This window comes from Streptomyces sp. NBC_00820 (assembly GCF_036347055.1).
In the GTDB taxonomy this organism is placed as follows: domain Bacteria; phylum Actinomycetota; class Actinomycetes; order Streptomycetales; family Streptomycetaceae; genus Streptomyces.
In genome coordinates, this window is sequence record NZ_CP108882.1 from 566475 (window position 1) to 1027847 (window position 461373).

Here is a 461373-nt window from a genome sequence, read left to right on the forward strand (position 1 = left end):
TAGAAGAACAGCACCACCGGTCCGTCGGCGAGCAGTTCCGTGAGGCTGCGCGTGGTGCCGGTCTCGTCCGGCAGCGCGAAGTCCTCGGCCTTCTGTCCGACCTCGATGCGTTCGCTCATGACTGTCCCTCTCCGCTTCGGGCCACACTGCGGGCCCACAGCACCATGGGCACCTGGAGAGGCAGCCGGGCCAGCGCCGCGTTGCGCTGCGACGCGGGCCGGTGACGCCAGTCCAGGGCCATCTTCACATTGGCCGGGAAGACCCCGACGAAGAAGGCGGCGGCCGCCTTCGCGGCCACCGGGCGCGTCCGGCGCGCGGCGATACCGGCCGCCAGCGCCAGTTCCACGGCCCCGCTGCCGTACGTCCACGCCCGGGGCGAGCCCGGAAGCCGCGCGGGGATCGTGGCGTCGAACTGCCTCGGGGCGGCGAAGTGGGCGACCCCGGCCGCGGCCAGCAGGCCGGCCAGCAGCAGGGCTGAGCGTTCGGTGGACCGGGGCACGTCGTCTCCTCTGGTGACCTGCCGCCGGATATTACTCCAGGGTAGAAGCCGCGAGTGATCGCGGGGTCCGGCGGTCGGGCAGTGCGGCGGCACGGCGACCCGGTGGCCGGGGGCCCACCTGTCCAGCGGTCCAGCGGTCCAGCAGTCCAGCAGTCCAGCAGTCCAGCAGTCCAGCAGTCCAGCAGTCCAGCAGTCCAGCAGTCCAGCAGTCCGAGGGTCGGTCAGTGCGACAGTCGGTCAGTCCGACGGTCGGGTGATCGGGCCACCCCGGCAACTGCCGTACGAGCGGCCCCGGTCGCCAGGCGTGCCCGGTGACCGGTCCTCCGGTACGGGGACGGCGGAACGCCCCGTCCCCGGAGACCGCGCGGACCGGCGCGCGGGCGAGTCGGCCGTCCCCGGGGACGTCCCGGGCGTCCCACGGGACGCGGGGACGGCATTGCGGGGAACCCGCGCGGCAAGGCTGGCGTCGTGATCACGGCTCGTGGTCACGAGATCGACAGCCGGAGGTTTCCATGATCCGACGGACCCTCAAGAGCGGCCTGCTGACCACGGTCGCGGTGCTCGCCTTCCTGCCCACGGCGGCCGGCGCGGCCCCGGCAACCGCCGCGGTCCCGCACCCGGTGCCCGCCATGACGGCCCAGCACTCCGCGTACCCCGCCCCGTACCCGGCCCTCCTCGTCCAGCACCGGACGGGCCACGCCGCGTACCGCACCCGCCGCACGGCATGCCGTACGTACGGCATCCGCCACTCCGCCTGCCGTACGTACCGCACGTACCGCCGGCTCCACCCGAGTCGCGCCCGCCACATCGTCACGCGGAGCCTCTCGTACCACCGCACCCTGCCCGCCGCCCACCGCACCGTGCCCGTCGTCGGCCGGGTGGCCACGCGTCGCACCCGGCTGAACGTCCGTTCCGGCCCGGGCACCGGCTACCGCGTGATCGGCCACCGGCACGCGCGCCGGCTGCTCACGCTCTCCTGCCGGACCCACGGCTCCGGGGTGTACGGCAACCACACCTGGTACCGGCTCCCGCACCGCCGGGGGTACGTCGCCGCCCACTACGTGCGCACCGGGCGCGCCGTCCCCTGGTGCTGACGGCAGCCGTTCGTCGTACGACCTGATCGCCGAGGCCTGTTCGGGAGTCCCGTGTCCCGAACAGGCCTTCGGCGTGTCACGCGGCTCACCGTCCTCATACCCCATGGGGTGTTGCGACGCCCCATCTCCGGGAATCCATGCGACATCAGGGGCCAAAGCGCCCATAGCGGAACGGGAGTCGAGGGACGCGCGATGCGGCATCCCCGGGAGACGGCCACGCCGGACGAGGCACTGGCGGCGAGCCTGCGCGAACTGAAGGACCGTACGGGCCTGAGCCTGGCGGCGCTGGCCGCGCGTACCCCGTACAGCAAGTCCGCCTGGCACCGCTATCTGACGGGCTGTCAGCGTCCGCCCCGCCCGGCCGTGGAGGCGCTGAGCCGGCTCGCGGGCGCCGATCCCGCGGCCGTACTGGCACGGTGGGAGGCGGCCGACGGACCGCCGCCCGCGAGCCCGCCCGGTGAGGCGCCCGGCAGGCGCCGCGCCTGGGCGAGGTGGGTTCCGCTGCCCGCGCTGGCACTGCTCGGCGTGGCCGCCGCCGTCGCCCTGCCCGACCGGGGCGGGGCGCCCGTCACGCGCGTCCTGACCACGGTCCGGCACTGCCACGGACGTTCCTGCCGCGGGGAGTTGCCCGACGCGTCCGTCTGCGCCCGCGGCGCCCGCACCGAGAGCTCGGTGACCGGGGCCGCCTACGACGTCCGGCTGCGCTACTCCCCCTCCTGCGGCACCGCCTGGTCGGAGGCGCGCACGCGCGCTCCGCGGCCGCTGGAGGTGTCGGTTCGAGCGGGCCAGGACGCGCTGTCGGCCAGCTATCCGGCGGACGGCTCCGGCGGTGGCGCGAGTCCGATGCTCGCCGTCGGGTCGCCCCGGGGAGTGGAGGCGTGTGCCGAGGTCGCGGGGGAACTGGCCTGCACGGGACTGGACGTGGAGCCGAACGGCCCGGAGTGAGACGGCCGCGGCCGGCCCACGGATCCGGTCCCGACCGTCCGACCGTCCGTCCGTCCGTCCACCCATCCGGCCGTCCATCCGGTCGTCCATCCGGCCGTCATCGTGTCCGGTACAGCTCGGTGAACGCCTCGCGCGCGGCCCTGTGGGCGAGGTGCGGGCCGCCGCTCCGCCGGGCGAGGCGTACGGCGAGGCTTACGGCGACGAGTTCGGCCTCGCGCACCGGTCGGCAGCCGATGCGGGGCGTGGGTACTGGCGCGTCCGCCGTGGACCCGGCGGTCACGCCGATGCCACGTCCGACGGGGTGCCGGGTGCGCCGACCGCCACTGCCGACCGCCAAGGTCGACGACGGCCCCGGACGCCCTGCTCCGTGCGGCCCCGTTCAGGGGAAACGGCGCCGAAAGGGGCGTACCGGGGGGACCGGCGGTCGATGCCTTCTGCCGTGACCGTCATGACTCTGCCGCTCGTCCCGCCGATGCTCGCCACCGCGGGCAGTCTGCCGCCGGCCGCCCAGGACGCGCGGTGGGCGTACGAGACGAAACAGGACGGTCAGCGGGTGATGGTCTACCTGCCCGGTGACGGCAGAGTGCTGCTGCGCGCCCGCTCCGGCGAGGACATCACCGGCGCCTACCCCGAACTCGCGGCACTCGGCGGCGCCCTGGGCGGCACGCCCGCCGTGCTGGACGGCGAGGTGCTGGCGCTGGACGGACAGGGGCGGGCCGACTTCCAGTTGCTGCAGAGCCGGATGGGGCTCGCCCACTCCCCCGCGCTGGCGGCACGCCGGGCCGCCCAGGTGCCGGTGCATCTGGTGCTGTTCGACGTGCCCTACCTGACGGAGCCACTGCTGCGGGTCCCGTACGCGCGACGCCGGACACGGCTGGAGGAGCTGGGCCTGGCCGGGGCGTACTGGTCCACGCCCGCCGCGGTGGTGGGGCACGGCGCCGAGGCCCTGCGTGCCACCCGGGAGCACGGCCTGGAGGGGCTCGTGTGCAAGCGGCTGGACTCGGTGTACGAGCCGGGGGTGCGGTCCCGGTCCTGGATCAAGATCCGGAACATGCGCAGCGAGGACGTGATCGTGGGCGGCTGGCTGCCCGGCAAGGGGCGGCTGGCCGGGCTGCCCGGCGCGGTACTGGTCGGCCAGCGGGGCGGCGGCCTGCTGCGGTACGCCGGCCGGGTGGGCACCGGCTGGAGCGAGGCGGAACGCGCCGAACTGGCGGCGCTGTTGCGGGCCGCCGCGAGCGACCGATGCCCCTTCGACCCGGTGCCGCGGATCCCGGACGCGCACTGGGTGCTGCCCCGGCTGGTCGGCGAGGTCGGCTACAGCACGCGGACCCGGGCCGGGCTGCTGCGCCAGCCGTCCTGGCTGCGGCTGCGCCCGGACCTCACGCCGCGGGAGTCCGCGGCCGACCTTCCCGAGGGTTTCCGCTGAGGCGGAACGGCACCTGTTGGTCAGGGTTTCACTCCTGGGACTCCCGGGATGTCTTGGCACCGGGACACATCACCGGGATGCTGAACTCCCGTACCCCCCACCACTGTTGGAGGTCTCCGTGACTTCTCCCACCGCCCGGGTCCGGCGCGGCAGATGGCTCGCCGCGCTGACCGGTGCCGCCGTGCTCGTCGTCGCCTTCCCCGCGGTCGCCTTCGCGGCCCCGCCGCTCGCGCTGCCCGTCAACGCCGATGCCGGCGACCTGGCGTACCAGCCCGCCTTCGACTACGACACGGACGGCTGTTACCCGACGCCCGCCATCGGCCCCGACGGCACGATCAACCCCGGCCTGAACCCGACCGGCGCCCTGAACGGCAACTGCCGGGACGCCTCGGACCTGGACAACACCAACAGCTACTCGCGCTCCAAGTGCAACAACGACTGGTGCGCCTACCTCTACGGCCTCTACTTCGAGAAGGACCAGGCACTGCCCGGCGTCAGCCTCGGCGGTCACCGCAACGACTGGGAGCACGTGGTCGTCTGGGTGCGGGACGGGCAGGTCCAGTACGTGTCGACGTCCAACCACGGCTCGTTCACCGTGCACCCCGCCTCCGAGGTGCGCTTCGAGGGGGCGCACGCGAAGGTCGTCTACCACAAGGACGGTATCGGCACCCACTGCTTCCGGCTGGCCAACACCAACGACGAGCCGCCGGAGAACCACAAGCACACCTGGCAGTACCCGCCCCTGGTCGGCTGGAACGGCTACCCGTCCGGCCTGCGCGACAAGTTGAGCACCTACGACTTCGGCAGCGCCAACTTCGGCCTCAAGGACGCGAGCTTCGTCTCCCATCTGTCCTCGGCGAAGCCGTCCGGCATCCCCTTCGACCCCAACGCCTGACCCCCCGGCCTCGGCGCGGGGACCACGCGGGACCCTCGCGTGGTCCCCGCCGGACCACCGCCGCGGCCACGCACGGCCCGGCGGTGGCCCGACGGCGGCCCGCGGCTGTCCGACGGCGGTCCGGCTCCGGCCTTCCTCCGGCCTCCCCCGGCGGGGTGGCGGACGCCGGGAGCGAGGATGGCGCTGTGCGGTTCCACGGCCCTCAGGGTCTATGGTGTCCCCCATGTCCGCGCCCGAGCTGATCCGCATCGTGTCCCGTGACTCACCGATGGCACTCGCCCAAGTCGAGCGCGTACGCGCCGAGTTGGGGACGCTGCACCCAGGGGTGCGCACCGAGGTCGTGCCTGTGAAGACCACCGGCGACAAGTGGCTCGGCGACCTGTCGAAGGTCGAGGGCAAGGGGGCGTTCACCAAGGAGGTCGACGCGGCCCTGCTCGCCGGGGAGGCGGACCTCGCGGTGCACTGCGTCAAGGACGTGCCCGCCGACCGGCCGCTGCCGGCCGGCACGGTGTTCGCCGCGTTCCTGAAGCGCGACGACATCCGCGACGCGCTGGTACACCCGGGCGGACTCACCCTCGACGAACTGCCGGCCGGCACCCGCGTCGGCACCTCCTCGGTACGCCGGGTGGCCCAACTGGCCGCCACCCACCCGCACCTGGAGTGCGTGCCGTTCCGCGGCAACGCCAACCGGCGGCTGGCGAAGCTGGCCGCCGGCGAGGCGGACGCACTGCTGCTCGCGCTGGCCGGTCTGGAGCGGATCGGCCGCCAGGACGTGATCAGCGAGGTGCTGTCCACGGAGACGATGATGCCGCCGATCGGCGCGGGCATCCTCGCCCTGCAGTGCCGGGAGGGCGACACCGAGCTGATCGACGCGGTCAGCGGGCTCGGCGACCCGGCCACACACCGGGAGGCGACGGCCGAGCGGATGTTCCTGCATGTGCTCCAGGGGCACTGCAACAGCCCCATCGCCGGCTTCGCACGCGTGGACCGCAGCGGTGAACTCTCCCTGCGGGCCTGCGTGTTCACTCCGGACGGCAAGACCAGGCTGAACGCCCACGAGTGGGCGGGCCGACTGGACGCCGCCACGCTCGGCACCTCGGTCGCGGTAGCGCTGCTGAGGCAGGGCGCACGGGAGATCATCGACGGCATCCCGCACTGATCCTCCCCGTGACGGGGCACGCGGGACGCGCGGCTCCTGGCCGCGGTCGCCCAGTCCGGTCGAGGTCAGGCGGTACCCGGCTCGCTCTGGTCCTTCAGATAGGCGGTCAGCTGGTGGGCGAGACTGCCCGGGCCTGCGCTCACGGCCGTGGCCGTCGCCATGGCCTCCGGGACGCCGATGCCGCCGGTCCACAGCCGGCGGTCGGCCCACTCCTCGTCCACCCGCAGCTGGACCTGGATGTCGATGTGGGTGAGCGCGTCCTGCGGGGCGGCCGCGTAGAGCACGGCGGTGGCCCGGCGCAGGGGGTGGACGTCGAAGCCCTCGATGAACTGCGAGTTGCGCCAGTCGATGAACGCGCCCTCTCCGTCGGGGCCGACGCGGACGTCGAGCTGGCCGTCCTCCAGATGGATGCCGTAGTGCCGTGCGCCCCGGTTCTCGACGGTCACCCGGAGACTGAAGTACGACAGCCCGGCCGCGGCCTCGTCACGTCCGCGCGGCGGCTCGGCCGGCTCCAGACGGTGGACGCGGACCCGCAGGCCGGCGTGCTCGTCGTACTCCTGCCAGTCACCGACCACGTTCGGCTCGTACACGGCGCCCCTCTCGAACTCTCAAGAGCTGCTGTCTATCCGTGTGCTCAGCGCACTGTCAAATGAGCGGAATACGCCGTGGCCAGGTGATTCACCCGCTTTGATCAGTGATCAAGCGCTGCCCAGGAAAAATCCCCCCGGCGGGCCTCGGGGCCGGGTTCGGGGGCGTGCCGTACATCACGTCGGCGGCAAGATCAGCGGGCCAGGCGGCCGAGCAGCGAGGAGGCCGCGGCGATGCCGAGGGCCGCGGCCACCGCCAGGACACCGAAATCGGCGCCGAGATGGGCGGGCGTGCCGAGCAGGAGCCCGCGCAGGGCGTCCACCTGGTAGCTGAGCGGGTTCACCTTGCTGACGGCCTGGAGCCAGCCCGGCATCACCGAGACGGGATACAGGGCGTTGGAGCCGAAGAAGAGCGGCATCGTGATCGCCTGCCCGAAGCCCATCAGCCGGTCGCGGCTGAGGACGATGCCGGCGATGGTCATCGACAGGCACGAGAAGAAGGCGGAGGCGAGGATCACGGCCGCGGCGACGCCGAGCAGCCGCAGCGGGTTCCAGGTGAGGGCGACGCCGAGCGCGGCGGCGATGACGATCACGACGACGGCCTGGATCAGCGCCTTCACTCCGGCCGCGAACGCCTTGCCGGTGATCAGCGCCGAGCGGGGGGTCGGAGTGACCAGCAGCTTGTTCAGGATGCCGGCGTCGCGCTCCCAGATGATCTGGATGCCGTAGAAGATCGCGATGAACATCGCGGACTGGGCGATGATGCCGGGCGCCAGGTAGTCGATGTACGGGATGCCGCCGGTGGGAATCGCGTGGATCCGGGTGAAGGTCTGGCCGAAGATCAGCAGCCACAGGGCCGGCTGGACGGCCCGTGTGTACAGCTCGGTGCGGTCGTGGCGCAGCTTCTGCAGTTCGACGGCGCACATGGCGACGACCCGGGCGGGCAGCAGCCGCCAGCCCGCACGGGGGCGGGGCGGGGTGAGCAGCAGGGAAGTGGCGGCGGCCGAGACGACAGGACCGGCCGGAGTGGGAGGACCGGTGGTACCGGCACGGGCTGTGGTGCCGTCAGCCGACGCGGCGGGCGGTGCGGCGGGTGCTTCGGACATCGCGGAAGTCTCCTCCTGAACGGTCCCGGTCGCCGAGGCCACTGCCGGCGACCTCCCGGAACACGTCCTCGAGCGTGGGCAGGGTGTCCGTCTCCCGGCGCTCGGCCAGGCCCCGGCGCAGTTCGTCCGGGGTACCCAGGGCGCGGACGCGGCCCCGGTGCATCAGGCCGACCCGGTCGCAGTACTGGTCGGCCTCGTCCATGTAGTGGGTGGTGACCAGGACGGTCATGCCGGTGGCGGCACGGACGGCGTCGATGTGCGCCCAGACGCTGGTGCGGGCGATGGGGTCCAGGCCGATGGTGGGCTCGTCGAGGATCAGCAGCCGGGGCGCGCTGACCAGGGCCTGGGCGAGTTCGAGGCGGCGGACCATGCCGCCGGAGTAGGTGCCGGCCAGGCGGTCGGCCGCGTCGGCGAGGTCGACGGCCGCGAGTGCCTGGGCGACGCGTTCGGCGCGCTCGCGGCGCGGCACGTCGAAGACGCGGGCGAAGAGGGCCACGTTCTCGCGTCCGGTGAGTCCGCTGTCGGCGGACAGCTGCTGCGGGACGTAGCCGAGGAGGCGGCGCACCGCCATGCGCTCCTTGGCGGCGTCGTGGCCGAAGACGCGGACCGTGCCCGCCGGTACCGGCAGCAGCGTGGTGATGCAGCGGATGGCGGTGGTCTTGCCGGCGCCGTTGGGTCCGAGCAGCCCGAACACCTCGCCCTCGCGGACGGTGAGATCGAGCCCGTCGACGGCGTTGGTGTCGCCGAAGGCGTAGGCGAGCCGCGTACAGGCGACGGCCTCGGCGGGGGCGGAGGCGTCGGAACGGGCGGCCGAACCGGCTGCATCGACGGGGACGACGGCGGGGTCCGCGCCGGGGGCGACAGCGGGGTCCGCGTCAACGGGGGCGTCGGAGGGGGCGGGGGTGTCGTCGGGGGCGGTCGTCATGCTTCCTCGGCCTCCTCGTGCAGGGCGGCGGCCAGCTTCCGCAACGCCGGGAGCGCCGCGTACAGGGCCTCGCGGTCGGCCTCGTCGAGCCGGGACACCTGCCGGGCGACCAGTTCGGCGCGTCGGTGGCGCCAGTCCTCCAGGCGGGTCCGGGCGGCGTCGGTGAGGAGCAGACGGGCGGCCCGCCGGTCGGCCGGGTCGGTCTCGCGGACCAGGTAGCCGTCGCGGACGAGGTGGTTGACGAGGGTCGACACGGAGTTGCCCGCCAGACGCAGCTCCCGGGCGGCCTCCGAGACACCGACGCCCGGACGGCCCTCGACCAGGCGCAGCAGTTCGACCTCGGCGCCACGCAGCCTCGGCCCGGTGAGGCCGGCGCGCAGCCGGCGCCGGATCAGTCGCTGGATCCGGACCAGAGAGTCGGCGAGCTCCTCCGCGAGGGATTCCGCGTTCACATCACAAGATTACCTCTGTCGCAGAGGTAATCGCGCGGACTGCAGAGGCAACCGCCTCAAGGCCAGGTCAAGAGGCGGGCGCGAGCGTGGACGCGAGAGGCGGACCCAAATGCACCTTATGGGGGCATTTGTTTCGATTCACCCGTCCGGGGGAATCAACCCCCCGTGCTTCGGCCAGGAGGCACGTCCGTGGGACCCGGCTCAGACCGGCCCCCGATGTCGATGTGCCCGGTCCGAGCGTGCCCTCCCACGGTGACTGTCACCCACCTGCCGAGGAAGTACGAGCAATGCCTGTCACTGGCTGCACGAAGCCCCATCCCCACGACGACGCCCCCGACACGGCCGAGTCCTTCGAACGGCTCGCCGCGCTGCCGGACGGCCCCGAGCGCCGCGCGCTGCGGGACGAGCTGGTCCGGCTCTGGCTGCCCATGGCCGAGCGGATAGCGGTGCGCTTCCGCGGCCGCGGGGAGTCACTGGAGGACCTGTACCAGGTGGCCGCGCTGGGCCTGGTCAAGGCCGTGGACCATTTCGATCCGGAGCGCGGCCGCGCCTTCGAGGCCTACGCGGTCCCCACCATCACCGGCGAGATCAAGCGCCACTTCCGCGACCACATGTGGACCCTGCACGTGCCACGCCGGGTCCAGGACCTGCGGAACAGGGTGCGCGGCGCCATGAAGGAACTGGCCCAGACCACCTCGGGCCACGCTCCCACCGTCGCCGAGATCGCCGCGCACACCCGGCTCACCGAGGCCGAGGTGCGCACCGGGCTGGAGGCCCTGGAGTGCTTCTCGGCGCTGTCCCTCGACGCGGAGGTGGCCGGTACGGACGGGTACGCGCTCGGCGACTCCCTGGGGGAGGCGGACCCCGGCTTCGACCTCGTGGTCGACCGCGCGGCGGTCAAGCCGTGTCTGGCGGCGCTGCCCGAACGTGAGCGCGTCATCCTCTACCTGCGCTTCTTCCGGGGCATGACACAGAGCCGGATCGCCGAGCAGCTCGGCATCTCGCAGATGCACGTCTCCCGGCTGCTCAGCGGCTGCTGCGACCGGCTCCGCACGGAGCTGCTCTCGGAGGAACGCGGCTGAGCCTCACGGAGCCGACGGACGGCCGAGCCTCACTCCTCCGGACACCCGGAGATCTCCTCCGTCACGGCTGGCACGACCTCCGCCGGCGCCTGCGGCGTCTCCGGCGCCTGCACCCTCTCCGTCCCCTCCGGCCTCTCCGTCCCCTCCGGTCTCTCCCGCCCCTCCGGCCCCGTCACCACGGGTACGGTGCCCTGCTCGGCGCCGGGGACCTGTGTAGGTCCGTACCGGTCGAGCGCGCTCTCCAGTTCCGCGCGGATCTCGGGCTCGATGTCACCCCGGCGGCCCCAGACGAGGATCAGCTCCGCGATGGTGCGCAGCTTGATGTTGGTGTGCTGGGAGACCTCCTTGAGCACCTCCCACCCCTGGTCCGGCGAGATCCGGCCGAGGGCCACCATCATCCCGATCGCCTGGTCGACGACCGCGTGGGAGGTCACGGCCTCCTTCAGCTGATCGACTTCCGTCCGCAGCTCGGTGATCCGGTCCGGCTCGCTCTCCGCCATACCCTCCATGCTGCTCACTCGCCTGGCCCCCTGCCACCGGGGTACTCGACAGGCATCCCACCCCCATCCGGTTGGACACTGTTCGCAGAGCGGTGGCCGCCGGGCCCCGAGAGCAGGACGCGACCGCAATGACCCAAGAGACCCCTCTCAGCGGTGAACCGAGGAAGAACAGGGAGATCGTCTCCACCCACTCCGTCTTCGGTGCGCCGTGCTGGGTGAGCCTGACCAGCCGCGACCGGCAGACCACCCAGGACTTCTACACGGCCGTCCTGGGCTGGCGATGGCGTGGCGCCAAGCTCGGCGACCACTTCCGGATCGCGCTGGCGGGCGGCGTGCCGGTGGCCGGGATCGCGGCGGTCGCCGACATGTGGCAGATGACGGTGGCCTGGACGCCGTACTTCGCGGTGCCGGACGCCGACGTGGCCGTGGCCCGCGCCCGCGAGCGCGGCGGTACGGCCGCGGTCGGACCGCTGTCCTTCCCGCCGGGCCGTGCCGCGCTCCTCGCCGACCGCGACGGAGCCACCTTCGGCATCTGGCAGGGCGAACTGGTCTCCAACTGGGAGACGTGGCGCCGCGCGGCCCCGACCTTCATCCGGCTGCACACCCGCAACGCCTTCGACTCCGCGATCTTCTACGGCGAGATCCTCGACTGGGCCTCCGGGAAACCGGGGTGCTGCGAGGTCGAGTACGAGGGCGGCGAGGTGGTCCTGCGCAGCCGGGGCGACGCGGTCGCGCGTATCGACTCGGGCGCGGTGGAAGCGACTCCCGACCCCTCCGTTCGGCCGCACTGGCAGATTCATTTCACGGTCACGGACGTCGCGGCCTGTGCCCGCGCGGCCGAGAAGCACGGCGGCAGCGTCCTGCGCGAGGACGACCAGGAGGCGATTCTGCGGGACCCGGACGGCGCCCAGTTCACGGTGACGTCCCGCCACGCCCACTGACCGCCCACACACACGTCACCGCCACCGCGAGACATCCGCGGTGGCGGTGGTGACCGGTGAGGTGGGGCCGTCGCGAGACGGCGGCGGGGCCGCTCGGGGTCATCTCCTGGTCGAGGGGCGGGACAGCACGACCATGCTGCGGGGCTCCACGCGCAGGCGGGTGCCCGCCTTGTGCTCGCGCTCGTCGGGCGTGCCGTCGGGGTCCGCGGTGTCGATCAGGGTGGCCCAGCGTTCGCCGTAGGAGGCGTCGGGGAGCCGGAAGTCGACCGGTTCCCAGTAGCCGTTGAGGAGCAGCAGGAAGGAGTCGTCGACGACGCGCCGGCCGTAGGAGTCGCGTTCGGCGATGGCGTCGCCGTTGAGGAACACGCCGACGGAGTGCGCGTCGCTGCGCTGCCAGTCCCGGTCGGTCATCTCGCGGGCGTCGGGCCGCAGCCAGGTCAGGTCGGGCAGGGGCTGGTCGGGGTGGGTGGCGGTCTCCCCGCGGAAGAAGCGGCGGCGGCGCAGCACGGGGTGCTCGGCGCGCAGGTTGATGACGTACCGGGCGAAGTCGGTGAGGGTGCGCTGCTCGTCGGTCAGCTCCCAGTCCACCCAGGAGACTTCGTTGTCCTGGCAGTAGGCGTTGTTGTTGCCCCGCTGGGTGCGCCCGAGTTCGTCGCCGTGGCCGAGCATCGGGATGCCCTGGCTCAGCAGCAGCGTGGCCAGGAAGTTGCGCTGCTGGCGGGCGCGCAGTTCGAGGACGGTCCGGTCGTCGGTGTCGCCCTCCGCCCCGCAGTTCCAGGACCGGTTGACGCTCTCGCCGTCCCGGTTGCCCTCCCCGTTGGCCTCGTTGTGCTTGTCGTTGTACGACACCAGGTCGCGCAGGGTGAAACCGTCGTGCGCGGTGACGAAGTTGACGCTCGCGCGCGGCCGGCGCCGGCTGTGCTGGTAGAGGTCGGAGGAGCCGGTCAGCCGGGAGGCGAACTCGCCGAGCGAGCCGGGCTCGGCCCGCCAGAAGTCCCGTACTGCGTCCCGGTAGCGGCCGTTCCACTCCGACCACAGCGGCGGGAAGTTGCCCACCTGGTAGCCGCCCTCGCCGAGGTCCCAGGGCTCGGCGATGAGCTTGACGCGGCTGATCACCGGGTCCTGCTGGATCAGGTCGAAGAACGCCGACAGCCGGTCCACCTCGTGGAACTGCCGGGCGAGCGTGGCCGCGAGGTCGAAGCGGAAGCCGTCGACGTGCATCTCGGTGACCCAGTACCGCAGCGAGTCCATGATCAGCTGGAGCACGTGAGGATGCCGCATGAGCAGGCTGTTGCCGGTGCCGGTGGTGTCGTAGTAGTGCGCCCAGTCACCGTCGACCAGACGGTAGTAGGAGGCGTTGTCGATGCCCCGGAACGACAGCGTGGGGCCCATCTCGTTGCCCTCGGCGGTGTGGTTGTAGACCACGTCGAGGATCACTTCCAGGCCCGCCGCGTGCAGCGCCTTCACCATCGCCTTGAACTCGTCGACCTGCTGTCCGAGCGAGCCGAGGGCGGCGTAGGCGTTGTGCGGGGCGAAGAAGCCGATGGTGTTGTAGCCCCAGTAGTTGGACAGACCCCGGTCCTGCAGGACGCCGTCCTGGACGAACTGGTGGACCGGCATCAGCTCGACCGCGGTGACGCCGAGCGAGGTGAGGTGTTCGGTGACCGCGGGGTGGGCGAGACCCGCGTAGGTGCCCCTGAGCCGCTCGGGCACCTCCGGATGGGTGCGGGTCATCCCGCGCACGTGGGCCTCGTAGATGACGGACTCGGCGTAGGGCCGGGCCGGCGGACGGTCGTCGCCCCAGTCGAAGTACGGGTCGGTGACCACGCCGAGCATCGAGTGCCCGGAGCTGTCGCCCGGCGTGGGGCCGTCGGCGGCGCGCTCGTAGAGTGAGGCGTGGTTGTCGATCTGGCCGTCCACCGCCCGCGCGTACGGGTCGAGCAGGAGCTTCGCGGGGTTGCAGCGGTTGCCGAGTGACGGCTGCCAGGGCCCGTACACGCGGTAGCCGTAGCGCTGGCCGGGCCCGACTCCGGGCAGGTAGGCGTGCCACACGAATCCGTCGACCTCGTGCAGCGGCACGCGGGTCCGGGCACCCTTGTCGTCGACCAGGATCAGCTCCACGCCCTCGGCGACCTCGCTGAACAGCGCGAAATTGGTGCCCTGCCCGTCGTAGGAGGCACCCAACGGGTAGGGGTGCCCGCTCCACACGGGCACCCCTTTCCGGGACTTCCGCGACGTCACCGGGCACCCTCCAAGGCGCCCTCGAAGGCGTCGTGGAGGGCGTCGTCCATGGCCGCGGCCGGTGCGGCCACCGAGGCCACCCGCAGCGCGCGCGGCACTTGCAGCACCTGGCGCAGGCTCGGCGCAGGGGCGAGCGGGACCAGCGGGACGCGCTGCCCGGCACGGGCCCGCTGGGAGAACCAGATGATCTTGCTGCCGGTCTCCGTGGCGCAGCATCCCCAGCCGTCGCTCATGGCGGCGATGTCGGCCAGGCAGGCCCGCAGGTCCTGGTCGGGGCGCAGGTCCCGGTCGTCCCCGCCGACGGCGGTGATGAGGTGCTGGCCGTTCCACCACATCTCGATCGACGTGGCCTTGTCGGTGGCATGCTGGTCGATCGCCCGCAGCAGCAGTTCGGTGCCGCGGCGGACGGGGACCACGAGGTTCTCCAGGTCCCAATAGCGGAGGTGGGCGGCCAGGATGCGGCTGACCTGTCCCACCCGTTCCGGGCTGACTTCCACGTCGAGGTGGTAGTAGCAGGGCACTGCGGTCTTCATCGTCGCTTGCTCCTCACCGGCGAAGCTCCCGATCCCCCGCCCGCCCGGGAGGGATCCCGGACACGTAACGTGAGCTTCGATCGCTTCTGAGTCACCTCCACAGTGGGGTCGCTACGCCATTCGTGCAACACGAGCATCACGAACGGCCGGGTCGTTGAACGTCCAACAGGACGTTGTGTGTCCATACGTGCACCATGAGTGAAAGCCTCGATCGCCGTAACGGTTCCGTGCCTCTCCCTGCGCGGACGCCACCCGACCGCCGGGAGCGCGCCCAGTCGAGAGCGTGGAAGGTGAATGAGGGCCATGCTGCTACCCGCCAAGGCCGAAGTGGCCCGGCAGTTGCGGCGTTACCGGGCATGGGAGCGCGAGATGCTCGCCTCGCCCCACGACCGCGCGGTCCGGGCCACCTTCGAGGATTCCGGCTACACCCTGTGTGTGCTGATGGGAAAACGCTGCGCCCGCGAGGCGGCGGACGCGGCCGAGCGGTATCTGCGTTCCACCCTGGCCGGCTATCTGCGCGAGCAGGACAGCCGGCCCCAGCCGGGCCGGGCGGCCCGTCGCGCGCCGCCGTCGGAGCGGCGTTCCACGGCGCCAAGCTCCTGACCTGGCACCGTTCATGGCGTTCCCCTCGGGACGGCGACGGCCGCCCCGTTTCTCGGATCGCGAAGCCGGGCCCGGTGCCCGGCTTCGCGCACGGCGGAGGTGAGAAACATGCGCAGGACCCCGGCGATCGGCCGCGTACCGGTACGTGACGTCCGGCCGGCCGTGGAGTGCGGCAGGCGCCCGGCGAAGGCGGTGACCGGAGAAACGTTCCAGGTCACCGCCACCGTGTTCCGTGAGGGACATGACGCGGTGGGTGCCAATGTGGTCCTGCGCGATCCGAAGGGCCGTCGCGGCCCGTGGACCCCGATGCGTGAGCTGAGCCCCGGCAGCGACCTCTGGGGCGCGGAGATCACCCCTGACGCCACCGGCCGCTGGACGTACCGGGTGGAGGCCTGGAGCGATCCGCTGACGACCTGGCGGCACATCGCGGGGGTGAAGGTGCCGGCCGGTATCGACGTCGGCCTGGTCCTGGAGGAGGGCGCCGAACTCCACGAGCGCGCGGCCGCCGGGGTGCCCAAGGGGCCGGAGCGGAACCTGGTGCTGGCGGCCGCCACGGCCCTCGGCGACGACACCCTGTCGGTGCGGGACCGCCTCACGGGCGCCCTGTCGGCGGAGGTGGCCGAGCTGCTCACCCGGTATCCGCTGCGGGAGCTGGTCTCGGCGTCGGATCCGATGCCGCTGCTGGTGGAGCGGGAGCGGGCGCTGTACGGCTCCTGGTACGAGTTCTTCCCGCGTTCGGAGGGTGCGGCGGAGGGTGCGCACGGTACCTTCCGCACCGCCGCCCGGCGGCTTGAGGCGATCGCGGAGATGGGCTTCGACGTGGTCTATCTGCCGCCGGTGCATCCGATCGGGACGACGTTTCGCAAGGGCCGCAACAACACGCTGACCGCGGGTCCCGACGACGTCGGTGTGCCGTGGGCGATCGGTTCGCCCGAGGGCGGTCACGACGCCGTCCATCCCGATCTGGGCACGCTCGACGACTTCGACCACTTCGTGGGCCGGGCGCGGGAGTTGGGTCTGGAGGTGGCGTTGGACTTCGCCCTCCAGTGCTCCCCCGACCACCCCTGGGTGCACAAGTACCCGGAGTGGTTCCACCACCGGCCGGACGGCACGATCGCCTACGCGGAGAATCCGCCGAAGAAGTACCAGGACATCTACCCCGTCGCCTTCGACGCCGACATGGACGGCCTGGTCGCGGAGACCGTGCGGGTGCTGCGGCACTGGATGGAGCACGGGGTGCGGATCTTCCGCGTCGACAACCCGCACACCAAGCCGGTGGTCTTCTGGGAGCGGGTGATCGGTGAGGTCAACTCGGCCGACCCGGACGTGATCTTCCTGGCGGAGGCGTTCACCCGTCCGGCGATGATGCACACCCTGGCGCAGGTCGGTTTCCAGCAGTCGTACACGTACTTCACCTGGCGCAACAGCAAGCAGGCGCTGACGGACTACCTGACCGAGCTGTCGGGTGAGGCGGCGGCCTGGATGCGGCCGAACTTCTTCGCCAACACCCCCGACATCCTGCACGCCTACCTCCAGCACGGCGGCCGGCCCGCCTTCGAGATCCGCGCCGTCCTCGCCGCGACCCTGTCCCCCTCCTGGGGCATCTACAGCGGCTACGAACTCTGCGAGAACACCCCCCAGCGCGAGGGCGGCGAGGACTACCTCGACTCGGAGAAGTACCAGCTCGTCCACCGCGACTGGGAGGCCGCCGCACGCGAGGGCCGCACCATCGCACCCCTGATCACCCGGCTCAACACCATCCGCCGGCAGCACCCCGCGCTACAGCGCCTGCGCAATCTCCGCTTCCATCCGACCGACAACGACTCGGTGCTCGCCTACAGCAAGAGCACGGGGACGGACACGGTCATCGTGGTCGTCAACCTCGACCCGCATCACACCCAGGAGGCCACGGTCTCGTTGGACATGCCGCAACTCGGCCTGGACCGGAACGCTGCCCTGTCCGTACACGACGAACTGACAGGGGAGACCTACCACTGGGGCAGGACCAACTACGTGCGACTCTCCCCCGGCCGGGTGCCGGCGCACGTGCTCCACGTCGGGCGATCGACGCCCCAGATCGGAGGGCCCGCAGCCTCATGACTGTCAACGAACCCGTGCTGGACACTTTTGAGGACACTCCCGCCAAGGACCGGGACCCGGAGTGGTTCAAACGCGCCGTCTTCTACGAGGTGCTGGTCCGCTCCTTCCAGGACAGCGACGGCGACGGCGTCGGCGACCTCAAGGGCCTGACCGCCCGGCTCGACTACCTGCAATGGCTCGGGGTCGACTGCCTGTGGCTGCCGCCGTTCTTCAAGTCCCCGCTGCGTGACGGCGGTTACGACGTCTCGGACTACACGGCCGTACTCCCAGAGTTCGGTGACCTCGCCGACTTCGTGGAGTTCGTCGACGCCGCCCACCAGCGCGGCATGCGCGTCATCATCGACTTCGTCATGAACCACACCAGCGACCAGCACCCGTGGTTCCAGGAGTCCCGCAAGAACCCCGAGGGCCCGTACGGCGACTACTACATGTGGGCCGACGACGACAAGCAGTACGAGGACGCCCGGATCATCTTCGTCGACACCGAGGCCTCCAACTGGACCTTCGACCCCGTGCGCGGCCAGTACTTCTTCCACCGCTTCTTCTCCCACCAGCCGGACCTCAACTACGAGAACCCGGCCGTGCAGGAGGAGATCCTGGCCGCCCTGCGGTTCTGGCTGGATCTCGGCATCGACGGCTTCCGGCTCGACGCGGTCCCCTATCTCTACGCGGCCGAGGGCACCAACTGCGAGAACCTGCCCGCCTCCCACGCCTTCCTCAAGCGGGTACGCCGCGAGATCGACGCGATGTATCCGGACACCGTGCTGCTGGCCGAGGCCAACCAGTGGCCCGAGGACGTGGTCGACTACTTCGGCGACTACTCCTCCGGCGGCGACGAGTGCCACATGGCGTTCCACTTCCCCGTCATGCCCCGCATCTTCATGGCCGTACGACGCGAGTCCCGTCACCCCGTGTCCGAGATCCTCGCCAAGACCCCGGCCATTCCCTCGAACTGCCAGTGGGGCATCTTCCTGCGCAACCACGACGAGCTGACCCTCGAAATGGTCACCGACGAGGAACGCGACTACATGTGGGCCGAGTACGCCAAGGACCCGCGGATGCGCGCCAACATCGGCATCCGCCGCCGCCTCGCACCCCTGCTCGACAACGACCGCAACCAGATCGAGCTGTTCACCGCCCTGCTGCTCTCCCTGCCCGGATCACCGATCCTCTACTACGGCGACGAGATCGGCATGGGCGACAACATCTGGCTCGGCGACCGCGACGCGGTCCGCACCCCGATGCAGTGGACCCCCGACCGCAACGCCGGCTTCTCGTCCTGCGACCCCGGGCGCCTGTTCCTGCCCACGATCATGGACCCCGTCCACGGCTACCAGGTCACCAACGTCGAGGCCGCCATGTCCTCGCCGTCCAGCCTGCTGCACTGGACCCGCCGCATGATCGAGATCCGCAAGCAGAATCCCGCCTTCGGACTGGGCTCGTTCACCGAACTCCCCTCGTCCAACCCGGCGGTGATCGCCTTCCTGCGGGAGTACGAGGACGACCTCGTGCTGTGCGTGCACAACTTCTCCCGGTTCGCGCAGCCCACCGAACTCGACCTGCGGACCTACGACGGGCGGCACCCCGTCGAACTGATCGGCGGGGTGCGATTCCCCGCGATCGGCGAACTGCCGTACCTGCTCACCCTCGCGGGCCACGGCTTCTACTGGTTCCGGCTCACCCGAGTCGCATCCCGCATCGGCCGCCGCCGCTGAGGCTCCGGCGCCGAGGAAAGGACGCGTCACCATGCCGAAGACCATCACTCTCCGGCCCAGAACCGCCGACGGAGCCGAACGGCCGCTCGCCTCGCTGGGCGGGCTGCTGCACGACTGGCTGCCCGAACAGCGCTGGTTCGCGGGCAAGGACCGGCCGGTCACCGATCTGTCGGTGCTGTCCATGACCGAGCTGTTCCCGGGCTGTCTGCATCTGCTGGTGCACGCCTCGCACGCGCCGGTGCCCACCCCGGGCGGCACCACCCCGCCCGGCGACTGCTACCAGCTGCTGCTCGGCCTGCGCGAGCAGCGCTCCCCGCGCCTGGAGCGGGCGTTCATCGGCCGCGCCGAGCGGGGCCCGCTGGCGGGCCTCGCCGTCTACGACGCCCTGCACGACCCGCACGCCGCGAACCTGCTGCTGGAACGGCTGCGGCAGCCCGGCACCGCGGGCCCGCTGAGCTTCGAGGCGGCCCCGGGCGCCGGACTGCCCGGCGGCCTTCCGCCCCGGCTGCTGGACGCCGAGCAGTCCAACTCCTCGATCGTGTACGGCGACGCGTACATCCTGAAGGTGTTCCGCCGCATCCAGCCGGGCGTCAACCCCGACCTGGAGGTGCCGGGCGCACTGGCCGCGCAGGGCTGCCGGCGGGTGCCCGCTCCGGTGGCGTGGTTCAGCACGACCGCTCCGCGCCCGGCCACGCTGGGTGTGCTGCAGCCGTTCCTGCCGGACGCCACCGACGGCTGGACGCTGGCGTTGCGCGCCCTCGCCGCGGGCGAGGACTTCACCACCGAGGCGAGCGAGCTGGGCCGGGCGATGGCCGAGGTGCACGTGGCGCTGGCCGATGCGTTCCCCCCGGCCGGGCAGGGCGAGAACGGCCGTACCGCGGAGGCGATGTGCGCGCGGCTGGAGGCGGCCGCGCGCGCCGTGCCCGGACTGCGGCCGTTCGTGCCCGGTCTGCGGGCGGCGTTCGGCGCGCTGGCGACCTGCGACGCCGGGCCACCCGCCCAGCGCATCCACGGCGATCTGCACCTCGGACAGGTGCTGCGGGCCGGACACGACTGGTTCGTCATCGACTTCGAGGGCGAGCCCTCCCGTCCGCTCTCCGAGCGGCGGGCCGCGCACTCCCCGGTGCGGGACGTCGCCGGGATGCTGCGCTCCTTCGACTACGCGGCCCGGCAGCGCCGCCCCTGGCGACCCGAATGGGCGCGCCGCTGCCGGGAGGCGTTCTGCGCGGGCTATGCCGCGCGGGCAGGCTGGGATCCACGCAAGAAGCACGCGCTGCTGCGCGCGCACGAAACAGACAGGGCGGTGTACGAGGTGCTGTACGAAGCGAGACACCGGCCGGACTGGCTGCCGGTCCCGATGGCCGCGATCAAGCGGCTCGCCGTGTGGGGGGGCTGACGTCATGGCACTGCGCGACACCTCCCTCCCCGAGGCCGCGGGTCCCGTCCGCCACGCGGCGCTCCCCCTCGACCGGGCCGACCGCGACCGCCTGCTCGGCGGCGCGCACCACGACCCGCACGCGCTGCTGGGCGCGCACCCGGTGCCGGGCGGCACCCTGTTCCGGGCCCTGCGTCCGAACGCCCGCACCGTGAGCGTGCTGGTGGACGGGATGCGCAACAGCCTGGTCCCGCAGGGCGACGGGCTCTTCGCCGCCGTGCTGCCCTACGCGCAGATCCCCTCGTACCGGCTGCTCGTGGCGTACGACGACGGCGAACAGGAGGTGGAGGACCCCTACCGCTTCGTGCCCGCCCTCGGCGAGCTGGACCTGCATCTCGTCCGTGAGGGCCGGCACGAGCAGCTGTGGAAGGCGCTGGGCGCCGAGCCGATGACCCACCAGGGGGTGGCCGGTACCCGGTTCACCGTGTGGGCGCCGAACGCACAAGGGGTCAGGGTCGCCGGGGACTTCACGTACTGGGACGGCACGCAGTACCCGATGCGTTCACTGGGCGCGTCCGGGGTGTGGGAGCTGTTCGTGCCGGGCGTCGGCGAGGGCGCCCGGTACAAGTTCGAGATCACGTCGCGCCACGGCGGTCGCTTCCTGAAGGCGGACCCCATGGCCCGGCGCACGGAGATGCCGCCCGCGACCGCGTCCGTCGTCGCGGTGTCGCGGTACGAGTGGGACGACGCCGACTGGATGGCCCATCGGGGCGACGCCCCGGTGCACGAGGCGCCGTTCTCGGTGTACGAGGTGCATCTGGCCTCCTGGCGACCCGGCTTGACGTATCGTCAGCTGGCTGACGAACTGCCCGCGTACGTGCGGGAGATGGGCTTCACGCATGTGGAGCTGATGCCGGTCGCCGGACACCCCTTCTCCGGCTCCTGGGGCTACCAGGTCACCTCGTACTACGCGCCGACGCCCCGCCTCGGCTCGCCCGACGACTTCAAGTACCTCGTCGACGCGCTGCACCGGGCCGGGATCGGCGTGATCATGGACTGGGTACCGGCCCACTTCCCCAAGGACGACTGGGCGCTGGCCCGGTTCGACGGGGACCCGCTGTACGAGCCCGGGGACTCGCGGCGGGCCGAGCACCCGGACTGGGGGACGTACGAGTTCGACTTCGCCCGTACCGAGGTGCGCAACTTCCTCGTGGCGAACGCCGTGTACTGGTGCGAGGAGTTCCACATCGACGGCCTGCGCGTCGACGCCGTCGCCTCGATGCTCTACCTCGACTACTCGCGCGACTCCGGTCAGTGGGAGCCGAACGTCTTCGGCGGGCGGGAGGACCTGGGCGCGGTCGCCTTCCTGCAGGAGATGAACGCGACCGTCTACCGGCGCTGCCCCGGGGTGGTGACCATCGCCGAGGAGTCCACCGCCTGGGACGGGGTGACCCGGCCGACGGACAGCGGGGGCCTCGGGTTCGGGCTGAAGTGGAACATGGGCTGGATGCACGACTCGCTCCAGTACATCCAGCACGAGCCGGTGCACCGCAAGTACCACCACCACGAGATGACCTTCTCGATGGTGTACGCCTACAGCGAGAACTACGTCCTGCCCATCTCCCACGACGAGGTCGTGCACGGCAAGCAGGCGCTGGTGTCGAAGATGCCGGGCGACTGGTGGCAGCGGCGCGCGAACCACCGCGCCTACCTGGGCTTCATGTGGGCCCACCCCGGCAAGCAACTCCTCTTCATGGGGCAGGAGTTCGCGCAGGGTGCGGAGTGGTCGGCGGAACACGGCCCCGAGTGGTGGCTGCTGGACGAGGACTACCACTCCGCGGGCGACCACCGGGGTGTGCGGGAGCTGGTACGGGACCTGAACGCGCGGTACCGGGCCACGCCGGCGCTGTGGGAGCGGGACACCGACCCGGCGGCCTTCCGCTGGGTGCTGTGCGACGCGGCCGAGGACAACGTCTTCGCGTTCGTCCGCCACGACCGCACGGGCTCGCCCCTGCTGGCGGTGTCGAACTTCTCCCCGGTCGTCCGCCACGACTACCTGCTGGGGGCCCCGGAGGGGGTCCCCGCCTGGCGGGAGGCGCTCAACACGGACGACCCGCGCTACGGCGGCGGGGGCGTGGACACCGGTGCCGCCGCGGCGCTCGCGCCGGAGGACGGGTTCCTGCGGGTGACGCTGCCGCCGCTGGCCACGGTCTGGCTGACGCCCGTGCGCTGACCTGCGGACAGCAGCGCCCGTTCCAGGGGCAGTCGGGGTCGTACGGACCCGTGACTGCCCCTGGTGGCGTCCCCGGCGGTGTGCCGGGATCGGGCCGGGACGGCACCTCTCGGCCACCGCCGGACACGCGCAGATCATCAGCCGATCACGACTTGCCTGTTCCGGGCCACGAAAGCGCTTCCCTGGGCTACATTCGAGCACCGCCGACGACGGATCCGATCGGCAAAGTCACCCTCCGTACACCCGGGAGCAGTGCAATGCGCGACGACGACCTCGCTCCACCGGCCGTCCCGCCGCTCACCGGCGGGCTCGCCGACACCGTCTTCGAGACCGCGGACCGCGACCCCACCCTGCCGCTGCTCGCGCGGCGCCGGGACCCGTCCTCCGAGGAGTGGGAGGAGGTGACGGCGGTCGAGCTGCGCGACGAAGTGGTCGACGTGGCCAAGGGGTTGGTCGCCGCGGGGATCTCGCCGGGCCACCGCGTGGCGATGATGGCCCGTACCCGCCACGAGTGGACGGTACTGGCGCACGCGCTGTGGACGCTCGGCGCGGAGGTCGTCCCCGTCCATCCGACGTCGTCGCGCGAGCAGGTGGAGTGGATCCTTCGGGACGCCGGCTGTGTGGCCGTGGCGGTCGAGGACGAGCAGGGCGCCATGACCGTCGGCACGGTGTGCGCGGCGCTCCCCCGGCTCCAGCACGTGTGGCAACTGGACGCGGGCGCACTCGCCCAGCTCACCGAGCGGGGCGCGATCATCCCGCTGACCACGGTGGAGTCGTTGCGCCGGATCGTGCTGCCGGACTCGACGGCGGCCGTCGCCTACACCTCCGGCACCTCGGGACGGCCGCTGGGCTGTGCGCTGAGCCACCGGAACCTGGCCTATCCCTGCGACACCCTGCTGGCCGGCTGGGGCCACACCGCGGCGCCGGCCGGTGAACGGCCGTCGATACTGGCGTTCCTGCCGTTCTCACACGTGTACGGGATCATGGTCCAGCAGATGTGCCTGCGGGGCGGGATCCTGATGGCACACGAGCCGGAGATGAACGAGGCCTCACTGGCCTCGGCACTGCGCTCCTTCCGGCCGACGTACGTGTACGGGGTGCCGTCGGTGTTCGAGAAGCTGTACAAGACCTTCCTGCGTACGGCCCAACAGGCGGGCCGGGGTGCGGTGTTCGAGCGGGCGGCGCAGACGGCGCGGGACTTCGCGGAGGCGGAGGAGCGCCGCCGGCTGGGCAGCGGACCTGGCCCCAACCTGGAACTCCGCCTCCAGCACGCCCTGTACGAGCGGACGGTGTACCGCAAGCTGCGCTCGGCGTTCGGCGGGCGCGCGCTGCGGGGCTCGTCGGGCGGCTCCTCGCTCAGCCGGGAGATGTCCCTGTTCTACGAGGGCATCGGCATGGCCATCGGCGACGGGTACGGGCTGACCGAGACCGCCGGCGGGATCACGGTGCAGCCGCTCGGGCGGGGGAAGTCGGGGACGGTGGGCGTGCCGGTGCCGGGGACCGAGATCCAGGTGGCCGACGACGGGGAGATCCTGGTGCGCGGGCCGTCGGTGTTCCAGGGCTACATCGGTGACGAGGCGCGCACCCGGGCCGTGCTGCACAGCGGCTGGCTGGCCACCGGGGACATCGGCCAGCTGGACTCCGAGGGCTATCTGACGATCACCGGACGCAAGAAGGACGTCCTCGTCACCAGCAGCGGCAAGAGCGTGGCGCCGGCGCCGCTGGAGCAGCGGCTGCGCATGCATCCACTGGTCCACCAGGCGGTGGTCGTCGGCGACGACCGGCCGTGCGTGGGGGCGCTGATCACCCTGGATCCGGAGTTCCTCACGCACTGGCGGGGCGCGCTGGCCCTCCAGGGGGACTCCGCGGGCCGGGAGAGCCGCGAGGAGAGCGCGCTGCGGGAGGAGCTCGGCCGGGCCATCGCCTCGGCCAACAGTTCGGTGTCCCGGGCGGAGTCCATCCGGGTCTACCGGGTTGTCCAGGAACCCTTCGGCCCGGACAACGGCCTGCTGACCCCGTCCCTGAAGCTGCGCCGTGACGCCATCGCGCGGTACTACGCCGCCGAGATCGACGCGATGTACGAGGCGCGCTCCCGCGCGATACGGCGGCCGACCCCGCAGGAACCGGCCGACTGGGACGAGCCGGACGACGTCTTCCGGTAGACCGGGCGGCCTCTTCCGGCGGAAGGGATCACCGGTCCGGAGGATCACCGGCGCGGTGGGCGCTTACCCGGCCCTGGTGTGGGAACCCGCAGCGTGGGGAGTGATCCGCGACGCCGACCGCCCCGTCCGTATCAGGTCGAGCCGCTCCCTCACGGCCGGGGCCGGAGAAACACGAGATGCCGACGGAGCCGCGCAGGGACGACACATCTTCCTCGGAGGAGCGGTACGAGTGTGCGTACGCCTTTCCGGGCGAGCTGCGCAACGTCACGGGCGCGCGGCTCGCCGCGGAGGCGTTCCTGCGCTCCCTCGCGCGGCGGGCGCCGCCCGGCGCGCCCGAGTACTGGGACGACATCCTGCTGGTCGTCACGGAACTGGCCGCCAACGCGATCCAGTACGCGCCCGGACCGTTCGGGCTGCGGATGCGCCGCACCTTCGACGGGGTGCACGTGACGATGCACGACACCAGCCGGGTCCGGCCGGAGCCGCGGCCGTTCCGCCCGAGCGCGGGCGGCGGCGGTATCGGCTGGCACCTGGTGCGCACCCTGAGCGATCAGGTGAGCGTGGTCGTGGAGGACCACGGCAAGGACATCCACGTCTTCCTCCCCTGGTGACCGGCGCGCGGTCCGCCCGCGGCCCCGGACGCCGGTCGGGCGTACGCACGCGCGAAAGCTCGTCCGGGCGATTCCCGGATGGCGTGTCCGGTGCGGGGGCATGCTGGTGCCCGCGCGTTCGTCTGCCTGCCGCGGCCGGCTGGCGGAACGGCCCGGGCCACGGTGGGATCGGTGTGGCGGCGACGGTCCAGGGCATGCGAACGGCGTCGAGTCGGACCGCCTGGAGCCAGAGAGAGGGATGAACACCGTGACACGACCCAGGATCCTGGTGGTGGGTGCGGGCTTCGCCGGAGTCGAGTGCGTCCGCCGTCTGGAGCGTGAACTAGCGCCGGGCGAAGCGGACGTCACGCTGGTGACGCCGTACTCCTACCAGCTGTACCTTCCGCTGCTGCCCCAGGTCGCCTCCGGCGTCCTCACCCCGCAGTCCATCGCCCTCTCGCTGCGCCGCAGCGAGAAGTACCGCACCCGGATCATCCCGGGCGGCGCGATCGGCGTGGACCCGGAGGCCAAGGTCTGCGTCATCCGCACCATCACCGACGAGATCGTCAACGAACCCTACGACTACCTGGTGCTGACACCGGGCAGCGTGACCCGCACCTTCGACATCCCGGGCCTGGCCGAACACGCCATCGGCATGAAGACCCTCGCCGAGGCCGCCTACGTCCGCGACCACGTCATCTCCCAGCTGGACCTCGCCGACGCCAGCGGCGACCCGGCCGAACGCGAGGCACGGCTGCAGTTCGTGGTGGTCGGCGGAGGGTACGCGGGCACCGAGACCGCGGCCTGCCTGCAGCGCCTGACCCACGCCGCCGTCAAGCGCTACCCCCGCCTGGACCCGGGTCTGATCAAGTGGCACCTGATCGACATCGCGCCGAAGCTCATGCCCGAACTGGGCGACCGGCTCGGCCGCAGCGCGATGGAGATCCTGCGCCGGCGCGGCATCGACGTCTCGCTGGGCGTGTCGGTCGAGAAGGTGAGCGAGGACTCGGTCACCTTCACCGACGGCCGGGTCGTCCCGACGCACACACTGATCTGGACGGCCGGCGTGGTCGGCAGCCCCCTGATCGACACGTTCGACGCGAAGAAGGTCCGCGGGCGGCTCGCGGTCACCCCGGAGATGACCGTGCCCGGCCACGACGGGGTGTTCGCGCTCGGCGACGCCGCGGCGGTGCCCGACCTGGCCAAGCACGAGGAGGGGGCGGTCTGCCCGCCCACCGCCCAGCACGCGATGCGGCAGGGCAGGAGGGCCGCGCAGAACGTCATCGCCGCGCTGCGCGGCGAGCCGCTCCAGCCGTACGTCCACACGGACCTGGGACTCGTCGTCGACCTCGGCGGCAAGGACGCCGTCTCCAAGCCGCTCGGCATCGAACTGCGCGGGCTGCTCGCGCAGATCGTGGCCCGCGGCTACCACTGGTCCGCGCTGCGCACCAACGTCGCCAAGATCCGGGTCCTGGTCAACTGGCTGCTGAACGCGGTCGCCGGCGACGACTTCGTCCGCACCGGCTTCCAGCGGGGCAGGCCCGCCCGCCTGAAGGACTTCGAGTACACCGACTCCTACCTGACGCCCGAGCAGGTCCGCGCCGAGGTACGGGAGAGCCAGGGCACCGAACGTTCCTGACACGCCCGGAACCACCTGGGTGGTGTGACCCGGATCACCGGCGAACGTCGATCATTCGCGGGAGGGCCGGCGGTCTTCATCGGTGACCAGAACACGTCACACGAAGGAGACGCCGGCATGGCCGAGATGGAGCTGGTCGCCTGGCCGAAGTCCGAGCACGGTCTCGGGCACGGGCACGCCAACGCGCTCGTGGCGCACACGCTGGCCCAAAGCAGGTAACCGGCACCCGCCGTGCCATGCTGGACCGGAGATCACTTTCGGAACGGGAGAGAGAGCGCGGCGGCGTGAGGGCACTGAGCCGAGCGGTGCGGGTGGGCCTGTGGGACCGGATCGCGGCGTCCGATCCCGGTCTGCTCAGGCTCACCGCGGGCATGCGCAACATGTTCTCCGTCGCGCTCACCCTCGGCGTGCTGGCCGCGCTGCAGGTACCGGTGCCCCAGCTGGTCGCGGGCGCCATGACGGCGATGGCCGCGACCTTCGCCATCCGGGAGAAGCACCCGGCCGCGCAGGCCGTCACCCTCGCGCTCAGCGTGCCCGTGGCGTTCGCCTCGATCTCGCTGGGGGCGCTGCTGAACCGGTGGCCGGTGGCGAGCGACATGTGCTTCGTCCTGATCATCTTCGGCGCCGTCTACAGCCGCCGCTTCGGCGAGCGCGGCACGGCGCTCGGGGTGATCGTCTTCCAGATCTACTTCGTGGCGCTGTTCGTCGGGGCGACCATCCCCTCGCTGCCCGCCCTCAGCCTCGTCATCGCCGTCGCGTTCGGCTGCAGCGCCCTCGCCCGGTTCGTGCTGCTGCCGCAGACCCCGGCGGGCACGCTGGACCGGCTGCGGCGGGCCTTCCGGGCGCGGCTCGGCCAGTTGATCGCCATTCAGGCCGAGCTTCTGGACGCCGAGCCCGAGGACGTGGACAAGGTCCTCAAGGACCTGCGCACCAGCACCGCCCGCCTGCACGAGACGGCACTGGAGATCCAGGGCCGTCTGGACTACAGCGTCCCCGACCCCGCGGTGGCACGGCTGCTGGAGCGCCGGATCGCCGACGCCGAGATCGCCGGGGAGCGGCTCGGGCTGATGCTGCTCACCGCGCGCAGTGCCGAGCGCACCAACACCCTCACCCTGCACCTGCCGGGCGCCCACCTGAAGATCGGCGAGATGCCGGTGCGGGAGGAGGCGCGGACCAAGCTGCGCCGGGACCTGGAGGCGCTGCGCCTGCTGGTGCTGCGGCCGGCCGGCGAGGCCTCGGGGACGGCGCTGGCGCAGGTCCGCAACCGGCTGCTCGGATACCGCGAGGAAGGGAACCTGCCGAAGGCCTCCCCGCCCGTGCAGGACGTGTTCCGGGGCCTCGGCGAGGCCACGCGGGCCGTGCTCGGGCTGCGGACCGCGCTGGAGGGGGCGCAGGACGAGTCCGACGACAGCCCGGAGACGGCCCGCTCCCGCGAGGAGCTCGACGCCGAGAACGCCGCCATCGAGGGCAGCGAGGAGACCGAGCCGGAACCGGCCGGACTGCAGCGGCTCACCACCCGGTCCGCCGTCCAGGTGGCGGTGGGTTCCGCGCTGGCGATCGGCGCGGGTGAGCTGCTGTCCAGCAGGCGCTGGTACTGGGCGGTGCTGACCTGCTGGATCGTGTTCGTCAACACCGTGTCCACCGGCGAGATCCTGGTGAAGGGGTACCGCCGGGTGCTCGGCACGGTCCTCGGCGTGGTGGCCGGTGTCGGGCTGGCCGGGCTGGTCGGGCACCACACGTGGACGGCGTTCGCGCTGGTGCTGGTGTGCATCTTCGCGATGTTCTACACCGCACCCCTGTCCTACACACTGCTGTCGTTCTTCGTGACGGCCGCCCTGGGACTGCTGTACACGCTTCTCAACACCTACAGCATGGCGGTGCTGCTGCTGCGCGTGGAGGAGACGGTGCTGGGCGCGGTCTGCGGAGTGCTGGCCGCGGTGCTGGTGCTGCCGGTCGACACCGACCGGCACACCAACGAGCTGCTCGCCGACGTCCTCGACAAGCTCGCGGACGTCACGCGGGCCGCCGTGGACCAGCTCAGCGGTACGCCGCACACCGATCTGGTGGACAAGGCGCGCGACCTGGACCAGGCACTGGCCGATCTGCGGGCGGCCACACAGCCGCTGACGCACCCGATCACCCCGATGCGCACGCGCCGGGACACCGTGCGCTACCTGGTGGCACTGCTGGAGACCTGCGCGTACCACGCGCGTGCGCTCGCGGCCACCGCCGAGCTGCTGCCGAGCAACCCGTCGATCGCGGCGGACCCACGGCTGCGCGGGGTGTGCCGGCGAATCCTGCACAACATCGAGGCGATCGCCGCGCACGTCCGGGACCCGCACTCCACGGCCGAGCTGGAGACCGGTCCGAGCATCGCGTCGATGCTGGAGCCGGGCACCCTGGGCTCGCCGCGCTACGGCCGGGTGACCGACCGGGTACTGCGGCACCTCCAGCGGCTGGACGAGGCGGTCTCGGGCCTGGCCCGCCCGCTCGGCATCAGCGTGGCGCGGCCGGAGAAGGCGAAGGAGCGAGCCGAAGTGAAACAGGTCACGTGACCCGTTACTGCTTGCGCGGGTGCCGGGCAGGTGGTTTATCGTTCACCCATAAGTGGTGGCGGAGTGAACCGGTTCCGTCCGCGCGTCCTTCGCCCATCACCGCATACGGCCCTGGCTGGTTTCCCCCGTCCAGCCAGGGCTTTTTCATGCCTCCGGCACAGACGGCCACCCGGAACCCGGACCTTCGAGGTGCCCGGTCCGGCGGCAGCGGCTGAAATGGGCTTAGGGAAAGCACCCGAACCGCTGCCGGCGAGGAGCCCCGCGCCATGACCAAAGCGATAAAACTGCTGACCGCCCTGCCGCAGGCCCAGCGTGAGCGCCTGATGGAGCTGGCCAAGGAGGTCTCCTTCCCCGAGGACGCCCGCATCTTCCAGGCGGGCGGCACCGCCGACCGCTTCTGGGTCATCCGCTCGGGCGCGGTCTCCCTGGACCAGCAGGTCACCTCCCGGCAGTGGGTCACCGTGGCCACGCTCGGTGCCGGCGACATGCTCGGCTGGTCCTGGCTCTTCCCGCCGTACGAGTGGGACTTCGGGGCCGTGGCCTTCAGCAACGTACGGGCCTACGAGTTCGACGGACCCTCGGTGCTCGGGCTGTGCGTGGAGGACCCGCTGCTCGGCCTCTCACTGGTGCGCACGGTCGCCGAGATCCTCGCCCACCGCCTGGAGACGACCCGCGGCAAGCTCATGGACCAGTACGCGGTCCGCCGGCAGCGCCCGCTGTAGGCCGCCGGACCGACAGACGAAGGACCGACGCACCGAAGAGGTGAGCCGGCGGACCGGCGCGCGGGGTGCGCCGGCCGTCAGATCCGGTAGCGGCGCAGTGCCGGAACCGCGGCGGCCAGCGCCAGGATCACCACGACGACGAGCACGCCGCCGCCCGCCACGGCGGCCTGGGCGCCGAACACCGAGCCGGCGGTGCCGTGGAGCACGTCGGCGAGGCGGGGCCCGCCCACCACGACCACGGTGAACACGCCCTGCATCCGGCCGCGCATCTCGTCGGTCGCGGCCGACAGCAGGATCGCCTGGCGGAAGACCATGGAGACCATGTCCCCCACGCCCGCGCCGACGAGGAAGGCCAGGGCCACCCAGAGGTTGTCGCTCAGTCCGAACCCGGTGATGGCCAGGCCCCAGCCGGCCACCGAGCCGATGACCATCCAGCCGTGCCGCCGGGCCCGGGAGAAGACCCCGGAGAACAGGCCGCCGAGCACCGCGCCCACCGCGATGCCGGCGAACAGCACGCCGAGCGCGAGCCCTTCGCCGTAGGAGGCATACGTCTGCGCGGCCAGCTGCGGGTACAGGGCGCGGGGCATGCCGAAGACCATGGCGATGATGTCGGCGAGGAAGGACAGCAGCAGCACCTTGTGCCCGGCGATGTAGCGGAACCCGGCCGCGATCTCGCGCAGCCCGGCCCGCCGCGTCCGCGCGTCGCCCAGCGGTGCCAGCGCGGGGAGGCGGAAGACCGCCCAGACGGTCACACACAGCGCGAGCGTGTCGATCAGGTACAGCACCGGCAGCCCGATCACCGGGATCAGCGCACCCGCCAGCAGCGGGCCCACCACCAGGCCCGTCTGCATCACCGTCGCGCCGAGCGCGTTGGCCGCGGGCAGTTCCTCGGCCGGGACCAGACGGGCGATCGAGGCGCTGCGGGTCGGGGAGTTGAGCCCGAAGAACGCCTGCTGCGCGCCGAGCAGCACCATCAGCACGACCACGGAGTCCAGTCCGACGGCGGCCTGCGCCCAGAAGAGCAGCGAGGTCACGGCTATTCCGCCGTTGGTGATGAGCAGCAGCTTGCGCCGGTCGACCATGTCGGCGACAGCCCCGCCCCAGAGCGCGAACACGACCATGGGCACCAGACCGACGAGGCTGGCGTAACCGACCCAGGCCGAGGAGTGCGTGATGTCGTAGATCTGCTTGGGCACGGCGACGGCCGTGAGCTGGCTGCCGACGGCGGTGACGATGGTCGACGACCACAGGCGCCGGAAAGCCGGGATGCGCAGGGGCCGGGTGTCCATCGCCCAGCGGCGCCAGCCGTGCTGGGGCGCCCCCGGCGCGGCCTCGGCGACGGGGGCGGGTTCGGTACTGCTGCTCTCGCTCGTGTCCACGGAATTCCTGGTTGCTCGATACATCTTTCGATTCGAGCTTCACTATGGCAGCAACTCCTGTGACCGCCGAACCGGTTGTGCGCGAGCCGGACGGGTCAGACTCCGGAGACCAGCATCATCGTCCCGAGGCCCAGCATCGTGACGGCGACCAGGCCGTCCAGGACGCGCCAGGCGGTGGGCCGGGCGAGGAAGCGGCCGAGCAGCCGGGCACCGAAGCCGAGGGCGGCGAACCAGCACAGGCTGGCGGCGGCGGCGCCCAGGCCGAACGTCCAGCGCAGCGGTCCGCGGTCGGCGGCGAGGGAGCCCAGCAGGAAGACGGTGTCCAGGTAGACGTGCGGGTTGAGCCAGGTCATCGCCAGGCAGGTGAGCACCGCGCGCCGACGGGAGCCGGCGGCCTCGCCCTCCGTGCGCAGACCGGTGCCGGGTCCGAGGACGCGCCGGGCGGCGAGAGCGCCGTAGCAGAGCAGGAACACGCCGCCGACGAGCCCCACCACCCGCACCGCGTCCGGCCACGCCACCACCACCGCGCCGACGCCGCCGACACCCAGCGCGATGAGCAGCGCGTCGGAGAGCGCGCAGATGCCGACCACCGCGAGGACGGCGTCACGGCGCACCCCTTGGCGCAGGACGAAGGCGTTCTGGGCGCCGATGGCGACGATCAGGGAGAGACCGGCGCCGAATCCGGCGGCCGCGGTGGTCAGGGCGTGGTTCATGTCCTCGACGGTAGACAAGCGATCTCCGCAGGTACAGCTAAAGATTCTTACGTACCCTTAGCGCTCGTGATGACTGAACTTCCCCTGGAGCAGGTGCGGACCCTGCTGGCCGTGGTGGACGAGGGCACGTTCGACGCCGCGGCCGCGGCCCTGCACCTGACGCCGTCGGCGGTCAGCCAGCGGATCAAGGCGCTGGAACAGCGGACCGGGCGGGTGCTGCTCCAGCGCACCAAGCCGGTGCGGCCGACGGAGTCCGGCGCGGTCCTGGTGCGGTTCGCCCGTCAGCTGGCCCGGCTGGAGCGGGACGCGCGCGGTGAGCTGGGGCTGAGCGGCGCCGGGGAGCCGACCCGGGTGTCGGTCGCGGTGAACGCCGACTCGCTGGCGACCTGGTTCCTCGGGGCACTCACCGGGGTACCGGGGCTCTGCTTCGAGCTGCACCGGGAGGACGAGGACCACACGGCGGCGCTGCTGCGCGAGGGGCTGGTGATGGCGGCCGTGACCTCCTCGCCCGACCCGGTCCCCGGCTGCTCGGTCAGCCCGCTCGGCCGGATGCGCTACCTGCCGGTGGCCGCGCCGGAGTTCGCCGCCCGTCACCTGACCGGCCCCCTGCGGGACACGCTGCCCGACGCGCCCGTCGTGGTCTTCGACACCAAGGACGACTTCCAGGACGGCTTCGTACGCCGTTCGGGCGGCACCGGCGCCGGCTCGCTGCGGCATCACGTCCCGACCTCGGAGGGCTTCGTCGGCGCGGTCGCCGCGGGGCTCGGCTGGGGCATGGTGCCGGAGACGCAGGCCGAACCGCTGCTGCGCGACGGACGCCTCGTCCTGCTCACCTCCGTGGACCCGCTCGCCCCTGTGGAGTGGATGGAGGTCGCCCTGTACTGGCAGCAGTGGAAGCTCGACTCCCCCGCCCTGGCGGCCGTCGCCGAGGCGGTCACCGCGACGGCGGCGGAGGCGCTGCGCGGCTGAGCCGCGCCCTCGGCCCGCACGCCGCTCACCGCCCCGCTCACCGCCCCGTTGACTCCCCTGCTCGATCTCCCGCTCGCTCGCCTGCTGGCTCTCCCGCTCGCGCCCCCGCCGCGAGCCGGCCCTCGGCGCTGTCCAGGAGCATCTCCAGCGCCGTCGGGTACGCGCTGTTGACCATGCGCCGGGCCAGCTGGGGAGCCGCCTCGGCGATACGGGGGTGGGTGGCCCGGGGCAGGCGGGCGTAGGTGGAGTGCCACTTGTCCTCGTCGGCCCGCTGGGAGGCGCTCGGCAGGGCGAGGGAGGCGGCGTCGAGGGCGGCGAAGGCCAGGGTCTGGTCGATGAAGGCGTGGTAGACGCGAACGGTGTCCGCCAGGCCGAAGCCGGCGGTGCGCAGGACGTCCAGGACCGCCTCGTCGGCGGCCAGTTCGTGGACGCGGCCGGTGACGCGGCTCGCGGTCAGCAGCGCGGCCTGCGGATGGGCGACGTACGCGGCGTGGATGCGCAGTCCCATCGCGCGCAGGTCCGCCCGCCACCGCCCTGTGCGCTCCCAGCCGTCGAGGGCCTGCCCGATGAGCGCGTCACCGATGGCGAGCGTGAGGTCGTCCATGCCGCGGAAGTACCGGTACAGGGCGCTGGGGTCGCAGTCGAGCGCCAGGCCGAGGCGGCGCGCGGTGAGCCCGGCGCTGCCGTGCTCGCGCAGCAGGCGCAGCGCGGCGGCGACGATCAGCGTCTCGGACAGCACGGTGCCGCTGCGGGTGGGCCGGCGCCTGCGCCGTTTCTCCTCGGGTACGACGGCCTTGGGCACGGCGGATCCTCCCGTCGGTCTCTTGGTCCTTCGGCACTTCGACCATGTGACGCTTTGGCGCTTTAGCTCTTTGGCACTTTGACGCTTCGGCGCTCTGAGGCCTTGGCCGTTCGGTGACGCGTCGGCAGTTCGGCCGTCGAACCTTCGGCGCCGTTCGGCCCCGTATGTCCATTCCTTATGCCAACGCCATTGACCTTACGGCATGGTCCGGCGTTGGATTCCGGCCAAGGCGCGCCTGCCAAGACTTCGTTCTCGTCCCGATCAGGCAGGGAGTTTCCGACATGCGTGTACTGCTCGTGGGTGCCGGTGGTGTGGGTACGGCCGTCACCCGGATCGCGGCCCGGCGGCCGTTCTTCGACCTCATGGTGGTCGCCGACTACGACGCCGACCGGGCCGGGGCGGCGGTCGCGGCCCTCGACGACGCCGGCGGCCGGTTCCTCGCCGCCCGCGTCGACGCGGGCGACGAGGCGGCGGTGGCGCGGCTGCTCGCCCGTCACGACTGCGACGTGCTGCTCAACGCGACCGACCCGCGGTTCGTGATGCCGCTGTTCCGCGCGGCGCGCTCGGCCGGCGCGACCTATGTGGACATGGCGATGTCGCTGTCCCGGCCGCACCCGGAGCGGCCGTACGAGGAGTGCGGGGTGAAGCTGGGCGACGAGCAGTTCGCGCTGGCCGACGAGTGGGAGAAGGCGGGCGCGCTGGCACTGGTCGGCATGGGCGTGGAGCCCGGCCTGTCGGACGTGTTCGCCCGGTACGCGGCGGACGAACTCTTCGACTCCATCGAGGAGATCGGCGTCCGCGACGGCGCGAACCTGACCGTCGACGGCTACGACTTCGCCCCGTCGTTCAGCATCTGGACCACCATCGAGGAGTGCCTGAACCCGCCGGTCGTCTACGAGGCCGGGCGCGGCTGGTTCACCACCGAGCCGTTCAGCGAGCCCGAGGTGTTCGACTTCCCCGAGGGCATCGGCCCGGTGGAGTGCGTGAACGTCGAACACGAGGAGGTGCTGCTGATGCCGCGCTGGGTCGGCGCGGAGCGGGTCACCTTCAAGTACGGCCTGGGCGGTGAGTTCATCGAGACGCTGAAGACACTGCACCGGCTGGGCCTGGACACCACCGAGCCGGTGGCCGCGCCCGGCCCTCAAGGGCCCGTGCCGGTCTCCCCGCGGGACGTGGTCGCCGCGTGCCTGCCCGATCCGGCGGGGCTGGGCGAGCTGATGCACGGCAAGACCTGCGCGGGCACCTGGGTGCGCGGCGCCAAGGACGGGGCGCCGCGCGAGGTGTACCTGTACCACGTGGTCGACAACCAGTGGTCGATGGCGGAGTACGGCTGCCAGGCTGTGGTGTGGCAGACGGCGGTGAACCCGGTCGTCGCCCTCGAACTCCTCGCCACCGGCGCCTGGTCGGGCACCGGCGTCCTCGGCCCGGAGGCCTTCCCCGCCCGCCCCTACCTGGACCTGCTGACCGAGTACGGCTCCCCGTGGGGGCTGCGCGAGCAGTGAGCCGCGCCGGTCAGGCCCGGCCCGGCTTGCCCTTGGTGTACAGCCAGGTGTGGAACAGCCCGTCGAGGTCCTTGCCCGACACGCGCTCGGCGAGCCGCACGAACCGGTCCGTCGTGCCGTGTCCGGCCCGGTGCTCGGCCGCCCAGGCGCGCAGCACGCGGAAGAAGTCCTTGTCGCCCACGGCCCTGCGCAGCTCGTGCAGGGTCATGGCGCCACGGGCGTAGACGGGCGTGTCGAAGATGTTCGCACCGCTGCCCGGGTCGCCGGGCGGGAAGGCCCACAGGCCGTTCGAGGCGGGGCGGGCGTAGAGCGCGTCGAAGGTCTTCTGGGCGCTGTCGCCACCGTGCTGCTCGCTGTACAGCCATTCGGCGTAGGTGGCGAAGCCCTCGTTGAGCCAGATGTCCTTCCACGCGGTGAGCGAGACGGAGTCGCCGAACCACTGGTGGGCATTCTCGTGGACGAGGGTGCTCAGGTCGGGCGCGGAGTCGTAGAGCGGCCGGCTCTGGGTCTCCAGGGCGTAGCCGACGTCCGGGGCGTGGTCGACGACCGACCCGGCGGCACGGAAGGGGTAGGGCCCGAACAGCCCGCTCTCCCACTCCAGTACGGAGGGCAGCTTCTTGAGCACCGGCGCGGCCGCGCGCGCCTCCCGCGGGTCGACGGCGTTGTACACCTGGACGCCGTCACGCGTGGTGTACCTCTCGATGTCGAACTTGCCGACCGTGGCGGTGGCCAGGTAGGCGGCCATGGGCTCGGACTGGCGCCAGCGGAAGGTGGTGCGGCCGTGGGTGGTGCGCCGGCCGAGCAGGACGCCGTTGGCGACGGCGGTGCGCCCCTCGGGGACCGTGAGGGTGAAGTCGTACGACGCCTTGTCCGTGGGGTGGTTGTTCGCCGGGAACCAGGTCATCGCGCCCTGCGGCTCACCGGCGACGAACGCTCCGTCGTCCGTGGGGATCCAGCCGTCCGCGGAGCCGTCCGGGTCGGTGACGGGTGCGGGGGTGCCCCGGTAGGTGACGGTGACGTGGAACTCCTGGCCCTCGCGCAGCGCGTGGCGCGGGGTGACGACGAGTTCCTGGCCGCTGCGGGTGAAGCGGGCGGTGGCGCGGTCGACGGTGACGCCGGTGACCTTCAGTCCCTTGAGGTCGAGGTCGAAGCGGGTGAGCCGCTGGGTGGCGCGGGCGGTGAGGTCCGCCTTGCCGTCGAGGTGCCGGGAGGAGGTGTCGTAGCCGAGTGCGAGGCCGTAATGGCGGACGTGGTAGCCGCCGTTGCCGCTGAGCGGGAAGTAGGGGTCGCCTGCGCCGGACGCGCCGGTGGTGCCGGCCGCCGCGGGTCCGGCGGCCCCGAGCAGCGCCGCCACGGCGACGGGCACGGTGGCGAGGACCGCCTCGCGGCGGAGGACTGCGGTACGTCGTCGGACGGCCGGTCTGCGGGGTGACGTCACGTGCGCTCCTCGGAATGGGGTGGCGGTGATCGAACCGCCCACAGATTAGAGGCGCGCGCGGGGCGGGTTCCCCCTCATTCAGGTCAAGTCACGCCGCGTCGCCGCGCGGGGCGCGCCGCCGGCCGACGTAGTCTCGCGGGACCGTCCGTGTCCCGAGAGGAGCCCGATCGTGAGTGTGCGCGTGCGTCGCATCTACGACCCGCCCGAGTCCGACGACGGGCTGCGCGTGCTGGTGGACCGGCTGTGGCCTCGCGGGCTGACCAAGGAGGAGGCGCACATCGACGAGTGGCCCAAGGCCCTGACGCCGTCGACGGAGTTGCGCCAGTGGTACCACGGAGGCGGCACGTACGAGGAGTTCCGGCGCCGCTACGAGTCGGAGCTGGAGGCCCCCGGAAGCGCGGAACTGCTCGACGGTCTCAGGAAGTCCAGCCACGACGGACCGGTCACTCTCCTCACGGCGTCCAAGCGGCCCGGGGAGAGTCACGCGGATGTCCTGGCGGAGCTGTTGAAGGGCTGACTGTGGCGGAGCGGAGGCGCTGAAGCGCCGGCCGGGGCCGGGCGGGGCGGTGGGGCGCGGGCGTGCCGCGTCCCACCACCGGCGGAAGGCTCCGGTCAGTCCGCCTGCCGGGCCGCCGCCCGGCCCGCGGCCCGGCCCGAGAAGAGGCAGCCGCCGAGGAAGGTGCCTTCGAGGGCGTTGTACCCGTGAACGCCGCCGCCGCCGAAGCCGGCGACCTCGCCCGCCGCGTAGAGGCCGGCGAGGGGATTGCCGTCGAGGCCGAGGGCGCGGGAGTCGAGGTCGGTCTGGATGCCGCCGAGGGTCTTGCGGGTCAGGACGCGCAGCCGCACGCCTATCAGGGGGCCGGCGGCGGGGTCGAGGATGCGGTGCGGGGTGGCGACCCGGCCGAGGCGGTCGCCGATGAAGCGGCGGGCGTTGCGGATGCCCTGGACCTGGGCGTCCTTGCTGTAGGGGTTGGCCATCTGCAGGTCGCGGGCCTCGATCTGGCGGCGGACCTCGGCCGCGTCCAGCAGCGGCTCGTCCGTGAGTCCGTTCATCCTCTCGACCAGTTGCTCCAGGTTGCCCGCGGTGACGAAGTCGGCGCCCTTGTCGAGGAAGGCCTGGACAGGGACGGGGGCTCCCTTGCCCAGCAGTCGGTCCCGGAGCACGGCCCCCCGGTCCTTCGCCGTGATGTCGGGGTTCTGCTCGGAGCCGGAGAGCGCGAACTCCTTCTCGACGATCTTCCGGGTGAGGACGAACCAGGAGTGGTCGTAGCCCGCGATGTCCTCGGTGGTGCGCAGGTACTTGAGGGTGCCGAGGGTGTCGTAGCCCGGCAGGCAGGGGTCGGGCAGGCGGCGGCCGAGGGCGTCGAGCCAGATGGAGGACGGGCCGGGCAGGATGCGGATGCCGTGGCCGGGCCAGACGGGGTCCCAGTTCTGCAGGCCCTCGGTGTAGTGCCACATGCGGTCCCGGTTGACCAGGCGTGCCCCCGCCTCCGCGCTGATGCCGAGCATGCGTCCGTCGACGTAGGCGGGGACGCCGGTGACCATCTCGGCGGGCGCGGTGCCGAGCCGCTCGGGCCAGTGGCGGCGGACGATGTCGTGGTCGGCGCCGATACCGCCGCTGGTGACGATCACGGCCTGGGCCCTGAGTTCGAAGTCGCCGGCGCGGTCGCGGTTGGAGGCGACGCCGCGCGGTGAGTCGTCGTCGGCGAGGAGGGTGCCGCGCACTCCGCGTGCCGCGCCGTCCTCGATGACCAGCTCGTCGACCCGGTGGCGGTGGTGGAAGGTGAGCAGTCCGTCCCGGGCGGCCTGGCGGGCGTACTCGACGAAGGGTCCGACCACGCCGGTGCCGGTGCCCCAGGCGATGTGGAAGCGGGGTACGGAGTTGCCGTGGCCGGTGGCCCGCAGGTCGCCGCGCTCGGCCCAGCCGACGGTCGGCAGCAGCTCGATGCCGTGTCCCTGGAGCCAGGACCGCTTCTCGCCGGCCGCGAACTCGACGTAGGCGCGCGCCCAGCGCACGGCCCAGGAGTCCTCGTCCGCGATCCGGTCGAACTGGGCGCTGCCCCGCCAGTCGTTCCAGGCGAGGTCGAAGGAGTCCTTGATGCCGAGGCGGCGCTGCTCGGGCGAGCCCACGAGGAAGAGCCCGCCGAAGGACCAGAACGCCTGGCCGCCGAGGTTGGCGGCGTTCTCCTGCTCGACCAGGGCGACCCGCTTGCCCCGGCTGGTGATCTCATGCGCCGCGACCAGGCCGGCGAGGCCCGCTCCGACGACGATGACGTCCGCGTCCATGGCGTCCATGACGTCTGTGTCCTTCCGTCTTCGACTACGACTCGTTGCGTCTTCGCCTACGACTCGTTCCGTCTGCGACTACGACTCGTCCGGGGTGCTGCGGTCTCACGCGGGGGCGGCGCGACCGTGCCCGGGAGCGCCTTGGCCGTCCCCGGGAGTGGCGTGGCCGTGCCCGGGGGTGCCGGCACCGTCGGTCAGCAGGGCGGTGAGCAGCTGCTTGAGCCAGCTGCGGGCGGCGTCGACGTCCTTGTCCAGCAGGAGCTGGGTGGTGACGCCGTCGTACGCGGCGACCACCGCGCGGGCCGCGCCGTCCGCGCCACCGAGCACGGCGGGCAGCGTGGCGTGTCCCCCGGCCCGGAAGAGGCGGTCGGCGACGGCCTCGCGCAGGCGGGCGCGGTGGTCGAGGAGGACCCGGGCGACGGCCGGGTCCCGGGCCGCGTGCACCAGGAAGTCGGTCTTCACCAGCAGCCAGTCCACGTCGAGCAGCAGCACCTCCGTGACCCGGTCCACGGAGGCGGGCACGTCGAGGCCGGGTCCGTCCTGGGCGAGCGCCTCGGCCACCTGGGCGGCGATGAGGTCGGCACGCTCCTGGTAGAGGGCGAAGAACAGCTCGTCGAGCGTGGCGAAGTTGGAGTAGAAGGCGCCCCGGCTGTAGCCGGCGGCCTCGCAGACCTCCTCGATGGAGACGCGGCCGAAGCCCTTGGCGGCGAAGACCGCGAAGGCGGCGTCGAGCAGGTTCGCCCGCGTCCTGGCCCGCCGTCTGGTGACCCGCGGGGCCGTGTCCCGCAGGGCCGTGTCCCGCGCAGTCGTGTCCGCCGTCATGCCCGCCGCCGTTTCCGCCGCCGTGTCGGCCGTCATGTCCGCCCTCCGTTTCGATACGGGAATGTATCCGATACACGGGTGTATCGAAAGGGGTGTCCAGCTCTCGGGAGTCCCTCGTGAAGGGAACACATTTTCGATTACCGAGGTACGCTGAGTCCATGTCCACGCACCTTCAGGGCTCCCTGTTCGACCAGACCGACGAGCTGCGGCTCGGTTCCCTCCACGGGCTGCGCCGGACCGGACTGAGCGCCGGCGCCTGGATCGACGTGCTGCCGGGCTGGCTGAGCGGCGCCGACGCGCTGTTCGAACAGCTCGCCGCCGAGGTTCCGTGGCGGGCCGAGCGCCGCAAGATGTACGACGCCGTCGTGGCCGTACCACGTCTGCTCGCCTTCTACGACGCCCGCGACCCGCTGCCCCACCCGGTGCTCGACGAGGCCCGCGCCGCCCTGACCGCGCGCTACGCGCGGGAGACGGGCGGTCCGTTCACCACCGCCGGACTGTGCTTCTACCGAGACGGCCGGGACAGTGTCGCCTGGCACGGCGACCGGATCGGACGGGGCGCCCGCGAGGACACGATGGTCGCGATCCTGTCCGTCGGCGCGCCCCGCGACCTGCTGCTGCGGCCGCTGGGCGGAGGCGAGACGGTCCGGCGGCCGCTGGGGCACGGCGACCTGATCGTGATGGGCGGCTCCTGCCAGCGCACCTGGGAGCACTGCGTCCCCAAGACAGCCCGGGCCACCGGGCCCCGGATCAGCATCCAGTTCCGGCCGCACGGCGTACGGTGACGCGGGCGCAACGCGGGCGGATCACTTTCGCACGCCGGTGACGCGTCTGGTTGGCTGTCCCCGACGATCACTCGACCGGGACAGGGGACAGCATGTCCGCAGACGTACGCCAAGTAGCCGACGACACCTACCTGGTGCACGGCCACCACACCAACTGGGTGATCCTCAGGGACGGTGACGCCGTCACACTCGTCGACACCGGATATCCCGGGGACCGCGAGGGCGTCCTCGAGTCCCTCGCGGCGGTGGGCAGTTCACCGGAGGCCGTCGCCGCCGTGCTGATCACCCACGCGCACAACGACCACATCGGGTCGGCCGAGTACCTGCGCACGACGTACGGCACCCCGGTCCACCTGCACCCGGCGGAAGTCCCGCACGCGCGCCGGGACTTCCTCCAGCAGGCCACCATCGGGGACGTCGTCCGCAACGCCTGGCGCCCCGGTGTGCTGCCCTGGGCCGCACACGTCATCCGGGTCGGCGGGACCGCCCACAACCCCGTCACCGCCCCCGAACCGTTCCCCGGCGAGGGCCCGCTCGACCTTCCCGGGCGCCCCGTCCCGGTGCACACGCCCGGCCACACGGACGGCCACTGCGTCTACCACCTGCCGGAGGCGGGCATCGTGATCTCCGGCGACGCGCTGGTCAGCGGCCACGCGACCTCCCGGATCAAGGGCCCCCAGCTGCTCCACACCTTCTTCCACCACGAGCGCGCGCAGGCCCTGGCCTCCCTGGACCTGATCGGCGCCCTCGACGGCGACACCCTGCTGCCGGGCCACGGACCGCTCCACAAGGGTCCGGTGCGAGCCGCCGCCGACCAGGCACGGGAACGGGCCGCCTAGAAACCGGGGCCTGCCGGCGCGACGGGTCCTGCTAGAACAGTCACCGATGGGCACTCAGGAGCGCGAACGCAAGGTGTACCGGCCGCTGTGGCGGGCCGGCCTCGAAGTGATTCCGAACGCCGTTCCGGCCGGCACGATACCGTTCGTCGGCGGGTACCGGATCGAGGACGTGGTCGGCGGCTTCTCCCACCCGTACGAGACTCCGCGGCTCGTCCGACGGCTCAACGCGGACTGGTACGAACTCGCCGTCTCCTCGGGCCTTCTCGACCACCGGCGCGAGTTCCTCGTCAGGCTTCCGCAGGGCACCCGAACACACCGGGCCGCTCTGCGGCACACGGAGAGCGGCAACGACGCGCCGGCGGTCTGGACCCGGGTCCGGCTCCTGGAGCGCTGGGACATCATGGGCCGGGGTGCGGGATCGGCGTTCCTCGGCGTGCACGCGGGCCACCCGGGCTTCGGCATGATGGCTCTCGACAGCAGTGTCTACATCCATGCCTCGACGGGCGAGATCGGTGTCGACGTGCTCACGGTGGTCCACCCGGACCGCTCGGAGAACGTTCTGCGGACCATGGAGCGGATCGTGCTCCATGACAGTCCCTACGACGACCACCCGTTCAAGCGGCAGGTCGCCGCCTGGCTCGCCGGACGTGCACGGAGCGGCCTCAGCCCGTCGGGCCGCTGACGACACGGCCCGGGCGTTCGGCCGGAGCGCCTCGGACCTGGAACCTCGGGCCTCGGACCTTGGGCCGAATTGCGGTGCGGATCGCGGGAGTTCCTGTCAGTCTGAGCGCGTGTCCAAGATCGATACGACGGACGAGTGCCCGGCCGGTGAGCTTGCCGGGCCCGGGAACCTCCACACCTACCGGATACGCGGCCTCAACCGCAGCGCGCTGGTCCTGTGGAGCACAGGACCAGAGGTCACGGATGACCGCGTACCGACCGTGACGGTGGACGGACACCGGCGGGTTCCGGTGTTCGCGACCACCCGGCAGGCGCGGGCGTTCGCGAACCGCCAGGGGCGGGATTTGATCACGGAGAGCGACAGCACACTGGAGCTCGTACGGGTCCAGCGCTGGCTGGCGGACCCCGCCCGCCGGGCCGTACCGTCCGGCCCGGTACTGGACGCGTGGAACTTCTTCGAGGACCTCGCCCGTGGACTCCGCACGGAGCACTCGCTACCCCGGCAGACAGCCGTGCACAACGACGCCTACGAGAAGCTGTTCGGCGGTGAGTGCTCCGCGTGGACCCCCGAGGAGCGCGCCACCGTACTCGAACTGCTCACAGCGGGAGTGGAGTTGTGGGAGACCTGCCCGGTCGTGGTGAACCCTCGCACGCCCGGCGACCACTCGTCGCGGCACGCCGCGCGCGGCTCGGGCGAAGGTCCGGACCCCCGGGATCCCGCCGGCTGACGTCCGCCAGACTGCGGGCTCCCCGAGCAGGCCGGCAGGCGCGCCGCTCGCCCGCCCTGCCGCTCTCCCGCTCTCCCGCCGGGTCAGTCGTGCGGGACCACCGCCACCGGGCACTCCGCGTGGTGCAGCACCCCGTGCGCGACCGAGCCGATACGGGCGCCGACGGCCGTGCGGTGGGCGCGGCGGCCCACGACCAGCAGCTGAGCCCGCCCGGCCAGTGACAGCAGCACCTGGCCGGCGCTGCCCAGCTCCACGTGCTCGGCCACCGGGACCTCGGGGTAGCGCTCCCGCCAGGGTCCGAGCGCGTCGGCCAGGGCCTGCTTCTCGTACGGTTCGAGGCCGCCGGCGTCGTCCAGGAGCTTGAGCGAGGCCGGGCTGTAGGCGAAGACGGGCGGCAGGGTCCAGGCGCGGACGGCCCGTACGGTGGCGCCCCGGGCGGCCGCCGTCTCGAACGCGAAGGACAGCGCGGCCGCGCTGTCCTCCGGGCCGCCGTGCTGGCCGACGACGACGTCCCGTCCGCCGGCCTCGGCCACCGGCTCGTCCCCGGCGCGTACCAGGACCACGGGCCGGTGCGCCTCGGCGATCACCTGCCGGCCGACCGAGCCGAGCAGGAACCCGACCACCGGGCCGTGCCCGCGCGAGCCCAGCACCAGCATCTCGGCGTCGGCGGCAGCCTCGGCCAGCGCCTCCGCGGCCCCGCCTTCCAGCACGTCGACACCGACCTCCGGCACCTGGTGCCGCCCGCAGACGGCGCGCACGGCCTCGGCGACCCCGTCCGTCACCCACCCCTGCTGGGTGTCGCGGTCGGCCCCGGGGAGCGCGTCGGCGTAGCGCCACGCGTGCACCACGCGCAGGGGCAGTCCCCGGCGTACGGCCTCGCGGGCGGCCCAGTCCAGCGCGGCCAGGCTCTCCTCCGTACCGTCCACCCCTGCCGTGATCGGACGTGTCATGCGTGGGCCTCCCTGGTTGTTCGGTGTCCGTGGGAGCCAGTCTTCCCCGAGCGGCGCACTCTCCCCCGGCGTTCCCGGAAGGCCACGTGGCCGCGGTGACCGAGGCGGCCCCGGTGGCCGAGGTGACCACCGCGTGCCGGGGCGAACCCGGGCGATCGAACATACGATGGGCGGGAACCGGTGCGGTGGCTCCGCGTCACCGTCTCGTGGATCCGGCCGCTCGGGTGGGAGACGTATGGCACAGGCCGCCGACGCAGCGCGGACCGTCATCCTGACCGTGGACGACGACCCGGGGGTCTCCCGCGCCGTCGCCCGTGACCTCAGACGCCGCTACGGGGCGTCGTACCGGATCGTGCGCGCGGAGTCCGGGGAGTCCGCGCTGGACGCGCTGCGCGAGCTGAAGCTGCGCGGCGACCTGGTGGCGGTGATCCTCGCGGACTACCGGATGCCGCAGATGAACGGTATCGAGTTCCTGGAGCAGGCCCTCGACGTGTATCCGGGGGCGCGGCGGGTGCTGCTGACCGCGTACGCGGACACGGGCGCGGCGATCGACGCGATCAACGTCGTGGACCTGGACCACTACCTGCTCAAGCCGTGGGACCCGCCGGAGGAGAAGCTCTACCCGGTGCTGGACGACCTGCTCCAGGCCTGGCGGTGCAGCGACTACCGGCCGGTGCCCGCCACGAAGGTGGTCGGGCACCGCTGGTCGGCGCGCTCCTCGGACGTGCGCGAGTTCCTGGCCCGCAACCAGGTGCCGTACCGCTGGTACTCGGTGGAGGAGCCGGAGGGCCGGCGGCTGCTGGCGGCGGCCGGGCAGGACGGCCGGCGGCTGCCCCTGGTGATCACCCCGGACGGCACGGTCCTGGTCGAGCCCGAGGCGCCCGAGCTGGCCGCGCGGGTGGGCCTGGCGACGACACCCACGGCCGACTTCTACGACCTGGTGGTGATCGGCGGCGGTCCGGCCGGACTGGGCGCGGCCGTGTACGGGGCCTCTGAGGGGCTGCGGACCGTCCTCGTGGAGCGGTCGGCGACGGGCGGGCAGGCCGGGCAGAGCTCCCGGATCGAGAACTACCTCGGCTTCCCCGACGGCGTCTCCGGTGCCCAGCTCACCGACCGGGCGCGGCGGCAGGCGACCAGGTTCGGCGCCGAGATCCTCACCGCGCGCGAGGTGACGCGGCTGGAGATCAACGGGGCGGCGCGGATCGTGCACTTCGCGGACGGCACGGCGATCGCGGCGCACAGCGTGATCCTGGCGACGGGCGTGCAGTACCGGCAGCTTGAGGCCGAGGGCTGCCTCGACCTGACCGGCTGCGGGGTGTTCTACGGCTCCGCGCTGACCGAGGCGGCCTCCTGCCAGGACCACGACGTGTACATCGTCGGCGGCGCCAACTCGGCCGGGCAGGCGGCGATGTACCTGGCCCGGTACGCCAAGTCGGTGACGCTGCTGGTGCGCGGGGCCGACCTGTCGGCGTCGATGTCGCACTACCTGGTCCAGCAGATCGACGACGCCCCGAACATCTCGGTGCGCCCGCACACGGTGGTCGACGCCGCGCACGGCTCGGACCGCCTGGAGCGGCTGACGCTGCGCCATGTGGCCAGCGGGGAGAGCGAACAGGTCGACGCGCAGTGGATGTTCGTGTTCATCGGCGCGGCCCCGCTCACCGACTGGCTGGGTGACTCGGTGCTGCGGGACGCGCGGGGGTTCATCCTGGCCGGGCCCGACCTGACCGCCGACGGGCGGCCGCCGGCCGGCTGGGAGCTGGACCGGCCGCCGTACCACCTGGAGACCAGTGTGCCGGGCGTGTTCGTGGCGGGCGACGCGCGCGCGGAGTCCGCCAAGCGCGTCGCGTCCGCCGTCGGAGAGGGAGCCATGGCCGTCATGCTCGTCCACCGGTATCTGGAGCAGTCGTGAGCGGGCAGCTCATGCCGTGCAGCCCGCAGGAGATCGGCTCCCTGTTCCTGTTCGAGAAGCTGGCGCCCGAGCAGTTGGGGCGGCTGTGCGGCGCGGGCCGGATCGAGCTGTTCCCGCCCGGCCCGGTGTACACCGAGGGCGAACCCGCCACCTGCTTCTACGTGATGCTGGAGGGCACGGTGGTGCTCTCCCGCCGGGTCGGCGCCGATGACGTGGAGGTGACGCGGACCTCGCAGCGCGGGGTGTACGCGGGCGCCATGCAGGCGTATCTGGGGGACCGGGTGCGGCAGGTGTACAACAACTCGATGCGGGTGACGGAGCCGACGCGGTTCTTCGTGCTGCCGGCGGAGACCTTCGCGGAGATCATGAGCGAGTGGTTCCCGATGGCCGTGCACCTGCTGGAGGGGTTGTTCTACGGCTCGAAGAACGCCCAGGCGACGGTCGGGCAGCGCGAACGGCTGCTGGCCCTCGGCTCGTTGTCCGCGGGGCTGACGCATGAGCTGAACAACCCCGCCGCGGCCGCCGTCCGGGCGACGGCCTCGCTGCGGGAGCGGGTCGCGAAGATGCGGCACAAGCTCGCCATGATCGCCGAATCACCCTTCTCCCACGAGGCCTTGGCGAACCTGATCGAGATCCAGGAGCGCACCGCCGAGCGGGTCTCCAAGGCGCCGTCGCTCAGCCCGCTGGAGGTGTCCGACCGGGAGGACGCGCTCGCGGACTGGCTGGACGACCACGGTGTCGAGGGCGGCTGGCGGATCGCGCCGGTCTTCGTGCAGGCGGGACTCGACACCGACTGGCTGGAGCAGGTCGCGGCGGCCGTCGGCGAGGAGATCCTGCCCGGGGCGGTGGGCTGGCTCAACTACACCGTCGAGACCGAGCTGTTGATGAACGAGATCGAGGACTCCACCACCCGGATCACGCATCTGGTCGACGCGGCCAAGCAGTACTCGCAGCTGGACCGGGCGCCCTACCGGGTGGTGGACGTGCACGAACTCCTCGACAGCACCCTGCTGATGCTGTCCGCCAAGATCGGCCCGCGCATCGACGTCGTGAAGGAGTACGACCGCACGCTCCCACCGGTGCCCGCCTATCCGGCGGAGCTGAACCAGGTGTGGACGAACCTCGTCGACAACGCGGTGTCGGCCATCGACAGCGCGGGCGGGGACGGCACGCTGACCGTGCGGACGACGTCCGACCACGAGTGGCTGGTGGTGGAGTTCCGGGACACGGGACCCGGTGTCCCGCCGGACATCAAGGACCGGATCTTCGACCCGTTCTTCACCACCAAGCCGGTCGGCGAGGGCACCGGTCTCGGTCTGGACATCTCCTGGCGGATCGTCGTCAACAAGCACCACGGCGCCCTGCGGGTGGAGTCGGTGCCGGGCGACACCCGCTTCCAGGTCTTCCTTCCGCTGACCGCCGAGACACCGGACGAGGAGTCCGGTCCGACTCCCGAGGAGGCAGTATGAGCGGCGACGAGGCGATCGACCCGGGCGTTCCCCCCAGCGGCACCGGGTGCGTCGAGTGCGACGACGCGGGCGGCTGGTGGTTCCATCTGCGCCGGTGCGCGCAGTGTGGGCACATCGGCTGCTGTGACGACTCCCCCTCCAAGCACGCCACGGCCCACTACCGGGCCACCGGCCATCCGGTGATCCGCAGCTTCGAGCCGGGCGAGGAGTGGTTCTGGAACTTCGCCGAGAACGAGCTGTACAACTCGGGCCCCGAACTCGCTCCCCCGGCCTGCCATCCCGAGGACCAGCCGGTGCCGGGCCCGGCCGGACGGGTGCCGGCGAACTGGGCGGACACGCTGCGCTGACCCGGGCGGCCCCCGCGGGACGCGTTCAGCGCCCGCAGTCGAGGCTGCCGGGGTCCACGGCGTCGGCCAGGGCCCGCATGCCCCGGTCGCCGGGGTGGAGGTGGTCGCCGCTGTCGAGGGCGGGCCTCATCCGCGCGGGGTCGTCGGGGCTGCCGAGGACCCGGTCGAAGTCGGCGACCGCGTCGAAGGCGCCGCCGGTGCGGATGAACCGGTTCACTTCCTGGCGTACCGCCTCGGCGGCCGGGCTCCACTCGGGCCAGCCCTTGAAGGGGCCGACCGTCGCCCCCACCACGCATGTCCCGGCCGCGTGCGCGCGCCTGACGATCTGGCGGTAGCCGGCGACGAGCTCGGCCGCGGAGGCTCCGCCGACCGCCTTGATGTCGTTGACCCCTTCGAAGAGGACCACGGTGCGCACACCGGGCTGGGAGAGGACGTCCCGGTCCAGCCGGCGCAGGGCGCTCTGTCCTCCGGCGTCCTGGAGGACCTCGTTGCCCGACATCCCCGCGTCGGCCACGCCCTTGACGTGTGTGCCGGCCTTGCGCAGACGCCGGGCGAGGTAGTCGGTCCAGCGCCGGTCGCGGTCGGCGGTGGACCGCAGACCGTCGGTCAGGGAGTCGCCGAGCGCGACGACGGCTCCGGTGGCGGGGTGGGCCGGGCGCACGGAGACGGCGTCCAGGTACCACCAGGAGCCGGTGGTCCGCGTCCAGTGCGCGGCCCTGTCCTCGGCGGTGTGGTCGCCCTCGGTGACGTACGACGTCTGCAGGGCCGTCACATGGCCGGTGGCCGGCCCCCGCGCGCCGGGGGTGCGGAGGCTGACGGCCAGCGCGGCGGCGGCCGGCAGCCTGCCCGGCAGCGGATCGCTCCACGCGACGGCGCCGGCCGGCACGGTGACCGTGCGGGCTCCGCCGAAGGTCAGCGGCCGGTTGCTGCCCCCGCGCAGGGCGGCACCCTCGCTCCGCAGGCCCGCGTAGACCTTGTCCACGGTGAGCGGGCGGTCGCCGAAGGCGTTCGAGAGGCGGATCCGCAGGCCGCTCCCGCCGACGCTGGTGCGCACGACGAGCCGGTAGCCGCGGCCGGCGACGCCCTCGCCGGCGAGGCCGGCGCTCGCCGCCCAGGTGACGACTCCGGAGGGCCTGCCGACGGTCACGGGAAGGGTGCCCGCGGCCCCGGCGGGCTGGGCCTGCCCGGCGAGGGCGAGGAGCAGAAGGGCCGCGGCACGCGGGACGGCCCCGGAACGGGCGTTCACCGTGCCACGTGCCGCCGCGTCCCGCCGTGCCACGGACCCGCCGGGCCCGGGCCGCGGGCGGGCCGTACGGGACGTGCCTGCGCGTCTCACGCACGCCATCGTCCCGCCATTCGGGTGAATTCGCACCTCGATGGGTTTCACGCCCAGGACGCCGACCCGGCTCCGGCTCCGGATGTGCGGATGTGCGGATGTGCGGATGTGCGGATGTGCGGATGCCCCGCGCGGGGCGGGGCATCCGGTGGTGCTGGTGTTCGCCTGCGACGATCAGTGACCGGCGGCCGGCGCGTTGGCGGCGGTGACGTTGACCGCGGCCCACGCCTTGTCCACCGTCTTGTACTCGGTGCTGGTCGACCCGTACAGGTCCTTGGCCGCCTTCAGCGTCGCGGCGCGCGCGTCGTGGAAGTCGGTCGAGGAGACCATGTAGCGGGTCAGAGCCCGGTAGAAGATGGCGGTCGCCTTGGTACGGCCGATGCCCTTGACCGTGGACCCGTTGTAGGTCGGCGAGTTGTAGGCGACGGTGCCGATCGTCTTCTTGCCGCTGCCCTCCGCGAGGAGGTAGTAGGCGTGCGAGGAGACGCCGGACCCGGCGTGCACCTCCGTGTAGTACGTGTCCGGCGACCAGTAGTCGATCGTGCCCTCGAGCTTGTCGAGCGACGGGTGGTCCAGACGGCGCAGGAACTTCTGGGCCAGGCCCAGCTTCTCGCCGATCAGGTAGTCCGGCGTGTCCTTCGCGTTCTTCGCGTAGAACTCCACGTTGGAGCCGAAGATGTCCGCGAGCGACTCGTTCAGCGCGCCGGGCTCGCCGTACTGGTTGCCGTCCGAGTCGACGTAGGTCGGCTCGAGCTTGGCGGTCGAGTCCACGACGCCGTGGGTCAGCTCGTGACCGGTGACGTCGAGGACGACGAGCGGCTTCTTGAACATGTCGCCGTCGCCGTCGCCGTACAGCATGCAGGTGCAGGCCGGGTCCCAGAAGGCGTTGGCGACGCCACGGCCCCAGTGGACCATGCCGCGCGCGGCCTTGCTGTTGTTGGCTATGCCCTTGCGGCCGAAGGTCTTCTTGTAGAAGTCCAGCGTCTTCGTGATGCCGTACTGGGCGTCGGCGGCGGCGCTGGCGCGGTTGCTGGTCGCGCCGTTGCCCCACACGTCGGTGGTGTTGGTGAACTTCGTTCCCGCGCTGAAGCTCTCCGTGTACTTGCCCTTGGCGTCACGCGTCTCGCTGCCGTACCGGCTCGGGTCCTTCAGCTGGTAGTGGCCGCGCGAGGTCGCCGTGGTGGTGAGGCCGACACTGCCCATGAAGAGGGTCTTGCCGGTGCCGTGCGCGGTCGCGGGGTAGTGCGTCACGCCCGAGAGCCGCGCGCCGAGCAGCCCGGCCATCGAGGGCGCGCTGCCGGTGGCCGGCTCGGCCGTCTCGCCACGCTTGCGCAGGGTCTTGAGCAGCTTCGGCGACAGGAACTCGTCGGCGTCCGGCGTGTTGCTGCGCACCTTGCCGGTGAGGGCGTCGACGACGACCGTGCTGGAACCGCCGTCGGCGGAGTCGGTGCCGGTCACCGTCACCTGGTAGGCGAGGGTGGCGGCGCCTCCGCGGGCGTCCACCACCAGCGCCACGCTGTCCGCGTCGCCCTGGGCCGCCTCGGCGGCCTTCGCGGCGGCCTGGCCGGCCGTCAGCTTGGGCGTGGTGGCGGCGGGCTTCACGGCGTGGTCGGCGGCACGGGTGACACCCGTGTACGCCAGCTGCCGGTTCAGGTGGACGACGAGGTCGCCGCCGAGCACCGGCATGCCGTCGTGGCTGCGGACGAAACGGACGTGCCGCGCGCCCTCGGGGTCGACCATCACGTCCTGGGCGACGAGTTCGTCACCCTGGGAGACGCCGGTCTCGGAGGTGTGGGCGAAGGCCGCGGCGCGCGCCGCCTCCACCACCGCCGTGGCCGTCGTGGCGGTGGAGGCGGCAGAAGGCGCCACCCCCGTGGCGGGCCCCGCGACGGCCGTACCGGCCAGGCCCGTGGCAGCCGTCGTCACCGCGACGGCGACGGCGAGGCTGCGTATGTGCGGTCTACGCACTATGGAGTGTTCCTTCGTTCGAGGACGGCCGGGGTCACCAACCGTCTTGAGGCATGGCGCCGTTGGCACCACGGGGGCTGATCGGGCCCCGTGGTCACCCTTTCGGATCAGTCATGCGCACGTAAAGCCGGAATGATCGATTTCGCGACTTTCTATGGCAATCCTTTGCAAATGAGCGCCACAGAGTGATCAAGACCTGACCACGCGTGTGTCGGGAGTGGAGACGCCACCCCAATCCCCTAGGTTCCAGGCCGGAATGTGACCGATGTCGCATCACGAACCGCAGGGAACCTCATGGATGGAAGCAGGTGCCGAATGGTTTCAGCAAAGGTGGGCAAGGGTGCGGTCCTCGGCGCGGTCGCGCTGTCGCTGCTGGCGGTCCCGGCGCGGGCCGCGACCGGGGAGACCGGTACCGCGAGAGCGGCCGCGCTCCCGGCGCCCGACACCGCGGGCCTGGACGCGGTGCTGCGCACGGTGCGGACCCAGGGCGCGCCGGGCGCCCTGGCCCGGATCGACGACCACGGCACGACGTACCGGCTGAGCCGGGGAGTCGACGACCGGGGCACGGGCCGCGCCATGAGCACCCTCGACCGCTTCCGCATCGGCAGCGTCACCAAGACGTTCTCCGCCGTCGTCCTGCTCCAGCTCGCCGACGAGCACCGCCTGGACCTCGACGCCCCGGTCAACCGCTACCTGCCGAAGCTGCTGCCGGACGACCGCATCACGGTCCGGCACGTACTGAGCCACCGCAGCGGTCTGTACGACTACACCAACGACCTGTTCGCCCAGAGCGTCTCCGGCTTCGAGGCCGTGCGCAACAAGGTGTTCACCTACCGACAGCTGATCGGCCTCTCCCTCAAGAAGGCCCGAACCAACGCGCCCGGCGCCGCCTACTCCTACTCCAACACCAACTTCGTCGTCGCCGGACTCCTCATCGAGAAGCTCACCGGGGCGTCCGTGAAGACGGCGTACGAGAACCGCGTCATCGAGCCGCTGAAGCTGAGCGACACATTCTATGTCCATCCGGACACCACGATCCCGGGCAGGTACGCCCGCGGCTACATGACCCCCGACCTGGCCGGCGCCGCGCCGGTCGACACGACCTCCCAGACCGTGTCCTGGGCGCAGAGCGCCGGCGCCATCATCTCCAGCGCCAAGGACCTGAACACCTTCTACTCCGCGCTGCTCGGCGGCAAGCTGCTCTCCTCCGCGCGGCTGGCGGAGATGGAACGCTTCACGAAGGTCAACAGCACCACGGCGTACGGCCTCGGGCTGCGGCGCCGCGATCTGTCCTGCGGCATCTCGGTGTACGGCCACACCGGCGCCGTCCAGGGGTACTACACCTACGCGTTCACCACCAAGGACGGCGGCCGCAGCCTGACCGCCGTCGTCAACACCTCCAACAACGGCAAGGTGCTGGACACCCTGGCCGGCACGCTGGAGTCCGCGTTCTGCGGGAAGCCGGCGAAGTCGCCGAGCGCCTCGGCGGCGAACCGGCGCAACGCGGACCTGGAGGAGTAGCGGAGCCCCGTACTCCGGGAACGGGAGCCCGCGATCTTGGCGGAACGGTCTCGTCCGGGACACTATGCACCGCATGAAGGGTGACCTCTTTTCCAGTGAGCACGTGGTGCAGCCGGCCGTCGAGCCGGGAATGAGCATCGAGAACGCCAAGTGCGTCAAGTACACGGTGAACGGCGAGATGTTCGCCCGGCAGGGCGCGATGATCGCCCACCGCGGGAACCTGCAGTTCGAACGCAAGGGCCAGGGCGTGGGCGGCATGCTCAAGCGCGCGGTCACCGGCGAGGGCCTGCCGCTGATGGCGGTGCGCGGACAGGGCGAGGTCTGGTTCGCGCACGAGGCGCAGAACTGCTTCATCGTCGAGGTGGAGCCCGGTGACCAGTTCACGGTCAACGGCCGCAACGTCCTGTGCTTCGACCCCACGCTGTCGTACGAGATCAGGACCGTGAAGGGTTCGGGCATCGCCGGTGGCGGCCTGTTCAACAGCGTGTTCTCCGGACACGGCCGGCTGGGCCTGGCCTGCGAGGGCAACCCGCTGGTGATACCGGTCTCGGCGCAGCAGCCCGTGTACGTCGACACGGACGCGGTGGTCGGCTGGACCGCGCATCTGCAGACCTCGCTGCACCGCTCCCAGTCGCTCGGCTCGATGCTGCGCGGCGGCTCCGGGGAAGCGGTGCAACTGATGCTCCAGGGGGAGGGGTTCGTCGTGGTGCGGCCGAGCGAGGCCACGCCGCAGAAGGCGCAGCAGCACTGACCCCACGGGGTGATCTGCGCCTCACAGGCAACCCCCGTCGCCGTACCGGCGTCTTTTCCGGCAACAGACCACGCCCTGCCCCTCGGGGGCAGGGCATCTTTCCGAGACGCTATACACACCATGTATACACTCCGTGTATAGAAGGGTACGCATGTACGGCAAGGCTTCCGCCCCGGAGTACCAGGGCTCCCTGACCACCCTGTCCGTGAACGCGTCGCTGGACGACGTGCTGGCCGAGGGCACCGCGCGGCTGCGCGAGGCCGAGCGGTCCGGACACCCCGCCGAAGTGGCCCGTTGCGGGCTCGCCGTGGCGGAGGCGCACCGGCGGCTCGGCCGGATACACGACGCCGACCAGGCTTGGAAGGCCAGTTACCGGGCCGCGAGAGAGGCCGGGGACACCGCCGCGATGGCCTGGGCGCTGTGGAGCGGCGGCACCCTCGCCCGGCAGCGCGGCTCCTTCCCGCTCGCCCGGCGCCTGCTGGGTCTCGCGGCCGAACTCGGCGAGCGGGGCGGCGACATCGTCGTCCGCGGCTACTCCCTGGCCGGGCTCGCCGAGACCGGACGCATCCAGGGCGACTACGCGGCCGTCGGCCGGCTGCACGAGCAGTTGCTGGCCGAGGCCCGGAGGCGCGGGGAGGCCCGGCACACGGTGTGGGCGCTGGAAGGCATCGCACAGATGCACCGCAACACCGGGGAGTACGACCGCGCCCACGCGCTGTTCGAGGAGGCGGCGGAGATAGCCGAGCGCGCCGACGACCGGCGCGGCCATGCCTGGGCGCTGCGCGGACTCGCCGACATCCGGTCGGTGCGCGACGGAGACACCGAGGGGGCACTGGAGCTGCTGGCACGGGCCGAGGCGACCTGCCGGACGATGAACCTCTCCAGCGCGCTCGCCTACAACCACAAGATGCGGGGCAACGTCCTCTACCGCGCCGGGCGTTACCCCGAGGCCCGGGACCTGTACCAGCTGGCCCTGACGGAGTTCCGCGCGATGAACGAGCCGCGCGGCACGGCACTGGCACGGCTCGGCCTGGTCAAGTCACTGGCCCGGCTGGGCCGCGCCCACTCGGAGACCGCGGCCGAACTCGCGGACCTCGCGGCCACGTCGGAACGCATCGGCCTGCGGCACGCGCGGGAGATGGTCGCCCTCGCCCAGGCGGAGTTCGCTCCGGGAGCGAGGACGGTGCGGGCACGGGGCGAGTCCGGCACGGCCGCACAAACCACGCGCCCACGAACGGAGTCCGGGGCAGCGGGAGAACCCGCCCACACACGGGCCGAGTCCCGCACCACCACGAGCACCGCCCGTACGCGGGCAGAATCCCCCACCACCACGAGCACCGCCCGTACTCGGGCAGAATCCCGCACCACCACGAGCACCGCCCGTACGCGGGCCGAGTCCCGCACCGTCACGAGCACCGCCCACGCGCGGGCCGAGTCCCGCACGCCCTCCGACGGCCCCGCACCGCGGACGCGGTCCCGTACGGACGCGGCACCCGCCCCGGCGCAGGCCGAGTCCCGCGTGACCGAGGGGGGTCCGCGGTGACGCTGTCCTCCGCGGCGGCGCCCGCGCCGCCGACCGCGCCCGATGTCCTGCTGCGGTGCCAGGAGCTGGTGCGTCCCGCGCTGCGGGACGCGGTGAAGCGCCTGCATCCGTGGACGGCCGAGATGGCCGCGTACTCCTTCGGCTGGTGCGAAGTCGGGGGCGCGCCCGCGTCCTTGGGCGGTGGCAAGGGCGTGCGGCAGGCGCTCGCGCTGCTCGGCGCCGAGGCGGTGGGCGCGGACGCGCACACCGGTGTGCCCGCGGCGGTCGCGGTGGAGCTGGTGCACGCCTTCTCGCTGCTGCACGACGACATCATGGACGGCGACACGGTCCGGCGCGGACGCCCCGCCGTGTGGCGGGCGTACGGCACGGGCCCGGCGGTCCTCGCCGGTGACGCCCTGTTCGCGCTGGCCGTCGAGAGCCTCGCCGCCGCGCCGGGCGGACCCGGCGCCCTGCGGCTGCTCTCCGCCGCGCTATCCGACCTGGTGCGCGGGCAGGCCGACGACCTGCTGTTCGCCGCACGGCCCTGGGCGGGGCCGCAGCGCGTGACACCCGAGGAGTACCGGGCGATGGCCGAGCGCAAGACGGGCGCTCTGCTGGGGTGCGCCCTCGCCCTCGGGGCCGCGCTGGGCGGCGCCCCCTCCCCCGTGACCGGCGCGCTGGACCGGGCCGGACGGCATCTCGGCATCGCCTTCCAGATGGTCGACGACGTGCTCGGCATCTGGGGCCGTCCCGACGTCACCGGCAAGCCGGTGGGCGGCGACCTGCGGGAGCGCAAGAAGACCTTCCCGGTGCTGGCCGCCCTCCGCTCACCCGCGGCCCGTCACCTGCCCACGCTCCTCGCCTCTCCCGCGCACGCCAGGGAGGCGGCAGCCCTGGTCGAGCGGGCCGGAGGGCGCACGGCCGCGCTGGCCGAGGCCCGCGCGCAGACGGCCGCCGCACGGGCCCTGCTCGCGGGACTGCCCCTGGCCGCGGGAACCGCCGGGGAACTGCTCCTGCTGCTGGACTTCCTGGTGGGCCGCGATCTTTGACCCCGTCCGTTCCGGGGTGCCGCCAAAGGCCCCGGCGCGGCATCGCACCCGGCCGCTTACCGTCGGTTACCCGCAGGTCGCTGCCGGGTCGTGTGCCGCCTTCGCAGACCGTGAGCGCTCCCGGAGGTTGAATAAAAGGCGGAGAGGGGACCGGAGTTGCGCATTCATTGAACATACCCCCGCACGCCCCGCGTACCTCTGGGCAAGACGAGGCAGCGGTTGCAGCGAGGGATGACGATGGTCAAGGCGCACGTCTCCGCACATGAGTTGGTGGCCGGGCGGTACCGGCTGCTGGAGGTCTTCTCCCGTGAGACGAACCGTCTGTGGTGGTACGCGGAGGACGTGACGGCGGGCCGGCCCCGCCTGGTGGCGCAGACCGGCCTGCCGGAGACCGCCGACGCGCAGACCCCGCACCGCGCCGCGGAACGGGTCGTCCGGACCTCCGAGACCATGTGCGTGCTGCGACCGGGCCGGGTCGCCGTCGTCGTGGACGCGGTCGTCGAGGCGGGTTCCCTGTGGACGGCGACGGAGTGGATCGAGGGCACCACCTTGGGGGAACTCCTCGACCAGGAGGGTCCGTTGAGTCCGGAGCGGGCGGCACGGATCGGTCTCGACGTCCTCGACGTGCTTCAGGCCGCGCATGACGAGGGCATCACCCACGGCGAGCTGAGCCCCGGCCAGATCCTCGTCCACGAGTCCGGCCCCGCCGTCGTCGCCGGGTTCGGACTCGCGGGCACAACCCTGGCCCCGAGGATCGCGGCACCGTCGTACGCGTCCCCGGAACAGGCGCGGGACGAGCGCGTCGGGCCGGCCGCCGACCTGTGGGCGCTCGGCGCGATCCTCTACACGATGGTCGAGGGCCGGCCCCCGTTCCGTGACCGCGGACGGCCCGAGGCCACCCTCAGGGCCGTGGACCGGCTGCCGGTGCGCACCCCGCTGCGCGCGGGCCCGCTCACCCAGGCCGTCCGGGGGCTGCTGCGGAAGAACTCCCGGGAGCGGCTGACCCGGCCGGTGGTCCGTGAGGCGCTGACCCGCGCCCTCGACACGGACGCGACGGCTCGGCGGTGTCCCGCGCAGGCCCCCCGGTCGCGCGGCGTGTGGCCGGCCGGACGGTTCGGCGGCCTGGCGCGGAGCAGGCGGGTACGGGCAGGACGGTACGGCGGCCTGGCGCGGAGCAGGCGGGTGCCGGTCGCCGTGGCGGTGCTGGCCGTCGTCACCGTGGCCGTCACCGCCCTGGTCGCCACGCATCTCGGCACCGGCACCACGGCGACGGCCCCGCCGTCCCGCCGGACCGCCACGGCCGCCCCGTCGGCCGGCCGTACGCAGGACGGCGCCACCCCGACCTCCGACGCCCTACCCGGCACCGGCGCGTCCCCCTCCCTGCCGGCCGGATACCGCGTCTACAGCGCTCCCGAAGGCTTCTCGGTGGCGCTGCCCGAGGGCTGGCGGCGGCTGGCCACCGCACGCGCCGCCGACCACGCCTACCGCGTCACCTTCGGCACCGGCGGCGACTCCCCCACCCTCGCCGTCACCTACAGCGAGCGCGTCGGCTCCGATCCCGTCGCCGTGTGGCGGGACGACGTCGAGCCCGGACTGCGGCGGCTCGACGGCTTCCAGCGCATCGGCACCGTACGGGCCACCACCTACCAGGGGCGCGCGGCCGCCGACCTGGAATGGCTGTCGGGCACCGGCGACGGACGGGCGCGCACCTTCGGGCGGGGTTTCCTGCTGGGAGCGGGCCGCGGCTTCTCCCTGCGCTTCACCACCCGGGCGGCGGCCTGGGACGCCGCCGCTGCCCGGCTCGCCCTGAAGACCTTCCTGGGCACCTTCCGCGCGACACGCGGGTGACCTGAGTGCCGGTCTGCCGCGACGCCGACCGGGACACCGGCCCGACCGCGCCGTCAAAGCATCGCCAATGGGGCGATATAGGCTTTCCTGTCTGCACCTGGGCACCCGGGTGCGGGTTCCACCCAGCCATCCCCGCAGGAGAGCCATTCGTGACCCTGGCCATCGACCCGTCCGAGACGTCCGTCCCCGCCGCCGCGCCCCTTTCCGACCTCGTCGCACGCGACGCGCGCGAGTTCGGCGTGTACGCCCGCACCGGTGGCTGGGCCTTCGCGCTGATGGTGGCGCGCAGTGTGCGGCCCGGCGGCCAGCCCGCCGGGGAGACGCCGAAGGTGTCGGCGAAGGAGTTCGCCGAGCTGGCCGGCTGCTCCCCGGAGCGGGTCATGCGCTACTACAAGGCGTGGGACCGGGCCGCCGACGACGCTCTCGTGCCGCACTTCGAGGTCCTCGCCCCCGGCCAGGCCGTGGAGCTGCCGGACGCCGACGTCTGGCTGAGCTACTACGTCTCCCGCAACAGCGCCACCTCCGAGCGCGGCACCGCGATCGCCCAGGCTGCCGAGGCCGAGGGCATCCGCCCCACCAAGGCCCTCGAGGTCGCCGAGAACCCCACCGCGCTGCGCGCCGCGATCCTCGCCGACCCCTCCACCGCGCGGACGGCCCGCGCCGCCCTGCTGGACCGGCTGCGCGAGGACCCCGGCCTCCAGGCCGAGCTGGCGCGGGACGTCGTGCGCACCGACGACCTCAAGAAGGCCGTCGCGACCGAGAGCCGCGCCGCTGACCGGATCGGGTACGTCCGGCAGATCGCCGAGTCCGGGCAGTTCAGGACGCCCGCGGGGCAGACGGTGCAGGCGCCCGTCGAACTGCGCGAGGAGGCCGAACGGCATCTGTCGCTGATCGACGAGCTGGAGGACGGCGAGGAAGCCGGCGAGTGGGCCACCGAGGCCTACGACACCTTGAAGAACCTGGTCGCCGAGACGGTCGAGGCCGACCCCGAACTGCGCGTGCAGGAACGCCGGACGAAGTTCTACAGCAGCCTGCAGAAGGCGACGAAGGCGTTCGAGGAGCTGACCTTCGACGACGCCCAGGACTTCTACGAGGACGACATGGTCCAGCGCCTGGAGGAGCTCCAGCAGGCCATCGGCAGCTGCCTGTCCGCGCTGCGGGGGACCGGCGGCGGCCAGTCACAGGAGTGAGGACGCGGTCCCGGGCGGCGGGGACACCCGGCGCGGACTGAGTAGTGGTACTCATGCCCGGGCCCGTCGGCCGGGACCACGATGGGGTAGCCGGAACACCTACGTGCCCGGCTACCCCTCCGACTCCCGCGGCAAGGAGCCCCGCCATGACAGCAGCGCACCCCGGCCCGCACCCCAGGCCCCGTCCCGCCTCGCGCACCGGGCCACGCCCTGCCTCGGACCCCGGCCCGCGCCGCGCGCCGCGCCGCGTGCCGCCCGTCCTGTTCGCGGGCGTGGCGGCCGTGGGCCTCGCCGTGTCGGCGTGGGACGTACGGGACCGGACGACCTGGTTCCTGGAGACGTTCTGGGCACTGATCGGGCTGCCCCTGGTGGTGCTGCTCTGGCGGCGCTTCCCGCTGACCGGGCTGCTGTGCGGGCTGCTGGCCGCGCACACGCTGGTGCTCGCGGCCGGCGGACACTACACGTACGCGCAGGTACCGGCCGGCGACTGGGTGCGTGACACGTTCGGGCTGTCCCGCAACCCGTACGACCGGTTCGGACACCTGATGCAGGGCTTCGTACCGGCCGTCCTCGTCCGGGAACTGCTCAGCCGCACCTCCCCGTTGCGCGGCAGCCGCTGGCTGGCGCCGCTCACCGTGTGCGCGTGCCTCGCCTTCAGCGCCTTCTTCGAGCTGCTGGAGTGGGCGGCGGCCCTGATCGGCGGCCACGGCGCGGACGCGTTCCTCGCCACCCAGGGCGATGTGTGGGACACCCAGTGGGACATGTTCTGTGCCCTCACCGGGGCGGTACTGTCGCTGCTGCTGCTCAGCAGGGCGCACGACCGCCAACTGGCGGACCTCGCGGCACGGGACGGTGTCCGGCCTTTGCGCGTCTTTCACCCGCACGGGTGATAGGGATCGACGGGCGGCCCGGAATCGTCAAGCAGCGGCCCTAGCGTGACTCCGTGAGCGATCATTCCATAGGCAACTTTCCTTCTTACGACGGCAGTTCGCCGCCCGTCGACCGGCGCGCGTTCCTGCGTGCCGCCGCCGCGCTGGCCGCCGTACCGGTGGCGCTCGCCGCCGATCCGGCACGGGCCGCGGCCGAACTCCCCGGATTCCCGGGAGAGGTGGCGCTGTACCGGTCCGCGTACCGCAACTGGGTGGGCGAGATCACCGCCGACGAGATGTGGGCCTGTGCCCCGGACGGCCCGCAGCAGGTGGCCGGTGTCGTCAACTGGGCGTGGCGCAACGGCTGGCGGGTCCGCGCGCGGGGAAGCTCGCACGGCTGGTCACCGCTGACCGTCACCGCGGGGACGACGGCGGACACGCGGGTCCTGCTGGTCGACACCGCGCCCCATCTGACGGGTCTGGCACTGGAGTCCGCCTCCGAGGTGCGGGCCGGCACCGGTGTCACCCTGGAGGCACTGCTCGGGTTCCTGGAGGAGCACGGGCTGGGCCTCACCGCGACACCCGCCCCCGGTGACCTCACGCTGGGGGGCGCCCTGGCGATCGACGCCCACGGCACGGCCGTTCCGGCCGCCGGGGAACACCCGCCGCCCGGTACGACGTACGGTTCGCTGAGCAACCGGGTGCTGGAGCTGACGGCCGTGGTGTGGGACGACGCCGCGGGCGCCTACGTCCTGCGGACGTTCCGCCGCGAGGAGGCGGACTGTGCGGCGCTCCTCGTCCACCTGGGCCGGTCCTTCGTCACGGAGGTGGTGCTGCGGGTCGGCCCGGACACGGACCTGCGCTGTGTCAGCCGCACCGACATCCCGGCCACCGAACTGTTCGCGGCCCCCGGCTCCGGCGGGCGCAAGTTCGACGGCTTCCTGCGGCGCTCGGGCCGGGTGGAGGCGATCTGGTTCGCGTTCACCGACTTCCCGTGGCTGAAGGAGTGGAGCGTCACCCCGGTCAGGCCGCCCGGCTCGCGGCGCGTCACCGCGCCGTACAACTACCCCTTCTCCGACAGCGTGCCGACCCTGGTGGCCGACCTGGCCGGGCGGCTGGTCGCCGACGCGGCCTGGTATCTGGCGCCGGTCCTCGGCAACGCGCAGCTCGACGCGGCCGAACTGGGGCTGGTGGCCACCCGGTCCGCCGATCTGTGGGGGCCGTCGAAGAACACGCTGCTGTACCTGCGCCCGACGACGCTGCGGGTGACCGCGAACGGGTACGCCGTGCTCACCTCGCGGGCCGGTGTGCAGCGGGTGGTGCACGAGTTCGCCGGACACTACCGCGACCGGCTCGCGGCGTACGCGCGGCAGGGACGCTTCCCCGTCAACGGCTCGGTGGAGATCAGGGTGACCGGCCTCGACGACCCCGCCGACACCGGTGTCGCGGGCGCCCGGGCCCCGCTGCTGTCCGCGCTGCGGCCGAGCGGGACCCGTCCCGAGTGGGACACCGCGGTCTGGCTGGACGTGCTCACGCTGCCGGGAACGCCGTACGCGGAGGTGTTCCTGCGGGAGCTGGAACGGTTCCTGCTCGACACCTACGACGGCGGGTACGCGCTCGCCCGCGTGGAGTGGTCCAAGGGCTGGGCGTACACCGAGGAGGCGGCCTGGGCCGACGCGGAGGTGATGGGCACGACGGTGCCCGACTCCTTCGGTGCCGGGGTGTGGCAGCAGGCGGTCGGGATCCTCGACCGCCTGGACCCGCACCGCGTGTTCGGCAACGCCTTCCTGGACGGCCTCCTGCGCTGACCGCCCCGTCGGCCGGCACCCCTCCCCCGAACGGCGGGCGGCCCGGACACCGGCCGACGCGCCGCGACGGGACCGTGGCGGCGGCGCTCAGTCCCGGGGCGTCAACTGCGCCTGTACGACGGGGCCGTAGAGGTCGGCGATGGTGTCGATGTCCGTCGCGCGCAGGTGCGGCCCGCGGGCGATGCCGTACATCACGCCGAGGCCGATCAGGGCCGCGACGGCGAGTTCGGCACGCGGGCCGGCGTCGGGGCCCGTGAGCCGGGCGGCCAGGCGTTCGGTCACCTGGGCGCGGAAGTTGGCGCGCAGGATGTCGCCCTGGTCGCCGTGCAGGGGCGCGAAGGCGATGCGCAGCAGCGGGTCGGTGCCGCGCTCCCGCTGTGCGGCCAGAACGTGCCGGACCATGTGCCGGCCGAGGCCGGCCAGGGGGGCGTCCAGCAGGTCGTCCGCGTCGGTGTCGAAGGACATGACGCGGGCGAAGAGGGCGTCCTTGTTGCCGAAGTACTTCAGGACCAACGGCGGGCTGACACCGGCACGTTCGGCGACCGCCTTGAGCGTGACGTCGGCCTGCGCCCGCCGGACCAGGAAGTAGCGGGCGGCCTTGAGGATGGCCGCCTTGGTGGCCTCGGCGTCACGGCGGGCGGGGGCGGTGCCACCGGGATCGGCCGCTGTGCGGGCGGAGTCGGCGTCGGCCGGGGTGGTGCCGGGCTGCGGGAAGTCCGTGGCCCGGGGTGCGGGGGCGGCCGGGCGGGGGTCGTGCGGGGTGCTCACGGCGCTCACGCTCCCTCCATCGCGCCGTCGCGGGCGGCCGGAGTGGTGCCCCGGGCGCGCCGAGCGCGCCGGGTGCCGTCGGACGGGGCGTCGCCGGGGATCGACAGGGAGGCCGCGCAGGCCGCGAGGGCGACGGCGCCCGCCATCGCGAAGGCCAGCAGATAGCCGTGCAGGGTGGGCACCGCGATGCCGCCGACGAGGTTGCTGTGGTGCACGAGGACGGCGGCGACGGCGGCGCTGGAGACGGCCTGGCCGACGGTCCTCATCAGGACGTTGACGCCGTTGGCGGAGGCCGTCTGGCCGGCCGGTACGGCGCGCAGGATCAGGGTCGGCAGCGCGGAGTAGGCGAGCGTGGTGCCGCTCGCCACGACCGTCGCACCGAGGATGATCATCCACAGGTCGCGGCTGTCGGCGATGCGCACCGCGTAGCCGCAGGCGATGACCGCGGCGCCCAGGGCGAGGGTGACGCGCGGGCCGCGTGCGGCGGAGATGCGGGCCGACACGGGGGACAGCAGCAGCATGGTCACGCCGCCGGGCAGCAGGCACAGGCCGGTGGCGACGATCGAGAGTCCGAGGCCGTATCCGGTGGCCTTCGGAGCCTGCACCAGCTGGGCGGTGACGAGCGAGTTGGCGTAGAAGGCGAACCCGGTGAGCAGGGCCGCCACATGGGACAGTCCGACCCGCGGCCGGGTCACCAGACGCAGGTCGACCAGCGGCCGCTCGGCCCGCAGCTGCTGCCACCACCACAGGGCGAGGACGACGGCGGCCGCGACGAACAGCCCGAGGACCCGGGGACTCCCCCAGCCCCACTGGCCGCCCTGGGAGACGCCCAGCAGCAGACACACCAGCGCGACGGCCAGACCGAGCGCGCCCAGGACGTCGAAGCGGCCCGGCTCCCGTACGGGCGACTCCCTGACCGCCCACCAGGTGGCCGTCACACCCAGCGCGCCCAGGGCACCGGTCAGCCAGAACATCGTGTGCCAGTCGGCGTACTGCACCACGACGGCGGCGAGCGGCAGGCCGAGGGCGGCGCCGATGCCGACGGTGGAACTCATCAGCGCCACCGCCGACCCCCGGCGCTCCGGCGGGAGTTCGTCGCGCAGGATGCTGATCGACAGCGGGACGACGGAGGCGGCGGCACCCTGCAGCGCGCGGGCCGCGATGAGCACCCCGATGTCGGAGGACAGGGCGCACAGCACGGAGCCGGCGGTCATCAGCGCGAGCGCGGCGATGAGCACCCGGCGCTTGCCGTACATGTCACCGGCCCGGCCGAGCACGGGTGTCAGCACCGCTCCGGAGAGCAGGGTCGCGGTGACCATCCAGGAGACGGCGGCCGCCGACGCCCCGGTCAGCCGGGGCAGGTCCGGCAGGAGCGGGACGACCACGGTCTGCATGACGGCCATGAGGATGCCGCCCGACGCCAGCACGGGGATCGTGAGGCGGTCCCGCAGCCGGGGGGTCGCGCCGGGGGCGCGGGACGGCTCGGGTATCGGGGCGGAGGGGTCCATCGGCGCTCCTGGAACTGCTCGGCGTTGAGGGTGAATCACTATTCACCCTATCGAGTGAATAGTGATTCACCAACATTTCGCGGGCCGGCGCCCCCTAATCCCGGCGGGCCGACGAGCGGGCGTGCAGGGCGCGGGCGGCCCGGGGGCCGAGCCAGCGCTTGAGCCTGCGCAGGGGCTCCAGTTGCCCGGCCGCCTTGTCGAGGCCGTAGTACACCTGCGGCGGGATGTACGGGAGCAGCGGGGAGTGGCGCTGGCCGAGCAGCGCGAACATGCGGTGCGGCGGCAGGTCGATGTAGCGGGGCAGGTTCTCGTACCACTGGGCGCTGTAGCGGGCCGCGCTCTGCACGGAGAGCAGTTCGCTCCTGCGTCGGCTCTCGTAGGCGGTCAGGGCCTCGGGCACGGTGTCGTGCGCGCGCAGGGCGGTGGCCAGGCACATGGCGTCCTCCAGGGCGAGGGTGGTGCCCGCGCCGATGGAGTAGTGGGTGGTGTGGGCGGCGTCGCCGAGCAGAACGACGTTGCCGTGGTGCCAGCTGCTGTTGGTGAGGGTGCGGAAGTTCAGCCACGGGGTGGTGCCGGTGGCCGAGGGGCGGGCGATGAGGGGGTGGCCGTCGAGGACGCCGGCGAAGAGTTTCTCCAGCGTCGCGAGTCCCTCACCCTCGTCCGCACGGTCCAGGCCGAGTCCGGCGAAGGTCGACGGGGCGCACTCGACGACGCAGGTGCTGTGCCCGCCGCTGTAGCCGTAGCCGTAGGCCCAGATCCAGCCGTGCTCGGTCTCGGTGAACGCGAAGGTGAAGGCGTCGAACACCTTGGTGGTGCCGAGCCAGACGTAGTGGTTGCGGCCCGTGGTGATCCGCGTGCCGAAGTGTGCGGAGCGGCGCTCCCGCAGCGCGCTGCGCACCCCGTCGGCGGCGACCACGAGGTCGGCGCCGGCCGGGGGTTCGGTGATCTCGCTCTCGAACTCCAGCCGTACGCCCAGGGTCCGTGCGCGGTCGGCGAGCAGTTCGAGGAGACGGTGGCGGCCGATGCCGTGGCCCTGGTCGCCGTGGTGGCGCGTGGTCAGGTCCCGTACGTGGGCGACGCCGTCGCTCCAGCGGACCGAGTGCTCCTCGATCGCGCTCGCCGACGCGGGGTCGTGGGTCCGGAGCCTGTCGAGCAGCCCCTGCCAGTAGGTGACGCCCCAGCCGTAGGTCGAGCCCTCGGGGTCGCGTTCGTGGACGGTGACGTCATGGGCGGGGTTCTGCCGCTTGAGCAGGATGGCGAGGTACAGACCGGCGGGCCCGCCTCCGACACAGACGACCTTCACTCGCACACCCCTGACGGTTACCTGACGTAGCTGTTCGGCCTCGCAGGGTAGCAGGGGGTGGGTGACACAAAGGCGGGGCCGGCGCACCCGCCCAGGTCCTGTCGTCGAACTCCCGTCGTTCGCCCGGAGGGCGGGCCTCGCGGCGTCAGGTGCGTTCTCTCGGCGTGCCGGGCCCTGGCCCGCGTACTGGATGTACGTGGGTCGGGGCCCGGTGCGGCGAGAGGACGTGCATGGCGTCGCGAGGCAGGCAGGAGTTTGACGACAGGGCCTGGCCCCGCCTTCGTCCGCGCCGCGGGCTTGCGGTCAGCCCTCGGCGGTACGGCACTCCGGGTGGCCCCAGCCCTGCGCGTTCTTGGCGATGGACTCGCCGGCCGCGTAGGAGCGGCCGCAGACGCAGCGGCCGGGGAACTTCGCCTTGAGGGTGCGGGAGGACGGTCCGCCGCCGGTGCCGGCGGACGCCGCGCCGCCGGTACGGCGGGACGGCTTGCGGCGCGCGGCGGAGGACGCCGGGGTGTCGGGCGACGCCGGCGGCTCCGGGGAGCCGAGGGCGCTGCCGGCCGCTTCCTGGACCGAGGCGGCCTGGCTGGCGGCACGGTCGGCGAAGTCGTTCAGCGGGTCGCCGTCGACCTGGTGGGCGGGGACGTAACGGAACTCGACGGACCGGCCGCCGAGAAGTTCGTCGATGCGGACCACCAGCTCCTGGTTGGCGACCGGCTTGCCGGCGGACGTCTTCCAGCCGTTGCGCTTCCAGCCGGGCAGCCAGGTGGTGACGGCCTTCATCGCGTACTGGGAGTCCATCCGGATCTCCAGCGGCACGCCGGGGTCGGTCGCCGCCAGCAGTTGTTCCAGCGCCGTCAGTTCGGCGACGTTGTTGGTGGCCCTGCCGAGCGGGCCGGCCTCCCAGCGGACCGGGGTCCGCTCGTCCTCGGACACCACCCACGCCCAGGCGGCGGGTCCGGGGTTTCCCTTCGAAGCCCCGTCGCACGCGGCCACTACACGTTCAAGCATGGACACGATCATGCCACGGGCGGCGGGCCCGTCCGTCCGGCCGGGTGCCGGTCAGACGTCCCTGGTCTTCGGCATCTCGCCCTCGGTGGTCGTGATGTCGATCACCGAGAAGTTCGCGCCCTGCGGGTCGGTGAGCGCCGCGAACCGTCCGAAGGGGCTGGTCATCGGGCCGAAGCGCAGGACGGCGCCGTGCTCGGTGGCCTGGGCCACGGCCGCGTCGCAGTCGTCGACCGTGTAGTAGACGTTGATGTACGACGGCACCTCGGGCGGGAAGTCGTCGGTCATCCGCATCCGGCCGAGCACGGTTTTCTCACCGATGTCGAACATCCGGAAGTCGACCGCGTCGTCCTCGACGTCCTTCATCCGGTAGGGGAAGACGGCGGAGAAGAAGGCGTCCGTCGCCTCCGGGTCACGGGTGAAGACCTCCGCCCAGCAGTACGCGCCGGGGGTCGCCGTCGCCTCGAAGCCCTCGTGGGCGCCCGGCTGCCAGACACCGAACACGGCGCCGCTGGGCTCGCGGGCCAGGCACATCGTGCCGAAGTCGCCGACCTGCATCGGCTCCATCAGCACGTCGCCGCCGTTCTCCCGGATGCGCTCCGCGGTCGCGGCCGCGTCCGGAGAGGAGAAGTACAGGCACCACTGCGACTGGCCCTCCTGGCCGGGCATCGGCGGGACGACGGCGGCCACCGCCTTGTCGTCCACGAAGACCTGGGTGTAATTGCCGTACTCCGACGACGACTCGCCGAAGGTCCAGCCGAGGACCTCCCCGTAGAACCTCTTGGCACCCTCCAGGTCGGTGAACATCGCGTCGGCCCAGCAGGGCGTTCCTTCGGGTTGCACGGCCATGGTCGGGCCCTCTCGGTCGGGTGGGTTCGCCTTTTCCGCCCCGGGACATCACGCTAGCCATCCCTCGTTCCGCCCGCGCGCCGAAAGGCCGCGGCGTCCGTACACCAGGGCGCGGGAGCGGGGGACCGGCGCGCGATCACGGCGCGGGCGCCGAGTGCCCCCGGCAGCGGGTTTGCGCAACACGGAGATCAAAACCGCCCCTTTCGCGCTGTACCCGCAGCTCACGCGTGCTGTTTGGCTTGGCGCAGCGCACCGGCACCCGGCGCACCACCGACCGATCCGTTCACCGTTGTTCACCTCTGCTGTCCGCCTCTGTGATGGAGGGAAAGTGTCCACACCGGACATCGCCACCGCATCCACCGTCGACGAACCCGAACCAGTCCCCTCGGCCGGCGGGCAGCTCACGAGCCTGAGCACCCGGGCGGCCCGCCGGCTCGCCACCACGACCAAGTCCGAACCGCAGATGCAGGGCATCAGCTCGCGATGGCTGCTGAAGTCGCTGCCCTGGGTGGACGTGCGCGGCGGTACCTACCGGGTCAACCGGCGCCTGCAGCTGCGCACCGGTCGCGGGCGGGTGCATTTCGAGCACAACGGCGCCGACGACATCCGGGTCGTTCCGCAGACGCTGACCGAGCTGCCGATACTGCGCGGTTATCCGGACCTCGAGGTGCTGCGGGAGATCGCCTCCCGCTTCCAGCCCCGGGAGGTGCGGGCCGGACAGGTCCTGTTCGAGGCCGGGCAGCCGGTCACCGAGGCCTACCTGGTGGCGCATGGCCGCTTCACCCGCTACACGTCCGGCAAGTACGGGGAGGAGGAGGTCCTCGGGCTCGTCACGGGCGGCGACCAGATGGGTGACGAGGCGGTCGGGCACTCCGACCCGCTGTGGCTTGCCTCGGTCCGGGCGGAGACCGCGGGCGTGGTGCTGGTGCTGCCCTGGGCGGCCGTGCGGGACCTGACCGACCGCGTGCCCTCCCTCGACGCGCACCTGCGGGCGTACGTCGACCGGCAGGCCAGGCCCATGAACCGCAAGGGCGAGGCGGAGGTCCCCGTCCACGCCGGCCACGTGGGTGAACCGACCCTGCGGGGCGGCTTCGTCGACTACGAACTCGCCCCGCGCGAATACGAGTTGTCGCTCACCCAGACCGTGCTGCGGGTCCACAGCCGGGTCGCCGACCTCTACAACGATCCGATGGACCAGACACAGCAGCAGTTGCGGCTCACGGTCGAGGAGATCCGCGAGCGGCAGGAGTGGGAGCTGGTCAACAACCGGGAGTTCGGGCTGCTCCACAACATCGACCACGGGCAGCGGATCAGCACCCACACCGGACCGCCGACGCCGGACGACATGGACGAGCTGCTGACGATGCGGCGCAGCACCAAGGTGTTCCTCGCGCATCCCAAGGCGATCGCGGCCTTGTTCCGGCAGTGCAACCGGCGCGGCCTGGTGCCGGGTACCGCGAACGTCGACGGGCGCGAGGTGCCGGCCTGGCGCGGTGTGCCGCTCCTGCCGTGCGGCAAGATCCCCGTCGGCGAGGACCACACCAGCAGCATCATCGCGCTGCGCACCGGCGAGGCCGACCAGGGGGTCGTCGGCCTGTACCAGACCGGCATCCCCGAGGAGTACCAACCCGGCCTGAACGTCCGCTTCATGGGCATCGACAGCGCCGCGATCATCAACTACCTCGTCACGGCCTACTACTCGCTGGCCATCCTGGTCCCCGACGCGGCGGGAGTCCTGGAGAACGTCCAGATCGGCCGGACGGCCGAGTGACGGCCTGGAGCACACCATGAGCACACCCACCGACTCCTACACGCTGCCCGGTCCGCCGGACATCGCCCGGAGCCTGCGCCCGCAGCGGCGCACCGGCACGATCCCCGGACTGCACCACCGGCCGGCCGTTCCCGCCGACCCGGTCAAGGCGGCCGAGGTCGACCGCCGGCTGGAGACCTGGGCGCGCGGCCTGGACCTGTTCCCGGAAGCCTGGAAGGGGGACTTCTCGGGCTTCCAGTTCGGGCGGGCCGTCGCACTCCAGCATCCGGGCGCCCTGGACCTGGAACGGCTGACGGTCGCCGGGCAGCTGCTGCTCGCCGAGAACGTCGTCGACTCCTGCTACTGCGAGGAGGACGAGGGCCGGGGCGGGGCGCGGCGCGGGCTCGGCGCCCGGCTGATCATGGCCCAGTCGGCGATCGACCCCTACCACGGCGTGCCGGAACTGGAGGAGGAGTGGCGGGAGGGCATGCGGGCCGACGGCCCCCTGCGCTCGTACCACTTCGCCCTCGCCGACTACGCGGCCTTCGCGACACCGAGCCAGACCGACCGGTTCGTGCACGACATCGCCCGGCTGCACCTGGGCTATCTCGCGGAGGCCGCCTGGGCCGAGACCCGGCATGTGCCGCGGGTGTGGGAGTACCTGGTCATGCGGCAGTTCAACAACTTCCGTCCCTGTCTGTCGATCGTCGACGCGGTGGACGGCTACGAGCTGCCCGAACAGGTCTACGCCCGCCCCGAGATCCAGCGGATCACCGCCCTGGCCTGCAACGCCACCACCATCGTCAACGACCTGTACTCCTTCACCAAGGAGCTGGCCAGCGACCCCGACCACCTCAACCTGCCCCAGGTCGTCGCGGCCAACGAGCGCCGCGGACTGAAGGCCGCCTATCTGAAGTCCGTCGAGATCCACAACCGGATCATGGAGGCCTTCGAGGAGGAGTCGGCCCTTCTGTCCGCCGGCTCGCCGCTCGTCGAGCGCTACGCCCAGGGGCTCGCCGCCTGGGTGTCGGGCAACCACGAGTGGCACGCCACCAACACCCACCGCTACCACCTGCCCGACTACTGGTGACCGCCCCTACGGGCAACCGTCACCCGCTCTTCCGGAAACACCGTCATCTGCGCAACGAGGAGTCACCCTTGACGACCGCCCCCGTCGCCCGGACCGTACCGGCCGCCGTGCCGGCCCAGTCCACCTACCAGAACCGCGTCGCGGAGTACTGGAACGCCGAGGAGAACCCGGTCAACCTCGAACTCGGGAAGCTCGACGACCTCTACCACCACCACTACGGCATCGGAGCGGCCGACCGGACGGTCCTCGACGACCCCGACCCGGACCGCCGCAGGGACCGCGTCACGGCCGAACTGCACCGACTGGAGCACGCCCAGGCCGAGTTGCTCGCGGCCCACCTCGGGCCCCTCTCCCCCGCCGACCGGGTCTTCGACGCCGGCTGCGGGCGCGGCGGCGGCAGCGTCACCGCGCACCTGCGCTACGGCTGCCACGCCGACGGTGTCACCATCTCCGCCAAACAGGCCGACTTCGCCAACGAGCAGGCGCGCGCCCGCGGCATCGACGGCAAGGTCCGCTACCACCACCGCAACATGCTCGACACCGGCTTCACGACGGGCGCGTACGCGGCGTCGTGGAACAACGAGTCGACCATGTACGTCGAGCTGGACCTGCTCTTCGCCGAGCACGCCCGGCTGCTGCGCCGCGGCGGGCGGTACGTGACGATCACCGGCTGCTACAACAACACCTACGGGCAGGCCTCGCGCGAGGTGTCGCTGATCAACGCGCACTACATCTGCGACATCCATCCGCGCTCGGAGTACTTCAAGGCGATGGCCCGCAACCGCCTGGTGCCGGTCCACGTGGAGGATCTGACGGAGGCGACGATCCCCTACTGGGAACTGCGCAAGGAGGCGGACCACCTGGTCACGGGCATCGAGGACGCGTTCCTCGACGCGTACCGCAACGGCAGCTTCCAGTATCTGCTCATCGTGGCCGACCGGGTCTGACCCCGGCCGCCGGTAGCGGGGCGGTGTCGCCGGACACCGCCCCGCTGTCCGTTGTCCGCTCGACAGGACCGGCGCCGGGGCCTTGGATGGGGGCTCATGTGTGCGGTGAGGATGCGCGAGGACGAGATCACGATCGAGGTCCCGCTGGTCGAGCGGCTGATCGCCGGGCAGTTCCCGGCATGGGCGTCGCTCCCGGTACGGCGTCTGGCGTCGTCGGGCACCGAGAACGCGATGTTCCGGCTCGGACCCGACCTGGTGGTGCGGCTGCCGAGGTACCCGGGGGCGGTGGCCGACGTGACGCACGAACAGCGCTGGCTGCCCCGGCTCGGCCCCCGGCTGCCCCTCGCCACGCCCGAACCGGTGGGTCTCGGCGAGCCGGGCGAGGGCTTCCCCTGGCCCTGGTCGGTGTACCGCTGGCTGGACGGCGGCAACCCGGTGGCGGGCAGCGTCGGGCGACCGGAGCGGCTGGCCCGGGAGCTGGGCGCGTTCGTCGCCGCCCTGCGCCGGATCGACGCGGGGGACGGGCCGCCGGCGCACCGGGGTGTGCCGCTCGCGACCCGGGACGCCCCGACCCGCGCGGCCCTCGCCGAACTGGGCGGCCGGATCGACACGGCCTCGGTGACGCGCTTGTGGGAACGTGCGCTGCATGCCCCCGCGCACGCCGGTGCGGCCGCCTGGGCGCACGGTGACCTGTCCCCCGGGAACGTGCTCGTCGCCGGGGAACGGCTCACCGCGGTGATCGACTTCGGGTGCGCCGGGGTGGGCGATCCCGCCGTGGACCTGATCGTGGCCTGGAATCTGCTGCCCGCGGGGGTCCGTGGCGTCTTCCGCGAGGCGGTGGGCGCCGACGACGCCGAGTGGGCGCGCGGGCGGGGCTGGGCACTGTCGATCGCGCTGATCGCGCTCCCGTACTACTGGCACACCAACCCCGCGCTGGCGGAGAACTCCCGGCACGTGATCACCGAGATCCTGGCCGAGGCGGCGTAGCGGCCCGGTTGCCTGGCGTCGTGGCGGCCCACCGGTATGGCTGCGGGCGCGGACACGAGCGGGACCGGGGACCGGTTCCGGCTACGCGCCCGCGTGGGCCTTCTCCAGCTCGGCGATGTCGAGCTTGCCCATGCCCAGCATGGCGCGGGTGGTGCGGGACGCCTTCTCCGGGTCCGGGTCCTGCATCAAGTCGGCCAGCCGGTCGGGGACGACCTGCCAGGAGACGCCGTACTTGTCCTTGAGCCAGCCGCAGGGGCCGCCCTCGCCGCCGTCCTCGGTGAGCCTGTTCCAGTAGTAGTCGATCTCCTCCTGGTCGGCGCAGAGGATCTGCAAGGAGATCGCCTCGTTGAACGTGAACTGGGGGCCGCCGTTGAGGGCGATGAACTTCTGGCCGTTCGCCGTGAACTCCACGACCAGCACGGAGCCCGCCGGCCCCGGACCGGCGTCGGTGTAGCGGCTGACGCGGCCGATGCCGGAGTTCTTGAAGACGGAGACGTAGTGGTGGGCGGCCTCCTCGGCCTGGCCGTCGAACCAGAGACACGTGGTGAATCCCTCGGTGGGCATGAGCACCTCCTGGAGCGTGAACGCGGTCAACAGTGTCGACCGGTCCGCCCCGCGGAACTCATCGCCGCCCGGCCGATCCATCCCCATGGCGCAACGACGATGACGCAACGCCGATCCGTGCCGGCGCCTCCCCCCACACCGAACCCCGTCACCCCCGGCACGGTCCGTAGGGGGAGGAGAGTCCCTGGCATGGGGTCTCAGACAGTGCCCTCGTCCGGCTTGTCGAGGAGAGCCAGTTCCTCTTCGGTCAGGCGCAGGCTTCCGGCGGCGATGTTCTCCGCGAGGTGTGCCGGGTTCGTGGTGCCGGGTATGGCCAGCACGTGCGGACCGCGGTGGAGGGTCCAGGCGAGCCGTACCTGGGCCGGCGTCGCATGGTGGGCGTCGGCGACGGCGAGGACCCGCGCATCGTCCTCCTGGCCCGCGGCCGCCTCGCGCCGCAGGCCGGAGACCGCGAAGAACGGGACGAAGGCGATGCCCCGCTCCCCGCACAGGTCCACCAGCCCGCTCTTGTCGGCACGGCGCCAACCCAGGCTGTAGGAGTTCTGCACGCAGACCACGGGCGCGATCTTCTGGGCCTCGGCCACGTGCTCAGGCAGGACAGCGGAGAGCCCGAGGTGCCGGATCAGGCCCGCCTCGCGCAGCTCGGCGAGGGCGCCGAAGTGCTCGGCGACCGAGGCCGTGCGGGGGCCTCCGGCGCGCAGGTTCACCACGTCCAGGCAGTCCCGGCCGAGCTGTCGCAGGTTCTCCTCGACCTGGCCACGCAACTGGTCGGGGCGGATCGTGTCGAGCCACTCGCCGGAGGGATCACGCCCCGGGCCGACCTTGGTCACCACGACCACATCGCCGGACCAGGACGAGAGGGCGCGGTTGACGAGTTCGTTCGCGGGCCGCAGCGGTGAGAAGTAGAAGGCGGCCGTGTCGATGTGGTTGACCCCTTGCTCGAACGCGCTGTGCAGCAGGCCGACGGCGGCATCGCGGTCGATCGGCGCGCCGTCGGAGTTGCCCATCATGCCGTTGCCCGTCAGCCGCATCGCGCCGTAGCCGATGCGATTCACCTCCAGGTCCCCGAGCTTCCAGGTCCCTGCCGCCGCCGCTGCGCTCACCGTGCTCCTCCACCCGTCGGGTCGTCAGGTCCCGGAGTATGGGACCGTCACGGTGTGCTGCGACAGATCAACGGGCTGGGCAGAACGTCACACCCCCATCGGGAACCAACCATCGCCGCAAAGCCGTTGGACTTACTGAGAGAGCGTCCGTCGGGACGAGCGCGTTGGAGGAGGCCCGATCCGGTCTCGAAGCCGCGAAGGAGGCCGACCGGGACCTGGCCAGAGCTTTGAACCAATGCGACCGAGTCAGCGACTCACGCCCGGGTCGGAGAGCGGCCGGTCCCCGACCCGAACGGTTTCGTTACTACTGTTCGCGCGCGGCGAGCCGTTCGGCGGTCTCGGTCTTGACCGTCTCGTGCAGCTCGTCCGACGTGAAGCCGAGGTTGCGCAGGATCTGCGCGGCCGGGCTCTCCTCGGCACGGATCAGGCCCAGCAGCGTGTGCTCCGTGCCGACCCAGTCGTGGCCGAGGTCGTCCGCAGCGCGGCGTGCCTGTTCGATGGCCTCCTTGCTCTCCGGCCGGAACGCGATGTGCCCCCGCAGTGCCTTCGCCCCGGCCGGCGGCAGCACTTCCTCGATCGCTTCGCGGACGCGTTGCGCCGACTCGGCCTTCGCCACCAGCACCTCGTACGCCAGGCCCCGCGGTTCGCCCAGCAGGCCGAGCAGCATGTGTTCGGTGCCGATGAAGTCGTGCTTGTGCGTTCGGGCGGCCTCCTGCGCCAGCACGATGCTGTGCCGGTTCAGGTTGGTGAACCGCTCGAACGGGGCGGGCGCGTGGCGTTGCTGCGCGGCCTGCTTGGACACTCCGATGGCATCGCCGATCTCGGTCCATGACGCACCGGTCTGCTTCGCCTTGCTGACGTAGTGGTCGATGAGCTGGTCACCGAGGTCGGACAGCGTCTGGGCGCGAAGTCGCGCCTCGCTGATGCGGGACAGTTGGTCGGCGTTGGGGAGTTCCTCGTCGAGCCGAGCGATCAGGTCGGCGAGGCTGATGTCGAGTGGGCTCATGCGTCAATCTTAAGTTGACGACCCCCAATCGTCAACTTGTAATTGACGCTTACCTCGCAGGGATGGACGTCAGCGCCACCGGTGTCGCACGCGGCCGACGAGTCGTCAGGCGGCCAGGCACATCCCCTGGTACGGCCTGCCCGTCCCGTACGGCCTGCCGGCGGCGCGCGACGTCGTGCGTGCGGCCGCGCCGGCCTGTCGGGTCAACTCACCCTGGGCCAGTGTCAGCAGGTCGCTCAGGCCCAGGCCGAGGGCGTGGGCGGCGGCGGCCAGGACCTCCGAGGAGGCCTCCTTGCGGCCGCGCTCCACCTCGGACAGGTAGGGCAGTGAGATACGGGCCGCGTCGGCCACCTCCTTGAGCGTGCGCTCCTGTGCCCGTCGCTCACGGCGCAGCGCCTGGCCGACGAGGTCACGCCACAGGGGCTCCCGGGGAGCGTCCTGGCGCACCTCCGGCGCGAACTGGCGGGCGGGTGCCGGGCGCAGGGGAATCACGCGGGCTTCGCTGACGGCCTCGTTGCTCACCTCGTTGCTCACCGTCTCAGCCTAGGGGCCCCGAACTCCCCCGGAAGAGGGCCGGGTTCCGCCCTCAGGGAAATCGGTTGGGATCGAACAGGCATGGGGAGCGGAGTTCCGGGTAGCCGGGGAACACCCGGCCCGTAAGGACCGGGCGTCGTACGGGGGCCGCACCGGCTGACGTCGAGCCGTGACTGACAGGGGAGAGGGAATGACTACCGCCGCCGGGATCCGGCTGGAAGCAAAGACAGTCGACAGCACCGCACGGGACGCCGGCGGCGGAGGAGATCTGCCGGGCATCGCGGATCCGGCATCCGTCGCCCCGCGTGACGCGCGGGCGCTGTCCCGCCAGTTCTTCCGCCGGCTGACCGAGGTGGAGGAGGGCACTCCCGAGTACCAGTACGCGCGCAACACCCTCATCGAGATGAACATGTCCCTCGTGCGATTCGCGGCCGGACGGTTCCGGGGCCGCGGCGACGACATGGAGGACATCGTCCAGACCGGCATGATCGGCCTGATCAAGGCCATCGACCGGTTCGAGCTGTCGCGCGAGGTCGAGTTCACCTCCTTCGCGCTGCCGTACATCATGGGCGAGATCAAGCGGTTCTTCCGGGACACCACCTGGGCCGTCCACGTGCCGCGCCGGCTGCAGGAACTGCGCGTGGAACTGGCCAAGGCCCGCGAGGAGCTGTCCAGCAGGCTGGACCGCAACCCGACGGTCGCCGAACTCGCCACGCTCATGGACATCACCGAGAACCAGGTCGTCGAGGCCCAGCTCGCCTCCAACGGCTACACCTCCGCCTCCCTGGACGCCGCGCTCACCGGGGACGGCCCCGAGGACGGCGAGGCGGTCCTCGCGGACTTCATCGGCGTCGAGGAGGAGGGGCTGCGGCTCGTGGAGGACATTCACGCGCTCGCCCCGCTGATGGCCGAACTCAGCCCCCGGGACCGGAAGATCATCCATCTGCGGTTCGTGGAGGAGGCCACCCAGGCGGAGATCGGGGAACGGCTCGGCTGCTCCCAGATGCACGTCTCCCGGCTGATCAAGCGGATCATCACGCGTCTGCGCAAGGGAATGCTGGGCGAACTGGGCTGCGCCTGAGCCCTGAAGAACTGAAGGCCCGAAGGGACGGAGAAGACCCGAAGGGGCGGGAAGGGGCGGGCCGGCACGACCGGTCCGCCCCGGCGGTCCCCCTACGGCGACCCCCGCCCTCTACGGCGGTCCCCGCCTCCCGATGGCTCGCGCCCCGCCCTCGGGTGCGCGCTCACTGCTCCAGGACGACCCGGGCGCACACCCGCTTGCCCACGGGCACGCGCTCCACGGTGAGTTCGGAGGCGAGCGCGTGCACGATCTCCAGTCCGTGCCGCCCTATCCGTGCGGGATCCCTCGGGTAGCGGTGCGGCAGCGCGACGCTGCTGTCGTACACGGACACGCTGACCGAGCTGTCCGTGCCCTCCAGTTCCAGGATGTACGGGCCGTTGCTGTGCCGGTCGGCGTTGGTGACCAGCTCGCTGACGACGAGCAGCAGCTCACCGTCCGCCCGGCCGTCGATCATGGCGCACCACTCGGTCCGCAACTGCTCCAGGAAGCGGGCCGCGAAGGCCCGCGCCTCGGCGATGCATCCGGATTCCCCGGAGTAGTGCGCAGCGCGGCGCAGTGGCTCCACGGGTACGTCGAAACCAGTCGGCATCACTGCCCCGCCCAGCTGTTCGGTCATGCCTGTCTCTCTCGGCACCTAGGCCCGTCCGGTTGTCTGTCGCACCCATCCTCGTACCCCGACCCGGGCCGACCAGTCCCCCCTGACGTTCGCCCACCGCGCAAGGTGGCGATCGTCACGGTGACCGACCTGATGGCGGGCCCGGGCCGGCCCGCCGTTGCACGTGTCACGTGTCAGGCGACGGGTACGACGAGTGCCGGGAGGGTGCGCTGCATGCGCAGGGCGTCGATGGACTCGGCGAGCAGTTCGTACTCGGTGGTGTCGTCATTGGCCGCGATCCGTACCAGTCGTCCGCCGGCCAGTTCCTCGGCGACCAGTTCCTGCCGGGCGTCGTCGGCACACCAGGCCCGGAGCAGGGCGGGGACGTCGGCCACCGTGTCCGCGACCGGCACCAGCGCACCGGCGGGGAAGGCGGCGTGCTCCGGCGTGGGATCGAGCCGCTCGGCGATCCACGACGCACGATCGCGCAGCCACCACAGGGCGAGCGCCAGAGTGGGCGCGCGGTAGGTGCCGAGCGGTACGCCTATACGTTGCCCCGCGCATGTCCCGTAAGCGGTGACATGGCACAGGAATTCGTCGTGCACAATCACTCCCCCGTCGCTTCGCTGGTGTGCCGGTACGGCCTTTCTTTCGGTGCGGCTCATGTGCGGTGAAGTGCCCCTGAAGTTCGAGTATCGCCACTCCCGAAACACTGTCACCATGACTTTCCGGCCAGACTGCCGGCATATTCACCGCCAGGCCTGACCGAAAACGCGCGCCTGTGCGCCCGACGGCCGAGGACCCGGGCTAAAGCAGCCGCCCTGGGCCCGTCCAAAGCAGTCGGACCGAGTCCGGCCGTGAAAAGGATCACGGCGAGCGGAGACCGTCGCCAGCGCGACTGACGAGAACACGCGTACGAAACAGAATGCGGGCGGCACCGGGATAGCGGGGCGGTCGGGAAAACGGGGCGACGGGACGACGGGGAAAGCGAGCGCGGAATTCAGCGCCGCTCCGCGGAAAAGGTCCGGCGGAAGCGGGCCGGGCGTACGTGATCCGGCGGCGGTCCCCCGCATTCCCCGGCGCTCACGGACCGGCCGGGGGCCGTGGAACGGCCCGCGACCGGCCGTTCCGGGGGGCCTTCATGGACCTGGGCAACGCGAGGCGCGGGCGGCCCATGCCGCCCGCGCCCGCGCCGCCCGTGTGTTCAGCCCTTGACGATGGCGTCGATCCGCTCCAGCTCGTCCGCGTCGAAGTCCGGACCGCTCAGGGCGCCGACGCTGTCCTCCAGCTGCCCGGGGCTGCTCGCGCCGACCAGGGCGGAGGTCACCCTGCCACCCCGGAGCACCCAGGCCAGGGCCATCTGGGCCAGGGTCTGGCCGCGGGACGCGGCGACCTCGTGCAGGGCGCGCAGACGGGCGACCAGGTCGTCGGTGACCGCGTCCGACTTCAGGAAGGGGCTGTCGCCCGCGGCACGGGAGTCCTCGGGGATGCCGTCGAGGTAGCGGCCGGTGAGCAGGCCCTGCTCCAGCGGGGAGTAGGCGATGGAGCCGGCCTCGAGGTCGTCCAGCGTGTCCAGCAGGCCCCCGTCCTCGGGGCGTCGGTCGAGCATCGAATAGCGCGGCTGGTGGATGAGGAGCGGGGTGCCGAGGCCGGCGAGGATGCGGGCCGCCTCGCGGGTCTGCTCCGCCGAGTAGTTGGAGACGCCGACGTAGAGCGCCTTGCCCTGCCGCACCGCCGAGTGCAGGGCGCCCATCGTCTCCTCCAGGGGAGTCCCGGGGTCGTAGCGGTGCGAGTAGAAGATGTCGACGTACTCCAGGCCCGTCCGCCTCAGGCTCTGGTCGAGCGAGGACAGCAGGTGCTTGCGTGAGCCCCATTCGCCGTACGGGCCGGGCCACATCAGGTAGCCGGCCTTGGTGGAGATGACGAGTTCGTCGCGGTACGGCGCGAAGTCGGCCCGCAGCGCGTCGCCGAGCGCGGATTCGGCGGCGCCGGGCGGCGGGCCGTAGTTGTTGGCCAGGTCGAAGTGGGTCACGCCGAGGTCGAAGGCGCGGCGAAGGATCGCGCGCTGGGTCTCGGCGGGCCGGCCGGGGCCGAAGTTGTGCCACAGTCCGAGGGACAGCGCGGGGAGCGTCAGACCGCTGCGTCCGGCGCGCCGGTAGGGCATGTCCGCGTAACGGTCGGGGTGTGCGGTGTACAACGCGACTCCAGGGGGTTGGCGCACGACAGGGGTTGGCGCACGACAAGCGGGGGCGCACCGCCCGTCGTCCCGGCACCCGGGAGTCGAGGCCCCCGGGAACCCGCGCCCCACTCTTCCCCGGCGGGCGGCCAGCGGTCCAACAGAAGAATCCGATGGAATTCAGCGGATAAGCTTCTCAATCATGGAACTGCGCCATCTCCAGCACTTCGTCGCGGTCGCCGAGGACCAGCACTTCACCCGGGCCGCCGAACGCCTGCTGGTGTCCCAGTCGGGTCTGTCGGCGTCCATCCGCGCGCTGGAGCGGGAGCTGCGGGCGCCTCTGTTCGTACGGACCACCCGCCGGGTCACGCTCACCGAGGCCGGGCGCGCGCTGCTGGTGGAGGCCGAGCGGATCCTGGCACAGGTGCGCTCGGCGCACGAGGCGGTGGCGGCGGTGCAGGGCGTGCTGCGCGGCACGCTGACGCTGGGCACCGAGCAGTGCATCGCCGGCGTGCATGTGGCGCGTCTGCTGGCGGCCTTCCGGGGCCGGCACCCGGACGTGGAGATCCGGCTGCGGCAGGCCGGTTCGGGCGCGCTGGCCGAGGAGGTCACGGCCGGACGTCTCGACCTGGCCTTCGCCTACCGCACCCAGGCGGACAGCGACCAGCCGCGCTCGTTGTCGCTGACCAGCGAGCCCATGACGGTGCTGTGCCACCCGAGCCACCGGCTCGCCGCGTCCGGCGCGGTCCTCACGCCGCAGGATCTGGCCGGCGAGGTCTTCGTGGACTTCCACCCCGACTGGGGCCCGCGCCGCACCACCGACGCCGCCCTGACCGCGGCCGGGATCCGGCGCACGGTCGCCCTGGAGGTCAACGACGTGCACACCCTGCTGGACCTGGTCGACGAGAGCCTCGGGATCGCCGTCGTACCGCGGCACTTCCGGCACAAACGGCCCTCGCTCACAGCGCTTTCGCTGAAGGGCACGGGCGAGGCGGCGTACGAGACCGTCGCCCTGCTGCCACCGGAACGGGCCACGAGCCCGGCGGCCCGCGCGCTGGTCGCCCTGCTCGGGACGGAGGGCCTGGCGGCGCCCCCGGAGTGGTCCGAGGCCTCCTGACTCCCGGTCCCGGTCACCTGCGACACGGCGGCTTCCCGGCGCACCGGCGGCCGCCGTGCGCGATGGTGGACTCATGCATGCCAAGGACATCCTCATCGACGGCTACGGCCGCATCCGGGAAGAAGTCCATGTCGCCGTCGACGGCCTCGGACCGGAAGAGCTGCGCCGTCGGCCCGCGCCCGACGCCAATTCCGTCGCATGGCTCGTCTGGCACCTGACCCGGGTGCAGGACGACCACGTCGCCGACGCCTTCGGCCTCGACCAGGTATGGCTGTCACAGGGCTGGGAGAAGCGCTTCGGTCTCGACCTGCCGCGCCACGACACCGGCTACGGGCACAGCCCGGCGAAGGTCGCGAAGGTGCGGGTGGGCTCGGCGGACCTGCTCACCGGGTACTACGACGCCGTGCACGAGCAGACCCTGGGCGCCCTGCGCGGGCTCACCGCGAAGGATCTGGAACGGGTCGTGGACGAACGCTGGGACCCTCCGGTCACGCTGGGGGTGCGCCTGGTGAGCGTCCTGTCCGACGACCTTCAGCACGTCGGACAGGCCGCCTACCTGCGGGGGCTGATTCAGAGCGCGGCGGCGTAACCCGGCAGGATCAGGTCCTCGATGAGGGCCTTGCGCTCGTCGAACGGGATGAAGGCGCTCTTGACCGCGTTCACCGTGACGGTCCGCAGGTCGTCGAGCGTCCAGCCGGCCTCCTCGACCAGCAGGGACATCTCGCGGGTCATCGTCGTACCGGAGACCAGCCGGTTGTCCGTGTTGAGGGTGACGCGGAAGCCCAGGTCCTTCAGGGCGGTGATGGGGTGCTCGGCGATCGAGGTGGCGCAGCCGGTCTGGAGGTTGGAGGTCGGGCACATCTCCAGGGCGACGCGCCGGTCGCGGACCCAGCCGGCCAGACGGCCGAGCTTGCCGTCGACGATGTCCTCGGTGAGGCGGACGCCGTGGCCGACGCGCTGGGCGCCGCACACCTGGAGGGCCTGGTGGATGCTGGGCAGGCCGTGCGCCTCGCCGGCGTGGATGGTGAACGGCACGCTCTCGCGGCGCAGGTGCTCGAAGGCGGCCAGGTGGTCGGCGGGCGGGAAGCCGTCCTCGGCGCCGGCGATGTCGAAGCCGACGACTCCGGCGTCGCGGTAGGTGACCGCCAGCTCGGCGGCCTCGGCGACGCGGTCGAACATCCGCATGCCGCACAGCAGGGTGCCCACGCGGACGGGCGTGCCCGCGGCGGCCGCCTTGGCCATACCGGCGGCAAGGCCCTCCTGGACGGCCTCCACGACCTCGTTCAGGGACAGGCCGCCGTTCACGTTCAGCTCGGGGGCGTAGCGCACCTCGGCGTAGACGACGCCGTCGGCGGCGAGGTCCAGGACGTACTCCTCGGCGACGCGCAGCAGGCCCTCGCGGGACTGCATGACGGCGAGGGTGTGCTCGAAGGTCGCTATGTAGCGCACCAGGTCACCGGAGTTGGCGGCCTCGACGTACCACGCGGCCAGCTCGTCCGGGTCGGTGGTGGGCAGCGTGTGGCCGACCGCGGCCGCGAGCTCGATGACGGTGGCGGGACGCAGACCGCCGTCCAGGTGGTCGTGCAGCACGGCCTTGGGGAGCCGGCGGAGGGTCTCGGTGTCGATGCGGGGCGCGGTCATGGGCGTGCTTCCTCGGCAGGTGGTGCGGGTGGGGAGCGGACGGGGTCAGTCGGTGGCGGGCTGGAGCAGGTCCCAGCGGTTTCCGTACAGGTCCTGGAAGACGGCGACCGTGCCGTAGGCCTCGTGGCGCGGCTCTTCCAGGAAGGTGACGCCGGCGGCCGCCATCCTGGCGTGGTCGCGGGCGAAGTCGTCGGTGTGCAGGAAGAACCCCACCCGGCCGCCGGTCTGGTCCCCGATCCGGGCACGCTGGCCGTCGTCCTTGGCACGGGCGAGCAGCAGCCCGGTGCCGTACCCGGCCCCGTCGTCCGGCAGGCCCGGCTCCACGACGACCCAGCGGGAGCCGTCCGGCCGGGACTCGTCCTCGGCCAGGTGGAAACCGAGGGCGTCGGTGTAGAAGCGGATGGCCTCGTCGTAGTCGTCCACGACAAGGGTGACCAGGGCAACGCGTCGCATCGGAGCCTTCCGGTGGGGGTGGTTAGCGGGAGAGGTTATACGTAAAACTAGACGTACGCCAGTCACTCCCAGCGGGGTCTGGGAGGGCGGGGGCACGGGCACCGGCGGGCGGGCGGGGCGGGGGTGCTCGGGTCGGGCGGGGGCACTGACGGCGTGCGGGGACGGCACCGGGCGGGCGGGGCAGCGACGGCCGAACGCGGGGGCGACACCCGGACACGCAAGGAGGCGGGGTTACCGAAGGGGCCACCACCCGCCGGACAGGGGAAGCGGACCGCGCCGGCCGGACAGAGTCGCCACCCGGACCGACGAGGAGGCGACTGTCGCACGGACGGGAGACGGCATCAGCCCGGAGGAGAGCCGGCACCTGCCCGGCAGGGAGGCGACACCCGCCCGGAGGAGGGTCGGCACCCTCCCGGCGCGGCTACGGTGTCGCCCTGTCGGGCGGGTTCGGTCAGGGCCGCTCTTCGCCCTGGGCGACCTCCACGCGGTGGTGGAAGTCGGCCATCCCGGTCACCGAGGCCACGCAGGAGACGGCGGTACAGGCCAGCAGCAGGGCCGCGACGCGGCGGCCGGCCCGACGGGGAGTGCGGGGGGTGTCGAGGAGGGCCTGGACCCGCCGCGGGACGGGTCCCGTCGTCGCGGCGGCGACGAAGCCGGGGCGTTCGGTGCGGGCGGCCTGTCCCGCGAGGGCCGCGCGGGCGATGGCCCGGGCGGTCAGGCGCCGGTCGCCGACGGAGGCAGCGGCGGCCTCGTCCGCGGCGCGCTCCGCGGCGAGCCGGATGGTCTCGCGGACCGGGCGCAGGGCGGGGTGGCAGTGCGCCGCGAGTTCGGCGCCGGCCAGGAAGTAGTGGTGGCCGCCCTCGTTGTGCGCCCGCTCGTGCGCGAAGAGCGCCTCGCGCTCCGCGCCGTCCAGGCTGCGCAGCATGGCGGTGGTGACGACGATGCGGTGCGGGCGCCCCGGCAGCGCGTACGCGTCCGGGCGGGGCGAGTCCACGACGCACAGGTCCCCCACGGGGGGACGCGTCCCGGCCTCCGTACGCGCGGCGCGGAAGGCGCGGCTCTGGTGCAGGACCGCACGGACGAGGGTCCAGCCGCACACGGCGAGGGCGCCGACGGAGGTGGCGGCGGCCGGCAGCACGAAGAGGTCGGAGGCGGTGCGCAGGGGGCGTACCAGTTCACCGAACGCGGCGAAGAGCGGCAGCTTGAACAGGCCGATCAGGACGAAGGAGCCGAGGGCGGCGAGCGAGCAGCCCGCGAACACGACCGCGCAGCCGGTGACCGCCCACAGCGCGGTGACGGGGGCGAGCCGGTCCAGGGCCCGGCGGGCCAGTGCCGGGAGGGCGAACGGCAGCAGGAGCGGCAGCAGGAGGAGTGCGGTCATTGTCCGTCGGATTCGAGGAGGTCCCGCAGGATGCGCTCGTCGTCGGCGCTGAGCTGGGCGACGAAGCGGGCGAGCACGGTCTCGCGGTCGGCGTCCCGGTCGAGTTCGGTGTGCATCCGGCGGGCGGTGAGGCCGTGGGCGTCCTGGACGGGGTAGTAGGCGTAGCCGCGGCCCTGCCGCTGCCGCTCGACGACGCCCTTGTCGTGCAGTCGGGACAGGATGGTCGTCACCGTCGTGCGGGCCAGGTCGGCGTGCAGGCTCAACTGGACCTGGCCGGGTGTCTGGGGGGCTCCGGCGGCCCAGAGGGCGGCCATGACGCTCGCTTCGAGTTCTCCGGCCGGCCGGCGTTCGTCCTTGGCGTCGGTCATGGGAACGATCCTCACCCCGTCTTCGTCTAGAGTTCCAAGACCGTCTACAGGATTGTAGTCAGCTCTGCGTCGTCTACGGCCGTGTGCCCGCACACCCATTATGAAAGGGGCGCCGACGATGACCGAACGGTCACGTGGAACCCGCCCTCCGTTCCGCCCGGCCGCCCCCTCGCCCTGCCCGGCGTACACCTTCGCGATATGTGCCCTCCGTCTCCCACCGGCCCCGACGACGGAAGAGCACTCCCCGCATGCGCCCTCACTTCCCGTCCACGGCCGTGGCCCGGTTCCACGGCTTGCTCCGGCACCGGCTCGGCCGTGCCGTGACCGCGATGTACGCCACTGCCGCGCTGCCGCCCGCACCGGGGCTGTGGCTGCGCCGCCCGCACACGATCGGCCTCGCCGGACTCACTGAACTGCGGCTCGGCGTGCCGCAGCTGCTGCTGGCCCTGGTGCTGTTCGGCGCGGGCCTCCAGGTCCCGTTGCGGGAGCTGGGCCTGCTGCTGCGCCGCCCGGCCGCGCTGCTCGCCGGGCCGGCGCTGCACGTGCTGACGCCGCTGCTGATCGTGCCCTGCGTGGCGTTCGTGCTGCACCGTTCCCCCGACCAGGACGGCGGCAGCGGCATGGTCACCGCGATGATCCTGGTCGTCGCCATACCGGTGGCGGCCGGGGCGACGGTGTGGACCGCGAAGGGGGAGGGCGACCAGTCCACGTCCGTCGGTCTCGTCCTCGCCTCCACCCTGGCGAGCCCGCTCACCGTGCCACTGACCGTGGCCGTGCTGGGCCCGCTGCTGCGCGGCTCCGCCGCGGGCCGCCTGGCGTCCGCCGCCGCCGTGGCCGGGGAGTCCTTCGCGCTGACCTCGGTGGTGCTTCCTTGCGTCCTCGGCCTGCTGGTCCGGCCGGCGCTGCCCGGACGCTCGCGCGACGGACTGCTCGCCGCGGTCGTGCCGGCGGCGCTGCTGGGCTCGCTCCTGCTGACATACGTCAATGCCAGCGGCGTCCTCGGGCCGTTCCTGCGGCATCCGCGCCCGCTCCTGCCGGCGGCCGCGCTGGCCGTCGCCGCCACCGTGTGCGGCCTGTCCTTCGCCCTGGGCGGCCTCGCGGCGCGAGCCCTGCGGCTGGACGCCCGGACCGGCACCTCGGTGACACTGGCCTGCGGGATGAACAACAGCAGCGCGAGCGCCGTGCTGATCACCACGGCTCTCCCCGACCGTCCGCAGATCCTGCTGCCGGTGCTCGCCTACGGGCTGCTGCAGAAGGTCGCGGCGGGGCGCGTGGTGCGCGGTGCTGGGCCGGGGCGGCGGGCCTCGGGGGCGTCGGGAGCCCCGGGCTGTGGCGCGCCCGGGAAGACCTGGACCGTAGCCGCGACGCAGGAGCGCGCCGCCGGGCTCAGGTCCCCCGCGCGCCACCCTCTTCGCTCGCCCTGGCCCTACGACTCTCCGCTCACCCCGGCCCGACAGCTCTTCGCTCACCCCGGCACGCGCCGCGTTCACGGACGGGGTCCGGGCCCCGGGCCCCGGGCGCCGCGCCCGCCCGCCCGCCGTACGCCGCCGCGTTCACCGCCGGTCCGTCAGCTCACCTCTGCGTGGGTCGCGTTCAGCCGTGCCAGCTCGTCGTCCGAGAGCCACAGGGCGCCGGCGGCGACGTTCTCCTCGATGTGGTCGGGGTTGCCGGTGCCGGGGATGGCGAGGACGTGCGGGCCCTGGTGGAGGGTCCAGGCGACGCGGATCTGCGCGGGGCTCACTCCGTGCGCGCGGGCGACGGCGAGCACCTCGGCGTCGTTGCGCGCCTCGGCCGCGCCGCGCTCGGCGCCCTCGCCGGCGACCGAGTAGTACGGCACGAAGGCGATGCCCCGGTCCCCGCACATCCGCAGGACCTCCTGGGCCTCCGCGCGGGGGACGTCCAACCCGTACCGGTTCTGCACGGACACCACGGGGGCGATCTCCAGCGCCTCGGTCAGGTGCCGGGGCTCGATCGTGGAGATACCCAGGTGCCGGATCAGGCCCTCCTCGCGCAACTCGGCGAGGGCTCCGAAGTGTTCGGCGATGGAGTCCTGGCGCATGCGCCGCAGGTAGACGAGGTCGAGGTGGTCGCGGCCGAGCTGGCGCAGGTTCTCCTCGACGTGGCCGCGCAGCTGGTCGGGGCGGGCGGAGGTGGCCCACTCGCCGGCCTGGTCGCGGAAGGGGCCCACCTTGGTGGCGATGACCAGGTCGTCCATGTAGGGGGACAGGGCGGCGTTGATGATCTCGTTGGCGGAGCGCAGGGAGGAGAAGTAGAAGGCGGCCGTGTCGATGTGGTTCACCCCCAGTTGGACCGCCCTGCGCAGGACGGCGATCGAGCGTGCCCGGTCGCTGGGGGTGCCGAGATGGAAGGCGGCGCTGCCCGTCAGCCGCATCGCGCCGAAGCCGATGCGGTGGACGGACAGATCGCCGAGTTTGAACGTGCCGGACGCGTCAGCGGTGATCGTTTCAGCGGTCATCGGCGGAGCTTCGCACACCCGCGCCGATGACGGGAGGTCAGCTGAGCGGCTTGGCGAGAACAGCCTTGCGGTGGCTGAACGTCTCGATCGAGTAGCGGCCGTGGTAGCTGCCCATGCCGCTCTCGCCGACACCGCCGAACGGCAGGTCGGAGACGGTGAGGTGAGCGAGCGGCAGGCCGTGGCCGAGGCCGCCGGAGGAGGTCTCGGCGGCGATGCGGTCGCGCGTGCCGGCGGACTCGGCGAAGACGTACAGCGCGAGGGGCTTGTCGCGGTCGTTGATGAAGGTGATCGCGGCGTCGAGGTCCGGCACGGTGACGATCGGCAGGATCGGGCCGAAGATCTCCTCCCGCATCACCGGCGCGTCGGGCTCGACATCGACGAGCACGGTCGGCGCGATGTACTTGTCCGCACGGTCGCTGCCGCCGCCGACCGCCACCCGGCCGGAGTCGAGCAGGGCGGAAAGCCGGTCGAAATGACGCTCGTTGACGATCCGGCCGTACTCGGGCGAGGTCGCGGGGTCGGCGCCGTAGAGGCCCTCGACGACACGGACGAGGGCGGCCTCCAGGGCCACGGCTGTCTCCGGGTCGGTGAGGACGTAGTCCGGGGCGACGCAGGTCTGGCCCGCGTTGAGGAACTTGCCGCGCGCCAGCCGGTCGGCGACCACGTCGAGGTCGGTGCCGCGGTCGACGAACACCGGGGACTTGCCGCCGAGTTCGAGGGTGACCGGGGTGAGGTACTCGGCGGCGGCGCGCAGCACGATGCGGCCGACGGTGCCGTTGCCGGTGTAGAAGATGTGGTCGAAGCGCTCGGCCAGCAGGGCCGTGGTCTCCGGGATGCCGCCCTCGACGACGGCGACCGCGTCGGTGTCGAGGTAGGCCGGGATCAGCCGGGCCAGCGCGGTGGAGGTGGCCGGGGCCAGTTCGCTGGGCTTCGCCACCACCGCGTTGCCGGCAGCGAGGGCGCCGACCAGCGGGGCGAGCAGGAGCTGGGCCGGGTAGTTCCAGGGCGCGATGACGAGCACGACACCGAGCGGGTCGTACTGCGTCCAGGCCGTCGCGTCGTCGCCGAGGTGGGCCGGGACGGGCGCGGGTTCGGGACGCAGCCACTCGTCCAGGTGCTCAAGGGTGTGGTCGATCTCGCGGACCGTGAAGTCGATCTCGGTGCGGTAGGCCTCGGTGGCGCTCTTCCCCAGGTCCGCGCGGAGGGCAGCGGCGAGGTCCGCGCCGTTCTCGGTGAGCATCGCGCGCAGGCGGCGGAGCTGGTCGGTACGCCACTCGACGGGCTTGGTACGGCCGGTGCGGTAAGTGGCGCGCAGACGGGCCACGACGTCGCTGGGCCGCTCGGGGGTGGACTGCTTCACGGGTGCCTCGCTGATGGTGCACGGGCCGGTGGGCCCGAGCCCGGGTCTCGGAGAATCAGATGCAAATACCAACCTTTCAGGTACCCAAGTAATTCCGGCGGCGGCTCGCGGTCTCGGTGACGCCGGTCACGTCGACGCTCGCGTCAGGTCACGATTCCGGTCGCCGGTGCGGACGTGCCCGCGCACCTCTTCCGACCCGCCCCGGGCTTCCCCGACACTGTCCCGTGAGTGCGCGACGGGGGTGGTGCGGGGTGCGACGTACGGCCGGCGCGGTGTGCACGGTGGTGGGGCTCGGCCTGGTGAGCGGATGCAGTCCGGCGGATCTGCCACTCGCCGCGGTATGGCTGAACGGGGCCGGGAAACCCGTCGCGGAGGTACGGCTGTGCGACGGAGACCGTGCCTCGAACGTGTCTCTCAGGAGTTGGGGTGAGCGCGAGTTCGACGACGTCGACCTCGGCCTCGGCGACGACACCGACGACGCCGGCGGCTCCACCGCGACGCCTTCACGCACGGCGGGAGGCGACGTCGAGGACAGCGACTGGACGGCATACGCCCGGGTGCGCGACGGCACGACGTTCCCCCTCTTCTCCCCGCCCCCCTCCTGGCGCGCGGAGGCCACCGGGCCGCAGGTGCTGACGCCCGGCCGCGTGTACGCCCTGTCGTTCACGGGCTCCCGCCAGGGCTGGACCCCCTACGACGGACACGTCTACTTCACCGCGGACGATCTCGCGTCGCTGCGCCCCGGCCAGGTCTGGGCCGACGACCACGCCATGGACCGGGACGCCTTCGACAAGCTGGTCGACGAACACTGCTGAACAGCAGTTGCCGTACGGGGCCGGGAGACGGGAGACCGGGGTAACCGGGATAACCGGGGAGACAGGGGTGACCGGGAGAATGTCCGCATGACCACTCCCCCGCATCCGCTCGTCGCCCGCGCCCGCCGGCTCGCCACGGAACTGCTGCTCCCCGCGGCCGAGCGGGTGGACCAGGAAGGGGTCCCCGCGAGCCACCTCGAGGCGGTGAAACGGTCCGGGCTGCTCGGGGTGGGCGCGCCGGTGGAGTACGGCGGGGCCGCGGCGCCGGCGGCCGTGCTGCGGGAGACCGCCGAGATCCTGGCCGGGGCCTGCTGCTCGACGTGGTTCGTGCAGACGCAGCACCACACACCGGTGCAGACCCTGATGCGCGGCGAACTCCCGGCGCGAGAACGTCTGTTGGGTCCACTGTCGCGCGGGGAACTGCTGTCCGGAGTGGCGTACGCGCATCTGCGGGCGTACCCACGGGTGCCGGTGCGCGTGCGGCGGGAGGGCGACGGCTGGCGGTTCGACGGGACCGTCCCCTGGTACACCGGCTGGGGCCTGAACGACGTGATGCTGCTCGCCGGTACGACCGACGCGGACGAGGTGCTGTTCGCCTTCGTCGACGCACGCGACCAGCCGGGGCTGCGGGCCTCGGCGCCGATGCGGCTCGCCGCCCTCACCGCAGCCCGTACGGTGTCCCTGGAGCTGGACGGGCTGCGGGTGCCCGACGAAGCCGTGGCCCTGCGGACACCGTACGAGCGGTGGGTGCCGGGCGACCGTGCCAAGACGCTGAACACCAGTCCGGCGGTCTTCGGCATCGCGGAGGCGGCGCTGTCCCTCCTGGACGAGGAAACGGCCGCTCCCCTGCGCACCCGCCTCGGCGACGCCCGCCGCCTCGCCTATGCCCTGGCCGACCATCCTGCGGCACACGAACGGGCCGAGGAGCGCCTGGCGGTGCGGGCACAGGCGTACGAACTGCTGCGCGCGGCCACCACGGCGGCGATCGTGGCCGGCGGCGGCCGCACGATGGCCCTGACCAGCCGCGCCCAACGGCTGGCCCGCGAAGGGTTGTTCCTGCTGGTGCAGGGCCAGACGGCGGAGACCCGCAGAGCGCATCTACGGGCACTCGCCGGGATGCCGACCGGTGCCGGCGGCGCGAGCGAGGAGTGAGCCTCCCCGCTGCCCATACGCCTCATCCGCTCATACGCCCCATCTGCCCGCCCGACCGCCAGCCTGCCCCGTGAACGGCGTCCCGCCCAGCTCGCCCAGCTCGCTCAGCTCGCGAACGGCACCCGGGCCGAGGGGGCGTCGGCCGTGTCGCCGGGACGGGTCCACAGCCCCTGGGCCGCGAGCCGGGGCAGCACACCCTCCCCGAACCAGTACGCCTCCTCCAGGTGCGGGTACCCGGAGAGCACGAACTCGTCGATACCCAGGGCGTGATACTCCTTGATCCGGTCGGCGACCTCGTCGTGGCTGCCGACCAGCGCCGTACCGGCGCCGCCGCGCACCAGGCCGATGCCGGCCCACAGGTTGGGGTGGATCTCCAGGCCGTCCCTGCCGCCTCCGTGCAGGGCCAGCATGCGCCGCTGCCCCTCCGACTCGCTGCGCGCCAGGCCCGCCTGGACGGACCGTACGGTCTCCGTGTCGAAGCCGTCGAGCAGCCGGTCGGCCTCGGCCCAGGCCTGCGCCGAGGTGTCCCGGGTGATGACGTGCAGCCGGATGCCGAAGCGCAGGGTCCGGCCGTGCCGCGCGGCCAGTTCCCGGATCCACGCGATCTTCTCCGCGACCTGCGCGGGCGGCTCGCCCCAGGTCAGGTAGACGTCGGCGTACCGCGCGGCGACCTCTCCGGCGACCGGCGAGGAGCCGCCGAAGTAGACCTCGGGCACCGGATCGGGCAGCCGGCTGAGCCTCGCGTCCTCGACCCGGAGGTGTTCCCCGTGCAGATCGACACTCTTGCCCTCCCACAACTCCCTTACGATCCGCAGGAATTCACCGGTACGACGGTACCGGTCGTCCTTGTCGAGGAAGTCCCCGTACGCCCGCTGCTCATGGCTCTCGCCGCCGGTGACCACGTTCAGCAGGAGCCGGCCGCCGGTCTGCCGCTGGAAGGTGGACGCCATCTGCGCGGCGAGCGTCGGCGAGACGAAGCCGGGCCGGAAGGCGACCAGGAACTTCAGCCGTTCGGAGTTCTGGCTGACCATCGCCGTGGTCAGCCACGCGTCCTCGCACCAGGCCCCCGTCGGGGTGAGCGCGCCCACGAACCCCAGGCTCTCGGCGGCACGGGCGATCTGGCTCAGGTAGGCGACCGTCGGCGGCCGGTCCCGGCCGGAGACCGTGGCCGGACTGCCGTGGCCACCGCCGACGACGTCCCGGCTGTCGCCGTTGGTGGGCAGGAACCAGTGGAAGGCGAGGGACATGCGAGTCTCCGTTCTGTACGTGCGGCTGCGCCTGCGGCTGTACGTGCGGGGCGCACATACGGGCTGTGGCGTACGGCTCTGCGTGCGCGGGCTGTGTGCGTGGGGACAGGGACTGCGACGGCGTCCGTGCTCAGCTCGCCACCGCGAGCACCGGGGTACGGCCCAGCGCGGCCGAGAACCGGTCCACCACGTGTCCCAGGGCCTCGGCGGCGGCCGGGGCGACGGTGAGGGAGCCGTCCTCCCGGACGGCCATGTCCGTGTCGAGGGTGAACCAGCCCTGGACTATGTGGTCGGCGCCCATGGAGTTCAGCACCGGGCGCAGCGCGTAGTCGATGGCGAGGACATGTGCGGTGGAGCCACCGGTGGCGAGCGGCAGGACCGTCTTGCCGGTGAGCGCGTACTGCGGCAGCAGGTCGAGCAGCGCCTTGAGGACTCCGGAGTACGACGCCTTGTAGACGGGAGTGCCGACCACCACGCCGTCGGCCCGGGCGAACAGCTCGGCCGCCGCCACGATGGCCGGGTGCCGGAAGTCCGCGCCGAGGAGGGCCTCCGCGGGGATCGTACGGACGTCGAGCGGGATCACCTCGTGCCCTTGGGCGATCAGCCGCTTGTCCAGATGGCGCAGCAGGCGATGGGTGCGGGAGGAAGCGGAAGGACTGCCGGAGACGGAGAGGACGGTGGCCATGGATGCCTCTTTCTGGAGCGGTGCGTCAGCGCGGGAAGGGCCGCCGTCCGCCGGGCCGCGTCGCGGTCGCCCCTCGCGACACGCGGAACACACGGATGCCGCGGGCATTCGGGCATCCGGGCACCCCTGGCGCGGAATGCGCGGTCATGCTCCGAGCACGTCGATTTCCGTCCGTGTGACGGACGGGGCGGAATCACGGAGTGCCGGGAAGAAAGCCGGGCGGAGGCCCGGCGGCGGCGGATCGGAGGTGAGTCGGACGATCAGGCCGCGGCGCGACAACAGGCGCTGGAGACGCGAGCGAGGTCGACATGGCGTCGCCGCGTGAGGTCCAGTCGCATGGTCATGTCGGCGATCGTGGCAGCCCGCGGCGAGGACCGTCAAGGAAATCCTGAGAGGTCTCGTATCGCGGACCACGGCATTTCACGCGAGCGTGGAAAGGGGGCGGCACAGAGAAACACGCGCGGCACGGCAGATCGGGCGTGACCCAGCAGGACCCCCGCGGCACAGCGGGAACACGCGCGGCACAGCCGGACACGCGTTCCACCGGAAGGAGGACACGCATCCGCGACACGTGCCGTACGGGAAGTGATCACAGGGGGATCACCGACGCGGAGGTACCGGGAGCGATGAACGACCAGGACTCGACGCCACTGCGCTGTCTGGTGACGGGCGCCACGGGCTACATCGGCGGACGGCTCGTGCCCGAGCTGCTGGCCGCCGGGCACCAGGTGCGCTGTCTGGCCCGCACTCCGCGCAAACTGCGCGACCATCCCTGGGCGGGCGAGGCGGAGGTGGTGGAGGGCGACGTCACCGACGCCGACTCGGTCGCCGACGCGCTGCGGGACATCGACGTGGCGTACTACCTGGTGCACGCACTCGGCACCGGGAGCGACTTCGAGGAGACCGACCGGCGCGCGGCCCGCATCTTCGGCGAGCAGGCGAAGGCGGCCGGTGTCCGCCGCATCGTGTACCTCGGCGGGCTGACCCCGGAAGGCGTACCCGAGGAGGATCTGTCCCCGCACCTGAGGTCACGGGCGGAGGTGGGCCGCATCCTGCTGGAGAGCGGCGTACCGACCTCCGCGCTGCGGGCCGCCGTGATCATCGGCTCCGGCTCGGCCTCCTTCGAGATGCTGCGCTACCTCACCGAGCGGCTGCCCGTGATGCTGACCCCGACCTGGGTGCGCACCCGTCTTCAGCCCATCGGCGTCAAGGACGTCCTGCGGATTCTGGTCGGCTGCGCGCGGCTGCCCGAGGACGTGAACCGCACCTTCGACATCGGCGGCCCGGACATCCTGACGTACCGGGAGATGATGATCCGGTACGCGCGCGTGGCCCACCTGCCTCCGCGCGTCATCCTGCCCGTGCCGGTCCTCACACCGTGGCTCTCCAGCCACTGGGTGGGGCTGGTCACCCCGGTCCCCGCCGCCATCGCCCGGCCGCTCACCGAGTCGCTGCGCTACGAGGTCGTCTGCCGCGAGCACGACATCAGGCGGTACGTGCCGGAACCCCCGGGGTATCCGCTCACCTTCGACCAGGCGCTGAAGCTGGCGCTGCGCCGGATCCGGGAAGCGAAGGTGATCACCCGCTGGACGTCCGCCGCGAGCCCGGGCGCGCCCAGCGACCCGCTGCCGACCGACCCCGACTGGGCCGGCGGCAGTCTGTACACGGACAGCCGTCAGTCGCTGGTGTCGGCTCCGGTGAGCACCTTGTGGCGGGTGATCGAGGGGGTGGGCGGCGACAACGGCTGGTACTCCTTCCCGCTCGCCTGGAGTGTCAGGGGCTGGCTGGACCGGCTGGTGGGCGGGGTGGGGCTGCGCCGGGGGCGGCGGGACGCGCACCGGCTCCGGGTGGGCGACTCCCTGGACTTCTGGCGGGTGGAGGAGATCGAACCGGGGCATCTGCTGCGGCTGCGCGCCGAGATGCGGCTGCCCGGCCTCGCCTGGCTGGAGATGTACGCGGAGCCGGACGGCGACGGCCGCAGCCGGTACCGCCAGCGCGCCCTGTTCCATCCGCACGGGCTGCTGGGGCAGATCTACTGGTGGGCCGTCTCCCCCTTCCACGCCGTCGTGTTCGGCGGGATGGCCCGCAACATCGCCCTCGCGGCGGCGCGGCAGGCCGACGAGGACGGCGGCGGCACCCCCGTCGGCTGACCAGCGCATCCGTCCGGCGCGCCGGGACAGAACGCTCTGCGTAGCCACCGTCTCGCCTGGAGCCGCACGATGAACACCTCGGTCGTCCTGTTCACCGCCGATCTGCGCCTGCACGACCATCCACCGCTGCGGGCCGCGCTGGACGAGGCACGCGAGGTCGTGCCCCTCTTCGTGCGCGACCGCGGGGTGACGGACGCGGGGTTCGCCGCGCCCAACCGGCTGGCGTTCCTCGCCGACTGCCTGCGCGACCTGGACGCCGGGCTGCGCGAGCGCGGCGGCCGGCTGGTCCTGCGCTCCGGCGACGTGGTCGACGAGGTGTGCAAGGTGGTCGCCGAGGCCGACGCCGACGAGGTGCACATGGCCGCCGACGTCAGCGCGTACGCCCATCTGCGCGAGCGGCGGCTGCGCCGCGCCCTGGAGGCGGACGGGCGGCGGCTGCACGTCCACGAGACGGTGACCGGCGTGATCCCGCCCGGCACGGTGACCCCGGCGTCCTCGGACCACTTCGCCGTGTTCACGCCGTACTTCCGGCAGTGGTCGCTGCGGCAGCCGCGGGATCCGCTCGGCGCGCCCCGCTCGATCCGGGTCCCGGAGGGCGTCGGGTCCGAGGAACTGCCGTCCCGGTCCGCGCTGTCCGGCGTCTCGCCGGGGCTGGCCGCGGGCGGCGAGGCGGAGGGCCGTAAGCGGCTCACCGCGTGGCTGCGCTCCGGGATCGCCGCGTACGAGGAGAGGCACGACGACATGGCGGGCGACGCGACCTCGCGGCTGTCGCCGCACCTGCACTTCGGCACGCTCTCCCCCGTGGAGCTCGTCCACCGCGCGCGCAGGGCGGGCGGTCCGGGCGCCGAGGCGTTCGTGCGGCAGGTCGCCTGGCGCGAGTTCCACCGCCAGGTGCTGGCGGCACGCCCGGCCACGGCCGGCGACGACTACCGCACCAAGCACGACCGCTGGCGGTCCGGGCGTGCGGCCCAGGAGGACGTCGAGGCGTGGCGGGAGGGCCGTACCGGCTATCCGATCGTCGACGCGGCGATGCGCCAACTCCTGCACGAGGGCTGGATGCACAACCGCGGACGCCTGCTGGCGGCGAGCTTCCTGACCAAGACGCTGTACGTCGACTGGCGGGTGGGGGCCCGCCACTTCCTGGAGCTGCTGGTGGACGGGGACGTCGCCAACAACCAGCTGAACTGGCAGTGGATGGCCGGAACGGGCACGGACAGCCGCCCCAACCGGGTCCTCAACCCCGTCGCCCAGGCCAAACGGTACGACCCGGACGGCGCGTATGTCCGGCGCTGGGTACCCGAGTTGACGGACATCCCGGATTCCGCGATTCACGAGCCGTGGAGACTCCAGGGGTTCGACCGGGCGCGGGTCGGCGACTACCCCGACCCGATCGTCGAACTCGCCGACGGCCTGGCCCGCTTCAGGCAGGCCCGGGAACGAGACTGACACCGGCCCCCGAGGGACGCGGCCGAGGCGGACTCCGGCGGCCCGCCTTCCCGGCACCCGCCTGGCCGCCTGCCCGGCACCCGGCGAGAACGAGTCACCGCGCGGCGCAGGCGGCGGTGGGCGCGGGCTGCCGGGCGATGGTCAGTGCGGTTCGGCCCGGGGGGCCGTTCCGTACACCGCGACGAGTGTGTCGAGCGCGTCGGCCAGGGCGGTGGGGCGCACCATGCCGCGCGAGAACCGGCCGGCCCAGCCTGGGCCGCCGAGCACCACCAGTGGCTGCGCGCGGGCTCCTCGCACTCCCCACTCGGTGGCCGCGACGTACTGGGCCAGCGGAATGCTCGCGGTGGAGCGTGCCTGCGCCCACAGCACGACGGCGGCCGGGCCCAGTCGCCGTACCGCCACGAGGAGCGCCTCCGCCGGAACGGCCGCCCCGAACATCCTTGTGGGGATGCCGTGTTCACTCAGCGCGGCGTTGAGCGCCTCCAGCGGCAGGGTGTGCTGTTCACCGGGGACACAGGCGAGGATGACGGGCCCCGCGGCGGCCGGCGGCCCGTGCCACGCGGGGTGGCGGGTGTACCGGCGCAGCGTCGTGGAGACGTGCCAGGACAGCAGGTGCTCGACCTCGACGTAACGGTCGCCCGACGAGGCCCACTTGCGGCCCACGGCGTGCAGGGTCGGAACCATGATGTCCTGCCACGCGACCTGGACGCCGTACTCGGTCACGGCGGTGTCCAGTTGGTCCTGCACGGCGGCGGCGTCCAGCCGGACGGCCGCGCGGGCCAGGCCGCGGCACTCCTGACGGACGTCACCCAGGGGCAGTCCGCCGGCGGCACGGGAGGGCGCGGCCGCCTGCTCGGGCCGAGGTGCCGGTGCGGCGGCGGGCACGGACGGCGCCGACGGGACGGTGGCGTCCTCGGGCGGCGTCCCCGGCGCGCCGGCGTCGTCCGGGACACCGGGGCGCGCGTGGTCCTTCGCGGCGCGGGCCGCTTCGGCGGGTGGCACACCGGACGAGGTGAGCCGGCACATCGTCTCCAGCATCGCCACGTCCCTGGGTGTCCAGCGCCGGTGCCGCCCGTCGGCGCGCTCGGCGGGACCGATGCCGTAGCGGCGGTCCCAGGACCGCAGGGTGGTGGGTGAGACGCCGAGCCTGCGGGCGAGGGCGCCGGTGGTCAGCCCGGCGTCCGCGGACGGGGAGTCCTGCGCGGGGCGCTCCGGGTCCGGTCCGGTCGAGACCGGGTCGTCGTCCATACGTCGAGCATACGACGCAGAATCGATGCGAGTTGTGGGCGCCGTGCGTCGGTTCGCACGATGGCTGGACCGTCACACACGAGGAGCCGAAGTCATGGCCCCGAATCGGACCGCCTCCGCCACGAGCGCCACCACCGGAACCCCCGTCCCGGCGCCCGCGTCCGCGCCCGCGCCCGCACCCGGCGCGGCGGCCGCGGCGCCTCCGTGCACCCCGGCCGAGGCGGCGTGCGGGGACGAGGAGATCGCGCGTGGCCTGGTGGCGGGTGACGAGGCCTGCCTGGCCGCCGCCTACCGCCGCTGGTCCGCGCTGGTGTACGCGCTGGCCCGCCGCTCGCTGGGCGACGCCGGAGAGGCGGAGGACGTCACTCAGCAGGTGTTCCTGGGCGTGTGGCGCGGCCGGCGGGGCTACCGGCCGGAGCGCGGTCCGCTGGGCGGCTGGATCGTCGGCATCGCCCGCCGCAAGATCTTCGACGCCCTGTCGGCGCGTACTCGGCGCGGTGAGCTGGTGGCGGCGGCCGGCTCGGCCCTCGCGCACGCGGCCGCCACCGACGCCGCGGAGACGGGCCCCGAGGCGGTGCTCGACCGGATCCTCGTCCAGCGCGCGCTGGAACGCCTTCCCGAAACCCAGCGGCAGGTGCTCTACCTGGCCTTCTACGAGGACCTCACCCAGACGCAGATCGCCGCCCGCACGGGCTGGCCGCTGGGCACGGTGAAGAGCCACGCGCGGCGGGGGCTCCACCAGCTCCGGCGCAGCCTCGAATAGGCGGCGCTCGCCGGCTCCCCCGCCTGAAGCAGTGGCACCCGCCTCCGAGGCGATGGCCGGACTCACGTTCGACGCACAAACGATGCATCGCTCGCGAAGGGGCGTTCGGGCACATCCTGACACCACCTCGACCCCGTCCCCGCGATGCCCCGACCGCGTCGGTACGGCCACCACGTGGGCGCAAATCGGATTATGCTACCTATAAAGAATTAATAAGTGCAAAATGGTGAGTGCGCGGCGCTCGCCGCGTACCGCGCAGGACGCGGTCAGCCTTGCGAGTCACGAAGGAGACGAAGATGGCCAACGTCTCGCACAGAGGTGACATGGCGACTCACCCCGACATCTCCGAAATGCGGGACCGCTACGCCCGCATGCTCGGCGGCCGTGAGTGGCGCTCATGGACGGGCCGGTGTTCCTGCTCGGCCTGTACTGCGCCGCCTCTCCGTGGATCGTGCACTACACGGCGAGCCAGCCCGCACTCATGGTCCACAACCTGATCATGGGCATCGCGATAGGACTGCTGGCCCTCGGATTCACCACGGCCCCCGCGCGGATGTACGGCCTCAGCTGGGCCATGTGCGCCATGGGCGTCTGGATGATCATCGCTCCGTGGATCGTGGGCCGCGGCCCCGACGCCGGCGTGATCGCCAACAACGCCGTCATCGGTGGACTGGCCGTCATCCTCGGGTTGCTGTGCACCTGGACGGCGGCCAAGAGCGTCCCCAGGCGTTAGCGCGCACGGGCCGAAGGCCCACCGGACCACGAAGTCGAGACACGAGGGAAGGAGGACCGCCTGAAGACAGTGAAGTCCACGAAAAGAACGCGAGGCCGGTCCACCCGGGTGGACCGGCCTCCCCCGCGCCCGCGGCCGAGTTCAGCGTGCGGGCATCTCCCACGGCGCCTGCGGCAGGGTGCTGCCGGTCTCCAGGAGCGACTTCAGGTTGGACAGCACCGCCGGCCAGCCGGACGCGATACCGGCACGCTCGCCCTCGTCGTTGAGGTCCTCGTGGGTGACGGTGAGCCGGACGATGCCCTCGTGCGGCTGGAGGTCGAAGGTGACCCGGGAGTGCCGCTCCTCCCGCTCCTCCTCGTCCGGCGCGGCCCACGTGACGACCAGCCGGGTCGGCCGGTCGCTCTCGACCACCCGGCCGACCACGTCGGCGACGCCGGAACCGTCGGCGCGGACGTGCTCCCAGCGGGAGCCCGCCTTCCAGTCGGAGACGTTGTGATGCCCCCAGTAGGCGGCGGTCAGGTCGGCTTCGGTGAGCGCCTCCCAGACCTTCTCGGGCGTACTCGCGATGTAGGTGACGTAGACGAAATCCGGCTTGTCGTTCATGGCTTCCTCGGCTTGTCGCTTCACGGCGGCCAGCGCGCTCAGGCGCGGGCGCTCGAACTTGTCGATCCACCGCTCCTGGATCTCATGGAGCGGCACGGGATTGAGGTAGTGCAGCTTCTCCCGTCCCCGCCGCACGGTGGTGACCAGGCCGGCGTCCTCCAGGACGCCCAGGTGCTGGGTGACCGACTGACGCTTCATGTCGATCCGCGCGCACAGTTCGCCGAGCGTCTGGCCGTTGTCCTCGCGCAGCCGGTCGAGAAGCCGCCTGCGCGTCTCGTCCGCCAGCGCCTTGAAGACCTTGTCCATCCTGGCCTCGCCCTCCGATCGCACACCTCAAGTTATGCAGGCAATCACCTGCATGTCAATCGGACCGGCCTCCACCGGCTCCCCCGGCGCGCCACCCGCTCACCGCGGCACCACGAACGAGATCCACACGTCCGGGGGCAGCTCCGGGCGGCCGGGCACCGGCCGGACCGCCTGCTCCCAGGCGTCACCGGCGACCTCGCGGGCGACGCGGTGCCAGAAGCTCACCGCCGGCGCGTTGTCGTGCTGGAAGGCGATCTCCCACCGGCCCGGGTGCCGGGCGAGGATCTCGCGCACGGCGCGCAGCCCCACGCCCGCGCGGCGCGCTCCGCGCACCACGAAGAAGCTGTTGAGCACCCGGGTGGGGGCGGTCGGGCCGCGGACGAAGGCGAAGCCGACCGGGTGCTCGCCGCACGTCATCAGATACGGCACCCAACCGGCCTCCGCGAAGGCCGAGTCGAGCCTTTCGCTGCGGAACTCGGCGCCGGGGCCGGGCAGTACACCCCGGAATCCGGAGAGGTCGTGGCGGAACAACAGCCACAACCGCTCGACGGTGGGGCGGTCCTCGGCGGTCGCGGGGCGGACGGACAGGTCGGAGAGCAGGGTTTCAGGCATGAAAAAAGCCTCCCCGGTGGGCGTGCGAGCCGACCGGGAAGGCTTGAGGAATGCGTCAACCTTAGCGCATCGCGGGATGATTGGGGTTGATGTTCAGCTCGCCGCGGGCTCCGCGGCCGGGTCGGTGTCCGGGTCGGCGTCCATGCCGGTCGCGAACTCCTCGCTGATCTCCTTCTCCCCGAACGGCCACACCCGCTCCCGCCGCGCCCAGACCAGGAAGGCCACGCAGCCGAGGGCGAGCCAGGCCAGCGACCACTCGATGGGATGGCGGCCCGGGGAGTTGCGGTCGGCGTATCCGTAGATCACGCACCAGCCGGTGAAGGCGATGACGCTGGGCACCGGGTACAGCCACATGCGGTACGGGCGGCGCAGCAACGGCCTCCGCTTGCGAAGGACCGTCAGCGCGACGATCTGGGCGAGCGCCTGCACGATCACCATCACGGTCGTGAGCAGCTGGATGAGGGTCGCGAGGTCGGTGTGCCGGCCGATCAGGAAGCCGATCGCGGTGATCACGCCCATCGTCGCGAGGCCCAGCACGGGGAAGCGGTGCCGGGGGTGCAGCTTCTCGTACGGGCGGAAGAAGACCCGGTCGCGGGCGGCGTCGTAGGGCACCCGGGAGCCACCCAGCAGGCCCGTGAAGACGGACGCGAACGCGGTGATCAGGATCAGCACGGTCACGGTGTCCGCGGCGCCCTTGCCCCAGGTCCTCTCCAGCACGGCGGAGGCCACGGAGGTGGAGGCGATGTCGTGCGGGTCGGTCATCCGGTGCCAGTCGACGACGCCGAGGGTACCGATCTGGAGCAGCAGGTAGATGGCCATGATGCCGAGGATCGAGAAGAAGATGGAACGCGGCAGGGTGCGGCCGGGGTCCTTGATCTCGGCGCCCATGTAGGCGGTGGTGTTGTAGCCGAGGTAGTCGTAGATGCCGATGGTCAGGCCCGCGGCGAAGCCCAGCCAGAAGTGGTCGCTCGTCAGGTCGAAGGCGTGGGCGGGGTAGGTGAAGGCCAGATGCGGGCTGAAGTCGCTCGCGGCGGCGGCGATGACGAGCAGGACCGAGGCGATCATCACGGTCCACATCACGGCGGTGATGCGGGCGATGTGTTCGATGCCGCGCCAGAGCAGGATCACCACGAGGGCGATGACGCCGAGGCCGACGAGATCGCCGGAGGTCTGTCCCAGGCCCGGTGCCAGGTAGCCCAGGTACTGGACGAAGCCGACCACGCCGGTGGACATGATCAGCGGGATGAAGAGCATCGCCGTCCACACGAACAGGAACGGCATCAGGCGGCCGGTGCGGTACTGGAAGGCCTGGCGGAGATAGACGTAACTGCCGCCCGAGCCGGGCAGTGCGGCGCCCAGTTCGGCCCAGACCAGGCCGTCGCACAGGGCCAGTACGGCGCCCGCGACGAAGCCGATGACCGCCTGGGGGCCGCCGAACGCGGCGACCATCAGCGGGATCGTCACGAACGGGCCGATGCCGCACATCTGGCTCATGTTGATGGCCGTGGCCTGGAACAGGCCGACACGGCGGACGAAACCACCGGTGGGTGGCGGGCTACCGGACATGGGGACTCCTGACGCGACGGGCGCACGGACCGCGTGCGTGACGGTGACTCGCCCGGCCGGGCTGACTGGCCGATAAAGTTAAGGAGCCTTACTAGAGGCGTCAAGTATCCGTCAGAAATACGTGAGAATGGTGCGATGCCCGCCGGTGAGGTCATAGAGCCGCAGGAACAGCCCTGGAGCCGCCGGCGCCTGCGCAGCACCAACGAGCGGCTGCTCCTGGACCGGCTGCGCGCCCTCGGTGCCGCCTCCCGCGCCCAACTGGCCCGCGAGACGGGCCTGTCGAAGCCGACGGTGTCCAGTGCGCTGGCGTCGCTGGCGGCGGCCGGCCTGGTCCACGAGGTCGGCACCCATGCCCCCGAGCGGGGCCGGACCGCCGTGCTGTACGCCCCGGACCCGGCCGCCGGGTACGTGCTCGGCGTGGACGTCGGCCGCGGCTGGCTGCGGGTGGCGGTGGCCGGCCTGGACGGAACGGTGGCCGCCCGCGCCGACGTACGCAACCGCGCCCGCACCTCCGCCGCCCTGGCCGACCTGGTCGTGGGCACCGCCCGCCGGGTCGTCGGTGATTCGGGGGTGGACCCGGCGGAGGTGGTGCACGGCGTCGTCGGCACGCCCGGCGTCTACGACGAGGAGCGGCGCCGGGTGCGCTACGCGATGCATCTGCCGGGCTGGGGCCGCGCGGGCCTCTTCGACCGGATGCGCGAGGAGCTGGGCGTGCCGCTGGAGGTGCACAACGACGCCAACCTGGCGGCGCTGGGCGAGTACACGTACGGCGTCGGCGCGGGCAGCCGGCTCTTCGCCTACATCATGATCGGCACCGGTCTGGGCATGGGCGTGGTCAGCGAGGGGCGGCTGTTCACGGGGGCGCACGGGCTCGCCGGGGAGATCGGGTTCCTGCCCTGGCCGGACCGGCGGGCGGGGCAGGAGGAGCCCGGGCGCCACCGGCCGGAGCGGCTGGAGGACGCGGTGTCGGGGGTGGCCGTCGTGGAGGCCGCACGGCACTTCGGGATGAGCGGGCAGCTGACCGCGAAGGCGGTCTTCGACGCGGCCCGGCGGGGCGACGCGGCCGCGGTGCGGGCGGTGGAACTGGAGGGCGAGCGGATCGCGCACACGGTGGCGGCGGCCGCCGCCGTGCTGGACCCGGACCTCGTGGTGCTCGGCGGCGGCGTCGGCCACAGCGTCGACCTGCTGCTCGGTCCGGTCCGCGCGCACCTGCGCGCGCTCACCCCGCTGCGGCCCGCGATCGCCCCGAGCCGGCTCGGTGAGGACGCCGTACTCCTCGGCGCGGTGGCCACGGCGCTCGGCACGGCCCGGGATCTCGTCTTCGCGCGCCGGACGGGCGACGGCTGACCTGTTCGCAGCCACCGCCAAGGCCCCGGGCGGCCGGGGTCGTTGACACACCTCCTGCGCCGCCCTACGTTGGCGCGGGTTAGTAAAGTTTCCTAACTTTACGAGCCTGGAGCTCAACGTGTCCCCTCGCCCCGCACCCGGCCACCGGCTCGCCGCGGCCACCGCACTCGTCGGCCTGATCGGCACGCTCACGACCACCGCCTGGGCCGACCCCCGGGACCGGGGAACACACCGGGACCCCGCGCCGCATGGGCACGCCATGGCGACCGCGACCCGTACGCCGGCCCACGCGCCTTCTCCCGCCGGCCCGGCCCGGGCCCGGTCGCACAGCGGCGTGACCCGCGTCCCCTCGTCCGCCGGATCCGCCACGCCGCTGTCCGGGTACACGATCCAGTCCACGGCGAAGGTGAGCGACTCGGCGGCGGCCGTCTCCTCCCCCGGCTACCCGGCGAAGGGCTGGTACCCGGCGGGCCCGCGCTCCACGGTCCTCGCGGCGCTGCTGGCCGACGGTGTGTATCCCGATCCCTTCCACTCGACCGACCAGCAGCGCATCCCGCGGGCCGACTTCCAGGTCCCCTGGTGGTACCGCTCCGACTTCACCGTCGAGGACACCGGCCGGCGCACCCATCTCGACTTCAGCGGGGTGATCTCGGCGGCCGACGTGTACGTCAACGGCCACCAGGTCGCGAAGTCCGCGGAGGTGACGGGCGTCTACCCCCGCCACGAGATCGACATCACCTCGCTGATGAAGGCAGGCACGAACACGGTCGCCTTCCGGGTCCAGCCCAACGAGCCGACCAGGAACCTCAGCATGAGCTGGCTCGACTGGCTCCAGCCGCCGCCGGACCGGAACATGGGCCTGGTCCGCGACGTCCTGGTCCGGCGCGACGGGCCGGTGGCGCTGCGCGACACGCACGTGGTGACCAGGCTCGCCGTGCCGTCGCTGGCCACGGCCGAGCTGACCGTCAGGGCCCAGGTCCGCAACGACAGCGCCGCGGCGGTCACGGCCGAGGTGTCCGGCGGCGTCGCCGGCACCCGCTTCACCAGGTCCGTGCCGCTCGCCGCGCACGAGTCGAAAACCGTCACCTTCTCCCCCGCCGACACCCCCGGCCTGCGGCTGGCCTCGCCGAAGGTGTGGTGGCCGGCCGGCATGGGCAGCCAGCCCCTGTACGCCCTGGACCTCTCCGTCTCCGTCGCCGGCGCCCTGTCGGACACCGCCCGCGAGACGTTCGGCATCCGCGACGTCCAGGCGCCGCTGAACTCCGACGGCGCCCGCACCTACCTGATCAACGGACGCAGGCTGCTGATCAAGGGCGGCGGCTGGTCCCCGGACGAGTTCCTGCGCTGGGACCCGGTCTACGCGGAGGACCGGCTCGAGTACGCCGTGGACCTCGGGCTGAACACCATCCGTCTGGAGGGCCACCTCGAACCGGACGAGTTCTTCGACCTCGCGGACCGCCACGGCGTGCTCACACTGCCGGGCTGGGAGTGCTGCGACAAGTGGGAGGGGCAGGTCAACGGCAGTGAGGCCGGGGAGAAGTGGACCGCCGCCGACTATCCGGTGGCGAAGGCCTCCATGGCCGCCGAGGCCGCCCGGCTGCGCGACCACCCGAGCGTGATCTCCTTCCTGATCGGCAGCGACTTCGCGCCCGACGCGACGATCGAGAAGAACTACCTGGACGCGCTGCGGGCCGCCGACTGGACGCTCCCCGTCATCCCGGCGGCCTCCGACAAGTCCGCACCCCAGCTGGGAAGTTCGGGGATGAAGATGACAGGGCCCTACGACTGGGTACCGCCGGGCTACTGGTACGCCAAGCGCGAGGGCGGCGCCACCGGCTTCAACTCCGAGACCAGCGCGGGCCCCGACATCCCCACGCTCGACACCCTGCGCCGGATGCTGACGCCCGCCGAACTCGAGACCCTCTGGAAGAACCCCGACGCCCAGCAGTACCACCGCTCACCGTCGCCCACGTTCAACACCCTGAAGCTCTACGACGCCGCCCTCACGGGCCGTTACGGTGCCCCGACGAGCCTGGCCGACTACGTCCGCAAGGCGCAGCTCGCCCAGTACGAGAACGTCCGCGCCCAGTACGAGGCCTACGCGCGCAACGCGACGGACGCCGTCAAGCCGTCCACCGGGGTCGTCTACTGGATGTTCAACAGCGGCTGGACGTCCCTGCACTGGCAACTGCTGGACCGCTATCTCGACCAGGGCGGCGCCTACTTCGGCGCCAAGAAGGCGAACGAGCCGCTGCACGTGCAGTACTCCTACGACGACCGCTCGGTCGCCGTCGTGAACAACCAGAACGGCTCGGCCGCCGGACTCGCCGCGCGGGCCACGCTGTTCAACCCCGACGGCACGCAGAAGTACGACAGGACCGTCACCGGTGTCGGCGTCGACGGCGGCGGCGCCCACGCCACGGCGCTGACGCTGCCGTCCTCGGTGAGCGGGCTGTCGTCCACGTACCTGCTGCGGCTGGTCCTCACCGACGCGGGCGGCAAGGAGGTGAGCCGTAACGTGTACTGGCTCTCCTCCAAGGCCGACACGCTCGACTGGGCGCACACCGACTGGTACTACACCCCGACGACGAGTTACGCCGACCTTAAGGGGCTCACCTCGATGGCGAAGGCGCCGGTGACGGCGACGGCGTCGACTACGGACTCCGGCGCCATGTCGACCACGACCGTGACCGTGCGCAACACCGGCAGCGGCACGACGCCGTCGCTGTTCACGGACGTCCACCTGGTCGACGCGCAGAACAGACCGGTGCTGCCGGTGCGGTGGTCGGACAACGAGGTCGGCCTGTGGCCGGGTGAGTCGACGACGCTGACCGCGACCTACCGCACGTCGGATCTGCGCGGCTCGGCACCGCGCGTGCGGGTCTCCGGCTGGAACACGCCGGAGCAGACCGTCCCCGCGGGATGACCGTGTGGGGCCCGGCGCCCGTGGGCCGGGCCCCATGCGGTCAGCTGACGTTGAGCGCCGTGTCGTCGACGACGAACGACGTCTGGAGAGTGGAGCCCTCGGTGCCGGTGAACTTGATCGTGACGGTCTGCCCGGCGTAGCCGCCGAGATTGAAGCTGCGCTGGGTGTAACCGCTCGCCGCGTTCAGGTTCGAGTACGTGGCGAGCGTCGACAGCACCGTTCCGCCGCTGTTGAGGACCTGCGCCTTCACGGTGTCGTAGGCCGTGGACGTGGTGGTCTCGGCGGTGTCGATGTGGAGGTAGAAGCTCAGGGTGGCGTTGGCGCAGCCGGCCGGGATGGTGACCGTCTGGGCGAGCGTGTCGGTGTGGGCCGATCCGTAGCCGCTCAGCCAGGCCTTGTAGGAGCCCGTGCGGGCGGCCTCCGCGGTGTCGTTGGTGATGACACCGCTGGACGCGGTCCAGGAGGTGGCCCCCGACTCGAAGCCGGGGTTGGCCAGCAGCTGGGCGGCGGTGCAGGTGCCCCCGCCGCCTCCGCCCGTGGTGCCCGAACCGGCCAGCCAGGCGGTCGCGTTGAGGGCGAGGGCCGCATTGGTGGCGCCGGTGTCGTTCCAGCCGTCGTACAGGGTGTTGCCGGACTGGCCCGTGCCGTCGTCGACCGGCGAGCTGTCGCCCCAGAAGGCGACGCGGCCACTGCCGAAGGCGGAGGTGAGGAAGAAGGCGCCGGTGTTCCCCGAGGAACCGGTGCGGTAGACCAGGCCCTTGACGGCGGGGTTGTCCGCGGGCTTGAGGGTGGCCGTCGTCCCGCTGGCGATCAGGCTCTTGGTGACGGTGCCGAAGGAGCCGTGCAGCACCGGGTCGGTGCCGTCGCTGATCGCCGAGGGGTAGTCGGACTGGATGTTCTGCGTGTCGATGGCGAAGCCGAACGGGTCGGTGGAGTCGACGCTGTTGTTCGTCATCAGGTCGTTGAGGATCTCGACCGCGTCCGCACCGTCGTTGTTGCGGTCGGAGCCGGTGTGGTCGGAGATCATGAACAGGCCGCCGCCGTTCTTCACGAAGTTCATGATCGCCGTCTTCTCGGCGGCCGTGAACAGCGTGTTGGGCTCGGGCAGGACCAGCGTGTCGAACTGCGACAGGTCGGTGGCGGAGGCGCCGCCGTAGCTGAGGGCCCCGCCCGAGGGCAGCGTCTTCAGGCTGTAGCCGCCCGCCTTCTGCAGCGCCACGCCCCAGGAGGACAGGGCGCCGGTCCAGTCGGTCTCGGCGGACGGGGTCGAGTCCTGGCCGAGCGGGTCGGGCTGGCTGGTGGAGATGATCCAGTCGGCGTTGCCCGCCGTCTCGGCGTGGGCGTTGTCGAACAGGATCCGGTGCGTGGTGGCCGCCTGGGCGGGCGCCGCGCCGGCACCGACCTGCAGGGCGGCGGACGTGGCGAGCAGGCCGAGTCCGGCCAGGGCGGTGGTGAAGCGGTGGCGGGATCTCCTGGATCCGAGCATCCGGCGAACCTCCATGGAGGGTGGGGAGAGGCAGTGGGGGCGCCAAGTCTGCGCGCGTAGAGCCTGGTTGAGCGTTCTACACGCGTCAATTGATTGAAAGGTACATGGCGTGACGCGGCGGTGAACAGAAAGCCGGGTCAACAACCGGTATGGACTGACTCCGCTTACAGCGGGCACATGCCAGTAAAGCGGGGGACGGGACCTGGAGGGGTGGAGATGGAGATCTCAGGCATCATCAGTGCCGTTGTCATCGGTCTGGTCGTCGGTGTGCTGGGCCGCCTCGTCGTACCCGGACGGCAGCACATCGGCATGCTGCTGACCATCGTCGTCGGTATCGTGGCGGCGCTGGTGGGTTCGGCGGTCGCCGCCGCGTTCGGGGTCGCCGACACCAACGGGCCCGACTGGATCGAGTGGTTCATCCAGATCGCGCTCGCGGCGCTCGGCATAGCCGCCCTGGACCGGTCCAGGGGCCGCCGCTGACGCCGTCAGACTCCGTACAGATACGGCGTCGTGGTGCTCAGCGCGTGGAATCCCAGGCGCTCCAGGATGGGCCGGCTCATGGCCGAGGCGTCCACCTGGAGACAGCGGTAGCCGTGGGCAGCGGCGACGCGGGCGCGATGGGCGACCAGGGCACGGTAGACGCCCCGGCCGCGCCAGGCCGCGACCGTGCCGCCGCCCCACAGGCCGGCGAACGGGGTTCCGGACACCAGTTCCATCCGAGCCGAGCCGACCGGTTCGGCGCCGGCCAGCGCGAGCACGGCGACGACCGTGCCGGGGTCGGCGGCCAGCCGGCCGAGCATCTGGTGACGCAGCCGGGTGCCGTCCGCGCCGAAAGCCCTCTCGTGCACGTCGACGACGAGATCGACGCCGGCCCGGTCGGTGACCTCGACGAGGCGGACGCCCGCGGGCGGCTCCGCGTCCGACGCCAGGGCCGCGACCTCGGCCGCCATCAGCGTCTCCTCGAGCTCGGCCCGGAAGCCGGCGGCCAGGAGCCGGGGGCCGAGGTCCGCCGGCCGGTCGTGAGCGTAGAGCTTCCACTCGAAGTCGCGGCCCAGGCCGGTGAAGTACGTGATCTGCTCGTCGATCGCCAGGTCCGCGCCCGCCGCGTCGAGGCCGCTCCACAACACGCCGTTCCAGCTCCGCGCGTCCGCCACCTGGCGCACCACGGCTCCGGCCCGCTCGATCCGGGCCCCGGGGCCGTCGGGCCGTGCGCCCTCGCGCATGTCCCTGTCGTAACGGGCGAGCACTGCCTCGCGATCCATGGCCCCACCCCATCATCCGCGCCTGGAGGGGTCAACGGGATTGTCCTGCGCCCGGGTTCCTCTCCCGGTCCGGTCCGCCCGGCGGGCCGGGGAGGCGGCGAGCCTCCGGCCGCGGGCCGGGACGGTCGCTATGGGCCCGGGTCCGGTCGGTACGGGCCTGGCTCCGGTCGATGCGCCTACGCGGTGGGGCAGCGGTGATCAAAGCCCTGTCGGGCACCGGCTCCACGAAGGCCTCGTGGAGCCGGTGCCGCGCGTCACCTTCCGTAAGTTCCGTTTCGTGTCAGCCCAGTTCGAGTGTCGTCACGCCGAACACCCGCTCGCGGGCGTGTGCGCGGACCGGGCCGGTGTACATGCGGGCGGTCTCGAACGAGGGGGTGAATCCGGCCTCCTCGGCCAGCGCGACTCCGGCCGTGTTCGGTTCGGGCACGTCGATGGCGACCTCACGGCCGGCGACGTCGGCCGTGAGCGCGGCGAACAGGGCGCGGGCGTCGTCCGGGGTGTCCGCGAAGAGGGGGCCGACGCGCAGGGTGTCGCGCCCGGGGCGGATCACGCCGTAGCCGGTGAGGCGGTCGCCGTCGTGGCGGACGACGGCACGGTGGCCGGGGCCGGTCAGCCATTCGGCGAGGAAGCGCGGGCGGTCGGCCGGGAAGCAGAGGCCGTCGTAGGCGGTGACGGCGGCGAGGTCGTCGGGACCGGCGGCGCGGACGCCGGCGGGCATGGCGGCCTCGGGGGCGGTGCCGGTGAAGCGGATGGTGCGGTAGGCGAGCGCGAAGCCGGACTGACGGTAGTTGTCCTGCTGGGCGACGACGCCGTCGAGGCCGACGGTCCGGTTGCCGGCGTGGGCCAGGGCGGTCTTCCAGGTCATGAGCCCGTGTCCGTGACCGCGCAGGTCGGGGCGGACGAGGTAGCAGCCGAGGAAGGCGTAGTCGGAGCCGTGGCGGACCACCGAGATGGCCGACACCGGTTCGCCGTCGATCCGGCCGAGGAAGAAGCCCTCGGGGTCCTGGGCGAAGAAGGCGGGGCCGTCGGACAGCCCGGGGTTCCACCCCTCCGCCGCCGCCCACTCGCTGATCACCGGCCAGTCGGCGAGGGTGGCCTGCGTGACGACGAGATCCTGAGGGGCCGCTGACGTCATCGGTTCGCTCCATGTTCCGTGTGGTCCGGGCTGCGTGGGGCACGGCTCCGGGCGCCGCGCCCTGTGCATCCTTCCCGATCCACCGGGGACCTCGCCACGTCGGGTTCAGCCGTTACGGCGCGTCAACCGGTCGTCGGGCCACCACTGTTGGCCGGCGGTGCGGCCGCCCCTGACACGGCGGAGCCCCACCGGGCCGGCGTCCGGTGGGGCCATGCGGTGCCATGGGTCAGCGGTCGCTGCCCGGGCGGAACCGGCGGTACAGCACCAGGCCCGTGACAATGAGCGCGGCACTGCCGGCCACCGTGGGTGCCATCAGATCCGTACCGGTGTGGGCGAGGGAGCCCACGGGCACCGGCGCCGCAGGCTGCGGCGGGCGCGGGGTGGGGTGGGACTTGACCGGGGTGGTGGGGGGCGTCGGCGTCTCGGGCTGTACCGGGGTGGGCGTGGGCTCGTCCGGACCGTTGACGGAGCTGTTGCCGAAGACCGGGTTGCCCACACCGACCACGTTGACGCTGTTGCCGCTCAGGTTCACCGGCAGGTGAACCGGGAGCTGGATCCCGTTGCCGGAGAGCACTCCGGGCGAGTCCGTCGTACCACCCTGCGCCGTCGCGCCGCCGGACGTGGAGGACGCGCCCGTGCCGCCGCCACCGCCGCTGTTGGCACACTTGTTGCCCATGGCCGGATTGAGCAGCCCCACCACGTCGACGGTGTTGCCGCACACGTTCACCGGCACGTCGACCGGGACCTGCAGGGTATTGCCGGAAATCACCCCGGGCGAGCCCGCCGCGGTGCCGTCGGCGGAGGCCCCGTCGGCCGCGAGAGCGGCGGACACCGGCAGCGCCATGGCCATCGCCCCGGATGCGGCGACGGCCATCACGCCGTTTCGGGTAGCCCGTCTCATAGCTTCCTGCCTTCCATGATCCTCGCGGGCACTCACCCGCACCTCATGACGCGGGCAGTCACCCGCATCACATAAAACGCAGGCGAACCATCCAAGTTATGGCCAAACGGTCTTTCACTCCCACGAGTGACATGCATATTCGAATCGCACGTAAAGCCATCGATCCCCATCGATACATAATTGATCGAACGAATCAGCATTGACCGGCCTTGGGCGGGCGAAGAGTACGGTCCTGGGCGCCGTCCCGCCCGCCGGGAGGCGGCCCTCAGGGGGCCCGCTTATGGTGAGGAGGGCGCCGACCCCGTCCTCAGCGGGTGCGCCCCAGGAGGCGATCGATGCTGGCCAAGCTGTCGACACGGCCCGCCGTGCGGCACGGTGCGGGCGCCGGAGTGCTCGCCCTGACCCTCCTCGGAGCCGGGCTGCCCGCGGTCGCCGCCGGCCGGGCGGAGCCCGACCTGTCCCGGTTCTACGGGCAGAAGGTGACGTGGGCGGCCTGCACGGACCCGAACGCGCCCGACGATCTCCAGTGCGGCAAGGTCACCGTCCCGCTCGACTACGCGCGGCCCGGCGCGGGCACCCTCGACCTGGCGCTGGCCCGCTACCGGGCGACCGGTCCCTCGCGCGGCTCGGTGCTGCTGAACTTCGGCGGCCCGGGCGCGCCCGGCGTCAGCCAGCTCGCCGGCCAGGGCAAGGACTTCATGGACCTGACCAACGGCTACGACGTGGTCACGTTCGACCCGCGCGGCGTCGGCCGCTCCTCCCCCGTCAGCTGCGGCGAGAGCGCGGACGGGGCGGACGGGGCGGCCGAGGCGCCCGGGAACGTCGACGCGGCCCGCCCGCAGGCGCTGCTGACCCGGCTGCAGAAGTCCGTCACCCTGTGCACCAAGCACTCCGGGCCGGTCCTGAAGCACATAGGCACGGTCGACACGGCCCGGGACCTCGACGTCATACGCCAGGCCCTCGGGGACAGGAAACTGAACTACCTGGGCTTCTCCTACGGATCGCGGCTCGGCGCGGTGTACGCCGCGCGGTTCCCGCAGAACGTCGGCCGGATAGCCCTCGACGGGGTCGACACCCTGACCGAGTCGCTGGCCGACCAGGGCCTGGCGGGCGTCGAGGGACAGCAGACGGCGCTGGAGGACTTCCTGACCTGGTGCACGAAGGACATCGCCTGCCCGTTCGGCCAGGACCGCCGGGCCGCCGGGGACCAGGTCGTGGAGATCATGCGCTCGCTCGACGCGCACCCCGTGCCCAACGCCTTCGGCGGCTCCTTCTCCGGTCAGGATCTCGTGGGCGCCATCGGGCAGGCGCTCTACAGCCGGCAGCTGTGGCCCTCGCTGGAGCGCGCGCTGGCCTCACTGGTCCAGGACGGCGACACCCGGGGCGTGCTCAACTTCGCCATCGGCGGCTTCTCCCCGTCGCTCCGGGCCGCCCCGCACGGCACGAAGGACGACCCGCGAGGCGCGAAGGGCGATCCGCAAGGCAACGGTACGAAGGACGACCGGCACGGCACGAAGAGCGACCGGCACGGCGCGAAGAACGGTGGACTCGTGGACGCCCAGGACGTCCCGACCGACAACCTCCCGGCCGCCCTGATGGCGATCAACTGCGCCGACGACCCCGACCGCCCCACCGCCGCGCGGATCGGCAAGGACCTCAAGGGGCTGCGCGACGCCTACGAGGACGCCTCCCCGGTCTTCGGCCCTTACCGGCTCAGCCAGTTGCTGATGTGCTACGGCCGCCCCAAGGGCACGGACTACATCCGCGACCAGGTCAGGAACGTCCACTCGGCCAAGATGCTGCTGGTCGGCACGCGCGGCGACCCGGCGACGCCGTACCGGTGGACCGTGGAGACGGCCAAGCGGCTCGGCCCGTCCGCCGTCGTCCTCGACAACAAGGGCGACGGGCACACCGGCTACACCTCGTCCAAGTGCGTGCACCGCAAGGTGAACGACTTCCTGCTGTACGGCTTCCTGCCGCCGAGCGGCAGTTCCTGTCTGACGCAGGAGACCGGCTGGAGCTCCGGCACGGAAGCCGTCGATTGACGACAGCCGGTGCGCAAACGGGTAACAGTGCCGATTCCGGTACAACCGCACGGCCCTCCCCGGCGTCACACTGATCGGGCGTGCTTCGGCCCGCCCGACCCGTACGTGACCGTGACAGGGGGAACCCGCCATGCGCCTGCGCGCCGCCCACGCCGTACCCGCCGTCCTCTCCGCCGCCACTGCTCTGCTGCTTTCCGCGCCGCAGAGTCAGGCCGCCGCCCCGCACCTCCCCCGCGCCGCCCCGTGCGCGCAGGGCGCTCTGACCCTGCGGGCGAAGGCCGCGTCCGCCGATCCGTCCGTGGTCCGCTTCAGCGTGACCAACCGGGGCGCCGCCTGTGTCGTCGACCGCGTGCCCACGGTCACCTTCGGCGACCTGGACGGGGCGGCGCTGCCGGTGCCGGAGGGAGGCGCCGGGACGTACCGGATCGCGACCGGGGCGACGGCGTACGCGGCCGTCCGCACCATCGCCGACCCGGCGGACCCCGAGGCCCGCCGGGTGGACGCGATCACGGTGGCCGCGTCGGCCTCGCAGTGGGGCCGGACGTTCACCGCCGCGCGGCTCGGGACCGGGGCGGACGTCCGGGTCTGGGAACCGGTGACCACGTGGTGGCGGCCGACGGCGGCCGCCGCGGACCGGGCCATCGGCCTCAGCTGAGGACCAGCTCCGGGGAGTACAGGTCCAGCCAGTGCGCCAGGTCCAGGGTGCGTTCCAGGCCGCGCCGTGCCGACGGGGTGCTGACCGGTGTCCCGCGTTCGGCCGTCACCCGCGCCTTCTCCCGGTCCACCAGGTCGAAGACGGCGTGGGAGGGCCGGGCGAGGAGGTCCCTGACCTGGTCCTGGAGGGCCTGGGCGTAGCGCGGGTCCTGCGTGGAGGGATACGGGCTCTTGACCCGCTCGTAGACCGACCGCGGCAGCAGGTCGGCGGTGGCCTCCCGCAGCAGGCTCTTCTCCCGGCCGTCGAAGGACTTGAACGACCACGGCGTGTTGTACACGTACTCCACCAGCCGGTGGTCGCAGAACGGCACCCGGACCTCCAGGCCGACGGCCATGCTCATCCGGTCCTTGCGGTCGAGCAGGACGCGGACGAAGCGGGTCAGGTGCAGGTGGCACATCCGCCGCATGCGGTACTCGAAGTCGCTCTCGCCGTCCAGGCGCTCGATGCCGGCGACGGCGGTGCGGTGGCCGTCGGCGATGTAGCCGTCCAGGTCCAGGGACTTGGCGAGGCCGGGCCGCAGGACGTCGGCGTCCTCGCCGAAGTGGCGGCGGGCGCGCACCAGCCAGGGGAAGGTGTCGGCGTTGCGGGCGTCCTCGTCGAAGAACTGCAGGTAGCCACCGAAGACCTCGTCGGCCGACTCGCCCGACAGGGCGACCGTGGACTGGTCGCGGATGGCACGGAAGAGCAGCAGGAGCGAGGCGTCCATGTCGCCGAACCCGGCCGGCAGGTCGCGGGCGCGGATCACCCGTCGGCGGGTGTCGGGGTCGGCGAGGGTCTGGGCGTCGAGGACGATGTCCTGGTGGTCGGTGTCGGCGAGCCGGGCCACATCGTGGACGAACGGGGTGTCGGGGGTGCCACGCAGTTCGTCGGCGACGAAGTGGTCGCTCTGGCCGACGAAGTCGACGGCGAAGCTGCGCACCTTCTCGCCCCGCTCGGCGAGTTGCCGGGCGGCGAGCGCGGTCATGGCGGAGGAGTCGAGGCCACCGGAGAGCAGGGTGCAGCGCGGGACGTCCGCGACCAGTTGACGGCGCACGATGTCGTCGAGGAGCGAGCGCACGGTGGCGATGGTGGTGTCGCGGTCGTCGGTGTGCTCGCGGGTCTCGAGACGCCAGTAGACACGGGTGCGAAGGCCCGAGCGGTCGACGGTGACGACGGTGCCGGGTTCGACCTCGCGCAGGCCGTCCCACACGGCGTGGCCCGGCGTCTTGATCATGGTGAACAGCTCGCGCAGGCCGTCCTGGGTGACGCGGGGGCGGGCGAGGGGGTTGGCGAGGATCGCCTTGGGCTCGGAGCCGAACAGGACACCGTCCGGGGTCGGGTGGTAGTAGAACGGCTTGATGCCCATGCGGTCGCGGATCATCACGAGCTTGTCGTGGCGGCCGTCCCACACGGCGAAGGCGTACATGCCGTTCAGCCGCTCGGCCACGGAGTCGCCCCATTCGAGGTAGCCGCGCAGGACGACCTCGGTGTCGGAGTCGGTGGTGAAGCGGTGGCCGCGGTCGGCGAGTTCGCGGCGGAGTTCGGTGAAGTTGTAGGCCTCCCCGGAGTAGACGAGGGCGACCGACCCCTCGGGGGTGTGGACGGACATCGGCTGCCGGCCGCCCGGGAGGTCGATGACGGCGAGCCGGCGGTGCCCGAGGGCGGCCGGGCCCTCGGTCCAGGTGCCGCGGTCGTCCGGGCCCCGGCAGGCCATCGTCTCGGTCATCGCATGCAACACCGTGGCCTCGGCGCCGAGGTCGCGGTCATAGGAGACCCATCCGGTGATGCCGCACATGCGCTGCCTCCTGCCTCCGGCCGGCGGCCGAGCCCCCACTCACCTGTGCTTTCGGGGGTGGGCAGAAGACGACCGCCGAACCGGTTGTATCGAGCACCTATACGACGAGCGTCCGCCAGTCGCACGCGCCGGTCAACGTGGCCGTAACACGGACGGCTCCGCTCCCCTACGGTTTCGGCCGCGCTTTGCCCGCACGACAGCCTCAGGACTCCGCGACACCGGGCTCGAACGGGCGGTTACCCGCCATGGGCAAAAACTGCACCAAGGGGCTGACACGCCGGGCGACGCCGGGCTGCGAACCGGGCCCCGGTCACTCTCGTCACTCCGGTCGCTTCGGTGTGTTCGGCGGCCCGCGTCACCTCGCCGCGCGCGGGTGGCCCGGGCGTCACGCCTTCGTGGTCAGGAACCGGTCCAGCGCCTCGGTCAGCTCGGCCGGCTTCTCGACCGGCAGCTCGTGGCCCGCGTCGACGATCCGGACGACGGCGTCCGGGTAGGCCTTGGCCATCCGGAGCATCTGCCGCACCGGCAGCTGGACGTCGTGGTAGCCGTGCACCATCAGGGTGGGCGTACGGATCTCACCGACGCGGTCGAGGACGTCGAAGGTCCGCATGGCGCCGTACGACGTCATGACGACCTCGCGCGGGGTGCCGGCGGAGGCGCGGATGTGCGCGCGGATCTCCTCGCGCGGGTAGCCCGGCGCGAAGGCCCGCTGGATGTTGGCGGCGACGAAGAGCCTGAACGGCACCAGGGTGGAGGCCGCCATGAGCAGGCCGCGGCCCCGGCTGTAGGCCATCCGGCCGATGGAGTTGACGAGCACCATGCGCTCCACCCGCTCCGGGTGGGAGAGCGCGATGGTCTGCGCGATCATCCCGCCCATCGAATGGCCGACCAGCGCGAACCGTTCGACCTTCAGATGAGCGAGGAGGGCGAGGACGTCGTCGGCCAGCTCCGCGATCGTACGCACCCCGGCCCCGCCGCTCTCCCCGTGCCCGCGCAGGTCCAGCCGGATCACCCGCCGCCCCGCGGCGAAGTGCGCCGTCTGGTGGTCCCAGCGGTGCCGGTTCGCGGTCCAGCCGTGCACGAACACCAGGGGCACGTCGGCCGCGTCGCGGGGGCCCTCGTCGTCGTACGTCAGTACGGCACCGGCGACTTCGAGCTGCGGCATGTGGCCCTCCTGGGGTGACGCGGACGGGCCGGTCCAGTTACTGACCGGTAATGCCCCGTACGGTAACGGGCCGTACGACCGCCCGTCACGCCTCCTCCACCCGCCCCCTTCACACGGAGTGTGCGATCTGCGACACACTGCCGTCAGCGGAAGGGAGCACGCATGGGTGATCTGCTGGGCGTGGCGGTACTGGGTGCCGGGCACATGGGCGCTGACCACATCAGGCGGCTGGACGAGGTGGTGAGCGGCGCGAGGGTGGCGGCCGTCGCCGATCCCGATGTCGAGCGGGCGAAGGCGGCCGTGGCCGGGCGGGACGGCGTCGCCGTGCACACGGACGCGGTGGCCGCGCTCGACGCGCCCGACGTGGCGGCCGTGCTGATCGCCTCCCCGGGTCCGGCGCACGAGGAGGCGCTGCTCGCGGCCTTCGAACGCGGCCTTCCGGTGCTGTGTGAGAAGCCCATGGTGCCGGACTCCACCGGTGCGCTGCGGATCGTGGAGGCCGAGGCGCGGCTCGGCCGCCGGCTGGCGCAGATCGGTTTCATGCGCCGCTTCGACGCGGGGTACCTGCGCCTGAAGTCCCTGCTGGACGGGGGCGGCCTGGGCCGTCCGCTGATGCTGCACTGCGTCCACCGCAACGTCTCCTCCCCCGCCGGTTTCACCAGTGCCATGCTGATCAACAGCTCCGTCTCGCACGAGATCGACGCGGCGCGCTGGCTGCTGGGGCAGGAGCTGGCGGCGGTCACCGTGCTGCGCCCGGCGTCCTCGGCGAGCGCCCCGCGGGACCTGGTCGACCCGCAGTTCGTGCTCTTCGAGACCGAGCGGGGCGCTCTCGTCGACGTGGAGGTCTTCGTCAACTGCGGCTTCGGCTACCAGGTGCGCTGCGAGGCGGTGTGCGAGGCGGGAAGTGCCCGGATCGGCGACGAGCACGCCATGGTCGTCACCGCCGCGGGCGCCGCCACCGAAGAGGTGGCCCAGGACTATCTCGTCCGGTTCGCCGACGCCTACGACCGGGAGGTGCAGACGTGGGTCGACGCCACCCGGCACGGCGAGGTGACCGGTCCGACCGCGTGGGACGGCTACGCGGCCTCCGCGGTCGCCGAGGCGGGGGTCCGGTCGCTGGAGACCGGCGGCCGGACGGCCGTCGACCTGGCCGCACGCCCCGGCCTGTACGCCGCCCGGCCGGGCGGCTGACGCCCGGAGTCCGCCGAAGAGGTCGCTCAGGCCCCGTCGAAGAGGGCGCGCTCAGACCCCGTCGAAGAGGGCGCTGAGCCCTTGTTCCACGGCGACCGTCACATCCTCCCGTCCGGCGTCGACCACGGCGTACGTGCACAGCAGGAAGCAGCGCAGCGCCGAGGTGGGGAACCGGAGCATCGCGAGACCGTGCGGCGCGTGGAACTCCACGACCGTACGGGTTCGGCCGTACGGCCAGATCCGTACGTCCCCGTAGCCGGCCGGGGTGCTCAGCCCCTGGTCCAGGAGTGAGCGCGCGAAGGTCCAGGTGACCTCGCCGCCCTCCAGGGTGGCCTCGGGCGGGAAGTCCACGAAGACGGCCAGCGGATCACCGGCGCTGTAGCGCAGGGTGGCCGTCACCGGGACCTCCCGGTCCTCGGCGGTGAGAAGGTGGGCCCGCGCCGGCTGCTCAATGAGGATGTCCATGCCTATTAGGAGTCCGCGGGGGCGCTTTCGAGGACGCCGGATCCGGACAGAGTTGACGCGCGTCGGCCGGTCGGCGTCACCATGGAACAAACATGCGTCGAACGCGCGGCCGGGCCTTACACCGAAGGGCTCGGAAATGGGTCAAGTCCCGTATTCGGTCTACGACTTGGATCGCTCGGCGCGTACGCGGCAGCTCCTCACGGGCCACGCCGGAAAGACTCTGGCATATGCCTTAAGCACCACCGTATCGTGTGTTGCCAAATCCCTTACGGGGCATCGCGGGCTGTGCCACAGTCGTAACGGTCCCTGCGTCCCTCCCCGTTGGCCGAACCGTCCCCTCATCGGAGTGCGTCATGCCGTCCCCTGTCTCCGCGGACCGCCCAGCCGCCCAGCCGCCCTGGCGCGGCGCGGTCGAGGCGTTGATAACGCAGACTCGGCGACTCAAGGGTGACGTGGACGCCGTACGACGGGACGCGAAGAACGGCGGTCCGGACCCGGAGGAACGCTGGCAGCGGGCTCTGTACGACCTCGCGCTGCATCAGCTCGACGACCTGGACGCCCACCTGGCGCAGCTGCGGGACGGCCCGGCGCCCGCGGAGGCCAAGCCGTGTGGCGCGCCGGACGGCCCGCGACCCGAGTCGCTGCTCAGCCGGGTCGGGAGCGCGGAGTGGAACCTGCTCACGGACGAGGCGAGCTGGTCCGGGGAGCTGTACCAGATCCTGGGCCTCGACCCCGCCGTGCCCGCGCTCACCCTCGACGAACTTCCCGCACTGGTACTGGAGGAGGACCGGCCCAAGCTCACCACGATGGTCACCGACTGTCTGGTGGACGCCAAGTCGATCGACGGCGAGTTCCGGGTCGTCCGGCCCGACACCTCCGTACTGACCGTGCACATGATGGGCGAACCCGTACTGGGCGACGACGGCAGCACCGCCTCGATGTGGGCGGTACTGCGGGACGTCAGCGAACTGCGCCTGCACCGGAGCACGGTCAGCGAGAGCCGTGACTCGCTGCGGCGCCGGCGCCGCACGGAGCGGACCGAGCACCAGCTCGCGGCCGAGTTGCAGGAAGCCGTACTGCCGCCCTGGCCCGGGTCGCTGCGCCTGCCGCACCGGGGCCGGCAGAGCCTGGATCTCGCCGCCCACTATCTGCCGGCCGCGACGACCGCGCTGATCGGCGGGGACTGGTACGACGCGCTGGAGCTGGCTGACGGCACGACTCTGCTCAGCGTCGGCGACCTCACCGGGCACGGTGTGGCCGCCGCTTCGGGCATGGCCATGGTGCTGGGCGCCGTACGCGGCTTGGCGATGGCCGGTACCTCACCCGGCCATCTGCTGGCCATGCTCAGCCAGTTGCTCGACGCGACCGTGCAACCCGCCCTCGGCAGCGCCCTCTGCTGCCAGTACAGCCCCGAGACCCGCACCCTGGTCTGGGCGCGGGCGGGACACCCCGCCCCGCTGCTGTACCGCGACGGGACGGGGCGCGCGCTGCACGCACCGGACGGCGCCCTGCTCGGCTCCACCTCGGGAGCCGCCTACGGGCAGGCCGAAGTGACCCTGGAGCCGGGCGACCTGCTCCTGTTGCACACCGACGGCCTCCTGTGCGGCCGCCCCGGGACGTCAGCCGTGGACCGCCTGCTCGGCCTCGCCCCACGCTTCGCGGAGGCGCGCACGGCGCAGGACGCCGTACGGACGGTCGTCGAGGAGTTCGGCGGAGCCGAACGCGCGGACGACGCCTGTCTGCTCGTCGCCAAGGTCACCGGCTGAGCGGACAGCACCGAGGTCACCGGTTCGATGGACGGCGCCGAGGTCAGCCTGAGGTCGACCGGCGAGCGGACACCCCAGCGTGTGAACCGGCCTTCCGGCCGACAGAGGCGAGCCGGGTGGACGGAAACGGCGTCGGCGGATCGCCGCCCTACGCCGGTGCGCTGCCGTCCCCCTTGCTCCTGGGCTTGGGCAACGCGAGCCTGATCTCCTCCCGCAGCTCATGGATCTTCGGGTAGCCGGCGTACTCCGCGGTGAGCCGGTACATCTGCCGCAACCGGTCCCAGGTACGGCGGGACGAGTTGGACCCCATCGACATCAGGGCCAGCCGGGCGTAGCGGTCGGCCTGTTCGGGATCGTCGGCGATGAAACAGGCCGAGGCCATGGACAGATGGTCGAAGATCTTCGACCGCTCGCGCCCGTCGACACGCAGGGCCAGTGCCTTCTCCGCGTAGTGCTGGGCGTGCACGGCCGCCGCCGGGTCGAACTCCGCGAGCGTGCGGTAGGCAAGGGCGTGCATGCCGTACAGATCCTCGTCCTTGAAGGTCTGCATCCAGTCCGGCGCCTGCGTGCTCGCACGATCGGAGACGAAGAGGTCCTCCGCCTGCCCGAGCGTGCGGCGCATCGCCTGCCCCTTGCCCATGGATGCCTGTGCCCAGGCCTCGATGGTGTGGAACATCGCCTTCGTACGCGGCTGCAGACGCTCCCCCGAACCGGACTGGGCGAGCTTCATGAGGTCCAGCGCGTCGTCGGGCCGGCCGATGTGCACCATCTGCCGGGCCGCCCGGGACAGGGCCTCGCCGGCGCGCGGCCGGTCTCCGCCCTCGCGGGCGGCATGGGCGGCGATGATGAAGTACTTCTGAGCCGTGGGCTCCAGGCCGACGTCGTGCGACATCCAGCCCGCGAGGACGGCGAGGTTGGCCGCGACGCCCCACAGGCGCCGCTGGAGGTGGGATGGGTGGTGGTAGGCGAGCATGCCGCCCACCTCGTTGAGCTGGCCCACGACCGCCTTGCGCTGGAGACCGCCGCCACGAGCGGCGTCCCAGGCGCGGAACACCTCGACCGAGCGCTCCAGTTCCTCGATCTCCTGCGACCCGATGGGTGCGGCCTCATAGCGGTCGAACCCGGCGGAGTCGGCGTGCAGGGGGTCGTCGAGAACGGGGGCGTCGGCCCTCAGGGTGGGGTCGGTGTGCAGCCAGTCGTGCATGGCGCTGCTGAGTGTGGATCCCGCGGCGAGCGCGGCGCCCGCGCCCACCAAGCCGCGTCGGTTGAGCATGAGGTCCATTCCCGTGAATTCGGTGAGGACCGCGGCGGTTCGTTCGGGCGCCCACGGCACGCCGTCGGGATGTTCCGTATTCCCGTCGCCCTGCCGTTTCCCCGCACGCCCGTGCCGTACCAGACCGAGGTCCTCAATGGTCACGACACGGCCGAGACGCTCGGTGAACAGAGCCGCCAGCACCCGCGGTACCGGATCGCGCGGGATCTCTCCCGTGTCGATCCACCGCCGCACCCGCGAGGTGTCGGTCGACAGCTGGGGGTGGCCCATGGCCGCCGCCTGCTTGTTGACGAGCCTCGCGAGTTCACCCTTCGACCAGCCGGCCATGCCGAACAGGTCCGCAAGGCGGGTGTTGGGTTGTCCGCTCACGTCAAGCCCCCAGGTTCTCGGCTGAGTTGACAGTAGCCCCGTGCGGGTTGCCGGGCGACTATTCGCCATGGTTCGCCAGGGTGCGCCAGATGGTGTGCCAGTGGACGTCGGGTGTCAGGTAGGAAAGCGCCACCCCGACCCGGTCGCCCTCGGTAGACCGGATGCATTCCCCAGGGTGCACCCGGGCGACCGGGGCGGGTGGGCGCACGTACCAAGAGCACTCCGAAGAGCACCGCACCACGCGGCGCGACGCAGCACGCGGAGCGACTCAGAGCGATGCGGAGCGACTCAGTACGCAAGACAACGCAACGCAGCACGCAGCACGCAGCACGCAGCACGCAGCACGCAGCACGCAGCACGACAGAACATGGACTTACAGGCAGGCACCGCAGGCACACGAAGGGATCTGTATCTCCCATGTACGCAGCATCATCCTCCGTGTCCGCTCCGCCCCGACCGCTGCGTCCCCGCCCCGCGGGCGGCGCGCCGTACCTCGATCCGGCGGCGCGGCCGGGAGTCCCCGTGCTGGGCGCGGGCCGTCCGCGGCGCGTTCCGGCCCAGGGCGGCACCCAACCGCTCAGCGGGAGAATCGACTTGTCCGGTCCGCAGGGGGCGCAGCTGCGCGCCGCGCTCGCCTCGGTGCACCGGATCTGCCCGGAGTTCGCTCCGGTCCAGGTGCTGCGCCGCAGCGGGCGGTCCGTCCTCCTGGTCGGGACGACGGGACGCACCACGGCCGTGGCGAAGTGTCTCCTGGACCAGTCCCCCGCGTGGGCGGACCGGACCCGCCACGAAATAGCCGCATACCGCTCGTTCGTCCGGCACCGCCCGCCGGTGCGGGTGCCGAGGCTGATCGCGGCGGACCCGGACAACTGCACCCTGGTGATCGAGCGCATGCCCGGCCGGGTGGCGGCGCTCCAGCGGCACCCGATGGAGGCGCCGCCTCGCCCGGACATCCGGGCCGCGCTCGGCGCGATCTGCCGGCTGAACGCCTGGCGCCCCCCGGCGGGCACGTTCGACGCCCCGCTGGACTACGCCGCCCGCATCTCCCGTTATCACGAGCTGGGACTGCTGACCGACCGTGATCTGGGCGACCTGCAGAAGCTGCTGCACGGCATCGCGCACGCGGCCGGCCGACAGGGCATGGGCCAGTTCTGCCACGGCGACGCGCTGCTGTCGAACATCCTGCTCTCACCGGCCGGTCCGGTACTCGTCGACTGGGAACACGCGGGCTGGTACCTGCCGGGATACGACCTGGCGACCCTGTGGCTGGTCCTCGGCGACGCGCCGATGGCCCGGCGTCAGATCAGCCAGATCGCCCAGACGGCCGGCCCCGCCTCGCGGGACGCCTTCCTGGTCAACCTGATGCTGGTCCTGACCCGGGAGATCCGTACCTACGAGACGGCCGTCCAGCGTTCGATGCACGACACGGCCCCGGCGGCACCGGGCACGGCCCACCCGGGTGCTGCGCCGTCCGGCGAGGAACAGCGGCTGCTGCTTCGGCGGCTGCACGACGACTGCCAGCTGGCCCGGCGGGCCGTGCGCGCGGCGGTCGGCACTCGCTGACGGGGACGACGGCTCCGCGGTGCGCCGAGAGCGGCGGCGCACCGCGGACCTTCGTGTTTCCCGCTCCCCCGCGTGCGACTCCCGCACATGTGGCTCCCGCACGTGTGGCTTGCGCACGTGTGGCTCCCGCGCGGGTTTCGCCGCCGTCACGACGAGCGGCCACTGGTGTACTCCACTGACGCCGTGCAGGCCCGGGCGCTGCTGCGACGAAACTCGCCGACCCCCTTCGTGACATGGGAAATCGCCTGCCCGAAGGCATCATTGACGGATCGTCGGCAAGCCGGTACCACTGAGCCAGTTCGGCCCCGCCCGCCCCGCCACGCCCGTCCGTCACTGGAGGCCGCATTGCGAGGATCCGCCACCGACCCCACGTCCACTCCCGGCCACAGACATCGGAGGCGGACCGCCGGCACGCTCGCCTCCGCCGCTCTGCTGCTGCCCCTGCTCGGGGCCGCCCCGGCGCACAGCACGACCGACGCCCAGACCGGTTCTCCGGCCGGCGCTCCGGCCGGCGACCTGCAGCACGCCTTCGCCTCCGCCGCCGCCGAGTACCACGTGCCGCAGAGCGTCCTGCTGGCCGTCTCCTATCTTCAGTCCCGCTGGGACTGGCACGCCGGGGCGCCCAGCGTGACCGGTGGCTACGGCCCGATGCACCTCACCGACGCCCGTACCGCGCTCGCCACCACCGAGCACTTCGCCGAGGGGACCGAGGACGCCCGCGGCGACAGCGCCCGCGCGGCCCTGCACCCCGACATCAAGGTGCCGGCGGAGTCCGCGCTCCCGGCCCGCCTGAAGACGCTGCCCGAGGCGGCCGGGCTGACCGGTCTGCCGGCGGAGCGGCTGCGCACGGACCCGGCGGCCAACATCGCCGGCGGCGCCGCCCTGCTCGCCGCCTCCCAGAAGGAGCTCGGCGGGCCGATGACCGCCGACCCGGCCGACTGGTACGGCGCGGTGGCCCGCTTCTCCGGCGCCGACGACACGGCGACGGCGGGGGCGTACGCGAACGACGTGTACGACGTGCTGCGCACCGGCGAGAAGCGGACCACGGACGCCGGCCAGTCGGTGACGCTCGCCGCGCAGCCGGGCCTGAGCGCCGACACCGCGCAGCTGCGGCGGACCGGCCTGCGGACGGCCAAGGCGGACGACGGGCTCGAGTGCCCGCGCTCGGTGTCCTGCGTGTCGGTTCCGGCGCCGTACGCGGAGTTCGGGGGCAACGACTACGGCAACCACGATCTCGGTGACCGTCCGGCCTCACAGCCGATCAAGTACATCGTCATCCACGACACGGAGGGCGCCTGGGACGGGGTGCTGAACCTGATCCAGGACCCGACCTATGTGTCCTGGAACTACACCATCCGCTCCACCGACGGGCTGATCGCCCAGCACGTCAAGGCCAAGGACGTGGCCTGGCACGCGGGTAACTGGGACATCAACGCGCGGTCCGTGGGCATCGAGCACGAGGGCTTCCTCGCCGCGCCGGACGCCTGGTACACGGAGGCGATGTACCGGTCCTCGGCACGGCTGGTGAAGTACCTGTCCCACAGGTACGGCATCCGGCTGGACCGGCAGCACATCCTCGGCCACGACAACGTGCCGGGGCCGACCACCTCCACCGTCCCGGGGATGCACACGGACCCGGGTCCGTACTGGGACTGGCGGCACTACTTCAAGCTGCTCGGCCACCCCTTCAAGCGGTCGGGCGGCAAGCACTCCTCACTGGTGACGATCCTGCCCGGCTACGCCGCGAACCAGCCGGTGTACACGGGCTGCGCCACGGCGGGCCGGCCGTGCACGGCGCACGGCTCCAGCGAGGTGCGGCTCTACTCCGACCACGACGTGAACGCGCCACTGATCAAGGACATCGGCCTCAAGACCGATCCGACCACCGGGGTGAACGACCTGTCCTCGCGGGTCTCCACGGGTCAGCAGTACGCGGTCGCCGACCGCTGGGGCGACTGGACGGCCATCTGGTACCTCGGGCAGAAGGCCTGGTTCCCCAACCCGCACAGGCATCCGACCGCGGTACGGGCCGGCGGCCTGGTCATCACCCCGAAGGACGGCGCGGCGAGCGTCCCGGTGTACGGCCGCGCGTACCCGGAGAAGGAGGCCTACCCGGCGGGCGTCCCCGTCCAGTCGGTGGTGCCGCTGCCGTACACGATTCCGGCCGGGCAGAAGTACGTGGTCGGTGACGAGGTGCCGGGCGCGTACTACTACGCGGTCACCTTCACCACCGACTCGCACCGGGTCGTGGTGGGCAAGGACCTGTACTACGAGATCCAGTACGGCCACCGGGTGGCGTTCGTCCGCGCGGCGGACGTCCGTCTGGAGGGTTCCGCCCGCTAGGTCGTGTCCGGCGTTCAGCCCTGCTGGAAAAGCTCCGCCGGGAGCGGCTTCAGCAGGGCGTACAGGTCGTCGGTGATGGGCCGGTCCCAGGCCGCGATCGTGACCAGGACGCCGTCGCTGCGGTCGAACTGCACGCAGGAGATGCGGCCTTCGGAGAGCTTCAGGCGGCGCACGATCAGGAGGTTGTCGCCCTGCAGGACCGGGGTGTCCTCGGTGCCGACGACGGTGACCTCCTCGTCGTTCTCCAGCGCCAGGAGCAGCTGGCCCACCTCGAAGGGGATCTCGCCCTCGGTGACGTCGCGGGCCGGGGAGCCCTCGGGGAGATTGCCGATGATCATGGCGGGGCCGCGGCCGCCGAACAGGTCGTAGCGCAGAAAGACGCCCTGGCAGGAGCCGTCGGGGGCGGGCAGCAGGCCCGCGCCGAGGTTGCCCGGCCAGTCGCCCGGGTCCATGGCCAGCACGTCGAAGTCAGGTCCGGCGGGGGTGGCGCTGCGGCGGCGGAGGAACGACATGCCGCCATGGTACGTGCCCGCGTGTGATCGACGACGTGCGGGCGCCCGTCCGGGGTGACCCGCTCGCGTGTACGCGTCACGGAGCGTGCGACCGGCGGGGCAGGCGACGTCACCCCTGCGGCGGAGGGCCCGCGGAAGGCTCTTGCCCGAGGTTCCGGGTCCAAGGAGTACAGACGTCCGAGGTGGCGGCACACAGGTGTCCGCGGCGGCGGCGCACGGGCGTCCGAGGACGGCGCGCCGGCGTCCGGGGACGGCGGCGGCGCGCGATCTCGTGCGCCTGCCTGCCGGGGCGGGATCCGCTCGGACGCCGGCCCCGGCGGGCGGTTCGGTGCAGTGGGGTGGTGCGGTGCGATGGGGTGCGGTGCGATGCACTCGGCTCGGACCGTCAGGTCAGGTCGAACTCACCCTCGCGGGCGCCGGAGACGAACGCGCCCCATTCCGCGGGGGTGAAGATCAGAGAGGGGCTTTCCGCCCGGCCGCTGTTGCGCATCGCGATGAAGCCCTCGACAAAGGCGATCTGGACATCTCCCAGACCTCGGCTGCTGGACTGCCACTCGGCCCCGCTGAGGTCCAATTCCGGCTTGCCCCAGCCCACGAGCGGCTGCTGGATGGTGCTCTCGGCCACGTCCCTGCTCCTCCCGGTTCGTCGTCCGCGGGTCAGCCTAGCGACCGGTCCCCACGTCGCACAGGCCACGCGAGGGGGACCTTTCGGGAGTGGCGCGGACGCATACCCCGGGCCGGTCACCATGAGCGGGAGCTCCGCGCGGAAGAACTGCCGGGACTACCGGCATTACGGGGACTACCGGGAGGCCGGACATCACGCCTCCTGCGGTGCTTCCATGCCTACCCGTGGAGGAAGGGCTCCACCACGGCGAGGAATTCCTCCGGCCGGGCCTCGTGCACCAGATGCCCGGCGTCGAGGGTCACCAGCCGGGAGTCCGGGACGAGTTCGGCCACTTGGGCGACCTCGTGCTGCGGGATGAAGCTGCTGGGCCCTCCCCCGATCACCAGCGTGGGCATGGTGATCCGGCCCATGTGGTCCCGCCACACAGGATCGGGCGCGTTGCGCTGCTCGTCGGTGGCCAGCAGCATCGCCCAGTCGAACGGCAGCTCCCCCGTCGGACGTTCGGCGAGTGGCCGGGGCGGATCGAGCGGCACCGGAAGGGGCACGTCCTCCAGGACGAGACGCCGTACGGCCCCGGGATGGCGCTGCGCCAGCAGGCATGCCACGGTGCCGCCCAGGGAGTGGCCCACGACATCGGCGGCGCCGGCGATGCCGAGCGCGACGAGCAGGGCGTACACGTCCTCGCTCATGGACTCCAGCGCGTAGTCCCCTGGCCGGTCACTGAGGCCGTGGCCGCGCAGGTCGGGGGCGTACACGCGCCGCGGGTGCGGTGATGCGGCGAGCTTCTCGGCGATCGGTGTCCAGTCTGCGCCGTCGGCGCCGCGGCAGTGCAGGAGCAGGACGGGAGGGGCGTCCTCGGGGCCCCAGGCGCGGCATGCCAGGGTGATGCCGTTCGCTTTGACCGTGTATATGAAGGCGGTGTCCATGCCGGGAGGCTAATGGTGCGGCGCCGCCCCGACCGCCGGCTTCGCCGAGGGCAGAGGACCGTCGGCGCGGTCGGCGCGGTCGGGCTCTTCGGCGCCTTCGCCGTCTTCGAGCTCTTCGATGCCTTCGGCCTTCTCGGCGTCCTCGGCTGAGTCGGCGTCCTCGGTGACGTCTCTGCCGAGAAAGCCGAGGATGTTCCCGACGAAGCGGCCCGGGTCGTCGAGCCACGGATAGTGGGCGGCACCGGCCTGGACGGTGAACTCCGCGTTCGGGAAGGCCTCGGCGGCTCGGCGGGCGAGTTCGGGACGTGGGCCGCCGTCGAGGCCGCCGGCGTACACGAGGACCGGGGCGGTCAGGGCGGCGAGCGCGGCCCTGGTGGCGTCCGGAGTGAAGGCGCCGTCGGCGGAGTACCGGTCGGCAGCCTCGTCGTTGGTCTGCGCCTCCTCGGGCTCGGTGTGCGCCCGTGCGGTGTCGTCCCAGCGGCCGTAGAAGAACGGCAGGAACACCTCGTCGAAGTCCGCGCCACCCGTGAGCCACGCCTCGAACGCGGAATACGCCCGCGCGAACCACGGCTCGTCCGCCCGCAGCCGTGCCGCGGCCAGCCGGTCCTCGGGCGTGGTCCGCAGGCCGAGGGCCGACACGTTCGGCGTGACCAGCACGAGCCGCCGTACTCGGTGCGGATGACGGGCCGCGTAGAGCATCGCGAGGCCGGCGCCCGCCGAGTGGGCCAGCAGGTCAATCTGGTCCAGCCCCATGTGGGCCCGCCACACCTCCACGTCCTCGACCATGCGGTCGCAGCGGTAGGTCGCCGGGTCCGCCGGCACCTCGGAGTCGCCCGTGCCCCGCAGATCGAGCAGTGCCAGCCGGCGGTGACCGGCCAGGCCGCCCAGGTCGCCGAGGTAGGCGGAGGCGCGCATGGGGCCGCCGGGCAGCACGAGGAGCGGTTCCCCGTCGCCCCGGAGGTGACAGGCGAGCCGGGTGCCGTCGGAGGCGGTGAAGGTCGACATGTGGACGATCATGCGTTTCGGCACCGCGGGAACGCAACGTCTTTGGCGCCCGTGCCCAGGATCGGCACCCCCCTCTCCCCGCAGAGGACGTCGTAGGTCCAGGTCAGAGTCTTCTCGATGTCCCGCGGGAAAAATCCGGGCCCACCTCTTGTCTGGAGCCCGATGGCCTGAATTACTGGCCCCGAGCAGAGCGACCGAATGATCGGTCGTCCGGAATGTAGGGCTGACGAGGGAGAAGTCCCGATGGCGGACGAGAGGGACCTGCTGGACGCGGGTGAGCGACTCGGACCGGAGGAGCTGCGGGAGCTCCAGCTGGAACGGCTGCGCACCTCGCTGCGGCACGCGTACGACCATGTGCCCTTCTACCGGGAGTCGTTCGACAAGGCCGGCGTGCGTCCGGAGGACTGCCGTTCGCTCGCCGACCTCGCGCACTTCCCCTTCACCACCAAGGCCGACCTCCGGCAGAACTACCCGTACGGCATGTTCGCCGTCCCCCGGGAACGCATTCGCCGCCTCCACGCGTCGAGCGGGACCACGGGACTGCCCACGGTGGTCGGCTACACGGAGAACGACCTTTCCATGTGGGCCGACATGGTGGCGCGCTCCCTCCGCGCGGCGGGCGGACGCCCTGGCGACATCGTGCATGTGGCCTACGGCTATGGCCTGTTCACGGGCGGCCTGGGCGCCCACTACGGCGCCGAGCGCCTTGGCTGTACGGTCGTCCCCGCGTCCGGTGGCATGACGGCCCGGCAGGTCCGGCTGATCCAGGATCTCGAACCCGGCGTCATCATGGTCACGCCGTCCTACATGCTCACGCTGCTGGACGAGTTCGAACGCCAGGGGGTGGACCCGCGCAGCACCTCGCTGCGGGTGGGCGTGTTCGGCGCCGAGCCCTGGACCGAGCAGATGCGGCGCGAGATCGAGGAACGGTTCGCGATCGACGCCGTGGACATCTACGGGCTGTCCGAGGTGATCGGTCCGGGTGTCGCCCAGGAGTGCGTCGAGACCAAGGACGGTCTCCACGTGTGGGAGGACCACTTCTACCCGGAGATCGTCGATCCGGTCACCGGTGAGGTACTGGCCGAAGGCGAGCAGGGGGAACTCGTGTTCACCTCGCTCACCAAGGAGGCCATGCCGATCATCCGTTACCGCACCCGTGACCTGACCCGGCTGCTGCCCGGCACGGCCCGCGCGTTCCGGCGCATGGAGAAGATCACCGGGCGCAGTGACGACATGGTGATCCTGCGCGGGGTCAATCTTTTCCCGACCCAGATCGAGGAGATCGTGCTGCGCACCCCCGGCGTGGCGCCGCACTTCCAGTTGCGTCTGACCCGCGAGGGCCGTCTCGACGCGCTCACCGTCCGGGCCGAGGCCCGCCCGGGAGCCACCCCCGAGGCGCGGGACGCGGCGGCCCGGTCCATCACCGCGGCCGTGAAGGACGGCGTCGGCGTGTCGGTGGCCGTGGAGATCGTGGAGCCGGAGTCACTGGAACGGTCGGTGGGCAAGATCCGCCGCATCGTCGACCTGCGTCCCCGTTAAGTGCTGTCACGTAATCGATCTACGAAACGTGCGCTGACGTGTTCGTCGTGAGGGCGCGGACGGGATTGTGCGGACCGGTGATGCCGAGGACTCAGTTCTGGTTCACTGGCCAGACCGCCGCCGGATCACAGTGGGCCGGACACGCCAGCAGGTAGACCTCGTTGCCGAGAAACAGCCCGTAGGTGTCGGCCCCGACGCTGTAGGGCTGCTCCGGTAGGCCAGGATGGACCGCAAATTCCATGCCTTCCGGAACCTGGCAGAGGTACTCCAGATCGGCGCCGCACGCGCACTTGTAGTACTCGGGATCCTGCGCCCAGGAGGGTGTGCCGCCCACCTTGAACGTCTGGGTTCCGAGCCCACGCGGGTTGGGGGTGTCCACGAAGGGCTGAAGCGTCAGCGGCAGTGCGCAAACCGACGGTTCGGGCTCCGCAGTTGGAAGCACCGCGTGTTGCTGGAGCAGGACACGCCAGAACGGACGCGGGTAAGGCCGCTGTGGAGCGTCCCAGTACTCGGGCACGAGCCGGTCATCAGCGAACTCGGGTTCGGACGCGTCGTTGTGCGCGCGGCAGTGGAAGACCAGTAGATGGTCTCCACCAAAAGGCCCCAGGTCCAGAGGCACGTCGAGCTGGAAGAACAGGGCCATCTGCTCCCCGCAGAAACACGAGGGCCATTCCTGTGCGTTGTCGAGGAAGGGCCAGCCGCCAACGGAGTTCCGCGTCGGTCGATCCAGCGATTCGGACCCGACCTCAATCGCGTGAGCAGGCAGCGCCACCCGACTCTCCCCTACATCTCGTCCGATCATCCGCTCACCCTAAGGGCTGCCCTGTGACCGCTGATCGCGGGTGAGAAGGTCTGGCTACGGCTGGTGTGATCACAGCCTCCGAACCGTCCTGGATATACCCATTCACCGAGTTGAGCCGGCGCCAGTCCGGGAGGCTGCTGACCGTGCTCCGACGTCAGGACGCTGCGGTGGTGCGACGGGGCCGGCCGTGGGGACTCTCCTTGGAGGGCCGCTCCCTGCCCGTTCCGGCCTACTGGCGCACGAACTTGACGCTGGGCCAACCCGCCCCGCTGTTCGGTATCTCGAAGGCGGCAGCCGACCGCATCATCGGTCAGATCGGTCCGCTCTCGCGCTGAAGCCCAGGCGAGGCGATGCTTCGCGAAAGACACCGTGCTCATCGTGGACGGCACCCTTGCCCCGACCCGAGAGGGACCAGCTCCTACGATGAAGCTCATGACGAACGTTGGGGATCTTCAGCACTCGTTCTGGGACATCGAGAGCGACCGCGGAGTGCAGCCGTCCCTGACCGACGAGGCGGTCCTGGAGGCCGAGCGGCTGTTGAACGTCGCACTCCCCGGCTCCCTGCTCGACCTCCTCCGCGAACAGAACGGTGGTCTGGTCGCATCCAGTCGGGACGCCTTCCCCACAAGTCGGCCGACCTCATGGGCTCCTGACCATGTCCCCTTCGACTTCGTGATGGGCATCGGCCACCGCGAGCAGGCACTGTCCATGCTCGACAGCCCGTACCTGGTCGAAGAATGGGGCCTGCCCACGGACGTCGTACTGATCTCAGGTGGTGGCCATTACTGGATCGGGCTGGATTACCGGACCTGCGGCCGGCACGGAGAGCCATCCGTTGCCTGGTTCGACGCGGACGACAACTCGGAACTGGCCCTCGCCCCGGACTTCCGCTCCTTCGCCGAAGGCCTCACCTCCGCTGTCGAGTTCGACAGCGAGCGGAGCGAAGGCTCACCGGCCTGAGCTCGCCTACGAAGCGATGCCGTGGGGGGCGGACTCTCTGCCGTGCGCCCCATCGCCGGGCGAACGTTGCGTGATGCGGCACAAGGTCCTGTCCGATGAGTCGTGTGGCGGCGTCCACGGATGCGCAGGTTCGTTCCCGGCGTCCTCAGGGCGGTTGAATGCGCAGGTGGTGAACTGGGCACAGATGTACGACTGCCATGGCGACGTCGATCGCGTCCCCGAGCTCCTGGAGCGGGTCGAGCGCGAGGACGACGCGCGGGCCTGGGACGAGCTGGGTTACCGGCTGATCCTCGAGCATGACTTGGTGTTCTCCGCCAGTTTCGCCGCACTGCCGCGTCTGGTGCGTCTCGCGTACCGGAGCGAGCGGGCGCGTGGACTGGCCGGGGCGATCTTGCGGTGCGCGGCAGGGAACCACAGCTGTGACGATCTACTGGCCGATTGTGCCGAAGCGATCGGGGAGTTCCGTGAGTTGCTGATTCGGCATCTGCGGTCGCGGCCGGCCGACTACCTAGCGGCCTTCATCGTCTTGCTCGCGGTCGAGGAGCAGTACCACTGGAGTGCGGTCATGGGGGACTTCTCGGACGACTTCTACCAGGTCACCTGGCCTCATTGCACTGTGGAGGTGACGATCGCCATTGGCGGCTACGGACGCTATTCAGCGATCCGGGACTGGAACCTGGGCGACGTGGACCGACGCGACCTGAGGCCGGCGTCCCCCGGTGGCCTCTCCGGCATCGGTCGATGGATGCACGAGACCGCCGTCCGTGACGGGGAAGTCGTGCTTGCCGACGGGATCGCCCACCTCTTCGGCAGGGCCGAGTGCCCACGCTGTGCCAGCGTCTTCAATATCGCGGACGAGTACACGTCTTCCAACCGCCCCGTCATGTGAGCGACGGTGCATCGGACGCGACCGGCCCCACCTCGGGAACAGAGCCACAGCCGGATCGAGTCGGCAGCGCCCGTACCGTGGAAGACATGGGCCCGTTTGCCGTAACGGGTCCCGACCTCACGGCAGTTCTTGAGCCGGTTGATCGTGCGTTCTGCTTCGTCACGACGCCCGTAGACGTCCCTGCTGAAGCGGTCGGACGGCCACCCTTACTGCCGCGGCGCCGGCGATAGGGGCCTGCCGCGTCTGCCAGGAACTCTCGGCGGGTCCGAACGAGCTCCGGCCGAGTGCTGAATAGCCCGACAGAAGGTGGAGTCCAAGCCGACCGAAACAATCCATCACAACGCAAGTCACGCGACTCATCGGACAGGACCCTAGCGCCTGTTGTGAACGTGCAGGTCACAGCCACTCGTTGAGAAACGACTGCAAGGGCCACTCCATCCGCCGCCTGTACCGCGAGAGGGCGTGCCGATGGGCAGCCGAGCACTCTGGACGACTTACCCCGATGTACGTGGGTGGGTGATGGGCGATCTGCGCAGGCATCATGAAGCGCAGCCTTGAAGGAGCGATGCCCGTGAGACTTGTGTCCGACCCCGTTTACGGCGAAGTGGATCTCACCGCGACGGCGGCAGAACTGATCTACTTGGCAAGCGCGGTAGCCGAGGGTGATGGATTCATCGAATCCGCGTCCGCGTCTGCGCTTGACGGCAACACCCTGGCGGGAATCGAAGTCAGGAAGGCACCCGGCTCCGGTGTCCGCATCGGCCTCGACGCCCAGCGGCAGACCCTTGTGATCAGCGGCGATCCAGTCGCCAGGGCTGTCCTGGCCGAGAATCTGCATGCCATGGCCACCGCCGAGGATGGCGGCCACCTCCACATCGACTACTTCCCCGAGCACCCCTACCTGGTGGAAGGATCGCTGCCCTTGGTGATCAACAGCCCGCACGGAGGCATGCCGATTCGGTGAACCAGACCCGCAGTCGGTGTGATCATGGTCGTAGGCGATCAGCGAGCGGGTGATGGGTACGCCGGGTCACAGCCACTCATTGCGACATTCACGTCTCGGGTGATCAGACCCTTCGCGTCCGCCGTCATCACTCGGCACATCACGCCAAGGAGCACCGCTTCGCGTCCGCCACCGTATGCCGTCCATCAGCAGCCGTCGCGTTCACACCGGCGGACGGCCCGGCGTGGTGCCCTGAGGCAACAACGTCTCCAGCCGGACCCACTGCTCGTCCGTCAGATCACCACGCCCCACGGACGTGATCACCTACGATCAAGATCTGCTTTCGCGGCAGACCCTAGCTTGATCTTTAACGTGCCGCGTCGAATGGCGCGTCGAACTTGATCACTCGGTCCGGTAATCGCCGTACGTCAAAGCGGCCTTCGTCTGAACATGTGCTCCGACCAAGGAACACACACGTCCAGCACGAAGGCCGTGAAGATGAGTCTGCTGCATCGTGGTGCCCGACAAGAACCGCTGACGCAACTGTCATGCTTCCGGGGCGAGTTCTACTCCTGCCTGACCGCTCGTTCGGATGCGCTGTTCGAGCTGGCCGACGCTGTTCTGTGCGGTGACGGACCGGTGAGGTCGCTGGCCGAGCTGTCACTGGTGGGCGAACACCGCCGCGGACACGGAGGGCTCTATGCAGCAGTTTCCCGGGGAGGCATCGATGCCGACCGGCTGCGGCAGGCGCTGGCCGCGGTGCCGCTGCCGCGTGCTGCCGACGGCCGGCTCGTCCTGGCTGTCGATGTCACCTGCTGGCTGCGGCCCGATGCCCACACCTCACCGCAGCGGATCCTGTGTCACACCTATGGCCGGGGCAAGGACCAGCACATCCCGATCCCCGGCTGGCCGTACTCGATCATCTGCGCGCTCGAGCCCGGCCGCAGCTCATGGACTGCACCCCTGGACGCGTTGCGACTGGCACCCGGCGACGACACCGCCACCGTCACCGCCCGACAACTGCGTGACCTGGTCCAGCGACTGATCACAGCCGGGCAGTGGCACGCGGGCTCGCCGGACATCCTCATCGTCGCGGACGCCGGATACGACGCGCCCCGCCTGGCCTTCCTGCTGAGAGACCTGCCGGTCCAGGTGCTGGCCCGGATGCGCTCGGACCGGGTTCTGCGCCGGGCCGTCCCGCAGCGCCAGCCTCACATCCTGGGCCGCCCGCCCCGACACGGCAGCGAGTTCGTCTTCGGCCAGCCCGACACCTGGGGCACCCCGGACACCAAAACCGTCACCGACACACGCCTCTACGGCCAGGCCACCGCCCGCTCCTGGGACCGACTGCACCCCAAGCTGACTCACCGTTCCTCCTGGGCCGCAGCCGACGGCACGCTCCCCATCGTCGAGGGCAGCGTGATCCGCCTGGACATCGACCAACTGCCCAGCGGCGCAACTCCCAAGCCGGTCTGGCTCTGGTGGTCAGGCACCGACGCCACCCCGGCGGACACCGACCGTCTCTGGCAGACCTACCTGCGGCGATTCGATATCGAGCACACGTTCCGCCTGTTCAAGCAGACTCTCGGCTGGACCTGTCCGAAGATCCGCACCCCCGAGGCGGCGGACCGATGGACCTGGTTGATCCTCGCCGCCTACGCGCAACTCCGTCTCGCTCGCCCGCTCGCAGCCGACCTGCGTCGTCCCTGGGAGAAACCCAGTTCTCCAGACCGACTCACACCCGCCCGCGTCCGCCGCGACTTCCGGCACATCCGCCCACAAGCCGCCTGCCCAGCCCAAGCACCGAAATCCTCCCGACCCGGTCCCGGACGACCACCGGGCCGAAAGAACACCCGGCCCACACCCCGCCACGACGTGCACACACCCCGCAAAACACAGCCAGCGAAACGGCAAACGAAGAAGTTAACCACCCCACGACCACGCCGCACAGGTTAAAGATCAAGCTAGGGGGTGTCGTTTGGATCAGGTGGGGATCAGGCCGCGGCGTCCGGTGCGGTGCCTCGCAAGGCGGAGGATCCGCCGCGTACTGGACGTACTCGGCTGATCCGACAACGCGGCGAGGTGCCGTGCCGGGCGTCGCGGACCCGAGCTGACCCAAACGACACCCCCTAACCCTCCCGCGCCCACGGGCGCAGCTTCTCCGGGTTGCGGATCGCCCAGATCCGGGCGACCTGCCCGTCGGAGACGTCGAACGCGGCCACGGTCATGACGACGTCGGCTCGCTGGGCCACCAGGCCCGGCGCGCCGTTGACCGACCGTTCCAGGAGTTCGAGTCCCGGAGCCTTGTCGGCGATGGCGACCATGTACTGGGCGATGCGCGCGCCGCCCTCGACCGGGCGCAGGACGGCGCCGACCAGGCCGCCGCCGTCGGCGGTCATCACCGCGGCCGGGTCCAGGAGGCCGACGAGGGTGGCGATGTCCTTGGTCTCCCATGCCTCTTTGACGTGCCGCACCACGTCGGCCCGGCCGGCCGCCGTCACCGGAGCGCGCGCGGCGCTCACCCGCCGCCGGGCGGAGGACGCCAACTGCTTGCAGGCCGCAGGGGTCCGGCCCAGGACGTCGGCGATCTCGGCGAACGGGTACCGGAAGACGTCGTGCAGGACGAACGCCACCCGCTCGGCGGGCGTCATCGACTCCAGGACGACGAGGAAGGCCATGGTCACCGACTCGTCCAGGACGATCTGGTCGGCGGGGTCCGCGGGGCCGGTGGGGCCGGTGCGTTCGGCGCCGCCCGCGTGGGGCCACTCGGTGCGGTCGGGCACCGGCTCGGGAAGCCAGGCGCCGACATAGCGTTCACGGCGGGCGCGCGCCGAGCCGAGCACGTCCAGGCAGATGCGGCTGGTCACCGTCGTCAACCAGGCGCCGGGGGAAAGGATCTCGTCCCGCCGGCTCCGTGGCAGCGCGTACCAGCGTGCGTAGGCGTCCTGTACGGCGTCCTCGGCCTCGGTCACCGAACCGAGCAACCGGTAGGCGACATTGATCAGTTGACCCTGCTCGCCGGCTATCTCGTCCGTGCCGGCCCCGACAGTCCCCATACTTCCGGCCGCCCCCTCGCCTTACCTTTCACGGGCCCGCGTCGTCGGGCTGGTGAGACCTTATCGATCTACTGCCCGACGGCAGCTAGGGGGACTGTGACATGGCCACTCAGGTGACGGCGACGACAGCGAAGGCGAACGCACAACGCGGCTCCTCGTTCCTGCGGATCGCGATCGCTCTGCAGACCCTGACCATCTTCCTTCAGGCGATCTCCGCCGGACTGCTGCTCACCGCGCACTACGGAGAGACGCTGCACAGTGTGGGAGCGCGGGTGATGTACGGGGCGTCGATGCTGTACGTGCTCGCGGCGGTGCTGGCGTGGAAGCCGGGCGGCGGCTCGCTCCGGCCCGTCTGGCAGGCGTCGGGTTTCCTCGTACTCGCCTCGATCCAGGTCGTGCTCGGTATCGCGCACGTCCCGTCCGTCCATCTCCCCCTGGGTGTGCTGATGTTCGGCCTGAGCTTGCTGGCGCTGGCCCGGCGCTGAAGGCCGCTACAGGGGCGCCGGAGGCAACCGGGATGCCTCAAAAGCGACTTCGCCCGTCGGCTTGCCGACTTCCGCTCGTCGGCATGACGAGTTCCGGAGAGCCGCGACCAGAGTTGACCGTCGTCTCCACGCGACGCACCCCGGACTCCACGAGGGTCCGGGGTGTGCGGCGGGCCGGGGCTTCGGGGGCTGCGGACCTCGCAGCGTCAGGCGGCCAGGGCGGCCGCGGTCAGGGCGAGGCCGGCGGTGCCGAAGACGATGACGTGGCGGGCGTTCTGCAGGACCCAGACCCAGCGGGGGAAGCCGGACTCGGCGGCCTTGAGGAGCGCCGCGACGTCGACGCGGGCCAGCTCGGCGTCTCCCTTGCGGGCGAAGGCGGCCTGGACGGACGTCGTGGCCGTCAGGTTGCTCCACAGGATCACGCAGTTGATGGCCAGGACCACGCCGAGGACGATCCAGTTGAGCACGCCGGCCCAGGAGATGCCCGCGAGGTTGAGCGCGGCGGTGCCGGCCAGAACCGCGGCGATGGAGACCGGTGCCCAGGTCTCGTGCCCGCCGGCGTCGAACCGCATCCCGTTCTCCTCCAGCACGGTGGTCCGCACGCCCTGGCGGCGCAGCTCGGCGTGCGCGGCGGCCGTGGCGGTGGCGCCGAACCGGGACCGGACCACCGGGATGCTGACGAAGGCGCCGGCGACGGACAGCTGCATGGCGGCGATGAACGCGTTCATGGTCATTCCCCTTCACGGTGTTGCGCCCGGCCGACGCCCGGAGTGCTTGAACTAAGTGCAAGAACAGGTTAGGCAGAGCCTTGCACTTAGTGCAAGACAATTCCTGAACTAAGTGCAAGTGGAGAAGGCGGCAGCATCGGAGGACGCCTGACGGAACAGCAGCCGGCTTTCCCTCGCCGCGCCAGCGCCCTGCCCGTACCCGGTCCGCGAACCGGCCTCAGCCGCCGAACCGCTCCCGCAGTTCCCGCTTGAGGATCTTCCCGCTGGCGTTGCGCGGCAGCTCGGTGACGAACAGGACCCGCTTGGGCGCCTTGAACGAGGTGAGCTTCTCCCTTACGTGGAGGATGAGCTGGTCCTCCGTCACCTCGCCTCGCGGCACGACGACGGCCGTGACGGCCTCGATCCAGCGCTCGTCGGGGAGGCCGATCACGGCGGCCTCGACGACGGAGTCGTGGCTGTACAGGGCGTCCTCGACCTGGCGCGAAGCGACCAGCACGCCACCGGAGTTGATGACGTCCTTCACGCGGTCGACGATCGTGAGGTAGCCGTCGGCGTCACGCACCGCGAGGTCGCCGGAGTGGAACCAGCCGTCGCGGAAGGCCTCGGCGGACTCCTCGGGCTTGTCCCAGTAGCCCTCGCACAGTTGGGGCGAGCGGTAGACGATCTCGCCGGGTGTGCCGGGCGGCACGTCCTCCCCCTTGTCGTCCACCACGCGGGCGTCCACGAACAGCACGGTGCGACCGCAGGATTCCAGCCGTCCCTTGTGCTCGTCGGGGGCCAGCACGGTGGCGAGGGGCCCGATCTCGCTCTGCCCGAAGCAGTTGTAGAAGGCGAGCCGGGGCAGCCGTTCACGCAGCCGCTCCAGCACGGGCACCGGCATGATCGAGGCGCCGTAGTAGGCCTTGCGCAGGCCGCTCAGGTCGCGGTCGGCGAAGTCGGGCCGGCCTGCCAGACCGATCCAGACGGTGGGCGGTGCGAACAGGCTGTCCACGCGCCCCGCCTCGATCAGGTCGAAGAGGCGGTCCCCGTCGGGCGCGTCGAGAATGACGTTGGTCGCGCCGACGGCGAGGTACGGCAGCAGGAACACGTGCATCTGCGCCGAGTGGTACAGCGGCAGCGCGTGCACCGGCCGGTCGCCGGCGCTCAGGTCGAGGGCGGTGATGGCGCTCAAGTACTCGTGCACCAGCGCCCGGTGGGTCATCATCGCGCCCTTGGGCAGCGCGGTGGTCCCGGAGGTGTACAGCAGCTGCACCAGGTCCTCGGTGCGCGGTTCGGGCCCGTCGTACGGCGGTGTGTCCGGCAGGCGGCCGAGAAGAGAGTCCCCGGCGTCCCGCAGGGGCAGCGTCCGTACGCCGTCCGGCAGCCGGTCGGCGAGGCCGGGGTCGGCGAGCACCAGCGCGCTTCCGGACTGGCCGACGATGTACGCCAGGTCCTCGCCGGTCAGGTTCTGGTTGACCGGCACATGGACCAGGCCCGCGCGAGCGCAGGCGAGGAAGGCGATCAAGTAGGCGTCGGAGTTGTGGCCGTAGGCGCCGACGCGGTCGCCCGGTGCGAGCCCTTCCGCGAGCAGCAGGGCCGCCGCGCGGGAGACGGCGTCGTCCAGTTCCTCGTAGGTCCAGGTGCGTTCGCCGTAGTGCAGCGCGATGCGCGCCGGAGTGCGTCGGGCACTGCGCCGCAGCACCCCGTCTACCGTGCTGCCATGTCCCTGCGTCATGACAGCCGATCCTCGGGGTGACGGAGCCGCAGGTCAAGAACCCGGCGGCCGGAACGGATGCCGGCATCCGGGGACGTGCGGTGCGCCGAACGGCGGAAGTCCCGCACCGACGCTCCGTCAGATTTATTGGCCGGGTAGCACTGTTGACAGGATTCACAGCCGAAACGATGGTTTCACAGGCGCCACGACAGGAGGTTCCTGATGGGTGAACACGCAGTGGACGACGAGACCGGACCGGGCCGCCAGGGCCCCACCCGCCGTCAATGGGGGCGCGGCACCATGGCCTTGGCCGGAGCCCTTGTCCTGGCGCCGCTGCCCGCCGGCCCGGCCGAAGCCGCCGGTCAGGCGTCCCCGGCTCCCGGACCGGCGTCCGGGCCGGCTTCCGGATCGGCTTCGGGACCCGCCTCCGGATCGGGTTCCGGATCGGCCGGGGCCGGTCACCCCACGCTGCGTCACGGCACCCCCGAGCAGGCCGGGCTGCTCGCTCCGCACCTGCGCCAACTCGTGGCCGACGCCGAGACCTTCCTCGGCCCCTCCCCCCGGCATCCCTGGTACGCGGGCGCCGTACTGCTCGCCGGGCGCGGCGGGACGGTGGCCCTGCACCGGCCGATCGGCATGGCGGTGCGCTACGCGGCGTACGACGAGAAGACCGACACCGGCGTGGAGTTCCCGCCGGAGCAGCAGATCCCGATGGCCGAGGACACGGTCTTCGACCTGGCCTCGGTCTCCAAGCTGTTCACCTCGCTGCTCGCGGTGCAGCAGATGGAGCGGGGCGCCCTGGAGCTGGAGGCGACGGTCGCCTCGTACCTGCCCGACTTCGGCCGGGCGGGCAAGCAGGGGATCACGATCCGCCAACTCCTCACCCACACCTCGGGGTTCCGTGCCTGGATCCCGCTGTACGGCGCGCCGACGCGCGAGGGCAAGCTCGACCTCATCTGGAACGAGGCGCCGCTCAACCCGCCCGGAACGGTCTACCTCTACTCGGATCTCAACCTCATCTCCCTGCAGCTCGTCCTGGAGAAGATCACCGGCCGTTCCCTCGACACGCTGCTGCGGGAGGAGGTCACCGGTCCGCTCGGCCTCCACCGCACCCGCTACAACCCGCCCGCGTCCTGGAAGCCGAAGATCGCCGCCACCGAGGACGCCCGCAAGCCCTGGTCCGGCCTCGACCGGGGTCTGGTCTGGGGCGACGTGCACGACGAGAACGCCTACAGTCTGGGCGGAGTCGCGGGCCACGCGGGGGTGTTCTCCTGCGCCTGGGACCTCGCGGTGCTCGGCCGCACGCTGCTCAACCGCGGCGCCTACGGCCGTGCGCGCATCCTGAAGCCGGAGTCGGTGGACCTGATGTTCACCAACTTCAACACCGCCTTCCCCGGCCACGACCACGGTCTCGGCTTCGAGCTCTACCAGCACTGGTACATGGGTGCGATGGCCACTCCGCACACCGCGGGCCACACCGGTTTCACAGGCACCTGTCTGGTGCTCGATCCGACGACCGACTCCTTCCTGGTCGTGCTCGGCAACTCGGTTCACCCGGTGCGCAATTGGCGGTCCGGGTCGGCGCCCCGGGTGGCCGCGGGCACGAACCTGGCCCGTGCGGTCGCGGTCCGCCCGGCGCGGGGCCGTACCGCCTGGTTCTCCGGCACGGCCGGCGCCACGACGGCGACCCTCACGCTGCCCGCCGTGGACACCTCGGCCGGTGACGCGCGGCTGTCGTGCGCCCTGTGGTGGGACACCGAACCCGCCGCCGACGTCCTTGCCCTGGAGGCCAGCACGGACGGTGGCGCGGGCTGGCAGCCGCTGCCGTTCACCACCACCCGGCACGGCACCGAGCCGCAGGAGCACCCGGCGGGCACGGTGAGCGGCTGGTCCGGCCGCGTCTGGCACCGGCTGTCCGCCGGGCTGCCGGCCACCCGGCAGCTCATCGTGCGCTGGCGCTGCACGACCGACCAGTTGTACGTCGGCCGCGGGACGTACGTCGACACCCAGCGGATCGAGGCGGGTGGCCGGGTCGTCTTCGACGAGGTACGGCCGGCGGACGGGGCGCGGATCCAGCCCGTGGGGTGGACGGCTTCCGCCGACTGACGCCCACCGGCGGACCGGCCGGCGGGGCGCCCTCGCCCACCAGTCGGCGGGGCGCTGCCGTCCGGCGTCCGTCGCCGGGTGGGGGGCAACGCCGTCCGGTGTCCGTCGCGGGGGCGCCGCCGCCGTTCTCCAGAGCCGCGGCGCCGGTGCGCGCACCACCGCGCACCACCCTGCGCCCCCGCGCACCACCGGGATCGCGGGGGCGGCGATGCGCGCGGCCGCGCGCTACCGCTCCAGCACCGCCATCGCCGCGTTGTGCCCCGGCACCCCGCTCACGCCGCCGCCGCGCACCGCGCCCGCGCCGCACAGGAGCACGTTGGCGTGCCGGGTCTCCACGCCCCAACGGCCGGTGTCCTCCTGTGTGTAGGGCCAGGACAGGCCGCGGTGGAAGATGTTGCCGCCGGGCAGGCCCAGGTCGCGTTCGAGGTCCAGCGGGGTCTTGGCCTCGATGCAGGGGCGGCCGTCGGCGTCGGTGGCCAGGCAGTCGGCGAGGGGTTCGGCGAGGTGGGCGTCGAGCTGCGCGAGGGTGGCCTTCAGCAGTTCCTCGCGGACCGCGTCGTTGTCCTGGGCGAAGAGGCGGGCGGGGGTGTGCAGGCCGAAGAGGGTGAGGGTCTGGTAGCCGCTCCCGGCCAGTTCGGGGCCGAGGATGGTGGGGTCCGTCAGCGAGTGGCAGTAGATCTCCGAGGGCGGCGCGGCGGGGAGTTCACCGGCAGCGGCCTGGGCGTGGGCGGCGGCCAGCTGCCCGTATCCCTCGGCGATGTGGAAGGTGCCGGCGAAGGCCTCGCGGGGGTCGACCGAGCTGTCGCGGAGCCTGGGCAGGCGTGTGAGCAGCATGTTGACCTTGAGCTGGGCGCCCTCGGCGGGCTCGGGTGCCGGGTCCCCGGTCAGGGCGGCCAGTTCGCGTGGCGAGGCGTTCACCAGGACGTGCCGGGCGGCGGCGACGCCCTCGCCGTCGGCCGTACGGTAGGTGACCTCGGCGGTGTGTCCGTCGGTGTCGATGCGGACCGCCTCGCGCCCGGTCTCGATCACCGCTCCGGCCTCGCGCGCGGCCGCGGCCAGGGCGTCGGTGAGCGCGCCCATGCCGCCCACGGGAACGTCCCAGGCGCCGGTGCCGCCGCCGATGACGTGGTAGAGGAAGCAGCGGTTCTGGGCGAGGGAGGCGTCGTGGGCGTCCGCGAAAGTACCGATCAGCGCGTCGGTGAGAACCACGCCCCGGACCAGGTCGTCGCTGAAGTTCTCCTCGATGGTGACGCCGATAGGCTCCTCGAACAGCGCCCGCCAGGCGGTCTCGTCGCCGACGCGGCGGCGCAGTTCCTCGCGGGTGGGCAGCGGCTCGGTGAGGGTCGGGAAGACGCGCTGGGCGACCTGCCCGGTCATGCCGTAGAAGCGCTCCCAGGACGCGTACTCGCGCTCGCCGCCGGTCAGCCGGGCGAAGGCCTCCCGGGTGCGTGCCTCCCCGCCGCCGACGAGCAGTCCCGTGGCCTGTCCGGCGCGCTCCACCGGGGTGTACGACGAGATGGTGCGCCCGCGGACCTGGAAGTCCAGCCCGAGGTCGCGCACGATCTTCTGGGGCAGCAGGCTGACCAGGTAGGAGTAGCGCGACAGCCGGGCGTCGACGCCGGCGAACGGGCGGGTGGAGACGGCGGCGCCGCCGGTGTGGTCCAGGCGTTCCAGCAGCAGTGCGGAGCGGCCGGCGCGGGCCAGATAGGCGGCGGCGACGAGGCCGTTGTGGCCGCCGCCGACGATGACGGCGTCGTACGTCCGGGTTCCCTCATGTGCAGGCATGGCTCTTCGTAACACGTGATGATCTTCAACCGCCAGAGGTGGTCACGGTCCAACACGAAACGGTCGATCCCAGACTGATCCGATCACGTGGAACCAGCGGTACCCGCAAGACCGTTGTACTCATGGAAGCCCTTCACCGGTCATGCGTCAGGAGGTACGCATGCAGGATCCGTCGGCGGCTTGGCGTGTCCCGTTCTCACCGCGACTGTTCCCCGACAGCACCGCCGTCGCGCGGTGGCTGGCGGAAAGCCCCCAGGACGCGGGGCGCGCGATAGCGGCGACGCAGCAGCAGTCCGGACCCGGCGTCGAACAGCGCCACGCCTGCGGGGTGGCCCTGCTGTGCGCGGACTTGCCCTTCGCCGCCTGGACCCTGCTGGCCCAGCTGGTGGACGAGGCGCGGCCGCGAGGCGGCGGGCCGCTGGACGAGCACCTCCGTTTCGACGACGACCCCGTGCTGCGCGCCCTGCACGTCGATCTGGCCACCGCCGCGGTGCGCTGCGGGTTCTGGGACCACGCGCTGCGGACGCTGGTGGAGGTCACCTCGGGCATCACCGAGGCCGAGGAGCTGGCCGAGCTGGTCCACCGCGGTGAGGGACTGACCGAGGCGGTGAACAGCCAACGCCGCAACCACTCGTTCCACCGTCGGCGAGTCGCCTGGTTCGAGGAGCTGGCCGACCACGGCGAGGCGACCTCCACGCACCGGCTGCAGCAGGCCAAGTCCCTGCTGGCGCTCGGAGAGATCGACCATTCCCTGTCCCGTTTCGACGCCGCCGCCGAACTCCTGATCGCACTGGACGAGGACGAGGAAATCCGGGACGTCGCCGTGGAGATGCTCGTGAATCTCCATCTGCGGGTGGGCGCCCGGACCCCGGAGGAGCGGGAACGGGCACGGCGCAGGCTGCACCGCCTGCGCCCCAACTCGGCGGTGCTGCGGGTGGGCGCGTCCTACGACGAGGTCGACCGGATGATGCGCGGCATGGAGGCGCAGCAGGCCTCGCGTGTGCTGTTCGCCCTGTCGGAGAAGCACGGCGACGCCGAGGGGGGCGCAGAGGTCCGCGAGCGCATGCTGCTGGTGGCGCGCGCTCACGGGGACCAGCCGCGCTGCGCGGTGACGGCGGCGCTGGCCTTCCTCGCAAGGGGACAGCGGACTCGCGCCGAGGCGGCGCTGCGCCTCACCCGCGCTCCCCTGTCCGACGACGACCTGACCGAACTGGCCGCCCACGGGCTGACCGTGGTCCCCGCCGCTCGGTCCCGGAAGGCGGCAGGATGAACACGCCGGAGAACCTGAAGTCCTGGGTCGACTTCCTGCTGACGGGGCCGCCCGACTTCGAGACACTCCAGATCCACCTGAAGTCGGTTCGCGAGGACGACCGGGCCGCCGCCCTGGCGCTGCTGGAGCGGCGGACCGCGGCGGCGGCCGAGGCGGGTCGTCCCGCCGAGGCGGAATGGCTGGCCTTCCTGGCCGACTGCGCCCGGCGCGTCTGGCGGACGGCCCCGCACGACCAGGGCCTGCCCGGCTTCGCCGCCGTGCTGGACCGGGCCGTCAAACTGGGCGGCCTGCTGGACGCGTTCCTCCTCTTCCGCCGCGAGCGGGCCGTCCTGCCCGAAGACCCGGTGCCCGCGGCCCAGAAACTGCTGGGCGCCTACGAGGGCGTCGGGACCGACCAGCGGGCGGCCGTGCTCGCCGCCCTGGCCATGGCGACCCCGGACGCGCCGATGGCAGCCGTCCAGGCGCGGACGTGGTGGGCGTTCGGACTGATGGCGCGGGCGTCCTGGCACGAGACCCGCGGGCAGGCCGGGACGCGCACGACACTCGACCGACGGCACGCCCTGTTCCACGCCACCCGTGCCGTCGAGGCACTCCGCCTCCCCGGCGGGCCCACGCCGGTTCCCCTGACCGCCCAGCAGGCGGAGGTCGCCTACTGGGCGTACGGAATGCTGGCCCAGGCCCACCGCAGTCTGGGGGACCTCCGCTCGGGGATCGACGTGCTGCTGGAGTGCGAACGGCGGCTGCGCCACCTGGACGACGACCCGCAACGGTGGATCGAGCTCGACCGGGTCCTGGCCAACGAGCTGCAGGCACTGGGCCATCACCGGGCCGCGCGGCCGCGCTTCGACCGGGTCCTGGAATCCGCTGACCAGGTCACGGGCGGCAGGGCGAACGGGTTCCGGGTCAACGTGCTGATCGCGCGCGGCAAGAACCACCTGTTCGGCGGGGCACTGACGGCCGCCTCGGCGGACTTCCGGCAGGCCGCTGACGACGCCGAGGCGCTGGGGCTGGTTCCGGAAGCCGTGCAGGCCCGCTCTCTGCTGGCCAATTCACTGCAGGTGCGGGGACGGAGCCGGGAGGCGCTGCGGGTCTTCGAGGAGAACCTCGCGGCGACGCTGCGCGACCGGCTGCTCAGGCCGCACGCGCTCCGCTGCGCCCTCGCGCAGCAGCTGCGCCAGATGGGGTATCTGAAGGAGGCGGAGGAGCAGTACCGACTGGCCCTGGCCGAGATGCACGAGGGCACGGCCACACGGAGCGCGAACGAGGTCGGGTGCCTGTCGGGGCTGGGGGACGTCGCCGAGGCGCGCGGCGACCGCCACGAGGCCATGGCCTTCTACGAGCGCAGCTATCGCACGGCGTCCGCCTTCCACCGCGAGAGCCAGGGCATCGCGACCCTCGCGATGGCCCTCAAGCGCCAGGCCGAGGAGGACGGAACACCCGGCATGGCAGAGGAGGCCCTGCGCCGCCTCACCCGGCTCCGGCAGGACGCCGAGGCGCTCGGGAACTCCGACTCCGACGACGCGACGGGCTTGGCGGTCATCTCGTGTCTCACCCGCCTCGACCGCTGGGCCGAGGCGGCGGCCCTCGGCCGGGAGCTGATCGCGCGGGCCGACGAGCGCGGCGGCCACGACGACGGCACGGACCGGCTCGGCATCGCCGACGGCGAAGCCCGGCGGATGAACTTCGTGGACACGTTCCGCGGCCGGCCCGAACTGCGCGCCGAATGCCTGGCGTACGCGCTCTCGTGCCGGGACGAGAGCCGGCGCCAGGTCGCCGGCACACCGTGGCCCGCCCAGCGGGCCGAGGTCTGCGGCCGCGCCCTGCCCACGTACGAAGCTCTGATGGGTCTGCTCGCCGACCACGGCGACGAACTGTCCCTGCCCGACGCCCGCTCCGTCCCCGAGTGGTGCTTCGACCTGCACGAGGAGGTGAAGGCGCGGGATCTGCTGACCGATCTGTCCCATGCCGCCTCGGCGGTACCCCCACCGCCCCGGTCGGCGCCCGGAAGCCTGCTCGCCGAGGAGGACCGGCTGCTCAGGACACTGCGGCACGACGCCACGAGGTCGGCTCTGGGTGAACTGGGCCTCACGGCCGACGCGTCCGCGGACCGGATCACCACTCGGCTGGCGGCCGTCCACTCGGCGCTGGAGAGCCACGCTCCGGAGTACGTACGTCTGCGGCGGGGTGCGCCCATGCGGCTGGCCGAGGCCCGCGAGCTGATCCGACGGCACGCGCCGGCCGAAGGCATGGTCCTGGTCTCGTACTTCTGCGGCAAGGACGACACGTACTGCTTCGTCCTGACGTCCGACGACGCGTCGCCCAGGATGCACCGGATCCCGCTGGGCCGGTCCCGGATCGAGGCCTTGTCCCGGCGGCTGCGCATCGTCTTCAACGGTGGCCCGGACGCCTCGGGTGTGCTGCTGCGCCCGCTGCCCGCGCGCCGTCCCGGCAAGCGCGACACGTCCTTCCTCGCCGAACTGACGCCGCTGCTGGAGCCCTTCGCCGATCTCGTCGGCGACCGGCGGCTGGTGGCCGTCGCGGCACACGGACCGCTCTCCGGCGTCCCGTTCGCCGCGCTGCCGCTGCCGTCGGGCGGACGGCTCGGGGAGTCGAACGCGGTGGTGAACGTGCCGGGCGTGAGCAGTCTGCGCCACCTTCTCGCGCACCCGGCCGCCGCGGCCCGCCGCGCGGTCTCGGTGGGCTGTGCCGGACGTGAGGACGACACCGCGCTGTTCGAACACGACGGCGTTCTGCTGGCCGAGGGACCGTGGCAGTCGGTGCCACCGCTGGCCGGGCTCGCCGCCACCCCGGACGCCGTGCGTGACGCGCTCGCCCGCGCCGATCTCGCCCATGTCACGGCACACGGATTCGCCGACACGGACGATCCGCTGGACGCGGCCCTGCTGTTCTCCGACGGCGCGACCCGCCCCAGCAAGAGCTGGGAACCCCACAACCTGCCCGCCCGCGCCCGTCATCTGCTGCGCGTCCGGGACGTCGCGTCCGCGGACGCTGCGCCGCACCGCCTCGTGCTGCGCGCCTGCTCGGCGGGCTGGGGCGAGGCGGACCACCCCGGCGCCGATCTCGCGGGTCTGACCTGGGCGTTCCTGCGGTCGGGGAGCCGCTGTGTCATCGCGCCCCGCTGGGACGTGCATCAGGAGAGCTCGCGCGAGCTGCTCGCCGCGTTCTACCGGCGTCTGGGCAGGGGGGAAGCCACGTGGCGGGCTCTGTGGGGAGCCCAGCGGGACATGGCGGAGGACACCGCGCGGCCCTGGCTCGGCCACATCTTCCACTGGAGCGCCTTCACCGTGACCGGGGACTGGCGCTGACCGGATCAACACCGCCCGCACACCGTCGAAGGAGTCCTGTGACCACACCGGCATCCCTGACCGAGCGCTCCGTCGTCCTGGCGCTTCAGGAGATCACCGAGGACCTGTCCCTGCCCCACGGGCTGGTGTCGGAGAACGACGAGGAGGCGCTGGAGATCGTACGGATGCTGCTCGCGCACGGCGGCGTTCCCGCGCAGCCCGCGCGGCTGCTGGACGACGACGACCTCGCGCTCGGCGCGGGCCGGCGGCTGCTGGAGGTGCTGGCCGAGGATCCGGGGACGCGTCCCGTGACGGAGCCCCTGCTCGCCGACCCGCCCGTCGACGAACAGCTGGCCGTCGTCGAGGTGTCCGCCGGTGTGGTGGTCCTGCTGGCGCTGGTGGCGTTCCTGCAGACGAAGGTGAGCCTGAAGGTCGAGCGGAAGTCGCGCCGCGGCAAGGTCGTCTTCGAGGTGACGAAGGAGGCCACGCAGCCGTCCGTTCTGCTTCATCTCGCCGGCCTGTTCCAGCGCGTCCTCGGCCCCGGCGTGGCTCCCCCGATCGACCCGGCGTCCGTCGACCCCGGCCAGGGGCCCGCTGATCCGCCGGGCGCGATGTAGCCGGGGTGCGGGTGCGGCGGGGGGGCAGGGGGCGGCGGGTGACGTGGCTGCCCTGGTTGTGAGGGTTGACGTGCCGGGCGTCGTGGTCGGTGTGCCGGGCGTCGTACGGTTCCGAACCGGGCGCCGTGGTAGACGTACGGGGCGCCCTGGTTCGCGTGCCGGGGGCCCTGGTTCGCGTACGGGGCGGCGGCCGGGCCGGTGCCGCTCAGCAGCCGCCGGAATCCGGACGCCGCCGCAGCACCGCGACCCTTCGGTACAGCTCGGCCGCCTCGGCGCCGTGGCCGAGCTGTTCCAGGCAGTGTGCCTCGTCGTGGCGGCTGGCGAGGGTGTCGGGGTGGCCGGGGCCGAGAATCCTCTCGCGGGCGGCGGCGACCCGTCGGTGCTCGGTGAGCGCATCGGCCCAGCGGCCGAGCCAGCTCAGGGCGACGGCGATCTCTCGGCGGCTGACCAGGGTGTCGGGGTGGCCGGTGCCGAGAGCGCGTTCGCGTAGCGCGCGGACATCGCGGGCCTCGGCCAGGGCCTCCTCCCACCGGCCGAGTCGGCCGAGGTTGACGCCCGTTCCGTGCCGGGCGCGCAGGGTCTCGGGGTGCTGCGGACCCTGTACACGGGTGCGGTCGACGACCAGGTCGCGGTAGACGCGCAGGGCGTCCTCGCCGCGGCCGAGGCGGCCCAGGCAGATGCCGGTCTCGTGGCGGGCGGCGAGGGTGTCGGGGTGGTCGGCGCCCAGGGTCCGGGCGCGTGCCTCGGCGACCTCGCGGTAGGTGTGCAGCGCCTCCTCCCAGCGGCCCGACTGGCCGAGTGCGTAGGCGACTTCGTAGCGGGTGACGAGGGTGTCGGCATGCTCCGGGCCGAGCACCCTGGCCCGGGCGGCTGCCACTTCGAGGGCGATGCGGCGGGATTCCCCGGGGCGGCCGAGCCTGCTGAGGCTGACGGCGAGGTTGTGGCGGCAGCGCAGGGTGTCGGGATGGTCGGGGCCCATGACGCGCAGCCGGGCGGCGAGCACCGAGGTGTACACCTGGTGGGCCTCGGCGTGCCGGCCCAGCCGGCCGAGGACGTAGGCCGTCTCCTGGCGGGCCGCGAGCGTGTCGGGATCGTCGGGTCCCAGGACGCGCGCCCCGGCCGCGGCGATCTCCGTGTAGGCGCGCAGCGCGTCCGCGGACCGGCCGGTACGACTGAGGCTGAGGGCGGCCTCCCGACGGCTGGCCAGGGTGTCGGGGTGATCGGGGCCGAGGAGTGCCGCCCGTGCGGCGGCGACGGCCTGGTGGACCTCGCCCGCCTCGGCCCAGCGGCCGTGCCGCGCCAGGGCCAGGCCCTCGCGGTGCCGTGCGGTGAGGACGGCGGCCTCCGCCGACGACGGCTGGGACCGCACCGCCACCGCCGCCAGCTCCGCCACCCCCGCCCCGGCGGCTCCGGCGGCTCCGGGCCGCGTGGGCGACGCGGGCGAAGCGGATGGCACGAGCGACGCGGATGGCACGGGCGAGCCGGGCGACGCGGGCGACACCGTTGGCGCGGTCCAGGAACCGGTCAGGGCGGCCCCGGCGTCGGGCGGCGTGGCGCACAGCCCGGTGCCCACCGCCTTGTGCCCGGTGGTCATGCTCCGGCTCCATGAGGGCAGTCGGGCCTCGCGCGTCCCCGGGGCGCCGACCGGGACCGGTGCCGTCACGACCGTCGGCACATACCCCGGCCCCGGCCCCGATCCATGCCCCGACTCCGACGCCGTACGGCCGCCGGCCAGGCGGCGCACCAACTCGTCCGCGTCGTGAGGTCGTTCCTCGGGTCGCTTCGCCAGCAGGTCGAGGATGATCCGTTCGATCCGGGCGGGCAGTCCGGGGCGCCGGTCGCGGGGCGGCCTGGGCGGGGTGTCGCGGTGGGCGAGGAGGACGGCCCAGGCGTCCTCCAGGTCGAACGGGGGTGCTCCGGTGGCGATTTCGTACAGCACGCAGCCCAGCGAGTACAGGTCGCTGCGCCGGTCGACCTCGGCAGCGCCGATCTGTTCCGGAGACATGTAGTGCGGGGTGCCCATGGCGATGCCGGTGCCGGTCAGCCGGGCGGTACGGCCGAGATCGTGGCCGAGGCGGGCGATGCCGAAGTCGCAGATCTTCACCGTGCCGTCCGTGAGCCGCACGATGTTCCCGGGCTTCAGGTCGCGGTGGATCACGCCCTGCCGGTGGGTGTAGGCGAGGGCGGCGGCGACCTGGGCGGCGATGTCGACCACGTCGTCCACGGGCAGGGGATGCCCGTTGTTGTCCTCCATGAGGCGGCTCAGGTCGCGCCCCTCCAGCAACTCCATCACGAGGTACGGCACTTCACCGGACTCGCCGAAGTCGTGGACGACGGTGACCCCGCGGTGGGTGAGCCCGGCCGCCACTCTGGCCTCGCGGCGGAACCGCTCCCGCAGGACACGGGTGCCGGACGGATCGTGTTGCGGGCCGGGCGGCTTGAGGCACTTCACCGCGACCTGCCGGGCCAGTGACTCGTCACGGGCCCGCCACACCTCGCCCATCCCGCCCCGCCCGATCAGATCGAGCAGCCGGTACCGGCCCTGGAGCAGCCTGTTCTCCCCCATCGCGCGCCGTCGCCCCCGTCGCATTCGGCTCCGCTCCCTGGGGGGCGCCGCCACGCCGTACCGGCCGTACGGAACCCGGCCCGGCGCGTCACACCGGCCCGGCCCCGCCCGAGCCCCACCCCCCGCCCGCTCAGTATGGCGGGCTATGGCCCCACTTTGTACGGTGCCGGTCGGGCTCCGGGGCCGAGCCTCGCCACGGCACGCAGGACGTGTTTGGGCGGCAACTGCCAGCGCAGACGTGCGGGAACGCGGCGCAGCAGGGTGCCGGTGGCCCGCAGCCGGCGGGTGACGACAGCGGGGGCGGGGGCCGGTCTGCCGTACAACTCGTGGGCGTACGGGGGCAGGGAGGCGTATGCCAGGTGCGCCACGCGCCGCCACAGCACCTCCCGCGCCGGGACGAGGAGCGGCTGCGTCGGCGGGCGGAGCAGGAAGTCGTCCACCTCGCGCGCCTCGGGTCCCGCGGCGAGTTCCGGCCGCACCTTCTCGAAGTACGCGGCCATGCCGGCCCGGTCCACCGGTACGGCGTCCGGGTCCAGCCCCACCAGGCGGGCGCTGACCCGGTGTTCGGCGAGGTACCGGTCGGCCTGGGCGCCGGTGAGGGGGAACCCGGAGCGGCGCAGCACCTCCAGATAGGAGTCGATCTCCGCGCAGTGCACCCAGAGCAGCAGCTCGGGCTCGTCGACGCCGTACCGCTCGCCGGTCTCCGGGTCCGTCGCGGTGAGCATGCGATGGATCTTCCGCACCCGGGCGCCCGCCCGCTCGGCCGCCTCCGTCGTGCCGTAGGTCGTCGTCCCGACGAAGTCGGCGGTGCGCATCAGCCGGCCCCAGGCGTCGCGGCGGAAGTCGGAGTTCTGCATGACGCCGCGGACCGCGCGCGGGTGGAGTGCCTGGAGGTAGAGCGCACGGATACCGGCGATCCACATCATGGGGTCGCCGTGCATCTGCCAGGTCACGGAGTGCGGGGTGAACAGCCCGGGATCGCCCATGCCGGCAGGCTAACGCCGGAGCCGGCCCGCCCGGGGGCACTGTGTCGCATTGCCGTGGGCGCTTCCGGGACTCCGCCAGCGGGGGCGACGGCCGGTCCGGTCCGCGAGTCGGTACCGGGTCTGGGTCCGGACCCGGACCCGGGCCCGGGCCACGATCGGCCGAGGGACCGTCGAGGGTCGCGGGTGCCGGCCGAAGCCCTGCCGCGGTCAGGCCGAAGCCCAGTCGAGGGCCCGGCCGAAGCCTCGTCGAGGGTCAGTCCAGGCTCGTCATGAAGTCCGCGCAGGCCACGGCGCAGGCCCGGCAGGCCGCCGCGGCGGGCTCGGCGCCGGGGGCTCCGTCGAAGGCGAGGGCGCAGTCGAGGCAGATCGAGCGGCACCACTCCAGCCGGACCTTGATCCCGTGCACGTTCTGGGGGCTCTGTTCGGACAGCATGCCGCAGGTGGCGTCGCACACCTCGGCGCAGATGACGCCCATCCGCCGTATGCGGTCCAGGCGCTCGGTGCCGTCGGGATCCAGAAGACTCACGCGCACCGCGCACGCCCGGGCGCACTCGGAGCAGGCCTGGGCGCAGGTGAAGCGGTCCTCGAGGAAGCGATAGAGCTGCTGCTCCGAAGTCGGCGGGGTCACACGGGGCGGGTAGCCGGGAAGCGGCGGCACAAACACGCCGACCGCCCGCGAGTGCCACAGACAGGCGATGTGACGCGGAGTGGACCCCTCTCCACACAAAGTGTCTGATTCATACACTTTTGTGCGGGGTATTTCACTCCTATGAGTACCGCAACGATGCAGCTGGCCGCGGCGAGCGGCCTCATGAGCCTCGCGCTCTTCCTGGTGGCCGTGGCCCTGCTGGCGCTGCTCGCCGGCGGCTTCTGGTTCAACTCGCGCATCAAGTACCTCGAGTCCACCCGGCCGCGTCCCGACGAACAGCCGCACCTGCCGCCGGAGGGCGCGGTGCACGAGATCCGGGAGAACAGGGAACCGGACGAGATTCCGCACATCCCCAAGGGCGAACGCCCACTGACCCCGTACGAGCTGACCAACAAGGGCACCAAGACGAGCACCGACACGGACCGCCCGCGCTGGAGCAAGGGCACGAGCGGCTCGTTCGGCGGCGGCGGACTCGGCGCCCACTGAACCCGCCCCGGGCAGCCCCGGCACCCCGTCGAACGGCGGACACCCCGACGACGTAAACCGTCACCGTCGGAGGCGTCCGCCGTCGGCCCGCGTCGGACCGTCTCGACGCCGCCCTCAGCAGACCTTCCTGGCGGCGTCCAGACGGCCGACACGGGCCACGTTCTGCCGGTCCTCCGCGTCCGGGCTCGCCTCGGCCGTGAACCAGGCGTCGAGGATCTCCTTCAGTACCGGCGCCGAGGTGAGCCGCAGGCCGAGCGCGAGGACGTTGGCGTCGTTCCAGCGGCGTGCGCCGTCCGCCGTGTACGCGTCCGTACAGAGGGCGGCGCGGACACCCGGCACCTTGTTCGCGGCGATGGAGGCACCCGTACCGGTCCAGCAGCACACGACCGCCTGATCGGCCGCACCGTCGGCCACGTCCCGGGCGGCCGCCTCCGAGCACACGGCCCACTGCGGGTCCGCGCCGTCCCGCAACGCGCCGTGCTCACGCACCTCGTGCCCGCGCCGGCGCAGCTCCTCCACGAGGAGGCGGGCCACGGGTTCGTCCATGTCGGAGGAGACGGAGATCTTCATACGGGGCACTGTCCTCTCCAGGCCGGCGAGCCCGGACGGCTCGATGCCATCAATTATCGACACCGGCCTCACCGACCCCCGGCAGCGGCCGCCCTTGCCCTGCCGGACGCGACGCCCCACGCCTGGACGTCTGGATCCGCCGACCGGGTGGACGGGGGCGCCCGGCCCCGTGGTGGCCTTCAGCACGCACAGGTGGGGGACCCGATCGGTGCCGTCAACGGGTCGGCCGCGCGCCGCTCCGTACCGGTCGCGCCTTCCACCGGGAACCCCTCGCGGATCCAGTACTCGATGCCTCCGATCATCTCCTTGACCTGGTAGCCGAGTCGGGCGAGGGCGAGTGCCGCACGGGTGGCGCCGTCGCAGCCGGGCCCCCAGCAGTAGGTGATGACCGGAACCCGCGGGGCCAGCAGGCTTGCGGCGCGATCCGGGATGTCGGCGACGGGCAGGTGCACAGCACCGGGCACGTGACCCTGCTGCCAGCCGGCGGTCCCGCGCGAGTCGACCAGGACGAAGCCGGGGGCGCCGGAGTCGAGTGAGGCGCGGACGTCGGAGACGTCCGCCTGGAAGGTCAGGCGTGCGGTGAAGAAGGCGGCGGCTTCCGCGGGGGCCGCGGGCGGCACCCGCATCGCCGGGCTCGTGTCGATGTCACTCATGACCAAGACGCTACGGAAGGTACCAGCGCGCCGGAACCGACGATCACCGGCCTTCTCCGCCTCCGCCCGGGGATCTCATGGCGATAATGGATCATGGCCGCTGATTCCCTCGACGAGACCGACATGCGCATCCTGGAAGCCCTGCAGCGCGACGGACGGGCGAGCTATGCCGAACTGGCGCGGACCGTGTCCATGTCCGCCAGTGCCGTCACCGAGCGGGTCCGACGGCTCGAGGAGAGCGGCGTGATCCGCGGCTATTCCGCCGTCGTGGATCCGGAGCGACTCGGGCTCGGCATCCTGGCCTTTGTGCGGCTGCGCTATCCGACCGGCAACTACAAGCCGTTCCACGACCTCGTCGCGACCACCCCCGAGATCATGGAAGCGCACCATGTGACCGGAGAGGACTGCTTCGTACTGAAGGTCCTCGCTCGTTCCATGCGGCACCTGGAACGGACAACCGGCCGTATCGCCGCACTGGGCTCCGTCACCACCAGCGTCGTCTACTCCAGCCCGCTCCCGAACCGCGCGATCACCACGATGCCCTCATAGAGGGAAAGGGACACCGCGGCCGCGCATCTCTCACACTTGCCCCCCCCCACGCCCGCACCCTCCGCTCGCCCCGACTCCAGCACCAGCACGGAGCCCGGCGCGTCATGCGTGGTTGCGCAGGTCGGGCCCGTATGTCGCCTCAGGCGCGGCGGGGGCCGGGGCGGACGTAGACGTGGCCGTCCCGTTCGCGACCCGAGACGCAGAGGGCGCGCCGTCCGGGCGCCGGAAGGGCGTCAGGGCTGGGGGGTCCAGGACGCCACCAGGTCGAGGAGGCCGGGGAAGCGGGCGTCGAGGTCGGCGACGCGCACCTGGCTGCGGCGTTCGAGTCCGTACTGACGCTGGCGCGTGACCCCCGCCTCGCGCAGCGCCTTGAAGTGGTGCGTGAGGGAGGACTTGGGCCGGTCGAGACCGAACCAGCCGCAGGTGTGGTCGAAGCCCTCGGAGTCCAGGAGGAGTTTGCGGGCAGCGCGACATCGGCTTCTCCAAGGGCACCCTGACCCTGGTGTTCGCCTTCTACATCGTCGGCCTCATCGGATCGCTGCTGATCTGCGGCGTGGCCTTCGACCGGCTCGGCCGCAAGCCCGTACTGCTGCCCGCCCTGGCGCTCGCGCTGGCCGCCTGCCTGATCTTCGCGACCGCCACCGGCGTGGCCGCGCTGATCGTGGCGCGGCTGTTCACCGGCGTCGCGGTCGGTGCGGTGATCTCGGCCGGCATGGCCGCGGTGACCGATGTCGCGGGACCCGAGCGCAAGCGAGTCGCCGCCCTCCTCGCGTCCTGCGCGATGGTGTTCGGCGCCGGGCTCGGCCCCCTCCTCGCCGGGGTGCTCTCCGAGGTGGCGCCCGCGCCCACCGTCACCGTCTTCGCCGTCGAGGCCGTACTCCTGGGCACCGCGGTGCTCGCCGTACTGCGCATGCCGGTGGGCCGCCCCCAGACGCGCGCGAAGGGCGCGTTGATACGCGTGCCCGGCGTCCCCCGCGGAAACGGCCGTCAACTCGCGCTGGGCGTCGCCGTGTTCGCACCCGGCATCACCGCCACGTCCTTCGTGCTCTCTCTCGGTCCCTCACTGTTGTCCGGACTCCTCGGTACCACCAGCCGGATCGTCGCCGGAGCCATGGCGTTCGCGATGTTCCTCGCCGCCACCGGCGTGCAGTTCGCGGTGCGGCGTCTCGGCCGCCGCACCATCCTCACGGCCGGTGCGACGAGCACCGTACTGAGCATGATCACGCTGATCGTCGCCGTGCACACCTCGTCGGCGCCGGCCCTGATCGCCTCCGCGCTGCTCGCCGGAGCGGGCCAGGGAACGGGTCAGCTCGGCGGCCTGTCGCTGCTCAACTCCAGCATTCCGCCGCAGCGCCTCGCGGAGGCCAACGCGGCGCTCAACGTGGGCGGTTACCTCCCGGCCGGGCTTCTCCCGGTCTGCGCCGGATACCTCAGCGACGCGGTCGGCCTGACCAACGGAGCCACGATCTTCGGCGCCGTCCTCATGGGCCTGGCTCTCGCCGGCGGCCTCGCGGTCCGCTCCACCCGGCGCCAGGTGACGGACCCTGCCTGACGGGGCACGGGAGGCGGCACGCGCCCGGGGAGCGGTGGTGTCACCGCCCCCGGAAACGTGCATCGCCTCGAAGAGCGCCCTACAGGCTGCCCGCGGACACGCGCTCCAGGGGGAGGCAGCAGGTCGGGAACGGGTTCGTACCCGACGTCACGCCAAGTCGGCGGCGGCCCGCCAACTGCGCGCCCCCTTACGAAGCATGAGCGCATCCCTATCGGTGACGCCGGTGACGCCGACGGCGCCGGCACCACGGCGGCCGCCTCGTTCACCACGGCGCACCTCCGGCAGTCATCGATCGTTTCCCGCATACCCTTGCCGGGTGCAGCTCACCCTCTTGGACCGCGTCGACGAGACCGAGGCCGTCGACCTGGCCGGTCCCGACGCGGACGTGTTCCCCGCATCCGGCGCCACCGTGGTCCTCGGGACCTCGTCGACGGTCGTCATCGTGGAGGCCGGCGACGACCCCGCGGTCAGCGGGGTGTGGAACGCGGAGGAGTTCCGCCTGATCGGACCCGCTGCCTCTCCGGTCGCATCGCGACTCATGGGGTCCACGCCCTCCACCACGGTGGGGACCCCGGTGGATCCGCCCGTCCACCTCTTCGTACGACTCGACGGCGCCTGTCTGTACCTCGGCGTCGCGCAGGTCTCGATGTGCGAGTCCGACGCGGACGTACTCACGCGCTGCGACCTGTACTTCAGCCGGCCGCTGAGCCGCGAGGTCCTCGACCTGGTACGGCCTCCGGTCACGCCGCCCCCGCTCCCGGACCCGGACTGGCTCGGTGACGTGGGAACGGACCCCGGCAAGGCCCTGGAGCGCTTCGCCACGAGCTGGTACCCGTCGACCGGCGCGCGGGCGCCGTCCGTCGAGGTGCCCGACTTCGTCCCGGGGGAACTGGCCGGCTTCTATCGGCTGGCCGCGCGCAGGCCGGCCGTCCTGGGAGGCCACAACCGCATCATGCCGGTCCACGCTCTGAGTTCGCAGAGCAGCACGGGGCCGCTTGTCTTCGGTGTCGAATGCCAGGGCGGCTGGACCTGGTCGACCCCTCGGGCAGGGGGCGACTCCGGCATCGAACCCTCCGTATGGCTTGAGGACGGCCGCTTCGAGGACCGTCACCCCGTGGCCGAGCAGGAACCTCTGAGCGGGTTCCTGTTGCAGTTCGCCTTGAAGGAAGCCGCGATCAACGCCCCCTACGGGGCCCGTGCCTTCGCCCTTCCCCGGGACTTCCTGCCGCAGCTCGAGAGCTGTCTGCGCCGTGTTCCCCTGCGGCCCTTCCTGGCGCCGGTGGCGCCGACGGACTTCCTCGTCGGCCCAGGAGTCGTCGCCACTGTCGCGGCCGCCTGGGACAAGGACAAGATCGAGGTCCGCGTCGGTGCTCAGCACCGCGTCGCGCTGCGCCCGCTCGGCCAACTCGGCATCCCCTGGCGGAGCTTCGACGGCTGACCTTCCGCAAGGTGGAGGCGGCCGCTCGTCAGCGGCGCCGAATTCCCGGCCTCCGGACGGATGACCGCACCGCGCCGGCGCGGCAGAGTGATCTCCGACTCCGTCCGCAGAGGAAGTGTGTGCCGATGTCCGTGCTGTTGCTGGATGACCACGATGTACGTACCCACCTCGACGCCCTGACGGCCGTCCGCGCCGTTCGGGAGGCTCTCGTGGCCGCGCATGAGGGTGCGCTCCACGCGCCACCCCGCGTCCACGCCGATCTCGGGGACGGCCGGCTGGTGTTCACGGCGGGACACCTGCGCGCGCGGGAGCTGTTCGGCTTCCGCTGCTACGACACCGTCGTCGGGGCGGAGCAACTGGTGGCCGTGTGGGGCTCCGACGACGGCCGGCTCCGTGCCGTGGTGCACGGCGACGAACTGGGCCCCCGTCGGACCGGCGCCATCGGCGGCGTGGCGGTGGACGTGGCGGCGAGGCCCGGGGCGATCCGGCTCGGCCTGGTGGGAGCGGGGCAGCAGGCGTGGACCCAGCTGTGGGCCGTGTCTGCCGTGCGTCAGGTGGTGGACGCCGTCGTCACGGCCCGCAGGCCGGAGCGCGCGGAGGCGTTCGCCCGGCGCGCCGCCGACGAGTTGGGGGTGCGGATACGGACGGTGGGCACGGTGGAGGAGGCGGTACGTGACCGTGATGTCGTGATCCTCGCGACGAACAGCACGGAACCCGTCCTGGAGGCCGACTGGATCGCGCCAGGGACCCACGTGACGACGATCGGGCCGAAGACGGTCTCGCGCCATGAAGTGCCCGCGGCCCTCGCCGACCACGCCCACGTACTCCTCACCGACTCCCTTGCCCAGGTGCGCGGTTACGGCGAGGCACCCGTTCTCCCCGCCGACCGGATGGTCGACCTCGGCGCGGTGGTGGCGGGAGCCGCACCGGGGCGGACCGGCCCCGACGAGATCACCGTCTTCTGCTCCGTCGGTCTCGCCGGCACCGAGGTCGCCGTCGCCGCCGCGCTGTGGGAGGCGATGGCGCGCGGGCGGTAGCCGCGCACGGCCGTCGATGCGTCATCGATCGCATCGACGCGTCCGGCAGCCTGGATCGGTCCCGTTCGGCCGGCCTCCGGGCCGTACCGAGCGGGCCCCGGACAGTGGTTGCGCGACCCCTTGACGGAGTGAAGAACTTCAATATGCTGAAGCCCACTTCGAGTCGAACGGAGGCCAGGGTGAGCGCAAGCACGCCGGAACCGGCTGAGAATCTCGCCGCCTCCACGGTCATCCGCGCGGTCGGAGAGATCGTTCGCTCGCTGCGCAAGGAGAAGGGCTACACGCTCAGTCAGCTGAGCGAACTCTCCGGGCTCAGCACCGGGATCGTCAGCCAGATCGAACGCGGCACCGCCAACCCGTCGTTCAGCACGCTCGTCCAGCTGGCGCACGCCCTCGGGATTCCGGTGGGCCGGCTGTTCAACGTGCCGCACCAGTTCCGCTCCCCGGTCGTACGCCGGAACGAGCGGCGCAGGCTCGACAACCACGGACTGCGTCCGGACGACGGTTCCACGTTCGAGCTGCTGACCCCTGACCTGAACGGTTCGCTGGAGGCGACCTGGGTGGTGACCCCACCCGGCTACGACACCAGTGCCACCCCGTTCCGGCACAGCGGAGAGGAGTTCGGGCTCGTCCTCTCCGGTCGTAAGGACGTCTATCTCGACGGCGTCAAACACGAACTCGGTCCCGGCGACTCGATCCGCTATCCGTCCACCATTCCCCACTGGTACGCCAACAGCGGCGACGAGACCTGCACGGCCGTGTGGGTCATCACGCCACCCACCTGGTAGCCGCCGCCACTCCACGCCGAGCGCGTACACCCGCCGTTCGGCACACCCGCCGAACCCGCACACCCACCGAACCCGCACACCGCCGTTCGGTAGATCCGCCGAACGCGCGTACACCCTCGAACCGGCACACCCGATGTTCGGCACACCCGTCGTCCGTCACACCTGTCGCACGGCGACCCGCCGACCACCCTGCACTCCGATCCGGCGCACCCGCCATCCCGTGCACCCGCCATCCCCCGCACCCCCCCCCATCGGCGCACCCCGTCCCGGTGCTGCCGAATCGTTTCTGCGCACCCGCCCTTGTGTCACGCCTGCCCTCACCGGCCCTCCGAAAGGCGGTCACCATGGCTTGGGCACTCCGTCCCGCCATCGACGATTCCACCGACCCCGGCAGACGCGGTACCGCGTCACAGCGCAAGGCCCTGCTCGGCCTCGGCCTCGGCAACCTGCTGGAGTGGTACGACTGGATGCTCTTCGGCCTGCTCTCCTCCTACATCGGGCCGCTGTTCTTCCCCTCCGGCAGCTCCGTCGCCTCGACCATGAGCGCACTGGCGGTCTTCGGCGTCGGATTCGCCGTCCGGCCCCTCGGCGGCGTCCTGCTCGGCACCGTCGCCGACCGCTTCGGCCGACGCCGCGTCATGCTGCTCTCCGTCGCGCTCATGTCGTTGACCACGCTGGTCATGGCCATCGCTCCGACCCACGCGGTCGCCGGTCCGGCGGCAGGGCTGATCCTGCTGGTCTGCCGGCTGCTCCAGGGCGTCTCCACCGGCATCGAGGCACCGCTCTCCACCGCGTACGCCGTCGAACTCGTCCCGCCCGGCCGCGAGGCCAGGGCCGCCGGGACCATCTCCCTCCACGTCAACCTCGGCATCGGTCTGGCCTCGGTGTTCTCCTTCGTGACCAGTCTGACCCTCGGCTCGCAGGCGATGCACGCCTGGGGCTGGCGGCTGCCCTTCGCCGCCGGCGCCGTACTGGGCCTCGTCGTCCTCCACCTGCGGCGTTCACTGCCCGAGGTGCTGCCGGCGCCCGCCGCGGACGGCGCCGCGCTCTCGACGGGCGCGGTGTGGCGGGACATCGCGCGGCACTGGCCCGGTCTGCTCGCCATGCTCTTCGTGGTCGGTGCGGCGCAGGCGTACAACTACGCCTGGAGCGTCGGCCTGCCCAACGCCGCCGCCACGCACGGCGAATCGTCCACCGCCGTCTTCGCCGCCACCTCCGCGCTCAGCGCCGTCCTCATCGCCGGTTCCCCGCTCACCGGGCGACTCGCCGACCGGGTCGGCCTCGGCCGTACCTTCATCGTCACCCGGCTGCTCGCCGTACCCGGCGTCTTCTTGATGCTGCTCTACCAGGCGCGCGGCATGGGCGGGTTCACGGCGGTGCTGCTGGGCGGCTCGGTGGTGCTCGTACTCAACATGACGCTCTACAACGTCGTCGCCACCTCCCTCATGCCGCAGCACTGCCGCGCCACCGGTGTCGCCCTCGGCTACGGCGTCGCGGTCGCCCTCTTCGGCGGCACCGCCCCCTACCTGATGCTCTGGCTCCAGGAGCACGGCGCGCGGTGGCTGTTCCCGGTCTTCGCGTCCGTCCTGTCCCTGCTCAGCGTCGTGCTCTACGTGGTGGCCCGCCGCACCAGCGGAACCCACGCGGGCGAGTAGTCCTCCCCTACGAAAGGACACCACCGATGCGTCACCCCGTTCGAGCGTCCCGCCTGCGGACCTCCGTGGACGACCTGAACGCTCTGGACGTCCCGGTCGTGCGCCGCAGCGGCGTCGTCGTGGTCGGCGGCGGACCGGCCGGCGTCAGCGCCGCGGTGGCCGCGGCCCGAACCGGTGCCGACGTGACCCTCGTCGAGCGCTACGCGGCCCTCGGCGGCCTCGCCTCCGGCGGCATGGTCCTCGTCCTCGACGACATGTGCAACGGCACCGAGATCAGCGTCTCCGGCATCGTCTCCGAGTACGTCGACCGGCTGGAGTCGATGGGGCTCGCCGTGTACCCGCCGGAGGCGGACCGGGTCTCCTCCCCCGAGATGTGGAACCGCTGGAGCCGTTGGGGCACCTTCGACTTCCACTCCCACGCCGATCCCAAGCCCATCTGCTACGCCGTCTCCTTCGACCCCGACGGCTGGAAGCGGGTCTCCAACGACCTGGTCCGGGAGGCCGGCGTGCACCTGCGCCTGCACTCGTGGTTCTCCCGGCCGGTGATGGACGGGAACCGGCTGTGCGGCGTGGTCGTCGAGACCAAGGCCGGCCCGCAGGCGATTCTCGGTGACGTCGTCATCGACACCACCGGGGACATCGACGTCGCCTCCCGCGCCGGGGCCGGCTACGTCCACGACAGCTACCTCACCACTCTGGTCTTCCGGCTCGGGGGCGTCGACACCGCCGCCGCCGAACGGTTCGAGCAGGAGAACCCCCGCGAGGCCCGCGCCCTCAACCGCAAGATCAAGCGCCTGCTCGGCGGCGCGTGGGGGCTGTGGTGGCTCAAGACGCCCATCCCGGGTGTCGTCTGGTGCAACACCCCGCACATGACCGGGTTCGACGGCGCCGACCCCGAGTCGCTCACCGAGGCCGAGTTCGAGGCCCGGCGCCGTATCGCCGACGCGCTCCCCGAGATCCAGCGGCAGCTGCCGGGCTTCGAGAACAGCTATCTGCTCGACGTCGCCGAGCAGATGGGGGTGCGTCAGACCCGGCTCCTCGCCGGGGAGTACGTGGTGACGAAGGACGACATCTCCAGCCGCCGCCACTTCTCCGACTCCGTGGCACGCGGCCGCGACTACTACACCCCCTACCGCGCGCTGCTGCCCCGTGAGGTGGACCAGCTCCTCGTGGCCGGCCGGCACTACTCCGCGACGCCCGACGCGCAGCGCGTCTCCCGGGAGATCCCGCCGTGCATGGCGATGGGCCAGGCCGCGGGGGTGGCCGCCGCGCTCGCCGTCGACAGCGGCCAGGCCCCGCGCAAGGTCGACCCGGCCGCCGTACAGCGGCTGCTGCGTGCCCAGGGCGCCGATCCCGGAGACGTCCCGTCCGCCAACGCCACCCTCGACGACCCCTCGGAGGCCCTCGCATGACCGGCCCGACCACCTCCCAGCCGCTGCCGCTGGACGGCCTGACCGTCCTCGACTTCACCCAGGTCTTCATGGGCCCGAGCTGTACCCAGCTGCTCGGCGACTACGGGGCCGACGTCATCAAGGTCGAGCGCCCCGGCCTCGGCGACATCTCCCGCAACTCCTTCCCCGACCCCGACGGCCAGGACAACCCGATCTTCCTCGCCATCAACCGGAACAAGCGGAGCGTCTCCCTGGACACCCGCCGCCCCGAGGGCAAGGAGGTGATCCACCGCCTGGTGCGGGACGCCGACATCGTGGTCAGCAACTTCCGCGCCGGCGTCATGGAGCGCCTCGGCTTCGGCTACGAGCAGCTCAAGGAGATCAACCCGCGCCTGATCTGGGCCTCCGGGACCGGCTTCGGCACCGAGGGTCCCTACCGCGCCAAGGGCGGCCAGGACGTCATCAACCAGGCGTACTCCGGCGTGATGTGGCGCCGTGAGTCGCCCGACATCCCGCTGTCGGTGTACCCGACCACGCTGTGCGACTACACGACCGGCATGCATCTGCTCCAGGGCATCCTGCTCGCCCTGATCACCCGCGACCGCACCGGCGAGGGTCAGAAGGTGGAGGTCGCCATGTACAACTCGATGCTCCACATGCAGATGCAGGAAGCGTGCATGCAGCTCAACCGCGGGTACGAGGTCAACTGGGCCGAGATGCCGACCAGCGGTGTCTTCGCCACCACCGACGGTGCCGTGTGCATGGTGGGCGGCTTCACCGAGAAGCCGCTCTCGGCCGTCAGCGCCGCCCTGGAGCTGGGCGAGGATCTCTCCGAGCGTGCCGAGTTCGCCACCCCCGAGGCCCAGTTCGCCCAGCGCCCCGCGCTGCAGCGGATCTTCCGGGAGCGGTTCGCCACCCGGGACACCGCGTACTGGCTCGAGCGTCTGGAGGCGCACGATCTGCTCTGCGCCCCGGTCCGCACCCTGGAGGAGGCGCTCGCCGACGAGCAGACCCTCGTCAACCGGATGATCGTCGAGATGGAGCACTCCTCGGTGGGCACGGTGAAGGCGCTCGCGCCGCCCATCCGGATCTCGGGGGCGGGGAGTTCGGTGCGTCACGCACCGCCCCGGCTCGGCGAGCACAACGCCGAGGTGCTCGCCGAGCACGGCTACGACGAGGCGGCCATCACGGCCCTCACCGAGGCGGGGGTGCTGCGGTGAGCAAGCCGACGCAGGGCGCGGCCGTGGGTGAGCCGACGCAGAGTACGGCGGCGGGTGAGCCGACGCAGAGTACGGCGGCGGGTGAGCCGACGCAGAGTGCGGCGGCGGGTGAGCCGATGCCCGTGGACGAGGTCCGCTACGAGGTCGCCGGCCATGTCGCCCGCGTCACCATCGACCGGCCCAAGGTGCTCAACGCGGTCGACGCGAAGACGCACCAGCGGCTGAACGAGATCTGGGAGTCGATCGAGCGCGACCCCGGTGTCCGCGCGGTGGTCGTCACCGGCGGCGGCAGCCGGGCGTTCTGCACCGGCGCCGACATGTCCGCCGCCGCGGTCGGCAGAACCGGCCTGGAGTACTGGGCCGACCTCGACCCGGCCGGCTTCGGCGGGCTGTCCCTGCGCACCACCCTCGACGTCCCGGTCATCGCCCGGGTGAACGGATTCGCGCTCGGCGGCGGCATGGAGATGGTGCTCGGCTGCGACATCGTCGTCGCCGCGGAGTCCGCGCAGTTCGGACTCACCGAGCCTCGGGTGGGGCGCATCCCGCTCGACGGCGGCGTGCCCCAGCTCGTGCGCCGGCTGCCGCACACCCAGGCCATGGGCCTGCTGCTCACCGGGCGGCGCGCCCGCGCCGCGGAGCTGGCGCGGATGGGGCTGGTCAACGAGGTCGTACCGGACGGGGAGTTGGACGCCGCCGTCGACCGCTGGCTCGCCGACATCCTCGCCTGCGCCCCCACCTCGCTGCGCGCCATCAAGCAGATGGTGCAGCGCACCGGCCACCTCACCAGCCAGGAAGCCCGCGCCGCCCGGCTGCCCGCCCTCATGGCGGCCCTGGACAGCGAGGACAGCCGCGAGGGCGTACGCGCCTTCCAGGAGAAGCGGCCACCGAGCTGGCCGGGGCACTGATCAGACCGCGCAGCCACCGGTCACTTCGCGGGAGTCACGGCCCGCGCCGCGGCCCCGGTCCTTCCCTTCACCCCCAGGAGCCCTCATGCCCTCTTCCTCCGCACACCTCGCGCCCGGTGTCTGGGGGGTGGTCGCCACCCCGTTCACCGGGTCCACGCTGGACGTCGACGAAGCCTCGCTCGTCCGGCTCGTCGAACATCTCGAACGCGCCGGGGCCACGGGGCTGACCGTGCTCGGTGTCTTCGGCGAGGCCGCGCAGTTGTCCACCGCCGAGCGGCGCACCGTACTGGAGACCGTCGCCGACAGTGTCTCCCTGCCCCTGGTGGCGGGCGCCACCGCGCTGGGCACCGCACCGGTCGTCGAGGAGGCGCTGCTGGCCAAGGAGGCCGCGGGCGACCGGCTCGCCGCCGTCATGGTGCAGGTCAACTCGCCCCGGCCGGAGGTGCTCGCGCTGCATCTGCGAGCCGTCCACGAGGCCACCGGTCTGCCCGTCGTCGTACAGGACTATCCGCTCGTGAGCGGGGTGCGCATCACCTCCGAGGCGCTCGTCGCCGCCCTGCGCGACCTGCCGTTCGTCGCCGCCGTCAAGGCCGAGGCGCCGCCGACCCCGGTGGCCGTGGCCGCTCTGACCGACGCCCTCGACGCACCGGTCTTCGGCGGCCTCGGCGGTCTCGGACTGCTGGACGAACTGGCCTGCGGCGCCGCCGGCGCCATGACCGGATTCTCCTTCCCGGAGGGGCTGGTGGCCTGTGTGGACGCCTGGCGGGACGGCGGCTACTCCGCCGCGCGCGCCGCCTGGTCGCCCTACCTGCCGCTCGTCACCTTCGAGCAGCAGCCCGGCATCGCGCTCGCCATCCGCAAGGAGTGCCTGCGCCGGCGTGGGCTGCTGGCGGAGTCGGAGGTACGACCCCCGGCCGCGTCCCTGCCGCCGGCCCTGCACGAGCAACTGCGCCGCCACGTCCAGGAGGTGAAGTGAAGTGGACCTCGGACTGACCGGCCGCCGGGCCCTGGTCTGCGCCTCCACCAGCGGCCTCGGCGAGGCCACCGCCCGCGCCCTCGCCGCGGAGGGAGCCCTGGTGGCCGTCACCGGACGGCGTGGCGACCGGGCCCGCGCGCTCGCCGCCGAACTGCCCGGCGCCGTAGCCGTCCCGGGCGATCTTCTGGCACCCGAGGGCGCCGACGCGCTGTACGCCGGTGCCGTCGCGGCGTTGGGCGGGGAACCGGACGTCCTCGTCCTCAACGGCCCCGGCCCGCGGCCCGGTACGGCCGCCGACGTCACCTCGGACGACCTCACCACGGCCGTCGACCTGCTGCTGCGCCCCCAGTTGAGGCTGATCGGGCTCGCCCTGCCCGGCATGCGCGCCCGTGGCTTCGGGCGGCTGCTCGCCATCGGGTCGAGCGGCGTCGCCGCCCCGCTGGCCGGCCTCGCCCCCTCGAACCTCGGCCGCGCCGCGCTGGCGGGCCACCTCAAGACGCTGGCAGCGGAGGTCGCGGCGGACGGCGTCACCGTGAATCTGCTCCTGCCGGGCCGCATCGCCACCGACCGGGTCGCCGCGCTGGACGCCGCTGCGGCGGAGCGCACCGGCCGCGGCGTCGAACAGGTCGCGGCCGAGTCCCGGGCGGCCATCCCGGCCGGACGCTACGGCCGCCCCGAGGAGTTCGGCGCCGCGGCCGCGTTCCTCTGCGGCGTGCCCGCCTCCTACATCACGGGCACCGCGCTGCGCTGCGACGGCGGCCTCGTCCGCGCGCTGTGAGCATCCGGTTCCCCAGCCCGCCTCGAACGGAGAACCCGCACCATGACCACGACGTACACCCCAACCCCGACGACCGTGACCAGCCCGACCACCCCGGCCACTGCTGCCACCCCGGCCACCGTGACCGTCCGCCATCTCATCGGCGGCGAGTGGACCGGCGAGCCGACCGTCGAGCGCCGCAATCCGGCGCGCCCCGAGGAGGTCGTCGCCGTCGCGCCCTCGGCGACCACCGCCGACGCCCATGCCGCCGTGACGGCCGCTCAGCAAGCCCAGGCCGACTGGGCCGCGACTCCCGCGCCCGCGCGCGGCGCGATCCTCCTCGACGCCGCCGAGCTGCTGCGCGCCCGCCACGAGGACGTGGCCCGCGACCTGGTGCGGGAGGAGGGCAAGACGCTGCCCGAGGCCAGGGGCGAGGTGCGGCGCGCCATCGACGTGCTGCGCTTCTTCGGCGCCCTCGGCTGGCGGGCCACCGGTGAGGTGCTGCCCAGCGGCCTGCCCGACACCCAGGTCCTGACCCGTCGCGAGCCGCTCGGCACCGCGGCGCTCATCACCCCGTGGAACTTCCCCATCGCCATCCCGGCCTGGAAGGCCGCGCCGGCGCTCGTCACCGGCAACACCGTCGTACTGAAGCCCGCCGAGCTGACCCCGCTCTCCGCCCACCACCTCGCCTCCGTCCTGGTCGAGGCCGGTCTGCCCGGGGGCGTACTCAACGTGGTGCACGGCCGTGGCGCCGTCGTCGGTGACGCGCTGGCCCGGGACAGGCGGGTGGCCGCACTGTCCTTCACCGGTTCCACGACGGTCGGGCAGGGCCTGCACCGTGTCCTGTCCGCGCGCCGGGCCCGGGTCCAGCTGGAGATGGGCGGCAAGAACGCCTACCTGGTGCTCGACGACGCCGACCCGGCCGCCGCGGCCAGGGTGGTCGCGGCGGGCGCGTTCGGCGCGACCGGGCAGGTGTGCACGGCCACGTCGCGGGTCTACGTCACCCCGGGGATCCGCGAGGCGTTCACCGCCGCGCTGGTCGAGGAGGCGGAGGCGCACGTGCCGGGCGACGGCCTGCTGCCGGGTACGACCCTCGGCCCGGTGGTGAGCGAGGCCCAGCTCGCCGTGGACACCGCCGCGATCGAACGGGCCCGTGAGCAGGGCGCGCACGTGGCCACGGGCGGCCCGGCCACGCAGGGCCTGCTGCTCCGCCCGACCGTCCTCACCGAGGTCCACCACTCCTCGGACGCGGCACGTGAGGAGATCTTCGGCCCGGTCGTCGCGGTCCTCGCCGTGGACGACTACGAGCAGGGACTGGCCCGGGTCAACGACTCCGCGTACGGTCTCGCGGCCGGCATCTGCACCACCTCGCTCGCCCGCGCGCACGACTTCGCGGCGCGGGTCCAGGCCGGCGTCGTCAAGGTCAACCGCCCCACCACGGGCCTGGACCTGAACGTGCCCTTCGGCGGCGTCAAGGACTCCTCCACCAACACCTTCCGCGAACAGGGCACCGCCTCGGTCGACTTCTACACCTGGACCAAGACCGTCTACCTGGGGCACCAGTGACCCGCCACGGCCTCGCCGCGCTCCCCAAGGCCGAACTGCACCTCCACCTCGAGGCGTCCATGCGCCCCGGCACCGCCGCCGAGCTGGCGGACCGTGCCGGCAGGCCGCTGCCCCCGGCCGGCCCCTTCGCCGGGCTCGGCGCGTTCGTGCACGCCTACGAACGCGCCCGTGACCTCGTCGGCACCCTCGACGACCTGCACCGCGTCGCGCGAGAACTCGTCGAGGAGGCGGCCGCGCAGGGGGTGGTGTGGACCGAGGTGCACGTCTTCCCGCCGACGTACGCCGGCCGTCTCGGCCCGGACGAGGGTGTCCTGGATGCGGTGTTGGACGGGCTGCGCGCCGGTTCGGCCGCGGTCGGGGGCGCCAGTGCCGCCGGTGTCGTCCTGGGGGTGAACCGGGGCCTGCCGATGTCGGCGGCCGAACGGTCCCTCGCGCTCGCGATCCGCTACCGCGACGCGGGGGTGGTCGCCCTCGGCCTCGCCGGCGACGAGGCGAACCATCCCGCGGAACGCTTCGCGGACATCTTCGCGCGCGCCCGCGACGCGGGCCTGCCCGCGGTTCCGCACGGCGGTGAGGGCGCGGGCGCGGACAGCGTACGCGCCTGTGTGGAGGCCCTGGGCGCCCGCCGCGTCAGCCACGGCGTCCGCGCCGTCGAGGACCCCCACCTCCTCGCGGAACTGGCGGAACGTCAGATATGCCTGGACGTCTGCCCCACCTCCAACGTCCAGCTGGCGGTGTTCCCCTCACTGTCCCGCCACCCGTTGCCGCGCTTGCTGGCCGCGGGCGTCCCGGTCACCCTCAACAGCGACGGCCCTCTCTTCACCGGCAGTTCGCTCCTCCAGGAGTACGAACTCGTCCGCACGCACTTCGCCCTGGACGCCGAGGCCGTCGGCGCCCTGGCCGAGACCTCCCTCCGCGTCAGCCACTGCCCGGCCGACCGGCGGAGCGGGGCACTGGCCGCGCTGTCCGCCTGGCGGTCCGGGGGTGGCTGATCCACGGAACCGGGTTTCCGGTGGGGGTTGATCCGCGGCACCTGGTTTCCGGTGGGGGGTGATCGGTGGGGCGATCGGTGGCGGGAGCCGGGTGACCGGTGCCTGCGGTTCGCGCTGGGTCAGTCCTTGAAGACGTCCTTGACCTTCTCCTTGGCCTGGCGGGCGTCACCCTTGGCCTTCTCGGCACGGCCTTCGACGGTCATCTGCTCGTTGCCCACCGCGCGGCCGGTCGTCTCCTTGATCTTGCCCTTGGCCTGTTCGGCCTTGGCCCGGCTCTTCTCACTGTGCGCCATGATCGACCTCCTGAGAACGGGAACAATCCGTACATATCTCCGGGTGGCCGGGATTCCCGCCGCCAAACCTTCCGATCGCCGGGCAGTCGCCCGGACGAACGGCGGGCGTCCCGCCCCTCGCGGGCCCAGCCCCTGGTTCCGGGCCCTGATCGCGAGCCCCTGACCGGGCGAGGAGGGCGGGCGGAGTGAGACCCTGCAAGGCGAGAGCCCCGAGCCGCGGCGCCCCCCTCGGCCGAGCCGCCCCGCCGACACCCAGGAGTACGGACATCGCCATCGCGACCTGGGACACCCTGGTGTCCAATCCCGAGCTTCTGACGCGCTACTACACGTCGATACCACCGCTGGAACAGGTGCCCCTGCGATCCGTACACCTCAGCCCTTACGGCCCCACCCTCAAGCTGCGGCTCGACCTGCCCCGTTTCGCGGACACCGCGCCGCAGGAGTGGGTGGACGCCGGATGCGACCGCGTCGAATGCCAGGTGTCCTTCGTGGCGACCGGCGAACTGCGCATGCGGGGCCTTCCCGCCGGCCGGCGGACCGACATGACACATGCACCGCTGGACCACCGCAGACTGCGCGTCTCCCTTCGGGGCGAGGGGTTCGAACTGGACTTCACCTGCGCCGACAGCCTGCTGGTGAGTCACGTGAACGCGTATCGCTCGGGGGACGGCGACCCGTACCGCGCCCGCCGCCGGTTCGGGAGCCGTGTGGACCAGCTCCGCTACACCGCTCTGCCCGACACGACCGTGAAGCCGTTCTATGACTACCCCTGAGACCTCCCCCGAGATCCCCCCTAAAACCACCCCCGAGACCACCCCCGAGACCGCCCCTGAGACCACCGCCGAGGCCACCCCTGACTGGACAGCCGCACTGACGGATCCCGCACCGATCCGCGGCGCCCTCGGAAGTCCCGTCCCGGCGCTGACGGAGTTCGCTCTCCACTGCGTCCACTTCGACGAGCGCGGCGCCTCCGTCACGCTGACGTTCCAGGCCAGGCGCTTGCCGGCCGTCGCCATGGACGACGGGTCCGGTCAGGACCACAACGCGATCCAGGACCACAACGCGATGGAGTTCTCGGTCCTCCTCACGAGGGTCGGCGACCTCGAGATCGACGGCTGGACGCACGAGCCGATGAGCGAGGTGAGGCTGACCGGGGACTCCGCGGTGCTCTCGGGGCCGGGCGTGCGCGCCTCCTTCACCCACGAGGCCGTCACGGCCACGGCGGTGCGCACCTTCAGGGCGGGCTCCCCGTGACGCGATTCCAGGTCGCCGTGCGGGCACCGGGGCGGACGAGCGCCACCGTGACGACCTGCGAGGAATTACTTGCAGACGCCGATATACCGCTGATGTAAAATAATGGCGTACGCATTTACGTGGAGGTCGGACCAGGCCACACCAGCTGATCACTGGCGCGTCCCCGCAGGCCGGCCCCGAGGCTCACCAGGAGTTGGACTTGAGCACCCTCTTCACCCCCTACACCCTCAGGTCGCTGACCATCCCCAACCGCATCTGGATGCCGGCGATGTGCCAGTACAGCGCGGCACCGGCGGGTGAGACGGCCGGCGCCCCGACGGACTGGCACTTCGCGCACCTCGCCGCCCGGGCCTCCGGCGGCACCGGTCTGATCATCACCGAGGCCACGGCCGTCAGCCCCGAGGGACGGATCAGCCCCTACGACCTCGGCATCTGGAACGACACGCAGGTCGCCGCCTTCCAGCGCGTCACCGCGTTCCTGAAGACTCAGGGCACCGTTCCCGGCATCCAGCTGGCACACGCGGGACGCAAGGCCTCCACCGAGCGCACCTGGGTCGAGCGGGGGCGCCAGATCTCCCCGGCCGAGCCCCACGGCTGGCAGCCGGTCGGCCCGAGCGCCCTCCCCTTCAGCGAGTCGTCGACGACGCCGGACGAGCTGAGCCGGGAACAGATCGCGGAGATCGTCCGGCAGTTCGCCGACGGCGCCGAGCGCGCGCTGGCGGCGGGATTCCAGGTCGCCGAGATCCACGGTGCGCACGGCTACCTGATCCACCAGTTCCTCTCCCCGCACAGCAACCGGCGGACCGACGAGTACGGCGGCTCGTTCGAGGGCCGTATCCGGTTCGCCCTGGAGGTCGTCGACGCCGTCCGCGCCGTGTGGCCCGAGGACCTGCCGGTCTTCTTCCGCGTCTCCGCGACGGACTGGATCACCGAGAACCCCGACGACGACCGGAACGGCTGGACCACCGACGAAACCGTCCGGCTCGCCAAGGAACTGCAGGCCCACGGCGTGGACCTGATGGACGTCTCCACCGGCGGCAACGTCCCCGACGCGAAGATCGTGACGGGCCCCCACTACCAGGTGCCCTTCGCCCAGCGGATCCGCAGCGAGACCGGCATGCCCGTGGCGGCCGTCGGCATGATCAGCGAGCCGTCCCAGGCCCAGGCCGTCATCGCGGCCGGCGAGGCGGACGCCGTTCTCCTGGGGCGTGAACTCCTGCGCAACCCCTACTGGGCCCGCCACGCCGCGGCCGAGCTCGACGGCGAGGTTTCCGCTCCCCTCCAGTATCACCGCGCCTGACGGCACCGTCGGCGGAGCAGAGGACGACCGCTCCGCCGACACGGGGCCGGACGGCCCCACGGCCGCCTTGCGGACGGGCGCCGTTCAATAAGCCGCCGCCGGCCCCGACTCGGCGGCGCGCGCGATGGCCGTCGCCCACCGCCTTGCGGAACACCTCGCGTCGCGGCCCCACTTGACGCCGCTCACCTCCACCGTCGCCTTCGGACACGACGAGTGCGCAGTGGCCGAGTGCCACCGGCCACCCCGTCCACCCCAGCCACCCCGGCCATCCGGAACCGAGCCGACCGTTCACATCGACTCAGGCCACGCACGTCGAGCAACATCTCCGGTCGCCGCCGAGACGCCCCAGACATAGGCTGGTTCTACCGAAGGCGGCCATGCGGACGCCGAGCAGACCACTTCGTCGCCGATGGCTTCAGACCATCGCATGAGCCGGCCGTGCGGCCCGCTGACGACAGCCGTGATGCACGCCGGTACCTCCACAGCAAGGCTGCGCCCTTGCTGCTGTTTTCTGTGCGACCAGGGAGTCGCAAATGACGCATCCCACTCGAGTACATCAGCGGGCCACGGCCATCGTCGCAGCGGCGCTGATGACCGGAGGCATGGCGCTCGCGACCGGCGCCACCGCCACCGTCGCCAGTTCGGCGGGCCTGCCCGCCGACGTCAGCTCGTCCGATCAACAGAGCATCGTCTCCGAGACCAACAGCGTGCGCCAGGGGGCCGGTCAGTCGGCTCTGTCCTGGGACGACTCGCTCGCCAAGGCCTCCCAGGCCTGGGCCGACGACCCGGCATCCACCGCGGGCGGCCTGCAGCACGACGAGAGCGTGAACAACGCCGCCGAGAACATCTCGTCCTCCGGGCCAACCCAGGCAACAGGGCAGTGGGCCAGCGAGAAGAGCGCCTACGACGCCGACCCCGACCACGACAGCAACAGCGTGGGTTACAAGACGAAGTGGGGGCACTACTACAACATGATCCAGCCGGGATACACGAAGATCGGCTGCGGCGCGAGTGCCGGCATCACGGTGTGCAGGTACAGCTGACCGCTCTTCAGGGGACCGCTCTCTGAACCGTCGTCCACTCGCAGGGTTCTCAACGAGCCTGGCTCCCCTGCGAGTTGGATCACGAAGGCAAGGAAGCCTTCTTGGCCGAGCAGGCTGAGCAGGCCGGGCAGCACCGGAATACGTTCCTGCCTGGCCTGCTCAGCCCGCTCCGCCCGCCGGCCCTGAACCGGTCCGGTCGGACCGTTCGGCGGTCGCGGCCCAGGAGGCGAGGATGCGCAGGCCGTCGTGGGAGGGGGTGCCGGGTTCCGCGGTGTAGGTGACGAGCTGCTGGTCGGGGTCGGTGACGCAGGTGAGGGTGTTCCAGTCCAACGTGAGGTCGCCGGCGACCGGATGGCGCAGCACCTTGGTGCCCATGCCGCGCACAGCGACACGGTGGGCGCTCCACCAGCGGCGGAAGTCGTCGTCCCGCACCGAGAGCTCGCCGACCAGGGCGGTCAGGCGCGGGTCCTGCGGGTCGCGGGCGGCCTCCATCCGCAGCTGCGCCACACCGGTCCGGGCGACCTCCTCCCAGTCCCGGTACAGCGCCCGCACCGCCGGGTCCAGGAAGACCATGCGTACGTAATTGCGCTGCTTCTCAGGGATGTCCGCGAAGCCGCCGAGCAGGGTGGAGGCCATCGGATTCCAGGCGAGAACGTCCATCCGCCGGCCCAGGACCATGGCCGGGGTGGTGGTCAGGTCGTCCAGCAGCCGACGTAGCTGCGGCTGTACCTTCTGCGGGGCCTGACGGCGCGGCCGGGCCGCGTCCTTGCCGACCAGCCCGAACATGTACGCGCGCTCGTCCTCGTCGAGCCGCAGCACCCGGGCGATGGAGTCCAGCACCTCCGCGGAGGCCTGGCGGCGCCCCTGCTCCAGGCGGGTGTAGTAGTCGGTGCTGATCGAGGCGAGCAGCGCCACCTCCTCCCGGCGCAGGCCCTTGACCCGGCGCCTGCCGCCGGGATCCGCGAGGCCCACCATGGCCGGGCTGAGGTCCATTCGCCGGGCTTTGAGGAATTCACCCAGCTCACTGCGGTGCGTGCTGCTGCTCATGGCGCCAATTCTCGCAGGGCGAGCGTCCTGTGTGAGGGGGCCGATTCTGTCCCTGGGACACGGGTGTCCGGGGACGGAACCGGCCCATTTCGCATGCGCGCGATGCGTGTGAGAGTCGATGACGTGGCCGGTCGGAGACGGGATCCGGATCCGGCGGCCACCGCAATCACGCACCTGACGAAGGAATTCTACGGCCGCCACCTGGCCGCCTGACTTCTTCGTTCCCGAGCCGCTGCGGCCACCCGGCGGCGGCTCGGGAAGACGAGGAGGCACACGATGTCTCCAGCTGAACACGCTGATGGCACCACGGCCCCACGGCCCCACGGCCCCACGGCCCCACGGCCCCGGCGACTCTCCGCCTCGCGGCTGACACAGAAGGTGATCCGTGCGGGAACGGCCGAGGGTGCCCACACCGCGATGAGTTCCGGCCGGGTCACGAGTCTCTTCTGATGACCGTGCTGGGGCGCTGCCCGACACAAGACACACGGAGGACACCATGACGACCACGCCGGACGACCCGACCACCGCGCTGCCAGGACGGCCACCCGTCGTCGACCTGGCCACCTGGCAGACCGCCCGTGACGAACTTCTGGTGCGCGAGAAGGCCCACACCCGCGAGAGCGACGCGCTCGCCGCGGCCCGCCGCCGGCTGCCGATGGTGGAACTCGACGGGACGGTCGAGGTCGTCGGACCCGACGGACCGGTCCCGTTCCTGGACCTGTTCCAGGGCCGCGACGAGCTCGTGGTCTACAAGCACATGTGGTACGACGACGCGCCGCACCAGGGACAGTGCGAGGGCTGCACCACCACGGCCTGGCACCTGGAGGACGCCGTCTACCTCAACGCCCGCGGTGTCTCGCTCGCCGTCCTGACCACGGGCCGCTGGGACGAGGTGGCGTCGTACGTCGAGTTCATGGGCTACACCCAGCCCTGGTACTCGGTGCGCGACGTGGACGCGCCGGTCGGCGGCGACATGGGTCACCTCACCTGCTTCCTGCGCGACGGCGACCGTGTGTTCCTCACCTACTCCACGACGGGCCGTGGCAACGAGCCGGTCAACGGGTCCCTCGCCCTGCTCGACATGACGCCCTACGGCCGCGGCGAGGCCTGGGAGGACAACCCCGAGGGTCGGCCCAAGGGGAACAACCCGTGCTGGTACTGGCGCTCGGACGCGGACGGGCACGCCACCTGGGGTCCGACCAGCCGCCCCGTCCCGCAGTGGACCCGCCCCGGCGCGACCCCCGTGGAGACCCTCGGCCGGCAAGGCCCCCATCGCTGACGGCGCCCCGCCCACCCGAGGACGAAGCGGCCGACACCCACGAGTTGCGCGAGTCGTCAGTGACGGCTGCGCCCTCGTCCGGCTCGACACATGACCGACAAGGCGTCACGTCCCCTGGACATCCCGGTATTGATCCCGGACCTCGGAGCGTGGCCGGAAGCCGGCCGACCTGTAGGTGGCGACGGCGCCGGGGTTGGAGCTCGGGGTGCAGACGATCGCGCTCGACGAGCCCAGCTCCTGGAGTGCGGCCGCCGCGGCGACGGTGATCGCCTCGCCGTAGCCGCGACGGCGATGTTCCCGGTGCACGCCCATCGGCTCGAGCAACCCGGGCCTCCCCGGGCCGGCCGACCACACGGTCACCGCCGCCACCGCGTCGCCCTGGTCGTCGTACGCGACCAGACACCGGGCGTCGGCGTACGGCGATCCGGCTGCCATCGCGTGCCAGCGCTCGTCCGTGAACCTCGACCCGTCGAACGCCGCCCGCTGTACGGCGGCCCGCACGTGCGCCTGTTCCGGCCCGACCACCTCGATCCGCACGTCCGGGTCCCTCACCGGCTCTGTGAGGTCGCGGCACAGCGGCGTCCACGGCTCGTCGAGCTTCCAGCCTCCCTCGGACAGCAGATCTTGGATCAGTGCGCCCATCGGCGTCTCGATGTTCACCCTCCCCCCGGGCAGCACGCCGCGCTCCGGCTCGCTCACGTCCTCGACCAACTGCTGCGCCAGCTCCTCGTCCCGCTGGGCGTCCGGCGCGAACGTCAGCCGCAACAGCCCTGGACCGTCCAGCAGCCCGACGGCGAGCATCCGTCCGCCCCGGCTCCACGTCCTGACCGCCGCGGCGGTCGCTTCCGCACCGAACCGCCAGAACCATCCGACGTCCCCCGGATGCAGTTGCATCGGCGCCCCGTCGTACTGCCACTCCCGCAGCACACCCACGGCCTCGCTCAGTCCGTCGACTCCCGGCTTGCCCATCACGATCGCCATACCCCGATCACACACCGCCGGGCAGGCAGTCCGCACCCGGTTTCCGACTGGGCGCCGCGGTAAGGCCTTCAGGGAACGCGGGAAGACAACCGGTGACCAACGAGGACACGGTCCAGTGCCGCACCAAGCAGCGTTCCCCCTGCGCGGTGACCGCCCCTAGGCTCCCCACCCCCGCCCCCGCCCCCGCAGCGAGGAACAGGACCAGCTCTCCAAGGCGGTGCCTCTCTTTGGCGGGCAGCGGGAACCGGCACTGGAGGAGACGGCGTCCGTTGATACGCCCAATCGACAGTATTCCCAGAGGAGTTGGCCATGACCGGCACGGCAACCCGTTACCTCTATCTCACCCGGCACGGCGAGGCTTCACCGGACGAGAGCGGGCTGACAGAGAACGGGCGCCGGCAAGCCGTCCTGCTCGGCGAACGCCTCCGGGACATCCCCTTCGCGGCTGTTCACCACGGTCCGCTGGCACGGGCGGAGCAGTCCGCACGTCTGATCGGAGAGCAGCTGAAGAGCGTTCCCACGCAGGTCTCGGAAGTCGCCGGCGACTACGTTCCCTATATGCCCGAAAGGAACGAACTCCCAGCTGAATCAGCGGACTTCTTCCTCCGCTTTCTCGATGGGGCCACCGACGAAGAGCGGGAACACGGGCCGGAGTCGGCTCGCCGGGCGCTGGATTTGTTCACCGGACCGGTGGATGGCGAAGAGGACCGGCACGAACTGGTCGTCACCCACAACTTCCTGGTCGCATGGCTCGTCCGGGACGCCATGTACGCCCCGAAGTGGCGTTGGCTCGGCGTCAACCACTGCAACGCCGCACTGACCGTCATCCGCTACGCGCCCGGCAGACCGGCCTCCGTCCTCTTCTTCAACGACATGCGGCATCTGCCCAGCGAACTGCGCTGGACCGGCTTCCCGCCCGAACTGCATATCTGAGCGCGCCGGACAGACCCATGCGCCGGGAGGTCGGCTCCGGGCCACAGGTACGGCGCCGACCACCCGGTTCAGCGGCGCGAGTGAAGTTCGCCTCTTGGGCAACAGCGAGGAAGTACTTCAACTGCCCGAGCTCCATAACTCACGCTTATAGAACCGATCATGACGATTGATTGGACTTAGGTCGAGTCACCGCTTGAAAATGGGCACGCCGTAATTCGACCCGCAAGAAGGGATCGTCGTGTCCGAGAACGAGAAGGCCCTGAAGCCGGAGGACCTCACCCGCCTCTTCGTGGAACGCGCGAACGCCTGTGACGCCGCCGGCCTCGCCGCGCTGTACGAGGAGGACGCGGTGATGGCCTACCCGCCGGGCAGCGTGACGACCGGCCGGGAAGCCATCCGTCAACTGTGGGAGAAGGTGCTCGCGGGCGCGCCCCGATTCGAATCGGAGAAGCCGCTTCCGACGCTGATCTGCGGGGACATCGCCCTCACCTCGACCCCACCCAAGGACGGCGCCGGCGCCCGGGCACAGGTGGTCCGCCGGCAACCCGACGGCACCTGGCTACGCATCATCGACCAGCCCGAGTTCCGCCCACCCACCCGCTGACCTCCGCACGGCCCCGGCCCTCGGCCCCACCCAGGTGTACTCCGCCGACGCCTGGACACACACTGCCCGGCCCGAAGCCGAACGCCGGCGCGGGCGGAGCCATCGGCGCTCAGCCGGGGGCCACCCGGCGAATCGCGAGGGCGTCGAGGCAGTGCGACCGGGCGTCGGACGGCACGCACACCAGGCGCTCCGTCCGCGTCAGCCGCGCCGGACGTTCGTGCGGAGCACTCTCCACGAAGCGTCGCAGGCGCGCGATGCACTCCCGGTAGAAACGCAACTGGGTCCGCCGGCCGAAGAGCTGCCACCCGAACCGGGTGACTCGGCCCAGGGTAGGGGCGCCCTGCGAATAGCAGGAGACGACGAATCGCACCTCACCCGTGTCGCAGTGCTTCACCACCTCGTAGGTCACCCTTCCCCGTTCGAGGTGTCCTTCGAGAGTCTCGTACGCCCATCCCCAGACTCGGACATCGCCGCGGATCCGGTCGACGACCTCGGTGACGCGCACCCCGCAATAGAAGCGCAGACCGTGGAAACGGGCTTCGAGCAGCATGTCCCTGCCGAGCAGGGGCGCCTCCGGGTCGTATACCGCCCGCACGATCCGCGGAGGCGAGAACTCGTAGTCGCGGACGAGCCGGCAGGCCCGCTCCCACGTTCCGCCCGGGGCCGGGGGCCCCGGCCCTTCCGCCGGCAGGGACGAACTGTAGGTGTCGATGTTCCAGGCCGGGCGACGCACCTCCTCGACCGCGTAGTTGACGCGAGCGTCCGCCAGCCCTCGCCAGACGCGAACTGTGTCGACGCGTCCGAAGGCGCGATCGCGTGAGGCGACCGCTGTCACCGCGGTTCCCTCAGCGCCTCGCCGATCAGCCACAGCATGGGTGGCCACAGCCCGACGAACAGCGCGCGTCGCTCGGCGTTGCCCCGCTGCTCCTGGTCGGAGGTCTTGGCGCGGATCCAGAGAGCGATGCACAGGCCGATCGCGGCGAACGAGGCGAGGTGGAGATGATCGCGGCGCAGGCCGGCACCGTGCAGGAGCCGTATCAGCATGTGCACCTCCAGTTTTCGACCGTACGTGTCACCATCCCAGTACCGGGTATTCGGTCAAATATGCGTATTGATGCGCATCATCCACTGAAGGTCCTTTAAGGAAGTCCCGATGCCACACCGGCCCTACCCTCCCGCGCTCACTGTCGTCGCACAGTGGGTGCTGGGAACGGTCCTGGTCACCTGGCGCTACCTGTGGGCGACGACTCCCCTCCACCGCGGAGGCGAGCGCAGCGGCGACGACCGGGACCGCCCGCCGCCAATACCCGGCGAGATGTTCGACGACCGGGTGCAACTCTCGGAGGACGGCTACGGCCCTTTGTTCCACCGACGCTTCATGGTGCGCATCGCCTCGGCGCAGCTCGATGCCGACCGGCTCATGCTCCTACTCTGCCGGGACTTCCGGCACTTCGTGCCCAAGGAGGTCGTGGGCATACGCTCCGGGCAGTCACCGGCCCGCGCCGGCGGGCTGGGCCTCGCGGACGAACTCGTGGTGGTCATGCCGGGCCCCTGGAACGGCCCCGTGAGGGTCATCCGCCGCGACCGTGACCATCTCGGTCTGGTGACCCTGCGCGGTCACATGGAGGCCGGGCAGGTCCACTTCCGCGCGCGCGGCGGAGACGGCGCACCGCTGGAGTTCGAGGTCGAGCTGTGGGCACGTGCCGGAAGCCGTCTGGTCGACCTCCTGTACTCGCGTCTGCGCGTGGCCAAGGAGGCACAGCTCAACATGTGGGTCCGGTTCTGCCTGGGCGCGGTCGAAGCGTCGGGGGGCCGGTTGATGGACGGCGTGCACATCGCCACCCGTCGGCTCGATTCCCCGGACGGGACACCGGTGCGCACGGCTCCACGGGCCGTCGGCCTCGGCACGGAGCGGCCGGACCGAACCGCATGAGCCCTGAAAGGAGGCTCGTCCTGGACCGGACGTCTGGCCTCGGGCCGCGTGTGCTGCGCGCACGCGGCGGACTGGCGGCATCCGGCGGCTCCCGCAGAGAGTACGACCGAGGAACTGGTGGTCATCCGTGTGCAACTCATCTGATCGTCGCCCCCGCGTCCTGACTCGGCGGCCCCACCCCGAGCTCGCCCTCACTCCCGCTCCGAGCCGCGAATCGAGCCGGGGAAGGCTCGGACCCGCCCTCGTGGGCGACCTGGCGCCCACTTCACCGGCTGCAGATGCCACGGAGACGGCCATGAAACCGCTGGTCGTCACCGACCCGACCGCCCGGTCGGCCAGGAAACGCCTACCGGGCACGGTGTCTCGCCCGATCCGCGTAACGGCAACCGCTCCGCGCGGCGTCACGTCCGGTAGGGAGCGGCTGTCATGACGCCGTCACTCCCGGCAGCGGTACGGCCGGTGCTGATCGGTGCCGCGACAGGGCTGCGCAGCCAGTGGGGAATGGCCGCGCTCTCCCTGAGCTCTCCGCCGTCGGCCGACTCGTCGCCGGTCCGACGCATCGTGAGTGGTCCGTGGGTGCGACGCATGGTCATGACGGCGGCCGCGGGGGAATTCATCGCCGACAAGTCGCCTGGCGTGCCGGGGCGCCTCTCGTGGCCCGGGCTCGTCCCGCGGCTCGTGCTGGGCGCTGTCGCGGGTGCGCTTGTCGCCCGCCGCTATCCGGGCGAGCCGACCGCAGTGGCGGCTTCCAGGGGTAGCGCCGCCGCTTTCGTCGGCGCGGGCGCCGGCGTCCTGTGGCGCCGCCTCGGCGGGCCCCTGCTCCATGCCGACGGGCTCGCAGCCGTACTGGAGGATGCCGTGGCCGCGGCCCTGGCCTGGGCCGCGGTCGGGAACGGGCCTCCGTCCACCGGGGGCGGGAAGTCAGGCCCAGCGGCACAGACGCACCGCTGAGCACAGCGATCTCGGCCGTGGGCCGGGATCACGGAGCCGCGGCGAACTCGTGGCGGGCCTTCCCCGACGGCGTTCGGGCGTCCTGGACGGCGCCGGTCGCGGCGCTCTCCAGCACCCGTGGGAGCTGCGTCGGCGCCCGGCGCTCGACGTCGGCCCACGCTTCGCACCCGTTGGCCGCCGACGTCGGCCGAACCGGGCTTCGGCCACGACAAGCCGGACGTGCGGTCGCGTCTGTCATCGTTCAGGCCGGCCGGTACAGGTGCAGCAGCCGTGGCCGGGGTACCCGGAGGACAACAGCTTCGTAGCAACCCTCCGGGGCCACTTCGCTTCCGGAGGCGACCAGGCCGTGACCCCGCCGTCGGCTGCGCGGAGCGGACCCGGAGCGGACAGCCCCGGGTGCCATCCACACCGAAAGGGTCACGTCCGTGGTCAGCGAAACCTCTTTGCGTACCGGGCGGGGTCCGGGAAGTGAATTCTCCCGGCTCTCGAAGGAGATCGCCGACAGGGGCCTGATGGGCCGCCGCCCCGCCTACTACACGGTCCGCATCACCACCGTCGCCGCCGTGTACGCGGGTGGCTGGGTCGCCTTCGTCCTGATCGGCCCCGACTGGTGGACCCTGGCGGTCGCCGGGTGGCTCGCTGTGGCCTACGGCCAGGTGGCTCTGGTCGCTCATGACATCGCCCACCGGCAGGTGTTCCGGCTGCGTCGGGCCAGTGAGGTGTCCGGGCGCATCGCCGGGAACGCGGGGATCGGCATGGGTTACGGCTGGTGGCAGGACAAGCACACGCGTCACCATGCGAACCCCAACCACGAGGGACTCGATCCCGACATCGTGCCCTACCTGCTGGTCTGGACCCGGAATCAGGCTTGTGCGGCCAAAGGACTGCCCCGGCTGATCGGTCGAGCCCAGGCGTTCCTGTTCTTCCCCCTCCTCACGCTGGAGGGGTTCAACCTGCACGTGGCCGGTGTCCGATCGCTGGCCAACCCCTCGCTCAGGAGCCGGCCCCTCGAGGGACTTCTGCTCATCGGACACTTCTGCGCCTACCTCACCGCGCTGTTCCTCGTGCTGCGACCCGGGATGGCGGTCGCCTTCCTCGCCGTCCACCAGTGCCTCTTCGGCGTGTACCTCGGCTCGATCTTCGCCCCCAACCACAAGGGGATGCCGACCCTGACCGGCGCGGACCGACCGGATTTCCTGCGTCGGCAGGTCCTCACCTCGCGCGATGTGCGCGGCGGCTGGTTCACGGACATCGTGCTCGGCGGACTGAACTACCAGATCGAGCACCATCTCTTCCCGAGCATGCCGACTCCGAACCTGCGCGGCGCGCAGGTCATCGTCCGCCGCTACTGCGAGGAGCTGGGCGTGGCCTACGTGGAGACCAGCCTGACGGCCTCGTACCGGCAGACACTGCGCAGCCTGCACCAGGCTGGAGCCCCTCTGCGCATGGCCAGGGCAGCCCCATGAGGGGAGTCGGCGCCCCACCACCCGCCTCTCCGCATGGAGCCGTTGCACGCCCCTGCCGATTCATCCTCGACCGGCTGGTGTCAGGCACCCGTTTCCGATCGCCTCTGCGGGAGAGTGCGCATCACGTCGGTGTCCTGCACGCCTTCGGCGATGTCCCTGGCGAGGCCGGAGAGTTTGCGGTTGTGGGCACGTGCGTAGGCACGGAAGGTGCGGAACGCCTCGTCGATGGACGTCTGCCAGCGCTCGGCCAGGATGCCCTTGACCTGTTCGATGACGATGCGGCTGTTCAGGGCGTACTGGAGCTGATCGCGTTCGGTTTCGATGTGCACGAGCGTGCGCTGCTGGAGGATGGCGATGGTGGCCACGTCGGCGAGCGCCTGCGCGAGGGCGACGTCTGATGTGGCCAGGGGTTCGGGGGTGGTCCGGAAGAGGCTGAGCGCGCCGATGACCCGTCCACGCAGCCGCAGGGGCAGGGCGTTGGTCGTGGTGAATCCGGTGTCATGGGCGCTGCGCGCGAACTGAGGCCACCTGGCGGCCGCGTCCGGGTCGGTGAGGCTGATGTTGATCCGTGGCTGACCGTCGTTGCAGCAGTCGACGCAGGGACCCTCGTCGTGCTGGAGTGCGAAGAGCTCGAGGAGGCGCGTGTCCTCGTCGGAGGCGGCAAGGACGTGGAGTCCTCCGCCTTCGTCCGAGAGCAGGATGCCGACGGCGGCGACATCCAGAAGCTCCATGCAGCGCACGGACAGCTTCTGCAGGAAATCGATGACGTCGAAGTCGTCGATCAGGGAGTCTGCTACCTCGACGAAGACCTCGGTGACTTGCTGTTCACGGGTTGCCATGGAGATCAGTCCTCGTCTGCGTCTTCGGTGAGATTCATCGGGTGCGGATCGAGGGCGAGCCGCAGCCGCCTGGCCACGATGTCCCGGGCTGTGTCGGTGAGGGTGCGGTTGTTGCCGTAGGCGTGGGCGCGCAGCCGCAGCAGTGCCTCCGCCAGGGGTACGGCGAGCTGGACGCTGACCATGCCGGTCGCCTGATGCAGGACCGCGTGGTGCGGCAGCGGGCCTGACAGGTCCGGATCCTCCGATGAGGACAGCAGAGGATCTCCGAGATCCAGGAGGTGTTTGCTCAGGGCGCGCGCGAGCACGGTGACGTCGTCATCCTGCTCGGAGGTGAGGCGCCCGGGTGTTCCCCGGACCAGCGTCAGCACGCCCAGCGTGATGGCGCCGATGCGCAGCGGGAAGCAGAACACCGCCTGCATGGTCAGGGTGGGGAGCTCGGTCAGGAGCGCGGGCCAGCGGTCAGCCCGGACCCCGGCCAGATCGGGCACCCGCACCGGGATGCCACCGGCCAGGCAGTCCGGCCCGGGGCCCTGCCCGAGCATGAGTTGCAGATCCTCGAAGCCGCGTGCCAGGCCCTCCGAGGACCAGAGGATCTCCGCCGCGCCCGATCCGCCGTTCGCGCTGACCGCGATCCCGTCCACGACGAGCAGTTCAGCCGCGCTTGCCGCGACGTCCGGCCAGGACTCGTCCCGGAGCAGCCGCAGAGTCTCCGCCAGGCGGTCACTGATCATGCGGCGTCTCTGGTCGGTTGGAGGGCCACGGCTGGAGACGGCTCGACGGGCGGGCGGTCCTCGGCCAGGAGGAACCCGGTGCCGGTCAGGTCCAGGAGCAGTCGAACGGCGGGAGCGGGGTGGTGCAGCCGTAGGCGTCCGTCCGCCGCGACGGAGCGCCGTGAAGCAGCGAGGAAGACGTTCAGGCCGCTGACGTCACAGAAGGTGACCGCGGTGAGATCTACGTCTATGTCCATGATGTGGTAGGCCTGGCAGGTGGTCAGAGCCGCGCGGACGGCGGGGACCGTGGGCAGGTCGATCTCGCCCTCCAGGCAGATGGTCGCCCGGCCGTTGCACCGGTGGAGGTTCATCGTATGCATGAGTGAGGTCGTGAACACGGCGGCGCCTCGGCTTCCCGGACCCGTGCCACTGGGCAGGTGAGAGGCGCGGGCACGCTTGAAGGACAACAGCGGGTTGCCGAGAGACAGGTGCTTCCGCCGACGGGGGGTCACCTGGGACGCACCGCGTGGAGGGTCCGCTCACCGGAGAGCACGCCGTCACTCGACAGGCGCCGGGGTCAAGGACGCGGAAATATTCTACGCACGTGGGGCTCCACACGCAGCGCAGCGCCGGCTCGGGCCAGGCCGAGTGATCGGGAGTGGTCGGCGGTGCCGGTCGCGCCTTGCCTGGGCGAGGCTGACGGCCGGTTCCCGGTCGACGCCGACCTGGCCTTCGCCCGCGGCAGGTGCAGGGGGGCGGCCAGACCCGCTCTCGCGCCGAGCCGCTCGAGGCTGCTGTGCTCGCTCTCCACGAGTCCGCCTCCGAGGCTGGTGCGGCGCCATGCGCAGCCGTGGCCTCCGTTACGCCTGTCGTCAGAGGGTACTCGTGTGACATTGCCGCCTCGGCCCGCACGCCATGCGTACATCCCCTCGTGTCCGGAGCAACACCGTGAAGACCGACGTCATCGACCGCACTCTCGAGCCACGCCCCCGCGGGGGCGGCCGGTTTTCCGACCGCGTCGCCTGACAGAGGCACCGTGATGACTGCCAGCACCGTCACCCTCTCCCCGCGGCTCCGCTGTTGGGCTCCCTGGGGCGTGTACGTCCCCCAGACCGACACCCGGCTCCTGGGGCGGGCGATGCGCCGAGAGAAGATCACCAGCCGGACGGAGGTACTGGACCTGGGTACCGGCAGCGGCCTGCTCGCGGTGGAGGCAGCCCGGCTCGGTGGCCGCGTCACCGCGGTGGACATCTCCTGGAGGGCGGTCGCCACGGCCTGGTGCAACGCGCTGCTGAACGGACAGACCGTCCGAGTGCGCCACGGTGACCTGACATCGGCCGTCCCGGGGTGCCGGTTCGACCTCGTGGTCACCAACCCGCCCTACGTGCCGTCTCCTGCCCACGTCCAGCCCCGGGGCCGGTCCAGGGCATGGGACGCCGGGCAGGACGGTCGCCTGCTGATCGACCGCATCTGCGACGCCGCACCGGCCGTCCTGCGGCCGGCGGGAACGTTGTTGATCGTGCACTCGCACCTGTGCGGCGTCGACGACACACTGGCCCGTCTCAGGCAGGCAGGTCTTCACGGCGAGGTCGTCGACCGGGCCCGGCTGCCCTTCGGCCGTGTGCTGCGTTCCCGGCTCACCTGGCTGCGCGAGCGCGGGCTGACGGCCGGCTCCACGACCGAGGAGTTGGTGGTGATCCGTGCCGAACACACCTGAACGCCCCCGCCGCGTCCACGTCCAGCGCGACGGTCCTCTGCTGATCGAGGGACCGGTCGAAGTTGTCGACGACAACGGTGAGGTGGCGTTCTCGAAACGCTTCACGGCAGCCGTCTGCACGTGCCGCCGCAGCCGCCTGCACCCCTGGTGCGACACCAGCCACCGGCGCCGGACCAGGCGGACCGCCCCACCGGTAGAAGCCGGCGACCCGCCTCCGTGCACCACCACACCTGCCAAGGACGACCCCCGCATGACGGTCTTTCACGCGGAGCAGCGCAGGCGGCACCGTCCTCCACGACTGCCCGAACCACGCGGCGCGCTCTCGGCGGCGGTGGTGGCCGCCCTGCGCGGATCGGGACGCAACCAGCCGCCTGCCCCGGATACCTGTGCTTACGGCGACGATCTGCAACTTGCCCTGTACATCCTCTACGAGCTCCATTACCAGGGCTTCGAAGGCGTGGACGACGACCTCGAATGGGACATCGACCTGCTCAACCGCCGCGGCGAGCTCGAGGACCGCTTCCTCGGCGCACTGCGCGCGGATGTACCGGTCGACGGTGCGCGGACGGCCGAGCAGGCGCTGGACGAGCTCCAGCTCGAACCGGTCGATGACGACGCCGGCGTCTCGCACTTTCTCCGGGACGAGGGCAGTCTCGGGCAGTTGCGTGAATACGCGGCGCTGCGTTCGCTGTACCACCTCAAGGAGGCGGATCCGCACGCCTGGGTCATCCCCCGGCTGCGTGGGCGGGCCAAGGCGGCGATGGTCGCGGTGGAGTTCGACGAGTTCGGCGCGGGCCGCGCCGACGAGATCCACGCCGAGCTGTTCGCCGATCTCATGGAAGACCTGGGTCTGAACACGTCGTACGGGTACTACGTCGACGCCGCGCCCGCCGAAGTTCTCGCCACCGTGAACCTGATGTCGCTGTTCGGTCTGCACCGGGCTCTGCGCGCGGCGCTCGTCGGGCATTTCGCCGCCGTCGAGGTGACCTCGTCCCCGGCATCACGCCGTCTGGCCGAGGCGTTGCGCCGCGTGGGCGCGGGCCCGGCGGCGGTGCGCTTCTACACCGAACACGTCGAGGCTGACGCGGTCCACGAACAGGTCGTACGCCACGAGGTGGTCGGCGGCCTGCTGGAGCAGGAACCGCACCTGGACGCCGACGTCGTGTTCGGTGTACGCGCTACCACCCACCTCGAGGAGCGGCTGACCGCTCGACTGCTGGGCGCCTGGCGACACGGATCCACGGCACTCCACGTCCCGACGCAGCTGGGCGATACCGGCCGATGACCGGGAGCCCGCCGCCGCGCTGCTCCGCCTGATCACCAAGCGGCCGGCGGGCCCACCGTCCGCGGACCACGTCGCCGTACTCGCCCCACGCAAACCCTGACGGACGCCATACGGTCTGCCACGCGTCATCCTGTTCGCGGCTCGGAGCGTGGGTACCCGAAGTGTGTCGGTGATGCGCGCGGCGGCCCTACGCGCGAGATCGCGCGGACATCCCGCACGTGTGAGGAATCGGCCCGACAGGGCCTGCGGGGGCGTCCGAGTTTGCGACGGGCATCACAGGATGCCCTTTCTGCCGATCGAGGCGAGCGTCATGACGGAGAACAGCAACAGCATCGGGCTCGGCAAGCGGCCGGATGAAGTGAGTGCGCTGAAGGGCCGTACCGGGGCAGGGGCTCCGGCCGAGACCCGGGGGAAGACCAGCATCGCGGACGGTGTGGTGGCCAAGATCGCGGGCATGGCCGCCCGCGAGATACCGGGCATCCACGCCCTCGAGGGATCGGCCATGGGGCGTGCCTTCGGGGCCGTGCGTGAGCGCGTCCCCGGCACCGCGAGCGGCGTCACCCGGGGAGTGAAGGTCGAGGTCGGTGAGCGCCAAGCCGCCATCGACCTGGACGTCGTCGTCGAGTACGGCGTCTCCATCGTCGACGTGGCGGCCGACGTGCGCACCAACGTGATCGGCGCGGTGGAGCGGATGACAGGCCTGGAGGTCGTCGAGGTGAACATCGCCGTCGACGACGTCCACCTCCCCGACGAGGAAGAAGAGTCCGAGCCGGACGAGGGCCGCGTGAGGTGATCCGCCTCGGCTTACCGCCGCGTTCGCACGGGAGCGGTGAGCAGCAGGCGGACCTGCGGCCCTCACGAGTGGGGTGTGTGCACGATGAATGCAGCGACTACGGGCCTCGTGGCCGGCATGGCCCTGGGCTTCGCCGCCTACTTCGGCGGCTTCTGGGCGTTCCTCCTGGTCCTCTTCCTCGGCGCGGTGGGGCTGGCGGCCGGCCTCGTCCTCCGGGGCGACTTCGATCTGCACGGGCGGAGACGGCGATGAGCCTTCGGCCCGCTTCGGTCACGTCCGTAGGGGGCGGGCACGGCTCGTCGGCGCGAGGCAGCGGCCCGCCGCCCCCGGCCGAGCGGGGCGCCACCGTGATCCGCGACAAGGCGGTCGCCCGGATCGCCGCCCGGGCGGCGCGCGTGGCCCAGTCCCGACGCGCTGCCCTCCCACCCGATCCGGGCGGCTCCTCCGCGCCGAGTGCCTTCGCGGCCGTCCGCACCGGAACGGTCCGTGTGCGCCTGGATCTCGACCTTCCCTACCCCACCGACCTTCCCGTCGTCTGCGAGCGGATACAGCACGACGTCGCCGAGCGGGTGGCACAACTGACCGGGCTGCGCGTGGGAGAGGTCACCCTCACCGTCCGGCGACTGGTGCCCAGCGCCGACGCCCGCCGGGGGCGGGTCCGATGACAGCCCGGCACGCCTCCCGGGCGGCCGGACGGACTGCCGGTCGAGCCGGACACCCCGCCGATCGAGGAGGACCGGCATGACGCCCGAACCAGACCATCCCGGCCGTTTCCGCTCGTCCAGCGCCTCCTCGGTGCCTCGAGAGCCGGCGCCGCCGGCGCACGAGCCGTCAGAGCCCGAGCCGGTCCCCGAGCCGATCCACCCCGCCGTCCCGACGCCAGAACCGGCGCCGGACGATCACGACGGGCGGCGCCGGGCCCCGCCGCCCGTGGTCGGCGCGCCGTCTTCCGGCCGCGCTGTCGCCTCGGTGATCCTCGTGGCGGCGGGAGCGGCACTGTTCGATGTCGTCGCCGTACGGGCGGGAAACCCGGCGGCGGGCTGGCGCCGGCACCTGGCCGACGAGCTGGCCACACGTCCGGTGAGCGATGTGTGGATGCTCACCGGTGCCGCCGTGGCCGCCGCCGGCGGCCTCTGGCTGATCGTCCTCGCACTCAGCCCCGGGCTGCGCCACCAGTTGCCCCTGCGTTCTCCGGCCGGCTGTTCCCCGCCTCGTCTGCGGGCCGCACTGGACCGCGACGGCGCCGCCGCTCTTCTTCGCGACGCGGCCCTGAGGGTCTCGGGCGTCAGCGCGGCTCGCGTCCGGGTTCGCCGCCACCGCGTCAAGGTCCGGGCGGACGTCCGCTTCCGCGACGCGCGGGAGGTGAAGAACGACCTCACCAACGCACTCGACGAGGAACGTGAGCGACTCGCCCTCGCCCGGCCTCCCCGAGTCGTCGTGCGTGTACGGCACCACACGCCGTAACCGACACCCGCGATCGGGCCCCACACCCGATCTGTCCGAGGAAGCCCGCCCAGACCCGAGCACCGGAGCCCGCACATGACACCGCGACCCGCACTGAACCGCATTCTGCTGGGCCTCGCCGGTCTGGTACTGCTCGGCGGCGGCCTGCTGGTCCTCGCGGCCGGCCTCGACGTCTACCGGAGCAACCATCTGACGCCACCCACCGGCTGGCCCCTGACTCTCCCCGGCGACGTCCTGCTCGGCTCCGCCGACCGAGTCCGCTGGAGCGGCCAGGGCTGGTGGTGGTGGCCCGCGGTCATCGCCGCCCTCTCCCTCACCGTTCTGCTGGCGCTGTGGTGGCTGCTCACCCAACTGCACCGGCATCGCCCCAACACCCTGCCGGTCGGCGGCACTCCCCCGCAGACAGGCGTCGAACTGCGCAGCCGGGCCCTTGGGGACGCGATCGCCGCGGAAGCCGGCACCCTTCCGGGCGTCCAGCGGGCCCACGTCAGCATCACCGGACGAGCCGTCCACCCCCGCACACGGGTCGACCTCACCCTCACACCGCAGGGGTCGCCGAGGGACGTCCTGCAAGCACTCTGCGCCGGCCCCCTGCGCACCGCCGACCGTTCGACAGGCCGGCCGGACATGGCCGCCGAGGCCCGACTGCGCGTCGCTCACCACAAGGCCCGCCGCGCGCAATAGCCCCCTCATCGGCTTTCCGCGGGGCGATCCGAAGCCACCATGGCCATCGCCCGGGTCCACCGCCGCACACCCCGCACTCCCGGCGATGCCGTGCGGTGCCCCCTCCTCACCCGTGGAGAGCGCGTGAACGTCATCAATGGTGCAGGCAGGTAATCCCGGGCATCTGCTCCACTCCACGTGACCTTCACCGCAGCAAGGTCGATACTGCCGTCAGCAGGGCTCCGACCATGGCGCCACCGATCACCGACGGATATCAGATGCCCCGTTCCCGAAGTCAGCGTCGAGTCAGTTTCGGTACCGCTGGGTAACCGTGTAGGACCCGCCTTCGACCGCCGAGATCGAAAATCGACCGTACCCGCCCCGACCAGCAGAAACATTTATCAGACGCCCAACTGCGAGCCCCGTCAGGAGTCGCTCATGAAGATGCTGATCAATGTCCCCGAGACCGTGGTGGCGGATGCGCTGCGGGGTATGGCCGCCGCGTATCCGGATCTGACCGTCGACGTGGAGAACCGGGTGATCGTCCGCCGGGACGCGCCCGTGGCCGGGCAGGTCGCCCTTGTCTCGGGCGGCGGGTCGGGGCATGAGCCGCTGCACGGCGGGTTCGTCGGACCGGGCATGCTCTCGGCGGCCTGTCCGGGTGAGGTGTTCACCTCGCCGGTTCCGGACCAGATGGTGCGGGCCGCGGCGGCCGTCGACAGCGGGGCCGGCGTGCTGTTCGTCGTGAAGAACTACACCGGCGACGTGCTCAACTTCGACATGGCGGCCGAGCTCGCCGAGGACGAGGGCATCCAGGTCGCAAAGGTGCTGGTGAACGACGACGTCGCGGTCACCGACAGCCTTTACACGGCCGGCCGTCGCGGCACCGGCGCCACCCTGTTCGTGGAGAAGATCGCGGGTGCCGCGGCGGCCGAGGGCCGGCCGCTGGAGCAGGTGGAGGCCATCGGGCGGCGGGTGAACGAGAACTCCCGCAGCTTCGGTGTCGGACTGACCGCCGTCACCACTCCGGCCAAGGGCTCCCCGAACTTCGACCTGCCCGCCGGTGAACTGGAGTTGGGCATCGGCATCCACGGCGAGCCGGGGCGGGAGCGGCGCGCCATGATGACCTCCGGGGAGATCGCCGACTTCGCGGTGAACGCGATCCTGGAGGACATGACCCCGCGCAATCCGGTCCTGGTCCTGGTCAACGGCATGGGAGCGACCCCGCTGCTGGAACTGTTCGGGTTCAACGCCGAGGTGCAGCGAGTGCTCGCGGAGCGGGGCGTGGCCGTGGCCCGCACACTCGTCGGCAACTACGTCACCTCCCTCGACATGGCGGGCGCCTCGGTCACCCTGTGCCAGGTCGACGAGGACCTGCTGCGTCTGTGGGACGCGCCGGTGAAGACCCCCGCGCTGCGCTGGGGGGTGTGAGGCGGCGGACTCATCGGCCAACACCCCTACCACGCAAGGAGATCCAGTGCTCGACGCCGATTTCTTCCGCCGTTGGATGACGGCGACCGCCGCATCCGTCGACCGGGAGGCGGAACGGCTCACCGCCCTCGACGCGGCCATCGGGGACGCCGACCACGGCAGCAACATGCAGCGCGGGTTCACGGCGGTCCTCGCCACCCTGGACAAGGAGCGGCCCCAGAGCCCGGGCGCCGTGCTCAAGCTGGCCGGAAACCAGCTGATCTCCACGGTGGGCGGGGCCTCCGGGCCGTTGTACGGGACCCTGCTGCGCCGGACCGGGAAGGCGCTCGGCGATGACGCCGAGGTCGGCGAGGAGCAGCTGGCCCAGGCGCTCAGGGCGGGTGTGGAGGGCGTGATGGCCCTCGGCGGCGCGGCGCCCGGCGACAAGACCATGATCGACGCGCTCGTGCCGGCCGTGGACGCGCTCGGCGACGGCTTCGCCGCGGCACGGTCGGCCGCCGAGGCGGGTGCGGCGGCCACCGTCCCGCTCCAGGCACGCAAGGGCCGGGCCAGCTACCTCGGCGAGCGCAGCATCGGCCACCAGGACCCCGGCGCCACGTCCGCGGCCCTGCTGGTCGCCGGACTCCAGGAAGCGGCGTCGGGAGGCTCCGATGAGTGACGAGAAGTTGGTCGGAATCGTGCTGGTGTCACACAGCGCCGATGTCGCCGCCTCCGTCGCCGAGCTGGCGAAGGGGCTGGCGGGCGGTGCCACGGCCGTACCGATCGCGGCGGCCGGCGGCACTGAGGGCGGCGGGCTCGGCACCAGCTCCGAGCTGATCTCCGCCGCGGCGGCCGCCGTGGACCGGGGCGCCGGCGTCGCCGTACTCACCGATCTCGGCAGCGCCGTACTCACTGTGAAGGCCCTGCTCGCCGAGGGCGACGAACTCCCGGACGGCACCCGGCTGGTGGACGCGCCGTTCGTCGAGGGCGCGGTGGCGGCCGTCGTCACCGCGTCCACGGGAGCGGACCTGGACGCGGTGGAGGCGGCGGCCACGGAGGCGTACAGCTACCGGAAGGTGTGAGTGACCCGGAGACCCAGGGGTGCAGGGGTCGGGAGACTCAGGGGATCCGGGCACCCAGGGATCCAGGGGCCCGGAGACTCAGGGGGTCCGGGTAACCCAGGGAACCCAGGGGATCCGGGTACCCAGGGACCAGGCCCCGCAGTGGAGTTGCGAGGCGTTCAGCCGGAGCGGGGCGCCCGCCGGCCGGTCAGCCGCCGTGCCGGACGAGTCGGCGGGCCAGCCGTTCGCCCGTGGTCACCGCCGACCGGTGGTTCTCGATGGGCGTCACCCGCGCGTTCTTGAAGACGATGTACGTGACACCGGAGGACGCGCCGCCGCCGCTTGGATCGGGGTGCATGCCGAGGCGCTGGGCGGTGGCGTAGGAGGCCTCGCCGATGATGTCGCGGGGGCCGGTGTCGCCGACGACCGCGTACTGCACCCGGTCCCGGTAGATCACGGCGGCCACCGAGCCCCCGCGGACCCCCTGCACCCGGTGGTCCCAGATGCCGCTGGGGGCCGGGACCACGATGTAGGGCAGCCTCTCGGCGACGAGATGGCGGCCGTCGGACTGCTGGTAGGCGGTGGCGGCGGAGAAGTACGGGTCGGTGCGGCGGTTGCAGCGGGCGGTGGGCCGCCCGTCGCAGTCGACGTCCAGGTCGGCCTTCCAGTACACCGCCCCGCGCGTGCCGCAGACGGGCACCGTGGCGGGGGAACCGTTGTCGGTGCGGTACCGGCCGCGGGAGACCTGGGTGGCGCACCCGCGCACCCGGGCCAGCAGATCGGCGGCGGTCACCCGGCCCTCGCTATGGGCCACAGGGCGTTCGCGGGGCGGGTCGGCAGCGGTGGGCAGCGTCGTCGGGGCAAGGAGGGCGGCACCGGCCGCGGCCAGCGTCAGCGACTGAACACGCACTCTGAGAGACCCTCTCCTAGGGAGCATTCCGGACACCATTTCCCAATTTGGTGCGATTCGGTGCGCACGGTCGCCCTGATAAGGCCGGATGGAGCATCGCCCTGACGCCCCGTGAGACGGGGTCAGGGGCGGGGGATCTGAGCGGATGTCAGCCCAGACCCCCCGGCCGCCCACGTCGGCGCGGGATCGGCGACGACAGCGTGTCCGCGCCACGGGGGTGAACTGGACATCCATCTACGCGAGTTCACCCATCGGGAGACCTCAGCATACGTAACTCCCCCGCACGGTGAGCAACGCCCCCCTCTCCGCACTCCCTCGCCGCACCTGCGCGCCACGCCCCCTCAGCACGCCCCCTTGCCATGTCCTCACAGCCCGGGCCATATTGGTCCGGACCTTTGCACGTGATGCCGTGATGCCGTGATGCCGTGATGCCGTTGATTGCCGTTGATGCCGTGATGCCGGCCCCGGGAGGCAGAGCCGTGCGACGTGTCCTCCTCCACCTCGCGTCGGCCGTCGGAGCCCTGGTCCTGGTCGCATCGTGCGGTGGGGGCGGCGCGACCGGCGACGAGGGGCGGGCGCCCGGTGCCCCCACGGGTGTCACCGCGACGGCCGGGAGCGCCACCAGCGTGCACGTGATGTGGAACGACGTGTGGGCCGGCTCCGGAGTGGGGGCCTAAGAGGTGTATCGCGGCACCACGAAAGTCACGGAAGTGCCGGGTGCGCAGCACATGGTGGACGTCACCAGGCTCAGGCCGTCCACCATGTATGCCTTCACCGTGCGGGCCCGGGACAGGAACGGCCGCCTCGGCCCGCCCAGCCGTGAGGTGCGGGCCAGGACACCCGCCATGTCCGCGGCGGACCGCTCGGCGCCGACCCGCCCCACCAAGCCCACCGGACGGGTGCTCGGCAGCCGGGTGGTCCAGTTGTCCTGGGCCGCCTCCCGGGACGACCGGGGCGTGGTGTCGTACGACGTGTACCAGGGCGGTGCGAAGATCCACAGTGTGGGCGGGAGCCAGAGCGCGACCGTGCTCACGGGGCTGCGCCCCGGCACCCGCTACACGTTCACCGTCCGGGCCAGGGACGCGGCCGGCAACCTCTCGCCCGCCGGTGCGCCGGTACGGCTCGCCACTCCGGGCACCGACGACGGCCATGACACCGCGCCCACCGGCTTCACCGCCACGGCGCGTGGCTCAGCCGGCGCGTACTACATCGACCTCGCCTGGGATCCGCCGGCCGTGGACGGGACGATCACCGAGTACCAGATCCAGCTCGACGGCCGCCCGGCCACCTCCCTGGTGTGGGGCGGCGACCCGCCGCGCGGCCGGGCCCCGCTACAGCTTCTACGCCGGGAGCGCAGCCGGGCACCGGGTACGGCTGCGGGCCCGGCTGCCCGACGGCACGTGGGGCGGGTTCTCCGCGGAGCGCACAGTGCCGTCGGGCACGGACGGCTGAGGGCTCGGTGCGCGTGAAGACGTGAGGGCGCACGAACACGGGCACTGACGCGCGGACACACGGACACACCGACGCAGCCGGGTGAAGGCGTGAGAGGGGTAAGGGCGCAAGGGGGTAAGGGGTGGGGCCGTAAGGGCCGCACCCCGGCGTGTCGGCTTGTGCCGGACGGAGGAATCCGTCACCTGAGCGGGCGCGCTGCGCATGCGGTGGGGTCGGGAGCCGCGTTGGCTGCGGTTGAGGGCAGCACGGCCGTTACCCGACCTCGGCGGAGCATGGGACGCATCGCCAACCGTGCCGCTGGAGGACAGCCAATGCGCAACTCCCGACTTCTCCTCCGCTCCGGCCTGCCCCTGGCTGCCGCCGCCGCGCTCCCGGTCGTACTGGCCGGGCCGTCCGCCGCGGTCTCGGGAATCTCCGTGAGCACCTCCGGCTCAACGGTTTCCGTCGTCACCAGCGCGTGTACCCAGAACGGCGGCAGCTGGGGCAACGCCTCGCTGCTCGCCAACGGCCAGGCGAATTTCGCCCAGGGCAGGCAGGTCGCCCTGTCGGGCACGACCGTGAGTCAGTCTGCCGCCTGGTCGGGGGTGAGTCCCGGCACGTACACCGTCGTCGTGATCTGCTCCAACGGCATCACCGCGGGCACGCAGTCCGTGATCGTGTCCACACCGTCCGCGCCCTCCCTGGCTTCCAGCTCCTCCGCCTCTTCGGCCTCTTCGGGCTCTTCGGCACCGACGATCTCGGCGACCTCGTCGCCCGCACAGCCTCGCGGGGTGAAGGGCGGCCTCGGCGGCGCCGTCCGCGACTTCGGCCCCCTCACCCTGGGGGTGGGCGCGGGCCTGGTGGGCTCGGCCGTCATCGCCTCGGCCTGGTTCCTGCGCCGCCGCTCGAAGCCGTACCGGTTCTGATTCCGCGCCGCCCGAGAGCGGCCACGTCCTTGTCGGCAGAGGGACACCTCTGCCGACACAGGCATGCCTCATGCCTCATGCCCCATGCCCCATGCCCCATGCCACATGTCCGACCAGCACGCACACGCCCTGCCCCACCGGCGGGCGCCCGACGCGCCGCCCGCGCGCCCCGCGGAGCTCGCGCGCCCGACAGGCGGTGACCCTCAGCCGGGTGTGCCGTCCGTCGGCTCCGCCAACCTCTGTGACGGCGCCCCGCCAGACACATCCGTGTCGGACACACCTGCCTCAGGCAGCTCGGTGAACTCCTTCAGCGCATGGGTGAGCCACTGGGTCCAGAAGGTCTCCAGGTCGATGCCGGCTCGCAGGACCAGGTGACGCAGCCGGTCCTGCGGAGTGTTCCGGCCCGGCGGGAAGTCGCGCCGCTCGATCTCCTCGTACTCGGCCAACTGCCGTTGGTGAAGCTCAAGATGGCGACGCAGGTCGCCTTCGAGGCCCGCCGTGCCGACCACGGCCGCCGCGCGCAGGCGCAGCAGCAGGACGTCCCGCTGCGGCTTGGGGTCCTGGGCCGCGGCGGTCCAGCGGGCCAGCTCGGCGCGGCCCGCGGGCAGGACCTCGTACCTCTTCTTCTGCCCGCGGGCCGGCTGCTCGGCCGGCAGTGCGCGGATGAACCCCTCGGCCTCCAGCTTCCCCAGCTCGCGATAGATCTGCTGGTGTGTCGCCGACCAGAAGTAGCCGATCGACTTGTCGAACCGGCGGGTCAGCTCCAGCCCTGACGAGGGCTTCTCCAGCAGGGCGGTGAGGATGGCGTGCGGGAGTGACATGGGCTCATCCTAGGGAGGCGGCCGCGCCGCCTACAGGGCCGCCGCCAGCTCGGTGCCCTGCTTGATGGCCCGCTTGGCGTCCAGCTCGGCCGCGACGTCGGCGCCGCCGATGAGGTGGACGCTGCGCCCGGCGGCGACCAGCTCCTCGTACAGGTCGCGGCGCGGCTCCTGGCCGGTGCAGAGCACCACCGTGTCGACGTCCAGGACCGTGCTCTCGTCGCCGACGGTGATGTGCAGGCCGGCGTCGTCGATGCGGTCGTAGCGCACGCCCGGGACCATGGTCACGCCGCGGTGCTTCAGCTCGGTGCGGTGGATCCAGCCGGTGGTCTTGCCGAGGCCGGCGCCGACCTTGGTGGCCTTGCGCTGGAAGAGGTGCACCGTGCGGGGCGGGGCGGGCCGGCTCGGCGCGGCGAGGCCGCCCGGTGCCGCGTAGTCCATGTCGACGCCCCAGTTGCGGAAGTACGTCTCCGGGTCCTCGCTCGCCTTGTCGCCGCCGTCGGTGAGGAATTCGGCGACGTCGAAGCCGATGCCGCCGGCGCCGAGGATGGCGACGCGGTCTCCGACGGGGGCGCCGTCGCGCAGGACGTCGAGGTAGCCGACGACGCGCGGGTGGTCGACGCCGGGGATGTCCGGGGTGCGCGGGGTGACGCCGGTGGCGACGACCACCTCGTCGTAGTCGGCGAGGTCTCCGGAGGTGACCCAGGTGTCGAGGCGTACGTCGACGCCGTGCTCGTCGAGCTGGTGGCGGAAGTAGCGCAGCGTCTCGTCGAACTCCTGCTTGCCGGGGACCTTGCGGGCCACGTTCAGCTGGCCGCCGATCTCGCTCGCGGCGTCGAACAGGGTGACCTGGTGGCCGCGTTCGGCCGTGCTGACCGCGCAGGCGAGGCCGGCCGGACCGGCGCCGACGACGGCGACGCGCTTGCGCAGCCTGGTCGGGGAGAGCACGAGTTCCGTCTCGTGGCAGGCGCGCGGGTTGACCAGGCAGGAGGTGATCTTGCCGCTGAACGTGTGGTCCAGGCAGGCCTGGTTGCAGCCGATGCAGGTGTTGATGGCCTCCGGCCTGCCGGCGGCGGCCTTGGCGACGAAGTCGGGGTCGGCGAGCATCGGGCGGGCCATGGAGACCATGTCCGCGTAGCCCTCGGCCAGCAACTGCTCGGCGACTTCGGGGGTGTTGATGCGGTTGGTGGTCACGAGCGGTACGGAGACCTCGCCCATGAGCTTCTTGGTGACCCAGCTGTACGCGCCGCGCGGGACGGACGTGGCGATGGTGGGGATGCGGGCCTCGTGCCAGCCGATGCCGGTGTTGATGATCGTCGCGCCAGCCGACTCGACGGCCTTGGCCAGGGTGACGACCTCCTCCAGGGAGGAGCCGCCCGGGACCAGGTCCAGCATGGAGAGCCGGTAGATGATGATGAAGTCGTCGCCGACGGCCTCGCGTACGCGCTTGACGATCTCGAGGGGGAACCGCATCCGGTTCTCGTACGAGCCACCCCAGCGGTCGTCGCGCCGGTTGGTCTGGGCGGCGATGAACTCGTTGACGAGGTAGCCCTCGGAGCCCATGATCTCGACGCCGTCGTATCCGGCCTGCCGCGCGAGGCGGGCGGCGCGGGCGTAGTCGTCGATGGTCCGCTCGATGCCGGCGTCGTCCAGCGCGCGCGGCGTGAAGGGGCTGATCGGGGCCTGGAGCGCGCTCGGCGCGACCAGGTCCTGGTGGTAGGCGTACCGGCCGAAGTGCAGGAGCTGCATCGCGATCCGGCCGCCCTCGCGGTGGACGGCCTCGGTGACCACCTTGTGCTGCTCGGCCTCGGCCTCGGTGGTGAGCTTGGCGCCGCCCTCGTACGGCCGGCCTTCCTCGTTGGGGGCGATGCCGCCCGTGACGATGAGCCCCACTCCCCCGCGCGCCCGGGCCGCGTAGAACGCCGCCATCCGCTCGAACCCGCGCTCGGCCTCCTCGAGGCCCACGTGCATGGAGCCCATGAGCACGCGGTTCGGGAGCGTGGTGAATCCGAGGTCGAGCGGGGACATCAGGTGCGGGTAACGGCTCATCGGGCCCTCCGTGCAGGATGCGGTCGCTTCTTGTTGTAGAGGACGCGGGAGTCTTTATGCAACTTGTTGCACAAAGACTTTCCGCGATCCTCGCCACACCTCCGACCCCCGGGCCGCCTCTGCGCCCACTCCTGTACCTACTAGTATGTAAAGTGATGCTCCGTCACTCCGCCGGAAGGAAGCACCGCCATGCCCTTCGTCCGCATAGACGCCCTCGGCGCCGGTCCCGACCGGCTCGACGCGCTCGGCCGTGCCGTCCAGGACGCCCTGGTGGAGACGCTGGGCGTGCCGCCCGACGACCGGTTCCAGGTCCTGACGGGCCACGACGGCACAACCGGCTCCCTGCGGTACGGCGACTACCTCGGCGTTCACCGGGACGAGGGGATCGTCTTCGTGGCCATCACGATGCGGTCCGGGCGCACCCCGGACCGGAAGCGGGCCATGTACCGGCGGATCGCCGAGCTCGCCGAGGACTACGCGGGCACCGAGCCGCGCAACATGTTCGTGACCGTGACGGAGAACGACTCGATCGACTGGTCGCTCGGCGACGGTCTGGCGCAGTACGCCCCGGCCGGGAACGGCCCGGCCGGGGCGTCTGGGGCGTCCTGAGGAACGCCGGCCGCGTCAGCGGCTTTCGAGGCGCAGGTGGAGATCGCGCTCCTGGTCGCCCGAGGCCCTGCAGGTCTCGTAGACGTCGAACACCGTGTCGAGGGTGTCGCGGAAGCGGTCGACGGCCCAGTACCCGCCCTGGATGTCCGCGAGGACGGACGAGGTCAGGTGGGCCGGCGGGCAGCCTTCACCGCGGGCGTCGGCGATGTCGTAGCTGCCGAGCCACACCATGGGGCGGGTCTCGTGGAGCTGCTGCGGGACCTCGTCGGCGCCGCGGTCCGACGCGAAGCAGGCCCTCAGGACGTCGAAGACGACACGGGCGTCCTCCTTGGAGCACCCGCTGATCTCCACCGAGACGTTTTCCGGATGCGACCCCATCGAGTTGTCCATGATCGCTCCTTTCCTGGCCGTGCTGCGGTGGAACGGGGTGTGCCGTCGAACCGCGTCCATCCCCAGCAAAGCACCACCGGCCGCCCGGCACACCTCAGCCGCGGGAGAACTTGTACGTCTTGCTGTCCGTGAGCACGCAGAACCCCGGTGACACGACGATCACGCGCAGGATGCCACTGCGGCGGTCGTAGTCGATGCCCTCCGCCTCGAAGGATCCGGAGCAGGAACTGCGCAGCGGCAGCTGACGCAGGGCGGTGACGTGCCCGGAGACGTCGGCGGAGCCGCTCGGAGCGGCCGACAGGTCGATCTGGAGCAGCGGCTTGGTCATGCCGAACAGTGAGCCGTCCGGATCGTCGGAGGAGCACAGCAGCGTGGTCGGGCCGGAGAAGTCGCAGCCCTGGACGTCGCGCACGGCGTGGTCGAGGTGGACCGTGGATGCCTGCGGGAGGTTCGCGGAGGGCGAGGTGGCGGGGTTGACGCCCGGGGTCGGGAAGACCAGCAGGCGGTTCATCGTGCCCCACTCGCCGTTGAGCATCCACTGCCCGTCGGGCGAGAGAGCGACCCAGGAGTTGTTCAGGGCCTCGCCGGCGCCCAGCGTGTGCACGTACTCGGACCAGGCCCCGCCGGGCGCCTGGACCCGGAACATCTTCGCGTTGCCCGAGTCGGCCTGGTAGGGCTCGACGACATGGCCGTCGTACGAAGCGTCGGGGTCGCCGACGTGGTTCCAGCCGCGGCTGGAGACGCCGACGGGGATGGTGCCGATGCCGGTGTAGTGGTTGGGGCTGTTGGCCGGAACCTCCACGGAGGCCAGACCCTGGCTCTCGGTCAGCGGGTCGGCCCGGTCGGAACCGGTCTCGGTCCAGTTGTCCGCGGCGGTGGCGGGGGTGGTCCCGGCGAGGGACACGACGGCGGCGATGGCCAGGGGGACGAGTCCGGAGAGGACGGTATGACAACGTTGCCGGGCGAGCGCGGGCATGGGCCGACTCCTGCGGGATGGGGGGTGGGGCACTCGGTCGGCGCACAGTCTGGCCCGCACTGCAAGTCATGTACAGACCAAGTGACACCATGGGGGCCAACTCACACGGGCCCGCGGCGGCCCCCGTCCCCAAGCGCGGTGACTTCCGACGTACGCCCCGCGCGGTAATGAGAGATGGTGGAGTGACAACGCGGACGGTTGACGACGGTCGACGGCGTCGACGGCGGTCGAAGACGGTCCGGACAGTCAGGAGCCCGCGAGTCGGAACCGGTCCGCGGCGAAGCGAGACGGAACGAGACGTCGTGAGTCCCGCGAGAAGCCAGGCGCAACGAGCCCGGAGCGAAGCGAGACGGAACGAGACGGAACGAGTTCGGAGAGAAAGCGGTAGAACGTAGAACAGAAAGCGGTAGAACGGGGAACCAGGGGAGTCGGCACGGGGGACGACGTGCCGTGCGGACGGGCGAAGGCGGTGCTGGCATGAGTGCAGCCGAGGCTCCGGCGACGGAGAGCGGCGAACCCGAGCGCGGGCCGGAACGGCCCGGCGGGTTGCTCGACGTGCTGGGCGTGGCGTCGGTGGTCCTGGACTCCCGCGGCCGGATCGTCCTGTGGAGCCCGCAGGCCGAGGAACTGTTCGGGTACAACGCGCACGAGGCACTCGGCGAGTACGCGGCCCGGCTGATCGTGCACGAACGCCACGTCGAGCTGGTCAGCAAGCTGTTCGCGGACGTCATGCGCACCGGCCAGAGCTGGGCCGGCGGCTTCCCGGTCCGCCACAAGGACGGCAGCACCCGGCTGGTGGAGTTCCGCAACATGCGGCTGATGGACGACCGGGGCGACGTCTACGCGCTCGGGCTGGCGGCCGACCAGCCGACGGTACGACGTCTCGAACAGGACGTGGCGCTGTCCGAGCGGATGGTGCAGCAGTCACCGATCGGGCTCGCCGTGCTCGACAGCCGGCTGCGGTTCGTCTCGGTCAACCCGGCGCTGGAGACGATGCACGGCGTCCCGGCCGCACAGCACACGGGACGGTCGATCCGCGAGGTGCTGCCGCAGCTGGACACCGACGCGCTGGAGGGCCCGGCCCGCCAGGTCCTCGCCACCGGTACCCCGCTGATCGCCCACCGCGTCGTGGGCCGTACCCCGGCCGACCCGGACCGGGACCACACCTGGTCGCTGTCGCTGTACCGGCTCGACGACGCGACCGGCCACGTGCTCGGCGTGGCGTTCTCGCTCCTGGACGTCACCGAGCAGCACCGGGTCTCCGTCGAGGCGGAGACCGCGCGGCGCCGGCTCGCCGTGATCGCCGACGCCTCCGCCCGGATCGGTACGACGCTGGAGCTGGAGCGCACCGCGCTCGAACTGGCCGAGGTCGCGGTGCCCGAGCTGGCGGACGTCGCCGCGGTGGACCTGCTGGACGCGGTCGTGGAAGGCCGGCCCAGCACGCTCCGCCCGGCGGAGCCCGCCGTCATCCGCGCGCTCGCGCTGCGCGCCGAGCGGGAGTCGGAGGCCGTGGAGGCCGCCGACCCGCCCGGCCAGGTCACGCGGTACGCGCCCGACCGGCTGGTCACCCAGTGCGTCCGCACCGCCGAGGCGGTCATGGTGCCGCGGGTGAAGGACGAGGACCTGCCGCGCATCGCCCGCAGTCCCGAGGCGGCCGTGCTGCTGGGCCGCGCGGGACTGCACTCGTACCTCGCCGTACCACTGATCGCCCGCGGCGAGGTGCTCGGCGCCCTGGACCTCAAGCGCACCCGCAACCCCGCGCCCTTCGACGAGGACGATCTCCTGCTGGCACGGGAGCTGGCGGCCCGCGCGGCCGTGCAGATCGACAACGCCCGCTGGTACCAGAACGCCCGCAACACCGCGCTCACGCTCCAGCGCAGTCTGCTGCCCGGCGATCCGCCGGTGACGGCCGGCCTGGAGGTGGCCTCCCGCTACCAGCCCGCGGGCGCCACCACCGAGGTCGGCGGGGACTGGTTCGACGTCATCCCGCTGGAGGGCGACAGGACGGCGCTGGTGGTCGGCGACGTGATGGGCAGCGGCATCAGCGCGGCCGCCACCATGGGCCGGCTGCGCACCGCGACCACCACGCTCGCCTCGCTCGGACTCGACCCGGCGATGCTGCTGGAGCAGCTGAACAAGACCAGTTCGGCCCTGGACCACTCCATCGCGACCTGCGTGTACGCCGTCCACGACCCGCATCTGCGTCAGTGCCGGATCGCCAACGCCGGACATCTGCCGCCGGTCCGGATCCGCCCCGGCCACCCGCCGGAGCTGCTCGACCTGCCCACCGGGGTGCCGCTGGGCGTCGGCGGTGTCGATTTCTCCACCGTCACGGTCGACTTCGAGCCCGGTGACGAGCTGGTCTTCTACACCGACGGGCTGGTCGAGACCCGCTGCCACTCGCTCGACGAACGGCTGGACCTCCTGCTGACCCTGCTCGACGACCCCGGCCGGCCGCTGGAGGAGACCTGCGACCTGCTCCTGCGCACGCTGCACCACCCCGACAACCACGACGACGTGGCCCTGCTCATCGCGCGGGCGCAGGAGCTGCCCTGACCGGGGCCGCCGCCGGCTACTCCCGCACGCCGGTCACCACATGGGCGTCCCAGTCCTCCGACACCGCCAGCCGGGTCCTCAGTCCGGCGCGCTCGAAGGCCTCCACGGCGGCCGGTGCCTGGTGCCGGCCGGTCTCGGACAGCAGGCAGCCGCCGGGCGCGAGCCACTCGGGCGCGCCGGCGGCCACCCGGCGCAGCACGTCGAGACCGTCCGCGCCGCCGTCCAGGGCGACGGCCGGCTCGTGGTCGCGGGCCTCGGACGGGAGCAGGGCGACCTCGGCGGTCGGCACGTAGGGCACGTTGGCCGTGAGGATGCCGACCCGGCCGCGCAGGGTCGCGGGCAGGGCGTCGTAGAGGTCGCCCGTGTGCGCCCGGCCGCCGTACGGGGCCAGGTTGCGCCGGGCGCAGCGCACGGCGGCCGGGTCGATGTCGGCGGCGTGCACCTCCACGGCGCCGAGCGCGGCGGCCAGCGCGGCGCCGAGCGCACCGGAACCGCAGCACAGGTCGACCACGACCGTGGCGTCCGGTGCCTGGGCGAGCGCTCTGCCGGCGAGGAACTCGGTACGGCGGCGGGGGACGAACACGCCCGGCTCCACCGCGATGCGCAGGCCGCGGAACCCGGCCCAGCCGAGGACGTGTTCGAGTGGGAGTCCGGCCGTGCGCCGGTCCACCATCGCGGCCACCTCCCCCGGTGTACGGGCGGTGGCGAGGATCAACTCCGCCTCGTCCTCGGCGAATACGCACCCGGCGGAGCGCAGGACGGAGACCACGGCGGAAGGGGAGAGAACGTTCAAGGAGGCCATAGAAGCCGAGAGCCTTTCGGAGACCTGAGGCCGAAGGGCGCTCTCGCGGTCACCGGTCACCTGTACCCGCACCAGTACCTGAACCGGTACGGACATGGGTCACGATGGTCCGTGCTGTCACATGAAGTGGCCGCACGAGGCGGTCACACGAAGCGGTCACGTGAAGCTGTCACGAGGAGAGAGCACCCAGCTGACACAGCGGTAATGGGTCTCACCTCCCTCGGCAGCCTGGGCCGCGAACGGTGCGCGGCGGACGACACCATACCCCAGTGCCGCGGATCTGCCGCCTGGCGGCGCCGAGTTCGAAACGGTGTGGCACGGCGGGAGGAGCGCCGTTACGCTCGCGGCGATGACTACTCACTCCACTCCCGGATTGGGGGTCCCGGCCGCGCAAGGTGAGTGCTGATGCTCACTCGGACCGCGTACGGGGATTCCCGGCTTTCCTTGTGGCTGCGCGTGCGCGAGTTCGCCGTGCCGCCGTCCATGATCGAGACCGCGACCGTCCGCCGCGCCGCCGGGGACTGGGCGGGGGCGTGCGCCGCCGCCGGTGTCGACATCGATCTCGATCTGCGTTCCGTCGCCCGCGCCCATGGCCGCGAGCTAGCGTCCCGGATCCGCGCCGACCTCCGCCACCTCGCTCCCGACCTGCTGCGCTGGCACATGCCGAGAATCGCGCCCGACGGGCTCCTGCGCCCGGGCCTGACTCTCACCCTGGCCCGCTACGACCACCCGGACCGGCCCTCGGCGCCCCCGCTGCACCTGGTGGTCCGCACACCGCCGGCCTGGGCGGACGCCGGGCAGCGGATCGGCCTCGCGCTGTGGGACGGGTCCGCGCGGACGGGGGCCGCCGGACATTCACACACTCATCCGCGTCAGCATCCGCATCCGCGCCCGAGCCGGCGGTTCCGCTTCGATCTGCACCGGCATCTGTGGGACGCGCGCAGGGCGGGAGAGTTGTGGGCGCGGTCGGGCGCCGAGAGGTCCGGGGCCGACGGGTCCGGGGCCAACCGGTCCGTGGTGGGCCTGAGGGAGAAGGTCGCCGGGCTGTCGGAACTGGGGCAGCAGGGCCTGGAGCAGCCGGAGTTGGGGCAGCCAAATCTCGGCTGTGCCGTCGACCGGTGGGCGGCCGAGGCAGCCGTCCTGCTGGGTTCCGAGGGGCGCCGCGCCGGCACCTTCGTCGTACGGCTCGGCGGCCGGCGCCGGCTGGTGCTGGACCTGATGGCACCGGGCGCCGGTGGCGCACCGGCCGGACTCCGGATCGCGGCTTCGCTTCCTGAGGGCGACGTGTCCGCGCTGCCCGTCCTGCCCGACGCGGCGACCTGGTCGCTGCCCGACCTGGAACTGCTGCGAGCCGGTCTGCTCGAACCCGGCCAGGTGCACGCGCTCGTCGCGGCCGCGCTCGTCCCCGGTCACCCGCCCTCCGGTGCGCCCCGCGGTCGCGAACCGGCCGGAAGTACGCGGCTGGTGGAGTGCCGGGGTGCCAGGCACCGGATCGGTCACGTCGACGGCGTCCTGGCCCCGCTGGACCACACGCCGCAAGAGCTGCGCCGGGAGGAGCTGCTGGTCGCGCTGGGCGGACCGCCCCTCCCCTGCCTGCGGTTCATCGACGAGGCACACCGGCGTCCCGACTGCCTCGCCGACGTCCGTGAACGCCTGAACCACGGCGACACCGCGGGTGCGCTGGCCGTGGTCGAGGGCCTGCTGGGTCCGAGCGCGCTGCTGCGGGACGGCTCCCTGCGGGACGCGCTGGAAGCGGCGGCCGAGTGGCGGATCACGTACGGCCTCTACCGGGCCGGTCTCGTCGGCCCCGGCCACGCCCCGCTCGATCGGCACGGTCGCGCCACCGTCCGGCACCATCGTCGCCGCCCGCGTCAGGCGACCTTTCCCGTTCCACGCTGAACGCGCCTTCTCCTGACCCGACTTCACCCGCCGACTTCACCCACGCCTGCACCCACGCCTGCACCCACGCCGGCATCCATGCCGGCATCCATGCCTGCACCCATGCCGGCATCCATGACTTCACACCCAAGGTGACCGCATATGACCACATCCACGCCCTTCGTCGCGCCCGACCCCCTCGCCCACGCCTCTCGACTCGACGTCGCCGCAGATCTGTTGGCCCTGCTGCGGGACACGCACACCGAACCGCGCCCGGACACTCAGCTGGAGGCGCTGACGCTGGCCGTGGCCGCCGACCTCCCCGTGCTGCTCTGGGGTGAGCCGGGCATCGGCAAGACGGCGGCTCTGACGCAGCTCGCGTCCGCGCTCGACCTGCCCCTGACGACCGTGATCGCCAGCGTTCACGAGCCGTCCGACTTCTCGGGGCTGCCCGTCGTAGGAGACGATCCGGCGGAGCAGGGCGTCCCGATGGCACCGCCGGACTGGGCGGTGCGGCTGGTCCGGGCAGGGCGCGGGCTGCTGTTCCTGGACGAGCTGTCCACCGCGCCGCCGGCCGTGCAGGCGGCGTTGCTGCGGCTCGTGCTGGAACGGCGCATCGGGGCGTTGCGGCTGCCGCCCGGCGTGCGGATCGTGGCCGCCGCCAATCCGCGGTCCTCGGCGGCCGACGGCTGGGAGCTGAGCCCGCCGCTCGCCAACAGGTTCGTGCATCTGCAGTGGACGCACGACCACGACGTGGTCGTACGCGGCCTGGGCGGGACCTGGCCGCGGGCCACGCTGCCCCGGCTCGACGCGGAGCGGCTGCCGCAGGCGGTGGATCTCGCGCGGCGCGCGGTGTGCGGGTTTCTGTCCGCGCGGCCGACGCTGGTGCACCGGCTGCCGAGCGGTGAGACCCGCCGGGGCGGCGCCTGGCCGTCGCCGCGCAGCTGGGAGATGGCCCTGCGCCTGATCGCCTTCGCGACGGCCGCCGGTTCCGGCCGTGACGTGCTGTCCCTGCTGGTGCGGGGGACCGTCGGGGACGGACCGGGGCTTGAGCTGATGGCGAGTCTGGACCGGATGGACCTTCCGGATCCCGAGGTGTTGCTCGCCCGCCCGGCGGACGCCGTGCTGCCCGAGCGCGGGGATCTGCGGCAGGCGGCACTGGACGGGGTGGTGGACGCGGTCCGGGGGCGGCCGGATCGGGACCGCTGGGACGCGGCGTGGGCCCTGCTGGTCCGCGCGATGGAGACGGGGGCCCCGGACGTGGTCGTCGTACCCGCGACCACGCTGGCCTCTCTGCGCCGTGCGGACTGGCCGGTGCCCGCGGCGGTCGAACGGCTGACGGGCGTGGTGTCGCTGTCCCGCCGCGCCGACGAGGCGGGACGCCGGGCCGCCCTCGCGGCGAAGGCGGGCCGATGACCGTGGACGCGCCGCCGGGGATCCTGGACCGTGAGAAGCTCTTCGCCGCCCGGCTGCACGCCGCCCGGGTACGCCCCTACCTCGCGACCGCGCTCTTCGCGCTGCATCCCGTGGAGTCCCGGCAGGTGCCGACGATGGCCGTCGACCGGTACTGGCGCTGCTATGTGTCGCCGGCGTTCGTGGACCGGACGCCCGTCGAGGAACTGGCCGGGGTGTGGGTGCACGAGGTGGCGCATCTGCTGCGCGACCATCACGGGCGCAGCGACCGGGTCGCCCGGCAGCGCGGGCTGACCGGGCCCGGTGAACGGCTGAGGATGAACATCGCCGCCGACCTGGAGATCAACGACGACGTGTACGGCGAAGGGCTCACCCGGCCCCGAGGCGCTGTCCGCCCGCAGGACCTGGGGCTGTCGGAGAACCAGCTGATGGAGGAGTACCTGCGGGAGTTCCGGCTCGGGCCCGGGCTGCGGGACCTGGCCTGGCTGGAGTGCGGAAGCGGCGCCGACGGACGGGAGCGGGAGTGGGATCTGGGGCCGGACGGCGCCCACGGACTCGGCGAGCAGGACCGGGACCTGGTACGGCTCCGGGTGGCGCGAGGCATCACCGGGCGGCCGGGGAGCGCGCCGATGGGCTGGCAGAGGTGGGCCGACGAGGTGTGTCATCCGCCGCAGCCCTGGCGGGAGTTGCTGGGTGCGGCGGTCCGTTCGGCGGCCTCGGGCGGGGGCGCGGGCGACGATTACAGCTACGGCCGCCCGGCCCGGCGCTCGACGGCACTGCCCGGGACCGTTCTGCCGAGCCTGCGGCGCCGGCCGCCCCGGGTCTGTGTGGTCGTCGACACCTCCGGGTCGGTCAGTGACGCCGAGCTGGGCAGCGCGCTCCTGGAGGTGGCGGCGATCTCCCGTGCGGTGGGCGGGCGTCGCGACCTGGTCACCGTGGTGTCGTGCGACGCGGCGGCACAGACCGTGCACCCGCTGTGCCGGTCGGCGGGGATACCGCTGGTGGGCGGTGGGGGCACGGATCTGCGCACCGGTTTCACCCAGGCGCTGCGGGCGCGGCCCCGGCCCGATGTCGTCGTGGTCCTGACCGACGGCCAGACGCCATGGCCCGTGTCGCGTCCCCCGTGCCGGACGGTGGTGGGGCTGTTCCCCCGCCCCGCCTCCTCGTGGGACGAGAGCGACCCCGACCACCAGCCGGACCGACCGCCCGAGTGGGCCCGGGTGGTGACCATCGGGCCGGCGTAGAGGGGAGGACGGGAGGGGGAGCCGAACCAGGTCGGGCCGGATCAGACGCCGACCGCCTCCTCGACCTCTTCCTCGACGCTGTCCTCGACCTTTTCCGCCGCCTCCGCGTCGGCTTCCTCATCGGCTCGCCGTCCGGCCCGCTGCCCCTCCTGCCGCTCGGCGGCCTGTCCGGCCTGGCCGCTCTCGTGCCGCTCACGCCTGGATGTCCGTTCCCAGGCGGCGGCCGCCGCGGTGACGGCGAGGCCGGCCACCAGCCAGAGGACCAGCGTCCAGAGGGCGCGGGCCAGGCCGTCGTGGCCGAAGTACAGCAGACTGCGGGCGCCCTCGACGAACCCGGCACCGTTCCAGAAGGCGTGCAGGCTGCCGAAGAAGCCGTTCTGCAGCTCGGGGCGGAAGAGCCCGCCGGAGCTGGTGAAGTTGAGCATCACGAACAGCACCATCATGGTCAGCGTGGTCCACCTCTTGAGGAAGGTGTGCAGGCCGATACCGATGAAGACGATGCCCGCGGAGTAGAGCCAGGCCATGCCCCACACGCCCGCGAGTGCGTGGTGGGCGAGGTGGAACACCGGACCGGCGAGCAGCGCGCCGATGCCGGCGACCACGGCGGAGACACCGAGGGCGAGCAGCGCCCGTACCCGCATGGGGAGCGCGGCGCCGGCGGCACCGAGGGCGGCGACCGAGGCGTACGAGCCGATGCTGACCGCGATCAGCAGGAAGAACAGCCCCTGCCCGGTGGGGTCGTCGGCGACCGGCTTGGCCACATCGGTGACCTTCAGCGGGGTGCCCTGCTCGGCGGCGACCGGCGTGAAGACCTTCTCGACGGTCATCGCGCCCATGTCGGAGGCGGCGCTCGCCACCAGCACCTCGGGGGTCTTCCCGCCGGGCACGTAGGCGCCGGTGACGTCCCGGGACTTCAGCAGGGCGACGGCGTCGGCACGGGTGGCGACCGTACGGACGTCCAGCTTGTCGCCCGCGGTGTCCTTCACGATCTGGGCGAAGACCTTCGCCTCGGGTCCGGTACCGACGACGGCGACGGGCAGGTGGTGTGGCTCCGGGGTCACGAAGGCCCCCATGTACGCGAGCCCCATGCCTATGCACATCAGCAGCGGGGTGATCAGGTGCGTGAGCACATGGCGCAGTGCCGGTGACCTCATCGGGCGACCTCCATTAGTTGGCTTTTACAACTGACAGGTTGGCTTTTGCAACCTTGCGAGAATCGAAGGTTGGCGTATGCAACCTTATTTAAGTTGTACTATACAACCGGACCCACGGGGGAGAAATTCCCGTGGAGGTGATCCCAGTGGAGGTGTCCCCCATGACGGTGGCGCAGACGGCCGTGGAGACGATCCAGCGCGAGATGACGACCTTCGCCCGCCGGGCCCGTGCGGTGGCGGCGCGCATGCATCCCGAACTGTCGCTGGTGTCGTACACCCTGCTCGGCCACCTGGAACAGAGCGGGGGCTGCCGGGCGACCGACCTGGCCGCGCACTACGCCCTGGACAAGTCCACGGTGAGCCGGCAGGTCGGCGCGCTGGAGCGGGCCGGGCTGATCGAGCGGCGCCTGGACCCCGAGGACCACCGGGTCCAGGTGCTGCATCTCACCGAGGCAGGCGAGGAGATCCTCGCCCAGGTCACCCGCAACCGCCGGACCGTCCTCCAGAAGCGGCTCGCGGACTGGCCCGAGGAGGACCTCGTCCGCTTCGCCGCCTATCTCGAGCGCTACAACGCCGGCCCGGCGGAGGCCGAGTAGGGCACGGCCACGACGGTGGCGGGCCTACGGCACGGGCACGGGCACCGGCCGGCGGGCGTTACGGCACCGGCACCGGCACCGCCGGCCTGCCGTCCGTGAGGTGCTCGGGCGCCCGGGCCGAGCGGAACGCCGTACGGCGTCGCAGCCGGAAGCCGAGGGACTCGTACAGCCGGATGGCAGCCGTGTTCCCGGCGCCGGTGTGCAGGAAGGGGGTCTCGCCGCGCTCCTGGATGCCGTGCGCCACCGCGAGGATCAGCCGGGAGGCCAGCCCTTCGCCGCGGAAGGCCGGGTCGGTGCAGACCGCGCTGATCTCGGTCCAGCCCGGCGGCCGCAGCCGCTCCCCCGCCATGGCGATCAGGGCGCCGTCGCGGCGGATGCCGAGGTAGGTGCCGAGTTCCACCGTGCGCGGCAGGAAGGGGCCCGGCTGGGTGCGGGCCACGAGGTCCAGCATCTCGGGTACGTCCGCCGGACCGAGGAGCACCGTCTCCGGATCGGGTGCGGCGGCCAGTCCGTCGCCCACGAGCTGCACCCCCTCCATCCGGAAGGTGACCTCCCAGCCCTCCGGCACCTGGCCCACATAGCCGAGCAGCGGGACGTCCACGCCGGGGCCGGTCAGCGCAGCGATGTCCACCCAGTCACCGGCGTCGGGGTCGTCGGGCACAGCCAGCCACGGGGTCACGTCGGCCTGGTAGCGCAGCACCCGGCCGCGCTGCTCGGCGAAGTGGGCGTGCGGGCCGGTCAGGGCGGCGCGGGCCGGGTTGTCGAGAACATGGGCATGGGCATGAATATGGGCAGGGGCAGGGCCGCCGTGGGCGTGGCCGTGGCCGGGCCGCGTCGGCCCGCGCAGGTCGTCCGTGTCCCTCGTGTCACCGGTGTCACTCACGCCGGTCGCGCCCGGCGCGCCCGTCATGTCCGTAGTGCCCGCCATGCCCGTCGTACCACTCATTCCAGTCGTGCCAGTCAATCCGGCCGTGCCACTCGTTCCGGTCGTGCCACTCATGCGGGCACCTCGATCACGATCTTGCCGCGAGCATGCCCGTCCTCCACCGCGCGCAGAGCCTCCTCGGCGCGGTCGAGCGGGAAGGTGCGGGTGACGTGCGGGGTGAGGGCGCCGCGCAGGACGAGGTCCGCCACCGTGTCCAGGACGGCGGTGGTGCGTGCGCGGACGACGCGGGAGCCGCCCCGTCGGGCGATGGCCTCGGGCAGCAGCGCGGCGGTGATCAGCCGGGTGCCGTCCGCTACCAGGGTGGCCGCCTCGGTGAACGTCTCACCGCCCACCAGGTCGTACACCGCGTCGACACCGTCCGCGGCGGCGGCGCGCACGCGCTCGGCCAGGTCCGGGCCGCTCGGCACGTGCACGGCGCCCAGCGACTCGACGAAGTCCTTCTTGCCCTCGCTCGCCACGCCCACGACCCGCAGCCCGAGGGCCCGGGCGATCTGCACGGCCGCGGCGCCGACCCCGCCGCCCGCGCCCGTGACCAGCAGGGTCGCTCCCTCGGGCAGGTCCAGTTGGCGGACGCCGTCGTAGGCGGTGGCCGCGGCGACCGGCAGGGTGGCCGCGTCGGTGAAGGACAGCCCGGCGGGCTTGCGCGCCGTCGCGCGGGCGTCGAGCAGGGCGTACTCGGCGTACCCGCCGTCGACGGTGTTCCCGAACACCTCGTCGCCGGCCGCGAACCCGGTCACGCCCTCGCCGGTCTCCTCGACGATCCCGGCGGCCTCGCTGCCGAAGACGGCGGGGAAGACGCGTTCGGCGGTGTCACCGGGCCGGCGGAAGCCCCCGCGCAGCTTCCAGTCCACGGGGTTCACCCCCGCCGCGCGGACCGACACCAGGATCTGGCCCGGTCCGGGGATCGGCCGGTCCACGTCGGTCAGCGCCTCGGTCTCCGGGCCGCCGTACCGCGTGAAGACGTACGCCTTGGGCATCCGTGTTCCTCGCTCTCCTCGTCCGTCCGTGCTTTTCGTGCGCTCCGTGCCTGTGCGGTGCCGGCGCACGGGGTCGGTACTCATGGCCAAGGAGGCGCACCGGCCGGCTATTCCCGGCCCCGCGCGGAGTTCACAAGACCGCAATGACCGGGGCGCTGACCAGGGACGGAGCATGGACGGCGACAAAGTACGGTTGAAGTATGAACGTCACCCGAGGGTTCACGGGTCGTCGGCGCGCTCACAACCCGGGACTGCCCCCGGGACAGTACGACGCCGGCGACGACTGGCCCGTCCTGTCCGCCGAGGTCACTCCCGACCTCGCGCCCGCCGACTGGTCCTTCCGCATCGACGGACTGGTGGAACAGACGCATGCCTGGGACTGGGACGAGGCGCGGGCGCTGCCCGCGTCGGCGTACCGGGGTGACATCCACTGTGTGACCGGCTGGTCGAAGTTCGGCGTGCGCTTCGGCGGCGTCTCGCTGGACGCGTTCTTCGATGTGGTGCGGCCCCATGGGTCCGCCACACATGCGCTCGCCTACTCGCACACCGGCTACACCACGAACCTGCCGCTCGCGGACCTCACCGGCGGTCGCGCCTGGATCGCCTGGGAGTACGACGGCAAGTCGCTGCCGGCGGAGCACGGCGGCCCGGCACGGCTGCTGGTGCCGCACCTGTACTTCTGGAAGAGCGCGAAGTGGATCGCGGGCATCACGCTCCTCGACCACGACGAGCAGGGCTTCTGGGAGGGCAACGGCTATCACGAGCGGGGCAACCCGTGGGAGGAACAGCGGTACTCCGGTGACTGAGTCGACTTCCCAGGCGACGACGGCGGCCGCCGCCCGGACGACGGCCACGGCCTCCTCCGCTCAGGCCGCCCCCTCCTCCCCCATCGCTCCGGCCGCTCCGGCGACGCGTTTCGCGGTTCCCGGGCGCATCGCCGTGAGCGAGCAGGTGGCGGCGGTGTGGCAGACGGCCACGCTGACCGAGATCCGGCGCGAGACGCCGCACGCGGCCACGTTCCGGTTCGCGGTCCCGGGCTGGGCGGGCCATCTGCCCGGTCAGCACCTGATGCTGCGGCTGTCCGCCGCCGACGGTTATGTGGCCCAGCGCCACTATTCGATCGCGTCCGCGCCGGACGACTCCGGGCACATCGAGCTGACCCTGGACCACGTGCCGGACGGCGAGGTCTCGGGCTGGTTCCACACGACGGCGCGTCCCGGTGACACCGTGGAGGTGCGGGGGCCGCTGAGCGGCTTCTTCGCCTGGCCGGGCGACCGGTCCGCGCTGCTGCTCGGGGCCGGTTCCGGGGTCGTACCGCTGATGTCGATGGTGCGCCACCACCGGGCGCGGGGTCTGTCCGTGCCGCTGCGGATGCTGGTGTCGGCGCGCAGCCCCGAGGAGCTGATCTACGCACGGGAGTTGGGCGCGGAGACGACGGCCGTGTTCACGCGCAGCGCCCCGGCGGGCACGCCGGTGGGTCGTATGACGGCCGCACATGTGGCGCCGCTCCTGGCCGAGGCGCCGCCGGGTGGGTGGGAGGCCTATGTGTGCGGCTCCAACGGGTTCGCCGAGCACGCCTCCCGGCTGCTGGTCGAGGCCGGCCAGCCGGTGAACCGGATCCGCATCGAGCGCTTCGGCTGAGCGCCGGCGGCTCCGTCGAACGCGTCGACCAAGTCCACGGAGTCCACGGAGTCCACGGACGACGTGAGTCGACGGACGAGGCGAGTCGACGGGACGACCGCGCCGCGCCGCTACGGTGGCGCGGGCGTCCTGTGGGGCGCGTGTCGCGTGTCGTGCTCCCGGTGGGCTCGAAGTCCCACTGCGTGGGACGGGCGACCCGCTCCGTACGGGGTACGAAACGGGTGTGCGCGTTCAGGCGCTCGCGCGGGTGGCGGCGGACCGCTGTCCCGGCTCGTCCGGCCCTCCGGCTCCGCCGGCGGGGAGGAGGTCGACATGCGTTCCCGTTCCCCGGTGCGTGGCTGGCGTTGGCGGCAAAATCCGCTGCGGCGCCGCTCGGACGTCGTGGAGGCCTGGACGGTCCTGGTGATCGCCGTCCTCCTGTTCGTGGCGGCGCCCCTGACCGGGGTGGCGGCGGGTCTGCGCGCCCACGGCCACGCGCGGGACCAGGCCCGGACGCAGCGTGCCGAGCGTCATCAGGTGCGTGCCGTGGTGCTCGGGCGCACCGACGAGCGGCTGCCCATGGTGCGGGGCGACCGCGAGCACCCCTACCGGGCGGAGGTCCGCTGGTCCGAGCCGGGCGGCGGAACGCGTACCGCGCCGGCCCGGGTGCCGGCGGGAACCCGGACCGCCGACGTGGTGACCGTCTGGTTCGACGGCCGGGGCCGCAACGTGGCCCCGCCGCCGGACGACGCGGCCGTATGGCAGCACGCCGTCACGATCGGCGTGTGCGCGGCGGCCGGTGCGGCGGCGGTGGTGCTCCTCGGCCACGCCGTGCAGCGCCGGATCGCGCTGGGCCACCGGCTGGGCGAGTGGGAGCGGGAATGGGCCCGTACGGGACCGAGGTGGACCCAGCCCCGGACCTGACCGGCAGGCGGGTGACCGTGTTCGCGGCGTTCGACGCGTGGGCGCACGAGGACAAGGCGGTCGAGGCGTACGAATTCAACGACCCCGAGGGTGAAGGCCCGTTCCAGGACGAGCGCGAGGTGCGTCGGCCGCGGTCGTACGCCTGAGCACTCTCTCCCCCCCGGGTCCTGAGCAATTCCCCCTGTGTCCTGAGCACTTGCCCCCGCGTCCGGCCGGTCGGGTACGTTCGGGGATCTCCGGGCCGCGGTGGCGCTGCCCGGGTTTCCGGCGACCACGGAGGTCCGATGTCCGCGCACGAGGCACAGGTCCACGGCCACTGCGACCCGCGATTCACGGCGGTGCGCGAGGCGTTCGAGGAGAACTTCCGGGAACGCGCCGAACTGGGCGCGGCGGTGGCGGTGACCCTCGGCGGCGAGACCGTGGTGGACCTGTGGGGCGGCTGGTCGGACGAGGCCGGCACCCGCCCGTGGGCGCGGGACACCGTGGTGAACGTCTGGTCGACCACCAAGGGCGCGGTGGCGCTGTGCGCGCACATCCTCGCCGACCGGGGTCTGCTGGACCTCGACCGGCCGGTGGCCGCGTACTGGCCGGAGTTCGCGACGGCGGGCAAGGAGAAGGTGCTCGTACGGCACCTGCTGTCCCACCGTGCCGGGACTGTCCGGGCTGCGGGAGCCGCACTCGCTGGAGGAGCTCTACGACTGGGAGTTGACGACCGCGCGGCTCGCGGCGACCGAGCCGTGGTGGGAGCCGGGCACCCGGTCCGGATATCACGCGCTGACCTACGGTTTCCTGGTCGGGGAGGTCGTGCGGCGGGTGTCGGGACTGCGGCCGGGGGCGTTCCTGGAGCGGGAGGTGACCGGTCCGCTCGGCATCGACTTCACCATCGGGCTGCCGGAGAAGGAGTCCGGCCGGGTGGCCGAGCTGGTGCGGACGCGTCTGGCGGACATCGGCGAACAGGAGTCCTTCTTCGCCGAGTTGACGCCGACCGCGATCGCGGCGCTGGCCAATCCACTGGTGGGCGCGGTGGACGCGAACACACCCGAGTGGCGGGCGGCGGAGATCCCGGCGGCCAACGGGCACGGTACCGCGCGGGCGATCGCGGCGCTGTACGGCGTCTTCGCCGGGCGTGGCTCCTACGGCGGCCGGCGGATCCTGTCGGCCCGGGCGGTGGAGGCGGCCCGCGAGGGGCAGGGCAGCTGCCGTGACCTCGTCCTGGGCGCGGGCTTCCAGCGGGACACGGAGATCGCACTCGGGCTGTGGCTCAGCGGCCCCGGCGGCTCCTACGGCCCCAATCCGCGGGCTTTCGGGCACGACGGGCTCGGCGGCTCCTGCGGGCTCGCCGACCCCGAGGCGGGGGTCTCGCTGGGCTATGCGATGAACCGTCTCGGCACCAGCGTCGCGGACGACCCCCGCAAGGCGGCCCTGGTCGACGCCCTCTACAGCGCCCTGTGACCCTCCGGGAGGGAGCCCCTCGGGCGCTGGACACACACCCGGTGGAGGTCGCTCCGGTGGCACCCCAGGCCGAACAGAGCCTGCCGCGCTACGCGTTCGCGCCGCCCGCGGCGGCCCGGGCCTGAGCTCCCTCGCGTTCCTTGCGGGCCAGCACCAGCCGGGCGCGGGGGCTGCCGTCACCGCGCCGTCCGAACTCGGGCAGCTCCCGCAGCTCGACGGTGAAGCCGGCCCGCCGTAGCTCCCGGGTCACGTCGGCGAGGCGGAAGGCCCGGTAGTACATGACGAAGGGCGGCCGCCACACGGCGTTGCGCACCCGCATGACCGCGTCGAAGCCGAGCAGCGTCCAGAACGCGGGGCTCGACGGGCGGGGCGGCGCCAGGACCGGGAAGGCGAAGCGGCCGTCCGGCCGCAGCACCGAGTGGACCTGGGCGAACAGGCCGGGCAGTTCGCGGGGCAGGAAGTGCCCGAACGCCCCGAAGCTGACCACCAGGTCGAAGGCGGCCGAGAACGGCAGGGCGCGGGCGTCCGCGCGTACCCAGGAGACGCCCGGGGCCTGCTGTCCGGCGTCGCGTCCTTCGCCGCCCGGGGTGGTGGCCCGGCGCCCGGCCACGTCCAGCATGCCCGTGCTGAAGTCGACTCCGATGACGCTCCGGCGGCACAGCCCGGCCAGCACCTCCGCACCGGCGCCCGTGCCGCAGCACAGGTCGAGGCCGTCCTCGAACGGGCCGAACGGCTCGAGCGCCTTCGCCGTCGACTCCAGTACGGCGTCGGGCGTCCGGAAGGGTGTGTGGTCGAACTTCGGGGCGAGGAGGTCGTAGCCGTGCTCGACGGACGACAGCGCCTGCACGGCGAGTTCGCGCAGCGTGGGACCTTCTGGGCTGAACATCCCGTCAGCCTAGGTCCTGTCCTGCGGACCGGGCACGCGCTCGCCCGGCACGGGTGAGTACCCTCGTCCGCACCTGCTTTCCATTCAACTGACCATGAGGTGATCGGATGCGCGCGTTCCGCGAGGCCGTCGAGGCCGGCGACCTGGAGGCCGTCGAGGCACTGCTGGCCGAGGACGTCGTCTTCACCAGCCCGGCGGTCTTCAAGCCGTACACCGGCAAGCCGATCACGGCGGCGATCCTGCGCGGGGTGACCCGGGTGTTCGAGGACTTCCGGTACGTGCGGGAGATCGGCGACGCCGACGGCCCCGACCACGCGCTGGTCTTCGCGGCCCGGGTGGGCGACCGCGAGCTGACGGGCTGCGACTTCCTGCACGTCAACGACGCCGGTCTGATCGACGAGTTGATGGTCATGGTCCGCCCGCTGTCGGGCCTCCAGGCGCTCGCCGAGGCCATGGGCGCCCAGTTCGGCCAGATCGCGAAGGAGGCGGAGGCGCGCGCCGTCTGACGGGTCGCGGCGGACCGTCGGCCCTCACGGCGCCAATCGCACCGGAAGGTCCCGCACGCTGTTGCCGACGAAGCTGGCGTGCCGGGACAAGTCCACTTCGGGAACCGCGAGTTCGAGTTCAGGGAAGCGAGCGAACAGCCGCTCCAGCGCGATGATGGCCTCCAGGCGGGCCAGCGGGGCGCCCAGACAGAAGTGGGCGCCGTGCCCGAGGGAGAGGTGGCGCACGGCGTCGGCGCGGGCGGGGCGGGTGACGTCGAACCGGTCGGCGTCCTCGCCGTACGCGGCCACGTCGCGCCCCGCGGCGGAGTAGCCGGCGAGGACCGGGGTGCCCGCCGGTATCAGGGTGCCGTCGACCGTGAGGTCCCGCACCGGATAGCGGAACGGGAAGTAGCTGACCGGCGCGTCCCAGCGCAGCGTCTCCTCCACGACGTCCGCCCAGTCCGCCCCGCCCGAGCGGACCAGATCGAGCTGGTCACGGTGGCCGCACAGGGCGCGTACGGCGTTGGTGATCAGGTTGAGGGTGGTCTCGTGCCCCGCGATGATCATCAGCACCAGGGTGCCGATCAGCTCCTGCTGGCTGAGCCGGTCGCCGCCCTCGTCGCGGGCGGCGATGAGGGCACTGGTGAGATCGTCGCCGGGGTGCGCCGCCTTGCCCGCCGCGACCTCGCCGAGGACGGCCACGAGTTCACGGTTGGCGGCGACGGCCTCGGCGGGCTCGATGTCGGTGGCGACCACCTGGTTGCTGAGGTGATGCAGGCGGTCCCGGAACTTGGGCTCCACACCGAGGAGTTCACTGATGACCCCCATGGGCAGCGGCAGCGCGAAGTGCCGCCGCAGGTCGGCGACGCCACCGCCCGCCCCGGCGGCCGCCGCCAGCCCGTCCAGCAGTTCGTCGGTCAGCTCGGCCACCCGCGGGCGGAGTTCCTCGACCCGTCGGGGGGTGAACGCGCGGCTGACCAGGGACCGCAGCCGCCGATGGTCCTCCCCGTCGGCGGTGGTCATGCCCCGCACCGTCGCGAAGGTCAGCAGCGGCCAGCCCGCGCCGACCCGCCCCTCCCGCAGCGCGGTGAAGTGCCGCGCGTCCTTGGCGACTTCGGGGTGCTGCAGGAAATCCCTCAGCGCTTCATGCCCCAGTACGGCCATCCCCTCGATCCCGCCCGGCAGTTCGACGGGGGCCACCGCGCCGAGGGCCAGCAGCCGCGCGTTGTCGGCGTGCGGGCAGCCCCCGGCGGGGTCGAGGCGGTGCGGGGTTCCGGCGGGCGAGGTCTCCACGGTTCTCCTGACGGTCGTACGGCCGCGTGACGCGTGGGCGCGGGCGTAGGGATGTGCGGACGTGTGGGTGGGCGGGCCTTGCAGGCGTACGGGCATGCAGGCCTTGCGGGCGTGCTGCCGGCGGTGCGTCGCCGATCGTAGGCGCGCGCGGACCCGCGCGGAGGGGGTTGCGCGGAGCGGAGTCGTACGTCGGCCCGGCCGGGCGACCGCACGGGAAGCGGGAACAAAGTCCGTACGGCATCCTGTTGACACGGGGTAGCAGAGCGGTATAGTGCGATCAGCGCATGTGCGCGCCCTCTGTGTGGGCGCCGGTGTCGCACTCCTCTCCCTCAGCCCTCATGCCGACGGTCTCCGACCGGGCCGGGCTTCCTATCGGCACCACCTCGTGACCGCGGTCTTCGCCGCCGTACCCGAGGTGCTGTTCGCGCCGCCCCGAGGCAGGTGTGCCCGCCTCCCGCCCGCGGCCTTCCCCTTCCCTTTCCTTACCTCCTTGCCCTCCCTCTTCGACTTCACGTCTTCCGTCCCGAAAGGACGCGCCACCCATGACCACCACGATCGAACCCTCCACCGAGGTGCGCCAGGCCCCGGTCGCCCGGACCGTCACCGGTCTCCTCGACGTCGACGCGCACGGGAAGGGGCACCTGCGGGCCGCGAACTGCCTGCCCTCCCCCGCCGACCCGCAGGTCTCCCCCGCGCTGATCCGCCGGTACGGCCTGCGCAAGGGCGACCTCGTGGAAGGCCTCCACGGGGCGCAGCGCGCCCTGACCGAGGTCACACGGATCGACGGCCGCGATCCCGGGGAGCTGCGGGGCCGCCGGCACTTCCGTGACCTGACTCCCCTGCATCCGCACGAGCGGCTCCGCATGGAACACCCGGCCTCCGGCCTGGCGGGGCGGGTCACCGATCTGCTGGCGCCGCTCGGCAAGGGCCAGCGCGGGCTCATCGTGGCCCCGCCCAAGAGCGGGAAGACCGTACTGATCCAGCAGCTCGCCGCCGCGGTCGCCGGCAACCACCCCGAGTGCCGGCTGATGGTCCTCCTGCTGGACGAACGCCCGGAGGAGGTCACCGAGATGCGCCGTTCGGTGCGCGGCGAGGTGTACGCCTCCACCTTCGACCGGCCGGCCAAGGACCACATCGCCCTGGCGGACCTTGTGGTGGAGCGGGCCAAGCGGCTGGTCGAGGCCGGCGAGGACGTCGTCGTCCTGCTGGACTCCCTCACCCGGCTGTGCCGGGCCCACAACAACGCCTCCGCCGCGGGCGGGCGCACCCTCAGCGGCGGCGTCGACGCGGGCGCGCTGCTCGGCCCCAAGCGGTTCTTCGGTGCCGCCCGGCAGGCCGAGGAGGGCGGCTCGCTCACCATCCTCGCCAGTGTGCTGGTGGACACCGGCTCCCGTGCCGACGGCTACTTCTTCGAGGAGTTGAAGAGCACGGGCAACATGGAACTCCGGCTGGACCGGGACCTGGCCGCCCGTCGCGTCTTCCCGCCCGTCGACATCGAGCCCACCGGCACCCGCCGCGAGGAACTCCTGCTCACTGCGGCGGAGTTGGCGGTCGTACGGGGCCTGCGCCGGGCTCTGCGTTCCCGGGAGGGCGGACCGGCCGCCCTGGAGACCCTGCTGGAGCGGATGCGGGACACCCCCGACAACGCCACGTTCCTGCGCCGCGTCCAGCCGACGCTGCCGACGGGCTGAGTGGGGCGGACGTGCGCGGGGCGGCCGAAGCGGCCGCACCGGCCGGAGCAACCGGACTCGGCCGGAACGACCGCAACGGCCGGACACGGCCGACGTGAACGGACACGGGCGAATCGGCAGGACAGGACACAAACGCCCCAGCGACGGGACGTCGGCGACGACGACCCGAGCGGCCACTCCGACCGAAGCGATCGCAGCGCCCGGAGCGACCGGACCGACGGGAGCAACCGGAGAGACCGGACCGACGGGAGCAACCGGAGTGACCGGAGTGACCGGACCGACGGGAGTAACCGGAGTGACCAGCCGGAGCACTCGGGCCGGATATGACTCCGGATCACCCAGGAGTGCGGCATCCGGGTTGCTCCGCTGGGCCGACCGGCCCCGGCAGCGCGCCACACCGCCTCCACCTTCCTAGCGTGATCATATGAACATCGGATTCTCTCGTCGGATGGCCGCATCAGCCTGTTCCCTGTGCGTGGCGGGCGCACTGGCCCTCGGGCCGACCGCTGTCGCCGCCGGCCACCGTGCGGGCGAACCCGCTCCGCCCCGGCCGCGGGCCGCGGTCCCGCAGCCGTCCCTGCTGTTCAGGTCCGGCACGCAGGTGCGGCTGAACCCCGGTGCCCCGGCGGTTCCGGAGGTCTCCGCACTGTCCTGGCTGGTCGCCGACGCGAGCAGCGGCGACGTACTGGCGGCGGGCGACGCGCACCGCAGACTGCCGCCCGCCAGCACGCTGAAGACCCTGTTCGCCCTCACCGTGCTGCCGACGCTGCCCGCCGGTCTGCAGCACACCGTGCGCTACGAGGAGCTGGCGGACATCGGCGAGGGCAGCAGCCTCGTCGGCGTCGAGGAGGGCCACACCTACCAGGTGGCCGACCTGTGGCGCGGGGTCTTCCTCAGCTCGGGCAACGACGCCGTGCACGTGCTCGCCGCCCTGAACGGCGGCTGGCAGACCACGGTCACCCGGATGCAGTCCAAGTCCCGCGCCCTGGGCGCCATGGACACCCACGTCGTCTCCCCCGACGGCTACGACACCCCCGGCCAGGTGTCCTCGGCGTTCGACCTCGCGGTGTTCGGCCGGGAAGGGCTGCGCAACCCCGACTTCGCCCGGTACTGCTCCACCGCCCAGGCCCAGTTCCCCGGTGACGGATGGCCGTACGCCATCGAGAACACCAACCGCCTGCTGACCGGCGAGGACGGCGTGGCCCGGTACCCGGGGCTGATCGGGGTCAAGAACGGCTACACCAGCAACGCGGGCAACACCCTGGTCGCGGCGGCCCGCCGGGGCGGCCGGACCCTGGTCGTGACGGTGATGAACCCTCAGGCCGGTGACGGACTGACCGTGTACGAGGAGGCCCGGGAGCTGCTCGACTGGGGGTTCGACGCGGCCGGCCGGGTGGACCCGGTGGGCTCGCTGGACGCGATGCGCCCCAAGCCCCGCGTCGAGCCGACCGCCGCACCGGTCGCTGCGGCCACCTCCCCGGCACCCGACGACGACTCGGTCTGGTCGCAGACCGCGACCGTCGCGGGGCTCGCCGTACTCGGCGCGGGCGCCGTGGCGCTCGCGCTGCGCGTCAAGGGGGGCCGGGCCGCGGGCAGCTGACCGCGCGCCCGGCTCCCGGAACGGGGGACGGCCGAGGTACGGGTCAAAGGGGCAATGAGTTGATCTTGAAGCCCTGGGCGCCCCGTCCCGTCACCCGTTCGGCTCAGTGTCGTTGGTGTTGATGCTGTTGTCGTCTAAGCGTGGCGCGGGATTGTGACCTCGATCGAGCGGACCGCGTATCCGCGGTTCAAGCGGCTGATCACCGCGCATGAGCTGCATCTGTTCTTCTCGCCGACTCGCGATGAGCTTCAGGGGGCGGCCGATGCCACGGATGGTGATGAGCATCTGCTGGCCTTGTTGCTGATGCTGAAGTCGTACCTCGGCACAGCCGCCTGACATGGGGGCGCGCGCTTCCGAAGCTCCCGACCGACGAACTGTCAGGCGAGGTACTGGCCGTTAAGAAGAGGCCAGTTGGCAGTGATCGTTTCCGTCCTCCGGGAGGCAGTCTGCGAGGTTGTCCGAATCTGCCGCACTTCCCGGTCTTCGACCGATCGCCCAAGAAGGCCGCGGATTCCAGAGAGGCGCTGGCTGAAGATCCTACTGAGATTGACGTCGCACTGGTGCACAGAGATCACAGTTTCAATACGTGTTTCGTGATCTCCGAGGAAGCCGACAAGGCGGACAGCCTTGCCCACATCGATCCACCACACTGCGGGCGCTTCTGGTGCTCCTATGCGCCACAGTGCGTATGAGAGCAAGCCCGGACCTTCCGATCGAACCTGCATCTTCTGATTCAAGAGAGTGTTCGCGGCTGGCATCCGGAGCCGGTTGATGAGGATTCCCGCCTCGTCAAGTGCTACTAAGTCCACAGCCGTGCTCCCGCAGAGTAGTCGGCGTTGTCGTTCGGCAATCGCGTCATCGGGACCTTAGCCTGGGTCGCCGGGGCCCGACACCTGTACCGCCTTCCGCGAGGTCGGCCGCGTGATCCGCACCGTGCAGCTACTGCGCTGCCTCTCCGATCCGGCGCTTCGCCGGCGGGTGACCGCGGCGACGAACAAGGTGAAGTCGTTCAACCGGTTCTCCGAGCGGGTCGGCTTCGGTAGCCGCAGGGGCATCGCGGACAACGACCCCGTCGCGCAGGAGAAGGCAATGAAACGCTCTGGACATCGCCGAGATCGTCCGGCAGCTGCTGGAAGAGGGTTGGGAGATCGGCCCCGGATACCTGGCCCACATCTCGCCCTACCTGACCGAGCACATCTACCGGTTCGGCAAGTACTCCACCCACGAGCTCGGCATCCAGCCCGAGGCGTACGACCCGAAGCTCGACGTCGCCTTCACGCCGCTGCGTGAGCAGGACCTGACGGCTGGGGGCTTCAACCGGGCCGCCTGAGCCGGGCATCATTAGGGTCACGGGCGAGACTGCCTGACATGTGGGGGTGCGGTGAGCGCGGACGACTTGCGGAAGAAGTATGAGATGTTCCTGGACACCGCCGCTGGCGAGGACGTGGCCCTCCCGACGGTGGATGTGTCCGGCGGGCCGTCGCGCAAGGAACTCTTGGGTGTCCTGCGTGATCGTTTCGCCGCTGAGCCTGGGCTTGCCGCGGTGCGGCTCACGGCTGGCCACACCCTGGTGGGCACCGTCCCTCGCGAGCGTGCCGAGGGCGCGGAAGGGCTGCGCAGCGATCCGGGGGCGGGCATGCTCGGCCTTCCCGGCTACTCGACGTATCCGGAGCAGCTGACCGCCCGCTGCCGGGATTCCGGGTGCCGCGATGCGCAGTACCTGTTCGAGTTCGACGACGAGAACCCACCGCTGTGTGCGGTGGATCCGGTGCATGGTCCTTTGGAACTGGAATCGAACTGACAGCGGGGGAACCGCGTGAAACTGGATGCGCTGGCCAAGCCGCTCGACCGAGCCTACGGGCCGCGTTTCTTCGTGGTGGCCTTAGTGCCGACGACCGCCGTCAGCCTGTTTCTGCTGGTGCTGGTCTGGGCCGGGGCGCCGGATACGGTCCGCTTCTCCAGGGCGTGGGAGACAGCGGCGAAGCTGGGCATCGGGGAAATCGTGCTCCTCGTATTGGCGACTGCCCTCGCTGGGACAATCTCCATGCCTCTGCAACTGCCGCTGCTGCGTCTACTGGAAGGCCACTGGCCGACCCGGCCACAGTGGTTCGCCCGGCGGGCCGTGCATCCGGTGGCCCAGGTGGGGATCGCGTTCCAGAAGTGGCGCCGGGGGTTGGTCAATGCGGCGGCTCCCGCTGGCCGGCCGGAACGTCAGGCGGCTTGGGTGCGACTAGCCTGGCAGCGTAGCCGCTACCCGGACCAGGACTATCTGTTGCGTCCGACGGCGTTTGGCAATGCCTTGGCCGCGGCGGAGCGACGGGCCGGTCGCCAGTATGGGCTGGACGCAGTTGTCGTCTGGCCGCGGCTCGAACCACTGCTGGCCGAGCCGGTACGGGCCGCCGTCGCTGACCGGAGGATGTGGCTGGACGCCTCGGCCCGCCTGAGCGCCACCAGTCTGCTGGTGGCGCCAGTCGCGCTGGTACTGCTGTGGCAATCCGGATGGTGGCGGTTGCTCTGTCTGGCTCCTGTGCTGGTGGCGTTGCTGGCCTACTCCGCCGCTGTCCAGGCCGCTGTCGCCTACGGTGAGTGCGTCGCTGCCGCCTTCGACCTGCATCGCTTCGACCTGCTCACCGCGTTGCACCTGCCGCTGCCCGCCGACCGGGATGCCGAGTACGCACAGAACCGGAAGCTGAGCACACTTCTGCGGCAGCCCGTCGGACGGGTCTGGCAGATGCGCTACGAGCACCCGACGGCCCCACCTGCCGGGCCGCCACCTCCGGGCGGATCTACGCCGTGATGGTGCGGGAGTTCACAGTCCGAAGTGCACGTAGGGCGCCCAGATGTGGGGCGAGCCCGGGTGCGTTCGCCGCAGCGCCCGTACGGTGCCGTGCAGGGCGCGAGCCGCGCCCTGGGCCGAAAGCCTGTTGGCGCCCTCCGGGACGAGGGTGTTGTAGAACGCCTTGACCGCGTTGACCGCGGAACCGTCCTGGAGCGTCCACATCGCCGAGATGACGTGCTCGTACCCTGCCACTTGGAGCGCGGCGGCCGGATGGATGGCCTCACCCGGCAACTTGCTGCTACCCCCAGCGCCCCAGCACACCGACAGAAAGGCCAGCCCGCCCGGCCGCTCCCGCGCCCCAGCCAGCTCCAGTACCTGCAGCATCCGGTCATGCAGTCCCAGCCCTCCGGCGTCTCCTGCAGACGGATAACCCGCAGGGCGAACTCCGTGGCAGGCGAAGTGCACCCAGTCGTACGCGGCGAGCTGCCGCAGTACGGCATCCGCTGTCGCTTCCTTCCCGAGCAGCACCTGCGCCGAGTGCTGGCGCAGGTGCTCCGCTACCGCGCGGGCTTCGGAAACGGCATGGACCAGTGGAGGATTCCCGGGCACGGCAACCGGCAGCACCATCGGCTCGGGGCCGGTGTCCCGCCAAGCAGCACGGCGGCGCCGCAGTCGCAGCAGGCTGATGAGGTTCGGCGTGTAGGAGGACACGACACGGTCGAGCACCGACTCGCCTACGACCGGTATCCCGGCCGCGTGCAGCGGCAGCAAGGCCAAGCGACCGACCGGAGACCACCACAGCCTCGGCAGCACACCGTCCGCGCGGGCCGGGAATGAAAGCTTGTCGAGCACCGGCTTCGCCGCCGATGCCCACAGCCACGGCAGCGTCTCATCCAAGCAGTCGGCGAGATCAGCTACGCCCATCGCGCCGACTGGGCCCGAGGGGTCCCGGGCGATTTCGTCCCATGCCTCAACCAAGCGCTCGGTGTGCCGGTCGACTGCCTCCATTGTCAGCTTGGGCAATTCGATCTTCTGCGGCTGTGCGCGATCCGCCGTGACCACCAAGGCGACACCGCCGACTGCGCCTGCCGCCATGACGACGACCGGCCCGTCACTTGCGGCGGCGCGCAACTCTTCATACTCCGCAGGCAACAAGAAACGTGAGAAGCCAGGTACCTCAGCGCGCACCCGCTCGGTCGCCTCCGCCCATCGGCGGACCGCGCCCGCCCGCCGCAGGCCGTTGTGGCCGCGCACCGCCCGGAACATGTCGCTGCGCAGGGCAGTGAGGCGGTCGGCTTGGTCCCGGTCCACCCTGCCCAGGTCGCCGAGCGCCGCTTCAACGCCGTAATGGTGCGACCACAGCACGCCTCGGCCCGCGTCGAGCAACTCGACTGCTTGTCGCTTACGACGTAGAGACAGCGCCAACCCCATGGCGTCTTGCGGCACTCGCTGCCACTGCGCGAGTAGTTCCTCCTGCTCGCCGCGCTGGAGAGATGGAGTCGCCAGCAGTGGCAGTAGCTCGACCGCTTGCGTCATCGAGCCGAGCGCACCGATCTCGTTGCCGGCAGCGGTCAGGGCGTCCGCGCGGTAACGCGCGGCGAGCACCCGCCAGCCGGCCGGTGCCGCCACGTCGTCGACGACGGCCTTCCAGTTCTCGGTCGCGGCCTCGGCATCACCCAGAACTGGATCGTTCCTGCGCCACAACTCCAGGGATAGATTCCCAAGATAGCCAGGGCGCGCGGGGTCACCGGACGGCGCCGCGTCACAGGCACGACGCCACGCCTCAATTGCCGCGCCCCGCGGCCCTGGCTCACCGGTGACACGAGCCAGTTCGCTGAGCGTGCCGGCCCGGGCCGCCAGATACATCGGGCGCTCCCGGGCTGCCTCGCCGACCATGTCGAGGACCCTGTCGTGCAGGGCGATGGCGTCGCGAAGGCGGTCCGCCTTGGTGGGGTCACCGGACGGGAGGGCAAGGCACCAGGTTCGCAGCGCGTCCGCACAGTTCGACAGCCACCAAGGGTGGTTGAGGGATTCCTCTCCCATGCCGATCGCCGCGCGCAACTCCCGCACGGCGCATTCCGCGTCGCCATCCTGTGCACCATCCGACTGGGCACGGGCAAGCAACGCGATTCCCAAAGCGGCCTGGTCGCTGTCGTGCTGGCCCTCCCGTTCGGCCCGCGCCACTGCTTCGAACAGGCAGATGGCTTCGTTGATGTCCTCTACGGAACCGGTGAAATCCGAGCGTGCCCGCAGTGCGTCGGCGAGCCGGGAGGAGAACCACAACTGGTCCGCCTCCCGCCGTTCCGGGTCTTCGGGCGGCGCCTCACAAACCGCTCGCAGGGTGAGGACGGCTTGGTCAAGATCAAGCATGCTGCCTGTCCGCTCGAACCGGATACGCAGAAGGCCGGCGTGAAGAGTCCGAGCGACGCGCGTCCCTTCCAACAGCGGAAGGGCGATTGCGTCATCCAGGTCATCTGGATCATCGCCGCCGTCCTCCTGCGGCGCGAGGTCGTATCGGGCGTTGAGCAGTGTGGCGAGGACGAACACGTGATGGGGGACATCCGCCCAGACACGACTCGCCTCGACCACTTTCCTCAGCATGTCGATCGCAGCGGACAGATGCACAGGCTGTTGTCCACAGCCTCGATAGCGTCCGAAGACCACGCGCGTCACCGCGCGGCGCAGGACCTCCCGGTCCGCTTGGTCGAACTCCGGGACCAACAACATGAGCTCCGCCGCCCGGACGGCCTGGGACCAAGCGACCTCACTGCCAGTGACGTATGCCTGTTCCGAAGAGACTTCGACAATGTCGAGCAGCTGCCTCTCACGATCGGAGAGCCCAGCCTGCTCACCCCTGCTGGTAGTCATCACCCTCCCCAGGCCAGGAAACGACACCGCTGGGGTGGGCGGAAGGCCACTGCAAGATGAGCAGCCTCGCAAGCCACCTCCCCGACGTGTGGGTGGCGATTGTTGCACTTCGTGCTCGCAGAAATGAGTAGTTCTGAGAGATCGCGCCCCTCGCCGAACCGTGTCCGGTTTGCCCACGATCTCCGTTCTCATAACCTCTCGCAGAACAGGATTCGCACAAAGCCCCTCACGATAGGTTCTGCGACATGTCAGAGCCTGCCGAACCGGCAACCACCGTCGAACAGTTCGACTGCCCCACCTGTGAAGTGCCCGCTGGAAGCGCCTGCCGCGCCCGCGGCGGCAAGGTCGCTCCGAAGTACCACACCCCGCGCTTCATGCTGGTGCCCCAGCTCCGTGCCGAGCTGGAGGTGAAGACCCCCGCCGGCCGGAGCCCCGGCCGCGCATGGGAGAGGGGGCCGGCCATCGACGCCGCGATGCCGGAGGCCGCCCCGAAGCCCACGAGAGTGGGGTACGCGAGGTGCAGTACCGCCCAGCAAGAGCTCCAGAGCCAGCTCGACGCCCTCGCCGAGGCCGGGTGCGATCCGGTCTTCTCGGAGAAGATCAGCACCCGGATCAAGGTCCGCCCGGAGTTCGTCAAGGCGATGGACTTCGCCCGCACCATCAAAAAGGCCGTCCCCACCAGCGGGTGATCCTTACGGTGTGAAGCGCCTGGGACGCGGCGCAGCCGAGCTTCTGGCCATCGCAGAGGACCTGCGCCACCACGACATTGAGCTCGAACTCCTCACCGGCCCCCTCCAGGGGATCTATGACCCGTCCGGGCATGGCACCGCCCTGTTCGCGTTCTTCGCCGGCATGGCCGAGTCCGAGCGCGAGTACATCCGGGAGAAGTCCCTGGAAGGCCAGACGTCCGCCCGCGAGCGAGGCCGTCACGGCGGGCGCCCCAAGGTCGTCGACGACGACATGGCCGACTACGCCCGCACCCTGCGTGCCCAGGGCGTCCCTGTCCCGCAGATCGCCTGCAAACTCGTCATCCCCTCGGGAAAGAACCAAGGCGAGCACCCCTCAGTCCCCACCGTCTACCGCCTCCTCGCCGAAGCCGACGGCAACGCCGCCGAGTGAGTTGCGGGGCTACTCAGAGCTTCAAGATCATCTCATTGCCCCTTTGGCGCGTATCTGGGCCACACCCGCAACCGCGTGCCCGGCTCCCGCAGCCGGGTGGCGGGCCGTCAGAACACCGAGAGACCGGTCAGCGTCGTGAAGCGGTCCAGGGCGGCGACGCCGGCCACCGAGTTGCCGCGCTCGTCGAGGCCCGGACTCCACACGCACAGCGCGCACCGGCCCGGTACGACCGCGATGATCCCGCCGCCGACGCCGCTCTTGCCGGGCAGCCCCACGCGGTGGGCGAAGTCACCGGCCGCGTCGTACGTGCCGCAGGTCAGCATCACGGCGTTGACCTGCTTGGCCTGGCTGCGGGTGAGCAGGCGGGTGCCGTCGGCGCGGATGCCGTGCCGGGCCAGGAAGGTGGTGGCGAGGGCGAGGTCGGCGCAGGACGCGGCGATCGAGCACTGCCTGAAGTACTGGTCGAGCAGGACCGGCACCGGGTTGTCGATGTTGCCGTAGGACGCCATGAAGTGGGCGAGGGCGGCGTTGCGGTCGCCGTGCTGGGTCTCGGAGGCGGCGATTTCCCGGTCGAAGCCCAGCTCCGCGTTGCCGCTCTCGGCGCGCAGGAAGGCCAGCAGTTCGCCGGCAGCGTCTCCGGTGCGGGTCTGGAGACGGTCGGTGACGACGAGCGCGCCGGCGTTGATGAACGGGTTGCGCGGGATGCCGTGCTCGTACTCCAGCTGCACCAGGGAGTTGAACGGGTTGCCGGAGGGTTCGCGGCCCACGTGCTCCCAGAGGTCGTCGCCCTCGCGGGCCAGGTCGAGGGCGAGCGTGAAGACCTTGGTGATGGACTGCGTGGAGAACGGCTGCCGCCAGTCCCCCACGCCGTACACCGTTCCGTCCAGCTCGGCGACGGCCATGCCGAAGCTGCGGGGGTCGCGGGCCGCGAGCGCCGGGATGTAGTCGGCGGGACGGCCGCGGCCCGGTGTGCGCGCCGTCTCCTCGGCGATGCGCTCCAGGATCGGCAGGAAGGCGAGGGACGACGTCGACGTCATGATCACCATTGTCCCTCCTGCCGGTCCCGGTGCGCTGCCGGGGCGGTGTCCGCGCAGGTCAGAGGGCTGTTTTCCCGGTGCCCGCGACGACCTCGGGGCGCAGCAGAGCGGCGAGCCTCTCGGCGGGCAGCAGGCCCTTCTCCAGGACCAGTTCGGCGACACCGCGGCCGGTGGCGAGGGCCTCCTTGGCGATGTCGGTGGCGGCCGTGTACCCGATGTACGGGTTGAGCGCCGTGACCAGACCGATGGAGTTCTCCACGGTGGCGCGCAGTGCCTCGGTGTTGGCGGTGATGCCGTCCACGCACCGCTCGGCGAGCGTGAGGCAGGCCCGGCGCAGGTGGGTGATGCTCTCCGACAGGGAGTGCAGGATGATCGGCTCGAAGGCGTTGAGCTGGAGCTGTCCGGCCTCGGCCGCCATGGTGATGGCGACGTCGTTGCCGATGACCTCGAAGGCGACCTGGTTGACGACCTCGGGGATCACCGGGTTGACCTTGCCCGGCATGATCGAGGAACCGGCCTGCACCGGGGGCAGGTTGATCTCGCCGAGGCCGGCGCGCGGGCCGGAGGAGAGCAGCCGCAGGTCGTTGCAGCTCTTGGAGAGCTTGACCGCGACCCGCTTGAGGACGCCGGACATCTGGACGAAGGCGCCGCAGTCCTGGGTGGCCTCGACCAGGTTGGCCGCGGTGACCAGGGGCAGTCCGGTGATGGCGGCGAGGTGCCGGCGGGCGGCCTCGGCATAGCCGTCGGGGGCGTTGAGGCCCGTGCCGATGGCGGTGGCGCCCAGGTTGATCTCGTGGATCAGCTCGACGGCCTCGGCCAGCCGGCTGCGGTCCTCGTCCAGCATCACGGCGTACGCCGAGAACTCCTGCCCGAGGGTCATCGGCACCGCGTCCTGGAGCTGGGTGCGGCCCATCTTCAGCACGTCGCGGAACTCGAAGGCCTTGCGGGCGAAGGAGTCCTGCAGGACGGCCATGGCCTTGAGCAGACCGCGCACCGCGAACACCGTCGCGATCTTCACGGCGGTCGGGTAGACGTCGTTGGTGGACTGGCCGAGGTTGACGTCCTCGTTGGGGTGCAGGTGCGCGTACTCGCCCTTGGCGTGCCCGAGCAGCTCCAGCGCCCGGTTGGCCACGACCTCGTTGGCGTTCATGTTGGTGGACGTGCCGGCGCCGCCCTGGATGACGTCCACGACGAACTGGTCGTGCAGCTTGCCGGAACGGATCTCGCGGCAGGCTTCGACGATCGCGGCGGCCTTCTCCGGGGCCAGCAGGCCGAGTTCCTCGTTGGCGAGGGCGGCGGCCTCCTTGACGGCGGCGAGGGCGTCGATCAGGTGGGGGTAGGCGGAGATCGGGGTGCCGGTGATGGGGAAGTTCTCCGTCGCGCGCAGGGTGTGGATGCCCCAGTACGCGTCGGCGGGGACGTCACGGTCGCCGAGCAGGTCGTGCTCGCTCCGGATGGCGGCGGTCATGAGGTGGGGGTGCTCTTTCGCAGACGCTCGGTGATACGAGGGTGTGGGTGGGGGTGTGAGTGAGGGTGTGGCCACGCGCGGGCCGGCAAGGCGGCCCGGCGCGGCGGGGCGGGATTGTGTGGCGTTGGCGTGGCGTGGCGGGCCGGCGGGGCGGCCCGCGCGTGGCCGGTGGGGTGTGGTCAGGCGTGGCCGGTGGGGTGTGGTCAGGCGTGGGCCGGCGAAGTGGCCGGGTCCAGTGCGCGAACCGGTCGTACGGACCCCACCGGGAGCCCGCCGCCGAGCAGCGGTGCGCCGGCGAAGGCGGTGAGCAGGGCGGGGTCGACGCCGACGCGGGCGAGGGCGGCCGCGGCGACCGGGACGCGGGCACGGTCGTTGCCGTCGGCGATCTTCACGGCGACGGCGCGGCCGTCGGGCAGCGCGGCCACCTGAACGCCCTCGAAGCCGTCCTTGCCGAGCAGGCCGGGGACGGCCCGCATGAGAGCGGCCACGTCGCGTCGCGTACCGGAGGCCAGCTCGGCGTGCTCGCGCATCGCGTCGGCCACCCGCGCCTCGGGCGTTCCCGGCGCGGCCGTGGTGATGCGGGCGAGGGCCCGCGCGAGACCGTGCAGGGATATGGAGAACAGCGGCGCGCCGCAGCCGTCCACGGTCACACGGGCCACAGGCTGCCCGGTCAGCTCCTCGACCGTCTCCGCGACGGCCCGCTGGAGCGGGTGCGCCGGGTCCAGGTAGTCCGCCAGGGACCAGCCGTTGACCTTGGCGGTCCACAGCATGGCGGCGTGCTTGCCCGAGCAGTTCTGGGCGAGCCGGCTGGGCGTGCGGCCGTCGCGGATCCAGGTGTCGCGCACGACCGGGTCGTACGGCATGTCGGGGACGTTGCGCAGGTGGTCCTCGGTGAGCCCGGCGAGGTCGAGCATGCGCCGGGCGGCCTGGAGGTGGAACTCTTCGCCGGAGTGGCTGGCGGCGGTCAGCGAGAGGAGTTCGCCGCCGTCGAGCGGGAGTCCGGCCCGCAGCATGGCCACGGCCTGGACGGGCTTGAGGGCCGAGCGCGGGTAGAACGCGGCCTCGATGTCGCCGAGCTGGAACTGGACCCGGCCGTCGGCGCCGAGCACGACGACGGAGCCGTGGTGGACGCCCTCGACGACCCCGCCGCGTACGACGTGGGCGACGGGTGCGTGCAGGGGCTCCCGGACGACGGGCGCGCCGGCGGGGGGACGGGGGGAACCGACGGCGGAGGCGTCGGCGGGAGAACTGCTGTGCATCTCTGCCTGTATCACTGGGTCGGGGCCGGCCGGCGCGCGGGTCGCGTGTCGTCCGGGGTGGACGGTGGGCGTGTTCCGCCCTGGAGGGTGTCGCTCGCGGTCGCGGGCCCGCCCTGTGCGGGCAGGTCCGCGCGCGTGGCGCGCACGATGGCGGTGAGGGAGGTCTCGACGCGGTCGAGGTGGTGGCTCATCGCTTCGACGGCGTCGTGCTCGGAGCCGTCGAGCAGCGCTTCGACGATCGCGCGGTGCTCGCGGTTGGACTGCTCGCGGCGGTCGCCCAGCTCGGTGAGGAAGGCGGACTGGCGGGCCAGTGCGTCGCGGATCTCCTCGATGACCCGGCGGAAGACCGGGTTCTGGGCGGCCTCGGCGACCGCGATGTGGAAGAGGGTGTCCATCGCGACCCACGCGGTGGTGTCCGTCTCCCGCTCCATGCGCTCCAGCAGGTGGGCCAGGCGGTCGAGGTCCTCGGGGCCGCGGCGCAGGGCCGCGTACCCGGCGACCGGGATCTCTATGTGGCGGCGCACCTCCAGCAGGTCGCTGGCCGCGTAGTCGCCGAAGGTGGGGTCCTCCACGGCGCTCGCGACGACGAAGGTGCCCTTTCCGGTCCGGGAGACGGTCAGGCCCATCGTCTGCAGCGCACGCAGCGCCTCGCGGAGGACGGGCCGGGACACCTCGAGGGTGCGGCACAGCTCGGCTTCGGAGGGGAGTTTGTCGCCGATGGCGTACTCACCGCGCTCGATGGCGCCGCGGAGGTGGCCGAGGACCGCTTCCATGGCGCTGACGCGCCGTGGGACCCGACCACCTGTCTGGCTGTCTGACAGGTTCACGGAGCGATCCTGCGGCGTACGGGACGGCACTGTCAAGGCGTCACGGGCGGACGTGCCGGGAGACACACGCGCGACCGCGCGCGGACACGCAGAGACGCAGACCCGTGGAGACGTGGACACGCGAACACGCGGACACGCGGACGGGGTGCGGACGCCCGGTGAAAGGCGTCCGCACCCCGCGGGTGGTTCGGGTGGGCTCGCTCAGCTTTCGAGCGTGCCGGTGGCCAGCAGGCCGATCAGGAGCACGCCGATGATGATCCGGTAGATCACGAAGGCGTTGAAGGAGTGCTTGGCGACGAACTTCAGGAGCCAGGAGATGGAGGCGTAGGCGACGACGAAGGACACGATCGTGCCGGTGGCCAGCGGGGCGGCGCCGACGCCCGCGCCGAGGGCGTCCTTCAGCTCGTAGATGCCGGCGCCGGTCAGGGCCGGGATGCCGAGGAAGAAGGAGAGACGCGTGGCGGCGACGCGGTCGAGGTCCAGGACGAGCGCGGTGGACATCGTGGCGCCGGAGCGGGAGAAGCCGGGGAAGAGCAGGGCGAGGATCTGGGAGGAGCCGACGAGCATCGCGTCCTTGAAGGAGGTGTCGTCCTCACCACGCTTGTGGCGGCCCATCTGGTCCGCGCACCACATCACGGCGGATCCCACGATCAGCGAACCGGCGACCACCCAGAGGGAGGCGAGCGGGCCGTCGATCAGGGGCTTGGCGGCCAGGCCCACCACGACGATCGGGACGGTCGCGGCGATCACCCACCAGGCGAACTTGTAGTCGTGGTGGTAGCGCTCTTCGCGGTTGGTCAGACCCCGGAACCAGGCGGAAACGATCCGCTTGATGTCCTTGAAGAAGTACACGAGCACGGCGGCGATGGCGCCGACCTGGATGACTGCGGAGAACCCGACGACGGACTTGTCGTCGACGGGGATGTTCATGAGCCCCTCGGCGATCTTGAGGTGGCCGGTGGAGGACACGGGGAGGAATTCGGTCACCCCCTCGACTACTCCGAGGACGACGGCCTGACCGACGGAGATGGCGCTCATGGAATCCAGTTCTGAGGAGAGTTGGTCGACAGTGCTGTAGACAGTCTTACTATGCCAAGTCGTAGAGCAAGCGGCTACGCCACCCACAGGGCGCCGGCGAGCGAGACCCCGGCGAAGGCCGCCCCGAGTCCCGCCGCCACGCTCACGACCGCGTTGGCCGCAGCGTAGAGCCCGGCACCGGTCTCGGTCAGCCTGAGGGTCTCGTAGGAGAAGGTCGAGTAGGTCGTCAGGGCGCCGCAGAGCCCGGTACCGAGCAGCAGCTGGAGGTGCGGGCCCGCGACGCCGGCGGAGGCCGCACCGCTGAGGAGGCCCAGGATCAGGCAGCCGGCGACGTTCACCGCGAAGGTGCCCCAGGGGAGGACGGAGTCATGGCGGGCCCGGACGGCACGGTCGGTGAGATGACGCAGGGGGGCGCCGACCGCGGCTCCCAGGATGACCAGCAGCCAGTTCACAACGAGTTCTCACCCTTCACGTCCGTCGTACCGGAAGCCGGATCCGGGCGCCGGGTCCGGGCCCGGGACACGGGGGCGTCGCCGCCTGCCGCGAACAGCCGGCGCGCGGCGCCCGAGCCCAGCCGGACCGCCGCGAGGGCGGCGAGCAGGGTTGCGGCGAGGTAGCCCAGGCCGATGCCGACGTGGCCGTCGCCGGCCAGCTTGCGGATGTCGACCGCGTAGGTGGAGAAGGTGGTGAAGCCGCCGAGCACACCGGTGCCGAAGAAGGGGCGCACCAGGCGGTGGACACTGCGCACCTCGGTGATCAGCACCATGAACACGCCGATCACGGCACAGCCGGTGACATTGGTCCAGAACGTCGCCCAGGGGAACGCGCCGGGAACCGTGGGCCACGCCAGGCCCAGTGCGTACCGGGCCGTGGCACCGAGGGCACCGCCCGCCGCGACCACCGCGATCACCGGGGCCTGCGTCCGCCACTCGGCCCGCTTGGGCGACACGGGGCGCACGCGGACGCTCTCGGCTTCCGGGGCTGTCATGGTCCTACGTCTCCTGTCCGGCCCTGCCCCGACGGGTGATCTCGGCCGGGCACCAGGGTACCGTCGGCCCGATCGGCGGCCGTCCCCGCATGGACCTCACTCCCGCACTCCCCCGAGCAGCCCACGGGTCGCCGGCCGTGCGGCGACCTGGCCGCCGCCGGTGACCTGCGGAAGCAGGGGCAGCCGGCCGGGCCGCGGGTACCGGAGCCGGCGAGAGGGGGCGGAGGGCGGACCTCCGGGCCGACCAACCGGGGCGGAGAGTCGGCCCTCGGGCCGACCAGCCGGGGCGGCAGGCCGGATCGGCAGGACGGGTCGGCAGGACGGATCGGGCGAACTTCGGCCTCACCCCCTCAGGAGCGAGCCGGGTGCCGCCGAGCCGCCGCTCACCAGCCCTTCTCGAACATGCGGGACACCTCGGCGATGCGGATCTCGTCGCGCCGGTAGTAGGTGCGCCAGCACAGGCGCCGGGCGCGCAGCAGGCCGAGGCGGGCGAGGAGGTCGAGGTGGGCGGCGGCGGTCCGGCGGGGTATGCCGAGCTTGGCGGCCATGGCTCTCGCGGTGACGCCGGTCCGGGCGGGGTCGGTATGGAAACGTCCCGACGGGAAGTGGGCCGCCGGGTCCTTGAGCCGGTCCAGAACGGTCTGCCGTACGCGGCCCGAGGGAGTCCCCATCATCCGCCCGCCTCCGTTCCCGGCCTTCCTCGTGCGCCCTGGTTCCACTGTGGCGCAGGCGGTGCCGTCGCGTCCGCGTCTCGGCCGCCGTTGTCCGGTATCGAACGCGCGATCGGGCAGGAGTGATCCGCCGGGCTCCATCGGGCACGCACGATCGGTCAGGATCGAAGAAGCGGGCGGCGGGGGTCCCGCCCTAGCGTGAGAGCACCGGTGGAGAACCCGCCGGGCCCCGAACGCCGAGGAGCGACTTCCGATGACCACGACGACCGCCGGACTGCAGACGATCATCTACCCCGTGAAGGACCTGGAGCGGGGCAAGGCCCTGTTCACCGCGCTGCTGGGCGTCGAGCCCTACGCGGACGAGCCCTACTACGTCGGCTTCAAGGCCGCCGGGCAGGACGTCGGCCTCGACCCGAACGGCCACCGCAAGGGCATGACCGGGCCGGTGCCGTACTGGCACGTGACGGACCTGAAGGAGCGTCTGGCGGCCCTGCTGGCGGCCGGTGCGGAGCTGCTCGAGGACGCCCACGACGTCGGCGGCGGCCGGCTGATCGCCTCCGTGAAGGACGCCGACGGCAACCTCGTGGGGCTGCTCCAGGACCCGTCCGCCTGAGGCCGTACCGCCGGTTGCGCCCGCACTAGTTGCACACTCAATGACTGGCTGGATCGGTGCTACGGTGCGGGTATGGCAGTCAAGACGGCCGACACCCGGCTGGAGGAACGGTGGCGGGACATACTCGCGGTGCACGCGCGCACGATGTGCGAGATCGACCGCACCCTGCACCCGCACGGCCTGGGCGCCAGTGACTTCGAGGTGCTGGACATCCTCGCCACCGAGTCGCCCGCAGAGGGCGACCAGTGCCGGGTGCAGAATCTTGTCGGACGGGTCCATCTCAGCCAGTCCGCGCTGTCCCGCCTGATCGCCCGCCTGGAGAAGGACGGCCTCGTCGAGCGCTCGGTCTGCGCGGAGGACCGGCGCGGGGTGTACGTCACCCTCACCCGCAAGGGGCGCGACCTGCACACCGAGGTGCTTCCGCTGCAACGGGCGGTGCTGGAGCGGATGCTGGCCGAACGGCCCGGCGCGGCCACCGGCACCGGTCGGCCGGCCCAGGGCCTGTCCGCGTAGCAGGTCACCGTTCCGCGCGGCCGCGGATCTTCCCGCCGGAGGGCACGCTTTCCACCCCGAGGCGGGAGGAAGGCGGCTACCCGAAGGCGGGAGGAAGTCCCGGCCGTCCTCCGTCGGGCCGCCGGTCGACCGGACGCCGTGGCGACATGGGGCCGCCGGAGAAGTCGCGCGGGCCGGTCCACAGTGCGGGTACGGCGTCGCAGCGCCGGCACAGCTCGTAGACGATCGCCTCGTAGTTGACCCGCCAGCCGCGGAAGTGCGGCCATGCCTCCTTCGGCGTGCGTTCGGCACGGAAACCGGCCGCCTCCAGCATGGCCACCGCCGCGTCGAACTCGTCGTAGGTGAGCCGGACGGGTCCGTCGGGCGACGGATCGGGGTCGTAGGGGATGCGCAGCGCGCGGGCGATGTCACGCAGCGCGGTGAACCCGGCGCGCAGCACCAGCCGGGCCTCCGCCGGGGCTGTCCGCGGGTCGAGGGCGAGCTGGAGCGCGGCCGCGTCCATGACGGCGACGAGTCCGACCAGCCAGCTGCGGTACGGGCTCGGTGAGCGGAAGGTCAGCAGGATCGGGTACGTGGACTGGCTCTCCCCCATGTCCGCGGCGAGCCGCTCCCAGGCCCGGTACAGCTCGGGCAGTGCGGTCTCGGTGTCGACCAGCCACTGCCGGGCGAGGATCTCAGGCCCCCAGGCGGGCTCGCCGGCCCGCGCCTGTAGAAGGGTGACCTCCAGTTCGCGGCGGTTGTAGGCGCCGTAGAGGGTGGGCAGGTAGGCGATCTGGAGGGCGATCAGGACGGGTCCGGTGGCCGCGGCCAGGAAGTCCAGTACGGACAGTTTCAGCCGGGCGCCACTGGCGAAGCCGAGCGTGAACAGACTGGACCCGGCCTCGCGGAACGCGGTCGTCCAGGACAGCGGCGACAGGGCGTACAGCAGCAGCCCGAAGCCGAGCAGAGCCCCGGCCAGCCAGGTGGCGAGCATGCCGATCAGCATCAGCGGGGCGAGCCAGGTCTGGGCGCGGTCGATGGCGTCGTAGCCGCCGCGCCCGGCGGTGAGCCGGAGCAGCCTGCGCAGCAGCCACCACAGGCGGAACACCAGCGCGGAGTAGAGGCCTCTGGGCACGACGAGGGTGCGGAGGATGCTGCTGAGGACCAGGACCAGCACCAGTCCGCCGGCCACGCCGGAGATCCATTCCATGAGCACATTGTGTCGCCCGGGGCGCCCGGGGAGCACGGCCCCGGCTGCCGCGCACGGCCGCGGGCGCGCTGCGGCGGCAGCGGACGCCGCTGTGGCCGGCCACGGACGCGCTGTGGCTGATCGCGTCGGCCGGCCGGGCGTACAGCTCCCGCGGCCGTCTCAGCCGCGCGGGCTCACCTGGCGAGCAGCGTGCGCACCCCTTGCGAGGTGAGGGTCAGCCCGTGCTCCGAGCTGCCGTCTATCGCGAGCGAGAGGTCGTCCTCGGGCCACTGGGAGGCGAGCGCGGCGAGCGGGACCAGCCGGTATCGGGAGACGGTCGGCAGCAGCCCCGCCATCTCCTCCTCCGAGGTGAACACGGGCACGACCGGCTCGCCGCCGGGCTGTTCGATGACGGGCAGCGCGACCGTGGCGGCGTCCGAGACGCCCTCCATGTCGACCGCGCCGTCCGGCACGGGGACGAGCACGTCGCTGTGGGCGAGGGTCTCCAGCGCGGCTTGGTCCTCTGCGTTCACGGCCAGCGCGTCGAGCGCCTGCTGGGCGGGCGTCGGAAGGGCGTCGTGTGCGGGTGTCTCCATGGTGTGTCCCCAGGTAGCGGTGGTTGTACGGGCACACGCACGGGTCGGCGCCCGGGCGTGCTCCCGCCCCGCGTACCCAACGTTCGCCGGGGCATGCGTGAGGATTCCGGGCAGCGACGGCGCCGGGCTCGCGGGGACGCCGACACGCGCGGGCGTGGGGGCGGGGCGGTGTGCGGGGGCGGGTGCGGGTGTGGGTAGAGACGGGGCGCGGGCGGGGTGGGGTCAGTCCGCGGCGCGCAGGGTGGGCGGGGCGACGGCGACGGGGCCCGGAGCGGCCGTGCTCTTGCAGATGTCGTGGCAGTCCTTCTCCAGGCTGCAGCACAGGGAGCAGACCGGGCCCTGGTGGAAGGGACAGTGGGCCATGTCAGGACGCTCGAAGCCGGTCGCACACACCGAGCAGGTCAGGGTGACGGCCGACGGCAGTCCGTCGGTGCCGAGCGGCGGTTCGTCGAGGTCGTCGGCGCGGGCGATGTAGTAGCGCCCCTTGGTGAGTACCGCGAGGACGGGCGAGAGGACCATGGCCAGGAACAGCGCGATGAACGGCGAGAACGCCTTGCCGTAGGCGCCGAACGCCTCGAAGTAGGCGGCGATGGAGACCGCGGAGGCGACCAGCATCGAACCGAAGCCGACGGGATTGAAGTGGTGCAGGTGCGCGCGTTTGAACTCGATGTACGAAGGGCTCAGCTTCAGGGGCTTGTTGATGACCAGGTCGGCGACGACGGCGCCGATCCAGGCGATGGCCACGTTGGAGTAGAAGCCGAGCACCGTGTTGAGGAGCCCGAAGACGCCGCACTCCATGAGCGCCAGGGCGATGCCGACGTTGAGGAAGATGTACACCACGCGGCCCGGGTGACGGTGCGTCAGCCGGGAGAAGAAGTTGGACCAGGACAGCGAACCCGAGTACGCGTTGGTGGAGTTGATCTTTATCTGGGACAGGATGACGAAGAACGTGGCCAGGCCCAGGGCGACCGGCGCGGCGAAGGTCCCGAACCCGTGGACGTACTGCTGGATGGGTTCGTCGGCCTTGCCCAGGCCCACGGCGCCGGCGACGCAGAAGGCCAGGAAGGCCCCGCCGATCTGCTTCAGCGCGCCCAGCACCACCCAGCCGGGACCGGCGCCGAGCACCGCGGCCCACCACCTCCTGGCGTTCTCGGGTGTCTTGTCGGGCATGAAGCGGAGGTAGTCGACCTGCTCGCCGATCTGCGCGATCAGCGACAGGGCAACGCCCGCACCGGCTCCGACGCCCAGCATGCTGAGGGTCGATCCGGTCGGCGAGTCACCCGCGAAGTGCGTGAACTCCGAGAACTTTCCCGGCTCCTGGATAGCGATGGACACGAACGGCGCGACCATCAGCACCAGCCAGACCGGCTGCGTCCACACCTGCATCCTGGACAGGGCGGTCATGCCGTGGACCACGAGGGGCAGGATGACCAGGGAGCAGATGACGTAGCCGACGGCGAGGGGGACGTGCAGGCCGAGCTCCAGGGCCTGCGCCATGATCGACCCTTCGAGGGCGAAGAAGATGAAGGTGAAACTGGCGTAGATGACCGAGGTGAGGGTCGAGCCGAGGTATCCGAAGCCGGCGCCCCGGGTCAGCAGGTCCATGTCGATGGAGTACTTCGCGGAGTAGTACGAGATCGGCACGCCGGTGAGGAAAATGACCACCGCCGCCGCCAGGATCGCCACCATGGCACTGGAGAAGCCGTGGGACAGGGCGATCGAGCCGCCGATCGCGAAGTCCGCGAGGTAGGCGATCCCGCCCAGCGCCGTGGTCGCCACGACGTACGGCGTCCAGCGTCGGAAGGACTTGGGCGCGTAGCGCAGCGAGTAGTCCTCCAACGTGTCGTTCCGCGCCCAGTCGTTGTACGTCCGCCCGCTCGGCGGCGCCGACGACGACGCCCGCTTGTCGACGATCTCCGTCACGGCTCTCCCCTCGTCCCGCACCGTGTCCCGGACGCCCCGGGCCACTGCCGGAAGGTTCGCGCCGCGCCGTTGCTCCGCCGTTTCGTCGGCTTTAAGAACTCCTAACGAAATGATCTTCGAAGTGGTCGGACCGCTCCGGGACCATGTCACCAACGGGGGCGGCCGCTTGTTACTCTTCCCGATCGTGCGAGCCCTCTTCCCAGGATCCTTCGACCCGGTCACTCAGGGGCACCAGGATGTACTCCGGCGCGCTGCCCTCCTGTTCGACGAGGTCGTCGTGTGCGTGATGTTCAATGCGAACAAGACCGGCCGCTTCCCCGTCACGGAACGGCTGGACCGACTCCGCGCGGCAGCAACCGACTTGAGCAACGTCACGGTCGACTCCCACACCGGCGGCCTGCTGGTCGACTACTGCCGCCGAGCCGGAATCGACGTCGTCATCCGCGGAGTCCGCGGCGTTCGCGACCTGGACCACGAAATGCCGATGGCCCGCATGAACCACGAACTGGCCGGAGTCGAAACGTTCTTCATCGCCGCGGACCCCGCCCTCGCCCACATCTCCTCCACCCTCGTCACCGCGATGGGTCGACAGGACCGTGTCCCCGAATGACGACTTGAGCGAGCTTCTTCCAGCGGCTGGGGGCGACAGCGAGGGTTTCTTGAACGCCCGTGTTCCCTGTGGTGAGGCTGTCGTCGCGGAGCGCGCGCATAGGATCGCCGGCATGTCGCTGCGACCGGTACTGGTGAACATAAAGGCTCTTGACGACTCGGCGGTCGGCCGGTTCTGGGGGGAGGCGCTCGGCTGGGGTGTCATCGACGAGGCACCTGGTGTGACCGCCGTCAAGCCCGCCGGCTTCGACTGGTCGGCCCCGGTCACTGTCTGCGTCGATGTCGTTGCCGTCCCGGAGCCCAGGACGACAACGAAGAACCGTGTGCACCTCGATCTCGCCACCACCTCCGCGGCGCATCAGGCGGAGCTGGTCGCACGCCTGCGGGCTCTCGGCGCGAGGCCCGCCCACGTGGGCCAGGGCGACGTGCCGTGGACGGTGCTCGCCGACCCGGAGGGCAACGAGTTCTGCGTGCTGGAGCCCCGGGAGACCTACCGGGACACCGGGCCGATCGCCGCGGTGGTGGTCGACTGCGCGGACCCGCGGGCCATGGCCCGGTTCTGGGGTGAGGCGATGGACTGGACCCCGCACGAGGTGACCGACGATCACGCGGTGTGGCGCCCCGCCAAGGGCGTCGGCCCGTATCTCGAGTTCCTCCGCACGCCCGACGTGAAGACCGTGCCGGACCGCGTCCATCTTGACCTGCTCCCGTACCCCGGTGAGGACAAGGCCGCGGAGGTGGCCCGGTTGCGGGACCTCGGAGCCACCGACCTCGACCTCGGCCAGGGCGACGTCCCGTGGACGTGCCTGGCCGACCCCGAGGGCCACGAGTTCTGCGTCCTCGCCCGGTCCTGAGGCGGAGCTGGGACAACACCCCGGCACGATGACCGACGCGGGTGAGAAGCTGAACTGCATGCCGGACCAGTACCACCACGCGTTCACGCGCTGGCTGACACGCCTGCGCGAGGACATCGACGTCGACTTCAACCCGTTCGCCCCGGATCCCGGGGTCAGCGGGTGGCTCCTCTCGCTCTTCCGTGACAACGGCGAGCTGACCACCGGCCATCTCGCCCCGTACGTGATGGCACGCCGTACCGTTCTGGCGGAGTCCGCGGTGGCCGCGCTGACGCGTGACATCCGCGCCGCCGGGCACCCGGCGCCCGACATCGTGATCGACGTCATGGAGCCCGACCCGCAGTTCAGCCTGGGCAAGGTCTCCGTGGAGAGCACCCACATCCAGTCGGTCGACGCGCAGGGCGTCCTCGCCGAGGCGGCCGACGGCGTCCAGACCTACCTGGCCTGCCCGGGCCGGACCGTGTGGCCCACGTGCCCGGACCACGGTCTCGGTGTCCATCCCTCGGCCGCTTCGGGGGTGGCCGAGTGGGTCTGCTCCGCCGGTCACATCCTGCGCCCCATCTGCCAGGACCTGAGGTGACTCCGCGGCAAAAGGAAAAGGCAAGGAGATAAACCGCTCCTTGCCACTCTCAACATATAGCGCACCGGGGGGCTTGCGGCAAGGTCCGGGTCGTACCGCAGAATCACCGACCGAAGCCGCAGCCTACGGAAACGAGAGTCACGAAATGCGCGTTCTGCTGTCAGCCTATGACTCGCGCGGTGGCGTCGAGCCACTGGTGGGTCTCGCGGTCCGGTTGCGGGAACTCGGCGCGGAGGTGCGGGTGTGCGCGCCGCCGGACGAGGAGTTCGCGAAGCGGTTGGCCGGGGTCGGTGTGGAGATGGTGCCGACCGGCCGGTCGGTGCGCGATCTGGTGACGGGGAAGACGCCGCCGACGCCGGGGGGCGTGCCCCGGCGCGCGGCCGAGTTGGTCACGGCGTTCCACGACAAGGTCTCCGAGGCCGCCGAGGGATGCGACGTGCTGGTGGCGACCGGCCTCGTACCGGCCGTGGCCGGTGTGAAGTCGGTGGCCGAGAAGCTGGGCATCCGTTACGTGTACGCGAGTTACCAGCCGGTCAGCCTGCCGTCGCCGCACCACCCGCCGATCCCGCGGCCGGGCCGGCCGCTCCCGCCGGATGTGACCGACAACGAAGTGCTGTGGGACCGGGACGCCGAGGACGCACAGGCGGTGTTCGGCGAGGTGATCAACACCCACCGGGCGTCGGTCGGCCTGCCGGCGCTGGACAACGTCCGCGACCACGTCTTCACCGACCGCCCGTGGCTGGCGACGGACCCGGTCCTGGCCCCGTGGCGGCAGCCGGCGGACCTCGACGTGGTGCAGACGGGCGCGTGGGTCCTGCCGGACGAACGCCCGCTCCCGGAGGAGCTGGTGGCTTTCCTGGACGCCGGCAGCGCACCGGTGTACGTGGGATTCGGCAGCATTCCCCTGGGCGATCCGAAGGACGTCGCCCGTGTGGTCATCGAGGCGATCCGGGCGCAGGGGCGCCGAGCGGTCGTCTCTCGCGGCTGGGCCGATCTGGCCCTGACGGACGACCAGGACGACTGCTTCGTCGTCGGAGAGATCAACCATCAGGCGCTGTTCCGCCGGGCCGCCGCCGTCGTGCACCACGGCGGCGCGGGTACGACGACCACGGCCACCTGGGCGGGCGCGCCGCAGGTGGTGGTGGCTCAGGGTGGGGACCAGCCGTATTTCGCCGGGCGAGTGGCCGAGCTGGGCATCGGCGCGGCACACGACGGCCCGACTCCGACCGTGGAGTCCCTGTCGGCCGCGCTCGCAACGGCCCTGACCCCCGAGACCCACGCACGCGCGAGGGCCGTGGCCGCCACGTTCCGCACCGACGGGGCGACGGTGGCGGCGAGACTGCTGCTCGATGCCGCCGGTGAGGAAAGGCCGTCCGCCCTGGGGAGTTGAGCTGACACCGCCGCCCCGGTCGGCTCCAGGCCTTCCTGACCGACCGGGAGTGCGGGTGCGTGCGGGTACGCGCGTGCGAGTGCGTGCGGGTGGCTGGGCGGGCACGGGACGCGGACAGGCACAGGGTGTCGACCGGCCGCGCCGCTCGCGGTGGTGGACCGAGGAGCGGCGCGGTCCCGGGCAAGGCTCGGGACCAGTGGAGCGCGGCCTGATACGGGGGCATGCGTGGAAACGGGGGCCGCGGCTCGGGGGCGCGGTGCGAGGCACGACGGTGTGCGCCCGGAGACGACAAGAGGACGATCGACTGTCCGTTGTCGCCGGTGTCGGGCACCATGATCGTATGAGCGATTTCAAGCAGGGCGACGCCGGCGCGTCGGGTGACTGGTTCTACTGCCTCAAGCACCACACGGTGGAGAAGGGTCCCGACTGCCGGGCCGCCGACCGCCTGGGCCCGTACGCGTCCAGGGAAGAGGCCGCTCGGGCGGTGGAAACGACCCACGAGCGCAACGAGGAGTGGGACACCGACCCGCGCTGGAGCGACGACAAGGAGACTCCCGAAGACAAGTGAGGCATCCTGCGGGAGGGCCGGCCGGTGCGGAAGGACCGGCCCTCGCCGCGAGCGGCGCACCACACCGCGCCGGCCCTCCCCCACTGTCCCGTCAGTGGAGCTGACCGGCCTGGTAATCACCGGCGGGCTGCTGGGTGATGACGTTTCCGCGGTTGAAGGCGTTGATGACGGAGATCTGCATCACCAGGTCGGCGAGCTGGTCCTGGTCGTAGTACTTGGCGGCGTTGGCCCACACTTCGTCCGGGACACCTCCGGCCGCGTCCGCGATGCGGGTGCCCTGCTCCGCCAGCTCCAGCGCGGCGCGCTCGGCGTCGGTGAAGACCTTGGCCTCGCGCCAGGCCGCGACCAGGTGGAGGCGGACCGCACTCTCCCCCGAGGCGGTGGCCTCCTTGGTGTGCATGTCGATGCATCCGGCGCACCCGTTGATCTGGCTGGCGCGCAGCATCACCAGTTCGCGCGTGGCGGGCGGCAGCGTCGACTCCGCGAGCGCCCTGCCCGCGGCGATGAGGTGCTTGATCGCCTTGGCCGCGACCGGACTGGCCATGACGTTCAGACGAGCTTCCATGATGGTCAACTCCTGCGTGGTTGCCGGTGGTTACACCTCTTGGACGGAACGGCCCGGCGAGTTGTGACATGCGCGCGCGTGACGCGCGTCTCCCTGCGGCGTCGAGGGGGTGTCGTTTGGATCAGGTCGGATCAGGCCGCGGCGTCCGGTGCGGTGCCTCGCAAGGCGGAGGATCCGCCGCGTACTGGACGTACTCGGCTGATCCGACAACGCGGCGAGGTGCCGTGCCGGGCGTCGCGGACCCGAGCTGATCCAAACGACACCCCCTAGGTGCGCGGCCACCGCGAGGCGGCCCCGGCGAGAGGCCCGGCACACATCTGTTGCGAGCATGTCAATCACGGCTACCGTGTGCTGGCGTCGAACCACGCCAACCACGCCATCACCCCACGAGGAGGCGAAGCGCCATGCCGTACATCAGGCGCGCCCTTGCGACCGGCGCGACCGCGGTCGCCGTCACGGCGCTGCTCCAGGCCCCCGCCCACGCGGTGGTCGTCCCGGAGCACGCGGTCATCACCTGCCAGAGCGCCAGCTTCTACGCCAACTACGACAGCTCCTCCGGCCCCAGCGGCCTCGTCCGCACGCTGCCCTACGGCGACAAGGTCGGCCACACCCCCGGGGTCCACCCGGTCTACAACGGCTGGGCCGCCACCTTCGACTTCGGCCCCAACGACTGGGGTTACGTGCGCATCGAATGCATCGGCGGCTACGGCTCCTGGTGAGCCGGGACGACTCGGGAGGGAACGCCATGTCCGCACCCCGCAGCACTCGTACCACCCGCACCGCCCGCTCCACCCGCGCCATCCGCGCGGCGGCGCTGACAGCCGCCCTCGGCACGGCCCTGCTGCTCGGCTCCGCGCCCGCCCAGGCCGCCAATGGCACCGTCGGCCAACGCGAAACAGTCTGTGCCCAGGACCTCTTCGTCCGCACCGACCCCGGAGGCGCCTGGATGGGCACCCTCTACCAGGGCCAGACCTTCCTGGTGGAGAGCAAGCAGTCCGGCTGGGCGTACGGCTTCGCGTACGGCGACATCAACCGCCACGGCTGGGTCCAGGACGGCTGGTTCTGCTGAGGGCACCGCGCCCTCCGCGCCGCCGGCCCCGCTGAAGACCGCTCACAGCCGCCTCGGGACGGCAAAGCGGCGCGGCCACCCCGGGGCGGCGGAGCGGCGCGCGGGGCCGACGGGCCGGCTCGTCCGCTGACGGCACTACCCGAGGTTCCGCCGCCAGCGGATCTCCCCGTCCTCCCGCTCCTCGCCGGTGGACGTGAGCCCGGCCGCGGAGGCCACGGCGGCGGATGCCCGGTGGCCGGGGTGGATGTGGGCGACGACCGTCCGCACCGGCTGCCGGCCGAGCCAGTCGACAAGTCCCCCGGCCGCTTCCTTGGCGATGCCTCTGCCCTGCCACGGCGTCCCCACCACCCAGGCGATCTCGGCGACGGGCCCCTGGGCGGAAGGGCCGATCGTCGCCTGGACGGTTCCCGTCAGGCAGGCTTCGCCGCGCAGCCGTATCACCCAGTTCAGCCAGGACACGGCCGGGTCGGGTGACCCAGCGGTCATGCGCTCGTACCGGGAGCGCAGGGACCGCGAGGTTTCCGGGGTGCCGCCGATGAAGGTGTGCAGGGCCGGGTCGGACAGCACCGCGGCCATGTCGTCGGCGTGTTCGACGTGAAGCGGCAGCAGATCCAGCCGCTCGGTAGCGATGGCGCGGGCCACGAAGTCACTCATGTCACGCCTCTCCCGGACGTACGACCGGACGACCGTCTTCGAAGCGGGCTCTCCCGCGAACGGTCCGCGACATCGGCACCTGACCCCAACCTCTGCGGCCACTCACCGGTTTCGGCGAGCGGGGCTGTCGGAAAACCCTGCCATCATGCACGCGGGAACGATCACCCGCCAGCCCTCACAGGCGAGTTCGCCGACCCACCACCCTCCCCGCAACCGCACCTGCCCTGGCCTGTGTTGCCCTGCGCTGCCTTGCCGTGTCCTCCGGAATCCGCGCAGACCTCCGCGCGCAGACACCCGCACAGGCCTCCGCGCAGACACCCGCTCCGGCCCCCAACTCCGGTGCCCCGCCCCCGGATCCCGCGCAAGGTCTGTACGACGCTTCAAAGTTGCACTATTTTCCGGCAAGATTCAGCAACTTCTTTCACGCCACCGGCGCCCAGGGACAGGCGCCGGGGCCTTCCCCCACAGCCCTGAGGAGCCGCCGTGTCTTCGCTCTCCCCTGCTCTCGCGCGCACGCGCAAAAGACGCCGCCTCGCCATCCGCACCGCGACCGCGGTCCTCGCCGTGACCGCCGCTCTCGCCGTACCGCTGACCCCCGGCGGTCTCGCCGTGCCCGCCGCCGCGGCCACGGGCGCTCCCCTCGGCGCCCGCTACGACGCCTCCGGCACCCAAGTGGAGTTCCGGGTGTACTCCTCCCGGGCCACCCGCATCGACCTGTACCTGTACCGGACAGCGACCGGCAGCCAGGAGGCGGCCGCCCTCCAGCTCACCAAGGACGCCGCGACCGGCGTCTGGTCGGTGACCGTACCCGTGACGACGCTCCAGCAGCAGTACGGCATCACGGGCCCGGTCTACTACGGCTACCGGGCCTGGGGGCCCAACTGGCCCTACTCCGCCTCATGGACCAAGGGATCCACCGCGGGCTTCGTGACGGACGTGGACGCGGCCGGCAACCGGTTCGACCCGAACAAGCTGCTCACCGACCCCTACGCGCGGGAACTGTCCCACGACCCGCTCACCCCCGCCGCCACCGACCGCACGGTGTACGGCACCGGCCCCCAGTACCGCGCGGTCGACGACGCCGTACAGGCCCCGAAGGGCATCGTCCTCGCCGCGGACGCCACGAGCACCGGCACCAAGCCGACCCGCGCCCTGAAGGACGACGTGGTGTACGAGGTGCACGTGCGCGGGCTCACCCAGAACGACACCTCCGTGCCCGCCGCCTACCGCGGCACCTACAAGGGCGCGGCGCTGAAGGCCGCCGGCCTCGCGGCCCTCGGCGTCACCGCGGTGGAGTTCCTCCCCGTGCAGGAGGTGCAGAACGACGCCAACGACGCCGACCCGGCCGGCGCGACCGGGGACGACTACTGGGGCTACAACACCCTCGACTACTTCGCGCCGGACCGCCGTTACGCCTCCGACCGGAGCGCGGGCGGACCCACACGCGAGTTCAAGGGGATGGTGAAGGCGTTCCACGACGCCGGGATCAAGGTGTTCACCGACGTCGTCTACAACCACACCGCCGAGGGCGGCCCCTGGAACGCGGGCGACAAGAACACCTACAGCCTGTTCTCCCTGCGCGGCCTGGACAATCCCGCCTACTACTCGCTCACCAACGACCTGCAGAGTCCCTGGGACAACACCGGCGTCGGCGGCAACGTCAACACCTACAACCCGGTCGCCCAGACTCTGATCACCGACTCGCTGGCGTACTGGAAGGACACGCTCGGCGTCGACGGTTTCCGCTTCGACCTCGCACCGGTCCTGGGCAACACCTGCCAGCACGGCTGCTTCCAGTACAGCCGCACCGACCCGAACACCGCGCTCAACCGGATCACGGCCCTGATGCCCGCGCGTCCGGCGTCCGGCGGCTCCGGAACGGACTGGATCGCCGAACCCTGGGCCCTGGGCAGCGGGACCTACCAGGTCGGCAACTTCCCCTCCGGATGGTCCGAATGGAACGACAAGTTCCGTGACACCATGCGCCGCGACCAGAACGCGCTGGGCGTGGAGAACGTCACCCCCAGCGAACTGGCGACCCGGTTCGCCGGTTCCTCCGACCTCTACCAGCCCAGCGGCCGCGCGCCCTTCAACTCCGTCAACTTCATGGTGGCGCACGACGGTTTCACCCTCGCCGACCTCTACCGCTGCAACGCCAAGGACAACAACCAGGCCTGGCCGTACGGTCCTTCCGACGGCGGCTCCGACTACAACCTGTCCTGGGACCAGGCGGGCGTCGCGGCCGACCAGCGCAAGGCCGCCCGCAACGGCTTCGCCTTCCTGATGCTGTCGGCCGGAACACCGATGATGACCGGCGGCGACGAGTACCTGCGCTCGATCCGCTGCAACAACAACCCCTACAACCTCGACTCCACGGCCAACTGGCTCACCACGTCCCTCACCACCGACCAGAGCACCTTCCGCACCTACGCCCAGCGCCTGATCGCCTTCCGGAAGGCCCACCCCGCCCTGCGCCCGGCGGCCTTCTACAGCGCCGCCGACGGCAACAGCAACGGCATGGGCCAGCTGGACTGGTTCACCCCGGCGGGCAGCGCACCCGACGCCGCCTACTGGGCGAACCCCGACAACCACGCCCTCGCCCGGCGCTACGACGGCACCGAACTCGGTGACCCCAGCAGCGCGCTCTACGTCGCCTACAACGGCTGGTCGGGCGACGTCGACTTCACCCTCCCGTCTCCCGGCGCCGGGAAGAGCTGGTACCGCGTCACCGACACCTCCGCCTGGGCCGAGGGCGCCGACCAGGTCGCCGCTCCCGGCAGCGAGGCCGCGGTCGGCGGCTCCGGCACCGTGTACCGGCTGCACGGCCGCGCGGTCCTGCTCCTGATCGCCAAGTAGCCACCGGGTTCCACCGGCCGACCCGGGACGACACCCGGCACCCTTCACGCGACCGCGCCCTTCACACGGTCGCACCCTTCACGCGGTCGCACCCTTCACGCGGTCGCGGACCCGTCCGGCCGCTGCCGGACCTCCGCACCGCGGTACGGCCTGTTCGTGCGCTCGACGGCGTCGCCTTCGAGCGTACGTCCGGCTCTTCCGGCTCTCTCCCCGCAGCGTGGTCACGGCATGTGACCGAGGCGGCCCGGCCCCCCGGATCCGGACGCCGCACGGCGAGCCAGAACCCCGCTCCCCGCGCCCGCCGCCCCTGCCCCGCGCCGGAACTCCCCGGGCGGCCCCGGGCCTCTTCCCACGCGCCGCCCGAGCCGCCCCGAAAGGCCGCCATTCGGGTGATCCATCAGACGCCCCAGTGCTGCGGAGAACCAGAGAACACGGGCCCATCGCGCTTTTCCCGCCGCCCACGGTGATCGATTCGAAGTGGCAACCTCACGGTGCCGGGCCGAAACTGATCCCGGCGGTTCGTGATCAGGAAACAGAACGGATCTCGAGCTTCCGATGGCCCGGCGGGCCGATCTCGGGTCCTCGACGGACCCGGACCCGGACCCGTCACCGACCGCCATCGGCGATCCAGACGTCCTCCAGGAGATCGAATGGTGGAGCAGTCATCCGAGGTCCACATATCCGAGCCGGGCGCCGGCACCGTCGCAGGACGGTGCCACACCGACCCGACCGGGACAGGGACCGAACAGAAACTGGCGGAAGCGCTGGCAGGCGTCGTAGGAGCCGAGCACGTCGCGGTCGACAGTCACTTCTTCACCGACCTCGGCGCCAATTCCCTGGTCATGGCGCAGTTCTGCGCACGGGTCAGGAAGCTCGCGGACCTGCCGTCACCGTCCATGAAGGACATCTACCGGTATCCCACGATCCGAAGCCTCGCCGCGGCACTCACGGCGGCCGCGCCTGAACCCGTCGGCGCACCGGATCCCGCGTCGGCGTCCGCACAGCCGCCGCCCCCGCTTCCGGCCGTACCGGTCAGCGGGCTGAACCATTTCCTCTGCGGAACCTTCCAGTTGCTGGCGTTCCTGGGCTATTCGCTGGTCGCCGGATTCGCGACCGCCGCGGGATACGAGTGGATCGCCGACGGTTCCGGACTGGCCGACATCTATCTGCGGTCGCTGCTCTTCGGCGGTCTCGGATTCATCGCGCTGTGCGTGTTCCCGGTCATCGCCAAATGGCTGCTCGTCGGCCGCTGGAAAGCAGGCGAATTCCCTCTCTGGGGAGCGGCGTACGTACGTTTCTGGCTCGTCAAGGTACTGCTGCACGCGAATCCGATGATTCTCTTCATCGGAAATCCGCTGTACGTGCTGTATCTGCGGGCACTCGGCGCGCAGGTCGGCAAGGGTGTCACGATCCTGTCCCACTCCGTACCGGTCTGCACCGACCTGCTGACGATCGGCGACGGCACGGTCATCCGGAAGGACGCGTTCTTCCTCGGCTACCGCGCGCACGCGGGACGCCTCGAGACCGGCCGGGTCACGCTCGGCCGGGACGTGTACATCGGTGAGAAGACCGTCCTGGACATCGACACCTCGATGGGCGACGGCGCGCAGCTGGGCCACTCGTCCGCCCTCTACCGCGGCCAGGCGGTGCCGGACGGCGCGCGCTGGCACGGGACGCCGGCGCAGCCCACGGACGTCGACTACCTGCGCGTCGCGCCGGCCGCCTGCGGCACCGGTCGCCGCGCCTGGTTCGGTCTGGTCACGCTGGTCCAACTGCTCTTCCTGTACATACCGCTGGCCGTGGGCGGCATATACATGCTGTTCACCGAGGTGCCCGCGCTCGGCAGGCGGCTCGACCCGCAGACGGCGGTCGCACGCTCGCAGCTGATACCCGACGCGCTGATCCTGTCCTGCGTCCTGTTCTTCGGATTCGCCGTCCTGGGCCTCGTCGTCCTGTGCACCGTGCCGCGGCTGCTCGGTCTGGCCGTCAGGCCTGACCGGGTCTATCCGCTCTACGGCTTCCAGTACGCCGTGCACCGCTCGATCGCCCGCATGACGAACCCCAAGTTCTTCGCCTGGCTCTTCGGCGACAGTTCCTACATCGTGCACTACCTCCGGGGCATCGGATACGACCTGTCCCGGGTCGAGCAGACCGGGTCGAACTTCGGCACCGAAGTGCAGCACGAGACTCCCCTGCTGGTCACCGTCGGCAGGGGGACGATGGTGGCCGACGGTCTCTCCGTCATCAACGCGGACTACTCCAGCACCTCCTTCCGGGTCTCCCGGGCGACGATCGGTGCGCACAACTTCCTGGGCAACAACATCGCCTATCCCACGGGCGGCAGGACCGGCGAGAACTGCCTCCTGGCGACGAAGGTGATGGTGCCCCTCGACGGCGAGATCCGCGAAGGCGTGGGCCTCCTGGGTTCCCCGAGCTTCGAGATACCCCGGTCGGTGGAGCGCGACTCACGGTTCGACGACCTGCGGACCGGTGACACGCTGCGCCTGCGGCTCGCCGCGAAGAACCGCTACAACCTGCGCTCGATGGCGTTCATGCTGGGCGTGCGGTGGCTGCAGACCTTCGCGCTGACACTGATCGCCCTCGCCTCCGTGGACCTGTACGGCGTGCTCGGGCACGTGGTGATAGCCGGGTATCTCGCGCTGACGCTGGCGTTCTCCACCCTGTACTACATCGTGGTGGAGCGCGCCATCATGTCGTTCCGCCGGCTGCGCCCCCAGCTCTGCTCCATCTACGACCGGTCCTTCTGGTTGCAGGAGCGGCTGTGGAAGGTTCCGGACCACTACCTCAACATCTTCAACGGCACGCCGTTCAAGTGCTTCGTCTGGCGGCTGCTGGGCGTGCGCGTCGGCCGCAGGGTGTTCGACGACGGCTGCTATCTGACGGACCGGACGCTCGCCACGATCGGCGACGAGTGCACGCTCAACGCCGGAAGCAAGATCCAGTGCCACTCGCAGGAGGACGGCACCTTCAAGTCGGACCACACCGCACTCGGGGCGGGCTGCACGCTCGGCGTGGCCTCGCACGTGCACTACGGCGTGACGATGAACGACGGCGCGGTGCTGGCACCCGACTCGTTCCTCATGAAGGGCGAGGAAGTGCCCTCGTACGCGCGGTGGGGCGGCAACCCGGCCGTGGACATGCCGGAAACGGCCGGCCGTTCGTACGGCAGCGGCCCGGAATCGTCACCGTCTTCGGTCGACGCCTCCGCGGCGACCGTGAGTTGAGGAAGGCCATTCGATGGGAGCGCGCGTGGAAGCGGACCGGGAGTTCTGGAGCCGGGTGCTGACCGCTGGTGGCAGCACCGCGGTGCCTCGGTGGGTACGGGAACCGGTCGCCGGAGTGGCCGAGCACGAGATACCCGTACCGGACGACGTCGCCCAGGCGGCACGGGAGCTGGTGCACCAGGCGGACGTACCGGTCAGCGCGCTGCTGCTCGCGGCACACGCCAAGGTGCTGGCCGCGCTGTCCGGTGAGCCGGAGGTGGTGACGGGGTACGCCGCCGGGGTGCGGGGCGAGCCCCTGCCCTGCCGGCTGACGGTGCGTCCCGGGACCTGGCGGGAGCTGCTGACCGCCGCTCGTCACGCCGAGGCGGACGTGCTGGCCCACCGGGAGTTCCCGGTGGACGCGCTGCGGCGGGAGCTGTCCGCCCCTGAGCCGTCGTACGAGGTGGTGTTCGGTCCCCGGGGGGCCGAGGACGCGCGGTCCGTCCACGGCGTGCTCGACGTGCGCTGGTCGGATCTGGACGGCCGGCTGAGGCTGAGGCTGCGGTACCGCACTGACGTGCTGGACGCGGCTTCCGCGGCCCGGATCGGCGACTACCATCTGGCGGCGCTCCGCCTGATGACGGCTGGTGCGGACACCGAGCACTCGCGGCAGAGCCTGTTGTCGGCGGACGAGGTGCGCGAGCAGCTGGAGGGACTCGCCGGACCCGGCCGGGCCCTGCCGGACGCGCGGGCGCACCAGCTGTTCGAGCGGCGGGTGCGCGAGCACCCGGACGCCGTCGCCGCCGTGCAGGGCACGCGCGAGTGGACGTACGCCGAGCTGAACGCGCGCGCGAACCGGCTGGCGCGCGCGCTGCTGGCGCGCGGGCTGGGCCGGGAGGACGTGGTCGCCGTGGTGACCGAGCGCGATCTCGACTGGCTGGCCGCGACGCTGGCGGTGTTCAAGGCGGGCGGCGTGTACCTGCCCATCGAGCCGCACTTCCCCGCCGGGCGCATCCTGGCCACGTTGTCCCGCGCGGAATGCCGGCTGGTGCTGACCGAGTCCGGCAGCACCGGCACTCTCGACCAGGCGCTGGAGTCCCTGCCGGGGACCGAGAGGCTGCTGATCGAGGCGGCGTACGGGGAACCGCACGCCGACGACGACCTCGGAATCCAGGTCGACGCCGGTCAGCTGGCGTACATCTACTTCACCTCCGGCTCCACGGGTGAGCCGAAGGGCGCGATGTGCGAGCACGCGGGCATGCTCAACCATCTCTTCGCCAAGATCGACGACCTGGGGATCGGCGAGGGGTCGGTGGTGGCGCAGACCGCACCGCAGTGCTTCGACATCTCCTTGTGGCAGCTGGTGTCCTCGCTGCTCGTCGGCGGCCGGACGCTGCTGGTCGGGCAGGACGTGATCGTGGACGTGGAGCGGTTCGTCGACACGCTGGCCGGTGGGCGGGTCGGGGTGGCGCAGCTCGTGCCCTCCTATCTGGAGGTCGTGGTCTCGTACCTGGAGCGGCACCCCCGCGCCCTGCCGGACCTGCGGTGTGTGTCGGTGACCGGTGAGGCGCTCAAACGGGAGCTGGTCCAGCGCTGGTTCGCGATCCAGCCGGGTATCAAACTGGTCAACGCCTATGGCCTGACCGAGACTTCGGACGACACCAACCACGAGGTCATGGACGCGGTGCCCGAGCGGGTGCTGCTGGGACGCGCGGTCAACAACGTGCGGGTGTACGTCGTCGACGAGCACCTGGCCCTGGTGCCGCTGGGCGCCCCCGGGCTGATCGCGTTCTCCGGGGTCTGTGTGGGCCGCGGGTACGTCAACGACCCCGAGCGGACCCGCGAGGCCTACCGGCAGGACCCGTACCGGCCGGGCGAGCGGCTCTACCTCGGCGGCGACTGGGGCCGCTGGCACCCCGGCGGCAAGCTGGAGTTCCTCGGCCGCCGGGACAACCAGATCAAGATCCGCGGCTTCCGCGTCGAGATCGGCGAGATCGAGAACACCCTGCTGCGGGTGCCCGGAGTGCGGGACGGCGCGGTGGTCTGCGCCGAGCTCGCGGGCGGCAGCAAGCATCTGATCGCCTTCTACACGGGCGAGGAGCAGACCGTGCCGGCCCTGCGTGAGGCGCTGGGCGCCGTGCTGCCCGCCTACATGGTGCCCTCGGCCTTCCACCACCGGCCCGAACTGCCGCTGACCGGCAACGGCAAGATCGACCGGAAGGCGCTGACCGCGCTCGCCGAGCAGGCGCCGCAGCCGGCACCGGGCGACAGTGCCCCGGAGCCCGACGGCGCCCCGTTCACGCCGACCGAGCGGAAGCTGGCCGCGGCCTGGGCGCAGGTGCTGGGCGTTCCCGAGGAGGGGATCGGCCGGGAGGACCACTTCTTCGACCGCGGCGGCACCTCCCTGTCGGCGGTCCGGCTCACCATCGCGCTCGACCGCGCGGTGTCCCTGAAGGACATCACCCGGCATCCGGTGCTCGCCGACCTGGCCGCCCGTCTCGACGGCACCCCCCAGCCGCACCCGGAGCTGCTCCAGCCGCTGTCCACGGCGCCCGGCGCGGCCGGGTGCGCCCTGGTGTGCTTCCCCTACGCGGGCGGCAACGCGGTCAACTACCAGCCGCTGGCCAGCGCGTTGGCGGGCAGCGGCATCGCGGTCCTCGCCGTCGACCTGCCCGGCCATGATCTGGCCGTCCACCACGAGCCGTTCGCGTCGATCGCGGACGTGGCGGAGCAGGTCGCCGCCGAGGTCGCGGCGCGCGGCCTGACCCGGGTCATGCTGTGGGGCCACTCCTCGGGCGCCGCGCCGGCCCTGGAGACGGCGCGCAGGCTCCAGGAGCGCGGGGTGGACGTGACACGGGTGTTCATCGGCGCGCAACTGCTCGGCACCGCCGAGGACCGGCGGGCCGCCATCGGCGAACTGGCGAGCCGCAGCGACGCCGAGATCGCCGAGCGGCTGACCGAGGACAGCGGCTACACCGAACTCGCGGAACTCAACGCCCGGCACTGCGAGCACATCGGTGCCGCCTACCGGCACGACTGCCTGTCGGCGCACCGCTACTTCCGCGACGCCCTGCAGACCCCGCCGCCGGTGCGGCTGTCGGTACCCGTCTCGGTGGTCGTCGCCGCCGACGACCCGCACACCGCCGACCACACCCGACGTCACCGGGACTGGCTGCTGCTCGCCGAGCACGTGGACCTGCACGAACTCGGCGACGGTGGCCACTACTTCCCGCGCACCCGACCGGCCGAGGCAGCACAGGCCGTCCTGGGCGTCGTGGCACCACTGGCCTCCTCCTAGCCCCGCAGAGCCCTCAGACGGGCAACCGAAGGGAAACCGAGATGTCTTCCTCACCGCCTGCAACAACCCTCGATGTGGAACTGCGGCCGGACAGCCCGGCGATCCTGCACGTCGACTCCCCTGTTGACGCGCAGAGTTGGGCGGCCCAGTACCGCGAGTCAGTGCGTGCGCAGGTCACCGAGCACGGGGCGCTCCTCGTCCGCGGCCTCGGTCTGCGCGAGCCGTCCCAGGCCGGTGCGGTGTTCGCGGGGCTCGCCGGTGATCTCATGACGGAGCGGGAGGCCTTCGCCCCCCGGGAGGCGTACGGCCCCGGGCTGTACTCCTCCACCGCGTGGCCCGCCAACCAGCCGATGTGCATGCACCACGAGCTGAGTTACACGCATCAGGTGCCCGGCCTGATGCTCTTCGCGTGCCTGACCGCGCCCGCGCAGGGCGGCGCGACGGCGGTGGCCGACGCCGAACAGGTGCTCAAGGCGCTGCCCGCCGAGCTGACGCAGCGGTTCGAGCGCGAGGGCTGGCTGCTGACCCGCAGCTACAACGACGAGATCGGGGCGTCCCTGTCGGAGTCGTTCGGCACCGACGACCGTGCCGAGATCGAACGCTACTGCCGGGCCAACGCCATCGACTTCACCTGGCAGCCCGACGGTTCGCTGCGCACCCGGCAGCGCCGCCCCGCCGTCGTGCGGCACCCGGTCACCGGCGCGCGCTGCTGGTTCAACCAGATCGCCTTCCTCAACGAGTGGACGCTTGCCCCGGAGGTGCGCGAGTACCTCGTGGACGAGTACGGCGCCGACGGACTGCCGTTCAACACCCGCTTCGGGGACGGCGGGTCGATCGGCGAGGACGTCGTCCAGATCCTCAACTCCACCTACGACAGGCACACCCGTCGCGAGCCCTGGCAGGCCGGTGACCTGCTGCTCGTCGACAACATCCGCACCGCACACAGCAGAGAGCCGTTCGACGGAGAGCGGCGGGTGGTGGTCGGCATGGCCGAGCCGCGGCGCCTGGACGACTCCTGCCCGACCCCGGAGGCGAGCCGGCGATGACCAACCTGCTGTCGACCCCCACCCAGGCGCCCATGCCCCACGCGACGCCGGCACCGACGTTCGCCGTGATCTCCGGCGATCAGGTGCAGCGCGCGCTCAGCGGGCGCGAGAAGCAGATCATGGAGCTGGTCGAGACCACCTACCGGCTGCACGGCGCCGGGGACTCGGTCAACCCGCCGTCGTACTTCCTGCGCTTCCCCGACCGCCCCACCGCGCGGATCATCGCGCTGCCGGCCTCCGTCGGCGGCTCGGTGCACGTGGACGGCATGAAGTGGATCTCCAGCTTCCCGCAGAACGTGAGCGCCGGGCTGCCCCGTGCCTCCGCCGTCCTCATCCTCAACAACCCCGAGACGGGCTATCCGTTCGCCTGCATGGAGAGCTCCGTCATCAGCGCGACCAGGACGGCGGCGTCCGCCGCGCTGGCCGCCGACTGGCTCAGCCGCACCCGGACCCGCCCCAGGCGCATCGGCTTCTTCGGTACGGGTCTCATCGCCCGCTACATCCACACCTTCCTGGCGGGAACCGACTGGACGTTCGACAGCATCGGCGTCCACGACGTGTCCGCGGACAGCACCGCCGGTTTCTGCGGCTATCTGCGGCAGAGCGGCACCTCCGCGCAGATCACCGTCCACGACAGCCCGGAGGACCTGATCTGCTCCAGCGACCTCGTGGTCTTCGCGACCGTGGCCGGCGAGCCGCACGTGACGTCCCAGGCCTGGTTCTCGCACAACCCCGTGGTCCTGCACGTGTCGCTGCGCGACCTCGCCCCCGAGGTCCTGCTGGCCTCGGCCAACTTCGTCGACGACGTCGAACACTGCCTCAAGGCCGACACGTCCCCGCACCTGGTCGAACAGCGCACCGGCAACCGCGACTTCCTCAACGGCACCCTCTGCGACGTGATGCTCGGGCGGGCCGCCCCGCCGGCCGACCGCCCGGTGATCTTCTCGCCCTTCGGACTCGGCGTCCTCGATCTCGCCGTCGGCAAGTACGTCTACGACGAGACGGCCGGGGCGGGGAACCTCCACCTCATCGACGACTTCTTCTCCGACCTGCGCCGTTACGGCTGAGGCCGACCCTCAGCCCTGGCACCAGGAGGTCCACCGTGCCCGTAGTTTCCTCTCCCCACGAGTTCAACGAAGGCAGTCTCTTCGTCGACCTCGAGTCGATATTCGGATGCCCCCTCTCCCTGAAGTGCGAGGGCTTCAACTTCGCGGGCTCCATCAAGTTGAAGGCCGCGAACGAGATGGTGGAGAGCGCCGAGCGTGACGGAATCCTCACGCCCGACTCCATCCTCGTCGAGTCCTCGTCAGGAAACCTGGGCGTGGCGCTCAGCATGATCGCAGCCAGCAAGGGTTACCGGTTCCTGTGTGTGACGGACTCCCGTTGCAACCTGTCGACCCGCCTGCTGATGGAGGCCCTCGGCAGCCAGGTCCACGTCGTGGCCGACCTGGACGCCAACGGCGGCTTCCTGGGCACCCGGATCGACTACGTGCGCAACCTGTGCGCCTCCGACAACCGCTATGTCTGGCTCAGCCAGTACACCAACGCGGGCAACTGGCGGGCGCACTACCGCACCACGGCACCCGAGATCGCCGGCCAGTTCCCGAAACTGGACGTCCTGTTCATCGGAACGGGCACCGCCGGCACCCTGATGGGCTGCGCGCGCTACTTCCGCCAGTGGCACCGGCCGGTGAAGGTCGTCGCCGTCGACAGCGTGGGCTCGGTGGCCTTCGGCGGCAAGCCCGGTCGCCGGATGATCCCCGGCCTGGGCATGAGCATGGTGCCCCCGCTGCTGGAGGAGTCCTACGTCGACGAGGTGATCCGGGTCGAGGAGGCGGACACCATCCGCACCTGCCACCGCATGGCCCGGCGTGGCTTCCTCTTCGGCGGCTCCACCGGGACCGTGGTCAGCGGCGCGACGCAATGGCTGTCCCGGCACCGCACACAAGGCCTCACCGCCGTGGCCATCGCCCCCGACCTGGGCGAGCGCTACCTCGACACCATCTACCAGACCAACTGGCTGCAGGACCTGTACGGCGACCAGATCCTCGCCGACCCCGCGAAGGTGATCACCCCCGACTCCGACTCGGTGATCACCCCGTCCCGCACCGACGAGTCCGCGTCGAAGACCCAGGAACACGGGTCGAGCAAGTAACGGCACGGTCCCGGCCCAGAGCAGCAGACCGGGACACCAGTTCCAGCCCCCCCCTGCCCGACCGGCGTCACACACTCGGTGACGCAGGTCGGGCACCGGGCGTTTCCGGCCTGGTTCGCCGGCATAGCCGCCGCCCTCATCTGCCACCGCCGACTCGTCCGTGTGGACGGGCATAACCAGTCAATGCGAGGCTCCGACACTGCTGACCCAGACACCGAAGGGCCTGATCTCCGGCTCGGTCTCGGTCTGCTCCGAGAGGTTCCGCGCATCGTCCAGGTCCGACCAGGCGATGACGCCTGGCTCGCTGTCGGCCAGAAATCCCTCGACGACCGCACCGAGGTCGTCGGAAGCCACATAGGTACCGCTGAACGGCAACGCATCCGGGGACACAGAACCGGTCGAGCATCGGAGCTGCCCTGCCTGTTCGTCGTGCCACACGTAGAACGTCGCCACCCCGGAAACGCCCAGATCGCGAATGCGTTGCCGGATGGCAGCAGCAGTCCGCTCGAAAGCAGTCACCACCTCGGCGACGGACAACGAACTCCTGTCCTCGTCAGCCGCACCCAGCGACCAGGTGTTGGTCTCCCACTCGACCCGCCGGTCGGCCGGCTCCAGCACCAGAGGCTCGTTCGCCACCTCAGCGATCCACGTCAACAGCACCACAGCAGTATCCCTGCATCGAAGCACGGTCCGTAGCCTCGCTGCCCGATCCCGCAACCCTGAAGCCCCGTCAGGCGTCCCGGCGGGGCTTCAGCATCGGGTGACGGCAGTAGTTGACGGCAACGTCAGCGGGCGGGGGCTGCGCACAGTGGCGGTTCGTTGCCGTCGTCGCGGGTCGGATTGTGGCCGGCGGAACCGTCGAGCGCGGTGCTGAGGGTGTTGACGGCGTCTCGGAGAAGTCGGAGTCGGACGTGGACGGTGGCGGCGACGCCGATGTGCACGACGGCAACAACCACGAACAACCCCGGCCGAACCCGCACCCCAACGGACCGCCGAATACCGCTTGACCTGCGAAAACGTAGGCAGATAGTCGCGCAGCACACGTACTATGTGCTGGCGGGGGCCACGCCGGTACTGGTCCATAACTGCGGTGAGGCATCCCTCGACGCACAGGCCGATGCGGGCGAGATTCGGGGAAGCGACTTCGCCGCCGAATATGAATCTCGGAGCGGCCATGTCTACCGATCGGACAACAAGGAGCCTGTCACCGCTCCGGATGAAATGGCGGAGATCTTCGAGCAACAGGCCCACCCGATGAACGGTGGATGTGCGGAGATGCAGTGCCTGAGCAAGGCGTATGCAAGAGAAGGTGAACCGGGTATCCGAGGCGGGAACATGACTACGGTGCATGTGAGCGATACGCCCAAGGGTGACCACGGTGCTCCTGCCACCCCGTGCAAGGCGTGCCGCCGAGTGATGGACAGCTTGGGGGTGAATTACTAGTGAGCGGCGAACCGGAGGAATTCACCTCCCGATTGAACCCCGCAACGGTTTCCGCCCTGCGGCAGGCTGGCTGGTACCCCGGGCGACACCTCGACGTGTCCTCCGACATCCAGTCTCTGGAGGCTCAGGGGTACATCCCGAGCCCATTGGCAACCGCCTTCCTCGAATCGTTCCGAGGCCTGAAGATTGGGCCGGTCCGTGAGGACGGCCCCAACTTCATCAACGGCGAACCGTTCTTCGTCGATGCCGTGGGGGCTGGCGGCAGGCATCAGGACGAATCCTCGGCGATCGGCTCAGCCCTCGGCGGTTCATGGTTTCCCGTAGGCTGGTGGCTCAGCTATTCGCATGTCTTCATGCGGCCGGACGGGGCTGTGGCCGCTTACGCGAACGGCCTGATCTGGAGCATCGGAAGCACACCCTATGAGGGCTTGGACCTTATGGTGATCGCGGATCGCCCGTTGATCTGCGTTCATGCGCCCGAGGGGATGAAGCCGTGGCCCAAGTAGGGATCAGGCGCCCATCGGGAAGTGTGGATGAGCCATCAATCAGAACAAAGTCCGAGGAGGAGCTCTCAGAAGGCAGCGCCCAGAACCTTCTTCTGATTCCACGGGAATAGCCTAGAAGTGTGAATTCAAAAGCCCCACCGGCAATGGTGCCGGTGGGGCTTTTGGGTGCCTTGACGGCAACGGTGACGGCAACGTCAGCGGACTACGACTGCGGCGGGTGGGTCGTCAGGATCATCGTCCCCGGTGCCGAGAGCATCCCCCAGGGCGTTGATGGCTTGGCGCTGGAGGCGGAGCCGGACGTGGGCGTAGACGCCTGCGGTGACGCCGATATGGGCGTGGCCGAGGAGTTCCTTGATGACGACGAGGTCGATGCCCTGCTCCAGGAGCAGAGTTGCGGTCGAGTGGCGCAGGTCGTGGAACCGGATGCGGCGGAGCCCGGCACAGCGGAGAAGTCGGCCGAAGCGGCGGGTGAGGTTGGCGGGGTCGAGAGGCCCACCGATCGGGGTGGTGAAGATGAGCCCGCTGTCCGACCAGCGCGCCCCGACGGCCCGACGTTCCTCCTGCTGGCGCTCTCGGTGGTTCTTGAGGGAGTGGACGCATTCGGTGGGGAGGGCGATGCGGCGTTCGGATGCGCGGGTCTTGGTGTGCAGGGTGGTCAGGCCGCCGGTGCGGGTGCGCTGGAGGGAGCGGTGGATGCTGGCGGTACCGGCGTCGAGGTCGAGGTCTTCCCAGTGCAGGCCGAGGAGTTCGCCTTTGCGGAGTCCGGTGCGCAGGGCGAGTTCGTACAGCGCGTGCAGCCGGTCGCTGCTGGCCGTCTGGAGGAGCTGCCTAGCCTCGGCCGCGGTGAGGGGCCGGAAGCGTCTGGGGCGAGGCGTCGCGGTCTTGACGTTCCGGGCGACGTTGCGCGGTAGTTCATCCTCGCGAACGGCATGCTCCAGGGCGGACTTGAGGACTGAGTGAACGTACGTCACGGTCAGCGGTGACAGCGTCTTGCCGCAACACTGGCCGATGGCACAGCATCGCCGCCGGCCAGTGTCCCGTTCCTGGGCACAGCACTGGCAGGTGGTACGGAGTCGGTCGAGGAAGGTACGCACGTCCCGGGCCGTGAGCCGGGCGATCTTCTTGGTACCCAGGCCGGGGATGAGGTGGAGACGAATGCAGGCGGCGTAGCGGGTGTGGGTGTTCTCGCGGAGGTGATGGACGGCGACGGTGCCCAGCCAGTACGTCACGTAGTCGCCGACGGTGCTGTCGGCTGCGGCGGTGGGCAGGCCGCGATTGCTGGCGGCAATCTTCTCGGTGAGCTTGGCCAGCGCTTCCTTGCGGGTGATGCCGTAGACGTGGACGCGTTTGCGGGTGTTGCCGGGGGCGAGGACGTATCCGGCGGCTTCCCAGCGGCTGTCTTTACGCTGGTAGACGGTGCCGTCGCCGTTGGCACGGCTGCGGCGGGAGGGGGGAGTGGTGCGGGGCGTCATGCGGCTTCCTGGTCGAGTCGGGTGGTGATGAGGTGGTCGAGCGCGGGGGCGGGGATGCGGCGGGCGCGGCCGAGGGTGATTGAGACGAGTTGCCGGGTGCGGATGAGGTCGTAGACGGCGGTGCGGCCGAGTTGGAGGCGTTCCATGACCTGGGGGACGGTGAGGAGTTCCGTGTCGGCGGTCACGTGATGCCCCCCGCCCGGACAGCACCGGTCAGCCGGTGAGAGGAGTGACCGACCGGGTGACCGGCGCGGTCGCCGGAGCGCTTCGAGCGCCGGGTTCGGTGCGGTTGTTCGGGCCGGGTCTGCTGCGTTGCGGCCAGGAGGTCGGCGAGGTGTTCGAGTTCGGGTAGGAGGCCGGTTCCGGCGTACTGCCAGTGGGAGATGACCAGCGTCGTGTCCGAGTCCCCGCGCTGACCGGCGATGTTGCTGTGACCGGGGGCCAGGTCAGTGGAGTGTCCGGCGCGGTCACCGACCGGACTGCCGCTCGTCTGACCGGGCTGTGTCTTCGCCGACGCTGAGGCGGTGGTCTGGGTGTCGGGTTGGTGGGTTCGCCAGGTGGTGCGTTCGGTTCGGAGGTGGGTGAGGGTGGTGGAGTAGTGGCGGGTGCGGGTGGAGAAGTGGCCTCGGAAGCCGAGCATGTGGGCCCATTGGCGCAGGCGGAGGTGGGCGTGCGCGCGTTTGGTGGCGAGGTGCCAGGCGGTGTGGATCATGCGGCGGGCGTGGTCGGTGATGTCGTGGCCGGCGAGTTCGGCGAGGAAGCGGAGGCGGCGGTCGAGGGTGCCGGTCGTGGTCTCGGCTCCCTTGGTGGCGTACTTGGCGATGTAGCCGGCGACGTGCCGGTCGGTGACCGGTCCGCCACCGGTGAAGTCCGTACTGCGGATGGCGCGGACGTCGATCTGCCGTCCGAACCGGAACACCAACCGCCCTGTCCGATCTGAGCCTTGAGGCGGGGAGACGGGGACGACCCCGGCGGGCTGTGGTTGTTTCGGCGGTTCGCCCTCGTGGTGGACGCGGGTGCGTGTGGCGGCGGCGCGGACGGCGTGGTCGAGGAGCTGGGTGGTGGCCCAGGCGGGTGGGGTGCTGCCGGGGCCGGTGGGTCCGTCGAGGCGGATGACGGCGTGGAAGTGGACCTGGCCCCGTTTCTGGTACTCGGCGACCTTCGCGTAGGAGAGCGTGGCGTGATCGCGCAGGGCCCGCTGCGTCAGCCCCGCTGCCTTGGCGATCTCGCGTCGCAGGTGGGTGGTGAAGCGTGCCCACAGGGCCGGGGCGTGCGCGTTCCACAGCACCGCGCCCCCGTAGTCGTATCGCTCGGGATCGAGCGGGGTGCCGAGGAGCGGGTCTTCGTCGGGGTGGGTGTGGCCGCAGTGGCAGCGGCCGGTGTCGGGCTGGTTGTGGACGGGGCCGAAGCCGGGGGCGGTGAGGGTGGCGAAGACGCGCGGGTGTCCGGCGACGCTGGTGGGGACGGTCTTGCCGCCGCGCAGGCCGGCGGTGATGAGTTGGTAGGTGTCGTAGCGGTAGACGGTGGAGCAGGCGGGGCAGCGGGTGACGCGGCGGTTGCCGCAGCGGACCAGAAGTTCGCCCGCCGGGAGTCGGCCGGAGTCGAAGTGGTCGAGGATCTCGCCGGTCGCGCTGTCGAGTCGGGTGCGGTGTCCGGTGAGGCGGATCGGGTGCGCGCAGCCGCCGAGCGTGCTGATCTGCCGTGCGAGGGGTGCGAGTTGGCCGGCGGCGGCGAGCTTCGCCAGCCTGCTGGTCAGCCTGGCGCGGCGCTCCAGCGCCGACCGCCCGGCCGCCGAGGAGGCGACCTCCGCCGAGCCGCTCGGCGTGGTGAACGCCTGCGACGGGCGCAAGGTGGTCGGAACGGGCGCGGGGTACGGGAACTGGAGCTGTGCGGGCATGCGGAACAGGGCCTTTCGGCGGGAGTGCGGAAGCAGCACGACGTGACGGCTGGCAGGCCGAAGATCGGCTCACAGGGGAACGGGGCGCCTCGAAGGTGGGCGCGGAGGCCGGACCAGTGGGGGCTTGGTCGGCGGGGCGCGGTGGTGATCACCGGCGGGTGCGTGACGTTAACATCGCCCCACGGGCGCATTCAAGTACATCCCTCCTCATTCCTTTCTGTGGGTTCGGGACGCGGGTAGTGTGGGGTCGGTTTCCCGGCTTGGACGGGCCGGATATTGCTGGTAGAGGGCGTGGAAAGCGGGGGTGACCAGGCGTGGTGGTGGGGCGGCGCGGGCGCAGGCGGGCGGCCGGCGGGGTGCCGCTGACGTTCGAGGTCATCGCCGAGACCCTGCGCGAGCGCATCCGCTCCGGCGGGCTGCGGCCGGGGGATGCGTTGCCGACGCAGGCCGTGTTGATGCGGGAGTTCGGGGCCTCCAGCCTGACCGTGCAGAAGGCCATGGCCCTGCTGAAGCAGGAGGGGTGGGCGGTCTCCCGCCCCGGCAAGGGAGCCTTCGTCACCCACGACGACCACGCCGCCGGCGACGCTGATGACCTCGACGGCCCCGAGGCGCCCGCGCCCGCCACCGGGACGACGGCCCGCGTCGAGGCGCTGGAACGTGCGCTGTCCGAGGCCGCTCAGCAGATCGCCGACCTTCGTGGCCGCATCGAGGCCCTGGAGTCAGGCAACGGCGAGCGGGGTCGCTGACCCACCATCCGGGACGCTGGTCAGGGCGGTGCGTTCAGATTTTCTCTACGAGGTTCAAGGCGGGCACCGCCCGCCTGAGCGGGCCGCCGTCGCCGACAAGCCCCACCGTCTACTCCCGCGATCACGCGCTACTGGAGGCACCGAGCCGAAGCGGCAGCCAACCAGATCACCGGGATGACCGGAGCCGGGCTCCTGGCAGAGCAAGCTATCGCCTACGACCGTCCTACGGCCGGATCGCAGGCAACGGCCGACCAGGGGGCCGACCCTCAATATCCCTCGCCGGGCTCACCGAAGGCGGCGGCCGGCGTCGCCTCCGGCGGGGAGCGAGCTCCCGGCCGCCCGTGACAGACCGGCCTCTCCCGCCCCGGTCCCCGCGCCGCCAGACTGGGCGACGCACCAGCCCGGCCGCACGCTGCCCCTCCCGCTCGGGACCGATCCCGCCGGACGAAGCCGACCCTGTGTCGCCCCGGCCGGTTGCCGCTGGTGTGCGGCACCGCCGCCGCATCAGGACGAGAGGGAGTACTGGGGCGTGCGGCGCTGGAGTGGCTGCGGTCGCGGCGACGGCACACGACCTGAGCTACGAAGTCGCGCTCTCGCACCCCGTGCCATATATCATCGGCGCTATGGACGGTGGGCGGTACTCGATCGAGATCGAGCCGGAGGTACGGCTGTGGCTGGAGAACATTCCGGCCCATCACTACAAGCAGGCCGAACGCGTCGCCGACCTGCTCGCCGAGCAGCCCACCACGCTCGACGAACCGCACTCCCGCCATCTGGGCGGCAAGCTCCGCGAGCTGCGCTTCCGCCTCGGCGATGCCCATCAGCGGATCACCTACTGGCTGGCGCCCGGCCGACGTGTCGTGCTGCTCACCGTGTTCCGCAAGACCAAGATGCGCGAGCAGGCCGAAGTGGACCGCGCCCACGCCGCACAGCGATTGTGCGAGGCAGAGCATGAAGCCGCCGCCGAGCACGACCTCTACAGCCGCAAGCTTAAGGAGAACCGGTGAACCACAGCGAATGGAGGACCCGTCGCCACCGCCGGCTGCTGGGCGAACACCTGGACGCTGACGCCGAGTACGACCGGGTCTACGAAGAGGCCGGCCTCGCCATGACGTTGGGCAAGGCCGTCTACGACCGGCGTAAGCAGCTGGGCCTGAGCGAGGCCGACCTCGCCGAGCGCATGCACGTCGACGTCGATGACATCGAAGGCATCGAGACGGCCACCGAGCTGCCGCCCATCGCGGTCATCATGCGCCTGGCCCGCGCATTGGACCTCACGGTGGACGTGCACCTCGCCGGCGGAGACGAGCCCACCGTCACCATCGTCGCCCCAGCGGCCTGAGGCGGGGAGGAACCATGCAGGACCCGCCTTCCGCGCTCGCCCGTGAGCTTGGGCAACTCGTCCACGACCGGCGCATCGAGCTCGGGCTGTCCCAGGCCGAGCTGGCCGAGCGGTGCGGGATGAAGCAGCCGCAGATCTCCCGCTTCGAAGGCGGCGGGACCGTGCCCACGCTTCCCCTCCTGCGCCGCCTGGCTCAGGCTCTCGGCGCCGACCTGAGCATCAGCCTCACCCCGCACGACGAAGCCGCTTGACACGCGCATTCGGAATTCCCCAGGCGGTGTAGACCGCTGACGGCAGTAGTGACGGCAACAAGCGCGGACGCCAGGGCACAGCCACGGACGTCGGCGGAGCACGAAACCGCCGATGACCTGCGAAAACGCAGGTGGGGAGGGGTTGCGTAGCACGCGTACTATGTGGCGGCGGGGAACACTCCGGCCCTCGTCCACGACAACAACTGCGATCTCGACTTGGGCATCGGGCCGAACGGAGAGCTGCGAAGACTCATATGGTTGGCGAAATGAGCAAGGAGCTGGTCATCAGCCCTCGCAGCGAGCGGGTGCGAGAGGAGCTGGCAGACGCGGCTGCCTGGGGTTCGTACGCGGCGGAACTGCGCCAGGTGCTCGGAATGGCGATCGAGAAGAGTGGCGCTGACCTCCTGGAGGTCGGCGAGTTGCTGGTCAGTGAACCCCTCTCCGACAGGTACCCCGGCGTTCGCAACGGCGCGGAGGTCCCGCCCCCGCAAGCAATTGATCTTGTCGAGGGAATGGCAGCCGGGCGTGGGCCGTACTGTCGGCTTTCCACCTCAGGGCGGCTTCAGATCGAGTCGGGGTGGGACGGAGCTGTACACCTCTACACGACACGAGCGGTGGCCGCCGATCTGGCGGGGTTCCCCGGCCAGAGCGTGATTCTCCAGTGGCGCGACGCAACTCCTGAGCCCACAGAGATCTCGAAGCCCGTCGACGCCGTCGCAGACGAGGGTTTCTGGGCGACGGTGGCGGAGGCCTCCGAGCGCTTCACCTTGCTGTGCGAACGCTGGGCACACGGGGCTCACGGGTGCAGATGGTTCCGCGTGACTCGGGAGAACACAGCCGAACTGGCCCGACTCATGCGGCCACGTTCCCTGGTCTGCGTGGCCACCGAGCCGGAGTTGCGGCCCAGACCTGAGCTGCTGGAGGACGACTTCACCGCCTTCGTAGCCCCGCTGCTGCCCGGCGAGTTGGCCCACCGGGCCTACCCCGGTGGCGCCGATACGCTCACCGAGGTCACGGATGAGGGTTTCTCACTCATGCTGGCGGACAGGGTGATGGGCGATTGGTGCGCCGTGGTACCGGACTCGGACGGGACGGCCAGGGCACAGTGGGAGAGCCCTGGGGAACCGTGCTCCGACAGCTGAGTAGCTGAACCCTGACAGATCTGTGGTCCGCTTCGGGTCCGACGTATCGACGGCACCGCCGGGTCGCGGGGGCGACGGTCACTCGGTCGGCATCGCCTCGCGCATCACCTTGGCCGTGGTGGCCGGGTCGTAGCCCGGGGGCACTCCCTCGACCAGGATGATGTCGCCGTCTATGTGCCGTGAGCGCAGTGGGGCGATCTCCTGGTACGCGGGCGAGTCCCACCAGGCCCGTGCCTCGGCGATGCCCGGGAAACCGATCACGACGACGTGTCCGGGCCAGCTGCCCTCCTTCACCTCGTGCCGCGCCCCGTGGACGAGGAAGCGGCCGCCGTACGGCTCGAAGGTGGCGGTGATGCGCTCGATGTACTCGGCGATCTCCGGGTGCGGGGCGCTCTCCTGAAGGTGAGCGATGGCGTAGGCGGTCATGGTGTCCTTCCGGTCGGCCGGGCTCCTTGCACCGCTGATCGTGGCATGCGGGGCGCGACCGGGTCGATGACCTGTCAGGTAATCGGGAGGGGCTCAACAGGGCACCGTCGGCTCGCCGTTGGAGTCCTGTGTGCTGCTCAGCGCGGCCCGTCGTCCGCAGGCGTCACACGACCAGCGACCGGGCGAGGGTCTCGCCGTACGGGCTCGGCGGCCGGTTCCGCGGGCAGGCGGCGCATCGTACGGAGCGGGGAGAGGAAGTTCGGGAGGAAACTCAGCGTCATTCCGGCCGCGCCGATCCACAAGGTGGCCGCCGCCCCGAAGGCGGCGCCGCAGGCTCCGCCCAGGACTCCACCCAGAGGCAGGCCGCCCCAGGACACGAACCGGGCCGTCGCGCTCATCGGGCCGAGGAGCCGGTCCGGTGTAAGGGCCTGCTGGAAGCTCGCCTGAGCCACGAAGCGGACAACGCCGCCAAGGGAGAGAGCCGAGAGTCCGATCGCGGCGACGTACACGCTCCATCCCGGTGTCGCCAACGGCATCAGGACGGTCAGTGGGCAGGTCACCAGCGGCGCCAGCCAGATGACCCGGCCTTGGCCGAGCCTTCTGGAGACCGTGGTCGCAACGAGTGCGCCCACCAGGGCGCCGCACTCCATTCCCGAGAGAATCAGGCCGATGCCGAAGGACTCGAGATCCAGCTCTCTCGCCAGGAAGACCAGCAGCATGGTCTGGTTCATGACCAGGAAAAGGTTGAATATCGCGTCTCCCAGAACGGTGGCGCGCAGGACGGGATGTCCGAGGACGAACCGCAGTCCCTCCTTGATGTCCCAGCTCAGTCGGGGGTGTTCACCCGGCTCCGGTTCCGGCTTCGCCTCGCGCTTGCGGATGCCGGTCGCGAGGAGGCCCGACATGGCCATCCCGGCCGCACTCGCCAGCAGCGTCGCCGGGGCGCCGACGAGTCCGACCAACGGTCCGGCGACCGCCGGCCCGCCGATACTGGTCACCGAGCGCACCGCCGACAGCTTCGAGTTCCCCTCGACAAGGTTGCCGCGCCCCACCAGGTGCGGGAGGAAACTGACGTACGCGACGTCGAAGAAGACCGTCAGCACCCCGTGCGTCGGGGCGACCGCGTAGAGCAGCCAGATTGTCAGAAACCCTGCCCACCAGGCCACCGGTATCGCCACCAGGACGAGCGCCCGGACTGGGGGGTGTCGTTTGGATCAGGTCGGATCAGGCCGCGGCGTCCGGTGCGGTGCCTCGCAAGGCGGAGGATCTGCCGCTACTGGACGTACTCGGCTGATCCGACAACGCGGCGAGGTGCCGTGCCGGGCGTCGCGGACCCGAGCTGATCCAAACGACACCCCCTAGATCGGTCAGGATCATCTCCGAGCGCTTCCGCATGCGATCCACCCACGCACCGGCCGGCAACCCGACCAGGAGTGAGCCGGCCATGGTCGCCGCGGTGAGCAGCCCGACCTGGAACTCCCCTACGTCCAGTGCCACGATCGCGACCAGGGGCAACGCCAGGAGGATGATGCGGTCGCCCAGCTGACCGAGCGCGGTGGCGACGAACAGCCGCCCGAAATCCGGGTCACGTAAGAGGCCGAGCCGGGAAGTCATCGACATTCGGGTACCTGCCAAACAGGGGACTTCGCTTCCACACCCTGAACGTCCGGTGATCGCCGGGCGTTCCGGCGTCACGCGAACGAGCGAACGAGCGAACGAGCGAACGAGCCCACGAGCCCACGAGGAGCGTGGAGAGCGGTCACGTGATGTGCCGCGCGAGCCGAGTGGCCAGATGGAGCAGGTGCTCGAAGGGACCTCGCCTGAAGAAGCGGGTCCACACGACGGCCACGAGGACGGCGGCCGCGATGAAGCCGAGGAGGACCGGCAGCTCGGACATGGTGTCGCTCTCGACCGCGGGCACGTGCCAGACCTCGGTGAAGCACCAGAGAGCGACGATGTGCAGAACGTAGACGGTCAGGGCCATCGTGCCGACGGCCGCGACGGGCGTGGCCGTCCGGGTGAGCCGCGGCAGCCGCTCGGCGACGGTCAGGCACGCGGCCACCACCAGGACGGCGACACCCGTGTTGCCGAGGACGGAGAAGGTCGTCTGGCTGTGCGGGGCGGCCACCAGCAGCCAGACGGCCGGGGTACGGCGGGTGGGGTCTCCCACGGTGTCCGACCACCACGCGGACGACGCGGACCCGCCGTCCGTGGCCGCCGAGACCGCGGAGAGGGCGTGCGGGACGAGCCGCAGGGCCAGCCAGGAGCCGCCGTAGCCCACCACGGCCAGCGACGCTCCGGTGAGGGCCAGCCGGCACCGGATGCCGGGGCGGCCGAGGTCCAGCCGGGCCACCGCCATTCCCGCGACCAGGAAGGGGATCCACGTGAGCACCGGATACTCCCCCGTGAACAGCAGCTCGACACACCCGTCCGTGCCGCTGACCCGGGCCAGCGGGTCGTGCGCGACGACGACGTCCGCCCAGTTCCCGGCCTCGATGGACCTCCGGATCGCGAACAGGACCTGCGGCAGGATCAGCGCCCCGGCGGCCGCGACGGCCGCGAGGGCGGCCGCCCGCAGCCGGTACAGCGGGACGACAGCCAGGAACAGCAGGCCGTAGAAGCTGAGGATCACGTCGATGTCGGTGCCCAGGGCGGTCAGGACGTAGCCGAGGACCATCAGGAGGAGAGCGCGGATCACGACCCGGGCCACGGCCTGCCGGCCGGCACGCCCGACACGGGGTCGCGGGCGGCCCGTGATGATCACGAGCGAGAAGCCGGCGAGCACCGCGAAGAGGGCGGAGGAACGGCCGCGCGTCGCCTCCATCAAGAAGCCCACCGTGCCGCCGACGCTCACATCGGGGCCGACGTGCGCGGCGTACATGCCGAAGACCGCGAGTCCGCGGGCCAGGTCGATGCCGACCAGCCGTCCCTTCGACGACGCTTCGGCCGCTGCCTGCCGGGGTTCCGCCTCGACACCGTACGACGCGCCTGCCGGAACGGCCGACGATGCGTGCCGGGTCATGTTCTCCAGGGTCGGTGTCCAGGGTGCGTCGGCGCCTCTGGCTGCTTTCCGAAGGCACCCTGTCGACCGGCCGAAACCGGACCGGCCGACCGGCGGACCGGCCGTCCGGTCTGCCGGCTGGTCTGTCGGTCCGGTTTCAGTCGGCCGGCCGGTCGGGAGCGGTACCGCGGCAGTACCCGGGAGCAGTGGCCGGCCCCACGGGGCGACCCACGGCCCGCCTCCGCCAACCGGCGGGAAGCGCGGTCTGCCCGGCTACGGGCGGCGTCGGCGTGGTAGGCATCGAGCGGCGAGCACGCGAGGAGCGGAGCGCAGGTGATCCGGGTACTGCTGGTCGACGACGAGGCTCTGGTCCGCACGGGTTTCACACACATCCTCAACGCGTCGGACGACATCGAGGTCGTCGCGGCGGTCCTGGGCGGCGAGGCCGTACGGGCGGTACGCGACCTCCGGCCCGACATCGTGCTGCTGGACATCCGGATGCCGGACGTGGACGGACTGACGGTGCTCGCCGGTCTCCGTCGGCTGCCCGACCCTCCGGTGGTCGCCATGCTGACCACGTTCGACACCGACGGCTACGTGGCGACGGCCCTGCGCTCGGGCGCGGCCGGATTCCTGCTGAAGGACACGGACCCGGATCAGCTCCCCCACCTGGTGCGCACCCTGGCCGAGGGCGACCCCGCGCTGTCGTCCAAGGTGGCCCGTACCGTGATGCACGGTTATCTCGACGGCGGCACGCACGACCCGTCCGCCGTGCACCTCACCGCCCGGCTGACCGAGCGCGAGCGGGCCATCCTCGTCCTCATGGCCAGGGGACTCGCCAACACCGACATCGGCGAACGCCTGCACCTGAGCACCGGCACGGTCAAGGGCCACGTCAGTGCCCTCTTCGCCAAGCTGCGGGTGAGCAGTCGCGTCCAGGCGGCCGTGATCGCCGAACGCGCGGGGCTGCTGGCGCCGCCCGCGGACGAGGACACCGGATGAGACCCCGCAGACCACCGGCCCCGGTGCTGGACGCCGTCCTCGTCCTGGCCGCGCTGGCGGACACCTGGGTGCACGTCGACTTCGACGCCGGCGCGGCCATGGCCTGCGCGCTGCTCGGCGCCGTGGCCCTCGCGCTGCGCCGCAGGCTGCCGCTGCTGACCTTCCTGCTCACGCTCCCCAGTGCCCTGATCACGGACGCGTCGTTCGCCCCCATGGCCGCTCTGTACACGCTCTCCTCGCTCAGCCGCCACCGGTTCCTGCTGGCCGTCTGCGCCCTCGCCTTCGCCGCCAGCGACTTCCTGCCCTGGCCCTGGTCGTCGCTGCGGCCCGGTGAACTCACCCAGGCCTACGGCCTGTTCGACCTGAGCTACACACTGGCGACCGCGGCCGCGCCCGTGTTCCTGGGTCAACTCGTCCAGGCCCGACGCGAACTGTCCCTGCGGCTCGCCGAGATCACCGAGGCCCGCGAGAACGAGCGGCTGCTGACCGCCCAGAGCGTCCTGGCCAAGGAGCGGGCGCAGCTCGCGCGGGAGATGCACGACGTGGTCTCCCACCAGGTCAGTCTCATCGCCGTACAGGCCGGAGCACTTCAGGTCGGCGGCCGGGACGCCGAGACCCGGCAGGCCGCGGCCACGATCCGGCGGCTCAGTGTGCAGACCCTCGACGAACTCCGGCACATGGTGAGCGTGCTGCGCGCCTCCGGCAGCCGTCCCACGGAACTCACCCCGCAGCCGTCCCTCGCCGACCTGCACCGGCTCATCCACGTCAGTGGCATCGAGGCCCGGCTCGACACCGAGCTGCCCGAGGACCTTCCGCCCGCCGTGCAGCGCGCCGTCTACCGCACCGTCCAGGAAGCCCTGACCAACGTCCGCAAGCACTCCCCCGGTGCCACGGCGACCGTGCGTATCCGTCACACGGAGGGCACCCTGCGCACCACCATCACCAACACCGCCGCCACCCGGTTCGCGCTCGCCCTGCCCAGCGCCCACCACGGTCTGGCGGGACTGCGCCAGCGCGCCGAACTCCTCGGCGGCACCTTCTCCTCCGGTCCGACGTCCGACGGCGGGTACGAACTCCGCCTGGAACTCCCCGTCGAACAGGCCCGATGACCGCTTCGGGCCCCGTGTGACGTTCCCCGCCGGCATGCGTGGTCCCGAGAGGCGTTCCCCACCCGGCGTCCGCGGGCTCCGAGTGGCGTTCCCCGCCCGACGCCGACCCCCGACGTCGATGCCCGGCGTCCATGCCCGGCGTCCACACTCGACGACCCGATGCCCGATGCAGGTGGCGGACCGTCCTCCGGTGCCCGATGCTGGTGGGGCTGGGCTGCCTGGTGAACGGCAGCACCAGCTCATTCGCATGCCGCGCACCGGGAGAAGGTCATGGACCACACTGCAGCGCAGGACGCCACCGGCAAACACGCTGTCGACACCGAGCCGCAGTACATCGACACACCGTTGACCTCGGCGGCCGCCTTCCTGGTGCTGGTCGTCAACGAGGGCGACCAGGCGATGGCCACCGCCCGCTCGGTGGTCGCCAGTACGGACGACCTCATCAAGGATCTCCTCATCCGGGACAGCAGCGGCACGTTCACCTGCAACGTCGCGATCTCGCACCATGCCTGGGAACCACTGACCGCGAAGCCCCTCCCCAGCGAACTCAAGCCGTTCCAGGAGATCAGGGGCGCCCAGCACACCGCCGTCTCCACGCCGGGTGACTTGCTGTACCACGTCAGGGCCGGTTCGACGGATCTGATTGTCGAGTTCGAGAAGATCCTGCTCGACGCCTTCGGGGACTCCGTGACAGCGGTGGACGACACCGCAGGCTTCCGCTACTTCGACGGACGCGACCTGCTCGAATTCGCCGACGGCACAGCGAACCCGAACGGCCTCAGCCTGCCGGAATCCACCCTGGTGGGCGCGGAGGACCCGGAGTACGCCGGGGGAAGCTACGTCGTCATCCAGAAGTACCTGCACGACCTGGCGGCCTGGCGCGCCCAGACGACCGAGACACAGGAAGCCATCATCGGCCGTACCAAGTTCGACAACGTCGAACTGCCCGACGCGACGGAGGGCCAGAAGTCGCACAAGACGCTGTGCACCATCCAGGACGCCGAAGGTGAGCACGACATCCTGCGCGACAACATGCCGTTCGCGACCCCGGGACGCGGTGAGTACGGTACGTACTTCATCGGCTACTCCAGGCACCTGTGGGTGATCGAGAAGATGCTGGAGCGCATGTTCATCGGCGATCCGCCCCCGCTGCACGACCGGATCCTCGACTACTCCAAGGCCGTCACCGGAGTGACCTTCTTCGCTCCTGCCCGCCAGTTCCTGACCGACCTGGCCGACTGAGCGACGGGGCCACGCGGACGCGATTTCCGCACCGCGACAGGGCATCACACGGCTCTCGTCGCACGGCTCCCGGTCATGTTGCCGTCGACACCGCATGGTCAGAGGATGGGGTCATGGTCGAACGACCAGAAGAGGTGAGAGACCATGACCCGCAAGGACCACGGAACCGGAAAGCGCGACGCGTCGGAGGCCGCACGCATCCTCGCCGATCCGAACTCCACGCCGGAGGAGCGCTCGGTCGCAGCCAGTGACCTGTCCGAGGCAGGCGTCGGCAAGCACACGAGCAAGCGCGTCGCCTCCGAGGCCGGGCAGTTGCTGGACGACCCCGACATCTCCGAAGACGACCGGTCCGTCGCCGGCAGCGACCTGTCCCAGGCGCGCAAGCGCAAGCACTGAGCCGGGACACCAACCGTCCCCGTCCGGAGCACCCCACTCCAGCACCCGTCGCCCGCATGAGCGCCGGGTGCTGGCCGTTCACGGGACGGGCCGGGCACCGGCCCCGTCCCTCGGGGTTCACGTCCCGGATCACGCCGGGTTCACGCTCCGGATCACGCCGGGTTCACGCCGCGAGGTCGTGACCCGGGTGCAGCACCACCTTGGTGTAACCCTCGATGCGCTTGTCGAACTTCTCGTACGCCAAGGGGGCCTGCTCCAGCGGCAGCTCGTGGGACACCACGAAGCTGGGCGTGGCGCGCCCGGAGATGATGAGGTCGCGCAACTGGCGGTTGTACCGCTTGACGTTGCACTGACCGGTTCCCATCTTCTGCCCCTTCTCGAACATCTTGCCGATCGAGACCAGGAGTTGGCCGTGCTTGGCGTGCTCGTCGGGTCCCCCGGGGTCGGACGGCACGTACAGGCCCGGTATGCCGAGCCTGCCGGTCGGCCGCACCGTCTCGACGAGTTCGTTGAGGACGATGGCGGGTTCCTCGTGGCTGGAGTCGGACGACTGGGCCTGGTAGCCGACAGCGTCGATGCCCTTGTCCGTCCCCTCTCCGTTCGTCATCTCCTTGATCTGCTCGGCCGGATCGCCCTGGGTGAAGTCGATGGGGATGGCCCCGATCTCCGCGGCCTTGGCGAGCCGTTCGGGCACCCGGTCGACGACGAACACCTTCGACGCGCCGCGCAGCAGCGCCGAGTAAGCGGCCATCAGGCCTACCGGCCCGGCGCCGTAGACGGCCACGGTCTCGCCGGGCGAGACCTGGGCGAGCTCGCAGCCGTGGTACCCCGTCGGGAAGATGTCGGCGAGCAGCACGAAGTCGGTCTCGAACTCGTCGCCCTCCGGCAGTTTCAGGCAGTTGAAGTCGGCGAAGGGCACCCTCAGCAGCTCCGCCTGACCGCCCGTGTACGGGCCCATGGCCACGTATCCGTAAGCCCCTCCCGCGAAGCCGGGATTGACCGTCAGACAGAATCCGGTGTCGCCGGCGAGACAGTTCTTGCAGAATCCGCAGGCGACGTTGAACGGCATCACGACACGGTCCCCCACGGACAACGAGGTCACGCCGCTGCCGACCTCCTCGATCACCCCGAGGTTCTCGTGTCCGAAGACGATGCCCGGCTCGGCCGCCGTGCGGCCCTCGTACATGTGCAGGTCCGACCCGCAGATCGCGGACGACGTGACCCGCACGATCACATCGTTGGGGTGCAGGATCCCCGGATCCTCGACGTCCTTCACCACCACGCTGAAAGGCTCTTCGTAGACGACGGCCTTCACTTTCGGTCACCTCCGCGTCCAACGCCGGATGGCGGCGGCGAGGAGGAGCGCTGACGGGGACGCGCAGCAGGGCACCCACCCGCACCATGACATGATCATGGCGCGGTGCGCTCGCTTCACCGCCGGTACTTCCAGGTAACGCCCGTACGGCAGGGGTCGCAACCCATGCCGCGGACGCCCGGGCACATCGGCGGCGCGCATCGCTCATCACGTCTCGGCACGGCGCTCATCGCGTCTCGGTACGGCGCGGTACGGCGCGGCACATCTCGGCAACCAAGCAGGGCGGCCCGGCCCGCGAAGCTCCCCGGCGCTGTGGTCCGGGGGTGCCGGAGAGCCGGATTCCGCGCCGTGGCTACCGTGACCCCAGCACACCACCGGAACGACCACTGGAGAACCACCGTGCCCGTGCCCCTCGGCGAGGACGTGGTGGCGCTGCTGCGCCGCCCCAGCACCTGCTACATCGCCACGACGATGCCCGACGGCTCGCCCCAGCTCACTCAGACATGGGTCGACACCGACGGCGAGCACGTCCTGATCAACAGCGTCGAGTCGCATCAGAAGACCCGGAACATCGCGCGCGACCCCCGGGTGGCCGTCGCAATCTCCGACCCCGCGGAGCCTTCCTCCTACGTCCAGATCCGCGGCCGCGTGGTGAAGGTGGCCACCGAGGGTGCGGTCGAGCACATCGAGGCGCTCGCGCAGAAGTACCTCGGCGGGCCCTACCCGTGGTTCGGCGGCCGCGACCAGGTCCGGGTGATCTACGTGATCGAGCCGGACCGGATCAGCAGCCCCCGCGGCTGACAAGGGCTCCGGCGCGGCCTCGCTCACCGGCCGGTCAGCTGCTGGTCAGCTGCTGGTCACCAAGGTCGGGCTCGTGGTGCGGGAGTTCGGCCGGCAGGGTCGCGATCCGCCGGGGCGTGTCGTGCGTGGGTATCTCCCCGCGCACGGCGGGTGCCGAGTGGCGCGGCACCGTCCAGGTGAGCCGCGATGCGGGCGATGGTCTGTTCGTTGCCCTCGAAGAGGTGAGCCCGCATGCCCGCCGCCCGGGCGGCCTCGACGTCGACGGCGTAGTCGTCGATGAAGAGGCAGTCCGCCGGTGTAACTCCGAGGCGAGCACACGTGATGCCGAAGGCACGCGGGTCGGGCTTGCGGACACCGATTTCGTGCGAGTAGACGATCTCCTCGACGAGTTCGCCGAAGCCGTACGCCGCCGCCTCCCTCTCACGGGCGCCCACGAAGCTGTTGCTGAGGATGCCCAGTCGGCACCGGGGGCGCAGCACCCGCACGTACTCGATCAGCTCCGTGTTCGGCGTCCCCAGGTACTCGGCCCACAGGTCGGCCATGAACGACTCGACCCGCCTGTCATCAAGGCCGAGCCTGGCACCGACCTGTGCGCGCACCTCCGCCTCGCCGACCGTCCCGACGGCCCCGGCCTCCCATACGTCATCGAGCATCCGGTCCGCACTCCCCGGAGACAGCCCGAGCCGCTCGTCCCATCGCCGCAGCCAGCCTGTCGGGGGTGTGATCTCCAGGACTCCGCCGATGTCGAGAACGACGCAGCGCGGTTCCATGCGGGTTTCCCCTCGTCCAGCCCCCGGCCGCAGCAACGGCAGCAACGGCGCGGAGATAGTCGGCCTGATCGCCGTGAACACCCTCGGCCTTCACCTTCGGGGAAGGTCAAGGCCATGAGCGCGCTCGTGGTGCGCACCGCCGGCAGCGGCTCGGCGAGTTCTGCCGTGAGGGCATGAAGACCACGGCGCGTGGCCGCCCCCACGCTGTCCGACGGCGTCGTCGAGACCCTGGAGACCCTCGAGACCGGCGCTCCAGGAGCAACGAACTCCGCCGGAGCTCGTTGATCACGACATGAAAAACGTCATCGCGCAGGGGGAGTTGCGCACGCTGGTCACGGTCGCCGCGCTGACACTGGGGGCGACGAACGCGGGAAGCGCGCAGGCGAGCCCGGCGACCCCCGGGTGCCCGACGGCGGAGATCTTCGCCACCGACAACACCGCGATCATCACGGATCCGGCCGACCCCCGGCTCACGTCCCGCCTGACGCGCTTCGACCGCGAGGTGCGCGGAATCATCCACGCCCATGGTGCGAGGCCCGGCGCCTCGACCCTCCTGGACGGCGTCTTCTGGTCCGGTTCCCTGAACCAGGCCACCTACGAGCGCTCCCGCACGTTCGACGTCGACAAGGTCGGCCGCGACGGGCTCCACCACATCGCCGGCGTCATCGCCAAGGAGTACCGCCAGGAGTCGGTGCTCACGTTCCGCTGTCTGCCCCGGACTTCGCCGGAGACCGACGCTGTCGAGATCCAGGCGCCGGGCGTCAGCCGTACCCGACTGCACGACGCCCTGCTCGCGGACCCCGAGAGCCGTGCCGAGCTCGGCGGTGGCTCGGTCACCCTCGACGGACGGCTCATCCTCGTCGCCACGCTCGCCGACCTGCCACTGGCCCAGAAGTTCACGCGCACGCTCGGCGTCGACGTGAACAAGGCGCAAGTGCGCTACGGCGACGAGGAGTTCGTGAGCTGAATCGGCGGCACCTCGCCATCGAGACGGGGCAGGCGATCGCACGACGCTGCGGAGTGACGCGCTGAGAGCCGAGAGCCGGATCGCCGCGTGCCGGGCTGTACGGGGGCGCGGCGCGCGATCGCTCCCCCGGGGCGACCAGCCGGACTTTCGCCGGCAGGACTCCCGCTACCGGCAGGACTCCCGCTAGTTGGCGAACCGACCGCAGAGCCAGTTGCCCGGCTCCCGAGGGTCGTCGCTGATCCAGAACTGGCGCCACAGAAGCGCGAACTCGTCGCGGCTGAGGTGGCCGTCGCCGTTGAGGTCGAGCAACTCGAAGACGCCCGTCACGTCCACGGACCGCCCGTTCCAGGTCTCGACGAGCCTGCGGTGTTCATCCGGGGAGATGCGGCCGTCACCGTCGGCGTCCACGGCGTCGAACACGGTGTCGGCGGTGGCGGTGACGTCCGCGACCATGGTGGGCAGCCTGTCGACGACCGAGAGCAGTTCGCTCATGTCGACCGTGCCGTCCCCGTTGGCGTCCCCGGCCTCCAGCAGCGCCGCCCACCAGCCCATCAGCAGCGTCTCCACCCTCGCACGCAGCTCCGTGCCGGGCCCCACTCGCGGGAGGCGGCTCCAGCGGGCGACGAGTGCCCTGAAGTCCTCCTCGCGCAGACAGCCGTCGCTGTCCGCGTCGAACGCGGCGAACATCCCCTTGAGCTTGCGCTCCTGAAACGCGCTGGCCATGAGCGGCCCTCCCTCGACGCCGAACCGAACCGAACCGCGAACCGCCGGTGACCGCCCGACGAGGTGGCGAACAGCGTGCAACTATAGGCCGATCGCGCCACCGGCCCCACGGGCACATGTGCGCGAACGGTCACCCGTCGGACGGGTGCCGGTGATCTGGTCAAGTGCCTTGCCCGAGCCCATGATTGATCTCCATGGGGACTCTGGTCGCGGTGCACCGGTATCCGGTGAAGTCCATGCTCGGCGAGACGTTGACGGGCGTGGCCGTCACGCACGCGGGGCTGGCCGGAGACCGCACCCACGCCGTGCTCGACGACGACGGGGCTGTCGGGAGTGTCAAGCACCCGCGCAAGTGGGGGCGACTGCTGTGGTGCCGGGGCCGGTCGGGCGAGGACGGAACCGTCGAGGTCGCACTTCCCGACGGGACGAGGTTCCCGGCGGAGGATCCCGAACTGGGCGCGCGTCTCTCCAAGTTGCTGGGACGCCAGGTGTCCGTCTCGGCCGACGCATCGGCCGGCGCCAGGCTCGAGCGTGCGGTGCCCGAGTACGAGGGCGGGGTTCCGGATGCCGTGCGCGAGTCGGCGTTCGTGGACGGCACGGGCACGGAGGTCACCGTCGGCAGGGTCGCTCCGGGAACGTTCTTCGACTTCGGCAAGGTCCACCTGGTCACCACGTCCTCCTTGGCCAGGCTCCGGGCCGTGCACCCCGACGGCGACTTCGATCCGCGCCGCTTCCGGCCGAACCTGGTCGTCGACACCGGCGAAGGACAGGATTTCGTGGAGGACACCTGGGTCGGCCGTCGAGTCCGCGTGGGCGAGGCGCTGTGTCGCGTGGTGGTGCCCACCCCCCGCTGCGTGGTCCCCACCCTCGGCCAGGACGGCCTCCGGGCCGACCCCGGCATCATGCGCGCCATCGCACGCGAACACCGGACACCCGTCTTCGACCTGGGCCGGCTCGCATGCCTCGGCGTCTATCTGGACGTCCTCGAACCGGGCATGGTCCGCACGGGCGACTCGGTCACGCCGCAGGACTGACCGTCGTGGAGTCTTCCGGACCGGTGCTACCGCCGACTGAGCGCGTGGAAGCGGCAGTTGGGGCGGCGTCTTGATCGGTTCACAGGGGCGGGGCCTCGATCCGGGCGCGCGAGGTGAGGCCTTGATCTGCTGTACGAGGGCCTCGCTCGGGCCGTCGGGTTTCTTTTTGAACCGAGGGTTCACCGACGGTCCCCTCGGAGTTCACCATCGACCGAAAGGTTCTGCGTGTGACTTCAAGACCCTTCTCCCGTAAGAGCGCCCGGATCGCCATGGCGATCGGCGCCACCGTCGCCGTGGTGGGCGCGGGCACGATCGCGGCGCAGGCCGGCGGCCGCCCGCCTGCGCCCTCCCACGACTTCGACGCGGTCTCCGACTCCTTCTCCGGTCACGGCACGGTGACCGGAGACGTGCTGCGCAACGACCACGGCGCCACCGCGGTGGTGCGGCACACCGCTCCGTCCGACGGCGAGGTGACGATCGACGCGGACGGTACGTTCTCGTACACCCCGAGGTCCGGCTTCAAGGGCACGGACACCTTCATGTACACGACGACCGACGCGGTGCGGCTGTTCAAGGACACCCGGTCGAACGGGACCCCCATCCCGCCGCTCGGACAGGTCGCGGGTCCCGGCGGCACCACCACCAGGATCTCCGGTGAGGGCTTCGGCTCGTCGCTCGCCCCTGTGCCGGGCAGGCCCGGCCACTTCTACGGCCTCACCGACCGCGGCCCCAACGCCGACGCCCCGGACGGCAACAAGGCCGAGATGGTCCTCGACTTCACGCCGGCGATCGGTGAGTTCAGGCTCGTCGACGGCAGGGCCGAACTCGTCAGGAAGGTCGCCCTGAAGGGGCCGAGGAGCCTCGGCGGGGTGCGGTACAGCGGCCGTCCGCCGCACGACACGAGCGAGACGATCGACGACGTCGCCGCGACGAACGCCCACGGCGGCACCCCCACGCCCGTGGCCAGGGACCCGTACGGCTACGACTCCGAGGGCCTGGTGGCACTGCCGGACGGCACGTTCTGGGTGTCGGACGAGTACGGCCCCTACCTCACGCACTTCGACGCGCACGGCTACGAGCTGGGCCGGCTGACCCCGTACCGGAACAGCCCGGACAACGCACACCACAAGATCGTCGGATACCTGCCGCCCGAGCTCGCCGACCGGGTGAAGAACAAGGGCATGGAAGGCCTGACGGTCACGCCGGACGGCTCGGCCCTGGTGGGTGTCATGCAGGCCGCGCTGCAACAGCCGGATCTCGGCGGCACCAAGGCCGCGGGCGTCGCGGCCACCCGCATCGTCACGATCGACCTGCGCACGTTCAAGTCCAGGCAGTACCTGTACCTGTTGGACAACCCTGCGTCCACGGGCGACGCCAACAGCGAGATCACCGCGCTGTCCGGCACGAGGTTCCTCGTCGACGAACGTGACGGCGCCTTCGAGCCATTCGCCCACAAGACCCTCTACGAGGTCGACATCGACGGCGCCACCGACATGAGTGGCCTGACGCTCGGCGGCAAGTCGCCCGAGGCGCTGATCGGAACGGCCGGCACCAACGCGGCACTCGCCGTGCTCACCGGTGCCGGGGTCCACGTCGCGCAGAAGCGGTCGTACCTCGATGTCGGCGCGCTGGTGAGCCAACTCGACCCCAGCGGAGCGTTCTTCGGGCACGACAAGGTCGAGGGCGTCGCCACCACGAACGCCGGCAGGACGCTGTACCTGTCCAACGACGACGACTTCGGCATCGACACCATCGCCGTCGACCCCGACGGGAAGTGGACCGTGCACCAGAAGGTGCTGCCGCCCACGGGCCAGGAGGACAACGGCGAGATCCTGAAGGTGGACACCACCAAGCTGCCGGCGGTCCTCAAGACCGTCACGGTGACGATCCACGTGCGCTGACGCGACACCTCACAGCCGTCGGGCCCGTCCACCGGAGCGGACGGGCCCGACGCGTGTCATGGGCGCACCGAACGGCACCCGGTCGACGCCCGCACGCCCGCCTACGCGTTCTTGCGGCCGACGCCCGCGTACACCCAGTACTCCGAAGGATTGTCCGGGAGTTCCTTCTCCGGGTCGGGGCGCCACAGGGGGACGTGGACCAGACCGGGCTCCGTGAGGTCGAAGCCGGCGAAGAGTCCGAGGATGTCGTCGTGGGAGCGGGCGGTCACCGGGGAGGTGGCCCGGGACCGGTAGAGCTGCCCCACCGCGGCGGCGGTGTCGGGGCGGTCCTGGTTCGTCGCGTGGGACATCGCCAGCCAGCTGCCGTCCGGCAGGGCGTCCCGGAACGCGGCCACGATGCCCGCCGGGTTCTCCTCGGTCGCGACGAAGTGCAGGATCGTGATCATCAGTACGGCTACGGGCTGCTCGAAGTCGATCAGCTTGCGCAGCTGCGGTGAATCCAGGACGCCGGCCGGCCGGCGGATGTCGGCGTCGACGATGTCCGCGTCCGGATTGCCTTCGAGCAGGGAAGCGCTGTGCGCCACGGCCACGGGGTCGTTGTCGACGTACACCACCCGGGCGCCCGGGCTCGCCGCCTGCGCCACCTCGTGGACGTTGCCCTGGGTGGGGATGCCGGAGCCGAGGTCGATGAACTGCCGTACCCCGGCCTCGACCAGGAACCGCACCGCCCGTCCGAGGAAGTCCCTGTTGGCCTGGGCCAGGACGCGTACCTGAGGGTCGATGGCCGTGAAGGCCGCCACCGCCTCCCGGTCTATGGCGAAGTTGTGCTGTCCGCCCAGCATGGCGTCGTACATCCGGGCGACGCTCGCTTTGTCGGCCTCCACCCCGGGCACCGGACCTGCACTGCCGCGCATCTGAATGTCCTCTCCAGTAATGGATCTTGACGGTTCGTCATATAGTTGCACAACGACGCGCGGCGCCCCCTTCTTTCCGTCGCGCGGTCGGCCCCCACGCGGAAAGGCACGACCCTGCGGAACGACCCGCGCAGCCGCATCGACGACCCACCCCTCACCCGGCCGTCACCGCGCCAGACCTTCTCCTCCCCCGCCGCGGACGCCATCGGTTCCGCGCTCGATCTTCGACTGACCGGCAGCCAGCTCGCGTACGCGCTGACGCCCGCCTTCGCCGACGCCGCGTCGGTCTACCTGCTGGAGCGGTGGCGTCGCGGGGAGAACGCGCACACCGCCGTGGACCCGGCGAGGATCGAAGCGCACCGGCTGGCACTAAGGGTGGGGTCGGACGCCCGGGAGGACTGGGAGGGGGTGCTGCCGGACGGCGAGGTGATCGTCTTCCCGCGCGAGACGCCGTACGCCCGCGCCCTCGCCTCCGGGCAGGCGCAGCTGCTCGACTCCGTCGACGCGCACACCTCCGAGCGGCTCATCGCCTCCGGCAGCGGCGACGCGCGGATCCACGAACTGCTGCGGGTGGCTTCCTTCCTGGTCGTGCCACTGCGGGTGCGGGACCTGACGATCGGCTTCGTCGCCTGCTCCCGCCGGCCGGACAGAGCGCCGTTCCTGCCCGCCGAGGCGGCGGCCGTGGAGGCGCTGACGGCGCGGGCCTCCGTCGCCCTGGACAACGCGCGCCGCTACGAGCACGAGCGACGCACCACCCTGGCGATCCGCGACAGCCTGCCACCGGGCACGCTCCAGCTGTTCGAGGGCTGCCGAGTCGCCCACGACTCCCTGGCCGCCGGGCAGGACACCGTCATCGGCGGCGACTGGTACGACGTGCTGCCTCGGCCGGGCGGCCGGGTCGGGCTGATCGTGGGTGATGCCATGGGCCACGGCCCGGAGTCCGCCGTCGCCATGCTTCAACTACGCACGGCCACGAGGGTGTTGGCCGGGATGGACATCCCCGCGGTCGATCTCGTACGGCGCCTCGACGCGCTCGCCTGCGAGACGCCGGGCGCCTCCTTCGCCACCTGCGTCTACGTCGAGTGGGCCGCGCAGCAGCACACCTGCACCGTGATCAGCGCAGGTCACCCTCCCCCACTGCTGCGCGGCCCCGACGGCAGGACGGCCCCGGTCCCCCTGACCGAGGCGGGCCTGCCCCTGGGGCTCGGCACGGGTCACTACGAGGCGACCGTGTTCACCGTGCCCGAGCCGGCTCTGCTGGTGCTCTACAGCGACGGCCTGGTCGAGTCGCGCGACGCGGACATCGACCATCAGATCGCCCGCCTCGCCCACGCCGTGGACGCGGCCGTCGCCGATTCCGCGGACGCCGACGTCACCGATTCCGCCGACACGGACGGCCGGGAGGTCCTGCCGGCGCTGTGCCGACGCCTGCTGCACGCCCCCTCCGATCGCAGCGGCGCGGACGACCGCACCCTCCTGCTCGCCGAGCTGACACCCGCCAGGGCCTGATCGCCCGCATCCGGGGACTGACCACCCACGGCCGAGGACTGCCCGTCCGCGGTCGGGCCCCGTCCCCCATGCCCGTCTCCGGCGTCTCCCGCGTCCGTCCATCGCGCGCATCAGGCCGTCAGCGTCGCCCACACCGCCTTGCCACCGGTCAGCCTCGAACGGTCGACGCCCCAGGAGTCGGCGAGGTACTCGACGAGCAGCAGCCCCCGACCGCCCTCGTCGTCGGGCCCGGGGTCGCGCCGGGTCAGGCCGCAACCGGAGTAGTCGTGGTCGTGCACCTCGATGCGCAGGCATCCGGCGGTGACGAAGCCCATGCCGCACAGGATCCGCACGCTCGACGTGTGCCGGACGGCGTTGGCGGCCAGTTCGGACACCAGGAGCACGGCGTCCGCGCACAGTTCGCCGGACAGCCCCCATCCGCCCAGCCGGGTCCTCATCAAGCGGCGGGCCACTCTGACGCTGGGGCGGTAAGAGGGCAGTTCGATCCAGTGCGCCTGATCGGGGTCGGCGACGTCCAGCAGCTCGGGAGCGGAGGTCGTGTGGGGGGACACGGTGGTTGCCTTCCGTGAGGCGGACGCAGTCGCAGGAGGGCCGGAAGTGCACAACTGCCCAGTAACTAAGCGACGTTGCCCGTGATCGTGGATGCGATGCACGCAAATAACTATGCGCGCATCGGGGTTCACCCTGCAACCGACTCCCTGATAATTTCAGCGAGCCGGTTTCGGCCTGGTGGCTTCATCAAGTGACTGTCACACTCGTACTGATGACCGCCCCTCAGGAGGTAGGGAGTGAGCGAAGGCCGTTCGAACGCGGGCAGCACCAGTGCGCCCACCGTTCTGCGGATGGTCCTGGGTCGAAGGCTGCAGGAACGGCGGCAGGAAGCGGGCGCGTCCCTGGAGGACGCGGCACGGGCGCTTCGGGTCACGTCACTGACCATCCGCCGCCTGGAGAAGGCGGAGGTGGCGCTCAAACCCCTCTACGTGGAGAAACTGCTCGAGACCTACGGCGCCGACCGGCAGGAGAGGGACGAGTTCGTCGCCTTCGCCGAGCGGGCCAACGAGCCGGGCTGGTGGCACACCTACCGCGATGTGCTGCCGACCTGGTTCAGCGCGTACGTGAGCCTGGAGACCGGGGCGAGGATCCTGCGCACCTACGAGCCGCACTACGCGACGGGCCTGCTGCAGACCCACCAGTACGCGCGCGCCGTACTCGGCGGCGGCTTCCCGAACGACAGCGACGACGACCTCGGGCGGCGCGTGGACCTGCGGCTGCGCCGCCAGGCCCTGCTGGAGAAACCCGACGCGCCCACGCTGTGGGTCGTGCTGGAGGAGGCCGTCCTGCACCGGGTGGTCGGCGGCCCCGAGGTGATGCGGGAGCAGATCGAACGGCTCCTGGAGGTCTCGGAGCTGGAGCACGTCAGCGTCGACGTCGTCCCGTTCACCGCCGGCGCCCACGTGGGCGCGTGCGCCCCGTTCACCTACTTCCGGTTCGCGGAGCCCGAGCTTCCGGACGTCGTCTACAGCGAGATCCTCTCCGGCGCGATGTACCTGGACCAGCGTTCCGACGTCGTCGCCCATCTCGAGGCGCACAACCGCATGTCCCTGCTGACCTCTGACGCGCACAGCCGGGCGCTCCTGAACCACATGCGCAAGGAGTACTCATGACCATCATCGACGGCAGTGTCTATCGCGTTTACAACGGTATGCCGGCGTCGGACCTCGGTGAGCAGGGCTGGGAGTCTCCCTGGAGCGGCCCCAACGGCGGCCAGTGCGTGCAGACGAAGCAGCTCGCCGACGGCCGGGTCGCGCTGCGGCAGTCGACCGATCCCGCCGGCCCCGCGCTGATCTACACCCCGGAGGAGATAACCGCGTTCGTCACGGGGGTCAAGCAGGGCCTCGCCGACCATCTGACCACCGGATGACTTCTCCCCAACGGACACACCGAACAGGGACAGGATGACGAACTCACAGGCACCGCGGGACATCGACACCAGCAGGCCCCACTCCGCCCGCATGTACGACTACTACCTCGGCGGCAAGGACCACTTCGCGGCAGACAGGCAGGCCGCCGAGACCGTGGCGTCGGCCTACCCGGGCATCTTCGTCTGCGCCCGTGAGAACCGCGCCTTCATGCACCGCGCCACCCGCGTCCTCGCGCGGGAGCACGGCATCCGGCAGTGGCTCGACATAGGCACCGGCATTCCCACCGAACCGAACCTGCACCAGGTGGCCCAGTCCGTGGTCGCCGACGCACGGGTGGTGTACGCCGACCACGACCCGCTCGTCCTCAAGTACGCCGAGCGTCTGATGCGCGGCACCGCGGAGGGCCGCACCATCTACCTCGAAGCGGACGTCAACGACCCGCAGACTCTGCTCGACGCCCCCGAGCCGGCCGAGATCCTGGACCTCGGCCGGCCGGTGGCCCTGTCCCTCAACGCCCTGATGCACTTCGTGCCGGACGCCCAGGACCCCTACGGCATCGTCAGCCGCCTGCTGGACGCCCTGCCCTCGGGCAGCGCGCTCGCCCTGAGCCACTGCACGCCCGACTTCGACCCTCCCACCTGGCGGAAGGTCGCCGCCATCTACGACGACGCCGGAACTCCGGTGCGGTTCCGCTCGCGCGCCGAGGTGGCGCGTTTCTTCGACGGGCTCGAACTGCTCGACCCCGGCGTCTCCGTCGGCCACCGCTGGCGCCCGGACACCGAACCGACCGCCACCGACGCGGAGGTCAGCCTGTGGACCGGGGTGGGCATCAAGCCGTGACGCACACGCGCGGGGCCCTTCCCGGGCCTCCTGCCGCGTCCTCGCCTCCCCGAAGCCCTCGCACGGCCCCCACCACGGCCGCCGCGAGGGCTTCGGCTGCTCCTGGTCGGGGCTTCCTGTCCCCCCGCGCCGCCGGTCCAGGCCCTCTTCGACGCGCCGGCCGTAGGGGCTGTGGGGCCGCGGGGGCCGAAAGGGCCGTAGGGGCCGTAGGGGCCGTAGGGGCCGTAGGGGCCGTAGGGGCCGTAGGGGCCGTAGGGGCCGTAGGGGCCGTAGGGGTCCGTAAGGGCCGTAGGGGTCCGTAAGGGCCGTAAGGGCCGTAAGGGCCGTAAGGGTCCGTAAGGGCCGTAGGTGTCCGTAAGGGCCGGTCAGGTGTGGCTCGGTGCCGGATGCGGCTCGGAGAGGCGCGCTGCCGTGCGGCGGGGAAGCAGGAACGGGGTGGCCAGCAGGAGCACACCGGCCACGCCGATGGCCGTACGCGGACCGAGCAGCCCGCCCAGTACGCCCCAGACGGCAGTCAGGAGCGCGGTCGAGGCCTTGGTCGTCACCGCCCAGGCGGACAGCGTGCGGGCCACCCGGTCGGTCGCGGTGCGCTCGAGGCGGAAGGTGGCGTAGACGGGGTTGAAGATCCCGCAGAAGAAGATGAGACCGAGTTCGACACCGATCACCAGCAGCAGCCCTCCGGTACCGGGCCCCACGAAGGCCAGGCCGACGGGCCAGAGCGCGCGCAGGGCCCCGACCACGACCAGGACCTGGTGTCGGCCGTACCGCGTGACAAGCGGCTGGGCCAGCCGCGAGCCGAGCAGGCCGCCGATCGAGGGCGCGGCGAAGGCAAGGCCGTACTGCCACGGTGCGAACCCGAACCGGCCGAGCATCAGGACGGCCAGCAGCGGCTGGGCGGCCATCACCAGGCCGTTGAACAAGGCGGTGTTGAAGAACAGCGGACGCAGCGTCGCGTCGGCGAGGATGTACCGCCATCCGTCGAGCAGGTCCCGGGCCCGCATGCGCGCGACCTCCTGGTGCTCGGACCGCGGCTCGTGCCCGCCCGTCGCACGGATGCCCAGGGCCGAGAGCAGGTAGCTGACCGCGTCCGCCACCACCGTCGCCACGGGACCGAGGAGCCCGATCGCCGCGCCGCCCAGCGGCGGTCCGATGATCGTGGTCGTCCAGGCCGTGGACTCGAACCGGGCATTGGCGACGAGCAGGTCCTCGGCCGGCAGCAGCGTCTTCAGGTACGCGCCGGAGCCGGCGCGGAAGGTGATGTCGGCCGCCGCGACGACGACCGAGACCAGCAGGAGCTGAAGGAAGGTGAGCACGCCGAGCGCGAACGCGACGGGGATCGTCAGCAGCGCGGCGCACCGCACCAGGTCCATCGCGATCAGCACCGGGCGCTTACGGCGGAACTCCACCCACGGGCCGAGCGGCACCGCCACGGCCGCGCCCACCGCAGCCCCCACGGAGGCGAGCGCGGCGACCTCGGCCGGTCCGGCGTGCAGCACCCGGACGGCGATCAGCGGGAAGGCGCCGAAGGCGAGCCACGTACCGAGCGCGCTGGTCCCGTACGCGGCCCACAGCCACCCGAACCGCCGCCCCAGCCGCCGTCCGGGCAGCTGCCCCAGCCGGTGCCCGCTCCTCATACCCGACGCTCCTCGCCACTCACCCGCACAACCGATCCGCGATCGGAAGCATCAAAGCGAGCACCCTACCCAGGGATCAAACAACCGCGGGACCGTCGGCCACAACCATCGGTTGTGGCCATAGGGTGTCGGCATGGACCTCGACACCGTCCGGACCTTCGTGGCCGCCGCCGACGCGGGCCAGTTCCAGGAGGTCGCCGCCGAGCTGGCCATCACCCAGCAGGCCGTCTCCAAGCGCGTCGCAGCGCTGGAGCGCAACCTCGGCGTACGGCTGTTCAACCGCACCCCGCGCGGCGCCGAGCTCACCATCGACGGGCAGGCGTTCCTGCCCCACGCGCGCGAGCTGCTGCGCGTCGCCGAGCGCGCGGTCGCGTCCGTGCGGCCCGGCCGCCGTCCGCTGCGCATCGACGTGATCGCCTCGCGCGGCGCGGCGGCGGGCCTGATGCGTGGCTTCCACCGCGCGCACCCCGAGATCGAACTCGACGTGGTGATGCTGCTCGACATCGAGACGGCCGTCGCCGCCATCCGGTCCGGTGAGATCGACGCGTCCTTCCGTGCCGTCGCCGCGCCCGGCCGCCCTCTCCCCGAGGACTTCGAGTCCGTACGGGTGCTCGACGAGCCGCTCCAGCTCCTCACCGGCCCCGCCCACGCGCTGGCGGGCGCCCGGTCGGTGACCGTCGCCCAGCTCGCCGGGCACCGGATCTGGATGCCCGGCATCGTCCCCGGTACCGAGTGGGCCGCCTACTACGACGACCTCGTCGCCGAGTTCGGCCTCACCATCGAGGCGACCGGACCCAACTTCGGCTCCGACGCGCTCCTCGACACCGTCGCCGACACCCCGGCCCTGGCCACCTTCATGGGCGAGCACACCCGCCTCGTCTGGCCCGCGGACCACGGCCTGCGCCGCATCCCGGTCACCGACCCGACGCCGGTCTACCCGCACTCGCTCCTCTGGCACCGCGACAACCCCCACCCGGCACTGGCCACCCTCCGCGCCCACCTCGCCACCACGACGGCCGCCCACGACGCCCCCGGAACCTGGGTGCCGAACTGGGTGATTCCGCGCTGAAAGCGGCCTCCTCCGCGATCAGCACGACCGGATCAACGGAGGCGACGCATCCCTGAAGCAGGGTGCGTGGCCTGCTCACCGAACTCGGCATCCCGGCCTCCACCTGACCGCCGCGCCCGGCGTCACCGCCCACGCGTCCGCGCACTCACGGTGCGGGGCGGCCGGACCGACGGGTGGGCCGGTGGGCGGTGACCGGTGGGCCGGTGGGCCGGTGGGCCGGTGGGCCGGTGGGCCGGTGGGCCGGTGGGCCGGTGGGCCGGTGGCCGACTCTGACCGGCCCTGGCCGCTGCAGCGGAACGGCCTCCGTGGCGCGGCGCGGACTCTCGGGGACCGTATGCGCGGGCAGCCTGGCACGTGGCACGATGACGGCTGGTCGGATCGACAGGCCGATGCCGCGTAGGCATCCGCTGGGACGCGTGCAGAGTGACGGGGCGGAGAGCTGAGACGTGGTCGCCTTCTACTCCTCCGCGCTGGACGGAGTCGCCGCCAACCCGGCCCTTCCCACACCGCTGCTGCTGCGGCTGATCGCCTTCGACGGCGGGGGCCAAGGGCCGCCCTTCCAAGCCCTCCACCGGCCGGGACTGCCCGAGCCGGCCGTGGCGGCTGTCCTCACCCACCCGATCGTGGACACCCGAGTCCACTTCGCGACGAGCGGCCAGGCGGACGCCGGGCAGCGGGCCCGACTCGCGGACGACCCGTCGCCCGAGGTGCGGGCCGCCGTCGCGGTCGGGCCCGAGTGGACTCACGATCCCCGGACGAAGGTCGGTCCGCTGCCGGACGCCGTGTGCCGACGGCTCCTCGACGACCCCGAACCGGCCGTACGGAGCGCGCTGTTGCACTCCCGCCACTTGGCGCCGTCCTTCCTCGTCTCCCTGGTCCGGCATCCCGATCCGGCCGCACGACGTGCCGCCCTGCGCGTCTGGGACGAACTGACGGCGGACGAGCGGGCCACACTGCTCGATGATCCCGACCGTGAGGTACGACGGCCGGCCGAGCTGTGCGCGTGTCCTCACGACGCGCGGCTCACAGCGGCGCTGCTCCGCGACCCCGCCGTCCGGCCCGAGGCGCTGCGCCGCGGGCTGCTCGGCCGCGCGGACGCCGAGGGGCTCCTCGCCGAGGGCGTCCACCTGGTCGAACTCGCCGGCAATCCGTCCCTGCCCGCCGACCTCGTGGACCGTCTCGCCGTCGGCCCCGACGACGAGGTGCGGCTCGCCGTGTCCCTCCGCCCCGAGCTGTCCGAGGCCCGGCGCGCCGCGATCGACTTCACGGTGGCTCCGCACGTAACGAAAGACGTGGACTGGGTGGCGGCCGGTATCGACGATCCGGACGTGCTGCGCCGGGCCGCGACCTCCGCCCATCCGCTGCTGCGTCGCGCCGCGGCCCGCAGCCCTCATCTGCCGGCCGGTCTGCTGCGGCTTCTGGCCGCGGACGAGGACGTCATCGTGCGTACCCACCTGGCCGTCCATCACCGTGACACCCCAGAGGAGGTCCTGATGAGCGTGTACGCGCGGCTCGGCGGGACGTTCTCCGCCTGGATGGCGACCGGCCACCCCCGCTTCCCCCGCGAAGGGCTGGCCGCCCGCTATGCGGACCATCCGGAGGGGACCTACCGGCAGTTGGCAGTCCGCGACCCCGCCGCGAGCCCCGATCTGATCGAGCGGCTCAGCCACGACCCGGTCGTGTGGACTCGCCAGGCGGCGACCCGCGACCCACGCCTACCGCTCCCCCGGCTCCTCGAGGCCCTCACCGTGCCCGAGCTGGCCTCCAGCGCGGGGGCCAATCCGGCCCTTCCCCCAGGAGAGATGGCCGGGGTCATGGACAAGGCCGGGGTGCCCGCATGACGGCACGGTTCAAGCGGCACAGCCCGCACCGAACCGGCATCGAGCGGAAAGGACCTCCACGTCCTCACGCCCGGCATCCGACGGCTACGGGCGATACAGTGCGCAGGTCCTGGGTGTCGCCGTTACCTTCACCGCGCTGAATCCGGGCAGTTCGTCATGCCCAAGGGGCATCCCGCGAAGATCAGGCGATGGTCCCACTTCGATGACCGAAGAGTCGGGCGGCATGAGGAACTCCGTGACGAACAGCACGGCGATGCACCCTGGCCGGATACCCGGCTACGACGGCGGCCCCTTCACTCACCGCCCCGAACTCCTGGACGAGAGCCTGTTCTGGCTCGGCCACCTGCACAACTGCGCCCAGAGCGAGGACGCCGAGGAACTACTGCTCGGCGAGGACGCCGAGGACGCAGCGGACTTCCAGCGCCAGTTGCTGGAAGGGGACGACTGGCCCGTGTTCACCGTCCCGCTCGTCGGCGGCCACCGCCTGTACGTGGTGTACCGCGCCTTCGAGGAGGACGAAGGCATCGACTACCTCCTGCACCACCTCGATCGGGACCACACCGAACATCTCGCCCAGGACGAAGGGCACTTCATGGGCCCCGCCCTTTCCTGGGCCGAGCTGACCGCCGCAGCGGACAACGGCCTGCCCGGCGGCAGCACCGCTGATCCGCACGCCCGGCTGCTGCTCCTGCTGCCCGCGTTCGGCGATGACGCCGTACCCGATGACGCCGTCGACCGCCTGGCGGCAGCACTACGCGCCCGCACTCAGGTCGAGGCCCCCGATCGGCTCGCCGCCGCCCTGCTCGAAGACCAGGGGTCGTGCGGTCCGGTGCGCTGGACCACAACCGGGCATGGCTACTGGATCAACGACGGCGGGCTGTCCTTCCGCAACCCCGCCAACCGCTTCGCCTGGCCTGCCGCACGCCTGGCGCGTGTGAGTGCCGCACTGGCCCCCTGATCCGCACAGCCGAGCAAAGCAGCCGGAGGCCGACGGGGGCGATCCTGCGGTGTCTGGTGTGATCACGACTGATGGCGATTCGTGAAAACGGCCGGGGTCGCTCCTCGCCCCGTTTGGTTGGTTCTTGATGTATGCGGGGAGGTTGGGGAGCCAAGAGCGGGCCTTGATCACCTGTGGCTAAGTTGGGGCCATGACTGGTGACTGGAGGTTGGATCGGATCGGGGCTGCTCTGCGAGGTGAGAACCCGACCGTGCTGCGGCGGCTTGAGTCGGGGTTCGCGGTGATCGGCGACGTTCAGTTCCTGCCGGGTTACTCGGTTCTCCTCGTGGACGAACCAGGTGTTCAGCGGTTGTCTGGTCTGCCGACGGCGAGGCGGTTGTCGTTTCTGTCCGACATGGACCGGCTCGGAGAAGCCGTGGAGCGCGTCTGCCGACGCCTGGACCCCGGCTTCCGCCGGGTCAACCTGGAGATTCTGGGGAACACCGACCCGTTCCTGCATGCCCACGTCTGGCCGCGGTTCGAGTGGGAGCCGGCCGAGCTGGTGGGCAAGCCTGTGTGGCTGTATCCGGGTGACCGGTGGAGTGACGAGAGGTTCAGGCTGGGGCCGCAGCATGATGTGCTGCGGGACGGGATCGGAACCGAACTGGATCGGTTGCGTTCGCTGGGCTGACGGCGTGAGCCCGCCGACCGTCCGATCTCGCTCCGGGAAAGGGCCGTTCATGAGAGTGGCCGACCTTCTCGGCGTAGGGTCGGTGCCGTACGTGGGATTGCCGAAGCCCTGGTTCGGGCACCGAGGAGTCGTCGATGCTGGACCAGGATTTACGGCGCGCCGCGCGCCTGGCTGATTACGGGAGCGTGAGCACTCAGCTCTCCTTGCTGAGCGACCACCGGCTCGGGAAGGTCGTCGCAGCCGCTACCCCGCTCGGGTCGGGCATCGGCGGCAGGTCGGCAGAGCTGGACATCAACGGAACGCGCGTCTTCGTCAAGCGGATCCCTTTGACGGACACCGAATTACGCCCGGAGAACGTGCGGTCGACGGCGAATGTCTTCGAACTGCCGATGTTCTACCAGTACGGGGTGGGCTCGGCCGGGTTCGGTGCCTGGCGGGAGCTTGCCGTGCACACCATGACCACGAACTGGGTTCTCGGCGACGAGTACGCGGGATTCCCCCTGATGTACCACTGGCGGGTTCTGCCTGACTCCCCTCCCGAAGAATTCACCGACGAGTTCGGGGGCCTGGAGGGGGCCGTCGCGCACTGGGAGGGATCACCCGCCGTTCGTGACCGGCTGGAGGCCATCGGCCAGTCGTCGTGCAGCCTGGTGGTCTTCCTGGAGCACGTGCCGCACACGCTCGCCGGATGGCTGGCCGCCCAGCGCGAAACCGCCGTGCCGGACGGCGGGGACGGCTCGCCCTTCCGCTGGGTGGAGGAAGCTCTGATGCGCGGAGCTGCCTTCATGAGTTCTCGCGGACTTGTCCACTTCGACGCTCACTTCGCCAACATCCTGACCGATGGCCGCCAGCTCTACTTCGCCGACTTCGGACTTGCCCTGAGCTCCGGCTTCGACCTTTCGGCGGACGAGTCCGACTTCCTCTCGGACCACCTCGCGTACGACCACTGCTACACCGCGAGCCACCTGCTTCGATACCACTTGCTCGACGGCGTGCGCGGTGACACGGAACGCGAAGCCTTCCTGCACGACTGGATAGCCGGCCGGCGACCTGACGACGTCCCGCCCGAGATCACGGCCATCATCGACCGGCACGCACGCCCGACCGTCGTCGTGGACTCCTTCTTCCGCCGTCTGCTCACCGAGAGCAAGCAGACGCCGTTCCCGGCCGCGGAGATCGAGCGGCAGTTGGGCTCCGGCGCCACAACTCCGAGCTGATCCACGCCCTCGCCTCGACGGTCCGGCAGCCACGCACCAGCCACTCGTCGAAATTCGCCGGCCATGCGCCGTCAACGTGACTCCGCGATGTCTGTCACCGTGCTCCGACAAGCGGACGGTGATTCTTGCTGCCGCCGCGGCGGGCGCTCCAACTCCCGCCGGGTGGAGGCGGGCTTGGGCCGGCAGGACGAGCCTTATGCAGTCATCCAGTTCAGTCATCCAGTAGGTCCCACGACCGATCTGATGCCCCCGCGGGGTTTGCCCGGCCCGCACAGCAAGTGGGTCCACCCGCACCACACGCCAAATCCTGAGGCGGTTCCGTGCCCTGGACAGTCACAAGCCACCTGCGCCCTTCATGCGGGCCCGCACCGCTCCCCGGGTGCGCGCGTCGGCGCAGCCCGGTGCGCGCTCCTCCACTGCCCTTGCCGTCTCAGTCGTCGGGTGCGTGCCAGGCGGCGAGGTTGCCCTCCAGGCGCTCGAGCGCGCGCAAGGTCGCGTCCTGCTCCTCGGCGGTGAGGTCGCCGATGCTGACGCGTTCGAGGTCGGCCCAGACCTGCTCCACCTGCCGGCGCAGGGCGTGGCTGGCAGCGGTCGGCTCGATGATGACGGAACGCTTGTCGGTGTCCGAGGGGCGGCAGCGGACGAAGCCCGCCTGTGCGAGGCGCCGGACGGTGCGGGTCATGGTGGGGGCGTCGGAGTCCAGCAGGCGAATGAGGTCGACCTGGCGCTGAGGGCCGAGTTCCCACAGGTGCATCATGACCAGCTCCTGGCCCGGATACAGCCCGACCCGGCGCAGGAGCTGCCCGGCGATCATGCGGTGCAGTCGGGCCACCCGGAAGATCGCGTGGCTGATGCGTCCTCCGCTCGCGGATGTGGGCAGAGGTACCGACGTCGCCTCACCCGGCACAGACGCCTGACCGTCGGCCGGAGGTGTCGACTGAGTCATTGCCGCCACCCTTCCTTGCAGATGTTGCTCGAACACCTACCAGTGTACTTCGGCCGCCTGGACCGCGGACATCACACCCGCGGATGCCGCTTCACCGGACCAGGCATGGGATTGTGGCGATCGTCACAGCCGCTCACAGGGAATGGCGCCAGGGCTTTTATTTGTTCGAGCAACATAGTTCGTGGTCTCAGCAGAAAAGAACGTGACACCGCGGGCCTGCCGGGTCGCACGGTGTCGTGCGACCCAGTGCCACCGGACGAAGTCCGGCCGGCTTCCACACAGCGCTACTCACCGATGAAGGCCATGAGATGACTTCTGCGTTCGATCCGATCGACCTGGGCGGCAAGCGCCTGGCCAACCGCATCGCGATGGCCCCCATGACCCGCAGTCGCGCCTACGGCCCTGGCGCGAGCCCGACGGCCGCGATGACGACCTACTACACCCAGCGGGCCGGCGCGGGCCTGCTCATCACCGAGGGCGCCCAGCCGTCGGTGATCGGCCAGGGCTACACCAACACCCCCGGCCTGCACTCGGCCGAGCAGGTCGAGGCGTGGCGGGAGGTGACCGACGCGGTGCACCGTGAGGGCAGTGTGATCTACGCGCAGCTGCTGCACACCGGCCGTATCGGGCACCCCAGCCTGCTCCCCGACGGCATGTTTCCCGTCGGCCCTTCGCCGGTCGCCGCGTCTGGACAGGTGTTCACCCAGGACGGCATGCGGGACTTCGTCACCCCCGTCGAGCTGACCGAGGCCGCCATCACCGAGACCATCGAGGACTTCGCGCGGGCCGCGCGCAACGCGATCGCCGCCGGCTTCGACGGCGTCGAACTGCACGGAGCCAACGGCTACCTGATCCACCAGTTCCTGTCCACCAACGCCAACCGGCGCACCGACGGCTGGGGCGGGTCGGTCCAGGGCCGCATCCGTTTCGCCGTCGAGCTCGCCCGTGCGGTCGCCGACGCCATCGGAGCTCATCGCGTGGGCCTGCGGGTCTCCCCGGCCGGCGTCTTCAACGACATCACGGAAGACGGCTACCGCGACACCTACCTGGCCCTGGTCGAGGCGCTGGAGCCGATCGACCTGGCCTACCTGCATGTCATGGAGAGCGGGGACCGGGAACTCACCTCGGCGCTGCGAAAGAGTTTCAGCGGCACCTTCATCCTCAACCCCCACACGCCCGGCTCCATGACCGGCCTTGACGATCTCGCCCTGATCGAGGACGGCACCGCCGACATCATCAGCTTCGGCGCCCTGTTCCTGGCCAACCCCGACCTGCCCGCCCGCCTGGCCGCCGGTGGCCCGTTCAACACCCCTGACCGTGCTACCTATTACGGCGGCGACGAACGCGGATACACCGACTACCCGACCCTCGGCTGACGATGAACCAAGGCGCCCGTCCGAACCGTTCCGGCCTCCGCCGGTCTCGGACCGGCGCCGGTGGCCGGCACCGCACACACGTGTGCCGGCCTCCCGCCGAAACCCGTGGGACCGTTCGGCCCAACGCGGACGCCCCGCGCGCCAGTTGCCCGCGGGGCGTCCGCGCCCGTCCCGCGCGGCTGACCGACTGGCTCACCGGCGAGCGGCTGATGCAGGCGCGGGACGCCACCGACGGTGCGGGTCCTCAGGTCGGGTCGGGGACGTGGGACCAGCCGGTCCAGTTGCCCTGACTGTCGCGCAGGTCCCACCACAGCCAGTCATCGGTTCCCTTGAGGACGATGGCGAAGAGGTAGGAGCCCACCTGCTGTGTACGGATCGTGACGCCGCTCCGCCACTCGCCGCCCATGGACTGCCACGACGTCCAGCCTCCGGAGGAGGTCGTCCAGCGCGTCCACACGGCCTTGTCGGTGCCGATCGCGAATTCCTGCAGCGTGCCGTCGGGAAGCGTCGTACGGGTCACGCCGTACTCGCAGATGACGGTTCCGCCCCCGACGTTGCAGTAACTGAGCGCCTGCGCCGGGGTGGCGGCCGTCACTGCCACACCCGCGACGACGGCGGCCGTGAGGAGAGCTGCCTTGATCCTCTTCATCCTGAAATCCCTTTGCTTGCTCGAACGTCGTGCCGGTGAACCGACGTTCATACTCTCCAGGCCACCGCTGACGTCCGGCTGACGTACCGCTTACGCCGCGCACGTGGTCCAGCGAGACCGTCCACGCGACCACCGACTTCCGCCGAGCCGCCGACGCCCCGGAGATCGCGTCCCGGACCCTCGAAGTGGCCCACGCGAGCGTTGCCCCGCCGCCCGCAGGCGGGCCGGTCCACGGCGCGTGGAGGCCCCGTGACGGCCGGGTACTCCGCGTCGATCACGGCCTGCCGGGCGGCGCACGTCATGCCCAGCACGTGCTCGGCCGTCGTACCCCGCGGTGGGCGAAGTCCGGTGCAGTGGCGCCTGCTTGCGTTCCAGCGGGTCGTGCGACCGGTGAACCCGCTCACGTTCTCCGGCATGTGGTCAGCCGTCCCCTACGATCAAGATCGTCATCGCGTTCGACCAGGAGAGCAGGCCATGACCACTCTGATCGTCTTCGACATCGACGGCACCCTGCTGCGCAGTGTCGCCCCCCACCAGGCCGCTTTCCTAGGCGCGTTGCGCGACTGCGGGCTCACGGAGATCGATTCCGGGTGGGGCGGTTACGCCCACCACACGGACTCGTGGATCTTCCGTCAGGTCTTCCGGCGCAACACGGGCCGGCTCCCGGACGAGGCCGAGACCCAGAAGTTCGCCGACCGGCTGTACGAACGCTTCCTGGCCGCCACCGAGCGCGAGGCCGTCGAGCAGATACCCGGCGCGGCCGCCTTCCTGCGGTCCCTGGCCGAGTCCGACGCGTACACGGTGGCGTTCGCGACCGGTGGCATGCGGGAGGTCACCGCCGCGAAGCTGGCACCGCTGGGCGTGGCCGGCCCGGTGTCCACCGCCAGCGACCACACCTTCCGCGAGCACGTGGTGCGGGAGGCCATCCACCAGGCGGGCGACGGCTTCGACCGGGTCGTCTGTGTGGGCGACGGGCCGTGGGACGTGCGTGCCGCGGTCGCCACCGGCAGCCAGTTCATCGGCATCGGCGAGTCCACGGCGCCGTTCGGCGAGTGGTTCCCCCGCACGCGTCTGTTCGGCTCGTTCGACGAGATCGACCCCGCCGCCGACTTCACCCTCGCCCCACCGGTGGGACAGGTCGCAGCGGAGCCGGACGCCGACAAGGCGTTCAGCGCCCGCCCGGCGCCCTGCGTCTGCTGGAACTGACCGCTCGCTCAGATCGACGCTCCGGCCCGCTCGGCCACCACACGGCACAGCCGCTCGAAGCGGCCGGGGCTCATGAGACTCGTCGTCGGCAGCCGGGCGCCGGACTCCTCCTCGACGGCGAGGACGGTCTGGATCTGTCCGAGTGAGTCCCCCTCGCCCGGGGTGAGCCCGGCCCCGCCGTCGCACACGTTCACTCCGGGCCCGAGGACGCTGCGCACGGCCGCCTCGACGACTCCGTCGGACCGGGGCAGGAGTACCCAGGACAGGACTGCCCGGGTGAAGGCCCGCCGACGTCGACGGGGCGACTACGTCCGGCCCGGCGCGGCAGCCCACGGACCGACTTCCGGGTGACCGGCAGAGGGAGCGGCACAGGGGCTGACAGCGGGCCGGAACAGTCCGAGCTGCGGCACGCCCACCAGACGGGTGGTGGCGCGATGAGCAGCCCCGGCCGGCGGCGTCGCCTCTTCAGCGTTCTCGCACGACCCCCCGTTGCGCCTTCGGAAGTACGGCCCCGGCACGCACGCCGCGTCCCGCGGGCGACTTCAGGAGTGGTCGGCGACGGGCTGCGCTTGGAAGACGCGCTCCAGCAGCGCGTACAGCGCCTCCCGCTCCTGCTCGTCGAGTCGGTTCAGGCCGTCGAGCGTGTGGTGCATCTTCCCGCGGATCACGTCGATGACCCGCTCGCCCTCGGGAGTGAGGACGACGTTCTTGACGCGCCGGTCGGAGGGGCTCGGCTCGCGGCGCACCAGCCCGCGCTTCTCCAGGCGGCCGACGATCCCGGTCATGTTGGAGGCGTCACAGGTCAGGGTGGCAGCGAGCACACTCATCGAGGCGGGTTCCCGGCGCAGCACGTTCAGTGTCTTGCCCTGGCTGGCCGTGAGGTGCTCGCTCGCGGCGGCGACCGTGAAGTCGCCGTAGTACGAGGCAAGCGAGACGGAGAGCAGCTCCATGAGCTGGGCGCGGCCGACGTGGGGGGATGCCGTCATGCGCTTCACCCTACGCCTCGAAACTTGACGATCTCAAATATCGGCGGCTACGGTCCCGACCGTTACTTGATGTTCTCAATCTTCGATGTTCTGAAATAGATCGTCGAGGTCTCACTCAGGAAGAGATTCCGTGTCTCACGAACAGCACACGGCGGCCCGACGACCTTCGGCGGACACCGCGGTCGTCCTGGTGCTCGGGCTTGCCGCGATGGTCGTCTCGATGATGCAGACCCTGGTCGTCCCGATCCTGGGCATCGTCCAGAGCGACCTGCGGGCCACCACGGCGAATGTCAGCTGGGTGACCACCGCCACGCTTCTGTCGGCGGCCGTCTTCACCCCGCTGCTCGGCCGCTTCGGTGACCAGCACGGCAAGAAGCCCACCCTCGTCGGCGTACTGCTCGTGATGATCGCGGGCTCGGTGCTCGCCGCCACCACCACCTCGTTGACCTGGCTGATCGTCGGCCGGGTGATGCAGGGAGCGGCAACCGCGATCTTCCCGCTCGCCCTCTCCATCCTGCGCGAGGAGATCAAGCCGGAGAAGCTGCACGGTGCCATGGCCCTGGTCAGCGGAACGCTCGCGTTCGGCAGCGGACTCGCGCTGGTCGGCGCGGGGCTCCTCACCCGCGGCTCGGACCCCGACTACCACCGGGTCTTCTGGCTCGCGGTGGTGCTCGCGGTCGTCGCGCTGGCAGGTGTGCTGTTCGCGGTGCCCGCTTCCCGGACGAAGACGGGTGGGCGCACGGACTGGCTGGGCGCGCTCACCCTGGCGGCGCTGCTCGTCCTGCTGCTTCTGCCCATCTCGCAGGGGCACACGTGGGGCTGGACGTCCGGCCGTACCCTCGGCTGCTTCGCCGCGATGGTCGTGACGACCGGTCTGTGGGTCCTCGCCGAGAGCCGTGTCAAGGAACCCATGGTGGACATGAGGATGTTCGTCCACCGGCCCGTTCTCTTCACCAACCTCGCCGGGCTGCTGCTCGGGTTCGCGATGTTCGCCCAGTTCATCGGCGTCTCGTACCTCGTCCAGGTCCCCGAGAGGATCGCGGGCTACGGCTTCGGCGCCTCCGTGCTCGCGGCGTCCGTCGTGTACCTGCTTCCGACCACGCTCGTCTCGCTCCTGGGCTCCCAGTTCGGCGGCGTTCTGGTGCGCCGGCTCGGCGCGCGCGTCACTCTGGCCGCCGGGGCCTGCTTCGGCGTGGTCGGCTTCACGTGGCTGAGCGCCGCGCACGACACGACCGCCTCGGTGATCGGCGCGGGCATGGTCATCGGTCTGGCGATCAGCTTCGGTTACGCCGCGATGCCGGCGCTCATCGTCGCCAGCGTCCCTCCCCACCAGTCCGGTATCGCCAACGGCATCAACTCCATCTCCCGCTCGGTCGGCAGCGCCGTCGCGAGCGCGGTGATCACCTCGTTGCTGGCGTCGAAGACCATCCCGCTCCCGAAGGGGATGCCCGCACTCCCCCAGGAGAGCCAGTTCACGCTGAGCTTCGAGATCGCCGGCGTGGCGTTCGGCCTGGTCGTCCTCGTCGCCCTGACCGGGATCAAGGCGACGCACGCTCCTCGTACGCCGGTCCTCCGCAAGGCCGAGGCCGAGGCTGTGGCCTCCGGCACGCCGGAAGTCTCGGAGCCGGAACCCCGTACCGAACTCGTGTGACCCTGCTCCACGCAGCACCGCCGGCCGCAGCCCGTACTCGTCAGATGTCCCGAGTCGGTGCCGCGGCCGGCTCCCTTCGTCTCTGAACCCGCTCTGAACCCGCAGCTTCTTTGAAAGGCCTGTCCCGATGAAGACGCCCGACCACACCGACCACGCGTCCGCTGTCACCTCGGTCGATCACCGCGCGGCGATCGCGGCGGAGACCGCCCGGTTCGTCGCGGTCGTGAACGACGCCGACCTGGACACGGCCGTGCCCGGCTGCCCCGGCTGGACCCTGGCCGAACTCGTCAGGCACACGGGCAGCGTCCAGCGCTGGTTCTCGGTCCTGTTGCGGGCACGCGTCCAGGAACCGCCGCGCAGCCGTGACGTCGACCTTCACCTCCCGGATCAGGCGGCCGGATACGCCGACTGGCTGGCCGAGAGCGCGACCGTGGCCGCGGACGCCTTCGCGGTCACCGACCCGGACCTGCCGATGTGGGCGTGGGGCGCCGACCAGCACGCCCGCTTCTGGGCACGCCGGATGCTCTTCGAGACCCTGCTGCACCGGGTCGACGCCGAACTCGCACTCGGACTGCGGCCTTCGATCGACCGCTCGCTCGCCGTCGACGGGATCGACGAGTTCCTCGTCAACCTGCCCTCCGCCACCTTCTTCGCCCCCAAGGTGTCCGAGCTGCGCGGAGCCGACAGGACCATCCGCTTCCACACGACGGACGGGGACGAGGCCTGGCTCGTGCGCCTGCGGCCCGACGGTTTCGGGATCGACCCGGCCCACCCGGCCACGGTCACCGCCGACGCGACCGTCCGGGGAACCGCGGCCGACCTGCTCCTGCTCGTCTACGGCCGCCTGCCCTACACGGCCAAGTCCCTTGCCCACGAGGGGGATGAACAGTTGCTGACCCACTGGTTCGCCCATTCGTCCTTCTGAGAAGCCGGACGGGCTTCGTCCGGTGCGCGAGCGGCGGGCCTTTCGCGCTTGCTGAACTACGAGGAGGCAGAGCTGCTGCGGCTGCAGCAGCTCCTGCTGATGCGGGCAACTCGGTCTGGGACTGCGCGAGATCGCGGCGGTCCTGGAGCGCCAGGTCGACGAGGTGGCCGCGCTGCGCGAGCACCAGCGCGGGCTGCCGGCAAACCAGGAGCGGCTGAACGTGCTGGCGGCCACGGTCGGCCGCACCATCGCCGAAAAGCAGTCGGGACAGTTCACCGGCACGCTCACCGACGAGGACCAGGCGCGGCTGCGGCAGGAGGCCACGGCGGCGATGGTCCGCATGGCTGAGGCCATGGCAGCCGGCACGCGGATGACCGAGCCGGCGGTGCAGGCCGAGGTCGATGCCCAGTACCGGGGCATCTGCCGGATGCGGACCCCGAACGCGGCCGCGCTCAAGGCGCTCGGACAGACCTACGTCGACGACGTGCAGTGCCGCGCGGCCTACGGCCAGGTCGCTGCCGGGCTCGCCGTCTACCAACGCGACGCGATGGCCGCCCACACGGGCACCGCCTGAGCTGACCGGCCAACGGCCGCTGGAGGGCTGCAGACCTCCAGTCCCGGGCATCTTCCGCCCGACCCGCTCCGCCGCCCGGCGGTGTCCCGTCCTTGCGAAGCGGGCGTTGCCGCGCACCTGTTGGACCATCCGCCGTGATCCCCGCCCACTAGGGCCTCTCTTCCGGATCTTGCCGGGGTCGCGGGGTCTGGCACGCACATCTGCGGCGTTGTCGTCGGTCCCCGACGCGCCGCGTCGACTCCCTCCTCCGCCTTGCAGCTGCACGCACCAGACCCCGCTCGGGTCGGCCAGAAGGCACCGCAGACCGGAGCCGGCCTGATCCGGAAGGAAGGCCCTAGTCCCGCCACTGCCGCCTTGAGGACTGCGAACCCCTCCATGGTGTCCGACCACATGTGCGTCTGCCCCACAAAAGCTCGCGAGTTGAGTCGTGTCCGCCCTACCCGTCGAGGTCCGTCCGTCTGCCGTGCGCCCTCTGGGGGCTGTCCGGCGGATCATGGCGGCATCACGGGATTGGAGTCATCGGCGCCAGCCCGCGATGGCGGCTGTGAAAATCGCTGTCGGATTGTCGGAACGCAGTGATACAGAGTCCGGGTGACAACGACACTCGAGTTCCCCGTTCTGCTGCGGCTGATCGACGAACGGTCGACCGCCTTCCGCGCCGCGGTCGCCTCCGCGCCCAGCCTCGACGTACAGGTGCCGACCTGCCCCGAGTGGACGCTGTTCGATCTGGCGCAGCACATCGGCGAGGGGCGCCGCGACTGGGCCGCCACCGTCGCCGCAGGGCCTGCTCCGGCCAAGTCCGCGGCGGAGGGCGCCCCGGCTGCGCCTCGGGAGCGCGAGGCCCTGCTGGCCTGGTTGGCGGAGTCCACGGAGCAACTGCTGGACGCACTGCGGAAGGCCGGCCCGGATCGCGGCTGCTGGACGTGGTGGGAGGCGTTGCAGTCGCCGCAGACCTCCGGTGCCGTAGCTCGGCACCAGCTCCAGCAGATGGCGGTGCACACGTACGACGCCCAGATCACCGTAGGTGCCCCGCAGCCGCTGCCGGACGAGGTGGCGCTCGACGGTGTCGACGAGTTCCTGTCCACCTGCGTCGCAACGACGAGTGCCTGGCCGCACAAGCCCGCTGTCGTCGACTTCCACGCCTCCGAGGGCCGCTCCTGGCGCCTCTCGCTCTCCGCCGACGGCGCACGGACCGCCCGCCTCCCCGGGCCCGGCACCATGCCGGCCACGGCTGCCGGCCAGGACCCGGACGCGGCCGCCGCCTTCCTCTCCGCTCGGGGCACGGCCAGCGAGCTGGTCCTCATCCTGCACGACCGTATCCCGACCGACTCCCTGCAACTCGACGGCGACCGACGTCTCTTCGAGCAGCTCAGCGCCTGGGACCCGGATGAGTAGGACGTGACGATGCGCCACCTCGTACGCCCCGGGGCATGCCTCCCGCCAACGGCTACAACCACGCCATGGTGGCCTCGGGGCCGCGGGGGGGCAGACCGTCACGGCTGCGAAGCGGCTGACCAAGGCCGCGGCTCACAAGCTGATCGGTGCGCCTGGTCGGCACCTGACGCCGTCAGTTCTCAGCGCCGTCCTCGTCGTCATCGAGTCCGGCCGCGTCAGGGTCGCGCAGCGGGCGCAGGGTGCCGCCCGCGACCATCTCCGGTTTCACCCCGCCGTCCAGGTTCAGCAGCGCGTCCAGGATGAACAGGGAGTCGCGCGGGGTGCCGGGCACCACCATCTGCCCGATACCGATGACCTGGTCGTTGATCGCGTCCGTCGGCCGGAGGCGGCGCACCCGGCGCGCATCGGTCAAAATTCCACCGGCATGCGGCGGACGGTAGCCAGCCCCGGCAGCGATCGAAGAGCTTCCGGAAAACCCCCGCAACAGCCCGATCGCCTGTGCTGGACGACCAAGATCAAGCGCTTGGCGCCAACGGCTGTACCGCTGGTCCCCAACGCCGGATGCGGCGCCAGTCGCGCCCACTCATCGCTCGTCAGATCTCCCCGCCCCACAAAACAGGCGGTGATCCCGAAGCTCAGGGCTCACACGATCCGCCGGACAGGCCCTGGTCGAGGTCCAGCCGCCAGTCCTGGCCCACGAGGTCCTTACCGAAGGAGCGGTGCGGTTTCTCGCCGACGAGGGTGAAGCCGTGACGCTGGTAGAGGCGGCGGGCGCTGCCGAGTAAGTCGTTGGTCCACAGCACCAGGTGGCGGTAGCCGGCGTCGCGCGCGAAGTCGACGACGGCCCGTACCAGCCGGTCGCCCACGCCGTGGCCCCGCGCGCCGGGCTCGACGAGCAGCAGGCGCAGCCGGGCGGTCCCCGGCGCCGCGTCCCGCACGCACATCACGCAACCCACCGGCCGGCCTTCCAGCTCCGCGATCCACACGCGCTCCAGTGCCGGATCGTGGTCCGCGGCGAAGTCGGCGACGATCCTCGCCACCAGGCCCTCGTACTCGGCGTTCCAGCCGTACTCGGCCGAGTACAGGACGGCGTTGCGCCGCACGATCCAGCCGAGGTCGCCCGGGAGCGGCTCGCGCAGAACGACCTCACCGACCTCCCGGGCCTCACCAGCCTCCTCGGCCTTCCCGGCCTTCCCGGAGCGCTGCTCCCGCTCCGGCTCGTCACCGAGGATGTCGCGGATCGCGCGCATGGCCCCCGCCAGCCGTTTCCGGTCGTCCGGGGCAACGGCCTCCAGCAGCTTCCCGACCGTCTCCCGGGCGCGCTCGTCCAGTGTGGCGGCCGCCTCGCGGCCGCGGTCGGTGAGAGCGATGCGCCGGCGCCGCGAGTCGTTGCGGGAGGGGCCGCGCTCGACCAGCCCGCCCTCCTCGAATCTGTTCAGGATGCGGCTGAGGTATCCGGCGTCCAGGAAGAGCCGTTCGCGCAGGTCGGCGGCGTCCAGCTCCTGGTCGTGGGCGAGTTCGTACAGGACGCGGGTCTCGGTGAGCGTGTAGGGCGCGTAGAGGTGGCGGCCGTAGTCGAGGGCGCCGATGAGGCGTGTGTAGAAGCGGTTGAAGGCACGGACGTCCTGAACGGTCATGGCCACCTCCAGATACTTGACTCAGTCAGAGATATAACCCGAGCCTACGCCTCCGGACGAGGGCGCTGCACGGCCGGGGTGAGCGATGCGCCTCGACTGTCACGGTTTGACCGGGCCCATGCCGCACGTTGCCCACTTGTTCACCGTCCGCCCCCTGACGCCACTCGCCTTCCGTGGCGCACAGTGTCCGTTGACTCACTCAGCGAGCACGACCAAGAAGGGGCACCATGACCGAGTTGACTCGCCGTAGGCTCCTGGGTTCGGCCGCGGGCGCGCTGGGAGGGGCGGCCGCGCTCTCCCTCCTCCCGCCGAGCGTGCAGAAGGCGGTCGCCGCCGAACCGCCCAGACACCGTTCGCTGCGGGACATCGAGCACGTCGTCCTGCTGATGCAGGAGAACCGCTCGTTCGACCACTACTTCGGCACTCTCTCCGGGGTGCGCGGCTTCGGCGACCCCCGCGCCTTACGACTGGACGACGGGCGCAGCGTCTTCTACCAGCCGGACACCCAGAACCCGAAGGGATACCTGCTCCCCTTCCATCTCGACACCCACACGTCGAGCGCGCAGGCCATCCCGTCCACCAGCCACGCCTGGTCGGTGCAGCACGCGGCGTGGAACGGCGGCAAGATGGACCAGTGGCTGCCCGCGCACCGCAAGGCCGACGGCGTCAACGGCCCTTACGTGATGGGCTACTACACGCGCGAGGACATACCGTTCCAGTTCGCCCTCGCCGAGACCTTCACCATCTGCGACCACTACTTCTGTTCCGTCTTCGGCCCCACCTGGCCCAACCGGCTGATGTGGATGACCGGTTCGATCGACCCCGGCGGCACCCGGGGCGGCCCGGTCATCAACAACTCGGCGCCGCAGCCGTACCGCTGGACGACGTACGCCGAACGCCTCCAGGCGGCAGGAGTCAGCTGGAAGGTCTACCAGCAGGACGACGACTACGGCTGCAACATGCTGGAGCAGTTCGCCGCCTTCAAGAACGCCCAGCCCGGGTCCGACCTGTACGAGCGCGGGGTGCGCCCGCAGCCGGAGGGCACGTTCGAGGACGACGCACGCAACGACCGGCTCCCGGCGGTGAGCTGGATCGTGCCGACCAGCTACCAGTCCGAGCACCCCGCCTACCTGCCCGCCGCGGGAGCTGACTTCGTCGCGTCGAAGATCGAGGCCATCGCGTCCCGTCCGAAGGTGTGGCGGAAGACCGCCTTCATCCTCAACTACGACGAGAACGACGGCCTGTTCGACCACGTGGTCCCGCCGACACCCCCCGCCGGCACGGCGGACGAGTTCATCGGCGGCCTGCCGATCGGCGGTGGCTTCCGCGTCCCGGCGATCGTCATCTCGCCCTGGACCGTGGGCGGCTGGGTCTCCTCCGAACCCTTCGACCACACCTCCGCCCTGCGCTTCCTGGAACGCTTCACGGGAGTCGAGGAGCCGAACGTCAGCGACTGGCGACGAGAGACCTTCGGCGACTTCACCAGCGCCTTCCGCTTCTCCCACACCCGCCCGCGCCCGCCACGCCTGCCGCACGACACGGCGGAGCAGCTGGAGAAGGCGAAGGAGGAGGTGGCGACGCTGCCGAAGCCGACCCTGCCGGACGAGGACCAGACCTTCCCCCACCAGGAGCGGGGACACCGGCCGCACGTCTAGGGGGTGTCTCCCCGATCTTCGTGGGTCCGCGACGCCCGGCACGGCACCTCGCCGCACGGCCGAATCGCCCACGTACGCCCAGTACGAGGACGATCGGCCGCACGCCGAGGCACCGCACCGGACGCCGCGGCCTGATCCACGAAGATCGAAGAGACACCCCCCCTAGGACCCCTCCTCCGGCTTGAGCCGGGGCCGCCGGGCACGCAGGACCTGATCTCCCGCCTCAGGCCTTGTCCTGCATGCTGCTGCGGGCCGGGTTGCCCTGCCCGGCGGCCTTGGGGTCGGTCTCGTCGGCCTTGGCGCGCACGCTCTCCCTGATGCGTTCGCCGATCTTCTCGTCGATGTTGGACCAGTACGCGAAGGCACGCTCCAGCACGGGCTCGGAGACACCGTTGAGGAGATGTCCGGCCACGTTGTCGACCAGCCGGTCCCGGGCGGCGTCGTCCAAGACCTCGCGCACCAGGGTCCCGGCCTGGCCCCAGTCGTCGTCCTCGGGGTGGTCGACGTAGGCGGAACGAGTGATCATCCCGTCGGCCTCCCAGCCGGGCGGCGTTCCGTAGCGGCCGGTGTCGGCGGCGGGGCCACCCTTGGAATTGGGGGCGTACACGGGGTCCTTGGTCTTGCGGAAGGCCATCGCCCCGTCCTTCGAGTAGCTGTTGACGTCGACGATGGGGGCGTTGACGGGCAGTTGCTGGTAGTTGGCGCCGATGCGGTGGCGATGGGCGTCGCCGTAGGAGAACAGCCGGGCCAGCAGCATCCGGTCCGGGCTGGGACCGATGCCGGGGACGAAGTTGTTGGGCTGGACGGCCAGTTGCTCGATCTCGGCGTGGTTGTCGGTGGGGTTGCGGTCCAGCGTCATGCGGCCCACAGGGATGAGCGGATAGTCGCCGTGGGGCCACACCTTGGTGAGATCGAACGGGTTGAACCGGTACGAGGCGGCGTCGTCGTACGGCATCACCTGGACGTACAGGGTCCAGCTCGGGAACTCGCCGTCCCGGATGTGCTCGAACAGGTCGCGCATGTGGTAATCCGTGTCGACCGCGGCCATCTGGTCGGCCTCGTCCTGGGTGAAGCACTCGACGCCCTGGTCGGTCTTGAAGTGGTACTTCACCCAGAACCGCTCGCCCTCGGCGTTGATCCACATGTACGTGTGGGAGGTGTAGCCGTTCATGTGGCGCCAGGTACGCGGGATGCCCCGGTCGCCCATCAGCCAGGTGACCTGGTGAGCGGACTCCGGCGAGAGCGTCCAGAAGTCCCACTGCATGTCGTGATCACGGAGGTTGTTGTCGGCGCGGCGCTTCTGGGACCGGATGAAATGCTGGAATTTCATCGGGTCCTTCACGAAGAACACGGGCGTGTTGTTGCCGACCATGTCGTAGTTGCCTTCGGTGGTGTAGAACTTCACCGCGAAGCCGCGAGGGTCGCGCCAGGTATCCGGACTGCCACGCTCACCGGCGACGGTCGAGAACCGCACGACCAGATCGGTACGCGTGCCCGGCTGGAAGACCGCGGCCTTCGTGTAGGCGCTGACGTCGTTCGTCACCTCGAAGTGACCGAAGGCGCCGCTGCCCTTCGCGTGCGGCTGCCGCTCGGGAATCCGTTCCCGGTTGAACTGCGCCATCTGCTCGATCAGGTAGGCGTCCTGGAGCAGGACGGGCCCGGCGGGACCGACGGTGAGGGAGTGCTCGTCACTCTCGACCGGCGCGCCGGAATCCGTGGTGGTGTACGGGATCTCACTCATCCGTCTTTCCTTCCGTCCGGGCGGGCGGTGACCGCGCCCGCACTTCGTCGCCGCTGTCGGTCACCACCGGCGGAACGCCCGCGACACCGATCCGGCGCCGCCATCGGGCGCCCTCCCCGGAACGCACCTGCGAGAGCGGCACCCCGTCGTACCGGGTGACCTCCGTATGCGTCGGCAAACCCGCACATCGCCCCCTCCCGTGGTGCCGGCTCAGCACGGCGACGCGTGGTGGGGGTACGCCCTCGGGGGTACCCGGCGGGCAAGGGCGGCGACAGCGTCGCGTCCACCGGCGAAAGGGAACGAGATGACCGGCAACGTACGCAACATCATGACGGGGACGCCCACAACCGTGGACGGTGACGCATCGGTCATATCGGTGGCCCGGACCATGCGTGACCAGGAAGTCGATGTCGTCCTGGTGGTGGACAGCGGGCAACTGACGGGGCTGATCAGCGACCACGACCTGGTCATCGGGGCACTGGCCGACGGGGCGGACGCCGAGCGGATGACCGTGAGCGAGATTGTGCGGCCGGGCCTGGTCACCGTCGACGTCGACGAGGACCTCAATGTGGTCGCCAGGACGATGCGCGAGCACTCGGTCCGCCAGGCCGCCGTCATCGAGGACGGCGAGCCGATCGGGATCATATCCGCACGCGATCCAGACCTCGAAGGTCGTCCGGGGCGGATCATCACACCGACCCCGGAGCACGCTCAGGAGGCCGATGGGGGAATGTGATCGCGTTGGGTCGCACGGGGCGTACGGGGCGCGGCGGGGGCAGCGCTCGGGACCGGTGCCACGTCTGACGCGCACTGAAACGCGCTGACACGCGCCCGGCAGGGCGAACCGCGAGCTCAGCGTACGTCCCTCTCGCGTGCCCCCTTCTTGCGTACGTCCTTCTCGCTCCACGTCCGGGTGTCGCGCGGCTGGGTGTAGGGCTCGGCCTCGGGCGGATGACCGCCGGCGATGGCCCGCTGCCGTACGGCCTCCGCATCGAACTCCAGGCCGAGCAGGATCGCCAGGTTGGTGATCCACAGCCAGACCAGGAAGACGACCACACCGGCCATCGCGCCGTAGGTCTTGTTGTAGGACGCGAAACCGGCGACGTAGACGGCGAACCCCGCGGAGGCGATCATCCAGATGACCAGGGCCAGGAGGCTGCCCGGGGTGATCCACTTGAAGCCCTTGGGCTTGGCGTTGGGACTGGCCCAGTAAAGGACCGCGATCATCACGGTGACCAGCAGCACCAGGACCGGCCACTTGGCGATCGCCCACACGGTCAGCACCGTGTCGCCGATGTGCAGCGCCCATCCGGCCTGCCGGGCCACGGCTCCGGTGAAGACGACGATGAGCGCGCCGGCCACGGCGAGCACCATCAGTACCGCCGTGACACCGACGCGTATCGGCAGGATCTTCCAGAACGGCCGGCCCTCGGGCATGTCGTAGACGACGTTCGCGGCACGCATGAAGGCCGCGACATAGCCGGACGCCGACCACACCGCCAGTACGATGCCGACGAGGGCCAGGACGGATCCGGCTCCGGCGTTGCCCTGCATCTGCTCGACAGCGCGGGTGATGATGTCCCGCGCGGAGCCCGGTGCCAGATGACCGACCTGGTTCAGGAGCTTGTCGGTGGTCGAGCGGCCTGTGATCCCGAGCAGGGACACCAGCACGAGCAGGGCGGGGAACAGCGAGAGCACCCCGTAGTAGGTCAGTGCCGCCGCCCGGTCGGTCAGTTCGTCCTCCTTGAACTCCTTGAGGCTGCCTTTCAGCACCGCGCCCCATGCCCGCCGGGGGAGCTGGGCGGGTGTGTCCGGCGCGCGCTCCTCCACCTCCCGGCCGGGCCCGGTTGCCGCCACCTTCCCGTCGGGCCCGATTTCCGCCGCCATCCGGTGAGGCTCGGCCTCATCCGCCTTCCGGAGAGGCTCGGCTTCCTCCGCTGTCCGCTCCGGCCCGGCTCCCTCCGCCTTCCGGTCCGGCCCGGCCTCATCCGGAGCCGGAGGGGGCGGCGCCGTTGTGCTCGGCTCGTGATCTTTTCGCCCTGGAAGATGAAGTTTCGCCATATCCGCCGGGTAACCCGTGACGCCCCCGCTCATACACCTGCCGACGGTCGGGATGCGACAGGACGTGCCGGGAACGGTCCTCGCCCCCTCCCCCGGCCTGGTTCCGTGATCTCGCGCAGGCTGCTCGGACCGGAGCGGGCCCTGCCGCCGGCGGTCGCGGCCCCCGTCCAGGACGACCGAAGCCGGCGCTTCACCCTGGACCCCGGTGGCCGGGACCCGGGTGCGGAGTTCAGGCCGGCTGTCAGCCCTGCTTGGGTGCGGTCGGGGGGACGAGCCGTACGGTGAAGGAGTGTCCGGCCGGATCGGAGTAGCCACGCTCCTCGTACGGTCCTGCGGCGTCCCGGGTCTCGATGGGCCGCCCTCCGAGGGCGACGATCCGGCGCTCCGCCTCGTCCAGGTCCTCGACCAGGAAGTCGAGATGCGCCTGGAGGGAGTTCTCCGGGCGGGGCCAGCTCGGGGGCGTGGCGTTGACATCGCGGCGGAAGGCGAGCCGGACGCCGCCCGCACCCTGGATCTCGACCAGGTTGGCGGACGCGTCCACCTGTTTCCCCTCCAGTAACTCCTGGTAGAACATGGCGAGTTTCTCGGGCTCGGCGCAGTCGAGCATCACTACACAGGCGTTGACCAGTGTCATGCTTCCTCCCTGGGAATCTCCTCTCCTGTCCGGATGTCCCGGCTCACCGGATTCAGTCGACAGTCAGCCGCATCCGGTGGGAGCAACCGGCGGCGCACGAGCCACGCGCCCCGGGGAACGGACCGCGGGGCGCGCTGCGACTCCCCCACCGACCGTGAAGAAGTGGGCGTCCCCTGCGGACCGTTCGCGCTCCGCGCTCTGTCCAGAACGTGGACGGCCCTTGGTGAAGAGCGGTGACTGCCAGTAGAAATGGGCCCCATGAATCACGAGTCCCTGGTGCGACGCCTGGTCATCGACCTGTGCCGACGCCCGGTCTCGTGTTGTCGCTGACCGAGCGGATCTGACGCGCTTTCCGACACTCCCCCACCGGTGAGGCTCCCGGTCGGCGGTGCGTGGCCGCGTCGTCTTCGTCAGCCCTGACTTCATCCACGCCCACGTGGCACCCCTGCCCGATGACCGGGTACGTCAACCACCCATGCCCCGGCGCTCTTTGGAGACCCTCCGTGTCCACGACACCACGACCGACGGCATCAGAGCCCGCCACTGAGTCCGTTGAGGAAAACGGAAACACAACGGTCGGGCGAAGGCCCCGCCTTCGAGTCCGAGTGAGCCACGTCGCCCTGCCGCTCGGCTCGCTCCTGCTCTTCCTCGCTCTGTGGCAGTTGCTGGCGGAGGGCGGCACCTGGAGCAGGACGCTGGTTCCCCCACCCGGGGACGTGTGGAAAGCGTTCGTCAACGTGTCGACGACGCATGACGGCGTGCGGGGCTACAACGGCACCTACCTCATCGAGCACTTCGGCATCAGCCTGCGGCGCATTGCCCTCGGGGCCGGTATCGGCATCGCCGCCGGCGTGGTCTTCGGGCTGCTCATGGGCACGGTCCGCTGGATGCGCGCGCTCTTCGAGCCCTGGATCACCTTTCTGCGGACCCTGCCGCCCTTGGCGTACTTCTCGCTTCTGATCATCTGGCTGGGCATCGACGAGGAGCCGAAGATCGCGCTGCTCGCCGTGGCGGCCTTCCCGCCGGTGGCGGTGTCGACCACCGCGGCCGTGGCCGCCGTACCGACAAGTCTGATCGAGGCCGCTCGCGCGCTCGGCGCGTCGCCCTGGGACGTCGTCAAGGACATCGTCGTTCCCTCCGCCCTGCCGGAGACACTCACCGGCGTACGCCTCGCCGTGGGCGTTGCCTACTCCTCTCTCGTCGCGGCCGAACTGGTCAACGGACTGCCCGGAATCGGCGGCATGATCAAGGACGCGGCCAACTACAACAACACGCCCGTGGTGCTGGTCGGCATCATCACCATCGGCGTCTCCGGTCTGGTCATCGACGGCCTGCTGCTACGGCTGGAGCGCGCTGTCGTCCCCTGGCGCGGCCGCGCGTAGCCGACGTGGGCCCCCGCACCGGAACCTCCGCGATCCCCGAGACTCCCGCGCTCCGCGTGATGCCCGCAATTCCCGAGATCCCGGCCACCCCCAACATCCTTCGTTCCGCTCGGCCTGCCCGGATCCCGTCGCCGGTTCGCACGGCGAAAACCGTCCTCCAGCACAGAAACGGCCACACCATGCCCCCTGTCACGCCCCGCCCTTCCCGTCGCCTCCTGCTCGCGGGGGGCCTCGGTGCCGCCTCGGCGGTCGTCGCCGGCTGCTCGTCGTCGAGCGAGGCGTCGTCCGGCGGCTCGAAGCGGCTGCGCATCGGCTATTTCGCCTTCCCCAGCGGCGATCTGATCGTCAAGAACAGGAAGTTGCTGGAGAAGGCCCTTCCGGACTACCGCATCACATGGACCAAGTTCGACTCCGGGGCCAGTGTCAACCAGGCGTTCATCGGCAGGTCCCTCGACATCGCCGCGCTCGGGTCGAGCCCGTTCGCACGCGGCGTCTCCGGGTCGTCGCCGATCCCGTACAAGGTTGCCTGGGTCCTCGATGTGGCGGGCGAGAACGAAGCCCTGGTCGCGCGCAGGGCGAGTGGTGTCACCGCCGTCGCCGGTCTCAGAGGAAAGACGGTGGCGACACCCTTCGCCTCCACCTCGCACTACAGCCTGCTCGCCGCGCTGGACAGAGCCGGACTCAAGGCCTCCGACGTCCGTCTCGTGGACCTTCAGCCGCAGGCCGTACTCGCCGCCTGGCAGCGCGGCGACATCGATGCCGCGTACGTCTGGCTGCCGACCCTGGACGAGCTGCGCAAGACAGGACGGCAGCTCACCAGCAGCAAGCAGATCGGGGCCGCGGGCAAGCCGACGCTGGACCTGGCCGTCGTGTCGGACGAACTGATCTCCCGCGACCCCCGGGCGATCGACGCCTGGCGAAAGGCGGAGGCCGAGGCGCTACGGCTGCTCAGGTCCGACCCGGCCGGCACCGTCAGGGCGGTGGCCGCCGAACTCGGCATCAGCGCGGCGGACGCCAGGGCGCAGCTGGCTCAGGGAGTGTTCCTCACCCCGGAACAGGTGACATCGGCGGACTGGCTGGGGAGCGAGAACCGTCCGGGCAGGCTGCTCGCGTACGTCACCGACACGGGCCGCTTCCTCGCCGGCCAGAAGCAGATCGACGCCGCGCCCTCCGAGGACGCCGTCCGCAAGGCCTTCTACCTGAAGGGGCTGCCTGATGACCTCAAGTGAGACCGCCCGGACAGCGAAGAGCGTGGTGCGGGAGGACAGCACCGGGACCGACAGCGGCCGAGCGGCCGGGGACGCGGGGGCCATCCAAGTCCAGCACGTCACCCACCGGTACGGCGCCACCACCGCCGTCGGTCCGGTCGATCTGACCGTTCCGGCAGGCGAGTTCCTCGTGCTGGTGGGCGCCTCCGGCTGCGGCAAGAGCACGCTGCTGCGTCTGATCGCCGGGTTCGAGGAGCCCACCCAGGGCTCGGTACGGGTCTCCGGAGCAGCTCCGCTGCCCGGCCGTACGGCAGGCGTGGTGTTCCAGACGCCGCGGCTGTTCCCGTGGCGGACCGTGCGCGGCAACATCGACCTCGCGTTGCGGTACGCGGGTGTCGGTCGCGGTCAATGGCCCTTGCGTCGCGCGGAGTTGCTGGCGCGGGTGGGGCTGGAGGGCATCGAGGAACGGCGCGTCTGGGAGATCTCCGGCGGCCAGCAGCAACGCGTCGCCATAGCCCGGGCGCTGGCAGCCGAGAACCCCGTGCTCCTGCTCGACGAGCCGTTCGCGGCACTGGACGCGCTGACCCGGGAACGACTCCAGGAGGACGTCCGCCGGGTGACCGAACAGACCGGTCGTACGACCGTGTTCGTGACGCACTCGGCCGACGAGGCGGTGTTCCTCGCCTCCCGCATCGTGGTGCTGACCCGTGGCCCCGGAACGGTGGCCCTGGATCTGCCGATCACGCTGCCGCGCGGCGAGTTCGACGCCGAGGGGCTTCGCGCTTCACGGGAGTTCGGCGAGCTGCGCGCGCAGGTCGCACACGCCGTGAAGGCGGCCGCGGCGCCGTGACCGTGACACCACGGCATGCCGGACACAGCGACGGCACCCCCTCGACGACGTATCCATGGAAAGGAAGTGACATCGGATGACCGCTCTCGCCCCGTCCCAGTTGCCGATCACCGAACTCGGCCCGCACTTCGGTGCCGAGATCGACGGCATCGACCTCGCCCACCTGGACGACGCCCAGGTACAGGCCCTGCGGGAAGCACTGGTGAGGCACAAGGTGCTCTTCGTCCGCGGCCAGCACCGCCTCGACGACGCCGGTCAGATCGAGTTCGGCCGGCGTCTGGGCGAGGTCACCGTCGGGCACCCGGTCCACGACTCCGGCGACGTGGCTCCCGAGGTGTACGCCCTCGACAGCCAGGACGACGGCTTCGCCGACGTCTGGCACACGGACGTCACGTTCGTGGAGCGTCCGCCCGCCATCTCCGTCCTGCGGGCCGTGGAGCTGCCGCCGAACGGCGGCGACACGAGCTGGGCCGACAGCCAGCTCGCCTACGAGTCGCTGTCGCCGGGTCTGCGGGCGTTCGCCGACACGCTCACCGCCCTGCACGACGGCACCCGCTCGTTCGGCTACTACCTGGCCCAACGCCGAAAGGGGCGCGGCAACCTCTGGGAGGGCGAGGTATTCACCGAACTGACCCCGGTGGAGCACCCGGTGGTGCGTGTGCACCCGGAGAGCGGCCGCAAAGGTCTGTTCGTGAACCCCGGGTTCACCTCGCGCATCCTGAACGTCTCCGAGCACGAGAGCGAGGGAATACTCGGGATTCTCTACGCCCACCTGACCAAGCCCGAGCACATCGTGCGTCATCGCTGGCGGCCGGGTGACGTCACCCTGTGGGACAACCGCAGCACGGCCCACTACGCCAACCGCGACTACGGCGACCGGCACCGCGTCATGCACCGCATCACGCTGCGCGGGGACGTACCCGCGGGTCCCACCCCGGCCGGCACCCGCTTCGCGGCGGGGTCCGCGCGCGGGTGAGTGTCCCCGCTCGGCCGCAGGGCGCACGCCGTCGGGCCGAGGGCACAGCCCCTCGGCCTGCTCCGGCCGGGCGTCGGGTGCGGCCTTCCCGGCGTTCGCAGGCATCTGCCCCACTCCGGGTGACCTTCACCGCCGCGCTGAGAAACCCCTGTGCGCGAGCTCGCACACCTCTGCGATCATCCCCGAATGGCACGCAGTCTCGAATCACTGGTCATCCGGCACACGCATCGCCTGCCCTCCCCGCAGGGATCCGCCGGAGAAGGGGCCACCGCCGCGCGGCAGTTCGATGCGGCACTGGCATCCGTGGGCTTCAAGCTCTCGGCGGAGCTGCTGGAGCGGCTGTCGGGTCTGTCCGCGTCCGCGGTCGTGCACATCGCCCAGCGGACGCTGCGCACCGTGAGCGAGATGGTGGGTGACCACGCGCGCCACAACACGTACTTCATCGACTTTCCGGCGAACGTGCCCGGTACCGAAGAGTTCTGGACGCGGTGTGTGGCGATGGCGCTCGGCGACGACAAGTCGCGCGAGAACGTTCTGACACAACTGGCCCACAGGGAGCTGGACCTGCTCAGTCTCCCCACGTACGGCCGCTACCAGCACACGTACGAGGAAATGCTCGCGGTGCAGGACGAGCTGATCGCCTCGGCGGGCGACCGGGTGACCGTCCTGCACCTCGGACGGGACCTGGACGACGAACTCACGGATCTGTACCTGGCTTTGGCGGGCAGCACGACGCCGCTGGGCGAGGAGCGTCTACGCGATCTCAGGACCCTCGCCGAGCGGTGCGCGCTCGGCCCCCAGCCGGAGTCGATCCCCGTGCGGGAGAACCGCGCGGTCATCAACGAGGCCCGTCTCGCCGTCGGCGGGGATCTCCTGCTGGACACCGTCGTCGACGTGCTGCGGCTGGCCTGCGCGCTGTCGGGCGGCGACGTGACGCTGCAGGAGCCGACCCGGTTCCGGGCTCTCTCGCGGCCGGTCCGCCGCGCGCTGCTGGCGGGTCTCGACGCCGTGGTCGCGGCGAACCCCGCCAAGCTGGCCGACGTGCACGCCCATCGCGAACCTTTCAAGCGGCTCGGTGAGCGTCTCCACCCGCACGAGTACCCGCGCTGGCCGCACGCCGCCGACGTGTTCGCCGTGGCGCGGGGCGAGAAGGAGGCGCGGTCCTTCGACAGCCGTGTCGAGAAGCTGCTCGACGAGTTCGACGTCCTCGGCGCCGTGCACCTGCTGAAGTCCGCTCCGGGCAAGCTGTACCGCGCCTTGGACCTGCTGCTGCGTATCGCGGCCGACCAGGATGAGCGGGACGCGGTGGTGGCCGCCGCGGTAGGTGTCGCTCCCGAGGTGGCCGGCCGGGTCGTGCTTTCCGTGCGCGAGCACTTCCAGAACCGGGAGCCCGAGGCCGACGCACCCCGGGTTTTCGTCAACCGCCGGGGCCGCGGCTGGGTCACCCCCGACAACCGGCCGCCCGTCCCCTCGGCCGACCGTGATCGTCTGATCGCGGCCCTCGACGCCGAGATACGCCGCAGGCTCCCGACGCCGGGCCGGCTGCTGCTCGACCCTGACGTCCTCGACGTGGCGCTCCCGCTCAGCGGCAAGGCGACCGCGGCCGGGCTCGGCGTACTGCCGCGAGGTTCGGTCTCGGCGGTCGACGGCGAACAGCTGCGCTTCTTCGTGTACTGGAAGGAGACCGAGAACCGGACCGACTACGACCTCTCGGCGCTGCTTCTCCACACCGACTACAGCACCGACGCCTGGCTCTCCTACACAGCACTCAGGACCGTCGGGGGCGAGCACTCGGGCGATGTCGTCGCGGCCCCCGACGGGGCCTCGGAGTTCATCAACCTGTCCCTGGACCGGGTGCGCAGCACATTCATCGTTCCGCAGGTCAACATCTTCGCCGGCGAGAACTTCGAGGAGGTCGAGGAGTCGTTCTTCGGGTTCATGCTGCGCGACGGTGAGCAGAAGGGCCGGCCGTTCGAGCCTCGCACGGTGCGGATGAAGTCGGAGCTTCGCGGGGTGGGCCGAGTGGCGCTGCCGCTGGTGTTCCGGCGCGAGGACGACGGCCGGTGGCGCGCCAAGTGGCTGCACTTGTATCTGAAGGGCATCTCGTCGGCCAACCGGGTCGAGGAGAACCAGGTGTCGGTGTCCACGGTGGTGCGCGCCGTCGTGGAGCGCCGGTATCTGACGGTGTGGTACCTGGTCGACCTGATGTCCGACGCCACCACGACCGTGGATCTGTGGGACGGCGAGTCGGTCCCGGACGAGCCCGTGACGTACATAGGTCTCGAACGTCCCGAGGGGCTGCACCCCGACTCCCGGGTCATCACCCTCGAAAATCTGCGCGACTTGATCCCGGGCTGAGTGCTAGCCTTGCCGAAGGCGAGGCCATGAAAGGGCTTCCTTCTCAATTCCTCTCTGAAATGCGAGTTCTTTCGCTTTCCTCGCCGTCGGCATCGCTCCGGGCGGCGCCCGCGCTCACCGCGCGAGCGCCGCCCGAGCCGTTTTCGGGGCCTGCCGCGCAGCCACATGGGCCGCCCCACGGCAGGGTTCACCAGCAGACTCCGCCGGCAGCAGATCGCGATACCCAGCCCTTGCCACGCCGGTCGAGGGCTCGCGGTCGGAGTACGAAGCGGTTCACCAGGCGTGTTCGGTGAAGGGGCCGGCGGTCGCCAGATAGCCGTTCAGGCCGGCCGCGGGGTATTCGATGATGTCGTCGGGCAGCTCGTGCACGGTGAACCATTGGAGCGCCTGGCATTTCTCGGGCTCCCGGTTGACCGGCTCCCCTTCCCATTCGGTGGCCTCGAAGAAGAAGCCGATCCGCTCGGTCTCCGCGTCCTGCCGGTGGTGCACGACCTGGACGAGGCGCAGCTGCGTCGGATCGGTGACGACACCTGTCTCCTCGTACAGTTCGCGGGCGGCGCCGACGGTCAGGGGCTCACCCTTGTCGAGCTTGCCCGAGGGCATGTGCCATCGCCCGTGGCCGTAGGGGCCTCCGCGCTGGGAGAAGAGGATCTTGTCTCCGGTGCGCAGGATGACGTGCGTGTCGATGACGGGTTGTGCTGGTTCCGGGTTCATGTTCCTTGAGGGGCCGTTGGGACGGTCGAGGTCGTCGAGGCTATCGAGATTTCGTTGAGGGCGTCGACGATTCCGGACGCGATCCCTGCGGGTGCGATGTCACCGCTGCCGAGGAGCGGCACGTGCACCTGCGTGGCCTTGAGGGTCTGGGCGGAGAGACGGTCGTCCTTCGCCGATGCCGGCCCGGGCGTCGAGGACGCCCGGGCCGGCAAGCAGCTCCTGCTCCTTCGGCCTCCTGGTCAGAAGGCGTGTGAGCCCCAGGTGAGGGTGGAGAGGGTCAGGGTGTGCAGGGCCGTGCGGTCGGGGCCGGCCATCGCGGTCCACATCGGGCCGAACGTCTTGTCCTTCGTGCCCGGCCAGGGGTGGTCGGGCGCGATCTGCGCCGCCCAGGTACGCACGGCGAGGTCGTCGTGCGGGTAGGCGCTGAAGTCTCCGGTGAAGTCCGCTGCCGCGGCGGAGGCGGTCCACGGTCCGATCCGGGGGATGCCGCACAGCGCGGCCACCAGGTCGCCGGCTCCCATACGCCGCCAGTGCTCGGCGTGCTGCTCGTAGTGCGCGGCGGCGGCCTGCAGGGCAGTGCGATGGAATCTGGCTCCGACGGCCGCGAACTGACCCTCGTCGAGAGCCAGGACCTGTTCCGCGGTGGGGGCCACGGCCAACTCACCGTGAGGTGTGTCGACGATGGCCCCATAGGTCTCGCACCACGCGCGGTAGAGCTTGCGCGCCTGCGCGGCCCGCACCACCTGCCGGAGGACGGCAGTGGTGATCGCGTCCCACAGCGAGGGATTCGTCAGGCGCTGCGAGACTCCGAGACCGTCGAGTCCGGCTCTGAGCGCGGCGGGAACGGTGCCGGGCAGACACGCGGGATCGGTGGTGACGACCGTGGGCTTCGCGTCCTCGCCTCCCTGCACGCAGGTCATGTGCGGGCCGTCCTGGCTCCACGACACGACCCATACGCCAGAGGCCGTACGCACGGCACGCGTGCGTGTACCGTCCTCGCCCTCGTGCCAGGCAGGGTGATCGGTCGACAGAACGGTGGCCATGGGCGCTCCTCTTGCTGTGCTGTTCGATAGAGGGAGCCTCTCGCATCACGGAGACGCTGCGGGCGCGGTCCCGGAAGATTCGCCGGCGAGGTCATGTCGCGACGAACTCGCTCTCCACTCGTCCTCTCGAAGCGCAAGACGGCTCGCCGATTGCTCCTCGAATTAAAGAACATACTCAGGTGGTCACTTCGTGGCGTTTTGCCGAAGAGAACTTCAAGCCAATCCGTGATCGGCCTCCGCGGCACACCGCAGATCAGAGCCAGCCTCTCGGTGCGAACTCAGTCATGATCTCGCCACCTGGGCAAATACACGTGACATGTATCACGGTGAATGTGTGGCAGTTGGTTGAACATCACTGGAAATACTCCACGCGAGAGGACCGCGCATTACTCGCCGCAGCCGACCTCGTCGCAGGCGGCGCTGACGATTCATTTCACCGAGGAAGAAATCAGATCAGGAGAGCGGAGAAATCCACCCGGAACGTCCCCGCCGGGTTTCCGTGTGCCGCGGAGTGCGGCGCTTCACGGCGGTGCGCGAGGAAGCCGTCACCCGCGGTCCACGGGCCACGGGACGGTGTCTCGGCCGCACCTCGGAGTCCGCCCCTTGCCGACCACCACCCCCCACCTGCACGCACTGAACGGAGATCCGCATGCCCGACCTCATCGAACTGGACTCCGGGACTCGCTGCCCGGACATCGCGGATGCGCGGGGCACGCGGGATCAGGAAGACAAGCCTCAGCCGGATGCCGTGCGGTTCTCCCTGCTCGGCCCGGTGCGGGCCTGGCGCGGTGGGACCGAGATCGCGCTCGGATCTCCGCAGCAGCAGACCGTACTGGCGGTGTTGCTGTTGAACAACGGCGCCCAAGTGCCGACGGAACATCTTGTCCGTGCCGTGTGGGGTGAACACCCTCCTGCCTCCGGCACCAGTGTCGTCCGCACCTACATCACCCGGTTGCGCCATATCCTGGGCCCCAAGAAAAGCCTCATACGAACCCGAAGCGGTGGTTACGCTTTGTCGACCGCGCCGGAAAGCCTGGATGTGGAGCGGTTCCGGCACCTCACCGTGCGGGCCCGTGCGGCCAGGTCACAGGGTGCGATCGAGGACGCGGCCACCTTGCTGCGTGAAGCGCTGCGCATCTGGTCGGGAACCCCACTGGCGGGGCAGAAGACCCCCTTCGCGCAGGTCCAGCGGAACGTCCTGAACGAATGGAAGATACTCGCCGCCGAGGAGTGCCTGGCGATCGATGTCGAGCGGGGCCGGCACGCACAGGCCTCGGTGGAGCTGTTCGACCTCCTCGAGACCCACCCGCTGCGCGAGCGCCTTTCCGAACTGCTGATGCTGGCCCTGTACCGCTCCGGCCGGCAGACCGAGGCCCTCGATGTCTACCGCCGTGCCCACACCGTGTTACGGCGGGAGTTGGGCGTCGAGCCCGGTCCCGGTCTGCGGACCATGCATCAGCGCATCCTGGGGGCGGACCCCCAACTGGTCGGCTCGGACGGACAGCACAAGGAGGGCCCGGCCCGCGGCACACCGGCCCGCCCCGCTGACGCCCGCAAGGACGCCGTCGTACCGCCTCCCGCGCCGCTGCCGACACTTCCCGCCCAACTCCCCCGGGACCCGGTGGCGTTCGTCGGCCGCGAGTGGGAACTGACCCACCTGAACTCCCTGGTGTCCGAAGCCGACGGCCCGGCCGGCGCCGTGACGGTCACCGCGATCAACGGCGCGGCGGGCACCGGCAAGACCGCTCTGGCCGTCCACTGGGCACACCGGGTCGCCCATCTGTTTCCCGACGGGCAGCTCTACGTCGACCTCAAGGGCTTCAGCAGCGCTCCCGCCATCTCCCCGACCACGACGCAGCAGGCCTTCCTCCACGCCTTGGGTATCCACCCCGCCCGGCCCCCGGAGAGCCCGGACGAATGGACAGGGCTCTACCGCAGCGCTCTCGTCCGGCGCCGAGTGCTCATCATTCTCGACAACGCGCGAGACGCCGAGCAGGTACGTGCGCTCCTGCCCGCGGCGCCGGACTGCCGCACCGTCATCACCAGCCGTCCTCCTCTGCCGACCCTCGTCGCCGCGGAGGGGGCCGCCCCGCTGACGCTGTACTCGTTGGACACGGCATCCGCGATGGAGATCATGATCCGACGGCTGGGCTCCGAGCGGGCATCCGCGGAGCCCGAAGCCCTGGAAGAGATAGTCGACCTGTGCGGCCGTCTCCCCCTGGCCCTGGCCATCGTGGCCGCCAGGGCCCAGATCCACCCGCGGTTCCCCCTCAAGGCGATCGCGACGGAACTGCGGGCCGCCCACGGAAGCCTCGACGCCTTCACGGGCGAGGGCGACACCGACCTCCGCACGGCACTGTCATGGTCCTACCAGCAGCTCAGCGCTCCGGCCGCACGCATGTTCCGCTTGCTGTCGGCGCATCAGGGGCCCGACATCAGCGTGGCGGTCGCCGCGCGTCTCATCGGTGACAGCCCCCGCCAGGCCCACGCGTTGATCGTCGAACTCTCCCGCACGCAGATGATCCGCGAGCGCACCCCCGGCCGTTACGTCCTGCACGACCTCCTGCGTGCCTACTCCTTCGAGCTCTTCAACGAACTCGGCTCCGCGGTCGACTGCTAGGGCCTTTCTTCCGGATCAGGCCGGCTCCGGTCTGCGGTGCCTTCTGGCCGGCCCGAGCGGGGTCTGGTGCGTGCAGCTGCAAGGCGGAGGAGGGAGTCGACGCGGCGCGTCGGCGACAGACGACAACGCAGCAGATGTGCGTGCCAGACCCCGCGACCCCGGCAAGATCCGGAAGAGAGGCCCTAGAGGGGCGGCTCTGTCGGGGATCTCGGCGTTCGGCTGCCTGTGATCACGGTGGCGCGCCGATCTCGCGGGCGCACGACGCCCGCGAGATCGGCGAGGAGTGCGCGGTCCCCCGCGTGATCCGCGTCCGTCCAGGCTGTCCGGGTGGTCAGACGGCTGTCTTCTCGGCACTGCCGCGTGTGTGCTGTTCCCGGGTCAGGTCGGCGAGGTGGCCGCGCAGCACGGCCAGCGGAGTGTCGGCGAACTGGATGCCGACCGAGAAGTTGAACTCGTCCCGCGCGCGCATGCTTTCGTCGGCACCCTGGTCGGTCAGGTCGACGTCGCCGTAGGCGAGCATCTGGTCCGCGTCGTGCCCGTCCTGGATGAGACGCTGCCACACCGGCGTGCCCGGGTAGGGGCGGAACTCGAACACCGAGGCGCGGAAGGTGCCCGGCAGCCGGTCGGCGACGTCCCACAACTGGTGGATGTGCCGCACGGTCGCGTCGAGGTCCTCGCGCCGTTCGCCGGGGTACCCGAGGATGAAGTACCCCTTCACGTTGATGCCCCGGGCCATGAGCCGGCCGGCCACCGACGCGGTCATCTCGGCCGTGATGCGCTTGTCCATGGACGCCAGTACCCGGTCGCTGCCGGATTCGATACCGAGCGCCACTTCGCGCAGCCCGTTGTCGGCCAGGTTGTCGAGCATGGCGTCGTCGGCGCGGTGCAGGACGTTGATCCGGCCGGTGGCGTCCCATACGTACCGTTCACCGATCCTGTGCGCGGTGAACGCCTCCATGGAGGGCTTGATGACGCGCGCGGCGCCGAGGAACAGGTCGTCCACGAACCGGAAGGCCGTGACACCGTACTCGGCGTTGAGCGTCTCCAGTTCCTCGATGATGCCCTCGGGCGAGCGGGTACGGATCTTGATGTCGGGGTTGGCGGACACCGCCGCGCCGCAGAAACCGCAGTCGTACGGGCAGCCGCGGGAGCCGACGATGTTCGCCTCGACGCGGCCGTCGCCCGCCACGTAGGGGTCCTGCGGAAGGAACACCCGGTCGACGAGAGGCAGGGCGTCGATGTCCGGGGAGAGCCAGCGCCCGGCGTCCCGGCCCCGGGCCATCCCCACGACCGGGGTGCCCAGCAGCCGGTCGCGCCACATCACGCCGGGCAGCTCGCGGCGGCGTGACTCGTCGGCGAGCAGCGCGGCGACGCGCGGCTCGCCCTCGCCCAGCACCAGCGCGCGCAGCCGCGCCATGCGCGGGTCGGCGAGCACACGCTCCGGCATGGCCTTGGCGTGGTGCCCGCCGACGACGAGCGCGATCCCCTCGTCCAGCCCGGCGGCGATCCGCGCGGACAGCTCGTACGTGGGCGCCAGCAGGTTCATTCCGGCCCAGCGGGGCCGGGCGGCGTTGATGATGCCGATGGTCCGCTCGATGCCGAGCCCGTGGGCCTCGGCATCGAGTATGCCGACGTTGAATCCGGCCTGCCGGGCGTAGGTGGCGATGTAGGCCATGCCGAGCACGGGCAGCGTGTAGTCGTTCACCCGGGGACGTAGGGCGTAGTCCCGCAGGGGAGCGTTGACGAACAGAGCGTCCAGCGACCGTGCGGGATCAGCGCCCACGATGAGGTCGGCGTCCCGAAGCGGCTTCTCGGTGTTCGTCGGCGTGGTGGTTGTCAGGGCCGGCATGGTTCCCCCAGCGAGTGTGAGCCGAGTCGGTGTGTGGCGCTACGGACGGTTCGGGTCGGTGCGGCGTGGTGCGGGTGCGGGCGGGGCGATCACCGGACGAGCAGGTCACGGACCGGGGACAGGGGCGGCGTCCTCGAACCGCGCGGCCTCGGCCCGCGCGGCCTCGAACCGCTCCGGGTCCACCCGGTCGCTGTCCACCAGCAGATAGGCGCCGGCCGGGGTGAGCAGCAACGTGCCCGCCCCGCACTCGTGAGTGCGGGTGGTGGACTCGCCGGGGGACGGGATCCGCACCGGGCCGAGCGGCATGCCGTACCGGGTGCGGGCGGCGGGCGGCTGCCCGGGGGCCTTCCGCCGGGCGCGTTCGCGCTCTGCGAGGTCGTCGAGTGTCCGGGTCAGCGTCTCGGGGAGGTGGCCCAGCAGTCCGCCGCGCTGGTGGGCCAGTTCCAGCAGTTCGGCCAGTTCCGGAGCCAGCCGGTACTGGTCGGCGGTCGCCGTCAGCAACTCGGGGTCCGGCATCCGTGCGGGATGCAGCAGCAGACTCGCGTCGAGCATGTCCTTGGCGTTGAAGGGCCGTTGGATCCGTTCCTCGGCGAGTGCCAGCAGGTCGGCCAGCACCTGGTCCTCGGGCAGCTTCGCCCGGATCGGCAGGGCCGCCATGTCGCCCGCGTAGCCGAAGGTGGTGACCTCCACCCGCATCTCCGGGTCCAGCAGCGGGTCGGCGGGCTCCCAGTACGGCGCCGCCAGCAGGTGCCGTCCGGCGTCCACCGGCCGTCCGGGCTCCTCCAGCAGCGAGAGTCCCATGCCGGACACCGTCCGCTGGGACAGCACGGCGCCCACCACCCGCCACAGGGCGGCCTCGTCCGCCACGACGAGGTCCAGGTCGTTCATGGTCCGCACCACGTCGTCGGGGTACCAGCGGCGCAGCGACGGCCCCTTCACGGGGCGGACGCCCGGCTCGGCCCGTGTGCAGGTACGCAGGATCTGTTCGTACGTCTCCGCCCGTTCCCTGGCGCGGCGCAGTTCCTCGGCTGTTCCCGGACCGGGCTCGGCGCCCTCTCGCACGGCGAGCGACAGGGCCAGCGGCGCCAGGACCGGTGCGATACCGCGGGCCCGGCGCACCAGGGCCACCGGCGGCTCGTCCTCGTCCAGCTCCAGCAGGCCGTACAGCGTGGCGAGGTCGAACTCGGGAGGGGGCGAGGAAAGTTGGCGAGAGTATCGCCAGTACTCGTGGTGCGTCCGCCAGCCGTCCGCCGTCAGGGCGCCGACCACACGGTCCCCTCGCCCGCCACTCCAGTGGTGGATGACGTTGCCGATCAGCGGACGTCCGGCCGCCGCCGCCTTCTCGGCGCAGACCCGCACCAACGCCGTTGTGGCGGCGCGCCGTTCGGCCGGGCCCTCGATCAGGATGTCCACCAGGTTCACGAACGTCGTGCCGTCCACGTCGTCCCGGGCGTCGAGGAGCAGTGTGGCGTGGCCGAGCGCGACGCCGTCCTTGTGGGCGACGAAGGAGCACCGGTCCGGTGCCGCCATCACCTCGGCGGCCTGTTCGAGAGCCGTGCCGCGCTCCACGGGGTGGCCCTGGTCGCCCGCGCCCGTCTGGAAGGCGTCGGCGAGCCAGCGGGCGAGGTCGGAGGCGTCGTCGTCGTTCGCGGCGCGCACCGCGACACCGCTGCCCTCGACACCGCTGTCCGCGACACCGCTGTCCGCGGGACCGCCACCCTCGGCACCGCTGTCCTCGGCATCGCTGTCATCCGACTTGACCACGTATGTCAGCCGCCGGGTCCACGGGTCCGGCGGCGTGTGGTGGCCGGGGACGCGCAGCAGCACGGCGTCCGCGCCGGGGCACTCGCCGAGTACGTGGTCCGCGAAGGCGGTCAGCTGTTCCGGTGCCGTCAGCACGCCGGGGTCGAGGTGCTCGACGAGATACGACACCTCTCCGGTGAGCGCGTCGGTGTAGCGGTCGCCCACGTAGCCGAAGCCGCCCCAGCTGTGACGGACTCCGGCGCGTTGCGCGGCGGTGAGGAACTCGTCCAGTGCACTGCTCATGCGGCCTCTCCGTCCGGTCGGACCACGGCGGTCAGTTCCTCGCACAGCCGCGCCGCCGCGTCCCGGATGTCGTCGCCGGTGACCGCTTCCAGCGCCGCGGCGGAGTCCGCCCCGTCCGGCTCGGCGGCCGACGCCGCCCCGTCCATCGCGATGCGCTGCGCGTACGCGACCGGGTCCTCGGTGTCCATCAGCAGCGCCGCCACGGCCTGGCGCCGCGCGACGGCGAGGTCGTCAGGGTCCGGCCCGTGTTCGGCCAGGTCGGTCAGGAGACGGCGTACGAGTGCGAGCACGGCCGGGCCGTTCGCGGCCTCGGTGCCGACCATGACGCGCCAGGCCCCGGTGTCGCGGTAGGCCCGCGCCCAGGCGAAGAACATGTAGGCGAGCCCCTCTTCGCCTCGCAGCCGCCGGTACAGCAGGGATGCGGGGTTCGCGCCCAGCAGGTCCGCGAGGACCGTGTACACGTGCCGCCGTTCGTCGTGGACCGCCGGGGCCCGCCCGCCGACGGCGAGCCAGCAGAAATCGTCGTCCGGCCAGCACACCGCCAGGTCGGAAGCGAGCGGTTCCGGCGCGCCCGCGCCTTCTCCCGGCCAGGGCGGGTCCGCCGCCGGCTCGCCCAGCGGGGAGTCCGCCAGCGCCGCGCGCAGTTCCGCGTGCGGGGTGCCGCCCACGGCCGCGAGCGTCATCGGACGCCTCAGGAAACGTTCGCGGTGGGTGTCGAGCACCGTCTTGACGTCGGCGCCGAGCAGTTCGTCGCGGGTACCACCGACCGGCCGGCCCAGCGGATGTCCGGCGAAGATCCGGCCGAGGAACGCGTCCTGCACGACGTCACTGGGGTCGGCCGCCGCTGCGGCCAACTCCTGCAGGACGACCTTCCGTTCGCTCTCCAGCGCCTCTTCGGTCAGGACCGGGCGCAGAACCGAACGGGCGAGCAGTGCGGCGACCTCGGGGGCGTCCCGGTTGAGCACCCGGACCTGGAACAGCATGCGGTCCAGGCCGGTGGTCGCGTTGGCGCTGCCGCCGAGCCGCTGTACGTACTCGACGAGTGAACAGCCGCCGGCCGTCGGGGCCGACATCAGGAGATGCTCCATGAGGTGAGCGGTTCCGCCGCCCCCGGGCGGGTCATGGCGCGATCCGAAGTCCACCGCCAGGCACAGGCTGGTGGTGCGCCAGTGGTCCTCGGCACGTCCCAGCAGCGTCGCTCCGCCGGTCAGTCGGTACTTCTCCACGGATCCCGCCCTCCCCCCTCGTCGTCCATCGATCCCGGTCGTCCATCGATCCCGGTCGCCCGGCGCGGCAGGTGCCGCCGCGGACAAGTACGCCCGCGGCGGCACACGGATGGCGCTCGGTGACTTACGCCTTGTCGCCGACCTTCACCTTGTCCAGTCGCGGGCGAAGCCCGGTCGCGTGGTTGCGCTCCATCGAAATCCCCTCCTCTCCCTGTCCGTTACGGCCCGGCGGCAGGTAGCGCCGGGAGTCTGTGCGGCCGCAGCGGGGTGCGGCGCGTCCCGTGATGCCGGTGGGCTCACGAGGTGAACTCGATGGAACCGTCGCGCCGTCCGCGTTCGACGAGCCGGTGCACGGCGAGCACGGCCAGCGCCAGCCACCCGGCCCCCACCACCAGCCCCAGCGCGGCGGGACCGGCCACCGCGTCCGCCGAAGCGCCGGACAACAGGCGTCGTACGGCTCCGAGTTCATGGGTGAGCGGGAGAACGTCGGCGACCGCGCGTACCGGCCACGGCCAGAAGTCCTGCGGCACCTCGACGCCACAGATCGCCATCATCACGAGGAACGACGCGTTGGCGGCGACATTGCGCAGCGACGGGAAGCCGAGCACGACAGTCGCCACGAAGAGCCCGAAACAGTAGGTGGACACCGAGGCGCAGGCGATCAGCGGCAAGGCGGCCAGTGCCGTGCGTGCCGACAGGCGCACCCCGAAGGGCGACAGCAGCAGGCAGAAGGCGACGAACGAGGTGGCCGTACCGCTGAGCAGCCACTGCACACCCCGCCCGGACAGTACCCACACCGGATTCGCCGGGCCGGCCACCAGCAGGGGCAGCGTCCCCGACCGGCGTTCCCAGGCGCTGGAGGCGACCACCATCATCGCCTCGATCGCGCACACCGCGACCGCGTTGCCCACGACCAGGAACTTCGCGTCGGCCCCGGGGCCCAGCACGGTCGCCGAGACGGCGAAGAACAGCACCTGGCACACCATCCGGGCCAGCCAGCCGAAGGTCCATGACCACCAGGTGTGGATCGCCCGCAGATCCGCCAGGCCGTTGACGGCCCCGCAGCGCAGGGCCCGCGCCGCGGCGGGTACGGAGTCGGAAACAGTGTTCATACCAGGGCCACCGTTCCGGTAGCGCGTACCCGGGCCAGGACCGTACGGAAGGCGAGCAGAGCGACCCCGTACCAGACAAGACCGAGCAGTACGGTGGCCGCCAGCCGACCCAGCGGGTGGGGCACCGGCGCCGCCGCGACCGAGCGGCGCAGCAGGTCGGCGGACCAGGACAGGAAGAACAGCCGGCTCAGCGGCCGCACCCAGTAGGGCATCGCGCTGACGGGCACGGTGAGTCCGGCGAGCAGGTACAGCGGATAGCTCAGCGCGTTCTGGAACACCCGGGCCGAGCGTGCCAGCACGAAGCCGGCCGACATCAGACAGGCCGCGCACGTCAGGGCGAACGACGTCGCCACCGCCCCGGCGGCGAGCAGGAAGGGATGGTGGACGGGCGGCCAGTCGCCGGCCACCAGCGCCGAGGTGCACCAGCACTCCACGATGGCGGCCAGGCTGACCCCGGTGACGGCGGCGATGCGCGCGGTGGTCACCACCGCCATCCCGGCCGGGGCCGCCACCAGCAGTTCGAGCGTGCCGTCGAAGCGGTCCTGGGCGACCAGGTCGCCCGCGGTGAGCAGCGCCATGGTCCACAGCGAGATCAGTACCGGCACCACGACCGCGTACCCCAACGTCTCCTGGCGGCCGGAGTGTTCGGCCATCGCCGTGAAGATCAGCGTGTAGAGGGGAGCGGTGAACAGCGGTTGCAGGCTGCCGGGCGAGCGCAGCAGCAGTGTCGCCTGGAGCCGGAAGGCGGCCCGCGCGGCGGTGAACGAGCCGGTCACCCGCCCACCTCCATCCCGCGCCCTCCGACGAGGTCGAGATACATCTCGGCGAGGTTCGGCCGTACGACGGCGACACGGGTGACGTCCGCGTCCACCAGCCGCCGCAGTACCTCGCGGGCGCTGCGGTCGTCGTCGACGGCGATCCGCGCCACGGCGTCCGGGTGGTGTTCGATGCCCCGCACCCCGGGGAGGCGGCGCAGTTCGGCGAGGACGGCGGTGGGGGCGTCCACCGCTTCCACCCGCTGGTGCCCGGCGGCCCGTTCACTCAGGGTGCGGGGACTGTCGGTGGCCAGTACCCGGCCGCCGTCGATGAGTGTCACCCGGGCACACAGCGCCTCGGCCTCGTCCATGTCGTGGGTGGCCAGCAGGACGGTGCGCCGCTCTCGCCGCAGTTCCTCGATGATGGTCCTGAACCCGTGTGCCGCGACCGGGTCAAGGCCGGCGGTCGGCTCGTCCAGGAGCAGCACAGGCGGGTCGTGGACGATGGCACGGGCCAGGTGCAGACGCTGCTTCATGCCCCGGGAGAACGTCTCGGCCCGGTCGTCCGCGTGGCCGGACAGGCCCACCCGCTCCAGGAGCGTCGTCACCCGCGCATCCAGGACGCGGCCGCTCAACCCGTACAACGCACCCCAATAGCGCAGGTTCTGCCGGGCCGACAGCCTGCCGTACAGGCCGCGGTCGCCGCCGAGGGAGACTCCGATCAGCGACCGTACGGCGGTGGTGGCGGTGGCCACGTCCCGGCCCATGACGCTCGCGGTGCCGGAGGTGGGAAGCAGCACCGTGGACAGGATCTTGCAGAGCGTGCTCTTGCCCGCGCCGTTCGGCCCGAGCAGCCCGTGCACCTCGCCCTCCGGGACTTCGATGTCGATGCCGTGCAGCGCGACCTTCTCGGCGGACTTCCGGACGAACGTCCTGCGCAGGCCCCGGGTGCTGATGGCGTTCACTCGGCCGCCACCGCCTCGCGGTCTCGTACGGAAAGGTCCAGCCCGAGCCGCTCCAGCAGCCCGGAGCGGACCACGTTGCGGGCTGACCGGTCATAGACCGGCTGGAGTTTCTCCGGGGTTCCGTCGTAGCCGTCGGGGAGCAGCGCCTCGGGCAGGGTGGCCAGCAGCGGGAAGTCCGAGCCCCGACGGGTCCTCTCGGCGGTGGCGCGGGCGTGTTCGGCGTCGCGTACCTGGTTGAGCACATGGCCGCGTACGAGCCGCAGCAGTTCCGGCGCCACCATGTGCCGTACGCCGGCCAGCGCGGTGACATGCCCGGAGCGAGCCGCGTTGACCACGAGCATCACGGGCGGACCGGCGGAGACGGGCGCGAGGTGGTTGGCCAGATCGTGCTCGGGGTCCAGTTCGCCCACCGCGCCCGCGCCCTCGATCACCAGCTGGGCCGCCGGTCCCTGGCGCAGCGCCTCCTGCACCGCGTCGGCGCACCTCGCGTGCAGCCGGGGTGAGATGCGGTGCAGGTCGATGCTGTCCTGCCCCCGGATGGGGACGTCACCGGCCGGAACACCGCACAGGAACAGTTCGCCTTCGTGGCGCCGCTGCGGGTCGGGAACCACCGTGACCGGGTTGTGCCACCACTGCGGACGGACGCGGGCTGAACCGCAGTTGTGCAGTGCTCCGCGCAGCGGGGCCGGCACGTCCGGATAAGCCGGATCGTCGGGATCCACCACGGCAACGGCCTTGAAGGGCTTGACCGGAACTCCGCGATCGGTGAGTGCGCGCAGGATGCCGCCGGAAACGCTCGTCTTACCGGAGCCCGCGGACACCCCCAGTACGGTCACTCCCCGCCATCGCGTATGCAACAGCCCACCCTTTCGCCGCCGGACGCCTCGTTGAAGAGACTCTGGCAGTCGGTGGCAGACGCGTGAGGTACGGCGGATATACGTCCTGCATATTCCCCGTCCATGCGGGCTCAGCGCCGCGGTGGGCCGGACGTAGGCGCGAGGGTGGGGGCTTCAGGCGATCGACACACCGGTGACGTCAATGTCCGCCTCGACCCGGACGCCGGCAGGAGCAACCCCGCGCAGCCCTTCAGGCGTCGCGAACACCCCTTATTGCAGCGAGGATTGCGCCTCTGCCTTCAGCTCGGAGCCGAGGAATGGGGGCGGCACGTACTCACCCGCGCCCGATGTCAGTGACCCGAACCGGACGGAAGCACCGCCAGTGCCTCGTGAACGTCCACCGATCGGCATGCACCGGTAGCGCTGTGCACCGCGATGCAATTGGGGCCATAGAGGTAGTACTTGTCATCGCCGGTGGTGATGTAGTCAACGGACTGGTAGAAGAAATAGAAGGACCCACCCTTCGGGATCTTGGCCCTGCCCTCCTGGATCAGGGCGACATCGCACTCCCATCCTGCGGACTCCTGTCGGAGAAATCCGGCCGCGAGCTGCTCCGCCTGCTCCATCGTGTACATCAGTTGGTCCTCAACAGCTTGAATTTTTCGAAAGGCGTGAGATTGACGAATCCGGCCTGCAGATCGACGAACAGCGCCCAACCCTGATAGTTGACATTGAATACGTGAAGGCGCGTGTGGGTGCGGCTTCACACCTCCCAGAATATTCTTCCTCAGAGCGCCGCACGGGCTCTCCAGGTGTTCCCCGGACTCGTCGATCAGTTCGCGGAGGGGACCCGGAACCGCCGGGGGTGACGACCCGGGTCAGCCGGTCCTCGGCGTCCCAGGTGCAGCGCTCGTCGCGTATCTCCCAGGCGCCGGCCGCGTTCGCCGCGCCGCCGCCGATCGAGTCTCTGACTTGGGCTCAGAACCTCGGCATGGGGGCCGCACGCACACTCTCACCCCGAACTATGGTGTCCCACCACATGTGCGCCTGACCTGCGGGTTTCTACGGTGTGCCGACACACACCCGTCCCCACCGCACACGAGGAAGTGGCGCACATGGCATCCCCGAACACCGCTCCCCCGCCTTCGCCCCCGGCGAAGCTCCCCCGCATCGTCGCCGCGAGCCTCATCGGCACCACGGTCGAGTGGTACGACTTCTTCTTGTACGGGTCCGCCGCGGCCCTGGTGTTCAACAAGCTGTTCTTCCCGGGCTCGGACCCGCTCGTGGGCACGCTGCTGTCGTTCCTGACGTATGCGGTCGGGTTCGCGGCGCGGCCGATCGGGGCGCTGGTGTTCGGGCACTACGGTGACCGGCTGGGGCGCAAGAAGCTGCTGGTGCTGAGTCTGCTGCTGATGGGCGGGGCGACGTTCGCGATCGGCCTGCTGCCCACGCACGCGACGGTGGGCAGCGCCGCACCGGTCCTGCTGACGGTGCTGCGACTGGTGCAGGGCTTCGCGCTCGGTGGCGAGTGGGGCGGTGCAGTCCTGCTGGTGTCGGAGCACGGGGACGCGCGGCGGCGCGGGTTCTGGGCCTCGTGGCCGCAGACCGGCGCGCCGGCCGGGCAGTTGCTCGCGACCGGTGTGCTGTCGCTGCTCACCGCCGTGCTCTCGGACGAGGCGTTCGGCACCTGGGGCTGGCGGATCCCGTTCCTGCTGTCCGGTCTGCTGGTGGTCGTCGGCCTGTGGATCCGTCTGTCCGTCGATGAATCGCCCGTCTTCAAGGAGGCGTTGACGCGGGCCGAGTCGCGGAAGGAAGGCGACAGGGAGAAGCTGCCGCTCGTCTCCGTGCTGCGCCACCACTGGCGGGACGTGCTCGTCGCGGTGGGTGCCCGGATGGCGGAGAACATCGGCTACTACGTGATCACCGCGTTCGTCCTCGTCTACGCCACCACGTCCGCCGGTCTCTCGAAGCAGAGCGCGCTCAACGCCGTCCTCATCGCCTCCGCCGTGCACTTCGCCGTGATCCCCGCCTGGGGCGCCCTCTCCGACCGGGTCGGCCGGCGCCCCGTGTACCTGTTCGGCGCGGCGGGCATCGGCCTGTGGATGTTCCCGTTCTTCTCGCTCGCGGACACCGGGAAGTTCGGGTACCTGGTCCTGGCCGTGACGGTCGGGCTGGTGCTGCACGGCGCGATGTACGCGCCCCAAGCCGCCTTCTTCGCCGAGATGTTCGCCACCCGGATGCGCTACTCCGGTGCCTCCATCGGTGCCCAGTTCGCCTCCGTGGCGGCAGGCGCGCCCGCCCCGCTCATCGCGACGGCCCTGCTCGCCGAGTACGACAGCTCCACGCCGATCGCTCTGTACGTGATCGCGGCCGCGCTGCTGACCCTGGTCGCCGTGGGCGTGGCCAGGGAGACCCGGCACCGGGACCTCGCCGACGTGGGCGCGCGGGACGGGGAGCATGCCGGTGAGCCGGAGGCGGCCGGGGCCCGGTCCGTCTGACCGACGAGTCGAGGCACCGTCCCCTGTGTGCCGGCCGGTCCTCGCGCGCCTCGCGCGGGGGCCGGTCAGCGTCGTCCCGGTGCCGCCAGCCAGTGCAGGCGCAGGGCCAGTTGGATCTCCAGGGCACGGGACGGCGTCTGCCAGTCCTCGCCGATGAGCCGGCCCACCCGCTCCAGTCGCTGGGCGACGGTGTTCACGTGCACGTGCAGGGCGTCCTTGGTGCGCGCCGGGCTCATCGCGCAGGCGAAGTAGGCGTCCAGGGTGCGCAGCAGTTCGGTGCCGCGCCGTGCGTCGTACGTCACGACCGGGCCGATGGTGCGGTCGACGAAGGCGCCGATGTCCCGTTCGCCGGCGAGGAGCAGGCCGAGGAAGCCGAAGTCCTGGGCCGCCGCGCCGTCTCCGCCCCGGCCCAGGAGGTGCAGCGCGTCCAGGCAGCGGCGCCCCTCGGCGTAGGCGGCGGTCACCGCGTCGGGGTGGGCGGCCAGGTCGGTGACGGGGGCGGAGGCGCCGACGGTGACGGGCCGGTGGACGGCCGTGCCGAGGTCGCGGGCGGTGCGGCGGGCCACGTCCGTGGCGGTGTCACCGGCGCCGAGCGGGAGCAGCAGGACCGTGCCGCCGTCGCGGGCGGAGGCGAGACCGTGCCGGGTGGCGGCGAGGTGGGCGGCGGCGGCTCCCAGCCTGCGGCGGGCGGCGGCCTCCTCGTCGGCGTCGGCCGCGGGGCCGTCCAGGCGGGCCGCGAGGACGACGTGGGTGGCGTCCAGGTCGGCGTGCAGCCGGTCGGCGCGTTCGCGCAGCAGGCGCGGGTCCCGGTCGTGGGCGTCCAAGAGGTCGTCCAGCAGCTCGCCCTGTACTCGCTGTTCGGCCTCGGCCGCGGAACGGCGGGCGAGCAGGAGCAGCGAGGTGACCATCGCCGCCCGTTCCAGGGTGCGTTGGTCGACGGGGTCCAGACCCGGGTGGCCGTGCAGGACCAGTGCGCCGAGGAGTTCACCGCCGGCGGCCACCGCGGCGATCCAGTCGTTGCCGTGCCGTACGGCGTGCCCCTCGGCGCGGGACGCCTCCAGAGCCCCGGCCGGCGCTCCGTCCGTCTCGGCGAACTCGACCGTGCCGTCGAGCACTTCGGAGACGGCAGCGGCCACGTCGTGGACTCCGCCGCCGCGCAGGACGAGTTCGGCGAGCCGGTCGTGCACGTCGGAGGCGCGCTCGATGACGGCGCTGCCGTCCCGGATGATCGCGTTGGCGCGTTCCAGTCCGGCCAGGGCCGAACGGGTCTCGGTGAGCAGGTTGGCGGTGTCGATGGCGGCCGCGGCGAGTGCGGCGAAGGAGCCGAGCAGGGCGATCTGCGCGCGTTCGAAGACCCGGGCGCGCCGGTCCGCGGCGAAGAGGACGCCGATGACGTGCGGGCCGAGCATCAGCGGGACACCGAGGATCGCGACCAGACCCTCGTCGCGCACACCCGCGTCGATGGTGAGGGTGTGCTGGAAGCGGGCGTCCTGGAAGTAGTCGTCGGTGACGTACGGCCGCGCGGTCTGCGCGACGAGACCACCGAGCCCCTCCCCCATGCCGAGACGCAGCTGCTGGAAGCGGGCGGAGACGGAGCCCTCGGTCACCCGCATGTAGGTGTCGCCGCGTGCCGGGTCGTTCAGGCTGAGGTAGGCGATGTCGGTGCCGAGCAGGGAGCGGGCGCGCTGCACGATCGCCGGGAGGACGGCGTCCAGGTCCCTGAGCCCGGCGAGGTCGTGGGCGGTCTCGAAGAGCGCGGACAGCTCGGCCTCCCGGCGGCGGCGGCCCTCCAGCTCGGAACGCACGCGCAGCGCGAGGAGCTTGGCGTGCTCCAGGGCGGCGATCAGGTCGGCCGGGCGCCCCTCGGCGCGTGCGAGCAGCACCGGCTGTTCGTACGCCTCCACGGAGGCGTCGCGGGCCAGCAGCTGGAGGTAGGGGACCTCCGCGCCGGCGTCGGACGTCTTCGTGGCGTTCCGGGTGGCGGGGCGCCCGGCCGGCGGGACGTGATCGCGAGACATGGTCACAGGATTCCGCATCGGCCGCGCGGCCCGTCAGGCCTGTGGAAAACTTCCGGATCCGGGTCCGGGTCCGGTGCCGCGGACCCGGTCAGTGGGCCGTCCATCCGCCGTCCATCACCAGTGAGGTGCCGGTGACGAAGGACGCCTGCGGGCTGCACAGGTAGGCGACGCTCTCGGCGACCTCCTCCGGTTCGATGAGCCGTCGTACGGCGCTGTCCTTGAGCAGGATCTCGGTCAGGACGCGTTCCTCGGGGATGCCGTGCGCCCACGCCTGGTCGGCGATCTGCTTCTCGACCAGTGGGGTGCGCACATAGGCGGGGTTCACACAGTTCGAGGTCACGCCATGGGGTGCGCCTTCGAGGGCGGCTGTCTTGGAGAGGCCTTCCAGGCCGTGTTTGGCGGCCACATAGGCGGACTTGAAGGCCGAGGCGCGCAGACCGTGAACGGAGGACACGTTGACGATCCGGCCCCAGCCCTGCGCGTACATGTGCGGGAGGGCACCGCGGATGAGCCGGAACGGCGCCTCCAGCATCACGGTCAGCACGGTGTGGAAGACCTCGGGCGGGAACTCCTCCAGAGGGCGGACGAGTTGCAGTCCGGCGTTGTTGACCAGGATGTCGGCGCCGGCGGCGGCGCGTTCGGCGGCGTCGAGGTCGGTGAGGTCCAGGACGTGCGGGACGACCGCTCCCGCGAGGCCCTCCGCCCGCTCGGCCAGTCGTGCCAGTTCGGCCAGTCCGGCCTCGTCCCGGTCCACGGCTCTCACCTGGGCCCCTGCGGCCGCGAGCCGCAGCGCGCAGGCGCGGCCGATGCCGCCGGCGGCCCCGGTGACGAGGGCGGTACGGCCGCCGAGGTCGAGGGAGAGGGCGTGTGGAGGGGAAGGGAGGGGGTGTGAGCCGGGCACGGGGCCGGACGAGCTCGACGAGCTGGACGTGGTCATGGGGCGACCATAGGCGGGCCCCACACGTCACCACATGTGGCGTCGGCCCACACTTCAGTCAAGACTCATAGGGTCAAACCATGTGGGTCCCTCGGACATGGCCTGCTTGATCCGGAAGCGCCCGAACTCGTTCAGGTCGGGCAGCGCGTCCACCTCGAACCACCCCACCTCCAGCGACTCGTCGTCGTTGACCCGTGCCTCGCCGCCCACGGCCCGGCAGCGGAAGGTGATGTCCATGTACTGGCAGACGTCGCCGTTGGGGTACGTGACCGGCTCCAGGGCCTGCACCAGGACGACCCGCTCAAGGACGCAGCGCACCGCCGTCTCCTCGAAGACCTCCCGCACGGCACAGGCGGCGGGCTGCTCGCCCGGCTCCGGGATGCCACCGAGCACCGACCACTTGCGGGTGTCGGTCCGCCGGTTCAGCAGGACCCTGCCGTCGTCGTCGAACACGACCGCGGTGACCCCGGGGAGCCACAGCAACTGGTGGCCCGCCGAGGTCCGGAGCGTACGGATGAATTCAGGAGTTGCCATGAGCCCGACCCTAGCGGCCCCACCGGCCGCCCCCGTTCCCGTTCAGGGGGCGTACGGCGGTCGCACGGCTACGAGTCTCCGGCGCGCCGGCCGCGCATGCCGGCGCCGATCGCCCAGCCGAGCCCGCCCGCGGCGACCAGCACCAGCGCCATCTCGGGCAGGATGCCCAGCCGGGTCGCGGGCGTCTCGGAGGAGCGCAGCGGCACCTTCTGGACCAGGTAGGCGGGCACGAACATGCCGGTCTTCCGGGTGACCTTCCCGTCGGGCATGATGACCGCGCTCACGCCGCTGGTCACCGGCACGGTCACGGTACGGCTGTGCTCGACGGCCCGGATCCGGGACATGGCGAGCTGCTGATAGGTCATCTCGCTGCGGTCGAAGGTGGCGTTGTTGCTCGGCACGGAGATCATCCGCGCGCCGTGCGTGACGGTGTCCCGTACGGCCCAGTCGAAGGCGGCCTCGTAGCAGGTGGCGAGGCCGACCTTGGTCCCGTCGATGTCGAACACGCCCGGCTTGGTGCCCCGGCTGAAGTCCTGGTGGACCATGCTGGTCCAGTTGCCGTTGATCGCGCCGACGAGGGAACGCAGCGGGAGGTACTCGCCGAACGGCTGGACCTGGCGCTTGTCGTAGGTCTGGACCGGCCCCTTGTCCGGGTCCCAGAGGACCTGCTCGTTGAGCAGCTTGCCGTCGCGCTCGACGACCGCGCCGACCGAGATGGGCACACCGATCTCCTCGGCCGCGCCCTCGATGACGGTGGTCGCGTCGGAGTCGGCGAAGGGGTCGACGTCCGAGGAGTTCTCGGGCCACAGCACGAAGTCGGGCTTGGCGACCTTGCCGGCCTTGACGTCGGCGGCGAGCTTGAGGGTCTCGCGCGCGTGGTAGTCGAGCACGGCCCGCCGCTGGGCGTTGAACTCCAGCCCCGAGCGCGGCACGTTGCCCTGGATCACCGCGACCGTCGCGGTACCGTCCTCGGCCTTGTCGCTCACCAGCGCCCGGGCGGCGACCGCGCCCACGACGGGCACGACGACGCTCAGCAGCGCGGCGGCCGCGGCCGGGCGCCGGACGGTCCGCGTACGGCGCCGCTCGGCGATCAGCCGCCCGGCCTCGTACAGGCCGAAGCCGCACAGGACGACTCCGAAGCCGAGCACCGGCGTACCGCCCACCGCGGCGAGCGGCAGGAAGACGCCGTCGGCCTGCCCGAAGGCGATCTTGCCCCAGGGGAACCCGCGGAACGGCGCACGCGCGCGCACCGCTTCTCCGGCGATCCACACGGCCGCCGCCCACACCGGCCAGGCCGGCAGCCTGGAGACCGCGGCGATGCCCGCGCCTACCAGGGCGACGAAGACGGCCTCGATGGCGACCAGGGCGAGCCAGGGGCCCGGACCCACCTCTACACCGGTCCACACCAGCAGCGGCAGCAGGAAGCCGAGCCCGAACAGATAGCCGAGGCCGAGGGCGGCCTTCCAGCCACGGCCGCGCAGCACCCAGGCGAGGCCGGCGAAGGCGGGCAGGGCCAGCCACCACAGGGCGCGCGGCGGGAAACTGACGTAGAGCAGCACGCCGCAGAGCGCGGCGGCGACGGCCGGGACCAGACGCAGCATCCGGCGGCCGTGCGCTGACGCCGGCCTGAGCTGATCCTGCTGGTCCGCGGAGGTAGTGGTGACGGTCACCCGGGGAGTGTACGGCCGCTGACCTCGGCCCCGACAGCGCGGTCCGTGCGCCGGGCGCCCCCTGCCGGCACGCCGGGGAATCACGACGATCCGGCGCAACTCGTCCCCAAACCGGCCATCAGCCGTTACGGTGTGCCCAGCCTCAGCGGTGCGGCCGGTATCGGTGCGCGCGGTCGGGGCCTGCCACAGCCGGGGGACTGGGTACGAGGGGCGACAGTGATGTCGACGGGGATGAGAGCCGTGGCCGGCACGGACACGGACCACGCCAGACGAAACGTTTCTGACGGCACGGGCATGATCCTGCTGGGATTCTGCGCCGGCTGGTCGCTGATCACCGCCGCGGTCCACGACGGGCGGCCGGAGGGCGTGCTGCTCGCGGTGCTGGCCGCGACCGCCGGCTACGCGGCGGGCCGGATCTCCGGGGCGCTGCTCCCCGTGGTCGCGCCGTGCGTCGGCGCGTCGGCCGGGCTCGCGCTGGCCGTGCTGATGCCCGATCTCGCGCCGGGCTCCCGGTACACCGCCCCGCTGGGGCAGGCCGGTGCCGTCGCCGCGCTGCTGGCGCTGTCCACCGGCGCGGCGTGCTGCGCCTCCTGGGCCACACCCGTGCCGGCGCTGCGGCTGGGCCTGCGGGCGCTCGCCGCCGGGATCACGCTGACCGGGGCCGCCATCGGATCGGCCGAAGGGTGCACAGCGGGCGCGGCCGTACTGCTCTGCTCGCTCGCCGCGGGCTCGATGGCCCACCGGGGCGTCGGCATCACGGGGCTGGCGCTGGTGGCCGCCGCGGCGGCCGGAACGGTGTGGGCGGTCGCCGCGGGCGCCCTGCCCGGCGGTCTCGCCCAAGCGCTGACCGGCCGGTTCGACGCGCACCGGGTCCAGCTGTGGCAGGACGCCCTGCGGCTGGCCCACCGGGCTCCGGGCCTCGGCGTCGGGCCGGGCCGCTTCGGCGAGCTGAGCGGCAGCGCGCCGGGGGTGCTGCCGGACGGCAAACCGCATTCGGCGCCGCTGCAGCAGCTGGCCGAGCAGGGCCTGGTGGGGGTGCTCCTGCTGATGGCCGTGTTCTGCTGGGTGCTCCACGCCCTGTGGCGCAGCCCGCGCTCGACCCCCGTCGCCCTGAGCGCGGGTGCCGCGCTGACGGCACTGACCGTGATCGCCTCGGCGGGCAACGCGCTCAGTTTCACCACCGTGACGGCGGGCGCGGGCCTGCTGGCCGGCTGGGCGACGGCGCGCCCGTGGGCCGGCGAGGAGACGCTGTCCGCTTGAGGGGCGGAAGAGGCATTCCGAGGAGCGGCGGGGGCGGCCGGGCAGATCCGGAAGGGCGGCCACGCAGACCACGCAAGGGCCACCGGTGACCGGCCGACGCTCAGCGGAAGCGGCCCGCCGACGCCCGGAGGAGCGGTGGCGGGGCCACCGGCCGCCAGGCCGGGGCCGGAAGCGGACTGGTCCCGCGGCCCTCCCGGTACTGCAGTCGAGTGAACGGCCGGACCCGCCGAGGAGTCGGTCGGTCGTCCTGCCAGGCGCGGCAGCCGGGGAACCGCCCGGCGGGCGCGGCCACCAGTGCCGTCAGCGCCGGTCCGCGGCAACGCCCGCGAAGTGACCGCCGCGGAACCGACCGGACAGGGCGGGGCGGCGTCAGGGGGGAACCGTCAGTGTGCCGTGCCGGGGGCGATCGTCTGCAGTCTGGCCCTGATCACGCGGACCGCCGACTCGGCGTTGTCCACGGTGATCGTGAAGGTGTGGCCGTCCCACAGGCTCAGCACGATGCCCTCGCCCCGGCGTACGACGACCGCGGTGCCCTTCTCGGGACGCCAGCGGTAGCCCCAGCCGCCCCAGTTGCGCGGGGTGACATGGGGGGTGAAGTCGGCGCCCACGACGTCGGAGAGCGGGATACGGCGGCGGGGCACGCCGATGTGGCCGCAGCGCACCTCGAGGGAGTCCTCGTCGAGCTTGAGGTCGACGTGCACGAAGGCGAGCGTGCCGAAGAGGACCAGCAGGCCGGCCGCGATGCAGCCCACGACGGACATCACGAGCGGGACGATGCCGGAGGTCCAGGCCGACTGCACGGCCAGCTGGATGCCCAGCGCCATGCAGGCCGCGCCGACGAGCGCCAGCAGCCACTGCGCGCGGTTGGTGGCGCGACCCGTCCAGACGTCGGGGTGCGGAGCGTCCTCGACGTCGCGGTGGTCCCTCATGTCTACGAGGTTACTCAGGTTTCGCTGAGCGGCTACCTGCTCGCGGAGGGTGACCGGTGCGGAAGGGCACCGTGAAGGACGCCGGGACGGACGCTGTGAAGCGCGCCGTGAGGGGCGTCGTGCGGGAGCGGGTCAGCGGGCGGCCCTGACGGCCTGCAGCAGCCGGCCCTCCGGGTAGGACAGGGCGGTCCCGGGCAGTTCCGCCTCGCGTCCGCTCAGCAGCACGGTGAGACCGGTCTCGGCCTCGGCCTGCGGGGTGGGCTCCGCGCCGATCCGGCGCAGCGCCTGGGCGGCGACGGCCCCGGCGGAACCGTGCAGCATGAGCGGCGGCATGCCGGGCTTCTGGACGGCCGCCCGGATGCGCTCGGCGACCAGTTCGTAGTTGGTGCAGCCCATGACGACGGTCGTCACGTCGTCGGGGGTGCGCGCGGCCGCGGCGGCGACGGCGGCGTCGACGGCCGCCTCGTCCGCGTGGTGCACCGCGTCGGCCAGCCCCGGGCAGGGCACCTCGGTGACGGTCACACCGTCGGCGAAGCGCTCGATCAGACCGCGCTGGTATGCGCTGCCGGTGGTGGCGGGAGTCGCCCAGATCGCCACGTGTCCGCCGCCCGCGGCGGCCGGCTTGATCGCCGGAACCGTGCCGATGATCGGCAGCTCCGGTTCGAAACGGGCGCGCATCTGCGGCAGGGAGTGCACGGAGGCGGTGTTGCAGGCGACGATCAGGACGTCGGGCCGGTGTGCGGCGGCGGCCTCGGCCACGGCGATGGCGCGCCGCGTGATGTCCTCCGGAGTGCGCGGCCCCCAGGGCATCCCGTCCGGGTCCCAGGAGAGGACGAGCTCCGCGTCGGGCCGCAGTCGACGTACCGCGGCGGCGGCGGGGAGGAGGCCGATTCCGGAGTCCATGAGCGCGATCTTCACCCGGCCACGATAGTCGATCGTCCCGTGCGGGCCGGTCCGGTGGGGCAGACTGCGCCTGTGAGCGCCCTTGTGTGGACGGCCGTCGCCTCATTCGTCGCCTGGTGCTGGCTGCTGCTGTGCCAGGGCTTCTTCTGGCGCACGGACGTCCGGCTGCCGCCCCGCCGGGAACCGGACGCCTGGCCGTCGGTCTGCGTGGTCGTCCCGGCCCGTGACGAGGCCGCCGTACTGCCCGCGAGCCTCCCCTCACTGCTGGCCCAGGACTATCCCGGGCGGGCGGAGGTCTTCCTGGTGGACGACGGGAGCACCGACGGCACCGGGGAGCTGGCCCGGGAGCTGTCCGCGCGGCATGGCGGGCTGCCGCTCACGGTGGACTCCCCCGGGGAGCCGCCGGCGGGCTGGACGGGCAAGCTGTGGGCGGTGCGGCACGGCATCGGGCTGGCACGCGCGCGTGAGCCCGAGTACCTGCTCCTGACGGACGCGGACATCGCGCATGAGCCGGACAGCCTGCGCGCGCTGGTGGCGGCGGCGCGGACCGGCGGTTTCGACGTCGTGTCGCAGATGGCGCGGCTGCGGGTGGAGAGCCTGTGGGAGCGGCTGGTGGTCCCGGCGTTCGTCTACTTCTTCGCGCAGCTGTACCCGTTCCGGTGGATCGGCCGGCGGGGCTCGCGCACCGCGGCGGCGGCGGGCGGCTGTGTGCTGCTGCACGCGGACGCGGCCGAGCGGGCGCGGATCCCGGACGCCATCCGGCATGCCGTCATCGACGACGTGGCGCTCGCGCGCGCGGTGAAGGGCGGCGGGGGCCACATCTGGCTGGGGCTGGCCGAGCGGGTGGACAGCGTGCGCCCGTACCCGCGGCTGCACGACCTGTGGCGGATGGTCTCGCGCAGCGCGTACGCGCAGCTGCGGCACAACCCGCTGCTGCTCCTCGGCACGGTCGCCGGGCTCGCCCTGGTGTATCTGGTGCCGCCCGTGGCCGTGGTCACCGGGGCCGTCACGGGCAGCGTGGGGACAGCGGCCGTCGGCGCGGCGGCATGGGCGGTGATGACGGCGACGTACGTACCCATGCTGCGGTACTACCGGCAGCCGATGTGGCCGGCCCCTCTGCTGCCGTTCACCGCGTTCCTCTACCTGCTGATGACGGTCGACTCCGCCGTACAGCACTACCGGGGCAGGGGCGCGGCGTGGAAGGGGCGCACGTACGCGCGTCCGGACGCGGTGCCCGACAAGGGCTGACACGGTCCCCCGGCCGCGGACCCCGGTTCCGGGTCACTTGCGGCCGGGCGTCCAGTTCATGCCCCACCCGTAGGCGCGGTCCATGGTCCGCTGCGGGCTCACCCCGCGCTCCGGGACCAGGTACCGCACCTCGCGCTGGACGACGAGGTCGCCGCCCGTGTTGGTGAGCAGCGCGAGCGCGCAGACCGTGGAGGGCACCGTGCACTCGTCCAGCGAGAAGTCGATCGCGGCCCCGTGCTGCGGCTGGAGGGTGACCGTGGCGTGCAGGTCGGCGAAGGACGTGGCGCCTTCGTAGATGGTGACGAAGACCAGGATGCGCCGGAAGTCCCGTGTGCGGTCGAGGTTCACGGTGAGGTTCTCGCCGTTCGCCGCGGCGCCGGTGCGGTCGTCGCCGTCCAGGTGGATGTACGGCGGCCGGTCCAGGGACCCGAAGGCGTTGCCGAGAGCCTGTACGACGCCTTTGCGGCCGTCGCTGAGTTCGTACAGGGCGCACAGGTCGAGGTCGAGGTTGCCCTGCCGGGCGCCCCCGCGGCCGCCCCGGCTGTGGAACCGCCCGCGCACCTGCCAGTTGAGGTTGACCCGCAGGGCGCCGGAGGTGCCGCCCTGTTTGGCCAGCGAGACCGCGGGAGCCGCCTTGGTGAGCGTGACCTTGGTGAGGCGGACCGGCGGCGAGGGCAGGGGGGCGGGGGTCGCGCCCGGGGGCGGTGGCGGCAACGGGGTTGACCGGGTGGCCGGGGGCGGCGTCGGTGTGGCGGCCGTGGGCGGCATCGCGGGCGCGGGTGCGGGTGCCGACGGCGGCACCGCGGACTGCGACGGCGGCACGGCGGCAGGGGCCGGCGGTATGGCGGGGGGCGGCGGTGCGGGGGCGGGCGACGGGGAGGTGTGCTGCGGTTCGTCGACGGTGATGCCGAAGTCCGTGGCCAGGCCCTCGAGTCCGCTGCTGTAGCCCTGGCCGACGGCGCGGAACTTCCAGCCGCCCTGCCGTCGGTAGAACTCGCCGAGCACGAAGGCGGTCTCCACACTCGCGCCCGGGCTGTCGAAGCGGGCGACGACGTCCCCCGTGCCGGTGTCGGTCACCTCGACGGAGAGGCCCGGCACCTGCCCGAACGTGCCGCCGTCCGCGGAGGCCGCGACGACGATCCGCTCGATCTCGCCCTCCACGCGCGCGAGGTCCACGAGAAGGGTGTCGGTGACGCGGTCACCGGCGGTCCGCTTGCCCTCGTGACGCACCGCGCCCGAGAGATGCGCGGGCTGGTTGTAGAACACGAAGTCCGCGTCGGAGCGGACTCTTCCCGCCGCCAGCAACAACGTCGAGGCGTCCGCGTCGGGCACGCCGGGTCCGGTGTTCCAGCCCAATTCGACGCGCAGTGCCGTCGTCGGCACCGGCGCGTTCGATCCCTTCGGCATTGACATGTCCACCCCCATAAATGATCGACATCCCGGAGGCCCCGGCCGCTCCGGGTCACCCCTGCCCGTTCAAGGTATTCCCGCCCGCGGGGCACGCCCACGACCAGCGCGGAAAGATCGCCGGCCAACCGCCGGTAACCCCCTCGGAACTTGGCCTTTACACGATCCAAACATCGAATGGCGTCCTTTTTTGCCAAGTTCGCTCGGATTGGGGATCCCAGATCACGGCCGACACGGAAAACAACCCTCTTATCGGTCTCCCCAACCAGCACATCGTGGGCTTAACTTATGTGCCATGACCTCCCCCCGCTCCACCTATGGCGGCGGCTACTACTCCGCCTCCTTCCCGGACACCCCGATCTATGACTCGCTCGTGGCCGAGCGGGGCACCCCGCAGATCGCCCCGATCCGGGTCCCCTCCGCCTACGACGCGGGAAGCAACCTGCCCGCGCTCCCGTCGGCGCTGCCCGCCCTCCCGGCGGCCCCGTCCCCGCAGGCTCCCGCGTACGGCTACCCCGGACAGCAGGCGCAGCAGCCCGCGCCGATGCACCAGGCACCCACCGCGTACATCCCGCAGCAGGCCGGCGCGCCGCGCGGCTACCCCGGACCGCAGGCCCCGCAGCCGCCGCGTCCGATGACGCAGGGCGGTGGCACCGGCGGTTACGACGCGATGCGCCCGGCCGCCCCACGGCCGCCGCAGCCGTCCTACCCGGACCAGTACAACAACCAGCAGTACCGGGGCTACTGACCGCGTCCCCGGCGCCCTGTCACCTGGCAAGGTGGTCCCATGGGGAACGCGACACTGAGGTCGATGCACGTCCATCCGGTCAAGGCGTTCCGGGGCCTGTCGCCCCAGGAAGCCGTGGTGGAGCCCTGGGGGCTGGCCGGAGACCGGCGCTGGGCACTCGTAGACGACGGGGGAAAGGTCGTCACACAGCGCGAACAGCCGCGCCTCGCACTGGCCGCCGCCGAGCTTCTGCCCGGCGGCGGCATCGTGCTGTCGGCGCCCGGTCAGGTGCCGCTCACGGTGCCCGTCCCGGAACCGGAACGGACGCTGGCCATCGACATCTTCGGCACCAAGGTGGAGGCGGTCCCGGCCTCCGACGCCGCTCATGACTGGTGCACCGCGTATCTGGGAGCCGAGGTCCGGCTGGTCCACCTCGACGATCCGGCGACCCGCCGCCCGGTCGACCCCCCTTACGCGCTTCCCGGCGAGACGGTCAGCCTGGCCGACGGCTACCCGCTCCTGGTCACCACGCTCGCCTCCCTCGACGCACTGAACTCCCTGCTGGCGGAGGGCGACCACGCCGACGAGGGCCCGCTGCCCATGAACCGCTTCCGGCCGAACGCGGTCGTGGCGGGCACCGAGGCCTGGGCCGAGGACCACTGGTCGCGGATCTCCGTCGGCGAGGTGGAGTTCCGGGTCGCCAGGCCCTGCGGGCGCTGCGTCGTGACCACCACCGACCAGGGCACCGCCGTACGCGGCCGTGAGCCCCTGCGCACACTGGCACGCCACCGCAACCGCGCCGGACAGCTGGTCTTCGGCCAGAACCTCGTGCCGCTCACGCCCGGCACGATCCGGGTGGGCGACCCCGTGCGCGTGCTTGGGTGACGAAGCCGCTCCGGCGCGCCCCACATCGCACTCGACGGCTCGGTGCCGATGTGTCTCAACTCGACGGGAACCGGGGGCGGGTCCCCGTCGTTGGGCTGATGAGAAATCCGTGAGACGTGGCAATCCGACGTGACGTCGCTCTCTCTTCGCGGGACCGGAGGGTGAGCGGCGGCGACGGCGGCTATCACGGAGCCGAAGGGGGTGGGGAACGTGCGGGCACTGAACGGTCTGTGGCGCTGGCGGCGCAATCCACTGTGCCGGGCCACCGACCTGGCCGAGGCATGGGTGGCCCTCGCGGCACTGTTGTTGATCGCGGTGGCCGCTCCGATGAGCGGACTCCTGACCGGTACGGCCGCGCAGGAGTCCCTGCAGCGGTCGGCGGGGGCGCAGCAGCACTCCCGCCATCTCGTCTCGGCCACCGTCGTACGCCGGCTGGGCGGCGCCACGCCGGAAGTCGAATCCGACATCGGCGTCGCGCGCGAGGCCCGCAGCCGGGTCCTGGCCGACTGGGCCGCGCCGGACGGCACCCGGCGGCGCGGGTCGACCCTCACGGACCTCCGGTCCCCGCGTCACGGCGACCACTTCAGCCTCTGGACGGATCCGCACGGCCGAATAACGACCCGCCCCCTGGACGCGGAAACGGCGACGACACACGCGGTGCTCGCCGGGATCGGGGCCGCCCTGGCCGTCGCGGGGCTGGTCGAGAGCGGCCGCCGCCTGGTCGTCTGGCACATGGTCCGGCGCCGGTACGCGCGTTGGGACAGGGCATGGGACCGGGCGGGTCCGGACTGGGGCAAGGCGGGCACGGGCTGCTGACCGCGTTCCGTCTCTGGTCAACCCACCGTACGCGGGCACGCTACGGTGGACCGGCCGACTCGCATTCGGCATCGACCCGCGCGCGAGCGAGCCGAAAGGGCGCGCCGGTGTCCGGCACGCGAACAGGCGTCGGCCCAGGGCCGAGCGCGGTCGCGGCACCGGAACCGGCCACGGCGCCCCGCAGGTGAGCGAGCACGAGTACCACGAGGTGGGGGCACAGCAACGCCATGGCACAGGGCACCGTCCAGGTGACGCACACCGGTACATCGCGGTGGCGGCGCCGCACAGGTGAGTACGCCTCGCTCGCCGCCGCCCTGGAGGCCGCCGCCGAGGGTGACGTCCTCACCGTCGCCCCCGGCACCTACCGGGAGAACCTGGTCATCCAGCGGGCGGTGACGCTGCGTGGACCCGAGGGATCGTCGGGCTCGGTGCGGATCGCGCCCTCGGACGGCGTGCCGTTGACGGTGCGGGCCTCGGCGGTGGTGCAGGGCCTGCACCTGGAGGGCCAGGACTCCGCGTCACCCGCGCTGCTGGTGGAGGACGGCACACCCGAACTGACGGACGTACGGATCGTGGCACGCTCCGCCGCCGGCATCGAGGTGCGGGGCGCGGCGGCCCGGCCGACCGTGCGCCGCTGCACGGTCGACAACCCGGCCGGCATCGGCATCGCCGTACTCGACGGCGGCAGCGGGGTGTTCGAGGAGTGCGAGATCGTCGCGGCCGGGCAGGCGGGAGTGGCGGTCCGCGGCGGCGGCCACCCGCGCCTGGAACGCTGCCGGGTGCACCACGCCTCCGGCACCGGACTGAGCGCGACCGGTGAGAACTCCGCGCTGGAGGCGATCGGTTGCGAGGTGTACGAGGTGCGGGGCTCGGGGGTGCAGGTGACCCAGCGGGCCTCGGCGCATCTCACCGACTGCGATGTGCACCGCACTTCGGCCGACGGGGTCACGCTCGACACGGACGCGGTGCTCACGCTCGCCGACTGCCGGATCCACGACATCCCGGAGAACGCGATCGACCTGCGGTCGCGTTCGGTGCTGACGCTGACCCGGACGACGGTGCGTCAGTTCGGGCGCAACGGTCTGTCCGTGTGGGACCCGGGCACCCGTGTGGACGCCAACCAGTGCGAGATCTTCGACAGCACCGGTGACTATCCGGCGGTGTGGGTGAGCGACGGCGCCACGGCCGTGCTCGACTCGTGCCGGGTGCACGACGTACCGGACGCGCTGTTCGTGCTCGACCGCGGCTCGCGCGTGGACGTCGTCGACAGCGACCTGTCCCAGGTGCGCAACACGGCCGTGTCGGTGAGCGACGGGGCGACCGCGCAGCTCGACGACTGCCGGATCCGCGAGGCGGCGACGGGTGCCTGGTTCCGCGACCACGGCAGCGGTGGCACGCTCAGCAACTGCACCCTGGACGGTACCCAGACCGGCGTGATCGTCACCAAGGGCGCCGACCCGACCATCGAGCGCTGCACGGTCGGTTCGCCGGCCGAGGCGGGTTTCTACGTGTCCGCCGGCGGCCGGGGCAGCTTCCTGAACTGCCGGGTCGGCGGCAGTGGCGGCTACGGCTTCCATGTGCTCGACGGCTGCCGTACGACGCTTCGCAAGTGCCGTACGGAACGGTGTGCGCGCGGCGGGTTCGAGTTCGCCGACGCGGGGCCGGACGCGGGTTCGGGATCGGGTCCGGTGGTGGAGGACTGCACCAGCGACGAGAGCGGCGGCTTGCGGCCGCCGGCATCGCACGAGACCGCCGTGCAGACGGCGTCCCCCTCCAGCGGCGGGCTGCTCGGTGCCATTCCCGGGCAGCGCGGCACGGAGCCGGAGCCGCCCGCCGCCCAGGCCGAGCCGGAGCAGCCGGCCCGGACGTCGAAGGCCGTGCTCGGTGAACTCGACGCGCTGGTCGGGCTGGAGAGCGTCAAGCGCGAGGTGCGGGCGCTGACCGACATGATCGAGGTGGGCCGGCGCCGGCAGCGGGCGGGTCTGAAGGCGGCCTCGGTGAAGCGGCACCTGGTCTTCACCGGTTCCCCGGGCACCGGCAAGACGACCGTCGCCCGGCTGTACGGGGAGATCCTCGCCTCCCTCGGGGTGCTGGAGAAGGGGCACCTGGTCGAGGTGTCCCGGGTCGACCTGGTGGGCGAGCACATCGGTTCGACGGCGATCCGCACCCAGGAGGCCTTCCAACGGGCGCGGGGCGGTGTGCTGTTCATCGACGAGGCGTACGCGCTGTCGCCGGAGGACGCTGGGCGGGACTTCGGCAAGGAGGCCATCGACACGCTGGTGAAGCTGATGGAGGACCAGCGGGACGCGGTGGTGGTGATCGTCGCGGGCTATACGGCGGAGATGGAACGCTTCCTGACCGTCAACCCCGGGGTGGCCTCCCGCTTCTCACGGACGATCACCTTCGGTGACTACAGCCCGCAGGAGCTGCTCAGGATCGTGGAGCAGCAGGCGGATGAGCACGAGTACCGGCTGGCGCCGGGCGCCTCGGAGGCGCTGGTGAAGTACCTCACCGCGATCCCGAAGGGCCCCGCGTTCGGCAACGGGCGCACGGCGCGGCAGACGTTCGAGGCGATGGTGGAGCGTCACGCGAGCCGCGTCGCCCAGCTCGACGACCCCAGCACCGACGACCTCACCCTGCTGTTCGACGAGGACCTTCCTGATCTTCCCTGACGTCGCCCGCGGCTGTCCTGACCCCACCGGGTGACCGCCCGGCGGCCGGCCCGCCGGCCCCTTCGCCTCCTGACCCTCCTGAGCGTGCGCGGTCGGGTGAGCTGCGTCGAGCGGGCGGCGTCAGGCGGCCGGGGGTGTCGGGTCGGGGCGCGGCCCCGGTACCTCCGGGTTGAGCCGGGCCAGGAGACGGGCGCGTTCGCGGGCGAAGACGGGGTCGGCCTGGTAGTCGGAGTGACCGAGGATCGGTGCCGGGAGCGGGTGTTCGGCCGTGCGGCCGTAGGCGAGGGGGTCGCGCAGCGGCTCGTGGTCGACGTCCGCGGCCGTGCCGGACGGGATGCGGACAGGGCCGCCTATGGGATCCGTGTGCCGGTAGAGGTTGCGCCAGCAGCCGACGTCGCGGTGCAGGGCGGCGAGCGCGGACGGACCGAAGTGGGCGGGGAACCAGCGGCCGTACAGCCGCTCCAGCGGTGAGCCGTACGTCAGCAGGGCGACCCGTTCGCGGACGGCGGGCGTGAGCTGCCAGGCCGCGGCGGCCGCGAGGACGCTGCCCTGGGAGTGGCCGGACAGGACCAGCCGGCCGCCGGTGCGCTCGGTCCAGGTCGCCATCCGCCAGGTCAGGTCCGGCACCGCGCGCTCGGCGTAGCAGGGCGGCGCGAAGGGGTGGGCGGCCCGCGGCCAGAACGTGCCGATGTCCCACAGGATGCCGATGGTGCGCCGCGCGGAGGCGTTCTTGTAGGCGCGCCGCCCCAGGGTGACGAACAGCAGGAAGCCGACACCGGCCAGCCAGGAGCCGAGGTTCTGTGAGGTCTCGGCCACCGCCCGGACGAAGCCGTACGTCCGGCCGGCCGCGCCTTCGGGGGACTCGCCGGTCGCCAGGGCGCCGGCCAGCGCGCCCGCGCCCAGCAGCAGGGTGGTGACGAAGAGTACGGCTACGACGAGGGGCGCGCGGTCGGTGAGGGTGGCCATGGCGCGGGCCTGGGCGATGCCGCGGGTGCGGGAGGGGTCCTCGGGCTCACCGGGGTGCTCGTGGCGCACGCGTTCGCGCTCCGCGCGGGCGAGGCGGGCGGTGCGCCGGGCCAGCACGGCGACGAGGGCGAGCAGTACGACGAGGAGCGGCGGGATCACGGAGGCCTGCCAGGTGAGCAGCACGGGCGGGCCGGCGATGGAGGCGCGGGTGCCGTCCAGCCAGTCGCCGACGCGCTGGGCGACGCCGCCGGAGATGACGCCGCCCAGCGCGCAGGCGAGCAGCGCGACCGCCGGTCCGCCGAGGCCGCGCATACCGGCGCGCGGGTCGGGGTGGCGCCGGTACAGGTCGTGGGCGACGGCGGCGAGGGCCACGGCGAGCAGTCCCTGGGCCAGCATGAGGGCGCCGAAGGCCGGGTCGCCGGGCAGCCGTCCGGTGGAGTGCCAGCCGGGCCGGGACCAGCCGGCGTACAGCACGGCGAGGAGCAACAGGCCCAGCGCGCCGAGCGGAAGACGGCGTTCGAGCCGCCGGTCGAGCGCGCCGTCGAGGCGCTCCTCGCTGCGGCCGCGGCGGCAGACCACCGCCACCACGGCGGCCGCCCAGCCGAGCAGGGCCACGCCGAGGAGTCTGCCGAGGACGTCCAGGGCGACGGGACCGCCCGCGTGGTGGTCGAGGACGGCCGCCGGTGTCGTGACGGCGGCCGCGACGGTCAGCAGTCCCGCGGCGGTGTGGGCCGCGCGCAGCCTGGCCACGAGCCGTCGCCCGTACCAGAAGCCGGGCCGGGCCAGGGCGCTGCCCTCGTCTCCCGGCTCGGGAGCGCGGGCCATCGGCCGGTGCGACTCGTACTCCCGCCAGGTGCGCCGGGAGAGGTACCAGAGCAGGCCGGTGAGCACGGTGGGGGCCACTGCGGCGAGCGCGAGCCGACGGCCGGGCAGGCTCCACCAGCCGTCGCCGGAGGCGGCGGGCGAGAGGAAGGAGAGCCAGGAGTGCCGGCCGGCGCAGGCGGCGACGCCCGCGCACTGCCAGGCCACCAGGTCCAGGGCGACCTCGCAGGCTGCGGCCACGAGCAGCACGGTCAGGGTGAGCGCGGCCAGGCGGACGAGGAGGCCGTACAGCCGGACCGTGCGGGTGCGCCCGTGCGCGGCGGGGCGCATCCAGTGGGCGAGGTTCACCACCATGAAGGGCAGCAGCAACAGCCACAGGGCGCGGGTGCCGTCGCCGGAGGTGAGGTTGCACCAGACGTACGCCTCGGGCACGGGACCGTCGTGGTGCTCTCCCCCGGGCTCGGCGCCGCGGGCGGGAACGGCGCCCGGGGTGCCGCCGCTGTCCTCGGCGTCGTGGGCGCGCCGGAAGACGGCCGCGGTGTCGTCGCCGGTGATCCGGACGGTGCGCGGGTCGCCGAGCATCTTCTCCGGTGTGTTGCCGCCCACTCCGTGCACCAGCAGTTCCAGGCCGCGCTCCGCCTGCGCGGACCGTGCCGCGACGTCGTGCGTTCTCGGCTTGGCGGTGCGTTCCTGCGCGCGTTCCACTGTCTCGCACTTCCCCCGTGACACGTCTGAGGACCTGAGTCCGTGCGCGCAACAGGATTGCCGGTGCGGGGGCCGCGTACACCTCCCGTCACGGAATCTCCCCGATACGTGTGACGAGGGCCCCGAGGGGTGCTCCCCGCCAGGGGCCCGAAATGGCATGCGTGCGTCGTGACAGCCGGTGGCGCGCCCGGTGGGGGCCCGTGAAAGGATGGGACGCCCGCGCAGCTCCGGACAGCTGGAACGTCCAGGTCGGAGCCGGCGTGCCGGGCGTTGTCGGACAGGTTTGCGGCGAAAGGACCGGAGCGTACGTGAGCGAGAATCAGAACCTCCTCGCGGAGCAGCGCCGCGCCCTGATCGTCGACGAGGTCCGGCGCCGGGGTGGCGTCCGGGTCAACGAACTGACCCGCAAGCTCGGCGTGTCCGACATGACCGTGCGCCGCGATCTGGACGCGCTCGCCCGGCAGGGTGTGCTGGAGAAGGTGCACGGCGGCGCGGTGCCGGTGCTGGAGGCGAGCACGCACGAGCCGGGCTTCGAGGCCAAGTCGGGTATGGAGCTGAGCGCCAAGGAGGACATCGCGCGTGCCGCCGCGCGACTGGTCCGGCCGGGTACGGCGATCGCGCTGTCCGGCGGTACGACGACGTACGCGCTCGCGCAGCACCTGCTGGAGGTGCCCGACCTGACCGTGGTGACGAACTCGGTGCGGGTCGCGGACGTCTTCCACGCGGCGCAGCGCACCTCGGGGCAGCGGCAGGGCGCGGCCACGGTGGTGCTGACCGGCGGGGTGCGCACCCCGTCCGACTCGCTGGTGGGCCCGGTGGCCGACCAGGCGATCGCCGCGCTCCACTTCGACCTGCTCTTCCTCGGTGTGCACGGCATATCGCCGGAGGCCGGCCTGTCCACGCCGAACCTCGCGGAGGCGGAGACCAACCGGCGGCTGGTGCAGTCCGCGCGCCGGGTCGTGGTCGTCGCCGACCACACCAAGTGGGGGACCGTGGGTCTGAGTTCGTTCGCCACCCTGGAGCAGGTCGACACCCTGGTCACCGACGCGGGTCTGCCCGTCGAGGCGCGCGAGGAGATCTCCGAGCACCTGCGGCGGCTCGTGGTGGCGGGCGAGCCTTACGACACCGAGTACACCCGGGAGGCCGGGGACACCCCGGAGACCGGGGACGCCCAGGAGACCGGGGACGCCCAGGACGCCGGGGACGCCGGAGACGCCGGAGACGCCGGGGACCTCTGACGGAACGTCGGCCGACCGCGCGCCGGTCGGATTCCGGTCGGCACGGGCGCACGCGCCGACCGGCCGGCCGGGGCGCTCAGTCCGGCCACACGCCCGTCGCCAGCAGGGAGTCGATCGCCGCCGCGTACGGGGTGATGTCCAGGCCCTGTTCCTCCAGCCAGCTGTCGGAGTAGTACTTGTCGAGGTAGCGGTCGCCCGGGTCGCACAGCAGGGCGACGACGCTGCCTGTGCGGCCCTCGGCCACCATCTCGGAGACGATCTTCAGCGCGCTCCACAGACCCGTGCCCGTCGAGCCGCCCGCCTTGCGGCCGATGGCCCGCTCCAGGGCTCGTACGGCGGCCACGCTGGCCGCGTCCGGGACCTTCATCATGCGGTCGATCGCGCCCGGCACGAAGCTCGGCTCCATACGGGGCCGGCCGATCCCCTCGATCCGGGAGCCGCAGTCGCAGGTGACGTCCGGGTCGCCGGTGGTCCAGCCCTCGAAGAAGCAGGAGTTCTCCGGGTCGGCGACACAGACGCGGGTGTCGTACTGCATGTAGTGGACGTAGCGGGCGAGGGTCGCCGAGGTACCGCCGGTACCGGCCGTGGCGACGATCCATGCGGGCTCCGGGAACCGCTCCAACTCCAGTTGGCGGAAGATGGATTCGGCGATGTTGTTGTTGCCGCGCCAGTCGGTGGCGCGCTCGGCGTAGGTGAACTGGTCCATGAAGTGGCCGCCGGTCTCCCCCGCGAGACGGGCGGACTCCTCGTACATCTTCCGCGGGTCGTCCACGAAGTGACACCGACCGCCGTGGAACTCGATGAGCCGGCACTTCTCCGCGCTCGTGGTGCGCGGCATGACCGCGATGAAGGGCACCCCGATGAGCTTGGCGAAATACGCCTCGGAGACGGCCGTCGAGCCGCTGGACGCCTCGATCACCGGGCGGTCCGGCCGGATCCAGCCGTTGCAGAGGCCGTAGAGGAAGAGGGAACGCGCGAGCCGGTGCTTGAGGCTGCCTGTCGGGTGGGTCGACTCGTCCTTCAGATACAGGTCGATGCCCCATTCCTCGGGCAGCGGGAAGCGCAGGAGGTGTGTGTCCGCGGAGCGGTTCGCGTCGGCCTGGACCTTGCGGACGGCTTCTTTCAGCCAGTCACGGTAGACCGCGTCGGTGCGGTCGACGTCGAGGGTGGCGCCGGTCCGGGTCTGCGGGGTGGTGCTCACGGCAGGGCTCCTTACGCTGGGCGCCGACACGTCGGGCATCGACGGCGCCTCAGCCTCGCACGGCCGGCACCTCGATCATAGACACCTTGCGCACCGCTCCCCACCTGCATAAACGCATCTTTGGGCCAACCAAAGGCAGGCTGGGGCACACGCGTGCGAGAGCACGTCGGGCGCACGGCTCAACTACGTCGGGCGCCCGTCGCGCGCCCCTTCTGCGCACTGGCGCTCCGGGCCGTACCGGGGCAGACTGCACCGGTCGGGACGATCGTCCCGACCGGGGACGCACCCCCTGCCCGGCTCCGCGAACGGTGCTGTGAAACGGCTCTGCGAACGGTTCTGCCGAGCGGCTCCGCGAAGCGGTTCCGGGCGAGGGCCACGGAGCGCACGAGCACGGGTGCGGCCTCGGAGGGGTACGGCCACACAGGGGTGCGGGGCCGGAATCCGGCGAGTTACGCGCACGAGGGGGCGGCGAGGATGGCGGAGCCTGAGTTCACGGCCACTGGGGTGCGGATCGGCAAGGGGCTGCGCTCGCTCACCCGGGCCGGGCGGGTCCGGATCAGCGGCGGTCGGCTGCAGTTGCTCACCAGCTACGGCAGGGAGATCGACAGCGCGCCGGTCCAGGCGGTGCGCGCGTCCAGGCCCTGGTTCGCCCCGGGGGACCGGGCGCGGGCCGACCTCAACGGCCATCGGTATCAGCTGACCCTCGGCGAGGAGGACCCCGCTCCGGGTGAGCCGGGGCCGCCGGCGGCCCGGCGGTTCATCGACGCGGTGCGCCGGGCGGCCGGACACGGCGGCTGACCTGCGTTCCGTCGCGGCGAGTTGCGGTAGCGCACCCCCTGCGTCACTCTGGTCTCACGTCACTCAGGGTTTACCGGCGGTTACGCTGCGAACCAGCCCGCCGGGCACGACAGCAGGCGGCCTTTTCGACGCAAGCACCCTGCTGGATCCGTCGTTCTCCGTCTCCGCGTTCCACGTGTACTCCGAGTTCTCCGTATCGCCGAGTTCTCCGTATTCCGTGTTTCGTGTTCCGTGTTCTCCGTGTTCTCCGGATCCTCCGGACCTCTACATCGGGGAGTCGCAGCCGTGATCAGTCACCCAAGCAGGCACTGCACGGTGGAGCTCCAAGCCCTGCCGTCGCGGATCGGCCAGGTCCGCAGAATCGTATCTGCGCAGTTGCGCTACTGGCATCTGGACCCGTTGATAGACCGCGCCGCGCTCGGTGTGACCGAGCTGCTGAGCAACGTCCACCGGCACGCCCGGCCCGACAAGTCGTGCACCGTCGAACTGGAACTGCTGCCCGACCGGCTCACCGTCTCGGTGCGCGACCACGATCCACGGCTTCCGGTGGTGGCCGACACGGCGCAGACGCCGGACGTCGCGCCGCTGGCCACCTGCGGCCGGGGCCTGGCGATGGTGGCCGCGGTGAGCGAGAGCTGGGGCGCGCGTCCGGACGGCGACAACGGCAAGGTCGTGTGGTTCACGCTGCCCGCGCCCTCCGCGGCGCTCGGGCAGCCGGCCCGCTCGCCCGGCCGCAGACCCGAGCCGCCGCCCACGCCCCGGCTCACCGAGGTGGAGCGAACGCAGCCTGTCGGCGCGCCTGTTCAGGAACCCTCGGTCGTCCACGTCTCGTCCGTCGTCCACGCCCCGGTCACGGCGCCCGCCGTGACGGCATCCGCTCCCGCCCGGTCGGCCGTTCCCGGCTGACCGGGCGGTGACCTCTTTCCGGCACGCGCACACGCGCGGCCCGGAGCAGGGGGATGCGGGCGACGGGTCGCGATGACCCGTCGCCCGCATCTTCCACGCCTGTGATGCGGGGCGGCATCGGCCGCACGGGGGGGGTGCGTCGTACGACGGCACAGCCGCCCACCTCACGTGTCCCGCGACCCCGCCTCGCGCGTCCGGAGGCCCCCGGCCTCACGCCAGGTCGAGTGGCCGGTGCCGGTGCCGACGCAGGACGGGTACACCGCGGCCTCCTCCGTCACCGCCGGAGTGTCACTCGGTCGCGATCGCCCGCAGCACGTTCAGGCGGGCCGCCCGGCGGGCCGGGCGCAGGCCCGCGAGGGCACCCGCCGTGAGGCCGACCAAGGCCACCACGGCGAGCCGGGCCGGCGGGAGCGCGAAGGCGAACGCGGTGTCGCCGTCGCCGTCGGAGGCCTTGACCAGGACCCAGCCGAGGAAGGCCCCGAGGGCGAGGCCGCCGGCCGTGCCGAAGGCGGCGACCAGGACGGACTCCCAGCGGACCATGGCCCGCAGTTGGGCGCGGGTCTGGCCGACGGCCCGGAGCAGACCGAGTTCGCGGGTGCGTTCGTGCACGGCGAGGGTGATCGTGTTGGCGATGCCGAGCAGGGCGATGACCACCGCGAGGGCGAGCAGCGCGTAGACGAGGGTGAGCATCATGTCGATCCCGGCGGCCGAGGACCGCGCGTACTCGTCGCGGGTCTGCACTTCGGGGTTGCCGTACCGGGCGGCCGTCCCGCGCACCGCACCCTTGCCGGCGTCGGCGCTCACCCCGCGTGCGAGGGTGACGGCGATCAGCGTGTCGGCGTCCTGGGTGCGGTGGGGCCGCCAGGCGGCGCGGGTGATGACGTAGTCGCCGGCGAGCGCGGAGTGGTCGTAGACGGCGCGCACGGTGAAGTTCTCCGTCTGTCCGTCGGTGAACGTGAGGCGTACCGTGCCGCCGGGGCTCAGGCCCTGCCGGTCGGCCTCGGCGCGGGTCAGCGCGATGCCGTCGCCGCCGAGGTCGCGCAGGGACCCGGTGACCGTGCCCAGGTCGAGGACGCGGGCGAGCGCGACCGGATCGGTGACCGTCAACGCCCTTCCCTTGCCGTCGACTTCGGCGACGCCGCGACCGAGGCCGACGGCGGTGTCCACCTCGGGCAGCCGCTGCAGGGCGGGGGCGAGCCGGGGGCTGAGTCCGCTGCCGCCCGCCCCGAAGGAGGGCGCGCTGACGGCGATGTCACCCGCGAAGGAACGCGACACCGTCCCGTCCATGGTGGCCTTCAGGGAAGCACCGAACACGGTGAACAGCGAGACGACGGCCACGCCGATCATCAGGGCGCTCGCGGTGGCGGCCGTACGCCCGGGGCTGCGCAGGGCGTTGCGCCGCGCGAGGGTCCCGGTGACCCCGCGCAGCCGGTCCAGGGGGCCGCTGAGGAGGCGTACGGCCGCAGTGGCGACGACCGGGCCGAGGACCACGAACGAGACCAGTGCGAGGAGGGCGCCGAGTCCGGCGAGCCATACGGACGGTGTGACGAGAACGCCGGTGAAGGCCGCCGCCAGGGCCATGGCGCCGAGGAAGGCACCCACGACGGCCCGCGTGCGGGAGGCGCCGGAGGAGTCGACGGCCGTCTCGCGCAGCGCGGCCAGCGGTGCGGTGCGCCCGGCCCGGACGGCGGGCAACAGCGCGGAGCCCAGACAGGCCACGAGGCCCACGGCGAGCGGCAGGACCATGGCGAGCGCCTTGATCACCAGGTCACCTTCGGGGAAGGGGAATCCGATCGCCGGGAACAGGGCCTGGAGCCCGGCGGCGATGCCGACGCCGCCCGCGAGTCCGGCCAGGGAGGCGCTGACGGCGACGGCGCAGGCTTCGGCGAGGGCGGAGGCGGTCACTTGGCGGCGCGAGGCGCCCAGGGCGCGCAACAGGGCGTTCTCACGGGCGCGTTGGGCGACCACGATCGCGAACGTGTTGTGGATGGAGAAGGTGGCGACGAGCAGGGCGACGCCGGAGAACACGAGGAGGAAGGTGGTGAAGAGGTTCAGGAACTGGCTGGAGATCATGTCGGTGTTCTCCTGCGCCGCGCGCTGGCCGGTGATGGCCTCGACTCCCTTGGGCAGTACGGGAGTCAGCCGGCGCACCAGGTCCCGCTGGCTGAGTCCCGGGGCGGCGCGCACCTGGATGCCCGCCGCCCGGCCGGGCCGCGCGGTGAGGTGCTTCTCGGCGTCGGCCCGGGTCATGCCGGTGAAGGTCACCTGACCCATGCCGTCCTGGCCGCCGAAGGTGGCGAGGCCGACGATGGTCACCCGGACCGGGTCGGGAGTGCGCAGGACGGTGGTGTCGCCGATCCTCAGCCCGCCCTTCTTCGCGGCGCCGCGGTTCACCACGACCTCGCCGGAGCGGGCGGGGGCACGCCCCTCGGCGAGCCGGTAGGGGTTGAGCTTCGCGTCGGGGATCCAGTTGCCGGCGAGGGTCGGCGGCCCCTGCCCGCCGACGGGCCTGCCGTCCGCGCCGACGAGCTGGCCGGCCCCCTGGATGTCCGGTGCCGCGGCGGCCACGCCCGGGACCCGCTCGACGGCGGTCACCAGCAAGGTCTCCACGGGGCTCCGGACGCCCTGCGCGTTGCCCGGCGTGGTGATGACGTCGGCGCCGCGCACGACGGCGTCCGTGCCGCCGGCCGCCTCGCCGAACATGGTGTCGAAGCTCGCGCGCAGCGTGTCGCCCATGACCAGGGTGCCGGCCAGGAAGGCGACGCCGAGGAACACGGCGAGGAAGGTGCCGGCGAAGCGACGCCGGTGCGTGCGCAGGGAGTTGAGACTGAGCCTGAGGGAGGCGTTCACGTCCGCACCTCGAAGGCCTTCATGCGGTCCAGGACCTTGTCGGCGGTCGGGGAGGACATCCGGTCGACCAGCCGCCCGTCGGCGAGGAAGAGGACCTCGTCGGCGTGGGCGGCGGCGACCGGGTCATGGGTGACCATGACGACCGTACGGTCCGTCTCGCGCACGGCGCGACCGAGGAGGCCGAGGACCTCCTCGCCGGAGCGGGAGTCGAGGTTCCCGGTCGGTTCGTCGGCGAAGACGACGTCCGGGCTGCCCGCGAACGCCCGTGCCACGGCGACGCGTTGCTGCTGGCCGCCGGAGAGTTCGAAGGGCCGGTGGTGCAGCCGGTCACGCAGCCCGACGATGTCCACGAGCGTGTCGATCCATTCCCGGTCGCCGCGCCTGCCGGCCAGGTCCAGGGGCAGCGTGATGTTCTCCTCGACGGTCAGCGTCGGCACCAGGTTGAACGCCTGGAAGACGAAGCCGACCCGGTCGCGGCGCAGCAGGGTCAGCCGGCGGTCGTCGAGCGCGCCCAGTTCGGTGTCCCCGATCCAGGCCGCGCCGGAGGTGAGCGTGTCGAGGCCGGCGGCGCAGTGCATGAGGGTGGACTTGCCCGAGCCCGAGGGGCCCATGATCGCGGTGAAGCGTCCGGCGGGGAAGTCCACGTCCACGCCATCGAGGGCGCGTACGGCGGTGTCGCCCGCGCCGTACAGCTTCACGGCGCCCACGACGCGGGCCGCCGTACGCCGTGCGGTCGTCGTGGTCATGCCGCACCGCCCTTGCCGGCGCGGCCGAACTGCTCCTCCAGGACGGACAGGCGGCGCCAGTACTCGTCCTCCTCGATCTCGCCCGCGGCGAACCGGCGGCCGAGGACCGCGAGCGGGGAGTCGGCCGCCGGGCGGTCGCTCTCCAGGGCCCGCCACGGGCCGCCGCGGCCACGCCGGGCGGTACGGCGCAGCAGGGTGACGACGCCGATCACGGCGGCCGCCCAGATCAGCGGGAGGAAGAGGATCCATGGGCCGGGTCCGCCGTCCCAGTCGGCCAGGGTCTGCATCTCGGTTCATCTCCGTGGTGGGTGGGGTGGTCCTGTGACGTTCCGAGACTCCCCCGGCAGAGGGGTCCGGGTCGTCGTGCGGCCGGCGGCAGTGCGCGTACCTCCCCGGGAGTACGGCGGCGGAGCACGGCTGCTCCCGCTGGGTGCCGTGGCGCGGTAGCGCGCTGTACCTACTGGTATGTACAGTGCCCGTATGAGCACCCCGGAGCGACTGATCGAATCCACGCGCGAGCTGCTGTGGGAGCGCGGCTACGTCGGCACGAGCCCCAAGGCGATCCTGGAGCGCGCCGGCGCCGGCCAGGGCAGCATGTACCACCACTTCAAGGGCAAGCCGGATCTCGCCCTGGCGGCAATCCGGCGGACCGCGCAGGAGTTGCGGGCCACCGCGGAGGCGGTCCTGGACGGGCCGGGGACGCCGTACGAGCGCATCGAGGCGTATCTGCTGCGCGAGCGCGACGTGTTGCGCGGCTGCCCCGTGGGCCGGCTGACCATGGACCCGGACGTGATCGCCAGCGACGAGCTGCGCGCGCCCGTGGACGAGACGATCGCATGCATCCGTGAGCGGATCGCCGCGATCGTCGAAGAGGGCAAGCGGGACGGGCAGTTCGCGCCCGGGCTGGACGGCAAGGAGATCGGCGCGGCCGTCCTCGCGACCGTGCAGGGCGGCTATGTGCTGGCCCGCGCCTCCGGCTCCCCCGCCGCCTTCGACGCGGGCGTCCGCGGCCTGCTGTCCCTGCTCGCGCCCCGGACCACCGCACAAGGCGACTGAGCGCCGACCCACGTCCGCCCCGGCCCGCCGGTTCGGGCGCGACCGTCCAGAGAAAGGACCGAACGATGCACGCCATGCAGTACGAGGTGACCCTCCCCGCCGACTACGACCCGGACGTCATCCGCGCCCGGGTCGCCCGGCTGGGGCATCTGCTCGACGGCTGGGACGGCCTCGGGTTCAAGGCCTACCTGCTGCGCGAACGCGGCGTCCACGGCTCGCCGGTCAACCAGTACGCCCCCTTCTACCTGTGGAACACCGTCGAGGGCATGAACCGCTTCCTCTGGGGCGGTGCCTTCCAGGGGATCGTGGACGACTTCGGCCGTCCCGCCGTACGGCAGTGGACCGGCCTCGCCTATGCGGAGGGCACCCCCGGCGCGGCAGCAGCCTCCGCCGCGTTCGCGGTGCGACGGCGGCAACCGGTGCCGGACGGAGCCGAGTTGACCACGCTCATGGAGGAGGCGGCCGGCGAGGTGCGGCGGCTGGCCGGTGAGGACGGTGCCGTGCTCGCGGCGGCGGCCGTGGATCCGCACCGCTGGGAGCTGGTGCACTTCTCCCTCTGGGAGCACGACGCGCCCAAGGCCGAGGGAGACGTCTTCCAGGTGCTGCACCTGTCCGCGCCCGGCCGGGACCGTCTCCCCCGCGGCAGGCAGTGGTGAGCGAGGTCCGTACCGTGCTCGGGGACATCCGCCCCGAGGAACTGGGCGCCTGTGACGCGCACGACCATCTGTTCCTGCGCAGCCCTCGGCTGCCCGGCCAGGAACTCGACGACGTCCCCGCCGCACGGGCCGAACTCGCGGCGTTCCGCGCGGCGGGCGGATCCGCCGTCGTGCAGTGGACGCCGTACGGCATGGGGCGGCGGGCCGCCGACCTGCCGGGGCTGTCCCGCGCCACGGGCGTCCGGATCGTCTGCGCGACGGGCCTGCATCAAGCCGCGCACTACGGGCCGGAGTTGCTCGACGGTCTGCGGGGCGGCCTGGCCGAGGTGTTCGTATCCGAGCTGACCGAGGGGATCGGCACGTCGGGGGTGCGGGCCGGTCTGATCAAGGTGGCGGGCGGCTTCCACGGCCTGGACGCCCATGCCCGCTGGACGATGGCCGCCGCGGCCGAGGCGCACCATGCCACGGGGGCACCGATCGCCGTCCATCTGGAGCTGGGCACCGGGGCACTCGACGTACTCGACCTGCTGTGCGGTGAGTTGGGCGTGCCCGGACATCGGGTGATCCTCGGGCATCTCAACCGCTCCCCCGATCCGGTGACGCACCGGCAGGCCGCCGAGTCGGGGTGCTGGCTGGCCTTCGACGGGCCTTCCCTGGCGCATCACGCCACCGACTGGCGCATGCCGGAGGCGGTACTCGCCCTGGTGGAGGGCGGGTACGGGGACCGGGTACTGCTCGGCGGGGACACGGTCGTCGCCGGGGCGCGGTCGGTGAACGGCGGCCCCGGGATGCCCTACCTGCTGCGCCGGGTGCGGCCGCGATTGGCTGCGGCGGTGGGCGCGGAACTGGTGGACCGCATCCTCACGGAGCATCCGGGGCGGGCGTTCGCGGTCGACTGGGCGTGACGGTTCGGTGGGGCGCTACGTGACGGCGCCACGGGCCGAAGGATGGAGGGATGGAGTCGGAACACCCCCGCCACCGATCCGGGGAGGCGAGACGGTCATGGCACTGGTGATGTGCGATCGCTGCGAGCGCTGTGGGACGGTCGCGTTGCCGCCTCCGGCCGGATCGCGGGCGTGGGGGGCAAGCTGCTGCCATGAGTGCGGTCGGCCGTCGCGGTGTCCGCTGCGGGGCAGTCGGCCTCGGCAGAAGGCGTCCGCCCGCCACGGCCGAAGGGGGCTGGTCTCGGCAGGAGACCGGCCCGGTGGCGGGAGCCGCGGCTCAGTCGGAGGTCAGGTCGTGACGGCGTACGACCGGCTCCAGGTAGTCGGCCCGCGGCCCGTCCAGTCCGTCCAGGGCGGCCGCTGAGCGGATCAGCTCGATCCGGTCGAACTCGGCTTCTCGGCCCCGGGCGGTCTCCGCCCTCGCCAGCTCCGCGTACCGCTCGCCCAGCTCGGCCGCCGAACGTGGCGGCGCGGTGAACATGACGCCGACGTTGCCGCCGTCGCCCCGCGTGGCCAGCCTCAGGGTCAGGGCGTCGGCCGGGGTGTCGGAGCCGATCTCCTCGGTCAGTTCACGGGCGGCGTGCAGCGCAGACCGGCCAGGTCCAGCTCGTCCTGTCCGTCGGGGGGTTCGACGGTCCCGCCGGGCAGCTGCCAGCGTCCCGGCGCCGAGGTCGAGGGGGACATCCGGCCCACCAGCAGCCGGCCGTCGTCGGAGGGTTGCAGTACGGCGACGAACAGGGCCGGCCAGGTGGGCGCGTCCGGAACCTGGCGCAGGGCGCGGTAGCGGTAGGTGGCCCGGGCCCAGGACAGGACCAGGCCGTCGGGACCGTCCCGCTCCATCCCCGTCAGCGCGGCCACCGGGCCGTCGAAGAGCGCCGGGTTGGCCCGTACCGCCTCCTCCCAGTGGCGGTCCATCGCCGCGCGGTGGCGCGGGGACAGCTCCGGAGCCGGTGTCTCGACGAGCCGGATGCGCGGCGCGTCCCAGAGGTCCACCGCGTCGGCCGTCATCGCAGCGCCCCCAGCGGATCGTCCAGTACCGGCTGCCACGCCAGCTCCGCCGCGCCGACCAGGCTGTCGTGGTCCAGGGTGCAGGGCAGGATGGGGACTCCGCCGCTCTGGCCCCACAGGCTGCGGCCGGCGACGACCGCGCGCAGTCGCCCGGGGTCGGCCTCCAGGAGGGTGCGGTGCAGGCCGCCGAGGATGATGCGGTCGGGGTTGAGGATGTTGACCAGGCCCGCGAGGCCCTGGCCGAGGCGGTCGATCAGGGTCTCGGCGGCGGTGCGCACGGACGGGTCGGCGTACTGGGTGCGCAGCAGGTCGTTGGCCTGCTGGAGCAGGGAGACCTCGGGTCCGGGTGCGCGGCCCGCCTCGACGAGCAGGGCGAGCGGGTCCGCCTCGACGTCCAGACAGCCCCGGCTGCCGCAGTGGCAGGGGCGGCCCTCGGGGTTGACGGTGAGGTGGCCGACCTCCAGGGCCAGGCCCGAACTGCCGGTGTGCAGGCGGCCGTCGAGGACCAGCGCACCGCCCACGCCCCGGTGGCCGGTCGCCACGCACAGCAGGTCCCGGGCGCCCCGGCCGGCGCCGTGCCGGTGTTCGGCGAGCGCGGCGAGGTTGACGTCGTTGCCCGCGAAGGCGGGGCCGGTGATGCCAGCGGCGCGTACGCGGTCCGCGAAGAGCCGGCGGACCGGCGCCCCCACCGGCCAGGCGAGGTGCAGGGGGTTGAGGGCGAGGCCGTCGGGTTCGGCGACGGCGGACGGTACGGCGAGGCCGGCGCCCACACAGCGCAGGCCCGTCTCCCGCAGGAGTTCCGCCCCCGCCTCCACGACCGAGCCCAGTACCTTCGCCGGGTCGGCGTCGACCGTCTCGCAGCCCGGCGCGGTCGCCACGATCCGCCCGCCCAGGCCGACCAGCGCCGCGCGGAAACCGTCGGCGTGGACCTGCGCGGCGAGCACCACCGGGCCGTCCTCGGCGACCTCCAGCCGGTGCGAGGGACGCCCCTGCGCGCCGGCCGCCGCGGTGGGCCGGGCGTCCACCCGGATCAGGCCCAGGGCCTCCAGCTCGGCGGCCACCGCTCCGGCGGTCGCCCGGGTGACCCCGAGTTCGGCGGTGAGCACGGCACGGGTCGGTGCCCGCCCGGTGTGTACCAGCTCCAGCGCGGGGCCGAGCGCTCCGCGCCCCCGGTCCAGCCGCACCCTCGAGGTGTTCCCTTCCCCCGCCTTCCGGGGGGCCTCCTTGCCGCTCATGAGGGCGAGTCTCCCATGATCCGCAGCCGTCGTGGCCTGCGCGGCCGTGCTCGAACGGCGGAGACACCGGGCCACCCCCGGCTCGCTCACCCGCGGGGGCGTACCGCCCGGCTCACCGACCACGCCCTGACGGCGCGGACAGCCGCGGAGTCCCGCCCACCCGCCGCTCCCCGCCCGACGGCGCTGACGCGCTCACCCGCCGCACGGGACCGGCTCACGGCCGCCACATGGCGCCCGCTCGGACGCCCGCTCGGGCTCCCGTACGACTCCACACCCACACTCGCGGGGCCACGCCCGCGGCCTCCCGGCCGCACGCTGCCCGCACCCCACCGAACACGAGACACCCACCGAACACGGGCACCACCCCGCTGCCCCACCCCGCGCGCCCACACGCCCACCCCCCGTCCACGGCGCCAGGCCCCGCACCCGCGAGCGACGCCGGCCCGCTCATCGGCCAGGCCGTCCCGGCTCCACACCCGCGGGGCGAAGAGCCCGCCGCCTCCCGGTCGCGGCGTGTCGCCCAGGGACCGGCCGCGAACGCCGACCCCCTCGCGCGCCGAGCGACGCCGGCCCGCTCACCCGCCCGAACGACGCCGTCCCCCTCGCCCCCACACCGTCCCGGGTCCACCACGCACAGGGGCCCAGGCCTCCGCGTCGTCCGCATCCGCACACCCACCGGACGCGAGCCCCCGGTCCACCACCCCGCTCCCCCGTCTCACCCACCCCGCGCGGCCGGCCCGCTCACCCGCAGCGTGATGTTCAGCCGTCCCGTCAGCCCCAGCTCGGCGGGTGCGGTGCCGGGGTGTACGCGTGGCACGCCGTGGTGGGCGAGGCGGGACGGCCCACCGAAGACGAACAGGTCGCCGCTGCGGAGTTCCACGTCCGTGTACGGCCGCGTACGGGTCTCGGTGTTGCCGAAGCGGAAGACGCAGGTGTCGCCGAGGCTCAGCGACACCACGGGCGCCTCGGATCTCTCGTCGGCGTCGCGGTGCATGCCCATGCGGGCGTCGGCGTCGTAGAAGTTGATCAGGGCGATGTCGTACGGCTCCCGTGGGACGGCCCCCGGGCCGAGCGCGTCGGCGACCGCACCGCGGGCCAGCTCGTCCAGCCAGGGAGGGAAGGGCTTCACGGGGGCGCCGTCGCCGTCGACGACCGTGCGGGCGTAGGCGTACGGGTACCAGTGCCAGCCCAGACAGACCTGCCGGGCGGTCATCGTGCCGCCGCCGGGGGTGCGGACGGTGCGCAGTCCGGCCGGGGGCCGCGCCCACTCCCGGCAGGCGGTGAGCAGCGCGCGCTGCCGCTCGGCGTCCAGCCAGTGCGGGACGTGCACGGCGCCCGGCGCGACCTCGGCCCGCTCGCGCGGGAACAGCTCCGCGTCCATGCGCCCCCTGTGCTCCGTGCGCTCCATGCGCTCCATGCCCTTCATCCTGCCCCAGACCCGTCCGACCGGTCGTGAGCTGCGACTCGGCTAGCCTGGAGCACGATGAACGACCGCATGACGACTCCGTGGGCCGAGCTCGAACTGACCCGCCACCCCGAGGATCCCCGCGACCGGCTGCGTGCCTGGGACGCCTCCGACGCCTACCTGCTCCGGCACCTCGCCGAGGAGAAGGTGCCGCTGACGGGCACCGTCGTGGTCGTCGGCGACCGCTGGGGCGCGCTGGCGACGGCACTCTCGGAGCACCGGCCCACCCAGATCACCGACTCCTTCCTGAGTCAGGAGGCGACCCGGGCGAACCTGGCGCGGGCCGGTGTCGAACCCGGCGCCGTGCGCCTGCTCACCACCCAGGACCCGGTGCCCGAGCGGGTGGACGTGCTGCTCGTGCGCGTGCCGAAGAGCCTCGCGCTCCTGGAGGACCAGCTGCTGCGGCTCGCGCCCGCCGTGCACGCGGGGACGGTGGTCGTGGGCACCGGAATGGTGAAGGAGATCCACACCTCCACACTCCAGCTGTTCGAACGGATCCTCGGACCGACCCGGACCTCGCCGGCCCAGCAGAAGGCCCGGCTGATCTTCTGCACCCCCGACCCGGACCTCGTGCGGCCCGCGAACCCCTGGCCGTACGGCTACGCCCTGCCGGACGGCATCGGCCCGGTCTCCGGACGCACCGTCGTCAACCACGCGGGTGTCTTCTGCGCCGACCGGCTCGACATCGGCACCCGGTTCTTCCTCCAGCACCTGCCGTCCGGTCCACGCGGGGGCCGCGTGGTGGACCTCGGCTGCGGCAACGGCGCGGTCGGTACGGCGGTGGCGCTGGCCGATCCGGAGGCCGAAGTGCTGTTCGTGGACGAGTCGTTCCAGGCCGTGGCCTCGGCGGAGGCGACGTACAAGGCCAACGGGGTGCCCGGGCATGCCGAGTTCCGGGTGGGTGACGGGCTGGCCGGGGTGGCGGCGGGCAGTGTGGACCTCGTCCTGAACAACCCGCCGTTCCACTCCCATCAGGCGACGTCCGATGCGACGTCCTGGCGGATGTTCACCGGGGCGAAGCGCGCGTTGCGGCCGGGCGGCGAGCTGTGGGTGATCGGCAACCGGCACCTCGGGTACCACGTCAAGCTCAAGCGGCTGTTCGGGAACTGCGAACTGGTTGCCAGCGACCCGAAGTTCGTGCTGCTGAAGGCCGTCAAGAAGGGTTAGCGCGGGCGAGGACGCCGATGATCCGGGCCACCTCTCGGACCATGGCCTCCCTTCCCACCTTGAGGTATCTGCGGGAGTCGACGGCCTCGGGGTGTGCGGCCAGGAAGCCGCGGATCGCGGTGGTCATGGCCGCGTTGAGTGCGGTGCCGACGTTGACCTTGCCGATGCCGCCGGCGACCGCCGCGACCAGGGCGTCGTCGGGCACGCCGGAGGAGCCGTGCAGGACGAGCGGGACGGGCAGGGCGGCGGACAGCCGTTCGAGCAGGTCGTGGTCGAGGGCGGCGGTGCGCGTGGTCATGGCGTGCACGCTGCCGATGGCCACGGCGAGGGCGTCGACTTCGGTGCGCGTGACGAAGTCGCGGGCCTGGCCGGGGTCGGTGCGGGCGCCGGGCGCGTGGGCGTCCAGCGGGGGACCGCCGTCCTTGCCGCCGACCTGCCCCAACTCGGCCTCGATCCAGAGGTTCCGGCTGTGCGCACAGTCGGCCGCGACGCGGGTGGCGGCCAGGTTCTCGGTGTAGGGCAGGCGGGACGCGTCGTACATGACCGAGCTGAACCCGGCGCGCGCCGCCTGGCGGAGCAGGTCGTCGCTCTGCACGTGGTCGAGGTGCAACGCGACGGGTACGGTGGCGCGTTCGGCGGCGGTGACGGCCGCGCGGGCCAGTGGCAGGAGCCGTCCGTAGCGGAACTTGACGGCGTTCTCGCTGACTTGGAGGACCACGGGCGCGCCGGTGGACTCGGCTCCCGCGATGACGGCCTCGACGTGTTCGAGGGTGATGACGTTGAAGGCGGCGACGGCGGAGCGGGCTTCCGCGGCGCGGGTGACCAGCTCTCCGGTGGTCGCGAGGGGCACGGTTCGGTCCCTTCCGGGGCGCGGGTCAGGGGGTGAGGATGACCGAGCGGGTGAGGTGGCGCGGGTTGTCCGGGTCGAGGCCGCGAGTGGCGGCGAGAGCGATGGCGAGGCGCTGGACGCGGACGAGTTCCGCCAGCGGGTCCAGGCCGCTCTCGATCCACAACCCGCCTGTGGCGCGGACCTGTTGGGCGAGGCCCTCGGGTGCCTCGCCGAACATCCAGGCCGCGGTGGACTCCGTGGTGATGCTGATCGGCCCGTGGCGGTACTCCATCGCGGGGTAGGCCTCGGCCCAGGACAGCGATGCCTCGCGCATCTTCAGGCCGGCCTCGTTCGCGAGTCCGACGGTCCAGCCGAGGCCCAGGAAGGTGAACTGCGCGCATTCCAGCAGCCCTTGGGGCAGGGGCGCGGTGAGGGCCGTGCGGGCGTCGGCGACGGCGGAGTCGGCGTGCAGCCCGAGGTGTGCGCGCAGGAGGGTCAGGGCGGTGGTGGCGAACCGGGTCTGCACCACGGAGCGTTCGTCGGCGAAGTCGAGGACGACCACATCCCCGGCGGCCGCCATCACAGGGGTACCGGGGTCGGCGGTGATCGCCGTGGTCCGCGTTCCGCCCTTCAACTCGCCCAACAGTTGCAGCACTTCGGTGGTGGTGCCGGAGCGGGTGAGGGCCACGACCCGGTCGTAGGACCGCCCGACCGGGAACTCGGAGGCGGCGAACGCGTCCGTCTCCCCCTGTCCGGCGGACTCGCGCAGGACGGCCGCCGCCTGCGCCATGAAGTACGAGGTCCCGCACCCGACGAACGCGACCCGTTCCCCCGGTGCCGGCAGCGCGTAGGCGTGTCGCCCGGCCTCCTCCGCCGCCCGTATCCAGCACTCCGGCTGGCTGTTCAGCTCGTGCTCGACATGGCTCATGCCACACCTTCCCCTTGCTGAATTTTCCTGCAAGATATAGCGAGTTTTCGAGCATAATCAAGCATTCGAGCGCGGATTCAGGTGCGTTAGGGTCGCCGGGAACGCGGAGAACGGAGGTGCGGATGTCCCGGGACGCCCGCTGGAAGGCGCTGCTGGAACTGCTCGTCGAGCGGGGCCGGCTGGAGGTCGAGGAGGTGGCCACCGAGCTGGAGGTGTCGGCGGCGACGATCCGCCGCGACTTCGACCAGCTCGCCGAGCAGCAGATGCTGGTGCGCACGCGGGGCGGGGCGGTCGTGCACGGGGTGTCGTACGAACTGCCGTTGCGCTACAAGACGGCCCGCCGCGCCTCCGAGAAGCAGCGGATCGCCAAGGCGGTGGCCGAACTCGTGGCGCCCGGCGAGGCGGTGGGGCTGACCGGCGGCACGACCACCACGGAGGTGGCCCGTGCCCTTGCCGTTCACCCCGGCCTGGGCGCCGGCTCACCCGCGCTGACCGTCGTCACCAACGCGCTCAACATCGCCAACGAGCTGGCCGTGCGGCCCCAGTTCAAGATCGTGGTGACGGGTGGCGTGGCACGCCCTCAGTCGTACGAGCTCATCGGGCCGCTCGCGGACGGTGTCCTCGGTCAGATCACCCTCGACGTGGCGGTGCTCGGCGTCGTCGCCTTCGACGTCACGCACGGCACGGCCGCGCACGACGAGGCCGAGGCCGCGATCAACCGTCTGCTGTGCGAACGCGCCGAGCGGGTGATCGTCGCCGCGGACTCCAGCAAGCTGGGCCGGCGGGCGTTCGCCCGCATCTGCGCGACGGAGCTGGTGAACACCCTCGTGACGGACACAGCGGTGGAACGGGAGACCGTACGGCGATTCGAGGAGGCGGGGGTACGCGTCCTCACCGTGTGAGGAGCCGGGGCCGGCAGGGCGGCGAGCCGCGAGCCGCCAAGTCGCTGACGAAGGACAGCGCGGCGGGAGGAGGGGAGCGTCCGGCCGCGGGCGTGGTGTCACAGGCCGCCGTGATCCGCCTTCACGAATCCGGCGCCCCGCTGGTCGTTGCAGCCGAACAGTGGCCGGTCGGCCGGGTCGGGCCAGGTCTGCTGGGCCTGAAGGGCCACGCTCACCAGGGTCAGCAGCAGGTCGACGTCGCTGGTGGCGTCGAGCCGGAGGGTGACCCACTGCGAACCCGGCACGATACGGACGGGTCCGGAGCCGCTGAGATCCTTGCTGAACCGCCGGATGGCCCGATGCGTCAGCCGCAGGTCGACATCCCGCTCCGAGTGGAAGTGGGCGATCTCGCCCTCCGCCGAACTCACCGCCTGCCCCAGGCCGCAGCTCGGGGTGGTCTGTCTCAGATCCGGCCAGGTCGCCAATTGCGCGAGCGCACGCGCGGCCAACGTCATGGCACCATCATGGCCTGATCACCCGTCGGCAACCAGTTGGTGAGCAAGCATTAACCGACCCGCATCCGGCGCTGTTTCGGACACGCGCGCACCCGGCCTGGAACGGAGGTCGGTCGTCCGCCCGCGGAACACCGCTTCCCCGGCGCCCGGCCGGAACCGACGCGCGGTCCGCGTCACGCAAGTCCGCGCAGATCAGCGGGATTACCGGGTCGTTCCCACCCGCCTTCGGGCCCCGAACGCCGCACGCACGCTCGCACGCTCGCCCGCACGACCGGCTCACGCGAGCACCTCCTCCAGCCAGCCGGCCACCTCGTTCGTGACGCCGACCGCCGCACACCCCGTTCCGCACCCCGCACCCCCCGTGCCCCCCGTGCCCCCCGCACCGTGCCCTCGCCTCCGCCCGCCCCCGGCCATATCCTCTTGCCCGACCAACCACCCCGTCCTAGGCTTCTTTTGTGCCGCAAATAAACAAAGCCCGCTCGCACACCGTCGTGCCGGGCCGCGACCTGACCGTTCTGCGCGCCGCCATCACCGCCTTCTTCGCACTCGACGGCTTCATCTTCGCGGGGTGGGTCGTCCGCATCCCCGACATCAAGCGGCAGACCCACGCCTCCGCGGGCACGCTGGGGCTCGCGCTGCTCTGCGTCTCGGCGGGGGCCGTCCTGACCATGCCGCTGACCGGGCGTTTGTGCCGTCGCTACGGCAGTCATCCGGTGACCGTCGCGTGGATGGTGGTGCTCGCGCTGAGCGTCGCGCTGCCACCGCTCACCCACTCGGCACCGGCGCTCGGCGGCGTTCTGCTGCTCTTCGGGGCTGCCTACGGCGGGGTCAATGTCGCCTTCAACAGCGCCGCCGTCGATCTCGTGGCCGCGCTGCGCAGGCCGGTGATGCCGAGTTTCCACGCGGCCTTCAGCCTGGGCGGGATGATCGGTGCGGGGCTGGGCGGGATCGTCGCCGGCGCCCTGTCCCCCGGCGGGCATCTACTGGGGCTCACCTGCGTCGGGCTGGCCGTCACCGCCGTGGCCGGACGCGCACTGCTGCGGCACGAGGCTCCGGTGCCACCTGAGCGGCTGCGGCCGGAACCGACGAGAGGTGCGGAGCGGTCCGAGGGGCGTGGCCGCGGACTGGTCGTCGTGTTCGGACTGGTCGCCCTCTGCGACGCGTACGGCGAGGGCGCCATGGCCGACTGGGGCGCCCTGCACCTGCGGCAGGACCTGGGCACCTCGTCGGGGACTGCGGCGGCCGGATACTCGTGCTTCGCGCTGGCGATGACCGTCGGCCGGCTGACGGGGACGAGGCTGCTGGAGCGGCTCGGACGCGCCCGGACCGTGATCGCCGGTGGCGCCACGGCGGCCGCGGGCATGCTGATCGGCTCGCTCGCGCCGTCCGTCTGGGCGGCGTTGGCCGGCTTCGCCGTCACCGGGATCGGGCTGGCCAACCTCTTCCCGGTCGCCATCGAGCGGGCCGGTGCGCTGGCGGGCCCCTCCGGCGTCGCCGTCGCCTCCACGATCGGCTACGGCGGCATGCTCCTCGGCCCGCCCGCGATCGGATTCGTGGCCGAGTGGTCCTCGCTGCCCACGGCCCTCACGAGCGTGGCCGCACTGGCGGCTGCCGCCGCGCTGATCGGGGTGTTCACCCGCCGGGCCTTGGGGAGTTGAGCCCGGCGGATCACCCTCGGACACCGGCCCCGCGGCAACCGCCGACGGACCCGGGGAACGAGCGTCTCCCGCGGAACACCCGCGGAGGAGAACGGAGCCCCTCACTGTGCATGACTCGCCGTGCATGACTCGCGGTCCGTCCGGCACACTCGCCCCATGAATACTGCGGAGTTCCTTGAGACGCTCGACCGGGAGGGCAGGCTGCTGGCCTCCGCCGCGGCGGAGGCGGGACCGGACGCCAAGGTGCCGACGTGTCCGGAGTGGCAGGTCCGGGACCTGCTGCGGCACACGGGGGCGGTACACCGCTGGGCGGCGGGATTCGTCGCCGAGGGGATCGCCGAGCCGCGGCCCCTCGACGACACCCCGGACGTGGACGGGGAAGAGCTGGTGGCCTGGTACCGGGACAGTCACCGGTCGCTGGTCGAGACGCTGGCGGCCGCGCCGGACGACGTGGACTGCTGGACGTTCCACCGCGCACCCTCCCCCTCGCCGTTGGCGTTCTGGGTCCGGCGGCAGGCGCACGAGACGACCATTCACCGGTACGACGCCGAAGCGGCCCGGGGCGGGGAAGTGTCCCCGATCGCGGCGGACTTCGCGGCGGACGGCATCGACGAGCTGCTGCGCGGTTTCCACGCCCGGTCGAGGAGCCGACTGCGCAGCGAGGAGCCGCGGGTGCTGCGGGTACGGGCGGCCGACGCGGGTGCGGACGCGGTGTGGACCGTACGGCTGTCGGCGGACGCGCCGGTGACCTCGCGGGACGCGGCCGGGGAGGCGGACGCCGAACTGTCCGGGCCCGCCGACCTGTTGTACCTGGCGCTGTGGAACCGGGTGCCGGTGCCGGACGTCAGCGGGGACGAGAGCGTGGCCGAGCTGTGGCGGGAGAGGGGCGGGATCGGTTAGCCGAGCGGCTCCGGCAGGTGAGGTTCGTCAGCGCGCCAGCATCCGTGCGAGCACCGCGCGCTGCACGGGCCGTACCTCGCCGTGGAGCGCCCGGCCCTTCGCCGTGAGCACCACCCGCACGCCGCGCCGGTCCTCCGGGCACATGGCCCGCTGGACGAGGCCGTCCTTCTCCAGGCGGCCGATCAGCCGGGACAGCGCGCTCTGACTGAGATGGACCCGCTCGGAGATCTCCTGCACGCGATAGGCACAGCCGCCGTCCGGCGCCGTGCCCTCGGCGAGCACGTCGAGCACCTCGAAGTCGCTGGCGCACAGACCGTGTCCGTTCAGGGCCCGGTCCAGCTCGCACTGGGTGCGGGCGTGCAGGGCCAGGATGCCCCGCCACTCCTCAACGAGCGTCTGCTGGAGTTCGTTCGCCGCCATGAACGCACCGTAACAGAGGAGACACATTGTTGCACCAGCATTAAATGCACCTGCATTCTATCTTTCGGGATTTCCCAGAAACTCCCGGAAGCCGCTGGAAGCTCCCGGAAGCCCGGGAAGCGCGACTTCGGACCGGGCGGGCGCCCCCTCCCGGCGGACACCCCCTGCGGCCGCGTCATCGCCCGGCGGAGTCGCCGTCCTGCCGGTCACGCCTCTGTGAGACTGGCGGCATGAGCGGACACGGGGGACGGCGCACCGACGCCGAGCGGGACGCGGTCACGGTGGAGATCGGGTACGCCCTGGCCGGCGCGGCCTTCGCGGCCGCGGTGGTGTTCGGGGCCGTCGCCGGCCCGGCGCTGCTCTTCGAGCTGCCGCCGCTGCCGCGGGCCGTGCTGCCGCGACTCGGACTCGCGGTCGCCGCGGTGCTCTTCGTGGCCCGGGTGGTGAGTGTGCTGGTGCGGTTCCGGCAGGCGGCTCAGCCCAGCCAGCCCGGCCGCACCAGTCCCGACTCATAGGCCAGGACGACGAGTTGGGCGCGATCGCGGGCGCCCAGTTTCACCATCGTGCGGCTCACGTGGGTCTTGGCGGTCAACGGGCTGACCACCAGGCGGCGGGCGATCTCCTCGTTGGACAGACCGATGCCGACCAGCGCCATCACCTCCCGCTCCCGCTCGGTGAGCCGGGCGAGGGAGCCGGCGGCCGCGGGTTCCTTGGAGCGGGCCGCGAACTCGGCGATGAGGCGGCGGGTGACGCCCGGCGAGAGCAGCGCGTCACCGTCGACCACCGCCCTTACCGCGCGCACGAGTTCGTCGGGCTCGGTGTCCTTCACCAGGAATCCGGAGGCGCCCGAACGGATCGCCTCGAAGACGTACTCGTCGAGTTCGAAGGTGGTGAGCATCACCACCCTCACGTCGCCCAGTTCCGCGTCCCCGGTGATGCGCCGGGTCGCGGCGAGGCCGTCGAGCACGGGCATGCGGATGTCCATCAGGACGACGTCGGGCCGCAGTTCACGCACCCGGCGCAGCGCCTCCTCGCCGTCCGCCGCCTCCCCGGTCACCTCGATGTCCGGCTGCGCGTCGAGCAGCGCCCTGAAACCGGCCCGCACGAGCGACTGGTCGTCGGCGAGCAGTACCCGGATCACTGGTCCTCCCTGGTGTGCGCGGGCAGTACGGCGACCACCCGGAAGCCCCCGTCGGGACGCGGTCCCGCCTCGATCGTGCCACCCAGCGCGGCCGCGCGTTCGCGCATGCCGGCCAGCCCGTTGCCGCTGCCGCCCGCGTCGGCTCCGGTCGCGGGTCCGTCGTCGTCGACGCGCAGCAGCAGTTCGCCTCCGGCGTCCGCGAAGCACACACGCGCGTGCCGCGAACCGGAGTGCCGTACGACGTTGGTGAGGGCCTCCTGCACGATCCGGAAGACGGCCAGGTCGGCGCCGGGCGGCAGACGCGGCGGCTCGCCCAGGACCTCGACCGTGAGCCCGGCGGCCGCCGCCTGTTCGACCAGCTCCCCCAGCCGGTCCAGGCCGGGCGCGGGAGCGCGCGGCGCGGCGCCGGGGGCACGCAGGGTGTCCAGGACCTGGCGCACCTCTCCCAGCGCCTCCTTGCTCGCCGCCCTGATGGTGGTGAGCGCCGACCGCGCCTGCTCGGGGTCGCTGTCCAGCAGCGCCAGCCCCATGCTCGCCTGGACGTTGATGACGGAGATGCTGTGCGCGAGCACGTCGTGCAGCTCGCGGGCGATCCGCAGCCGCTCCTCGTCCGCACGCCGCTGTGCGGCCTGGGCGCGGTCGGCGCGCTCGCGCGCCCACTGCTCACGCCGGACGCGCGCCAGTTCCGACAGCGCGAGGATGGCCAGCACCCAGGTGGCGACGACGATCTCCTGGGTGACGCTCGCGCTGCGGTCCCCCGCGGGCGGAAGCCACCGGTACAGCCAGAGTGCGATCAGGACGTGCCCCGCCCACAGCAGGCCGACCGCCGCCCAGGCGGCCCGGCGGTGCCCGGCGGCGACGGCACTGACACAGCCCACCGCGACCGTCAGGAACACCGGCCCGAAGGGGTACCCCGCGCCCAGATAGACCAGGGTCACCGCGGCCGTACCGAAGACGACGGCCGACGGGTGGCGGCGGCGCCACAGCAGCATGAGCGAGGCCAGGAGCAGCAGCACGCGCGCGTAGCCGTCGAGCGGTTCGCGGTGGGGCTGCCCGTGTGCGGCGAAGTTCGAGCCGACCAGCACGAACACGGTGATCAGCACGGTGGAGCGCCAGGGCAGCCCGGCCGGGCGCGACTCCGCCCGCTCGGCGGAACGGTTCCACCCTGGAGGCCCGTACCGCCACCAGTGCGAGATCCCGGGTCCGTGCCGCTCTTCCATACCCGCAACGCTAGACGGCACCACCCCGCGGAGACGTCAGCCGAGCGAGGTGATCACGCGTACTCCCCGGGGAGTACGACGGCCGCGGTACGAGGGCTCCGCTACGACGGCTCCGGCACGAGGACTCCGGTACGCGGGCTCCGGCACGAGGGCTCCGGTGCGGCGGACCACGCGGGTGCGGGCCGGCGGCAGCGCACACCCCGGTCCACGGCGGCCCGCGCGGACCGGCACCGGGACTCAGGGACGGCCGAGGCCCACGCTCTCCCCGAGGCGTCCCACGGCGTGCCGGAAGAACGTCGCCCGGTCCTCGACCATCCGGTTGAACTGTCCGAACAGCTCGAAGCCGACCAGGCCGTACAGCTCCGCCCAGGCCGCGACGAGGGCCGTCGCGGCCTCCGGCGGGAGGTCCGGGGCCAGGGCCGCCGTCAGGCGTTCGGCCTCCGGGCGCAGGTCCGCGGGGAGGGGGAGGGGGGTGAGGCCGGGGCCCTGGTGGGCGTCGCGGACCACTGCGATGAGGAGCAGGCCCACACGGGAGGCGGCGGGGACCGTGGTCATGGGTGCGGAGTAGCCGGGGACGGGGGAGCCGTAGATCAGCGCGTACTCGTGCGGATGGGCGAGCGCCCAGCCCCGCACCGCCTCGCACACGGCCGTCCAGCGGCGCGTGAACTCCGCCGCGGGCACCGCCGCGTGCACGGTTTCCGCCGCCTCGCCGAGGGAGTCGTACGCGTCGATGATGAGCGCGGTCAGCAGGTCGTCGCGGCTGGGGAAGTAGCGGTAGAGCGCGGAGGAGACCATGCCGAGCTCCCGGGCGACGGCCCGCAGCGAGAGCTTGGCGGCGCCCTCGGCGGCGAGCTGCCGGCGGGCCGCGTCCTTGATGGCCGCGGTGATCTCGTTCCTCGCTCGCGCCCGGGCGCCCTGTGCGGTGCTCATGCGAGCAGTGTGTCACGGGAGCGGAGCAGTGCACACGAAAAGGAGCGGTGCACAAAAACGAGAGCACTGCTCTTGCGTTGGAGCGCCCGTCACCCCACACTGGAGTCGATCGAGAGCACCGCTCTCCCAAACCGTGGGGGTCACCATGTCGTCGTCGCCGTACTACCTCGAGGGCAGCCCGCTGAACGTCCGCCTCAACAGCGTCATCGGCTGGCTCGCCCGACGCGGGCTCAGCCTGGCGGGCAGTGCCGAGCTGTCGGTGCGCGGGCGCAAGAGCGGCCAGATGCAGCGTGTCCCGGTCAACCCTCACACGTACGAGGGCGGGCAGTACCTGGTCTCGGCGCGCGGCCACTCCCAGTGGGTGCGGAACATGCGGGCCGCCGGCGGCGGGGAGCTGCGGGTCGGCCGGAAGGTGCGCGCGTTCACCGCGGTGGAGCTTCCCGACGACGAGAAGCTCCCGATCCTGCGGGCCTACCTGGAGAAGTGGGGCTGGCAGGTCAACGCGTACTTCCAGGGCGTGACCGCCGAGTCCACGGACGCGGAGATCCTCGCGGCGGCCCCCGACCACCCGGTGTTCCGGTTCACCGTCACCGGCTGATCACTGCCGGCACCCGATCACTGCCACCGGCAGATCACTCCCACCACCTGATCGCCCTCACCGACCGGTCACCGTCACGAGCCGGTGGTGCCCTCCTCCGGCTCGGCGGGGGCAGCCGAGGGCGCCGGTGCCGCGTTCACCGGACCGGCGGAGTCCGCCGCTTCCGCCGGTTCCGAGGACTCCGGGTCGGCCGCGTCCGACTGCCGTCGGTCCAGCACCGCCAGAGCGCGCTGGGCGATCGGGCGGGACCTGACCATCTCGCCGAGCGACGACGAGCCCTGGGTGATCTCCTTGAACGCCCGCCAGGCGGGCCGGAAGCCGGTCAGGCCCGCGTGGAAGAGACCGGGACGGCGTTCGAACATGGTCAGCAGGCGCTTACCGATGCTCATCTCCACGCCGAGTCCCGCCTTGATGGCGAACGCGTAGTTCAGGGCCTGGCGGCGGGTGTCGACGGCGTCGTGCGCCTCGGCGATCCGGACCGCCCACTCCCCCGCCAGCCGGCCCGAGCGCAGCGCGAAGGAGATGCCCTCGCGGGTCCAGGGCTCCAGCAGCCCCGCCGCGTCACCGCAGACCAGCACCCGGCCGCGCGAGAGCGGCGAGTCTTCGGCACGGCAGCGGGTCAGATGCCCCGAGGAGATGCTCGGCTCGAAGCCGGCCAGGCCCAGGCGGGCGATGAAGTCCTCCAAGTACCGCTTGGTGGCGGCGCCTTCACCGCGCGCCGAGATCACACCGACCGTCAGCGTGTCGCCCTTGGGGAAGACCCAGCCGTAACTGCCCGGCAGCGGGCCCCAGTCGATGAGCACCCGCCCCTTCCAGTCCTCGGCGACCGTCTCCGGCACCGGGATCTCCGCCTCCAGGCCGAGGTCGACCTGGTCCAGCTTCACGCCCACGTGCGCGCCTATGCGGCTCGCGCTGCCGTCGGCGCCGACGACAGCGCGGGCCAGCACCGTCTCACCGCCCTGGAGCACCACCGCGACCGTACGCCGGTCCGGTACCGCCGAGCCGTGCTGCTCCACGCGCTGCACCGTGACGCCCGTACGCAGTTCGGCACCCGCCTTCTGCGCGTGCTCCACCAGCTGCTGGTCGAACTCGGGCCGGTTGATCAGCCCGAACAGCATCTGCCTGGAGCGGCGGGTGCGCGTGAAACGGCCGTTGTTCGAGAAGGTGACCGCGTGCACCCGGTCCCGGAACGGCAACTCGAAGCCGGGCGGCAACGCGTCGCGCGAGGGGCCGATGATGCCGCCGCCGCAGGTCTTGTAACGGGGCAGTTCCGCCTTCTCCAGCAGCAGCACGCGCCGCCCCGCGACCGCGGCCGCGTAGGCCGCCGAGGCGCCGGCGGGTCCCGCGCCCACCACGACGACGTCCCACACCCGCTGCACTCCGTCCGCCGAAGAGTTCTCGCCGCTCACGATGGTCTACCGCTCCGATCAAGCCGCTGCCGTTCCCCCCGAGCTCCTGGCTTCGCGAGAGCGGGGGAACCCATGTCCCCCGCATCCTACGGCGGTCGTGGCCGTCGGCCACTGTGGGAGGATCTGTGTATCTCAGCAGATCAACGTCGCACCCACGAGGAGCGTGCCCATGTCGTCGAATCCGGTCGCCGAGACCGTCGCATCGCTGCTGCCCCGGGCGAAGGCCGAGCTGACCGAGCTGGTCGCCTTCAAGTCCGTGGCTGACTTCACGCAGTTCCCGAAGAGCGAGAGCGAAGGTGCCGCGAACTGGATCACCGACGCGCTGCGCGCCGAGGGATTCACCGATGTGGCGCTGCTCGACACCCCTGACGGCACGCAGTCGGTGTACGGCTACCTGCCCGGCCCGGAGGGCGCGAAGACCGTTCTGCTCTACGCGCACTACGACGTCCAGCCGCCGCTCGACGAGAACGGCTGGACCACTCCGCCGTTCGAGCTGACCGAGCGGGACGGCCGCTGGTACGGCCGCGGGACCGCCGACTGCAAGGGCGGCTTCATCATGCACCTGCTCGCGCTGCGCGCCCTGAAGGCGAACGGTGGCGTCCCGGTGAACGTCAAGGTCATCGTCGAGGGCTCGGAGGAGCAGGGCACGGGCGGCCTGGAGCGGTACGCCGAGCAGCACCCCGAGCTGCTGACGGCGGACACCATCGTCATCGGCGACGCGGGCAACTTCCGGGTCGGCCTGCCGACGGTGACCACCACCCTGCGCGGCATGACGCTGGTCCGGGTCCAGATCGACACCCTCGCCGGCAACCTCCACTCGGGCCAGTTCGGCGGTGCCGCTCCGGACGCGCTGGGCTCGCTGATCCGGGTCCTGGACTCGCTGCGCGCCGAGGACGGCTCGACCACGGTCGACGGTCTCGACGCCACGGCCGCCTGGGAGGGTCTGGAGTACACCGAGGAGCAGTTCCGCAAGGACGCCAAGGTGCTCGACGGGGTCAAGCTGATCGGCGGGGGCTCGGTCGCGGACCGCATCTGGTCCCGCCCGGCCGTCACGGTCATCGGCATCGACTGCCCGCCGGTCGTGGGCGCAACCCCGTCCGTGCAGTCCAGCGCGCGGGCGCTGATCAGCCTGCGCGTGCCGCCGGGCGTGGACGCCGCCGAGGCGACCAAGCTGCTGCAGGCCCACATCGAGGCCCACACCCCGTGGGGCGCCCAGGTCACCACGGAGCAGATCGGCCAGGGCCAGGCCTTCCGCGCCGACCCGTCCAGCCCCGCCTACCAGGCGATGGCCGACGCGATGGCGGTCGCCTACCCGGGCGAGACGATGCAGTACGCCGGCCAGGGCGGGTCCATCCCGCTGTGCAACACCCTCGCCGGCCTGTACCCGCAGGCGGAGATCCTGCTGATCGGCCTCAGCGAGCCGGAGGCGCAGATCCACGCGGTCAACGAGAGCGTGTCCCCGGAGGAGCTGGAGCGCCTTTCGGTCGCCGAGGCGCTGTTCCTGAGCAACTACGCAGCGGGCTGAACCCTTCTGCCCACCGCAGAGCGCCCTCGCCCCGCGCGAGGGCGCTCCCTACGGTCGGCACATGGACGTCATCGAACTCCTTCCCCGCCTCCATCTGCTGCGCTTCCCCGTCGGTCAGGCCTATCTCTGGCGTGACGAGGAGGAGTTGACGCTGGTCGACGCGGGGCCACCGGGAGCGGGCCGGGCGATCCTCGACGCGATCACCGCTCGGGGCCACGCACCGCGATCCGTACGGCGGATCGTGCTGACCCATTTCCACGTGGACCACGCGGGTGGAGCCGGGGAGTTGGCGGCGCTCACCGGAGCCGAGGTACTGGCGCACCGGCTGGAGACGCCGTATGTCACCGGGCAACTCCCGGTTCCGCCACCGGCGTTCGAGGAGTGGGAGCTGCCGATCCACGCGGAGGCCTCGCGGCTCCTGCCCGAGGACGAGCCGCTGCCTCCACGCGAGGTCACACCTGTGTCCGGCGGAGACGTACTGGACTTCGGCGGCGGTGCTCGGGTGATCCACGTGCCGGGACACACGCACGGCGGCATCGCGCTGTTCGTCCCCGCCGAGGGCGTGCTGTTCACGGGCGACACCGTGGCGGCATCGCCCGTGGACGGGTCGGTGATGCCCGGAGTGTTCAACCTCGACCGGACACGACTGCTGGACTCGTTCCACCGACTGGCGTCGGTCGACGCGGAGGTGGCGTGCTTCGGACACGGTGAGCCGGTGGTGGGGAGAGCATCGGCGACCCTGCGCGAGGCGGCGCACCGGCATCCGACGGCCGACTGAGGCCCGGACGACTGAGGCCCGGACGACTCAGGCTCGGACGGCTGAGGCTCGAACGACTGGCGTCCGGTACGGCCACCGGCAGGACCGGCAAGCATCGCAACCACACGTACTCCGGCACCGCCCGCCGATCACCGCAACCGTGCCCGCGCTCCGGCCGTGTCCGCCGGTCCGGGAATCCCGCGCCCCGCCCGCACTGCCACCCCGCCGCACTGCCACCCCGCCGCACTGCCACCCCGCCGCACTGCCACTCCGCTACCGCGCCGCCGGCCCTCGCGTCAGCCGACCGGGACCCCGGCTTCCAGATAGAGCGGGGCCCCTCGCTCACGAGCCCTGAGGGCCCAGCGCAGCCGCTCGTAGCGGACGGGCGGCAGCATGCCTGCGGCCTCCTGCTCGGTGACGAACCGCCAGTCGCGCAGCTCCGGGCCGGGCAGCACCACCTGTGACGCCTCGGCGGGGTCGAGCCGGCCGCCGTCGAAGAGGAGCCGCAGCCCGCCGTACCCCGGGGGTACGGGCCGCTCCCAGTCCACGACGAGCAGTCGGGGCACCTGCCGCAGTCGTATCCCGGTCTCCTCGGCGACCTCGCGCACACCGGCACGGGCCGGGGCCTCGCCGCGCTCGACCACACCGCCGGGAAACTCCCAGCCGGGCTTGTAGGTGGGGTCCACCAGCAGCACCCGGTCCCGCTCGTCGAAGAGGAGCACGCCGGCGGCCACCGTCTCGGCCGTGGGCTCGGGGGTCTGCACGATGTCACAGGGCCGTACGACCCCGCTGCCGACGGCGTCGGCGACCCGGACCGCGCTCTCGTACGGGGTGAGGGCGCCGGTGTCGACGAGATGGGCGTCGGCGGTGAGCCAGGAGGCGAGGGCGGCCCGGTAGGGCTCGATGTGGTCGTACGCCCACTGCCGCTGCCGCATCTCGCCGTCGGGCAGGTCGGGTGGGACCTCCCGGCCGGCTATTCGCTCACGCAGTATCGTTTCGGCCGGAGCGAGCAGCACATGGCGTACGGCGATACGGCGGGCGGCGAGGCCGCCGAAGATCTCGTCCCGGTACTCCTGGCGCAGCAGGGTCATGGGGACCACCAGGGTCCCGCCCAGTTCGGTGAGCATGGCCGCGGCCGTGTCGATCACGAGGCGACGCCAGATCGGCAGGTCCTGGAAGTCGTCGGCCTCGGCGAGGCACTTGGGCGGTAGCAGGTGCCCCAACGCTCCGCCGATGACTTCGGGGTCGAAGAGCGTGCTGTTCGGGATCAGTTCGATCAGTTCCCGTGCGGCCGTGGTCTTGCCCGCACCGAACGCGCCGTTGATCCAGACGACGGTCACGGTTCCCCCTCTTCTGTTGGCCCCCTGGGGCTTGCCCGTTCCACCCTGCCACGGAAACCACATGCTGATGAGGGCGCGCATCCGTGAGAGCGGGACACCCCAGGGGGCGGGAGCCCCTACGGGAAGGGGCTCCACGGGCAGGCACCCCGGGGCCCCGCGTCTGCGGCACGACCCGCCGGACCGGACTGACAGGACTGACGGGACGGACAGGACGGACAGGCTCTAGTCCTGGCCGAGCGCGTTCTCGCCCATGTCGAAGCTGTCCTGGCTGACGAGGTGGTCGACAGTGCTCAGGGTGTCGGAGACCTGGAGGTCACCGAAGGGTCCTTCGTCCGCGGCATGGGACGGGGTGACCGCGGCCACGACGAATCCGGTGGCGAGGCTGGCGATGGCGAGCATGCTGCGCTTCTTCATGCCGTGATCAACTGCGGAAACGGCCAGGGGTCACGGGGGCACCCGGTGCGGGACGGGGAGGCCCGGTTCGGTCGCGGGGGACGCCACCCGGCACACCAGGTCGCACAGCACACCAGGTCGCACCGGCCCGGCCGCTCAGGCCAGTCACGCCGGTCACGCCGAAAACCCGTCGCACCGATGATCACAGTCCCGGTATCGTCCGGACCTCCGCCCCGCGGGAAGCCCGCAGGCACGACCAGGAGTACGACCACCATGACCAGTCCCCGCCGCACCACGACCCTCTGGCGCCCCACCGGCCCCGAGGAGCTGGACCTGGTGCGCGAGCTGAACTGGCGGGCGTGGCCGCCCCGGCTGCCCGAGCAGCCCATCTTCTATCCGGTCCTGAACGAGGACTACGCGATCAGGATCGCCCGGGACTGGAACGTCAAGCACAGCGGCGTCGGTTTCGTGACGCGCTTCGAGGTGGACTCCGCGTTCCTCGGCCGCTATCCGGTCCAGCGGGCCGGTGGCGAGACCATCCTGGAACTGTGGGTGCCGGCCGAGGAGTTGGACGAGTTCAACGCGCACATCGTCGGCCGCATCGAGGTCGTGCACGAGTTCCGGTGACACGGGGCCGGGGGGCGACAGCGGCAAAGGAACGGACGCTGTCACGTCCCGCCGCCGCCCCCGAACCCCTTCCGCGACTCCCCCGGGCTCCCTCAGACCTCCGCCTCCGCCGCCGTCGCCGTCGCGCCCGGCCCGCGGGACAGTGCTGCCGCCGCCGCGCCGACCAGGCCCGCGTCGGTGCCCATCCGTGCGGGTACGACCGTCAGCCGCTGGACGAAGGAGAGGGTCGCGTAGTCCGTGAGGGCCTTGCGCAGCGGGGTGAAGAGGACGTCGCCCGCCTTGCCCACGCCGCCGCCGATCACCGCGATGTCGATCTCGACGAGGGTCGCGGTGGCCGCGATGCCGGCGGCCAGGGCCTGCGCGGCCCGCTCGTAGGAGGCCACGGCGACCGGATCGCCCTCGCGGGCCGCGGCGGCCACCGCCGCGGCGGACGCGTCGCCGTCGGGGCCGGGCAGCCAGCCCTGCTCCAGGGCGCGCCGGGCGATGTTGGGGCCGCTGGCGATGCGCTCGACACAGCCGCGCGCGCCGCACGGGCAGGAGTCGCCGTCCAGGTCGACGCTGATGTGTCCGATGTGGCCGGCGTTGCCGGTCGGGCCGGGGTGCAGCTTTCCGCCCAGGACCAGTCCACCGCCCACCCCGGTCGAGACCACCATGCACAGCGCGTTGTCGTGGCCGCGCGCGGCGCCCTGCCAGTGCTCGGCCGCCGTGATCGCCACACCGTCGCCGATCAGCTCGACCGGCAGACCGCCCGTGGCCGCGCGCACCCGCTCGACCAGGGGGAAGTCGCGCCACCCCGGCACGTTCACCGGGCTGACGGTGCCCGCCGAGGCGTCCACCGGACCGGCGCTGCCGATGCCGATCGCACCGGCGCCTCCCCACAGGGGTGACCCGGCGAGGTCGCCGAGCACCTCCTCGACGGCCCGCATGACCGTCTCGCCCTCCTGCTGCGCGGGCGTCGCGCGCTGGGCGCGCGCCTGGATCCGTCCGTGGCCGTCCACCAGCGCGCCGGCGATCTTGGTGCCGCCGATGTCCAGGGCCGCCACGAGGTCGGTGTGCATCAGAGTCAGTTCTCCCCGTTGAACGTGAGCAAGGGTCCGGCGAGGTGAGATGGAGTCACATCGCGGAAGCGCCGCGCGGGCGGTCGCGGTGGGGACGCGGACCGGAGACGGCGGTGGACAGTCTCTCTCGCATCTGACAACGTTGTCCAGGCTCTATGCTCGACGCCACATCCTCATCTCTTCCCTGGATGGACGCACCACCCCCGTGGACACCCCGGACGACAGGACAGGACGCCGTATCGTGCCCGAGACCACCCGCCGCGCAGACCGCCTCACCGGGACCCGTTACGGCAACCGGCCCACGATGAAGGACGTCGCCGCGCGCGCCGGGGTCGGCCTGAAGACGGTGTCCCGCGTGGTCAACGGCGAGTCCGGGGTCACCCCGGACACCGAGCGCCGGGTACAGGAGGCGATCGTCGCGCTGGGCTTCCGCCGCAACGACAGCGCGCGGGTGCTGCGCAAGGGGCGTACGGCGAGCATCGGCCTGGTCCTGGAGGACCTCGCGGACCCCTTCTACGGCCCGCTGAGCCGCGCGGTCGAGGAGGTGGCGCGGGCGCACGGAGCCCTGCTGATCAACGGTTCCAGCGCCGAGGACCCGGAGCGGGAACAGGAGTTGGCGCTCGCCCTGTGCGCCCGGCGGGTGGACGGCCTGGTGGTGATCCCGGCCGGGGACGACCACCGGTATCTGGAGCCGGAGATAAAGGCGGGCGTGGCGACCGTGTTCGTGGACCGGCCGGCCGGCCGGATCGACGCGGACGTGGTCCTGTCCGACAACTTCGGCGGTGCCCGTGACGGCGTCGCCCATCTGATCGCGCAGGGCCATCGCCGGATCGGCTTCATCGGCGACATGCCCCGCATCCACACCGCGGCCGAGCGGCTGCGGGGGTACCGGGCCGCGATGGAGGACGCGGGGATACCGGTCGCGGAGGGCTGGATGTCCCTCGGGGTGACCGATCCGGAGCGGGTGCGGCGGGCGGCCGAGGAGATGCTGTCCGGACCCGATCCCGTCACGGCGGTCTTCACGGGCAACAACCGGGTGACCGTCACCGTGATCCGGGTGCTCGCCGAGCACTCCCGCCCCGTCGCCCTCGTCGGCTTCGACGACTTCGAGCTGGCCGACCTGCTCCGGCCGGGCGTGACGGTCGTGGCCCAGGACGCGGCCGCCCTCGGCCGAACCGCCGCCGAGCGTCTCTTCCGCCAGTTGGATGGCGCGCTCATCGCCCCGGAGCGCATCGAGCTGCCGACCCGGCTGATCACCCGCGGCTCCGGCGAACTGCCGCCCGCGGACTGAGGCGCCCGTGACCGGCCACACCCTGGACGAACTCGGCCTCGCCGCGGCACCCCGCGACCACCCGCTGCTCTACCCGGGCGCCTGGCCCGCCGACTCCGGCCTGCTGCGCGGCGACCGGATGCTCCCGCTGGAGCGTCTGGTGCACGACGACCGGGTACCCGTCCTCACCGTCGGCTCCAGCGCCTGCCCCGGGCAACTGCGGCACAAGATGGAGCAGTTCACGATCGACTCCCCCGTGCCGATGGTCCGGACGCGGGTGAGCGGGCTCGCCGTGGGCATCTCCGCGCACGTCAGCCGCATGGGGTACGTCTCCGCGTCGCCCGTCAAGTCCCCCGGCTCCTCGGCCGAGTTGTTCGTCATCTGACTGGATTCCAGGCAACTGGCGGTGATCGACGCCACCGAGGGCATCCCGCTTCCCGACGGGAACTTCCGGCGGGCCTGGCTGCCTTCGGCGGCCGTACGTGTCGTCATGGCCGACGGCCGCGTGCTCCCGGGGGTCCACGCCTATGTCAACAGTCATGGGGTGCTGCGGAACGGCGAGGACGTGCCGCGCGGCCATCCGGGCCAGCGGCCCCTCCTCGAAGAGCTTCTGGAGAACGCACAGTTGAGGGAGCTGTTCGGTGACACCCCGCGGCAGTTCACCGACCGGGCCCGCACGGACGCGGAGCTGTGCGCGCGAGGTACGCGGCTGTTCCGGGAGCTGGGCTGAGTGACGGAGTCCGGGCTGGAGCGGTACGCCATGTGACGCCCGCGCACAGACGGCCCCGCCCGCGCACAGACGGCCCCGCCCACGCACGGACAGTCCCCTCCGGGCCGCGGGCACAGCGGGGGACGCGGCACGCGCCCGGCCGCTGGGCACCAGCCGTTTCGCAGGTCAGGGCTCTGGGATTTCCGGACGCACAGGCCGACACGTGACACGCCCCCGGCGCTGACGACCGGCTAGGGGGTGTCGTTTGGATCAGCTCGGGTCCGCGACGCCCGGCACGGCGCCTCGCCGCGTTGTCGGATCAGCCGAGTACGTCCAGTACGCGGCAGATCCTCCGCCTTGCGAGGCACCGCACCGGACGCCGCGGCCTGATCCGACCTGATCCAAACGACACCCCCTAGTCGCCAAAGTCCGTCCTCCGGTGCCGGCCGGGCGCCGCGAGTCCCTCCAGATCGGACCGGGTCAGTCCGGTGAGCGGTACGACCTCGGCGAGGTCGAGGGCGCCGCAGTCCAGCCCGCGGAGCAGGTAGCCGCTGAGGGCCTTGGCGGTGGCGGGCTCGTCCATCACATCACCGCCCGTGCGGTTCACGTAGCGGGCGAGCCGGTCCGCGGCCTGCTCGAAGCCCTCGCGGTAGAAGGCGAAAACGGCGGCGTAGCGGGTCGGCAGGTGGCCGGGGTGCATGTCCCAGCCCTGGTAGTAGGCGCGGGCCAGTGCGCGCCGGGTGAGGCCGTAGTGCAGGCGCCAGGCCTCGTGCACCCGATGAGTGGGGCCGACGGGCAGGACGTTGGTGGAGCCGTCCGAGACGCGTACGCCGGTGCCCGCCGCGGCCACCTGCATGACAGCCTTGGCATGGTCGGCGGCGGGGTGGTCGCTCGCCTGGTGGGCGGCGGAGACGCCGAGGGCGGCGCTGTAGTCGAAGGTCCCGTAGTGCAGTCCGGTGGCGCGGCCTTCGGCGGCCTGGATCATCCGGGCGACGGTCGCGGTGCCGTCAGCGGCGAGGACTGCCTGGCTGGTCTCGATCTGGATCTCGAAGCGGAGGCTGCCGCAGGGCAGCCCGCGTGCCTTCTCGAAGGCCTCCAGGAGGTGTACGAACGCGGTGACCTGCTCGGCGTACGTCACCTTGGGCAGCGTGAGCACCAGGCCCTCGGGGAGGCCGCCGTGTCCGAGGAGTCCGGTGAGGAAGACGTCGAGGGTGCGGATGCCCCGGTCGCGCACCGCCGCCTCCAGGCACTTCATGCGGATGCCCGTGTACGGAGGTGCCGTGCCGTCGCGGTGCGCCCCGGCGATCAGCCGGGCGGCGCGGGCGGCCGTCTCGTCCTCCTCGGCGTCGGAACGGAGACCGTAGCCGTCCTCGAAGTCGACGCGCAGGTCTTCCACGGGCTCGCGCTCCAGCTTGGCGCGGACGCGCGAGTACACCGGCTCGGCCAGCTCGCCGGACAGACCGAGGACGGTCGCGAACGAGGTTGCGTCCGGGGCGTGTTCGTCCAGGGCGGCCAGAGCCCGGTCACCCCAGGACCGTACGGTGCCGGCGGCGAGGGCGTCGCCGGGGACGTACACGGTGTGGACGGGCTGACGGGTGCCGGGGTCGCCGGGATAGCGGCGTTCCAGGTCGGCGTCGACGGGGGCGAGCAGGGCGCCGATCTCTTCGGTCACCGCGCCGGGCAGGCTCGTCGCGGCCTTGTCCTGCTGATCCATCCGACGTCCTCCGAGGTCCCGCGGTACGGATTCAACAATCCGTTGACGAACCTATCCGCGGTGATTCGCGCCGGTCAACACTCCCCCGCACGGCCCGGGCACGGCTGTCGGGCCGTTTCCCGGGCGGTGCGGGGGCGGTGCCGGCGGTGCGCCGGGGCTCAGTGGCAGGAGAAGGACTTGTTGGTCACGCTGGTGCTCAGGGCGCAGGTCTGGCCCCTCACCGCGCCGTTCACGTCACGGAAGGCGAGGCCCCAGGATCCGGCGGTGTCGCGCAGGTCCGAGAAGCCGAAGACCCCGATCCCACCAGGGGGGTTCTGTTCCTGGGTGATCGACTGGTTGACGGGCTGGGGCGGTGTGCCGATGGCCTTCCCGACGACCTTCGTGTCGTCCGGGCCGTTGTCCAGCGGGCCTCCCGAGGTGCCCGAGGTCAGCTGGGGCGGCCGGGCGGTGTTGAAGTCGAGCATCTGGTACAGGTGGATGTGGCCCGACATGACGAGCCGCACGTTGTCGCGCAGCGCGTGCAGGCTCGTTCCGGCCACGGCCGCGTCGAGGACGGGTGTCGCCCATTCCACCGCGGTGGGCATGGAGCCCGCCGCCTTCACCATCCACACCGGCTTGTGCGTGAACAGGAAGTAGTCCTGGTTGGCGTGCTGCGGCCGCCCCGCGTCCTGGTTCACGGCCTCGAACTGCCGGGTGAAGACCGCCTGATTGGCCAGGCTGCCGTTGTCACTGCGGTCGGCGGCCGAGGAGTCCACGTTGGCGAGGTTCAGGGTGCCGGCGCGGAGAACGGCGGGCGGGGTGAAGGTGCTGCACGAGCCGTTGGCGCGGAGGTCGTCGGCGAGGTAGCGGAACCACGCCCCGCCGGCGCCCCCCTGACCGGCGGCGTTGCAGGATTCGTGGTTGCCCCGGGTCAGCGCGACGGGGGCTTTGGCCAGCAGTGCTTCGGCGGGCCGGAAGAAGTCGGCGACGACGCAGTCCCACCGGGCCGCGTCGTCGGAGGTCCGGCAGCCCGGGTTCGCGGCCTTGTCGTTGGCCCTGGCCGGGTCCTCCCGGTAGAGGTAGTCGCCGACGTGGATCACGAGATCGGGATTCCCGTTGGCAAGAGCCGTCGAGATGCGGGCGAAGGGCCATCCGCTCGCGCAGTTCTGGACGGGTCCCGTCACCGGGACGCTGCAGCCGCTGTCGCCGATGACTCCGATGCGGCCGGGGCGCGTGGTGCGCGTCCACCTCGGCAGGGGGAGCTGCCGGTTCGCGGGGTGGAGTGTGGCCGCCTGGACCGTGCTCTGTTCGAGCACCGCTTCGGAGGCCGTCAGGGGTACGCCCAACTCGCACACGGTGGTGGGGAACTGGGAGCCCATGGGGGTGCTCACCCGGTGCAGCGGGAACGGGTTCCTCACTCCTGCGAAGGTGTAGCGCACGGTGGGGCAGCTCTGGCTGGAGTCCGTGGACACGTAACGCAACTGGGTGCCACGACTGGTCAGTTGGGTCCAGGCCCATGCCTCGCCGTCGGCCCCCGACCCAGGGGGAGGAGTGGTCGGACCGGGGGGCCGTGGCCCGGTGCTCCCCGCGGCGGCCCGGTCGGCGCCGGCGCCCACCGATACCGCGGTGGCAAGGACACCCACCGCGAGGAAGGCGACGATCCGGGGCATCGTTCTCTTCACGTGACTCCGTTCGGTTGGCTGCCACCGGCGGTCCGCTCCCCCGGCGATCACCCCGTCATCGTCACCGACCGCGCCTCCCCCTGCCCCACGGGCGGTGCGAACGGTCTAAGCCTCCCGACGGAACGCGGTGCGGGGGGGGCGCCACGCGACGCGCCCCCGAAGACGCCGCTGGTGGCGCCGCCGCGGTGTCCCCGGACAGGGCGAGGCCCCCGCCGACCGTTCACACGGTCGCGGGGGCCTCGTCGTCAGGGAACCGCTCAGCCCTTGCGGGCCTTGATCTCGTCGGTCAGCTGCGGGACGACGTCGAAGAGGTCGCCGACCACGCCGTAGTCGACCAGCTCGAAGATCGGGGCCTCGGCGTCCTTGTTGACGGCGACGATCGTCTTCGAGGTCTGCATACCGGCACGGTGCTGGATCGCGCCCGAGATGCCGTTGGCGATGTACAGCTGCGGCGAGACCGACTTGCCGGTCTGGCCGACCTGGTTGGTGTGCGGGTACCAGCCCGCGTCCACCGCGGCGCGCGAGGCGCCGACGGCCGCACCGAGGGAGTCGGCGAGGGCCTCGATGATCGAGAAGTTCTCGGCACCGTTCACGCCACGGCCACCGGAGACCACGATCGCGGCCTCGGTCAGCTCCGGACGGCCCGTCGACTCACGCGGGGTGCGGGCGGTGACCTTGGTGCCGGTCGCCTTGTCGGAGAAGGTCACGGACAGGGCCTCGACCGCGCCGGCGGCCGGGGCGGCCTCCACGGCGGCGCTGTTGGGCTTGACCGTGATGACCGGGGTGCCCTTGATGACACGGGACTTGGTGGTGAAGGACGCCGCGAACACCGACTGGGTGGCCACGGGGCCCTCGTCGCCGGCCTCGAGGTCGATCGCGTCCGTGATGATGCCGGAACCGATGCGCAGCGCCAGACGGGCGGCGATCTCCTTGCCCTCGGCGGAGGACGGGACCAGCACGGCCGCCGGGGAGACGGCGTCGTAGGCGGCCTGGAGGGCCTCGACCTTCGGCACGACGAGGTAGTCGGCGTACTCGGAGGCGTCGTGGGTCAGGACCTTCACCGCGCCGTGCTCGGCGAGCGTGGCGGCGGTGTCGGCGGCGCCGTTGCCGAGGGCGACGGCGACGGGCTCGCCGATGCGGCGGGCCAGGGTCAGCAGCTCGAGGGTCGGCTTGCGGACGGCACCGTCCACGTGGTCGACGTAGACGAGGACTTCAGCCATGGGAATGCTCTCCTGCGTAACGAAGTTGAGGGGCGGTCAGCGGGGGCGAGCCCTTAGATGAACTTCTGGCTCGCGAGGAACTCAGCGAGCTGCTTGCCGCCCTCGCCCTCGTCCTTGACGATGGTGCCGGCCGTGCGCGCCGGGCGCTCGGTCACGACCTCGACCTTGGTGAACGCGCCGTCGAGACCGACCTCTTCGGCGTCGATGTCCAGGTCGGAAAGGTCCCAGGACTGAACCGGCTTCTTCTTCGCCGCCATGATGCCCTTGAAGGACGGGTAACGCGCCTCGCCCGACTGGTCGGTGACGGAGACGACGGCCGGGAGCTGCGCCTGAAGCTGCTCGGAGGCGGCGTCGCCGTCGCGGCGGCCCTTGACGGTGCCGTCCTCGACCGAGACCTCGGACAGCAGCGTCACCTGCGGGACGCCCAGACGCTCGGCGACCAGCGCCGGAACGACACCCATGGTGCCGTCGGTGGACGCCATGCCGGAGATGACCAGGTCGTAGCCGGCCTTCTCGATCGCCTTGGCGAGCACCAGCGAGGTACCGAGGGCGTCGGTGCCGTGCAGGTCGTCGTCCTCGACGTGGACGGCCTTGTCGGCACCCATCGAAAGCGCCTTGCGCAGCGCGTCCTTGGCGTCCTCGGGGCCGACGGTCAGAACGGTGACCTCGGCGTCGTCCGCGTCGTCCGCGATCTGGAGGGCCTGCTCAACGGCATACTCGTCCAGCTCGGAGAGCAGACCGTCCACGTCGTCGCGGTCGACGGTCAGGTCATCGGCGAAGTGCCGGTCGCCAGTGGCGTCGGGCACGTACTTCACAGTGACAACGATCCTCAAGCTCACGCCGGCTCTCCTACTGCATCGTCTCTTCTGGGCTGCCTCTTGCAGGCAGCATAGGCGCCTCAAGCGGCCGATCCCGGTCGGGGCGTCGGCGCGCTCCGACCGAAATATTACTCATCAGTACACCCAGTTCACGCCCGCTAAGCAAGCGCTTTGAACTGTGACCTTCGCAACGCAGCGTAACCGGAACTCGACGGCCACACGGACGGAGGGTGGGGTGATCAATCCCGCAGACCGTTGAACCGGCCCTGGTGGTACAGGAGCGGACGGCCGGTACCGGTGGGGTCGCCGAGGATCACCTCGGCGAGCACGATGCGGTGGTCGCCCGCGGGAACCCGGCCGACGATCCGGCAGACCAGCCACGCGAGCACGTCGTCCAGGACGGGCACGCCCTCCGGACCCTCGCGCCAGGCGGTGGACGCGCCGAAACGGTCGGCCCCGCTGCGCGCGAACGTGGCGGCCAGGTCGCTCTGGTGCTCACCGAGCAGATGCACGCCGACGTGTCCGGTCTCCGCGATCGCGGGCCAGCTGGAGGCGCCGGTGCCGATCCCGAAGGAGACGAGCGGGGGTTCGGCGGAGACGGAGGTGAGGGAGGTCGCGGTGAAACCGACCGGACCGGACTGCCCACGTGCGGTGATCACCGCCACACCGGCGGCGTGCCGGCGGAAGGTGGAGCGCAGCAGGTCGGGCGACGCGAGCTGGAAGGTGCCGAGGTCGGGCGTGGCCGTCATGGAGTTGTCCTTCTGCTGGGGCGGGCGAGCGGACACGTGGCTGCTCAACAGCCCGGACAGCGCGCGCTCGCGGTGCGGGCCAGGTCGACGTGCGCCCGGCCGAAGAGAAGGAGGTCGTTCGGCATACGGTCAGGCTGACGATAGGTGGTGGGTGCAGTCAAGTTCGTTCCGGGATCCGGGAGATGCCTCACCATTTGGCCGGGTGTCCTCACACGGCCTCCCCCAGCGCCGCGATGACGTCCGCCTTGCGCGGCTGCCCGGTGGCGCGCCGCACCACCCTGCCGTCCGCGTCGAGCACCAGCACGGTGGGGGTCTTGAGGATCTCCAGGGCGCGCACGAGGTCCAGGTGGTCCTCGGCGTCGATCTCGACGTGGCTGACGCCCGGGACCATCGCGGCGACCTCGCCGAGGACGCGTCTGGTGGCCCGGCAGGGTGCGCAGAAGGCGCTGGAGAACTGCACGAGCGTGGCCCGCTCCCCCAGTCCGGAACCCAGCCGGTCACCCAGCCCGCCACTCGGCTCGCCGCCCGGTCCGTCACCCGGCTCGGCGGCACCGAACCCCTTGCCGTCGTCGTGTCCGCGCACCCGCACCCTCACCCTCCCGCTTCGCCGCTCGTGCGGCAGCCCCACGACGCTCGCCGCCACGAGAACCACCGCTCACACCGTCAGTCCGGTCATCAGTCGCACCAGCGTTCATGGGACGCCAAAGATTCCCGCTCACCGAAGACCGCGAGATGTTCCTGCTTCTGAAGAGAGTCACGGTAAGCACGGAGTAAAGCCAACTTAAAGATCAATGGTGGGATGTAGGCCGACGTGACGAGGATCTCGCCGCCGCGCGGCACCAGGACTGGCTCCCTGTCCGTTCTTGGGGCACGATCTGCGAGACGCCGTAAACCTACGGCTGCGTAACTTCCCGCCGGGAGCCCCCCTTTCCCGAGCAGAGCAGAAAGGGTCGACCCCGCCCATGGCAGAGCTGGTCTACCGTCCCGTCGTCGGATTCGCCAAGACGTTGTTCAAGGTGTGGGACCTCAAGATCGACTGCAAGGGATCGGAGAACATCCCGCGCTCGGGCGGCGCCGTGCTGGTGAGCAATCACATCAGCTACATGGACTTCATCTTCAACGGCCTGGCCGCCCTCCCGCAGAACCGGCTGGTGCGCTTCATGGCGAAGGAGTCCGTGTTCCGCCACAAGATCTCGGGCCCGCTGATGCGCGGGATGAAGCACATCCCGGTGGACCGGCGGCAGGGCGAGACCGCGTACACGCACGCGCTGGACTCTCTGCGCTCCGGTGAGATCGTCGGCGTCTTCCCGGAGGCCACGATCTCGCAGTCCTTCACCCTGAAGAGCTTCAAGTCGGGTGCCGCGCGCCTCGCCCAGGAAGCCGGTGTCCCGCTGATCCCGATGGCGGTGTGGGGCACCCAGCGCCTGTGGACCAAGGGGCAGCCCCGCAACTTCAAGCGCAGCCACACCCCCATCACCATCCGGGTGGGCGAGGCGGTGGAGGCCCCCACGGACCAGTACGCCGGGGCGATCACGCGCCGCCTGCGCGAGGGCGTCCAGGACCTGCTCGACGCCGCCCAGCGCGCCTACCCCACCCGCCCCAAGGGCACCGAGGACTCCTGGTGGCTCCCGGCCCACCTCGGCGGTACGGCGCCGACGATGGAGCAGCTGCGGGCGGCCGAGGCTCTCTGACGTCCCCGCCAGGGGCCGGCACTCCGCCCCGGCGCTCTGACCCGGCACTCTGACCCGGCGCCCCGCCCCGACCCGCGGTGGCAACGAGACGCGGCGTCGCGCCAAGTCCCCTGCGAGAGCGCGGACTTCGGCGCACCGGACAACGCCGGCGACAAGCTGATTCAGGCCCCGCCCGCAGCCGTCAGGCGCACGCAGGGGCCGTTTCGGCCCGGCCGGGCCCACGGCGGGCACTCCCAGACGCGCATACCGATCGCCCCGCACCTCCGCCGAGCGGTGGTGCGGGGCGATCGCCGTCGGACGGGCTCACCCGGCGCGGCGCGGGTTCAGCGCGCCATCTCTTCCTTCAGCGCCCCCACGAACGCGTCCACGTCCTCCTCGGTGGTGTCGAAGGCGCACATCCAGCGCACGACTCCGGCGCCCTCGTCCCAGAAGTAGAACCGGAACCGCTTCTGCAGCCGCTCGCTCACGTCGTGCGGGAGCTTGGCGAAGACGCCGTTGGACTGGACCGGGTAGAGGATCTCCACGCCGTGCACCGCGCGGACGCCCTCGGCGAGCCGTTGCGCCATCTCGTTGGCGTGGCGGGCGTTGCGCAGCCACAGGTCCTTGGCGAACAGCGCCTCCAACTGGACGGACACGAAGCGCATCTTGGAGGCGAGCTGCATCGACATCTTCCGCAGGTGCTTCATCTGCCGCACCGCGTCCTGGTTGATGACGACGACCGCCTCGCCGAACAGAGCACCGTTCTTCGTGCCGCCGAGGGAGAGGATGTCGACGCCGGCCGCGTTGGTGAACGTCCGCATCGGGACGTCCAGGGACGCGGCGGCGTTGGCTATCCGGGAGCCGTCCAGGTGCACCTTCATGCCGTGCGCGTGGGCGTGCTCGCAGATCGCGCGGATCTCCTCGGGCGTGTAGAGCGTGCCCAGCTCGGTGGACTGGGTGATCGACACGACCTGCGGCATGGCGCGGTGCTCGTCCTCGAAGCCCCAGGCCTGCCGGTCGATCAGCTCCGGGGTGAGCTTGCCGTCGGGCGTGGGCACGGTGAGCAGCTTCAGGCCGCCCATGCGCTCGGGGGCGCCGCCCTCGTCGACGTTGATGTGCGCGCTCTCGGCGCAGATCACCGCGCCCCAGCGGTCGGTGACCGCCTGGAGCGCGACGACGTTCGCGCCGGTGCCGTTGAAGACCGGGAAGGCCTCCGCGGTGGATCCGAAGTGGCTGCGGACGATCCCCTGGAGGTTCCCGGTGTAGTCGTCGTCGCCGTACGCCACCTGATGGCCGCCGTTGGCCAGGGCCAGGGCGGCCATCACCTCCGGATGCGCCCCGGCGTAGTTGTCACTGGCGAAACCGCGGACCTGCGGGTCGTGGTGGCGACGCGCGTCGGTCTTGGATGGGTTCACGGCTTCTCGGTCAGCCACAGACGGTTTCCGTTCACTTCGGCGGCGGGCTCGTCCCAGACGCCCACGACGGCCTCGGCCAGGTCCTTGACGTCCGTGAAGCCCGCGAACTTCGCGTTGGGGCGTTCGGCGCGCATCGCGTCGTGCACCAGCGCCTTCACCACCAGGATGGCAGCAGCGGCGCGCGGCCCGTCGCCTTCCCCGGCGGTCCCCGCCTTGCGGAAGCCGTCGGCCATGGCGAGGGTCCACGCCTCGGCGGCGGCCTTGGCGGCGGAGTACGCGGCGTTGCCGGCGGTGGGCTTCGACGCGCCGGCGGCGCTGATCAGCAGGTAGCGGCCGTTGCCGCCACGCTGGAGGGCGTCGTAGAAGGCCAGGGAGGTGTGCTGGACGGTGCGGATCAGCAGCTTCTCCAGCAGGTCCCAGTCGGCGAGGTCGCTCTCGCCGAAGGAGGCGCTGCCGCGCCAGCCGCCGACCAGGTGCACCAGCCCGTCGACTCGGCCGAACTCCTTCTCGATGCGGTCGGCCCAGGCGCGGGTCGAGTCGAGGTCGAGCAGGTCGACCGTCTCGCCGACGACCGTGGCGCCGCCGTTGGCGTAGCGGGCCGCGTCCACGGCCTCCGCGAGCCGGGTGGCGTCGTTGTCCGCGCCGACGACGATCGCGCCCGCCTCGGCGAGCCGCGTCAGGGTCGCGCGCCCCGCGGGCCCGCCCGCGCCCGCGACCGCGATCACCGCGCCGCTGAGAGCCCCGTTCGCCCCGTTCCCCATGATCTTCCCCTCTTGAGCAGCAGTGTGGTGGACGCGGTCGCTCACGCGGCGATCCGCTCGGCGCCGTTCGCCGTGATGCCCTTGGTGGAGGCGATCACGTTCTTCAGCTTCTTGGACAAGGCCTCATAGAACATGCTCAGCGGAAACTCGTCCGGAAGCACGTCGTCCACGAGCTTGCGCGGCGGCTGGGTCAGGTCCAGGGCGTCCGGTCCCTTGGCCCACTTCGATCCGGGGTGCGGAGCGAGGTAGGTCGCGACCAGTTCGTAGCCGGCGAACCAGTGCACGAGCTTGGGGCGGTCGATGCCGTCCCGGTACAGCTTCTCGATCTCGGCGCAGAGCTGGTTGGTGACCTGCGGGGCGCGCTCCCAGTCGATGGAGAGCCTGTTGTCGGTCCAGCGGACGACGTCGTGCTTGTGCAGGTAGGCGAAGAGCAGCTGGCCGCCGACACCGTCGTAGTTGCGGACGCGGTCGCCGGTGACCGGGAAGCGGAACATGCGGTCGAAGAGGACCGCGTACTGCACGTCACGGGCCTGCGGGACGCCGTCCGCCTGGAGCTTCACGGCCTCCTTGAAGGCGGTGAGGTCGCAGCGCAGCTCCTCCAGGCCGTACATCCAGAACGGCTGGCGCTGCTTGATCATGAACGGGTCGAACGGCAGGTCGCCGTGGCTGTGGGTGCGGTCGTGGACCATGTCCCACAGCACGAAGGCCTCTTCGCAGCGCTTCTGGTCGTGGACCATCGCGGCGATGTCCTCGGGCAGCTCAAGGCCCAGGATGCCGACGGCGGCGTCGGTGACCCGGCGGAAGCGGGCGGCCTCGCGGTCGCAGAAGATGCCACCCCAGGAGAAACGTTCCGGCGCCTCGCGTACGGCGATGGTCTCGGGGAAGAGGACAGCGGAGTTGGTGTCGTAACCGGAGGTGAAGTCCTCGAACGTGATGCCGCAGAACAGCGGGTTGTCGTACCGGGTGCGCTCCAGCTCGGCCAGCCACTCGGGCCAGACCATGCGCAGCACGACCGCCTCCAGGTTGCGGTCCGGGTTGCCGTTCTGCGTGTACATCGGGAAGACGACGAGGTGCTGCAGCCCGTCGGCGCGGCCCGCGGCCGGCTGGAAGGCCAGCAGCGAGTCCAGGAAGTCCGGCACCCGGAAGCCGCCCTCGGCCCAGCGGCGCAGGTCACCGACGAGGGCCTCGTGGTACGCGGCGTCGTGCGGGAGCAGCGGGGCGAGCCGCTCGACCGACTCCACGACACGGCGTACGGCGGCCTCGGCGTCGGCGCGCCCGGGGGCGCCCTCGGCCTCGAAGTCGATCGATCCGTCCTTGGACTGCCATGGCCGGATCCGCTCCACCGCATCCTTGAGCACGGGCCAGGCGGGGTCGTCGACCACCCGGGTCTGTGGAGAAACCTGCTCCCCCGCGCCTGCCTGCACAAGAATTTCCGTCATGTCTCATCCTCCACGGGAGAACCTCGCGTATGGACACCGTATGCATACCCGCTTTCCCCCAGCAAGAGGCACCTCGGGAAATTATTCTGTCCAGCCGCATAGTCACCGATGTTTTTCCTGCGGTAAACCGTGACGGCGCTCACTTTCACTATGAGCCCCGATGTCGCGAAGAGGGCGCGGGCGGCGCCCGGACCGCGCCCCGACCGCGCGGTCCGCCGCCTCGGCCCAGCCCGGTCAATCCCCTGGGGACTCGCCCACGTCAGAGTGACGGCAGGGGCGGGTATGAGCCAGATATCGCGCGCCTCGCGCACGGATCCCGCGCGCAGGTGCGGGTTCATCGCGAGACGCGGCCATTAGGCTGCGACCTTGCCGCGCGGACGACGACGTCCCGTCGGGTCCGCGGGCACCTCACGCTCGGCTTCGGCCGCGCGCGAGGACTCCACCGCCGCCTCGACGGAAGCGAGTTGAACCTTGAACTTCCTTACCATCGGTCACCGCGGGGTCATGGGTGTCGAGCCCGAGAACACCCTCCGTTCCTTCGTCGCCGCGCAGGCCGCCGGCCTCGACCTGATCGAACTCGACCTCCACCTGAGCAAGGACGGCGCCCTCGTCGTCATGCACGACGCGGAGGTGGACCGCACGACCGACGGCACCGGACCGATCGCCGAGAAGACCCTCGCGGAACTGCGCACCCTGGACGCGGGCCGCGGGGAGCGGGTGCCGGTGTTCGAGGAGGTCCTGGACACGGTGAAGGCGCCGCTGCAGGCGGAGATCAAGGACGTGGCGGCGGCCAGGGCGCTGGCCGAGGTCATGCACCGGCGGGACCTCACCTCCCGGGTGGAGGTGTCCTCGTTCCACGACGAGGCGATCGCCGAGATCGCCCGGCTGGTACCGGGGGTGCGCACCGCGCTGATCGCGAGCCGCTACGGCACCGACGTGGTCGAGCGCGCCACCGAGGCGGGCGCCGCGACCCTCTGTCTCAACATCCGCCGGCTGACCCTGGAGGTCACCGAGCTGGCACACGCGGCCGATCTGAAGATCATCGGCTGGGTGGTCAACACACAGGACCACCTGCGGCTGGTACGCGCGCTCCAGCTCGACGGGGCGACGACGGACTACCCGGAGATCAAACGCACCGGCCGCTTCACCGCCTGACCGACCGACCGCGGGGGCTGGGCAGGTGAAGCGGTGGATCGGCGGGCCCGGCAATGAGTCGCCGTGGCAGCGGTGATCCGGTGCGCGGTCTCCCGCATGAACGTCACAGCAGGGGCTTGACCAGCAGCTCGAACTGAAGATCGTCGCGCTGCGGGACGCCGAAGCGCTCGTCGCCGTACGGGAACGGGGTCATCGTGCCCGTACGGCGGTAGCCGCGGCGCTCGTACCAGGCGATCAGGTCGTCGCGGACCGAGATCACCGTCATGTGCATCTCGCTGACGCCCCAGGCCGCCCGGGCCCGCCGCTCCGCCTCCGCCATGACGGCCTTGCCGAGGCCGGCCCCCTGGAGGGTGGGGCTGACCGCGAACATGCCGAAGTAGGCGTGGTCCCCCCGGTGCTCGAGGTGGCAGCAGGCGACGATCCGGCCGTCCCGCTCGACGGTCAGCAGCCTGCCGTCGGGCGACTTGATGACCTGGAGCACACCCTCGGGGTCGGTCCGCTGCCCTTCCAGGATGTCCGCCTCGGTGGTCCACCCGGCCCGGCTGGCGTCTCCCCGGTACGCCGACTCGACCAGCGCCACAAGGGCGTCCACGTCGGTGTCGACGGCGTCACGGAACGCCAGTCCGGTGGTGGTGCTGTCCATGGGGATGATCTCCGATCTCGGGCGCGGCTGAACCAGGGTCGAGGGTAACCGTGCCGCCAGGGTCTGTGCGGCGTGTCAGGTCGCGGGGAGGCAGCGGTGCCTTGTCAGCGCCGGTGAGCGGGGTGTGGTGCGTGCGGCTGCGAGGCGGAGCTCGCAGAGCTTGGGGGAAGTGCGTGCCACGCCCCGCGTCTGCGGCACGATCCGCCGGACAGGCCCTAAGCTCCGGTCGCATGGTGCACGTTCTCGGCAGCCGGACCCTGCTCCGCCCCACCGACCCCGAACGCTCCCGTGCCTTCTACGGCGGACAGCTGGGCCTCGCCGTCTACCGCGAGTTCGGCACGGGCCCGGAACGCGGGACCGTCTACTTCCTCGGCGGCGGCTTCCTGGAGCTGTCCGGCCGCTCCGAGCCTCTCCCGACACCGTCGGCGTCACCGGCGGTGCGGCTGTGGCTCCAGGTCGCGGACGCGGCCGTGGCACATGAGGAGCTGCGGGCCAGGGACGTGGCGATCGTACGGCCCCCGGTGAAGGAGCCCTGGGGCCTGGTGGAGCTGTGGATCGCCGACCCGGACGGCATCCCGATCGTCCTGGTGGAGGTCCCGGAGGACCATCCGCTGCGGTACCGGCCGGGCATCTGAACGGTCGGGCCGAAGGGGTCGGTCCGAAGCGTTGGGGCGGTCAGGGGTCGGCGCCGTCGCCGAGCCCCGGTCCGGGTCTGCCGTCTCCTCAGGTACCCGACGCGGCAAGGACGTTCTCGCGGAAGGCGGCCACCACCGGCCGCAGATCGATGTGATGCCAGGCCGCCCACAGGCGCACGGAGCTTTCGAACCAGGGGAGTTCGCGCACGGCCACGCCCTGGGCGGTGCCATGGAGCATGCTCTTCTGGATGAGCGCCATGCCCAGCCCTGAGGCGACGAGGCCGAGGGCGGTGAGGGGCTCGGTGGCTTCGAGCCGGATGTCGGGGGTGAAGCCCGAGGCGGCACAGGCGGCGATGAAGTCGTCGCGCCAGGCCGGGTTCTGGCTGTTCTCCACCGCGACCCAGGGCTGCCCGTCGAGGTCGCAAGGGTGGATCTCCTCGCGGTCGGCCAGCGGATGCCCGGCCGGCAGGGCCAGCAGAAGGGGGTCTTCCAGCAACAGCGCCGACCTCAGGTCCGGATCGTCCTCGGGCGGTGGTTCGGGGACGAAGCCGATGTCCAGGCTGCGCTGCCGCAGACCCTCGTACTGCCCCGCTGCGGGAAGGTTGTAGAGGGCCACGTGGATGCCCGGGCGCTCGTCGTGGAGTTCACGCAGAGAGCGGGGCAGGACGCCGGCGTGCATGGCGTCGCCGACGTAGCCGATGCACAGACCGCCCTCCTCCCCGCGGCCGAGCCGGCGGCCGAGGTTCTCCAGACGGTCGGCGTGCCGCAGCAGAGCCTGGGCCTCGGAGAGGAAGACCCGGCCGTCGGCGGTGAGCCGGATACGCTGCTGGCTCCGCTCGAACAGGGTCAGACCCAGGTTCTTCTCCAGCTGGGCGATCTGCCGGCTGAGCGGGGACTGCGAGATGTGCAGCTTCTCGGCGGCACGGCCGACGTGCTCCGTCTCGGCGACGACCACGAAATAGCGAAGTTGTCGCAGGTCAAGCATGTAAGACCTCTCGGGACTCAAGTGTGTCCAAGCAAGTCTTGGACAGTCTCAATGCTCGATCCTAACCTCGACAGAGCAAGAACCGCAGAAGACGCAAAACGTCAGAAATCCTGCGGGAAGCCATGCAGAGAAGGATCAGTTCCATGGGTATCAAGTCGCTCCTCCCCGGCCCCCTCGGCTTCGGCACCGCGCCGCTGGGCAACATGTTCCGCGCCATCCCCGAGGAAGAGGCCGCGGCCACCGTCGAGGCCGCCTGGAACCAGGGGATCCGCTACTACGACACCGCCCCGTTCTACGGCGCCGGCCTGTCGGAGCTGCGCCTCGGCGAGGCCCTCGCCGGCCGCCCGCGCGACGAGTACGTGCTGAGCACCAAGGTCGGCCGCGTCATCTTCGACGAGCTCGAGGACCCGGCCGCGCGTGAGCTCGGCGAGAAGGGCGGCCTGTTCGAGCACGGCCGTCCCAACAAGATGGTCGACGACTACACGGCCGACGCCACCCTCCGCTCCATCGAGGACAGCCTGAAGCGTCTGCGTACGGACCGGCTGGACATCGTGTGGGTGCACGACATCGCCCAGGACTTCCACGGCGACGAGTGGCTGGCCCGCTACGAGACCGCCCGCACCGGCGCCTTCCGCGTCCTGCAGCGCCTGCGGGACGAGGGCGTCATCAAGGGCTGGGGTCTGGGCGTGAACCGTGTCGAGCCGATCGAGCTCACCCTCGACCTGGACGAGCCCAAGCCCGACGCGTTCCTTCTCGCGGGCCGCTACACCCTCCTCGACCACGACCGCGCGCTCCAGCGTCTGCTCCCGGCCGCCGCCGCGCAGGGCGTCGACATGGTCGTCGGCGGGCCCTACAGCTCCGGCGTCCTCGCCGGTGGCCGGCACTTCGAGTACCAGGAGGCGCCGCAGTCCATCATCGACAAGGTCGAGCGGATCAAGGCCCTGGCCGCCCAGCACGGCATCAGCATCAAGGCGGCGGCCCTGCAGTTCGCCCTGGCCCACCCGGCGACCGCCGCGGTCGTGCCCGGCGCCACCCGGCCCAGCCGTATCGCCGAGGACGTCGCCGCCCTGCACGAGACCGTCCCGGCCGCCTTCTGGAGCGCGCTGCGCGAGGAGAAGCTGATCTCCGCCGACGCTCCTCTGCCCACCAACTGACCCCACCGACAGTCCCGGTTCACCTGAGGAAAGCACCAGCACCATGGCCAGCACCACCGCGTACATCGACGTCCCCCACTCCCCCGACCACGTCTGGCAGCTCATCGGCGGCTTCGGCTCGCTGCCCGACTGGCTCCCCTACATCCCGCACAGCGAGCTCAGCGAGGGCGGCCGTGTCCGCAGCCTGAAGAACGAGGGGGGTGACGTCATCGTCGAGCGCCTCCAGGCCTTCGACCAGGACGCGCGCAGCTACTCGTACGCCATCCTGCGGGCGCCGTTCCCGGTGACGGGCTACCTCTCCACCCTGACCGTGCGCGAGCTGCCCGAGGCGGGCACCGCGCGGATCGAGTGGTCGGGCACCTTCACGCCGGTGGGCACCGGCGACGACGAGGCCGTGGCCCTGTTCCACGGCATCTACACGGACGGCCTGGCCGCGCTGGAGCGGGCCCTGCGGGAACAGGACCCGACCGCCGGCCGCTGATCCGTCCGGCGAGGTCCGAGGCCGGCCGGCCCGGGGTGGTGACCACCCGGGGCCGGCCGGCCTCCGCATATGCGGTGTCCCGGAGTCCGTCTTCCGGATCAGGCCGGCTGCGGCCCCGCTCACCGGCCGTACCCCGGTGCATGCTCCCCGTGTACACCCTTGCGCTCGCTTGCGCTCCGCGTCCCGTGGGCATCGCATCTCTGGACCGACCGTCGAGCGGGGGGTGGGGCGCGTGCACGGACCGGTGTCACCGGCCTGGCTGCTGGTCGCGCTGTGCGCGGCAACCGGGTCCTACTGTCTGCTGCGGATGCGCAGCGGGGTCGAGGAGCAGCGCCGTGCGGCCGGCGGTGAGGCCCTCATGGGGTTCGGCATGGCCGCGATGGCCGTACCCGCCTCGGTGTTCGCACCGCCGCACTGGACCTGGCCGCTGTACGCCGTCGTGTTCGGCGCCGCGGCCCTGCGCGCACTGTGGGCGGCCCGCCGCGACACCCACCATCTGCACCACCTGATAGGGACGTCCGCGATGGTCTACATGTCCCTCGTCATGGCCGCGTCGCCCACCGCCCACGTCCACACGCACGTCGGCGCCGGTGTCCCGCTGGTGACCGGCGTGCTGCTGCTCTACTTCACCGGCTACGTACTGCTGTCCGGCGCCCGCCTGGTGCCGACCGGCCCCGCCGCCGGCGGGGCCGGGTCGCGGCGCTGGGGCGACCGTCCGGAACTGGCACGGGCGTGCCGGGTGTCGATGGGGATCGGTACGGTGGCCATGCTGCTGACGATGTGACACGGCGCGGCGGCTGCCCGCACCCGACCTCGGTGTGCCGTACCCGCCGACCGCCGCCGTGGATGCGACACGCCGGGGTTGCCGCGTGCGGGACCCCGCGTGGACCAGGATCGCCGCATGCGCCACCAGCCCGCCGGACACGGCCCCGAACCCAGTCCCGAACCCGGCCCCGATCCCGGCCCCGGACCCGGTCCATCGGCTCACCGCGCCGCGGTGTCGACGGCGGCCGTGCTCGCCGTCTGTTCCGTCCTGCTGGTGACACTGGTCGCCGCGGAGTGGCACCCCCTGCTCGCGCTGGACAGCGGCGTCTCCCGCACCACGCACGGCTGGGCGGTGCACGAACGCGGAGTCACGCACGTCTTCCGCATCCTGACGGACTGGGTGTGGGACCCGCTGACCATGCGCCTGGTGGGTGCGGGGGCCGCGCTGTGGCTGGTCCTGCGGCGTGCGGCCTGGCGGCCGGCGCTGTGGCTGGTGCTCACCGTCGCGCTGGCCGCGGGCGTGCAGCAGGTGGTGAAGGCCGCGGTCGGCCGGTCGCGCCCGGTGTGGCCGGACCCTGTGGACAGCGCGCGGTACCAGGCCTTTCCCTCCGGTCACGCGATGACGGCCACGGTGGTCTGCGGCCTGCTGCTGTGGCTGCTCCACCGGCGGGGCGCGAGCAAGGCGCTGTGGCGTACGGCCGTCGCGGTGTCCCTTGTCACGGTGGTCGGTGTCGGTCTGACCCGGGTGTGGCTGGGCATCCACTGGCCCTCGGACGTCGTCGGCGGCTGGCTGCTCGGGGCACTGGTCGTCACGATCGCCGTCACGGTCTACGAGTGGCCGCGCGGCAGTCGCGCGGGCCGGTCCTCCCGGCGGCCGGGGTAAGGTCCCGGCACATGAGCGCAGTGCTGTTCGACTTCTCCGGCACCCTGTTCCGCGTCGAGTCCACCGAGTCCTGGCTGCGTGCCGCGCTCACGGACACCGGCGTTCACCTTCCCGACCACCAAGTCGGCGATCTCGCACAGTCCTTGGAGGCGGCAGGGGCCCTTCCGGGCGGGGCGGAACCACGCGAGGTGCCGAACGACCTCGCCGGCGTCTGGGTGGCCCGGGACCGGAGCGCCGAGCTGCACCGGGCCGCTTTCACCGGCATGTCCCGGCGGGTCCGCCTGCCCGATCCGGGCCTGCACGACGCCCTGTACGAGCGGCACATGTCCCCCGCCGCGTGGACCCCGTATCCGGACACCGCCGAGGTGCTGCGGACGCTGCGCGACCGCGGGATCGGCATCGGCGTGATCAGCAACATCGGCTGGGACCTGCGTCCGGTCTTCCGCGAGCACGGCCTCGACGCGTACGTGGGCGCGTATGTGCTGTCGTACGAGCACGGCGTGCAGAAGCCTGATCCGCGGCTCTTCGCCACCGCCTGCGCCGAGTTGGACACCGATCCGCGGCAGGTGGTGATGGTCGGGGACAGCAGGCGGGCGGACGGCGGTGCGGCCGCGCTGGGCTGCCGCGTGCACTTCGTGGACCATCTGCCGGTGACGGAACGACCGGACGCGCTCCTGCCGGTGCTGGACCTCGTGGGCGATGCCTGACCCGACTCCCCTGCGGGCCAAAGGCGATGGTCACCGCGACGCATGAAGTCCACTGTCATCGCACCGTGTTGCCCGACGTCGGCAAGATGCACACGACCGAGCCGCCCGCCTGAGACGATCCCCCGTGTCGCCCCAGACGGACGGCAGCCTTGAGCAGGCCCCGCTCACAGCGGTGCCCAACACCTTGAGTATAGTTGGCTGATAGCCAGTCAACGCAGGAGTTTCACAATGTCCCCGCGCAGCGCCTCGGTCAATGAAGAGTTGCGCCGGCGTTCCCGGGAACGACTTCTGCAGGCGGCGCTCGAACTGGTGGGTGAGCGCGGGTTCGAGGCCACCACACTGGGCGACATCGCGGATCGTGCGGGCTCGGCGCGGGGACTGGTGTCGTACTACTTCCCCGGCAAGCGCCAGTTGGTGCAGTCGGCCGTGCACCGGCTGATGCACCGCACGCTGGAGGAGGCACTGGAGCGGGAGCCGCGTACCGAGGACGGACGGGAGCGCCTGGCCCGGGCCATCGACGCGATCCTGGGGCTGGCGCGGGACCGGCCGGTACTCATGCGTCAGCACATGGCGGGGCTGCTCCAGGCCGAGGGTTTCGTGCAGTGCCCGGAGCAGCGACGGCTGTCGGAACTGCTCGGCGACACCGTGTCCCGGTACGGCTCCGAGAACGTGACGGCCGACTACCCCCTGCTGCGGGCGGTGCTGATGGGGGCGGTGTACGCGGCGTTGGTGCCGGGGGTGCCGATGGCCGTCCCGGCACTGCGGGCCGAGCTGTTCCAGCGGTACGGGCTCGACTGGGAGTCGGGCATGCCACCGGAGAGCGATGCCGACGCCGGGGCGCGGGAACAGGATCCGTCGCGGTTCTTCGCCACGGAGGAGCGGGCGGAGTAGTCGCGGCCGACTCCTGCGGTCAGCGCCTCATGTGGCGAGGCGTCAGAAAACCGGCGTCCCGCGCCTGGGCGATCAGCTTGAGGGAACGCCGTCGGCTGTGTCCGGTCGCGCACATCACGGCGAGCACCGGATCGAAACCCTCCTCCTGTGCCGCCCGGTATTCCTGGGAGGCCAGCCGGCAGCCCTCGATGCCGCGCGGCCACGCCGGCCGGGCCCTGCGGGCTCCGGCGACCGCGACGCCCTCCACGCCCTCGACGTCCTCGACGTCCTCGACGCCGTCGACGTCTTCCACGTGCTCGTCCTCGACGCCCTCCGCACCCCTGACGTGCGTCATGCCCCAGGCATCCTCAGCATCCTCGGCACCCGCCACATCCTCGACGTACTGCCGGTACGGCCCGCACTGCCCGTACCACGCGTACGCCGCCCACTCCGGGTCCGCTCCGCCCGGAGGGTCCGTACGGCCGCCCTCGTCACCGCCCTCGCGCGACCCCTCGACCGCCGCCCCGCAGGCCTCGAACAGCGGCTCCTCGATCCAGTCGGCGAGCACCGTCAGGTCGGCGAGGGAGAGGGCGGGCCGCGCCCGGACGTCCTCGATGGACACGCGTCCCCCCGCCACCACGGCGAGGGCGTCGACGCGGGCGCCGTCGGGGAAGGCCAGCCGGACATGGAACCAGGAGGTGACGCATCCCCGCTCCGTCACCTCCCACGCGGGCCACACGGACACCGCGCCGGCCTCCATGGGCCGATCGGAAAGATGAAGAAAAGATGCTTCAAGCACATACGCAACGTAACCTCATGATCACATTCCATACGAATGGACACGCGTCCGCGTCACCCCGCCGGCCCCTGCCCTCAGGGGCACGGCAGTGCCATGCTGGAGCCGTCAGGGCACTTTCCTGATGCCTCCGGGGTGAGGAGTACCGCCGTGCTGCGTGTCGCCGTCGTCGGCTCCGGGCCGAGCGGGTGCTACACCGCCCAGAGCCTGGTCGAGCGGGATCCCGAGGTACACGTCGACGTCCTGGACCGGCTGCCGTGCCCCTTCGGGCTGGTCCGCTACGGCGTCGCCCCGGACCACGAGAAGATCAAGTCCCTCCAGGGCAATCTGCGGACGGTGCTGGAGCACGACCGGGTGCGGTTCCTCGGCGGAGTCCAGGTCGGTGGCCCCGACGGGCTTCCGGTGGAGCGGCTGCGGGAGATGTACCACGCCGTCGTGTACTGCGTGGGCGCCGCCACCGACCGCCACCTCGGAATTCCCGGCGAGGAACTGCCGGGCAGCTGGTCGGCGACGGAGTTCGTGTCCTGGTACAGCGCGCACCCGGACGCGGGCGACGAGGGTTTCCTGCGCGACGTGCGGTCCGCGGTGGTCATCGGCGTGGGCAATGTGGCCGTGGACGTGGCGCGGATGCTGGTCCGGGGCGCGGGAGAGCTGCGTCCGACCGACATGCCGCAGGGGGCGCTGGACGCGCTGGCGGCCAGCGCGGTCACCGATGTCCACATGGTGGGCCGTCGGGGCCCCACGCAGGCCCGCTTCACCACCAAGGAGCTGCGCGAGCTGGGCGGGCTTCCGCGCACCCGGGTCACCGTGGATCCGGCGGATCTGGCGCTGGACCCGGCGTTCGCCGACCTCTCCGCGCTCCCCGCGGCGCAGCGTCGCAACGCGGAGGTGCTGCGTGGCTGGGCGGAGGCGCCGCACGAGGACACCGAGCGCCGCATCGACCTGCGGTTCTTCCGCCGTCCGGTGGAGATCCTGGCGGAGAACGGCCGGGTGGGCGCCGTGCGCTTCGAGCGGACGGCGCCGGACGGCCACGGCGGCGTGACGGGCACCGGACGCTACGAGGACGTGCCGGCGCAGTTGGTGCTGCGCTCGGTGGGCTACCGCGGAGTGGCCCTGGAGGGGCTGCCGTTCGACGCGGCGGCCGGCACGGTGCCGAACACGGAGGGCCGCATCCTGCGGGACGGCACGGCCTCTCCCGGCGAGTACGTCTCCGGCTGGATCAAGCGCGGCCCGACCGGGGTCATCGGCACCAACCGGCCGTGCGCCAAGGAGACGGTGACCTCACTGCTCGCGGACGCGCCCGCGCTGGCCTCCCGCGAGGTTCCGCAGGACCCGCTCCCGGCGCTGCGGGCGGCGGGGATCGACCCGGTGCCGTGGCCGGGTTGGCTGGCGATCGAGCGCGCCGAGTCCGAACTGGGCGCCCGACTGGGGCGGAACGTGGTCAAACTGGCGGACTGGGACACCCTGTTGGGAGCGGCGCGCGCGAACTAGCTTGCGGGGGCCGCGCGAACCGGGTTGTGCGGCGGCGGCGCACGCTCGGACGTGGTGGCGCGCGCACGGTGGTGGGCAACCACGGTGGTGGGCAACCACGGTGGCTGGCGCGCGCACCCAAGCGTGGCTTCGCACACCAAGGCATGGCTTCGCACACGTGGGGTCCACGGGGTCCCCGGCCTTCGCGTGGACATGACACACTCCGGCAACGACGCGGCAATCAACGAACTGTGCAAGTCCCTTACGGTCTCGTGCTGTTCGGATGTCGCCCCGCCTGCCGCTCTGGAGTTCCCATGGCCACGACCGCAGTTGTGCACCCCGTCGACGAGGTGCCCCGCATAAGGCACTTGGCCGCCTTCGGCCTGCAGCATGTGCTCGCGATGTACGCGGGGGCCGTGGCGGTGCCGTTGATCGTCGGCGGTGCGATGAAGCTGCCGCCGGCCGATCTCGCCTACCTCATCACCGCGGACCTTCTGGTGTGCGGGGTCGCGACGCTGATCCAGTGCGTCGGGTTCTGGCGGTTCGGGGTGCGGCTGCCGATCATGCAGGGGTGTACGTTCGCGGCGGTCTCGCCGATGGTGCTGATCGGCACGACGGGTGGTGGACTGCCCGCGGTCTACGGCTCGGTGATCGTCGCGGGTCTGGCGATCATGCTGCTCGCGCCGGTCTTCGGCAGGCTGCTGCGCTTCTTCCCGCCGCTGGTGACCGGCACGGTGATCCTGATCATCGGCGTCTCGCTGCTGCCCGTCGCCGGCAACTGGGCAGCGGGCGGGGTGGGCGCCGAGGACTTCGGGGCGCCGCGGAACCTCGCGCTCGCGGCCTTCGTGCTGGCGGTCGTGCTCGGCGTGCAGCGGTTCGCGCCGGCCTTCCTGAGCCGGATCGCGGTCCTGACCGGCATCGTGGTGGGCCTGGCCGTGGCCGTGCCGTTCGGCTTCACCGACTTCGGCGGGGTCGGCGACGCGGACTGGGTGGGGGTCAGCACCCCGTTCCACTTCGGGGCGCCGGAGTTCAGGACGTCCGCGATCGTGTCCATGCTGGTGGTCGCGCTGGTCACCATGACGGAGACGACCGGTGACCTCATCGCCGTCGGCGAGCTGACCGGACGCCCGGTCGAGCCGCGCCCGCTGGCCGACGGCCTGCGCGCGGACGGCCTGTCGACCGTGCTGGGCGGGGTGTTCAACACCTTCCCGTACACGGCGTACGCGCAGAACGTGGGCCTGGTCGGGCTGACCCGGGTGCGCAGCCGCTGGGTGGTCGCCGCGGCCGGCGGCATCCTCGTACTGCTCGGACTGCTGCCCAAGCTCGGCGCGGTCGTCGCGGCGGTCCCGGCGCCGGTGCTGGGCGGAGCGGGGCTGGTGATGTTCGGGACGGTCGCGGCGAGCGGCCTGCGGACGCTGGCCCGGGTCGATTTCGACGGGAACCACAATCTGACCGTGGTGGCCGTCTCGGTGGCGGTCGGCATGCTGCCGGTCGGTGTGCCCGCGGTGTACGCGAAGTTCCCGGACTGGTTCCAGACGGTGATGAACAGCGGGATCAGCGCGGGCTGCCTGACCGCGATCGTACTCAACCTGCTCTTCAACCACCTTCCTCTGAAGGCGGGTTCCGCGGCCGCCGCGCCGGAGGCGCTGCCGGACGGCGGCGACGACACGTCCGGCGACGAGACCGGCTGAGCGTTCGGGGTCGTCCGGCGGCGTCCCGTCGGGATCAGGGGCGGCCGGCCGGCAGCAGCCGTGCGACGATCTCCTCCAGGCGGGGCAGGGTCCGCTGTCCCGCGACCGCGAGGGCGATGGCCGCGGCCACGCCCGCCCAGGCCACCGGACCCAGCGGGGTGCAGCCGAGGACATGGCTGATCACCGGGATCTGGATCACGGTGAACAGGGCGGCGCCCGACCCCACGGCCGTGACCCGCACCAGGGTGCTGTCGCGGCGGTCCAGGAGGGTCTGCGCCAGCTGGGTGCCGACCACGCCGCACAGGGCCATGGTGCTGGAGCGGCGGGCCGTACCCGGGGTGAAGCGGCCGATCAGCCAGGCTGTGACCGCTCCCAGCGCGGTGGTCAGGGCGCGGTGCCGGATCTGGCGGATCAGGGGTTCCCCGAGGACCCCGCCCGCCGCGTCCTCGGGTGAGGCGGTCTCCGACCGTGCGGCGGCCTCCTCGCCGTGCTTCGGCGTGACCGCCACCGCCATCGCCGGGAACAGGTCGGTGAACAGGTTCACCAGCAGCATCTGGCGGGTGGACAGCGGAGCGGTGCCCGACACCAGGGTGCCGATGATGCCGAAGGCGACCTCGCCCGCGTTGCCCCCGATGAGGATGGCGATGGCGTCGGCGACGCTGTGCCACAGCGAGCGGCCCTCGCCGATCGCGTCGATCAGGACGGTCAGGTCGTCGTCGGTCAGGACGATGTCGGCGGCGTTGCGGGCCGCCGCCGAACCCCGGACGCTGATGCCCACCCCGATGTCGGCGGCGCGGATGGCCGCGGCGTCGTTGGCGCCGTCGCCGACCATGCCGACGACCCGGCCCGCGTCCCTCAGCGCCTCGACGACCTGGAGCTTCTGCTCCGGCGCGACGCGGGCCACCACACCGGCGTCGCGCAGCATCCGGGCCCGGGTGCGCCGGTCGGCGGCGGCCAGTTCGTCGCCGGTGACCACCTGGGTGCCGGAGGGCCAGCCCAGCTCCCGGGCGATGGCACGGGCGGTCTGCGGGTGGTCGCCGGTCAGCATGACGGGGCGTACGCCTTCTCGGTACAGGCCCTGCACCAGGGCCTTGGAGGTCTCGCGGGGCACGTCCGACAGCGCCAGCAGACCGGTGAACTCAAGGGCGTGCAGGGGCTTTTCGAGGACGTCCGCCTCGCGTTCGTCGTGCGCGAGGCGCCGTACGGCCACCGCCAGGACGCGCAGGCCGTCTCCGGCCAGCGCGTGTGCCGTGCCGGAGACGTGCCCGGGCAGGGCGGAGCAGGCGGGCAGTACGGTCTCGGGTGCGCCCTTGACCACCAGGAAGCGGGGGCCGTCCGCCTCACGGCCGATGGCAGCGGCGTAGCCGCGGGCGGCCTCGAACGGCAGGCCGACGATCTGCGCCCACTCCGGGTCGGGGGCGGCCGCGTCGAGGACGGCCTCGTCGGTGGCGTGCGCGGGCCGGCCGGTGCCGCCGTTCAGCCGCGGGCAGGCCCGTGCGGCGTGGCGCAGTGTCCCCGCGGAGCCCGCGTCGGTCGCCGGGCGGATGGTGCCCCCGGCGTCGGAGACCCGCACCAGGCGCAGCCGGTTCTCGGTGAGCGTGCCGGTCTTGTCGAAGCAGAAGGTGTCCATGCGGCCCAGCGCCTCCAGGGCGCGCGGGGTGCGCACCAGGACGCCGTAGCGGCTCAGCCGGCGGGCGGCCGCGAGCTGCGCGACCGTGGCGACCAGCGGCAGGCCCTCCGGTACGGCGGCCACGGCGACGGCCACGCCTCCGCTGACCGCCTCGCGCACGGACGTGCCGCGCAGCAGCGCGAGGCCGGTCACGGCGGCACCGCCGGCCAGGGTCAGCGGCAGCGCCTTGCGGGTGAGTTCCTGGAGGCGGGCCTGCACTCCGGCGGCCGGAGGCGTGCGGGCGGCGAGGTGGACGGCGCGGGCGGCCTCGGTGCGGTCGCCGGTGTCGACGACGACGGCGTGGGCGTGGCCGGCCACCACGGTGGTGCCCTCGAAGACCATGCAGTGCCGGTCGGCGACGGCCGCGTGCGGGGTGGGGCCGGGGTGCTTCTGCACCGGCAGCGACTCGCCGGTCAGCGCGGACTCGTCGACCTCCAGGCCGTCCTGCCAGAGCAGCCGGGCGTCGGCGGGCACGACGTCGTCCGTCTTGAGTTCGATCACGTCGCCCGGTCGCAGCTTTCCGGCGTCCACGGTGCGGGTGCCCCCCGCGGGCGCCTCGGACTCGGGGGGTGCGACGCGCGCCTTGCGCGTCTGGTCGGCCTCCAGTCCGGACAGCGCCCGCTCGGCGCGCAGCCGCTGAACGCCGCCGACCAGGGCATTCAGGTCGAGCGCACCGATGACCAGGAGCGCGTCGACGACGGAGCCTAGGATCGCCGAGGCGGCGGAGCCGACGGCCAGGACCGGGGTGAGCGGGTCGTCGAGTTCGCCGCGTACGGCCCGGCCCAGCTGCCAGCTCCACCGGGCCGGGGCGAGGACGGTCAGCCGGGCGGCACGGTCGACGGCCTTGCGTACGCCGGCGGCCGTCTGTTCCCAGGCGGTGGGTCCGGTACCGGACTCGCGGTCCAGCCGCTCCAGGGCCTCGTCGGGCCGCAGTTCGTGCCAGTGCACGCGGGCGCGCGGGCGGGGTGCGCCGGCCATCGCCACGCCGAGGGCGGCCCGTGTCCCGGACAGCAGCGCGGTCACGGCGGCGACGTCGACCGGCGCGTGCCGCAGTCCGGGCAGGATGGAGCGGCGCGGCCGGCCTCGCCTCGACTCGCCGATGGCCACGAGCAGTCCGGAGAGCGCGGCGCCGGACCGGGCGAGGGTCTGGCCGCGCCGGCCGACGGTGCGGGCGGCGGGGATCGCGGTCAGCAGCCGCCACACGTCGGGCAGACCGTGTACGGCCAGGATGTCCGCGCCCCAGTCGACGGCGCCGTCCCGGTCGGTGAGCACGATCGAGATGTCGCTGCCCCGCAGCGCGGCCAGCACGTCGCGCTCGTCGGCGGAGCGCACCCGGGCGACGGTGACGACCGCACCCTCCTCGGCGCGCAGCGCGTACACGACGTCGTCCAGCGGGCGCCGGGCGTCGACCACCTGGTCGGCGAGGCCGGTGAAGTCCTCCAGTGCGGGGTCGTCCACCAGCACGACCCGCATCCGGGCCCGGCGCGCGGCGTCCAGCACGGCCTCGGTCCACGGGTCGGCCGCGCCGTCCTCCGTGCGCAGCGCCCCGGGGTGCAGCACGAGGGTGCCGCCCAGCTCCAGCCGTCTCAGACGGTCCGCGTCGCGGACGAGTACGCCGGTGCGGGCCAGTGCCGTACCGAAGAGGGCGTGGAAGGCGGCGGGCGCGTACCGGGCGGCCTTGGGCGAGCCGGCGAGCAGCGCCTCGGCGGCCTCGTTCGCGTCGTGCTTGATCAGGAGCGTGGCCGCCGCGCCCAGCACGCTGCCGGCGGAGGCGTGGGTGGCGTACACCTGGGCCGGTGTCTCCCGCAGGGGCGGGCGCGGGGCGTCGTCCGCGGGGATGGTGACGCGGCCGGGTACGCACAGCTGGTCGTGGACCGCGTCGAAGGCGGCGGCGCGGGCCACCGTCTCGGCCAGTTGGCAGGCGCGCAGGGTGCCGTCGAGGATCAGTGACGTGGGGGTCTGGCCGACGCCGTGCACGGCCGCGTTCGCGCAGGCCAGGAGGAGGTCCATGCGGGAGGCGCCCAGGCTTGCGCGCAGCCGTGCGCGGAAGCGCGGGTTCTCCCGCAGCAGTGTGACGGCGGCCGTCACCATGCGGGGCGACGGCGGCAGACGCAGGACGTAGGCGGTGACCGCCACCGCGATGCCGACCGCGTCGACGCCGAGGGTGACGGCGGCGGCGCGTACGCCGGCCGGGTCGGCCGGATGCGTGGTCTCCTCGGGGTCGCCGCCCGCGATGACGAGCCCCTCGCTCTCCGCGATCTCGGCCGCGTGGTCCGCGACCAGGTCGGTGAGCCCGTCCTCGGTCATGGAGACCACCAGCCGGGCCAGCCCCTCGTCCCAGTACGCGAAGGCGACGTCCGGGCGTTCGTCCAGTTCCGTCGCGATCCGGTGCGCCACGTCCGTCAGGCCGCCCGCGCGCTGTTCCCGCTCCGGCTCGGCGGACCGCAGCGGCAGGTGGATCCGCGGGCCGGCCCGCCAGGGGCCCCCGGCGCCGGGCAGCGCGGCGCGGGCGACCCGGGTCACCCGCACCAGCGCGTCGGCGCCGCGCACACCCGCCCGCGCGGTCCCCGCGGCGGCTCCGGCGACCGCTCCGACCACCGGAGCGGCGCCCCGGGCCAGAAGCCGGGGCGCCGCGGGCAGCAGCCGGAGGGCGGCCGACGGTCCTGTCAGCAGCAGCGACTCCATACCGGCCTTCAGAGGTTGGTGCGTTCGGGCCGTGCCGTCGGACCGAGACGACCGGAGGAACCCTTCGCGTGCGAGGAGTGGACGGGTCCGGGGGGTTCCTGGGCCCCGCCGGATCCGGGGTGTGTGCCCGACCGCAGGGCGGCCGAGCCGATGTCGTGCGGGGGCGGCGGGCTCGTGGCATCGCTGTCCTCGGCCGCGGCCCGCTGCTCGCCGTTCGCGTCGTGCCCGTCGGCGCCGTTTCCGGAACGGGACTGGGTCAGCCAGGCGACGGCCGCGCCGGTGAGCGCGACCGGCCACTCCACCACGCCGGCGACGCCGAGCACTCCGGCCCCGGCGTAGACCGCCATCCGCCGGCCGCGCGGCGACACCGCGCCGATCTTGTCCAGCGCCTCCCCGGTGACCGCCTCGACTTTGCCGAGCGCTTCCCCGGTGACCGTCTCGACTTTGCCGAGCGCTTCCCCGGTGACCGTCTCCACCTTGCCCAGTGCCTCCCCGGTGACCGCGCCGACCTTGTCGAGCGTCCCTTCGGCGGCCCTGCCGACCGCTTCGGCGCCGGGCATCTTGCGCAGCATGGAGGCCGCGGCGTGCAGCGGGGCCGTGAGGACCGACGACGTTTTCTGGTCAGTCATGACTCTCCTCGGGTGAGATCGCCTGCCGGGCCCCACTGACGGCCCGCGACCGCGCTGGGTCATCCCCCTCTCCCAGGGAACGCCACCGACCGCACCCTCGCCACTCGGCCCCCGCACCCGGCGTGGCGAGCGGGGGCCTCCGCGGGGGCGGGCGAAGGCCCTCTCCCCTGGGGCCGGCACGCGAAGGCTTCGGGCCACGCCGGAGAGCGTCGAGGCCGGTCGGCGGAACGGACGCGGTCGCCGGCCCGCCCGCGCCCGGCCAGTCACCTGCAGACACCCGCGCCCAGCCGCCACGCACACCCGCCGTACGGCTCTCGGCGTCACCGCCGGGCTCACGCCTCCGCACCGCGTGCGCCCGCGGGGTCGGTAACCGCCACGGAGGCACGAGGCCGGTCGGTCGCACGGACGCCCACGCGAACTGTCACCGGCCCCCACGCGCCCGGCCGGTCACCTGCACACACCCGCGCCCAGCCGCCACGCACACCCGCCGTACGGCTCTCGGCGTCACCGTCGGACGCACGTCTCCGTTGGACGCCCCTCGAACCCGTACCGCGGCGCCCGTGCGCGCGGCCTCTCGCCGTGTACGGCGGTGCGGTCAATCCGCGTTCCCCCGCAGCCCGACCGACGTGGCCAGCTCGCGTTGGTATGCGGTGTATGCCGCTCGGAGGGCCTCGCCGGGCCAGTCGGCGGGGAGGAGGCCGGCGGGCAGGACGGGGTCGGTGAGCAGGTGGCGTACGACCGCGGCGAGGACGGTGAGGCGGTCGGCGGGGTGCCGGGATGCGGCCGATCGGGTCAGCAGGGTCCGGGCGGTGGCCGCCCAGTCGTCCGGCGCCCACAGGCGGCCGACCAGCTCGTGGGCGGGCTCGTCGGGGCGGGAGGTACAGGTCAGGGCGACTCGGTGCAGTTCTTCCGGCAGGGGCCGGGCGAGGTTGGCCGGGCGCAGCCAGACGCCCTCGCGGAGTTCGGCCAGGCGCAGGGCGGTCAGCCGGGCACGCAGGTCGGCGCGTTCGGCGGGCCCGCGGCCGGTCGCGGTGATCACGACCATCTCCCAGTCGCCGTCCCACGCGCGCGTGCGTGGGCGCACGGCGTCGTCCTGACGGCGCTGGCGGGCCAGCAGCCGGTCGCTGAGTCCGTAGACGGCGTCCGTGCGCCTGAGGTCGCCGGCGGCCACCATCCGGCTCAGCGCGGCCCGGAGCGTGGAGCCGCCCACGCCGAACGGCTCCACCAGCCGGACCAGGTCCTTCACGGGCAGGCGCGGCGGATGCGTGCCGAGGAGCAGGCTCAGCACGACCGATCGCGCGGACAGCGGCCGCAGCCCGGTTCCGGCCTCGTCCGGCGCCGCCGGCACGTTCATGCGCATGAGCACAGACTGTACGTGGAGCGGCTTGTTGCATCATTGCGACAGTCGTAGGAAGAGTGCAACATGGCGTCATGGTCTCGATACCCGAGCGGCCGGCGGCGCAGCCGCCGCACGCCACGCATGACGTCACCAACCAGGCCCCGCTCCTGGCCCCGTACGACGCGTCCGACGACAGCGCGCTGCTGGAGGGGCTGCGCCGGGAGGGGGCCGGCTGGGCCGAGGACGGCGTCCGGCACCTGGGCCTGCTGGCCGGTGGCCGGGAGGCGCAGGAGTGGGGCGAGCTGGCCAACCGGCACGAGCCGGAGCTGCGTACCCACGACCGCTACGGCCACCGTGTCGACGAGGTCGACTTCCACCCCAGCTGGCACCACCTGATGCGGACCGCCGTGGCCGAGGGTCTGGCCGGTGCCCCGTGGGCGGACGACCGGCCCGGTGCGCACGTGGCGCGCACCGCGGGCGGGCTGGTGTGGGGCCAGACGGAGGCCGGGCACGGCTGTCCGACGTCGATGACGTACGCCGCCGTACCCGCCCTGCGCACCCAGCCGGACCTCGCCAAGATCTACGAGCCCCTCCTCACCAGCCGGGAGTACGACCCGGAGCTGCGCGTGCCCACCGAGAAGCCCGGCCTGCTCGCCGGGATGGGCATGACGGAGAAGCAGGGCGGCTCGGACGTCCGCACCAACACCACCGTGGCCACCCCGACCGCCGAACCCGGCGTGTACACGCTGCGCGGGCACAAGTGGTTCACGTCGGCGCCCATGTGCGACGTGTTCCTGGTGCTGGCCCAGGCGCCGGGCGGACTGTCCTGCTTCCTGGTGCCGCGGGTGCTGCCGGACGGCAGCCGCAACACCTTCCGGATCCAGCGGCTGAAGGACAAGCTCGGCAACCGGTCCAACGCCTCCTCGGAGCCGGAGTTCGAGCAGACGGTGGCCTGGCTGGTCGGCCCCGAGGGGCGGGGGGTGAAGACCATCATCGAGATGGTCAACTGCACCCGGCTGGACTGCGTGATGTCCTCGGCGACGCTGATGCGCAAGACACTCGTCGAGGCGGGGCACCACGCACGCCACCGCAGCGCGTTCGGCGCCCGGCTCCTCGACCAGCCGCTCATGCGCAACGTCCTGGCCGACCTGGCGCTGGAGTCCGAGGCGGCGACCACGCTCACGCTGCGGCTGGCCGGGGCGGCCGACCGGGCGGTGCGCGGGGACGTGGGCGAACGCGCCTTCCGGCGGATCGCCACCGCCGTCGGCAAGTACTGGGTCACCAAGCGGGGTCCGGCGTTCACCGCGGAGGCCCTGGAGTGCCTGGGCGGCAACGGGTACGTCGAGGACTCGGGCATGCCCCGGCACTACCGGGAGGCGCCACTGCTGTCCATCTGGGAGGGCTCGGGGAACGTCAACGCACTCGACGTGCTGCGCGCCCTCGGCCGTGACCCGGAGACCGCGGAGGCCCTGTTCGCCGAACTCGCCCTCGCGCGCGGGGCCGACGCCCGCCTGGACACGGCCGTAACCGGCCTGAAGCGGCAGCTGGCCGAGACCGATCAGGCGGGCGCACGCCGGCTGGTGGAGCGGATGGCGCTCGCCCTCCAGGCATCCTTGCTGGTCCGGCACGCCCCGCACGCGGTCGCGGACGCCTTCTGCGCCTCCCGACTGGGCGGCGACTGGGGGCACGCGTTCGGCACGCTGCCCGCCGGGGCCGACCTGGACACGATCCTGGAGCGGGCGCTGCCCGCCCGGGACTGATCCCCGGCCCGGACGCCCGACCGTGGCATCCCCCTCCCTCCCTGTGCGCCCGACCGGGACCGCTCCGCCTCGCCGCCCGCGAGGAGGTTCCGGACGGGGTGGCATCGCCGAACCGCTGGTCGGCACAGGGGCGGAGAGCGGGGACCCCCGCGCCCATGAGGCGGTCCGCGCGGGCGCCGCGGTGTTCGCCTCGCCCGCCGGCGACCCGGACGCGGGGGTGCGCCGGGCGGCCAGGACATCGCCGACGACGAGGCGCTTCTGACGGCGTGCCAGGCGCTGACGGCGAGCAGGGAGCCCGGCGCGGGCCTCGCCCCTGCACCGACGGCGCGCGCCACCCCGCGGGTGAACGGAACACCGGCTCGGGCGGGGAGGCCGCATGCCTGCCGCTCCCGGCAGCGGGCGGCAGCCGCAGGCTCAGCCCGTGGTGCGACCCCACTGCGGTCCGAGGCGGGCCCACTCCGCGTCCCAGCGGTCCATGCGGCGGCGCTCCAGGCGCCCGCGCAGGACGAGCCCGCCGACGAACGGCACGGCGCCGGCGCTCACTCCCACCAGGGCGCCTATCAGGGTGGCGCGGAAGGCGGCCTCGGAGGCGGTGGTGGGGCGGGTGACCAGATGCCCCTGCGGGTCGGTCCAGACGGTGACCGGGGTACCGGCCTTGCTGCCCGGTGCGACCCTGGCCTGACCGGTGTGCGCCGAGCCGTCGGCCACGGTCCAGCGGACCTCGGCCCAGAGCCGCTCGCCGTCCCTGGCCGCCGAGGAGGACCTGCCGGGCGCGTCGGCGACGACGCGGGCGACGGCGGTGTGCCAGGTGGCGCGTTCCCGGGCCAGCCCGTGCTCCACCGACCGGGCTCCGGCGAGACCCGCCAGCACACCGGTCAGGACGGTCAGCAGCCAGGCGCCGAGCACCACCCACGCCTCCACCACGTCGGCCCGGCGCCTGAGCGGATTACGCCGCCAACGCCACAGCCACAGCTTCGGCCCACGGAACACCGACAGAGACGACAAGGGCATCCTCCTCACGAGCCGCACCGACCGACGGGACCGCCCTCCCATACGGACGAGGCCGCCCCGTTGCTCACGCCGAGCCGTCCTCCCGACGGTCGCACGAGACACCCCTTTCGCGCAGGCACATCCCGGAACGTGCCCGCCCGAGCTTGGCGACAGGCCGACGGAAACCGCTCTGACCTGCGGCGACGCCAAGTCTTCACGTGACTGTCAGTGGCGAGGTGCACACTGGCCGATATCTGACGACTACCTGGACACAGACGTCCCGGAGGTGATCGGCATGACCGAGGTACTGCTCGCCGTGGGCACCCGAAAAGGTCTGTTCATCGGGCGCCGGCGCGACGGCACCTGGGAGTTCGACGACGGTCCGTACTTCAACGCGCAGGCCGTCCACTCGGTCGCGATCGACACCCGGGGCGGCAGGGTGCGGCTGCTGGCGGGCGGCGACAGCGCGCACTGGGGCCCGTCGGTGTTCCACTCCGACGACCTGGGCCGCACCTGGACCGAACCCGCCCGCCCCGCCGTCAGGTTCCCCAAGGACACCGGCGCCTCGCTGGAGCGGGTCTGGCAGCTGCACCCGGCCGCCGCCGAGCCGGACGTGGTGTACGCGGGCACGGAACCGGCGGCGCTGTACCGCTCGGAGGACCGCGGGGAGACCTTCGCGCTGGTGCGCCCGCTGTGGGAGCACCCGACCCGCTCCCGATGGGTGCCGGGCGGTGGCGGTGAGGGCCTGCACACCGTGCTCACGGACGCGCGCGACCCGCGGGCGGTGACCGTGGCGGTCTCCACCGCCGGCGTGTTCCGCACCACGGACGGCGGGGCGAGCTGGGCACCGTCCAACTCCGGTGTGGCCGCGGTGTTCCTGCCGGACCCGCACCCCGAGTTCGGCCAGTGCGTGCACAAGGTCGCCAGGGACGCGGTCGACCCCGACCGGCTGTATCTGCAGAACCACTGGGGTGTGTACCGCAGCGACGACGGGGGCGCGCACTGGACCGACATCGGGGCGGGGCTGCCGTCCACGTTCGGTTTCGCGGTGGCCGCCCATCCGCACCGGGGCGACACGGCGTACGTCTTCCCGATCAACGCCGACATCGACCGGGTGCCCGCCGACCGCCGCTGCCGGGTCTACCGCACGACCGACGCGGGCAAGAACTGGGAACCGCTGGTGACAGGGCTGCCGGCCGGGGATCACTACGGCACCGTCCTGCGGGACGCCCTGCACACGGACGACGCCGACCCGGCCGGTATCTACTTCGGCAACCGCAACGGCGAGGTGTACGCCTCGGCCGACGACGGCGACAGCTGGCAACAGCTCGCCTCGCACCTGCCGGACGTGCTGTGCGTGCGGGCGGCGGTGGTCGACTGAGCGGCGGGGTCACAGGGTGCTGGGTGGCGGCCGGTCCCCGACCCCCACGCTGCCGCGTCCGCTGAGCCGGAACAGCAGGATCAGGGACGGCAGGATGAGGACCGCCGCCACGCACGCGACGGCGACGACGACCGCGAGGGTGGCGTCGGGTGCGGCCGCCTCGGAGATGGTGAGGTGGGTGCCCAGGAGGTAGGGGTACTGGGCCACGCCCCAGCCGCACACGACCAGTGCGACGGCCGCCGCCGCACTCTCGCGCACTCCGCGCGTCCGGTCGAGCGCCAGCAGGGCGAGACCCAGGAATCCGCCGACCGCCGCCAGCACGATCAGGGGCAGCGCGGGTCCGCTGAGCTTGTCGAACAGCCGGGGGGAGTCGGCCTGGAGGACGAAGATGCCGGCGATGCTGACGGCACCGGTCACCGCTCCCGCGGCGAGGGCCCGGTAGCGGTAGTAGCGGCGCAGCACGGGCTTGTCGCGGCGCTTGGCCTCCACCACCAGGTAGGTGGCGGCGAGGTAGGCGCAGGAGAGCACCGCGAGCACGCCGCCGAGGATGCTGGTGGGGTTCACCCAGCTGGACACGGCGTCGCCGCCGCCCTGCGTCGGCACGCGTCCGGAGGCGAGGCCGCCGGCGATGGAGCCGAAGCAGTACGGCGTCAGGACCGAGGAGAGCGCGAAGGCCGCGCCGTACAGGCGCTGCTCGGGGGTGCGGATCGACGCCTTGCGGAACGCGAAGCCCGCCCCGCGCAGCACGATGCCGAGCAGGGCGAGCACCAGGGGGATGTACAGCGTGGTCGTGATGGCGGAGAAGGCGGTGGGGAATCCGCTCCACAGGACGACGAGGCAGTAGATCAGCCAGGTGTGGTTGGCCTCCCACACGGGGGCGAGGGACGCGTCGATCAGCTTGCGGGGAGCGTGCCCGCGCCGGGCTCCGCCCGCGATGAGGTCCCAGAAGCCGGCGCCGAAGTCCGCGCCGCCCAGCACGGCGTAGGCGATGACGCCGATGAAGAGGAACACCGCCACGACATCGGCCATTTACGACACCTTCCCCTCGGAGCGCTCGGGCGGTGTGCCTTGCGCGTCTTCCGGTCCGTAGGGCACGTGCACGCTCTCGTCGCCCTGCTCCTGCCACCGTTTCTTCATGGAGTGCAGCACCCACAGGGCGCCGGTGCCGACCGCGGCGTACAGGACCACCACGACCCCGAACGTCGGCCACAGGTTGCCCACGGTCGTCACGGCGTCCCTGGTCCTGAGCAGTCCCACGACGATCCAGGGCTGACGGCCCACCTCGGTGACGACCCAGCCGCTCTCCAGGCTGAGGATCGAGACGATGCCGCAGACGGAGGCCGCGCCCAGGAACCAGCGGTTGGTCTCCAGGGTGTCGCGGCGCTTCCACCACAGCCAGAGGAACCACACGGCGACGGCCAGCATGAGCATGGAGGTGCCGACCATGATGTCGAACGCCCAGTGCACGATGTTGACCTGCGCGGTGGTGGGTCTGATGTCCGGGGGGACGGCGTCGAGTCCCTTGATCGTGGTCGAGGGTTTGAATCCGGCGAGGATGGAGGCCACGTCCGGGACCGAGATCCCGTAACGGACCTTGCCGTCGATCAGTACTCCGCCGAGCGTCTCGGGCACGTTCTTGCCGGTGGTGGGGAGCAGTTCGATCGCCGCGAACTTGGCGGGCTCGTCGTCGAAGACCTGTCGGGCGATCGTGTCGCCGACGAAGATCTGCACGGGCAGGGCGACGGCGGCGGTCACGAAGCTGATCAGGAATCCGAGCCGCTGGTAGCGGCCTCGCCTGCCCCGGAGCATGCCGACGGTGTAGACGCTCGCCACGACGAATCCCGCGACGATGTAGGCGGCGAGGAGCATGTGCCAGAACTGGAGCCAGAAGGCGTTGTTGAAGAACACCTCGGCCGGCCGTACCGAGACGACCTTGCCGTCGCGCATGGTGATGCCGCCGGGCTGGTTCATCCAGCTGTTGGCGGCGATGACGGCGGCGGCTCCGCCGACGCTCGCCAGGGCCACGGGGACACCCGACCAGAAGTGCGCCCAGGGGCGCATCCGGTCCCAGCCGTAGATGTAGATGGCGACGAAGATGGCCTCGAGGAAGAAGAACAGCCCCTCGATCGCGAACGGGAATCCGAACGCCGAGCCGTACGTCTTCATGAGCCCCGGCCACAGGATGCCCAGCTCGAAGGAGAGGACGGTGCCGGTGATGGCACCGACCGCGAACAGCACGGCGGCCACCTTCGACCACCGACGGGCCAGCAGGAGCGCCGTGCTGTCGCCCTTGCGCAGCCCCCGGTAGTTCGCGATCAGCATGAGGCTGGTGAGCGCGACACCGAAGGGCACCAGGATGATGTGGAAGCCGAGTGTGAAGGCCATCTGCTCGCGGGCCGGGAGCAGCTGATCGGGGTCCGCGGCGGCGAGGACCACTTGGTACGGAACCAGGTCGTGGTAGGGAACCAGGTCGGCAATCGTCATGGACGGGACCTCGCCTTCTCCTCAGTCGTTCCGCGAGGCTGGGCGCGGACCGGCCACCCGTCCCGTTTCCGTTGCCGGGGCACCCGATCCGGTCACTCACACTTCACCCGGATCAGGTCATTCGGTTGCACACCGGGATCGATCGGCCCGATCGGGATGTCTGACGGCCGGCCCGGCGGCTACGCGACGGCTCGCATGGCCGCCAGCAGCTCGGCCACCGTCGAGTCCGCGGCACGGTGCCAGGTGCCGCTGTGGCGGAGCATGGCGTGGTCACCGCCGGGCAGCAGCGCGACGTCGGCCCTGGCGCCCGCGTCCCGGGCCCGCCGGACGTACGACACCGACGCGCGCGGGTCGGTGACCCGGTCGCGGTCTCCGTGCAGCACGACGACGCGCTTGCCCTGGAGATGGGCCACCGGTTCGCCGTCCGGGCACCAGGGGGCCAGCGCCAGGACGGCCCGCACCTCCGGCGCCGCCGCGGCGCGCAGTGCCGCGCGGCCACCCATCGAGTGGCCCACGAGGACGACGGGGACGTCTCCGACGAGACGCGCGAGTTCACCGAGAGCCCGCCGGGCGTCCCGCACGGGGTCGGCGTCGCCGTCGTTCCATCCCCGGACGCGGTAGCGCACCTCTCCCACGAGGACGTCGCCGTCCGCCGCCGCCGAGACGGCGCGTACGAACGGCCGCATCCGCAGGGCGGCCGGCTGCCAGGGCCGCGCGGGGGCCCGGCTGTCGGCCTTGCCGCCGTGCAGGAACAGCACGGCCGCGCGGGCCGGCCGGGCGGCGGAGCGCACCACCGCCAGTGCGGCGAGCCCGTCGTCGGCACCGGGGGCGGATGCTCTGCCTGTCATGGGCTGTCCTCCTGTGAGTTCGCTCTCGTCGGGGCGGTCGGCCGCTCTCCGCTCATCCGGAGCAGACCGGTCGGCGGAAGTGGTCGACGCGAGGACCGGCGTCCGCGCCCGCTCGCGTCCCTCGATCCGTCGCCCACGCTAGGCCCTGCGATTTCTCCTGTCCGGGACCAATCCGCGGTCTCCTCGGGACCGGATTACGCACGCAGTCGCCATCACCACGGAGGAATTCAGTGAAAGAAGCCGTTCATATCGGCAGAAATCCATCGTCGGAGCCGGATCTGCGGGAGCTGATCGACCAGGTGGCCCTCGGCGACGAGCAAGCGTTCGCCTCCGTCTACGACGTCGTGGTGAATCCGGTCCTGGGTGTGGTCCGCGCCGTGCTGCGTGATCAGGCGCAGTCGGAGGAAGTGGCCCAGGAGGTTCTGGTGGAGGTGTGGCGCACCGCCCCGCGGTACCGCTCCGACCGGGGAACGGTCATCAACTGGATCCTCACCCTGGCGCACCGCCGGGCGGTCGACCGGGTGCGCTCCGTCGACGCCGCGACCGCCCGGGACCGCAAGGCGGCCCTGCTGGACCGGACACCCGAGTACGACCATGTGACCGAGCAGGTGGAGGCCCGGCTGGAACGGGAGCAGGTACGGCGCTGTCTCCGCACCCTGACCGGCCTTCAGCACCAGGCCGTCACCCTGGCGTACTACCGGGGGCTGACCTACCGCGAGGTGGCGGAGGCGCTGACGCTGCCGCTGGGCACGGTCAAGACCCGGCTCCGTGACGGGCTCATCCGGCTGCGCGACTGCCTGGGGGTGACGGCGTGATCACCGCCGATCTGCACACGATGACGGGCGCGTACGCCCTGCACGCTCTCTGCGACGACGAGCGCGAGGCGTTCGAACGTCACCTCGCGAAGTGCGAGCCGTGCCGGCAGGAGGTCGCCGAACTGAGCGCCACCGCGGCCCGCCTGGGCCTCGCCGCTTCCGTGACGGCCCGGCCGGAGCTGCGGGACCGGGTACTGCGCCGCGTCGCCACCGTCCGGCAGGAGACACCGGGTGGCCCGGTCCTGTCCCGCCCGGGCCGCCGGGTCCAGTGGGCGCGCCCGCTGTCGCGGTGGGCGCTGGCCGCGTGCGTCGCGGCGGCCGCGGCGCTCGGCGGCACGGCGGTGTGGCAGCACCGACGGGCCGAGGACGCCGTGGACCAGGCGCGCCGGGCCGAGCGGGGGGCGGACGACATCGCCGCCGTGCTGACCGCGCCGGACGCCAGGACCCGGGCCGCCGCGCTGGCCGGCGGGGCGTCCGGCTCCGTCGTCGTCTCACGGAGCCGCGACCGGGCCGTGTTCGTCGCCTCCGGGATGGCGCGGCCGCCTCGCGGGCGGGTCTACCAGCTGTGGTTCGACGACGGCGGCGCCATGCGGTCCGCCGGCCTGATGAACCCCGGCCGCGCCGGTCAGACGGTCCTGCTGCGGGGTGCCGTCGACCGGGCCACGGGAATGGGCATCACGGTCGAACCCGCGGGAGGCTCCCGGCAGCCGACCTCGGCTCCGCTGGCGCTGCTGAAGTTCCCCGCCTGACGTGAGCGGGCCCCGCCGAGAGCGGCGGGGCCCGCTCCTCACCGGGGCGGCAACGGGAAGAAGCCGCTGGTGCGGGCCACGTAGGCGGCGTAGCCGGGACGCCCGGCCATGTGCTGCTCCAGCAGCCGCTTGCCACTGCCCCTGATCAGCAGGACGCTCATCACCAGGGGCGACACGACGGACACGGCGGCGGCCTCGGCGGAGTCACAGGTGATCAGGAACAGTCCCCACCACACGCAGAAGTCACCGAAGTAGTTGGGGTGCCGGGTGTAGCGCCACAGGCCGCTCTCCATGATCCGCCCCTTGTTGGCCGGATCCGCCTTGAACCGGGCGAGCTGGGCGTCCCCGACCGCCTCGAACAGGAACCCGACCGCCCACAGGGCCGCGCCGGCCACGGCCGCCGCCGTCATCGGGCCGGGCACGTACTGCGCGGCCTGGACGGGCAGCGACACCAGCCACACCAGTGCGCCCTGCAGCAAATACACCATCCGCAGGGCGTACAGGTCGGGGTTGCCGGGGGCTCGGGACAGCATTTTCCGGTAGCGGGGGTCCTCGCCGTGTCCGCGTCCGCGCCGGGCGATGTGCAGGGCGAGCCGCAAACCCCACAGGACCGTCAGCGCGGTAACCAGGGCGCGTCTGCCGGGATCGCCGGTGCCGGCCGAGGCCACACAGGTCACCGCGGCGACCGCGGCGAAGCCGATCCCCCAGGCGACGTCGACGACGCGGTGCACGCCGACGCGCAGGGCGACGAGGAAGGTGACCAGCATGACGCCGAGGGCGGCCGCCGCGGCCCACCCGAGGTTCGCGGTGAAGGCTTCCCAGGGAAAACCGTGAGAACCGTTCATGGCAGGTCAAGCCCCCTGTACCAGTCCTCCGGCGTCACGGGTACGCCGCTGCCCCCGTCGCGCGTGGGCCGGACGCACAGGAGCTGGTCGACGCCCATCCGCCTCTCCTCGAAGGCGAGGGCCCCACCGACCAGGTACAGCCGCCACACGCGCGCGGTCTCCTCGCCGACGAGCCGTACGACGTCGTCCCAGCGTTCTTCGAGGGTGCGGTGCCAGGCGGCCACCGTGCGCACGTAGTGCTCGCGCAGCGACTCCACCGACCGCACCTCCAGTCCGGCGCGTTCCAGCAGCCCGACGGTGTCGCCCAGGGGCCGCATGTGCATGTCGGGGGCGACGTACGCCTCGATGAAGGCCCCGCCGCCCGGTGCGTCGGCGCCGCGCGACATCTGCTGCACGAGGACCCGTCCCCGCGGCCGTACGAGCGCGTGCAGGGCGGCGGCGAAGGCCGGGTACTCGGCATCCCCGACGTGCTCGCCCATCTCGACGCAGGAGACGGCGTCGTAGGCGCCGCCGGTGATGTCCCGGTAGTCCTGGCACACCACCTCCACCCGGTGTTCCAGGCCGCGTTCGCGTACCTGTTCCCGGACATGAGCGGCCTGTTCCTGGGCCAGGGTGACGGCGGTGACCTGTGCCTTGTGCTGCTCGGCGGCGTACAGCGCGAGAGAGCCCCAGCCGCAGCCGACGTCGAGCAGCCGGGCACCGGGGACGAGGCCCAGCTTGCGGCAGATCAGCTCCAGTTTGGCGCGCTGGGCGTCGGCGGCGGTGAAGCCGGGGTCCTCGCTCGCCCAGTAGCCGCACGAGTAGGCCATCGTGTCGTCGAGGAGCAGCCGGTAGAAGGCGTTGGACAGGTCGTAGTGGTGACTGATGGCGGCACGGTCGCGGGCCTTGGTGTGCAGCCCGCCCCGCAGCCGCGCCTGGGCGGCGGGCGCGAGCCGCGGTGCGTGCAGGCCCCGCTCGCGTACGGCGGCCCACATGACGCGCAGCCCTTCGGCCAGGTCGCCCTCGATGTCGATCTCGCCGGTCACGTAGGCCTGGGCCAGGCCCAGTTCGCCGGGCTGCCAGAGCATCCGCCGCAGGGCGCGCCGGGACCGGACGACGACGGCGGGGCCGCCGGCCGGGCCGGTCTCGCTGTCGTCCCAGGCGCGCAGCCGGACCGGGAGGGGACCGCCGAGCGCGTCCTCGGCGAGCGCGGCGATCCGGTGGGCGGCTCCGGGCCGGACGGTTCGGGCGGTGGTCATCGGACGGAGTCCTCCTTCGTGAACAGGTACTGCTGGACGTCGAGGTATCCGGAACGGAATCCGGCCTCGGAATAGGCGAGGTAGAAGGTCCACATGCGGCGGAAGGTCTCGTCGAAGCCGAGCGCGGTCACGTCGTCGGCGCGTTCGGTGAACCGCTCCCGCCACAGCCGCAGCGTCTCGGCGTAGTGCGCACCGCAGGCCTGCCGGTGGGCGACGTCCAGCCGGGTGTGGGCGCGGACGGTCTCGGCCACGGCCTCGACGGAGGGCAGCAGGCCGCCGGGGAAGACGTACTTCTGGATCCAGGTGAAGGTGTTCCTGGTGGCCAGCATCCGGTCGTGCGGCATGGTGATGGCCTGCAGCGCCGCCCGGCCCCCGGGCGCGAGGCGCTCGTCGAGCGTGCGGAAGTACTCCGGCCAGAACTCGGCGCCCACGGCCTCGATCATCTCGACGCTCACGACGGCGTCGTAGGTGCCCTGTTCCTCGCGGTAGTCGCGGAGTTCCACCGCGACCCGGTCGGCGAGACCGGCTCGGGCGACGCGGGCGCGGGCGAGGTCGTCTCCGCGGCGTCCGGGCGCAGCAGGTAACAGTGCCGTTCGCCGTAGGTGTTGTGGACCTCGGCGACGACGCAGCGCGGTGTGCCGTCGCGGTCGTGGCACCAGTAGAGGGTCAACGGGTTGAACACGTACCCGAGGACGCGCGCGTGGGTGAGCATCACGACGGGCCCGCCGTCGAGGTGGACGCCGTGGGTGGCGAGGAACGCGTCGAGTCCCGCCCGGATGGTGGGCTGCTCGCCGGTGAAGTGGTCGCGCGGGTCGAAGCGGGCCAGCGGCCGCAGCGGGAAGGGGAGTTCGGGTGGGTGATCGGGGTCGACGAGCCACATGTACGTGCGGTGCCGCAGCGTGTGGCGCAGGGGTGCGGTGCGCACGTGGGTGATCGTGCACGGATACAGGGCGGGCGGCGCCGTCACCACGCCACCCCCAGGACGGCGGCGGCCGTCACGCCGGAGCGGCAGCCGTCCTCGTGGAACCCCCAGCCGTGGTAGGCGCCCGCGTAGGCGGTGACGGCGGTGTCCAGTTCGGGCAGCCGGCGCTGCGCGGCGACCGATTCCGGGGTGTAGACGGGGTGTTCGTAGACCATCCTGGCGAGCACCCGGTCCGGGGCGACGCGGTCCTCCCCGCCCAGGGTGACGACGTACGTGTCGGGGGCGTCCAGGCGCTGGAGCCGGCTCATGTCGTAGCTGACCCGCACCTCGTCGGCGCCCGCCGCGCACGAGGGCATCAGGTAGTTCCACGAGGCGCGCGCGGCGGGGGCACGCGGCAGCAGTCCGGTGTCGGTGTGCAGGAGCGTGGTGTTGCGCGAGTAGCGGAACGCCCCGAGGACCTCCTTCTCCTGGGGGGTGGCGTCGGCCAGCATGCTCAGGGCCTGGTCGGGGTGGACGGCGACGACCACGGAGTCGTACGACTCGGTGGTGCCGTCGTGCGCGGTGATGTCGACGCCGTCGGGGTGCCGCCTCAGGGCGCGGACCGGGGTCGACAGGCGCACCTCGTCCACCGTCTCCGCGACGCGGTCGACGTAGGTGCGCGAGCCGCCGGTGACGGTGCGCCAGACCGGTGAGCCGCCGACGGAGAGCATGCCGTGGTGCTCCAGGAAGCGGAACAGGTAGGCGGCCGGGTACCGCTGCGCGACGGCGGCGTCGCAGGACCACACGGCCGAGACCAGCGGGGTGATGAAGTGGGTGCGGAAATAGCGGGAGAAGCCCGCACGGTCCAGGAACTCCCCCAGGGTGACGGTGCTTTGGCCATCTCGCGCGAGCAGACGGCGGGCCGCCCGGTGGAAGAGGGGAACCTCGGCGAGCATCCGCAGGTAGGCGCCGCGCAGGGCGTTGCGCGGCTGGGCGAACAGTCCTGCGGGGCCCCGGGCGCCGGCGTATTCGAGGCCGCACCCCTCGCACCGGACCGACATGCTCATCTCCGACTCCTGTGTGGCGACGTCTAGTTCGCCGAAGAGCCGGAGGAGATGCGGGTAGGTGCGGCGGTTGTGCACGATGAATCCCGAGTCGACGTGCCGCGTCGCACCGCCCGGTGCGGGCAGTTCGTGGGTGTGGGCGTGTCCGCCGAGGCGGTCGTCGGCCTCGTAGAGGGTGACGTGGTGCGCACGGCGCAGGACGTACGCGGCGCTCAGTCCCGCAACGCCGCTGCCGACGACGGCCGTACGCGGCCGCTGGGCACGGCCGCCCGTGGCGGCCCCCTCCCCCGTCCGTGCGTCTCTCCCTGGTACGCGCGACATCGCTTCTCCTCCCGCTCGGCCGCTGACGCTGATCTCGCGCGTAATCCGGAGCCGCGGCTCAGGCGGATTGGCCGAAGGGCAGCCGTTCCTCGAACCGGATCCGCCCGCGCCGTCCGGTCCACGGGTCTGCCGGCCCGCCCCGGCCGGGCAGGTCTGTGCGCGTTCTGTTCACGCAGTACTTCCGGAGCCGGGCAGCGAACGGATGCCGGACAGGGAGATCCGGGGAAGGCGGGGCGGAGGGTCAAGATCCGGCGCGTGGGAGGGCGAGAGCGAGAGCGGAATGCCGGGGGGACGCGATGCGGATGGGCGCGGGGGCATGCGGAAGGGGCGCCCAGGGATGAGGAAGGGGCGCGGGGGCGCCAAAGGGCGCCGGGGGGATGGGAGCGACGGCGGGGCGCGGTCGGGTCCGGGGGGAAGTTTCATCCGATCGAGTGATCGTCAGTGCGCCCTGCCGGCCCCCGGGGACGGATCGCTCACGGGGCTGAAGCGGACGGTCGTCACCGGCCCAAGGTCTCGGGCGCCTCTCCTGCCGACAGGTGGCGGAGCGTTCCCGCGCGTTCCGCGGTCATGGTTCGCGCGGGCGCTCCGCCGTCGGCAACGGCCTACGGCCTACGGCAGTCGCCAGTCCACCGGCTCGGCGCCCTGCCGGGCCAGGAGATCGTTGGCCCGGCTGAACGGGCGCGACCCGAAGAAGCCCCGGTCCGCGGACATCGGCGAGGGGTGCGCCGACTCGATCGCCGGGTAGTCACCGAGCAGCGGACGCAGGGTGCGGGCGGGACGGCCCCACAGGATGGACACCAGGGGCTTGTCGCGGGCGACCAGTGCGCGGATGGCCTGGTCGGTGACCTCTTCCCAGCCCTTGCCGGAGTGCGCCCCCGGTTTACGCGGGGCCGTGGTCAACGCCCTGTTGAGCAGCAGCACGCCCTGCCTGGTCCACGGGGTCAGATCCCCGTTGGAGGGCCTGGGCAGACCCAGGTCGGCGTTCAGCTCCCGGTAGATGTTCTCCAGGCTGCCCGGCAGCGACCGCACCTCCGGCGACACCGCGAAGCTCAGGCCGATCGCCATTCCCGGCGTAGGATAAGGGTCCTGACCGACGATCAGGACCCGCACATCGTCGAAGGGCTGCTCGAACGCCCTCAGGACATGCGCTCCCGCGGGAAGGTACTTCCGGCCGGCCGCCACCTCGGCGCGCAGGAAGTCCCCCATGGCCGCGATGCGTCCGGCCACCGGCTCCAGGGCCTTCACCCAGCCGGTCTCGATAAGTTCGTTCAACGGTCTTGGTGCCACAACGCGTCACTCTACTGGCCCCCACTGACAAGCCATATCAGCAGACCAGCTCCCCCACGGCGGATCCAGTGCGTCCAGCCCTACGCGGCGGCCGCCGTCGGGCGCTAGTCTTCCTCCCCGTCGACGTCACCGAACGGCCGGACCGAACGGCCGGACGGCTCAGGCGGCCGGTCATCGAGGAGGAGGGGAGACGATTGCGCCCAGCGGTCGTACCACTCCGCCGCGGTCACCCTGTCGGGCCGACCCCGTCTCCGCGTCACCGCCGTCGCGTTGCCGGTCGACCCTCCTCCCCCTGTCACCGCCGTCGCGTTGCCGGGCGGCCCCCTCATCTCGGCGACCGGGCCTCCCGGACGTCCGCGCACGCGGCCGGACCGCCTTCCTCGCGCGCACCGGAGGCGTGCCCGCTGCCGGAAGGGGCGACCGCCGTGGTCGCGGGCGGTCCGGGCACCGGCCGCGGTCCGCTGTCCGGACCCCTGTCCGGGGCGCGTCCGTCCGGCCGGCCCGGCCACCCACCGGTCCGGCACCGTGGGCCGTCGAAGGGCCGGCGACCGGCGTGACCCTTCCCGGATACCTCGCCGTGGACTCCGGAGGCTCCGGCCTCCGGGTCGCCGTCGGCGTTCCCGGGCACGCGCCGTCGGCCCGGGGGGAGTCGCGGGAGCCGGTCCGCACCGGTGCGCGGGGCATCGATCCCGACCATCTGATGGAGCAACTCCTGCCCCTGGCTCGCACGTTGACCGCGCAGGCCGGGGTCGGCGGGCTGGGTACGGCGGTCGTCGGGGCCGCCGGGTTCGCCAGCCTGGGTGACGCCCTGCGCGCCGAACTGCCCGGCCTTCTCGCCCGGGAACTGGGGGTGCGGACCGCGGCGATCGCCGCCGACGCCGTGACGGCCTACGTCGGCGCGCTGGGGCCCCGCCCGGGGGCGGTGGTCGCCGCGGGCACCGGTCTGATCGCCCTCGGCACGGACCTCACCGGCTGGCGGCGGGCGGACGGCTGGGGCCACCTGCTGGGCGACTGCGGCGGCGGGGCCTGGATCGGGCGGTCCGGACTCGAGGCCGCGCTGCGCGCGCACGACGGCCGCGACGGAGGTTCGGCCGCGCTGCTGGAGTGCGCGCAGGAGCGGTTCGGTCCCGCACCCCGGCTTCCCGGACTGCTCTACCCGCGCACCGACCGCGCCGCCGTACTCGCCTCCTTCGCACCCCAGGTGGCGGCCTCGGCCGCGCACGACCCGGTCGCGGCCGACATCCTGCGCGCGGCGGCCCGGAACATGGCCGAGTCGGCCGCGGCCGTCTGCCCGGAGTCGGGGGAGCCCGAAGTCGCGCTCACGGGGGGTCTCTTCGCCATGGGCGACCCTCTTCTCGTACCGCTGCGCGAGGAGTTGGGGCGGCTGTTGCCGCAGGCCAGGCAGGTTCCGGCGGAGGGCGATCCGCTGCACGGCTGCGTCCGGCTCGCGGCGGAACTGGCGGCGGGACGGCTCACCCTGCCGCGCGATCCGGCCATGCTCCATGTGGTCACCGTAAAAGGGGATTGAGGGCACCGTCGGCCGAAGTGTCCGTCATGTGGCGGGAACATGGGATGTCGGCCCGCAAGTCATCAGACAAAACCGGACGGATACCGCTCACCTGCACCCTCCCCGAACAGTGCAGCTCAGGAAGCCAGTAACATGCGGCGCCATGAGCTCCTCCACTGGGCCCGAGTCCGGCCTGCCAGTACGAATGCCGCGACCCCGCCAGCCCGGACGGCACCGCCGACCGGAACCGATGGTCGCTCCCGAGGACGCCCCTGCGCTCGTCCTCGCGGTGCCCGGCGTGCCCAGCGCCGCCACGCGCAGCCTCGCCGAGGAGGTCGTGAGCATCGCCCGCTCCGAGCTGCCCGGCCTGGACGCCCGCATCGGTTACCTGGACGGGGACGACGACGAGTTCCCCTCCCTCCGCTCCGTCCTGGCGCATGCCGCCGAGGAGCGCACCGCCCGCTACGAGCAGGCCGTCGCCGCCGGTGCCGAGGTCAAGAAGCCGGACGGACCGGTGGGCGTGGTCGTGCCGCTGCTGGCCGGCCCGGACAACGCCCTGCTGCGCCAGATCCGCCAGGCCGTGATGGACAGCCGGGTCGCCGCCGACCTGGCCGATGTGCTCGGCCCGCACCCGCTGCTCGCCGAGGCGCTGCACGTGCGCCTGTCCGAGGCGGGCCTGGCCCGCGCCGACCGCGCCCGCCTGTTCACCGTGGCCACCGCCGCGGACGGCATCATCCTGGCGTCCGTGGGCGGCGAGGAGGCCGTGCAGGCCGCCGGGATCACCGGCATGCTGCTCGCCGCGCGCCTGGCCGTGCCGGTGATCGCCGCGGCCCTGGACCAGGAGGGTTCGATCGCCTCCGTCGCCGAGCAGCTGCGCGGCTCGGGCTCGCAGCAGCTGGCCCTCGCGCCGTACCTGATCGGCCCGGAGATCGACGCCGCGCTCCTGACTGCGGCCGCCGAGGAGGCGGACTGCGCCGCGTCCGAGGCGCTCGGCGCCTACCCGGCGATCGGCAAGCTGGCGCTCGCGAAGTACACGACCGCTCTGGGCATCGCCCCGCCGCAGCAGCAGGGCGCCCCCGCGCTCTGACACACCAAGGCTCCCGTACGACACAGGGCCCGCTCCGGGATTCGGAGCGGGCCCTTCGCCCGTACGGGCACGTCCGGGGGTGGCACACCCCTGAGGCACACCCCTGAGGATCGCCCCTGAGGCTCTGGGGGCTCGTCCCCGGAGGTCAGAGCGTCCAGTAGGCCCCGGACGCTCAGCGGAAGACCACGCAGGAGGCCGCGGGGACCCGCACTGAGCCGTCGTAGCGGGGCAGGCCGGTCCGTTCGTCGACCGCGAACCAGGTCACGTCGCCGGAGCGTTCGTTGGCCGCGTAGAGGAAACCGGCGTGCTCGCCCAGGGCGCGCGGCCAGTGGCCGCCGCACGGCACCGTGCCGGTCAGCCGGAGTCCGTCGCCCTCCACGGCGAACACGGACAGCACGTCCTCACCGCGGGTCGCGGTCCACACATGGCGGCCGTCGGGCGCCACGACGATACCCGAGGGGTAGGCGTCGCCGGCCGGGGCGCCCGGCAGGACAGGGACCTCGCTCAGCGGCTTCAGGGACCCGCGCTCCTCGTCCCAGCGGCACACGGTGACGGTCGGGGTGAGTTCGTTGACGACGTAGGCGTGCTCGCCGTCCGGGTGGAAGGCCAGGTGGCGGGGGCCGGAGCCGGGGCGCAGGGCGATCTCGCGGTGCAGGACGGGGGCGCCGTCCGCCAGGGTGCACACCCGGACCGAGTCGGTGCCGAGGTCGACGCTGACGGCCCACCGGCCGGCGGGGTCGGCCTGCACCTGGTGGGCGTGCGGGCCGCGCTGGCGCCGGTCGTGCGGCCCTGAGCCGGTGTGCTGGAGCAGTCCGGAGGGGGAGGACGCGAGGGTCCCGTCCGGGCGCAGCGGTACGGCGGTGACGCTGCCGGAGCCGTAGTTGGCGGTCAGGACGTGTCCGTCGTACAGACCGAGGTGGGTGGGCCCGCTGGCGCCGACCGGTACCGGCGGCCCGGCGGGGGCGGGCTTGTCGCCGCGCAGGCGGTAGGCGGCCACGGCGCCCTCGGCGGTCTCGCTGACCGCGTAGAGCATCTCGCCGTCCCTGGACAGGGCGAGGTACGAGGGGTCCGGCACGGTGCCGAGACTGCCGGTGAGGACCAGTGCGCCGGTTCCGGGACGGACGTCCGCGGTGACCAGTCCGGGTCCGCCCGCCGCCGTGAACGACCCGATGAACGCCTTGTGCCGCCTGCCGGTTTCTGCCACCGCTGTCCCCTTTCGGTCCGCGCCAGTGCCGACGGTAGCAGTCGGTCACCTTCGGTCTAGACCAAATGGAGGACGCGGGTTTCCGCGCGGGGTGTCAGGCGCCGACCAGCGGCGATCCCGCCGGCACCCGCAGGGGCTCGGCCAGGTCGGCGAGGGCGCGTTCCAGGCCGTGCAGGTGGGCCAGGGCGGGCTCGGCCGGGGTCTCGGCGGGGCGGTGGACACGGCCGGAGCCCTCGGTGAGGGCCTCGACCGCGGCCTCCACCCGCCGGCACGCGGCGGTGAGCTGTGCGTCGTGCGAGGCCACGGGGTCGGCCGCGACCGCGGCCAGGCCGCGGATCTCGCGGGCGCAGTCGTCCAGGAGGGCGAGGACCCGGCGGGCGCGCCGCTTGCGGCCCAGCATCGGGTTCAGCGGGTGGACCAGCGGCGCGACGGAGAGCCGGACGCGGCCGAGCAGCCCCTCCAGCTCGGCGACGGACCGCGCCGGGTCGGCCGCGGCGGACCCTGCGAGCAGGGCGGCGGCCTCGGCCGTGCAGGCGTGCACGCAGCGCAGGGCCCGCTGGATCCAGGCGTCGGTGATGGCGTGGGTGGTGACCGGCAGCACGCACAGCACGGCGAGGGCGGCGCCGAGGGCGCCCACCCCGGTCTCGGCGACGCGCAGGGCGAGCAGGCCGGGGCTGAGGACGCCGAGCAGGCCGTAGAGCGTCTCGGCGAGCAGGGTCACGCTGAGCATCATCCAGGTGTAGGACACGGCGGCCGAGTAGAAGACCCCGAAGACGGCGACCACGAGGAGGACGACGGTGGGGACCGGCGCTCCGTGCAGCGGGACGACGACGAGCAGCCCGAGGACGATACCGATGACGGTGCCGAGGATCCGGCGGAAGCCGCGGATCAGCGTCTCGCCGCGCGAGGCGGTGTTCACGAAGACCCACCAGGTGGCGCCCACCGCCCAGTACCACCGCTGCCCGGACACCAGCTGTCCCAGCCCCAGCGCGAATCCGGCGCCGACGACCGCCTGGACGGCCTGCCGGGTGGTCACGCGGGCCAGTCCGGTGCCGGCGGGCGGCGCGGGTACGACGGCCGGGGGCAGCCGGCGCTCGTAGCACCACAGGCCGAACCGCACCGCCGCCGCGGTGAGCACCGACAGCAGGACGGCCGTGTACAGCTCCGGCAGCTGCCCGGGGGTGGCGTGCAGGAACTGGGCGGCGAAGAAGGTCATGAACCCGAACACGCCGAGGCTGTGGCCGCGCGGGCCCCAGCGTCGCGCGTACACGCCGGCCCCGACCACGGCGAGGAACGCCAGGTCCCGGGCCACCGGGTAGGCGTGCAGCTCGGCCGCCGCGGCGAGCACGGGCACGCCGACGACGGGCAGCAGCGCGGTGGTGACCGCCTGCCCGCGCACGGTGGCGTCGGCGACGGTGAACAGGGTGAGCAGGGCGGCGAGTCCGCCGGCGATCGCACCCACGAGCGACTGCCCGGCCAGCCCGCACACGACGACCGCCAGACCGATGCCGAGCACGGCCCGTACGGCGAACCGCAGCCGCGTACGCCCCGGGTCCGGCGCCACGAACATCCTCTTCAGCACTGCTGCCCGCCCCCTTGTGACCGTCCACCACGAAAAAAGGCGCCGCGGGATCCGCAGCGCCATCGACATGCCCATGAGAGCATCGCGGGGCCGACTGGCTCAACCGTGGTCCGAATCGCTGGACCATTGGACCAGCGAAGACGACCGTCGCCCGTCCCGCGGAGAGCCAACGGACCAGTTCGCGGGCTGTTCGGCGGATCCGGCATGCTGGGCCATTGGTACAGTCCGCGTCGATCGACAACGCGCGCGAGGAGACCGGAACGCCATGGCTGTGGACGAACTCGACACCCGCATCCTGCGATTGCTGCTGGAGCAGCCGCGCACCAGCGTGCGCGAGTACGCCCGCGTCCTCGGCATCGCCCGCGGCACCCTCCAGGCCCGCCTGGACCGCATGGAGCGGGACGGCGTGATCACCGGGACCAGCGCCTCGCTCTCGGCCGCCGCGCTCGGCCACCCGGTGCTGGCGTTCGTGCACATCGAGGTCACCCAGGGCCATCTGGACGACGTCGGCGACGCGCTGGCCGCCGTACCGGAGATCGTCGAGGCGTTCTCGATCACGGGCGGCGGCGATCTGCTGGCCCGCGTGGTGGGGCGGGACAACGCCCATCTCGAGGACGTCATCCAGAAGCTGATCAGCCTGCCGGGGGTGGTGCGCACCCGCACCGACGTCGCCCTGCGCGAGCGTGTGCCGTACCGGATGCTGCCGCTCGTGGAGTCGGTGGGCCGGGCGTCGCGGACCTGAGGCCGCGGGGTGGCCGCGCCTGCACCTTGCGGGTGCCTTGCGCGTACGCGGCGGCCCCGTGTGCGTACCCGGCGGGGTGCCTTGCGCGTACCCGGCATGCGGCGCGGCCCTCGTGCGGTGTGGCGGAGGCCGATGCGGGCGTCTCCCGGCATGCGGTGGGAACGGTGCGTGCATAGCGTGACCCCATGACTACAGTCGAGACGCGTCCGGCCGCTGCCGACCGACGTCGCTGGAAGGCCCTCGCGGTCTGTCTGACGGGCGGCTTCATGACGCTCCTCGACAGCTCGATCGTGAACGTGGCACTGCCCTCGGTCGAACGCGGACTGGGCGCCCACGCCGCCGACGTGTCCTGGGTGATCTCGGGATACGCGCTCACCTTCGGACTCACGCTCGTCCCGGCCGGCCGGCTCGGCGACATGCGCGGGCGGCGCACGGCCTTCCTGTTCGGGCTCGCCCTGTTCACGCTGGCGTCGGTCGCGTGCGGGCTCTCGCCCAGCGCGGGCTGGCTGGTGCTGTTCCGGCTGGTGCAGGGCGCGGCCTCGGGCGTCGTCGCCTCGCAGACGACGGGGCTGATCCAGCAGATGTTCCAGGGCGCCGAACGCGCCCGGGCGTTCGGCATGCTGGGCAGCGTCGTCGGGATCTCCACGGCGGTCGGACCGCCGGCCGGCGGTCTGCTGATCGAGGCGTTCGGCGTCGACGACGGCTGGCGCTGGGTGTTCTACGTCAACGTGCCGATCGGCGTGGCCGCCTTCTGCGCCGCGCTGCGGCTGCTGCCTCGTACGCCCGTGTCGGCGGGCAGGCGGGAGAGCGTCGACCTGCCGGGCGTCCTGCTCCTCGGCGCGGGTGTACTCGCGCTGATGCTGCCCCTGGTGCAGGAACAGCAGTGGACCGGGCGCGAGAAGTGGGCGCTGATGCCGGTGGCGGTACTGCTGCTGACGCTGTTCTGGGCGTGGGAGCGGCGGCAGGGGCGGCACGGAAAGGCCCCGCTGCTGGACCTGTCGCTCTTCTCCCTGCGCTCCTTCTCGCTCGGCGTGCTGCTGAACCTCGTGTACTTCGCGGGCTTCACCGCGGTGTTCTTCGTCTACACGCTGTTCCTGCAGAACGGCCTGGGGTACGGCGCGCTCGGTGCCGGACTCGCGTCGCTGCCCTTCGCGGTCGGATCGGCCGCCGGTGCGGCCGCCGGCGGCCGGCTGGTCGTGCGCCACGGGCGCAGACTGGTGATCCTGGGCCTCGTCGCAGTCGCGGTCGGGTTGCTCGGGGTCGTCGTGGCCGTGCAGGCGGTGCCGGGCAAGGGGGCGGCGTGGGCCGCCGTGCTGCCGCTGCTGGTCGCCGGCATCGGTTCCGGTGTGACGATCTCCCCCAACACCACGCTCACTCTCACCCGTGTGCCCGTACAACGGGCGGGTGCGGCCGGCGGGGTGATGGTCACGGCCCAGCGCATCGGCTCGGCGGCCGGTATCGCCGTCGTGGGTGCGGTGTACTTCGCCCACCTGGCCAACCGCGGCAGCCCCACCGCAGCCCTCCAGCTCGGCCTTCTCACGGCCGTGGGCGTCATCCTGATCGCCCTCGCACTGGCCGTCGCCGACCTGCGCGAGCGGCAGACACCCGCGCAGCCGACGGCCCCGACGAAGCCGGTACCGGCGGGAGCGGTGGACGGGGTGCGGGGCGCGACGCAGGAGCGGTGAGGGACGCTCGGCGCCCTGACCAGGGCGCCGAGGCCTCGACCGACCGGCTCAGGGCGTCCGTGCCCGACTCAGGACACCCACGCCCGGCTCAGGGCTCCGCGCCCGGCTCAGGGCTCCGCGCCCGGCTCAGGGCTCCGCGCCCGGCTCAGAGCGGCCGCAAACCCTCTGAAGGCGCCTGTGGCGCTCTTGAGGGCCATCGGCAGCTCACCCGCGGGTCCCCTCAGGACCGCCGGCGCGGCTTCCCGCGCTTGGCGCCCGAGGAACCGGAGGAGCCGGAGCGGCCCCGCGCGGTGCGGGACGTCTGCTTCGATCCGCCCGCCCTCGCACCCGACGACTTCGCGCCCCCGGACTTCGCGCCCGACGGCTTCTGGCGGGCGCCGGCCTGCTTACGCCCCTCCTCGGCCTCGGGGGCAGGCTGCGTGCGGCCCCGGGTGCTGTTCACCGTGCGGCCGCGGACGATGCCGATGAAGTCCTCGACGAGGTCGGTGGTCGCCTCCTCCGGCCAGGACAGGGCGATGCTCGACTGGGGGGCGTCGACGACCGGGCGGTAGGTGAGGTCCTTGCGGTGGTGCAGTCGGGCCAGCGACTGCGGCACGAGCAGGACGCCGACGCCCGCCGCGACCAGGTCCATGGCGTCGACGGTCGTCGCGGGACGCTCGAAGGCCGGCTCGCCGGGCGGGCTGTCCCAGTCGAAGACGTCGTCCAGCGGGTGGAAGACCACCTCGTCGGCGAGGTCGTCCAGGGTCACCTCTTCCGCCGCCGTGATCACGTGGTCCTTGGGGACGACGACCACCGTGGTCTCGGTGTAGAGGGGGATCGCGCTGAAGAACGTACGGTCCACGGGCAGCCGTACGAACCCGGCGTCCGCGTCGCCCGCGCGGAGCAGCTCCGACGCCTCGGCCGGCGGGACCTGAACGAGGGCGAGCGGGATGTCCGGCCGGCGCTCGTTCCAGATCCGCGCCCATTTGGCGGGGGTCACTCCGGGTACGTACGCGAGCCGGAACGACGGTGTTTCCTCCGAGCCTGTCACCAGGCCAGGTTACCGGCCGTGGTCGGATCCCTCGCACGCGGCCGATACCCTTGACCTCATGAGTTCGCAGCAGAGCAGCCAGACGATGAAGCCCGCCACCGCGGCGAAGAAGCTGGGTGTGCACCTCCCCGCCACCCCCGCAGCCTTCCAGGAGGGTGTCGTCTCGCGCGCCGAACTGAGCGAGCTGCAGAGCAATCCGCCGGAGTGGCTGCGCGAGCTTCGGGAGAACGGCCCCCACCCGCGTCCGGTCGTCGCCGCCAAGCTCGGTGTGTCCATCGCGGGCCTGGCGCGCGGCGGTGTCAGCGAGGCGCTGACCACCGCGCAGATCGAGGCGCTCAAGGAGGAGCGGCCGGAGTGGCTGGAGAAGGAGCGTGCCACCCAGGCCGAGGTCCGCAAGGAGAGCGTGCGGGTCAAGAACATGAAGAAGGAGCAGCAGGAGAAGGGCTCCCAGCAGGACTGACACCCTTTCTCCGGGTTCGGGCGCCCTTCCCCTCCGCGGGGTCGGGCGCCTTTTCCTTCCCCGGGTCAGCGGCCCGGACACGGTGCCCCACCCCGCTGTGTACGGCATCGCCGAACGGTGATTGGCTGTCCTCGTTTCCGTCGGACAGTTCATCCATGGGAAGGCCCAGCCGTGAGCAACTCCTCCACGCTCGAGTACAAAGTCGTCACGTTCCGCGAATCGCTGATCGGTGACGCACTGGACAGCGACAAGCTGGAAAAGGTCCTGAACAAGCACGCCGAGGACGGCTGGGCCCTCAAGGCGATCACGTCCGCCGACGTCAAGGGCCGCATAGGTCCCGGCGCGGTCGAGGGCCTGCTCCTCACGTTCGAGCGTCCGCGCGGCTGAGGGCCGCGGGGCTCGCGCACCTCTTCGGAGGCGACGGGCCCCACCGCGGTTTCACCGCGCGCACCGGACCGCGCGAAGCGGGGGTGGACGCCTGGAGGCGGCCCTGTGCCGGCCAGGCACAGTAGTCGGTGGAGATCGTCTCAGCCGAGCAGGAAGGGCCACACGTCGGCGAAGGCCGGCGACGTGGCCGGTTCGAAGCGTCGGATCTCGCCCCGGAAGGAGCGGATCTCCAACCAGCTCACGGGCGTCGCGCCCGGCAGCAGGTCCATGAGCTTCTCGAGGTCGTCGGGCCGGAAGACCTTGAACGTCCGCGTGCGCCGGTAGAACGACGGCTCGACGTCGAACCGCAGGTCCACCACGGGCTGCGGCGGTCGGCCCCAGTCGCTGTAGGACAGCGCGCCATGGCCGTGGATACGGGCGTCGACCAGCACCTCGGGATCGTCGTCGCCGATCTCGCAGTCGTGGACGGGGAAGGCCGTGGCGACGCGCCCGGCGATGGCCGGGTGTGCGGCGTCCGCCCGCCCCAGAGCCGGCGAGCAGAACAGCGCGTGGCTGAAGGGCCCCACCGGGCCCGGGAGGCGCACCTTGTGGTGGGAGCGGCCGTCGAAGGCCAGGTCGCGCCTGGAGCAGAGGAATTCCAGGAAGCCGCGGATGGCACCGGTCTCGTGGCTGCCGGCCCGGACGGTGAAGCGAACCGCGCCGCGGCCCCGGTCGCGCAGCACGTAGTACTCGTGGAATCCGCGGGGATGGCCGGGTGCGTGTACGCGGCTGTGGACCTGGTCGAAGCCGTCGACCGGCAGGAACCGAGGCGGCGCGGCGTGCGGGCCGGCGCTCGCCCTGACGACGTCGAGGACCGGCGTCCCGGCGTCGGCCTCCGCCTCGTCCCGGAGCGGCGAGGTCTCGGTGAAGCCCTTGCGGAGGCGGTCGGCGATCTTGCGTGCCGCGTGGCGCCGCGCCTGCTCCTCGTCGTCGAGCACCGACGTGCTCGCCTTGCGGCTCGTCCGGTCGGAGCCCCACCTGAGGAAGCAGCGGATCCCGTCCTGGCGGATCTCCCAGTAGGCGAGCGCGTCTCCTTGCCGCTCGAACCGACGCCACCCGTTCATCCGACCCCCGCACCGGTTCCGTCGGCCCTGCTCGTACCAGGACCGCATGCCGGTGACCGTATCGCCCGCTCCCCCGAAGGCAGTCTCGGGGGGGCATCCCGCGCCTTCGCCGCCGCCGGCCAGGACGCCTTGACCGACGCCCGGCCCGACCATGGGCACACGGGCCTCCAGGCCGGGCATACGACACCTCGAGGTGGTGGACATCCACGTCGAGGTGTCGTGTGGCCGTGCCCGGCGAGGGAGCGTCGGCCCGTCAAGGCCTATGCGCCGCGGCGGACCCGGGCGGCCTTGCGGGCCTCGGCGGTCTGGCGGGCCTCGGTGGCCCGACGGGATTCGCCGCCGCGACCGGGCCGCCCCGGCCGGGTGCCCATGCCGCGGAAGGGCGCGCCGCCACGCTTCGGACGCTCCTCGACCGGCGCGGCACCGGAGACGGGCACACCGGAGGGGGCCTGTGCGCCGGTGATGCGGCTCAGTTCGGCCTCGCCGGAGCGGACCTGCGTGACCTGCGGCCGGATGCCCGCGGTCGTCAGGAGACGGGCCATGTCCCGGCGCTGGTTGGGCAGCACCAGGGTGACGACGCTGCCGGACTCGCCGGCGCGGGCGGTACGTCCGCCGCGGTGCAGGTAGTCCTTGTGGTCACTGGGCGGGTCGACGTTGACGACGAGGTCGAGGTCGTCGACGTGAATGCCACGGGCCGCGACGTTGGTGGCCACCAGCGCCGTGACGTGGCCGTCCTTGAACTGGGCCAGGGTGCGGGTGCGCTGGGGCTGCGACTTGCCGCCGTGCAGCGCCGCGGCCTTCACACCGCTGCTGAGCAGGTGCTTGGTGAACTGGTCGACAGCGTGCTTGGTGTCCAGGAACATGATCACGCGCCCGTCGCGTGCGGCGATCTCCGTGGCGGTGGCGTACTTGTCGGTGCCGTGCACCTGGAGCACGTGGTGCTCCATCGTGGTGACCGCGGCCGCCGCCGGGTCCGTGGAGTGGACCACCGGGTCATGCAGGTAGCGCCGGACGAGCAGGTCGATGTTGCGGTCCAGGGTGGCCGAGAACAGCAGGCGCTGGCCGTCGGGCCGTACCTGGTCCAGCAGCTCGGTGACCTGGGGCATGAAGCCCATGTCGGCCATCTGGTCGGCCTCGTCGAGAACGGTGATCTTCACCCGGTCCAGGCGGCAGTCCTTGCGCGCGATGAGATCCGAGAGGCGGCCGGGGGTCGCGACGACCACCTCGGCTCCGGCACGCAGCGCGCCGGCCTGCCTGCCGATCGACATGCCGCCGACCACGGTGGCGAGGCGCAGCTTCAGCAACCGGGCGTACGGGGTGAGCGCCTCGGTGACCTGCTGGGCCAGCTCGCGGGTGGGGACGAGGACCAGGGCCAGCGGCTTCCGCGACTCGGCGCGCTGCCCGGCCGTACGCACGAGGAGCGCGAGGCCGAAGGCGAGCGTCTTGCCGGATCCGGTGCGTCCACGGCCGAGGACGTCGCGGCCCGCGAGGGAGTTCGGCAGCGTGGCGGCCTGGATCGGGAAGGGCTCGGTGACGCCGAGGTCGGCGAGCAGCTTCAGCAGTTCCGCGGGCATGCCCAGTTCGCCGAAGGTGGCGGCCGCCGGGAGGGCGGGGGTGACGGTGTCCGGCAGCGCGAACTCCCCCTGCGGCGGGGAGGGGCGACGCCCATTGCCGCCCGAACCGCCCCCGGCGGGTCGCTGCCCATAGGGCCGGAAACGGTCATTCGTGCGAGCTGAACGGTTCATGAAGAACCTTCCTCGAGAGGGCACGCATCGAGGAATTCCCGGCAGAAACAGGGCCGGATGAATTGCAAGCACGAGCCGAAAGTAATACGGAAAAAAATAAAACCGGGATATGCAAACAGCGAGCTGGAGCCCTGCCCTGCGGCAGGAGCCCCAGCTCGCTCTTACGCTTCAGCGTCAGGCAGGAGTGATGTTCTCCGCCTGCGGACCCTTCGGGCCCTGCGTGACGTCGAAGCTGACCTTCTGACCTTCCTGAAGCTCGCGGAAGCCCTGGGAGGCGATGTTCGAGTAGTGGGCGAAGACGTCAGGGCCGCCGCCGTCCTGCTCGATGAAACCGAAACCCTTTTCCGCGTTGAACCACTTGACGGTGCCAGTAGCCATGTTCACATCTCCTTCGGGGCAGTGCCCAGGAGCTCACACCGTGTGAATCTCCGCGTTGCGACAATGAACCCCGTCCGGATAAGCACCGGTGAAACAAAAATGCCCGACAACTTACAGTCGTCGAGGCACTTGAAGTTTCGGGAACCACAACTGCAACTGTGGTCGAGCCTAGCACGGTACATGCATCCGGACGACTTTTCGCCCACCCCCCGCACCACGGCGGGAGCACCGGCCGGGCGGCGCAATCCCGCACGCACTCGAATACTCGCGAACGGCCAATTCCGGGATTGTGCACGACAAGGTCAAGCGGTGGACCTCTCCCCTGCCGGGACCGCCCGGAAGCCGCTCCGCCCGGCGCCCGCGGGAGGGGCGAGGCCGGCGTAGACCTGGTCGAGGACGGTGGGCAGCAGGGCGTTGGCCGTGGTGAGGCCGTCGGGTGTCAGGGTCAGGTTGGCCCAGATCACCAGCGTGACGTCGTTGTCCGGGTCGTGTCCGATGAAGGAGTTGAAGCCGGGCAGCTCACCGCCGTGGTAGTACATCGAGGCGTTCGGACCGAAGCGCTGGAAGGCGATGCCGTACCCGTACCTCTTCCCGTCGGGTGCGGCCGGATCCTCGGCCTGCGGGCTGTTCAGCCACTTCTGCTGGAACGCGGTGTTCAGGACCTTGCCGGTCACCAGGGCCCTGATCCATGCCGCCAGGTCGTCCGCGGTGGAGACGGCGGCGCCGGCGGCCGCGCTGTACGACGGGTTCTGGTGGGTGTAGTCCACGGGCTGGAGCGCCCCCGACCGTGCCGCCGACCGCACGTCGGCGGGGTAGGGCCGGTCGACGAGCGCATAGGCCGATCCGCCGTACATGTAGCCGTGCGAGAAGGGGGCGGGGAGGGACCTGTCGTCGGGGGCGGGCAGCGACGTCCCCCGCAGTCCGAGCGGGGCGAACAGCCGGTCGCGGAACTGCCGGGCCAAGGGCCGCCCCCCTGCCTTCTCGGCGACGAGGCCGAGCAGCACGTAGTTGGTGTTGCTGTATTCGTAGGACGCGCCGGGCGCGAAGTCCGGCGGGTGCCGGAACGCGAGGGCCAGCATCTCTCGCGGGGTCCGGACGCCCCCCGGGTCGGCGTCGAGGGACGCCGCGAGTTCCGGCGCGTCGGTGAAGTTGTAGAGCCCGCTGCGCATCTTCAGCAGCTCGGCGATGGTGATGTGTTCGCCGTCGGGCACTCCGGGCACGTACGCGGACACCGGGTCGCTCAGGCTGAGCCTGCCGTCCTGTGCGAGGAGCAGGACGAGCGCCGAGGTCATGGTCTTGGTGTTGGAGGCGATCCGGAAGTGGTCGGCCGTGGTGGGCGGTTCGGCCGTCCCCCGCTCCGTCGTGCCGACGGTCGCCCGGAAGGTTCCCTGCGGGGTACGGAGCAGGACCACCGCACCGGGAACCATGAGCTTCTTCGCCGCACGGTCCACGGCGGACCGGAAAACGGCGGGGTCGATGGGCTTCAGCGCCGGCGGAGTGGAGTCGTAGGCCCTCGCGGTCGTGGCGGGAGTGACCGATGTCGCCGCCTCGGAAGTGGGCGGCGCGGAGGGCAGGACCAGGCCCACGAGCAGCAGGGCCACCCAGGGCGCCGGCCCGGCCGCGTGGCGGCCAGCGCGCGACAGCCCGGAACCGGCTCCGGCTCCCCTTCGGCGGACACAGTCGCGTCGGACACGGCCGGAGGCGTCGGCGTCGGCGTCGGTCGGGGAATCCCTCATGCCGCCCTCACCGCCCTCACGCAGGCACTATCAGGGTGCGAAACGTTAAAAGACGGACATTTTATCACTCACTCGCTCCGCAACGCCTCGGCCCCGCCCTTGGACAGGCCGACGCGCACGAGTGCGGCCGCCAGCCGGGCCAGGTCGTCTCCCGGCACCAGCGTGGCGAGGCCCTTCGGGGTGTGCGGCAGACCGAGTTCGGCGGCGGTCGCGCAGGCTCGTTCCCCGAAGAACGGACGCACCTCGGGCCACACCGCCTGGACTTCCCGGCAGAAGATGTCCGCCCCCACCGGACCGATCCGGGGCATCTCCCGCACCAGTTCGCGCAGCCGCTCCACATCGCCCGCAGCCTGCTCTCGGAGCTTTCGGAGGTCGCCGTCGTATCGGTCGATCACCAGCTCCGCACCCCTGCCCAGCGCGGTCGCGGTGCTCTCGTCGTACCGGACGTAGTGCGCCCGTCCGAGGAGGACCACCCGCTCCCGCCGACTCGACTCCGCCATCGCCCGGGGCGTGCGTATCCCGGCCTCGAACAGTTCCCTCGCCGCGGCCGTCGCCACCTCCGCCTTGATCCGGGTCGAGCACAGGACGGTCAGCACCAGGAGCTGATAGAGGGGAGCGGGCTCGTCCCGGAGCGTGATGCCCGCTTCGTCGGCGTAGGTCCGCCCGAACTCGCGCAGCAGTCGGGCGGTCACCTGCTCGGTTCCCATGGGAGCGCTCCTTCCGCCCCCCTCTCGAAACCGGCTCGCTTCACGTCCCATGGTCGGCCCACCTCACGCACACCCGCGCCCGGAGCGGGACGCCGGCGCAGAGGCGCCTCGGCAGCGGTCACGCCCGCACGAACCCGACGCGCACCCGACGCGCGCCCGGCTCGCAGCAGGCGTGGCCGATACAGGCGGTGCGGGCGGTGCGGGCGGCACTGCCGCGGGTCGGGCGGTGCGGCCGGTCGGGTGGTGCGGGCGGTCGGGTAGTGCCGCCGGTCGGGCCGCCGGATGGTGCAACTCAGCGGTAGGTGAGCAGGGCGCGCCGGTCAGTGATGAAGTGGGCGTGGTCGTTGAAGGTGAGGAGGCTGGTGCCGGAACCGCCGACGACGAGCGTGGTGACGGCCGCGTTGACGGTGACCCGGTTGAGGGCGACGACTCCGGCGGCCGGCAGGGACAGCAGGGCGCCGCAGAGCGCGGCGAGGACACCGCCCGAGGTGACGACGACCGCGTCGCGCCCCTTGCCGAGGGTGGCGGACAGCTCGGTCAGCGCGGCCGTGGTGCCGTTCTCGAAGGCGGTCCAGCCGGCGGGGCCGGTCTCCTCCGCGTCCTGGATCCACGCCTCCAGCGCCCGGTCGAGCAGCCCTTGTACGGCGCGGGAGTCCGCCTGGCCCTCGGGCTCCGGTCCGGTGTAGCGGGACAGCAGGGCAACGTGGTCGTACTCGTTCCAGCGCGGGTCCTCGCGGAGGGGGTCCTTGAATCCCGCCGCCTCCGCGAGCAGACGGGCCGTGTCCCGCTGGCGGTTGAGGGTGCCGGTGACGAGGTGCGGATCGCGCAGGCCGCGGCGGGCGAGTTCGTGACCGACGGCCTCGGCCTGTTCGCGGCCGAGGTCGGACAGTACGTCGTAGTCCTGCGCCCCGAAGGACGCCTGGCCGTGGCGGACCAGGGAGATGAGCGGCATGCGGGTGTCCCCCTCTGTCGGCTGCCGGTACGGCGGCTCGTCGAACGGCATGGACGATCAAGATAGTTGACCGTGATCCGGAGGTGACGGGGAGCCCGGGCACGGAGTCCGCACGGGGCGAACGGCGTTCCGCGGGCGGTGACCGCCCGTCGAGCCGACCGACAGTCCGTGAGCCTGCTCGCCTCGACAGTCCCCGCGCTGTGCGGCGCGCCGCCGAAGCCCTGGCCGCGGGGGACGCCGTCGCCCACGGCTTCGGCAACTGCCACGCACGGGCCGCCGGCGCGGGCAGAACGGGCCGTGATCCCGGTGCCTCTCGCCCTCTCGCCCTCACGCCGTACGGCTCGCACCGCCGCCCCTTCAGTCGCGGCGCGAGTCTTGCAGCACAGGGTCCACGTGCCTCACTCTTGGCGAGGCTTGCCGCCGGTCGGTCCGGCCTCGCCGCAGGACCGACCCACCCTCGTTCCGGATTGTCCAGGGGGAGCCCAGTGCCGTATCGGCCTGTCCCAAGGTCGGCAGCGTCCAGGTCGCCCGGCGGCGCACCCGGGAGGCCCGACGACCGGCGCCGCCGCGTCATCGCTCCCGCCGCTGCCTGAACTCGGCCCGAAAACGGCCTGATTGGCGCGGCCCGCCGGCCGACGTCTCCCGGCCTCCCCGTCCCGCAGCACCCTCACCGCGTCCGGCAGCACCCCCGTCGCAACCCCTCCCCATCAGGTCCTCCCCAGCCCGAAGCCGCGACCCCCACCTGCGGACCACTTCGCACTGCCTCGCACTGCCTCGCACCGCCCCGCATCGCACCGCCCCCGACCGCACGACTGCTCACCCCACCGATTGAACAGGACACGACATGGAAATCTCCCGGCGAAGACTCCTCATGGCGGCAGCGACCAGCGTGGTGGCGGCCGCCGTCGACGTCGGCGGGCTGCGGGCCACCGCCGGCGCCGCAACCCGGGCAGGCACGATCCGGGCAGGCGCGGTCCAGGCGGCCGCAGCCACCGGCGCCGCCTTCGGCCTCACCACGGTGGACGTGACCGTGCAGCGCGGGCCGGACCTGGGCGAGGGCTACCACGGCATCGTCGCGGGTCCCGGCGAGCCGCACATCGTCCGCCGGGACCTCGCCGACGTCGCCGGTCCCCAGATCACGCGGTCGCTGGCCGCGTTCGCCCAGATGTCGGACCTGCACATCGTCGACGACCAGTCAGCGCTGCGCGTGGAGTGCCTCGACCGGCTCGCGGACTTCGGCGCCCCGCACTACAACTCCTACCCGACCGCCTCCGCCTACCGGGCCCACGAGTTCCTCTCGACGCACTCCACCGACGCCATGTGCCGGGCCCTGAGGGCGGTCGGCCGGGGCCCGCGCACCGGCGCCCCGCTGGCCTTCACCGTGGTCACCGGTGACGCGGTCGACAACTGCCAGTACAACGAGACCCGTTGGTACATCAACCTGCTCGACGGCGGCACCGTCCGCCCCGACTCCGGCGACCTCGCCAAGGACGAGAGCGTGTCGAGCGGCGTCTTCGGGCCGGACACCGGCTACTGGCACCCCGAGGCGCACCAGAACCCGCCGGACAGCAACGACCTCCACGGCTTCCCCGTGATCCCCGGACTGCTGGCAGCCGCCCGCGGACCGTACACCGCCACCGGCCTCGGCATGCCGTGGTACGCCGCCTACGGCAACCACGACGCGATGGTGCAGGGCAACGTCCCGCCCGACGCGCTGCCCTTCGACCCGCTGAGGAGCATCGCCACCGGCTCGACCAAGCTGACGCAGGTCACCGGGGTCCCGGCCGTCTTCGACCACACGGACCCCTCGTACTACGTCGAGTTCCTCGAGGACATCATCACGGGAGACTTCACCCTGAAGACCGCCACGGTGACCAAGGACCCCGGGCGCCGGCTGCTGTCGCGGCAGGAGTTCATCTCCGAGCACTTCAGCACCACCGGGCTGCCGGGCGGCCACGGTTTCACCTCGGGCGGTGACAAGGCGTACTACGCGATACCGTCCGCAGCGAACGACCTCGTCAAGTTCCTCGTCCTGGACACCACCAACGAGGGCGGCGGTGCCGACGGCGCGCTCGACCAGGCCCAGTGGACCTGGCTCCAGAACCAGTTGAAGGCCAACAGCTCCCGCTACGAGCTCGACGACTCCGACGGCACCCGGCCCCGGACGGTCGTGACCCAGGCCGGAGTCACGGACAAACTGTTCGTCGTCTTCTGCCATCACACCATCGACTCGATGGACAACACGGACGACGACCACCCGTACGGCGGCGACGACCTGCGCGACCTTCTGACGCGCTTCCCGAACGTGATCCTCATGGTCGACGGCCACACGCACGCCAACGACATCACGCCCCACCCCGCCGCGTTCCCCTCCACCCTCGGAAAGGGCTTCTGGGAGGTGAACACGGCCTCGCACATCGACTGGCCCATCCAGAGCCGCGTCCTGGAGATCGCCGAGGGCGGCGGCCTGCTGTCCGTGTTCACCACCATGGTCGACGTCGACGCGCCGGTGTCGGCGGGCGGGGACACCGGCTCTCCGGCGGCGCTGGCCTCCCTGGCGCGGGAGCTCGCCGCCAACGACCCGCAGGAAGTGGGCAGGGGCATCGACATCCGCCGCGGCAGCCCGGAACTGCGCAACACGCAGTTGCTCATCCCGGCGCCCTTCACCATCTCGTCCGGCGCCGGCACGCCGCTTCCCGGTGTCGGCTGGCCCGTGGTCCAGCAGGGGCAGAGCGGTGAGCGGGTCAGGACGCTGCAGTACCTGCTGAACGCGCGCGGTGCGGCCCTGACGGTGGACGGCGTCTTCGGCACCGCCACGGCCTCCGCCCTGCGCGCCTTCCAGTCCCGGATCGCGCTGGCGGCCGGCGGCGTCGCCGCCGCGCCGACCTGGCAGGCGCTCGCCCTGACGGTGCAGCAGGGCAGCACCGGTCCGGCGGTGTCGGCGGCACAGAGCCAGCTGAAGGCACGCGGAGCGAGCCTGACCGTGGACGGCGTCTTCGGCTCCCTCACAGCCTCCGCCCTGCGCGCCTTCCAGACCAGCCACGGGCTCACGGGCAACGGCATCGTGGGCCCGCCCACCTGGCAGGCGCTCCTGGCCCCGTGACGTCGGCGGGTGCAGCGCAGCACCGCGACCTCGCGACCTCGCGGCCCCGCTGCACCCACTTGCTCCCTGCCCTCCCCCTGCCCCTGCCCGGGCAGCCACGTCCGGCGTGTGCGTCGGCGCGACGGCCGCGTCGAAGACGTCCGTACGGAGCCCGGACAGCAGCTCCCACCGAGCCCACCCACGCCCCTCGCCCACGTCCGGTGACACCCCACAGCCGTAAGGTGAGCGGCATGACGGCGGCGAGTGACGGAGACGGGACGGCGGAACGCTCGGCACTGCGGGCCGCGTTGCGCGAGTTGGACGTGCGCCTAGCGGACACCGCCGCGCGCGGGCCCGGGGCATGCCTCCGGTACGAACCCCTGGTGGAGCGACTGCGGACACCGGCGGCCGCCTTCCTGCGGCCCGACCTCGAGCACCGGCTCGCCCGTCACGTCGACGCCGGCGACTCCTTCGCGCGAGACCGGATCGCGCATGTCCTGGCGGGTGCTTGTGGCGCGGCGGCGTTGCCGGCACTGCTGCGCGCGAGGGAGAGCGATCGCAACGACGACGGGGACACCCTGGAGCACGACCTCCTCGACCTGTTCTCCGCGTGGCCTGAGGAATCGGCGAGACTGGTCCTGGACTGCTTCGGCTCGGCCGACCCCAGGACGCGGCTGGTCGGCATGTGGGGCCTGGCCGTCCTCGACTTCGGCGGGTCGACGTACCTCGGGATGGTCGCCGACGCGGCGTCCGACCCGGACCCGCGGGTGCGCGCCGACGTCATGAGCACCCTCGGCTCCATCTTCGGGGTCGGAGATCCCCCACGGGCCCGGGCCGTCCTGATCGCCGGCACCCGCGATCCCGCGCCCGAGGTCAGGCTCAGCGCCGTCGCGGCCCTGGGCTCGTCGCGCGACGAGACGGTCACCGACCTCCTGGTGGCCTGCGCCGACGACCCCGACCGCTGGGTCCGGTTCCAGACCGCGTGGTCCCTGGCCCGTCGGCCGGGTACGACGGTCCGCGCCACGCTCGAACGCCTCGCGGCGGACGAGGAAAGCGACGTACGCGACGCCGCGCGCAAGGTCATGGACTCGTACCCTGCGAACCGCTCCGCTTGATCCCCGTGAACCCCGCAGGCCCGAACCGCCGACGCGCCAAAAGCGGCAAGTCGAGTTGCAAATGAGCATGAAAGATGCGGAGTTGAAGCGTTTTCCGCGAACTGACATGAAGTGAGGGACACCGCAAGTAACCTCTCCCCCTCATTGCATGGAAACCGCGGGCCAGATGACTTGACCTGCCGAGGAGGACCTGAGGGGGATCTTCCATGGCCGTACCCCACCGTGCGCCGAGCGGGTTTCCGGACGACGAGGGTGCCGACGACTTCGTCCGGGAGTTCCGGCAGGCGGTGGTCCCCGCCGAGCGGGACGCGCTCGCGCACACGCCGCCGTTGGTGATCCTGGACGTCGAGGGCGAGGGCCCCGAGTACGACGGTCGCGTCCGGCGGCTGATCGGCGCGCTGGAGTGCGCGCTGCGCGGCCAGCAGGACGTGAAGACGGTCCCGTACGCCCTCCCCGCGGCCGAGGACGATTCCGACCTGCTCACGGGGGCGGCCGCCCGCGGCCTGGGGCTCGGTCCGCCCAAGCACATGACGCCGGACCGGTTGCCCGGCTTCTGGCCGCTGTGGGACTCCATCGGCTACATCAGGGAGCACGCGCAGGAGCGACGGGCACCTGGCGCCGACGTCCTGCGTGACTACGCGCACGAGCAGGTGCGGACCCACCGGCGGCAGCGGCGCGAGGGGCGGTTGCAGGTCTTCCTGTGGGCCCTTGGCGGCAGTGAGTCGCCTCCTGTCGGCGGAATCCGCGGATGGCTGCTCGGCTCTCTCTGGCACGGCATCACGCGGACCTTTCCGCGGTGGTGCTGGGAGCGGCGCAAGACCCGCAGGCTGGTGCGCGCCCCGCGTCCGCTCCGCCAGGCGCGCCAACGTTGGCTCGGGAGTGTGCTGGGGATGTCCGGGGACACCGGGACGCTGTTCGCCGTCATGGACGAGGTGGCCGACCGGCAGATGTCGCGGCTCGTGCTTCCGCTGGACCACCCCCGGCATCAGGAGTCACTGTTCGCCCTCGAACAACTGCTGACGCGCGCCCTGTTGGAGGACCTGAAGACGCCTGCGGTCGGCACGGTGCGGCCCATGCGGCGCCGCCGCACCGCCCGCCCCGTACTGCTCGTTCCGCTGCCCCGCCAGGGAAGGCCGGGGGTTCAGGCGGCGGAGCGGTTCCTGCGCGCCTTCCATCAGGAGCGCCACCACACCGCACACGCCCCGGGTCCCCTGGTCATCGCGGTCGGCCGACCGTCGGAGCGGCTGCTGCACGACTTGGGCGACCCCGTGGAGAGCAGCCTCACCCAGGCGGGACGGCTGCTTCACCAGTCCGGCCCCGACGTGGTCCTGGCGCGGCTGAGGGAGGAGCCCTTCTCCAGGGAGGGGCTGTACATCCGGCCGACGTCGCCGACGTCGTACCGCGTGGGCGGACGGCCCGTGACCGCGGGCGTGGCCGGCGGCACCGCGCTGGCGGTGGCGCTCGCCGGGATCGGCGGGGTGGTCCTCCTCACTCCGACGGAGCGGACGTCCACCAGCTGTGTCGCCGGTGACACGCCGGTCGCCGGCAGCAAGTACGCCGCGCCCGTCCCGCTGCACCCCAAGCAGTGGTACGACGCCACGCTCACGGAGATCCGCGCGCAGAACAAGCGGGCCGAGCGCTTCGCGGCTCAGGGAAAGACCGTCCGCACCGTCGTCGTGTTCGCTTCGAACAGCCCGACCTCCGAGACGGAGACCCTGTTCGACGGAACCATTCCGGAGCTGCGCGGCATCGCCCTGTGGCAGCTGAAACTGAACAACGACGCGGTCTCGGACGACTCCCGCGTGCCGCTGCGGGTGGATGTGCGCACGACCGGCAAGAGCTTCGAGAACGCCGAGCAGAAGGCCCGGGAACTCGTCGGCCAGATCAAGCACGGGACGCCGGGGAAGGGCGGCAGGGACTACGAGAAGGTGATCGGCGTCCTCGGCTTCGCACAGAGCAAGGAGTCGACGCGCAGTGCCCTGAAGATCCTCGAAAAGGCCGAACTCCCCGTGATCGGCACCACCGCCACCGCGGACGAGATGCTGGTCAGCGCCGACTACTGGCCCTTCACACCGCTCAACAGCACCGAAGCCCGGATCGAGGCGAACTTCGCCAACGACTCCCCCGTCGTGGCACGCGCCTCCGGCGGCTGCGAGGCGGCCCAGCAGGCCGTGGTGATCCAGAGTTCGGCGGATCTGTACAGCAAGAGCCTCGCGGACAAGTTCCTGAAGGACTTCCGCGGCACCACGCAGCTGGTCAACTTCTCCCAGACGAGCGACTTCACCGGCGCGCCGGCCGGCACACCGAAGATCAGGAGCGCGCACGACCTCGCCGCGACGGTGTGCGACGCGCTGCGCGGTTCCGGGCCGACCGTCGTGTACTGGACCGCGCGCGCCCGCGACTTCGTCGCCTTCGTCAACGCCCTGGACACACAGGGGACTTGCACCCACCACGACATCACCATGCTGGGCGGCAACGAGCTCACGAACGTGGCGCTGACCGGCGAGTTCAACGACAAGAACTGGCTGCGCCTGTACTACTCCGCGCACCGGCTGCCGGCCGGGGACGCCGCCGCCGGCGACAAGACCAGACAGTTCGCCGCCGCGTACGACGCGTTCGTCGCCGGCCCCGCACACGCCGACCCCTGGCGGGACGACGGTCACTCCGCGGTCTCCTACGACGCCTTCCACGTACTCTCCCGGGCCGCCGACATGGCCCTCTCCGGCCAGGGCGGCGTCGACCCGAACGCCATGCTCACGGCCCTCAGGAGCGGTATCACCTTCGACGGGGCGACCGGCTACGTCTCCTACGGCCAGGGCAGCAACATGCCCCCGCGGGACAAGACCCTGGTGCTCCTGCGCCAGACGGAACAGGGCCCGCGGGTCGCCCTGGCCTGCGGGGCGTACCAGCAGGAGGCGAAGAACCGGCCACAGCGGGCGGCCTGTACCGAGCACCGGGCCCCTTGACGACCACCGGCGCGGAGAAGCACGCCGTACGACCGGAGGACGCGGCGCGCCACCCGCGTCCGTCGTGGCGCGCGAGCACCTCACCGGCTCCCGACCAGGGCCCGGCCCTTGGTCCCCGGTCGGGGCGGGTGTTCACACCGCCCGGTCGTCACTCGCCGGCCGGGGTCTCCTTCCGCCGCCTCCACCGCCAGAACTCGTCGGCCCGGTGGTCGTCCTCGTACCCGGCACCGAGTGGCCCCACCCGCTCGATCGCCTCGGCGGTGCGCGGGTCGTCGCGCAGGGCGAGTCCGTAGGCGGCCTCCAGACGTATGCGTTGGTCGTCGTCGCCGAGCAACGCCGCCAGGGCGTCGGCGACGGCGTGCGTACGGTCCGGGGAGCCGGCCAGCGCCGCCGCGGCCTCACCTCGCGCATCGGTATCCGGCACCCTGGTCAGCAGCGTCAGCGCCCGGGTGATCTCCGGGAGGAGGTCGCCGTCCCGCATGCTCGCCGTGCACGCCCGGAGCCGCACCTCGGCGTGCGGGTCGCGCAGGAGGGTGCGCAGGGCCGACCTGGCCGCGGGCGTGCGGGGAACGTCGTCCGCACAGAGGAGGTAGGGCACCTCGCGCCGTACCCGCGGGTCGGGATGGCCGGCGCAGCGGAGGCCGATGGCCTCCTGGTCCGGATGGTCGTGCCCGGCGAAGGCGTCGAGCACCTTCGCCAGTGTCTCGGCGTCCCTCTCCTCCGCGGCCCAGGCGGCCAGGAGTTCGCTCTCCTTCTTCCCGTGATGAACGCTGGGATCGGTCAGCCTCCGCATGCGCAGGTAATCCGCCACGAACCGGCGACGCGCCCGGTCCGGGGCGTGGCGGTGGGCCACCACGGCGGACCAGGTCTCGAAGCTGCGGCGAGAGGTGAGGATCCAGCACACCGTGGACCAGTCCACATGACCCTCGTCGGGCTGCACGACAGCGCGGGTGATCAGTTCGTCGACAGGGGTCAGAACGCGGAAGGCCCACTCCAGCGAGGTCAGAATGGCGCCGTGCCCGGCTCGCACCACGAGGCCGCCGCGCGAGCCCTGATCGACCCAGTCGTATTCGCCGTCCTGAACCCGGGCCGTCTCGGCCGGACCCGGCGCGCCCGTCCTGCGGCGCAGCTCCTCGGCCGCACCCGTCTCGTACCAGCTCCGCGCCAGGGCGAGCAGCCGTTCACGGGCGGCTTCCGCGAGCCGCAGCCGGGGCTCCTTGCCCAGCACCGCCGAGAAGACCGCCGGGGAACCGCCGTCGATCGCGCGCCGCAGCGGCGTGGTCCCGTCCGGCAGCGCCCGGTCGCAATCCGCGCCTGCCTCCACCAACGCCTCGGCGACCGGCGCGTCGTACGCCGCCACCGCCACGCACAGCACCGGCAGCCCGTTCGCGTCCACCGCGTCGGGATCCGCGCCCTTGTCGAGCAGGTCCCGCACCGCCTCGGCGTCCCCCGCCCGCACCGCCGCCCTGAGCCGCTCGTCGAACCCGCCCTCGCCCATGTTCCCGCCCCTCGCTTTGAACCGCATCGCCGCCCCGCAAGCACAGAGCCCTCCACGCGCCGGGGAGACACGTTCCACCGACGCCACTGTCTGCCGTGCGCCTGTCCTTCCGGGCGACCGCGTATGCCTCCTGAGTTTCAGGGCTGCGTCTGTGCCCGTGGGCCGGTGAGCGCGACGGGCCGCGGAGCTGTGCTATGGTTTCGAAGTTGCAGTTGTGGTACCCATGAAACTATGTGCGCCTGACAGGAATGTTTCTCCTTCGGGCGCATTATTTATTTTTCCGGCATCTCCGGATGGGGCCTCTGCCTACAGAAGGAGAAGGTCATGGCACAGGGAACCGTGAAGTGGTTCAACGCCGAAAAGGGTTTCGGCTTCATTCAGCAGGACGGCGGCGGCCCGGACGTCTTCGCCCACTACTCGAACATCGCCACCCAGGGCTTCCGTGAGCTCCAGGAGGGCCAGCGGGTCTCCTTCGACGTCACGCAGGGCCAGAAGGGCCCGCAGGCGGAGAACATCGTCCCCGCCTGATCGCCGGACGCGTATCCGCTTACCGGGGTCCGCACCGTCATGGTGCGGACCCCGGTTTGTGCTGTTTCCAGGAAGGCAAGTAACCGCATGTCCCGCAGGCCCCAGAAGTCGAACCGGCGCGCCTCTTCACCCACCCCGTCCGCGTCGTCGCCGAAGGAATTCCGGCTGCCGGAAAACACGACGCCCGCCCTGCCCGCCGTCGAGGACTTCGCCGGTCTGGACATGCCCGCAGGGTTGCTGAAGACCCTCACCGCGCAGGGCGTGACCTCCCCGTTCCCCATCCAGGCCGCGACGCTTCCCAACTCGCTCGCCGGCCGTGACCTGCTGGGACGGGGGCGCACCGGCTCCGGCAAGACCCTCGCGTTCGGGCTCGCGCTCCTGGCCCGTACGGCCGGGCTGCGCGCGGAGCCCAAGGCACCCCTGGCCCTCGTGCTGGTGCCCACCCGTGAGCTCGCCCAGCAGGTGACGGACGCGCTGACCCCCTACGCCACCGCGGTGAACCTCCGGATGGCCACCGTGGTCGGCGGCCTGTCCATCACCAAGCAGGCGGCCACCCTCCGGCGCGGCGCCGAAGTGGTCGTGGCGAGTCCCGGTCGGCTCAACGACCTCGTGGAACGCGGGGACGTCGTGCTCAGCGACGTCCGCATCACGGTGCTGGACGAAGCCGACCAGATGACCGACATGGGCTTCCTGCCGCAGATCACCAGGCTGATCCAGCAGGTGCGGCCCGACGGACAGCGCATGCTCTTCTCGGCCACCCTGGACGCCAATATCGACCGCCTGGTCCAGCGGTTCCTGACCGACCCCGTGGTGCACTCCGTGGACCCGTCCGCGGGAGCCGTGACCACCATGGAGCACCACGTGCTCCACGTCCAGGACGAGACCGACAAGAAGGCCGTCACCACGCGCATCGCCGCCCGTGACGGCCGGGTCATCCTCTTCCTCGACACCAAGAGGTCCGCCGACCGGCTCGCCAAGCGGCTCCTGGCCGTCGGGGTCCGCGCCGGAGCACTGCACGGAGGCCGCTCCCAGCCGCAGCGGACCCGCACCCTGGAACAGTTCAAGAACGGACAGGTCACCGCGCTGGTGGCGACGAACGTCGCGGCCCGGGGCATACACGTCGACGACCTCGACCTCGTCGTGAACGTCGATCCCCCCACCGACCACAAGGACTACCTGCACCGCGGCGGCCGTACGGCCCGCGCCGGCGGCTCCGGCAGTGTGGTCACGCTGGTCCTGCCCGAGCAGAAGCGGGAGATCACCCGGCTGATGTCGGACGCGGGCATCAGCCCCCGGACGGCCCGCGTCACGTCGAGCGACGCGGTACTGGCCACGATCACCGGCGCCCGCGAGCCGTCCGGCGTTCCCGTCACCATCGAGGTCCCCCAGCCGACGGCACCGGCGGCCCCCCGCCGGGACCGGAAGGCCGGCGGCGAGCCCGGCAAGCGGTCCGGCCGTCGCCGACAGGGCGGCAGCGGTGCGGCGGCGGGTGCCGCCGGCAGCACGAAGGGCCGGGGCTCGGAGCGCCGGACCGCGGCCGGGACGGCGACGGCCGGCGGCTCCTCCGCGACCGGCGGGCGCGGTTCCGCTCGCCGGACGGAAGCCGGCAGGGCCACGGGTAGTACCGCGGGCTCGGGCGGCCGTGGTTCCGACCGCCGGACCGGGGCCGGATCGGCGACCGGTGCCGCCTCCGGCCAGGCTGCCCGTGGATCCGGCCGCCGAGGCGCCCGCCGCAACTCCGCGTCCTAGCGTGGTGTCAGGCCCCGTGCGCCCTGCCGCTCGTCTTGCGGCAGGGCGCACGGGGCCGTCCACGACGACGCCGCCACCGCCCTCGCGCGCCCGCCTCCTTGAGCAGATCGCGCCGCGTCGGTTTGCCCATCTCCAGCAGCCTCTCAGCTTGAACGTCCCTGGTGGGCCACCTGTTGCGGCCGCCAGACTGCACCAATTCGGACATCCTTCAAGCTGTTGACGGGCAGCGACGGGCGAGTCGCGGGACGCGGGACGCGTCTCGGGCAGACGGAAACGAACGGCGCGGGCGGAGTTCGCGGTACCGGGGGGCGTGCGCACGGTTGTTCGCAGCAACGGGGCGTACGCGCGGTTAGTCGCGGCACCCGGAGCGTACGCGCGGTTCAGGGTCCGCTGGTGCTCGCGGGCCGTCGGGTACCGCGAAGTGCCGCTGGACGGACTGCCGTTCGACGCGGCATGGACACGCCCGTCAGGAGGTGAGGATGCCGATGCCGTCTCCGAGCAGTTTCAGTCCGAGGACGAGGAACAGGACCGCCATCACGGCGACGTTGTGCTGAGCGGCCCAGTCTTTCCAGTTGCCCAGCGTGGTCTTCGCCCGCTCTCCCCCCAGTAGGTAGACGCCCAGTGGGGCCAGGAGGCCGAGGGTGGCGATCAGGACGAAGATGGCCAGCGATGCGATCTGCTGCCCGAGCGGCAGTCCGGCCGAGCCGATGGAGGCGGCCGCGGCGATGGTCAGCGGGGCGTTCTTGGCGTTGAACGCGGCCAGGGCCAGTCCGAGTCCGAAGACCTTGACCGGCGTGAGGCCGTCGATCGCGCCCATCCATTTCGGCAGTTTGGCCTGTGAGGGATCCTTTGGGCGCCGGTGCCATTGCCGGGCGCCGAAGACGACGAGGAGCACGCCCAGAGCGAGCTTGAGGGCTCCCACCCAGGTGGCCGGGTGATTGTGGGTGGAGGCACCGGCGGGGGGCGCGATCGCCAGCATCACCGCGCCCAGTGCCGAGAGTCCCAGGATCCAGCCGATGGCGAAGAGGGGCCCGTTGAGGCGTCCCCGAGGCGTGGCGAGGATGAGGATGATCGCGATGATCGGGAGCGGGCTGATCGCGACGCCGGCCGCAAAACCCAGTACGTCACCGAGAACTTTGCCCATGATTGCCTCCAGGTGACCGTCGGGGTGGCGATCGAGATGAGCAGGGCCGAGAACGGGAGTCCGTGACCCGGTTGCCCGCACGCGGCGCCGTGGGACTGTCGTGGACGCTTCCGGGGCGTGTGGAAAGGGCCCCGGAAACCGGGTCGCCACCTCCCCGGAAGCGGTCCTTCCGGACGACGGCCCTCAGCGGTCGGCAGGCACCGTCGCACAGCCGGGCCGGAGGTTCCGGTCCGGACTGCTGAGCGCCTCGCCATTCCATGTTCCTGCGCCCTTCATTCCATGTTCCTGCGCCCTTCCGGATCTGTCCTCGGGAGCTTCTCGGAGGGCGAGGGTCTTGGCAGCGGGCACGAACCGTAGCCGCCCGGTTCCGGGGAATACGAACCGATCGGGCTGACCCCGCGGCACCGGAGCCTCTCGGCGATCCCGGGCAACCACGTCACCC

The 461373-nt window shown here is 71.9% G+C and carries 405 protein-coding genes and 21 pseudogenes (1 of these 426 cut by a window edge); 229 read left to right on the plus strand and 197 right to left on the minus strand.

The window, feature by feature from the left end; all coding sequences use genetic code 11:
• On the minus strand, positions 1-119 hold the 5' portion of the coding sequence (locus tag OIB37_RS02665; protein ID WP_330455864.1) for a peroxiredoxin. The gene continues 349 nt to the left of window position 1, outside the view; the window shows 119 of its 468 coding nt (coding positions 1-119); the start codon lies at positions 117-119; its stop codon lies beyond the left edge, outside the window.
• Positions 116-499 (minus strand): DoxX family protein, encoded by a 384-nt coding sequence (locus tag OIB37_RS02670; RefSeq protein WP_330455865.1) that lies wholly within the window; start codon positions 497-499, stop codon positions 116-118. The genes OIB37_RS02665 and OIB37_RS02670 overlap by 4 nt, the downstream gene beginning before the upstream one ends.
• Positions 500-1011: 512 nt before the next feature.
• Between OIB37_RS02670 and OIB37_RS02675 the strand changes: the two genes are divergently transcribed.
• Complete coding sequence (locus OIB37_RS02675) at positions 1012-1593, plus strand: hypothetical protein (protein ID WP_330455866.1); 582 nt, start codon at positions 1012-1014, stop codon at positions 1591-1593.
• A 192-nt stretch (positions 1594-1785) separates the two neighbouring features.
• Positions 1786-2538 carry a helix-turn-helix domain-containing protein gene (locus tag OIB37_RS02680; protein ID WP_330455867.1) on the plus strand — a complete coding sequence of 251 codons (753 nt, stop codon included), beginning with the start codon at positions 1786-1788 and terminating at the stop codon, positions 2536-2538.
• A 97-nt stretch (positions 2539-2635) separates the two neighbouring features.
• Here the strand turns inward: OIB37_RS02680 and OIB37_RS02685 are convergent, their stop codons facing one another.
• Positions 2636-2818, minus strand: coding sequence for a hypothetical protein (locus OIB37_RS02685; RefSeq protein ID WP_330455868.1), 183 nt, complete (start codon positions 2816-2818; stop codon positions 2636-2638).
• 168 nt (positions 2819-2986) lie between these two features.
• On the opposite strand from OIB37_RS02685, the gene OIB37_RS02690 reads away from it, so the two are divergent.
• From OIB37_RS02690 to hemC, 3 genes are all read left to right on the plus strand, one after another.
• Positions 2987-3964 (plus strand): ATP-dependent DNA ligase, encoded by a 978-nt coding sequence (locus OIB37_RS02690; protein WP_330455869.1) that lies wholly within the window; start codon positions 2987-2989, stop codon positions 3962-3964.
• 118 nt (positions 3965-4082) lie between these two features.
• Entirely contained in the window at positions 4083-4859 is a 777-nt protein-coding gene (locus OIB37_RS02695) for an NPP1 family protein (protein WP_330455870.1), read from the plus strand.
• A gap of 223 nt (positions 4860-5082) precedes the next feature.
• Complete coding sequence (gene hemC / locus OIB37_RS02700; protein WP_330455871.1) at positions 5083-6018, plus strand: hydroxymethylbilane synthase; 936 nt, start codon at positions 5083-5085, stop codon at positions 6016-6018.
• Positions 6019-6083: 65 nt separating this feature from the next.
• Here the strand turns inward: hemC and OIB37_RS02705 are convergent, their stop codons facing one another.
• The 4 genes from OIB37_RS02705 to OIB37_RS02720 form a co-directional block, all read right to left on the minus strand.
• Positions 6084-6608, minus strand: coding sequence for a hypothetical protein (locus OIB37_RS02705; RefSeq protein ID WP_330455872.1), 525 nt, complete (start codon positions 6606-6608; stop codon positions 6084-6086).
• Between the two features lie 191 nt (positions 6609-6799).
• The gene (locus OIB37_RS02710) at positions 6800-7711 is read right to left on the minus strand and encodes an ABC transporter permease (RefSeq protein WP_330455873.1); all 912 of its coding nucleotides are present in this window, start codon (positions 7709-7711) and stop codon (positions 6800-6802) included.
• Complete coding sequence (locus OIB37_RS02715) at positions 7671-8636, minus strand: ABC transporter ATP-binding protein (RefSeq protein ID WP_330455874.1); 966 nt, start codon at positions 8634-8636, stop codon at positions 7671-7673. The genes OIB37_RS02710 and OIB37_RS02715 overlap by 41 nt, the downstream gene beginning before the upstream one ends.
• The gene (locus OIB37_RS02720) at positions 8633-9088 is read right to left on the minus strand and encodes a MarR family winged helix-turn-helix transcriptional regulator (protein WP_330455875.1); all 456 of its coding nucleotides are present in this window, start codon (positions 9086-9088) and stop codon (positions 8633-8635) included. Before OIB37_RS02720 ends, OIB37_RS02715 begins: the two co-directional genes overlap by 4 nt.
• A 287-nt stretch (positions 9089-9375) precedes the next feature.
• Here OIB37_RS02720 and OIB37_RS02725 point away from each other — a divergent pair, with 287 nt between their 5' ends.
• Positions 9376-10170: an RNA polymerase sigma factor SigF gene (locus OIB37_RS02725; protein ID WP_330455876.1), complete on the plus strand. Its 795-nt coding sequence runs from the start codon at positions 9376-9378 to the stop codon at positions 10168-10170.
• Between the two features lie 197 nt (positions 10171-10367).
• On the opposite strand, the pseudogene OIB37_RS02730 reads toward OIB37_RS02725, so the two are convergent.
• Positions 10368-10670, minus strand: a pseudogene (locus OIB37_RS02730) (ANTAR domain-containing protein); the annotation flags it as partial.
• Positions 10671-10798: 128 nt separating this feature from the next.
• On the opposite strand from OIB37_RS02730, the gene OIB37_RS02735 reads away from it, so the two are divergent.
• Positions 10799-11611 (plus strand): VOC family protein, encoded by an 813-nt coding sequence (locus tag OIB37_RS02735; RefSeq protein ID WP_330455877.1) that lies wholly within the window; start codon positions 10799-10801, stop codon positions 11609-11611.
• A 99-nt stretch (positions 11612-11710) separates the two neighbouring features.
• Here OIB37_RS02735 and glgX read toward each other — a convergent pair whose 3' ends face one another.
• Together glgX and OIB37_RS02745 are read right to left on the minus strand one after the other, a co-directional pair.
• On the minus strand, positions 11711-13825 hold the full coding sequence (glgX, locus tag OIB37_RS02740; RefSeq protein ID WP_330461757.1) for a glycogen debranching protein GlgX: 2115 nt from the start codon (positions 13823-13825) through the stop codon (positions 11711-11713).
• A gap of 23 nt (positions 13826-13848) precedes the next feature.
• Positions 13849-14385 carry a pep a2 gene (locus OIB37_RS02745; RefSeq protein ID WP_330455878.1) on the minus strand — a complete coding sequence of 179 codons (537 nt, stop codon included), beginning with the start codon at positions 14383-14385 and terminating at the stop codon, positions 13849-13851.
• A 303-nt stretch (positions 14386-14688) separates the two neighbouring features.
• Here OIB37_RS02745 and OIB37_RS02750 point away from each other — a divergent pair, with 303 nt between their 5' ends.
• The 11 genes from OIB37_RS02750 (at position 14689) to OIB37_RS02800 (ending at position 30079) form a co-directional block, all read left to right on the plus strand.
• Positions 14689-14988, plus strand: a complete 300-nt coding sequence (locus tag OIB37_RS02750; protein ID WP_330455879.1) for a DUF5133 domain-containing protein — start codon at positions 14689-14691, stop codon at positions 14986-14988.
• A 108-nt stretch (positions 14989-15096) separates the two neighbouring features.
• The gene (locus OIB37_RS02755; RefSeq protein WP_330455880.1) at positions 15097-17088 is read left to right on the plus strand and encodes an alpha-1,4-glucan--maltose-1-phosphate maltosyltransferase; all 1992 of its coding nucleotides are present in this window, start codon (positions 15097-15099) and stop codon (positions 17086-17088) included.
• A complete protein-coding gene (gene treS / locus OIB37_RS02760; RefSeq protein WP_330455881.1) occupies positions 17085-18803 on the plus strand; it encodes a maltose alpha-D-glucosyltransferase in 1719 nt (572 codons plus the stop codon). The genes OIB37_RS02755 and treS overlap by 4 nt, the downstream gene beginning before the upstream one ends.
• A 31-nt stretch (positions 18804-18834) precedes the next feature.
• Positions 18835-20199 carry a maltokinase N-terminal cap-like domain-containing protein gene (locus tag OIB37_RS02765; protein WP_330455882.1) on the plus strand — a complete coding sequence of 455 codons (1365 nt, stop codon included), beginning with the start codon at positions 18835-18837 and terminating at the stop codon, positions 20197-20199.
• Between the two features lie 4 nt (positions 20200-20203).
• Positions 20204-22411 carry a 1,4-alpha-glucan branching enzyme gene (glgB, locus tag OIB37_RS02770; RefSeq protein ID WP_330455883.1) on the plus strand — a complete coding sequence of 736 codons (2208 nt, stop codon included), beginning with the start codon at positions 20204-20206 and terminating at the stop codon, positions 22409-22411.
• 257 nt (positions 22412-22668) lie between these two features.
• Positions 22669-24573, plus strand: coding sequence for an AMP-dependent synthetase/ligase (locus tag OIB37_RS02775; protein WP_330455884.1), 1905 nt, complete (start codon positions 22669-22671; stop codon positions 24571-24573).
• Between the two features lie 176 nt (positions 24574-24749).
• A complete protein-coding gene (locus OIB37_RS02780) occupies positions 24750-25184 on the plus strand; it encodes an ATP-binding protein (RefSeq protein ID WP_330455885.1) in 435 nt (144 codons plus the stop codon).
• A gap of 238 nt (positions 25185-25422) precedes the next feature.
• Positions 25423-26802: an NAD(P)/FAD-dependent oxidoreductase gene (locus tag OIB37_RS02785; protein ID WP_330455886.1), complete on the plus strand. Its 1380-nt coding sequence runs from the start codon at positions 25423-25425 to the stop codon at positions 26800-26802.
• Between the two features lie 78 nt (positions 26803-26880).
• Positions 26881-27021: a DUF4287 domain-containing protein gene (locus OIB37_RS02790; protein WP_443058252.1), complete on the plus strand. Its 141-nt coding sequence runs from the start codon at positions 26881-26883 to the stop codon at positions 27019-27021.
• Between the two features lie 65 nt (positions 27022-27086).
• Positions 27087-29357, plus strand: a complete 2271-nt coding sequence (locus tag OIB37_RS02795) for an FUSC family protein (RefSeq protein ID WP_443058108.1) — start codon at positions 27087-27089, stop codon at positions 29355-29357.
• Between the two features lie 266 nt (positions 29358-29623).
• A complete protein-coding gene (locus OIB37_RS02800) occupies positions 29624-30079 on the plus strand; it encodes a cyclic nucleotide-binding domain-containing protein (protein WP_330455888.1) in 456 nt (151 codons plus the stop codon).
• Between the two features lie 77 nt (positions 30080-30156).
• Here the strand turns inward: OIB37_RS02800 and OIB37_RS02805 are convergent, their stop codons facing one another.
• Entirely contained in the window at positions 30157-31458 is a 1302-nt protein-coding gene (locus OIB37_RS02805) for an MFS transporter (protein WP_330455889.1), read from the minus strand.
• Between the two features lie 95 nt (positions 31459-31553).
• Positions 31554-32171: a LysE/ArgO family amino acid transporter gene (locus OIB37_RS02810; protein ID WP_330455890.1), complete on the minus strand. Its 618-nt coding sequence runs from the start codon at positions 32169-32171 to the stop codon at positions 31554-31556.
• Positions 32172-32237: 66 nt separating this feature from the next.
• Between OIB37_RS02810 and OIB37_RS02815 the strand changes: the two genes are divergently transcribed.
• Positions 32238-33140 carry a LysR family transcriptional regulator ArgP gene (locus OIB37_RS02815; RefSeq protein ID WP_330455891.1) on the plus strand — a complete coding sequence of 301 codons (903 nt, stop codon included), beginning with the start codon at positions 32238-32240 and terminating at the stop codon, positions 33138-33140.
• A 37-nt stretch (positions 33141-33177) separates the two neighbouring features.
• Here OIB37_RS02815 and OIB37_RS02820 read toward each other — a convergent pair whose 3' ends face one another.
• Complete coding sequence (locus OIB37_RS02820; RefSeq protein WP_330455892.1) at positions 33178-33942, minus strand: TetR/AcrR family transcriptional regulator; 765 nt, start codon at positions 33940-33942, stop codon at positions 33178-33180.
• 281 nt (positions 33943-34223) lie between these two features.
• Between OIB37_RS02820 and OIB37_RS02825 the strand changes: the two genes are divergently transcribed.
• Positions 34224-35444, plus strand: coding sequence for a saccharopine dehydrogenase family protein (locus OIB37_RS02825; protein WP_330455893.1), 1221 nt, complete (start codon positions 34224-34226; stop codon positions 35442-35444).
• A gap of 10 nt (positions 35445-35454) precedes the next feature.
• Here OIB37_RS02825 and OIB37_RS02830 read toward each other — a convergent pair whose 3' ends face one another.
• Positions 35455-36882 carry a M1 family metallopeptidase gene (locus OIB37_RS02830; protein WP_330455894.1) on the minus strand — a complete coding sequence of 476 codons (1428 nt, stop codon included), beginning with the start codon at positions 36880-36882 and terminating at the stop codon, positions 35455-35457.
• A 169-nt stretch (positions 36883-37051) separates the two neighbouring features.
• On the opposite strand from OIB37_RS02830, the gene OIB37_RS02835 reads away from it, so the two are divergent.
• Positions 37052-37399, plus strand: a complete 348-nt coding sequence (locus tag OIB37_RS02835; RefSeq protein WP_330455895.1) for a DUF488 domain-containing protein — start codon at positions 37052-37054, stop codon at positions 37397-37399.
• A 95-nt stretch (positions 37400-37494) separates the two neighbouring features.
• On the opposite strand, the pseudogene OIB37_RS02840 reads toward OIB37_RS02835, so the two are convergent.
• Both OIB37_RS02840 and OIB37_RS02845 read right to left on the minus strand, forming a co-directional pair.
• Positions 37495-39183 (minus strand): annotated as a pseudogene (locus OIB37_RS02840) (FAD-binding dehydrogenase); the annotation flags it as partial.
• A gap of 90 nt (positions 39184-39273) precedes the next feature.
• The gene (locus tag OIB37_RS02845; protein ID WP_330461759.1) at positions 39274-39990 is read right to left on the minus strand and encodes a TetR/AcrR family transcriptional regulator; all 717 of its coding nucleotides are present in this window, start codon (positions 39988-39990) and stop codon (positions 39274-39276) included.
• A 158-nt stretch (positions 39991-40148) separates the two neighbouring features.
• Between OIB37_RS02845 and OIB37_RS02850 the strand changes: the two genes are divergently transcribed.
• The 4 genes from OIB37_RS02850 to OIB37_RS02865 all read left to right on the plus strand — a co-directional run bounded on the left by OIB37_RS02850 (position 40149) and on the right by OIB37_RS02865 (position 43023).
• Positions 40149-40775 carry an alpha-ketoglutarate-dependent dioxygenase AlkB family protein gene (locus tag OIB37_RS02850; protein WP_330455896.1) on the plus strand — a complete coding sequence of 209 codons (627 nt, stop codon included), beginning with the start codon at positions 40149-40151 and terminating at the stop codon, positions 40773-40775.
• Positions 40776-40867: 92 nt separating this feature from the next.
• On the plus strand, positions 40868-41614 hold the full coding sequence (locus tag OIB37_RS02855; RefSeq protein WP_330455897.1) for an MBL fold metallo-hydrolase: 747 nt from the start codon (positions 40868-40870) through the stop codon (positions 41612-41614).
• A gap of 46 nt (positions 41615-41660) precedes the next feature.
• The gene (locus OIB37_RS02860) at positions 41661-42296 is read left to right on the plus strand and encodes a hypothetical protein (RefSeq protein ID WP_330455898.1); all 636 of its coding nucleotides are present in this window, start codon (positions 41661-41663) and stop codon (positions 42294-42296) included.
• Between the two features lie 109 nt (positions 42297-42405).
• Positions 42406-43023: a hypothetical protein gene (locus tag OIB37_RS02865; RefSeq protein ID WP_330455899.1), complete on the plus strand. Its 618-nt coding sequence runs from the start codon at positions 42406-42408 to the stop codon at positions 43021-43023.
• A gap of 83 nt (positions 43024-43106) precedes the next feature.
• On the opposite strand, the gene OIB37_RS02870 is transcribed toward OIB37_RS02865, so the two are convergent.
• On the minus strand, positions 43107-43973 hold the full coding sequence (locus OIB37_RS02870; protein ID WP_330455900.1) for a universal stress protein: 867 nt from the start codon (positions 43971-43973) through the stop codon (positions 43107-43109).
• Between the two features lie 235 nt (positions 43974-44208).
• Here OIB37_RS02870 and OIB37_RS02875 point away from each other — a divergent pair, with 235 nt between their 5' ends.
• Genes OIB37_RS02875 through OIB37_RS02885 form a run of 3 tightly spaced genes read left to right on the plus strand, consistent with a single transcriptional unit; the run spans position 44209 to position 47701 of the window.
• Entirely contained in the window at positions 44209-45885 is a 1677-nt protein-coding gene (locus OIB37_RS02875) for an FAD-dependent oxidoreductase (protein WP_330455901.1), read from the plus strand.
• Complete coding sequence (locus OIB37_RS02880; protein WP_330455902.1) at positions 45882-47354, plus strand: ATP-binding protein; 1473 nt, start codon at positions 45882-45884, stop codon at positions 47352-47354. Before OIB37_RS02875 ends, OIB37_RS02880 begins: the two co-directional genes overlap by 4 nt.
• Positions 47351-47701 carry a UBP-type zinc finger domain-containing protein gene (locus OIB37_RS02885; RefSeq protein WP_330455903.1) on the plus strand — a complete coding sequence of 117 codons (351 nt, stop codon included), beginning with the start codon at positions 47351-47353 and terminating at the stop codon, positions 47699-47701. Before OIB37_RS02880 ends, OIB37_RS02885 begins: the two co-directional genes overlap by 4 nt.
• A gap of 25 nt (positions 47702-47726) precedes the next feature.
• On the opposite strand, the gene OIB37_RS02890 is transcribed toward OIB37_RS02885, so the two are convergent.
• Together OIB37_RS02890 and OIB37_RS02895 are read right to left on the minus strand one after the other, a co-directional pair.
• Complete coding sequence (locus tag OIB37_RS02890) at positions 47727-48947, minus strand: SGNH/GDSL hydrolase family protein (RefSeq protein ID WP_330461760.1); 1221 nt, start codon at positions 48945-48947, stop codon at positions 47727-47729.
• A gap of 264 nt (positions 48948-49211) precedes the next feature.
• Positions 49212-51005 (minus strand): M4 family metallopeptidase, encoded by a 1794-nt coding sequence (locus OIB37_RS02895; RefSeq protein WP_330455904.1) that lies wholly within the window; start codon positions 51003-51005, stop codon positions 49212-49214.
• A 315-nt stretch (positions 51006-51320) separates the two neighbouring features.
• On the opposite strand from OIB37_RS02895, the gene OIB37_RS02900 reads away from it, so the two are divergent.
• The 8 genes and pseudogenes from OIB37_RS02900 (at position 51321) to OIB37_RS02935 (ending at position 61563) form a co-directional block, all read left to right on the plus strand.
• Positions 51321-52526 (plus strand): serine hydrolase domain-containing protein, encoded by a 1206-nt coding sequence (locus OIB37_RS02900; RefSeq protein ID WP_330455905.1) that lies wholly within the window; start codon positions 51321-51323, stop codon positions 52524-52526.
• A gap of 73 nt (positions 52527-52599) precedes the next feature.
• The gene (locus OIB37_RS02905) at positions 52600-53277 is read left to right on the plus strand and encodes an AIM24 family protein (protein ID WP_330455906.1); all 678 of its coding nucleotides are present in this window, start codon (positions 52600-52602) and stop codon (positions 53275-53277) included.
• 151 nt (positions 53278-53428) lie between these two features.
• Positions 53429-54466, plus strand: a pseudogene (locus OIB37_RS02910) (tetratricopeptide repeat protein); the annotation flags it as partial.
• 350 nt (positions 54467-54816) lie between these two features.
• Positions 54817-55848 carry a polyprenyl synthetase family protein gene (locus OIB37_RS02915; protein ID WP_443058109.1) on the plus strand — a complete coding sequence of 344 codons (1032 nt, stop codon included), beginning with the start codon at positions 54817-54819 and terminating at the stop codon, positions 55846-55848.
• Positions 55849-56079: 231 nt separating this feature from the next.
• Positions 56080-57696 (plus strand): serine/threonine-protein kinase, encoded by a 1617-nt coding sequence (locus OIB37_RS02920; protein ID WP_330455907.1) that lies wholly within the window; start codon positions 56080-56082, stop codon positions 57694-57696.
• 149 nt (positions 57697-57845) lie between these two features.
• Positions 57846-58886: a hypothetical protein gene (locus tag OIB37_RS02925; RefSeq protein ID WP_330455908.1), complete on the plus strand. Its 1041-nt coding sequence runs from the start codon at positions 57846-57848 to the stop codon at positions 58884-58886.
• Positions 58887-59032: 146 nt separating this feature from the next.
• Positions 59033-59776: a DUF2238 domain-containing protein gene (locus tag OIB37_RS02930; protein ID WP_443058110.1), complete on the plus strand. Its 744-nt coding sequence runs from the start codon at positions 59033-59035 to the stop codon at positions 59774-59776.
• 53 nt (positions 59777-59829) lie between these two features.
• Positions 59830-61563, plus strand: a complete 1734-nt coding sequence (locus OIB37_RS02935) for a cholesterol oxidase substrate-binding domain-containing protein (RefSeq protein WP_330455909.1) — start codon at positions 59830-59832, stop codon at positions 61561-61563.
• A gap of 87 nt (positions 61564-61650) precedes the next feature.
• On the opposite strand, the gene OIB37_RS02940 is transcribed toward OIB37_RS02935, so the two are convergent.
• The 5 genes from OIB37_RS02940 to OIB37_RS02960 all read right to left on the minus strand — a co-directional run bounded on the left by OIB37_RS02940 (position 61651) and on the right by OIB37_RS02960 (position 66996).
• Positions 61651-62340 carry a TetR/AcrR family transcriptional regulator gene (locus tag OIB37_RS02940; RefSeq protein WP_330455910.1) on the minus strand — a complete coding sequence of 230 codons (690 nt, stop codon included), beginning with the start codon at positions 62338-62340 and terminating at the stop codon, positions 61651-61653.
• The gene (locus OIB37_RS02945) at positions 62337-63839 is read right to left on the minus strand and encodes an MFS transporter (RefSeq protein WP_330455911.1); all 1503 of its coding nucleotides are present in this window, start codon (positions 63837-63839) and stop codon (positions 62337-62339) included. Before OIB37_RS02945 ends, OIB37_RS02940 begins: the two co-directional genes overlap by 4 nt.
• A gap of 94 nt (positions 63840-63933) precedes the next feature.
• Positions 63934-65148 carry an FAD-dependent monooxygenase gene (locus tag OIB37_RS02950; protein WP_330455912.1) on the minus strand — a complete coding sequence of 405 codons (1215 nt, stop codon included), beginning with the start codon at positions 65146-65148 and terminating at the stop codon, positions 63934-63936.
• 297 nt (positions 65149-65445) lie between these two features.
• Positions 65446-66162, minus strand: a complete 717-nt coding sequence (locus OIB37_RS02955) for a ribonuclease H family protein (RefSeq protein WP_330455913.1) — start codon at positions 66160-66162, stop codon at positions 65446-65448.
• Between the two features lie 39 nt (positions 66163-66201).
• Positions 66202-66996, minus strand: a complete 795-nt coding sequence (locus OIB37_RS02960) for a VOC family protein (RefSeq protein WP_330455914.1) — start codon at positions 66994-66996, stop codon at positions 66202-66204.
• 328 nt (positions 66997-67324) lie between these two features.
• Between OIB37_RS02960 and OIB37_RS02965 the strand changes: the two genes are divergently transcribed.
• From OIB37_RS02965 to OIB37_RS02980, 4 genes are all read left to right on the plus strand, one after another.
• Positions 67325-68767, plus strand: a complete 1443-nt coding sequence (locus OIB37_RS02965) for a family 2B encapsulin nanocompartment shell protein (RefSeq protein WP_330455915.1) — start codon at positions 67325-67327, stop codon at positions 68765-68767.
• Between the two features lie 16 nt (positions 68768-68783).
• Entirely contained in the window at positions 68784-69836 is a 1053-nt protein-coding gene (locus OIB37_RS02970) for a family 2 encapsulin nanocompartment cargo protein terpene cyclase (RefSeq protein WP_330455916.1), read from the plus strand.
• A 68-nt stretch (positions 69837-69904) separates the two neighbouring features.
• The gene (locus tag OIB37_RS02975) at positions 69905-70783 is read left to right on the plus strand and encodes a geranyl diphosphate 2-C-methyltransferase (protein WP_330455917.1); all 879 of its coding nucleotides are present in this window, start codon (positions 69905-69907) and stop codon (positions 70781-70783) included.
• A gap of 111 nt (positions 70784-70894) precedes the next feature.
• Positions 70895-71770 (plus strand): aminoglycoside phosphotransferase family protein, encoded by an 876-nt coding sequence (locus OIB37_RS02980; protein ID WP_330455918.1) that lies wholly within the window; start codon positions 70895-70897, stop codon positions 71768-71770.
• An 81-nt stretch (positions 71771-71851) separates the two neighbouring features.
• Here OIB37_RS02980 and OIB37_RS02985 read toward each other — a convergent pair whose 3' ends face one another.
• From OIB37_RS02985 to OIB37_RS03000, 4 genes are all read right to left on the minus strand, one after another.
• Positions 71852-72334, minus strand: coding sequence for a VOC family protein (locus tag OIB37_RS02985; RefSeq protein ID WP_330455919.1), 483 nt, complete (start codon positions 72332-72334; stop codon positions 71852-71854).
• Positions 72335-72531: 197 nt separating this feature from the next.
• Complete coding sequence (locus OIB37_RS02990) at positions 72532-73437, minus strand: oxidoreductase (RefSeq protein ID WP_330455920.1); 906 nt, start codon at positions 73435-73437, stop codon at positions 72532-72534.
• Between the two features lie 304 nt (positions 73438-73741).
• Positions 73742-74443 (minus strand): Clp protease N-terminal domain-containing protein, encoded by a 702-nt coding sequence (locus OIB37_RS02995; RefSeq protein ID WP_330455921.1) that lies wholly within the window; start codon positions 74441-74443, stop codon positions 73742-73744.
• Between the two features lie 105 nt (positions 74444-74548).
• Positions 74549-74965 (minus strand): helix-turn-helix domain-containing protein, encoded by a 417-nt coding sequence (locus OIB37_RS03000; RefSeq protein WP_330461763.1) that lies wholly within the window; start codon positions 74963-74965, stop codon positions 74549-74551.
• A 202-nt stretch (positions 74966-75167) separates the two neighbouring features.
• On the opposite strand from OIB37_RS03000, the gene OIB37_RS03005 reads away from it, so the two are divergent.
• Positions 75168-76058 carry an RNA polymerase sigma factor SigF gene (locus OIB37_RS03005; RefSeq protein ID WP_330455922.1) on the plus strand — a complete coding sequence of 297 codons (891 nt, stop codon included), beginning with the start codon at positions 75168-75170 and terminating at the stop codon, positions 76056-76058.
• Positions 76059-76221: 163 nt separating this feature from the next.
• Here OIB37_RS03005 and OIB37_RS03010 read toward each other — a convergent pair whose 3' ends face one another.
• From OIB37_RS03010 to OIB37_RS03020, 3 genes are all read right to left on the minus strand, one after another.
• On the minus strand, positions 76222-76674 hold the full coding sequence (locus OIB37_RS03010) for an ATP-binding protein (protein WP_330455923.1): 453 nt from the start codon (positions 76672-76674) through the stop codon (positions 76222-76224).
• Between the two features lie 173 nt (positions 76675-76847).
• A complete protein-coding gene (locus OIB37_RS03015; protein ID WP_330455924.1) occupies positions 76848-77258 on the minus strand; it encodes a hypothetical protein in 411 nt (136 codons plus the stop codon).
• A 599-nt stretch (positions 77259-77857) separates the two neighbouring features.
• The gene (locus OIB37_RS03020) at positions 77858-78850 is read right to left on the minus strand and encodes an aldo/keto reductase (protein WP_330455925.1); all 993 of its coding nucleotides are present in this window, start codon (positions 78848-78850) and stop codon (positions 77858-77860) included.
• Between the two features lie 181 nt (positions 78851-79031).
• Here OIB37_RS03020 and OIB37_RS03025 point away from each other — a divergent pair, with 181 nt between their 5' ends.
• A complete protein-coding gene (locus tag OIB37_RS03025) occupies positions 79032-79946 on the plus strand; it encodes a LysR family transcriptional regulator (protein WP_330455926.1) in 915 nt (304 codons plus the stop codon).
• Positions 79947-80019: 73 nt separating this feature from the next.
• Positions 80020-80535: a mycothiol transferase gene (locus OIB37_RS03030; RefSeq protein ID WP_330455927.1), complete on the plus strand. Its 516-nt coding sequence runs from the start codon at positions 80020-80022 to the stop codon at positions 80533-80535.
• Here OIB37_RS03030 and OIB37_RS03035 read toward each other — a convergent pair.
• The 4 genes from OIB37_RS03035 to OIB37_RS03050 form a co-directional block, all read right to left on the minus strand.
• On the minus strand, positions 80517-81587 hold the full coding sequence (locus OIB37_RS03035) for an adenosine deaminase (RefSeq protein WP_330455928.1): 1071 nt from the start codon (positions 81585-81587) through the stop codon (positions 80517-80519). The two genes, OIB37_RS03030 and OIB37_RS03035, sit on opposite strands and share 19 nt — an antisense overlap.
• 45 nt (positions 81588-81632) lie before the next feature.
• A complete protein-coding gene (locus OIB37_RS03040) occupies positions 81633-82040 on the minus strand; it encodes a VOC family protein (RefSeq protein WP_330455929.1) in 408 nt (135 codons plus the stop codon).
• Between the two features lie 451 nt (positions 82041-82491).
• Complete coding sequence (locus OIB37_RS03045; RefSeq protein ID WP_330455930.1) at positions 82492-83421, minus strand: M48 family metalloprotease; 930 nt, start codon at positions 83419-83421, stop codon at positions 82492-82494.
• Positions 83418-83789 (minus strand): BlaI/MecI/CopY family transcriptional regulator, encoded by a 372-nt coding sequence (locus tag OIB37_RS03050; protein WP_330455931.1) that lies wholly within the window; start codon positions 83787-83789, stop codon positions 83418-83420. Before OIB37_RS03050 ends, OIB37_RS03045 begins: the two co-directional genes overlap by 4 nt.
• Positions 83790-84037: 248 nt before the next feature.
• Between OIB37_RS03050 and OIB37_RS03055 the strand changes: the two are divergent.
• Positions 84038-85069, plus strand: a pseudogene (locus tag OIB37_RS03055) (sodium-dependent transporter); the annotation flags it as partial.
• Positions 85070-85356: 287 nt separating this feature from the next.
• Here the strand turns inward: OIB37_RS03055 and OIB37_RS03060 are convergent.
• On the minus strand, positions 85357-86265 hold the full coding sequence (locus OIB37_RS03060) for an aldo/keto reductase (protein ID WP_330455932.1): 909 nt from the start codon (positions 86263-86265) through the stop codon (positions 85357-85359).
• Between the two features lie 37 nt (positions 86266-86302).
• On the minus strand, positions 86303-87625 hold the full coding sequence (locus OIB37_RS03065; protein ID WP_330455933.1) for an aldehyde dehydrogenase family protein: 1323 nt from the start codon (positions 87623-87625) through the stop codon (positions 86303-86305).
• A gap of 251 nt (positions 87626-87876) precedes the next feature.
• On the opposite strand from OIB37_RS03065, the gene OIB37_RS03070 reads away from it, so the two are divergent.
• A complete protein-coding gene (locus OIB37_RS03070; RefSeq protein WP_330455934.1) occupies positions 87877-88440 on the plus strand; it encodes a hypothetical protein in 564 nt (187 codons plus the stop codon).
• Positions 88441-88527: 87 nt separating this feature from the next.
• Entirely contained in the window at positions 88528-89592 is a 1065-nt protein-coding gene (locus OIB37_RS03075; RefSeq protein WP_330455935.1) for an acyl-CoA dehydrogenase family protein, read from the plus strand.
• Between the two features lie 104 nt (positions 89593-89696).
• On the opposite strand, the gene OIB37_RS03080 is transcribed toward OIB37_RS03075, so the two are convergent.
• The 3 genes from OIB37_RS03080 to OIB37_RS36240 form a co-directional block, all read right to left on the minus strand.
• Positions 89697-90839 carry an LLM class flavin-dependent oxidoreductase gene (locus OIB37_RS03080; RefSeq protein ID WP_330455936.1) on the minus strand — a complete coding sequence of 381 codons (1143 nt, stop codon included), beginning with the start codon at positions 90837-90839 and terminating at the stop codon, positions 89697-89699.
• Positions 90840-90969: 130 nt separating this feature from the next.
• Positions 90970-91524, minus strand: coding sequence for an NADPH-dependent FMN reductase (gene ssuE, locus OIB37_RS03085; RefSeq protein WP_330455937.1), 555 nt, complete (start codon positions 91522-91524; stop codon positions 90970-90972).
• A 260-nt stretch (positions 91525-91784) separates the two neighbouring features.
• Positions 91785-91868: a putative leader peptide gene (locus OIB37_RS36240; RefSeq protein ID WP_351019447.1), complete on the minus strand. Its 84-nt coding sequence runs from the start codon at positions 91866-91868 to the stop codon at positions 91785-91787.
• A gap of 282 nt (positions 91869-92150) precedes the next feature.
• On the opposite strand from OIB37_RS36240, the gene OIB37_RS03090 reads away from it, so the two are divergent.
• Positions 92151-93674: an SDR family oxidoreductase gene (locus OIB37_RS03090; protein WP_330455938.1), complete on the plus strand. Its 1524-nt coding sequence runs from the start codon at positions 92151-92153 to the stop codon at positions 93672-93674.
• 69 nt (positions 93675-93743) lie between these two features.
• A complete protein-coding gene (locus OIB37_RS03095) occupies positions 93744-95120 on the plus strand; it encodes a cryptochrome/photolyase family protein (RefSeq protein WP_330455939.1) in 1377 nt (458 codons plus the stop codon).
• Between the two features lie 141 nt (positions 95121-95261).
• Here the strand turns inward: OIB37_RS03095 and OIB37_RS03100 are convergent, their stop codons facing one another.
• On the minus strand, positions 95262-96368 hold the full coding sequence (locus tag OIB37_RS03100; RefSeq protein ID WP_330455940.1) for a MerR family transcriptional regulator: 1107 nt from the start codon (positions 96366-96368) through the stop codon (positions 95262-95264).
• Positions 96369-96462: 94 nt separating this feature from the next.
• Between OIB37_RS03100 and OIB37_RS03105 the strand changes: the two genes are divergently transcribed.
• Both OIB37_RS03105 and OIB37_RS03110 read left to right on the plus strand, forming a co-directional pair.
• Complete coding sequence (locus OIB37_RS03105) at positions 96463-97131, plus strand: sigma-70 family RNA polymerase sigma factor (protein WP_330455941.1); 669 nt, start codon at positions 96463-96465, stop codon at positions 97129-97131.
• A gap of 296 nt (positions 97132-97427) precedes the next feature.
• A pseudogene (locus tag OIB37_RS03110) lies at positions 97428-97864 on the plus strand (SPW repeat protein).
• A 141-nt stretch (positions 97865-98005) separates the two neighbouring features.
• Here the strand turns inward: OIB37_RS03110 and OIB37_RS03115 are convergent.
• From OIB37_RS03115 to OIB37_RS03125, 3 genes are all read right to left on the minus strand, one after another.
• On the minus strand, positions 98006-98773 hold the full coding sequence (locus OIB37_RS03115) for an ArsR/SmtB family transcription factor (RefSeq protein WP_330461764.1): 768 nt from the start codon (positions 98771-98773) through the stop codon (positions 98006-98008).
• Between the two features lie 99 nt (positions 98774-98872).
• A complete protein-coding gene (locus tag OIB37_RS03120; protein WP_330455942.1) occupies positions 98873-99385 on the minus strand; it encodes a GNAT family N-acetyltransferase in 513 nt (170 codons plus the stop codon).
• A gap of 93 nt (positions 99386-99478) precedes the next feature.
• The gene (locus tag OIB37_RS03125) at positions 99479-100951 is read right to left on the minus strand and encodes an APC family permease (protein WP_330455943.1); all 1473 of its coding nucleotides are present in this window, start codon (positions 100949-100951) and stop codon (positions 99479-99481) included.
• A 135-nt stretch (positions 100952-101086) separates the two neighbouring features.
• On the opposite strand from OIB37_RS03125, the gene OIB37_RS03130 reads away from it, so the two are divergent.
• Both OIB37_RS03130 and OIB37_RS03135 read left to right on the plus strand, forming a co-directional pair.
• Positions 101087-102298 carry an ROK family protein gene (locus tag OIB37_RS03130; protein ID WP_330455944.1) on the plus strand — a complete coding sequence of 404 codons (1212 nt, stop codon included), beginning with the start codon at positions 101087-101089 and terminating at the stop codon, positions 102296-102298.
• Between the two features lie 118 nt (positions 102299-102416).
• Positions 102417-105224 (plus strand): glycoside hydrolase family 2 protein, encoded by a 2808-nt coding sequence (locus OIB37_RS03135; protein WP_330455945.1) that lies wholly within the window; start codon positions 102417-102419, stop codon positions 105222-105224.
• Between the two features lie 40 nt (positions 105225-105264).
• Here OIB37_RS03135 and OIB37_RS03140 read toward each other — a convergent pair whose 3' ends face one another.
• Positions 105265-106710, minus strand: coding sequence for a hydrolase (locus OIB37_RS03140; protein ID WP_330455946.1), 1446 nt, complete (start codon positions 106708-106710; stop codon positions 105265-105267).
• Positions 106711-106926: 216 nt separating this feature from the next.
• On the opposite strand from OIB37_RS03140, the gene OIB37_RS03145 reads away from it, so the two are divergent.
• Complete coding sequence (locus OIB37_RS03145) at positions 106927-107190, plus strand: GlsB/YeaQ/YmgE family stress response membrane protein (RefSeq protein WP_330455947.1); 264 nt, start codon at positions 106927-106929, stop codon at positions 107188-107190.
• Positions 107191-107195: 5 nt separating this feature from the next.
• Here OIB37_RS03145 and OIB37_RS03150 read toward each other — a convergent pair whose 3' ends face one another.
• The 3 genes from OIB37_RS03150 to OIB37_RS03160 form a co-directional block, all read right to left on the minus strand.
• The gene (locus tag OIB37_RS03150) at positions 107196-107972 is read right to left on the minus strand and encodes a GNAT family N-acetyltransferase (RefSeq protein ID WP_330455948.1); all 777 of its coding nucleotides are present in this window, start codon (positions 107970-107972) and stop codon (positions 107196-107198) included.
• 280 nt (positions 107973-108252) lie between these two features.
• Positions 108253-109107: a GNAT family N-acetyltransferase gene (locus OIB37_RS03155; protein WP_330455949.1), complete on the minus strand. Its 855-nt coding sequence runs from the start codon at positions 109105-109107 to the stop codon at positions 108253-108255.
• Between the two features lie 226 nt (positions 109108-109333).
• Positions 109334-110008, minus strand: a complete 675-nt coding sequence (locus tag OIB37_RS03160; RefSeq protein WP_330455950.1) for a chaplin — start codon at positions 110006-110008, stop codon at positions 109334-109336.
• Between the two features lie 335 nt (positions 110009-110343).
• Here OIB37_RS03160 and OIB37_RS03165 point away from each other — a divergent pair, with 335 nt between their 5' ends.
• Positions 110344-112053, plus strand: coding sequence for an alpha/beta hydrolase (locus tag OIB37_RS03165; protein WP_330455951.1), 1710 nt, complete (start codon positions 110344-110346; stop codon positions 112051-112053).
• A gap of 130 nt (positions 112054-112183) precedes the next feature.
• Positions 112184-112708, plus strand: coding sequence for a DUF4232 domain-containing protein (locus OIB37_RS03170; RefSeq protein WP_330455952.1), 525 nt, complete (start codon positions 112184-112186; stop codon positions 112706-112708).
• On the opposite strand, the gene asnB is transcribed toward OIB37_RS03170, so the two are convergent.
• Positions 112701-114542: an asparagine synthase (glutamine-hydrolyzing) gene (gene asnB / locus OIB37_RS03175; RefSeq protein ID WP_330455953.1), complete on the minus strand. Its 1842-nt coding sequence runs from the start codon at positions 114540-114542 to the stop codon at positions 112701-112703. The genes OIB37_RS03170 and asnB overlap by 8 nt on opposite strands.
• Before the next feature lie 385 nt (positions 114543-114927).
• Positions 114928-115707 carry an alpha/beta fold hydrolase gene (locus OIB37_RS03180; protein WP_330455954.1) on the minus strand — a complete coding sequence of 260 codons (780 nt, stop codon included), beginning with the start codon at positions 115705-115707 and terminating at the stop codon, positions 114928-114930.
• Between the two features lie 162 nt (positions 115708-115869).
• Here OIB37_RS03180 and OIB37_RS03185 point away from each other — a divergent pair, with 162 nt between their 5' ends.
• Entirely contained in the window at positions 115870-116898 is a 1029-nt protein-coding gene (locus OIB37_RS03185; RefSeq protein WP_330455955.1) for a Gfo/Idh/MocA family oxidoreductase, read from the plus strand.
• A gap of 51 nt (positions 116899-116949) precedes the next feature.
• Here OIB37_RS03185 and OIB37_RS03190 read toward each other — a convergent pair whose 3' ends face one another.
• On the minus strand, positions 116950-117363 hold the full coding sequence (locus OIB37_RS03190) for an SsgA family sporulation/cell division regulator (RefSeq protein WP_330455956.1): 414 nt from the start codon (positions 117361-117363) through the stop codon (positions 116950-116952).
• Positions 117364-117716: 353 nt separating this feature from the next.
• Here OIB37_RS03190 and OIB37_RS03195 point away from each other — a divergent pair, with 353 nt between their 5' ends.
• Positions 117717-119129, plus strand: coding sequence for a PP2C family protein-serine/threonine phosphatase (locus OIB37_RS03195; protein ID WP_330455957.1), 1413 nt, complete (start codon positions 117717-117719; stop codon positions 119127-119129).
• A gap of 148 nt (positions 119130-119277) precedes the next feature.
• Here the strand turns inward: OIB37_RS03195 and OIB37_RS03200 are convergent, their stop codons facing one another.
• Positions 119278-120771: a DNA-binding protein NsdB gene (locus OIB37_RS03200; RefSeq protein WP_330455958.1), complete on the minus strand. Its 1494-nt coding sequence runs from the start codon at positions 120769-120771 to the stop codon at positions 119278-119280.
• 417 nt (positions 120772-121188) lie between these two features.
• On the opposite strand from OIB37_RS03200, the gene OIB37_RS03205 reads away from it, so the two are divergent.
• Positions 121189-122334, plus strand: coding sequence for an aminoglycoside phosphotransferase family protein (locus tag OIB37_RS03205; RefSeq protein WP_330455959.1), 1146 nt, complete (start codon positions 121189-121191; stop codon positions 122332-122334).
• A gap of 345 nt (positions 122335-122679) precedes the next feature.
• Entirely contained in the window at positions 122680-124677 is a 1998-nt protein-coding gene (locus OIB37_RS03210) for an N-acetylmuramoyl-L-alanine amidase (protein ID WP_330455960.1), read from the plus strand.
• 14 nt (positions 124678-124691) lie between these two features.
• Here OIB37_RS03210 and OIB37_RS03215 read toward each other — a convergent pair whose 3' ends face one another.
• The 4 genes and pseudogenes from OIB37_RS03215 to OIB37_RS03230 form a co-directional block, all read right to left on the minus strand.
• Complete coding sequence (locus tag OIB37_RS03215; protein WP_330455961.1) at positions 124692-125189, minus strand: hypothetical protein; 498 nt, start codon at positions 125187-125189, stop codon at positions 124692-124694.
• 385 nt (positions 125190-125574) lie between these two features.
• Positions 125575-125814, minus strand: a complete 240-nt coding sequence (locus OIB37_RS03220; RefSeq protein ID WP_330455962.1) for a DUF397 domain-containing protein — start codon at positions 125812-125814, stop codon at positions 125575-125577.
• A 218-nt stretch (positions 125815-126032) separates the two neighbouring features.
• A complete protein-coding gene (locus OIB37_RS03225) occupies positions 126033-126740 on the minus strand; it encodes an alpha/beta fold hydrolase (protein ID WP_330455963.1) in 708 nt (235 codons plus the stop codon).
• A gap of 177 nt (positions 126741-126917) precedes the next feature.
• A pseudogene (locus OIB37_RS03230) lies at positions 126918-127745 on the minus strand (alpha/beta fold hydrolase); the annotation flags it as partial.
• A gap of 243 nt (positions 127746-127988) precedes the next feature.
• Here OIB37_RS03230 and paaK point away from each other — a divergent pair.
• Positions 127989-129284, plus strand: coding sequence for a phenylacetate--CoA ligase PaaK (gene paaK, locus OIB37_RS03235; RefSeq protein ID WP_330455964.1), 1296 nt, complete (start codon positions 127989-127991; stop codon positions 129282-129284).
• A gap of 91 nt (positions 129285-129375) precedes the next feature.
• Here paaK and OIB37_RS03240 read toward each other — a convergent pair whose 3' ends face one another.
• Positions 129376-130056 (minus strand): hypothetical protein, encoded by a 681-nt coding sequence (locus OIB37_RS03240; protein ID WP_330455965.1) that lies wholly within the window; start codon positions 130054-130056, stop codon positions 129376-129378.
• Between the two features lie 80 nt (positions 130057-130136).
• On the opposite strand from OIB37_RS03240, the pseudogene OIB37_RS36245 reads away from it, so the two are divergent.
• Together OIB37_RS36245 and OIB37_RS03255 are read left to right on the plus strand one after the other, a co-directional pair.
• A pseudogene (locus OIB37_RS36245) lies at positions 130137-131046 on the plus strand (SMI1/KNR4 family protein).
• Between the two features lie 73 nt (positions 131047-131119).
• On the plus strand, positions 131120-131935 hold the full coding sequence (locus tag OIB37_RS03255; protein WP_330462094.1) for a hypothetical protein: 816 nt from the start codon (positions 131120-131122) through the stop codon (positions 131933-131935).
• Between the two features lie 41 nt (positions 131936-131976).
• Here OIB37_RS03255 and OIB37_RS03260 read toward each other — a convergent pair.
• Positions 131977-132161: pseudogene (locus OIB37_RS03260) on the minus strand (IS5/IS1182 family transposase); the annotation flags it as partial.
• Between the two features lie 345 nt (positions 132162-132506).
• On the opposite strand from OIB37_RS03260, the gene OIB37_RS03265 reads away from it, so the two are divergent.
• Entirely contained in the window at positions 132507-132899 is a 393-nt protein-coding gene (locus OIB37_RS03265; RefSeq protein ID WP_330455967.1) for an Imm32 family immunity protein, read from the plus strand.
• A 477-nt stretch (positions 132900-133376) separates the two neighbouring features.
• Positions 133377-134834, plus strand: coding sequence for an NF041680 family putative transposase (locus OIB37_RS03270; protein ID WP_330455968.1), 1458 nt, complete (start codon positions 133377-133379; stop codon positions 134832-134834).
• 173 nt (positions 134835-135007) lie between these two features.
• Here the strand turns inward: OIB37_RS03270 and sigJ are convergent, their stop codons facing one another.
• Positions 135008-135934, minus strand: a complete 927-nt coding sequence (gene sigJ / locus OIB37_RS03275) for an RNA polymerase sigma factor SigJ (protein WP_330455969.1) — start codon at positions 135932-135934, stop codon at positions 135008-135010.
• A 101-nt stretch (positions 135935-136035) separates the two neighbouring features.
• Between sigJ and OIB37_RS03280 the strand changes: the two genes are divergently transcribed.
• Positions 136036-136419, plus strand: coding sequence for a hypothetical protein (locus OIB37_RS03280; RefSeq protein ID WP_330455970.1), 384 nt, complete (start codon positions 136036-136038; stop codon positions 136417-136419).
• Positions 136420-136625: 206 nt separating this feature from the next.
• Here OIB37_RS03280 and OIB37_RS03285 read toward each other — a convergent pair whose 3' ends face one another.
• The gene (locus tag OIB37_RS03285; protein WP_330455971.1) at positions 136626-137147 is read right to left on the minus strand and encodes a hypothetical protein; all 522 of its coding nucleotides are present in this window, start codon (positions 137145-137147) and stop codon (positions 136626-136628) included.
• Positions 137148-137364: 217 nt separating this feature from the next.
• On the minus strand, positions 137365-138861 hold the full coding sequence (locus OIB37_RS03290) for an acyl-CoA synthetase (protein WP_330455972.1): 1497 nt from the start codon (positions 138859-138861) through the stop codon (positions 137365-137367).
• Positions 138862-139062: 201 nt separating this feature from the next.
• Here OIB37_RS03290 and OIB37_RS03295 point away from each other — a divergent pair, with 201 nt between their 5' ends.
• The gene (locus OIB37_RS03295) at positions 139063-140946 is read left to right on the plus strand and encodes a serine hydrolase (protein WP_330455973.1); all 1884 of its coding nucleotides are present in this window, start codon (positions 139063-139065) and stop codon (positions 140944-140946) included.
• A 225-nt stretch (positions 140947-141171) separates the two neighbouring features.
• Here OIB37_RS03295 and OIB37_RS03300 read toward each other — a convergent pair whose 3' ends face one another.
• On the minus strand, positions 141172-142731 hold the full coding sequence (locus tag OIB37_RS03300; RefSeq protein WP_330455974.1) for a phytoene desaturase family protein: 1560 nt from the start codon (positions 142729-142731) through the stop codon (positions 141172-141174).
• 160 nt (positions 142732-142891) lie between these two features.
• Between OIB37_RS03300 and OIB37_RS03305 the strand changes: the two genes are divergently transcribed.
• From OIB37_RS03305 to OIB37_RS03315, 3 genes are read left to right on the plus strand one after another with little or no spacing between them, the layout of a single operon-like run.
• Positions 142892-144001 carry a hypothetical protein gene (locus OIB37_RS03305; RefSeq protein WP_330455975.1) on the plus strand — a complete coding sequence of 370 codons (1110 nt, stop codon included), beginning with the start codon at positions 142892-142894 and terminating at the stop codon, positions 143999-144001.
• Entirely contained in the window at positions 143998-147327 is a 3330-nt protein-coding gene (locus tag OIB37_RS03310; RefSeq protein WP_330455976.1) for a CHAT domain-containing protein, read from the plus strand. The genes OIB37_RS03305 and OIB37_RS03310 overlap by 4 nt, the downstream gene beginning before the upstream one ends.
• 38 nt (positions 147328-147365) lie before the next feature.
• Entirely contained in the window at positions 147366-147923 is a 558-nt protein-coding gene (locus OIB37_RS03315) for a hypothetical protein (RefSeq protein WP_330455977.1), read from the plus strand.
• A 205-nt stretch (positions 147924-148128) separates the two neighbouring features.
• Here the strand turns inward: OIB37_RS03315 and OIB37_RS03320 are convergent, their stop codons facing one another.
• The 3 genes from OIB37_RS03320 to OIB37_RS03330 form a co-directional block, all read right to left on the minus strand.
• Positions 148129-150489: a serine/threonine-protein kinase gene (locus OIB37_RS03320; protein ID WP_330461765.1), complete on the minus strand. Its 2361-nt coding sequence runs from the start codon at positions 150487-150489 to the stop codon at positions 148129-148131.
• Between the two features lie 143 nt (positions 150490-150632).
• Entirely contained in the window at positions 150633-151475 is an 843-nt protein-coding gene (locus OIB37_RS03325) for an oxygenase MpaB family protein (protein WP_330455978.1), read from the minus strand.
• Positions 151476-151728: 253 nt separating this feature from the next.
• A complete protein-coding gene (locus OIB37_RS03330; RefSeq protein WP_330455979.1) occupies positions 151729-152103 on the minus strand; it encodes a ferredoxin in 375 nt (124 codons plus the stop codon).
• A 141-nt stretch (positions 152104-152244) separates the two neighbouring features.
• Here OIB37_RS03330 and OIB37_RS03335 point away from each other — a divergent pair, with 141 nt between their 5' ends.
• Positions 152245-152610, plus strand: coding sequence for a DUF6479 family protein (locus tag OIB37_RS03335; protein WP_330455980.1), 366 nt, complete (start codon positions 152245-152247; stop codon positions 152608-152610).
• 114 nt (positions 152611-152724) lie between these two features.
• Here OIB37_RS03335 and OIB37_RS03340 read toward each other — a convergent pair whose 3' ends face one another.
• Positions 152725-153180, minus strand: coding sequence for an RpiB/LacA/LacB family sugar-phosphate isomerase (locus OIB37_RS03340; protein ID WP_330455981.1), 456 nt, complete (start codon positions 153178-153180; stop codon positions 152725-152727).
• 179 nt (positions 153181-153359) lie between these two features.
• Positions 153360-153833 carry a rhodanese-like domain-containing protein gene (locus tag OIB37_RS03345; protein ID WP_330455982.1) on the minus strand — a complete coding sequence of 158 codons (474 nt, stop codon included), beginning with the start codon at positions 153831-153833 and terminating at the stop codon, positions 153360-153362.
• A gap of 93 nt (positions 153834-153926) precedes the next feature.
• Here OIB37_RS03345 and OIB37_RS03350 point away from each other — a divergent pair, with 93 nt between their 5' ends.
• On the plus strand, positions 153927-154382 hold the full coding sequence (locus OIB37_RS03350) for an Lrp/AsnC family transcriptional regulator (protein ID WP_330455983.1): 456 nt from the start codon (positions 153927-153929) through the stop codon (positions 154380-154382).
• A gap of 233 nt (positions 154383-154615) precedes the next feature.
• On the opposite strand, the pseudogene OIB37_RS03355 reads toward OIB37_RS03350, so the two are convergent.
• Positions 154616-154858 (minus strand): annotated as a pseudogene (locus OIB37_RS03355) (ArsR family transcriptional regulator); the annotation flags it as partial.
• Here OIB37_RS03355 and OIB37_RS03360 point away from each other — a divergent pair.
• From OIB37_RS03360 to add, 12 genes and pseudogenes are all read left to right on the plus strand, one after another.
• A pseudogene (locus OIB37_RS03360) lies at positions 154825-155934 on the plus strand (MFS transporter); the annotation flags it as partial. The pseudogenes OIB37_RS03355 and OIB37_RS03360 overlap by 34 nt on opposite strands.
• A gap of 316 nt (positions 155935-156250) precedes the next feature.
• A complete protein-coding gene (locus OIB37_RS03365) occupies positions 156251-157372 on the plus strand; it encodes a hypothetical protein (protein WP_330455984.1) in 1122 nt (373 codons plus the stop codon).
• A 125-nt stretch (positions 157373-157497) separates the two neighbouring features.
• Complete coding sequence (locus tag OIB37_RS03370) at positions 157498-158409, plus strand: ornithine cyclodeaminase family protein (RefSeq protein ID WP_330455985.1); 912 nt, start codon at positions 157498-157500, stop codon at positions 158407-158409.
• 179 nt (positions 158410-158588) lie between these two features.
• Positions 158589-159197, plus strand: a complete 609-nt coding sequence (locus OIB37_RS03375; protein WP_330455986.1) for a helix-turn-helix domain-containing protein — start codon at positions 158589-158591, stop codon at positions 159195-159197.
• A 344-nt stretch (positions 159198-159541) separates the two neighbouring features.
• Entirely contained in the window at positions 159542-160852 is a 1311-nt protein-coding gene (locus OIB37_RS03380) for an MFS transporter (protein WP_330455987.1), read from the plus strand.
• 26 nt (positions 160853-160878) lie between these two features.
• Positions 160879-162264, plus strand: a complete 1386-nt coding sequence (locus OIB37_RS03385) for an FAD-dependent oxidoreductase (protein WP_330455988.1) — start codon at positions 160879-160881, stop codon at positions 162262-162264.
• On the plus strand, positions 162261-163463 hold the full coding sequence (locus OIB37_RS03390; RefSeq protein WP_330455989.1) for a CaiB/BaiF CoA transferase family protein: 1203 nt from the start codon (positions 162261-162263) through the stop codon (positions 163461-163463). The genes OIB37_RS03385 and OIB37_RS03390 overlap by 4 nt, the downstream gene beginning before the upstream one ends.
• Complete coding sequence (locus OIB37_RS03395) at positions 163460-164368, plus strand: enoyl-CoA hydratase-related protein (RefSeq protein WP_330455990.1); 909 nt, start codon at positions 163460-163462, stop codon at positions 164366-164368. Before OIB37_RS03390 ends, OIB37_RS03395 begins: the two co-directional genes overlap by 4 nt.
• An 85-nt stretch (positions 164369-164453) precedes the next feature.
• Complete coding sequence (locus OIB37_RS03400; protein WP_330455991.1) at positions 164454-165344, plus strand: dihydrodipicolinate synthase family protein; 891 nt, start codon at positions 164454-164456, stop codon at positions 165342-165344.
• A 1-nt stretch (position 165345) separates the two neighbouring features.
• Complete coding sequence (locus tag OIB37_RS03405; RefSeq protein WP_330455992.1) at positions 165346-166122, plus strand: SDR family oxidoreductase; 777 nt, start codon at positions 165346-165348, stop codon at positions 166120-166122.
• Between the two features lie 42 nt (positions 166123-166164).
• Positions 166165-167667 (plus strand): aldehyde dehydrogenase family protein, encoded by a 1503-nt coding sequence (locus tag OIB37_RS03410; protein ID WP_330455993.1) that lies wholly within the window; start codon positions 166165-166167, stop codon positions 167665-167667.
• Positions 167664-168659 carry an adenosine deaminase gene (gene add / locus OIB37_RS03415; protein ID WP_330455994.1) on the plus strand — a complete coding sequence of 332 codons (996 nt, stop codon included), beginning with the start codon at positions 167664-167666 and terminating at the stop codon, positions 168657-168659. The genes OIB37_RS03410 and add overlap by 4 nt, the downstream gene beginning before the upstream one ends.
• Positions 168660-168778: 119 nt before the next feature.
• Here the strand turns inward: add and OIB37_RS03420 are convergent, their stop codons facing one another.
• Entirely contained in the window at positions 168779-168952 is a 174-nt protein-coding gene (locus tag OIB37_RS03420) for a CsbD family protein (protein ID WP_330455995.1), read from the minus strand.
• A 185-nt stretch (positions 168953-169137) separates the two neighbouring features.
• On the opposite strand from OIB37_RS03420, the gene OIB37_RS03425 reads away from it, so the two are divergent.
• The 4 genes from OIB37_RS03425 to OIB37_RS03440 all read left to right on the plus strand — a co-directional run bounded on the left by OIB37_RS03425 (position 169138) and on the right by OIB37_RS03440 (position 172549).
• Positions 169138-169725 carry an Imm50 family immunity protein gene (locus OIB37_RS03425; RefSeq protein ID WP_330455996.1) on the plus strand — a complete coding sequence of 196 codons (588 nt, stop codon included), beginning with the start codon at positions 169138-169140 and terminating at the stop codon, positions 169723-169725.
• On the plus strand, positions 169712-170206 hold the full coding sequence (locus OIB37_RS03430) for a hypothetical protein (RefSeq protein ID WP_330455997.1): 495 nt from the start codon (positions 169712-169714) through the stop codon (positions 170204-170206). Before OIB37_RS03425 ends, OIB37_RS03430 begins: the two co-directional genes overlap by 14 nt.
• 199 nt (positions 170207-170405) lie before the next feature.
• Positions 170406-171506, plus strand: coding sequence for an NADH:flavin oxidoreductase/NADH oxidase (locus OIB37_RS03435; RefSeq protein WP_330455998.1), 1101 nt, complete (start codon positions 170406-170408; stop codon positions 171504-171506).
• A 533-nt stretch (positions 171507-172039) separates the two neighbouring features.
• Positions 172040-172549 carry a CAP domain-containing protein gene (locus OIB37_RS03440; protein WP_330455999.1) on the plus strand — a complete coding sequence of 170 codons (510 nt, stop codon included), beginning with the start codon at positions 172040-172042 and terminating at the stop codon, positions 172547-172549.
• Positions 172550-172708: 159 nt separating this feature from the next.
• Here the strand turns inward: OIB37_RS03440 and OIB37_RS03445 are convergent, their stop codons facing one another.
• Positions 172709-173596: a helix-turn-helix domain-containing protein gene (locus OIB37_RS03445; RefSeq protein WP_330456000.1), complete on the minus strand. Its 888-nt coding sequence runs from the start codon at positions 173594-173596 to the stop codon at positions 172709-172711.
• A gap of 496 nt (positions 173597-174092) precedes the next feature.
• On the opposite strand from OIB37_RS03445, the gene OIB37_RS03450 reads away from it, so the two are divergent.
• A complete protein-coding gene (locus OIB37_RS03450) occupies positions 174093-174875 on the plus strand; it encodes a DUF899 domain-containing protein (RefSeq protein ID WP_330456001.1) in 783 nt (260 codons plus the stop codon).
• A gap of 105 nt (positions 174876-174980) precedes the next feature.
• Here the strand turns inward: OIB37_RS03450 and OIB37_RS03455 are convergent, their stop codons facing one another.
• Entirely contained in the window at positions 174981-175856 is an 876-nt protein-coding gene (locus OIB37_RS03455) for a GNAT family N-acetyltransferase (RefSeq protein ID WP_330456002.1), read from the minus strand.
• Between the two features lie 309 nt (positions 175857-176165).
• Between OIB37_RS03455 and OIB37_RS03460 the strand changes: the two genes are divergently transcribed.
• Both OIB37_RS03460 and OIB37_RS03465 read left to right on the plus strand, forming a co-directional pair.
• The gene (locus tag OIB37_RS03460) at positions 176166-176789 is read left to right on the plus strand and encodes a histidine phosphatase family protein (protein ID WP_330456003.1); all 624 of its coding nucleotides are present in this window, start codon (positions 176166-176168) and stop codon (positions 176787-176789) included.
• Between the two features lie 238 nt (positions 176790-177027).
• A complete protein-coding gene (locus OIB37_RS03465; protein ID WP_330456004.1) occupies positions 177028-177393 on the plus strand; it encodes a YybH family protein in 366 nt (121 codons plus the stop codon).
• A 109-nt stretch (positions 177394-177502) separates the two neighbouring features.
• On the opposite strand, the gene OIB37_RS03470 is transcribed toward OIB37_RS03465, so the two are convergent.
• Both OIB37_RS03470 and OIB37_RS03475 read right to left on the minus strand, forming a co-directional pair.
• Positions 177503-178228 carry a DUF1990 family protein gene (locus OIB37_RS03470; RefSeq protein WP_330456005.1) on the minus strand — a complete coding sequence of 242 codons (726 nt, stop codon included), beginning with the start codon at positions 178226-178228 and terminating at the stop codon, positions 177503-177505.
• A complete protein-coding gene (locus tag OIB37_RS03475; protein WP_330456006.1) occupies positions 178225-178437 on the minus strand; it encodes a hypothetical protein in 213 nt (70 codons plus the stop codon). The genes OIB37_RS03470 and OIB37_RS03475 overlap by 4 nt, the downstream gene beginning before the upstream one ends.
• 109 nt (positions 178438-178546) lie before the next feature.
• Between OIB37_RS03475 and OIB37_RS03480 the strand changes: the two genes are divergently transcribed.
• From OIB37_RS03480 to OIB37_RS03490, 3 genes are all read left to right on the plus strand, one after another.
• A complete protein-coding gene (locus OIB37_RS03480; RefSeq protein WP_330456007.1) occupies positions 178547-179326 on the plus strand; it encodes a hypothetical protein in 780 nt (259 codons plus the stop codon).
• A gap of 426 nt (positions 179327-179752) precedes the next feature.
• Positions 179753-180277 (plus strand): hypothetical protein, encoded by a 525-nt coding sequence (locus OIB37_RS03485; RefSeq protein ID WP_330456008.1) that lies wholly within the window; start codon positions 179753-179755, stop codon positions 180275-180277.
• Positions 180278-180702: 425 nt separating this feature from the next.
• Positions 180703-181743 carry a fatty acid desaturase family protein gene (locus OIB37_RS03490; RefSeq protein WP_330456009.1) on the plus strand — a complete coding sequence of 347 codons (1041 nt, stop codon included), beginning with the start codon at positions 180703-180705 and terminating at the stop codon, positions 181741-181743.
• An 80-nt stretch (positions 181744-181823) separates the two neighbouring features.
• On the opposite strand, the gene OIB37_RS03495 is transcribed toward OIB37_RS03490, so the two are convergent.
• Genes OIB37_RS03495 through OIB37_RS03505 form a run of 3 tightly spaced genes read right to left on the minus strand, consistent with a single transcriptional unit; the run spans position 181824 to position 183672 of the window.
• Complete coding sequence (locus OIB37_RS03495; RefSeq protein ID WP_330456010.1) at positions 181824-182582, minus strand: GAF and ANTAR domain-containing protein; 759 nt, start codon at positions 182580-182582, stop codon at positions 181824-181826.
• A 5-nt stretch (positions 182583-182587) separates the two neighbouring features.
• Entirely contained in the window at positions 182588-183313 is a 726-nt protein-coding gene (locus tag OIB37_RS03500) for an ANTAR domain-containing protein (protein ID WP_330456011.1), read from the minus strand.
• A complete protein-coding gene (locus OIB37_RS03505) occupies positions 183310-183672 on the minus strand; it encodes an STAS domain-containing protein (RefSeq protein WP_330456012.1) in 363 nt (120 codons plus the stop codon). Before OIB37_RS03505 ends, OIB37_RS03500 begins: the two co-directional genes overlap by 4 nt.
• A 659-nt stretch (positions 183673-184331) precedes the next feature.
• On the opposite strand from OIB37_RS03505, the gene OIB37_RS03510 reads away from it, so the two are divergent.
• From OIB37_RS03510 to OIB37_RS03555, 11 genes and pseudogenes are all read left to right on the plus strand, one after another.
• Entirely contained in the window at positions 184332-185009 is a 678-nt protein-coding gene (locus tag OIB37_RS03510) for a HemK2/MTQ2 family protein methyltransferase (protein ID WP_330456013.1), read from the plus strand.
• A pseudogene (locus OIB37_RS36250) lies at positions 184993-185163 on the plus strand (CDGSH iron-sulfur domain-containing protein); the annotation flags it as partial. The gene OIB37_RS03510 and the pseudogene OIB37_RS36250, both read left to right, overlap by 17 nt.
• Positions 185164-185259: 96 nt before the next feature.
• The gene (locus OIB37_RS03515) at positions 185260-186294 is read left to right on the plus strand and encodes an iron-containing redox enzyme family protein (protein WP_330456014.1); all 1035 of its coding nucleotides are present in this window, start codon (positions 185260-185262) and stop codon (positions 186292-186294) included.
• Between the two features lie 310 nt (positions 186295-186604).
• Positions 186605-187087: an Asp23/Gls24 family envelope stress response protein gene (locus tag OIB37_RS03520; RefSeq protein ID WP_330461767.1), complete on the plus strand. Its 483-nt coding sequence runs from the start codon at positions 186605-186607 to the stop codon at positions 187085-187087.
• 84 nt (positions 187088-187171) lie between these two features.
• Complete coding sequence (locus OIB37_RS03525) at positions 187172-187339, plus strand: hypothetical protein (protein ID WP_330456015.1); 168 nt, start codon at positions 187172-187174, stop codon at positions 187337-187339.
• The gene (locus tag OIB37_RS03530) at positions 187336-187752 is read left to right on the plus strand and encodes an Asp23/Gls24 family envelope stress response protein (RefSeq protein ID WP_330456016.1); all 417 of its coding nucleotides are present in this window, start codon (positions 187336-187338) and stop codon (positions 187750-187752) included. The genes OIB37_RS03525 and OIB37_RS03530 overlap by 4 nt, the downstream gene beginning before the upstream one ends.
• Before the next feature lie 76 nt (positions 187753-187828).
• Complete coding sequence (locus OIB37_RS03535) at positions 187829-188551, plus strand: DUF6286 domain-containing protein (RefSeq protein WP_330456017.1); 723 nt, start codon at positions 187829-187831, stop codon at positions 188549-188551.
• Positions 188552-188626: 75 nt separating this feature from the next.
• Positions 188627-189235, plus strand: coding sequence for an alkaline shock response membrane anchor protein AmaP (locus OIB37_RS03540; RefSeq protein WP_330456018.1), 609 nt, complete (start codon positions 188627-188629; stop codon positions 189233-189235).
• Between the two features lie 417 nt (positions 189236-189652).
• The gene (dhaK, locus tag OIB37_RS03545; protein WP_330456019.1) at positions 189653-190645 is read left to right on the plus strand and encodes a dihydroxyacetone kinase subunit DhaK; all 993 of its coding nucleotides are present in this window, start codon (positions 189653-189655) and stop codon (positions 190643-190645) included.
• Between the two features lie 46 nt (positions 190646-190691).
• A complete protein-coding gene (dhaL, locus tag OIB37_RS03550; protein WP_330456020.1) occupies positions 190692-191303 on the plus strand; it encodes a dihydroxyacetone kinase subunit DhaL in 612 nt (203 codons plus the stop codon).
• Positions 191296-191706: a PTS-dependent dihydroxyacetone kinase phosphotransferase subunit DhaM gene (locus tag OIB37_RS03555; RefSeq protein WP_330456021.1), complete on the plus strand. Its 411-nt coding sequence runs from the start codon at positions 191296-191298 to the stop codon at positions 191704-191706. Before dhaL ends, OIB37_RS03555 begins: the two co-directional genes overlap by 8 nt.
• Before the next feature lie 187 nt (positions 191707-191893).
• Here OIB37_RS03555 and OIB37_RS03560 read toward each other — a convergent pair whose 3' ends face one another.
• Complete coding sequence (locus tag OIB37_RS03560) at positions 191894-192595, minus strand: glycoside hydrolase family 75 protein (RefSeq protein ID WP_330456022.1); 702 nt, start codon at positions 192593-192595, stop codon at positions 191894-191896.
• A gap of 455 nt (positions 192596-193050) precedes the next feature.
• On the opposite strand from OIB37_RS03560, the pseudogene OIB37_RS03565 reads away from it, so the two are divergent.
• Positions 193051-194047, plus strand: a pseudogene (locus OIB37_RS03565) (fibronectin type III domain-containing protein).
• A gap of 311 nt (positions 194048-194358) precedes the next feature.
• Positions 194359-194952 carry a hypothetical protein gene (locus OIB37_RS03570; RefSeq protein WP_330456023.1) on the plus strand — a complete coding sequence of 198 codons (594 nt, stop codon included), beginning with the start codon at positions 194359-194361 and terminating at the stop codon, positions 194950-194952.
• 203 nt (positions 194953-195155) lie between these two features.
• Here OIB37_RS03570 and OIB37_RS03575 read toward each other — a convergent pair whose 3' ends face one another.
• Positions 195156-195773 (minus strand): PadR family transcriptional regulator, encoded by a 618-nt coding sequence (locus OIB37_RS03575; RefSeq protein ID WP_330456024.1) that lies wholly within the window; start codon positions 195771-195773, stop codon positions 195156-195158.
• Between the two features lie 30 nt (positions 195774-195803).
• A complete protein-coding gene (locus OIB37_RS03580) occupies positions 195804-197819 on the minus strand; it encodes an NADPH-dependent 2,4-dienoyl-CoA reductase (protein WP_330456025.1) in 2016 nt (671 codons plus the stop codon).
• Positions 197820-198008: 189 nt separating this feature from the next.
• Between OIB37_RS03580 and OIB37_RS03585 the strand changes: the two genes are divergently transcribed.
• Entirely contained in the window at positions 198009-198428 is a 420-nt protein-coding gene (locus OIB37_RS03585; RefSeq protein ID WP_330456026.1) for a tautomerase family protein, read from the plus strand.
• Between the two features lie 15 nt (positions 198429-198443).
• Here OIB37_RS03585 and OIB37_RS03590 read toward each other — a convergent pair whose 3' ends face one another.
• Both OIB37_RS03590 and OIB37_RS03595 read right to left on the minus strand, forming a co-directional pair.
• A complete protein-coding gene (locus OIB37_RS03590; protein ID WP_330456027.1) occupies positions 198444-198818 on the minus strand; it encodes a hypothetical protein in 375 nt (124 codons plus the stop codon).
• Between the two features lie 94 nt (positions 198819-198912).
• Positions 198913-199794: a hypothetical protein gene (locus tag OIB37_RS03595; protein ID WP_330456028.1), complete on the minus strand. Its 882-nt coding sequence runs from the start codon at positions 199792-199794 to the stop codon at positions 198913-198915.
• A 477-nt stretch (positions 199795-200271) separates the two neighbouring features.
• Here OIB37_RS03595 and OIB37_RS03600 point away from each other — a divergent pair, with 477 nt between their 5' ends.
• Positions 200272-202350 (plus strand): SpoIIE family protein phosphatase, encoded by a 2079-nt coding sequence (locus tag OIB37_RS03600; protein ID WP_330456029.1) that lies wholly within the window; start codon positions 200272-200274, stop codon positions 202348-202350.
• Positions 202351-202366: 16 nt separating this feature from the next.
• Here the strand turns inward: OIB37_RS03600 and OIB37_RS03605 are convergent, their stop codons facing one another.
• Complete coding sequence (locus OIB37_RS03605; RefSeq protein WP_330456030.1) at positions 202367-203152, minus strand: putative protein N(5)-glutamine methyltransferase; 786 nt, start codon at positions 203150-203152, stop codon at positions 202367-202369.
• A 405-nt stretch (positions 203153-203557) separates the two neighbouring features.
• Here OIB37_RS03605 and OIB37_RS03610 point away from each other — a divergent pair, with 405 nt between their 5' ends.
• From OIB37_RS03610 to OIB37_RS03620, 3 genes are all read left to right on the plus strand, one after another.
• Positions 203558-205051: a hypothetical protein gene (locus OIB37_RS03610; protein ID WP_330456031.1), complete on the plus strand. Its 1494-nt coding sequence runs from the start codon at positions 203558-203560 to the stop codon at positions 205049-205051.
• 141 nt (positions 205052-205192) lie between these two features.
• A complete protein-coding gene (locus OIB37_RS03615; protein ID WP_330456032.1) occupies positions 205193-206446 on the plus strand; it encodes an AAA family ATPase in 1254 nt (417 codons plus the stop codon).
• Positions 206443-207687 (plus strand): vWA domain-containing protein, encoded by a 1245-nt coding sequence (locus tag OIB37_RS03620; RefSeq protein ID WP_330456033.1) that lies wholly within the window; start codon positions 206443-206445, stop codon positions 207685-207687. The genes OIB37_RS03615 and OIB37_RS03620 overlap by 4 nt, the downstream gene beginning before the upstream one ends.
• Before the next feature lie 41 nt (positions 207688-207728).
• On the opposite strand, the gene OIB37_RS03625 is transcribed toward OIB37_RS03620, so the two are convergent.
• A complete protein-coding gene (locus OIB37_RS03625) occupies positions 207729-208841 on the minus strand; it encodes a hypothetical protein (protein ID WP_330456034.1) in 1113 nt (370 codons plus the stop codon).
• A 161-nt stretch (positions 208842-209002) separates the two neighbouring features.
• On the opposite strand from OIB37_RS03625, the gene OIB37_RS03630 reads away from it, so the two are divergent.
• Positions 209003-209437, plus strand: a complete 435-nt coding sequence (locus OIB37_RS03630) for a MarR family winged helix-turn-helix transcriptional regulator (RefSeq protein WP_330456035.1) — start codon at positions 209003-209005, stop codon at positions 209435-209437.
• Between the two features lie 58 nt (positions 209438-209495).
• Here the strand turns inward: OIB37_RS03630 and OIB37_RS03635 are convergent, their stop codons facing one another.
• Both OIB37_RS03635 and OIB37_RS03640 read right to left on the minus strand, forming a co-directional pair.
• A complete protein-coding gene (locus tag OIB37_RS03635) occupies positions 209496-210365 on the minus strand; it encodes a GNAT family N-acetyltransferase (protein WP_330456036.1) in 870 nt (289 codons plus the stop codon).
• 68 nt (positions 210366-210433) lie between these two features.
• Positions 210434-211360, minus strand: a complete 927-nt coding sequence (locus OIB37_RS03640; RefSeq protein WP_330456037.1) for an NADP-dependent oxidoreductase — start codon at positions 211358-211360, stop codon at positions 210434-210436.
• Positions 211361-211560: 200 nt separating this feature from the next.
• Here OIB37_RS03640 and OIB37_RS03645 point away from each other — a divergent pair, with 200 nt between their 5' ends.
• The 5 genes and pseudogenes from OIB37_RS03645 (at position 211561) to OIB37_RS03665 (ending at position 215356) form a co-directional block, all read left to right on the plus strand.
• The gene (locus OIB37_RS03645; RefSeq protein ID WP_330456038.1) at positions 211561-212166 is read left to right on the plus strand and encodes a sulfite oxidase-like oxidoreductase; all 606 of its coding nucleotides are present in this window, start codon (positions 211561-211563) and stop codon (positions 212164-212166) included.
• An 82-nt stretch (positions 212167-212248) separates the two neighbouring features.
• The gene (locus OIB37_RS03650; RefSeq protein WP_330461768.1) at positions 212249-213001 is read left to right on the plus strand and encodes a ferredoxin reductase; all 753 of its coding nucleotides are present in this window, start codon (positions 212249-212251) and stop codon (positions 212999-213001) included.
• Between the two features lie 312 nt (positions 213002-213313).
• On the plus strand, positions 213314-213904 hold the full coding sequence (locus tag OIB37_RS03655; protein WP_330456039.1) for an Rv1733c family protein: 591 nt from the start codon (positions 213314-213316) through the stop codon (positions 213902-213904).
• A 14-nt stretch (positions 213905-213918) separates the two neighbouring features.
• A pseudogene (locus OIB37_RS03660) lies at positions 213919-214050 on the plus strand (acetylxylan esterase); the annotation flags it as partial.
• Between the two features lie 138 nt (positions 214051-214188).
• Positions 214189-215356, plus strand: a pseudogene (locus OIB37_RS03665) (serine hydrolase domain-containing protein).
• 88 nt (positions 215357-215444) lie between these two features.
• Here OIB37_RS03665 and OIB37_RS03670 read toward each other — a convergent pair.
• Complete coding sequence (locus OIB37_RS03670; protein WP_330456040.1) at positions 215445-216242, minus strand: class I SAM-dependent methyltransferase; 798 nt, start codon at positions 216240-216242, stop codon at positions 215445-215447.
• 107 nt (positions 216243-216349) lie between these two features.
• On the opposite strand from OIB37_RS03670, the gene OIB37_RS03675 reads away from it, so the two are divergent.
• Entirely contained in the window at positions 216350-216748 is a 399-nt protein-coding gene (locus OIB37_RS03675) for a nuclear transport factor 2 family protein (protein WP_330456041.1), read from the plus strand.
• A 24-nt stretch (positions 216749-216772) separates the two neighbouring features.
• Here the strand turns inward: OIB37_RS03675 and OIB37_RS03680 are convergent, their stop codons facing one another.
• Positions 216773-218020 carry a cytochrome P450 family protein gene (locus tag OIB37_RS03680; RefSeq protein ID WP_330456042.1) on the minus strand — a complete coding sequence of 416 codons (1248 nt, stop codon included), beginning with the start codon at positions 218018-218020 and terminating at the stop codon, positions 216773-216775.
• Between the two features lie 542 nt (positions 218021-218562).
• On the opposite strand from OIB37_RS03680, the gene rho reads away from it, so the two are divergent.
• From rho to OIB37_RS03705, 6 genes and pseudogenes are all read left to right on the plus strand, one after another.
• Complete coding sequence (rho, locus tag OIB37_RS03685; protein ID WP_330456043.1) at positions 218563-219711, plus strand: transcription termination factor Rho; 1149 nt, start codon at positions 218563-218565, stop codon at positions 219709-219711.
• 424 nt (positions 219712-220135) lie between these two features.
• Positions 220136-221311, plus strand: a complete 1176-nt coding sequence (locus OIB37_RS03690) for a D-alanyl-D-alanine carboxypeptidase family protein (protein ID WP_330456044.1) — start codon at positions 220136-220138, stop codon at positions 221309-221311.
• Positions 221312-221464: 153 nt separating this feature from the next.
• Entirely contained in the window at positions 221465-221647 is a 183-nt protein-coding gene (locus tag OIB37_RS03695) for a hypothetical protein (protein ID WP_330456045.1), read from the plus strand.
• Positions 221648-222214: 567 nt separating this feature from the next.
• Positions 222215-222641 (plus strand): annotated as a pseudogene (locus OIB37_RS36255) (Tn3 family transposase); the annotation flags it as partial.
• A gap of 84 nt (positions 222642-222725) precedes the next feature.
• Positions 222726-223112, plus strand: coding sequence for a hypothetical protein (locus tag OIB37_RS03700; protein WP_330456046.1), 387 nt, complete (start codon positions 222726-222728; stop codon positions 223110-223112).
• 15 nt (positions 223113-223127) lie between these two features.
• Positions 223128-224108 (plus strand): hypothetical protein, encoded by a 981-nt coding sequence (locus tag OIB37_RS03705; RefSeq protein WP_330456047.1) that lies wholly within the window; start codon positions 223128-223130, stop codon positions 224106-224108.
• 12 nt (positions 224109-224120) lie between these two features.
• Here the strand turns inward: OIB37_RS03705 and OIB37_RS03710 are convergent, their stop codons facing one another.
• Positions 224121-226958, minus strand: a complete 2838-nt coding sequence (locus OIB37_RS03710) for a CHAT domain-containing protein (RefSeq protein WP_330456048.1) — start codon at positions 226956-226958, stop codon at positions 224121-224123.
• 245 nt (positions 226959-227203) lie between these two features.
• Between OIB37_RS03710 and OIB37_RS03715 the strand changes: the two genes are divergently transcribed.
• Positions 227204-227647: a zinc finger domain-containing protein gene (locus OIB37_RS03715; RefSeq protein ID WP_330456049.1), complete on the plus strand. Its 444-nt coding sequence runs from the start codon at positions 227204-227206 to the stop codon at positions 227645-227647.
• A gap of 10 nt (positions 227648-227657) precedes the next feature.
• Entirely contained in the window at positions 227658-228077 is a 420-nt protein-coding gene (locus OIB37_RS03720; protein ID WP_330456050.1) for a recombinase family protein, read from the plus strand.
• Positions 228078-228184: 107 nt separating this feature from the next.
• Here the strand turns inward: OIB37_RS03720 and OIB37_RS03725 are convergent, their stop codons facing one another.
• From OIB37_RS03725 to OIB37_RS03760, 8 genes and pseudogenes are all read right to left on the minus strand, one after another.
• Positions 228185-229123, minus strand: coding sequence for a glutaminase (locus tag OIB37_RS03725; protein ID WP_330456051.1), 939 nt, complete (start codon positions 229121-229123; stop codon positions 228185-228187).
• Positions 229124-229172: 49 nt separating this feature from the next.
• A complete protein-coding gene (gene aspA / locus OIB37_RS03730) occupies positions 229173-230582 on the minus strand; it encodes an aspartate ammonia-lyase (RefSeq protein WP_330456052.1) in 1410 nt (469 codons plus the stop codon).
• A 203-nt stretch (positions 230583-230785) separates the two neighbouring features.
• Entirely contained in the window at positions 230786-231841 is a 1056-nt protein-coding gene (locus tag OIB37_RS03735) for an asparaginase (protein ID WP_330456053.1), read from the minus strand.
• 11 nt (positions 231842-231852) lie between these two features.
• The gene (locus tag OIB37_RS03740; RefSeq protein ID WP_330456054.1) at positions 231853-232668 is read right to left on the minus strand and encodes a FadR/GntR family transcriptional regulator; all 816 of its coding nucleotides are present in this window, start codon (positions 232666-232668) and stop codon (positions 231853-231855) included.
• Between the two features lie 201 nt (positions 232669-232869).
• Positions 232870-233706: an undecaprenyl-diphosphate phosphatase gene (locus OIB37_RS03745; RefSeq protein WP_330456055.1), complete on the minus strand. Its 837-nt coding sequence runs from the start codon at positions 233704-233706 to the stop codon at positions 232870-232872.
• A 74-nt stretch (positions 233707-233780) separates the two neighbouring features.
• Complete coding sequence (gene crcB / locus OIB37_RS03750; protein ID WP_330456056.1) at positions 233781-234158, minus strand: fluoride efflux transporter CrcB; 378 nt, start codon at positions 234156-234158, stop codon at positions 233781-233783.
• 95 nt (positions 234159-234253) lie between these two features.
• A pseudogene (locus tag OIB37_RS03755) lies at positions 234254-234694 on the minus strand (FluC/FEX family fluoride channel); the annotation flags it as partial.
• 383 nt (positions 234695-235077) lie between these two features.
• On the minus strand, positions 235078-235368 hold the full coding sequence (locus tag OIB37_RS03760; protein ID WP_330456058.1) for an ArsR family transcriptional regulator: 291 nt from the start codon (positions 235366-235368) through the stop codon (positions 235078-235080).
• 250 nt (positions 235369-235618) lie between these two features.
• Between OIB37_RS03760 and OIB37_RS03765 the strand changes: the two genes are divergently transcribed.
• Both OIB37_RS03765 and OIB37_RS03770 read left to right on the plus strand, forming a co-directional pair.
• The gene (locus OIB37_RS03765) at positions 235619-235978 is read left to right on the plus strand and encodes a VOC family protein (protein ID WP_330456059.1); all 360 of its coding nucleotides are present in this window, start codon (positions 235619-235621) and stop codon (positions 235976-235978) included.
• 72 nt (positions 235979-236050) lie between these two features.
• Complete coding sequence (locus OIB37_RS03770) at positions 236051-236491, plus strand: MarR family winged helix-turn-helix transcriptional regulator (protein ID WP_330456060.1); 441 nt, start codon at positions 236051-236053, stop codon at positions 236489-236491.
• Between the two features lie 76 nt (positions 236492-236567).
• Here the strand turns inward: OIB37_RS03770 and OIB37_RS03775 are convergent, their stop codons facing one another.
• From OIB37_RS03775 to OIB37_RS03785, 3 genes are all read right to left on the minus strand, one after another.
• On the minus strand, positions 236568-237680 hold the full coding sequence (locus OIB37_RS03775) for a hypothetical protein (RefSeq protein ID WP_330456061.1): 1113 nt from the start codon (positions 237678-237680) through the stop codon (positions 236568-236570).
• Between the two features lie 173 nt (positions 237681-237853).
• Positions 237854-238255, minus strand: coding sequence for an SseB family protein (locus tag OIB37_RS03780; RefSeq protein ID WP_330456062.1), 402 nt, complete (start codon positions 238253-238255; stop codon positions 237854-237856).
• Between the two features lie 222 nt (positions 238256-238477).
• On the minus strand, positions 238478-240178 hold the full coding sequence (locus OIB37_RS03785) for a purine-cytosine permease family protein (RefSeq protein WP_330456063.1): 1701 nt from the start codon (positions 240176-240178) through the stop codon (positions 238478-238480).
• Positions 240179-240362: 184 nt separating this feature from the next.
• Between OIB37_RS03785 and coaD the strand changes: the two genes are divergently transcribed.
• The 5 genes from coaD (at position 240363) to OIB37_RS03810 (ending at position 244179) form a co-directional block, all read left to right on the plus strand.
• On the plus strand, positions 240363-240788 hold the full coding sequence (coaD, locus tag OIB37_RS03790) for a pantetheine-phosphate adenylyltransferase (protein ID WP_330456064.1): 426 nt from the start codon (positions 240363-240365) through the stop codon (positions 240786-240788).
• A gap of 112 nt (positions 240789-240900) precedes the next feature.
• Positions 240901-241641, plus strand: coding sequence for a VOC family protein (locus tag OIB37_RS03795; protein WP_330456065.1), 741 nt, complete (start codon positions 240901-240903; stop codon positions 241639-241641).
• Between the two features lie 28 nt (positions 241642-241669).
• A complete protein-coding gene (locus OIB37_RS03800) occupies positions 241670-242221 on the plus strand; it encodes a hypothetical protein (RefSeq protein WP_330456066.1) in 552 nt (183 codons plus the stop codon).
• Positions 242222-242366: 145 nt separating this feature from the next.
• Positions 242367-243611 (plus strand): glycosyltransferase, encoded by a 1245-nt coding sequence (locus OIB37_RS03805; RefSeq protein ID WP_330456067.1) that lies wholly within the window; start codon positions 242367-242369, stop codon positions 243609-243611.
• Between the two features lie 340 nt (positions 243612-243951).
• Positions 243952-244179 (plus strand): hypothetical protein, encoded by a 228-nt coding sequence (locus OIB37_RS03810; protein ID WP_330456068.1) that lies wholly within the window; start codon positions 243952-243954, stop codon positions 244177-244179.
• Between the two features lie 91 nt (positions 244180-244270).
• Here the strand turns inward: OIB37_RS03810 and OIB37_RS03815 are convergent, their stop codons facing one another.
• A complete protein-coding gene (locus OIB37_RS03815; protein WP_330456069.1) occupies positions 244271-244744 on the minus strand; it encodes a carboxymuconolactone decarboxylase family protein in 474 nt (157 codons plus the stop codon).
• 404 nt (positions 244745-245148) lie between these two features.
• Here OIB37_RS03815 and OIB37_RS03820 point away from each other — a divergent pair, with 404 nt between their 5' ends.
• Both OIB37_RS03820 and OIB37_RS03825 read left to right on the plus strand, forming a co-directional pair.
• Entirely contained in the window at positions 245149-245463 is a 315-nt protein-coding gene (locus OIB37_RS03820; protein ID WP_330456070.1) for a hypothetical protein, read from the plus strand.
• 26 nt (positions 245464-245489) lie between these two features.
• Positions 245490-245813, plus strand: coding sequence for a hypothetical protein (locus tag OIB37_RS03825; RefSeq protein WP_330456071.1), 324 nt, complete (start codon positions 245490-245492; stop codon positions 245811-245813).
• Between the two features lie 135 nt (positions 245814-245948).
• On the opposite strand, the gene OIB37_RS03830 is transcribed toward OIB37_RS03825, so the two are convergent.
• Complete coding sequence (locus tag OIB37_RS03830) at positions 245949-246467, minus strand: GNAT family N-acetyltransferase (RefSeq protein WP_330456072.1); 519 nt, start codon at positions 246465-246467, stop codon at positions 245949-245951.
• 483 nt (positions 246468-246950) lie between these two features.
• Here OIB37_RS03830 and OIB37_RS03835 point away from each other — a divergent pair, with 483 nt between their 5' ends.
• The 6 genes from OIB37_RS03835 (at position 246951) to sbnA (ending at position 259046) form a co-directional block, all read left to right on the plus strand.
• A complete protein-coding gene (locus OIB37_RS03835) occupies positions 246951-249323 on the plus strand; it encodes an isoamylase (RefSeq protein ID WP_330456073.1) in 2373 nt (790 codons plus the stop codon).
• A 650-nt stretch (positions 249324-249973) separates the two neighbouring features.
• Positions 249974-252568: a Pls/PosA family non-ribosomal peptide synthetase gene (locus OIB37_RS03840; RefSeq protein WP_330456074.1), complete on the plus strand. Its 2595-nt coding sequence runs from the start codon at positions 249974-249976 to the stop codon at positions 252566-252568.
• A 13-nt stretch (positions 252569-252581) separates the two neighbouring features.
• Positions 252582-255845 (plus strand): non-ribosomal peptide synthetase, encoded by a 3264-nt coding sequence (locus tag OIB37_RS03845; RefSeq protein WP_330456075.1) that lies wholly within the window; start codon positions 252582-252584, stop codon positions 255843-255845.
• Between the two features lie 41 nt (positions 255846-255886).
• Entirely contained in the window at positions 255887-256891 is a 1005-nt protein-coding gene (locus OIB37_RS03850; RefSeq protein ID WP_330456076.1) for a TauD/TfdA family dioxygenase, read from the plus strand.
• A complete protein-coding gene (gene sbnB / locus OIB37_RS03855) occupies positions 256888-257958 on the plus strand; it encodes a 2,3-diaminopropionate biosynthesis protein SbnB (protein ID WP_330456077.1) in 1071 nt (356 codons plus the stop codon). The genes OIB37_RS03850 and sbnB overlap by 4 nt, the downstream gene beginning before the upstream one ends.
• A 35-nt stretch (positions 257959-257993) precedes the next feature.
• Entirely contained in the window at positions 257994-259046 is a 1053-nt protein-coding gene (sbnA, locus tag OIB37_RS03860) for a 2,3-diaminopropionate biosynthesis protein SbnA (protein ID WP_330456078.1), read from the plus strand.
• Positions 259047-259226: 180 nt separating this feature from the next.
• Here sbnA and OIB37_RS03865 read toward each other — a convergent pair whose 3' ends face one another.
• The gene (locus OIB37_RS03865) at positions 259227-259709 is read right to left on the minus strand and encodes a hypothetical protein (protein ID WP_330456079.1); all 483 of its coding nucleotides are present in this window, start codon (positions 259707-259709) and stop codon (positions 259227-259229) included.
• Positions 259710-260488: 779 nt separating this feature from the next.
• Between OIB37_RS03865 and OIB37_RS03870 the strand changes: the two genes are divergently transcribed.
• Positions 260489-260995: an SUKH-3 domain-containing protein gene (locus OIB37_RS03870; protein WP_330456080.1), complete on the plus strand. Its 507-nt coding sequence runs from the start codon at positions 260489-260491 to the stop codon at positions 260993-260995.
• 194 nt (positions 260996-261189) lie between these two features.
• Here the strand turns inward: OIB37_RS03870 and OIB37_RS03875 are convergent, their stop codons facing one another.
• Genes OIB37_RS03875 through OIB37_RS03885 form a run of 3 tightly spaced genes read right to left on the minus strand, consistent with a single transcriptional unit; the run spans position 261190 to position 264364 of the window.
• Positions 261190-262467 (minus strand): tyrosine-type recombinase/integrase, encoded by a 1278-nt coding sequence (locus OIB37_RS03875; protein WP_330456081.1) that lies wholly within the window; start codon positions 262465-262467, stop codon positions 261190-261192.
• Complete coding sequence (locus tag OIB37_RS03880) at positions 262464-262652, minus strand: helix-turn-helix domain-containing protein (RefSeq protein ID WP_330456082.1); 189 nt, start codon at positions 262650-262652, stop codon at positions 262464-262466. Before OIB37_RS03880 ends, OIB37_RS03875 begins: the two co-directional genes overlap by 4 nt.
• Positions 262649-264364, minus strand: a complete 1716-nt coding sequence (locus OIB37_RS03885; protein ID WP_330456083.1) for a replication initiator — start codon at positions 264362-264364, stop codon at positions 262649-262651. Before OIB37_RS03885 ends, OIB37_RS03880 begins: the two co-directional genes overlap by 4 nt.
• A 314-nt stretch (positions 264365-264678) precedes the next feature.
• Between OIB37_RS03885 and OIB37_RS03890 the strand changes: the two genes are divergently transcribed.
• From OIB37_RS03890 to OIB37_RS03910, 5 genes and pseudogenes are all read left to right on the plus strand, one after another.
• Positions 264679-265110, plus strand: coding sequence for a winged helix-turn-helix domain-containing protein (locus tag OIB37_RS03890; RefSeq protein ID WP_330456084.1), 432 nt, complete (start codon positions 264679-264681; stop codon positions 265108-265110).
• 623 nt (positions 265111-265733) lie between these two features.
• The gene (locus OIB37_RS03895; RefSeq protein ID WP_330456085.1) at positions 265734-266117 is read left to right on the plus strand and encodes a type II toxin-antitoxin system RelE/ParE family toxin; all 384 of its coding nucleotides are present in this window, start codon (positions 265734-265736) and stop codon (positions 266115-266117) included.
• Positions 266114-266452, plus strand: coding sequence for a helix-turn-helix domain-containing protein (locus OIB37_RS03900; protein WP_330456086.1), 339 nt, complete (start codon positions 266114-266116; stop codon positions 266450-266452). The genes OIB37_RS03895 and OIB37_RS03900 overlap by 4 nt, the downstream gene beginning before the upstream one ends.
• Before the next feature lie 35 nt (positions 266453-266487).
• Positions 266488-266703, plus strand: a pseudogene (locus OIB37_RS03905) (helix-turn-helix domain-containing protein); the annotation flags it as partial.
• Between the two features lie 266 nt (positions 266704-266969).
• Positions 266970-267845: a hypothetical protein gene (locus tag OIB37_RS03910; protein WP_330456087.1), complete on the plus strand. Its 876-nt coding sequence runs from the start codon at positions 266970-266972 to the stop codon at positions 267843-267845.
• Between the two features lie 78 nt (positions 267846-267923).
• On the opposite strand, the gene OIB37_RS03915 is transcribed toward OIB37_RS03910, so the two are convergent.
• From OIB37_RS03915 to OIB37_RS03930, 4 genes are all read right to left on the minus strand, one after another.
• Entirely contained in the window at positions 267924-268271 is a 348-nt protein-coding gene (locus OIB37_RS03915; protein WP_330456088.1) for a DUF1330 domain-containing protein, read from the minus strand.
• A gap of 137 nt (positions 268272-268408) precedes the next feature.
• Entirely contained in the window at positions 268409-269449 is a 1041-nt protein-coding gene (locus tag OIB37_RS03920; RefSeq protein WP_330456089.1) for an MFS transporter, read from the minus strand.
• A gap of 46 nt (positions 269450-269495) precedes the next feature.
• Positions 269496-269891 carry a hypothetical protein gene (locus tag OIB37_RS03925; protein ID WP_330456090.1) on the minus strand — a complete coding sequence of 132 codons (396 nt, stop codon included), beginning with the start codon at positions 269889-269891 and terminating at the stop codon, positions 269496-269498.
• A gap of 139 nt (positions 269892-270030) precedes the next feature.
• Positions 270031-271293: a DUF418 domain-containing protein gene (locus OIB37_RS03930; protein ID WP_330456091.1), complete on the minus strand. Its 1263-nt coding sequence runs from the start codon at positions 271291-271293 to the stop codon at positions 270031-270033.
• A 312-nt stretch (positions 271294-271605) separates the two neighbouring features.
• Between OIB37_RS03930 and OIB37_RS03935 the strand changes: the two genes are divergently transcribed.
• From OIB37_RS03935 to OIB37_RS03950, 4 genes are all read left to right on the plus strand, one after another.
• A complete protein-coding gene (locus tag OIB37_RS03935; RefSeq protein WP_330456092.1) occupies positions 271606-272274 on the plus strand; it encodes a response regulator transcription factor in 669 nt (222 codons plus the stop codon).
• On the plus strand, positions 272271-273383 hold the full coding sequence (locus OIB37_RS03940) for a sensor histidine kinase (protein WP_330456093.1): 1113 nt from the start codon (positions 272271-272273) through the stop codon (positions 273381-273383). Before OIB37_RS03935 ends, OIB37_RS03940 begins: the two co-directional genes overlap by 4 nt.
• A 270-nt stretch (positions 273384-273653) precedes the next feature.
• Positions 273654-274625 (plus strand): Dyp-type peroxidase, encoded by a 972-nt coding sequence (locus tag OIB37_RS03945; protein ID WP_330456094.1) that lies wholly within the window; start codon positions 273654-273656, stop codon positions 274623-274625.
• Between the two features lie 144 nt (positions 274626-274769).
• Entirely contained in the window at positions 274770-275021 is a 252-nt protein-coding gene (locus OIB37_RS03950; RefSeq protein WP_330456095.1) for a hypothetical protein, read from the plus strand.
• A 163-nt stretch (positions 275022-275184) separates the two neighbouring features.
• On the opposite strand, the gene OIB37_RS03955 is transcribed toward OIB37_RS03950, so the two are convergent.
• A complete protein-coding gene (locus tag OIB37_RS03955) occupies positions 275185-276336 on the minus strand; it encodes a glutathione-independent formaldehyde dehydrogenase (RefSeq protein ID WP_330456096.1) in 1152 nt (383 codons plus the stop codon).
• A 399-nt stretch (positions 276337-276735) separates the two neighbouring features.
• Between OIB37_RS03955 and OIB37_RS03960 the strand changes: the two genes are divergently transcribed.
• Positions 276736-277137, plus strand: a complete 402-nt coding sequence (locus OIB37_RS03960; protein ID WP_330456097.1) for a PPOX class F420-dependent oxidoreductase — start codon at positions 276736-276738, stop codon at positions 277135-277137.
• Positions 277138-277193: 56 nt separating this feature from the next.
• Here the strand turns inward: OIB37_RS03960 and OIB37_RS03965 are convergent, their stop codons facing one another.
• Positions 277194-277907 carry an HAD family hydrolase gene (locus OIB37_RS03965; protein ID WP_443058111.1) on the minus strand — a complete coding sequence of 238 codons (714 nt, stop codon included), beginning with the start codon at positions 277905-277907 and terminating at the stop codon, positions 277194-277196.
• Between the two features lie 292 nt (positions 277908-278199).
• On the opposite strand from OIB37_RS03965, the gene OIB37_RS03970 reads away from it, so the two are divergent.
• Positions 278200-278874 carry a hypothetical protein gene (locus OIB37_RS03970; RefSeq protein WP_330456098.1) on the plus strand — a complete coding sequence of 225 codons (675 nt, stop codon included), beginning with the start codon at positions 278200-278202 and terminating at the stop codon, positions 278872-278874.
• A gap of 183 nt (positions 278875-279057) precedes the next feature.
• Here OIB37_RS03970 and OIB37_RS03975 read toward each other — a convergent pair whose 3' ends face one another.
• Positions 279058-279597, minus strand: coding sequence for an EF-hand domain-containing protein (locus tag OIB37_RS03975; protein WP_330456099.1), 540 nt, complete (start codon positions 279595-279597; stop codon positions 279058-279060).
• A gap of 194 nt (positions 279598-279791) precedes the next feature.
• Here OIB37_RS03975 and OIB37_RS03980 point away from each other — a divergent pair, with 194 nt between their 5' ends.
• Both OIB37_RS03980 and OIB37_RS03985 read left to right on the plus strand, forming a co-directional pair.
• Positions 279792-280631, plus strand: coding sequence for an MOSC domain-containing protein (locus tag OIB37_RS03980; protein ID WP_330456100.1), 840 nt, complete (start codon positions 279792-279794; stop codon positions 280629-280631).
• A gap of 227 nt (positions 280632-280858) precedes the next feature.
• A complete protein-coding gene (locus OIB37_RS03985) occupies positions 280859-282532 on the plus strand; it encodes an esterase-like activity of phytase family protein (protein ID WP_330456101.1) in 1674 nt (557 codons plus the stop codon).
• A 101-nt stretch (positions 282533-282633) separates the two neighbouring features.
• Here OIB37_RS03985 and OIB37_RS03990 read toward each other — a convergent pair whose 3' ends face one another.
• Complete coding sequence (locus tag OIB37_RS03990; RefSeq protein WP_330456102.1) at positions 282634-283446, minus strand: SAM-dependent methyltransferase; 813 nt, start codon at positions 283444-283446, stop codon at positions 282634-282636.
• 45 nt (positions 283447-283491) lie between these two features.
• Between OIB37_RS03990 and OIB37_RS03995 the strand changes: the two genes are divergently transcribed.
• On the plus strand, positions 283492-284955 hold the full coding sequence (locus tag OIB37_RS03995) for a PP2C family protein-serine/threonine phosphatase (RefSeq protein ID WP_330456103.1): 1464 nt from the start codon (positions 283492-283494) through the stop codon (positions 284953-284955).
• Positions 284956-285065: 110 nt separating this feature from the next.
• Here the strand turns inward: OIB37_RS03995 and OIB37_RS04000 are convergent, their stop codons facing one another.
• Complete coding sequence (locus OIB37_RS04000) at positions 285066-285506, minus strand: ATP-binding protein (RefSeq protein WP_330456104.1); 441 nt, start codon at positions 285504-285506, stop codon at positions 285066-285068.
• A gap of 237 nt (positions 285507-285743) precedes the next feature.
• Between OIB37_RS04000 and OIB37_RS04005 the strand changes: the two genes are divergently transcribed.
• Genes OIB37_RS04005 through OIB37_RS04015 form a run of 3 tightly spaced genes read left to right on the plus strand, consistent with a single transcriptional unit; the run spans position 285744 to position 287717 of the window.
• Positions 285744-286619 carry a helix-turn-helix domain-containing protein gene (locus OIB37_RS04005; protein ID WP_330456105.1) on the plus strand — a complete coding sequence of 292 codons (876 nt, stop codon included), beginning with the start codon at positions 285744-285746 and terminating at the stop codon, positions 286617-286619.
• Positions 286616-286876, plus strand: a complete 261-nt coding sequence (locus OIB37_RS04010; protein ID WP_330456106.1) for a DUF397 domain-containing protein — start codon at positions 286616-286618, stop codon at positions 286874-286876. Before OIB37_RS04005 ends, OIB37_RS04010 begins: the two co-directional genes overlap by 4 nt.
• Positions 286877-286910: 34 nt before the next feature.
• A complete protein-coding gene (locus tag OIB37_RS04015) occupies positions 286911-287717 on the plus strand; it encodes an SAM-dependent methyltransferase (protein ID WP_330456107.1) in 807 nt (268 codons plus the stop codon).
• A 365-nt stretch (positions 287718-288082) separates the two neighbouring features.
• On the opposite strand, the gene OIB37_RS04020 is transcribed toward OIB37_RS04015, so the two are convergent.
• Complete coding sequence (locus OIB37_RS04020; protein WP_330456108.1) at positions 288083-289351, minus strand: MFS transporter; 1269 nt, start codon at positions 289349-289351, stop codon at positions 288083-288085.
• A 133-nt stretch (positions 289352-289484) separates the two neighbouring features.
• On the opposite strand from OIB37_RS04020, the gene OIB37_RS04025 reads away from it, so the two are divergent.
• The 5 genes from OIB37_RS04025 (at position 289485) to OIB37_RS04045 (ending at position 295106) form a co-directional block, all read left to right on the plus strand.
• Positions 289485-290420: a LysR family transcriptional regulator gene (locus OIB37_RS04025; protein WP_330456109.1), complete on the plus strand. Its 936-nt coding sequence runs from the start codon at positions 289485-289487 to the stop codon at positions 290418-290420.
• A gap of 446 nt (positions 290421-290866) precedes the next feature.
• Positions 290867-292261, plus strand: a complete 1395-nt coding sequence (locus OIB37_RS04030) for a Mucin-2 (RefSeq protein ID WP_330456110.1) — start codon at positions 290867-290869, stop codon at positions 292259-292261.
• A gap of 235 nt (positions 292262-292496) precedes the next feature.
• Complete coding sequence (locus OIB37_RS04035; RefSeq protein ID WP_330456111.1) at positions 292497-293219, plus strand: hypothetical protein; 723 nt, start codon at positions 292497-292499, stop codon at positions 293217-293219.
• A gap of 190 nt (positions 293220-293409) precedes the next feature.
• Positions 293410-293889 carry a diadenosine tetraphosphate hydrolase gene (locus OIB37_RS04040; RefSeq protein WP_330456112.1) on the plus strand — a complete coding sequence of 160 codons (480 nt, stop codon included), beginning with the start codon at positions 293410-293412 and terminating at the stop codon, positions 293887-293889.
• A 134-nt stretch (positions 293890-294023) separates the two neighbouring features.
• A complete protein-coding gene (locus tag OIB37_RS04045; RefSeq protein ID WP_330456113.1) occupies positions 294024-295106 on the plus strand; it encodes a protein kinase family protein in 1083 nt (360 codons plus the stop codon).
• Positions 295107-295536: 430 nt separating this feature from the next.
• Here the strand turns inward: OIB37_RS04045 and OIB37_RS04050 are convergent, their stop codons facing one another.
• Positions 295537-296052: a MarR family winged helix-turn-helix transcriptional regulator gene (locus OIB37_RS04050; RefSeq protein WP_330456114.1), complete on the minus strand. Its 516-nt coding sequence runs from the start codon at positions 296050-296052 to the stop codon at positions 295537-295539.
• A gap of 308 nt (positions 296053-296360) precedes the next feature.
• Here OIB37_RS04050 and OIB37_RS04055 point away from each other — a divergent pair, with 308 nt between their 5' ends.
• Complete coding sequence (locus tag OIB37_RS04055) at positions 296361-297428, plus strand: alkene reductase (protein ID WP_330456115.1); 1068 nt, start codon at positions 296361-296363, stop codon at positions 297426-297428.
• A 244-nt stretch (positions 297429-297672) separates the two neighbouring features.
• Here OIB37_RS04055 and OIB37_RS04060 read toward each other — a convergent pair whose 3' ends face one another.
• A complete protein-coding gene (locus OIB37_RS04060) occupies positions 297673-298077 on the minus strand; it encodes a hypothetical protein (RefSeq protein WP_330456116.1) in 405 nt (134 codons plus the stop codon).
• A 474-nt stretch (positions 298078-298551) separates the two neighbouring features.
• Between OIB37_RS04060 and OIB37_RS04065 the strand changes: the two genes are divergently transcribed.
• Positions 298552-299283: an HAD family hydrolase gene (locus tag OIB37_RS04065; protein ID WP_330456117.1), complete on the plus strand. Its 732-nt coding sequence runs from the start codon at positions 298552-298554 to the stop codon at positions 299281-299283.
• Positions 299284-299291: 8 nt separating this feature from the next.
• On the opposite strand, the gene OIB37_RS04070 is transcribed toward OIB37_RS04065, so the two are convergent.
• Both OIB37_RS04070 and OIB37_RS04075 read right to left on the minus strand, forming a co-directional pair.
• Positions 299292-299501, minus strand: coding sequence for a hypothetical protein (locus tag OIB37_RS04070; RefSeq protein ID WP_330456118.1), 210 nt, complete (start codon positions 299499-299501; stop codon positions 299292-299294).
• Positions 299502-299825: 324 nt separating this feature from the next.
• Positions 299826-300269, minus strand: coding sequence for a MarR family winged helix-turn-helix transcriptional regulator (locus OIB37_RS04075; RefSeq protein ID WP_330456119.1), 444 nt, complete (start codon positions 300267-300269; stop codon positions 299826-299828).
• 130 nt (positions 300270-300399) lie between these two features.
• Between OIB37_RS04075 and OIB37_RS04080 the strand changes: the two genes are divergently transcribed.
• From OIB37_RS04080 to OIB37_RS04095, 4 genes are all read left to right on the plus strand, one after another.
• Positions 300400-301920 carry an MFS transporter gene (locus tag OIB37_RS04080; protein WP_330456120.1) on the plus strand — a complete coding sequence of 507 codons (1521 nt, stop codon included), beginning with the start codon at positions 300400-300402 and terminating at the stop codon, positions 301918-301920.
• Between the two features lie 127 nt (positions 301921-302047).
• Positions 302048-302845 (plus strand): maleylpyruvate isomerase family mycothiol-dependent enzyme, encoded by a 798-nt coding sequence (locus tag OIB37_RS04085; protein WP_330456121.1) that lies wholly within the window; start codon positions 302048-302050, stop codon positions 302843-302845.
• Positions 302846-303008: 163 nt separating this feature from the next.
• On the plus strand, positions 303009-303419 hold the full coding sequence (locus OIB37_RS04090) for a TipAS antibiotic-recognition domain-containing protein (RefSeq protein ID WP_330456122.1): 411 nt from the start codon (positions 303009-303011) through the stop codon (positions 303417-303419).
• A 591-nt stretch (positions 303420-304010) separates the two neighbouring features.
• Positions 304011-304814, plus strand: coding sequence for a maleylpyruvate isomerase N-terminal domain-containing protein (locus tag OIB37_RS04095; RefSeq protein WP_330456123.1), 804 nt, complete (start codon positions 304011-304013; stop codon positions 304812-304814).
• A gap of 172 nt (positions 304815-304986) precedes the next feature.
• Here the strand turns inward: OIB37_RS04095 and OIB37_RS04100 are convergent, their stop codons facing one another.
• On the minus strand, positions 304987-305226 hold the full coding sequence (locus OIB37_RS04100; protein ID WP_330462095.1) for a hypothetical protein: 240 nt from the start codon (positions 305224-305226) through the stop codon (positions 304987-304989).
• Positions 305227-305449: 223 nt separating this feature from the next.
• A complete protein-coding gene (locus tag OIB37_RS04105; protein WP_330456124.1) occupies positions 305450-306451 on the minus strand; it encodes a bifunctional helix-turn-helix transcriptional regulator/GNAT family N-acetyltransferase in 1002 nt (333 codons plus the stop codon).
• Between the two features lie 227 nt (positions 306452-306678).
• On the opposite strand from OIB37_RS04105, the gene OIB37_RS04110 reads away from it, so the two are divergent.
• Complete coding sequence (locus tag OIB37_RS04110) at positions 306679-308106, plus strand: alkaline phosphatase family protein (protein ID WP_330456125.1); 1428 nt, start codon at positions 306679-306681, stop codon at positions 308104-308106.
• Between the two features lie 223 nt (positions 308107-308329).
• On the opposite strand, the gene OIB37_RS04115 is transcribed toward OIB37_RS04110, so the two are convergent.
• Entirely contained in the window at positions 308330-309847 is a 1518-nt protein-coding gene (locus OIB37_RS04115) for a catalase (RefSeq protein ID WP_330456126.1), read from the minus strand.
• Between the two features lie 304 nt (positions 309848-310151).
• Here OIB37_RS04115 and OIB37_RS04120 point away from each other — a divergent pair, with 304 nt between their 5' ends.
• Positions 310152-310583 (plus strand): CBS domain-containing protein, encoded by a 432-nt coding sequence (locus tag OIB37_RS04120; RefSeq protein WP_330456127.1) that lies wholly within the window; start codon positions 310152-310154, stop codon positions 310581-310583.
• A 116-nt stretch (positions 310584-310699) separates the two neighbouring features.
• Here the strand turns inward: OIB37_RS04120 and OIB37_RS04125 are convergent, their stop codons facing one another.
• Positions 310700-311734 (minus strand): YihY/virulence factor BrkB family protein, encoded by a 1035-nt coding sequence (locus tag OIB37_RS04125; protein WP_330456128.1) that lies wholly within the window; start codon positions 311732-311734, stop codon positions 310700-310702.
• A 276-nt stretch (positions 311735-312010) separates the two neighbouring features.
• Here OIB37_RS04125 and OIB37_RS04130 point away from each other — a divergent pair.
• Positions 312011-312127: pseudogene (locus OIB37_RS04130) on the plus strand (glutathione S-transferase family protein); the annotation flags it as partial.
• Between the two features lie 22 nt (positions 312128-312149).
• On the opposite strand, the gene OIB37_RS04135 reads toward OIB37_RS04130, so the two are convergent.
• Positions 312150-312542: a VOC family protein gene (locus OIB37_RS04135; protein WP_330456129.1), complete on the minus strand. Its 393-nt coding sequence runs from the start codon at positions 312540-312542 to the stop codon at positions 312150-312152.
• Positions 312543-313147: 605 nt separating this feature from the next.
• On the opposite strand from OIB37_RS04135, the gene OIB37_RS04140 reads away from it, so the two are divergent.
• The 5 genes from OIB37_RS04140 (at position 313148) to OIB37_RS04160 (ending at position 319316) form a co-directional block, all read left to right on the plus strand.
• The gene (locus OIB37_RS04140; RefSeq protein ID WP_330456130.1) at positions 313148-313924 is read left to right on the plus strand and encodes an ABC transporter permease; all 777 of its coding nucleotides are present in this window, start codon (positions 313148-313150) and stop codon (positions 313922-313924) included.
• Positions 313925-314103: 179 nt separating this feature from the next.
• Positions 314104-315153, plus strand: coding sequence for a taurine ABC transporter substrate-binding protein (locus OIB37_RS04145; protein ID WP_330456131.1), 1050 nt, complete (start codon positions 314104-314106; stop codon positions 315151-315153).
• On the plus strand, positions 315140-315982 hold the full coding sequence (locus OIB37_RS04150; RefSeq protein ID WP_330456132.1) for an ABC transporter ATP-binding protein: 843 nt from the start codon (positions 315140-315142) through the stop codon (positions 315980-315982). Before OIB37_RS04145 ends, OIB37_RS04150 begins: the two co-directional genes overlap by 14 nt.
• 76 nt (positions 315983-316058) lie before the next feature.
• Positions 316059-316958, plus strand: coding sequence for a TauD/TfdA dioxygenase family protein (locus OIB37_RS04155; RefSeq protein WP_330456133.1), 900 nt, complete (start codon positions 316059-316061; stop codon positions 316956-316958).
• Between the two features lie 186 nt (positions 316959-317144).
• Positions 317145-319316: a hypothetical protein gene (locus OIB37_RS04160; RefSeq protein ID WP_330456134.1), complete on the plus strand. Its 2172-nt coding sequence runs from the start codon at positions 317145-317147 to the stop codon at positions 319314-319316.
• A gap of 273 nt (positions 319317-319589) precedes the next feature.
• Here the strand turns inward: OIB37_RS04160 and OIB37_RS04165 are convergent, their stop codons facing one another.
• Together OIB37_RS04165 and OIB37_RS04170 are read right to left on the minus strand one after the other, a co-directional pair.
• Positions 319590-320030 carry an NUDIX hydrolase gene (locus OIB37_RS04165; protein ID WP_330456135.1) on the minus strand — a complete coding sequence of 147 codons (441 nt, stop codon included), beginning with the start codon at positions 320028-320030 and terminating at the stop codon, positions 319590-319592.
• A gap of 239 nt (positions 320031-320269) precedes the next feature.
• Entirely contained in the window at positions 320270-321073 is an 804-nt protein-coding gene (locus OIB37_RS04170; RefSeq protein ID WP_330456136.1) for a hypothetical protein, read from the minus strand.
• A 649-nt stretch (positions 321074-321722) separates the two neighbouring features.
• On the opposite strand from OIB37_RS04170, the gene OIB37_RS04175 reads away from it, so the two are divergent.
• A complete protein-coding gene (locus OIB37_RS04175) occupies positions 321723-323693 on the plus strand; it encodes an AfsR/SARP family transcriptional regulator (protein ID WP_330456137.1) in 1971 nt (656 codons plus the stop codon).
• A 331-nt stretch (positions 323694-324024) separates the two neighbouring features.
• On the opposite strand, the gene OIB37_RS04180 is transcribed toward OIB37_RS04175, so the two are convergent.
• The 8 genes from OIB37_RS04180 to OIB37_RS04215 all read right to left on the minus strand — a co-directional run bounded on the left by OIB37_RS04180 (position 324025) and on the right by OIB37_RS04215 (position 333117).
• The gene (locus OIB37_RS04180) at positions 324025-325542 is read right to left on the minus strand and encodes a B12-binding domain-containing radical SAM protein (protein ID WP_330456138.1); all 1518 of its coding nucleotides are present in this window, start codon (positions 325540-325542) and stop codon (positions 324025-324027) included.
• Between the two features lie 105 nt (positions 325543-325647).
• The gene (locus OIB37_RS04185; RefSeq protein WP_330456139.1) at positions 325648-327588 is read right to left on the minus strand and encodes a hypothetical protein; all 1941 of its coding nucleotides are present in this window, start codon (positions 327586-327588) and stop codon (positions 325648-325650) included.
• Positions 327585-328814, minus strand: a complete 1230-nt coding sequence (locus OIB37_RS04190) for a M16 family metallopeptidase (RefSeq protein WP_330456140.1) — start codon at positions 328812-328814, stop codon at positions 327585-327587. Before OIB37_RS04190 ends, OIB37_RS04185 begins: the two co-directional genes overlap by 4 nt.
• 296 nt (positions 328815-329110) lie before the next feature.
• Positions 329111-329926, minus strand: coding sequence for an ABC transporter permease (locus tag OIB37_RS04195; RefSeq protein WP_330456141.1), 816 nt, complete (start codon positions 329924-329926; stop codon positions 329111-329113).
• Complete coding sequence (locus tag OIB37_RS04200) at positions 329923-330702, minus strand: ABC transporter permease (RefSeq protein WP_330456142.1); 780 nt, start codon at positions 330700-330702, stop codon at positions 329923-329925. The genes OIB37_RS04195 and OIB37_RS04200 overlap by 4 nt, the downstream gene beginning before the upstream one ends.
• Positions 330699-331646 carry an ABC transporter ATP-binding protein gene (locus tag OIB37_RS04205; RefSeq protein WP_330456143.1) on the minus strand — a complete coding sequence of 316 codons (948 nt, stop codon included), beginning with the start codon at positions 331644-331646 and terminating at the stop codon, positions 330699-330701. Before OIB37_RS04205 ends, OIB37_RS04200 begins: the two co-directional genes overlap by 4 nt.
• Entirely contained in the window at positions 331643-332467 is an 825-nt protein-coding gene (locus OIB37_RS04210) for a hypothetical protein (RefSeq protein ID WP_330456144.1), read from the minus strand. Before OIB37_RS04210 ends, OIB37_RS04205 begins: the two co-directional genes overlap by 4 nt.
• A gap of 365 nt (positions 332468-332832) precedes the next feature.
• On the minus strand, positions 332833-333117 hold the full coding sequence (locus tag OIB37_RS04215) for a hypothetical protein (protein WP_330456145.1): 285 nt from the start codon (positions 333115-333117) through the stop codon (positions 332833-332835).
• Between the two features lie 480 nt (positions 333118-333597).
• Between OIB37_RS04215 and OIB37_RS04220 the strand changes: the two genes are divergently transcribed.
• Positions 333598-334980 carry an MFS transporter gene (locus tag OIB37_RS04220; protein WP_330456146.1) on the plus strand — a complete coding sequence of 461 codons (1383 nt, stop codon included), beginning with the start codon at positions 333598-333600 and terminating at the stop codon, positions 334978-334980.
• Positions 334981-335045: 65 nt separating this feature from the next.
• On the opposite strand, the gene OIB37_RS04225 is transcribed toward OIB37_RS04220, so the two are convergent.
• From OIB37_RS04225 to lnt, 4 genes are all read right to left on the minus strand, one after another.
• Positions 335046-336998 carry a helix-turn-helix domain-containing protein gene (locus OIB37_RS04225; protein WP_330456147.1) on the minus strand — a complete coding sequence of 651 codons (1953 nt, stop codon included), beginning with the start codon at positions 336996-336998 and terminating at the stop codon, positions 335046-335048.
• 88 nt (positions 336999-337086) lie between these two features.
• A complete protein-coding gene (locus OIB37_RS04230; RefSeq protein ID WP_330456148.1) occupies positions 337087-337935 on the minus strand; it encodes a 3-hydroxybutyrate dehydrogenase in 849 nt (282 codons plus the stop codon).
• Positions 337936-337989: 54 nt separating this feature from the next.
• The gene (locus OIB37_RS04235) at positions 337990-338469 is read right to left on the minus strand and encodes an NUDIX hydrolase (RefSeq protein ID WP_330456149.1); all 480 of its coding nucleotides are present in this window, start codon (positions 338467-338469) and stop codon (positions 337990-337992) included.
• A gap of 68 nt (positions 338470-338537) precedes the next feature.
• Entirely contained in the window at positions 338538-340139 is a 1602-nt protein-coding gene (lnt, locus tag OIB37_RS04240) for an apolipoprotein N-acyltransferase (RefSeq protein ID WP_330456150.1), read from the minus strand.
• Positions 340140-340433: 294 nt separating this feature from the next.
• Between lnt and OIB37_RS04245 the strand changes: the two genes are divergently transcribed.
• Positions 340434-341399 (plus strand): O-antigen ligase family protein, encoded by a 966-nt coding sequence (locus OIB37_RS04245; RefSeq protein WP_330456151.1) that lies wholly within the window; start codon positions 340434-340436, stop codon positions 341397-341399.
• 383 nt (positions 341400-341782) lie between these two features.
• Here the strand turns inward: OIB37_RS04245 and OIB37_RS04250 are convergent, their stop codons facing one another.
• Together OIB37_RS04250 and OIB37_RS04255 are read right to left on the minus strand one after the other, a co-directional pair.
• Entirely contained in the window at positions 341783-342328 is a 546-nt protein-coding gene (locus OIB37_RS04250; RefSeq protein WP_330456152.1) for a hypothetical protein, read from the minus strand.
• 132 nt (positions 342329-342460) lie between these two features.
• Positions 342461-343246: a glutamate racemase gene (locus OIB37_RS04255; protein ID WP_330456153.1), complete on the minus strand. Its 786-nt coding sequence runs from the start codon at positions 343244-343246 to the stop codon at positions 342461-342463.
• Positions 343247-343303: 57 nt separating this feature from the next.
• Here OIB37_RS04255 and OIB37_RS04260 point away from each other — a divergent pair, with 57 nt between their 5' ends.
• Entirely contained in the window at positions 343304-344479 is a 1176-nt protein-coding gene (locus OIB37_RS04260) for a glycosyltransferase (RefSeq protein ID WP_330456154.1), read from the plus strand.
• A gap of 33 nt (positions 344480-344512) precedes the next feature.
• On the opposite strand, the gene OIB37_RS04265 is transcribed toward OIB37_RS04260, so the two are convergent.
• Positions 344513-345886, minus strand: a complete 1374-nt coding sequence (locus OIB37_RS04265; RefSeq protein ID WP_330456155.1) for a TerD family protein — start codon at positions 345884-345886, stop codon at positions 344513-344515.
• A 295-nt stretch (positions 345887-346181) separates the two neighbouring features.
• Between OIB37_RS04265 and OIB37_RS04270 the strand changes: the two genes are divergently transcribed.
• The 4 genes from OIB37_RS04270 to OIB37_RS04285 all read left to right on the plus strand — a co-directional run bounded on the left by OIB37_RS04270 (position 346182) and on the right by OIB37_RS04285 (position 350986).
• Positions 346182-346634 carry a DUF6643 family protein gene (locus OIB37_RS04270; protein ID WP_330456156.1) on the plus strand — a complete coding sequence of 151 codons (453 nt, stop codon included), beginning with the start codon at positions 346182-346184 and terminating at the stop codon, positions 346632-346634.
• Positions 346635-346673: 39 nt separating this feature from the next.
• Positions 346674-347498, plus strand: a complete 825-nt coding sequence (locus tag OIB37_RS04275) for an MOSC domain-containing protein (protein ID WP_330456157.1) — start codon at positions 346674-346676, stop codon at positions 347496-347498.
• A 210-nt stretch (positions 347499-347708) separates the two neighbouring features.
• The gene (locus OIB37_RS04280; RefSeq protein WP_330456158.1) at positions 347709-348314 is read left to right on the plus strand and encodes an Rv1733c family protein; all 606 of its coding nucleotides are present in this window, start codon (positions 347709-347711) and stop codon (positions 348312-348314) included.
• 227 nt (positions 348315-348541) lie between these two features.
• Entirely contained in the window at positions 348542-350986 is a 2445-nt protein-coding gene (locus tag OIB37_RS04285; RefSeq protein WP_330456159.1) for a right-handed parallel beta-helix repeat-containing protein, read from the plus strand.
• A gap of 120 nt (positions 350987-351106) precedes the next feature.
• On the opposite strand, the gene OIB37_RS04290 is transcribed toward OIB37_RS04285, so the two are convergent.
• On the minus strand, positions 351107-353479 hold the full coding sequence (locus OIB37_RS04290; RefSeq protein ID WP_330456160.1) for a hypothetical protein: 2373 nt from the start codon (positions 353477-353479) through the stop codon (positions 351107-351109).
• Between the two features lie 308 nt (positions 353480-353787).
• On the opposite strand from OIB37_RS04290, the gene OIB37_RS04295 reads away from it, so the two are divergent.
• Positions 353788-354717, plus strand: coding sequence for a DeoR/GlpR family DNA-binding transcription regulator (locus OIB37_RS04295; protein ID WP_330456161.1), 930 nt, complete (start codon positions 353788-353790; stop codon positions 354715-354717).
• A 76-nt stretch (positions 354718-354793) separates the two neighbouring features.
• Here the strand turns inward: OIB37_RS04295 and OIB37_RS04300 are convergent, their stop codons facing one another.
• Positions 354794-355918, minus strand: a complete 1125-nt coding sequence (locus OIB37_RS04300) for a PLP-dependent cysteine synthase family protein (protein ID WP_330456162.1) — start codon at positions 355916-355918, stop codon at positions 354794-354796.
• A gap of 474 nt (positions 355919-356392) precedes the next feature.
• Here OIB37_RS04300 and OIB37_RS04305 point away from each other — a divergent pair, with 474 nt between their 5' ends.
• Both OIB37_RS04305 and OIB37_RS04310 read left to right on the plus strand, forming a co-directional pair.
• Positions 356393-356716: a hypothetical protein gene (locus OIB37_RS04305; protein ID WP_330456163.1), complete on the plus strand. Its 324-nt coding sequence runs from the start codon at positions 356393-356395 to the stop codon at positions 356714-356716.
• Positions 356717-357001: 285 nt separating this feature from the next.
• Complete coding sequence (locus OIB37_RS04310) at positions 357002-357622, plus strand: ATP-binding protein (protein WP_330456164.1); 621 nt, start codon at positions 357002-357004, stop codon at positions 357620-357622.
• Between the two features lie 288 nt (positions 357623-357910).
• On the opposite strand, the gene OIB37_RS04315 is transcribed toward OIB37_RS04310, so the two are convergent.
• The 3 genes from OIB37_RS04315 to OIB37_RS04325 are packed head-to-tail and all read right to left on the minus strand — an operon-like array spanning position 357911 to position 361505.
• Entirely contained in the window at positions 357911-360472 is a 2562-nt protein-coding gene (locus tag OIB37_RS04315; RefSeq protein WP_330456165.1) for an ABC transporter permease, read from the minus strand.
• Positions 360469-361218, minus strand: coding sequence for an ABC transporter ATP-binding protein (locus OIB37_RS04320; protein ID WP_330456166.1), 750 nt, complete (start codon positions 361216-361218; stop codon positions 360469-360471). Before OIB37_RS04320 ends, OIB37_RS04315 begins: the two co-directional genes overlap by 4 nt.
• Entirely contained in the window at positions 361215-361505 is a 291-nt protein-coding gene (locus OIB37_RS04325) for an SHOCT domain-containing protein (protein ID WP_330456167.1), read from the minus strand. The genes OIB37_RS04320 and OIB37_RS04325 overlap by 4 nt, the downstream gene beginning before the upstream one ends.
• Before the next feature lie 193 nt (positions 361506-361698).
• Between OIB37_RS04325 and OIB37_RS04330 the strand changes: the two genes are divergently transcribed.
• From OIB37_RS04330 to OIB37_RS04340, 3 genes are all read left to right on the plus strand, one after another.
• Positions 361699-362274: a TetR/AcrR family transcriptional regulator gene (locus OIB37_RS04330; protein WP_330456168.1), complete on the plus strand. Its 576-nt coding sequence runs from the start codon at positions 361699-361701 to the stop codon at positions 362272-362274.
• A 65-nt stretch (positions 362275-362339) separates the two neighbouring features.
• On the plus strand, positions 362340-362930 hold the full coding sequence (locus OIB37_RS04335) for a DUF4865 family protein (protein ID WP_330456169.1): 591 nt from the start codon (positions 362340-362342) through the stop codon (positions 362928-362930).
• Positions 362927-363835 carry a phosphotriesterase family protein gene (locus OIB37_RS04340; RefSeq protein WP_330456170.1) on the plus strand — a complete coding sequence of 303 codons (909 nt, stop codon included), beginning with the start codon at positions 362927-362929 and terminating at the stop codon, positions 363833-363835. Before OIB37_RS04335 ends, OIB37_RS04340 begins: the two co-directional genes overlap by 4 nt.
• A gap of 316 nt (positions 363836-364151) precedes the next feature.
• Here the strand turns inward: OIB37_RS04340 and OIB37_RS04345 are convergent, their stop codons facing one another.
• From OIB37_RS04345 to OIB37_RS04360, 4 genes are all read right to left on the minus strand, one after another.
• The gene (locus OIB37_RS04345) at positions 364152-364355 is read right to left on the minus strand and encodes a hypothetical protein (RefSeq protein ID WP_330456171.1); all 204 of its coding nucleotides are present in this window, start codon (positions 364353-364355) and stop codon (positions 364152-364154) included.
• Between the two features lie 83 nt (positions 364356-364438).
• Complete coding sequence (locus OIB37_RS04350) at positions 364439-364882, minus strand: hypothetical protein (protein WP_330456172.1); 444 nt, start codon at positions 364880-364882, stop codon at positions 364439-364441.
• On the minus strand, positions 364879-366117 hold the full coding sequence (locus tag OIB37_RS04355; RefSeq protein ID WP_330456173.1) for an ROK family protein: 1239 nt from the start codon (positions 366115-366117) through the stop codon (positions 364879-364881). The genes OIB37_RS04350 and OIB37_RS04355 overlap by 4 nt, the downstream gene beginning before the upstream one ends.
• Before the next feature lie 715 nt (positions 366118-366832).
• On the minus strand, positions 366833-367498 hold the full coding sequence (locus OIB37_RS04360) for an alpha-ketoglutarate-dependent dioxygenase AlkB family protein (RefSeq protein ID WP_330461769.1): 666 nt from the start codon (positions 367496-367498) through the stop codon (positions 366833-366835).
• 114 nt (positions 367499-367612) lie between these two features.
• On the opposite strand from OIB37_RS04360, the gene OIB37_RS04365 reads away from it, so the two are divergent.
• A complete protein-coding gene (locus OIB37_RS04365; protein WP_330456174.1) occupies positions 367613-368749 on the plus strand; it encodes a methyltransferase in 1137 nt (378 codons plus the stop codon).
• On the opposite strand, the gene OIB37_RS04370 is transcribed toward OIB37_RS04365, so the two are convergent.
• Positions 368736-369599 carry a class II fructose-bisphosphate aldolase gene (locus OIB37_RS04370; RefSeq protein WP_330456175.1) on the minus strand — a complete coding sequence of 288 codons (864 nt, stop codon included), beginning with the start codon at positions 369597-369599 and terminating at the stop codon, positions 368736-368738. The genes OIB37_RS04365 and OIB37_RS04370 overlap by 14 nt on opposite strands.
• 25 nt (positions 369600-369624) lie before the next feature.
• Entirely contained in the window at positions 369625-370506 is an 882-nt protein-coding gene (locus OIB37_RS04375) for an SIS domain-containing protein (protein WP_330456176.1), read from the minus strand.
• Between the two features lie 122 nt (positions 370507-370628).
• Between OIB37_RS04375 and OIB37_RS04380 the strand changes: the two genes are divergently transcribed.
• Positions 370629-371408: a DeoR/GlpR family DNA-binding transcription regulator gene (locus OIB37_RS04380; RefSeq protein ID WP_330456177.1), complete on the plus strand. Its 780-nt coding sequence runs from the start codon at positions 370629-370631 to the stop codon at positions 371406-371408.
• A gap of 98 nt (positions 371409-371506) precedes the next feature.
• On the opposite strand, the gene OIB37_RS04385 is transcribed toward OIB37_RS04380, so the two are convergent.
• Complete coding sequence (locus tag OIB37_RS04385; protein ID WP_330456178.1) at positions 371507-371902, minus strand: luciferase domain-containing protein; 396 nt, start codon at positions 371900-371902, stop codon at positions 371507-371509.
• Between the two features lie 455 nt (positions 371903-372357).
• Between OIB37_RS04385 and OIB37_RS04390 the strand changes: the two genes are divergently transcribed.
• On the plus strand, positions 372358-373560 hold the full coding sequence (locus OIB37_RS04390; protein ID WP_330456179.1) for an MFS transporter: 1203 nt from the start codon (positions 372358-372360) through the stop codon (positions 373558-373560).
• 156 nt (positions 373561-373716) lie between these two features.
• Positions 373717-374460 (plus strand): maleylpyruvate isomerase family mycothiol-dependent enzyme, encoded by a 744-nt coding sequence (locus tag OIB37_RS04395; protein ID WP_330456180.1) that lies wholly within the window; start codon positions 373717-373719, stop codon positions 374458-374460.
• Positions 374461-374487: 27 nt separating this feature from the next.
• Here OIB37_RS04395 and OIB37_RS04400 read toward each other — a convergent pair whose 3' ends face one another.
• The gene (locus tag OIB37_RS04400; protein WP_330456181.1) at positions 374488-374880 is read right to left on the minus strand and encodes a MarR family winged helix-turn-helix transcriptional regulator; all 393 of its coding nucleotides are present in this window, start codon (positions 374878-374880) and stop codon (positions 374488-374490) included.
• Between the two features lie 230 nt (positions 374881-375110).
• Between OIB37_RS04400 and OIB37_RS04405 the strand changes: the two genes are divergently transcribed.
• Complete coding sequence (locus OIB37_RS04405) at positions 375111-375395, plus strand: DUF6332 family protein (protein WP_330456182.1); 285 nt, start codon at positions 375111-375113, stop codon at positions 375393-375395.
• Here OIB37_RS04405 and OIB37_RS04410 read toward each other — a convergent pair.
• The 3 genes from OIB37_RS04410 to OIB37_RS04420 all read right to left on the minus strand — a co-directional run bounded on the left by OIB37_RS04410 (position 375356) and on the right by OIB37_RS04420 (position 378171).
• Positions 375356-376021, minus strand: a complete 666-nt coding sequence (locus OIB37_RS04410; protein ID WP_330456183.1) for a response regulator transcription factor — start codon at positions 376019-376021, stop codon at positions 375356-375358. The two genes, OIB37_RS04405 and OIB37_RS04410, sit on opposite strands and share 40 nt — an antisense overlap.
• Positions 376018-377241 (minus strand): sensor histidine kinase, encoded by a 1224-nt coding sequence (locus OIB37_RS04415; protein WP_330456184.1) that lies wholly within the window; start codon positions 377239-377241, stop codon positions 376018-376020. The genes OIB37_RS04410 and OIB37_RS04415 overlap by 4 nt, the downstream gene beginning before the upstream one ends.
• A gap of 237 nt (positions 377242-377478) precedes the next feature.
• Complete coding sequence (locus OIB37_RS04420) at positions 377479-378171, minus strand: TetR/AcrR family transcriptional regulator (RefSeq protein ID WP_330456185.1); 693 nt, start codon at positions 378169-378171, stop codon at positions 377479-377481.
• 145 nt (positions 378172-378316) lie between these two features.
• Between OIB37_RS04420 and OIB37_RS04425 the strand changes: the two genes are divergently transcribed.
• Entirely contained in the window at positions 378317-378769 is a 453-nt protein-coding gene (locus OIB37_RS04425; RefSeq protein WP_330456186.1) for a nitroreductase family deazaflavin-dependent oxidoreductase, read from the plus strand.
• Positions 378770-378843: 74 nt separating this feature from the next.
• Here OIB37_RS04425 and OIB37_RS04430 read toward each other — a convergent pair whose 3' ends face one another.
• A complete protein-coding gene (locus tag OIB37_RS04430; RefSeq protein ID WP_330456187.1) occupies positions 378844-380178 on the minus strand; it encodes a geranylgeranyl reductase family protein in 1335 nt (444 codons plus the stop codon).
• A 169-nt stretch (positions 380179-380347) separates the two neighbouring features.
• Here OIB37_RS04430 and OIB37_RS04435 point away from each other — a divergent pair, with 169 nt between their 5' ends.
• Complete coding sequence (locus OIB37_RS04435; RefSeq protein ID WP_330456188.1) at positions 380348-381703, plus strand: dipeptidase; 1356 nt, start codon at positions 380348-380350, stop codon at positions 381701-381703.
• A gap of 61 nt (positions 381704-381764) precedes the next feature.
• Complete coding sequence (locus OIB37_RS04440; protein ID WP_330456189.1) at positions 381765-382481, plus strand: MBL fold metallo-hydrolase; 717 nt, start codon at positions 381765-381767, stop codon at positions 382479-382481.
• 275 nt (positions 382482-382756) lie between these two features.
• On the opposite strand, the gene OIB37_RS04445 is transcribed toward OIB37_RS04440, so the two are convergent.
• Together OIB37_RS04445 and OIB37_RS04450 are read right to left on the minus strand one after the other, a co-directional pair.
• Complete coding sequence (locus OIB37_RS04445) at positions 382757-383800, minus strand: NUDIX hydrolase (RefSeq protein WP_330456190.1); 1044 nt, start codon at positions 383798-383800, stop codon at positions 382757-382759.
• A gap of 222 nt (positions 383801-384022) precedes the next feature.
• Positions 384023-384214 (minus strand): hypothetical protein, encoded by a 192-nt coding sequence (locus OIB37_RS04450; RefSeq protein ID WP_330456191.1) that lies wholly within the window; start codon positions 384212-384214, stop codon positions 384023-384025.
• 252 nt (positions 384215-384466) lie between these two features.
• Here OIB37_RS04450 and OIB37_RS04455 point away from each other — a divergent pair, with 252 nt between their 5' ends.
• A complete protein-coding gene (locus tag OIB37_RS04455; RefSeq protein ID WP_330456192.1) occupies positions 384467-384820 on the plus strand; it encodes a hypothetical protein in 354 nt (117 codons plus the stop codon).
• A 92-nt stretch (positions 384821-384912) separates the two neighbouring features.
• On the opposite strand, the gene OIB37_RS04460 is transcribed toward OIB37_RS04455, so the two are convergent.
• The gene (locus OIB37_RS04460) at positions 384913-385878 is read right to left on the minus strand and encodes an ROK family protein (RefSeq protein WP_330456193.1); all 966 of its coding nucleotides are present in this window, start codon (positions 385876-385878) and stop codon (positions 384913-384915) included.
• 241 nt (positions 385879-386119) lie between these two features.
• On the opposite strand from OIB37_RS04460, the gene OIB37_RS04465 reads away from it, so the two are divergent.
• Together OIB37_RS04465 and OIB37_RS04470 are read left to right on the plus strand one after the other, a co-directional pair.
• A complete protein-coding gene (locus OIB37_RS04465; protein ID WP_330456194.1) occupies positions 386120-387169 on the plus strand; it encodes a LacI family DNA-binding transcriptional regulator in 1050 nt (349 codons plus the stop codon).
• A gap of 64 nt (positions 387170-387233) precedes the next feature.
• Positions 387234-387878, plus strand: a pseudogene (locus OIB37_RS04470) (hypothetical protein).
• Positions 387879-388272: 394 nt separating this feature from the next.
• Here OIB37_RS04470 and OIB37_RS04475 read toward each other — a convergent pair.
• From OIB37_RS04475 to OIB37_RS04500, 6 genes are all read right to left on the minus strand, one after another.
• On the minus strand, positions 388273-389571 hold the full coding sequence (locus OIB37_RS04475) for a DUF6986 family protein (RefSeq protein ID WP_330456195.1): 1299 nt from the start codon (positions 389569-389571) through the stop codon (positions 388273-388275).
• 158 nt (positions 389572-389729) lie between these two features.
• Complete coding sequence (locus tag OIB37_RS04480; protein WP_330456196.1) at positions 389730-391232, minus strand: metallophosphoesterase; 1503 nt, start codon at positions 391230-391232, stop codon at positions 389730-389732.
• A 257-nt stretch (positions 391233-391489) separates the two neighbouring features.
• Positions 391490-392452, minus strand: a complete 963-nt coding sequence (locus OIB37_RS04485; protein WP_330456197.1) for an electron transfer flavoprotein subunit alpha/FixB family protein — start codon at positions 392450-392452, stop codon at positions 391490-391492.
• A 53-nt stretch (positions 392453-392505) separates the two neighbouring features.
• Positions 392506-393291: an electron transfer flavoprotein subunit beta/FixA family protein gene (locus tag OIB37_RS04490; RefSeq protein WP_330456198.1), complete on the minus strand. Its 786-nt coding sequence runs from the start codon at positions 393289-393291 to the stop codon at positions 392506-392508.
• Positions 393292-393509: 218 nt separating this feature from the next.
• Entirely contained in the window at positions 393510-394019 is a 510-nt protein-coding gene (locus OIB37_RS04495; RefSeq protein ID WP_330456199.1) for a flavin reductase family protein, read from the minus strand.
• Between the two features lie 208 nt (positions 394020-394227).
• Positions 394228-394671 carry a TlpA family protein disulfide reductase gene (locus OIB37_RS04500; RefSeq protein ID WP_330456200.1) on the minus strand — a complete coding sequence of 148 codons (444 nt, stop codon included), beginning with the start codon at positions 394669-394671 and terminating at the stop codon, positions 394228-394230.
• Between the two features lie 310 nt (positions 394672-394981).
• Here OIB37_RS04500 and OIB37_RS04505 point away from each other — a divergent pair, with 310 nt between their 5' ends.
• On the plus strand, positions 394982-395710 hold the full coding sequence (locus OIB37_RS04505) for a lysophospholipid acyltransferase family protein (RefSeq protein WP_330456201.1): 729 nt from the start codon (positions 394982-394984) through the stop codon (positions 395708-395710).
• Positions 395711-396033: 323 nt separating this feature from the next.
• On the opposite strand, the gene OIB37_RS04510 is transcribed toward OIB37_RS04505, so the two are convergent.
• The 3 genes from OIB37_RS04510 to OIB37_RS04520 are packed head-to-tail and all read right to left on the minus strand — an operon-like array spanning position 396034 to position 399304.
• On the minus strand, positions 396034-397104 hold the full coding sequence (locus tag OIB37_RS04510) for a threonine aldolase family protein (RefSeq protein WP_330456202.1): 1071 nt from the start codon (positions 397102-397104) through the stop codon (positions 396034-396036).
• Entirely contained in the window at positions 397101-397865 is a 765-nt protein-coding gene (locus OIB37_RS04515; protein ID WP_330456203.1) for an SDR family oxidoreductase, read from the minus strand. Before OIB37_RS04515 ends, OIB37_RS04510 begins: the two co-directional genes overlap by 4 nt.
• Before the next feature lie 41 nt (positions 397866-397906).
• The gene (locus OIB37_RS04520; protein WP_330456204.1) at positions 397907-399304 is read right to left on the minus strand and encodes a DUF6421 family protein; all 1398 of its coding nucleotides are present in this window, start codon (positions 399302-399304) and stop codon (positions 397907-397909) included.
• Positions 399305-399775: 471 nt separating this feature from the next.
• Here OIB37_RS04520 and OIB37_RS04525 point away from each other — a divergent pair, with 471 nt between their 5' ends.
• Positions 399776-400459, plus strand: coding sequence for a glycerophosphodiester phosphodiesterase (locus OIB37_RS04525; RefSeq protein ID WP_330456205.1), 684 nt, complete (start codon positions 399776-399778; stop codon positions 400457-400459).
• Between the two features lie 103 nt (positions 400460-400562).
• Here OIB37_RS04525 and OIB37_RS04530 read toward each other — a convergent pair whose 3' ends face one another.
• Positions 400563-401102, minus strand: coding sequence for a GNAT family N-acetyltransferase (locus tag OIB37_RS04530; protein ID WP_330456206.1), 540 nt, complete (start codon positions 401100-401102; stop codon positions 400563-400565).
• Between the two features lie 230 nt (positions 401103-401332).
• Between OIB37_RS04530 and OIB37_RS04535 the strand changes: the two genes are divergently transcribed.
• Entirely contained in the window at positions 401333-401737 is a 405-nt protein-coding gene (locus OIB37_RS04535) for a VOC family protein (RefSeq protein WP_330456207.1), read from the plus strand.
• 88 nt (positions 401738-401825) lie between these two features.
• Here the strand turns inward: OIB37_RS04535 and OIB37_RS04540 are convergent, their stop codons facing one another.
• Complete coding sequence (locus OIB37_RS04540) at positions 401826-402722, minus strand: LysR substrate-binding domain-containing protein (protein WP_330456208.1); 897 nt, start codon at positions 402720-402722, stop codon at positions 401826-401828.
• Positions 402723-402865: 143 nt separating this feature from the next.
• Between OIB37_RS04540 and OIB37_RS04545 the strand changes: the two genes are divergently transcribed.
• From OIB37_RS04545 to OIB37_RS04570, 6 genes are all read left to right on the plus strand, one after another.
• Positions 402866-403876, plus strand: coding sequence for an aldo/keto reductase (locus tag OIB37_RS04545; protein WP_330456209.1), 1011 nt, complete (start codon positions 402866-402868; stop codon positions 403874-403876).
• Positions 403877-403919: 43 nt separating this feature from the next.
• Positions 403920-404357: an SRPBCC family protein gene (locus OIB37_RS04550; RefSeq protein ID WP_330456210.1), complete on the plus strand. Its 438-nt coding sequence runs from the start codon at positions 403920-403922 to the stop codon at positions 404355-404357.
• 232 nt (positions 404358-404589) lie between these two features.
• Positions 404590-405141, plus strand: a complete 552-nt coding sequence (locus tag OIB37_RS04555; RefSeq protein ID WP_330456211.1) for a DUF5134 domain-containing protein — start codon at positions 404590-404592, stop codon at positions 405139-405141.
• A gap of 117 nt (positions 405142-405258) precedes the next feature.
• The gene (locus tag OIB37_RS04560) at positions 405259-406005 is read left to right on the plus strand and encodes a phosphatase PAP2 family protein (protein ID WP_330456212.1); all 747 of its coding nucleotides are present in this window, start codon (positions 405259-405261) and stop codon (positions 406003-406005) included.
• Between the two features lie 11 nt (positions 406006-406016).
• Positions 406017-406712, plus strand: coding sequence for an HAD family hydrolase (locus OIB37_RS04565; protein WP_330456213.1), 696 nt, complete (start codon positions 406017-406019; stop codon positions 406710-406712).
• A gap of 228 nt (positions 406713-406940) precedes the next feature.
• Positions 406941-407603, plus strand: coding sequence for a TetR/AcrR family transcriptional regulator (locus OIB37_RS04570; RefSeq protein ID WP_330456214.1), 663 nt, complete (start codon positions 406941-406943; stop codon positions 407601-407603).
• A gap of 19 nt (positions 407604-407622) precedes the next feature.
• On the opposite strand, the gene OIB37_RS04575 is transcribed toward OIB37_RS04570, so the two are convergent.
• Positions 407623-408342 (minus strand): DUF6214 family protein, encoded by a 720-nt coding sequence (locus tag OIB37_RS04575; RefSeq protein ID WP_330456215.1) that lies wholly within the window; start codon positions 408340-408342, stop codon positions 407623-407625.
• Between the two features lie 186 nt (positions 408343-408528).
• Between OIB37_RS04575 and OIB37_RS04580 the strand changes: the two genes are divergently transcribed.
• Both OIB37_RS04580 and OIB37_RS04585 read left to right on the plus strand, forming a co-directional pair.
• Positions 408529-409869, plus strand: a complete 1341-nt coding sequence (locus OIB37_RS04580; RefSeq protein WP_330456216.1) for an FAD-dependent oxidoreductase — start codon at positions 408529-408531, stop codon at positions 409867-409869.
• Positions 409870-410162: 293 nt separating this feature from the next.
• The gene (locus tag OIB37_RS04585; RefSeq protein WP_330456217.1) at positions 410163-411539 is read left to right on the plus strand and encodes a nucleobase:cation symporter-2 family protein; all 1377 of its coding nucleotides are present in this window, start codon (positions 410163-410165) and stop codon (positions 411537-411539) included.
• A 34-nt stretch (positions 411540-411573) separates the two neighbouring features.
• On the opposite strand, the gene OIB37_RS04590 is transcribed toward OIB37_RS04585, so the two are convergent.
• The 3 genes from OIB37_RS04590 to OIB37_RS04600 form a co-directional block, all read right to left on the minus strand.
• On the minus strand, positions 411574-415893 hold the full coding sequence (locus OIB37_RS04590) for a cation-translocating P-type ATPase (RefSeq protein WP_330456218.1): 4320 nt from the start codon (positions 415891-415893) through the stop codon (positions 411574-411576).
• Positions 415894-415901: 8 nt separating this feature from the next.
• Positions 415902-416522: a hypothetical protein gene (locus tag OIB37_RS04595; RefSeq protein ID WP_330456219.1), complete on the minus strand. Its 621-nt coding sequence runs from the start codon at positions 416520-416522 to the stop codon at positions 415902-415904.
• Between the two features lie 595 nt (positions 416523-417117).
• On the minus strand, positions 417118-417882 hold the full coding sequence (locus tag OIB37_RS04600; RefSeq protein WP_330456220.1) for a PaaX family transcriptional regulator C-terminal domain-containing protein: 765 nt from the start codon (positions 417880-417882) through the stop codon (positions 417118-417120).
• A 71-nt stretch (positions 417883-417953) separates the two neighbouring features.
• On the opposite strand from OIB37_RS04600, the gene OIB37_RS04605 reads away from it, so the two are divergent.
• Positions 417954-419621 carry a DNA alkylation response protein gene (locus OIB37_RS04605; protein WP_330456221.1) on the plus strand — a complete coding sequence of 556 codons (1668 nt, stop codon included), beginning with the start codon at positions 417954-417956 and terminating at the stop codon, positions 419619-419621.
• A gap of 414 nt (positions 419622-420035) precedes the next feature.
• On the opposite strand, the gene OIB37_RS04610 is transcribed toward OIB37_RS04605, so the two are convergent.
• A complete protein-coding gene (locus OIB37_RS04610; protein ID WP_443058253.1) occupies positions 420036-420617 on the minus strand; it encodes an Rv1733c family protein in 582 nt (193 codons plus the stop codon).
• Positions 420618-420906: 289 nt separating this feature from the next.
• Here OIB37_RS04610 and OIB37_RS04615 point away from each other — a divergent pair, with 289 nt between their 5' ends.
• Positions 420907-421992, plus strand: coding sequence for a WD40/YVTN/BNR-like repeat-containing protein (locus OIB37_RS04615; RefSeq protein ID WP_330456223.1), 1086 nt, complete (start codon positions 420907-420909; stop codon positions 421990-421992).
• Positions 421993-422001: 9 nt separating this feature from the next.
• Here the strand turns inward: OIB37_RS04615 and OIB37_RS04620 are convergent, their stop codons facing one another.
• The 3 genes from OIB37_RS04620 to OIB37_RS04630 all read right to left on the minus strand — a co-directional run bounded on the left by OIB37_RS04620 (position 422002) and on the right by OIB37_RS04630 (position 425324).
• Positions 422002-423021 (minus strand): cytochrome d ubiquinol oxidase subunit II, encoded by a 1020-nt coding sequence (locus OIB37_RS04620; protein ID WP_330456224.1) that lies wholly within the window; start codon positions 423019-423021, stop codon positions 422002-422004.
• Positions 423022-424476, minus strand: coding sequence for a cytochrome ubiquinol oxidase subunit I (locus OIB37_RS04625; protein ID WP_330456225.1), 1455 nt, complete (start codon positions 424474-424476; stop codon positions 423022-423024).
• Between the two features lie 179 nt (positions 424477-424655).
• Entirely contained in the window at positions 424656-425324 is a 669-nt protein-coding gene (locus tag OIB37_RS04630) for an alpha/beta hydrolase (protein WP_330456226.1), read from the minus strand.
• 230 nt (positions 425325-425554) lie between these two features.
• Between OIB37_RS04630 and sigK the strand changes: the two genes are divergently transcribed.
• Together sigK and OIB37_RS04640 are read left to right on the plus strand one after the other, a co-directional pair.
• Positions 425555-426139 carry an ECF RNA polymerase sigma factor SigK gene (gene sigK / locus OIB37_RS04635; RefSeq protein WP_330456227.1) on the plus strand — a complete coding sequence of 195 codons (585 nt, stop codon included), beginning with the start codon at positions 425555-425557 and terminating at the stop codon, positions 426137-426139.
• Positions 426136-426888, plus strand: a complete 753-nt coding sequence (locus tag OIB37_RS04640; RefSeq protein ID WP_330456228.1) for an anti-sigma factor — start codon at positions 426136-426138, stop codon at positions 426886-426888. Before sigK ends, OIB37_RS04640 begins: the two co-directional genes overlap by 4 nt.
• A gap of 38 nt (positions 426889-426926) precedes the next feature.
• On the opposite strand, the gene OIB37_RS04645 is transcribed toward OIB37_RS04640, so the two are convergent.
• The 6 genes and pseudogenes from OIB37_RS04645 to OIB37_RS04670 form a co-directional block, all read right to left on the minus strand.
• Positions 426927-427733: a DUF1295 domain-containing protein gene (locus tag OIB37_RS04645; protein WP_330456229.1), complete on the minus strand. Its 807-nt coding sequence runs from the start codon at positions 427731-427733 to the stop codon at positions 426927-426929.
• Positions 427730-428971, minus strand: a complete 1242-nt coding sequence (locus tag OIB37_RS04650; RefSeq protein ID WP_330456230.1) for a cyclopropane-fatty-acyl-phospholipid synthase family protein — start codon at positions 428969-428971, stop codon at positions 427730-427732. Before OIB37_RS04650 ends, OIB37_RS04645 begins: the two co-directional genes overlap by 4 nt.
• Positions 428968-429537, minus strand: a pseudogene (locus tag OIB37_RS04655) (class I SAM-dependent methyltransferase); the annotation flags it as partial. The gene OIB37_RS04650 and the pseudogene OIB37_RS04655, both read right to left, overlap by 4 nt.
• Positions 429531-429938: pseudogene (locus tag OIB37_RS04660) on the minus strand (DUF1365 family protein); the annotation flags it as partial. The pseudogenes OIB37_RS04660 and OIB37_RS04655, both read right to left, overlap by 7 nt.
• Entirely contained in the window at positions 429935-431257 is a 1323-nt protein-coding gene (locus OIB37_RS04665) for an NAD(P)/FAD-dependent oxidoreductase (RefSeq protein WP_330456231.1), read from the minus strand. The pseudogene OIB37_RS04660 and the gene OIB37_RS04665, both read right to left, overlap by 4 nt.
• A 609-nt stretch (positions 431258-431866) precedes the next feature.
• Positions 431867-432544 carry a uracil-DNA glycosylase gene (locus OIB37_RS04670; RefSeq protein WP_330456232.1) on the minus strand — a complete coding sequence of 226 codons (678 nt, stop codon included), beginning with the start codon at positions 432542-432544 and terminating at the stop codon, positions 431867-431869.
• Positions 432545-433097: 553 nt separating this feature from the next.
• Here OIB37_RS04670 and OIB37_RS04675 point away from each other — a divergent pair.
• Both OIB37_RS04675 and OIB37_RS04680 read left to right on the plus strand, forming a co-directional pair.
• Positions 433098-434072 (plus strand): N-acetylglucosamine kinase, encoded by a 975-nt coding sequence (locus tag OIB37_RS04675; protein ID WP_330456233.1) that lies wholly within the window; start codon positions 433098-433100, stop codon positions 434070-434072.
• 142 nt (positions 434073-434214) lie between these two features.
• Positions 434215-435138: a sirohydrochlorin chelatase gene (locus tag OIB37_RS04680; protein WP_330456234.1), complete on the plus strand. Its 924-nt coding sequence runs from the start codon at positions 434215-434217 to the stop codon at positions 435136-435138.
• Positions 435139-435310: 172 nt separating this feature from the next.
• Here OIB37_RS04680 and OIB37_RS04685 read toward each other — a convergent pair whose 3' ends face one another.
• Together OIB37_RS04685 and OIB37_RS04690 are read right to left on the minus strand one after the other, a co-directional pair.
• Complete coding sequence (locus tag OIB37_RS04685) at positions 435311-436342, minus strand: lactonase family protein (RefSeq protein ID WP_330456235.1); 1032 nt, start codon at positions 436340-436342, stop codon at positions 435311-435313.
• A 94-nt stretch (positions 436343-436436) separates the two neighbouring features.
• Entirely contained in the window at positions 436437-437924 is a 1488-nt protein-coding gene (locus OIB37_RS04690) for an FUSC family protein (protein ID WP_330456236.1), read from the minus strand.
• A gap of 265 nt (positions 437925-438189) precedes the next feature.
• Between OIB37_RS04690 and OIB37_RS04695 the strand changes: the two genes are divergently transcribed.
• Positions 438190-438666 (plus strand): Lrp/AsnC family transcriptional regulator, encoded by a 477-nt coding sequence (locus tag OIB37_RS04695; protein ID WP_330456237.1) that lies wholly within the window; start codon positions 438190-438192, stop codon positions 438664-438666.
• 185 nt (positions 438667-438851) lie between these two features.
• The gene (locus tag OIB37_RS04700; RefSeq protein ID WP_330456238.1) at positions 438852-440351 is read left to right on the plus strand and encodes an MFS transporter; all 1500 of its coding nucleotides are present in this window, start codon (positions 438852-438854) and stop codon (positions 440349-440351) included.
• Positions 440352-440571: 220 nt separating this feature from the next.
• Here OIB37_RS04700 and OIB37_RS04705 read toward each other — a convergent pair whose 3' ends face one another.
• Positions 440572-441381 carry a LysR family substrate-binding domain-containing protein gene (locus OIB37_RS04705; protein WP_330456239.1) on the minus strand — a complete coding sequence of 270 codons (810 nt, stop codon included), beginning with the start codon at positions 441379-441381 and terminating at the stop codon, positions 440572-440574.
• A gap of 58 nt (positions 441382-441439) precedes the next feature.
• Here OIB37_RS04705 and OIB37_RS04710 point away from each other — a divergent pair, with 58 nt between their 5' ends.
• Together OIB37_RS04710 and OIB37_RS04715 are read left to right on the plus strand one after the other, a co-directional pair.
• Positions 441440-441841 carry a DUF5997 family protein gene (locus OIB37_RS04710; RefSeq protein WP_330456240.1) on the plus strand — a complete coding sequence of 134 codons (402 nt, stop codon included), beginning with the start codon at positions 441440-441442 and terminating at the stop codon, positions 441839-441841.
• 171 nt (positions 441842-442012) lie between these two features.
• A complete protein-coding gene (locus OIB37_RS04715) occupies positions 442013-442228 on the plus strand; it encodes a DUF4177 domain-containing protein (protein ID WP_330456241.1) in 216 nt (71 codons plus the stop codon).
• A gap of 140 nt (positions 442229-442368) precedes the next feature.
• Here the strand turns inward: OIB37_RS04715 and OIB37_RS04720 are convergent, their stop codons facing one another.
• From OIB37_RS04720 to OIB37_RS04745, 6 genes are all read right to left on the minus strand, one after another.
• Positions 442369-443331, minus strand: a complete 963-nt coding sequence (locus OIB37_RS04720) for a WGR domain-containing protein (RefSeq protein WP_330456242.1) — start codon at positions 443329-443331, stop codon at positions 442369-442371.
• Positions 443332-443591: 260 nt separating this feature from the next.
• Positions 443592-445076 (minus strand): DEAD/DEAH box helicase, encoded by a 1485-nt coding sequence (locus tag OIB37_RS04725; protein WP_330456243.1) that lies wholly within the window; start codon positions 445074-445076, stop codon positions 443592-443594.
• A 174-nt stretch (positions 445077-445250) separates the two neighbouring features.
• Entirely contained in the window at positions 445251-445454 is a 204-nt protein-coding gene (locus OIB37_RS04730) for a cold-shock protein (RefSeq protein ID WP_330456244.1), read from the minus strand.
• Between the two features lie 302 nt (positions 445455-445756).
• Positions 445757-447190 (minus strand): serine hydrolase domain-containing protein, encoded by a 1434-nt coding sequence (locus OIB37_RS04735; protein WP_330456245.1) that lies wholly within the window; start codon positions 447188-447190, stop codon positions 445757-445759.
• A 68-nt stretch (positions 447191-447258) separates the two neighbouring features.
• The gene (locus tag OIB37_RS04740) at positions 447259-447897 is read right to left on the minus strand and encodes an endonuclease (RefSeq protein WP_330456246.1); all 639 of its coding nucleotides are present in this window, start codon (positions 447895-447897) and stop codon (positions 447259-447261) included.
• 292 nt (positions 447898-448189) lie between these two features.
• Positions 448190-448900: a histidine phosphatase family protein gene (locus OIB37_RS04745; protein ID WP_330456247.1), complete on the minus strand. Its 711-nt coding sequence runs from the start codon at positions 448898-448900 to the stop codon at positions 448190-448192.
• Positions 448901-449720: 820 nt separating this feature from the next.
• Between OIB37_RS04745 and OIB37_RS04750 the strand changes: the two genes are divergently transcribed.
• The 3 genes from OIB37_RS04750 (at position 449721) to OIB37_RS04760 (ending at position 456012) form a co-directional block, all read left to right on the plus strand.
• Complete coding sequence (locus OIB37_RS04750) at positions 449721-451952, plus strand: TIGR03767 family metallophosphoesterase (RefSeq protein WP_330456248.1); 2232 nt, start codon at positions 449721-449723, stop codon at positions 451950-451952.
• A 230-nt stretch (positions 451953-452182) separates the two neighbouring features.
• Positions 452183-453046: a HEAT repeat domain-containing protein gene (locus OIB37_RS04755; protein WP_330456249.1), complete on the plus strand. Its 864-nt coding sequence runs from the start codon at positions 452183-452185 to the stop codon at positions 453044-453046.
• Between the two features lie 206 nt (positions 453047-453252).
• Positions 453253-456012, plus strand: coding sequence for an ABC transporter substrate-binding protein (locus OIB37_RS04760; RefSeq protein WP_330456250.1), 2760 nt, complete (start codon positions 453253-453255; stop codon positions 456010-456012).
• 148 nt (positions 456013-456160) lie between these two features.
• Here OIB37_RS04760 and OIB37_RS04765 read toward each other — a convergent pair whose 3' ends face one another.
• Positions 456161-457510, minus strand: a complete 1350-nt coding sequence (locus OIB37_RS04765; protein WP_330456251.1) for an ankyrin repeat domain-containing protein — start codon at positions 457508-457510, stop codon at positions 456161-456163.
• 324 nt (positions 457511-457834) lie between these two features.
• Between OIB37_RS04765 and OIB37_RS04770 the strand changes: the two genes are divergently transcribed.
• Both OIB37_RS04770 and OIB37_RS04775 read left to right on the plus strand, forming a co-directional pair.
• Entirely contained in the window at positions 457835-458038 is a 204-nt protein-coding gene (locus tag OIB37_RS04770) for a cold-shock protein (RefSeq protein ID WP_023544341.1), read from the plus strand.
• Between the two features lie 87 nt (positions 458039-458125).
• The gene (locus OIB37_RS04775) at positions 458126-459787 is read left to right on the plus strand and encodes a DEAD/DEAH box helicase (RefSeq protein WP_330456252.1); all 1662 of its coding nucleotides are present in this window, start codon (positions 458126-458128) and stop codon (positions 459785-459787) included.
• A 466-nt stretch (positions 459788-460253) separates the two neighbouring features.
• Here the strand turns inward: OIB37_RS04775 and OIB37_RS04780 are convergent, their stop codons facing one another.
• Entirely contained in the window at positions 460254-460931 is a 678-nt protein-coding gene (locus tag OIB37_RS04780) for a GAP family protein (protein ID WP_330456253.1), read from the minus strand.
• Between the last annotated feature and the right edge of the window lie 442 nt (positions 460932-461373).

Coding starts and splice junctions, on each gene's coding strand:
- OIB37_RS02675 (WP_330455866.1), top strand. CDS start 1,012: ATGATCCGACGGACCCTCAAGAGCGGCCTGCTGACCACGGTCGCGGTG.
- OIB37_RS02680 (WP_330455867.1), top strand. CDS start 1,786: ATGCGGCATCCCCGGGAGACGGCCACGCCGGACGAGGCACTGGCGGCG.
- OIB37_RS02690 (WP_330455869.1), top strand. CDS start 2,987: ATGACTCTGCCGCTCGTCCCGCCGATGCTCGCCACCGCGGGCAGTCTG.
- hemC (WP_330455871.1), top strand. CDS start 5,083: ATGTCCGCGCCCGAGCTGATCCGCATCGTGTCCCGTGACTCACCGATG.
- OIB37_RS02710 (WP_330455873.1), bottom strand. CDS start 7,711: ATGTCCGAAGCACCCGCCGCACCGCCCGCCGCGTCGGCTGACGGCACC.
- OIB37_RS02715 (WP_330455874.1), bottom strand. CDS start 8,636: ATGACGACCGCCCCCGACGACACCCCCGCCCCCTCCGACGCCCCCGTT.
- OIB37_RS02725 (WP_330455876.1), top strand. CDS start 9,376: ATGCCTGTCACTGGCTGCACGAAGCCCCATCCCCACGACGACGCCCCC.
- OIB37_RS02735 (WP_330455877.1), top strand. CDS start 10,799: ATGACCCAAGAGACCCCTCTCAGCGGTGAACCGAGGAAGAACAGGGAG.
- OIB37_RS02745 (WP_330455878.1), bottom strand. CDS start 14,385: ATGAAGACCGCAGTGCCCTGCTACTACCACCTCGACGTGGAAGTCAGC.
- OIB37_RS02750 (WP_330455879.1), top strand. CDS start 14,689: ATGCTGCTACCCGCCAAGGCCGAAGTGGCCCGGCAGTTGCGGCGTTAC.
- OIB37_RS02755 (WP_330455880.1), top strand. CDS start 15,097: ATGCGCAGGACCCCGGCGATCGGCCGCGTACCGGTACGTGACGTCCGG.
- treS (WP_330455881.1), top strand. CDS start 17,085: ATGACTGTCAACGAACCCGTGCTGGACACTTTTGAGGACACTCCCGCC.
- OIB37_RS02765 (WP_330455882.1), top strand. CDS start 18,835: ATGCCGAAGACCATCACTCTCCGGCCCAGAACCGCCGACGGAGCCGAA.
- glgB (WP_330455883.1), top strand. CDS start 20,204: ATGGCACTGCGCGACACCTCCCTCCCCGAGGCCGCGGGTCCCGTCCGC.
- OIB37_RS02775 (WP_330455884.1), top strand. CDS start 22,669: ATGCGCGACGACGACCTCGCTCCACCGGCCGTCCCGCCGCTCACCGGC.
- OIB37_RS02780 (WP_330455885.1), top strand. CDS start 24,750: ATGCCGACGGAGCCGCGCAGGGACGACACATCTTCCTCGGAGGAGCGG.
- OIB37_RS02785 (WP_330455886.1), top strand. CDS start 25,423: ATGAACACCGTGACACGACCCAGGATCCTGGTGGTGGGTGCGGGCTTC.
- OIB37_RS02800 (WP_330455888.1), top strand. CDS start 29,624: ATGACCAAAGCGATAAAACTGCTGACCGCCCTGCCGCAGGCCCAGCGT.
- OIB37_RS02810 (WP_330455890.1), bottom strand. CDS start 32,171: ATGAACCACGCCCTGACCACCGCGGCCGCCGGATTCGGCGCCGGTCTC.
- OIB37_RS02825 (WP_330455893.1), top strand. CDS start 34,224: ATGCGTGTACTGCTCGTGGGTGCCGGTGGTGTGGGTACGGCCGTCACC.
- OIB37_RS02845 (WP_330461759.1), bottom strand. CDS start 39,990: ATGACGGCGGACACGACTGCGCGGGACACGGCCCTGCGGGACACGGCC.
- OIB37_RS02850 (WP_330455896.1), top strand. CDS start 40,149: ATGTCCACGCACCTTCAGGGCTCCCTGTTCGACCAGACCGACGAGCTG.
- OIB37_RS02855 (WP_330455897.1), top strand. CDS start 40,868: ATGTCCGCAGACGTACGCCAAGTAGCCGACGACACCTACCTGGTGCAC.
- OIB37_RS02860 (WP_330455898.1), top strand. CDS start 41,661: ATGGGCACTCAGGAGCGCGAACGCAAGGTGTACCGGCCGCTGTGGCGG.
- OIB37_RS02870 (WP_330455900.1), bottom strand. CDS start 43,973: ATGACACGTCCGATCACGGCAGGGGTGGACGGTACGGAGGAGAGCCTG.
- OIB37_RS02875 (WP_330455901.1), top strand. CDS start 44,209: ATGGCACAGGCCGCCGACGCAGCGCGGACCGTCATCCTGACCGTGGAC.
- OIB37_RS02885 (WP_330455903.1), top strand. CDS start 47,351: ATGAGCGGCGACGAGGCGATCGACCCGGGCGTTCCCCCCAGCGGCACC.
- OIB37_RS02900 (WP_330455905.1), top strand. CDS start 51,321: ATGGTTTCAGCAAAGGTGGGCAAGGGTGCGGTCCTCGGCGCGGTCGCG.
- OIB37_RS02905 (WP_330455906.1), top strand. CDS start 52,600: ATGAAGGGTGACCTCTTTTCCAGTGAGCACGTGGTGCAGCCGGCCGTC.
- OIB37_RS02920 (WP_330455907.1), top strand. CDS start 56,080: ATGACGATGGTCAAGGCGCACGTCTCCGCACATGAGTTGGTGGCCGGG.
- OIB37_RS02930 (WP_443058110.1), top strand. CDS start 59,033: ATGACAGCAGCGCACCCCGGCCCGCACCCCAGGCCCCGTCCCGCCTCG.
- OIB37_RS02945 (WP_330455911.1), bottom strand. CDS start 63,839: ATGGACCCCTCCGCCCCGATACCCGAGCCGTCCCGCGCCCCCGGCGCG.
- OIB37_RS02955 (WP_330455913.1), bottom strand. CDS start 66,162: ATGATCGTGTCCATGCTTGAACGTGTAGTGGCCGCGTGCGACGGGGCT.
- OIB37_RS02960 (WP_330455914.1), bottom strand. CDS start 66,996: ATGGCCGTGCAACCCGAAGGAACGCCCTGCTGGGCCGACGCGATGTTC.
- OIB37_RS02970 (WP_330455916.1), top strand. CDS start 68,784: ATGAGCACACCCACCGACTCCTACACGCTGCCCGGTCCGCCGGACATC.
- OIB37_RS02980 (WP_330455918.1), top strand. CDS start 70,895: ATGCGCGAGGACGAGATCACGATCGAGGTCCCGCTGGTCGAGCGGCTG.
- OIB37_RS02985 (WP_330455919.1), bottom strand. CDS start 72,334: ATGCCCACCGAGGGATTCACCACGTGTCTCTGGTTCGACGGCCAGGCC.
- OIB37_RS02995 (WP_330455921.1), bottom strand. CDS start 74,443: ATGAGCCCACTCGACATCAGCCTCGCCGACCTGATCGCTCGGCTCGAC.
- OIB37_RS03005 (WP_330455922.1), top strand. CDS start 75,168: ATGACTACCGCCGCCGGGATCCGGCTGGAAGCAAAGACAGTCGACAGC.
- OIB37_RS03010 (WP_330455923.1), bottom strand. CDS start 76,674: ATGACCGAACAGCTGGGCGGGGCAGTGATGCCGACTGGTTTCGACGTA.
- OIB37_RS03025 (WP_330455926.1), top strand. CDS start 79,032: ATGGAACTGCGCCATCTCCAGCACTTCGTCGCGGTCGCCGAGGACCAG.
- OIB37_RS03030 (WP_330455927.1), top strand. CDS start 80,020: ATGCATGCCAAGGACATCCTCATCGACGGCTACGGCCGCATCCGGGAA.
- OIB37_RS03035 (WP_330455928.1), bottom strand. CDS start 81,587: ATGACCGCGCCCCGCATCGACACCGAGACCCTCCGCCGGCTCCCCAAG.
- OIB37_RS03040 (WP_330455929.1), bottom strand. CDS start 82,040: ATGCGACGCGTTGCCCTGGTCACCCTTGTCGTGGACGACTACGACGAG.
- OIB37_RS03045 (WP_330455930.1), bottom strand. CDS start 83,421: ATGACCGCACTCCTCCTGCTGCCGCTCCTGCTGCCGTTCGCCCTCCCG.
- OIB37_RS03050 (WP_330455931.1), bottom strand. CDS start 83,789: ATGACCGACGCCAAGGACGAACGCCGGCCGGCCGGAGAACTCGAAGCG.
- OIB37_RS03060 (WP_330455932.1), bottom strand. CDS start 86,265: ATGACCGCTGAAACGATCACCGCTGACGCGTCCGGCACGTTCAAACTC.
- OIB37_RS03075 (WP_330455935.1), top strand. CDS start 88,528: ATGACCACTCCCCCGCATCCGCTCGTCGCCCGCGCCCGCCGGCTCGCC.
- OIB37_RS03080 (WP_330455936.1), bottom strand. CDS start 90,839: ATGTCCCTCGCCTTCCACTGGTTCCTGCCCACCAACGGCGACAGCCGG.
- ssuE (WP_330455937.1), bottom strand. CDS start 91,524: ATGGCCACCGTCCTCTCCGTCTCCGGCAGTCCTTCCGCTTCCTCCCGC.
- OIB37_RS36240 (WP_351019447.1), bottom strand. CDS start 91,868: ATGACCATGCGACTGGACCTCACGCGGCGACGCCATGTCGACCTCGCT.
- OIB37_RS03090 (WP_330455938.1), top strand. CDS start 92,151: ATGAACGACCAGGACTCGACGCCACTGCGCTGTCTGGTGACGGGCGCC.
- OIB37_RS03095 (WP_330455939.1), top strand. CDS start 93,744: ATGAACACCTCGGTCGTCCTGTTCACCGCCGATCTGCGCCTGCACGAC.
- OIB37_RS03100 (WP_330455940.1), bottom strand. CDS start 96,368: ATGGACGACGACCCGGTCTCGACCGGACCGGACCCGGAGCGCCCCGCG.
- OIB37_RS03105 (WP_330455941.1), top strand. CDS start 96,463: ATGGCCCCGAATCGGACCGCCTCCGCCACGAGCGCCACCACCGGAACC.
- OIB37_RS03115 (WP_330461764.1), bottom strand. CDS start 98,773: ATGGACAAGGTCTTCAAGGCGCTGGCGGACGAGACGCGCAGGCGGCTT.
- OIB37_RS03120 (WP_330455942.1), bottom strand. CDS start 99,385: ATGCCTGAAACCCTGCTCTCCGACCTGTCCGTCCGCCCCGCGACCGCC.
- OIB37_RS03125 (WP_330455943.1), bottom strand. CDS start 100,951: ATGTCCGGTAGCCCGCCACCCACCGGTGGTTTCGTCCGCCGTGTCGGC.
- OIB37_RS03130 (WP_330455944.1), top strand. CDS start 101,087: ATGCCCGCCGGTGAGGTCATAGAGCCGCAGGAACAGCCCTGGAGCCGC.
- OIB37_RS03140 (WP_330455946.1), bottom strand. CDS start 106,710: ATGCTCGGATCCAGGAGATCCCGCCACCGCTTCACCACCGCCCTGGCC.
- OIB37_RS03145 (WP_330455947.1), top strand. CDS start 106,927: ATGGAGATCTCAGGCATCATCAGTGCCGTTGTCATCGGTCTGGTCGTC.
- OIB37_RS03150 (WP_330455948.1), bottom strand. CDS start 107,972: ATGGATCGCGAGGCAGTGCTCGCCCGTTACGACAGGGACATGCGCGAG.
- OIB37_RS03155 (WP_330455949.1), bottom strand. CDS start 109,107: ATGACGTCAGCGGCCCCTCAGGATCTCGTCGTCACGCAGGCCACCCTC.
- OIB37_RS03160 (WP_330455950.1), bottom strand. CDS start 110,008: ATGAGACGGGCTACCCGAAACGGCGTGATGGCCGTCGCCGCATCCGGG.
- OIB37_RS03165 (WP_330455951.1), top strand. CDS start 110,344: ATGCTGGCCAAGCTGTCGACACGGCCCGCCGTGCGGCACGGTGCGGGC.
- OIB37_RS03170 (WP_330455952.1), top strand. CDS start 112,184: ATGCGCCTGCGCGCCGCCCACGCCGTACCCGCCGTCCTCTCCGCCGCC.
- asnB (WP_330455953.1), bottom strand. CDS start 114,542: ATGTGCGGCATCACCGGATGGGTCTCCTATGACCGCGACCTCGGCGCC.
- OIB37_RS03180 (WP_330455954.1), bottom strand. CDS start 115,707: ATGCCGCAGCTCGAAGTCGCCGGTGCCGTACTGACGTACGACGACGAG.
- OIB37_RS03185 (WP_330455955.1), top strand. CDS start 115,870: ATGGGTGATCTGCTGGGCGTGGCGGTACTGGGTGCCGGGCACATGGGC.
- OIB37_RS03190 (WP_330455956.1), bottom strand. CDS start 117,363: ATGGACATCCTCATTGAGCAGCCGGCGCGGGCCCACCTTCTCACCGCC.
- OIB37_RS03195 (WP_330455957.1), top strand. CDS start 117,717: ATGCCGTCCCCTGTCTCCGCGGACCGCCCAGCCGCCCAGCCGCCCTGG.
- OIB37_RS03205 (WP_330455959.1), top strand. CDS start 121,189: ATGTACGCAGCATCATCCTCCGTGTCCGCTCCGCCCCGACCGCTGCGT.
- OIB37_RS03215 (WP_330455961.1), bottom strand. CDS start 125,189: ATGTCGTTCCTCCGCCGCCGCAGCGCCACCCCCGCCGGACCTGACTTC.
- OIB37_RS03225 (WP_330455963.1), bottom strand. CDS start 126,740: ATGGACACCGCCTTCATATACACGGTCAAAGCGAACGGCATCACCCTG.
- paaK (WP_330455964.1), top strand. CDS start 127,989: ATGGCGGACGAGAGGGACCTGCTGGACGCGGGTGAGCGACTCGGACCG.
- OIB37_RS03255 (WP_330462094.1), top strand. CDS start 131,120: ATGCGGCACAAGGTCCTGTCCGATGAGTCGTGTGGCGGCGTCCACGGA.
- OIB37_RS03270 (WP_330455968.1), top strand. CDS start 133,377: ATGAGTCTGCTGCATCGTGGTGCCCGACAAGAACCGCTGACGCAACTG.
- sigJ (WP_330455969.1), bottom strand. CDS start 135,934: ATGGGGACTGTCGGGGCCGGCACGGACGAGATAGCCGGCGAGCAGGGT.
- OIB37_RS03280 (WP_330455970.1), top strand. CDS start 136,036: ATGGCCACTCAGGTGACGGCGACGACAGCGAAGGCGAACGCACAACGC.
- OIB37_RS03285 (WP_330455971.1), bottom strand. CDS start 137,147: ATGAACGCGTTCATCGCCGCCATGCAGCTGTCCGTCGCCGGCGCCTTC.
- OIB37_RS03290 (WP_330455972.1), bottom strand. CDS start 138,861: ATGACGCAGGGACATGGCAGCACGGTAGACGGGGTGCTGCGGCGCAGT.
- OIB37_RS03295 (WP_330455973.1), top strand. CDS start 139,063: ATGGGTGAACACGCAGTGGACGACGAGACCGGACCGGGCCGCCAGGGC.
- OIB37_RS03300 (WP_330455974.1), bottom strand. CDS start 142,731: ATGCCTGCACATGAGGGAACCCGGACGTACGACGCCGTCATCGTCGGC.
- OIB37_RS03305 (WP_330455975.1), top strand. CDS start 142,892: ATGCAGGATCCGTCGGCGGCTTGGCGTGTCCCGTTCTCACCGCGACTG.
- OIB37_RS03310 (WP_330455976.1), top strand. CDS start 143,998: ATGAACACGCCGGAGAACCTGAAGTCCTGGGTCGACTTCCTGCTGACG.
- OIB37_RS03320 (WP_330461765.1), bottom strand. CDS start 150,489: ATGGGGGAGAACAGGCTGCTCCAGGGCCGGTACCGGCTGCTCGATCTG.
- OIB37_RS03325 (WP_330455978.1), bottom strand. CDS start 151,475: ATGGGCGATCCCGGGCTGTTCACCCCGCACTCCGTGACCTGGCAGATG.
- OIB37_RS03335 (WP_330455980.1), top strand. CDS start 152,245: ATGAGTACCGCAACGATGCAGCTGGCCGCGGCGAGCGGCCTCATGAGC.
- OIB37_RS03340 (WP_330455981.1), bottom strand. CDS start 153,180: ATGAAGATCTCCGTCTCCTCCGACATGGACGAACCCGTGGCCCGCCTC.
- OIB37_RS03345 (WP_330455982.1), bottom strand. CDS start 153,833: ATGAGTGACATCGACACGAGCCCGGCGATGCGGGTGCCGCCCGCGGCC.
- OIB37_RS03350 (WP_330455983.1), top strand. CDS start 153,927: ATGGCCGCTGATTCCCTCGACGAGACCGACATGCGCATCCTGGAAGCC.
- OIB37_RS03370 (WP_330455985.1), top strand. CDS start 157,498: ATGTCCGTGCTGTTGCTGGATGACCACGATGTACGTACCCACCTCGAC.
- OIB37_RS03380 (WP_330455987.1), top strand. CDS start 159,542: ATGGCTTGGGCACTCCGTCCCGCCATCGACGATTCCACCGACCCCGGC.
- OIB37_RS03385 (WP_330455988.1), top strand. CDS start 160,879: ATGCGTCACCCCGTTCGAGCGTCCCGCCTGCGGACCTCCGTGGACGAC.
- OIB37_RS03390 (WP_330455989.1), top strand. CDS start 162,261: ATGACCGGCCCGACCACCTCCCAGCCGCTGCCGCTGGACGGCCTGACC.
- OIB37_RS03400 (WP_330455991.1), top strand. CDS start 164,454: ATGCCCTCTTCCTCCGCACACCTCGCGCCCGGTGTCTGGGGGGTGGTC.
- OIB37_RS03410 (WP_330455993.1), top strand. CDS start 166,165: ATGACCACGACGTACACCCCAACCCCGACGACCGTGACCAGCCCGACC.
- OIB37_RS03420 (WP_330455995.1), bottom strand. CDS start 168,952: ATGGCGCACAGTGAGAAGAGCCGGGCCAAGGCCGAACAGGCCAAGGGC.
- OIB37_RS03430 (WP_330455997.1), top strand. CDS start 169,712: ATGACTACCCCTGAGACCTCCCCCGAGATCCCCCCTAAAACCACCCCC.
- OIB37_RS03440 (WP_330455999.1), top strand. CDS start 172,040: ATGACGCATCCCACTCGAGTACATCAGCGGGCCACGGCCATCGTCGCA.
- OIB37_RS03445 (WP_330456000.1), bottom strand. CDS start 173,596: ATGAGCAGCAGCACGCACCGCAGTGAGCTGGGTGAATTCCTCAAAGCC.
- OIB37_RS03450 (WP_330456001.1), top strand. CDS start 174,093: ATGACGACCACGCCGGACGACCCGACCACCGCGCTGCCAGGACGGCCA.
- OIB37_RS03455 (WP_330456002.1), bottom strand. CDS start 175,856: ATGGCGATCGTGATGGGCAAGCCGGGAGTCGACGGACTGAGCGAGGCC.
- OIB37_RS03460 (WP_330456003.1), top strand. CDS start 176,166: ATGACCGGCACGGCAACCCGTTACCTCTATCTCACCCGGCACGGCGAG.
- OIB37_RS03475 (WP_330456006.1), bottom strand. CDS start 178,437: ATGCTGATACGGCTCCTGCACGGTGCCGGCCTGCGCCGCGATCATCTC.
- OIB37_RS03480 (WP_330456007.1), top strand. CDS start 178,547: ATGCCACACCGGCCCTACCCTCCCGCGCTCACTGTCGTCGCACAGTGG.
- OIB37_RS03485 (WP_330456008.1), top strand. CDS start 179,753: ATGACGCCGTCACTCCCGGCAGCGGTACGGCCGGTGCTGATCGGTGCC.
- OIB37_RS03495 (WP_330456010.1), bottom strand. CDS start 182,582: ATGGCAACCCGTGAACAGCAAGTCACCGAGGTCTTCGTCGAGGTAGCA.
- OIB37_RS03500 (WP_330456011.1), bottom strand. CDS start 183,313: ATGATCAGTGACCGCCTGGCGGAGACTCTGCGGCTGCTCCGGGACGAG.
- OIB37_RS03505 (WP_330456012.1), bottom strand. CDS start 183,672: ATGCATACGATGAACCTCCACCGGTGCAACGGCCGGGCGACCATCTGC.
- OIB37_RS03510 (WP_330456013.1), top strand. CDS start 184,332: ATGACTGCCAGCACCGTCACCCTCTCCCCGCGGCTCCGCTGTTGGGCT.
- OIB37_RS03515 (WP_330456014.1), top strand. CDS start 185,260: ATGACGGTCTTTCACGCGGAGCAGCGCAGGCGGCACCGTCCTCCACGA.
- OIB37_RS03520 (WP_330461767.1), top strand. CDS start 186,605: ATGACGGAGAACAGCAACAGCATCGGGCTCGGCAAGCGGCCGGATGAA.
- OIB37_RS03525 (WP_330456015.1), top strand. CDS start 187,172: ATGAATGCAGCGACTACGGGCCTCGTGGCCGGCATGGCCCTGGGCTTC.
- OIB37_RS03530 (WP_330456016.1), top strand. CDS start 187,336: ATGAGCCTTCGGCCCGCTTCGGTCACGTCCGTAGGGGGCGGGCACGGC.
- OIB37_RS03535 (WP_330456017.1), top strand. CDS start 187,829: ATGACGCCCGAACCAGACCATCCCGGCCGTTTCCGCTCGTCCAGCGCC.
- OIB37_RS03540 (WP_330456018.1), top strand. CDS start 188,627: ATGACACCGCGACCCGCACTGAACCGCATTCTGCTGGGCCTCGCCGGT.
- dhaK (WP_330456019.1), top strand. CDS start 189,653: ATGAAGATGCTGATCAATGTCCCCGAGACCGTGGTGGCGGATGCGCTG.
- OIB37_RS03555 (WP_330456021.1), top strand. CDS start 191,296: ATGAGTGACGAGAAGTTGGTCGGAATCGTGCTGGTGTCACACAGCGCC.
- OIB37_RS03570 (WP_330456023.1), top strand. CDS start 194,359: ATGCGCAACTCCCGACTTCTCCTCCGCTCCGGCCTGCCCCTGGCTGCC.
- OIB37_RS03575 (WP_330456024.1), bottom strand. CDS start 195,773: ATGTCACTCCCGCACGCCATCCTCACCGCCCTGCTGGAGAAGCCCTCG.
- OIB37_RS03580 (WP_330456025.1), bottom strand. CDS start 197,819: ATGAGCCGTTACCCGCACCTGATGTCCCCGCTCGACCTCGGATTCACC.
- OIB37_RS03585 (WP_330456026.1), top strand. CDS start 198,009: ATGCCCTTCGTCCGCATAGACGCCCTCGGCGCCGGTCCCGACCGGCTC.
- OIB37_RS03590 (WP_330456027.1), bottom strand. CDS start 198,818: ATGGACAACTCGATGGGGTCGCATCCGGAAAACGTCTCGGTGGAGATC.
- OIB37_RS03595 (WP_330456028.1), bottom strand. CDS start 199,794: ATGCCCGCGCTCGCCCGGCAACGTTGTCATACCGTCCTCTCCGGACTC.
- OIB37_RS03600 (WP_330456029.1), top strand. CDS start 200,272: ATGAGTGCAGCCGAGGCTCCGGCGACGGAGAGCGGCGAACCCGAGCGC.
- OIB37_RS03605 (WP_330456030.1), bottom strand. CDS start 203,152: ATGGCCTCCTTGAACGTTCTCTCCCCTTCCGCCGTGGTCTCCGTCCTG.
- OIB37_RS03610 (WP_330456031.1), top strand. CDS start 203,558: ATGCTCACTCGGACCGCGTACGGGGATTCCCGGCTTTCCTTGTGGCTG.
- OIB37_RS03615 (WP_330456032.1), top strand. CDS start 205,193: ATGACCACATCCACGCCCTTCGTCGCGCCCGACCCCCTCGCCCACGCC.
- OIB37_RS03620 (WP_330456033.1), top strand. CDS start 206,443: ATGACCGTGGACGCGCCGCCGGGGATCCTGGACCGTGAGAAGCTCTTC.
- OIB37_RS03625 (WP_330456034.1), bottom strand. CDS start 208,841: ATGAGGTCACCGGCACTGCGCCATGTGCTCACGCACCTGATCACCCCG.
- OIB37_RS03630 (WP_330456035.1), top strand. CDS start 209,003: ATGACGGTGGCGCAGACGGCCGTGGAGACGATCCAGCGCGAGATGACG.
- OIB37_RS03635 (WP_330456036.1), bottom strand. CDS start 210,365: ATGGCGGGCACTACGGACATGACGGGCGCGCCGGGCGCGACCGGCGTG.
- OIB37_RS03640 (WP_330456037.1), bottom strand. CDS start 211,360: ATGCCCAAGGCGTACGTCTTCACGCGGTACGGCGGCCCGGAGACCGAG.
- OIB37_RS03645 (WP_330456038.1), top strand. CDS start 211,561: ATGAACGTCACCCGAGGGTTCACGGGTCGTCGGCGCGCTCACAACCCG.
- OIB37_RS03655 (WP_330456039.1), top strand. CDS start 213,314: ATGCGTTCCCGTTCCCCGGTGCGTGGCTGGCGTTGGCGGCAAAATCCG.
- OIB37_RS03670 (WP_330456040.1), bottom strand. CDS start 216,242: ATGTTCAGCCCAGAAGGTCCCACGCTGCGCGAACTCGCCGTGCAGGCG.
- OIB37_RS03675 (WP_330456041.1), top strand. CDS start 216,350: ATGCGCGCGTTCCGCGAGGCCGTCGAGGCCGGCGACCTGGAGGCCGTC.
- rho (WP_330456043.1), top strand. CDS start 218,563: ATGACCACCACGATCGAACCCTCCACCGAGGTGCGCCAGGCCCCGGTC.
- OIB37_RS03690 (WP_330456044.1), top strand. CDS start 220,136: ATGAACATCGGATTCTCTCGTCGGATGGCCGCATCAGCCTGTTCCCTG.
- OIB37_RS03700 (WP_330456046.1), top strand. CDS start 222,726: ATGTTCCTGGACACCGCCGCTGGCGAGGACGTGGCCCTCCCGACGGTG.
- OIB37_RS03710 (WP_330456048.1), bottom strand. CDS start 226,958: ATGACTACCAGCAGGGGTGAGCAGGCTGGGCTCTCCGATCGTGAGAGG.
- OIB37_RS03715 (WP_330456049.1), top strand. CDS start 227,204: ATGTCAGAGCCTGCCGAACCGGCAACCACCGTCGAACAGTTCGACTGC.
- OIB37_RS03725 (WP_330456051.1), bottom strand. CDS start 229,123: ATGGTGATCATGACGTCGACGTCGTCCCTCGCCTTCCTGCCGATCCTG.
- aspA (WP_330456052.1), bottom strand. CDS start 230,582: ATGACCGCCGCCATCCGGAGCGAGCACGACCTGCTCGGCGACCGTGAC.
- OIB37_RS03735 (WP_330456053.1), bottom strand. CDS start 231,841: ATGCACAGCAGTTCTCCCGCCGACGCCTCCGCCGTCGGTTCCCCCCGT.
- OIB37_RS03745 (WP_330456055.1), bottom strand. CDS start 233,706: ATGAGCGCCATCTCCGTCGGTCAGGCCGTCGTCCTCGGAGTAGTCGAG.
- OIB37_RS03760 (WP_330456058.1), bottom strand. CDS start 235,368: ATGATGGGGACTCCCTCGGGCCGCGTACGGCAGACCGTTCTGGACCGG.
- OIB37_RS03765 (WP_330456059.1), top strand. CDS start 235,619: ATGACCACGACGACCGCCGGACTGCAGACGATCATCTACCCCGTGAAG.
- OIB37_RS03770 (WP_330456060.1), top strand. CDS start 236,051: ATGGCAGTCAAGACGGCCGACACCCGGCTGGAGGAACGGTGGCGGGAC.
- OIB37_RS03775 (WP_330456061.1), bottom strand. CDS start 237,680: ATGGAATGGATCTCCGGCGTGGCCGGCGGACTGGTGCTGGTCCTGGTC.
- OIB37_RS03780 (WP_330456062.1), bottom strand. CDS start 238,255: ATGGAGACACCCGCACACGACGCCCTTCCGACGCCCGCCCAGCAGGCG.
- OIB37_RS03795 (WP_330456065.1), top strand. CDS start 240,901: ATGTCGCTGCGACCGGTACTGGTGAACATAAAGGCTCTTGACGACTCG.
- OIB37_RS03800 (WP_330456066.1), top strand. CDS start 241,670: ATGACCGACGCGGGTGAGAAGCTGAACTGCATGCCGGACCAGTACCAC.
- OIB37_RS03805 (WP_330456067.1), top strand. CDS start 242,367: ATGCGCGTTCTGCTGTCAGCCTATGACTCGCGCGGTGGCGTCGAGCCA.
- OIB37_RS03810 (WP_330456068.1), top strand. CDS start 243,952: ATGAGCGATTTCAAGCAGGGCGACGCCGGCGCGTCGGGTGACTGGTTC.
- OIB37_RS03815 (WP_330456069.1), bottom strand. CDS start 244,744: ATGGAAGCTCGTCTGAACGTCATGGCCAGTCCGGTCGCGGCCAAGGCG.
- OIB37_RS03820 (WP_330456070.1), top strand. CDS start 245,149: ATGCCGTACATCAGGCGCGCCCTTGCGACCGGCGCGACCGCGGTCGCC.
- OIB37_RS03825 (WP_330456071.1), top strand. CDS start 245,490: ATGTCCGCACCCCGCAGCACTCGTACCACCCGCACCGCCCGCTCCACC.
- OIB37_RS03830 (WP_330456072.1), bottom strand. CDS start 246,467: ATGAGTGACTTCGTGGCCCGCGCCATCGCTACCGAGCGGCTGGATCTG.
- OIB37_RS03840 (WP_330456074.1), top strand. CDS start 249,974: ATGGTGGAGCAGTCATCCGAGGTCCACATATCCGAGCCGGGCGCCGGC.
- OIB37_RS03845 (WP_330456075.1), top strand. CDS start 252,582: ATGGGAGCGCGCGTGGAAGCGGACCGGGAGTTCTGGAGCCGGGTGCTG.
- OIB37_RS03850 (WP_330456076.1), top strand. CDS start 255,887: ATGTCTTCCTCACCGCCTGCAACAACCCTCGATGTGGAACTGCGGCCG.
- sbnB (WP_330456077.1), top strand. CDS start 256,888: ATGACCAACCTGCTGTCGACCCCCACCCAGGCGCCCATGCCCCACGCG.
- OIB37_RS03875 (WP_330456081.1), bottom strand. CDS start 262,467: ATGACGCCCCGCACCACTCCCCCCTCCCGCCGCAGCCGTGCCAACGGC.
- OIB37_RS03885 (WP_330456083.1), bottom strand. CDS start 264,364: ATGCCCGCACAGCTCCAGTTCCCGTACCCCGCGCCCGTTCCGACCACC.
- OIB37_RS03895 (WP_330456085.1), top strand. CDS start 265,734: ATGGACGGTGGGCGGTACTCGATCGAGATCGAGCCGGAGGTACGGCTG.
- OIB37_RS03910 (WP_330456087.1), top strand. CDS start 266,970: ATGAGCAAGGAGCTGGTCATCAGCCCTCGCAGCGAGCGGGTGCGAGAG.
- OIB37_RS03915 (WP_330456088.1), bottom strand. CDS start 268,271: ATGACCGCCTACGCCATCGCTCACCTTCAGGAGAGCGCCCCGCACCCG.
- OIB37_RS03925 (WP_330456090.1), bottom strand. CDS start 269,891: ATGTCGATGACTTCCCGGCTCGGCCTCTTACGTGACCCGGATTTCGGG.
- OIB37_RS03930 (WP_330456091.1), bottom strand. CDS start 271,293: ATGACCCGGCACGCATCGTCGGCCGTTCCGGCAGGCGCGTCGTACGGT.
- OIB37_RS03940 (WP_330456093.1), top strand. CDS start 272,271: ATGAGACCCCGCAGACCACCGGCCCCGGTGCTGGACGCCGTCCTCGTC.
- OIB37_RS03945 (WP_330456094.1), top strand. CDS start 273,654: ATGGACCACACTGCAGCGCAGGACGCCACCGGCAAACACGCTGTCGAC.
- OIB37_RS03950 (WP_330456095.1), top strand. CDS start 274,770: ATGACCCGCAAGGACCACGGAACCGGAAAGCGCGACGCGTCGGAGGCC.
- OIB37_RS03965 (WP_443058111.1), bottom strand. CDS start 277,907: ATGGAACCGCGCTGCGTCGTTCTCGACATCGGCGGAGTCCTGGAGATC.
- OIB37_RS03970 (WP_330456098.1), top strand. CDS start 278,200: ATGAAAAACGTCATCGCGCAGGGGGAGTTGCGCACGCTGGTCACGGTC.
- OIB37_RS03975 (WP_330456099.1), bottom strand. CDS start 279,597: ATGGCCAGCGCGTTTCAGGAGCGCAAGCTCAAGGGGATGTTCGCCGCG.
- OIB37_RS03980 (WP_330456100.1), top strand. CDS start 279,792: ATGGGGACTCTGGTCGCGGTGCACCGGTATCCGGTGAAGTCCATGCTC.
- OIB37_RS03990 (WP_330456102.1), bottom strand. CDS start 283,446: ATGCGCGGCAGTGCAGGTCCGGTGCCCGGGGTGGAGGCCGACAAAGCG.
- OIB37_RS04010 (WP_330456106.1), top strand. CDS start 286,616: ATGACCATCATCGACGGCAGTGTCTATCGCGTTTACAACGGTATGCCG.
- OIB37_RS04015 (WP_330456107.1), top strand. CDS start 286,911: ATGACGAACTCACAGGCACCGCGGGACATCGACACCAGCAGGCCCCAC.
- OIB37_RS04020 (WP_330456108.1), bottom strand. CDS start 289,351: ATGAGGAGCGGGCACCGGCTGGGGCAGCTGCCCGGACGGCGGCTGGGG.
- OIB37_RS04025 (WP_330456109.1), top strand. CDS start 289,485: ATGGACCTCGACACCGTCCGGACCTTCGTGGCCGCCGCCGACGCGGGC.
- OIB37_RS04040 (WP_330456112.1), top strand. CDS start 293,410: ATGACTGGTGACTGGAGGTTGGATCGGATCGGGGCTGCTCTGCGAGGT.
- OIB37_RS04045 (WP_330456113.1), top strand. CDS start 294,024: ATGCTGGACCAGGATTTACGGCGCGCCGCGCGCCTGGCTGATTACGGG.
- OIB37_RS04050 (WP_330456114.1), bottom strand. CDS start 296,052: ATGACTCAGTCGACACCTCCGGCCGACGGTCAGGCGTCTGTGCCGGGT.
- OIB37_RS04055 (WP_330456115.1), top strand. CDS start 296,361: ATGACTTCTGCGTTCGATCCGATCGACCTGGGCGGCAAGCGCCTGGCC.
- OIB37_RS04060 (WP_330456116.1), bottom strand. CDS start 298,077: ATGAAGAGGATCAAGGCAGCTCTCCTCACGGCCGCCGTCGTCGCGGGT.
- OIB37_RS04065 (WP_330456117.1), top strand. CDS start 298,552: ATGACCACTCTGATCGTCTTCGACATCGACGGCACCCTGCTGCGCAGT.
- OIB37_RS04075 (WP_330456119.1), bottom strand. CDS start 300,269: ATGACGGCATCCCCCCACGTCGGCCGCGCCCAGCTCATGGAGCTGCTC.
- OIB37_RS04085 (WP_330456121.1), top strand. CDS start 302,048: ATGAAGACGCCCGACCACACCGACCACGCGTCCGCTGTCACCTCGGTC.
- OIB37_RS04105 (WP_330456124.1), bottom strand. CDS start 306,451: ATGACCGTTCAGGACGTCCGTGCCTTCAACCGCTTCTACACACGCCTC.
- OIB37_RS04110 (WP_330456125.1), top strand. CDS start 306,679: ATGACCGAGTTGACTCGCCGTAGGCTCCTGGGTTCGGCCGCGGGCGCG.
- OIB37_RS04115 (WP_330456126.1), bottom strand. CDS start 309,847: ATGAGTGAGATCCCGTACACCACCACGGATTCCGGCGCGCCGGTCGAG.
- OIB37_RS04120 (WP_330456127.1), top strand. CDS start 310,152: ATGACCGGCAACGTACGCAACATCATGACGGGGACGCCCACAACCGTG.
- OIB37_RS04125 (WP_330456128.1), bottom strand. CDS start 311,734: ATGGCGGCGGAAATCGGGCCCGACGGGAAGGTGGCGGCAACCGGGCCC.
- OIB37_RS04135 (WP_330456129.1), bottom strand. CDS start 312,542: ATGACACTGGTCAACGCCTGTGTAGTGATGCTCGACTGCGCCGAGCCC.
- OIB37_RS04145 (WP_330456131.1), top strand. CDS start 314,104: ATGCCCCCTGTCACGCCCCGCCCTTCCCGTCGCCTCCTGCTCGCGGGG.
- OIB37_RS04150 (WP_330456132.1), top strand. CDS start 315,140: ATGACCTCAAGTGAGACCGCCCGGACAGCGAAGAGCGTGGTGCGGGAG.
- OIB37_RS04155 (WP_330456133.1), top strand. CDS start 316,059: ATGACCGCTCTCGCCCCGTCCCAGTTGCCGATCACCGAACTCGGCCCG.
- OIB37_RS04160 (WP_330456134.1), top strand. CDS start 317,145: ATGGCACGCAGTCTCGAATCACTGGTCATCCGGCACACGCATCGCCTG.
- OIB37_RS04165 (WP_330456135.1), bottom strand. CDS start 320,030: ATGAACCCGGAACCAGCACAACCCGTCATCGACACGCACGTCATCCTG.
- OIB37_RS04170 (WP_330456136.1), bottom strand. CDS start 321,073: ATGGCCACCGTTCTGTCGACCGATCACCCTGCCTGGCACGAGGGCGAG.
- OIB37_RS04175 (WP_330456137.1), top strand. CDS start 321,723: ATGCCCGACCTCATCGAACTGGACTCCGGGACTCGCTGCCCGGACATC.
- OIB37_RS04180 (WP_330456138.1), bottom strand. CDS start 325,542: ATGCCGGCCCTGACAACCACCACGCCGACGAACACCGAGAAGCCGCTT.
- OIB37_RS04185 (WP_330456139.1), bottom strand. CDS start 327,588: ATGAGCAGTGCACTGGACGAGTTCCTCACCGCCGCGCAACGCGCCGGA.
- OIB37_RS04195 (WP_330456141.1), bottom strand. CDS start 329,926: ATGAACACTGTTTCCGACTCCGTACCCGCCGCGGCGCGGGCCCTGCGC.
- OIB37_RS04215 (WP_330456145.1), bottom strand. CDS start 333,117: ATGTACACGATGGAGCAGGCGGAGCAGCTCGCGGCCGGATTTCTCCGA.
- OIB37_RS04220 (WP_330456146.1), top strand. CDS start 333,598: ATGGCATCCCCGAACACCGCTCCCCCGCCTTCGCCCCCGGCGAAGCTC.
- OIB37_RS04225 (WP_330456147.1), bottom strand. CDS start 336,998: ATGTCTCGCGATCACGTCCCGCCGGCCGGGCGCCCCGCCACCCGGAAC.
- OIB37_RS04230 (WP_330456148.1), bottom strand. CDS start 337,935: ATGACCACGTCCAGCTCGTCGAGCTCGTCCGGCCCCGTGCCCGGCTCA.
- OIB37_RS04235 (WP_330456149.1), bottom strand. CDS start 338,469: ATGGCAACTCCTGAATTCATCCGTACGCTCCGGACCTCGGCGGGCCAC.
- OIB37_RS04245 (WP_330456151.1), top strand. CDS start 340,434: ATGATCCTGCTGGGATTCTGCGCCGGCTGGTCGCTGATCACCGCCGCG.
- OIB37_RS04250 (WP_330456152.1), bottom strand. CDS start 342,328: ATGAGGGACCACCGCGACGTCGAGGACGCTCCGCACCCCGACGTCTGG.
- OIB37_RS04265 (WP_330456155.1), bottom strand. CDS start 345,886: ATGCCGAAGGGATCGAACGCGCCGGTGCCGACGACGGCACTGCGCGTC.
- OIB37_RS04270 (WP_330456156.1), top strand. CDS start 346,182: ATGACCTCCCCCCGCTCCACCTATGGCGGCGGCTACTACTCCGCCTCC.
- OIB37_RS04275 (WP_330456157.1), top strand. CDS start 346,674: ATGGGGAACGCGACACTGAGGTCGATGCACGTCCATCCGGTCAAGGCG.
- OIB37_RS04285 (WP_330456159.1), top strand. CDS start 348,542: ATGGCACAGGGCACCGTCCAGGTGACGCACACCGGTACATCGCGGTGG.
- OIB37_RS04305 (WP_330456163.1), top strand. CDS start 356,393: ATGGCGGAGCCTGAGTTCACGGCCACTGGGGTGCGGATCGGCAAGGGG.
- OIB37_RS04320 (WP_330456166.1), bottom strand. CDS start 361,218: ATGACCACGACGACCGCACGGCGTACGGCGGCCCGCGTCGTGGGCGCC.
- OIB37_RS04325 (WP_330456167.1), bottom strand. CDS start 361,505: ATGCAGACCCTGGCCGACTGGGACGGCGGACCCGGCCCATGGATCCTC.
- OIB37_RS04330 (WP_330456168.1), top strand. CDS start 361,699: ATGAGCACCCCGGAGCGACTGATCGAATCCACGCGCGAGCTGCTGTGG.
- OIB37_RS04335 (WP_330456169.1), top strand. CDS start 362,340: ATGCACGCCATGCAGTACGAGGTGACCCTCCCCGCCGACTACGACCCG.
- OIB37_RS04345 (WP_330456171.1), bottom strand. CDS start 364,355: ATGTTCACCGCGCCGCCACGTTCGGCGGCCGAGCTGGGCGAGCGGTAC.
- OIB37_RS04350 (WP_330456172.1), bottom strand. CDS start 364,882: ATGACGGCCGACGCGGTGGACCTCTGGGACGCGCCGCGCATCCGGCTC.
- OIB37_RS04355 (WP_330456173.1), bottom strand. CDS start 366,117: ATGAGCGGCAAGGAGGCCCCCCGGAAGGCGGGGGAAGGGAACACCTCG.
- OIB37_RS04360 (WP_330461769.1), bottom strand. CDS start 367,498: ATGGACGCGGAGCTGTTCCCGCGCGAGCGGGCCGAGGTCGCGCCGGGC.
- OIB37_RS04365 (WP_330456174.1), top strand. CDS start 367,613: ATGACGACTCCGTGGGCCGAGCTCGAACTGACCCGCCACCCCGAGGAT.
- OIB37_RS04375 (WP_330456176.1), bottom strand. CDS start 370,506: ATGAGCCATGTCGAGCACGAGCTGAACAGCCAGCCGGAGTGCTGGATA.
- OIB37_RS04380 (WP_330456177.1), top strand. CDS start 370,629: ATGTCCCGGGACGCCCGCTGGAAGGCGCTGCTGGAACTGCTCGTCGAG.
- OIB37_RS04385 (WP_330456178.1), bottom strand. CDS start 371,902: ATGACGTTGGCCGCGCGTGCGCTCGCGCAATTGGCGACCTGGCCGGAT.
- OIB37_RS04395 (WP_330456180.1), top strand. CDS start 373,717: ATGAATACTGCGGAGTTCCTTGAGACGCTCGACCGGGAGGGCAGGCTG.
- OIB37_RS04400 (WP_330456181.1), bottom strand. CDS start 374,880: ATGGCGGCGAACGAACTCCAGCAGACGCTCGTTGAGGAGTGGCGGGGC.
- OIB37_RS04405 (WP_330456182.1), top strand. CDS start 375,111: ATGAGCGGACACGGGGGACGGCGCACCGACGCCGAGCGGGACGCGGTC.
- OIB37_RS04415 (WP_330456184.1), bottom strand. CDS start 377,241: ATGGAAGAGCGGCACGGACCCGGGATCTCGCACTGGTGGCGGTACGGG.
- OIB37_RS04420 (WP_330456185.1), bottom strand. CDS start 378,171: ATGAGCACCGCACAGGGCGCCCGGGCGCGAGCGAGGAACGAGATCACC.
- OIB37_RS04425 (WP_330456186.1), top strand. CDS start 378,317: ATGTCGTCGTCGCCGTACTACCTCGAGGGCAGCCCGCTGAACGTCCGC.
- OIB37_RS04435 (WP_330456188.1), top strand. CDS start 380,348: ATGTCGTCGAATCCGGTCGCCGAGACCGTCGCATCGCTGCTGCCCCGG.
- OIB37_RS04440 (WP_330456189.1), top strand. CDS start 381,765: ATGGACGTCATCGAACTCCTTCCCCGCCTCCATCTGCTGCGCTTCCCC.
- OIB37_RS04450 (WP_330456191.1), bottom strand. CDS start 384,214: ATGAAGAAGCGCAGCATGCTCGCCATCGCCAGCCTCGCCACCGGATTC.
- OIB37_RS04455 (WP_330456192.1), top strand. CDS start 384,467: ATGACCAGTCCCCGCCGCACCACGACCCTCTGGCGCCCCACCGGCCCC.
- OIB37_RS04460 (WP_330456193.1), bottom strand. CDS start 385,878: ATGCACACCGACCTCGTGGCGGCCCTGGACATCGGCGGCACCAAGATC.
- OIB37_RS04475 (WP_330456195.1), bottom strand. CDS start 389,571: ATGGATCAGCAGGACAAGGCCGCGACGAGCCTGCCCGGCGCGGTGACC.
- OIB37_RS04485 (WP_330456197.1), bottom strand. CDS start 392,452: ATGGCTGAAGTCCTCGTCTACGTCGACCACGTGGACGGTGCCGTCCGC.
- OIB37_RS04495 (WP_330456199.1), bottom strand. CDS start 394,019: ATGACGGCCACGCCCGACCTCGGCACCTTCCAGCTCGCGTCGCCCGAC.
- OIB37_RS04505 (WP_330456201.1), top strand. CDS start 394,982: ATGGCAGAGCTGGTCTACCGTCCCGTCGTCGGATTCGCCAAGACGTTG.
- OIB37_RS04515 (WP_330456203.1), bottom strand. CDS start 397,865: ATGGGGAACGGGGCGAACGGGGCTCTCAGCGGCGCGGTGATCGCGGTC.
- OIB37_RS04520 (WP_330456204.1), bottom strand. CDS start 399,304: ATGACGGAAATTCTTGTGCAGGCAGGCGCGGGGGAGCAGGTTTCTCCA.
- OIB37_RS04530 (WP_330456206.1), bottom strand. CDS start 401,102: ATGGACAGCACCACCACCGGACTGGCGTTCCGTGACGCCGTCGACACC.
- OIB37_RS04535 (WP_330456207.1), top strand. CDS start 401,333: ATGGTGCACGTTCTCGGCAGCCGGACCCTGCTCCGCCCCACCGACCCC.
- OIB37_RS04540 (WP_330456208.1), bottom strand. CDS start 402,722: ATGCTTGACCTGCGACAACTTCGCTATTTCGTGGTCGTCGCCGAGACG.
- OIB37_RS04545 (WP_330456209.1), top strand. CDS start 402,866: ATGGGTATCAAGTCGCTCCTCCCCGGCCCCCTCGGCTTCGGCACCGCG.
- OIB37_RS04550 (WP_330456210.1), top strand. CDS start 403,920: ATGGCCAGCACCACCGCGTACATCGACGTCCCCCACTCCCCCGACCAC.
- OIB37_RS04560 (WP_330456212.1), top strand. CDS start 405,259: ATGCGCCACCAGCCCGCCGGACACGGCCCCGAACCCAGTCCCGAACCC.
- OIB37_RS04565 (WP_330456213.1), top strand. CDS start 406,017: ATGAGCGCAGTGCTGTTCGACTTCTCCGGCACCCTGTTCCGCGTCGAG.
- OIB37_RS04570 (WP_330456214.1), top strand. CDS start 406,941: ATGTCCCCGCGCAGCGCCTCGGTCAATGAAGAGTTGCGCCGGCGTTCC.
- OIB37_RS04575 (WP_330456215.1), bottom strand. CDS start 408,342: ATGGAGGCCGGCGCGGTGTCCGTGTGGCCCGCGTGGGAGGTGACGGAG.
- OIB37_RS04585 (WP_330456217.1), top strand. CDS start 410,163: ATGGCCACGACCGCAGTTGTGCACCCCGTCGACGAGGTGCCCCGCATA.
- OIB37_RS04590 (WP_330456218.1), bottom strand. CDS start 415,893: ATGGAGTCGCTGCTGCTGACAGGACCGTCGGCCGCCCTCCGGCTGCTG.
- OIB37_RS04595 (WP_330456219.1), bottom strand. CDS start 416,522: ATGACTGACCAGAAAACGTCGTCGGTCCTCACGGCCCCGCTGCACGCC.
- OIB37_RS04600 (WP_330456220.1), bottom strand. CDS start 417,882: ATGCGCATGAACGTGCCGGCGGCGCCGGACGAGGCCGGAACCGGGCTG.
- OIB37_RS04605 (WP_330456221.1), top strand. CDS start 417,954: ATGGTCTCGATACCCGAGCGGCCGGCGGCGCAGCCGCCGCACGCCACG.
- OIB37_RS04615 (WP_330456223.1), top strand. CDS start 420,907: ATGACCGAGGTACTGCTCGCCGTGGGCACCCGAAAAGGTCTGTTCATC.
- OIB37_RS04620 (WP_330456224.1), bottom strand. CDS start 423,021: ATGGCCGATGTCGTGGCGGTGTTCCTCTTCATCGGCGTCATCGCCTAC.
- OIB37_RS04625 (WP_330456225.1), bottom strand. CDS start 424,476: ATGACGATTGCCGACCTGGTTCCCTACCACGACCTGGTTCCGTACCAA.
- OIB37_RS04630 (WP_330456226.1), bottom strand. CDS start 425,324: ATGACAGGCAGAGCATCCGCCCCCGGTGCCGACGACGGGCTCGCCGCA.
- OIB37_RS04645 (WP_330456229.1), bottom strand. CDS start 427,733: ATGAACGGTTCTCACGGTTTTCCCTGGGAAGCCTTCACCGCGAACCTC.
- OIB37_RS04650 (WP_330456230.1), bottom strand. CDS start 428,971: ATGACCACCGCCCGAACCGTCCGGCCCGGAGCCGCCCACCGGATCGCC.
- OIB37_RS04665 (WP_330456231.1), bottom strand. CDS start 431,257: ATGTCGCGCGTACCAGGGAGAGACGCACGGACGGGGGAGGGGGCCGCC.
- OIB37_RS04680 (WP_330456234.1), top strand. CDS start 434,215: ATGAGCTCCTCCACTGGGCCCGAGTCCGGCCTGCCAGTACGAATGCCG.
- OIB37_RS04695 (WP_330456237.1), top strand. CDS start 438,190: ATGGCTGTGGACGAACTCGACACCCGCATCCTGCGATTGCTGCTGGAG.
- OIB37_RS04700 (WP_330456238.1), top strand. CDS start 438,852: ATGACTACAGTCGAGACGCGTCCGGCCGCTGCCGACCGACGTCGCTGG.
- OIB37_RS04710 (WP_330456240.1), top strand. CDS start 441,440: ATGAGTTCGCAGCAGAGCAGCCAGACGATGAAGCCCGCCACCGCGGCG.
- OIB37_RS04720 (WP_330456242.1), bottom strand. CDS start 443,331: ATGAACGGGTGGCGTCGGTTCGAGCGGCAAGGAGACGCGCTCGCCTAC.
- OIB37_RS04725 (WP_330456243.1), bottom strand. CDS start 445,076: ATGAACCGTTCAGCTCGCACGAATGACCGTTTCCGGCCCTATGGGCAG.
- OIB37_RS04730 (WP_330456244.1), bottom strand. CDS start 445,454: ATGGCTACTGGCACCGTCAAGTGGTTCAACGCGGAAAAGGGTTTCGGT.
- OIB37_RS04735 (WP_330456245.1), bottom strand. CDS start 447,190: ATGAGGGATTCCCCGACCGACGCCGACGCCGACGCCTCCGGCCGTGTC.
- OIB37_RS04740 (WP_330456246.1), bottom strand. CDS start 447,897: ATGGGAACCGAGCAGGTGACCGCCCGACTGCTGCGCGAGTTCGGGCGG.
- OIB37_RS04745 (WP_330456247.1), bottom strand. CDS start 448,900: ATGCCGTTCGACGAGCCGCCGTACCGGCAGCCGACAGAGGGGGACACC.
- OIB37_RS04750 (WP_330456248.1), top strand. CDS start 449,721: ATGGCGGCAGCGACCAGCGTGGTGGCGGCCGCCGTCGACGTCGGCGGG.
- OIB37_RS04755 (WP_330456249.1), top strand. CDS start 452,183: ATGACGGCGGCGAGTGACGGAGACGGGACGGCGGAACGCTCGGCACTG.
- OIB37_RS04760 (WP_330456250.1), top strand. CDS start 453,253: ATGGCCGTACCCCACCGTGCGCCGAGCGGGTTTCCGGACGACGAGGGT.
- OIB37_RS04765 (WP_330456251.1), bottom strand. CDS start 457,510: ATGGGCGAGGGCGGGTTCGACGAGCGGCTCAGGGCGGCGGTGCGGGCG.
- OIB37_RS04770 (WP_023544341.1), top strand. CDS start 457,835: ATGGCACAGGGAACCGTGAAGTGGTTCAACGCCGAAAAGGGTTTCGGC.
- OIB37_RS04775 (WP_330456252.1), top strand. CDS start 458,126: ATGTCCCGCAGGCCCCAGAAGTCGAACCGGCGCGCCTCTTCACCCACC.
- OIB37_RS04780 (WP_330456253.1), bottom strand. CDS start 460,931: ATGGGCAAAGTTCTCGGTGACGTACTGGGTTTTGCGGCCGGCGTCGCG.